At 64.3% G+C, this 450,531-nt stretch carries 413 protein-coding genes, 4 tRNA genes, 1 other RNA gene, 1 pseudogene and 1 riboswitch (2 of these 420 running past the window's edge); of the genes and pseudogenes, 222 read left to right on the top strand and 197 right to left on the bottom strand.

Features of this window, described 5'->3' with window-relative positions:
- Positions 1 to 286: the start of an MATE family efflux transporter gene (locus AC0L4C_RS08165; protein WP_473403126.1), read on the bottom strand. 1,115 nt of this gene lie to the left of the window's left edge; only the first 286 of its 1,401 coding nucleotides appear in the window; its start codon is at positions 284 to 286; its stop codon lies beyond the left edge, outside the window.
- A 314-nt stretch (positions 287 to 600) separates the two neighbouring features.
- Here AC0L4C_RS08165 and AC0L4C_RS08170 point away from each other — a divergent pair, with 314 nt between their 5' ends.
- From AC0L4C_RS08170 to AC0L4C_RS08180, 3 genes are all read left to right on the top strand, one after another.
- Complete coding sequence (locus AC0L4C_RS08170) at positions 601 to 2,577, top strand: O-linked N-acetylglucosamine transferase, SPINDLY family protein (protein ID WP_473403127.1); 1,977 nt, start codon at positions 601 to 603, stop codon at positions 2,575 to 2,577.
- Entirely contained in the window at positions 2,547 to 4,544 is a 1,998-nt protein-coding gene (locus AC0L4C_RS08175) for an O-linked N-acetylglucosamine transferase, SPINDLY family protein (protein WP_473403128.1), read from the top strand. The genes AC0L4C_RS08170 and AC0L4C_RS08175 overlap by 31 nt, the downstream gene beginning before the upstream one ends.
- A 165-nt stretch (positions 4,545 to 4,709) precedes the next feature.
- On the top strand, positions 4,710 to 5,729 hold the full coding sequence (locus tag AC0L4C_RS08180; RefSeq protein WP_473403129.1) for an alpha/beta hydrolase: 1,020 nt from the start codon (positions 4,710 to 4,712) through the stop codon (positions 5,727 to 5,729).
- Between the two features lie 13 nt (positions 5,730 to 5,742).
- Here the strand turns inward: AC0L4C_RS08180 and AC0L4C_RS08185 are convergent, their stop codons facing one another.
- The gene (locus AC0L4C_RS08185) at positions 5,743 to 6,600 is read right to left on the bottom strand and encodes a DUF2059 domain-containing protein (protein WP_473403130.1); all 858 of its coding nucleotides are present in this window, start codon (positions 6,598 to 6,600) and stop codon (positions 5,743 to 5,745) included.
- A gap of 137 nt (positions 6,601 to 6,737) precedes the next feature.
- Between AC0L4C_RS08185 and AC0L4C_RS08190 the strand changes: the two genes are divergently transcribed.
- Both AC0L4C_RS08190 and AC0L4C_RS08195 read left to right on the top strand, forming a co-directional pair.
- Positions 6,738 to 7,715 carry an aldo/keto reductase gene (locus AC0L4C_RS08190; protein ID WP_473403131.1) on the top strand — a complete coding sequence of 326 codons (978 nt, stop codon included), beginning with the start codon at positions 6,738 to 6,740 and terminating at the stop codon, positions 7,713 to 7,715.
- A gap of 15 nt (positions 7,716 to 7,730) precedes the next feature.
- Positions 7,731 to 9,203 (top strand): ArnT family glycosyltransferase, encoded by a 1,473-nt coding sequence (locus tag AC0L4C_RS08195; protein WP_473403132.1) that lies wholly within the window; start codon positions 7,731 to 7,733, stop codon positions 9,201 to 9,203.
- On the opposite strand, the gene AC0L4C_RS08200 is transcribed toward AC0L4C_RS08195, so the two are convergent.
- From AC0L4C_RS08200 to bfr, 3 genes are all read right to left on the bottom strand, one after another.
- Positions 9,200 to 9,481, bottom strand: coding sequence for an acylphosphatase (locus AC0L4C_RS08200; protein WP_473403133.1), 282 nt, complete (start codon positions 9,479 to 9,481; stop codon positions 9,200 to 9,202). The two genes, AC0L4C_RS08195 and AC0L4C_RS08200, sit on opposite strands and share 4 nt — an antisense overlap.
- Positions 9,478 to 9,888 carry a VOC family protein gene (locus AC0L4C_RS08205; protein WP_473403134.1) on the bottom strand — a complete coding sequence of 137 codons (411 nt, stop codon included), beginning with the start codon at positions 9,886 to 9,888 and terminating at the stop codon, positions 9,478 to 9,480. Before AC0L4C_RS08205 ends, AC0L4C_RS08200 begins: the two co-directional genes overlap by 4 nt.
- 116 nt (positions 9,889 to 10,004) lie before the next feature.
- Positions 10,005 to 10,490 (bottom strand): bacterioferritin, encoded by a 486-nt coding sequence (bfr, locus tag AC0L4C_RS08210; protein ID WP_473403135.1) that lies wholly within the window; start codon positions 10,488 to 10,490, stop codon positions 10,005 to 10,007.
- Positions 10,491 to 10,961: 471 nt separating this feature from the next.
- Here bfr and AC0L4C_RS08215 point away from each other — a divergent pair, with 471 nt between their 5' ends.
- Positions 10,962 to 12,416 carry an ArnT family glycosyltransferase gene (locus tag AC0L4C_RS08215; protein ID WP_473403136.1) on the top strand — a complete coding sequence of 485 codons (1,455 nt, stop codon included), beginning with the start codon at positions 10,962 to 10,964 and terminating at the stop codon, positions 12,414 to 12,416.
- Between the two features lie 59 nt (positions 12,417 to 12,475).
- Positions 12,476 to 13,789 carry a tetratricopeptide repeat protein gene (locus AC0L4C_RS08220; RefSeq protein ID WP_473403138.1) on the top strand — a complete coding sequence of 438 codons (1,314 nt, stop codon included), beginning with the start codon at positions 12,476 to 12,478 and terminating at the stop codon, positions 13,787 to 13,789.
- Here the strand turns inward: AC0L4C_RS08220 and AC0L4C_RS08225 are convergent.
- Together AC0L4C_RS08225 and AC0L4C_RS08230 are read right to left on the bottom strand one after the other, a co-directional pair.
- Complete coding sequence (locus AC0L4C_RS08225) at positions 13,786 to 14,469, bottom strand: DUF599 domain-containing protein (RefSeq protein ID WP_473403139.1); 684 nt, start codon at positions 14,467 to 14,469, stop codon at positions 13,786 to 13,788. The two genes, AC0L4C_RS08220 and AC0L4C_RS08225, sit on opposite strands and share 4 nt — an antisense overlap.
- Positions 14,470 to 14,586: 117 nt before the next feature.
- Positions 14,587 to 15,624 carry an aldo/keto reductase gene (locus AC0L4C_RS08230; RefSeq protein WP_473403140.1) on the bottom strand — a complete coding sequence of 346 codons (1,038 nt, stop codon included), beginning with the start codon at positions 15,622 to 15,624 and terminating at the stop codon, positions 14,587 to 14,589.
- A gap of 203 nt (positions 15,625 to 15,827) precedes the next feature.
- On the opposite strand from AC0L4C_RS08230, the gene AC0L4C_RS08235 reads away from it, so the two are divergent.
- A tRNA-Met gene (locus AC0L4C_RS08235) sits at positions 15,828 to 15,904 on the top strand.
- Between the two features lie 141 nt (positions 15,905 to 16,045).
- Here the strand turns inward: AC0L4C_RS08235 and AC0L4C_RS08240 are convergent.
- Positions 16,046 to 17,587: a sensor histidine kinase gene (locus AC0L4C_RS08240; RefSeq protein WP_473403141.1), complete on the bottom strand. Its 1,542-nt coding sequence runs from the start codon at positions 17,585 to 17,587 to the stop codon at positions 16,046 to 16,048.
- Positions 17,588 to 17,874: 287 nt separating this feature from the next.
- Between AC0L4C_RS08240 and AC0L4C_RS08245 the strand changes: the two genes are divergently transcribed.
- The gene (locus AC0L4C_RS08245) at positions 17,875 to 18,585 is read left to right on the top strand and encodes an SDR family NAD(P)-dependent oxidoreductase (protein WP_473403142.1); all 711 of its coding nucleotides are present in this window, start codon (positions 17,875 to 17,877) and stop codon (positions 18,583 to 18,585) included.
- A 79-nt stretch (positions 18,586 to 18,664) separates the two neighbouring features.
- On the opposite strand, the gene AC0L4C_RS08250 is transcribed toward AC0L4C_RS08245, so the two are convergent.
- The 5 genes from AC0L4C_RS08250 to AC0L4C_RS08270 all read right to left on the bottom strand — a co-directional run bounded on the left by AC0L4C_RS08250 (position 18,665) and on the right by AC0L4C_RS08270 (position 25,089).
- Entirely contained in the window at positions 18,665 to 19,141 is a 477-nt protein-coding gene (locus tag AC0L4C_RS08250; protein WP_473403143.1) for a TerB family tellurite resistance protein, read from the bottom strand.
- Positions 19,142 to 19,551: 410 nt separating this feature from the next.
- The gene (locus AC0L4C_RS08255; protein ID WP_473403144.1) at positions 19,552 to 20,379 is read right to left on the bottom strand and encodes a carbohydrate ABC transporter permease; all 828 of its coding nucleotides are present in this window, start codon (positions 20,377 to 20,379) and stop codon (positions 19,552 to 19,554) included.
- Positions 20,376 to 21,293 carry a carbohydrate ABC transporter permease gene (locus AC0L4C_RS08260; RefSeq protein ID WP_473403145.1) on the bottom strand — a complete coding sequence of 306 codons (918 nt, stop codon included), beginning with the start codon at positions 21,291 to 21,293 and terminating at the stop codon, positions 20,376 to 20,378. The genes AC0L4C_RS08255 and AC0L4C_RS08260 overlap by 4 nt, the downstream gene beginning before the upstream one ends.
- Positions 21,294 to 21,360: 67 nt before the next feature.
- A complete protein-coding gene (locus AC0L4C_RS08265) occupies positions 21,361 to 22,659 on the bottom strand; it encodes an ABC transporter substrate-binding protein (protein WP_473403146.1) in 1,299 nt (432 codons plus the stop codon).
- Between the two features lie 69 nt (positions 22,660 to 22,728).
- Positions 22,729 to 25,089 carry a family 78 glycoside hydrolase catalytic domain gene (locus AC0L4C_RS08270; protein ID WP_473403147.1) on the bottom strand — a complete coding sequence of 787 codons (2,361 nt, stop codon included), beginning with the start codon at positions 25,087 to 25,089 and terminating at the stop codon, positions 22,729 to 22,731.
- 150 nt (positions 25,090 to 25,239) lie between these two features.
- On the opposite strand from AC0L4C_RS08270, the gene AC0L4C_RS08275 reads away from it, so the two are divergent.
- A complete protein-coding gene (locus AC0L4C_RS08275) occupies positions 25,240 to 26,268 on the top strand; it encodes a LacI family DNA-binding transcriptional regulator (RefSeq protein ID WP_417729078.1) in 1,029 nt (342 codons plus the stop codon).
- A gap of 108 nt (positions 26,269 to 26,376) precedes the next feature.
- Here the strand turns inward: AC0L4C_RS08275 and AC0L4C_RS08280 are convergent, their stop codons facing one another.
- The 8 genes from AC0L4C_RS08280 to AC0L4C_RS08315 form a co-directional block, all read right to left on the bottom strand.
- A complete protein-coding gene (locus AC0L4C_RS08280) occupies positions 26,377 to 27,282 on the bottom strand; it encodes a substrate-binding domain-containing protein (RefSeq protein WP_473403480.1) in 906 nt (301 codons plus the stop codon).
- Between the two features lie 206 nt (positions 27,283 to 27,488).
- Complete coding sequence (locus AC0L4C_RS08285; protein ID WP_473403149.1) at positions 27,489 to 28,538, bottom strand: ABC transporter permease; 1,050 nt, start codon at positions 28,536 to 28,538, stop codon at positions 27,489 to 27,491.
- On the bottom strand, positions 28,535 to 30,073 hold the full coding sequence (locus AC0L4C_RS08290) for a sugar ABC transporter ATP-binding protein (protein WP_473403150.1): 1,539 nt from the start codon (positions 30,071 to 30,073) through the stop codon (positions 28,535 to 28,537). The genes AC0L4C_RS08285 and AC0L4C_RS08290 overlap by 4 nt, the downstream gene beginning before the upstream one ends.
- On the bottom strand, positions 30,070 to 30,705 hold the full coding sequence (locus AC0L4C_RS08295; protein WP_473403151.1) for a DUF2291 family protein: 636 nt from the start codon (positions 30,703 to 30,705) through the stop codon (positions 30,070 to 30,072). The genes AC0L4C_RS08290 and AC0L4C_RS08295 overlap by 4 nt, the downstream gene beginning before the upstream one ends.
- Positions 30,702 to 32,195 carry an FGGY family carbohydrate kinase gene (locus tag AC0L4C_RS08300; protein WP_473403152.1) on the bottom strand — a complete coding sequence of 498 codons (1,494 nt, stop codon included), beginning with the start codon at positions 32,193 to 32,195 and terminating at the stop codon, positions 30,702 to 30,704. Before AC0L4C_RS08300 ends, AC0L4C_RS08295 begins: the two co-directional genes overlap by 4 nt.
- Entirely contained in the window at positions 32,192 to 33,148 is a 957-nt protein-coding gene (locus AC0L4C_RS08305) for a transketolase family protein (protein WP_473403153.1), read from the bottom strand. The genes AC0L4C_RS08300 and AC0L4C_RS08305 overlap by 4 nt, the downstream gene beginning before the upstream one ends.
- Complete coding sequence (locus AC0L4C_RS08310; RefSeq protein WP_473403154.1) at positions 33,148 to 33,987, bottom strand: transketolase; 840 nt, start codon at positions 33,985 to 33,987, stop codon at positions 33,148 to 33,150. The genes AC0L4C_RS08305 and AC0L4C_RS08310 overlap by 1 nt, the downstream gene beginning before the upstream one ends.
- A 9-nt stretch (positions 33,988 to 33,996) precedes the next feature.
- The gene (locus AC0L4C_RS08315; protein ID WP_473403155.1) at positions 33,997 to 35,460 is read right to left on the bottom strand and encodes an L-fucose/L-arabinose isomerase family protein; all 1,464 of its coding nucleotides are present in this window, start codon (positions 35,458 to 35,460) and stop codon (positions 33,997 to 33,999) included.
- A gap of 211 nt (positions 35,461 to 35,671) precedes the next feature.
- Here AC0L4C_RS08315 and AC0L4C_RS08320 point away from each other — a divergent pair, with 211 nt between their 5' ends.
- From AC0L4C_RS08320 to AC0L4C_RS08360, 9 genes are all read left to right on the top strand, one after another.
- Positions 35,672 to 36,481 (top strand): DeoR/GlpR family DNA-binding transcription regulator, encoded by an 810-nt coding sequence (locus AC0L4C_RS08320; protein ID WP_473403156.1) that lies wholly within the window; start codon positions 35,672 to 35,674, stop codon positions 36,479 to 36,481.
- A 272-nt stretch (positions 36,482 to 36,753) separates the two neighbouring features.
- On the top strand, positions 36,754 to 38,655 hold the full coding sequence (locus AC0L4C_RS08325; protein ID WP_473403157.1) for an ABC transporter substrate-binding protein: 1,902 nt from the start codon (positions 36,754 to 36,756) through the stop codon (positions 38,653 to 38,655).
- Between the two features lie 76 nt (positions 38,656 to 38,731).
- Entirely contained in the window at positions 38,732 to 39,733 is a 1,002-nt protein-coding gene (locus tag AC0L4C_RS08330) for an ABC transporter permease (RefSeq protein WP_473403159.1), read from the top strand.
- Entirely contained in the window at positions 39,730 to 40,638 is a 909-nt protein-coding gene (locus AC0L4C_RS08335) for an ABC transporter permease (protein WP_473403160.1), read from the top strand. The genes AC0L4C_RS08330 and AC0L4C_RS08335 overlap by 4 nt, the downstream gene beginning before the upstream one ends.
- On the top strand, positions 40,635 to 41,615 hold the full coding sequence (locus AC0L4C_RS08340; RefSeq protein WP_473403161.1) for an ABC transporter ATP-binding protein: 981 nt from the start codon (positions 40,635 to 40,637) through the stop codon (positions 41,613 to 41,615). Before AC0L4C_RS08335 ends, AC0L4C_RS08340 begins: the two co-directional genes overlap by 4 nt.
- Positions 41,606 to 42,466, top strand: a complete 861-nt coding sequence (locus tag AC0L4C_RS08345) for an ABC transporter ATP-binding protein (protein ID WP_473403162.1) — start codon at positions 41,606 to 41,608, stop codon at positions 42,464 to 42,466. The genes AC0L4C_RS08340 and AC0L4C_RS08345 overlap by 10 nt, the downstream gene beginning before the upstream one ends.
- Before the next feature lie 56 nt (positions 42,467 to 42,522).
- Positions 42,523 to 44,106: a DUF5060 domain-containing protein gene (locus tag AC0L4C_RS08350; protein WP_473403163.1), complete on the top strand. Its 1,584-nt coding sequence runs from the start codon at positions 42,523 to 42,525 to the stop codon at positions 44,104 to 44,106.
- 13 nt (positions 44,107 to 44,119) lie between these two features.
- Complete coding sequence (locus tag AC0L4C_RS08355) at positions 44,120 to 45,040, top strand: nucleoside hydrolase (RefSeq protein ID WP_473403164.1); 921 nt, start codon at positions 44,120 to 44,122, stop codon at positions 45,038 to 45,040.
- A gap of 64 nt (positions 45,041 to 45,104) precedes the next feature.
- Positions 45,105 to 46,640, top strand: coding sequence for a DUF5060 domain-containing protein (locus tag AC0L4C_RS08360; protein WP_473403165.1), 1,536 nt, complete (start codon positions 45,105 to 45,107; stop codon positions 46,638 to 46,640).
- A 103-nt stretch (positions 46,641 to 46,743) separates the two neighbouring features.
- Here AC0L4C_RS08360 and AC0L4C_RS08365 read toward each other — a convergent pair whose 3' ends face one another.
- The 3 genes from AC0L4C_RS08365 to AC0L4C_RS08375 form a co-directional block, all read right to left on the bottom strand.
- Positions 46,744 to 47,085 (bottom strand): hypothetical protein, encoded by a 342-nt coding sequence (locus AC0L4C_RS08365; RefSeq protein WP_473403166.1) that lies wholly within the window; start codon positions 47,083 to 47,085, stop codon positions 46,744 to 46,746.
- A 14-nt stretch (positions 47,086 to 47,099) separates the two neighbouring features.
- Entirely contained in the window at positions 47,100 to 47,324 is a 225-nt protein-coding gene (locus AC0L4C_RS08370) for a hypothetical protein (RefSeq protein ID WP_473403168.1), read from the bottom strand.
- An 82-nt stretch (positions 47,325 to 47,406) separates the two neighbouring features.
- On the bottom strand, positions 47,407 to 49,071 hold the full coding sequence (locus tag AC0L4C_RS08375) for a Na/Pi cotransporter family protein (protein WP_473403169.1): 1,665 nt from the start codon (positions 49,069 to 49,071) through the stop codon (positions 47,407 to 47,409).
- A gap of 127 nt (positions 49,072 to 49,198) precedes the next feature.
- On the opposite strand from AC0L4C_RS08375, the gene AC0L4C_RS08380 reads away from it, so the two are divergent.
- A complete protein-coding gene (locus AC0L4C_RS08380; protein ID WP_473403171.1) occupies positions 49,199 to 49,510 on the top strand; it encodes an acylphosphatase in 312 nt (103 codons plus the stop codon).
- 18 nt (positions 49,511 to 49,528) lie between these two features.
- Here the strand turns inward: AC0L4C_RS08380 and AC0L4C_RS08385 are convergent, their stop codons facing one another.
- From AC0L4C_RS08385 to AC0L4C_RS08395, 3 genes are read right to left on the bottom strand one after another with little or no spacing between them, the layout of a single operon-like run.
- Positions 49,529 to 50,152, bottom strand: a complete 624-nt coding sequence (locus AC0L4C_RS08385; RefSeq protein WP_473403172.1) for a glutathione S-transferase family protein — start codon at positions 50,150 to 50,152, stop codon at positions 49,529 to 49,531.
- Positions 50,145 to 51,002, bottom strand: a complete 858-nt coding sequence (locus AC0L4C_RS08390) for an aromatic ring-hydroxylating dioxygenase subunit alpha (protein ID WP_473403173.1) — start codon at positions 51,000 to 51,002, stop codon at positions 50,145 to 50,147. Before AC0L4C_RS08390 ends, AC0L4C_RS08385 begins: the two co-directional genes overlap by 8 nt.
- Positions 50,999 to 51,583 (bottom strand): Rieske 2Fe-2S domain-containing protein, encoded by a 585-nt coding sequence (locus AC0L4C_RS08395; RefSeq protein ID WP_473403174.1) that lies wholly within the window; start codon positions 51,581 to 51,583, stop codon positions 50,999 to 51,001. Before AC0L4C_RS08395 ends, AC0L4C_RS08390 begins: the two co-directional genes overlap by 4 nt.
- Positions 51,584 to 51,850: 267 nt before the next feature.
- Here AC0L4C_RS08395 and AC0L4C_RS08400 point away from each other — a divergent pair.
- From AC0L4C_RS08400 to AC0L4C_RS08455, 12 genes and pseudogenes are all read left to right on the top strand, one after another.
- Positions 51,851 to 52,955 (top strand): annotated as a pseudogene (locus AC0L4C_RS08400) (BMP family ABC transporter substrate-binding protein).
- 213 nt (positions 52,956 to 53,168) lie between these two features.
- Entirely contained in the window at positions 53,169 to 54,284 is a 1,116-nt protein-coding gene (locus AC0L4C_RS08405) for an ABC transporter permease (protein WP_473403176.1), read from the top strand.
- Positions 54,284 to 55,201, top strand: a complete 918-nt coding sequence (locus tag AC0L4C_RS08410) for an ABC transporter permease (protein WP_473403178.1) — start codon at positions 54,284 to 54,286, stop codon at positions 55,199 to 55,201. The genes AC0L4C_RS08405 and AC0L4C_RS08410 overlap by 1 nt, the downstream gene beginning before the upstream one ends.
- 10 nt (positions 55,202 to 55,211) lie before the next feature.
- Positions 55,212 to 56,228, top strand: coding sequence for a formamidase (locus AC0L4C_RS08415; protein ID WP_473403180.1), 1,017 nt, complete (start codon positions 55,212 to 55,214; stop codon positions 56,226 to 56,228).
- Positions 56,229 to 56,245: 17 nt separating this feature from the next.
- Positions 56,246 to 56,947 (top strand): biuret amidohydrolase, encoded by a 702-nt coding sequence (biuH, locus tag AC0L4C_RS08420; protein WP_473403481.1) that lies wholly within the window; start codon positions 56,246 to 56,248, stop codon positions 56,945 to 56,947.
- Positions 56,948 to 57,014: 67 nt separating this feature from the next.
- Positions 57,015 to 58,562 carry an ABC transporter ATP-binding protein gene (locus AC0L4C_RS08425; protein ID WP_473403181.1) on the top strand — a complete coding sequence of 516 codons (1,548 nt, stop codon included), beginning with the start codon at positions 57,015 to 57,017 and terminating at the stop codon, positions 58,560 to 58,562.
- Entirely contained in the window at positions 58,562 to 59,224 is a 663-nt protein-coding gene (locus tag AC0L4C_RS08430) for a cysteine hydrolase family protein (protein ID WP_473403182.1), read from the top strand. The genes AC0L4C_RS08425 and AC0L4C_RS08430 overlap by 1 nt, the downstream gene beginning before the upstream one ends.
- Complete coding sequence (locus AC0L4C_RS08435) at positions 59,221 to 59,397, top strand: DUF4089 domain-containing protein (RefSeq protein ID WP_473403184.1); 177 nt, start codon at positions 59,221 to 59,223, stop codon at positions 59,395 to 59,397. The genes AC0L4C_RS08430 and AC0L4C_RS08435 overlap by 4 nt, the downstream gene beginning before the upstream one ends.
- Positions 59,394 to 60,776, top strand: a complete 1,383-nt coding sequence (locus AC0L4C_RS08440; protein ID WP_473403185.1) for an AtzE family amidohydrolase — start codon at positions 59,394 to 59,396, stop codon at positions 60,774 to 60,776. Before AC0L4C_RS08435 ends, AC0L4C_RS08440 begins: the two co-directional genes overlap by 4 nt.
- On the top strand, positions 60,751 to 61,539 hold the full coding sequence (locus AC0L4C_RS08445; protein WP_473403187.1) for a 5-formyltetrahydrofolate cyclo-ligase: 789 nt from the start codon (positions 60,751 to 60,753) through the stop codon (positions 61,537 to 61,539). Before AC0L4C_RS08440 ends, AC0L4C_RS08445 begins: the two co-directional genes overlap by 26 nt.
- Complete coding sequence (gene hpxZ, locus AC0L4C_RS08450) at positions 61,539 to 61,925, top strand: oxalurate catabolism protein HpxZ (RefSeq protein WP_473403188.1); 387 nt, start codon at positions 61,539 to 61,541, stop codon at positions 61,923 to 61,925. The genes AC0L4C_RS08445 and hpxZ overlap by 1 nt, the downstream gene beginning before the upstream one ends.
- A 17-nt stretch (positions 61,926 to 61,942) precedes the next feature.
- The gene (locus AC0L4C_RS08455) at positions 61,943 to 62,584 is read left to right on the top strand and encodes a GntR family transcriptional regulator (protein WP_473403189.1); all 642 of its coding nucleotides are present in this window, start codon (positions 61,943 to 61,945) and stop codon (positions 62,582 to 62,584) included.
- A gap of 13 nt (positions 62,585 to 62,597) precedes the next feature.
- Here AC0L4C_RS08455 and atzF read toward each other — a convergent pair whose 3' ends face one another.
- Positions 62,598 to 64,313, bottom strand: coding sequence for an allophanate hydrolase (gene atzF / locus AC0L4C_RS08460; RefSeq protein WP_473403190.1), 1,716 nt, complete (start codon positions 64,311 to 64,313; stop codon positions 62,598 to 62,600).
- Between the two features lie 288 nt (positions 64,314 to 64,601).
- Here atzF and AC0L4C_RS08465 point away from each other — a divergent pair, with 288 nt between their 5' ends.
- Both AC0L4C_RS08465 and AC0L4C_RS08470 read left to right on the top strand, forming a co-directional pair.
- Complete coding sequence (locus tag AC0L4C_RS08465) at positions 64,602 to 67,760, top strand: alpha-mannosidase (RefSeq protein WP_473403191.1); 3,159 nt, start codon at positions 64,602 to 64,604, stop codon at positions 67,758 to 67,760.
- A gap of 62 nt (positions 67,761 to 67,822) precedes the next feature.
- Positions 67,823 to 68,737 (top strand): SMP-30/gluconolactonase/LRE family protein, encoded by a 915-nt coding sequence (locus AC0L4C_RS08470; RefSeq protein WP_473403192.1) that lies wholly within the window; start codon positions 67,823 to 67,825, stop codon positions 68,735 to 68,737.
- 61 nt (positions 68,738 to 68,798) lie between these two features.
- On the opposite strand, the gene AC0L4C_RS08475 is transcribed toward AC0L4C_RS08470, so the two are convergent.
- On the bottom strand, positions 68,799 to 69,161 hold the full coding sequence (locus AC0L4C_RS08475; RefSeq protein WP_473403193.1) for an SH3 domain-containing protein: 363 nt from the start codon (positions 69,159 to 69,161) through the stop codon (positions 68,799 to 68,801).
- 199 nt (positions 69,162 to 69,360) lie between these two features.
- On the opposite strand from AC0L4C_RS08475, the gene AC0L4C_RS08480 reads away from it, so the two are divergent.
- The 7 genes from AC0L4C_RS08480 (at position 69,361) to AC0L4C_RS08510 (ending at position 76,607) form a co-directional block, all read left to right on the top strand.
- Positions 69,361 to 69,549 (top strand): DUF4089 domain-containing protein, encoded by a 189-nt coding sequence (locus tag AC0L4C_RS08480; protein WP_473403194.1) that lies wholly within the window; start codon positions 69,361 to 69,363, stop codon positions 69,547 to 69,549.
- Positions 69,549 to 70,943: an AtzE family amidohydrolase gene (locus AC0L4C_RS08485; protein WP_473403482.1), complete on the top strand. Its 1,395-nt coding sequence runs from the start codon at positions 69,549 to 69,551 to the stop codon at positions 70,941 to 70,943. Before AC0L4C_RS08480 ends, AC0L4C_RS08485 begins: the two co-directional genes overlap by 1 nt.
- An 85-nt stretch (positions 70,944 to 71,028) precedes the next feature.
- Positions 71,029 to 72,336, top strand: coding sequence for a nicotinate phosphoribosyltransferase (gene pncB / locus AC0L4C_RS08490; RefSeq protein WP_473403195.1), 1,308 nt, complete (start codon positions 71,029 to 71,031; stop codon positions 72,334 to 72,336).
- Complete coding sequence (locus AC0L4C_RS08495) at positions 72,336 to 73,088, top strand: hydroxypyruvate isomerase family protein (RefSeq protein ID WP_473403196.1); 753 nt, start codon at positions 72,336 to 72,338, stop codon at positions 73,086 to 73,088. The genes pncB and AC0L4C_RS08495 overlap by 1 nt, the downstream gene beginning before the upstream one ends.
- Positions 73,089 to 73,199: 111 nt before the next feature.
- Positions 73,200 to 74,132: a VOC family protein gene (locus tag AC0L4C_RS08500; protein ID WP_473403197.1), complete on the top strand. Its 933-nt coding sequence runs from the start codon at positions 73,200 to 73,202 to the stop codon at positions 74,130 to 74,132.
- 3 nt (positions 74,133 to 74,135) lie between these two features.
- Positions 74,136 to 74,735 (top strand): alpha/beta hydrolase, encoded by a 600-nt coding sequence (locus tag AC0L4C_RS08505; protein WP_473403198.1) that lies wholly within the window; start codon positions 74,136 to 74,138, stop codon positions 74,733 to 74,735.
- A 120-nt stretch (positions 74,736 to 74,855) separates the two neighbouring features.
- On the top strand, positions 74,856 to 76,607 hold the full coding sequence (locus tag AC0L4C_RS08510) for a diguanylate cyclase (protein ID WP_473403199.1): 1,752 nt from the start codon (positions 74,856 to 74,858) through the stop codon (positions 76,605 to 76,607).
- 9 nt (positions 76,608 to 76,616) lie between these two features.
- On the opposite strand, the gene AC0L4C_RS08515 is transcribed toward AC0L4C_RS08510, so the two are convergent.
- Positions 76,617 to 77,639, bottom strand: a complete 1,023-nt coding sequence (locus AC0L4C_RS08515; RefSeq protein ID WP_473403200.1) for a L,D-transpeptidase family protein — start codon at positions 77,637 to 77,639, stop codon at positions 76,617 to 76,619.
- A gap of 177 nt (positions 77,640 to 77,816) precedes the next feature.
- Here AC0L4C_RS08515 and AC0L4C_RS08520 point away from each other — a divergent pair, with 177 nt between their 5' ends.
- Positions 77,817 to 78,809, top strand: a complete 993-nt coding sequence (locus AC0L4C_RS08520; protein WP_473403201.1) for a DUF3298 domain-containing protein — start codon at positions 77,817 to 77,819, stop codon at positions 78,807 to 78,809.
- On the opposite strand, the gene AC0L4C_RS08525 is transcribed toward AC0L4C_RS08520, so the two are convergent.
- The 3 genes from AC0L4C_RS08525 to AC0L4C_RS08535 all read right to left on the bottom strand — a co-directional run bounded on the left by AC0L4C_RS08525 (position 78,806) and on the right by AC0L4C_RS08535 (position 80,518).
- Positions 78,806 to 79,099 carry a GNAT family N-acetyltransferase gene (locus tag AC0L4C_RS08525; RefSeq protein WP_473403202.1) on the bottom strand — a complete coding sequence of 98 codons (294 nt, stop codon included), beginning with the start codon at positions 79,097 to 79,099 and terminating at the stop codon, positions 78,806 to 78,808. The two genes, AC0L4C_RS08520 and AC0L4C_RS08525, sit on opposite strands and share 4 nt — an antisense overlap.
- Before the next feature lie 72 nt (positions 79,100 to 79,171).
- Entirely contained in the window at positions 79,172 to 79,747 is a 576-nt protein-coding gene (locus AC0L4C_RS08530) for a tetratricopeptide repeat protein (RefSeq protein ID WP_473403203.1), read from the bottom strand.
- A gap of 33 nt (positions 79,748 to 79,780) precedes the next feature.
- Entirely contained in the window at positions 79,781 to 80,518 is a 738-nt protein-coding gene (locus AC0L4C_RS08535; protein WP_473403204.1) for a DedA family protein, read from the bottom strand.
- A 165-nt stretch (positions 80,519 to 80,683) separates the two neighbouring features.
- On the opposite strand from AC0L4C_RS08535, the gene AC0L4C_RS08540 reads away from it, so the two are divergent.
- Positions 80,684 to 81,058, top strand: a complete 375-nt coding sequence (locus AC0L4C_RS08540; protein ID WP_473403484.1) for a RidA family protein — start codon at positions 80,684 to 80,686, stop codon at positions 81,056 to 81,058.
- Between the two features lie 41 nt (positions 81,059 to 81,099).
- Here the strand turns inward: AC0L4C_RS08540 and AC0L4C_RS08545 are convergent, their stop codons facing one another.
- The 8 genes from AC0L4C_RS08545 to AC0L4C_RS08580 form a co-directional block, all read right to left on the bottom strand.
- Entirely contained in the window at positions 81,100 to 82,065 is a 966-nt protein-coding gene (locus AC0L4C_RS08545) for an ABC transporter permease (protein WP_473403205.1), read from the bottom strand.
- A gap of 5 nt (positions 82,066 to 82,070) precedes the next feature.
- Entirely contained in the window at positions 82,071 to 83,144 is a 1,074-nt protein-coding gene (locus AC0L4C_RS08550) for an ABC transporter permease (protein WP_473403206.1), read from the bottom strand.
- The gene (locus AC0L4C_RS08555; protein WP_473403207.1) at positions 83,141 to 84,694 is read right to left on the bottom strand and encodes a sugar ABC transporter ATP-binding protein; all 1,554 of its coding nucleotides are present in this window, start codon (positions 84,692 to 84,694) and stop codon (positions 83,141 to 83,143) included. The genes AC0L4C_RS08550 and AC0L4C_RS08555 overlap by 4 nt, the downstream gene beginning before the upstream one ends.
- Before the next feature lie 99 nt (positions 84,695 to 84,793).
- Positions 84,794 to 85,939 (bottom strand): sugar ABC transporter substrate-binding protein, encoded by a 1,146-nt coding sequence (locus tag AC0L4C_RS08560; RefSeq protein WP_473403208.1) that lies wholly within the window; start codon positions 85,937 to 85,939, stop codon positions 84,794 to 84,796.
- 148 nt (positions 85,940 to 86,087) lie between these two features.
- A complete protein-coding gene (locus tag AC0L4C_RS08565) occupies positions 86,088 to 86,876 on the bottom strand; it encodes a FadR/GntR family transcriptional regulator (RefSeq protein WP_473403209.1) in 789 nt (262 codons plus the stop codon).
- 296 nt (positions 86,877 to 87,172) lie between these two features.
- The gene (locus AC0L4C_RS08570) at positions 87,173 to 88,024 is read right to left on the bottom strand and encodes a fumarylacetoacetate hydrolase family protein (protein WP_473403210.1); all 852 of its coding nucleotides are present in this window, start codon (positions 88,022 to 88,024) and stop codon (positions 87,173 to 87,175) included.
- A gap of 99 nt (positions 88,025 to 88,123) precedes the next feature.
- Positions 88,124 to 88,555, bottom strand: a complete 432-nt coding sequence (locus tag AC0L4C_RS08575) for an RbsD/FucU family protein (protein ID WP_473403211.1) — start codon at positions 88,553 to 88,555, stop codon at positions 88,124 to 88,126.
- Positions 88,556 to 88,581: 26 nt separating this feature from the next.
- Complete coding sequence (locus AC0L4C_RS08580; RefSeq protein WP_473403212.1) at positions 88,582 to 89,337, bottom strand: GntR family transcriptional regulator; 756 nt, start codon at positions 89,335 to 89,337, stop codon at positions 88,582 to 88,584.
- 146 nt (positions 89,338 to 89,483) lie between these two features.
- Here AC0L4C_RS08580 and AC0L4C_RS08585 point away from each other — a divergent pair, with 146 nt between their 5' ends.
- The 4 genes from AC0L4C_RS08585 to AC0L4C_RS08600 all read left to right on the top strand — a co-directional run bounded on the left by AC0L4C_RS08585 (position 89,484) and on the right by AC0L4C_RS08600 (position 93,632).
- Positions 89,484 to 91,034, top strand: coding sequence for a UxaA family hydrolase (locus AC0L4C_RS08585; protein WP_473403213.1), 1,551 nt, complete (start codon positions 89,484 to 89,486; stop codon positions 91,032 to 91,034).
- 264 nt (positions 91,035 to 91,298) lie between these two features.
- On the top strand, positions 91,299 to 91,703 hold the full coding sequence (gene rnk / locus AC0L4C_RS08590) for a nucleoside diphosphate kinase regulator (RefSeq protein ID WP_473403214.1): 405 nt from the start codon (positions 91,299 to 91,301) through the stop codon (positions 91,701 to 91,703).
- 169 nt (positions 91,704 to 91,872) lie between these two features.
- On the top strand, positions 91,873 to 92,094 hold the full coding sequence (locus AC0L4C_RS08595; protein WP_473403215.1) for a hypothetical protein: 222 nt from the start codon (positions 91,873 to 91,875) through the stop codon (positions 92,092 to 92,094).
- 65 nt (positions 92,095 to 92,159) lie between these two features.
- A complete protein-coding gene (locus AC0L4C_RS08600) occupies positions 92,160 to 93,632 on the top strand; it encodes an NAD-dependent succinate-semialdehyde dehydrogenase (protein WP_473403216.1) in 1,473 nt (490 codons plus the stop codon).
- Here the strand turns inward: AC0L4C_RS08600 and AC0L4C_RS08605 are convergent.
- Positions 93,629 to 94,021: a GNAT family N-acetyltransferase gene (locus AC0L4C_RS08605; RefSeq protein WP_473403217.1), complete on the bottom strand. Its 393-nt coding sequence runs from the start codon at positions 94,019 to 94,021 to the stop codon at positions 93,629 to 93,631. The two genes, AC0L4C_RS08600 and AC0L4C_RS08605, sit on opposite strands and share 4 nt — an antisense overlap.
- A gap of 72 nt (positions 94,022 to 94,093) precedes the next feature.
- Here AC0L4C_RS08605 and AC0L4C_RS08610 point away from each other — a divergent pair, with 72 nt between their 5' ends.
- Positions 94,094 to 96,577 (top strand): heavy metal translocating P-type ATPase, encoded by a 2,484-nt coding sequence (locus AC0L4C_RS08610; RefSeq protein ID WP_473403218.1) that lies wholly within the window; start codon positions 94,094 to 94,096, stop codon positions 96,575 to 96,577.
- Here AC0L4C_RS08610 and ligD read toward each other — a convergent pair.
- Positions 96,574 to 99,138 (bottom strand): DNA ligase D, encoded by a 2,565-nt coding sequence (ligD, locus tag AC0L4C_RS08615; RefSeq protein ID WP_473403219.1) that lies wholly within the window; start codon positions 99,136 to 99,138, stop codon positions 96,574 to 96,576. The genes AC0L4C_RS08610 and ligD overlap by 4 nt on opposite strands.
- Before the next feature lie 238 nt (positions 99,139 to 99,376).
- Positions 99,377 to 100,273, bottom strand: coding sequence for a non-homologous end joining protein Ku (gene ku, locus AC0L4C_RS08620; protein ID WP_473403220.1), 897 nt, complete (start codon positions 100,271 to 100,273; stop codon positions 99,377 to 99,379).
- 154 nt (positions 100,274 to 100,427) lie between these two features.
- Here ku and AC0L4C_RS08625 point away from each other — a divergent pair, with 154 nt between their 5' ends.
- Together AC0L4C_RS08625 and katE are read left to right on the top strand one after the other, a co-directional pair.
- On the top strand, positions 100,428 to 101,600 hold the full coding sequence (locus AC0L4C_RS08625) for an alpha-hydroxy acid oxidase (protein ID WP_473403221.1): 1,173 nt from the start codon (positions 100,428 to 100,430) through the stop codon (positions 101,598 to 101,600).
- 71 nt (positions 101,601 to 101,671) lie between these two features.
- The gene (gene katE, locus AC0L4C_RS08630; RefSeq protein ID WP_473403222.1) at positions 101,672 to 103,780 is read left to right on the top strand and encodes a catalase; all 2,109 of its coding nucleotides are present in this window, start codon (positions 101,672 to 101,674) and stop codon (positions 103,778 to 103,780) included.
- Positions 103,781 to 103,813: 33 nt separating this feature from the next.
- On the opposite strand, the gene AC0L4C_RS08635 is transcribed toward katE, so the two are convergent.
- From AC0L4C_RS08635 to AC0L4C_RS08645, 3 genes are read right to left on the bottom strand one after another with little or no spacing between them, the layout of a single operon-like run.
- Positions 103,814 to 104,641, bottom strand: coding sequence for an anti-sigma factor family protein (locus AC0L4C_RS08635; protein WP_473403223.1), 828 nt, complete (start codon positions 104,639 to 104,641; stop codon positions 103,814 to 103,816).
- Complete coding sequence (locus tag AC0L4C_RS08640; RefSeq protein WP_473403224.1) at positions 104,638 to 105,147, bottom strand: sigma-70 family RNA polymerase sigma factor; 510 nt, start codon at positions 105,145 to 105,147, stop codon at positions 104,638 to 104,640. The genes AC0L4C_RS08635 and AC0L4C_RS08640 overlap by 4 nt, the downstream gene beginning before the upstream one ends.
- A gap of 18 nt (positions 105,148 to 105,165) precedes the next feature.
- The gene (locus tag AC0L4C_RS08645) at positions 105,166 to 105,561 is read right to left on the bottom strand and encodes a COG4315 family predicted lipoprotein (RefSeq protein ID WP_473403225.1); all 396 of its coding nucleotides are present in this window, start codon (positions 105,559 to 105,561) and stop codon (positions 105,166 to 105,168) included.
- A gap of 244 nt (positions 105,562 to 105,805) precedes the next feature.
- Between AC0L4C_RS08645 and AC0L4C_RS08650 the strand changes: the two genes are divergently transcribed.
- On the top strand, positions 105,806 to 106,900 hold the full coding sequence (locus AC0L4C_RS08650; RefSeq protein ID WP_473403226.1) for a TRAP transporter substrate-binding protein: 1,095 nt from the start codon (positions 105,806 to 105,808) through the stop codon (positions 106,898 to 106,900).
- Between the two features lie 75 nt (positions 106,901 to 106,975).
- Here the strand turns inward: AC0L4C_RS08650 and AC0L4C_RS08655 are convergent, their stop codons facing one another.
- The 4 genes from AC0L4C_RS08655 to AC0L4C_RS08670 all read right to left on the bottom strand — a co-directional run bounded on the left by AC0L4C_RS08655 (position 106,976) and on the right by AC0L4C_RS08670 (position 111,546).
- Positions 106,976 to 108,364, bottom strand: a complete 1,389-nt coding sequence (locus AC0L4C_RS08655; protein ID WP_473403227.1) for a TRAP transporter large permease — start codon at positions 108,362 to 108,364, stop codon at positions 106,976 to 106,978.
- Entirely contained in the window at positions 108,361 to 108,930 is a 570-nt protein-coding gene (locus tag AC0L4C_RS08660) for a TRAP transporter small permease subunit (RefSeq protein WP_473403228.1), read from the bottom strand. The genes AC0L4C_RS08655 and AC0L4C_RS08660 overlap by 4 nt, the downstream gene beginning before the upstream one ends.
- A gap of 114 nt (positions 108,931 to 109,044) precedes the next feature.
- A complete protein-coding gene (locus AC0L4C_RS08665; RefSeq protein WP_473403229.1) occupies positions 109,045 to 109,443 on the bottom strand; it encodes a VOC family protein in 399 nt (132 codons plus the stop codon).
- 96 nt (positions 109,444 to 109,539) lie between these two features.
- Positions 109,540 to 111,546, bottom strand: coding sequence for an aldo/keto reductase (locus AC0L4C_RS08670; protein WP_473403230.1), 2,007 nt, complete (start codon positions 111,544 to 111,546; stop codon positions 109,540 to 109,542).
- Positions 111,547 to 111,705: 159 nt separating this feature from the next.
- Here AC0L4C_RS08670 and AC0L4C_RS08675 point away from each other — a divergent pair, with 159 nt between their 5' ends.
- Positions 111,706 to 112,698: a PfkB family carbohydrate kinase gene (locus AC0L4C_RS08675; protein WP_473403231.1), complete on the top strand. Its 993-nt coding sequence runs from the start codon at positions 111,706 to 111,708 to the stop codon at positions 112,696 to 112,698.
- Here AC0L4C_RS08675 and AC0L4C_RS08680 read toward each other — a convergent pair.
- From AC0L4C_RS08680 to AC0L4C_RS08690, 3 genes are read right to left on the bottom strand one after another with little or no spacing between them, the layout of a single operon-like run.
- The gene (locus AC0L4C_RS08680; RefSeq protein ID WP_473403232.1) at positions 112,695 to 113,495 is read right to left on the bottom strand and encodes an ABC transporter permease; all 801 of its coding nucleotides are present in this window, start codon (positions 113,493 to 113,495) and stop codon (positions 112,695 to 112,697) included. The two genes, AC0L4C_RS08675 and AC0L4C_RS08680, sit on opposite strands and share 4 nt — an antisense overlap.
- A 2-nt stretch (positions 113,496 to 113,497) precedes the next feature.
- Positions 113,498 to 114,292 (bottom strand): ABC transporter permease, encoded by a 795-nt coding sequence (locus AC0L4C_RS08685; protein WP_473403234.1) that lies wholly within the window; start codon positions 114,290 to 114,292, stop codon positions 113,498 to 113,500.
- Positions 114,292 to 115,290 (bottom strand): ABC transporter ATP-binding protein, encoded by a 999-nt coding sequence (locus AC0L4C_RS08690; protein WP_473403235.1) that lies wholly within the window; start codon positions 115,288 to 115,290, stop codon positions 114,292 to 114,294. Before AC0L4C_RS08690 ends, AC0L4C_RS08685 begins: the two co-directional genes overlap by 1 nt.
- Positions 115,291 to 115,407: 117 nt before the next feature.
- Here AC0L4C_RS08690 and AC0L4C_RS08695 point away from each other — a divergent pair, with 117 nt between their 5' ends.
- Positions 115,408 to 116,289 carry a c-type cytochrome gene (locus AC0L4C_RS08695; protein ID WP_473403236.1) on the top strand — a complete coding sequence of 294 codons (882 nt, stop codon included), beginning with the start codon at positions 115,408 to 115,410 and terminating at the stop codon, positions 116,287 to 116,289.
- A 4-nt stretch (positions 116,290 to 116,293) separates the two neighbouring features.
- On the opposite strand, the gene AC0L4C_RS08700 is transcribed toward AC0L4C_RS08695, so the two are convergent.
- From AC0L4C_RS08700 to AC0L4C_RS08710, 3 genes are read right to left on the bottom strand one after another with little or no spacing between them, the layout of a single operon-like run.
- Positions 116,294 to 116,593: a type II toxin-antitoxin system RelE/ParE family toxin gene (locus AC0L4C_RS08700; protein ID WP_473403237.1), complete on the bottom strand. Its 300-nt coding sequence runs from the start codon at positions 116,591 to 116,593 to the stop codon at positions 116,294 to 116,296.
- Complete coding sequence (locus AC0L4C_RS08705; protein WP_473403238.1) at positions 116,583 to 116,852, bottom strand: type II toxin-antitoxin system ParD family antitoxin; 270 nt, start codon at positions 116,850 to 116,852, stop codon at positions 116,583 to 116,585. The genes AC0L4C_RS08700 and AC0L4C_RS08705 overlap by 11 nt, the downstream gene beginning before the upstream one ends.
- A 38-nt stretch (positions 116,853 to 116,890) precedes the next feature.
- The gene (locus tag AC0L4C_RS08710; RefSeq protein WP_473403239.1) at positions 116,891 to 118,480 is read right to left on the bottom strand and encodes an L-aspartate oxidase; all 1,590 of its coding nucleotides are present in this window, start codon (positions 118,478 to 118,480) and stop codon (positions 116,891 to 116,893) included.
- Between the two features lie 77 nt (positions 118,481 to 118,557).
- Between AC0L4C_RS08710 and AC0L4C_RS08715 the strand changes: the two genes are divergently transcribed.
- Entirely contained in the window at positions 118,558 to 119,346 is a 789-nt protein-coding gene (locus AC0L4C_RS08715; RefSeq protein ID WP_473403240.1) for a hypothetical protein, read from the top strand.
- 3 nt (positions 119,347 to 119,349) lie between these two features.
- Here AC0L4C_RS08715 and AC0L4C_RS08720 read toward each other — a convergent pair whose 3' ends face one another.
- Together AC0L4C_RS08720 and nadA are read right to left on the bottom strand one after the other, a co-directional pair.
- Entirely contained in the window at positions 119,350 to 119,715 is a 366-nt protein-coding gene (locus AC0L4C_RS08720; protein WP_473403241.1) for a YegP family protein, read from the bottom strand.
- Positions 119,716 to 119,836: 121 nt separating this feature from the next.
- Entirely contained in the window at positions 119,837 to 120,904 is a 1,068-nt protein-coding gene (nadA, locus tag AC0L4C_RS08725; RefSeq protein WP_473403242.1) for a quinolinate synthase NadA, read from the bottom strand.
- Positions 120,905 to 121,031: 127 nt separating this feature from the next.
- Between nadA and eda the strand changes: the two genes are divergently transcribed.
- From eda to modB, 4 genes are read left to right on the top strand one after another with little or no spacing between them, the layout of a single operon-like run.
- Entirely contained in the window at positions 121,032 to 121,673 is a 642-nt protein-coding gene (gene eda / locus AC0L4C_RS08730; RefSeq protein ID WP_473403243.1) for a bifunctional 4-hydroxy-2-oxoglutarate aldolase/2-dehydro-3-deoxy-phosphogluconate aldolase, read from the top strand.
- Positions 121,674 to 121,676: 3 nt separating this feature from the next.
- The gene (locus tag AC0L4C_RS08735) at positions 121,677 to 122,036 is read left to right on the top strand and encodes a winged helix-turn-helix domain-containing protein (RefSeq protein WP_473403244.1); all 360 of its coding nucleotides are present in this window, start codon (positions 121,677 to 121,679) and stop codon (positions 122,034 to 122,036) included.
- Between the two features lie 38 nt (positions 122,037 to 122,074).
- The gene (gene modA / locus AC0L4C_RS08740) at positions 122,075 to 122,821 is read left to right on the top strand and encodes a molybdate ABC transporter substrate-binding protein (RefSeq protein ID WP_473403245.1); all 747 of its coding nucleotides are present in this window, start codon (positions 122,075 to 122,077) and stop codon (positions 122,819 to 122,821) included.
- Positions 122,822 to 122,827: 6 nt separating this feature from the next.
- Positions 122,828 to 123,511: a molybdate ABC transporter permease subunit gene (gene modB, locus AC0L4C_RS08745; RefSeq protein ID WP_473403246.1), complete on the top strand. Its 684-nt coding sequence runs from the start codon at positions 122,828 to 122,830 to the stop codon at positions 123,509 to 123,511.
- On the opposite strand, the gene AC0L4C_RS08750 is transcribed toward modB, so the two are convergent.
- Positions 123,508 to 123,933 (bottom strand): hypothetical protein, encoded by a 426-nt coding sequence (locus AC0L4C_RS08750; protein ID WP_473403247.1) that lies wholly within the window; start codon positions 123,931 to 123,933, stop codon positions 123,508 to 123,510. The two genes, modB and AC0L4C_RS08750, sit on opposite strands and share 4 nt — an antisense overlap.
- Positions 123,934 to 124,103: 170 nt before the next feature.
- On the opposite strand from AC0L4C_RS08750, the gene AC0L4C_RS08755 reads away from it, so the two are divergent.
- The 6 genes from AC0L4C_RS08755 (at position 124,104) to AC0L4C_RS08780 (ending at position 130,836) form a co-directional block, all read left to right on the top strand.
- Positions 124,104 to 125,003, top strand: coding sequence for a LysR family transcriptional regulator (locus AC0L4C_RS08755; protein ID WP_473403248.1), 900 nt, complete (start codon positions 124,104 to 124,106; stop codon positions 125,001 to 125,003).
- 19 nt (positions 125,004 to 125,022) lie between these two features.
- Positions 125,023 to 126,765 (top strand): HoxN/HupN/NixA family nickel/cobalt transporter, encoded by a 1,743-nt coding sequence (locus tag AC0L4C_RS08760; RefSeq protein ID WP_473403249.1) that lies wholly within the window; start codon positions 125,023 to 125,025, stop codon positions 126,763 to 126,765.
- An 84-nt stretch (positions 126,766 to 126,849) separates the two neighbouring features.
- On the top strand, positions 126,850 to 127,866 hold the full coding sequence (hemH, locus tag AC0L4C_RS08765; RefSeq protein WP_473403250.1) for a ferrochelatase: 1,017 nt from the start codon (positions 126,850 to 126,852) through the stop codon (positions 127,864 to 127,866).
- A 102-nt stretch (positions 127,867 to 127,968) separates the two neighbouring features.
- Positions 127,969 to 128,979, top strand: coding sequence for an SPFH domain-containing protein (locus tag AC0L4C_RS08770; protein WP_473403251.1), 1,011 nt, complete (start codon positions 127,969 to 127,971; stop codon positions 128,977 to 128,979).
- A 16-nt stretch (positions 128,980 to 128,995) separates the two neighbouring features.
- Positions 128,996 to 129,445 carry an NfeD family protein gene (locus AC0L4C_RS08775; protein ID WP_473403252.1) on the top strand — a complete coding sequence of 150 codons (450 nt, stop codon included), beginning with the start codon at positions 128,996 to 128,998 and terminating at the stop codon, positions 129,443 to 129,445.
- Positions 129,446 to 129,555: 110 nt separating this feature from the next.
- Entirely contained in the window at positions 129,556 to 130,836 is a 1,281-nt protein-coding gene (locus AC0L4C_RS08780) for an outer membrane beta-barrel protein (RefSeq protein WP_473403253.1), read from the top strand.
- On the opposite strand, the gene galU is transcribed toward AC0L4C_RS08780, so the two are convergent.
- Positions 130,833 to 131,711: a UTP--glucose-1-phosphate uridylyltransferase GalU gene (gene galU, locus AC0L4C_RS08785; RefSeq protein ID WP_473403254.1), complete on the bottom strand. Its 879-nt coding sequence runs from the start codon at positions 131,709 to 131,711 to the stop codon at positions 130,833 to 130,835. The two genes, AC0L4C_RS08780 and galU, sit on opposite strands and share 4 nt — an antisense overlap.
- A gap of 95 nt (positions 131,712 to 131,806) precedes the next feature.
- On the opposite strand from galU, the gene galE reads away from it, so the two are divergent.
- From galE to AC0L4C_RS08805, 4 genes are all read left to right on the top strand, one after another.
- On the top strand, positions 131,807 to 132,793 hold the full coding sequence (gene galE, locus AC0L4C_RS08790) for a UDP-glucose 4-epimerase GalE (protein WP_473403255.1): 987 nt from the start codon (positions 131,807 to 131,809) through the stop codon (positions 132,791 to 132,793).
- Between the two features lie 30 nt (positions 132,794 to 132,823).
- Entirely contained in the window at positions 132,824 to 134,032 is a 1,209-nt protein-coding gene (locus AC0L4C_RS08795) for a lytic murein transglycosylase (protein ID WP_473403256.1), read from the top strand.
- 52 nt (positions 134,033 to 134,084) lie between these two features.
- Positions 134,085 to 135,326 (top strand): SGNH/GDSL hydrolase family protein, encoded by a 1,242-nt coding sequence (locus AC0L4C_RS08800; RefSeq protein ID WP_473403257.1) that lies wholly within the window; start codon positions 134,085 to 134,087, stop codon positions 135,324 to 135,326.
- A 69-nt stretch (positions 135,327 to 135,395) separates the two neighbouring features.
- Complete coding sequence (locus AC0L4C_RS08805; RefSeq protein WP_473403258.1) at positions 135,396 to 136,370, top strand: zinc-binding dehydrogenase; 975 nt, start codon at positions 135,396 to 135,398, stop codon at positions 136,368 to 136,370.
- A gap of 351 nt (positions 136,371 to 136,721) precedes the next feature.
- On the opposite strand, the gene AC0L4C_RS08810 is transcribed toward AC0L4C_RS08805, so the two are convergent.
- From AC0L4C_RS08810 to AC0L4C_RS08830, 5 genes are all read right to left on the bottom strand, one after another.
- Positions 136,722 to 138,140, bottom strand: a complete 1,419-nt coding sequence (locus AC0L4C_RS08810) for a glutamate synthase subunit beta (protein WP_473403259.1) — start codon at positions 138,138 to 138,140, stop codon at positions 136,722 to 136,724.
- Between the two features lie 20 nt (positions 138,141 to 138,160).
- Positions 138,161 to 142,840: a glutamate synthase large subunit gene (gene gltB / locus AC0L4C_RS08815; RefSeq protein WP_473403260.1), complete on the bottom strand. Its 4,680-nt coding sequence runs from the start codon at positions 142,838 to 142,840 to the stop codon at positions 138,161 to 138,163.
- Positions 142,841 to 143,348: 508 nt separating this feature from the next.
- Positions 143,349 to 143,957: a DnaJ domain-containing protein gene (locus AC0L4C_RS08820; RefSeq protein ID WP_473403261.1), complete on the bottom strand. Its 609-nt coding sequence runs from the start codon at positions 143,955 to 143,957 to the stop codon at positions 143,349 to 143,351.
- A gap of 918 nt (positions 143,958 to 144,875) precedes the next feature.
- Positions 144,876 to 145,352: a DNA starvation/stationary phase protection protein Dps gene (gene dps / locus AC0L4C_RS08825; RefSeq protein ID WP_473403262.1), complete on the bottom strand. Its 477-nt coding sequence runs from the start codon at positions 145,350 to 145,352 to the stop codon at positions 144,876 to 144,878.
- 165 nt (positions 145,353 to 145,517) lie between these two features.
- Positions 145,518 to 145,973: an Hsp20 family protein gene (locus tag AC0L4C_RS08830; RefSeq protein WP_473403263.1), complete on the bottom strand. Its 456-nt coding sequence runs from the start codon at positions 145,971 to 145,973 to the stop codon at positions 145,518 to 145,520.
- Between the two features lie 385 nt (positions 145,974 to 146,358).
- Between AC0L4C_RS08830 and AC0L4C_RS08835 the strand changes: the two genes are divergently transcribed.
- Entirely contained in the window at positions 146,359 to 147,333 is a 975-nt protein-coding gene (locus AC0L4C_RS08835) for an alpha/beta fold hydrolase (protein WP_473403264.1), read from the top strand.
- Here the strand turns inward: AC0L4C_RS08835 and hisN are convergent.
- Positions 147,330 to 148,085 (bottom strand): histidinol-phosphatase, encoded by a 756-nt coding sequence (gene hisN / locus AC0L4C_RS08840; protein ID WP_473403485.1) that lies wholly within the window; start codon positions 148,083 to 148,085, stop codon positions 147,330 to 147,332. The two genes, AC0L4C_RS08835 and hisN, sit on opposite strands and share 4 nt — an antisense overlap.
- A gap of 340 nt (positions 148,086 to 148,425) precedes the next feature.
- Positions 148,426 to 149,346 carry an N-formylglutamate amidohydrolase gene (locus AC0L4C_RS08845; RefSeq protein ID WP_473403265.1) on the bottom strand — a complete coding sequence of 307 codons (921 nt, stop codon included), beginning with the start codon at positions 149,344 to 149,346 and terminating at the stop codon, positions 148,426 to 148,428.
- Positions 149,347 to 149,512: 166 nt separating this feature from the next.
- Between AC0L4C_RS08845 and cpdR the strand changes: the two genes are divergently transcribed.
- The 3 genes from cpdR to AC0L4C_RS08860 all read left to right on the top strand — a co-directional run bounded on the left by cpdR (position 149,513) and on the right by AC0L4C_RS08860 (position 150,154).
- On the top strand, positions 149,513 to 149,872 hold the full coding sequence (gene cpdR, locus AC0L4C_RS08850; protein WP_192657075.1) for a cell cycle two-component system response regulator CpdR: 360 nt from the start codon (positions 149,513 to 149,515) through the stop codon (positions 149,870 to 149,872).
- A gap of 92 nt (positions 149,873 to 149,964) precedes the next feature.
- Positions 149,965 to 150,039 (top strand) — tRNA-Val (locus AC0L4C_RS08855).
- Positions 150,040 to 150,079: 40 nt separating this feature from the next.
- Positions 150,080 to 150,154: transfer RNA gene (locus AC0L4C_RS08860), tRNA-Val, on the top strand.
- 30 nt (positions 150,155 to 150,184) lie between these two features.
- On the opposite strand, the gene AC0L4C_RS08865 is transcribed toward AC0L4C_RS08860, so the two are convergent.
- Together AC0L4C_RS08865 and AC0L4C_RS08870 are read right to left on the bottom strand one after the other, a co-directional pair.
- A complete protein-coding gene (locus AC0L4C_RS08865; RefSeq protein ID WP_473403266.1) occupies positions 150,185 to 150,463 on the bottom strand; it encodes a putative quinol monooxygenase in 279 nt (92 codons plus the stop codon).
- A 122-nt stretch (positions 150,464 to 150,585) separates the two neighbouring features.
- The gene (locus AC0L4C_RS08870) at positions 150,586 to 151,089 is read right to left on the bottom strand and encodes a chemotaxis protein CheW (protein WP_473403267.1); all 504 of its coding nucleotides are present in this window, start codon (positions 151,087 to 151,089) and stop codon (positions 150,586 to 150,588) included.
- A 243-nt stretch (positions 151,090 to 151,332) separates the two neighbouring features.
- Between AC0L4C_RS08870 and AC0L4C_RS08875 the strand changes: the two genes are divergently transcribed.
- The 4 genes from AC0L4C_RS08875 (at position 151,333) to AC0L4C_RS08890 (ending at position 157,575) form a co-directional block, all read left to right on the top strand.
- Positions 151,333 to 151,683, top strand: coding sequence for a hypothetical protein (locus AC0L4C_RS08875; RefSeq protein ID WP_473403268.1), 351 nt, complete (start codon positions 151,333 to 151,335; stop codon positions 151,681 to 151,683).
- Between the two features lie 257 nt (positions 151,684 to 151,940).
- Complete coding sequence (locus AC0L4C_RS08880) at positions 151,941 to 153,536, top strand: peptide chain release factor 3 (RefSeq protein ID WP_473403269.1); 1,596 nt, start codon at positions 151,941 to 151,943, stop codon at positions 153,534 to 153,536.
- A 57-nt stretch (positions 153,537 to 153,593) separates the two neighbouring features.
- Positions 153,594 to 154,571, top strand: a complete 978-nt coding sequence (locus tag AC0L4C_RS08885) for an aldo/keto reductase (protein ID WP_473403270.1) — start codon at positions 153,594 to 153,596, stop codon at positions 154,569 to 154,571.
- Between the two features lie 88 nt (positions 154,572 to 154,659).
- Complete coding sequence (locus AC0L4C_RS08890; RefSeq protein ID WP_473403271.1) at positions 154,660 to 157,575, top strand: insulinase family protein; 2,916 nt, start codon at positions 154,660 to 154,662, stop codon at positions 157,573 to 157,575.
- 35 nt (positions 157,576 to 157,610) lie between these two features.
- Here AC0L4C_RS08890 and AC0L4C_RS08895 read toward each other — a convergent pair whose 3' ends face one another.
- The gene (locus tag AC0L4C_RS08895) at positions 157,611 to 158,624 is read right to left on the bottom strand and encodes an alpha/beta hydrolase (protein ID WP_473403272.1); all 1,014 of its coding nucleotides are present in this window, start codon (positions 158,622 to 158,624) and stop codon (positions 157,611 to 157,613) included.
- A gap of 133 nt (positions 158,625 to 158,757) precedes the next feature.
- Between AC0L4C_RS08895 and AC0L4C_RS08900 the strand changes: the two genes are divergently transcribed.
- The 4 genes from AC0L4C_RS08900 (at position 158,758) to AC0L4C_RS08915 (ending at position 163,939) form a co-directional block, all read left to right on the top strand.
- Complete coding sequence (locus tag AC0L4C_RS08900) at positions 158,758 to 159,756, top strand: ligase-associated DNA damage response exonuclease (RefSeq protein WP_473403273.1); 999 nt, start codon at positions 158,758 to 158,760, stop codon at positions 159,754 to 159,756.
- Entirely contained in the window at positions 159,753 to 161,330 is a 1,578-nt protein-coding gene (locus AC0L4C_RS08905; RefSeq protein ID WP_473403274.1) for a cisplatin damage response ATP-dependent DNA ligase, read from the top strand. The genes AC0L4C_RS08900 and AC0L4C_RS08905 overlap by 4 nt, the downstream gene beginning before the upstream one ends.
- 8 nt (positions 161,331 to 161,338) lie before the next feature.
- The gene (locus AC0L4C_RS08910) at positions 161,339 to 161,602 is read left to right on the top strand and encodes a UvrB/UvrC motif-containing protein (RefSeq protein ID WP_473403275.1); all 264 of its coding nucleotides are present in this window, start codon (positions 161,339 to 161,341) and stop codon (positions 161,600 to 161,602) included.
- A 123-nt stretch (positions 161,603 to 161,725) separates the two neighbouring features.
- Positions 161,726 to 163,939: a sensor domain-containing protein gene (locus AC0L4C_RS08915; protein WP_473403276.1), complete on the top strand. Its 2,214-nt coding sequence runs from the start codon at positions 161,726 to 161,728 to the stop codon at positions 163,937 to 163,939.
- Here the strand turns inward: AC0L4C_RS08915 and AC0L4C_RS08920 are convergent.
- Both AC0L4C_RS08920 and AC0L4C_RS08925 read right to left on the bottom strand, forming a co-directional pair.
- Entirely contained in the window at positions 163,936 to 164,331 is a 396-nt protein-coding gene (locus AC0L4C_RS08920) for a MerR family DNA-binding protein (RefSeq protein ID WP_473403277.1), read from the bottom strand. The genes AC0L4C_RS08915 and AC0L4C_RS08920 overlap by 4 nt on opposite strands.
- Positions 164,312 to 166,318: a long-chain-fatty-acid--CoA ligase gene (locus AC0L4C_RS08925; protein ID WP_473403278.1), complete on the bottom strand. Its 2,007-nt coding sequence runs from the start codon at positions 166,316 to 166,318 to the stop codon at positions 164,312 to 164,314. The genes AC0L4C_RS08920 and AC0L4C_RS08925 overlap by 20 nt, the downstream gene beginning before the upstream one ends.
- Between AC0L4C_RS08925 and AC0L4C_RS08930 the strand changes: the two genes are divergently transcribed.
- The 9 genes from AC0L4C_RS08930 to AC0L4C_RS08970 all read left to right on the top strand — a co-directional run bounded on the left by AC0L4C_RS08930 (position 166,244) and on the right by AC0L4C_RS08970 (position 177,910).
- On the top strand, positions 166,244 to 168,727 hold the full coding sequence (locus AC0L4C_RS08930; protein ID WP_473403279.1) for an acyl-CoA dehydrogenase: 2,484 nt from the start codon (positions 166,244 to 166,246) through the stop codon (positions 168,725 to 168,727). The genes AC0L4C_RS08925 and AC0L4C_RS08930 overlap by 75 nt on opposite strands.
- A gap of 24 nt (positions 168,728 to 168,751) precedes the next feature.
- Positions 168,752 to 170,722 (top strand): 3-hydroxyacyl-CoA dehydrogenase NAD-binding domain-containing protein, encoded by a 1,971-nt coding sequence (locus AC0L4C_RS08935; RefSeq protein ID WP_473403280.1) that lies wholly within the window; start codon positions 168,752 to 168,754, stop codon positions 170,720 to 170,722.
- A gap of 3 nt (positions 170,723 to 170,725) precedes the next feature.
- Positions 170,726 to 172,009 carry an acetyl-CoA C-acetyltransferase gene (locus tag AC0L4C_RS08940; protein ID WP_473403281.1) on the top strand — a complete coding sequence of 428 codons (1,284 nt, stop codon included), beginning with the start codon at positions 170,726 to 170,728 and terminating at the stop codon, positions 172,007 to 172,009.
- 2 nt (positions 172,010 to 172,011) lie between these two features.
- Positions 172,012 to 172,182 carry a hypothetical protein gene (locus tag AC0L4C_RS08945; protein ID WP_473403282.1) on the top strand — a complete coding sequence of 57 codons (171 nt, stop codon included), beginning with the start codon at positions 172,012 to 172,014 and terminating at the stop codon, positions 172,180 to 172,182.
- A gap of 198 nt (positions 172,183 to 172,380) precedes the next feature.
- Positions 172,381 to 173,997: a peptide ABC transporter substrate-binding protein gene (locus AC0L4C_RS08950; RefSeq protein ID WP_473403283.1), complete on the top strand. Its 1,617-nt coding sequence runs from the start codon at positions 172,381 to 172,383 to the stop codon at positions 173,995 to 173,997.
- Between the two features lie 93 nt (positions 173,998 to 174,090).
- The gene (locus tag AC0L4C_RS08955) at positions 174,091 to 175,014 is read left to right on the top strand and encodes an ABC transporter permease subunit (protein WP_473403284.1); all 924 of its coding nucleotides are present in this window, start codon (positions 174,091 to 174,093) and stop codon (positions 175,012 to 175,014) included.
- Positions 175,014 to 175,925 (top strand): ABC transporter permease, encoded by a 912-nt coding sequence (locus AC0L4C_RS08960; RefSeq protein ID WP_473403285.1) that lies wholly within the window; start codon positions 175,014 to 175,016, stop codon positions 175,923 to 175,925. Before AC0L4C_RS08955 ends, AC0L4C_RS08960 begins: the two co-directional genes overlap by 1 nt.
- Positions 175,926 to 176,909: an ABC transporter ATP-binding protein gene (locus tag AC0L4C_RS08965; protein WP_473403286.1), complete on the top strand. Its 984-nt coding sequence runs from the start codon at positions 175,926 to 175,928 to the stop codon at positions 176,907 to 176,909. It abuts the gene before it with no gap.
- Positions 176,909 to 177,910, top strand: coding sequence for an ABC transporter ATP-binding protein (locus AC0L4C_RS08970; protein WP_473403287.1), 1,002 nt, complete (start codon positions 176,909 to 176,911; stop codon positions 177,908 to 177,910). Before AC0L4C_RS08965 ends, AC0L4C_RS08970 begins: the two co-directional genes overlap by 1 nt.
- Here the strand turns inward: AC0L4C_RS08970 and AC0L4C_RS08975 are convergent.
- Positions 177,907 to 178,413, bottom strand: coding sequence for a response regulator (locus AC0L4C_RS08975; RefSeq protein ID WP_473403288.1), 507 nt, complete (start codon positions 178,411 to 178,413; stop codon positions 177,907 to 177,909). The genes AC0L4C_RS08970 and AC0L4C_RS08975 overlap by 4 nt on opposite strands.
- Before the next feature lie 175 nt (positions 178,414 to 178,588).
- Here AC0L4C_RS08975 and ykgO point away from each other — a divergent pair, with 175 nt between their 5' ends.
- Both ykgO and AC0L4C_RS08985 read left to right on the top strand, forming a co-directional pair.
- Positions 178,589 to 178,714: a type B 50S ribosomal protein L36 gene (gene ykgO, locus AC0L4C_RS08980; protein WP_473403289.1), complete on the top strand. Its 126-nt coding sequence runs from the start codon at positions 178,589 to 178,591 to the stop codon at positions 178,712 to 178,714.
- A gap of 164 nt (positions 178,715 to 178,878) precedes the next feature.
- Positions 178,879 to 179,286 carry an SRPBCC family protein gene (locus AC0L4C_RS08985; protein ID WP_473403290.1) on the top strand — a complete coding sequence of 136 codons (408 nt, stop codon included), beginning with the start codon at positions 178,879 to 178,881 and terminating at the stop codon, positions 179,284 to 179,286.
- A 4-nt stretch (positions 179,287 to 179,290) separates the two neighbouring features.
- On the opposite strand, the gene AC0L4C_RS08990 is transcribed toward AC0L4C_RS08985, so the two are convergent.
- From AC0L4C_RS08990 to AC0L4C_RS09000, 3 genes are all read right to left on the bottom strand, one after another.
- Entirely contained in the window at positions 179,291 to 180,688 is a 1,398-nt protein-coding gene (locus AC0L4C_RS08990; protein ID WP_473403291.1) for a M20/M25/M40 family metallo-hydrolase, read from the bottom strand.
- An 843-nt stretch (positions 180,689 to 181,531) separates the two neighbouring features.
- The gene (gene pyk / locus AC0L4C_RS08995) at positions 181,532 to 182,968 is read right to left on the bottom strand and encodes a pyruvate kinase (protein WP_473403293.1); all 1,437 of its coding nucleotides are present in this window, start codon (positions 182,966 to 182,968) and stop codon (positions 181,532 to 181,534) included.
- Positions 182,969 to 182,997: 29 nt separating this feature from the next.
- The gene (locus AC0L4C_RS09000) at positions 182,998 to 183,642 is read right to left on the bottom strand and encodes a DUF1036 domain-containing protein (protein ID WP_473403294.1); all 645 of its coding nucleotides are present in this window, start codon (positions 183,640 to 183,642) and stop codon (positions 182,998 to 183,000) included.
- A gap of 297 nt (positions 183,643 to 183,939) precedes the next feature.
- Here AC0L4C_RS09000 and AC0L4C_RS09005 point away from each other — a divergent pair, with 297 nt between their 5' ends.
- On the top strand, positions 183,940 to 184,149 hold the full coding sequence (locus AC0L4C_RS09005; RefSeq protein WP_473403486.1) for a DUF2312 domain-containing protein: 210 nt from the start codon (positions 183,940 to 183,942) through the stop codon (positions 184,147 to 184,149).
- A 59-nt stretch (positions 184,150 to 184,208) separates the two neighbouring features.
- On the opposite strand, the gene dxs is transcribed toward AC0L4C_RS09005, so the two are convergent.
- From dxs to AC0L4C_RS09025, 4 genes are all read right to left on the bottom strand, one after another.
- The gene (gene dxs, locus AC0L4C_RS09010; protein ID WP_473403295.1) at positions 184,209 to 186,140 is read right to left on the bottom strand and encodes a 1-deoxy-D-xylulose-5-phosphate synthase; all 1,932 of its coding nucleotides are present in this window, start codon (positions 186,138 to 186,140) and stop codon (positions 184,209 to 184,211) included.
- 72 nt (positions 186,141 to 186,212) lie between these two features.
- Positions 186,213 to 187,736 (bottom strand): peptidoglycan L,D-endopeptidase MepK, encoded by a 1,524-nt coding sequence (locus tag AC0L4C_RS09015; protein ID WP_473403296.1) that lies wholly within the window; start codon positions 187,734 to 187,736, stop codon positions 186,213 to 186,215.
- Between the two features lie 290 nt (positions 187,737 to 188,026).
- Positions 188,027 to 189,646 carry a L,D-transpeptidase family protein gene (locus tag AC0L4C_RS09020; protein WP_473403297.1) on the bottom strand — a complete coding sequence of 540 codons (1,620 nt, stop codon included), beginning with the start codon at positions 189,644 to 189,646 and terminating at the stop codon, positions 188,027 to 188,029.
- Positions 189,647 to 189,864: 218 nt separating this feature from the next.
- A complete protein-coding gene (locus tag AC0L4C_RS09025) occupies positions 189,865 to 191,349 on the bottom strand; it encodes a sigma-54-dependent transcriptional regulator (RefSeq protein ID WP_473403298.1) in 1,485 nt (494 codons plus the stop codon).
- Between the two features lie 181 nt (positions 191,350 to 191,530).
- On the opposite strand from AC0L4C_RS09025, the gene AC0L4C_RS09030 reads away from it, so the two are divergent.
- From AC0L4C_RS09030 to AC0L4C_RS09055, 6 genes are all read left to right on the top strand, one after another.
- Complete coding sequence (locus tag AC0L4C_RS09030) at positions 191,531 to 193,345, top strand: M3 family oligoendopeptidase (protein WP_473403299.1); 1,815 nt, start codon at positions 191,531 to 191,533, stop codon at positions 193,343 to 193,345.
- A gap of 34 nt (positions 193,346 to 193,379) precedes the next feature.
- Positions 193,380 to 193,625: an aa3-type cytochrome c oxidase subunit IV gene (locus AC0L4C_RS09035; protein WP_473403300.1), complete on the top strand. Its 246-nt coding sequence runs from the start codon at positions 193,380 to 193,382 to the stop codon at positions 193,623 to 193,625.
- A 75-nt stretch (positions 193,626 to 193,700) separates the two neighbouring features.
- A complete protein-coding gene (locus AC0L4C_RS09040) occupies positions 193,701 to 195,197 on the top strand; it encodes a Re/Si-specific NAD(P)(+) transhydrogenase subunit alpha (protein ID WP_473403301.1) in 1,497 nt (498 codons plus the stop codon).
- Positions 195,198 to 195,560 (top strand): proton-translocating transhydrogenase family protein, encoded by a 363-nt coding sequence (locus AC0L4C_RS09045; RefSeq protein ID WP_473403303.1) that lies wholly within the window; start codon positions 195,198 to 195,200, stop codon positions 195,558 to 195,560. It abuts the gene before it with no gap.
- A 4-nt stretch (positions 195,561 to 195,564) separates the two neighbouring features.
- The gene (locus AC0L4C_RS09050) at positions 195,565 to 196,971 is read left to right on the top strand and encodes an NAD(P)(+) transhydrogenase (Re/Si-specific) subunit beta (RefSeq protein WP_473403304.1); all 1,407 of its coding nucleotides are present in this window, start codon (positions 195,565 to 195,567) and stop codon (positions 196,969 to 196,971) included.
- Positions 196,972 to 196,981: 10 nt separating this feature from the next.
- Positions 196,982 to 197,380: a hypothetical protein gene (locus tag AC0L4C_RS09055; protein ID WP_473403305.1), complete on the top strand. Its 399-nt coding sequence runs from the start codon at positions 196,982 to 196,984 to the stop codon at positions 197,378 to 197,380.
- A gap of 37 nt (positions 197,381 to 197,417) precedes the next feature.
- On the opposite strand, the gene AC0L4C_RS09060 is transcribed toward AC0L4C_RS09055, so the two are convergent.
- On the bottom strand, positions 197,418 to 198,098 hold the full coding sequence (locus tag AC0L4C_RS09060; protein ID WP_473403306.1) for a TetR/AcrR family transcriptional regulator: 681 nt from the start codon (positions 198,096 to 198,098) through the stop codon (positions 197,418 to 197,420).
- Between the two features lie 144 nt (positions 198,099 to 198,242).
- Here AC0L4C_RS09060 and AC0L4C_RS09065 point away from each other — a divergent pair, with 144 nt between their 5' ends.
- The 6 genes from AC0L4C_RS09065 (at position 198,243) to AC0L4C_RS09090 (ending at position 203,347) form a co-directional block, all read left to right on the top strand.
- Positions 198,243 to 198,707 carry an MAPEG family protein gene (locus tag AC0L4C_RS09065; RefSeq protein ID WP_473403307.1) on the top strand — a complete coding sequence of 155 codons (465 nt, stop codon included), beginning with the start codon at positions 198,243 to 198,245 and terminating at the stop codon, positions 198,705 to 198,707.
- Positions 198,708 to 198,845: 138 nt separating this feature from the next.
- Positions 198,846 to 199,388 (top strand): histidine phosphatase family protein, encoded by a 543-nt coding sequence (locus tag AC0L4C_RS09070; protein ID WP_473403308.1) that lies wholly within the window; start codon positions 198,846 to 198,848, stop codon positions 199,386 to 199,388.
- A 103-nt stretch (positions 199,389 to 199,491) separates the two neighbouring features.
- Positions 199,492 to 199,896, top strand: coding sequence for a hypothetical protein (locus tag AC0L4C_RS09075; protein ID WP_473403309.1), 405 nt, complete (start codon positions 199,492 to 199,494; stop codon positions 199,894 to 199,896).
- Positions 199,897 to 200,067: 171 nt separating this feature from the next.
- Positions 200,068 to 201,624, top strand: coding sequence for a hypothetical protein (locus tag AC0L4C_RS09080; RefSeq protein WP_473403310.1), 1,557 nt, complete (start codon positions 200,068 to 200,070; stop codon positions 201,622 to 201,624).
- A gap of 97 nt (positions 201,625 to 201,721) precedes the next feature.
- Positions 201,722 to 202,372, top strand: coding sequence for a DsbA family oxidoreductase (locus tag AC0L4C_RS09085; protein WP_473403312.1), 651 nt, complete (start codon positions 201,722 to 201,724; stop codon positions 202,370 to 202,372).
- Between the two features lie 153 nt (positions 202,373 to 202,525).
- Positions 202,526 to 203,347 carry an alpha/beta hydrolase gene (locus tag AC0L4C_RS09090; RefSeq protein ID WP_473403313.1) on the top strand — a complete coding sequence of 274 codons (822 nt, stop codon included), beginning with the start codon at positions 202,526 to 202,528 and terminating at the stop codon, positions 203,345 to 203,347.
- A gap of 49 nt (positions 203,348 to 203,396) precedes the next feature.
- On the opposite strand, the gene AC0L4C_RS09095 is transcribed toward AC0L4C_RS09090, so the two are convergent.
- From AC0L4C_RS09095 to AC0L4C_RS09120, 6 genes are all read right to left on the bottom strand, one after another.
- A complete protein-coding gene (locus AC0L4C_RS09095; RefSeq protein WP_473403314.1) occupies positions 203,397 to 203,858 on the bottom strand; it encodes a DUF992 domain-containing protein in 462 nt (153 codons plus the stop codon).
- 178 nt (positions 203,859 to 204,036) lie between these two features.
- Positions 204,037 to 204,279, bottom strand: a complete 243-nt coding sequence (rpsU, locus tag AC0L4C_RS09100; RefSeq protein ID WP_055046207.1) for a 30S ribosomal protein S21 — start codon at positions 204,277 to 204,279, stop codon at positions 204,037 to 204,039.
- Positions 204,280 to 204,431: 152 nt separating this feature from the next.
- Complete coding sequence (locus AC0L4C_RS09105) at positions 204,432 to 205,520, bottom strand: 5-(carboxyamino)imidazole ribonucleotide synthase (RefSeq protein ID WP_473403487.1); 1,089 nt, start codon at positions 205,518 to 205,520, stop codon at positions 204,432 to 204,434.
- Positions 205,510 to 206,007, bottom strand: coding sequence for a 5-(carboxyamino)imidazole ribonucleotide mutase (gene purE, locus AC0L4C_RS09110; protein WP_473403315.1), 498 nt, complete (start codon positions 206,005 to 206,007; stop codon positions 205,510 to 205,512). The genes AC0L4C_RS09105 and purE overlap by 11 nt, the downstream gene beginning before the upstream one ends.
- 78 nt (positions 206,008 to 206,085) lie before the next feature.
- Positions 206,086 to 206,793 (bottom strand): TetR/AcrR family transcriptional regulator, encoded by a 708-nt coding sequence (locus AC0L4C_RS09115; RefSeq protein WP_473403316.1) that lies wholly within the window; start codon positions 206,791 to 206,793, stop codon positions 206,086 to 206,088.
- Positions 206,794 to 206,877: 84 nt separating this feature from the next.
- Entirely contained in the window at positions 206,878 to 207,093 is a 216-nt protein-coding gene (locus AC0L4C_RS09120) for a YdcH family protein (RefSeq protein WP_473403317.1), read from the bottom strand.
- Positions 207,094 to 207,257: 164 nt separating this feature from the next.
- On the opposite strand from AC0L4C_RS09120, the gene AC0L4C_RS09125 reads away from it, so the two are divergent.
- Positions 207,258 to 207,434 (top strand): YdcH family protein, encoded by a 177-nt coding sequence (locus tag AC0L4C_RS09125; RefSeq protein ID WP_473403318.1) that lies wholly within the window; start codon positions 207,258 to 207,260, stop codon positions 207,432 to 207,434.
- A gap of 65 nt (positions 207,435 to 207,499) precedes the next feature.
- On the opposite strand, the gene AC0L4C_RS09130 is transcribed toward AC0L4C_RS09125, so the two are convergent.
- The 5 genes from AC0L4C_RS09130 to AC0L4C_RS09150 form a co-directional block, all read right to left on the bottom strand.
- Entirely contained in the window at positions 207,500 to 207,895 is a 396-nt protein-coding gene (locus tag AC0L4C_RS09130) for a VOC family protein (protein ID WP_473403319.1), read from the bottom strand.
- A 15-nt stretch (positions 207,896 to 207,910) separates the two neighbouring features.
- Positions 207,911 to 208,681 carry a sulfite exporter TauE/SafE family protein gene (locus tag AC0L4C_RS09135; protein ID WP_473403320.1) on the bottom strand — a complete coding sequence of 257 codons (771 nt, stop codon included), beginning with the start codon at positions 208,679 to 208,681 and terminating at the stop codon, positions 207,911 to 207,913.
- 38 nt (positions 208,682 to 208,719) lie between these two features.
- Positions 208,720 to 210,603, bottom strand: coding sequence for a monovalent cation:proton antiporter-2 (CPA2) family protein (locus AC0L4C_RS09140; RefSeq protein ID WP_473403321.1), 1,884 nt, complete (start codon positions 210,601 to 210,603; stop codon positions 208,720 to 208,722).
- 39 nt (positions 210,604 to 210,642) lie between these two features.
- Entirely contained in the window at positions 210,643 to 211,368 is a 726-nt protein-coding gene (locus tag AC0L4C_RS09145; RefSeq protein ID WP_473403323.1) for a DUF1013 domain-containing protein, read from the bottom strand.
- 96 nt (positions 211,369 to 211,464) lie between these two features.
- Positions 211,465 to 212,475 carry an NAD(P)H-quinone oxidoreductase gene (locus AC0L4C_RS09150; protein WP_473403324.1) on the bottom strand — a complete coding sequence of 337 codons (1,011 nt, stop codon included), beginning with the start codon at positions 212,473 to 212,475 and terminating at the stop codon, positions 211,465 to 211,467.
- A gap of 78 nt (positions 212,476 to 212,553) precedes the next feature.
- On the opposite strand from AC0L4C_RS09150, the gene AC0L4C_RS09155 reads away from it, so the two are divergent.
- Both AC0L4C_RS09155 and rcdA read left to right on the top strand, forming a co-directional pair.
- Entirely contained in the window at positions 212,554 to 212,739 is a 186-nt protein-coding gene (locus tag AC0L4C_RS09155; protein WP_473403325.1) for a DUF1192 domain-containing protein, read from the top strand.
- 313 nt (positions 212,740 to 213,052) lie between these two features.
- Positions 213,053 to 213,580 carry a protease adaptor protein RcdA gene (gene rcdA / locus AC0L4C_RS09160; RefSeq protein WP_473403326.1) on the top strand — a complete coding sequence of 176 codons (528 nt, stop codon included), beginning with the start codon at positions 213,053 to 213,055 and terminating at the stop codon, positions 213,578 to 213,580.
- 72 nt (positions 213,581 to 213,652) lie between these two features.
- Here rcdA and rpmE read toward each other — a convergent pair whose 3' ends face one another.
- Positions 213,653 to 213,874, bottom strand: a complete 222-nt coding sequence (gene rpmE / locus AC0L4C_RS09165) for a 50S ribosomal protein L31 (RefSeq protein WP_473403327.1) — start codon at positions 213,872 to 213,874, stop codon at positions 213,653 to 213,655.
- 209 nt (positions 213,875 to 214,083) lie between these two features.
- Here rpmE and AC0L4C_RS09170 point away from each other — a divergent pair, with 209 nt between their 5' ends.
- Together AC0L4C_RS09170 and AC0L4C_RS09175 are read left to right on the top strand one after the other, a co-directional pair.
- Positions 214,084 to 215,913 (top strand): ABC transporter transmembrane domain-containing protein, encoded by a 1,830-nt coding sequence (locus AC0L4C_RS09170; RefSeq protein WP_473403328.1) that lies wholly within the window; start codon positions 214,084 to 214,086, stop codon positions 215,911 to 215,913.
- 37 nt (positions 215,914 to 215,950) lie between these two features.
- Positions 215,951 to 216,094 (top strand): hypothetical protein, encoded by a 144-nt coding sequence (locus tag AC0L4C_RS09175; protein WP_473403329.1) that lies wholly within the window; start codon positions 215,951 to 215,953, stop codon positions 216,092 to 216,094.
- A 2-nt stretch (positions 216,095 to 216,096) separates the two neighbouring features.
- Here AC0L4C_RS09175 and AC0L4C_RS09180 read toward each other — a convergent pair whose 3' ends face one another.
- The 9 genes from AC0L4C_RS09180 to tkt all read right to left on the bottom strand — a co-directional run bounded on the left by AC0L4C_RS09180 (position 216,097) and on the right by tkt (position 226,400).
- On the bottom strand, positions 216,097 to 217,119 hold the full coding sequence (locus AC0L4C_RS09180; RefSeq protein WP_473403330.1) for a peptidoglycan -binding protein: 1,023 nt from the start codon (positions 217,117 to 217,119) through the stop codon (positions 216,097 to 216,099).
- A 15-nt stretch (positions 217,120 to 217,134) separates the two neighbouring features.
- On the bottom strand, positions 217,135 to 218,130 hold the full coding sequence (locus tag AC0L4C_RS09185; protein ID WP_473403331.1) for a flagellar motor protein MotA: 996 nt from the start codon (positions 218,128 to 218,130) through the stop codon (positions 217,135 to 217,137).
- 118 nt (positions 218,131 to 218,248) lie between these two features.
- Complete coding sequence (locus AC0L4C_RS09190; RefSeq protein WP_473403332.1) at positions 218,249 to 219,040, bottom strand: inositol monophosphatase family protein; 792 nt, start codon at positions 219,038 to 219,040, stop codon at positions 218,249 to 218,251.
- A gap of 69 nt (positions 219,041 to 219,109) precedes the next feature.
- The gene (locus AC0L4C_RS09195) at positions 219,110 to 220,219 is read right to left on the bottom strand and encodes a tetratricopeptide repeat protein (protein WP_473403333.1); all 1,110 of its coding nucleotides are present in this window, start codon (positions 220,217 to 220,219) and stop codon (positions 219,110 to 219,112) included.
- On the bottom strand, positions 220,216 to 220,770 hold the full coding sequence (locus AC0L4C_RS09200) for a thiamine phosphate synthase (RefSeq protein ID WP_473403334.1): 555 nt from the start codon (positions 220,768 to 220,770) through the stop codon (positions 220,216 to 220,218). Before AC0L4C_RS09200 ends, AC0L4C_RS09195 begins: the two co-directional genes overlap by 4 nt.
- A 150-nt stretch (positions 220,771 to 220,920) precedes the next feature.
- Positions 220,921 to 221,946, bottom strand: a complete 1,026-nt coding sequence (locus tag AC0L4C_RS09205; protein WP_473403335.1) for a class I fructose-bisphosphate aldolase — start codon at positions 221,944 to 221,946, stop codon at positions 220,921 to 220,923.
- Between the two features lie 106 nt (positions 221,947 to 222,052).
- A complete protein-coding gene (locus AC0L4C_RS09210; RefSeq protein ID WP_473403336.1) occupies positions 222,053 to 223,252 on the bottom strand; it encodes a phosphoglycerate kinase in 1,200 nt (399 codons plus the stop codon).
- Positions 223,253 to 223,373: 121 nt separating this feature from the next.
- Positions 223,374 to 224,381 (bottom strand): type I glyceraldehyde-3-phosphate dehydrogenase, encoded by a 1,008-nt coding sequence (gene gap, locus AC0L4C_RS09215; RefSeq protein ID WP_473403337.1) that lies wholly within the window; start codon positions 224,379 to 224,381, stop codon positions 223,374 to 223,376.
- 42 nt (positions 224,382 to 224,423) lie between these two features.
- Positions 224,424 to 226,400 carry a transketolase gene (gene tkt / locus AC0L4C_RS09220; protein ID WP_473403339.1) on the bottom strand — a complete coding sequence of 659 codons (1,977 nt, stop codon included), beginning with the start codon at positions 226,398 to 226,400 and terminating at the stop codon, positions 224,424 to 224,426.
- 192 nt (positions 226,401 to 226,592) lie between these two features.
- On the opposite strand from tkt, the gene AC0L4C_RS09225 reads away from it, so the two are divergent.
- The 5 genes from AC0L4C_RS09225 (at position 226,593) to AC0L4C_RS09245 (ending at position 229,080) form a co-directional block, all read left to right on the top strand.
- The gene (locus AC0L4C_RS09225) at positions 226,593 to 226,874 is read left to right on the top strand and encodes a DUF4164 family protein (RefSeq protein WP_473403340.1); all 282 of its coding nucleotides are present in this window, start codon (positions 226,593 to 226,595) and stop codon (positions 226,872 to 226,874) included.
- A gap of 15 nt (positions 226,875 to 226,889) precedes the next feature.
- Positions 226,890 to 227,264, top strand: a complete 375-nt coding sequence (locus AC0L4C_RS09230) for a cell division protein ZapA (RefSeq protein ID WP_473403341.1) — start codon at positions 226,890 to 226,892, stop codon at positions 227,262 to 227,264.
- Positions 227,265 to 227,348: 84 nt separating this feature from the next.
- Positions 227,349 to 227,506: non-coding RNA, 6S RNA (gene ssrS, locus AC0L4C_RS09235), on the top strand.
- 123 nt (positions 227,507 to 227,629) lie between these two features.
- Entirely contained in the window at positions 227,630 to 228,268 is a 639-nt protein-coding gene (locus tag AC0L4C_RS09240; protein WP_473403342.1) for a 5-formyltetrahydrofolate cyclo-ligase, read from the top strand.
- Positions 228,265 to 229,080, top strand: coding sequence for a TIGR00282 family metallophosphoesterase (locus tag AC0L4C_RS09245; protein ID WP_473403343.1), 816 nt, complete (start codon positions 228,265 to 228,267; stop codon positions 229,078 to 229,080). Before AC0L4C_RS09240 ends, AC0L4C_RS09245 begins: the two co-directional genes overlap by 4 nt.
- 101 nt (positions 229,081 to 229,181) lie before the next feature.
- Here AC0L4C_RS09245 and AC0L4C_RS09250 read toward each other — a convergent pair whose 3' ends face one another.
- Positions 229,182 to 229,919: a hypothetical protein gene (locus AC0L4C_RS09250; protein ID WP_473403344.1), complete on the bottom strand. Its 738-nt coding sequence runs from the start codon at positions 229,917 to 229,919 to the stop codon at positions 229,182 to 229,184.
- 358 nt (positions 229,920 to 230,277) lie between these two features.
- Here AC0L4C_RS09250 and AC0L4C_RS09255 point away from each other — a divergent pair, with 358 nt between their 5' ends.
- On the top strand, positions 230,278 to 231,027 hold the full coding sequence (locus tag AC0L4C_RS09255) for a YebC/PmpR family DNA-binding transcriptional regulator (RefSeq protein WP_473403345.1): 750 nt from the start codon (positions 230,278 to 230,280) through the stop codon (positions 231,025 to 231,027).
- Here AC0L4C_RS09255 and AC0L4C_RS09260 read toward each other — a convergent pair.
- Positions 231,024 to 231,809 carry a GGDEF domain-containing protein gene (locus AC0L4C_RS09260; RefSeq protein WP_473403346.1) on the bottom strand — a complete coding sequence of 262 codons (786 nt, stop codon included), beginning with the start codon at positions 231,807 to 231,809 and terminating at the stop codon, positions 231,024 to 231,026. The two genes, AC0L4C_RS09255 and AC0L4C_RS09260, sit on opposite strands and share 4 nt — an antisense overlap.
- An 85-nt stretch (positions 231,810 to 231,894) precedes the next feature.
- Positions 231,895 to 232,656 (bottom strand): GGDEF domain-containing protein, encoded by a 762-nt coding sequence (locus AC0L4C_RS09265; protein ID WP_473403347.1) that lies wholly within the window; start codon positions 232,654 to 232,656, stop codon positions 231,895 to 231,897.
- Positions 232,657 to 232,823: 167 nt separating this feature from the next.
- On the opposite strand from AC0L4C_RS09265, the gene ruvC reads away from it, so the two are divergent.
- The 5 genes from ruvC (at position 232,824) to ruvB (ending at position 235,688) form a co-directional block, all read left to right on the top strand.
- Positions 232,824 to 233,324: a crossover junction endodeoxyribonuclease RuvC gene (gene ruvC / locus AC0L4C_RS09270; RefSeq protein WP_473403348.1), complete on the top strand. Its 501-nt coding sequence runs from the start codon at positions 232,824 to 232,826 to the stop codon at positions 233,322 to 233,324.
- On the top strand, positions 233,321 to 233,938 hold the full coding sequence (ruvA, locus tag AC0L4C_RS09275) for a Holliday junction branch migration protein RuvA (RefSeq protein ID WP_473403349.1): 618 nt from the start codon (positions 233,321 to 233,323) through the stop codon (positions 233,936 to 233,938). Before ruvC ends, ruvA begins: the two co-directional genes overlap by 4 nt.
- Positions 233,939 to 233,999: 61 nt before the next feature.
- The gene (locus AC0L4C_RS09280) at positions 234,000 to 234,263 is read left to right on the top strand and encodes an AbrB/MazE/SpoVT family DNA-binding domain-containing protein (RefSeq protein ID WP_473403350.1); all 264 of its coding nucleotides are present in this window, start codon (positions 234,000 to 234,002) and stop codon (positions 234,261 to 234,263) included.
- Positions 234,226 to 234,651, top strand: coding sequence for a PIN domain-containing protein (locus AC0L4C_RS09285; protein WP_473403351.1), 426 nt, complete (start codon positions 234,226 to 234,228; stop codon positions 234,649 to 234,651). The genes AC0L4C_RS09280 and AC0L4C_RS09285 overlap by 38 nt, the downstream gene beginning before the upstream one ends.
- On the top strand, positions 234,648 to 235,688 hold the full coding sequence (gene ruvB, locus AC0L4C_RS09290; RefSeq protein ID WP_473403352.1) for a Holliday junction branch migration DNA helicase RuvB: 1,041 nt from the start codon (positions 234,648 to 234,650) through the stop codon (positions 235,686 to 235,688). The genes AC0L4C_RS09285 and ruvB overlap by 4 nt, the downstream gene beginning before the upstream one ends.
- Here the strand turns inward: ruvB and AC0L4C_RS09295 are convergent, their stop codons facing one another.
- A complete protein-coding gene (locus tag AC0L4C_RS09295; RefSeq protein WP_473403353.1) occupies positions 235,689 to 235,883 on the bottom strand; it encodes a hypothetical protein in 195 nt (64 codons plus the stop codon).
- A 188-nt stretch (positions 235,884 to 236,071) separates the two neighbouring features.
- Here AC0L4C_RS09295 and ybgC point away from each other — a divergent pair, with 188 nt between their 5' ends.
- From ybgC to AC0L4C_RS09360, 13 genes are all read left to right on the top strand, one after another.
- Positions 236,072 to 236,467: a tol-pal system-associated acyl-CoA thioesterase gene (ybgC, locus tag AC0L4C_RS09300; RefSeq protein ID WP_473403354.1), complete on the top strand. Its 396-nt coding sequence runs from the start codon at positions 236,072 to 236,074 to the stop codon at positions 236,465 to 236,467.
- Positions 236,468 to 236,668: 201 nt separating this feature from the next.
- A complete protein-coding gene (gene tolQ, locus AC0L4C_RS09305) occupies positions 236,669 to 237,382 on the top strand; it encodes a protein TolQ (protein WP_473403355.1) in 714 nt (237 codons plus the stop codon).
- On the top strand, positions 237,382 to 237,846 hold the full coding sequence (tolR, locus tag AC0L4C_RS09310) for a protein TolR (protein ID WP_473403356.1): 465 nt from the start codon (positions 237,382 to 237,384) through the stop codon (positions 237,844 to 237,846). The genes tolQ and tolR overlap by 1 nt, the downstream gene beginning before the upstream one ends.
- A 5-nt stretch (positions 237,847 to 237,851) precedes the next feature.
- A complete protein-coding gene (locus AC0L4C_RS09315; protein ID WP_473403357.1) occupies positions 237,852 to 238,940 on the top strand; it encodes a hypothetical protein in 1,089 nt (362 codons plus the stop codon).
- A gap of 43 nt (positions 238,941 to 238,983) precedes the next feature.
- The gene (gene tolB, locus AC0L4C_RS09320) at positions 238,984 to 240,288 is read left to right on the top strand and encodes a Tol-Pal system beta propeller repeat protein TolB (RefSeq protein ID WP_473403358.1); all 1,305 of its coding nucleotides are present in this window, start codon (positions 238,984 to 238,986) and stop codon (positions 240,286 to 240,288) included.
- A gap of 5 nt (positions 240,289 to 240,293) precedes the next feature.
- Entirely contained in the window at positions 240,294 to 240,806 is a 513-nt protein-coding gene (locus AC0L4C_RS09325; protein ID WP_473403359.1) for a GNAT family N-acetyltransferase, read from the top strand.
- Positions 240,807 to 240,989: 183 nt separating this feature from the next.
- Positions 240,990 to 241,475: a peptidoglycan-associated lipoprotein Pal gene (gene pal / locus AC0L4C_RS09330; RefSeq protein ID WP_473403360.1), complete on the top strand. Its 486-nt coding sequence runs from the start codon at positions 240,990 to 240,992 to the stop codon at positions 241,473 to 241,475.
- A gap of 235 nt (positions 241,476 to 241,710) precedes the next feature.
- Positions 241,711 to 242,640, top strand: coding sequence for a tol-pal system protein YbgF (gene ybgF, locus AC0L4C_RS09335; protein WP_473403361.1), 930 nt, complete (start codon positions 241,711 to 241,713; stop codon positions 242,638 to 242,640).
- Complete coding sequence (gene tilS / locus AC0L4C_RS09340; RefSeq protein WP_473403362.1) at positions 242,628 to 243,638, top strand: tRNA lysidine(34) synthetase TilS; 1,011 nt, start codon at positions 242,628 to 242,630, stop codon at positions 243,636 to 243,638. Before ybgF ends, tilS begins: the two co-directional genes overlap by 13 nt.
- Positions 243,639 to 243,797: 159 nt before the next feature.
- Positions 243,798 to 245,729, top strand: a complete 1,932-nt coding sequence (gene ftsH / locus AC0L4C_RS09345) for an ATP-dependent zinc metalloprotease FtsH (RefSeq protein ID WP_473403363.1) — start codon at positions 243,798 to 243,800, stop codon at positions 245,727 to 245,729.
- Positions 245,730 to 245,884: 155 nt separating this feature from the next.
- Positions 245,885 to 247,228, top strand: a complete 1,344-nt coding sequence (glmM, locus tag AC0L4C_RS09350) for a phosphoglucosamine mutase (protein WP_473403364.1) — start codon at positions 245,885 to 245,887, stop codon at positions 247,226 to 247,228.
- A gap of 197 nt (positions 247,229 to 247,425) precedes the next feature.
- On the top strand, positions 247,426 to 248,142 hold the full coding sequence (locus AC0L4C_RS09355; protein ID WP_473403365.1) for a hypothetical protein: 717 nt from the start codon (positions 247,426 to 247,428) through the stop codon (positions 248,140 to 248,142).
- Positions 248,143 to 248,200: 58 nt separating this feature from the next.
- Positions 248,201 to 248,923: a pentapeptide repeat-containing protein gene (locus AC0L4C_RS09360; RefSeq protein ID WP_473403366.1), complete on the top strand. Its 723-nt coding sequence runs from the start codon at positions 248,201 to 248,203 to the stop codon at positions 248,921 to 248,923.
- A gap of 133 nt (positions 248,924 to 249,056) precedes the next feature.
- On the opposite strand, the gene AC0L4C_RS09365 is transcribed toward AC0L4C_RS09360, so the two are convergent.
- Genes AC0L4C_RS09365 through AC0L4C_RS09380 form a run of 4 tightly spaced genes read right to left on the bottom strand, consistent with a single transcriptional unit; the run spans position 249,057 to position 255,606 of the window.
- On the bottom strand, positions 249,057 to 250,205 hold the full coding sequence (locus AC0L4C_RS09365) for a winged helix-turn-helix domain-containing protein (RefSeq protein WP_473403367.1): 1,149 nt from the start codon (positions 250,203 to 250,205) through the stop codon (positions 249,057 to 249,059).
- A complete protein-coding gene (locus AC0L4C_RS09370) occupies positions 250,193 to 252,289 on the bottom strand; it encodes an ATP-dependent helicase (RefSeq protein ID WP_473403368.1) in 2,097 nt (698 codons plus the stop codon). Before AC0L4C_RS09370 ends, AC0L4C_RS09365 begins: the two co-directional genes overlap by 13 nt.
- Before the next feature lie 27 nt (positions 252,290 to 252,316).
- A complete protein-coding gene (locus tag AC0L4C_RS09375; RefSeq protein ID WP_473403369.1) occupies positions 252,317 to 254,866 on the bottom strand; it encodes an ABC transporter permease in 2,550 nt (849 codons plus the stop codon).
- A complete protein-coding gene (locus AC0L4C_RS09380; RefSeq protein WP_473403370.1) occupies positions 254,866 to 255,606 on the bottom strand; it encodes an ABC transporter ATP-binding protein in 741 nt (246 codons plus the stop codon). Before AC0L4C_RS09380 ends, AC0L4C_RS09375 begins: the two co-directional genes overlap by 1 nt.
- Positions 255,607 to 255,817: 211 nt before the next feature.
- Between AC0L4C_RS09380 and AC0L4C_RS09385 the strand changes: the two genes are divergently transcribed.
- The 6 genes from AC0L4C_RS09385 to AC0L4C_RS09410 all read left to right on the top strand — a co-directional run bounded on the left by AC0L4C_RS09385 (position 255,818) and on the right by AC0L4C_RS09410 (position 262,081).
- Positions 255,818 to 256,342 carry a heme-binding beta-barrel domain-containing protein gene (locus AC0L4C_RS09385; protein WP_473403371.1) on the top strand — a complete coding sequence of 175 codons (525 nt, stop codon included), beginning with the start codon at positions 255,818 to 255,820 and terminating at the stop codon, positions 256,340 to 256,342.
- 68 nt (positions 256,343 to 256,410) lie between these two features.
- Complete coding sequence (locus AC0L4C_RS09390; protein WP_473403372.1) at positions 256,411 to 256,737, top strand: NIPSNAP family protein; 327 nt, start codon at positions 256,411 to 256,413, stop codon at positions 256,735 to 256,737.
- Positions 256,738 to 256,818: 81 nt separating this feature from the next.
- Complete coding sequence (locus AC0L4C_RS09395) at positions 256,819 to 257,946, top strand: S-(hydroxymethyl)glutathione dehydrogenase/class III alcohol dehydrogenase (RefSeq protein ID WP_473403373.1); 1,128 nt, start codon at positions 256,819 to 256,821, stop codon at positions 257,944 to 257,946.
- Between the two features lie 111 nt (positions 257,947 to 258,057).
- Positions 258,058 to 258,312, top strand: a complete 255-nt coding sequence (locus AC0L4C_RS09400) for a hypothetical protein (RefSeq protein ID WP_473403374.1) — start codon at positions 258,058 to 258,060, stop codon at positions 258,310 to 258,312.
- A gap of 357 nt (positions 258,313 to 258,669) precedes the next feature.
- On the top strand, positions 258,670 to 260,481 hold the full coding sequence (locus AC0L4C_RS09405; protein WP_473403375.1) for a methyl-accepting chemotaxis protein: 1,812 nt from the start codon (positions 258,670 to 258,672) through the stop codon (positions 260,479 to 260,481).
- Between the two features lie 202 nt (positions 260,482 to 260,683).
- Positions 260,684 to 262,081, top strand: coding sequence for a mechanosensitive ion channel family protein (locus tag AC0L4C_RS09410; protein WP_473403376.1), 1,398 nt, complete (start codon positions 260,684 to 260,686; stop codon positions 262,079 to 262,081).
- Between the two features lie 8 nt (positions 262,082 to 262,089).
- On the opposite strand, the gene AC0L4C_RS09415 is transcribed toward AC0L4C_RS09410, so the two are convergent.
- Both AC0L4C_RS09415 and AC0L4C_RS09420 read right to left on the bottom strand, forming a co-directional pair.
- Positions 262,090 to 262,608 carry a DUF421 domain-containing protein gene (locus AC0L4C_RS09415; RefSeq protein ID WP_473403377.1) on the bottom strand — a complete coding sequence of 173 codons (519 nt, stop codon included), beginning with the start codon at positions 262,606 to 262,608 and terminating at the stop codon, positions 262,090 to 262,092.
- 97 nt (positions 262,609 to 262,705) lie between these two features.
- Positions 262,706 to 263,587 carry a phytanoyl-CoA dioxygenase family protein gene (locus AC0L4C_RS09420; protein WP_473403378.1) on the bottom strand — a complete coding sequence of 294 codons (882 nt, stop codon included), beginning with the start codon at positions 263,585 to 263,587 and terminating at the stop codon, positions 262,706 to 262,708.
- Between the two features lie 300 nt (positions 263,588 to 263,887).
- Between AC0L4C_RS09420 and AC0L4C_RS09425 the strand changes: the two genes are divergently transcribed.
- Together AC0L4C_RS09425 and serA are read left to right on the top strand one after the other, a co-directional pair.
- A complete protein-coding gene (locus AC0L4C_RS09425; RefSeq protein ID WP_473403488.1) occupies positions 263,888 to 265,060 on the top strand; it encodes a phosphoserine transaminase in 1,173 nt (390 codons plus the stop codon).
- A gap of 103 nt (positions 265,061 to 265,163) precedes the next feature.
- Complete coding sequence (serA, locus tag AC0L4C_RS09430) at positions 265,164 to 266,747, top strand: phosphoglycerate dehydrogenase (RefSeq protein WP_473403379.1); 1,584 nt, start codon at positions 265,164 to 265,166, stop codon at positions 266,745 to 266,747.
- Between the two features lie 54 nt (positions 266,748 to 266,801).
- Here serA and AC0L4C_RS09435 read toward each other — a convergent pair whose 3' ends face one another.
- Positions 266,802 to 267,737 (bottom strand): DMT family transporter, encoded by a 936-nt coding sequence (locus tag AC0L4C_RS09435; RefSeq protein WP_473403380.1) that lies wholly within the window; start codon positions 267,735 to 267,737, stop codon positions 266,802 to 266,804.
- Between the two features lie 159 nt (positions 267,738 to 267,896).
- On the opposite strand from AC0L4C_RS09435, the gene AC0L4C_RS09440 reads away from it, so the two are divergent.
- Both AC0L4C_RS09440 and AC0L4C_RS09445 read left to right on the top strand, forming a co-directional pair.
- The gene (locus tag AC0L4C_RS09440; RefSeq protein ID WP_473403381.1) at positions 267,897 to 269,186 is read left to right on the top strand and encodes an adenylosuccinate synthase; all 1,290 of its coding nucleotides are present in this window, start codon (positions 267,897 to 267,899) and stop codon (positions 269,184 to 269,186) included.
- 47 nt (positions 269,187 to 269,233) lie between these two features.
- Complete coding sequence (locus AC0L4C_RS09445; RefSeq protein WP_473403382.1) at positions 269,234 to 271,489, top strand: hypothetical protein; 2,256 nt, start codon at positions 269,234 to 269,236, stop codon at positions 271,487 to 271,489.
- Here AC0L4C_RS09445 and AC0L4C_RS09450 read toward each other — a convergent pair.
- The 3 genes from AC0L4C_RS09450 to thiB are packed head-to-tail and all read right to left on the bottom strand — an operon-like array spanning position 271,478 to position 274,677.
- Positions 271,478 to 272,116, bottom strand: coding sequence for an ATP-binding cassette domain-containing protein (locus AC0L4C_RS09450; protein WP_473403383.1), 639 nt, complete (start codon positions 272,114 to 272,116; stop codon positions 271,478 to 271,480). The genes AC0L4C_RS09445 and AC0L4C_RS09450 overlap by 12 nt on opposite strands.
- Complete coding sequence (locus tag AC0L4C_RS09455; RefSeq protein WP_473403384.1) at positions 272,103 to 273,701, bottom strand: ABC transporter permease family protein; 1,599 nt, start codon at positions 273,699 to 273,701, stop codon at positions 272,103 to 272,105. Before AC0L4C_RS09455 ends, AC0L4C_RS09450 begins: the two co-directional genes overlap by 14 nt.
- Positions 273,676 to 274,677 carry a thiamine ABC transporter substrate binding subunit gene (thiB, locus tag AC0L4C_RS09460; RefSeq protein WP_473403385.1) on the bottom strand — a complete coding sequence of 334 codons (1,002 nt, stop codon included), beginning with the start codon at positions 274,675 to 274,677 and terminating at the stop codon, positions 273,676 to 273,678. Before thiB ends, AC0L4C_RS09455 begins: the two co-directional genes overlap by 26 nt.
- Before the next feature lie 68 nt (positions 274,678 to 274,745).
- A riboswitch (TPP riboswitch) is annotated at positions 274,746 to 274,843 on the bottom strand.
- Positions 274,844 to 274,869: 26 nt separating this feature from the next.
- Here thiB and AC0L4C_RS09465 point away from each other — a divergent pair.
- Positions 274,870 to 275,577, top strand: coding sequence for a thiamine diphosphokinase (locus AC0L4C_RS09465; RefSeq protein ID WP_473403386.1), 708 nt, complete (start codon positions 274,870 to 274,872; stop codon positions 275,575 to 275,577).
- A 54-nt stretch (positions 275,578 to 275,631) separates the two neighbouring features.
- Here AC0L4C_RS09465 and rpoH read toward each other — a convergent pair whose 3' ends face one another.
- Both rpoH and AC0L4C_RS09475 read right to left on the bottom strand, forming a co-directional pair.
- Positions 275,632 to 276,522 carry an RNA polymerase sigma factor RpoH gene (gene rpoH / locus AC0L4C_RS09470; RefSeq protein ID WP_473403387.1) on the bottom strand — a complete coding sequence of 297 codons (891 nt, stop codon included), beginning with the start codon at positions 276,520 to 276,522 and terminating at the stop codon, positions 275,632 to 275,634.
- A 159-nt stretch (positions 276,523 to 276,681) separates the two neighbouring features.
- Positions 276,682 to 277,701: an RluA family pseudouridine synthase gene (locus tag AC0L4C_RS09475; RefSeq protein WP_473403388.1), complete on the bottom strand. Its 1,020-nt coding sequence runs from the start codon at positions 277,699 to 277,701 to the stop codon at positions 276,682 to 276,684.
- Here AC0L4C_RS09475 and AC0L4C_RS09480 point away from each other — a divergent pair.
- Positions 277,700 to 278,056, top strand: a complete 357-nt coding sequence (locus AC0L4C_RS09480) for a hypothetical protein (RefSeq protein WP_473403389.1) — start codon at positions 277,700 to 277,702, stop codon at positions 278,054 to 278,056. The genes AC0L4C_RS09475 and AC0L4C_RS09480 overlap by 2 nt on opposite strands.
- 4 nt (positions 278,057 to 278,060) lie before the next feature.
- Here AC0L4C_RS09480 and AC0L4C_RS09485 read toward each other — a convergent pair whose 3' ends face one another.
- Both AC0L4C_RS09485 and AC0L4C_RS09490 read right to left on the bottom strand, forming a co-directional pair.
- The gene (locus AC0L4C_RS09485) at positions 278,061 to 279,257 is read right to left on the bottom strand and encodes a hypothetical protein (RefSeq protein ID WP_473403390.1); all 1,197 of its coding nucleotides are present in this window, start codon (positions 279,255 to 279,257) and stop codon (positions 278,061 to 278,063) included.
- A gap of 213 nt (positions 279,258 to 279,470) precedes the next feature.
- Positions 279,471 to 280,043, bottom strand: coding sequence for a DUF1134 domain-containing protein (locus AC0L4C_RS09490; RefSeq protein WP_473403391.1), 573 nt, complete (start codon positions 280,041 to 280,043; stop codon positions 279,471 to 279,473).
- Between the two features lie 156 nt (positions 280,044 to 280,199).
- On the opposite strand from AC0L4C_RS09490, the gene AC0L4C_RS09495 reads away from it, so the two are divergent.
- The 3 genes from AC0L4C_RS09495 (at position 280,200) to AC0L4C_RS09505 (ending at position 282,000) form a co-directional block, all read left to right on the top strand.
- Entirely contained in the window at positions 280,200 to 280,757 is a 558-nt protein-coding gene (locus tag AC0L4C_RS09495; RefSeq protein WP_473403392.1) for a YHS domain-containing (seleno)protein, read from the top strand.
- A gap of 66 nt (positions 280,758 to 280,823) precedes the next feature.
- Positions 280,824 to 281,498 carry a histidine phosphotransferase ChpT gene (gene chpT, locus AC0L4C_RS09500; protein WP_473403393.1) on the top strand — a complete coding sequence of 225 codons (675 nt, stop codon included), beginning with the start codon at positions 280,824 to 280,826 and terminating at the stop codon, positions 281,496 to 281,498.
- A 124-nt stretch (positions 281,499 to 281,622) separates the two neighbouring features.
- Positions 281,623 to 282,000, top strand: coding sequence for a response regulator (locus tag AC0L4C_RS09505; RefSeq protein ID WP_473403394.1), 378 nt, complete (start codon positions 281,623 to 281,625; stop codon positions 281,998 to 282,000).
- A 20-nt stretch (positions 282,001 to 282,020) separates the two neighbouring features.
- On the opposite strand, the gene AC0L4C_RS09510 is transcribed toward AC0L4C_RS09505, so the two are convergent.
- Positions 282,021 to 282,662, bottom strand: a complete 642-nt coding sequence (locus AC0L4C_RS09510; protein ID WP_473403395.1) for a DUF2306 domain-containing protein — start codon at positions 282,660 to 282,662, stop codon at positions 282,021 to 282,023.
- An 81-nt stretch (positions 282,663 to 282,743) separates the two neighbouring features.
- Here AC0L4C_RS09510 and AC0L4C_RS09515 point away from each other — a divergent pair, with 81 nt between their 5' ends.
- Positions 282,744 to 283,325, top strand: a complete 582-nt coding sequence (locus tag AC0L4C_RS09515; protein WP_473403396.1) for a TetR/AcrR family transcriptional regulator — start codon at positions 282,744 to 282,746, stop codon at positions 283,323 to 283,325.
- An 81-nt stretch (positions 283,326 to 283,406) separates the two neighbouring features.
- Here the strand turns inward: AC0L4C_RS09515 and ctrA are convergent, their stop codons facing one another.
- Positions 283,407 to 284,114, bottom strand: coding sequence for a response regulator transcription factor CtrA (gene ctrA, locus AC0L4C_RS09520; protein WP_473403397.1), 708 nt, complete (start codon positions 284,112 to 284,114; stop codon positions 283,407 to 283,409).
- Positions 284,115 to 284,502: 388 nt separating this feature from the next.
- Between ctrA and fliI the strand changes: the two genes are divergently transcribed.
- Positions 284,503 to 285,840: a flagellar protein export ATPase FliI gene (fliI, locus tag AC0L4C_RS09525; RefSeq protein ID WP_473403398.1), complete on the top strand. Its 1,338-nt coding sequence runs from the start codon at positions 284,503 to 284,505 to the stop codon at positions 285,838 to 285,840.
- A gap of 24 nt (positions 285,841 to 285,864) precedes the next feature.
- The gene (fliJ, locus tag AC0L4C_RS09530) at positions 285,865 to 286,278 is read left to right on the top strand and encodes a flagellar export protein FliJ (RefSeq protein WP_473403399.1); all 414 of its coding nucleotides are present in this window, start codon (positions 285,865 to 285,867) and stop codon (positions 286,276 to 286,278) included.
- 77 nt (positions 286,279 to 286,355) lie between these two features.
- Here fliJ and AC0L4C_RS09535 read toward each other — a convergent pair whose 3' ends face one another.
- The 8 genes from AC0L4C_RS09535 to fliF form a co-directional block, all read right to left on the bottom strand.
- Positions 286,356 to 287,336, bottom strand: a complete 981-nt coding sequence (locus AC0L4C_RS09535; protein ID WP_473403400.1) for a PRC-barrel domain-containing protein — start codon at positions 287,334 to 287,336, stop codon at positions 286,356 to 286,358.
- A gap of 316 nt (positions 287,337 to 287,652) precedes the next feature.
- Complete coding sequence (locus tag AC0L4C_RS09540) at positions 287,653 to 288,771, bottom strand: zinc-binding metallopeptidase family protein (RefSeq protein ID WP_473403401.1); 1,119 nt, start codon at positions 288,769 to 288,771, stop codon at positions 287,653 to 287,655.
- A gap of 85 nt (positions 288,772 to 288,856) precedes the next feature.
- Complete coding sequence (gene flhA, locus AC0L4C_RS09545; protein WP_473403402.1) at positions 288,857 to 290,986, bottom strand: flagellar biosynthesis protein FlhA; 2,130 nt, start codon at positions 290,984 to 290,986, stop codon at positions 288,857 to 288,859.
- Positions 290,986 to 292,356 carry a sigma-54-dependent transcriptional regulator FlbD gene (flbD, locus tag AC0L4C_RS09550; protein ID WP_473403403.1) on the bottom strand — a complete coding sequence of 457 codons (1,371 nt, stop codon included), beginning with the start codon at positions 292,354 to 292,356 and terminating at the stop codon, positions 290,986 to 290,988. Before flbD ends, flhA begins: the two co-directional genes overlap by 1 nt.
- A 9-nt stretch (positions 292,357 to 292,365) precedes the next feature.
- A complete protein-coding gene (gene fliN, locus AC0L4C_RS09555; protein ID WP_473403489.1) occupies positions 292,366 to 292,653 on the bottom strand; it encodes a flagellar motor switch protein FliN in 288 nt (95 codons plus the stop codon).
- 44 nt (positions 292,654 to 292,697) lie between these two features.
- A complete protein-coding gene (locus AC0L4C_RS09560) occupies positions 292,698 to 293,354 on the bottom strand; it encodes a FliH/SctL family protein (protein WP_473403404.1) in 657 nt (218 codons plus the stop codon).
- On the bottom strand, positions 293,355 to 294,419 hold the full coding sequence (gene fliG, locus AC0L4C_RS09565) for a flagellar motor switch protein FliG (protein ID WP_473403405.1): 1,065 nt from the start codon (positions 294,417 to 294,419) through the stop codon (positions 293,355 to 293,357).
- Positions 294,420 to 294,431: 12 nt separating this feature from the next.
- Positions 294,432 to 296,054, bottom strand: coding sequence for a flagellar basal-body MS-ring/collar protein FliF (fliF, locus tag AC0L4C_RS09570; RefSeq protein WP_473403406.1), 1,623 nt, complete (start codon positions 296,052 to 296,054; stop codon positions 294,432 to 294,434).
- A gap of 153 nt (positions 296,055 to 296,207) precedes the next feature.
- Between fliF and AC0L4C_RS09575 the strand changes: the two genes are divergently transcribed.
- Complete coding sequence (locus AC0L4C_RS09575) at positions 296,208 to 296,834, top strand: glutathione S-transferase family protein (protein WP_473403407.1); 627 nt, start codon at positions 296,208 to 296,210, stop codon at positions 296,832 to 296,834.
- Positions 296,835 to 296,896: 62 nt separating this feature from the next.
- Here the strand turns inward: AC0L4C_RS09575 and sciP are convergent, their stop codons facing one another.
- Positions 296,897 to 297,175, bottom strand: a complete 279-nt coding sequence (gene sciP / locus AC0L4C_RS09580) for a CtrA inhibitor SciP (protein ID WP_395819600.1) — start codon at positions 297,173 to 297,175, stop codon at positions 296,897 to 296,899.
- Positions 297,176 to 297,350: 175 nt separating this feature from the next.
- On the opposite strand from sciP, the gene AC0L4C_RS09585 reads away from it, so the two are divergent.
- Positions 297,351 to 297,920, top strand: a complete 570-nt coding sequence (locus AC0L4C_RS09585; RefSeq protein ID WP_473403408.1) for a pyridoxamine 5'-phosphate oxidase family protein — start codon at positions 297,351 to 297,353, stop codon at positions 297,918 to 297,920.
- Here the strand turns inward: AC0L4C_RS09585 and AC0L4C_RS09590 are convergent.
- Together AC0L4C_RS09590 and AC0L4C_RS09595 are read right to left on the bottom strand one after the other, a co-directional pair.
- Positions 297,917 to 298,594 (bottom strand): flagellar hook assembly protein FlgD, encoded by a 678-nt coding sequence (locus AC0L4C_RS09590; protein ID WP_473403409.1) that lies wholly within the window; start codon positions 298,592 to 298,594, stop codon positions 297,917 to 297,919. The two genes, AC0L4C_RS09585 and AC0L4C_RS09590, sit on opposite strands and share 4 nt — an antisense overlap.
- Before the next feature lie 9 nt (positions 298,595 to 298,603).
- Positions 298,604 to 300,433 carry a flagellar hook-length control protein FliK gene (locus tag AC0L4C_RS09595; RefSeq protein WP_473403410.1) on the bottom strand — a complete coding sequence of 610 codons (1,830 nt, stop codon included), beginning with the start codon at positions 300,431 to 300,433 and terminating at the stop codon, positions 298,604 to 298,606.
- Between the two features lie 237 nt (positions 300,434 to 300,670).
- Here AC0L4C_RS09595 and mnmA point away from each other — a divergent pair, with 237 nt between their 5' ends.
- Positions 300,671 to 301,822, top strand: coding sequence for a tRNA 2-thiouridine(34) synthase MnmA (mnmA, locus tag AC0L4C_RS09600; protein WP_473403411.1), 1,152 nt, complete (start codon positions 300,671 to 300,673; stop codon positions 301,820 to 301,822).
- Between the two features lie 5 nt (positions 301,823 to 301,827).
- On the opposite strand, the gene AC0L4C_RS09605 is transcribed toward mnmA, so the two are convergent.
- Entirely contained in the window at positions 301,828 to 302,031 is a 204-nt protein-coding gene (locus AC0L4C_RS09605) for a hypothetical protein (RefSeq protein ID WP_473403412.1), read from the bottom strand.
- An 80-nt stretch (positions 302,032 to 302,111) separates the two neighbouring features.
- Here AC0L4C_RS09605 and AC0L4C_RS09610 point away from each other — a divergent pair, with 80 nt between their 5' ends.
- Both AC0L4C_RS09610 and AC0L4C_RS09615 read left to right on the top strand, forming a co-directional pair.
- Positions 302,112 to 302,687 (top strand): RNA polymerase sigma factor, encoded by a 576-nt coding sequence (locus tag AC0L4C_RS09610; RefSeq protein ID WP_473403413.1) that lies wholly within the window; start codon positions 302,112 to 302,114, stop codon positions 302,685 to 302,687.
- Entirely contained in the window at positions 302,684 to 304,804 is a 2,121-nt protein-coding gene (locus AC0L4C_RS09615) for a vWA domain-containing protein (RefSeq protein WP_473403414.1), read from the top strand. Before AC0L4C_RS09610 ends, AC0L4C_RS09615 begins: the two co-directional genes overlap by 4 nt.
- Before the next feature lie 69 nt (positions 304,805 to 304,873).
- Here AC0L4C_RS09615 and AC0L4C_RS09620 read toward each other — a convergent pair whose 3' ends face one another.
- From AC0L4C_RS09620 to AC0L4C_RS09635, 4 genes are all read right to left on the bottom strand, one after another.
- Complete coding sequence (locus AC0L4C_RS09620; protein WP_473403415.1) at positions 304,874 to 305,560, bottom strand: hypothetical protein; 687 nt, start codon at positions 305,558 to 305,560, stop codon at positions 304,874 to 304,876.
- A complete protein-coding gene (locus AC0L4C_RS09625) occupies positions 305,557 to 306,714 on the bottom strand; it encodes a hypothetical protein (protein ID WP_473403416.1) in 1,158 nt (385 codons plus the stop codon). Before AC0L4C_RS09625 ends, AC0L4C_RS09620 begins: the two co-directional genes overlap by 4 nt.
- A 24-nt stretch (positions 306,715 to 306,738) precedes the next feature.
- Entirely contained in the window at positions 306,739 to 307,026 is a 288-nt protein-coding gene (locus AC0L4C_RS09630; RefSeq protein WP_473403417.1) for a hypothetical protein, read from the bottom strand.
- Positions 307,027 to 307,152: 126 nt separating this feature from the next.
- Positions 307,153 to 308,106: a ring-cleaving dioxygenase gene (locus AC0L4C_RS09635; RefSeq protein ID WP_473403418.1), complete on the bottom strand. Its 954-nt coding sequence runs from the start codon at positions 308,104 to 308,106 to the stop codon at positions 307,153 to 307,155.
- Positions 308,107 to 308,310: 204 nt separating this feature from the next.
- On the opposite strand from AC0L4C_RS09635, the gene AC0L4C_RS09640 reads away from it, so the two are divergent.
- A complete protein-coding gene (locus AC0L4C_RS09640) occupies positions 308,311 to 309,555 on the top strand; it encodes a putative DNA modification/repair radical SAM protein (RefSeq protein ID WP_473403419.1) in 1,245 nt (414 codons plus the stop codon).
- Complete coding sequence (locus AC0L4C_RS09645; RefSeq protein WP_473403420.1) at positions 309,555 to 311,003, top strand: UdgX family uracil-DNA binding protein; 1,449 nt, start codon at positions 309,555 to 309,557, stop codon at positions 311,001 to 311,003. Before AC0L4C_RS09640 ends, AC0L4C_RS09645 begins: the two co-directional genes overlap by 1 nt.
- 72 nt (positions 311,004 to 311,075) lie before the next feature.
- Here the strand turns inward: AC0L4C_RS09645 and AC0L4C_RS09650 are convergent, their stop codons facing one another.
- The 9 genes from AC0L4C_RS09650 to AC0L4C_RS09690 all read right to left on the bottom strand — a co-directional run bounded on the left by AC0L4C_RS09650 (position 311,076) and on the right by AC0L4C_RS09690 (position 320,541).
- Entirely contained in the window at positions 311,076 to 311,897 is an 822-nt protein-coding gene (locus tag AC0L4C_RS09650; RefSeq protein ID WP_473403421.1) for a sulfite exporter TauE/SafE family protein, read from the bottom strand.
- Positions 311,898 to 311,904: 7 nt separating this feature from the next.
- Positions 311,905 to 313,494, bottom strand: a complete 1,590-nt coding sequence (locus AC0L4C_RS09655; RefSeq protein ID WP_473403422.1) for a gamma-glutamyltransferase family protein — start codon at positions 313,492 to 313,494, stop codon at positions 311,905 to 311,907.
- A gap of 149 nt (positions 313,495 to 313,643) precedes the next feature.
- Complete coding sequence (locus tag AC0L4C_RS09660) at positions 313,644 to 314,465, bottom strand: SDR family NAD(P)-dependent oxidoreductase (protein ID WP_473403423.1); 822 nt, start codon at positions 314,463 to 314,465, stop codon at positions 313,644 to 313,646.
- A gap of 3 nt (positions 314,466 to 314,468) precedes the next feature.
- Positions 314,469 to 315,455 (bottom strand): sugar phosphate isomerase/epimerase family protein, encoded by a 987-nt coding sequence (locus tag AC0L4C_RS09665; protein ID WP_473403424.1) that lies wholly within the window; start codon positions 315,453 to 315,455, stop codon positions 314,469 to 314,471.
- Positions 315,456 to 315,488: 33 nt separating this feature from the next.
- Positions 315,489 to 316,241: an SDR family NAD(P)-dependent oxidoreductase gene (locus AC0L4C_RS09670; RefSeq protein WP_473403490.1), complete on the bottom strand. Its 753-nt coding sequence runs from the start codon at positions 316,239 to 316,241 to the stop codon at positions 315,489 to 315,491.
- A gap of 11 nt (positions 316,242 to 316,252) precedes the next feature.
- Positions 316,253 to 317,353: an ABC transporter ATP-binding protein gene (locus tag AC0L4C_RS09675; RefSeq protein WP_473403425.1), complete on the bottom strand. Its 1,101-nt coding sequence runs from the start codon at positions 317,351 to 317,353 to the stop codon at positions 316,253 to 316,255.
- Between the two features lie 14 nt (positions 317,354 to 317,367).
- Positions 317,368 to 318,276 carry a carbohydrate ABC transporter permease gene (locus AC0L4C_RS09680; protein WP_473403426.1) on the bottom strand — a complete coding sequence of 303 codons (909 nt, stop codon included), beginning with the start codon at positions 318,274 to 318,276 and terminating at the stop codon, positions 317,368 to 317,370.
- Entirely contained in the window at positions 318,269 to 319,153 is an 885-nt protein-coding gene (locus AC0L4C_RS09685; protein ID WP_473403491.1) for a carbohydrate ABC transporter permease, read from the bottom strand. Before AC0L4C_RS09685 ends, AC0L4C_RS09680 begins: the two co-directional genes overlap by 8 nt.
- Before the next feature lie 116 nt (positions 319,154 to 319,269).
- A complete protein-coding gene (locus tag AC0L4C_RS09690) occupies positions 319,270 to 320,541 on the bottom strand; it encodes an ABC transporter substrate-binding protein (protein ID WP_473403427.1) in 1,272 nt (423 codons plus the stop codon).
- A gap of 156 nt (positions 320,542 to 320,697) precedes the next feature.
- On the opposite strand from AC0L4C_RS09690, the gene AC0L4C_RS09695 reads away from it, so the two are divergent.
- Positions 320,698 to 321,888 (top strand): ROK family transcriptional regulator, encoded by a 1,191-nt coding sequence (locus AC0L4C_RS09695; protein WP_473403428.1) that lies wholly within the window; start codon positions 320,698 to 320,700, stop codon positions 321,886 to 321,888.
- Between the two features lie 3 nt (positions 321,889 to 321,891).
- Here the strand turns inward: AC0L4C_RS09695 and AC0L4C_RS09700 are convergent, their stop codons facing one another.
- Both AC0L4C_RS09700 and AC0L4C_RS09705 read right to left on the bottom strand, forming a co-directional pair.
- Positions 321,892 to 323,196, bottom strand: coding sequence for an NAD(P)/FAD-dependent oxidoreductase (locus AC0L4C_RS09700; protein ID WP_473403429.1), 1,305 nt, complete (start codon positions 323,194 to 323,196; stop codon positions 321,892 to 321,894).
- Positions 323,196 to 324,557, bottom strand: a complete 1,362-nt coding sequence (locus tag AC0L4C_RS09705) for a glutamine synthetase family protein (RefSeq protein ID WP_473399329.1) — start codon at positions 324,555 to 324,557, stop codon at positions 323,196 to 323,198. Before AC0L4C_RS09705 ends, AC0L4C_RS09700 begins: the two co-directional genes overlap by 1 nt.
- Before the next feature lie 97 nt (positions 324,558 to 324,654).
- Here AC0L4C_RS09705 and AC0L4C_RS09710 point away from each other — a divergent pair, with 97 nt between their 5' ends.
- The 3 genes from AC0L4C_RS09710 to AC0L4C_RS09720 all read left to right on the top strand — a co-directional run bounded on the left by AC0L4C_RS09710 (position 324,655) and on the right by AC0L4C_RS09720 (position 328,216).
- Positions 324,655 to 325,428 (top strand): gamma-glutamyl-gamma-aminobutyrate hydrolase family protein, encoded by a 774-nt coding sequence (locus AC0L4C_RS09710; RefSeq protein ID WP_473399330.1) that lies wholly within the window; start codon positions 324,655 to 324,657, stop codon positions 325,426 to 325,428.
- Positions 325,425 to 326,852 carry an aminobutyraldehyde dehydrogenase gene (locus AC0L4C_RS09715; protein ID WP_473399331.1) on the top strand — a complete coding sequence of 476 codons (1,428 nt, stop codon included), beginning with the start codon at positions 325,425 to 325,427 and terminating at the stop codon, positions 326,850 to 326,852. The genes AC0L4C_RS09710 and AC0L4C_RS09715 overlap by 4 nt, the downstream gene beginning before the upstream one ends.
- A 71-nt stretch (positions 326,853 to 326,923) precedes the next feature.
- On the top strand, positions 326,924 to 328,216 hold the full coding sequence (locus tag AC0L4C_RS09720) for an amidohydrolase family protein (protein WP_473399332.1): 1,293 nt from the start codon (positions 326,924 to 326,926) through the stop codon (positions 328,214 to 328,216).
- A 3-nt stretch (positions 328,217 to 328,219) separates the two neighbouring features.
- On the opposite strand, the gene AC0L4C_RS09725 is transcribed toward AC0L4C_RS09720, so the two are convergent.
- The 7 genes from AC0L4C_RS09725 to AC0L4C_RS09755 all read right to left on the bottom strand — a co-directional run bounded on the left by AC0L4C_RS09725 (position 328,220) and on the right by AC0L4C_RS09755 (position 338,246).
- The gene (locus tag AC0L4C_RS09725) at positions 328,220 to 328,966 is read right to left on the bottom strand and encodes a FadR/GntR family transcriptional regulator (protein WP_473399333.1); all 747 of its coding nucleotides are present in this window, start codon (positions 328,964 to 328,966) and stop codon (positions 328,220 to 328,222) included.
- A gap of 51 nt (positions 328,967 to 329,017) precedes the next feature.
- On the bottom strand, positions 329,018 to 330,226 hold the full coding sequence (locus AC0L4C_RS09730) for an aminotransferase class V-fold PLP-dependent enzyme (protein WP_473399334.1): 1,209 nt from the start codon (positions 330,224 to 330,226) through the stop codon (positions 329,018 to 329,020).
- 1 nt (position 330,227) lies between these two features.
- On the bottom strand, positions 330,228 to 331,130 hold the full coding sequence (locus AC0L4C_RS09735) for an ABC transporter permease (protein ID WP_473399336.1): 903 nt from the start codon (positions 331,128 to 331,130) through the stop codon (positions 330,228 to 330,230).
- Positions 331,127 to 332,059: an ABC transporter permease gene (locus tag AC0L4C_RS09740; RefSeq protein ID WP_473399337.1), complete on the bottom strand. Its 933-nt coding sequence runs from the start codon at positions 332,057 to 332,059 to the stop codon at positions 331,127 to 331,129. The genes AC0L4C_RS09735 and AC0L4C_RS09740 overlap by 4 nt, the downstream gene beginning before the upstream one ends.
- 9 nt (positions 332,060 to 332,068) lie before the next feature.
- Entirely contained in the window at positions 332,069 to 333,832 is a 1,764-nt protein-coding gene (locus tag AC0L4C_RS09745) for an ABC transporter ATP-binding protein (RefSeq protein ID WP_473399338.1), read from the bottom strand.
- A 64-nt stretch (positions 333,833 to 333,896) separates the two neighbouring features.
- A complete protein-coding gene (locus tag AC0L4C_RS09750) occupies positions 333,897 to 335,504 on the bottom strand; it encodes a peptide ABC transporter substrate-binding protein (RefSeq protein ID WP_473399339.1) in 1,608 nt (535 codons plus the stop codon).
- A gap of 351 nt (positions 335,505 to 335,855) precedes the next feature.
- A complete protein-coding gene (locus AC0L4C_RS09755; RefSeq protein ID WP_473399340.1) occupies positions 335,856 to 338,246 on the bottom strand; it encodes a transketolase in 2,391 nt (796 codons plus the stop codon).
- A 118-nt stretch (positions 338,247 to 338,364) separates the two neighbouring features.
- Here AC0L4C_RS09755 and AC0L4C_RS09760 point away from each other — a divergent pair, with 118 nt between their 5' ends.
- Positions 338,365 to 338,838, top strand: a complete 474-nt coding sequence (locus AC0L4C_RS09760) for an Lrp/AsnC family transcriptional regulator (protein ID WP_473399341.1) — start codon at positions 338,365 to 338,367, stop codon at positions 338,836 to 338,838.
- A 3-nt stretch (positions 338,839 to 338,841) separates the two neighbouring features.
- Here AC0L4C_RS09760 and AC0L4C_RS09765 read toward each other — a convergent pair whose 3' ends face one another.
- Positions 338,842 to 340,308, bottom strand: coding sequence for a M81 family metallopeptidase (locus tag AC0L4C_RS09765; RefSeq protein WP_473399342.1), 1,467 nt, complete (start codon positions 340,306 to 340,308; stop codon positions 338,842 to 338,844).
- A 97-nt stretch (positions 340,309 to 340,405) separates the two neighbouring features.
- Between AC0L4C_RS09765 and AC0L4C_RS09770 the strand changes: the two genes are divergently transcribed.
- Positions 340,406 to 341,743, top strand: a complete 1,338-nt coding sequence (locus AC0L4C_RS09770; protein ID WP_473399344.1) for an aspartate aminotransferase family protein — start codon at positions 340,406 to 340,408, stop codon at positions 341,741 to 341,743.
- Here the strand turns inward: AC0L4C_RS09770 and AC0L4C_RS09775 are convergent.
- The gene (locus AC0L4C_RS09775; RefSeq protein ID WP_473399345.1) at positions 341,740 to 343,026 is read right to left on the bottom strand and encodes an NAD(P)/FAD-dependent oxidoreductase; all 1,287 of its coding nucleotides are present in this window, start codon (positions 343,024 to 343,026) and stop codon (positions 341,740 to 341,742) included. The genes AC0L4C_RS09770 and AC0L4C_RS09775 overlap by 4 nt on opposite strands.
- A gap of 266 nt (positions 343,027 to 343,292) precedes the next feature.
- Here AC0L4C_RS09775 and AC0L4C_RS09780 point away from each other — a divergent pair, with 266 nt between their 5' ends.
- The 11 genes from AC0L4C_RS09780 (at position 343,293) to AC0L4C_RS09830 (ending at position 354,212) form a co-directional block, all read left to right on the top strand.
- Positions 343,293 to 344,405, top strand: coding sequence for a branched-chain amino acid ABC transporter substrate-binding protein (locus tag AC0L4C_RS09780; RefSeq protein ID WP_473399346.1), 1,113 nt, complete (start codon positions 343,293 to 343,295; stop codon positions 344,403 to 344,405).
- Between the two features lie 76 nt (positions 344,406 to 344,481).
- Positions 344,482 to 345,396 carry a branched-chain amino acid ABC transporter permease gene (locus AC0L4C_RS09785; protein WP_473399347.1) on the top strand — a complete coding sequence of 305 codons (915 nt, stop codon included), beginning with the start codon at positions 344,482 to 344,484 and terminating at the stop codon, positions 345,394 to 345,396.
- Positions 345,396 to 346,376 carry a branched-chain amino acid ABC transporter permease gene (locus AC0L4C_RS09790; protein ID WP_473399349.1) on the top strand — a complete coding sequence of 327 codons (981 nt, stop codon included), beginning with the start codon at positions 345,396 to 345,398 and terminating at the stop codon, positions 346,374 to 346,376. The genes AC0L4C_RS09785 and AC0L4C_RS09790 overlap by 1 nt, the downstream gene beginning before the upstream one ends.
- Entirely contained in the window at positions 346,373 to 347,161 is a 789-nt protein-coding gene (locus tag AC0L4C_RS09795) for an ABC transporter ATP-binding protein (RefSeq protein WP_473399350.1), read from the top strand. Before AC0L4C_RS09790 ends, AC0L4C_RS09795 begins: the two co-directional genes overlap by 4 nt.
- A 10-nt stretch (positions 347,162 to 347,171) precedes the next feature.
- A complete protein-coding gene (locus AC0L4C_RS09800) occupies positions 347,172 to 347,876 on the top strand; it encodes an ABC transporter ATP-binding protein (RefSeq protein ID WP_473403492.1) in 705 nt (234 codons plus the stop codon).
- Between the two features lie 23 nt (positions 347,877 to 347,899).
- Entirely contained in the window at positions 347,900 to 348,802 is a 903-nt protein-coding gene (locus AC0L4C_RS09805) for a dihydrodipicolinate synthase family protein (RefSeq protein ID WP_473399351.1), read from the top strand.
- A 10-nt stretch (positions 348,803 to 348,812) separates the two neighbouring features.
- Positions 348,813 to 350,054 (top strand): NAD(P)/FAD-dependent oxidoreductase, encoded by a 1,242-nt coding sequence (locus AC0L4C_RS09810; protein WP_473399352.1) that lies wholly within the window; start codon positions 348,813 to 348,815, stop codon positions 350,052 to 350,054.
- An 8-nt stretch (positions 350,055 to 350,062) separates the two neighbouring features.
- Positions 350,063 to 351,064 carry a 4-hydroxyproline epimerase gene (locus AC0L4C_RS09815; protein WP_473399353.1) on the top strand — a complete coding sequence of 334 codons (1,002 nt, stop codon included), beginning with the start codon at positions 350,063 to 350,065 and terminating at the stop codon, positions 351,062 to 351,064.
- Positions 351,065 to 351,073: 9 nt separating this feature from the next.
- Entirely contained in the window at positions 351,074 to 352,177 is a 1,104-nt protein-coding gene (locus AC0L4C_RS09820; protein WP_473399354.1) for a cis-3-hydroxy-L-proline dehydratase, read from the top strand.
- Entirely contained in the window at positions 352,174 to 353,208 is a 1,035-nt protein-coding gene (locus tag AC0L4C_RS09825) for a trans-3-hydroxy-L-proline dehydratase (protein WP_473399355.1), read from the top strand. Before AC0L4C_RS09820 ends, AC0L4C_RS09825 begins: the two co-directional genes overlap by 4 nt.
- Positions 353,205 to 354,212, top strand: coding sequence for an Ldh family oxidoreductase (locus AC0L4C_RS09830; protein ID WP_473399356.1), 1,008 nt, complete (start codon positions 353,205 to 353,207; stop codon positions 354,210 to 354,212). The genes AC0L4C_RS09825 and AC0L4C_RS09830 overlap by 4 nt, the downstream gene beginning before the upstream one ends.
- Positions 354,213 to 354,233: 21 nt before the next feature.
- Here AC0L4C_RS09830 and AC0L4C_RS09835 read toward each other — a convergent pair whose 3' ends face one another.
- The 4 genes from AC0L4C_RS09835 to AC0L4C_RS09850 form a co-directional block, all read right to left on the bottom strand.
- Complete coding sequence (locus AC0L4C_RS09835) at positions 354,234 to 355,208, bottom strand: aldo/keto reductase (RefSeq protein ID WP_473399357.1); 975 nt, start codon at positions 355,206 to 355,208, stop codon at positions 354,234 to 354,236.
- Positions 355,209 to 355,230: 22 nt separating this feature from the next.
- The gene (locus AC0L4C_RS09840; RefSeq protein ID WP_473399358.1) at positions 355,231 to 355,701 is read right to left on the bottom strand and encodes a VOC family protein; all 471 of its coding nucleotides are present in this window, start codon (positions 355,699 to 355,701) and stop codon (positions 355,231 to 355,233) included.
- Positions 355,702 to 355,727: 26 nt separating this feature from the next.
- Positions 355,728 to 356,732: a LacI family DNA-binding transcriptional regulator gene (locus tag AC0L4C_RS09845; RefSeq protein WP_473399359.1), complete on the bottom strand. Its 1,005-nt coding sequence runs from the start codon at positions 356,730 to 356,732 to the stop codon at positions 355,728 to 355,730.
- Between the two features lie 88 nt (positions 356,733 to 356,820).
- Positions 356,821 to 357,267 carry a VOC family protein gene (locus tag AC0L4C_RS09850; RefSeq protein ID WP_473399360.1) on the bottom strand — a complete coding sequence of 149 codons (447 nt, stop codon included), beginning with the start codon at positions 357,265 to 357,267 and terminating at the stop codon, positions 356,821 to 356,823.
- A gap of 215 nt (positions 357,268 to 357,482) precedes the next feature.
- Here AC0L4C_RS09850 and AC0L4C_RS09855 point away from each other — a divergent pair, with 215 nt between their 5' ends.
- From AC0L4C_RS09855 to AC0L4C_RS09895, 9 genes are all read left to right on the top strand, one after another.
- The gene (locus AC0L4C_RS09855; RefSeq protein WP_473399361.1) at positions 357,483 to 358,379 is read left to right on the top strand and encodes a carbohydrate ABC transporter permease; all 897 of its coding nucleotides are present in this window, start codon (positions 357,483 to 357,485) and stop codon (positions 358,377 to 358,379) included.
- Positions 358,376 to 359,308 (top strand): carbohydrate ABC transporter permease, encoded by a 933-nt coding sequence (locus tag AC0L4C_RS09860; protein WP_473399362.1) that lies wholly within the window; start codon positions 358,376 to 358,378, stop codon positions 359,306 to 359,308. The genes AC0L4C_RS09855 and AC0L4C_RS09860 overlap by 4 nt, the downstream gene beginning before the upstream one ends.
- Positions 359,309 to 359,310: 2 nt before the next feature.
- The gene (locus AC0L4C_RS09865) at positions 359,311 to 360,408 is read left to right on the top strand and encodes an ABC transporter ATP-binding protein (protein ID WP_473399364.1); all 1,098 of its coding nucleotides are present in this window, start codon (positions 359,311 to 359,313) and stop codon (positions 360,406 to 360,408) included.
- Positions 360,409 to 360,520: 112 nt separating this feature from the next.
- The gene (locus tag AC0L4C_RS09870; protein ID WP_473399365.1) at positions 360,521 to 361,765 is read left to right on the top strand and encodes an ABC transporter substrate-binding protein; all 1,245 of its coding nucleotides are present in this window, start codon (positions 360,521 to 360,523) and stop codon (positions 361,763 to 361,765) included.
- Between the two features lie 220 nt (positions 361,766 to 361,985).
- Positions 361,986 to 362,735 (top strand): GntR family transcriptional regulator, encoded by a 750-nt coding sequence (locus AC0L4C_RS09875; protein ID WP_473403493.1) that lies wholly within the window; start codon positions 361,986 to 361,988, stop codon positions 362,733 to 362,735.
- A 68-nt stretch (positions 362,736 to 362,803) separates the two neighbouring features.
- On the top strand, positions 362,804 to 364,330 hold the full coding sequence (locus AC0L4C_RS09880; RefSeq protein ID WP_473399366.1) for a putative N-acetylmannosamine-6-phosphate 2-epimerase: 1,527 nt from the start codon (positions 362,804 to 362,806) through the stop codon (positions 364,328 to 364,330).
- A 70-nt stretch (positions 364,331 to 364,400) separates the two neighbouring features.
- The gene (locus tag AC0L4C_RS09885; protein WP_473399367.1) at positions 364,401 to 365,732 is read left to right on the top strand and encodes an extracellular solute-binding protein; all 1,332 of its coding nucleotides are present in this window, start codon (positions 364,401 to 364,403) and stop codon (positions 365,730 to 365,732) included.
- Positions 365,733 to 365,797: 65 nt separating this feature from the next.
- A complete protein-coding gene (locus AC0L4C_RS09890) occupies positions 365,798 to 366,670 on the top strand; it encodes a carbohydrate ABC transporter permease (protein ID WP_473399368.1) in 873 nt (290 codons plus the stop codon).
- The gene (locus AC0L4C_RS09895) at positions 366,670 to 367,491 is read left to right on the top strand and encodes a carbohydrate ABC transporter permease (protein WP_473399369.1); all 822 of its coding nucleotides are present in this window, start codon (positions 366,670 to 366,672) and stop codon (positions 367,489 to 367,491) included. Before AC0L4C_RS09890 ends, AC0L4C_RS09895 begins: the two co-directional genes overlap by 1 nt.
- A gap of 30 nt (positions 367,492 to 367,521) precedes the next feature.
- Here AC0L4C_RS09895 and AC0L4C_RS09900 read toward each other — a convergent pair whose 3' ends face one another.
- Positions 367,522 to 368,172, bottom strand: coding sequence for a GntR family transcriptional regulator (locus AC0L4C_RS09900; protein WP_473399370.1), 651 nt, complete (start codon positions 368,170 to 368,172; stop codon positions 367,522 to 367,524).
- A 225-nt stretch (positions 368,173 to 368,397) separates the two neighbouring features.
- On the opposite strand from AC0L4C_RS09900, the gene AC0L4C_RS09905 reads away from it, so the two are divergent.
- The 6 genes from AC0L4C_RS09905 to AC0L4C_RS09930 all read left to right on the top strand — a co-directional run bounded on the left by AC0L4C_RS09905 (position 368,398) and on the right by AC0L4C_RS09930 (position 375,581).
- The gene (locus AC0L4C_RS09905; protein WP_473399371.1) at positions 368,398 to 369,507 is read left to right on the top strand and encodes an ABC transporter ATP-binding protein; all 1,110 of its coding nucleotides are present in this window, start codon (positions 368,398 to 368,400) and stop codon (positions 369,505 to 369,507) included.
- Between the two features lie 42 nt (positions 369,508 to 369,549).
- Positions 369,550 to 370,815: an ABC transporter substrate-binding protein gene (locus AC0L4C_RS09910; protein ID WP_473399373.1), complete on the top strand. Its 1,266-nt coding sequence runs from the start codon at positions 369,550 to 369,552 to the stop codon at positions 370,813 to 370,815.
- Between the two features lie 75 nt (positions 370,816 to 370,890).
- Entirely contained in the window at positions 370,891 to 371,808 is a 918-nt protein-coding gene (locus AC0L4C_RS09915; RefSeq protein ID WP_473399374.1) for a carbohydrate ABC transporter permease, read from the top strand.
- A 7-nt stretch (positions 371,809 to 371,815) separates the two neighbouring features.
- Complete coding sequence (locus tag AC0L4C_RS09920; protein WP_473399375.1) at positions 371,816 to 372,703, top strand: carbohydrate ABC transporter permease; 888 nt, start codon at positions 371,816 to 371,818, stop codon at positions 372,701 to 372,703.
- Between the two features lie 43 nt (positions 372,704 to 372,746).
- Positions 372,747 to 374,651 carry a DUF8034 domain-containing protein gene (locus tag AC0L4C_RS09925; RefSeq protein ID WP_473399376.1) on the top strand — a complete coding sequence of 635 codons (1,905 nt, stop codon included), beginning with the start codon at positions 372,747 to 372,749 and terminating at the stop codon, positions 374,649 to 374,651.
- Positions 374,652 to 374,957: 306 nt separating this feature from the next.
- Positions 374,958 to 375,581, top strand: coding sequence for a hypothetical protein (locus AC0L4C_RS09930; protein ID WP_473399377.1), 624 nt, complete (start codon positions 374,958 to 374,960; stop codon positions 375,579 to 375,581).
- A 93-nt stretch (positions 375,582 to 375,674) separates the two neighbouring features.
- On the opposite strand, the gene AC0L4C_RS09935 is transcribed toward AC0L4C_RS09930, so the two are convergent.
- The 3 genes from AC0L4C_RS09935 to AC0L4C_RS09945 form a co-directional block, all read right to left on the bottom strand.
- Entirely contained in the window at positions 375,675 to 376,568 is an 894-nt protein-coding gene (locus tag AC0L4C_RS09935) for a nucleotidyltransferase domain-containing protein (protein WP_473399378.1), read from the bottom strand.
- Positions 376,569 to 376,577: 9 nt separating this feature from the next.
- Positions 376,578 to 377,504, bottom strand: coding sequence for a patatin-like phospholipase family protein (locus AC0L4C_RS09940; RefSeq protein ID WP_473399379.1), 927 nt, complete (start codon positions 377,502 to 377,504; stop codon positions 376,578 to 376,580).
- A gap of 477 nt (positions 377,505 to 377,981) precedes the next feature.
- Positions 377,982 to 378,058: transfer RNA gene (locus AC0L4C_RS09945), tRNA-Met, on the bottom strand.
- Between the two features lie 254 nt (positions 378,059 to 378,312).
- Here AC0L4C_RS09945 and AC0L4C_RS09950 point away from each other — a divergent pair.
- Both AC0L4C_RS09950 and pbpC read left to right on the top strand, forming a co-directional pair.
- Complete coding sequence (locus tag AC0L4C_RS09950; RefSeq protein WP_473399380.1) at positions 378,313 to 383,799, top strand: alpha-2-macroglobulin family protein; 5,487 nt, start codon at positions 378,313 to 378,315, stop codon at positions 383,797 to 383,799.
- 5 nt (positions 383,800 to 383,804) lie between these two features.
- The gene (pbpC, locus tag AC0L4C_RS09955) at positions 383,805 to 385,925 is read left to right on the top strand and encodes a penicillin-binding protein 1C (RefSeq protein WP_473399381.1); all 2,121 of its coding nucleotides are present in this window, start codon (positions 383,805 to 383,807) and stop codon (positions 385,923 to 385,925) included.
- On the opposite strand, the gene AC0L4C_RS09960 is transcribed toward pbpC, so the two are convergent.
- The gene (locus AC0L4C_RS09960) at positions 385,906 to 387,507 is read right to left on the bottom strand and encodes a GMC family oxidoreductase (RefSeq protein WP_473403494.1); all 1,602 of its coding nucleotides are present in this window, start codon (positions 387,505 to 387,507) and stop codon (positions 385,906 to 385,908) included. The two genes, pbpC and AC0L4C_RS09960, sit on opposite strands and share 20 nt — an antisense overlap.
- A 73-nt stretch (positions 387,508 to 387,580) precedes the next feature.
- Positions 387,581 to 387,754, bottom strand: a complete 174-nt coding sequence (locus AC0L4C_RS09965; protein WP_473399382.1) for a hypothetical protein — start codon at positions 387,752 to 387,754, stop codon at positions 387,581 to 387,583.
- A gap of 125 nt (positions 387,755 to 387,879) precedes the next feature.
- Between AC0L4C_RS09965 and rbsK the strand changes: the two genes are divergently transcribed.
- A complete protein-coding gene (gene rbsK, locus AC0L4C_RS09970) occupies positions 387,880 to 388,800 on the top strand; it encodes a ribokinase (RefSeq protein WP_473399383.1) in 921 nt (306 codons plus the stop codon).
- 1 nt (position 388,801) lies between these two features.
- Here rbsK and AC0L4C_RS09975 read toward each other — a convergent pair whose 3' ends face one another.
- From AC0L4C_RS09975 to AC0L4C_RS09985, 3 genes are read right to left on the bottom strand one after another with little or no spacing between them, the layout of a single operon-like run.
- Positions 388,802 to 389,383, bottom strand: a complete 582-nt coding sequence (locus tag AC0L4C_RS09975; protein WP_473399384.1) for an AAA family ATPase — start codon at positions 389,381 to 389,383, stop codon at positions 388,802 to 388,804.
- A 3-nt stretch (positions 389,384 to 389,386) separates the two neighbouring features.
- Positions 389,387 to 390,136 (bottom strand): glutamine amidotransferase, encoded by a 750-nt coding sequence (locus AC0L4C_RS09980; protein WP_473399385.1) that lies wholly within the window; start codon positions 390,134 to 390,136, stop codon positions 389,387 to 389,389.
- Complete coding sequence (locus tag AC0L4C_RS09985; protein ID WP_473399386.1) at positions 390,136 to 391,146, bottom strand: LacI family DNA-binding transcriptional regulator; 1,011 nt, start codon at positions 391,144 to 391,146, stop codon at positions 390,136 to 390,138. The genes AC0L4C_RS09980 and AC0L4C_RS09985 overlap by 1 nt, the downstream gene beginning before the upstream one ends.
- A gap of 717 nt (positions 391,147 to 391,863) precedes the next feature.
- Here AC0L4C_RS09985 and bcsA point away from each other — a divergent pair.
- The 4 genes from bcsA to AC0L4C_RS10005 are packed head-to-tail and all read left to right on the top strand — an operon-like array spanning position 391,864 to position 399,177.
- A complete protein-coding gene (gene bcsA, locus AC0L4C_RS09990; RefSeq protein ID WP_473403495.1) occupies positions 391,864 to 394,092 on the top strand; it encodes a UDP-forming cellulose synthase catalytic subunit in 2,229 nt (742 codons plus the stop codon).
- Positions 394,092 to 396,356 (top strand): cellulose biosynthesis cyclic di-GMP-binding regulatory protein BcsB, encoded by a 2,265-nt coding sequence (locus AC0L4C_RS09995; protein ID WP_473399387.1) that lies wholly within the window; start codon positions 394,092 to 394,094, stop codon positions 396,354 to 396,356. Before bcsA ends, AC0L4C_RS09995 begins: the two co-directional genes overlap by 1 nt.
- Positions 396,353 to 397,426, top strand: a complete 1,074-nt coding sequence (locus AC0L4C_RS10000) for a family 8 glycosyl hydrolase (RefSeq protein ID WP_473399388.1) — start codon at positions 396,353 to 396,355, stop codon at positions 397,424 to 397,426. Before AC0L4C_RS09995 ends, AC0L4C_RS10000 begins: the two co-directional genes overlap by 4 nt.
- On the top strand, positions 397,408 to 399,177 hold the full coding sequence (locus AC0L4C_RS10005; protein WP_473399389.1) for a hypothetical protein: 1,770 nt from the start codon (positions 397,408 to 397,410) through the stop codon (positions 399,175 to 399,177). The genes AC0L4C_RS10000 and AC0L4C_RS10005 overlap by 19 nt, the downstream gene beginning before the upstream one ends.
- Positions 399,178 to 399,231: 54 nt before the next feature.
- Here the strand turns inward: AC0L4C_RS10005 and AC0L4C_RS10010 are convergent, their stop codons facing one another.
- The 3 genes from AC0L4C_RS10010 to cdd form a co-directional block, all read right to left on the bottom strand.
- Positions 399,232 to 401,097, bottom strand: a complete 1,866-nt coding sequence (locus AC0L4C_RS10010; RefSeq protein WP_473399390.1) for an adenine deaminase — start codon at positions 401,095 to 401,097, stop codon at positions 399,232 to 399,234.
- A gap of 139 nt (positions 401,098 to 401,236) precedes the next feature.
- Positions 401,237 to 401,971 (bottom strand): creatininase family protein, encoded by a 735-nt coding sequence (locus AC0L4C_RS10015; protein WP_473399391.1) that lies wholly within the window; start codon positions 401,969 to 401,971, stop codon positions 401,237 to 401,239.
- Entirely contained in the window at positions 401,959 to 402,891 is a 933-nt protein-coding gene (gene cdd, locus AC0L4C_RS10020; RefSeq protein ID WP_473399392.1) for a cytidine deaminase, read from the bottom strand. The genes AC0L4C_RS10015 and cdd overlap by 13 nt, the downstream gene beginning before the upstream one ends.
- Positions 402,892 to 403,026: 135 nt before the next feature.
- On the opposite strand from cdd, the gene AC0L4C_RS10025 reads away from it, so the two are divergent.
- The 6 genes from AC0L4C_RS10025 to AC0L4C_RS10050 all read left to right on the top strand — a co-directional run bounded on the left by AC0L4C_RS10025 (position 403,027) and on the right by AC0L4C_RS10050 (position 410,026).
- On the top strand, positions 403,027 to 404,340 hold the full coding sequence (locus tag AC0L4C_RS10025; protein WP_473399393.1) for an amidohydrolase family protein: 1,314 nt from the start codon (positions 403,027 to 403,029) through the stop codon (positions 404,338 to 404,340).
- Between the two features lies 1 nt (position 404,341).
- The gene (locus tag AC0L4C_RS10030) at positions 404,342 to 405,304 is read left to right on the top strand and encodes a nucleoside hydrolase (RefSeq protein WP_473399394.1); all 963 of its coding nucleotides are present in this window, start codon (positions 404,342 to 404,344) and stop codon (positions 405,302 to 405,304) included.
- A gap of 16 nt (positions 405,305 to 405,320) precedes the next feature.
- Positions 405,321 to 406,367: a BMP family lipoprotein gene (locus tag AC0L4C_RS10035; RefSeq protein WP_473399395.1), complete on the top strand. Its 1,047-nt coding sequence runs from the start codon at positions 405,321 to 405,323 to the stop codon at positions 406,365 to 406,367.
- Positions 406,368 to 406,431: 64 nt separating this feature from the next.
- On the top strand, positions 406,432 to 407,979 hold the full coding sequence (locus AC0L4C_RS10040; protein WP_473399396.1) for an ABC transporter ATP-binding protein: 1,548 nt from the start codon (positions 406,432 to 406,434) through the stop codon (positions 407,977 to 407,979).
- On the top strand, positions 407,976 to 409,085 hold the full coding sequence (locus AC0L4C_RS10045; protein ID WP_473399397.1) for an ABC transporter permease: 1,110 nt from the start codon (positions 407,976 to 407,978) through the stop codon (positions 409,083 to 409,085). The genes AC0L4C_RS10040 and AC0L4C_RS10045 overlap by 4 nt, the downstream gene beginning before the upstream one ends.
- A complete protein-coding gene (locus AC0L4C_RS10050) occupies positions 409,082 to 410,026 on the top strand; it encodes an ABC transporter permease (RefSeq protein ID WP_473399399.1) in 945 nt (314 codons plus the stop codon). Before AC0L4C_RS10045 ends, AC0L4C_RS10050 begins: the two co-directional genes overlap by 4 nt.
- Before the next feature lie 173 nt (positions 410,027 to 410,199).
- On the opposite strand, the gene AC0L4C_RS10055 is transcribed toward AC0L4C_RS10050, so the two are convergent.
- From AC0L4C_RS10055 to AC0L4C_RS10065, 3 genes are read right to left on the bottom strand one after another with little or no spacing between them, the layout of a single operon-like run.
- Positions 410,200 to 410,772, bottom strand: coding sequence for a nucleoside 2-deoxyribosyltransferase (locus tag AC0L4C_RS10055; RefSeq protein WP_473399400.1), 573 nt, complete (start codon positions 410,770 to 410,772; stop codon positions 410,200 to 410,202).
- Entirely contained in the window at positions 410,769 to 412,082 is a 1,314-nt protein-coding gene (gene guaD / locus AC0L4C_RS10060) for a guanine deaminase (RefSeq protein WP_473399401.1), read from the bottom strand. The genes AC0L4C_RS10055 and guaD overlap by 4 nt, the downstream gene beginning before the upstream one ends.
- On the bottom strand, positions 412,079 to 413,935 hold the full coding sequence (locus AC0L4C_RS10065; protein ID WP_473399402.1) for an adenine deaminase: 1,857 nt from the start codon (positions 413,933 to 413,935) through the stop codon (positions 412,079 to 412,081). Before AC0L4C_RS10065 ends, guaD begins: the two co-directional genes overlap by 4 nt.
- Before the next feature lie 180 nt (positions 413,936 to 414,115).
- Here AC0L4C_RS10065 and AC0L4C_RS10070 point away from each other — a divergent pair, with 180 nt between their 5' ends.
- The 6 genes from AC0L4C_RS10070 (at position 414,116) to AC0L4C_RS10095 (ending at position 419,305) form a co-directional block, all read left to right on the top strand.
- Positions 414,116 to 414,685, top strand: coding sequence for a response regulator transcription factor (locus AC0L4C_RS10070; protein WP_473399403.1), 570 nt, complete (start codon positions 414,116 to 414,118; stop codon positions 414,683 to 414,685).
- 69 nt (positions 414,686 to 414,754) lie between these two features.
- Positions 414,755 to 415,521 (top strand): IS5 family transposase gene (locus AC0L4C_RS10075; RefSeq protein ID WP_473399404.1). Its coding sequence is split into 2 segments (ribosomal slippage): positions 414,755 to 415,064 and positions 415,064 to 415,521, totalling 768 coding nucleotides; the frame shifts between segments, so codons are not numbered across the junction.
- A 70-nt stretch (positions 415,522 to 415,591) separates the two neighbouring features.
- On the top strand, positions 415,592 to 416,527 hold the full coding sequence (nudC, locus tag AC0L4C_RS10080) for an NAD(+) diphosphatase (protein WP_473399405.1): 936 nt from the start codon (positions 415,592 to 415,594) through the stop codon (positions 416,525 to 416,527).
- 115 nt (positions 416,528 to 416,642) lie between these two features.
- Entirely contained in the window at positions 416,643 to 417,047 is a 405-nt protein-coding gene (locus AC0L4C_RS10085) for a host attachment family protein (RefSeq protein ID WP_473399406.1), read from the top strand.
- 123 nt (positions 417,048 to 417,170) lie between these two features.
- On the top strand, positions 417,171 to 418,364 hold the full coding sequence (locus AC0L4C_RS10090) for a phytanoyl-CoA dioxygenase family protein (RefSeq protein ID WP_473399407.1): 1,194 nt from the start codon (positions 417,171 to 417,173) through the stop codon (positions 418,362 to 418,364).
- Positions 418,365 to 418,456: 92 nt separating this feature from the next.
- The gene (locus AC0L4C_RS10095) at positions 418,457 to 419,305 is read left to right on the top strand and encodes a glycerophosphodiester phosphodiesterase family protein (RefSeq protein ID WP_473399408.1); all 849 of its coding nucleotides are present in this window, start codon (positions 418,457 to 418,459) and stop codon (positions 419,303 to 419,305) included.
- Here the strand turns inward: AC0L4C_RS10095 and chrA are convergent, their stop codons facing one another.
- The 5 genes from chrA to AC0L4C_RS10120 form a co-directional block, all read right to left on the bottom strand.
- Positions 419,306 to 420,700: a chromate efflux transporter gene (gene chrA, locus AC0L4C_RS10100; RefSeq protein WP_473399409.1), complete on the bottom strand. Its 1,395-nt coding sequence runs from the start codon at positions 420,698 to 420,700 to the stop codon at positions 419,306 to 419,308.
- Between the two features lie 68 nt (positions 420,701 to 420,768).
- Complete coding sequence (locus tag AC0L4C_RS10105) at positions 420,769 to 421,446, bottom strand: class I SAM-dependent methyltransferase (RefSeq protein WP_473399410.1); 678 nt, start codon at positions 421,444 to 421,446, stop codon at positions 420,769 to 420,771.
- 107 nt (positions 421,447 to 421,553) lie between these two features.
- On the bottom strand, positions 421,554 to 422,021 hold the full coding sequence (locus AC0L4C_RS10110; protein ID WP_473399411.1) for an SRPBCC domain-containing protein: 468 nt from the start codon (positions 422,019 to 422,021) through the stop codon (positions 421,554 to 421,556).
- The gene (locus tag AC0L4C_RS10115; RefSeq protein ID WP_473399412.1) at positions 422,021 to 422,368 is read right to left on the bottom strand and encodes an ArsR/SmtB family transcription factor; all 348 of its coding nucleotides are present in this window, start codon (positions 422,366 to 422,368) and stop codon (positions 422,021 to 422,023) included. The genes AC0L4C_RS10110 and AC0L4C_RS10115 overlap by 1 nt, the downstream gene beginning before the upstream one ends.
- Complete coding sequence (locus tag AC0L4C_RS10120) at positions 422,365 to 423,048, bottom strand: glutathione S-transferase family protein (RefSeq protein WP_473399413.1); 684 nt, start codon at positions 423,046 to 423,048, stop codon at positions 422,365 to 422,367. The genes AC0L4C_RS10115 and AC0L4C_RS10120 overlap by 4 nt, the downstream gene beginning before the upstream one ends.
- 194 nt (positions 423,049 to 423,242) lie before the next feature.
- Here AC0L4C_RS10120 and AC0L4C_RS10125 point away from each other — a divergent pair, with 194 nt between their 5' ends.
- The 4 genes from AC0L4C_RS10125 (at position 423,243) to AC0L4C_RS10140 (ending at position 426,289) form a co-directional block, all read left to right on the top strand.
- Entirely contained in the window at positions 423,243 to 423,980 is a 738-nt protein-coding gene (locus AC0L4C_RS10125; RefSeq protein WP_473399414.1) for a hypothetical protein, read from the top strand.
- A gap of 38 nt (positions 423,981 to 424,018) precedes the next feature.
- Positions 424,019 to 425,029, top strand: a complete 1,011-nt coding sequence (locus AC0L4C_RS10130) for an aldo/keto reductase (protein WP_473399415.1) — start codon at positions 424,019 to 424,021, stop codon at positions 425,027 to 425,029.
- Positions 425,030 to 425,161: 132 nt separating this feature from the next.
- The gene (locus AC0L4C_RS10135; RefSeq protein ID WP_473399416.1) at positions 425,162 to 425,353 is read left to right on the top strand and encodes a hypothetical protein; all 192 of its coding nucleotides are present in this window, start codon (positions 425,162 to 425,164) and stop codon (positions 425,351 to 425,353) included.
- 78 nt (positions 425,354 to 425,431) lie between these two features.
- Complete coding sequence (locus tag AC0L4C_RS10140) at positions 425,432 to 426,289, top strand: SDR family oxidoreductase (protein WP_473399417.1); 858 nt, start codon at positions 425,432 to 425,434, stop codon at positions 426,287 to 426,289.
- Between the two features lie 4 nt (positions 426,290 to 426,293).
- Here the strand turns inward: AC0L4C_RS10140 and AC0L4C_RS10145 are convergent, their stop codons facing one another.
- On the bottom strand, positions 426,294 to 427,085 hold the full coding sequence (locus AC0L4C_RS10145) for a Crp/Fnr family transcriptional regulator (RefSeq protein WP_473399418.1): 792 nt from the start codon (positions 427,083 to 427,085) through the stop codon (positions 426,294 to 426,296).
- Between the two features lie 226 nt (positions 427,086 to 427,311).
- On the opposite strand from AC0L4C_RS10145, the gene AC0L4C_RS10150 reads away from it, so the two are divergent.
- The 3 genes from AC0L4C_RS10150 to AC0L4C_RS10160 all read left to right on the top strand — a co-directional run bounded on the left by AC0L4C_RS10150 (position 427,312) and on the right by AC0L4C_RS10160 (position 429,093).
- Positions 427,312 to 427,638: an ArsR/SmtB family transcription factor gene (locus AC0L4C_RS10150; RefSeq protein WP_473399419.1), complete on the top strand. Its 327-nt coding sequence runs from the start codon at positions 427,312 to 427,314 to the stop codon at positions 427,636 to 427,638.
- A gap of 4 nt (positions 427,639 to 427,642) precedes the next feature.
- Entirely contained in the window at positions 427,643 to 428,131 is a 489-nt protein-coding gene (locus AC0L4C_RS10155) for an SRPBCC family protein (protein ID WP_473399420.1), read from the top strand.
- Positions 428,132 to 428,232: 101 nt separating this feature from the next.
- The gene (locus tag AC0L4C_RS10160) at positions 428,233 to 429,093 is read left to right on the top strand and encodes a DUF6544 family protein (protein ID WP_473399421.1); all 861 of its coding nucleotides are present in this window, start codon (positions 428,233 to 428,235) and stop codon (positions 429,091 to 429,093) included.
- A gap of 36 nt (positions 429,094 to 429,129) precedes the next feature.
- Here AC0L4C_RS10160 and AC0L4C_RS10165 read toward each other — a convergent pair whose 3' ends face one another.
- The gene (locus AC0L4C_RS10165) at positions 429,130 to 429,459 is read right to left on the bottom strand and encodes a hypothetical protein (RefSeq protein WP_473399422.1); all 330 of its coding nucleotides are present in this window, start codon (positions 429,457 to 429,459) and stop codon (positions 429,130 to 429,132) included.
- Positions 429,460 to 429,710: 251 nt separating this feature from the next.
- Between AC0L4C_RS10165 and putA the strand changes: the two genes are divergently transcribed.
- Both putA and AC0L4C_RS10175 read left to right on the top strand, forming a co-directional pair.
- Positions 429,711 to 433,271 (top strand): bifunctional proline dehydrogenase/L-glutamate gamma-semialdehyde dehydrogenase PutA, encoded by a 3,561-nt coding sequence (gene putA / locus AC0L4C_RS10170; protein WP_473399423.1) that lies wholly within the window; start codon positions 429,711 to 429,713, stop codon positions 433,269 to 433,271.
- A gap of 25 nt (positions 433,272 to 433,296) precedes the next feature.
- Complete coding sequence (locus AC0L4C_RS10175; protein ID WP_473399424.1) at positions 433,297 to 434,073, top strand: transporter substrate-binding domain-containing protein; 777 nt, start codon at positions 433,297 to 433,299, stop codon at positions 434,071 to 434,073.
- A 6-nt stretch (positions 434,074 to 434,079) separates the two neighbouring features.
- Here AC0L4C_RS10175 and AC0L4C_RS10180 read toward each other — a convergent pair whose 3' ends face one another.
- The 8 genes from AC0L4C_RS10180 to AC0L4C_RS10215 form a co-directional block, all read right to left on the bottom strand.
- Positions 434,080 to 434,457 carry a DoxX family protein gene (locus AC0L4C_RS10180; protein WP_473399426.1) on the bottom strand — a complete coding sequence of 126 codons (378 nt, stop codon included), beginning with the start codon at positions 434,455 to 434,457 and terminating at the stop codon, positions 434,080 to 434,082.
- A gap of 67 nt (positions 434,458 to 434,524) precedes the next feature.
- Positions 434,525 to 435,586, bottom strand: coding sequence for an ABC transporter ATP-binding protein (locus tag AC0L4C_RS10185; protein WP_473399427.1), 1,062 nt, complete (start codon positions 435,584 to 435,586; stop codon positions 434,525 to 434,527).
- A complete protein-coding gene (locus AC0L4C_RS10190) occupies positions 435,586 to 436,674 on the bottom strand; it encodes a Gfo/Idh/MocA family protein (protein WP_473399428.1) in 1,089 nt (362 codons plus the stop codon). Before AC0L4C_RS10190 ends, AC0L4C_RS10185 begins: the two co-directional genes overlap by 1 nt.
- The gene (locus tag AC0L4C_RS10195; protein ID WP_473399429.1) at positions 436,671 to 437,687 is read right to left on the bottom strand and encodes a Gfo/Idh/MocA family protein; all 1,017 of its coding nucleotides are present in this window, start codon (positions 437,685 to 437,687) and stop codon (positions 436,671 to 436,673) included. Before AC0L4C_RS10195 ends, AC0L4C_RS10190 begins: the two co-directional genes overlap by 4 nt.
- Before the next feature lie 23 nt (positions 437,688 to 437,710).
- Entirely contained in the window at positions 437,711 to 438,490 is a 780-nt protein-coding gene (locus AC0L4C_RS10200) for a carbohydrate ABC transporter permease (RefSeq protein WP_473403496.1), read from the bottom strand.
- 106 nt (positions 438,491 to 438,596) lie between these two features.
- A complete protein-coding gene (locus tag AC0L4C_RS10205; RefSeq protein WP_473403497.1) occupies positions 438,597 to 439,445 on the bottom strand; it encodes a carbohydrate ABC transporter permease in 849 nt (282 codons plus the stop codon).
- A gap of 106 nt (positions 439,446 to 439,551) precedes the next feature.
- Positions 439,552 to 440,844 (bottom strand): ABC transporter substrate-binding protein, encoded by a 1,293-nt coding sequence (locus AC0L4C_RS10210; protein WP_473399430.1) that lies wholly within the window; start codon positions 440,842 to 440,844, stop codon positions 439,552 to 439,554.
- Between the two features lie 166 nt (positions 440,845 to 441,010).
- Positions 441,011 to 441,667, bottom strand: coding sequence for a TetR/AcrR family transcriptional regulator (locus AC0L4C_RS10215; RefSeq protein WP_473399431.1), 657 nt, complete (start codon positions 441,665 to 441,667; stop codon positions 441,011 to 441,013).
- Positions 441,668 to 441,861: 194 nt separating this feature from the next.
- Between AC0L4C_RS10215 and AC0L4C_RS10220 the strand changes: the two genes are divergently transcribed.
- The 4 genes from AC0L4C_RS10220 to denD all read left to right on the top strand — a co-directional run bounded on the left by AC0L4C_RS10220 (position 441,862) and on the right by denD (position 446,385).
- Entirely contained in the window at positions 441,862 to 443,013 is a 1,152-nt protein-coding gene (locus tag AC0L4C_RS10220) for a Gfo/Idh/MocA family protein (protein ID WP_473399432.1), read from the top strand.
- 162 nt (positions 443,014 to 443,175) lie between these two features.
- Complete coding sequence (locus AC0L4C_RS10225; protein ID WP_473399434.1) at positions 443,176 to 444,342, top strand: dihydrodipicolinate synthase family protein; 1,167 nt, start codon at positions 443,176 to 443,178, stop codon at positions 444,340 to 444,342.
- 148 nt (positions 444,343 to 444,490) lie between these two features.
- Positions 444,491 to 445,324 (top strand): sugar phosphate isomerase/epimerase family protein, encoded by an 834-nt coding sequence (locus AC0L4C_RS10230; protein WP_473399435.1) that lies wholly within the window; start codon positions 444,491 to 444,493, stop codon positions 445,322 to 445,324.
- 68 nt (positions 445,325 to 445,392) lie between these two features.
- Complete coding sequence (denD, locus tag AC0L4C_RS10235; protein ID WP_473399436.1) at positions 445,393 to 446,385, top strand: D-erythronate dehydrogenase; 993 nt, start codon at positions 445,393 to 445,395, stop codon at positions 446,383 to 446,385.
- A gap of 165 nt (positions 446,386 to 446,550) precedes the next feature.
- Here the strand turns inward: denD and AC0L4C_RS10240 are convergent, their stop codons facing one another.
- From AC0L4C_RS10240 to AC0L4C_RS10255, 4 genes are all read right to left on the bottom strand, one after another.
- Positions 446,551 to 447,315: a metallophosphoesterase family protein gene (locus AC0L4C_RS10240; protein ID WP_473399437.1), complete on the bottom strand. Its 765-nt coding sequence runs from the start codon at positions 447,313 to 447,315 to the stop codon at positions 446,551 to 446,553.
- Positions 447,312 to 448,337, bottom strand: coding sequence for a Gfo/Idh/MocA family protein (locus tag AC0L4C_RS10245; protein ID WP_473399438.1), 1,026 nt, complete (start codon positions 448,335 to 448,337; stop codon positions 447,312 to 447,314). The genes AC0L4C_RS10240 and AC0L4C_RS10245 overlap by 4 nt, the downstream gene beginning before the upstream one ends.
- Positions 448,337 to 450,169 (bottom strand): glycoside hydrolase family 2 protein, encoded by a 1,833-nt coding sequence (locus AC0L4C_RS10250; RefSeq protein ID WP_473399439.1) that lies wholly within the window; start codon positions 450,167 to 450,169, stop codon positions 448,337 to 448,339. The genes AC0L4C_RS10245 and AC0L4C_RS10250 overlap by 1 nt, the downstream gene beginning before the upstream one ends.
- Before the next feature lie 92 nt (positions 450,170 to 450,261).
- A protein-coding gene (locus AC0L4C_RS10255) for an acetamidase/formamidase family protein (RefSeq protein WP_473399440.1) crosses the window boundary here: on the bottom strand, positions 450,262 to 450,531 show its 3' end. It continues 642 nt past the right edge of the window; 270 of the gene's 912 nt are visible here — the last part of the coding sequence; its start codon lies off the right edge, out of view; the stop codon is at positions 450,262 to 450,264.

Raw genomic sequence — 450,531 nt, forward strand, 5'->3', positions numbered from 1 at the left:
GTCTGTCGGCGCCGAGCTGGCGACCCAGCACACTGGCCATGCCGATGCCCACCGTGGTCGATGCCGCCACCAGCAACATCGACAGCGGGAACATCAGGGTAACGGCGCTCAGGGCTTCCGGCCCGACAAAGCTGCCAAGCAGGATGGCATCAATGACCGTCAGCAGACCGTTGACGCTGGTCACCAGAACGATGGGCAGGGTGGTCTTGAAAAACATGGCGGGGATCGACCTCACCAGAAACGAATTGGCTGCCACTGGCGCAGCCGAAGTCGGCGACGAGCTCATCTCGGTCTCCTTGGTCGGCATAGCGGAGATGTGTGACGGGTGCTCGCGTTGCCATCGCTCCGTATGCCCCAAAGGGTGACGCGATCGGCTCTTGTACAAGGATTTCACCGTGGCTTTCGCCAGCGAGCAGCGGGTCCCTTGCGACCGGGACGGGCAAGTACGCCCGAAGCGGTGTGTCGTCAAGAGGCGTTCGATTGCTTCGTCGGAGTGCCGGCACCGCGTAGCGGCGCCTTGCCGAGTTGCAGATGCAAGGCTACGCCTATCTGCGCCCTGATCGGGTTGTGCTTTTTTCCATGTGGTGCCAATAACCGGCGATGATGACCGATAACGCAGACGATCTGGCGGCGCAGGCTCTCGGGCTGCACCAGCAAGGGCAATTTGCCGAAGCCGAGCCCCTCTACCTCCGGGCGCTCGAGGCCGATGGCCGCAATGCCGGAACGCTGTCGTTGCTGGGAACGCTTTATCTCCAGACCAAGCGCAACGAGGAAGCGGCGGACCTGCTCGGGCAGGCCATTGCCCTGCAGGACGATCAGCCCGGTTGGCATGCGAACCTTGGCCTGGTGCTGCGCAATCTCGAGCGCTACGACGAGGCGGAAACCGCGCTCAGGCACGCCCTCGCGCTCAGACCGGCAGCCGAAACCTACAGCAATCTTGGACTCGTCCAGCACCAGCTGGGGCAGTTCGAAGCCGCCATTGCCAGTTTCGAAGAGGCCATCAAGCTGCGGCCCGATCTCGCCGGACCGCATGTCAACGTGGGCACCACCTACCTCAAGCTCGAGATGTACGACGAGGCCGCCGCAAGTTTCCGCGCTGCCATAGCGCTCAGTCCTCGACATGTGGTGGCGATGAGCAATCTGGGGCTTGTCCTGTTCAGGGCGGGCAAGCTGGAGGCAGCCGAGACGGAGCTGCGCGCCGCGATCGAGATCAATCCGCGTTTTGCCGAAGCCCTGCGGGTGCTGGGTGAAGTCGTCCGCGATCAGGGGCGGATGGCCGAGGCAATCGAGCTCTTCCGTCGTGGTGTCGAGATCGATCCGAGCAATGTGCTTGGCTATCAGGGCCTGATCTTTGGCGAGAACTACATCAGTGCCGGCACCCCCGCCGAGGCTCTCGATGCTGCCCGCCACTTCGACGAGATCGTGTCCAGGCCGGCGCCGGCGCCTTTCCCCAACAGCCGCGCTCCGGAGCGCCGGCTCAAGATCGGCTTCGTCTCCGGGGACTTCCGCCGGCATCCGGTCGGCCAGTTCTTCGGCCATATGCTGCCGCATTTTGACCGGCAGCAGGTGGAGGTGACGCTCTACGCCAACCAGACCAAGAGCGACGGCACCACCCTCGAAATGCGGGAGACCACTGACCACTGGCGGCCCATCGCGCGCCTGTCCGACGAGGCGGCAGCCGAGCAGATCCGCGCCGACGGGACCGACATCCTGATCGATCTCTCCGGGCACACCGGCGGCAACCGGCTGCAGATGTTTGCCCTTCGTCCTGCGCCGGTGCAGGCGGCATGGCTCGGCTATTCCGGTACGACCGGGCTCTCCACCATCGACCACATCATTGCCGATGACGACATCATTCCGGTCGAGGATGAGGCGCACTATTCCGAAACGCCCGTGCGGCTGCCCGCCAGCTACCTTTGCTACTCGCCGCCGAAGTTCCATGGCGTTGTGCCCGAGGTGGCGCCCACGCCCGCCGATGCCAATGGCTTTGTGACCTTTGGCACCTATAACAACCTGTTCAAGGTCAGCGACGCGTCCGTGGCCTGCTGGGCGAAGGTGCTCGCCGCCGTGCCGGACAGCCGATTGCTGCTCAAGGGCGCAGCGCTCGCCAGCGAGGACGGCCGCAGTGCCGTCGAACGCCGCTTCTCGGAGCATGGAATCGCGCCTGACCGGTTGCTGCTCAAGGCGCCGGTCGGCAGCCATCTGGTGCATTTCCGCAGCTATTCGGAGATCGATATCGGGCTCGATCCCTTTCCCTATAACGGCACCACCACCAGCTGCGACTCGCTGTGGATGGGGGTGCCGTTTGTCGCACTGGCCGGCGACCGGTTCATCTCGCGCGTCGGCGTCAGCCTGCTGCGCAGCGTCGGCCTGGGCGATCTGGTGGCCGGGGACGTCGACCAGTACGTGCAGATTGCGCGTGACCTTGCTGGCGACCTGCCGCGCCTGCGGCGCATTCGGGCCGGGCTTCGCGACGACCTGATGGCCTCGCCGCTGGGCGATGTCGAGCAGTTCACCCGGCATTTCGAGGCGGGGCTGCGGGAGATGTGGCGGCGCTGGTGCGCAACGGCCGCATGAGCGTGCAGCAGCTGCAGCAGGCGTTTTCGCTCTACCAGGCCGGCCGCACGAACGAAGCGGCCGTCCTCTGCCGGTCCATCCTCTCCCGCGATCCCAAGAGCGGCGACGCCCATCATCTGCTGGGCATCATCGCCTTTCGCGCCGGGCAACTGGCTGAAGCTGCAGCGCATGTCCGGTCCGCCATCCGGGCCAATGCCCGGCAGGCCGAGTATCGCAACACCAAGGGCGCCATCGAGCGCGCGGCTGGCAACATTGATGCTGCCATCGAGAGCTTCAAGGCTGCTCTGGTGCTGCAGCCGCGGCATGCGCAGGCGCTCGCCAATCTCGGCAACGCGCTGGCGCAGGCGAAACGGTTTGCCGAGGCCGCGGCCGCCTATCGGCGCGCCCTGGCCGTGGCGCCCGACACCCCCGGCGTCCGCAACAACCTGGGCAATGTGCTGCGGGAACTCGGCGAGATTGATGCCGCCATCGACAGTTTCGAGGCCGCGCTCAGGCTCGACCCACGCTATGTCGAGGCCTTCAGCAACATGGGGGTGGCGCTGGTCGCCCGTGAACGTTTCGAGGACGCCATTGCCGCCTACCGCGCGGCGCTCGCCATTGACCCCGGCCATCTCGGCGCACTTGCCAATATTGGCGGGGCGCTGCTGGTCACCGGTCGCTGGCAGGAGGCAATGCAGGCCTATGCCGGCGCTGTCGCGCTCCGGGACGATGTTCCGCAGTTTCACTTCAACATGGTGACGCTGCAGAACTACCTCGAGGACGCGACGCCGGAACGGACACTGGCCCTGGCGTCACGCTTTGACCGCACCCTGTCGCGGCCCGCTACAGTGGAGCCGTTCGCCAACGAGCGGACAACGGCTCGCCCATTGCGCGTCGGGCTTGTCTCGGCCGACCTGCACACCCATTCGGTGACCCGGTTTCTGCTGCCCCTGGTCACGGCGCATGATCGCTCGGCGATCGAGTTCGTGGCCATTGCCGCCGGCCGGCACGAGGACGAGGTCACAGTGCAGTTGCGCGAGCGTTTCGCGGGATGGCACCCGATCAACGGGCTTGCGGCGGAAGCGGCGGCATCGGTTGTCCGGTCGGCGCAGATCGACATTCTGATCGATCTCTCCGGTTATACCACCGGCGCGCGCCTCGATCTTTTCGCGCACCGCGCGGCTCCCGTGCAGGCCGGCTGGCTTGGCTATTCCGGAACCACCGGCATTGCCGAGATGGACTATATCCTTGCCGATCCATTCGTCGCGCCGCCCGGGAGCGAAGCGGAGTTCTCGGAGACCATCTGCCGGCTGCCGGACAGCTATCTCTGCTTCGGGCAGCCCGACTGGCCGATCCCGGGAGATCTGCCGGCGCAGCGCAATGGCTATGTCACGTTCGGCAGCTTCAACAATATCGGCAAGGTCAGCGAGGCGACGCTGCACAGCTGGGTGGAAATCCTCAAGGCCATTCCGGAGAGCCGCCTTGTGCTGAAGTCCTCGCGCGGTGGAGTACAGCAACGGCTCGATGAATTGAGCGCCGATTTCGCTGCTGCCGGCATTGCCCCGGAACGGCTGCGCCTGATCGATCGTTTACCCGACCACCCGGCCCATTTGGCGCTTTACGACGAGATCGATATCGGCCTCGATCCGTTTCCCTACAACGGCACCACCACCACCTGTGAAGCGCTCTGGATGGGCGTTCCGGTGCTGACCAGACGCGGCAACAGTTTCGTATCGCGTGTCGGCGAGAGCCTGATGCAGTCCGTGGGTCTGCCGGACTGGATCGCTGATGATGCCGGTGACTACGTGGCCCGGGCCGTGCGGCTTGCCTCCGACACCTCGCGACTCGCTGAAATCCGCGCCGGGCTTCGTCCGCGCTTCGCCGTTTCGCCGCTCGGCGACGCGACGCGCTTTGCCCGCAATTTCGAGGCTGCGATGCAGCGCATGTGGGCGCACTGGTGCGAGGCGCCTGACGGAACCAGCAGCTAGGTTGCGGCATTGGATGGTCAGCACGCCAAGCGGTGGTGGGGGCGGAAGACAATTCCTCGTGTTCCACCGCCCATCATCCAGGCATGGCGACCATTGGACACAATATCTTCAGGTTCGTGCTCCAGTGACAGCGCCCTGACTCGAACTCCGGAACGGCTTATCTCAATGAAATTCGACGGCTTCTCCGCTTTGCCGCGGTTCGTTCTCGCGCTGGTCCTGCTCGTTGCAGTCACCGTGCCGGCGGCTGCCCAGGTGACCATCTTCTCGCCCTTCAACATCAAGGAGGCGATGGATGCCGATGTGCGCAAGCACGGCAATATCGCCTATGCCGACGGCGACCGGAAAAAGCTCGACATCTACCGCCCGGAGGACACCAGCGGCGGCGCCGCACCAGTGGTGATGTTCATCTATGGCGGTGCGTGGCGAGCCGGCGACAAGTTCGAATACGAGTTCGCCGGCCGGGCGCTGGCGGCCAACGGGTTTGTTGCGGTGGTCCCCGACTATCGGCTCTGGCCCGAGGCAAAGTACCCCGATTTCCTTGAAGACAATGCCCAGGCGATGAAGTGGATCGAGGACAACATTGCCGGCTACGGTGGTGACAAGAACCGCTTCTTCCTCGCCGGGCACTCGGCCGGCGCCTACAACGCTGTCATGCTGTCGCTGGATCATTCATTCCGTGCGGAGTACGGCGTCACCATGCCGATCCGTGCCGTGGCCGGATTGTCGGGGCCCTACAACTTTTATCCGTTCGAATATGGCGAAGTGCGCGAGACCTTTGGCAGCGCGCCCAATCCAGAGGGCACGCAGCCGGTCAACCTGGTGACCAGCGAGACGCCGCCAATGTTCCTCGCCTCAGGCAGCAACGACCCGATCGTGCGCCGGCAAAATACGGAAGCCCTGGCGGCGCGTCTGCGGGCCGGCGGCATCTGGGTGACCGAGAAATACTACGAGGGCTTTGGCCACCTCGAACCGGTGATCGCCATGGGCATGATGTGGCGCTGGCGCATGCCGGTCCTCAAGGACATGGTCGACTTCTTCCAGACCTTCGGGGCCTTCCCCAGTGGCACGCCGCGGCCGGTGTTCACTCCGGAGGCGCCGCAGGGGACCGAGGATCCGATGCAGGCCCTGATCGCCGACCTCGATGCGACGCTCGATCCGATCGCCAGCGACCGGCGCAGCGAGTAGCGGGGAGTGAGGACTAGACGTTGACCTGGTTGAGCCGGTGGGCGAGCTGTTCGCCGAACCGGCTCATGGTGTTCTTGAGCACCAGCCCCACCGAGATGCTGACCACGGCATAGAACTTGCGCGCCGGATCGGTCCGCAGGAACACCAGGTAGGCTTCCAGCTCCTTGTCACTGAGCGGCTCGTAGGCATAGGCCATGATGGCGCGCTGCGTGGTCAGCACTTCCAGCTCGAGATTGGGCAGGATGTCGGCAAGCTGCGCATCGATCTCGTCCCATGGTACCTCGATGTCGCCCTGGGCGCGAGACACCACCATGCTCACCATCATGGCACGCATTGCCTCGCCCAGCATGGCGCGGCCGATATCGGCGCTAACGAGGTGCATGATTTCGTCGAACTGTTCGTCGCGGGTCGATCCGGCGGGCGAGTCCTGAAGCAGCGCCAGGCCGTGATCGCGTGCGGCCATCTGGTCTGCCGCCGGCAATTGCTGCACCGCGTTTTCGATGCCGGTGATCCGCTGACCGAAATCGGACTGAAAGAAACGACCGAGCGCCTCGAGTTCGGCTGACGAGAACTTGCCGTCGATCGACCGGGCGAGTTCCCGCTGCATGGCAGCGGCTTCGAACACCTCGCCGGCCGTTTCCCTCCATATTCCCTGGAACTTGGCACTGGCGGGCAGGCCCTGCGCATCTGCAGACCCGGCAATTGTCTCCCCGAAGGCCGCAAAGATCTGGTCGAGCGCCGTCGCGCGCATCAGGTCTGCATTGGTGAAAGCGGCAGGGTTCTGGCTGGCGGCAATGGCCGGCCGCACTGGAAGCAATGGTGTGGCTGAGCCCCATAGCAGGGCGGCGGCAACAAGGGCGCGGATCAGCATGAGCGGTCCTCCTTCGCGTCAGGCTAGCAACCCGGGCGGCGATCGCCAATCAGGGATCGGGCGCATATTCCGGTTTCGCCGGTCGACGCGTGTTCCGTCCGGCTGCTAATGTGAGCGGCAAATCTGGGGAGAGCAAAATGAAGTATGTCCGGCTGGGTCAAACAGGCCTCGAAGTGTCATGTATCTGCCTCGGCTGCATGAGCTTTGGCGATCCGAACCGTGGGTCGCATTCGTGGTCGATGCCGGAGGCCGAGAGCCGCCCGATCCTGCGCGCCGCCTGGGACGCAGGGATCAATTTCTTCGATACCGCAAATGTCTATTCACTCGGTTCGAGCGAGGAGATCGTCGGCAAGATCCTCAAGGAGTTCGCGCCGCGCGACGAGATGGTCATCGCCACCAAGGTCAACGGCGCCATGCGGCCCGGACCGAACGGCGCCGGCCAGTCGCGCAAGGCGATCATGCAGGAGATCGATGCGTCGCTGAAGCGCCTTGGCACCGATTATGTCGACCTCTACCAGATCCACCGCTTCGATCCGAAAGTGCCGATCGAGGAGACGCTCGAAGCCTTGCATGACGTGGTGAAGGCAGGCAAGGCGCGCTATATCGGCGCCTCGTCGATGTATGCGTGGCAGTTCGCCAAGATGCTCCTCACTTCGGAGCTGCATGGCTGGACGCGGTTCGTCTCGATGCAGAACCACCTCAACCTGATGCATCGCGAGGAAGAACGCGAAATGCTGCCGCTCTGCATCGATCAGGGCATCGGGCTGATCCCGTGGTCGCCGCTGGCGCGAGGCCGTCTGGCGCGGCCATGGGGCGAGGTCACCAACCGCACCGAGACCGACGAGTTCGGCCGCAATCTCTACGACGCCGGCGGCGATGCCAACGCGGCAATCAATGCCGCGGTCGAGACCATCGCCAGGGCGCGCGGTGTCAAGATGGTGCAGGTGGCGCTGGCCTGGGTGCTGCAGAAGCAGCCGGTCGCCGCGCCGATCGTCGGCGCCACCAAGCTCTCTCACATTTCCGACGCGGTCAGCGCCCTCGACATCGAACTGACCCCCGACGAGATCAAATCGCTCGAAGCTCCCTACAAGGCCACCGGCTTCATGGGATTCTAGTCCCCAGTGGCAAGCGTGGGTGAGCGCGGGCTGCCGCTCGCAGCTCTCATTGCGATGGCCTCTGTGCTTCTGGCGTTGCGTCTGGCGGTTGGCCTTTTTGCCGAGCCAATGGGCGACGAGGCCTATTACTGGGTGTGGGGACAGCATCCCGGATGGTCCTACTATGATCATCCGCCGCTGCAGGCGTGGGTCCAGGGCGGAGCCACGGCGCTGTTGGGTCAAAGCCTGTTCGCCCTGCGTCTTCCTTCGCTGCTGGCCTTGGGCGGGACGCTGTATGTCCTCTACCTGTTCGCCCGCCGCGTGTTCGGGGCAGGGTGGCAGTCCTGGTTTCTGGCGACCATAGTCCTCCTCCTCGGTACGCCGCTGTTCCTGATCTACACCACCGTCGTCACGCCGGACTATCTGCTGGTCTTTCTCAGCCTTGTGGCGCTCTACTTGATGGCGCGTTTTCTCGAAACCGTGGACGGCGGCACAGCGCGCTGGCGGTACTTTCTTGGTGCCGCGGTGGCGGTCGGTTTGGCCTGCCTGACCAAATATATCGGCGCGCTGCTGCTCGTCGGCTTTGGTCTGACCGTGCTGCTTGCTCCTCGATACCGGCGGCTGCTGCTCGACTGGCGCAGCTATGCGGGACTGGCAATTGTGGTCGCCATGCAGGCGCCGGTTCTGATCTGGAATATCGAGACGGACTTCGCCTCCTTTCGGCTGCATCTGGTCGATCGGCAGCAACTGGGCTTCGGGCTTACCTGGACGCATCTGCTGTCGTTTGCGCTGCAACTGCTCGTGCTGGTGGGGCCATTCCTCATCTGGCCGACGATCCGCGTGTTCCTTGGCCGTCAGGGGGGCTTTGAGGGGCGCAGCGCGGAGCTGGGCAAGACGACGTTCGGGGCGTCGACGCTTGGCTTTTCCCTGGTGGCGCTCGGCAACTTCGTTTCCGGTCACTGGAACATCGTGGGGCAGGCGACGCTGCTGCCGGCACTGGTCCGTCAGGTCGGTCGCGGCTGGCAACTGGTCGCCCACTCCATCTATGGCGCGGCCATGGGCACGCTCTTGCTGATCAACTACACGGCCTATCCAGTGCTCGGCGTCGACACGCTCGAATCCTACCGTGGCTATGGCTGGAGCGAGATTGCTGCGGCCTATCAAGAAGAAACCGGGCGCCTGCAACCAGACTTTCTGGCCGCCAGTCACTACCAGCTCGCCAGCCAGCTCAATTTCGCGCTCCGCACCACGCAGGCCACGGCGCTGTCGCAACGGCTGGACCAGTACGATTACTGGTTCGACGATGCTGCCCATCTGGGGCAGACGGCCCTGATCCTCGACGATGGGCACAGTCCGCTCGAAGCCGCTGTCATCACTGGATTTGATGCCGTCGAAGAAATCCGCCGCGTCCAGATCGTTCGGCAGGGCGTCGTGATCAACACCTACAGGATCTATCTGGCGACCGGCTACCGGGGAGCCGGTGATCTCGCGCAGCGCTACCAGTTCTAGTCCGTCTCCCGAAACCTGAAGCCAGCAGCAACGGGGTCTGTCCAGTCGGTCACCTCAACCGCGTCGACGCGCGCTGCCGGCGGGCCCTGGTGGCAGGCGGCGAGCATGGCCTCGATCGCCGCATCGCTGCCGGCGATGATCGCCTCGACGCTGCGGTCGCGGCGATTGCGGACCCAGCCGTCCACCTGGCATTGACGGGCCATGCCGATGGTCCAGTCGCGGAAGCCGACGCCCTGTACCCGGCCGGTGATCCGCAGGTGCAGGGCGCGCCTGGTCAAGCCGCCTCGATCTCGACCGATGCGGCCGAGCGCCGGTTCGGTCCGTGAAATACCGCTTCGATATTGTTGCCGTCCGGATCGAGCACGAAGGCGCCGTAATAGCCCGGATGATAGAGCCGCTCGCCTGGTGCGCCGTTGTCGGTACCGCCGGCGGCAAGGGCGGCCTTATGGAAAGCCTGCACCATCTCCTGGTCTTCCGCCTGGAAAGCGAGATGGACATGGGTGGGCACCGTGGTGGCGTCGGCGCCGTCGATATAGAGCTCGTCGAGGGCCATCCAGGTCTCGCCCGCATGCTCGATGGCAATGCCGAGCACGGCACTTATGGCCTCATAGAAGGCCCGGGTCTTGCCGAAATCCCTGGCGCGCAGGTGGACGTGGTCAATCAGTCGGCCGCGATGAAACGTCATGCTGAAATCTCCTCTACAACCAGTCGCGATATGAACAAAGCAGGAACACTCTGTCAACCGGACAAAGAAAAGGCCGGCTGCTTTTCACAACCGGCCGTCAACTCTGAATGCCAAACCTACTCGGCCTTGTCGGCAGAATCCGAGTTGAGCTGGCCGTATTTTTCAACGCCGATAGTGTTGAGCAGCTGCAGCTGGGTCTCAAGGAAGTCGATATGGCCTTCCTCGTCGGCCAGCAGTTCCTCGAACAGGTTCTTGCTGACGTAGTCGCCCAGCGACTCGCAGAGCTCGCGGCTGGATTTATAGGCCTTGCGGGCGTCGTATTCACCGGCGAGATCGGCCTCAAGCACTTCCTTGATGGTCTGTCCGATGCGCAGCGGCGCGACGCGCTGCAGGTTGGGATGGCCTTCGAGGAAGATGATGCGCTCGATCAGCTTGTCGGCGTGGTGCATCTCCTCGATCGACTCGGCGCGCTCCTTGGCGGCAAGGCGGCCGTAGCCCCAGTCGTTGAGCAGTCGGAAGTGCACCCAGTACTGGTTCACAGCGCCCAGTTCGAGAAAGAGGGCCTCGTTAAGCCGCTCGATGACCTGTGCTTCGCCTTTCATGGTGACCTCCTGTGCGTTTGCGTCGCGGGGCGGGCGGTCGGGGCGGAAGCACGGCATCCGGCCCGGCGTCGGCCGCCAGCTGGTGGTGGTACTCATCGGTCACAGCGGTGATAATGTCCACCACATTCGGGACGCAGCCGCTGCACTTGCAGCGCTTTTCCAGCTCCCGGTACACTTTGGCCGGCACGATGATCGCCCAGGGGTCCTCGTTGAGCAGATCAAGGATGACCCGCTTGATTTCCCGGTCGGTGATGGCGTTGCATTGGCAAACGAGCATGAGCGTCGGCGGTGGTGTGGGTGCGCGGTCTGGCGGGGACGGCGGCCATACAAACCGCCGCAAACCTGATTGTCAATGTCAGATAATCCCTCCGGCGTGGCCTGGACAGCACTGTCGCTGGATATCGTCAACGAGCAGTTTGTCAGGCGCGCCCGCCATGGCATAAGGCCGCCCATGATCGGGCAGGGCGCGTAATGGACGAGACGGCATCGACACGGCCCCGGCCGCTGGCGCCGCTGGTCGTGCTGCAGGCACTGGCCGTCGTGTTTGCGCTTTACAAGCTGGTGCTGCTGTTTTCGGCCGGCGTGTTCCAGGACGAAGCCTATTACTGGCTCTGGGGGCAGCACCTTGCGCTCTCCTATTTCGATCATCCGCCGCTCAATGCCTGGCTGCAGGGGTTGGCCGGTGCACTGCTGGGATGGAACAAGCTGGCGCTGCGGATCGGCGTGGCGCTGGCGCTTGTCGCCGATATCGTGCTGCTCTGGCTGATCTCGAGGCGCATCGCCTGGGACTGGCCGGAGCATTTCTGGCGCACATTGCTGCTGTTCCTCGCGACGCCGATCTTTTTCGCCGTCACCGCCGTGGCGCTACCCGACCACCTGCTCGTCACCTTCGGCCTGGCGGCGCTTTACTTCCTGCTGTCATTCTTCCAGCGCTGGCCGGAACTGCCGCGCTGGCGCGATCTCTATCTGGGTGCCGCCTGCATCGGGCTGGCGGCGCTGTCGAAGTACAATGCTGCCTTTCTCGGCTTCGGGCTGGCGCTCTACATCCTCGCGGTGCCGCGCAACTGGCCGCTGCTGCGCAAACCGCAGCTCTACCTGGCCGCGGCCATCGCGCTGGCGCTGCAGGCGCCGGTGCTGGCCTGGAACCTGCAGCAGGGGATGGCGTCCTACGGCTTCATCCTCGGCAGCCGTCATGCCGGGCTCCCCACTTTCGAGGGTCTTGGTAGCTGGGTGGTCGGTTTCGTGCTGCTGGTCGGACCATTTCTCGTGGTGCCTCTGCTCGACTTTGCCTTCCGGCGACGGCAGCGCGGCGAAGGTCTGTCCCGTGTTGCGTTCTGGGTGTCCACGGTCGCCATCATCTGGGTCGCCTGTTTCACCACCACGCTGTTTCACTGGAATCTGGTCGCTTATCTGGCGGCCCTGCCCTTCCTTGCCTTCCACATGCGCTGGCGCTGGCTGAGCTGGCTGCATATCGCCTATGGCGCCGCCTTCCTCAGCTTCATGCTGGTGAACTATTCCTTCACGCCGCTTACCGACGTGCAGGCCTTGCGCGACGAAGCGACCGGCTGGGCCTATGGCTGGGATGAGACGGCCGACGCCGTGCGTGCAGCACGTGACACGCATCGGACGAGCTTTATTGCCACTGCCGACTACACCACTGCGGCCCTGCTCGGTTACGCCCTCGGCGACCCCGACGTCACCAGCCTCAACAGCCGCCGCGACCAGTTCGACTACTGGTTCGATCCGGCCGCGCATGAAGGGCAGGATGCCATACTCTTCGGCGACACCTGGCGGCCGCTGACGGCAGACGTCACGGCGCATTTTGTCGAGGTGGTGCCGTTGACCGAACTGCCGGTGATCCGTGGCGGGGTCGAGATCGATCGCCACCAGCTCTATCTGGGCAAAGGCTTCAGCGCCGCAAAGTGAGTTTGCGCCTGCTGCCCGATCCCCTATGCTTCGTCTCCAGGGCGTCAGGGAGGACGGGAATGGCAATGATCGCAGGCCGCAGGCTCTTGTTGCTGGTTGCTCTGTCGCTCCTCGGTTCGCCGGCACTGGCGCAGAGTGCCGTCGACGATTGCGCCGCGCAGGCCGCCAGCCAGTATGAGACCGGCTATGAATCCATCGGCCGCAACCTGACGGCGATGGACGCGACGGTGGCAGTCGCCGCCTGCGAGGCGGCGCTCCAGGCTGCCCCCGACAACGTTCAGGTCAAGGGCTGGCTGGCGCGGGCCTATACCTGGGCGGGTCAACCCGACAAGGCCCTGCCATTGTTCGAGGCTGCGGCCGCGGGCGACAATCCGGTGACGCTGGCGCTCTATGGCGATATGCTGATCGTCGGTGACGGCGTCGAACAGGACATTGCCCGTGGCACCGACATGCTGCAGCGCGGCGCGGCCGCCGGCTTCGCGCCGGCGCAGAACAGCCTCGGGCTCTCCTACGATATCGGCGAAGGCGTCGACGAGGATGACGCGCAGGCGGTGCGCTGGTACCGGGCGGCTGCGGTGCAGGGGCTGCCGCGGGCCGAGACCAATCTGGGACTGATGTATCTCGAAGGGCTGGGGGTCGATCAGGACACTGTCGCCGCTGCCGCCTGGCTGGCGCGGGCGTCCGACCACGGCGAAGCCAGGGCGCAATACAATCTGGGCCGCATCTACGAGACCGGCCAGATGGTCGATGTCGATTACGCCAAGGCCGCCAGCTACTATCGCCGGGCTGCGGACGCCGGTGACATGTTCGCCCAGAACAGCCTCGGCTACCTGACCGAGAAGGGCCTCGGCGTGACGGCCGACAGCGCCGCTGCCGCCACCTACTATCAGCTCTCGGCCGATCAGGGTCTCGCCGTGGCGCAGTACAATCTGGCTTTGCTTTACGAAACGGGGCAGGGCGTGGCGCAGGATTATGCGCAAGCGGTCGACCTTTACACCCAGGCCGCCAATGCGGGCGATGTCGATGCACCCGTCAACCTGGCGCTGCTCCATCTCGAGGGCAAAGGCACAGCCAGGGATGCCACGCAGGCGCTGTTCTGGACGCAGCAGGCTGCCGACAGAGGCCATCCGGTGGCCCTCAACAATCTTGGCCATTTTTATGAGAACGGGCTCGGGGTCGAGAAGGATCTGGCGCGGGCACGGATCTACTACGAGCAGTCTGCTGCCCTCGGCTATGAACTCGGAACCGACAATCTCATGCGCCTCGAAGCGCTGCTGGCCGAGCCGCAGCAGGATGCACCCGAGACGCCGCCCGAGAGCGGCACGTTCGCTCCCCTGACCAAGGGCTATCCGGCCAGCAAGCTCGACAGCTAGCTGCCGACCTCGCGCCGCGATGCCATGACTGCGGCCGATGCCGCAATACGATGCGCCGACGAGAAGAACTCGCGGTGGATCAGGAACGCCACTGTCACGAGGCTGGCGATGATGGCGAGCCAGGGCGAGGCAAACCAGGCAACGGTTGCCACCGAAAAATAGTAGGCGCGGATGCCGTTGTTGAAGTTCTTGGCCGCCAGTGTGTTGAGCTGGGCGATGGCGTCGATCTCGGGGTCGCTGACCTTGCCGCCGTGATCCATGGCGCCGATCAGGATGCAGAAGTGGTTGAACTGCCGCAGTGCCAGGGTGAAGGCGAAAAACGACAGCACGAAGATCGCCAGCATCACCACGAAATGGACCTGTAGGTCGGCGGGCGTGTAGGCGGTGGTCATGCCGACGCTGTTGAGCGCCTTCATCACGGCCTCGACCTGTCCGAAGGCCGCGAAGGTCGCCAGCACCAGCAGCACCGAGGTCGAGGCGAGAAAGCTCACCGAGCCCATCAGGTTGGCGGCAAGGATCGCGTCGAGCGGCGACTCCCGCAGGGTGATGTTCTTGACCCAGCGGCGGCGCTGCATGCTCATGATCACAGAGAGCGAGGGACGCTTTCGTTCGATCAGCGGCACGCCGTAATTATAGGCGAGCCAGGCAAGGAGCGGAAACAGCGTAGCGAACAGCGTCATGATCGGCCCCCGAAGCGTCGAATCTGCTGCTGTTATAGCCTGCCAATCGCTGCGAACAGAAATCGGTGACGGCTACCGGTCGCGCGCGGCGACCGGTCAAGTCGCTATCCCTTTGCCCTAGAGCGTGCGGGCGTAGCGCATGAAGATCTGATGGATGCCTTCGAGCACCTCGGCCGACAGCGTCACATCGGCAGCGGCGATGTCGGTCTTGAGCTGTTCCATGGTCGTGGCGCCGATGATGACCGAGGTCATGAACGGCTTGGTCAGGCAGAAGGCGAGCGCCATCTGGCAGACGTCGAGGCCGTGCTGTTCCGCCAGCGCCATATAGGCCCGGATCGCCGGCTCGGTGAGTTCATTGTTGCGATAGTTGCCACCGGCAATGTCGCCGCGCGTGCCCTTGGGCAGCACGCCGCCCAGATACTTGCCGCTGATGGCGCCGCCGGCCAGCGGCGAGTAGGCCAGCAGGCCGATATCCTCGTGATGCGCCAGTTCGGCGAGGTCGAGGTCGTAGTAGCGGCGGAGGAAGTTGTACTCGTTCTGGATCGACTGGACGCGCGGCAGGCCGAGTTCGTCCGAGAGACGCAGATACTGCATGGTACCCCAGGCAGTCTCGTTGGAGAGACCGAAATGGCGGATCTTGCCCTCGGTGACCAGCTTGCCCATTTCCTCGAGCACTTCGCGCATGTTGGGCAGCACGGCGTCGCGGTCCTGGGTCGAGGGATCATAGGTCCAGCTGCCCTCGAAGTGATAGTGGCCGCGGCGCGGCCAGTGGATCTGGTAGAGGTCGATATAGTCGGTCTGCAGCCGCCGCAGGCTGTTCTCGACCGCTTCGCGCACGCCCGGCCCGTCGACGCCCCGGCCGCCACGCACCCAGGGCCGGCCGCCGCCGGCAACCTTGCTGGCCAGGATGATGTCGCTGCGCTTGCCGGTCTTCTTGAACCAGGTGCCGATGATCTCCTCGGTCTTGCCATAGGTGTCGGCCGAGGGCGGCACGGCGTACATTTCCGCCGTGTCGAAGAAATTGATACCCTGGGTCAGCGCGTAGTCCATCTGCGCATGGCCGTCGGCCTCGGTATTCTGCAGACCCCAGGTCATGGTGCCCAGGCAAATCTCCGATACGTCGATACCGGTGCGGCCGAGCTTGTTCATCTTCATCTGGTGGTCCCCCATACCCGTAAAAAGCGGCGGCACCCTAGGGGGCAGACCATGCATCGGCAAGAGCCGATGGAGGCAAAAGCGTTCCGTTCAAAAAACTGTCACGCGGGCCGGATTGGGGGTTGAGCTATCGGGTGCGACCCCCTATATACCGCTCACCGGAGACGCCCTTGGGTGTCCCTGAAATGCGATCCCGGTCATATCGCGGGATGGAGCAGCCCGGTAGCTCGTCAGGCTCATAACCTGAAGGTCGCAGGTTCAAATCCTGCTCCCGCAACCAATCGCATTGCCTCAAAGGCGCCCTCCGGGGCGCCTTTGGTGTTTCCGGGGTCCCTCAGTTCAGCATTGCCACGTCGCTGCCGAACAACGGCAGACCTCCGCGCTATTCGGGCAGGAGAGCCGATGACCAAGAACCGGCCGGTCAGCGCGTTGGCTTGGTCATCCCCGCAGTGGCACCTGGTGCCGCTGATTTGTTCGGCAATGGCACATCGAGCCGGATGCTGAACTGCGGCCCATCAGCGGTGGAGACGGTGCCACTCCACTTCGTCTCGACGAGGGCCCGAATGAGCTTTGAGCCAAATCCGCTGCCCGCTCCCTTCGAGGTCTCCGCGCGTTGAGGATCGGTCCAGTTGATGCGGAACGCCAGAGATCCGTCGGTTCGGTGGAGAATTTCCCAGCTGATGGAGACCTGTCCAAGATCGCTCCCCAGCGTCCCGTACTTTGCTGAATTGGTCGTCAGTTCGTGGAGCACCAGGCCGAGGTCAAAGCACAGCTCCGGGGCGAGCAGGATGTCACGACCCTGCGCAACAATCTTTTCCCTGAACGGCTTGAGTGTCTCCTCGACCATCTCTGCAAAGCGGGTCGAGCTCCAGCCGGCGCGGGCGACGACGTAGTTGGATCGGCCGAGGGCACTCAGTCGCTCGCTGAAGGACTTTCTGGCCTGCCGAACGTCGGCGTCGGCGCGAAACGTCTGACTGGCGATGCTATCGACCAGTTGCAGCATGTTGCCTGCGCGATGCGCCATTTCGCGCACCAGCAACGCCTGGTGATCGGAGGCTGATTTCTGTCGCGCCGCGCCTGCCACGATGTTGGCGAGCGACTGCAGGAACTGCGCGTCGGTCTGGTCGAACTCCCTGAGGTCGCGCGTGTGGATGCCGAACACGCCAAACGGCCGCGCGTCCGAGCCAGGAATGACAACCGAAATGCCGCTCCGAACCTGATGCTCTCTCAACAGCTGGGGCCCGTCGAACCGCGTCTCGGTGTGCAGGTCTCTGACGATGACCGGATCGCCAGTCGACAGGGTAAAGCCTGCCTGAGAGGCGCGCTCAGTGCCGACCTGCGCCTTGCCCACGAGGCCATCGGCCCACCCGATTCCCGCCCGAAGGACGAGATGATCGGCAGTTTCCGAGAACTGCAATATCTTGGTGAGGGGCGCCTGCAGGATGTCTGCGGCAAGCTGTACGGCGCCATTCAGGACTTTTGAGAAGTTGGTCTCGCCGAGCGCGAAGGAACCGAACGCTGCGATGGCGCTTTGTTGTGCAAGACGGCGCCGCAGTTCCTGGTCGCCCCGTACTCGCTCGGTGACGTCGACACACGTGCCTGTAAGATATCGCTCTCCGTCCGAGGTTACTGCAACGCCGCCGCGTGTCTCGATCCACAAGTCGGCTTCGCCGTGGCGCGGAGCCGTTCGATAAATCGCCCGGTAAGCCGCTCTCGTTCTGACGCTGGCCGAGATTGCCTCCAGCACGCCGTCTGCGTCTTCAGGATGCAGATCGCGTTGAAAGCTCCCCAGGGTTCCGTCAAAGGAACCTGGGGCCAGTCGGTGAATTGCCTCGAGATTGCGGGTCCAGCTGAGTTGGTCGCTGTCGATTTTCCAGCGCCACACGCCGACGCCGCCAAGGTGCAACCCTTCCTGCAAATGATCCGGCTCGACGAGAAAACCTACGGCCTGTTGCTCACCCATTTACCCGCTCACCCTCGCTGAAGGCGAACCGTCGAGGACGGCCTGGCCGCTCCAATCTGGAGCGGTCCGACGAGCTCCTCCGTTTGCGCCAGTCGTCCACAACGCCGTCCGCCTGATAAGGTTCCGATATAGAAACTATTCAGCTCAAGGACGGCGCAGAGATGATCTATCGACGTGCGACCGGAGAGTGACTAACTGGACTAGGTCCGGCGTAACCCACCGGGCGGGCAGCTGTTCACACCACCTGCGGACTGCCCGGACTGACGATTTTCTCGAGGATGCGCGCAATGGCACGACTTCAATCATTTCCCGCGGGGGGCGTTGCCGTCGTTTTCGGCGGGGGCGGCGGAATTGGCGCCGCACTCCTGGGTGCGTTGCGCAATGACGGTGGTTTTGACGACGTCATAACCTTCGGACGGACATCGTCGCCGCCGGTGGACATTCTGGAGGACAGCAGTCTGCAGCGCGCTGCGCAGGAGGCAGCGCGTGCGGGCGAGATCAGGCTGGTAATCGATGCGACCGGTTTTCTTCACGACGATCAGCAGGAGCCTGAAAAGAGCTGGCGACAGCTGGAAGCGAAAAACCTCGCAAGAAGTTTTGCTCTCAATGCGATAGCGCCCGCCCTGATGATGAAACACATGCTGCCTCTCATCCCACGGTCGGGCAAGGCCGTGTTCGCAACGCTTTCGGCGCGGGTTGGCAGTATCGAGGATAATCGGCTGGGGGGCTGGTACGCTTACAGGTCATCCAAGGCCGCGCTCAATCAACTGGTACGAACGGCCTCGATCGAACTGAGGCGGCGATGCCCCGAGGCAATCTGCGTGGCCCTGCACCCGGGTACGGTGGCGACGGGGCTGTCAGCGCCATTCTCGTCGGCCGGACTTGAGGTCCATAGCCCTGCGGTGGCGGCCGGCCACCTGCTCTCGGTGATCGATGCGCTGGGGCCAGAGGGAAATGGCGGCTTCTTCGACTGGAGGGGGGAGACCGTCCCCTGGTAGGTTGAGTGTGGCGCCCCGGGCGCAGTGGCTCGGGGCACCTCAGTCTAGTGGGTGCGTTGTCTCATCGCACTCAACACTGCTAGCGATATCCCCATGGCCGCATGGTCGAGATGTTCGCCAGCGCATCCTCTTCTGCAGGATGCCGTACGCCGTCCGCTTCAAGCACCGAGACGCACACGCCGAGCAGCGCCCGGAACTGATCGTCGCTCAGGTCCGCCGTGAGGATCTGGGAGCGTGCACGACGATCGGCGGAAGCGTGGTCCAGTTGAAATGCCTGCGTATGCGCCACAACCTCTCGAGCGATATCGTCGGCCGAAAATCCCTGCAGCATCGGGTTGGTTCGGAACAATGAGATGACACGACGACGCTCGGTCAGATCCGCCTCACCATCCGCGTGAGCGATGATCATGGCGGCGGCGATCGTTGCCTCCATGAATGTCTCGTGACCGGCAATGTCGGCCTCTGCCAGAACGTCAAGCCGGTTGAGCCTGGCGCGCAGGTCGACGACAGGTCGGCGCGTGAAAATGTCAGAGTTGTTATTTCGGGGTTTGGTCATGGCGGAACTCCTCATTGCCGTTGGCGAACAAGGGACCGGATTTCACCACACCATGCGCTGAATACTGGCCCCTGAGGTGAACCGACATCGTGGGTAAGCTGAAACCTTACCGCACCAGAGGGGCCCGGATCACGATTGAAGAGTTAGTGCCCCAACGCGGCAGTTCAAGATCCGGGGCTTAATTTTGTCCGCATCGTCCAATGGTTCTAGCCTCTTGCTACTGCGGCGCAGGCAGTGCGGCGCTGAGCGCATCGGCCGTCACGCCAAGGGTCTGGTTGCTGCAGTGCATCGAGGGCGGATGACGGCGCGAGCACAGCGGCGCACCTGGTCTCGCGAGCTCCGCTCTTGGCGGGATTCCGGCACCCGCACTCAATGGGGGATCATTGCGTCGCAGTTCCCGCGGTCCCGCTTCACCCTTTCACGGCGCCGGCCGTCATCCCCGCCACGATCTGGCGGTTGAAGAACAGGAAGACGATCAGCGGCGGTATGGTGATCAGCAGGATGTTCATGAACAGCAGATTGTAGGACGTGCTGAACTGGCTCTGGAAATTATAGAGCGTCAGTTGCAGCGTCACGTTCTGGCTGCCCGGCAGGTAGTAGAGCGGATTGGTGAAGTCGTTGAAGATTGCGACGGACTGGACGACGATCACGGTCACCGCCACAGGCTTGAGCAGCGGCAGGATGACCTGGAAGAAGAGCCGGATCGGTCCCGCGCCATCAATGATGGCGGCCTCGTCCAATTCGCGCGGAATCGTGGCGACAAAAGCGCGAAACAGCAGGATGGTGAAGGACAGGCCATAGGCCACCTCGATCAGGATCAGGCCGTGCAGGGTCTTGAACAGACCCATGCTCTGCATCACCCAGATCGTCGGCACCACGGCAGGCGGGATGATCAGGCCGGCCAGCACCAGGAATCCGGCGATGGATGTCCATATGGACGGACGACGCTGCATGATGAAACCGCACATCGCTCCAAACACGACCAGCATGGCAACGCTGGCCACGGTCAGAATGGTTGAGTTGACGAAGGCGGTGATGATCATGAAATCGCGAGTCTGGATGACTTGCACCAGATTGTCCCACAGGTGCCACGAACTCGGCAGGGTGAACTCACGCAGCGACAATTCCTTGCGGTCCTTGGCAGCGGTGAGGAAGATGAAGGCAAAGGGCACAAGGAAGACGAAGACCGATACCACGATCGACAACCATCCAAGCCAATGACGGTACGCAGCTTTCATTGTTCGACCTCGCGGCGGTTGAGCCAGACGGAGAGGGGCACGACGATGATTGCCACCATGACAAAGAGCACCACGTTACCGGCGGTCGAGAGGCCATAAAAGCCGGCCTGGTATTGCTTGTAGATCACGGACGCGATGACGTCGGAGGTGAAGCCTGGTCCGCCGCGGGTCATGGCCCAGATCAGGTCAAACGACCGCAGTCCGCCGATCAGCGACAGGATGACGACGGTCACTGTTGCCGGCCGCGCCAGAGGCAGCGTGATGCCCCAGAAATTCTGCCAGGGTGTCGCGCCATCGATCTTGCTGGCCTCGAAATATTCCTGCGGGATCGAAACGATGCCGGCCATGTAGATGACGGTCGCCAGTCCGACGCCTTTCCAGACGTCGACAAAGGCAACCGAGAGCAATGCCAGGTTGGGATCGGTGAGCCAGCCCGGTCCCTTGATGCCGAACAGGGCAAGCGTTTCGTTGATGAGGCCCTGGGTGGGGTGCATCATCACTGTAAAGGTGATGCCTATGCCGATCGTCGACACCAGCACCGGAAAGAATACAACCGAACGCAGGTAGCCACGTCCGATGATCTGGCTGGTCAGAAGGACGCCAAGCAGCATGCCAAGCACGACCTTCAGGCCGGACGTGACGAACGCGTAGATCAGCGTGTTGATCAGACCCTTGATGAGAAACGGCTCACGGAAGAACTGCGCGAAGTTCTCGAGGCCGATGAACTGCGCCTCGAACAGCGTCCAGCGCGTCAGCGAGAAGAACAGCGACGCGAAAGTGGGGTACATGAACAGCGCGCCATAGATGATGGCGGCCGGCAGAAAGAACCAGCTTGGATAGGAACTGCCGCTGCGCCGACGGGCCCGGGCGCGGACCGAAACTCCCACCTCCGCCGTCGTTGCGTCTGCCGCCATTGATGCCTCCCCGCAATCAAGTGGCCCGGCCGGTTGAGACGGCCGGGCGCTAGGCTAGATGTGACGCTTACCAGCCGGCAAGACCAAGCTGCTGCGCCTGCTTCTTGACATCCTCGTCATAGAGGGCGGCGCCGTCGGCTGCAGAGCGGATACCTGAACCAACTTCGACGGTGATCTGCTCGAGTGCAGGGCCTTTCACCGGCGACAGATACTCGAGAGCCGGAGCCGTGGCGCCGTCCGTCTGGAAGTAGGGCAGTAGGTCGGACACTGCGGCCGGCACAGACGCCGGCAACTCGCAGCCCTTGATCAGATAAGGGCCGGTCGCGCCATTGGCGGCGCTGCGGGCGTCACACCCCTTGGTGCTGGCAATGAAGGCAACGAACTTCTTGGCTTCTTCCGGATGTGCGGTCGTCTTGGAGATATAGACCGCTGCAGGCATCCAGACCGTCAGGCCGTTCTTGGACGCATCGTCCCCGGGGATGGCAAAGAAGCCGACGTCCGGCAGGCTCTCGGGATAGTCCTGAGCAATGGTGCCAATGGCAAAGGTCAGCATCGGGTAGTGGGCGCCCTCCGCAGTGGCGAGCATGCGGATGCCGTCTTCAAGCTTGGCAGAGGCGAAGTCTTCATTGAGGTAGCCGGCCTTGTAGACCTCCTCACCGCGCTCGAACCCCTTCATTGCTGCGGGCGTGGTGGCATATTTGGCCTTGTTCGCCGTGTAGTCTGCCGCAAATGTCGGCACGGCCGCCTGGACGTTGAAGAAATCGCCGAGAATGAAGAGCTGGCTGGTCCAGGTGTCGCCAAAGGTCTGGATCACGGGTACCTTGCCGGCAGCCTTGATCTTTTCGTTATTGGCCATGAACTCGGCCCAGCTCTTGGGAACGGACAGCCCGAGATCGGCATAGATCTTCTTGCTGTAGAGGATGCCGCCGCCCATGGCGGCCTCTTCCGGCACGCCGTAGATACGGCCGTCGGTGGCCGTCACGGTGGGCTTGAACGAGTCTATGACATTGTCCTGGAATGCCTCGTCGGTCAGGTCGAGCATTGTCTGCGGTGCGTTCAGCGCCTGGAAGAGAGAGCCCGCATTGTAGCGGAAGACGTCCGTCATCTCGCCGGTCGCCAGCCGCGTCTTGACGATGTTGTCGCCCTCGCCGCCGCCTGGACGGATCTCGATCGAGATCTTGATCCCGGGGTTTTCGGCCTCGAATGCGGCCTTGAGTTGCTCGGCCGTGGCGACGCCAACAGAGCCGTCGTCGACGAGATAGGTCAGGGTCACATCCTGGGCGAAAGCCGGTGCAGCGAGCGCAGTCGTCAGCGCAAGCCCTGCAGCGGTTGCGATCAGCGCGCGCCTCATGGTCTTGAAAGTCATAACTATCCTCCCTTTGTGCCGGACAATCCGGCAGGCTTTATACGTCGGTGGCCGCGGTAGATCCTCGGCTCAGGGCCTGCTGATCCGGAATGTCACGGTGTGACTGCCGGGCGCGAGCGGGCTGCGCGCTTTGCCGCTGCCGGCGGATACCAGAGGCGATCCGTCGATCAGGATGTCGATGTAGTTGGGTGCCATCACCAGGGTGCCGGTGGCGCCGTGCGGAACCGTGAGCTGGTAAGTTACAAGGTCCCTCTGCACGCTCCAGCCCGCCTCAATGCGGCCGGCGCGCGAGTCGTGCGCGGCGCTCACCGGCGACAGGGCCGGCAGCACGGTGGGTTCGAAGATGATGTGCTCGAAGGCGGGCCGTTCGAGGTCGGGACGAAAGCCGGCAACGCTCTCGAACAGCCACTGGCATACGGCGCCATAGGCATAGTGATTGTACGAGTTCATCTGCGGGTCGAAGGCCTTGCCGTCCTCGCCGATGGCATCCCAGCGCTCCCAGATCGTGGTGGCGCCAGTCTTGACCTGATAGAGCCAGCCCGGAATGTTTTCCTGCAGGAAGACCTTGGCTGCCATGTCGGCTGCGCCAATCTTGATCAGCGCTGGCAGCAGGGCGGGTGTGCCGATGAAGCCGGTGCCGATCTTGTAGTCGGACCATTCAATCCGCGACTTGAAATACTCTGCCGCTGCCGGCACCAGGTCGGCCGGGATCAGATCGTGCAGGATTGCCAGCGCATAGGATGTCTGGTCGTCATAGACCAGACGCCCGGACGGCGTGACGAACTCGCGGCCGAACGCTGCCTTGACGGTCGCGGCGCGGTCTTCCATCCGCTCGGCGAGCGCTGTGTTGCCGCACAGCCGCGCCGACTGCGCCGTGAGCTCAGAGCTGATGTAGAGGTAAATCGTTGCCGAAGCATCGTCACCGATGGTGCGGGCCGGTTTTTGCATCGGCCATTTGCCATCCACAGGCTGCAGCCAGTCGCCAAAGGTGAAGCCGCGACCACCCCAAGGCTTTGCCGGATGCACGATCGGGCCATTGCTGATCGACCAGACGAAGTCGTTCCACTTCTCCATCGCCGGCAGTGCCTCGGCGACGATGCCGGTGTCGCCATAGTGGGCGTAGAGCGCCATGGGGATGACGCAGATCGCGTCGCCCCAACCGGTGGACCCATAAAAGCCCGGAATAATATCTTCGTGGTTGCGCGTTGGATCAGGCACGACGTGCGGAATGGCCCCATCGGGGCGCTGGTCGGCGATCATGTCGCGTACATATTTGCGCAGGATGCCCTGGCTCTCGTGCAGATAGCACGCGGTTGAGGCAAACACCTGGGCGTCGCCGGTCCAGCCGAGGCGCTCGTCACGCTGCGGACAGTCGGTGGGCACTTCAATGAAGTTCGAGCGCTGGCTCCAGATGGTGTTCTGCACCAGGCGATCCACCAGCGGGTTCGACGAACTGAACGTGCCGGTCGGCTGGATGGCCGAACTGATCGGGATCAGTTCGATACGTGTCAGTTTGGCCGTCCCGGTGATTTCGACTCGCGCGTAGCGGAAGCCGAAAAAACTGAAAATCGGCCGATAGGCTTCGTCCCCGCCGCCCTTGAGAACGTATTCCGCACGCGCCTCTGCCGAGCGCATGCTGGCGCGGTCGAACTGGCCCAGGTGATCGAGCACCTCGGCATGTTCCACAACCACCCTGGCGCCCGGCTCGCCCGATACGGTGAACGCGACATAGCCGCCGGCATTCTGGCCGAAATCGTAGACTGTGCGCCCCTCTGCATCGACAAAGGACGAGACGACGGCGATCGGGTCCAGTTCGCGGACGCCATTGACCTCGTGGTCTATCAAGGTCGATTTGTCGAAGCGGCCGAGCACCGTGGCGCTGCCGGTGACTGGCAAGCTCTCGCTGCGCGCGTCGTAGATTTCGCCAAAATAGATGCCGGATTTCAGTACCGGCGTCAGGCCGCTCTGCCAGGTTGCGTCTGTGGCCAGCAGAATATCACCGGCCTCCGTCCGCATCTCGGCAATGGCCGCGATCCTGTCGCCCCAGGTGTTGATCACCTCGTTGCGCGGCCACATCATGCGTGAACGATACCAGCCGTCTCCCAGCCAGATGTCGATGGTGTTTTCGCCATCAGCCAGCAGGTCGGTGACATCATAGGTCTGGTAGCTGAGGCGGTCCCAGTAGCTGGTCCAGCCAGGGGTCAGCAGGTCGTCGCCGATACGCCTGCCATTGAGGAAGGCGCGGTAGAGGCCGAGGGCGCTGATGCGCAGCGTGACCGCCCCGCGTCCCGCGGGCACGCTGAATGTCTTGCGCAGATATGAGGTCTGGGTGCCGACGCCACCATCGGTTGTCGGCGCCACCATATCGGCGACGAACGGAAGCGACTGCACCCCCTGCGACAGGGTGTGCGCCAAGGTTGGCTGGTTCATCAGTTCCTCCAAGGAGACCTTGCCGGTCTCTCTTTGTAGATCGTTCTATGTGTATCGTTATACATTCTCGGAAAGCCGTCAAGAGCATGGCTGGGCACGGCGTCGACTGCGTTGCAAAGGCCTGCTAAAGCCTGATCAGGGAGTAGAGAAATGGCGCCGCGTGACAAGCACAACCGGGTGACGATCCGAACCGTCGCGGAAGACTCCGGGGTTTCGGTCTCTGCGGTGTCGAAAGTCCTGCGGAATGCCTACGGCGTCAGCGATTCGCTGCGGGGCCGGGTCCAGGCTTCAATGGAAAAGCTCGGCTACCGTCCGCATACCGCCGCACGGGGAATGCGGGGGCAGACCTATACGCTCGGCATCGTCCTGCCAGATATCCATAATCCGTTCTTCACCGACATCATGTCAGGGGTGAACAGCGCGCTTGAGCGCACGCAGTACCAGACACTGTTCGGTATTGGCTATTCCAACCCGACAACCGAGCAGGCCGTGGTCGACGCCATGGTCGACCGCCAAATGGATGGCATCATCTTTATCGGCCCGCGCATTTCTCCGGACGCGGTGCGCGATCTGGCCCATCGCATTCCGATGTCGCTGATCGCCTACTACGATGCGGTTGATCACTACGACACCGTCAACAACGACGACGAACTAGGCGCGGCACTGGTGGTCCAGCATCTGGCCCAGTCCGGCTACAACAACATTGCCATGATCAGTCTTCCGGTCCCGTCAAATCTCGACTCGCACGTTACCCAGCGGCGCGAAACCGGATATCGGAAAGCCATGGACAAGGCGGGGTTGCGACGCTTCACAAAAGTCGTCATGGCCGAGCAAACCCCGCGCGAGGTGCAAGCTGCAGCCCGCCAACTATTGCGCAGTCGCGGCCGCCCTGATGCCATCTTCTGCTGGACCGACTTCATCGCGCTCGAAGTGCTCAGCGTGGCCAAGGAACTGGGCCTCGCCGTCCCCGGTGACCTGGCTGTCGTCGGCTATGACAACACGAGCTACTGCGATCTGGCACAGAACGACCTGACCAGCGTCGATCAATCGGGCCAGGTGCTGGGGCTGCAGGCGGCGCGTCTGCTGGTCGAGCGCATTGAGGGCCGAAAGACCGGGGAGCATTTCATGGTGACGCCCCGGCTCGTGGTTCGTGGCAGTTCCTCTCCACGAAACAAGTAGCGCCGGTATTGGCCACGCAAACAAACCGTGGAGCGCGTGCGGCGGTCTGACCGCGCATAAAAAAACCGCCCGGCATGCCGGGCGGTTCAGTCGTCGTCGGGAGGTAGATTAGGACTTCAGCTGGAAGGTCTCCAGCTGGGCAGCGTTGCTGGCGTCGATCAGGACGCAATCCATGGAGATCTTCTCGTCGATGCCGGTCGAGCCTTCCTTGAGGAGCTTGTCGGCCAGTTCGACCGCGTACTGGGCCTGGCGGTAGGCCGGCTGCAGCACCGTGGCGTGGATCTTGCCTTCGAGAATTTTGTCGCGGACGTCGTTCGAGCCATCGAAGCCGGCGATGATCACATCGGTCCGGCCTGCAGCCTCGAGCGCGGCCTGGGCACCCATGGCCATGGTGTCATTGCCGGCAATCACGCCCTGGATGTCAGGGTTGGCCTGCAGAATGGCTTCCATCTTGGTGAAGGCTTCGGTCTGGCTCCAGTTGGCGCTCTGCTGAGCGACCATCTTCAGGTCCGGATACTGGTCGATGACGTCGTGATAACCCTTCGAGCGGATGCCCGCATTGGTGTCGGATTCCTTGCCCACCAGCTCGACGTAGTTGCCCTTCTCGCCCATCGCCTCAACGAAGGATTCTGCCCCCAGCGTGGCACCCTGATAGTTGTTGGATACGATCTGCGCCGCAGCGACGCCCGTTGCGTTGATTTCGCGGTCGATCAGGAAGGTCGGGATGCCGGCATCCTTGGCTTTCTGGACGGCCGCTACGGAGGCGTCTGCGCCAGCATTGTCGAGGATGATTGCGACGGCCTTGGACGCGATCGCCGTGTCAAACAGTTGATCCTGCTTGTTGGCGTCGTCATCGTGCGAATAGACCTGCGTGGCGTAGCCAAGTTCCTTGGCGCGCGCCTCGGCACCCTGTGCTTCTGCAGCAAAGAACGGATTGTCGTGGCTTGGTGTTATGATCACGACCAGTTGCTCCTGCGCCATTGCAGGCGAGATCAGCGCCACACCCGTCATCATGCCGAGCGCAAGCCCGGCAGCAAGTTTCGAAAACTTCATAACGTCCTCCATTCGTCCCGATCGGGACCGCCATTCCAACGCATATCTTTTGTATGGTTGGTATTTTTTTCGTTTGTTGACGATAAAGTGTGAATTTGGCGCAAGTCAAGCATATACGACGTTAGTCGTAAGTGAATCGTCGGCTTTCGTGATTTCGTCGTGACAGGTCAGCCCTGTCGGGAGTTTGCGGCGAGCTTTCGCTGCAACTGATCCAGCACTACCGCAGCAATGATCACCAATCCCTTGATCACCATTTGCCAGAACTCGCTCACCCCCATCATCACCAGGCCGTCACTGAGGACACCGATCACGAATGCCCCGATGATCGTGCCGCCGATCATGCCGCGACCGCCGGAAAGCGAGGTGCCGCCCAGAACCGCGGCGGCAATGGCGTTGAGCTCGAATGTCTCGCCGCTGGCCGGGTGGGAGGCAACAAGTTGCGATGAAACGATCAGTCCGGCGACTGCGGCGCAAAGGCCGGAGATCATGTAGACGGCCAGCTTGATGCGATCGACACGCACCCCGGACAGCGACGCCGCCCGTTCATTGCCACCCACTGCGTAGACCCGCCGACCGAACGGCGTGCGCTGAGCGACATAGGCGGCGACGAGCGCCATCACGATGAGGATGATGATCGGGTAGGGGATGCCGAGGAGATTGCCTGAGCCGATGATCGGGAATCCCTGGTTCTCGAGTTCCGGCTTGCCGACCAGGTTGGGGAAAGTGGCGCCGCCCGACAGCAGCAGAGCGGCGCCGCGCGCGACATAGAGAGTGCCGAGGGTGGCGATAAATGGCGCAACCGATAGCCGGGTTATCAGCAGCCCGTTGATGGCGCCGATGAGCACTCCCACCCCGAGCGATATCAGTACCACCTCGAAAATATTGGGATAGATGACGATGCCCAGCATCGGCAGTTCCAGGCCGCGGGCGATCAACCCGCCTGCAACCATGCCCGTCAGACCGACGATCGACCCGACGGAGAGGTCGATACCCCCGGTGAGAATGACATAGGTCATGCCGATGGCCAGGATGGCATTGATCGCCACATGCTTGGAAATGATGACGGCGTTTCCGACCGAGACGAAATTCGGTGCCATGACGGCAAAAAAAACCACGACCACGATCAGGGCGATGAAGGTTCTCAGCTTGAGCAGCACGAGCAGGGCCGAGTTGTCAGCAGCGCCCTTGGACGCTGGTATGGCGATTGCTTTGGTCAACGGGCCTCTCCCTGATTGCTGTGCTCGATCTTGAGCGTCGAGGCCCGTACCAGGGCTTCGTCCGTTGCCTCTGCGGCCACCAGATCGGCTGTTACTTTGCCGTAGGCCATGACCAGGATGCGGTCGGCGACCGCATGGGTCTCCTTGAGGTCCGACGTCGTGTAGACGATCGCCAAACCGCGGTCGGCCAGTTCACGCATGGTGTTGAACACCTCTGCCTTGGCGCCGATGTCGATGCCGCGACTTGGCTCGTCGAGCAGCAGCACGCGCGGCTCCGTCAGCAAGGCTTTGCCGATGACCACCTTCTGCTGGTTGCCGCCCGACAGCGAGGTGATCGGCGCGTCGGCGCTGGCGGTCTTGATGTGGAGGCGATCAATCGCTTCCTGCAGCAGGGGCGCTTCGGCGGACCTGGAGAGCGAGAAGAAGCGCGTGAAGCGCCTGAGGCTCGCCAAACCCAGGTTGCCGCCCACCGACAGGTTCTGTATCAGCCCGTCGCGCTGACGATCCTCCGGTACCAGCAGCAGGCCTGCGGCCATGCGGTCGGCAACGGAGTGACCGACCAGGTTCCGGTCGCCGATCCGGACCGTTCCCTCAGCATTGGAGCGCAGCCCGTAGAGGCTCTCGAACAGTTCTGTCCGTCCGGCGCCGAGCAGACCGTAGATCGCGGTGATCTCGCCGGCGCGGAAGCTGACCGAGACATCATCAACGGCATAGCCGGCGCCGCGACGTGGCAGCTTGAGGTGCTCCGCCGTTAGTACGACCTCGCCGGCAGCGCGGGCCGGCGGGCGTCGGGCGACGACTTCGTCCGCGCCCAGCATATTGCGAATGATCCAGGGGATCGATGCTTCGGCGCGCGGAGCGCTGACCTCGAGATGGCCGTCGCGCAGCACGGTATAATAGTCGCCGATGCGCATGAGCTCTTCGAGGCGATGCGAAATGTAGATGATGGCCACGCCGGAGCGCTTGAGTTCACCGATCACCTTGAACAGCACCTCGACTTCAGACGCCGACAGCGCCGAGGTCGGCTCGTCCATGATGAGAACCTGGGCATCTTCGCAAAGGGCCTTGGCGATCTCGACGATCTGCTGCTCGCCGATCATCAGCTCGCCGACCAGTGAATCGGGATCAATGTCGTGCTCGAGCCGGGCCAGCAGTTCCGCTGCCCGGTCGCGCTGCGCCTTTCGGTCGATGTGGATGCCGGCGCGGGTGATGTCGCGGCCCAGAAAGATGTTCTCGGTGACGCTCATGTTGGCGCAGAGGTTGAGTTCCTGGAAGACGATGCCAATGCCCTTGGCAGCCGCATCGCGTACGGAGCTGAACGTGACCGTCTCGCCGTTGAGCTCAAGTGTGCCCAGCGTTGGCCGCTCGACACCGGCGAGGATCTTCATGAGCGTCGACTTGCCGGCACCATTCTCGCCGATCAGGACGTTCACCGCACCGGGCATGACGTCGAAGTCAACGTTCTGCAGCGCGAGAGTGCCCGGGAAGGCCTTGGTGATACCGCGCGCCGTCAGAATGGGTTCCGAGCTCATCATTGGCTCTCAAGCGAGACCGGGGTGATGACAATCTTGTCGGACTTCGAGTTCAGGCTCATCGTCCCGAGGAAGCTGACTGGTGTACCCTCGGCCATTGCATCGACATTTGGAGCAACGCCAGACATCGCGAGTGCAGTGATGGCAGTGCCCACATCGGCGAACTCAAGCTGGTTGGTGAAGTCCTTGAACGAGACAAAGGGCAACGCATCCCGGAGGGTGTTGCCGCGAACGACTGGCCCGATCTGGATAGTCACCTGATGCCCCGGTGCGGCATCGGTAGCCACGACCAGACTGCCTGCCCGCGACTTCGTGTTCTTGGTCACGACTGTTCCCGTGCCCCTCACGACGAAGGACCAGGGCGATCCCTCGTCGGCGGGGCGATAGCCATACCCGGTGCCGGCCGCGTCGAGGTCGGCAGCTATTGCATCAAGCACCTCGTTCACCGGGTGGGCGTTCTCGGTGAAGTAGGGCATGGCCCGGGAAGCCCAGAGATCCTGGGCATATGCGGGTGCGCTGAAGGCGTTGGCCGCGGCGTCACTGGCATCCTGTTCGATGGACACGATCTTGCAGCCGCCCAACGACAGCGCGGCGACGGCAATGCCCAATGCAGCCAGCACCTGACGGCGTTTCATGCAACCGACTCCTCGTTGTGGTTCGAGCCCGCCAATGCCTGTGCGACGCCATGCCGCCAGCGCTCCACCGCCAGCTTGCGGTCGCGTTCGGAAAACTGCGGGCGGAAAGACTTGATGTCCCCTCGCTGCGGAATGCCGCCCCAGCCAAGACCGGATGCTGCCAGCGATGCGGCGCCGATCGCACTGACTTCGGCCGCTTCGCCGCGGGCCAGGGTGCAGTTGGAGATGTCCGCCTGAAACTGCATCAGGAAGTCATTGCGCGATGCACCGCCATCGACCGAGAGGGCGCTGACCGGACTGCCGAGATCAGCAGCCATGGCGCTGAGCACATCGGAGACCTGAAACGCGATGGCCTCCAAAGCAGCGCGGGCGAGGTGCGCTCTCATGGTGCCGAGCGACATGCCGGCAATCAGTCCGCGGGCGTCGTCGCGCCAGTACGGGGCACCCAGTCCCACCAGAGCCGGAACAAAGACGCAGCCATTGGTGTCCTCGACGGTCAGGGCCAGGTCGGAGAGTTGCTGGGCACCTTCAAGGCCAAGCATGTCTGCCATGAAAGCAGCGGCCTGGCCCGACACCGAGATGTTGCCTTCGAGCGCATAGGCGACGCCGCCATCCGTCGTGCTCCAGGCGATCGTGCCCGAGAGGCCATGTTGCGAACTCACCCGTTTGCCGGTGAGTGTCATGAGCGACGAACCTGTGCCGTAGGTGGCCTTTGCCATGCCCGACTCGCGCACGCCGTGCCCATAAAGTGCGGCATGGGAGTCGCCCAGCATGGCGCCGATCGGCGTGCCTCCAGGCAGGGCTGTGGCACCGCTGGCAACGGTGCCAAAGCGGCTGTCCGAAGGCAGCACGGTCGGCAAGACGTTCAGTGGCACGTTGAACAACCGGCCAAGCTCCTCGCTCCATGCCAGCGCCTGCGTGTCAAAAAGCTGCGTGCGAGATGCGTTGGAGTGGTCGGTGGCATGCACCTTGCCGCCGGTCAGCTTCCAGAGCAGCCAGCTGTCCACTGTTCCGGCGCGGATCTCGCCGCGCTCGGCCCTGGCGCGCGCGCCGGGAATTTCGTCGAGCAGCCATGCCAGCTTGGCCGCCGGAAACAGCGGATCGAGGGTTAGTCCCGTCCGTTCAACGACCAGATCGGTGTGTCCGGCTTTCCGGAGCGCAGCGCAGCGATCCGCCGATCGGCGGCACTGCCAGATGACGGCGGGCCCGATGGGCTCGCCCGTGTGCGCGTCCCACGCAACGATGGTCTCACGCTGGTTGGAGATGGCGAGTGCCGCAACCGGCCCGGACAGCTTGGCCACGGTTGCGGCGATGACCTGCTGGACGCTGTTCCAGATTGCGGTCGCCGATTGTTCGGCCCAGCCCGGCCTGGGGTAGCTGACGTCCATCGGGACGGACGCCTGCGCCACGATACGCCCGGTCGCATCAAGCGCGACCGCCTTGGTATTGGTTGTCCCCTGGTCGATGGCCAGGATCAGCTGGCCGCTCATCTGCGTTTCTTGACCAGAACCTGACGCGCGGCCGTCGCAATGCCGTCTGCAGTCAGGCCGGAACGTTGCATCAGCGACTCGACGGTCCCGGTGGGCTGAAAGCCGTCAAAGCCCAGGATACGCATCGGGACCGGCGTGTGGGTCGAAACCAGCTCGGCAACCGCCCCGCCGAGGCCACCACGCACATTGTGCTCTTCGACCGTGACGATGGCCCCGGTCTCGGCCGCCGCCAGAATTGCGGCTTCGTCGAGCGGCGCAATGGTCGCCATGTTGACAACGCGGGCGGAAATGCCCTCGCGCGCCAGCGTGCCGGCCGCCGCAACAGCGCGGTGAACCATGGTGCCATTGGCGATGATGGCGAGGTCGTCGCCGTCGACCAGTGTCTCGGACCTGCCGATCTCGAAACTGACGACCTCGCGTTCCAGCGCCGGCACCGGCATGCGGCTGACGCGGACGAACACGGGACCATCGTGCGCCGCTGCGGCGCGGATCGCTGCCTCGGTCTGCCAGGGGTCGGCTGGCACGATGATGGTCAGGTTGGTCAGCAGTCGCAACCAGGCCATGTCCTCGATGGAATGGTGGGTCGGTCCGAGCTCGCCATAGGCGATGCCGCTCGACTGGCCGATCAGCTTCACGTTGACATTGGAATAGGCAATGTCGGCCTTGATCTGCTCAAGCGCACGGCCTGTGAGGAAGCAGGACGCCGCGGAGACGAAGGGGACCTTGCCACCATTGGCCAGTCCGGCGCCCACAGCGACCACTGTCTGTTCGGCGATGCCGACGTTGATCTGCCGCCGCGGGAATCGCTTGCCGAAATTGACCAGCTTTGAAGATCCGATGCTGTCGCTGACAACGGTGACGATGCGCTCGTCCGCCTCTGCCAGCGCCTCGAGCGTCCTGGAAAAACTGTCGCGGCAATCGAAGAAGCCGCTTTGAACTGCTCCGGCAGCCATTACACGAGCTCCCTCATGGCCTGCTCGAACTGCTCCTTGTTGGGGACACCGTGATGCCAGGCGACATTGTCGTGCATGAAGCTCACGCCCTTGCCCTTGAACGTGTTGGCAATCACGCAGAGCGGCTTGCCGCGCCCCTTGGGCGATGCGGACAGCACGCTGTGGATATGCTGGTGGTCATGACCGTCGATAACCTCGACATGCCAGCCGAACGCGCGCCACTTGTCGTCCAGTGGGTCGAGGCTCGCTGTATCCTCGGTGCGGGCGCCCTGCTGCAGGCGATTGCGGTCGATGATCAGCGTCAGGTTCTCAAGCTTGCGGTGACCGGCGGTGAGCGCTGCCTCCCAGTTGCTGCCTTCCTGCTGCTCGCCGTCGCCGGTGAGTACGAACGTGCGGAAGCCTGCCGCATCAATCTGTCCGGCAATCGCTATTCCCACCGCCACCGGCAAGCCATGACCGAGTGGACCGGTGTTGGTCTCGACGCCCGGCAGGTAGTTCCTGTTGGGGTGGCCGTTGAGGCGGCTCATTGGCTGCATGTAGGTATCGAGCAGGTCTTCGGAGAAGTAGCCCGCCGCCGCCAGCACCGAGTAGAAGGCCCCGGTGCAATGGCCCTTGCTCATGACGAAGCGGTCTCGTGCCGGATCGTTTGGGTTCTTCGGATCGAAGCGGAGAACCCCGAAATAGAGCGCTGCGAGCAGATCGGCAGAGCTGAAGTCGCCACCCGGATGCCCGAGCTGCGCCTCATAGACCATCTGGAAACTTCGTCGCCGAATCCAGAGGGCCTTTTCCCGGATCAGAGCGACAGGATCGTTGCGACGATCAAGTGCGGGAGCAGACATGGACTGACCTCAGCGCAGGAAGGGAACTGGAGGGGCGAAACCGGGGACCGTCTCATGATGGTAGTTCTGCCAGCCGAGATAACGGGTGACTGCCTCGTCGACGACCTTGGCGTGGTGACCGCGCACCATTGCCACGTGATGCTCGAAGCCGTTGCGGGCAATGAAGGTCAGCAGCTCGCGCAGGCGGGGAACCGCCGTGACGGCAATTCCGCCATCCATAGGGAATGTGTCGGCGGTGAATTCTCCCTCGCCGACATAGGTCTTGATCATGCCCTGCCGATCGTCGGTGGAGAGCCGGAAATAGGTGAGTGGCCCGGGCTGCACCTTGCCCTTGACCGCGCCGAAGCACTTTTCTGGTCCAACGACCGTGCCGATTACGCCCAGGTTCGAGATTTCCGGCGTCTCGCCGATGAAGCTCTTGGGGAAGTTGCCGCAGTGCGTGCAGACACACTTGTCGACTGCGTCGCCGTAATTGTTGTTCCAGTCGAGCAGGGCGGGAGGCGCCTCGGCCGCCAGTGCCAGTGCGTACATGGAAATGGCGCCGGCGACGTCGACCTCGCATGCCGATGGCTGCAGCTTCTCGCCCATCATCGACATGGCCAGGCAGGTGGCGCAGCCAAAATTCTCCTGCATCGACGTCCAGCACTGGATCGAGGACGCGTCGCATTCGTTGCGCTCCATCCACCGATCGACGACGATGCCGAGCCGGGCCTGCTTGACGATGTTGTCGCGCGCGATATGGGCCGGAATCGTGCCGTAGCCGAAGATTTCCTCCAGCCGGACTTTCACGTCCGGGTCGTCGCCGGAGAGCTTTTCCGCCTCGCCAATGATCTCGGAGAGGTCGACCGTCACCACCGAGATGCCGCTCTGCTGCAGTAACTTCTCGGAAAAGCGCATGGTCTGGAAGGCGCCGGTGCGCGCGCCGATTGCGCCGATGCGGGCGCGACGCAGGCCGCGTACCGTGCGGCAGGTGCGAATGAACCGATCGAGGTCGCCGGCAAACTCCTCGCCATCGAGGTCAGAGGTGTGCGACGTCGTGTCGGTGAACGGGATGCCGTACTGGTAGAGGTTCGAGGTGACCGAGATCTTGCCGCAGAACGCGTCGCGGCGGCCCATCAGGTCGGTCTTGTCGAGCGTGTCGTTGCAGGCCTGCAGCAAGACCGGAACCCTGAGGTCGGACATGGCGATTGTCTCGACCACGGCGATCTCGTCGCCGAAATTGGGAAGCGACACGACGATGCCGTCGATCTCGTCGCGGTGTTCGCGGAAGAATCTGGAGTACTTGTGTGCGTCTTCGCGCGTTTCGACGGCGCCGTTCGGCGTCGCATCCATGGGCAGGATACGGTAGGAAACCCCCAGCTTGTCGCAGGCCGCGGTCAACTGGGCGCGGGCAGTGGGGGCGTAGGCTGAGTTGAAGAACGCACGACTCGATACGATGAGCCCAAGCGTGACTTTTCTGTTGAACGGCTTCAAGGTTTGTCCCCTCCCAGGGTGTGCCGTATGGACGGCTGCTTTGAGCGCAAGCTAGCCGCAGACCGAGCTATATACAATAGCGTTAGGTTTCGATTTTTCGCGGTTTATGTCGAATTCTCCGCTATAGGTTGGCCTTGCGATCCTTTTCCAGTTGATGCCAAGGTGCGGGCGGAGTGGCGATGCCCGCCGCGCGCGAACAGGGACAATTCCGATGGCAGTAGCAGACAGGGCGCGGCGACCTGGCTCCTCCAAACAGGCGCTGCTTGCCGAACCGCGGCGTCGGAAGATCCTGGAATGGTTGCAGGAAGAGGGCAGCGCACGCGTCCGCGACCTGTCCAAGGCGTTCGGCGTTTCCGAGGCGACGGTGCGCCAGGATCTCGAGCGTCTCGAGGCCGAAGGCCAGATCGTGCGCGAGCACGGCGGGGCGTTTCTGAAATCGGTGTCGCAGCAGGTTCAGTCGATGTCCCTGCATCACGTCGAGAACATGGATCGCAAGATCCGTATCGGTCGTCTCGCTGCGGGGCTGGTGGAGAACCACGACACGATCATTATCGATTCCGGCACGACGACCACTGAATTTGCCCAGAATCTCACGGACAGGCAAGGGTTGAACGTCATTACCAATGCGCTCAACATCGCCTTGATGCTGGGGGCCAATCCCACGAACGCCGTGCATATGCCGGCTGGCCAGTTCAAGGCGCCGACCCTGTCGCTGAGCGGCGAGAAGTCCGGCGATTTCTTTGTCGGCATCTTCGCTGAGAAGCTGTTCCTCGCCACTGCCGGCATTTCCTTCGAAGCCGGGCTGACCTACCCGGCCATCGGCGACATCTACGTCAAGCGGGCGATGATCAAGGCTGCCAGCAAGATCTACCTGCTGGCCGATTCGACCAAGATCGGGCGGATGTCGTTCTCCTCTCTGGGGCCCGTCGACCTGGTGGGGACGCTGATCACCGATGACGGCATTCGCGATGAAGATCGCAAGCGCTTTGAGGCCGAGGGCATCGAAGTCCTGACCGCCTGACAGCGATCCTTGGCGATTCTGCCTGCATTTTCCGCGATTCCTGAAGGTTGATGGCGAAAGTTATCGCAGAGGCATTGACGCGTCTGGTGATCCTCGATTAATCCTATAATTCGCAAGCAAACAAAAAAACTCGAAAAGCGCTGCGGACGGCAAGGCCGATCACCCGATGAACGGCATTGCTGAAAGATTGGGAGGGCGAGCGCTGAGCGCTCTGCCCAGAGGAAAGATATCGCGACTGTTCGCTCAAGGCGTGTCGCGACAGGAGGAAAACAATGATCAAGCTGAGCCGCTACCTCATGGTCCCGCTCTTGGGCGTGATGATGGGGACAACGAGCTTTGCGCAGGAGATGACCGATGTAGGGACGCCGCGAAGCGAGACCCTTATCGTGCAGACCTTTGACGGCAAGGTCGCAAATCCCGACGCGCAGAACCCCTTCATCTCCTATGCAATCTGGCGCGGATTCCGCGAGCTGGGTTGGAGCTCACTGTGGGAAATGGACACCGCAACCGGTGAGTCCTATCCCGAGCTGGCATCGGCGATGCCGGAAGTCCTCAACGACGAGCATACCAAGTTTCGCGTCACGATCCGTCCCGGCGTGTTCTGGAGCGACGGCGTCGAGTTCACGACCGATGACCTCGACTACACCCTGTCGGCGACCTTCAAGTACCGCGACAAGTTCACCCGTGTCTCCCAGGTGGCCAGCCTGATCAAGAGCTGGAACGTCGTCGACAAGTACACAATCGAATTCGAGACCAACGAACCGTCCTACGACTTCCAGACCTCCATGGGTGTCTATTCGTGGGGCGCCCGGTTCGTTCCGGTTCCCAAGCACATCTTCGAGCCCCAGGGCGACAATGTCGTCTCGTTCAACAATGCGCCCGCCGTTACCCTCGGGCCATACAAGATCAAGGCCTACGACCCGAACGGCTTCTGGCAGTTGTGGGAGCGCCGCGACGACTGGGAGCGCTCCGGCTGGGGGAACCTGGGCGAACCGAAGGCCAAGTACGTGCTGTACAAGGATTTCGGTGCTGAAGAGACACGTACTCTCGCCTTCGTACAGAACCAGTACGACATCGACACCTTCATGAGCCCGGACAGCATTCAGGCTGCCAAGGGCCGCAACCCGGCCATCGAGACCTTCTCGAAGTCCATGCCGTACCACGACATGAACGATGCCTGTTCGTGGGCGCTGTACATGAACCAGCTGAAGGCCCCCTACGATCAGGAAGCCGTACGCTGGGCCATGGCCCTGGCTCTCGACCTCAAGCAGGTCGGCATCACTGCATTGAGCGGCCAGTTCAAGGTTGCGGCCCTGCCGATTGCAGACACGCCGGTCACCAACCCGCTGTTCTATGCGCCGTCGCAGTCCTTCCTGAACGATCTCACCCTGGCCGACGGGTACAAGCCCTTCGACCCGAATTTCGGTGCCGATCTTGTAGCGGCCCTCAAGGCGCAGGGCTTCCCGGAATCCGAACTTCCCTCGGCCGATAACATCGCAGCGAGCTTTGGCGGCGGCTGGTGGAAGCACGATCCGGCGCAGGTCGAAAAGCTGCTCGCTTCGGTCGGCATGAAAAAGGGAGCCGACGGCTTCTATGCGATGCCGGATGGCTCGCCTTGGGTGATCAACCTGACCACCCCGGGTGACTGGAACAAGAACATGCAGCGCCTCGGCTTCTCGATCGCCGACAGCTGGAAGAAGTCGGGGATCAACGTTTCCGTCCAGCAGGTCGACAATGGCGAGTTTGGTGCAGTGCAGACGACCAACGCCAAGAACGAAGTGCAGCTGAACTGGGCCAACACCTGCGTCTACAACTCCAACTGGCGCAACAGCTGGGGCGTGTTCAAGGCGGACAACGTCAAGGACGCGAACTCCGACGAACCGCTGAACGGCAACTGGATGCGTGTCACAGATCCGGAGATCTTCGACATCGTGGCGAAGAGCGCGTCGCTCGAAACGAACTCGCCGGAATACATCGCCAACGGTATCGAGATCGCCCAGAAGCTCACCTCAACCATGCAGGCGATCAACCTGATGGGCATCCCGACGACGGTGCCGACCAACAGCACCTATTGGACGAACTACACCAAGCAGGACAACTTCTACGCTGCTCCGTACACGTGGTGGTCCTCGTTCAAGAAGACGCTGGTCAACATCGAGCCGACGGGCAAATAAGCCCTCTGTCAGCAAACCGGTGAGGCCGCGTTCTCCTGGCGGCCTCGCCACCCCGGTTTCCTCCAAGGATACATCGATGGGCGTCCTGCAGTATGTTGCCAAACGACTGGGGCTGTATTTTGCCGTCCTTTTTGTCGGGCTGACGATCACTTTCTTCCTGCCGCGCGTCATGCCGGTGAACCCGATTGACGGCTATATCAGCCAGCTACAGTCAGTCTCGTCAGGCAGCCTGACATCAGAGGCGGTGGCCGAGCTCCGGAGCAATCTTGAAGAGCTCTATGGCCTCAAGGGCGACCTGCTGTCGCAGTATTTTTCCTATCTCGAGCGCGTCGTGCTGCGCTTCGATTTCGGACCCTCGTTCGCCTACTATCCTGCCTCGGTCAGCACCATCATTTTCAATGCGCTGCCCTGGACGCTGACCCTCCTGCTGACCACGACGGTAATCGGCTGGGTGCTCGGCAACATGGTCGGGTTGGTGGCCGGCTACTTCCACACGCGCAAGCTGGCCACGCTGCTCGAGATTGTCGGGATCATGATCTATCCGATCCCCTACTACATTCTCGCCGTCACGGTGATCCTGCTGTTCGCCTACGTGTTTCCGATCTTTCCCCTCTCTGCGACCTTCCCGGTGGGCGAGATGTCGCTGAACAAGATCGGGCTGATCATCTACAACGCCTTCCTCCCGGCGCTGGCGCTCGTCCTCGCCGGTTTTGGCTGGAACATCCTGAGCATGAAGGCTCTGGCGGTTGCGACAACCGAAGAGTCCTACGTGACCTACGCCCGTCTCAAGGGGGCGTCGAACTGGACGCGGATGACGAGGTATGTGTTCCGCAACGCCATGCTGCCGCAGGTCACCGCGCTGGCCCTGTCGATCGGCACGGTCTTTAACGGCGCGCTGCTGACGGAGATCATCTTCTCCTATCCGGGCGTCGGGCTGATCATGCGCACGGCCGCCAGCGGGGGTGACTACAACGTCCTCTACGGCGTCATCACCATCTCGATCATCGCCGTGGCGACCGCGGGCCTTGTGATCGACCTCGTATACCCCCTCCTCGACCCGCGGATTCGGCACAAATGACCCAGGATGCACAGGCGATTACCACCCCACAGTCAGGGGTGGGCGAACCATCCCGGAAGCCGGCCTGGCGGGAACTCTACTGGTTGCTCAACGTCCGGCTGATGATCGGGCTGACCATCGTGTTCGTGCTCGCGATCGGCAGCTTCATCCTGCCGTTCTTCAACTCTGTCGATCCATCCGAACAGGCAACATACTGGAAGAACCTGCCCATGTCGGGCGAGCACCTGCTGGGCACCAACTCGCTCGGCCAGGACATCTTCTGGTATCTTGTCTACTCGGTTCGCAACTCGCTGATCCTGGGGTTCGTGGTCGCCATCGGCGTCACCATCATCTCGGCCATCGTGGGGCTGAGCGCCGGCTATATCGGCGGCAGCTTCGAACGCGTCGTGATGCTGGTGGTGGATACGTTCATCACCATCCCGCTCCTGCCGATCCTGATCATTCTGGGCGCTGTCATCCGGGGCAGCTCGACCTTCCTCACGGTGGGGGTCGTCATCATCATCTTCGGCTGGGCCTGGGGTGCCCGCACTGTCAGGTCGATGGCGCTGACCCTCCGCGAGCGCGAGTTCATCAACATGGCGCGCTTCTCGGGCGCCAATACGCTCCAGATCCTGGTCAGCGAGATCTTCCCTTATGTCTCGGCATATCTCCTGGTCGGGTTCATCAACACGGTGCTGTTCGCCATCAACACCGAGGCGACCCTGGCGGTCATCGGCCTCTCCAAGGTGGAGGTCCCGACGCTGGGCTCGATCATCTTCTGGGCGCTCAGCTACAACGCCATGTTCGCTGGCAACTACGTGTGGATCGTGGCGCCGATCGTGACCACCGTGGTGCTCTTTCTCGGCCTCTTCCTCACTTCCACCGGCTTTAACGCCGCCTTTGCTACCAAGCGCGGTGTCGCATGATCCGTCTCAACAATGTCGTCGTCACCTACCGCACGGGCCGGGGCTCCATCAACGCAGTCGACGGTGTGTCTCTGGAAATCCCCGATGGCTGCATCGTCGGCATTGCCGGCGAGTCTGGGTGCGGGAAATCTACCCTGATGAAGCTGATCTATGGCGACGTGACATCGCCGATGTCGCTGTCGGCCGGCTCAATCGATTACGGCTTCGAGAACGAAAAGGGCGAGCGGATCACCAGCGACAACGTCCGGGAGCAGTGGTTCAAGCGGATTTCCTATGTTCCGCAGAGCTCGATGAACTCTCTCAATCCGGTGGTTCGCGTCGGGGCGCAGTTTGTCGACTTCCCCGGTTCGGATCCCGACAAGAAGCGCGTCCTGGAACTGGTGCGCGACTATATCGGAAAGCTTGGCCTGCCGGTCGAAACCCTCGACTCCTACCCGCACCAGCTGTCGGGCGGCATGCGGCAGCGCGTGATGATCGCGCTCGCCACGTTCTTCCAGCCCGAACTCATTCTGGCCGATGAGCCGACAACCGCGCTCGACGTGGTGGTGCAAAAGGAAATCCTGCTCCTGCTGATGGACCTTCAGGAGCAGATGCGGAACACCATTCTGATCGTCTCTCACGACATGGGCGTCCACTACCAGACGACGCACCGGATGCTCATCATGTACGCCGCCAAGGCGGCTGAGTACGGGGACTCGGAGAAGATCTTCCGCGACCCCCTGCATCCCTATACGCGGATGCTGATCAGTTCCCTGCCGACCATCGGTGATGACCGCGCGCGTCAGGGCATCCCGGGCACACCGCCCAGTCTCTGGGGAGACCTGCACGGCTGCCGCTTTGCGGCACGATGCCCGCTGGCGACCGACAAGTGCCGCGCAGAAGAGCCGCCCTTTGTTGAACACCGGCCTGGCCAGTTTGCTGCTTGCCACTATGCCGGCACCGAGATCGTGCAGACGGGGAACGGACAGTGGCAGTAATCCTCCGGACAGAAGGCCTGAACAAGGAATATCGCCTTGGCAGCTTCACCCGCAATCGCAAGATTCAGGCGCTCAAGGACGTCAATCTCAACATCGAGAGTGACGAGCCGGCAATCATCAGCGTGGTAGGCGAGTCAGGCAGCGGCAAGACGACGCTTGCCAAGACACTGTTGCGTCTCGTGGAGCCCACAACGGGGAGGGCCATCGTCTACGACGAGGTTGTGGCCGGCAAGGGCAGCAAGCTGCCCAAGCAGCAGTTCCTCGCTTCCATCCAGCCGATCTTCCAGAACCCGTTCGAGGCCTTCAGCCGCTACCGGCCGGTCGATAGCTATCTCTACGAAACCGCAACGCGCGTTGCGAGATTGCAGGGCAACGCCGCTATCGAGGCGGTCGAGCAGGCTCTGGCATCGGTGGGACTGGAATATGCGGACGTGCGCGGCAAGTATTCAAACCAGTTTTCCGGCGGCGAGCTGCAACGCGTGTCGATCGCGCGGGCGCTGATTCCGAACCCCAGCCTGATCATTGCCGATGAGCCGGTCAGCATGATCGATGCGTCGCGCCGGATGATCATCATCAACCTGTTCCTCAAGCTCAAGCTCGAGGCAAAGCGCAGCTTCCTCTACATCACCCATGATCTGGCGACTGCGTACTACATCAGCGATTTCGTTGCGGTGATGAACAAGGGCGTCATTGTCGAGTTTGGCACCGCCAGCGAGGTCATGGGTAACCCCAAGCACGACTACACCAAGTTGCTGTTGAGCTCGATTCCCACGACGCGGGAAAAGTGGGCGCGCCCCAACAGGATTGCAACAATCGCGGCACCTGCTCAGGTCGGTGCCCCGGTTTCCTAGATCGGTGCGCCCCGTTCCGGCGGTGCACTCAACGCATATGAACGAGGAGCCTGAATGTGACGGAGACTGCACGCGCCCCCGCACGTACCTCCCTTTGGGATACGTTCGACCTCGCTTTGTCGGGGCCGAGTGCGGGCAATCCTTATCGTGACGTTGAGCTGCGCGCACGGTTTTCACTGGGCGATCGGCAGATCGAGGTGACCGGCTTTTACGACGGAGACGGCACCTTCCGCATTCGCTTCATGCCGGATGCTCAAGGGGAGTGGTCCTATCGGACGACCAGCAACGTCGCCGCTCTGGATCAGGTGAGCGGGTCGCTCAGCGTCGGTCCGGCGCGTGAGGGTCGGCATGGCCCGGTGAAGGTCGCCGACACCTATCACTTCCGTTACGCCGACGGCACGCGCTACATCAACATCGGCACCACTGCCTATGTATGGAACCTGCAGGGTGATGCGCTTGAGGAGCAGACGCTCGCGAGCCTGGCGGCGTCGCCGTTCACCAAGGTTCGCATGTGCGTCTTTCCCAAGCACTACCGCTATAATCAGAACGAGCCGGAGCGCTATCCGTTCGCACTCGTCCAGCGTGGGCAGAGCAAGTGGCCCGCCCGCATCGAGGAAGCGGGCTGGGTGTTCGACTACGATCAGCCCGATCCGGGCTACTTTCAGCATCTTGAAAAACGTATCGGCCAACTCGCCGACATCGGCGTCGAGGCTGACCTGATCGTCCTCCATCCGTACGACCGCTGGGGCTTCTCGCGCATGACGCCGGAGCAGGACGACCGCTATCTCCGCTACCTCGTGGCGCGGCTTTCCGCCTTTCCCAATGTGTGGTGGTCGATGGCCAACGAATACGACTTCATGTCCAGCAAGTCGCTCGCCGACTGGGACCGGATGATCGGTGTGGTGGCCGAAGCCGATCCGCATGGCCACCTGCTCTCGGTCCACAACGGCTTTGCCACCTACGACTACAGCGACCCGCGCATTACCCATGTCAGCATCCAGCGCCCCCATCCGGAGCGCTCGGCGGTGTGGCGCGAGGCATTCAACAAACCCGTGTCGGTCGACGAGGTCTGCTACGAGGGCGACATAGCCGAGGCGTGGGGCAATATCACTGGCCAGGAACTTGTGCACCGGTTCTGGATGGGCACGGTCAACGGTGGCTACGTCACGCACGGGGAGACCTACTATAACGACAGCGAGACGCTCTGGTGGGCCAAGGGCGGCAAGCTGGTCGGCGAGAGCGTTTCGCGTATCGCCTTCCTCAAGTCCATCCTCGAAGAAGGACCGGACGGTCTCGATCCGATGACGTTCACGGGCTTTTACAAGGTACAGAAGAAAAGTCTCGACCACGTGACGCTGCCTGAACTGATCGGCCCGGAGCCGGGCCAGGAAGCCTGGCCGCGCGCGGGGATCCATTTCCCCACCGCGGGGCAGGATGGCGCCTATTACCTTAGCTATTTCGGGGTCAGCCAGCCGCGCGAGGTGCAAGTCACGGTGCCGCCCGGACAGGGCTACAGCGCTGTGCTGCTCGACACATGGGAGATGACCCGGACCCCCATCGCCGACCGCGTCCAGCGCGGAGAGATACTGCGCATTACCCCCAAACCATATCAGGCGCTGCTGTTGCGCCGTATCGACTAGACAGGATTTTCAGATGACCGATTTCACCGTCTTTGACGTCAAGTACGCACCCGAAAAGCGGCAACGGGTGATCGTCAATACGGACGCCAAGAACGAGTGCGACGATCAGTTCGCGATCGTTCAGGCGATTCTCACGCCCTCCTTCGAGTTGCATGGAGTGATCCCGGCGCATTTCGGCGAGAAGAAATCGCGGACCAGCCTGAAGGACAGCCATGACGAAACCGTGCTGCTGCTCAAGCTTATGAACCTTGAGGGGCAGGTGCGGGTCGAGGACGGTGCGGCGCATGCCATGCCGAACGAGACAACGCCCGTCGACTCGCCCGGCGCCCGGCTGATCATCGAAGAGGCGATGAAGGACGATGACCGGCCGCTCTTTATCGCTTTCTACGGACCGCTGACGGATATGGCCTCGGCGCTGCTGCTCGAGCCGGCCATCGAGAACAGGAATATCGTCGTCGTCTGGATCGGCGGCGGGGCCTGGCCGAATGGTGGCCGTGAGTACAACCTGTCCAACGACATCCCCTCTGCCAATGTGGTGATGAAATCGAAGCTGACCGTCTGGCAGGTGCCGCGGCATACCTACCGCACCATGGGCGTCACCTATGCCGAGATGATCGAGAAGGTCTATCCGCACGGCGAACTGGGCAAATACCTGGTGGAGCAGGTGATCGAGTACAACATGCGGACTGACCCGCACATGGAATACCGTTCGCTCGGCGACTCGCCGTGCATCGGCATCATCATGGACCCCGAGGTGGGTGCCTGGACCTGGCGGCCGGCGCCGACCTTCGACGACCAGATGCACTACATCCATTCGGGCCAATACCGCCCCATCCGCGTCTACGACAACGTCAACACCCGTTTTATCCACGAGGACCTCTGGGCCAAGCTCGCCCAGTTCCATCGTCGCGGGTCGCGCGACTATCGCGTCTAGAACCTTTTGACCCTTGCGTCGCATCGCATAGCACGCTGCGCGGACCAGTAACGGAGCACACCACATGTCATCGCAGTCTACCGTCGCCAAATGGGACGTCTTCGAGCACACGATCGAGGCCAAAGTCCCCGGCACCCCCTATCTCGACACCGAGTTCTGGGGCGTGTTCGCCCTGAACAACCGAAAGATCCGCGTTCCCGGTTTCTACGACGGCGACGGCATCTTCAAGGTTCGCTTCAGCCCGGACCAGCCTGGCGACTGGACTGTGACCACCGAGTCCGAAACGGCCGCGCTCAACGGCCAGACCGCGAGTTTCACGGCAACCGAGGCGCGTCCGGGTGTGCATGGCCCGGTCCATGTCCGCAACACCTTCCACTTCGGTCATGCCGACGGAACGCCGTTCTTTCCGTTCACCACCACCTGCTACGTGTGGACGCACCAGCCCATCGAGATGCAGGAGCAGACGTTCAAGTCGCTGGCCGAGCCACCGGCTTTCAACAAACTGCGCATGTGCGTGCTGCCCAAGCACTATCCCTATAACGAGAACCAGCCGCTGCACGATGTGTTCGAGGTCAGGGCCGATGGCAAGTATGATCCCGACAAGCCGAATTTCGAGGCTTTCCGGCACTTTGAGACGCAGATCGCGCGGCTGGCAGAGATGGGCATCGAGGCCGATGTCATCATTTTCCATCCCTATGATCGCTGGGACCACTGCATGTGGACCGAGGCGCAGGACAACCGCTACCTCAAGTACCTGGTCGCCCGCATCGCGGCCTATCGCAATGTCTGGTGGTCACTGGCCAACGAGTATGACTTCATGCTCGACGTCAAGCCGATGGAACGCTGGGACCGCTTCTTCTCGATCATCGAGGAGAACGATCCGCAATGCCATCCGAAGTCGATCCACCAGGGCAATCCCGAGCTGATGTACAACCATCGCCGACCGTGGGTGGACCATGTCAGCATCCAGCATTCGGAGACCTATCTGACCCCTACCTGGCGGGCCGACTACGGCAAGCCGGTGGTCAATGACGAGATGCACTACGAGGGCGATATCATCCAGACCTGGGGGAGCATCACCGGCGAACAGTTGACCCACCGCTTCTGGTTGACCGTCATGAAGGGCGGCTATGCTGGCCATGGCGAGACCTATTCAGATCCCGACGATCTGCTGTGGTGGGCCAAGGGCGGCAAGTTGCACGGCACCAGCCCGGCACGTATCGCCTTCCTGCGCCAGCTCATCGAAGACGATGTCACGACCGGCTTGACCCCCTTCGAAGAAATCGAAGGTCTGCGGCCCTCGCGCGGCGTTGGCGGCGCGCGCGATATCGAGGCCGACGTGACCTATGTCTATTTCGGCGAGCATCGGCCGGTCATCTGGTCGCTCGGGTTGCCCAAGGTTGCTGGTGACTATGAGGTCGACGTGATCGATACTTGGAACATGACCATCACCCCGGCCAAGCGCGTCCCGGCGCCGGTGCCCGTGATCACCCGTCACGGAGCGGTCACCCAGGGCGGCAAAGCCAATGCGGCCTTTGGCGTCGAACTACCCGGTAAGCCCTATCTCGCCCTTCGCGTACGGCCGGCCAGGCGGCAGTAGCAACGCCCGTTCCGATTGGCGCGGTTTGGCCGCCTAAAGCCTTCCGCTGCCGATCGCATCTGCACCAAAGGCGCCTTCCGGGGCGCCTCTGGTGTTTCCCGGGTCAGTGGCCGGACTTGGCGGGGGCTGCGGGCGCGGCGGCGGTGTGGTCGGTCGTTGCCACTTCGCTTGCTACGGCGAAGGCGGGGCAGCCGGGTGGGGGCAGCATGGCGCTGGCGACGATGGGGTTGGCGGCGCGGCGCAGCTCGTCCCGCGCATAGGCGTCGAGATCGCAGCCGCTGCCGGCGGCATGGGTTTGAGATGCGTGGTCTGCCGCGGGTGCGTGATCGTCGGCTGGCGCATGTGCCGCCGCCTGGCCGGCGGCAAGGACGGGTTGCGTCAGGGGCAGGTTCAGCCCGCAGGCGAGGGCGACGACAAGGCCAAGGGCCGGTCTGCGAAAGGTCATGAAATGTCCGGGGTCTAGGCGAGGATATCGATAGCGGATTTTTGCATTTGCCCGGCGATGCGCGCGATCGCGGTCGAGGCCTGGAACTGGGTGCGGGCGTCGATCGAGTCGACGATCTCGGACGCCAGGTCGATGCCGGCGGTCGGCGAGGCCATGGCGACATTGGCGGCACTGGTTTCGAGCCGGGCGCTGGCGACGCGCATACCAGACGTGGCAGACGAGATGGCGGACAGAGACATGGTCACCCCTTTGTCCGGACTCTTGCAGGCAAGTGATGAGATTGGGTAAACGCCGCGACCCGAACTTTAGCGAGCGCGGCGCTCAGTGACCGTCCTTGGCAAGGCGGCTGTCGAGCAGGTCGCCACTCTGCTGCAGGATCGGGTAGGCGACGCTGGCGAACAGCGAGTTGATGGTTTTCAGCGCCCGCACCGTCTCGAGGTGGATATTGCTGGTCGCCACGCTCTGGGCGGTGCCCGAGCGGAGGCGCGTCAGGTGCTGGCCGTAGCTGGCGCGCTCGGCCTGCGACACGGCGGATTTTTCCATCAGCAACTGACGGGCGGACTCGCGGTCCTTGGAGACCAGCACGTTGAGCGCCAGCTGCATGTTGGCCATGACGCGGTGGTGGAGTTCGTTGAGTTCGCGCCAGCCCTCGGGCGAGAAGGAGAGCTTCTCGTCGCGCCGCGTCTCGGCCAGCTTGAGCAGCGTCTTGGCGATGGCATCGCCGACATATTCGAGATTGATGGCGAAGCTGGAGAGTTCGTGGCCGCGCTGTGCCTCGGCCTCGCCGGTATAGTCGATCTTGGCGAGGTAGAGCTTGATCTCGGACTGCGCCTGGTCCACCGCCTGCTCCAGCCGCCGGGCCTGCTTGATCTTTTCCGGATCGCCGGTCTCGTAGAGCTCCATCAGCGGCTGCAGCATGCGCTCGATGATCTCGGCCATGCGCAGCAATTCGCGGGTGGCGCTGGCGAGGGCAAGCGCGGGCATGCCGATCACCGCCTGGTCGAGGCAGGTGGTGGCTTCGGCCAGCGGGTTGAACAGCTCCTCCGCGGTCGGCCGCGGCCGGACGACGCGCTCGATCAGTTTGGCCACAAGGCCGGTCAGCGGCAGGCAGAGCAGCAGCAGGGCGACGTTGAAGACGAGGTGGAAATTGACCACCTGGCGTGCGGCGCTGTCGCCGAGGAGGGTGGCAGGCGGCTGCAACAGGTGGAACACCAGCAGGGCGGCGACGGCCCCCAGTCCGCGGAACGTCAGATTGCCCCAGGCAATGCGGCGAGCCTCGACGGCGCCGGTGCGCGTCAGCCCCACGGCAATGAGGCCGCCACCCAGATTGGCGCCGCAGAGCAGCGACACGCCCAGTTCCAGCGGTACCAGGCTCTGCGCGGCAAACGTGGCGATCAGCAGCACCGAGGCCACCGAGGAATGCACCAGCCAGGTGAAGGCGGCGCCAAGCAGAAACGCCGTCAGGATGTCACCGCGCAGGTAGCCGACGACATCGGGCAGGAACTCGGCCTCGCGCAGCGGTTCGGTGGCATCGCCGATCATGCGCAGCGAGACGAGGATCAGGGCTATGCCGATGACAATGCGACCGGCCTGGCGGAATTCGCGCGTCTTGCCCTTGAAGAACAGCGCGGCGCCCGTCAGCAGCAGTACGGGGGTCAACCAGTGCAGGTCGATCGAGAGAATCTGCACCACCAGCGCCGAGCCCAGATCCGCGCCCAGCATCAGCGCCAGCCCGGTGGCCAGCGTCAGCGTACCCGACGCGGCAAAGCCGGCAGCGAGGATGGCGACCGCCGTCGAACTCTGCAGCACCACGGCCACCACCGCGCCGATTGCCGCGGCGCGCACGCGGCCGCCGCCCGACTGGCGCAGCACGCGGCGGAGTGCTGGCTCCTGGCTGCGCTCGACGCCGGTGCGCACCATGCGCACAGCCCAGAGCAGCAGGGCTATGGCGCCGGCCAGTTGCAGAAGAAGCAGATAAGGGGTCAAATCATATGTTCCAAAATTCTGTCTGATAGAACGCCTATTCTATTGCATTGTCCAGCGAACCGAGCGTTTCGAGCCGCACTGGCGAACACATTTCATTGCGCCTAGTGTCTCGGGCAGAGGGGACGCAATGGCGCAGCGACTAGAATATTCCAGCGATGTCGAAGGCGGTGCGCCGGTGCGCGTGCGCTATGCCATCTCGGGGCGTATGGATGTCGCGACCTATCTCGATTTTGTCGCTGATCGCGCCAACTGGCTCGGCCTGTCGGGCTGGGTTGCCGCTACCGGCGACAATAACGTGACGTTGATCGCCGCCGGCCCGGAGGCCTTGGTCGGGGCGCTGGAGATGGCCTGCACGCTGGGGCCGCTTGACGCGCTGATCGATGACGTGCGCGACATGGGGCAGCCCGACGCCGTGCCGGCGGGCTTTTCCATCCGCTGAACCGGTCGGCCGGTCGGTCTAGAAGTAGTCCGGGATGCCGGGCATGCTGATGAAATTGGGCAGTTTGCGCACGCAGCGCTGCCAGAGATTGATGGCCGGATAATCCTCATGGCCGATCCCGGCATCGTGGCTGAGGGCGACGTAGGGAAAGAGCGCGATATCGGCGATGGTCGGCGTGTCGCCGACGACCCATGCGCCGCCGGCAATGGCGCGGTCGGCCAGATGGTCATCGAGCACGCGCATGGCCGCGCGGCCCTTCTTCTGCAGCGCCTCGAGATCGCCGGGATAGCCCAGCATGCCGATCATGCGCGCCGCGGAAACCGCCATCAGTTCGCCGCCGGCAAAGCTCAGCCACATCATCACCGGGCCAAAGCGGTCGTCGCGCGGCAGCCAGGTGCCGTCGCGGTCATGCTTGTTGGCAAGGTGGGCGAGGATGGCCTGCGCGTCGCGCAGCACCAACCCGTCGTCCTCGAGGATCGGGATCTGCCCCAGCGGGTTGAGCGCCAGCAGGTCCGGACCCTTGTGCTCGCGTCCGGGATAGAAATCGACGGCGCGGGACTCATAGGAAACGCCCAGCAGCGCGAGGAGCAGCCGCACCTTGTAGCAACTGCCCGAAAGCACATAGTCGTAGAGCTTAGGCAAGGTCGGTCCTGGGTTCGGTGCCGAAGGTCAGGGCTTTTTCCTTGAGCCAGCGTCGGTACATCACCGACGACAGGTCGGCGCGGGTCGGCGTCTCCTTGCCCGGTTGCAGCGGCAGCAGCAGCGGCCGCTGGTTCTCGAGAACAATCTTGTCCTGCAGGAAGATCATCTGCTGGAATGCAATGATTTCGGCGTCCGAACTGGTGGGGTCGATGACCAGCATGAACGGATGGGCGATGCTTTCGGTTTCGCTCACCGGCTGCACGAACAGGGCGATGACATCCCAGCGGTTGGGGGCGGTCGGCGGCGTCTTGTAGAGCATGACGTTGAAGGGCGAGACGACCCGGTACATGTACTGGCTGATCTGGCCCTCATCGGACGCTGCGGCTGCCTTGGGCTGGAAGAACTCGCATTTGGTGGCCCATATCTCGTCGACATCGCGCCGCTGCTCGACATCGTACTTGGCGACCTCCGGCTTTTCCTCGCTGCCCAGAACATCGGTGTGCACATAGGGGAAATGCGCAAGGTCGAGAAAGTTCTCGATCAGCCGCAGGCCCGAGGCCTTGACGCGCACGCCGCCGCAATAGAGCCAGCGGCGGTCCGGCTCTGCCGCCTCGGGCAGGGCAAAGACTTCGCGCTGCGGCGTGCCCAGGCTGGTCCAGAGGTGATTGTGGTCGGTGCGCACCGGCAGTGCGCGGCCCTCGCTCCGAACCTCGATGCCATCGTCGCGACGGGTCACGGCGAGCGTTGCGCCCAGCAGGCCGGTGGTGATCTGCCTGCCGGGCGGGAAGTCCGCCAGCGCGCCCAGCACATACCACTGGTCCAGTGCTGCCTTGTCGGTGGTCAGAGTCATGCTGCCAATCCCTGTTCGAGGTCGTCGCGCCGGCGGCGCACGAAGGCTGCGGCCCGGCCGAGGTCGGCGCTCCCCTCCATCACCGCATGGATCATGATCCGGCCCGGCGCGACGCGATGCCAGTGCAGATGCAGGGTTGCGTCCTCGAAACCGAGCTGCAGGGCAGGTGCATCGAGGCCGTCCACAGCAACGGCGAGGCTGACGACCGGGGTGACGTCCTCGGCCATCTCCGGCAGATCGGCGTCGCCCGCGAGCCGGACCCACACCTTGCCGCCGGCTTCCGCCGACGCATAGGCATTGGCCTTGATGCTGGGCGGCACCGCCAGATCGGGATGTGCCGGAATGCGGACGCAACTGGCGGACGTGCCATATTGCCAGCCATGGTAGAGGCAGTTGAGCGCGTTGCCGCGCACGAAGCCAAGGCTCAACCGCATGCCACGATGCGGACAGCGATCTTCCCAGACATGCGCGGCCTCATCGCCGCGCCAGATCACCAGTTCGCGGCCGTCAAGCCGGACGGCCCGCGTCGTGCCTGTCGGGACGTCACGGCAAAGGGCGATCGGGGTCCAGCCAGCAATCATTAACGGCTATCCATTCATTGTATGCAACGAGACGCAAAATGCATAAAATTTATGCAACTTGCGCCGCTTCGTGGATTCTTTAAGCACCTGCACTTTGCGGCTGGCAAGTACGATTTTCGACATCGACCGATAAGTCATTGCAACAACGTCTGTATTTCGGACGCCTTGAGCGATTTCGGCTTGGCACATGGTTTGCATTGTCTGTCTCAAGGGTGCTGTCGCGTCAGGTGGGCAGGCTCTGAAGGGTGCAATTCAGGGAAGAACGTCATGACCTTTTCGATTTCTCGCCGTTCGCTGTTGAGGGCCGGTGCTGCCGGAACTCGCTGCTTCGGCTCTGCCGTATGGCCTCGCGCAGGCGCAAACCAATGTCATTCTGGGCATCGTCTATGTCGGCCCCAAGGATGATTTCGGCTGGAACCAGGCGCATGCCGTTTCTGTCGAAGCGCTCAAGTCTCTGCCGGGCATCACCGTCGTCGAAGAAGAGAATGTGCCCGAAACCGATGCCGTCTCCAAGTCCATGGAGTCGATGATCAACCTCGACGGCGCCAATCTCATTCTCGCGACATCGTTCGGCTACTACAATCCCTTCGTCGTCAACCTCGCCAAGAAATACCCGGACGTGCAGTTCCGCCATGCGGCGCCGCTCTGGAACAAGGATACCGACCCGGCCAATGCCGGCTCGTATTTCCCCTACCTCAATCAGGCGCATTATGTGGACGGCGTCGCTGCCGGCCTGTCGTCGCCGTCGGGCAAGATCGGCTTCGTCGCCGCCAAGCCGATCCCGTCGGTGCTCTCCAACATCAACTCGGTGCTGCTCGGCGCGCGTTCGGTCAATCCCAATGCCACCGTGCAGGTGATCTTTACTGGCGAGTGGAGCCTCCCGGTGCGCGAGGCCGAAGCCACCAACGCTCTGGTCGATGCCGGCGCCGAGGTCATCACCTGCCACGTCGACAGCCCCAAGGTGGTGATCGAGACGGCCGAAGGGCGTGGCGTCAAGACCTGCGGTCACAATGCCTCGCAGGCGCCGCTGGCACCGAACGGCTTCATCACCGGTGCCGAGTACAAGTGGGAAACCATCTACAAGTCCTATGCCGACGCGATTGCTGCCGGCGAGGCCCCGCCGAACTTCCTCGTCGGCGGCTACAACAATGACATGCTGCGCAATACGCCATACGGCGCCGGTGCGACGCCGGAAGCCATCGCGGCCGCCGATGCCGCCATTGCGGCGCTCAAGGACGGCATGCCCATCTACAAGGGCACGCTCAACGACAACGCGGGCAACGTCGTCGTCGACAAGCAATACGACAATTACGACCCCTACCTCGACGGCATGAACTGGCTGCTCGAAGGCGTGCAGGGCTCGATCACCTGATGCAGAGCTTGCGATCCGGGGCGGCGGGTGCACGCTGCCTCGGACCGCAACCCACTTGCGGGGTGTGGAGGTCGCCGATGGACCCCCACCCTCGATCCCTCCCCTCAAGGGGGAGGGAGGACCCGACTGAAAGCCCGGATGTCTCGCGCCCCTCCCCCCTGAGGGGAGGGGCCGGGGGTGGGGGTCGTGAAGCATGATCACGATGAGGCCAGAATGACCGCAGAGACCGCCGACACTCTTCCCCTCAAGACCGACTCCGGCTCGCGCCTGCGCCTGCTCAAGTTTGCCGAGGCCCTCTCCATCCCGCTGGCGGCGCTGGTCGTATCGGCCCTGATCTTTTCGATCTTCCTCCTCGTCATCGGCAAGGATCCGGTGACCTTCTTCGCCTTGATCTGGACCGGCGGGTTCGGATCGTCCTTCTCCTTCCAGAATTCGCTGCAGCGCGCCGCGCCGCTGATCCTCACCGGTCTTGCCTTTGCGGTGCCGGCGCGGATCGGCCTCACCATGATCGGTGGCGAGGGCGCGCTGGTGCTGGGCGGCTTTGCCGCGGCTGCCATTGCCATACCGCTGGTGAGCACGGGCGTGCCGCCGCTGATCACGCTGCCCATCATGGCCGTTGCCGGCATGATCACGGGTGGTCTCTGGGTCGGCCTGACCGGCTGGCTCAAACACTATCGCGGCGTCAACGAGACCATCGCCTCGCTGCTGCTGAGCTACATCGCCATCGCCATCATGAACTTCTTCGTCGAGGGCGCGCTGCGCGATCCGGCTTCGGCCAACAAGCCGTCGACCATGCCGATCGGCGACGCCTACCGCATCGGCAATATCCCGGGCACGGATGTTCACTGGGGCCTTGCCGCCGGGATCGTCCTCGCCATCGCGCTCTGGGTGCTGATGAGCCGCACGACTTTCGGGTTCGCGGCACGGATGACCGGCGGCAATGCCCGCGCGGCGCTGGCACAGGGTCTGCCGGTCGGCTGGCTCATGGTGGTCAGTTGCATGATCGCCGGCGCCTGCGCCGGGCTTGCCGGCTTCTTCGAGGTCGGCGCCATTCACGGCCAGGCCAATGCCTCGCTGGTCGCCGGCTACGGCTTTACCGGCATTCTCGTCTCCTTCCTCGCCCGGCATAATCCGCTGGCAGTGGTGCCGGTCGCCATCCTCTTCGGCGCCATTGCGGCGGCTGGTGGCGTCATCCAGCGCCGCATGGGCATGCCCGATGCCACGGTGCTGGTGCTGCAGGGCATCCTCTTTGTCGTGCTGCTGATCAGCGAGACCTTCTACGGCCGGATCAAATTCTTCCAGCCCGGCAACACGGGGGACCGCACCTGATGGACAACGCCGTCGTCACCGTTCTGATCGCCATGCTGGGCGGCGCCATCCGCGTCTCCACCCCCTTCATGTTCGTCGCGCTGGGCGAGTGCCTCACCGAGAAGTCGGGCCGCATCAATCTCGGGCTCGAGGGCAACCTGGTGCTTGGCGCCATGGTGGCCTACGCCGTCTCCTTCCTGACCGGCAGTCCATGGCTCGGCGTACTGGCAGCCGGCGGGGCCGGGCTCTTCCTCGGTGCGTTGCATGGCTATATCTGCAAGCTGCCCAAGGTGAACGACATCGCCGTCGGTATCGCCATGATGAGCTTTGGCACGGGCCTCGCCTTCTTTTTCGGCAAGCCGTTCATCCAGCCGACGGCGCCGCGGCTCGACGCCATTTCGCTGGGCGAGTGGACGGGCAACCCGGCGCTGGCGCAGGCGCTGCAGGTCAACCCGCTGTTCTTTGTCGGCATCGCGCTGTCGGTCGCCATGTGGTGGGCTTTCCGCAACACCAAATGGGGCCTCATCGTCCGCATGACCGGCGACAGCGCCGCGTCGGCCAAGGCAATGGGAGTCTCTGTCGATCTGGTGCGCTTCCTCGCCACAGCGGCGGGCGGCTTTCTGGCCGGAATCGGCGGGGCATTCCTCTCGCTCTACTATCCTGGCAGCTGGAACCAGGGGCTCTCGTCCGGCCAGGGCCTGATGGCAGTGGCGCTGGTGATCTTTGCGCGCTGGGATCCGATCAAGTGCATCTTTGCTGCGCTGCTCTTCGGCGCTGCCGGCGCCATCGGGCCGGCACTGCAGTCGGTCGGCATCTCGCAGGGCTACTACTTCTTCAACGCCGCCCCCTACATCCTGACGCTGTTCATCATGATCGCCTCGGCGCGGTCGAAGGGTGCGGCGCGGGAAGTGCCGGGCGAACTTTCGATTACCAAATAGGAGCGTTCCAATGAGCGGACTGGGCGGATTGAACAAGAGCGAGAACGGGGTCGTCATCGGGCTCGTTCAGCTTCAGCTTCCAGTCGTTCAGGATGGTGACGATTTGGTGGCACAAACGCGGCGGATCGTCGAAATGGTCGGCAAGGCGCGGCGCAATCTGGGCACGATGGATCTCGTCGTGTTCCCCGAATACGCCCTCCACGGCCTCTCGATGGACACCAATCCTGCCATCATGTGCTCGATGGATGGACCGGAAGTCGCGGCGTTCAAGAAGGCCTGCAAGGACAACGCCATCTGGGGCTGCTTCTCGATCATGGAGTACAATCCGGACGGCAATCCCTACAATGTCGGCCTCATCATCGACGAGCAGGGCGAACTGCAGCTCTACTACCGCAAGCTGCACCCCTGGGTGCCGGTCGAACCGTGGGAGCCTGGCGATCTCGGCATTCCCGTCATCACCGGCCCGAAAGGCTGCAAGCTCGGCCTCATCATCTGCCACGATGGCATGTTCCCCGAGATGGCCCGCGAGGCCGCCTACAAGGGCGCCGAGATCATGCTGCGCACGGCCGGCTACACCGCCCCGATCCGGCAATCCTGGCGCTTTACCAACCAGGCCAATTCCTTCCACAACCTGATGGTGACGGCCAACGTCTGCATGTGCGGCTCGGACGGCACGTTCGACTCCATGGGCGAAGGCATGATCGTCAATTTCGACGGCTCGATCATCGCCGAAGGCACGACCGGCCGGCCCGACGAGATCATCACCGCCGAGGTTCGCCCCGACCTCGTGCGCGAGGCCCGCGCCAACTGGGGCGTCGAGAACAATATCTACCAGCTCGGTCACCGCGGCTTCACTGCCGTCGATGGCGGCGCGCAGGACTGCCCGTACACCTTCATGCAGGACATGGTCGCGGGCCGCTACAGGTTGCCGTGGGAGGACAGCGTCAAGGTCACCGACGGTACGTCCTCGGGCTTCGACAAGCCGACGCGGCGCTATCGCGGCAGCTTCAAGGAGGCGGCCGAATGAGCCTTGCTGACGAGCGCATTGATGCGGCCCTGGTGCCCGGCGGCACGACCGTTGCTGCTGATCCCTATCCCTGGCCTTTCGATGGCGATCTCAGGCCGCAGAACACGGCGCTGGTCGTCATCGACATGCAGACCGACTTCTGCGCGCCGGGCGGCTATGTCGACTCGATGGGCTACGACATCTCGCTGACCCGCGCGCCGATCGGGCCTATCCAGAATGTTCTCAAGGCCATGCGCGGCAAGGGTTACACGATCATCCATACGCGTGAGGGGCACAAGCCGGACCTCTCCGACCTGCCAGCCAACAAGCGTTGGCGCAGCCAGCGCATCGGCGCCGGCATTGGTGACCAGGGACCGTGCGGCCGCATACTCGTTCGCGGCGAGCCGGGCTGGGAGATCATTCCCGAACTGCAGCCCGAGCCCGGCGAGTTCATCATCGACAAGCCCGGCAAAGGCTCGTTTCTGGCGACCGATTTTGATCTTGTCCTGCAGACGCGGCGCATCCGCAATATCGTCCTGGCGGGCGTCACCACCGACGTCTGCGTCCACACCACCATGCGCGACGCCAACGACCGCGGCTACGAATGTCTGGTGCTGTCGGACTGCACCGCTGCGACCAAGGTCGAGAACCACCTTGCGGCGCTGGACATGATCAAGATGCAGGGCGGTGTGTTCGGGGCAGTTGCGACCTCGAGTCAGTTCATCGAGGCACTGCCGTGATGCGACAGGTGAAAGCGCTGCAACACCCAGCTCCGGCGAGCACGGCACGAACCCAGGGAGCACGCACATGAATGCTGTGACACCTATTCCGGATACAGCCGTAAAGGGGCGGGCGCCGTCGCTCGAGGCCATCGGCATGACCAAGATCTTCGGACCCCTGGTGGCGCTCGACGATGTCTCCCTGAAGGTCGAGGCTGGTTCCTTCCACGCTCTGCTGGGCGAGAACGGCGCCGGCAAGTCGACCCTCGTCAAGTGCATCATGGGCTTCTACTCCCCCGACAAAGGCAAGGTGCTGCTGGACGGCAAGGAAGTCTCGATCCGGTCGCCGCGTCATGCGCGGGCCAACGGCATTGGCATGGTGTATCAGCAGTTCACCTTGGTCCCCTGCCTGACGGCGGCCGAGAACCTCGTGATTTCCCGCGCCGATGCACCCGGCGTCATCGACTGGGTCAAGGAGCGCAAGGCGCTCGACGCGTTCATGGAGGAGATGCCGTTCCGCGTGCCGCTCAACGCGCAGGTCTCATCGCTGTCGGCCGGTGAGAAGCAGAAGCTCGAAATCCTCAAGCTGCTCTATCTCGACCAGCGCTTCATGATCCTCGACGAGCCAACCTCCGTCCTGACGCCAGGCGAAGCCGACGAGATGCTGGGGCTGCTCGGCGGCATGGCCGAGCGCGAGGAAATCACGGTGCTGATGATCTCGCACAAGTTCCGCGAGGTGAAGTCGTTCTGCGACCACTTCACGGTCCTGCGCCGGGGACAGCATACCGGCGACGGGGACGCACGATCGGCATCAGTGTCGGATATGTCCGCGATGATGATCGGCGACACCGCGATCCGCGAGCGGGCCAGCCGAGAGGTGACAAGCAACGGCATCGACGTGCTCGAACTCGCGGGCCTCTTCGCCGATGATAATGACGGGCTACCGGCCATCAAGTCGGTCAATCTCAAGGTCAAGGGCGGCGAGATCGTCGGCATTGCCGGGGTGTCGGGCAATGGTCAGTCGGCGCTGGTGGAAACGCTGTCCGGGCAGCGGCCGTTGTCGGACGGCGCCATCTTCATCAAGGGCGATCGGTTCGAACCCAAGCGTGCGTCCTACGACAAGTACAAGGTCTTCGGATTGCCCGAAGAGCCGCTGAAGAACGCGGCCGTGCCCAAGATGAGCGTCGCGGAAAATCTGGCGTTTCGTGCGTTCGACAAGCCGCCTGTCGCCTCGCTCGGCTGGTGGATGTCGCCCGGTCCGATGCGGACCAAGGCCAACGAGCTGATCGCGAAATATCGGGTCAAGACGCAGGGGCCGGATGCCGCGATCGAAACGCTGTCGGGTGGCAATGTGCAGCGCGCGATCCTCGCTCGCGAGCTCTCGGGGGATGTCGACGTGCTGATCGTTGCTAATCCCTGCTTTGGACTGGATTTTGCTTCCGTGGCCGAGATTCGCTCGCAGATCATGGAGCAGCGCAACCGTGGCGCGGCAGTCCTGCTGGTCAGCGAGGACCTCGACGAAATCCTTGAACTGGCCGACCGCGTGGCCGTGATGTCGGGCGGCACCATCAACTACGTCGCGCGGATCGAGGACACCGACCGCAATACGATCGGCCAGCATATGGCGGGGCACTGATGACAGAGGTTCCCGCGCGTCCCTATCCATACCCGTTCGACCCTGCCCATACGGCCCTGGTCGTCATCGACATGCAGCGCGACTTCATCGAGAAGGGCGGCTTCGGCGACAGCCTCGGCAACGATGTGGCGCGGCTTGAAGCTATCGTGCCGACGACCGCGCGTCTCATCGGTCTCTTCCGCGACAAGGGATGGACCATCGTGCATACGCGCGAGGCACACCTGCCGGATCTTTCCGACTGTCCGCCGTCCAAGATCCGCCGGGGCAACCCGACGCTGCATATCGGCGAGCGTGGAGCGATGGGGCGGTTGCTGGTGCGTGGCGAGCCGGGCAACCAGATCGTCGATGCGCTGGCGCCTGCCGAGGGCGAGATCGTGGTCGACAAGCCGGGCAAGGGCATGTTCTGGGCCACGGGCCTGCACGAAATACTGCAGGCGCGCGGTATCACGCATCTGGTCTTTGCTGGTGTCACGACAGAGGTCTGCGTGCAGACGTCGATGCGCGAGGGCAATGACCGTGGCTATGAATGCCTGCTGATCGAAGACGCCACCGAAAGCTATTTCCCCGAGTTCAAGGCGGCGACGATCGAGATGATCGCTGCGCAAGGCGGTATTGTGGGCTGGGTGACGCCGTTTGAAAAACTCGAGGCGGCCGTGCGATGAGCAATATCGACAAGCTGATGGTCGCTGCGGCCGAAGTGCTGCGGCTCAAGGTGGAGCAGGACTACAAGAGCGGCGTGCGCGCCAATCTGGAAGTGGCGCTGAAAATGGCTGCTCTGGTGGAGGCGTTCGAACTCGACGACGAAACCGAAGCTGCACCGGTGTACCGCCCGTGAGCACGCCGCAGACCGCCGCCGACATTGTCGAGGCCGTAAAGAGCGGGCGCAGTTCGGCTCGTGCCCTTGTCGAGAACGCGCTGAGCCGGATCAACCAGTTCAACCCCAGGCTCGGGGCGTTCACCGACATTGTCGCGGAACGCGCGCTGGCGACGGCCGACAGGGTCGATGCGGGGAGCAAGGGTCCGCTGGCAGGTGTGCCGTTTGCGGTCAAGAACCTCTTCGATGTTGAGGGACTGGTGACGCGGGCCGGCAGCAAGATCAATCGCGACAATGCGCCGGCTGCCCATGATGCGACGCTGGTGACACGACTTGAGGCGGCCGGCGCCGTGCTCGTCGGCGCACTCAATATGGGCGAATATGCCTATGACTTCACGGGCGAAAATGCGCATGACGGTCCCTCGAGAAATCCGCATGACCTCGGGCGCATGTCGGGCGGTTCATCGGGGGGATCGGGGTCCGCAGTAGCGGCAGGATTGGTGCCGCTGGCTTTGGGCTCGGATACCAATGGCTCGATCCGGGTGCCGTCGTCGCTCTGCGGCCTATTCGGCCTCAAACCAACCTATGGACGACTGAGCCGCGCGCACACGTTCCCGTTCGTCGCCAGCCTCGATCACCTGGGACCGATGGCGCGGACGACGCGGGATCTGGCTCTGAGCTATGATGCCATGCAGGGTTTCGACGAAGCGGACCCGGCGCTGAGCAAGCGGCCGCTGGAGCCATCGGAGTCGCGGCTCAAGCACATGATCCCCAACGGCCGTATTGCGATTGCTGATGGCTATTTCCGGGGCGAGGGCGCGGCGAGAGATGCCGTGGCGCATGTCGCGTCAGCGCTCGGCGTCAGCCGGACTGTGACCATCCCGGACGCGCAGGCCGCCCGGGCTGCCGCCTTTCTCATTACCATGGTGGAAGGGGCAAGCCTTCACCTCCATCGTCTGCGAACGCGACCCGAGGATTTTGATCCCGATGTCCGCGATCGCCTGATTGCCGGCGCCATGCTGCCCGGCGCCTGGGTGCAGCGGGCACAGAAGCTGCGCAGGGTCTATCGCGACCGGGTCATGAAGCTCTTCGACGATGTCGACGCCATCCTCGCGCCGTCTACGCCGATGGTGGCGCCCGAGCTGGGCCAGAAGACAGCCATGATCAACGGTGTCCAACTGCCGGTACGGCCCAACATGGGCATCTTCACGCAGCCGATTTCGTTCATCGGTCTGCCGGTGGTCAGCGTGCCGGTCTGGCTGGAGGGACAGTCCCTGCCCATCGGCGTGCAGATCATTGCCGCGCCGTGGCGGGAAGACATCTGCTTGCGCGTTGCCCAGCAGCTGGAAGATCTGGGTGCCGTGCGGGCGCCGATTGCCAAGGGGTTTGCTATTGACTGAGCAGGGACGCTGGGCCGGACGCAGTCCGGACAAGGACATCATCCGCCACGAAATCTGGCATACGCTGGAAATGACAGGGACTGCCGTCGGTCCAGCCTGGAGCATGATTCCGAACTTCGTGGGTGCGGACACCGCGGCCTGGCACCTTGCCCAGACTGACGAGTGGAAACGGGCCAGAACCGTCAAGACCAATCCCGATGCGCCGCAGATCCCGATCCGCATCCGCGCACTCTACGAAGGCAAGACGGTGTTTGCGCCGGTGCCTTATCTCACCAGGGAGTTTCCTTACCTACGGCTCGATCCCGAGAAGCTCAAAGCCAAAGGGATCACCTTCGAGATGGCAGCGACTGCGCAGGGCTTCATGGAGCACGGCGATCGCATCGAGTTCGACGAGGTGGCCCCGCTCGACTTCTGCGTTTGCGGCTCGGTGGCAGTGACGCGGGCTGGAGGGCGGACCGGCAAGGGTGCGGGCTTTGCCGATCTGGAGACGGCCATCTTCCGCGAACTTGGCATCGTCACGGCGGAAACGCCGATTGCAACGACGGTACATTCCAGCCAGCTCGTCGGTGATGCTCGCGTCCCCATGCAAAGCCACGACTCACCACTGGACTTCGTTGCGACGGAGAAGGAACTCATCCGGACCGGCAACGCCGCGACGCGACCGATGGGCGTCGACTGGGATCGAGTTCGTCCGGACCAGTTCGAGACGATTCCCTTCCTCACGCGCCTGCGGGAGCAAATGCTGGCACGGCGGATGATGTGATGGTGATCAACCGTCCCGAAACGCTGGCCGAAATGGAAGCGGCATTTGCGCGCTACGAGGTGGCGCTGACTACCAACGATGTCGAAGTACTCGATGAGCTCTTTGCTGCAGCGCCAACGACCATTCGCTATGGCATTGGCGAGAATCTCTATGGCATCGACGAGATCCGGGCGTTCAGGTTGTCACGCCCCTCTGCGGGTCTGCAGCGTAGCCTCAGCGGGACGGTGATCACCACGTTCGGCAGAGATTTTGCCACGGCGTCGACGCTGTTCCATCGTGATACTGATCCAGCCAGGATCGGGCGGCAGATGCAGACCTGGGTGCGCATGCCGGAGGGTTGGCGTGTGGTCGCGGCCCATGTCAGTATGATTGACGAGCCGGCATAAGACCGGCGGAGGACCACTTGCTCAAACGTACGTCGGCCGAAGAGATCAGGCGAGGTCTCGCTGAGCGCATCATCTCCGGTGCCCTGCTACCTGGCACCCAACTCGACGAGTCGCAGATTGCGGCCGATTTTGCGGTCAGCCGAACACCCGTACGCGAGGCACTGCGTCTGCTGGCGTCGAGCGGACTGGTGGACCAGAAGCCGCATGCTAAGGCCCTGGTGGCCAAGCCCGATGAAGAGCAACTGGCGGGCATGTTCGAGGTCATGGGTTACCTTGAGGCGCTTTGCGCCGGGTTGTCGGCCATCGCCATGACGCGGGCCGAGCGGGACGGGCTCGACCGGTTGCACGTCGAGATGTCGGCGTTGGTACGCGACGGCGACGCCGCGCGCTATGCCGAGGCCAACGATGTGTTTCACACGCGCATCTACGATGGTGCGCACAATGGCTACCTGGCAGAAATCACCCGTTCGACGCGCCAGCGGCTGCAGCCGTTCAGGCGAGCGCAGTTTGGCGAGCTGGGGCGCTTGCTGAAGTCACATGCCGAGCATGAGCTGATTGTCGAAGCGATCCTGCGGGGCAATCGAGATGAAGCCGAGCACGCCATGCGGCGGCACATTTCCATCGTCGGCGACGCGGTGCAACGGCTGGGACGTCGCTAGGCGGGGCTGTCAGCTAGCGCGATAGGTATGCGCGCCAGCCACCATAGCTCGAGATGTCTTCGGCGCCCTTGATGGCTTCGGCCTCGACAAGGAATCCCTTGGCCGTAGTGCCGTCCGTGAAGCTCAACGTGCCGATGCCGAGCGGCGACGGGATCTTGCTGACAAACTCGCCGAAGCCCCGCGAATCCAGAGCCCAGACCTCAGCGGCAATCGAACTGCCGTCAGCGACCCGCAACAGACCCGGTTTGGGAGGGACCGTGCCGGGCAGGGCGTAAAAGGCGTAGTCGGGTGTGGTGGTCACGTCGCGCAGGTAGGTGCCGCCCAGCGCCACCAGCTCCTTGTTGAGCGGAAGGCCCGTGAGGTGGGCACCGACGACCGCGATCTCGATCTTGCCGGCCCCGGCCCGCACCGGCGTGGCAGGGGGCTTGCCCTCGACAGCGGCAGCAATGCTGGCGAGATAGCCATCGGTGCCGGCCCTGCCGATGAACGTCAGGCTCGATGGCAGGCCATCGTCACGTCTGCCTGATGGTACCGCAATGGCGGCGAGGTCGAGCAGGTTCACGAAGTTGGTGTAGCTGCCCAGATTGGAATTAAGGGTGATCGGGTCGGCTTCGAGCTCGGCCACGGTATAGGCACGCGGCACTGTCGGCACGGCGAGGATATCCACCTGGTCGAAGATTGGTGCCGCCTGGCGCTTCAGGTCGGCGAGCCTGTAGGTCGCCTCGAAAGCACTGACGGCGGTGAGGTCCTTGGCGCCGCAGATAATCTTGAGCGTCACCGGGTGGACCGCATCCGGGTTGGTGTCGATGATCTGCTTGGTTGCCGCATAGCGCTCGGCAACCCACGGCCCCTCATAGAGCAATCGGGCGACGGCATGGAGCGGCTCGAAGTCGATCTCGACGAGCGTGGCTCCCAGCGACTTCAACCGCTCGATATCTGCCGCGAAGGCCGTCTCCGCGCTGGTATCGCCGAAGAACATGCGTTGCTCTGGCCTGGGGACCCCGACCTTGAAGCTGGGTGGAAGTCCTCCGAGGGTAGGCGCGGGCAGGGCGCGCGAATAGGCATCCGTGTCGTCGTAGCCTGAGGCAACGGCGGTCGCCTCCAGGGCGGTCGCCACATCACGGGCGAAAACCGAGATGGTGTCCAGTGTCCGGCAGGCCGGAACCATGCCGGTGGCGCTAAGCAGTCCGAGGGATGGCTTCAGGCCGACAATGCCGTTCATGCCGGCGGGAATGCGTCCCGAACCGGCGGTATCGGTCCCCAGCGCGAAGTCGACAATGCCGGCGGCCACCGCCACAGCGGAGCCGGAACTGGAGCCGCCCGGGATCAGCTCGGCACGTATGGCATTGCGTGGCACGCCATAGGGCGAGCGGACACCGACGAGGCCGGTGGCGAACTGGTCGAGATTGGTCTTGCCGATGACGATGGCGCCGGCCGCTTCGAGCCGCGCCGCGACGAAAGCCGATGCCTGTGGGCGATAGGTGAAGGCAGGGCATGCGGCCGTGGTCTCGAGGCCCACCGCATCGATGTTGTCCTTGACTGCAAAGACCTTGCCGTAGAGCGCCTTGCCGGCGGGCCCCCCCGCCTCCAGAACGCTTGCTTCACGCAACGCGTCGGCCTCGGGCTTGATGCTGATGAATGTGGCGGGATCATTGTAATCGGCTATCGCCTGATAGGCGCGCCTTACTGCGGCGGTTGGCGACAGTGCCGCTTCAGAGTTTTCGTTCATGCACCTGAACCCGTTTTCATCACTAGAAACAGAATGCACAGTTTTGCGGCGATCACTACCCCGTTGTGTACTACGCTTGGAATTTTCGGGTGCTCTCACGGACTGGGTTTGCGCGGCACCTGAAATGAACTCATGGTGCCGCTGATTATTGCGTCGGGGCTCAGAACCAGAGTCTACCGGCAGCACTCTCTGTCGTCTGAGCGGCACGGCTGCCGCGGTCTGGTTCTTGCTCCAGCGGAGCCTCGATATGGGGTTTGCGAGCGTTGACATGAAGGGAAAGAAACCAAGATGAACCCCCTCAAAGGCAAGCTCGGGCTCCTCGACGAGGACGTCAAGCGCGAGGCCAAGCTGCAGCGGCTCGGTGCCGATCTGGAGAGCAAGATCCTCACGCCGCTCGGCGGCGATCTGGAATGGCGCTACACGGACTCCGATCTCGCCGCTGCGGACGCACTGCAGGCTGATTGGCGCCGGTGGGCGGAGTTCACGCCTCGCACGGTGTGGAGCAAGAAGCAGGGGAATACGTGGTTCGCAGCCGAAATTGTCGTGCCCGCCGAGGCCAAGGGGAGGACGATGGTCATCCGGGTGACCTCGCAGTGGCAGGACCGTCCTGGGTCAACCGACCCGCAGTGCCTCGCCTATCTCGACGGCGAGACCACGCAGGCCCTTGATGGCAATCACAACGAGTTGGTCATCGCGCGGAATGCCAAACCGGGCGAGACCCACACGCTGCTGGTCAATGCCTTCACCTTTTTCGACCGGCCGCTCGTCGGCTTCAAGGCCGAATGCATGGTGCGCAACGAGAAGGTCGAAAAGCTCTATTTCGATCTGCTGACGCCGCTCGAGGTGGCCGAGCGGTTACCGCAGAACGATCAGCGCCGTCACGCGATCATGAACCTTGTCGAAGCCGGGTTGCGCACTGTCGACCGCCGCGGCATTCCCGACGACAAATCGATCGCCGCCGCCGAGGTGTTCGCGGCGCAGATTTATGAGCTTGTCGATTTCGAGAAGCAGCCAACCGTCACAGCGGTCGGGCATACGCATCTGGATGTCGGCTGGCTGTGGCGTGTCCTGCATACGCGCGACAAGACCGGGCGGAGCTTTGCCACAATTCTCAAGCTGATGGAGGAGTATCCGGGCTTCGTCTTCATGTACAATCAGTCGGTCCTCTTCAACTTTCTCAGGACCGACTATCCGGACCTCTGGGCGCGACTGAAAAAGCGCGTCAAATCCGGGCAGTTCGAGATCGAGGGGGCCATGTGGGTGGAGCCCGATGTCAACATCGTCTCGGGCGAGTCACTGGTGCGGCAGATCATGCGCGGCCGCCGCTTCCATATCGAGGAATTCGGCGTCACGCCCAAGGTCGTCTGGCTGCCCGATACCTTCGGGTATTCCGCCAATCTGCCACAGGTGATGGAGAAGTCGGGCCTCGAGTATTTCGTCACGTCCAAGCTCTCGTGGAATGACACGGACCGGCACCCATGGGACACGTTTTTCTGGAAGGGCATCGACGGCACGACGACCAAGGCGCAACTGATCACGGCGCAGGAGTTCGACAGCGACGCGATCTTTACAACCTACAATTCGGACCTTTCAGTCTCCGAGGTCATGGGGGCCTGGAAGCGCTATGAGCCCAAGGCCGTCCATGACGAAGTACTGCTGTGCTACGGCTATGGCGATGGCGGTGGTGGTCCGACCCGGGCGATGATCGAGCGCGGCATGCGGCTCGAAAAGGGCATTCCGGGCGCGCCCAAGGTCAGGCTCGAGGGCATCGTTCCGTTCCTTGACCGGCTGGGCGCTGCCATGGAGGCCGACGCCGGCAAGTTCCCGGTGTGGAACGGCGAACTCTACCTGCAGTACCATCGCGGCACGCTGACGAGCGTGGCCAAGAACAAGGCCAACAACCGCATGGCGGAGCGCCGCCTGCGTGAGCTCGAGCTGCTCGCCTCGCTGGCGACGCTGACAGGTCACCCCTATCCCAAGGCTCAACTGGCGGAGTTCTGGGAAACGGTGCTCATCAATCAGTTCCACGACATCCTGCCCGGGACCTCGATCGAGGAAGTGTATGTCGATTCCGACGCCGAGTACGGGACGCTGTTCTCGACCCTGGATTCGGCCAACGGCCCGTTGCAGGCAGCTGCGAACGCGGCACTTAAGTTGGCGGGTGGCGGGTTGCGGCTGGTCAATACGCTGAGCCACAGGCGTGACGCGCTGGTGCACCTGCCCGGCGCGACGGCCGGGTCGCTGAGCGTTGGCGATACGACGGTCGTCCTGCAGGAACTGGTCTCGGCAGATGGCAGCAAGGTGCCGGCCGCGCCTGTCCCGGGTCTGCCGTCGCTGGGCTGGAGCAGTGCGGTGCTGGGCGATGCCGTCAAAGCGCCGAAAACTTCACTGTCGGTCAGCAAGAGCAAGCTCGAGAACGGCCTGGTGAAGGTGAGTCTTGATGCCAAGGGCGAGATCACTTCGGTGATCGACAAGGCCTCGGGGCGCGAACTGATCAAGGCCGGAGAGGTCGGCAATCGCCTCGCTGCTTACGAGGACAAGCCGCTCAACTGGGACGCCTGGGACATCGACGCCTACTTCCATGAGCAGGCCTGGCCGTTGGCAGACGGCAAGAGCAAGATCGAGGTGGCCGAAACCGGGCCCTGGCGCGCGGCAATCCGCGTCGAACGGCGCTACCGGGACTCGACAATCGTGCAGATCATCTCGCTGGAGGAAGGGGCACGGCAGGTTGAGTTCGACACCTGGGTCGACTGGCACGAGCGTCAGACCGTCATCAAAGCGCTGTTCCCATTTGATCTCAACGTCGCAGAGATCCGGTCAGAAATTCAGTTCGGCCACGTCAAACGTGCAACGCACCGCAATACCAGTTGGGATCGAGCCCGGTTTGAGGCCAGTATGCATCGCTGGGTCGATCTCTCCGAGTTCGACTTCGGCGCAGCGCTGATCAATGACTGCAAGTATGGCTATGACGCGGTGGAATCGATGGTGCGACTTACGCTTGTGCGCGGTTCCACCCATCCCTACGCCGAGGCCGACCTGGGCGAGCATCGCTTCAGATACGCCCTCTTTGTGCACGGCGGTGTCAGCGATCTCGAGCAGGTGCATCTGGCAGCCGAACGGTTCAACAATCCGCTCATGGTTGTGGGTGACCTCGCACGCAGGGGCGTCGGAGCGGACGAGCGGTTTTCATTCGCCAGCGTCGATAATGACTGCGTCACCATCGAGACGATCAAGCAGGCCGAAGACGGCAAGGGACTTGTGCTTCGCGTTTTCGAGCATGCCAATCGCCGGGTCGCCGCAAGGGTGAGCTTTGGGCCGAAGATCAAATCGGTGGCGCGGGTCAACCTGATGGAGGAAGGCGACGAGGCTGTGTCGCTCAAGGACAACGGCGTGAACCTCGAACTGAAGCCCTTCGAAATCATGACGCTACGCGTTGTCGTGGCATAAAGCGCTTGCCATTTGGCGTCTCACTTGGCTTGATCCGGCCAACAAAAAGAGGGAGGGGCCTGATGCCCAATGCGTGCTACGAAGTTCTCGATCCACGGTTCGGCCGGGTGTTCAACAGCAATGCCCATCTGGACAAGCTCTACACCGGCTGCCGCTGGGCAGAGGGACCAGCCTATTTCAGTGCCGGTCGCTATCTCGTGTGGTCGGACATCCCCAATAACCGCATGCTTCGCTACGATGAGACCAACGGGCAGGTCTCGGTGTTCCGTCAGCCTGCCGGTAACTCGAACGGCAACACGGTCGATCGCCAGGGTCGGCTCGTCACCTGCGAACATGGCGGACGTCGCGTCAGCCGCACCGAGTTCGACGGTCGCGTGATCACTATTGCGGACAAGTGGCAGGGCAAGCGGTTCAATTCGCCAAACGACGCGGTCGTCAAGTCCGACGGGTCGATCTGGTTCACCGATCCGGCCTATGGCATTGAGAGTGACTATGAAGGCGACAAGTCGCCGATGGAGATCGATCGCTGCAATGTCTATCGCGTCGACCCGGATACCGGCGAGGTCGATGCCGTCATCACTGACATGGTGCGCCCCAACGGCATCGCGTTCTCGCTCGATGAGAGCCAGCTCTACGTCGCCGATACCGGGCGCACGCATGGACAGGAAAATCCGAAGCACATCCGTGTCTTCGATGTCACCGGCAAGGGTGTGGGCAAGAGCCGGGAGTTCGCCGATTGTACGGCGGGCCTGTTCGACGGCTTCCGCCTCGACAGCGACGGGCGGATCTGGACCAGCGCTGCAGATGGCGTTCACTGCTACCATCCCGATGGCACGTTGCTCGGCAAGGTTCTGGTGCCGGAGGTTGTCGCCAACGTGGCCTGGGGCGGCGGACCAAAGCGCAATGTGCTCTATATCTGCGGGACGACGTCCCTCTATTCAGTCTGGCTGATGATCAACGGCGCCAAGACCGTCTGAACGCAAGTGGGCCTCGCTCCCTGGGAGGAGCGAGGCCCGGCGTCAGTCGAGCGGGGGGGCGTTAGTCGCTGACGCAGAGCGAGCCATGGGGTCCGCCGATGCAGAAGGATGCACTGGCGCTACCACCGTAGCCGTAATCATAATCGTCCTCGTCGTCCCAAGCGGGCGCGTAATCGAGCACGCCGGACTTGACCCAGCCGTCCTTGCCCGGAATCTGGATCTTCACCCAGTTGCCGTTGTGGGCGACGATCTTGACCTTCTGGCCTTCCTCAACCCAATTGACGTTCATGGCGGCGTTCTTGGGCTTCAGCTTGACGTTCGCGTCGTGGTCCACCCATGCGTACTGGGCGGCAAATGAGGCGCTCGCGGTCGCAGTCAGGACCACGGCGGCGATAGCGACGGTCTTCAGGGTGCGGGTGAACATGTCGGTCTTCCTCGGACGGGTTGCTGGCATCTCTGCCTTGACCAACACCCTGGAGACTTGCCGCTGAACCGACGCTGAGGTGTGCCGTCGCTTTCCGTTCATAATTGCCCGGCGTGCCGAGATATCTGTCGGAAAACCCGTTCTGTGCGGGACCTCGGCGATGTTTCTCCCTAATGTTCGGCCTTGGAAAGGGGGCCGAATGAGCTACAAGCCGTTTGACGTCGAGGCATTGATCGATGCCATGGCACCGCTGATGCAACTCGATATCGCCGCGGGGCATCGCCCCGGCGTGAAGATCAATCTCAAGACGGCGGCCAAGATGGCGGCCCTGGTCGAGCAGGTGAAGCTGCACGATGATGCGGAACCTGCGCCGGTGTATCGGCCGTGATGCCCTCAGCCGGCGCCATCGAAACAGCAGAGGCGGTCAGAGCGGGACAGGTCACGGCGCGCTCTGTCGTCGAAGCGGCCCTCGAGCGCGCGCGTCGGCACAACGCGCAACTGGGCGCTTTCACCGATATCCTCGACGAGCGGGCACTGGACCGCGCCGATGCTCTCGACGCGACAGTGAAGGCTGGGGGCAGCCCCGGACCACTGGCGGGGGTGCCATTCGCTGCCAAGAACCTGTTCGATATCAGGGGCCTGGTGACCCGCGCCGGCAGCAAGATCAACCGGTCAAATCAGCCGGCACCACAGGACGCGACGCTGATCGCCCGGCTGGAAGAGGCGGGGGCGGTCCTGATCGGCGCCTGCAACATGGACGAATACGCCTACGGGTTTGTGGGTGAGAACGCGCATGACGGGCCGAGCCACAATCCGCACGAGTTGACCCGGATGACGGGTGGGTCGTCTGCCGGACCCGCGGCGGCGGTGGCGGCCGGCATTGTGCCCCTGTCGCTCGGGTCCGACACCAATGGATCGATCCGCGTGCCGGCGTCGTTCTGCGGTCTTTTCGGGCTGAAGCCGACATATGGCCGACTGAGCCGGGCCCAGACGTTTCCGTTCGTTGCGAGCCTGGATCATGTGGGGCCGCTGGGGCGGTCAGCGCGCGACCTGGGGCTGGCCTATGATCTTATGCAGGGCTTCGACGAGGCCGATCCTGCCATGGCACGGCGACCCAGCGAGCCGGTCAGCTCCCGTCTCAAGCACGGCATTCCAGGCGTCCGGATCGGTCTAGCCGATGGCTATTTTGCCGGCGACGGGGTTGCCCGAGCGGCCGTGGTGCATGTAGCCGGGGCACTGGATGCCAATCGCGTGGTCTCCATTCCCGACGCGCATTCGGCCCGCGCGGCGGCCTTTCTGATCACCATGGCAGAGGGTTCGGCGCTGCATCTTGAACGGCTGCGGGACCGGCCCGACGATTTCGATCCGGATGTGCGCGACCGGCTGCTCGCCGGCGCCCTGATGCCGGCCGCCTGGATTCAGCAGGCGCAGAAGCTCCGGCGGCATTTCCGCGAGAATGTCCTCAAGCTGTTCGACAATCTCGATGCGATCCTCGTGCCGTCGACGCCGATGACGGCACCGCTGATCGGCCAGAAGACCGCCATGTTCGGCGGTATCGAAATGCCGCTGCGGCCGCATATCGGTATTTTCACGCAACCCTTCTCGTTCATCGGTCTGCCGGTCGTCAGCGTCCCTGTGTGGCTGCCCGGCGAGAACATGCCGATCGGCGTCCAGATCGTGGCGCCGCCCTGGCGCGAGGACATCGCGCTCCGCATCGCGCATCAGCTCGAGGGAGCGGGGGCGGTCAGGGCTCCGGTGGCAAAGGCCTTTGCCGAAGACTGAGGTCCGACAAGGTTGCGGCCCACCTGTGCTGGCTTTTTCAGCGGTGACCCCTTAGACACGAGGGGCGAGTTGGAAGGGCTGCCGAATGCCAAAGACGGATATTGCACGACGCGTCTACAACCATGCGTGGAAGCTCGACCCCATCGTCAGAAGTCTGCTGGACACCGACTTCTACAAGCTGCTGATGCTGCAGATGATCTGGGGACTTTACCCCAAGGTCGAAGCGACATTTTCGCTGATCAATCGCAAGAAGGTTGTCCGTCTCGCCGAGGAAATCGACGAGCAGGAATTGCGGGCCCAGCTCGACCATGCGCGCTCGCTGCGCATGTCCAAGAAGGAAATGATCTGGCTAGCGGGCAACAGCTTTTATGGCTCCAAGCAGATCTTTGCACCTGAGTTCCTGCGCTGGCTGGAGGACTTCCGGTTGCCGGAATACCGGCTGGAAAAGCGCGACGGACAGTTCGAACTGGAGTTTCCCGGTCTCTGGATGGAGACCACGATGTGGGAAATTCCGGCGCTGGCGATCATCAACGAGTTGCGCAGCCGCGCGGCGCTCAAGGACTACGGGCCGTTCACGCTCGATGTCACCTATGCGCGCGCCAAGGCCAAGATGTGGGAGAAGGTCGAGCGGCTCAAGGCACTGCCGGAGCTGCGCATTTCAGATTTCGGGACGCGCCGGCGGCATAGCTTCCTGTGGCAGCGCTGGTGCGTGGAGGCGCTCAAGGAAGGGCTGGGCTCGACCAAGTTCACCGGCACCTCGAATGTCCTGCTGGCCATGGATAATGACCTCGAGGCGCTGGGGACCAACGCGCATGAACTGCCGATGGTGCTGGCGGCGATTGCGCCCAATGACGAGGCGGTGCGGGCGGCGCCCTATGAGGTGCTGCAAGACTGGCAGAGCTATTATGGCGGCAACCTGCTGATTGTCTTGCCCGATGCCTTTGGAACGACAGCGTTTTTGCGCGACGCGCCGGACTGGGTGGCGGACTGGACCGGGTTCCGGCCCGACAGTGCGCCGGCCATCGAGGGCGGCGAGACCATCATCAAGTGGTGGCAGGAGCGTGGGCGCGATCCGAAGGAAAAGCTGCTGATCTTTTCCGATGGACTGGACGTCGACATGATCGAGGATGCGTACCACCACTTCCAGGGACGGGTGCGGATGGCATTTGGCTGGGGGACGAATTTGACCAATGATTTCAGCGGTTGTTCGCCATTCCCAAATGCGCAACTGGATCCGATCTCGTTGGTTTGCAAGGTGAGTGAGGCCAACGGGCGGCCGGCGGTGAAGTTGTCGGACAATCCGGAAAAGGCGACAGGAGACAAGATGGAAATCGACAGGTATCTGAGGATCTTCGGGGACACCGGCCGGGTTGCGCACAAGGTGACGGTCTAGTGCGGTATTCGGCCTGCATCGAATGGTTGTTTGCGGCGGAAGCGCCTGAATTTGTTGACCGAATCCACGCTGCAAAGGCGGCTGGACTGGATGCCGTGGAGTTCTGGCGGTTCTCCAACAAGGACGTCGAGGCGGTGGAAAAGGCGCTGCATGACACCGGCCTGCCGCTGTCGTCGATTTTGTGCGAGCCCATAGTTTCGCTCACAAATGGCCATGATCATGAACGCTTCCTGAACGCGGTTTCGGACGCGCTGGCGATGGCCAGGCGGCTGGGCGCGCCGGTGATCATCGCGCAGGCCGGTGACGAGGAGGCCGGACTGTCGCGAGCCGAGCAGCATGCCTCGATCGTCAAGGCGCTCAAGGAGGCTGCCAAGGTCATGGAAGGCAGCGGCGTGGTGCTGGCGCTGGAGCCGCTCAACGACCGCGTCGACCATCCCGGATACTATCTGACCTCGACGGTCGAGGGGCTCGACATCATCGACGAAGTCGGGCGGCCGGAAGTGAAGCTGCTCTACGACATCTACCATTCGGCGGTGATGGGCGAGGAAATCGAGACCGTGCTGGGCGGACGGCTGGACCGGGTGGTGCATGTGCACCTGGCGGACGCGCCGGGTCGTGGCGAACCGGGTAGCGGCACGATGGACTGGTCGGACCGCCTCGAATGGCTCGAGCAGCATGGCTATGACGGCTATGTCGGGCTTGAGTACAAGCCCAAGCTCGGGACCGTCGAGGGACTGCTGTTCCGCGGCTAGCGTTCGGTATTTGGAAACAATCTGTGGCGTGTTGTGCGGTTTCTGGCGCCGCACAAGTGCGCCATATGTTGTCTCGAACACGGGAGAGCTTCCCGAGACAGGAGACAACAGATGATCACCCAGATCAAAGGCCTGCACCACGTCACCTCAATGGCGCGCGATGCCGCTGCCAACAACCAGTTCTGGACCAAGTCGCTCGGCCTGCGCCGGGTGAAGCAGACGGTCAATTTCGACGAGCCGAGCGTCTATCACCTCTATTACGGTGACGAGAACGGTACGCCCGGCACGGTGATGACGCATTTTCCGTTCCCGCATATTGCACGCGGGCGTCCGGGAACCGGTGAGGTGGGGGTGACGGCATTTTCCGTCCCGGTGGGGTCGCTCGGGTTCTGGGAAGCACGGGTTGCAGCTGCCGGCGCGACCGATATCGTGCACGAGGAAACCTTCGGGCAGAAGCGGTTGCGCTTTACGGCTCCGGAAGGCGATCCGCTGGCACTGATCGAGACCGATGACGACATGCGTCTGGCGTGGACCGAGGGTGGCGTCGGCGCCGACCATGCGATCCGTGGCTTCCACTCGGCTTCGCTGCGGCTGCGGGATGGGGGCGCCACCGAAGAGTTGCTCAAATTCATGGGTTACGAGGACTTTGACAGCGCCGGCGGCGTCAAGCGGCTGATCCGGCCCGACGGCAACGGCGCGGACTTCGTCGACATCGAGACGCTGCCAGATGCCAATCATGCCCAACTGGGCTCGGGATCGGTGCACCATGTTGCCTTTGCCGTGGAGAACCGGGCGGCGCAGCTCGAGGTGCGCAAAGCGCTGATGGATACCGGCTACAACGTGACGCCGGTGATCGACCGGGACTATTTCTGGGCGATCTACTTCCGCACGCCGGGCGGCGTGCTGTTCGAGGTGGCCACGAACGAACCGGGGTTTGACCGGGACGAGGACACCGCGCATCTGGGTGAGGCGCTCAAGCTTCCGCATCAGCATGAGCATTTGCGCTCGCGCCTGGAAGCCACGCTGCAACCATTGGGAGCCTAGGCCATGACCGACAGCTATATCTTTGCAGAGCACAAGGGAGCGGGCGCCGAGGCGCCCACTCTCTTCCTGTTCCACGGCACCGGAGGCGATGAACATCAGTTTCTGGACCTGGGTAGCCAATTGCTGCCGGGGGCACGGTTGGTGGCGCCGCGCGGCGATGTGTCGGAAGGCGGTGCCCTGCGTTATTTCAAGCGCACCGGCGAGGGCCGTTACGACATGGCGGACCTGAAGCGGGCGACCGACAAGACTGCGGCCTTCGTCGAGGCGCAGAAGGGCGGTGGGCCGACGTTCGGAATGGGCTATTCGAACGGGGCCAACATCCTCGCCTCGGTCCTGTTTGCTGCACCGGAGACGTTCGATCGCGCCGTGCTGCTGCATCCGCTGATCCCCTTCACCCCGGCGCCTCAACGGGGGCTCAAGGGCAAGAAGTTGATGATCACAGCAGGACGGCGTGACGGCATGTGCCCGGCGCCCCAGACCGAAACCCTGGTCGCGTGGCTCAAGGCCCAAGGCGCCGATGTGACGGTCTTCTGGCACGAGGGCGGGCACGAGATCCGGCAGGAGGAGCTGCTGGCTACAAGAGACTATCTCTCGGAAAAGTAAGCATTTCCGGCCAACGCTCGGGCTGCGCCGGCCGGGCCGGATTAGCGCTCTGTTGACGAATGGAAGCTAGAGTCGGTCGCGGAAATAGGGACGGCCGGCTGATCCGCCGGGTTTGAGCGGATGGAATACACAAGCAAGCGCAAGCTGGCCTCGAGCCTGCGCACCAGAGTGCTGGTGCTGACGCTGCTTGCCTTTGCTGCCGTTTCCGTTCCCGCCTACTTTTCCTTCGTCTGGATCGTCAATTCCACGGTCATCTCGCTGGGCACGCTGTTCGCCGAAAAGCAGGTGCTGTTCGACCGCTACCGCGGGCTGGGCGCCTTGCTGCAGGAGGTCAAGCTGGCCGAGACGCTGGCGCGCTCCGAGACCATCGTGGACTGGGCGGGGAACGAGAGCGATCCGGAACTGCGGGCGCGGGGCATTGCCGAGCTCGAGCACTACCGGGATGCCTTCGCCGACCACAGCTACTTTTTCGCCGTAGCGGCGTCGGGCAACTACTATTTCAACGATGCTGCCGACGCCTATTCGGGCAAGCAACTGAGCCACACGCTCAGCCCCGACAATCCTCGCGACGGCTGGTTCTACAGCACGCTCGGACTGGGCGAGGGCTGTCACCTCAATGTCGACAATGATGACGCGCTGGCCGTGACCAAGGTCTGGTTCAACTGCGTCGTCACGGACGGCGAGAAGCCACTCGGCGTGCTTGGCTCCGGGCTCGACCTGACGGCGTTCATTCGCGAAGTGGTCGACGTGCCGCAGCCCGGCGTGCAGGCGATGTTCGTGGATGCCTTCGGGGCGCTGCAGGCGCATCGCGACCAGAAGCTGATCGACTTCCACTCGATCACCAAGACGGTGAACAAGAAAACCATCTTCTCTCTGATCGACAACCCGACAGACCGACAAGCGCTGCGGACGCTGATGAACGAGGTCAGTACCGGCGAGGTCAAGGTTCGCAGCCGGTTCATGCAGGTGGATGGGCGCCAGACGCTGGTCGGCGTCGGCTATCTGGATGAACTGGACTGGTACAACGTCACCTTCATGGATATCGACCGGATCATCGATCGCAGCCTGTTCCTGCCGATCGGGGCGCTGTTGGCGGCGGTGATGCTGGTCTGTGCGCTGCTGATCGTCGTGATCTTCAAGCGCAGCGTGCTCGATCGTCTGGCGCGCATGGAAAGCCGGATGCAAGCGGTGCAGGAAAGCGGTCTGCTGCCGATACCGGCGGATCGGGAAGGCGACGAGATCGGACGCCTGTCGCAGACATTTGCGTCCATGGCCTCCTCAATTCTCGACCACACACGGGTGCTCGAGCAGATGGTGGAAGAACGCACCAGCGACCTGCAGCGGCTCGCCTATCACGACCAGATGACCGACATTCTCAACCGGCGCGGCTTCATCGACGCCTATGCCGGGCTGCAGAAGCGTGCGTCGGCGGCGAACGACCGGGTGGCCCTGCTGCTCATCGACATCGACAGCTTCAAGGCCATCAACGATGGCTACGGGCACCTGGCGGGCGACACAGTGGTGACGGAAACGGCCCGGCGCCTGACGAAAATCATCCGACCGGTCGATGTCTGCGCGCGCTGGGGCGGCGACGAGTTCATCGTGCTGATCAATGGTCTCGGCATCCGGGGATTGCATCCCATTGCGGAGGTGATCCGCAGTGCCGTGGCGGGGCCGGCGATCACGCTGGCCGATGGGCGCGAGATTCACATTTCACTGAGCGTCGGGGCCTGCCTGGCAGAGCCGGGCGAGTCGATCGACAGCGTGGTCGATATGGCCGATGCGGCGCTCTACGCCGCCAAGACCAAGGGCAAGGACCGGGTCGTGGTCTACGACCCGTTGCGCAATGACGTGGACGAGAGAAGCGCCTGACCGCGGCCGTCAGCCAAGGAAGGTGACTTCGACACCTGGCTTGACCATGCCGGCCAGTTCTTCAGCATCCCAGTTGGTCAGGCGGACGCAGCCGTGCGATCCGGTCTTGTCGATCAGGGATGGCTCGGGTGTGCCGTGGATGCCGAAGGTCGGTTCGGAGAGATCGATCCAGATCGAGCCGACCGGCCCATTGGGACCCGGCGGGATGGTCAGCACGCTGTCGTTGTCGCCCTGCTGGAAGTTGATCTTGGGGTTGTAGGTATAGGTCGGATTGGTCGCCACACCTTCAACCGTGTGCACTCCGGAAGGTGACGGATTGTCCTCGCTGCCGATGGTGGCCGGGTAGGCCGCGATCAGTGCACCGTCGGCGCCGTAGGCCCGTACCTGTCGCAGTTCCTTGTCGGCTTCGATCCGGGTGACCTCGCCCTCGCGGTTGGGGCCATAGGCCGCGACCATCACCTGCTCCCCAGCGACGTAGCTGGCGCCGGGATTGAGGGCATCGAGAAGGTCGACGTCCATATGAAACCGTTCGCCAAGCTCTTCGCGGACGCTGGTATAGCCAAGAAAGTCACGGGTGGCCTTTTCGGCGTAGTCGTCAGGAATGTCGGCGACGATGACGGACGTGTCCTCGTCGGTGAGGGTGTAGGCGCCGATGATGGGATCGCCGGTTTCCAGCGCGGCCAGCAGATCGGGGTCGAGGGCGCCGTCGACCGGCAGACCCAGCATGGTTTCGGCGGCGCGGATCGCCTTGCGGACGTTCTCGCCATCAAAGCCATCGATGACGCCGGGTGACGCGCCGGCCCGGTCGAGCACCACCTGCAGGCGCACCATGGCCGGATCCGGCGTGGCGACGGTCTCGCCTGCCGCTTCCTCGACGGTTTGCAGGGGCTCGGTGGTGATGACGGACTCAAGACTGGCCGAATTGATGGCTTCCGCGGTGAGCGGCACGCTGGCGGTGCCCACGTCCTGGGCCGAGACGGCCAGTGTGGTGAAGGCGAAGGCAGAGACGGCGGCGATCAGTCGAAGGGGCATGTTGATTTATCCGGGTTTCAGACAATCAACCCGCGGCGCCCCGATGAGTTGCCTGTGGCAGGCCCTGGGGGCCGAATACGGTTACCATTTGACTAAAATACAATGCACGGGGCGGTTGTGGCGAAGCGTTCGGTGCCCGTGCTAGAGCTGCGATGCGATCGAGATTGGGAGGACGAGATGGTTCTGAGAACGCTTGGTGCGGTTCTTCTGCTGGCCTGGGGCGCATCGGCAGCTGAGGCTGCGAGCTTTGACTGCACCAAGGCCTCAACGCCATTCGAACTGGCGATTTGCAATGATCCGGAGCTGTCGGCCAAGGACGATGTGCTGGCCGTGGCCTACCAGACAGCGATTGGTGGCCTGCGTAAAGCGGCGCTGGCTGACGTGCAGGCGTCGCAGCGTGGCTGGCTGGAGTTTGCGCAAAAGAGCTGCACAGACGATGCGCAACTGCCCAAGGCTGCCTATAGCGAGGATCAGATCGGTTGCCTCAGGGGCATGTTCGACAACCGGATGCGGCGGCTCGAGCAGAGCCGGATGTGGAACGGCCTGCGCCTATATCCCGTCGACAGCTACGAGGTGGTGCCCGATCCGACGGCGGAGCCGGATGCCTGGAACAAGGTCGCGATGCAGGAGATCAGCGTGCCGCGCATCGATGGCGAGAGCGCCGAGGCGGCGGCGTTCAACAGCTTCATGGCGGAAGCCGGTCCGCAGCCCGAAGCCGAAATCGACAGCAGCTCGGACGTACAGCGCTTCGCTACCATATCTGACATCAGTTCAGCGCTGATCGGCGTGGAGATCAGTGACTACTGGTACGGCCATGGCGCCGCGCACGGCAACTACTCGATCGGCCGCGCCAATTTCCTGCGCGGCGAGGCGCGCGCCCTGAACGCAGGCGACGTGTTCGCGGCCGACGGTTGGGAGGCGGTGCTGGGGGAGCTGGCGGTGGCCGAACTGCAGCGGACCGTCGACGGCGGCATCTGGGAGGAATCTATCGCCGATGCCAAGGCGGCCGCAGCCGATCCGGGCCGCTGGACCCTCACCGCGAGGGGACTGCAGATCCAGTATCAGCCTTATGAAGTGACGGCCTATGCCTATGGAGCACCGGTCGTCACCATTGCCTGGGGCGCAATGAGCGAGTACCTGGCGCCGGGCGCCATGGAACTGACCTATTAGGCCAGCAGCGGCGCCCAGTCGGGGTGGCGGCGGAACTGCGCGGCGACGTAGGAGCAGAGCGGCACGATCCTGAAGCCTTCCTTGCGGGCATCCTCGATGCCGGCCAGCACCAGTTTCATGGCGATGCCGTCGCCGCGATAGGCGGGGGGGACACCGGTGTGGTCGATCGACATCGTGCCACGGGCCGACTTGTGATAGGTCATCTCGGCTTCCGAGCCATCGGGTAGATAGACCACGTAGCGCCCCGCGGCAGCGCCATCCTCGCGCTTGACGACAAACTCGTCGCTCATGCTCAAAAAACCTCAATGCAAAACCGGTGGTGCCTGTTTAGGACGCAGCGCCGGCAAGTGCAACATTTGCAGTCAGGTGCGGGTCATATCCCGCTGCAACTCAGGGAAAAGCAGGCGCTCACCGAGAAACGGATGCAGCGCCAGGGCGGCGCGCATGTCGCGCAGCGCCAGCGAACGCTTGCCCTGCTGCAGGTAGATCATGGCGCGTCCCGAGAGGGCGCCGTAGTGCCGCGGCTCGAGTTCGAGCACCCTGGCGCAATCGGCAATCGACGCTTCGAGATTGCCGGCCATGAAATGCATGGTGGCGCGCTGGTTCCAGCCCTCGGCGTAGGCGGGATAGTCGACGATCAGCTGGTCGAGCAGCTCGATGGTGGTCTCGACACTGCGCATGGCACGGGCCTCGAGCACGTCGCGCATGCGCAGATCGAGGTCGGGATCGGACGGAGTGGTCCAGATCGACCAGATCTTGTTGCTGATGGCATTGGCGGTGGCTTCGTCCGGGGCGTCGTGGAGGAGGCCGAAGAGGGTGTCGAGCGTCGCCTTGTCGGTTGCCTCGTCGGCGGCGGCCGGGACGAGCATCAGGCACGCGAGCGCCAGGGCGGCCAGGGCGCCGGACAGTCCGCGGAAGAAAGTTTGGGCCATCTGCATGATGGCCGATCATTGCCCCGCCGGTGGCGGAGTTCAAGACAGCTTTTCGTGAGGCGCCGGCGGCGGGGCGGGCGTGTGCGGATCGGGATGCCTGGCCCAACGCTGCTGCAAGCGCTTGCCGGCATCGCCCATCAGCGGGGAGAAGAGCAGGATGATGCGCTTCCAGTAGTGGACCAGCAGGAAGAGGATAGTGAGGACGACGGCGCCGACGATGATCACCAGTTCGAGGCTGAGGCCGATGGAGTCGAGGAAATCGGTCAACAGCATGCCGGGCAGGATGTGGGCAGCGGCCCAGACGAAGGCGGAGATGACGTTGATGAGGGTGAAGTGCCGGTAGGACATGCCCATCATGCCGGCGACGCCTGGGATGACGGCTTTCACGCCGGTGATGAAGCGGCCGATGAAGATGGCCTTGCCGCCGTGACGGGCAAAGAACAGCTCGCCTTTCTCGATCAGGCCGAGATGGTGCTTGAAGGGCCAGACGACCTTGATCTTGTCCTTGAGCCACCAGCCGACGAAATAGGAGATGGCATCGCCGATGATGGCGCCGAGGGTGGCGGCGAAATAGATCGGCCAGAAGGGCAGGTGGCCCTGGGCGATGATGCCGCCGGTGAGCAGGAGAATGGGCAGCGAGGGCACGAGCAGGCCGGCGATGAACACGGCTTCGCCGATGCAGACGAGAAAGATGAAGAGCATGGCGAGCCAGAAATTGGCCGAAATACCCAAGAGGACGGCCTCGAGGTAGGTCGAAATATCGTGCAAAAACTCCATGCGGCGCGACCTAGTCCCTTCAGTTCCCGACAAGCCCCAGACATGCATAGGACGATTTGACCAGACGGCAAGTCAGAAGTTTGCCCCTTTGGACGCATTGAAGGATATATCGGGTGACGTGAATGAAACCTGAGCGAACAGCCAATGTCCCTGCCGATCCATCACATGATTTCATCCGGGCCGCGGCCGGTGGCGCCGTTTTCGCACGCCGTCGAAGCAGATGGCTGGGTGTTTGTCACCGGCCAGATGCCGACCGACCCGGCGGCGCCGGACGCACCATTGCCGGATGGCATAGAGGCGCAGACGCAGCGAGTGATCGACAATCTCAAGATCGTACTTGGCGGCATCGGGCTGGACCTCACGCATGTGACGATGGCGCGGATCTACCTGACCGAGTTCCAGCGCGACTATGCGCAGCTCAACGCCGTGTGGGTGCGCAATTTCGAGGCGGGCAAGCTGCCGGCTCGCACCACGGTGGGGGTGAGCGGGCTGGCCGTCGGGGCGCTGGTGGAAATCGACCTCGTGGCGCGGCGGCCGTAGACCTGCCCCGAGGCAAGCCTACGGCCGCAATGCTGCACCGATCAGCTGGTGACCCGGGTGGTGCGGCCATAGACGAGCAGCATCACGATGATGACGAGACCATAGATGATCTGCCGGCCGGCTTCGGGCATCTGGGCAATCGAGAGTACCGAGTTGAGCAGCACGATGAGGATGACGCCGACCAGCGTGCCGATGAAGCGGCCGCGGCCGCCCAGGATGTTGGTGCCGCCGATGACCACAGCAGCGATAGCCGGCAGCAGGTAGGCGTTGCCCATGCCCTGATAGGCCTTGTTGGAATAGCCGGCGAGCAGAATGCCGGCCGAGGCGGCGCAGAGGCCGGAAATGACGAAGGCGCCGACAATGATCCAGCGGGTGCGAATGCCCGACAGATAGGCCGCCGCCTCGCGGTTGCCGGTGGCGTAGATGGCCTTGCCGAAGGCGGTGCGCGACAGGATGGAGGCGATGACGATGGAGATCGAGGCCCAGACAAAGACCGCGACAGGAATGCCGAGGATGCGGTCTGCTGCCAGATAGCGCATCAGGTCGGTGGCGGTATCCTGCGGCGCGAAGCCGCCGGTATGGGCAATCATCAGGCCGCGCATGACCGAGTCCACGCCCAGGGTGAAGATCATCGACGGGATGCGCAGATAGGCGACGCCGAAGCCGTTGAAGAGGCCGACCATCAGACCGATGGCAAGGCCGGTCGGGATGGCGCCGGGGCCGCCGACGGTGCTGGCCATCATGGCCGCAGCGGTCATGGTCCAGGGGATGGAGAGATCGATGTGACCGAGCAGGATGACCGTCATCATGCCGCAGGCGACGATGCCGAGGAAGGCGCCGGTCTGCAGCTGGGTGAGCAGATAGTTCGGGGTCAGCAGGGGCGCCGTGCCGAGGGTGGTCAGCGTATAGATGGTGCCGGCCGCAAGGATCACGAGGATGAAGCCGGCCGAAATGACGATCGGCAGGTCGTCGGACTTCAGGCGGGGGAGAGAGAGCGAATTGGCCATGGGTCCTACCTGAAGAGTTCGAGACGGTTCTTGACGCGCAGCGTCCGCACGGCGCCGAGGCTCACGGCAAGCAGCAAGACGATGCCCTCGACCAGCGACTGCATCAGCGGGTCGATGGAGAGGATGCGGAAATAGAACGAGATGACGCGCAGGATCAGCGCGCCGATCATTGCACCCACCGCGGTGCCGACACCGCCGAGCAGCGACACGCCGCCGAGCACCACGGCGGCGATTGAGTTGAGGGTATAGGCGCCGGCCTGCGGAATGTCGGCATTGCCCGAGCCGGTCTGGATGGCGAGGTAGAGCCCGGCGCAGCCGGCAAACAGCCCCGACAATGTGAAGGCCCAGAGCTTGGCGCGGTTGATGGGCAGGCCGGACATGTAGGCCGCGCCTTCGGCAGAGCCGATGGCATAGAGCGTGCGGCCGGTGACGGTGCGCTTGAACGGCACCCAGACGACAAGGGCGACGATGATCATGATCAGCAGTGGCACCGGCACCCAGGCGATGGGCTGGAACCAGGCATCCTCGCCGTCCGAGAACAGGCCGTAGGTCTCGGCGAGGTCGCGCAGCGAATTGGTAGCGGTCCAGTTGAGGTCGAGATCGACATTGCCGCCGGGCTTCGGGCGGATGAGGAGGGCAAGCCCGATGGCCACGGCGCCGGTCGCCAGCGTAGCGATGATCGGCTGCAGCCGCCCGTAGACAATGATCAGGCCGTTGACGAGACCAAAGGCGGTGCCGGCCGACACGGTGATGATGCAGCCAAGTATGATCTGCCAGGGTTCGCCGTTGACGAGTTCGCTGGCAATGCAACTGGTCAGGGTCATGACCGAGCCGACTGACAGGTCGAGGCCGCCCACGAGGACGGTCATGGCCTGGGCCATGGCGACAAAGACCAACACCACCGATTCATTGGCATTGGCAACGAAGACGTTGGTCGAGAAGCCCTTGGGGTGGAGGAAATTGTAGACGATGTAGATGACTGCCAGCATGAGCAATGCGCCGTAGAACCCACGGTTCTGGCGGATCGTCATCAGCAGTCCGGAGGGACGGGCCTGGGCGGTCATGGATGCGGTACTCATGCCGGCACCGCCGGCCTGGCGGGCTGGACAGCGCTGGTGATGTTGAGGGCGGCGGCGATGAGCGCCTCCTCGGTGATGGCCTCGCCGCTCAGCTCGGTGACAATGGCGCCGTCATACATGACGGCGACGCGGTCACAGCAGCCGATCAGTTCGGCGTAGTCGGTGGAGTAGAACAGGATGGCGCGGTCCTGGTCGGCCAGTTCCCGCATCAACCGGTAGAGCTCCTGCTTGGTGCCGACGTCGATGCCGCGGGTCGGGTCGTTGAGCAGGATGATCTCGGGATCGGTCATCAGCCATTTGGCGATGACCACCTTCTGCTGGTTGCCGCCCGAAAGCGTGGCGACGGCGTCGCCGGGACGACCGATCTTGATCTGGAGCTGCTTGATGGCATCGGCGACCGCCTGCTTTTCCTTGTTCGGGTCGATGAACGGCCCGGCGGAGACGCGATCGAAGGAGGCGGCCAGCAGGTTGTCGGCAATCGACATCGGCAACATGAGACCTTCGGTCTTGCGATCCTCCGGGACGAGGGCGATGCGATGGCTGGCCGACTTGGCCACGGCGGGAGAATGGGTCAGCCCGTCACCGTCACCGATACGGACCTTGCCCTCGACGCCGCGCAGGACGCCAAAGAGGGCGAGCAGCAGTTCCTTCTGGCCCTGGCCGTCGAGACCGCCGAGGCCGACGATCTCGCCCTTGCCGACCGATAGCGACACGCCCTTGAGACGGTTTTCCCAATGCAGGTTGTCGACCACGAGGTGCGGGGCATTGGCCGTCTCGCGCACCGGCTTGGGCGGGAAATGGTGGCTGACGTCGCGACCGATCATCAGCTTGATGATGTCGTTCTGGCTGCGTGCGCCTTTTTCAAAGGTCTCGATATGCTGGCCGTTGCGGAACACCGAGAGCGTATCGCAGAGCGCCTCGACCTCATGCATGCGGTGGGAGATGAACAGCATGCCCACGCCGTCGGCCTTGAGCTCGCCCAGCACGTTGTAGACGGTCTCGACATCGCGACTGGTGAGCGCCGAGGTGGCTTCGTCGAGGATCAGCAGCTTGGGGTTCTTGCCCAGCGCCTTGGCGATCTCGACCATCTGGCGACGGGAGAGCGACAGGTCGCGGACGAGGGCGCGCGGATCGACATCCTCGCAGTGGATACGGGCCAGCAAGGCTTCGGCGCGCTGGTTCTGGGCGCGGCGATCAATCAGTCCGAAGCGGCGGGGCGGATCGGCAATCGAGATGTTGTCGGCGACCGTGAGGTCGGGCATCAGCGACAGTTCCTGGAACACGCAGACGATGCCGGCGCGGGCGGCGTCGGACGGGCGGTGAAAGCTGTGCCGGGTGCCTTCGATGGTCATGGTGCCGGAATCGGGCTGCACGACGCCGGACATGATCTTGATCAGGGTCGACTTGCCTGCGCCATTCTCGCCGAGGATGGCGTGGACAGAGCCGCGACGGCAGGCAAAGTCGACGTCTTCCAGGGCGCGGGCGCCGGAGTAGGATTTCGAGATGCCGTGCAGTTGCGCGAACGGCTGATCTGGCTGGGTGAAGGCCATATGATAGTCCCCCGCCGCGTGGCTTCAACGAAGCCCGGGCCCTATGAACCTCTGGGTGGAAGAGCGGCGCCGGCAGATGCCGACGCCGCCGCGAGCCTGCTACTGAACGTTCTCTTCGGTCTGGGCCATGATGGCCGGGCCGGAGATGTTCACCCCACAGGGCGCGAACTCGTTGGTGGTGAAGAAGTTGTCGGGCAGATCCGACCAGAAGTTCACACCATCCTCGAGCTCGGTGTAGTCCGACATGGGCAGCGGTACCGCGATGAGCTGCGGCATGACGTTGCCTTCAAGCGCCGAGACCGCCGCTTTCATGGCGATGGCCACGAGGCCGGGGGACTGGCCGATCGAGAGGGCCTTCAGACCCTCGTCGGAGTGGGCCGCAATGAGCTTGCGGAAGCCGTTCTCGGATTCGCCGGCCATGGGCACGAAGGGATGGTTGGCGTCGATGAGCGCCTGCGTGGTGCCGGTCGACCCGCCCTGGACGATGACGGCGTCAAAGGTACCGTGCACGGCCAGCGCGTCGGCGGTGACCTTCTGGGCGGTACCGTCATCCCAGTTGCCGACGACCTGCACGACTTCCCAGGTGCCGCCGGACTGGTCGAGGATTTCGTGGATGCCAATGGAGCGGTCACGATCCACGGAGTTGCCGGCCAGACCGCGGACTTCGAGCAGTTTGCCCGAGGTCTTGCCTTGAGCGGCGAGCTCCTTGAGCACGAAGCGGGCGTAGGTGCGGCCCATTTCGAGCTGGTCTTCGTTGATCTGCATGACGGCGTCGGTATCGAGGACGTTGTCGAAGGGCACGATCACCACGTTCTCGCGGTCGGCGAGGCGGATGACGCGGTCAAAGCCTTCGGGCGAGACGGCGATGGTGACGATGGCGTCGTAGCCCTGGTTGATGAAATCCTCGATGGCGCCCAGCTGTGCGGGGGCGTCGGTGCCGGTCGAGACGACCTTGAATTCCTTGATCTTGTCCTTGATCGCGGGATCTTCGGCAAAGGCCTTGGCGGTCTTGATCATCTGGATGCGCCAGGTGTTGCCGACGAAGCCGTTGACGATGGCGATGCGATAGGGGCCATCCTTCTTGTCCCACTGGAAATACTTGGTATCGGCATTCCAGGGAGCAAAGCAGGCGGGGTCGGCCCCCGGGCCGGCGACCACCTTGGGGCCAGCCAGGGATGGCGTGGCAAAACTGGTGGTCATCATCAGCCCGGCAAGCATGGCCGTTGCGATGCGCAGTGTCTTCATTGTCTCCTCCCAGAGATCTTTTCAGAACCAATCTCAGGTGACCGCGGTCCCGGCCCGCGCTCCTCGGCGCGGGTTCGACCCGGTGACGATCACCCCTCCTCCTGGCCATTGCTGGCCATATCCGTCGTCCGTGAGAACGCCGAAACTGCTAGTCGCCACCACCCGCTGGCGTATCCCTGATCAGGGCGAGGCCTGCCTCCAGGTGGGTGGTCATGCGGTATTTGAAGGCCAGCCGGTTGCGCGCTTCGAGCGCGTCAACGATGCCGGCATGTTCGTTGTAGTTCTGCTCGCCATGGCCCTTGTCGTCGACGCCATTGGCGGCGGTCACACGGCGGGTGACGCCGTTCTCCATGATCTTGAGCATGACGGGCCGCATGATGCGGTACATCTCGTCGAGCTGGCGATTGCCGACGATGCCGACCAGACGCGTGTGAAAGCGGAGATCGCACAGGGCGGCCCGCTCGATGCTTTCGGCCGCATACATGGCATCATTGAGCGTGCGCAGGGCGGTGAGGTCTTCCGGGGTGACCTTGGCCAGCAGGGTATCGATCGATCCGACCTCGACGAGCTGGCGCAGGCCCTGGGTGTCGAGAAAGGTCTGGCGGCTGAGTTCGAGCGAGCTGAACGAGTAGAGATCGAACATCGCATCCATGCGGCGATCGATGATCACGGCGCCGACCTTGGGGCGGACGTCGACCACGCCATAGGTCTTGAGGATGCGCATGGCCTCGCGCACGGTGTTGCGGCTGGAGGCAAACATTTCGCAAAGTTCGCGCTCGGAGGGCAGCGGGTCGCCGACACCGAGATTGCCGGCATCGATCAGCGACTTGATGGCATTGACGACACTCTCGACAGCAGAGTCGGCAAGATGCACAGCGCCATCACGGCGGTGCAAAGTCTCGGCTTTGGCAAGTGGAACGACATTGTTCCGCGCCATCGATTAGCCTCGGCGTAACTGCAGGACAGGACTGACGAAAACCCCTCGCCCCACCATTTGTAGGACCAGATGGACGGTACTGGCTGGTCAAAATCGTGTCAAGCTGCCTGCGGTGGACGAAATGAGCAGAAACAGGGCAAGGCGACCGGTAACTGGTCCTACCACTTGACGTGTGGCGGGAAGAAATTCTGCTGATATGCTAACATGTTAGCTGAGGGGCGGAGCCGGTTGGCGGGCAAAGAAAACGGCGCGTCCGGGTGTGGACGCGCCGTTCAAATGTGAAAAAAATGCGTGGATCAGCCCGCGTAGGCCTTGGTCCGCTGCTGCTGCTCGCCGAGGCCTTCGATGCCCAGACGCATGGTCTGGTTCGGCTTGAGCCAGACGGGCTCGGGCTTGATGCCCATGCCGACGCCCGGCGGGGTGCCGGTGGTGATGATGTCGCCGGGCTGCAGGCTCATGAACTGGCTGAGATAGGCGACCACGTGGGCGACGCCGAAGATCATGGTCTTGGTGGAGCCGTCCTGGTAGCGGTGACCGTCGACTTCGAGCCACATCTTGAGGTTCTGCGGGTCGGCGATTTCGTCCTTGGTGACGAGCCAGGGGCCGATCGGGCCGAAGGTGTCGGCCGACTTGCCCTTGGTCCACTGACCGCCGCGCTCGGTCTGGAAGTGACGCTCGCTGAGATCGTTGACGACGCAGTAGCCGGCGACGTGGTCGAGGGCGTCCTTCTCGTCGATGTAGCGGGTCTCCTTGCCGATGACGACGCCGAGCTCGACTTCCCAGTCGGGCTTCTTGGTGTTCTTGGGCAGGATGACATCGTCGTTGGGGCCGATGATGGCGCTGGTGGCCTTCATGAAGAGGATCGGCTCTTCGGGGATGGCGGCGCCGGTTTCGGCGGCGTGGTCGGCATAGTTGAGACCGATGCACATGAACTTGCCGACCTGGCCGACGCAGGGGCCGATGCGGGAGTTCTTGTCGAGTTCGGGCAGGGTCGAGGCGTCGACGGCGGCGATGCGGGCCAGGCCCTCGGCGGTGATGGCGGCGCCGGCAATGTCGGGCACAACCGACGACAGGTCGCGATAGGTGCCGTCAGTATGCAGGATGGCGGGCTTTTCGGCGCCCTTGGCGCCGACGCGCAGAAGTTTCATGCAGGATCTCCTCAGAATTTGGTCGAAGGCATAGCCGTGCACCACGGGCCGAGTCGAGGCCAACTATGGTCCAATCCGTTCGGCACGGGACGGCGGCTGCTAGCTGGGGCGGATGATGCCCTTCTTGAGCAGGACATTGCCGTAGAGCCGGCGTTCGCCGGTCTGGATGATGGCGTAGGCGCCCTCGACGCGATCATAGAAGGCGAAGCGCTCGAGCAGTGACAGGCTCATGCCGGGCTCGTGCCGCTTGATGATCTGGTCGAATTCCTGGTGGGTGGCTTCGCGCTTGTCGGGATCGCCGACCACCGCCATGCCGAAGGCCTGCTCGTCGACATAGGTGTCGAGCGGCATCAGCGTCAGCACGGCCTGCAGCGCGTCGGTGGCGCTGACGCCGTCGAGGCGGATCAGCGTCGGCCCGGCACTGTCGCCGGGATAGTTGGCGTCGACGATGGCGATCTCGTCGCCATGACCCATGGCGCGCAAGGTGAACAGCAATTCGGGCCCCAGGATCGGGGGTATGTTCTTGAGCACAGTTTTCCTCCCTCAGGAAATGGATGTCAGCCGAACGGGAACGCGGTGTAAGTCGGGTCGTCGCGCAGCGACGCGCCGTCGGCAAACAGCTCGGTGTGACCGACGGCGAAGGCGATGAGTTCGGCCATGACCGAGTCGATATGGGCGCGCATGGCGGCGGCAGCGCGCGGCGCGTCGCCGGCGGCGATGCCCTCGTAGACGGCCTTGTGCTCGGCCAGGGTCACTTCGAGACGGCGCGGCGTGAGGATGAGGCGGCGGGCGCGATCAAGATTGGCGCGGGTGTTCTCGATGACGCCCTTGACCTTGGAAAAGCGCATGTCGCCGAAGATGATGTCGTGGAACTCGATGTCGCGCTCGTGAAAGCCCTGCTGGTCATCGATGTCGACGGCGGCGCGCTGGTAGCTGATGGAGCGCTGCAGGGTGTCGATCAGTTCGGGGCTGGGATTGTCGGTGACGACGCGCACGGCCTCGGCCTCGAGGGCCTTGCGGATGAGCATGTATTCGAGGACGTCGGCGATGCGGACCAGCGAGACGGTGGAGCCGCGCTGCGGCAGGATGTCGACGAGGCCCTCGGCCTGCAGGCGCGCCAAAGCTTCGGAAACCGGAAATCGGGAGACGCCGAGGCGCTCGCAGATGGCGTTCTTGTCGATCACTTCGCCCGGCTGCAGGTCGAGCGTGACGATGGCCTGACGCAGCACGTCGGTGACATAGACCGTCACATTTCCGCGCGTCGGAGTGGTGGGCGCTGTCAGAAAGTGGTAGGGACTTGCTTCCATCTTCATGCTAACATGTTAGTAGGACAGTCAGAGCATTTCAATCGCTTCTGCCTTGTGACCCGGATGGGATCGTGCTGCAAGGGCACGCACCCCGTTCGCCTGCAACCGATCATCGGCGCCTCGCCAGTTTCCACTGCCTGAAAGTCTCGCAAATGTCCGACGTCATGTCCCGCCCCGCCGCCCGTACTCTTCTGCTCAATGCCCAGGACAATGTTGCCGTGGCGCTCGGCAATCTCGACGTGGGCACCGATACGGCCGAGGGCGTGCGAACCATCAAGCGGGTGCCCAAGGGGCACAAGTTCGCGGTGAGGCCGATCGCGGCCGGCGAGGCCGTGCTCAAGTTCGGGCAGATCATCGGCTTTGCCAAGGAGGCGATCGCGGCCGGCGACTGGGTGCATGAGCACAATTGCGGAATCGGCGAAGAGCACGGCGCCTTCGAGCGCGACTATGCGTTCTGCGAGGGCGTGCTGCCGGTGGACTTCGTGCCCGAAGCGGAGCGGGCGACGTTCCAGGGGTTCCGTCGCGCCAACGGCACGGTGGGGACACGCAATTATATCGGCATCCTGACCTCGGTGAACTGCTCGACAACGGTGGCAGGCTTCATCGCCCGGGAGGTGGAGCGCTCCGGCATTCTCGACGACTATCCGAACATCGACGGCATCGTGGCGCTCAAGCAGGCCAATGGCTGCGTCATCGACTACCGCGGCGTGATCTTCGACACGCTCAAGAAGACCACCTGGGGCTATGCGACGAACCCGAACATGGGCGGCGTCATCATGGTCGGCCTCGGCTGCGAGGGGTTCCAGATTCCGCGGCTCAAGGAAGCCTACGGCGTCACCGAGAACGAGACCTTCCGGACCATGACCATCCAGGAAGTGGGCGGCACGAAAAAGACCGTGGCGGCCGGCGTCGAGGCGGTGAAAGCCATGCTGCCGATCGTCAACCGCGCCAAGCGCGAGACGGTACCGGCATCGGAACTGATGCTGGCGCTGCAGTGCGGCGGTTCGGACGGCTATTCGGGCATCACGGCCAACCCGGCGCTGGGCGTGGCGGCGGACATTCTGGTCCGGCACGGCGGCACGGCGATCCTGTCGGAGACGCCGGAGATCTATGGCGCCGAGCATTTGCTGACGCGGCGCGCCAAGAACCGCCAGGTGGGCGAGAAACTGGTCGAGATCGTCCACTGGTGGGAAGACTACGCGGCCCGCAACAACATGGAAATGAACAACAATCCCTCTCCTGGCAACAAGATGGGCGGGCTGACGACCATTCTGGAGAAGTCGCTGGGCGCGGCGGCCAAGGGCGGCACGACGCCGCTGAACGCCGTCTATCACTATGCCGATCCGGTGACCGAGAAGGGCTTCGTGTTCATGGACACACCGGGCTACGATCCGGTGTCGGCGACCGGGCAGGTGGCTGGCGGCGCCAATATTCTCTGCTTCACCACGGGTCGCGGCTCGGCCTATGGCTGCAAGCCGACACCGTCGATCAAGATCGCCACCAATTCCGACATCTACCACAAGATGATCGACGACATGGATATCGACGGCGGCGACGTGCTGGACGGCAAGTCGCTGGAGCAGAAGGGGCAGGAAATCTTCGAGCACATCCTGCGCGTCGCATCGGGCGAGAAGAGCAAGTCCGAGGAACTCGGCTATGGCGACAACGAGTTCGTGCCGTGGCAGATCGGCGCCACGTTCTGAGCGCTGCCCGACGGCAAAGTTGACATTCCCGCCATGAGGCCTACCTTCAGGGTATGACTTACGGCAAACATTCCATTTCTGATCGCTGCGTGCGGATTTCGTCCGCACCGGGCCAGCAGCCCTAAGTCCGAGCCTCTGCGCCGCTCTGACTTAGGGGCGGGACGGCTTTTCACGTTTTCCACGTGCAGCCGGCGAGGCGCATTTCCAGAGAATTCAATCACCATGCCGCAGCGCCATGTGTCGCGCGGCGCAAGGAGTCACAAGATGACCGCTGCTACTACCGTTTCTGCTCCACCCGCCATCACCCTCGGGGATGCGGATTATCGCCAACTGGTCGAACTGGCCACGGCCAGCCAGGGCACGCCCGCGGCCGAAGCGCTGCTCGACGAGCTCGAGCGCGCCAAGGTCATCGCGGACGACAAGCTGCCGCCGGACGTGGTGCGGATGGGTTCGGGCGTGACGTTCCGTGCTGACGGGGCGGCCGACAAGCATGTCGAACTGGTGTTCCCGGCCGACGCCGATATCGCTTCGGGCAAGATCTCCGTGCTGACCCCGGTCGGCGCGGCGCTGATCGGACTGAGCGGCGGCCAGTCGATCACCTGGCATACGCGTGACGGTCGCGAACAGACGCTGACCGTTCTCGATGTCACGCCGCCGACGGCGCACTGAGTCGGAGCGAAACCATCGCAGCGGGCGCGGGAAACCAGTGTTTTCCCGCGTTGCCGCAAGACCTTGATCCGTCACGCCGTCGTCGTCGCGCCGTCACAAAAGCAGAATCCATCCGCGTTAACACTTGCCGGGTTCACACTCGCCGGGTGCGAGCGATGAGGAGGCGACGATGCAGGACTTGCGAACGACGTCGGGGCAGCGGATCAGCATTGGCTATGACCCGACTGCCAATACCATGATCTTCATGGAAGCTGGCTGGCACGCCGAGATGTTCCGGAGCGGCGATGCCGTCGCGGTGACCAAACTGCAAAGGCCGATCGGCGGCGCCGTGGTGACGCGGCTCCGCGATGCCCGGCGCTTGCGCGGCAATGTCGGGAAGCGCCGTCTCTAGACTGGACTTGCCTTCGGAACGCCACAGGCGCAAACGAGTTTGCCGTGTTTCGAAGGAGTGCCGTCATGACCATTTCCGACGCCCTGCTGGGCAAGCTGAAGGACCGCGACCTGCTTGAGGCGGGTCTGTTTATCGACGGCCAGTGGGTTCATGCCGCCGCAAGCGGCGAGCAGTTCGACGTGACCAATCCTTCGACCGGCGATGTGCTGGCGACGCTCCCCAATGCCGGAACTGCAGAAGCCAGGCGCGCCATCGATGCGGCGCATGCCGCGCAGGCCAGCTGGGCCGCCAAGACCGGCAAGGAACGTGCCGGCATCCTCAGAAAATTCCATGAGCTGACCGTAGCTGCTGCCGATGATCTGGCAGCCATCATGACAGCCGAGCAGGGCAAGCCGCTGGCCGAGGCCAAGGGCGAGGTGCTCTATGGCGCGGCCTATATCGAATGGTTCGGCGAAGAGGCCAAGCGGGTCTATGGCGATACCATCCCCGGGCATCAGGCCGACAAGCGCATCATCATCATCAAGCAGCCGGTCGGGGTGGTCGCAACGATCACGCCGTGGAACTTTCCCAATGCCATGCTGGCCCGCAAGCTGGCGCCGGCGCTGGCGGCGGGCTGCGCCGTGGTCAGCAAGCCGGCGGCAGAAACGCCGCTCTCGGCCATCGCGCTGGCGCGGCTCTCCGAGCGGGCAGGACTGCCCAAAGGGCTGTTCAACCTGCTGCCGTCGACGCATTCGTCCGATCTGGGCAAGGAGTTCTGCGCCAACGACATCGTCAAGAAACTGAGCTTTACCGGCTCGACTGAAGTCGGCCGCATCCTGATGCGGCAGGGGGCGGACCAGGTCAAGCGCCTCAGCCTCGAACTGGGCGGCAATGCGCCGTTCATCGTCTTCGACGACGCCGATCTGGATGCGGCGGTGGACGGCGCGATGGTCAGCAAGTATCGCAATAACGGCCAGACCTGCGTGTGCGCCAACCGCATCTATGTGCAGTCGGGTGTCTATGAGGCGTTCGCCGAAAAGCTGCAGGTTGCGGTGACCAAGCTGAAAGTGGGCGACGGCTTCGAGCCGGGCGTGACCACCGGGCCGCTGATCGACAGCAAGGCCGTCGACAAGGTGCAGCGGCACCTCGCCGATGCGACCAGCAAGGGCGGGCGGGTACTGACCGGCGGCAAGCCGATGCAGGGCCTTTTCTTCGAACCGACGATCATCGCAGACGCTACGCCCGACATGCTGCTGGCGCGAGAGGAAACGTTCGGGCCGGTGGCGCCGCTCTTCCGGTTCGAGACGGTGGAAGAGGTGATCGAGCTCGCCAACGCCACCGAGTTCGGTCTGGCGAGCTATTTCTACGCCAGGGATCTCAGCCGGGTGTTCAAGGTGGCCGAGGCGCTCGACTATGGCATGGTCGGTATCAATACCGGGCTGATCTCGACCGAAGTGGCGCCGTTCGGCGGCGTCAAGCAATCGGGTCACGGCCGCGAAGGCTCGAAATACGGCATCGAGGACTATCTCGATATCAAGTATCTCTGCCTGAGTATTTAGAGCCTGAGCAGCCCCGCCGCCGTCGCGCGAAAGCCGCATGCCTTGTAGAACGTGTCGAGATGCGGCTCGTAGTCGACGTGGAGCCACGTCGCGCCGCGTTCGCGGGCGAGGTCGATGGCGTGACGCACCAGGGTTGAGCCGATGCCGCCGTGGCGGTGGCGTGGATCGACCATGGGGTCGAGCAGGAAGGCGTGACTGCCGCCATCCCAGGCGATGTTGACGTAGCCCACGAGGTTTTCGCCATCATAGGCGCCGAGGTGCCCGAGACTGCGCTTGAGTATCTTGCCCAGGTCGCCGGTCCACTCGGCGTCCCAGGCGTCTCGCCAGAGCGCTGCAAAATGCGCCTCGGTGGGGTGGGGATCGACACGGATTTCGACATTGTCGTTCATTGGATCCTCAGGGTCTTGACCTTCCCACGATGGGAAGCCCTATCTCGGCCTGCATCAGAAGGACCAACGCAGATGCATGATCATACCAACTCCCTGCCGATTGCCACCAAGGATCCCGTGTGCGGGATGGATGTAGACATGGCGACGGCCACGCACCGGACGACGCACCGGGAGCGCGAGTTCGGCTTTTGCAGCGCCGGCTGCAAGAGCAAGTTCGAGGCAGCGCCGGAGACATATGTCACGGCAACCGATCTGGTCTGCGGCATGCAGGTGGACCGGGCGACTGCCAAGCATATGCTCAAGCACGAGGGCACGCGCTATTATTTCTGCAGCGCCGGCTGCAAGGACAAGTTCGAAGCGGCGCCGGAGACCTATGCCGGCTCGGCACCACATGCGCCGCATCAGCACGGCAGCAGCACGCCAGCGCCCAAGGGCACCAAGTATACCTGCCCGATGCATCCCGAGATCGTCTCGGACAAGCCGGGCGACTGCCCGATCTGCGGCATGGCGCTGGAGCCGATGGTGGCAAGCCTCGACGACGGCCCGAACCCGGAACTGGTGGATTTCACGCGCCGGTTCTGGATCAGCGCCGCGCTGAGCCTGCCGCTGCTGGTGATCGGCATGGGCGACATGGTCGGCCTGCCGGTGCGGACGTGGATCGGCCAGCCGCTGGCCGGCTGGGTTGAACTGGCGCTGGCCACACCCGTGGTGCTGTGGGCGGCGTTCCCGTTCTTCCGGCGGTGCTGGAACTCGCTGCGCAATCGTTCGCCGAACATGTGGACGCTGATCGGGCTGGGGGTCGGCGCATCCTACATCTTCTCGGTGCTGGCCGTGCTCGTACCGGGGATTTTCCCGATGGCGCTGGGCGACATGAGCAGCATGGAGGAGGGGCCGCCGGTCTATTTCGAGGCCGCTGCCGTCATCGTGACGCTGGTGTTCCTGGGGCAGGTGCTGGAACTGCGGGCGCGGGAAGCGACGGGCAAGGCGGTCAAGGCGCTGCTCAACCTGGCGCCGAAGACGGCGTTCAGGGTCTGGCAGGGCAAGGATGTCGAAGTGCCGGTCGAGGACATCCAGCGCGGCGACTGGCTGCGGGTGCGCCCCGGCGACGCGGTGCCGGTGGACGGCATCGTGGTCGAGGGCGAGAGCTATGTCGACGAGAGCATGCTGACCGGCGAGCCGGTGCCGCTGCGCAAGGGCGTCGATGATCCGGTGACGGGCGGCACGCTCAATGGCGAGGGCGGCTTTATCATGAAGGCCGAGCGGGTGGGGTCGGAGACGCGGCTGAGCCAGATCGTCGAGCTGGTCGGCAAGGCGCAGCGCAGTCGCGCGCCGATCCAGGATCTTGCCGACAAGGTGGCCGCCTGGTTCGTGCCGGCGGTGGTGGCGATCGCCGCCGTGGCCTTTGTCGGCTGGTGGATCGTCGGGCCGGAGCCGCAGCTGCCTTACGCGCTGATCGCGGCGATCTCGGTGCTGATCATTGCCTGCCCCTGTGCGCTGGGACTGGCCACGCCGATGTCGGTGATGGTGGCGACCGGACGGGGCGCGCGCGACGGCGTGCTGGTCAAGGATGCCAAGGCGCTGGAGGGTTTTTCACGGGTCAACGTGATCGTCGTCGACAAGACCGGTACGCTGACCGAAGGCCGGCCGGTGCTGGGCGAGGTGATCCCGGTCAAGGGTGTCGACGAGGGCTTCGTGCTTGCCGTCGCGGCGGCACTGGAGAGGGGCTCGGCGCACCCGATCGCGCATGCGATCAAGACCGGTGCCGAGGCGCGCAACGCGCGGAGCTACGACGTCGCCGGCTTCAACTCGGTGACGGGGCAGGGGGTTACCGGAGACGTGGCGGACAAGGCCGCTGGCCTGGGCAATCTCAAGCTGATGCAGTCGATGGGCGTCGAGTTGAGCGACGGGCTTGCCGATCTTGCCACGCAGCAGGCTGCCAAGGGGCGCACGGCGATCTTTGTGGCGCATGACGGGCGAGCCATCGGGCTGGTGATGGTCAGCGATCCGATCAAGGCGAATGCCAAAGCCGCCATTGCGGCGCTCGAGGACGAAGGGGTCGACGTCATCATGGCGACCGGCGATGCGGCCGGGACGGCGGAGGCCGTGGGGCGCGAGCTCGGGCTCAGGACGGTCAAGGCGGCGATGTCGCCCGAAGACAAGCACGATCTCGTCATGTCGCTCAAGCAGCAGGGCAAGGTGGTGGCGTTCGCCGGTGACGGCGTCAACGACGCGCCGGGTCTGGCTGCGGCCGATGTCGGCATCGCCATGGGGACGGGCGCCGATGTCGCCATCGAAAGCGCCGGCATCACGCTGCTGAAGGGTGATCTGGCCGGTGTGCTGAAGGCGCGCAAGCTGGCGCATGGGGCGCTGCGCAACATCAAGCAGAACCTGGCGCTGGCGTTCGGCTACAATGCGCTCTGCATTCCCGTGGCCGCCGGTGTGCTCTATCCGCTGACCGGCTGGCTGCTGTCGCCGATGCTGGCCGCCGCCGCGATGTCGCTGAGTTCGGTCAGCGTCATCGGCAATGCGCTGCGGCTCAACAGCCTGAAGCTCTAGCCGGCGGCGAGCTGCTTGATCATCGCCTTGGTGATCGACTGGCTGAGGTCGAAATAGTCGGGCCAGGGGTCTTTGTCCCGGGCCCGTTCGGCCGCCGCGCCGAGCGTGAAGGCGTTGGCGCTCGCGAGCGTCTCGACTTCGTCCCAGCCGATGGGGACGGCACAGGGGGCGCCCTCGCGGCTACGGGTGGAGAAGGGCGCGATGGCGGTCGAGCCGCGCTCGTTGCGCAGATAGTCGATGAACATGCGGCCCTTGCGGCTGGCCTTGCGGATATTGGCGGTGAAGCGATCGGGCTCGTCGGCGGCGAGGCGCTCGGCAAAGCTCTTGCAGAAGTCCTTGACGTCGGGCCATTCGAGCGTGCGGCGGATCGGCGCGATGACATGAATGCCCTTGCCGCCGGTCACCATGGCGAAGGTCTGCAGACCGAGATCGGCCAGCCGGTCACGGATGTCGCGGGCGGCGGTGCGGACATCGGTGAAGGCGAGGCCTTCGTCGGGATCGATGTCGAAGATGATGCGGTCGGGCTTTTCGACGTTGTCGATATGGCTGCCCCAGATGTGAAACTCGAGGCTGTTCATCTGCACGCCGGCAACGAGACCATCGAGGCCGTCGATATACATGTAGTCCTCGGTGCCACCGTCCTTTTCGGTGATGGGGATGTCCTTGAACTGCGGCGGGAAACCGCCTGAGGCGTGCTTTTGAAAGAAGCAGGCCTTGGCGCGGCCCTGCGGACAGCGCACGAGGCTGAGGGGGCGCCTGACGATGTGCGGCAGCATGCGTTCGGCAACCGCCTCGTAATAGGCGACGATCTCGGCCTTGGTGACGCCCTGGCCGGGGAACACCACGCGCTCGGGATGGGTGAGCCGGACGCCGAGCTTTTCGGCAGCAGCAATTCCCATGTCGTCGGAAAAGCTCATGGTGCTCGGTCCAGATTTCGACGCAGCCGGTGCCTTGGCGGGCGCCTCAATATGCACCTTGCCGGACGGTTTGTCTTCGCGGAGCCCGATGAAGGAAGGGTGGCGGAGGATCCCGTCCGGCGTCATTTCGGTGTAGGCGATCTCGCCCACCAGCTCGGGCTCGATCCAGTTGGCATCGCGCCTGATGTCGCGGGGCACTGCGTCGAAGGCGGCGGTCCGTCGGGCCCGCGCATCGAGCGCCTGTTGCAGCGCCGCAGCGGACTCCTGGTTGAAGCCGGTGCCGACGCGGCCGCGATAGATCAGCTTGCCGCCCTCGTAGCTGCCCAGCAGCAACGAGGCGAAGGTCTTCTTGCGGCTGGAGGGCCGCCAACCGCCGATGACGAATTCCTGGCGGTGCAGGCACTTGATCTTGAGCCAGGTGCGGCTGCGATCGTGCTCATAGGGGCTGTCGGCGCGCTTGGCGATGACGCCCTCGTGGCCGCCTTCGCACATGGCGGCAAAGACTTTTTCGCCGCTGCCGCGCACGTGTTCGGAGTATTGCATCTCGGCGTCGCCCTCCACCTTGCCGAGAAGCTTCTTGAGCTTCTCCTTGCGCTCGGTGAGCGGCAGGCGTTCGAGGCTTTCGCCGTCCAGTTCAAGCAGGTCGAAAGCAAAGTAGACCAGCGGTCCGCCCGATGAGAGCGCTGCCTTGAGGGCCGAGAAATCTGTGCGGCCATCGGTGAACGAGCAGATCTCGCCATCGATCAGGGCCGAGCCGGGGGTGAGCTTGGACAGCGGTTCGACCAGCCGCCCGAACTGGGTGGTCCAGTCGTTGCCATTGCGGGTGTACAGGCGCACCTCCTTGCCAGCGATGGCGGCGAGGCAGCGGTAGCCGTCATATTTCATCTCGAACAGCCAGTCGCGACCGGCCGGCACTTCATCGACCAGAGTGGCGAGCTGGGGCTCCCGAAACTCGGGTAGAGCGACGGCCTTGCCACCGGTCCACACACTGGAGTTGGCGTTGGCGGTCGACCTGCGTCCGGATGCTGCCTTGCCGGCAGGTTTTCGCGGCTTGTTGCCCTTGGCGATGCCGTCGAGGTCGCGTCCGGTCTGGATGCTGGTGGTGAATTTATCCACCAGCGCGTCGGTTTCGGTGGCGTAACGGTCCTTGTGCTTGATCAGCAGCCAGTTCTCGCGCGGTCCATGCCTGGTCTTCTGGTCGCGGCCCTTCATGTGGACCAGCACCCAGGACCCCTTCATACGCTTGCCCTTGAGCACGAACTTGAGATCGCCGTTCTCCAGTCCCTCATGCGGGTCGCCGACTGGTTCCCACGTCCCTTCGTCCCAGAGCATCACGGTGCCACCGCCATACTCGCCCTCGGGGATGGTGCCTTCGAAGCTGCCATAGTCGAGCGGGTGGTCCTCGACGCGCACGGCGAGGCGCTTGTCGGCCGGGTTGGTTGACGGCCCCCTGGTGACGGCCCAGCTCTTGAGGACGCCATCGAGTTCAAGGCGGAAATCATAGTGCAGGCGCGTCGCGTCATGCTTCTGTACGACAAAGCGACCGCCGGTGGCGGCGGATGTGCCGATTTCGCCGGCAGGCTCGGAGGTCTTTGCGAAGTCGCGCCTGGACTTGTAGTCCTTGAGGAGGTCAGCGGGTTTCATGATGACTGGCGCGTGGCGTTGGCCGCCGCCTCCCCAGCCCTCCCCACGGAGGGGGAGGGTGTCTGCCGGTGTGTCGAGCAGGTCTGAGCGATGAACGCGATGAGCTCCCCTCCCCGTCGAGGGGAGGGGCTGGGGGTGGGGGCCCATCTGTGGAGGACTGCGCTACCCCCTCCCTCGATCCCTCCCCTCAAGGGGGAGGGAGGCCGGAGAGGCCGGATGGCTGAACAGAAGGAAAGCATCAGCTCGCCTTCTTTCGCGTGGCCGGTTTTTTTGCCGCGGGCTTCTTCGCTGCAGGTTTGGATTTGGCCGGCGCCTTGGCCGCTGTCTTCCCCGAGCTGCCGGTTTCGAGGCTCTTTTTCAGCGCCGCCATGAGGTCCACGACGTTGTCACCGCGCGATGTGCTGGAGCGCTCCTCGACGTCGGTGGCGACGCTCTTGCCCTTGGATTTGAGCTTGCGGGCGATGAGTTCGCGCAGGGCGGCCTGATAGTGATCCTTGAAGGCGGTGACGTCGAACTTGGCGGTCTTTTTCTCGATCAGCGCGGTGGCGACGTCGAGCAGGTCGGGGTCGCTGCTCTTGGCCGGGATGTCGGAGAAGAAGCTGTCGGACTTCTTGATCTCCTCGCCATAGTGCAGCGTCTCGAGCAGGATGCCCTTGCCGCAGGGGCGGATGGCAACGAGGTTTTCCTTGCCGCGCAGCGCGAGCTGGCCGAGGCCGATCTTTTTGGTCTGGCGCAGGGCATCGCGGATGACGCGGAACGCGTCCTCGGCGAGGTCGTCGGCGGGCGCGAGGAAATAGGGCGTGTCGAAATACATCGGCGGTATTTCCCCTTCCTCGACGAACTGCACCAGCTCAAGCGTCTTGCGGGTATCGAGCTTGACCGCATCGATCTCGTCGTCGGTCAGCAGGACATAGTCGCCCTTTTCGTACTCGAAGCCCTTGCGGATATCGTCCTTGTCGATGGCGCCGATACCATCGACGACCTTTTCGTAGTGGATCGGCTTGCCGCTGGGCTCGTGGATCTGGCGGAAGCTGGGTTTGGCGCCGGACCGCGTGGCGGTGAACATTTCCACGGCGATCGAAACCAGCGACAGGCGGAGCTGGCCTTTCCAGATGGGGCGGGTGCCGGCAGGCATGTCAAAAACCTCGCGCTTGGGTCGGGCGTACGGTGATTGAACGCGGGCGAAAGGGACTCGGTTGCCGGTGCAGCGGCGATGGCGCCTAACGTCGGATTGACCACTGACATGTCAGGTGACTAGAACAGCCGCAATTGCACGCCCGGGGGCCCGAATGCCTAACCTAGACAAGTACCTGACCATCGATGACCTGATGAAGGCGGCGCGCCGGCGCGTCCCCAAGATGTTCTTCGACTATGCGGATTCGGGCTCCTATACCGAGCAGACCTACCGCGAGAACACCTCGGACTTCGAAAAGATCAAGTTGCGCCAGCGCGTGGCGGTGAACCTCGAAAATCGCAACCTGGCAACGACCATGCTGGGCCATGAGGTGTCGATGCCGGTAGCGATCGCGCCGGTCGGCTCCACCGGGATGCAAAGCGCCAATGGCGAGATCAAGGCGGCGCGCGCGGCCGAGCGGGTCGGCATCCCGTTCACGCTGTCGACGATGAGCATCTGCTCGATCGAGCATGTGGCGGAAGGCACCACCAAGCCGTTCTGGTTCCAGCTCTACGTGATGAAGGACCGGGCGTTCATCGAGCGACTGATCGACCGGGCCAAGGCGGCCAAGTGTTCGGTACTGGTGCTGACGATGGATCTGCAGATCCTCGGGCAACGCCACAAGGATATCCGCAACGGGCTGCGGGCGCCGCCGCCGATCACGCCCAAATTCCTGTTCGAGCTGGCGATGAAGCCGGCCTGGGCGTTCGGCATGCTGAAGTCCAAGAGCTACACGTTCGGCAATATCCAGGGGCATGTGAGTGACGCGATCGACCTGGCATCGCTGAGCAAATGGACGGGCACGCAGTTCGACCTGACGCTCAACTGGAAGGATATCGGCTGGATCAAGGACCGCTTTGGCGGACCGGTGGTGGTCAAGGGCATTCTCGACCCCGAAGACGCGCAGCTGGCGGTCGAGCACGGTGCCGACGGCATCATCGTTTCCAATCACGGCGGGCGCCAGCTCGACGGTGCACCCTCGAGCATCCGCGTGCTGCCCGAGATAGTCGACGCCGTGGGACACAAGACCGAAGTGCTGATGGACTCGGGCATCCGCTCGGGCCAGGACGTGATCAAGGCGCTGGCGCTGGGCGCCAAGGGGACGTTTGTGGGCCGGGCGATGAACTACGGGCTGGGTGCGGGCGGTGAAGAGGGCGTGATGCGGGCGCTCGAGATCATCCGCAAGGAGCTCGATACCACCATGTCGCTGATGGGCGAGCGCGACATTCGCAATGTCGGTCTCAAGAACATCTATTCGAACGATCTGCTGAAGCGGCAGGGTTATTGATCGAAGGAACGATCGGCCATTAGCTGGCTTGTTGCCTGAGGCCCGCACGGTGCGGGCAGCAGGGAACAAGAATGGCCAAATCCAGCAAGACGAGCGCGACGACCGCGCAGTACGGTGAGCAGCAGATCCGGCAGGGCAATGGCGGGGAGACCCACCAGACCGCCGAGGACGGCTACGATATCCTGACCACGCAACACGGTATCCCGGTTGCCGACGACCAGAATTCTCTCAAGCAGGGTGCGCGTGGCCCGACCCTGCTCGAGGACGCGCATTTTCGCGAGAAGATCTTTCATTTCGACCACGAACGCATTCCGGAACGCGTGGTGCATGCGCGCGGCTATGGCGCACACGGTTTTTTCGAGACCTACGAGCCGATCCCGGAATTGACCCGCGCCGACCTGTTCCAGCGCAAGGGCGAGAAGACGCCGGTGTTTGTCCGGTTCTCGACCGTCGCCGGCAACAAGGGATCGTTCGACCTCGCCCGCGACGTGCGCGGCTTTGCGGTCAAGTTCTACACGCAGGAAGGCAACTGGGACCTCGTCGGCAACAATATCCCGGTGTTCTTCATCCAGGATGCAATCAAGTTTCCCGATGTGATCCACTCGGTGAAAGCAGAGCCGGATCGCGACTTTCCGCAGGCGCAGAGCGCGCACGACAATTTCTGGGACTTCATCTCGCTGACCCCGGAAGCCATGCACATGATCATGTGGGTGATGTCGGACCGCGCCATCCCCCGCTCCTTCCGGTTCATGGAAGGGTTCGGGGTTCACACGTTCCGGCTGGTCAATGCCAAGGGCAAGTCGACCTTCGTCAAGTTTCACTGGAAGCCCAAGCTGGGACTGCAGTCGGTGGTGTGGAACGAGGCGGTCAAGATCAATGGCGCCGATCCGGACTTTCACCGGCGCGACCTGTGGTCGGCCATCCAGGCCGGGGACTTTCCCGAGTGGGAACTCTGCCTGCAGACCTTCGACGAGAAGTTCACCGAGCAGTTCGACTTCGACGTGCTCGATCCCACCAAGCTGATCCCGGAGGAAATCCTGCCGGCCAAGCCGGTGGGGCGCATGGTGCTCGATCGGATGCCGGACAATTTCTTTGCCGAGACCGAGCAGGTGGCGTTCATGACGCACAACATCGTGCCCGGCATCGACTTCTCCAACGATCCGTTGCTGCAAGGACGGAATTTCTCCTATCTCGATACCCAGCTGAAGCGGCTGGGCGGGCCGAACTTCACCCATCTGCCGATCAACGCGCCGAAATGTCCGTTCCACCATTTCCAGCAGGATGGACACATGGCGATGCACAATCCGGTCGGGCGGGCCAATTACGAGCCGAACTCGTGGGGAACCGAGATCGGCGGACCGCGAGAGACGGCCAAGGGCTTCACCTCGGTCCTGGAAGACGCGGACGGACCCAAGCAGCGGGTGCGGCCGGAGAGCTTTGCCGACCACTACAGCCAGGCCCGGCAGTTCTATCGCAGCCAGACGCTGGTGGAGCAGCGCCATATCGGCGAGGCCATCACCTTCGAGCTGAGCAAGGTGGAAATGCCGGCCATCCGGATCCGCATCGTCGCGCATCTGCTCAATATCGATGAGGATCTGGCGCAGACGGTGGCCGACGGCATCGGGCTCAAGGAACTGCCCAAGCCGGCGACGGCGGCAGTGACGCCGCGCGACGACCTCGCCGTCTCGGATGCGCTGAGCATCCTCAAGAACCCGCCGGCTACCTTCAAGGGGCGCAAGCTCGGGGTGCTGGTGACGGATGGCGTTGATGCCGACCTGCTGGACGCGCTCAAGGCGGAGGTCGATGCGCAGGGCGCCATGATGGAACTGATTGCACCGACCGTCGGCGGCGTGACGGCCAGCGATGGCACACTGCTGGCCGCACATCATCAGGTCGATGGTGGTCCATCAGTGCTGTTCGACGCCGTGGCTGTCCTGCCGGGCGACGAGGGTATCCTCGGACTACTCAAGCTGCCGCCGGCGCGGGACTTCGTCTCGGATGCCTATGCGCATTACAAGTTCGTGGGGTTCAGCCAACCGGCGATGAAACTCTTTGCCAAGGTGGGCCTGCCGGAGGATCTCGACGATGGCTTCCTGACCCTCGACAGCGCAGAGGACGTTCCAGCCTTCCTCGCCGCCTGCGCCGAGCTGCGCTTCTGGGACCGGCCTGACGGAGCCTGACCCATCAGTCGCCGGCTTCGGCCGGCGGCCAGCTCACCCGCCGCGACGATAGTTGTCCGGGGTGCCGTCCGGGCGGCGGGTCAGTTGCTGGTAGACCTTCTTGGCCACCGTCTGCATCTCTGCCTCCGGCAGGTCGCCGACCACGGTGCAGGTGATCCTGTCGTTGGACCAGTAGAAGGCGTCCAGCGCAGAGCGGGTGGTGAACTCGGCGGCGGTGGCCCGGTCCGGCAGCGCCGAGGTGACATAGACGGTGACGCGGTCGAGCGCCGCATTCTCGTACATCAATTGCGCTGCCGGGCTGGTCGCCGCGTTTTCGGATGGCGGCAGCAGCCGGCCGCCGACCAGGACAAAGCCCTCGGCCGACAGATCGGGGGGCGTCACCGGCTGGGTGACACGGTTGGAGAGCCAGCTGACAAGGTGATCGCGGTCGGTCGCGGCGACCTCGACGGCGTGGCGGTTTTCCTTGACGTAGAGGCTGTGCGCAGTGACGGCGCTGCTGATCAGCGCGTCGCTGGCTGCCTCGGTGGGGGTGACGATGTCGCGCCCGGCCCAGCCGATGGCGCCGCCCAGGGCGACCAGAACCATTGCGGCCGCCACCTGCGACCAGCGGAAATTGGAGTTGGCGGCGCTGCCGCGCGCGATGGCGTCCGGGCGCAGGCGTGCCGGCACGGGTTCATTGCCAACAGGCGCGAACAGCGCTTCGAGCGCTTCGTTCTGGCGCTGCCAGGTGGCGACTTCGGCGGCCTTGTCGGGATGGACCGCGAGGTAGGCGTCGATGCGGGCACGATCCTCGGGCGTCAGCTGGCCGTCGACATAGGCGAGCAGATCGGTGTCGGTAACCTCTCTTTCCATCTCGCTCATTTGACGGTCCTCAATCTGGGTTCCTCAGCAGCGCCGGTCAGCTGGCGCAGGGCGGAACGGGCACGGTGCAGCCGAGACATCAGTGTTCCGGCCGGAATTTCAAGGATTTTCGCGGCCTGCTGGTAGCTCACGCCTTCGAGAACGATCAACAGCAGCGCCTCGCGCTGCTCGTCGGGCAATTGATCGATGGCGCGCGACATTTCGCTCAGGTCGATGCGGCCGGGTTGCGGCGCCGGGATCGAGGGCTCGATGAGCAGCGTATCGATCGGCACGTGATCACCGCGGCGGCGGGTTTGGCGCAGGCTGTTGCGGAAGAGGTTGAGCAGCATGCGGTAGAGCCAGGCCTGCAGCGGCCCTGTCGGCTGGAACAGGCCACGCTTGCGCAGGGCCCGTTCAATGCAGTCCTGGACGAGATCGTCGGCCCGGTCGACATCCCGGGTCAGGGCGCGCGCATAGCGCCGCAGAGCCGGGATGCAGGCTTCGATCTCGTCCAGGAAATTGGTCAAGTCAGTACGATCTGCCGGTTATTCGTGGGCAGTGTGCCAGACTTCGCCGACCATGTCGCCGGTGGTATCGCCCGGCTTGGTGTCCTTGACCCAGAGATAGAGCGGCATGCCCTTGTAGGCCCACATCTTGGTGCCGTCGGTGCGATCGATGATGGTGAAGTCGCCATCGGCGGTAGCGCCGGCATCGGCAAAGGCAGGAGGCCAGTTCTGGGCGCAGCTGTCATAGCAGTTGCTGACGCCCGGAGCGTCCTTGTCAAAGGTGTAGAGCGTCATGCCATTGGCGTCGGTGAGGACGCTCTTGCCGGCGATGTCCATGGTCATGACGGCGCCGCCGGCATAGGTTTCGGCCGAGGCAGCGCCCATGGCGGCGAACGAGAATGCCGCGGCAGCGGCGAGAATTGCGGTGAATTTCATCAGTATCTCCAAAGTGACTGTTCAGTCTGACCGACGGCCCCTCCGGCCGCCCGTATCCTGATCAACACCACCCGGAAGGGTTTATTCCCGGTCGCCCCAAATAAATTGTCGCACCGGCAATTGCGCAGAGTTGCAAGGGTTTACAGCGGGCAGCCGAACTGGTTCTCTGGCACCGGTTACAGGACCGTCGACCGCCTCAAGAGCGCTGCAACGGTCCACCATGACAGCTTCTCGGGAGGATCCATTGAAGAGACGCGAATTTTTCAAGTCCGCAACTGCCCTGACGGCAGGTACTGCGGTTGCGGGGCTGGCCGCCCCGGCCATTGCCCAGGGCAATATCACCTGGCGCATGGTCACGACCTGGCCCAAGAACTTTCCGGGACTTGGCGTGGGTGCCCAGAAGCTTGCGGACCGCATCACCATGGCCTCGGGTGGCCGGCTGACGGTGCAGGTCTTTTCGGCCGGTGAAATGGTGCCGCCGCTGGGTGCACTCGATGCGGTGATCGACGGTTCGGCCGAAATGAGCCACGGCGCTGCCTATTACTGGCAGAACAAGAGCCGCGGCCTGTCGTTCTTTACCGGCGTGCCGTTCGGCATGACCAGCCGCGAACTCACCGCCTGGGTGCGCTATCTCGGCGGCCAGGAAGTGTGGGACGAGATCTACGACCAGTTCGGCGTGCAGGGCTTCCTGTCGGGCGACACGGGCACCCAGGCCGGCGGCTGGTTCAAGAACGAACTGACCGGCGTGGCCGATGTGCAGGGCCTCCGCTTCCGGACGCCGGGCCTTGGCGGCCAGGTCTGGGGCAAGCTGGGCGCTGCGGTGACCAACATGGCAGCCGGCGAAATCTTCGCGGCGCTGCAGTCGGGTACCCTGGATGCCGCCGAATTCGTCGGTCCCTATAACGACCTGGCGCTCGGCTTCTACCAGATCTGCAAGAACTACTACTTCCCCAGCTTCGTGGAGCCGGGCCTGGCGACCGAACTGGTGGTCAACAAGTCCAAGTTCCAGGAACTGCCGGAAGACCTGCAGGAACTGGTGCGCGTCTGCGCCCAGGCCTCCTATGACGACGTCGCATCGGACATGTACGCCAATGACCCCCGCGCCCTGCGCGCGCTGGTCGACGAGCATGGCGTGACGGTTCGCCGCTTCCCGGACGAAATCCTCGAGGCCGGCGCCAAGGCGTCGATGGAGATCATTGCCGAGATCCGCGATACCGGCGACGAACTGACCAAGAAGGTGGCCGAGAGCTTCATCTCGAGCTTCAACCTGCTGCGCGAGCGCACCGAAGGTACGGACATGCCGTTCCTCGTGGCCCGCGAGAAGTACATCAAGTTCTGAGACGCACTCCATCAAGTGACGAAGAAGGCCCGGAGCGATCCGGGCCTTTGCTTTTGGCGGCTCTGGCCATTCAGCCTAGTAGAGCAGGCGGGGCAGCCAGGTGGCGATGGCGGGGAAGGCAAACATCAGCGCGATGGCGACGATCTGCAGGGCCACGAACGGTATGACGCCGTTGTAGATCTGGCCGGTGCTGACGCTGCGTGGCGCCACCCCGCGCAGGTAGAACAGCGAGAAGCCGAAGGGCGGCGTCAGGAAGCTGGTCTGCAGATTGACGCCAACAATGACGCCCAGCCAGATCGGGTCGACGCCGAGCTTGAGCAGGATGGGCGCGGTGATCGGGATCACGATGAAGATGATCTCGAAGGTGTCGAGGATAAAACCCAGCAGGAACATGATGAGCATGACGGTGATGACCGCGCCCATGGCGCCGCCCGGCATGTTCTTGAGGAATTCATGCACCAGATTGTCGCCGCCCATGATGCGGAAGACGATCGAGAACACGGCCGCACCGAAGAGGATGATGAAGATCATCGAGGTCATGGTGGCGGTGCCGATGGCGGCCTCGCGGACGATCCTGAGGCTCAGGCGACGGCGGGCAGCGGCGAGCACCATGGCGCCCACGGCGCCCACCGAAGCGGCCTCGGTGGGGGTGGCGATGCCGCCGAGAATGGAGCCGAGCACGGCGATGATCAGCCCCAGCGCCGGCAGCAGGGCGACCATGACTTCGCGCAGCAGATGCTGCTTTTCATCTTCGGGCACCGGCGTGGCGGGGGCCGATTTCGGATCGGTCACGGCCTTGAAGATCACCCAGCAGAGATACAGTCCGACCAGCAGCAGGCCGGGCAGGAAGGCACCGGCAAACAGGGCGCCGACCGAAACGGGCTCGGGCGCGAAGTTACCGGCTTCCATCTGGACCTGGGCGTTGATGCCCGAGAGCATGTCGCCCATGAAGATCAGCACGGTGGAGGGCGGGATGATCTGGCCGAGCGTGCCGGAGGCGCAGATGACGCCGGCGGCGAGCTTGGGATCGTAGCCGGCGCGCAGCATGGCGGGCAGCGAGATCAGGCCCATGGTAACGACGGTGGCGCCGACGACGCCGGTGGAGGCGGCCAGCAGGGCGCCGACAATGATCACCGAGATGCCGAGGCCGCCGCGCAGGTTGCCGAACAGCTTGCCCATGGTCAGCAGCAGTTGCTCGGCAATGCCGGATCGTTCGAGCATCACCCCCATGAAGATGAAGAGCGGTACGGCGACGAGCACCTCGTTGGTCATGGTGCCGACATAGCGGTTGACCAGCGAGCCGAAATTGGAGGGGTCGAAGACGCCGAGCCACCAGCCGACCAGACCGAAGATCAGGGCCGTGCCGGGCAGCGAGAAGGCGACGGGGAAGCCGATCAGCAGGACGCCGATGACGACAAAGAACATGGAGCCGGCGAGGATTTCGCCGAGGAGCACGCTGGTCACCGGGTCAACTCCATGCCTTCGGCCTCATGCTCGGGTGGATAGCGCAGCTTCTCGGGCAGCAGGTCCTGCCGGTCGGCGAGGACGAGAATGGCGCGGGCGGCCATGGCCAGGCCCTGCAGGCCGACCAGCACGCAGAAGACCAGGATGAAGGACTTCAGGATATAGAGGCCCGGCATGCCGCCGACATTGGCGGAGCCTTCGTAGAGCCGCCAGGAGCGGGCGATGAAGGTGTAGCCGTAGGTGCCCACCACAATCACGAAGGGCAGCAGGAAGACGATGACGCCGAAAAGGTCGGCAATAGCCTTTTTCCGCACCGGCCAGGGCCGGTAGAGGATATCGACCCGCACGTGATCATCGCGCAGCAGGGCAAAGCCGGCGACGCCGGTGAACATGGCGCCGGAAAGCCAGACATAGAGGTCCTGCATCCAGAGCTGAGTGGTGTGGAACAGGTAGCGCTGCACCACGACGGTGAAGCAGACCAGCACGACGGCGAGCGCCAGCCAGGAGAGCGTCAGCCCGATAAAGCGATTGAGCGCGCTGATCGCGCGGATAAAGGTGGCCAGCACCTGCACAGCAATCCCCCCGTTACCGCCGTTTTCCGGCTTTTCCGCAAGCGAACATGGCGTGGCGAATACGTCAAGCGGCCCGCAGATGTCCAGTGTTTCTCCGGATTTGCCGGATCAGCCGGAACTGCCAATGGCCCAGGTGATGCCGTAGGGGTCCTTGAGCTGACCGTAGGTGTCGCCCCAGAACTGCTTTTCGAGTGGCATGAGCACGGTGCAGCCGGCGCCGGTGGCACGGTCCCACCAGGCGTTGGCATCGTCGACCTGAAGGTGGAGATTGAAGCCGGCGGGCTGCACCCAGGCGTTGCCAAGTTCGGGGAAGCTGTCGGACATGTAGACGAGGCAGCCATTGACGATGAACGAGCAGTGCATGAAGCGCTTGCCGTCATCAGCCATCATCGGGGGCATCGCCTCGGTGGCGGCGAAGGCCGTCTTGTAGAAGGCGAGCGCGGCGGGTGCATCGCTGGGATTGATATAGGCCACGAGGCCCTGATTTTCGACTGACGTGTCTGCCATGGCGTCCTCCCTTTAGGTGGGCAGGATGCCATGGCGGCGTGCGCAGGGGCAAGGACGGGCGTTCGAGCCCGTCCCAGGCGGCTCAGGCGATCGGGATCAGCCGTTTTCGAGCCACTTGACCTGATCGGGCGTCAGCTTGATGTCGAAGGCCTGGATCGAGTCATCGAGCTCGTGCAGCGTGCGCGGTCCGATCAGCGGCACCGAGGGGAAGGGCTGGGCCAGAACATAGGCCAGAGCGATGTGAATGGGGCTCTTGCCCAGTTTGGCGGCGAGTTCGAGGGCGCGGTCGCGGCGCTCGAAGTTCTTTTCCGAGTACCAGGTGTTGACCAGTTCGGCATTGTCGCGCTTGTCGCGGCCGGCCCGGTCGGTGAAGAAGCCACGGGCCTGGCTCGACCACGAGAAGTTGGGGATCTGGTGCTCGACCAGCCAGGCCTTGTAGGCCTCGTCGGACGCGGCGATGCAGCCGGCCCAGATCGGGTTGATCATTTCGGCGAGGGCGAAATTGTTCGAGAGCGCGCCGGGCGCTTGCTTGCCGGTCTTTTTGGCATAGTCGATGGCCTGCTGCATGCGCTCGCGGGTCCAGTTGGAACCGCCGAACGGGCCACGGATGCGGCCCTTCTTGACCTCGGCGTCCATGGCATCGACAAACTCGCCGACCGGGACGTCGGTATTGTCGCGGTGCATGAAGTAGATATCGACATAGTCGGTCTGCAGCCGGTTGAGCGAGGCGTCGAGCTGCTTGGCGATGACGTCGGGATAGGTGAGCGGGGAATGCGCACCCTTGCCGATCAGCACGGTCTGCTCGCGCACGCCGCGGCTGGTGTGCCAGTCGCCGAAGAGTTTTTCGGTGGCGCCGCCGCCATAGATGAAGGCGGTGTCGAAGAGATTGCCGCCGCGCTCGAAGAAGGCATCCAGCAGGATGGCGCCAGAGGCGAAGGTCCGGAAGTCCTCAAAGCCGAGTGCGACGATTGAGGCCGGCCTGGAGACGCCGGGTATGGTGCGCTTGGGAATGGTGGTGCCCGTCGGGGAGAGCGGCCGGTTGTCCAGCGTGCGGGTGCGGCCGGCCGGCTTTTCGATGGTGTACTCGAGGCCCACGTCGGCGCGCCACTTGTCGAGCACGCGGGCATTGCCGAGGCTGTCGGCCCAGGTCATGCCGGGGGCGTCGAACTGCTGCTTGCCGGCCTGGATGGCAATGGCGGCGGCGTCGGCCTCGAAGGAATAGAGATGCGCCGTCTCATTGACCGACACGGTCTCGCGGGTGCCGTCATGCAGGATGATGTCGATCTTGCCGAGGCCCTGGTCGCGATTGCCATTGGCGAACCAGAAGTCCGGCACTTCGATGCGGCCCTTGTGGCCATGGATGCGCAGCACATTGTCGAGCGCGACATAGATCGCACACGCGACCTGCGCGACGATGCCGTTCTCGAAGGTGAGCACGGCGGCCGACCATTCGTCGGTGCCGCCCTGGCCGAGATGGGCGGCGCCGGCGACCTTGACGGGATCGAGGAAGGGCTTGCCTGCCGCGGCGCCGGCAATGAAGCGGGCCATGGAGACGGGGTAGCCGCCGACGTCGAGGATGCCGCCACCGGCCAGCTCATCGGCAAACAGCCGATGCTCGGGCATGAATTTCGGCATCTGGAAGCCGAAGCTCGACTGGATCATGCGGACATCGCCGATGACGCCGGACTGGATCAGTTCGGCCAGTTTCTTGGCCTGCGGGTGCAGGCGATACATGAAGGCTTCGCCGGCGAAGGTGCCGGACTTCCTGTGGGCGTGGAAGATGGCGTCGATCTCGAAGGCCGAGAGCGCCATGGGCTTTTCGACCAGCACGTGCTTGCCGTACTCGGCAGCCTTGATCGCCCATTCGGCATGGCTGGGGTGCGGGGTGGCGATATAGACCGCGTCGACCTCGGAATCGCGCAGCAGGTTTTCGTAGCCCTCGACGATGCGGGCGCCGGGGAAGGTCTCGGCCAGGCCAGGCTTGCTGGCATTGCGGGTGCCGAGCGCCACAACCTTGCCGTGCTTGCCACCGGCAACACCGCCCCAGAAGGCCTTGGCAATACTGCCTGGCCCGATAATACCCCAGCGTACAACTGAACTCATCGAATACCCCTCCATCGCGCGGCCGATCCGGCCCTGCTTGCTGGGCGACTTCTATCGTGTCGCGACCGGGCATTCCATTCGGATTGGGAAGCCAACCTGCTTGAATTGTAAGATCGCGCCATTGTAACGATGCGGCGCAAGCGCAACGGGGACCGATGCATGTTCGTGGTGGGTGGCGAGAGCCTGATCGACCTGATTTCCGAGCCGACTGGCCCAGATGGCAAGATCCGTCTCGTCGCGCATCAGGGCGGTTCGCCCTATAATTGTGCCATCGCCCTCTCCAGGCTGGGCAACGACACCGGCTTTCTCTGCCCGATCAGTACTGACGGGCTGGGCACTTATCTGCTGGGGCCGCTGACCGATGCCGGCGTGACGCCGTTGCTCGCCGAGCGGGTCGCGGCCTATACGACGCTGGCTGTGGTCACCTTCGACGCCAAAAAGAGCGCGCAATACGGGTTCTATCGCGATGCCGACCGGGCGTTCACGAAAGAGGGGCTGATCGCGGCGCTGCCGCAGCAGCCCGAGGTATTCCAGTTTGGTGCCTTCTGTCCCATCGAGCCGGTGGATGCGGAGGCATGGCTGGCGGTCGCAGCGGAAGCCGTTGCACGCGGCGCGACGGTGACGATGGATCTCAATGTCCGGCCGTCGCTGGTGTCGGACTTTGCCGGCTACAAGCAGCGGCTCGATCGCTGTATCGACATCGCCAATGTTGTGAAGATGTCCATCGAGGACATCGCTACGCTTGAGCAGAACCGCGCCGTGCGCGCCTCCGAACTTGATGCGGCAAAGGTCGAGACGCTGGTCGAGACCTATGTGGCCGATTTCCTCGGCCGGGAAAACTGCGAGCTGGTGATCGTGACCTTTGGTGAGGAGGGCAGTCGCGCCTTCACGAAAACGGGCTCGGCCAGGGCGCCGATTTTCACGCCGCCGGTGTTCGGCGACACGGTGGGGGCGGGCGATACGCTGATGGCAGCGGTGCTGACACTGCTGGCCGAAGAGGGGAATCTGAAGCCGGGCAAGCTGGCGGCGCTCGACGATGCGGCGCTGGGCAAGATGCTCAGCTTCGGGGCCGTGGCAGCGGGGCTCAATTGCGGGCAGGTGGGTTGCCATCCGCCAGTGCGGGCCGAAGTGGATGCGGCGCTGGCCGGCTAGCCCCCGGCGCCCTGGTAGCGGCGCATGGCATAGCGCCAGTAGACGATGGCGATCAGCACCAACAGCGGGCCGGCGAGCAGCGCCATGGGGCCGGCGAAGTCGCCGAGCAGGGGCACGGGCTTGCCCAGGATCACCGCAACCGGCACGGCGCTCATATAGGCCAGCGGCACGATGGTGAGCATCACCACCTGCAGGCCGCCGGGGAAGATGTTGAGCGGATAGCGGGTCAGTTCCCAGAAGCCGAAGAAGATGGCGAAGAGGTGGTTCGATCGCACCCAGATCAATGCCGTGGCGCCGATCATGGTGATGATGGCGCCGGTCGCCAGGGCGGCGCTGAGCAGTGTCCCCAGCACGTAGAGCACCAGGCCGGGCGACCAGTCGAGGCCGGCGGACAACAACGCCCAGACGAGCACCGGGATGGCCAGCAGGATATGACCGGCATAGCCGATGTTGAGCCCTGAAAAGACGAGGTAGGCCCAGGTGTTGACCGGCTTGGTCAGGAGGGCATCGAGGGTGCCGAGGCGCACCAGATCCTCAAGCTCGCGCAACTGCGTGAAGCTGGCCGAAGCGCCAATTGCGTAGGCCAGCAGCTGGAATGAGAACAGCAAGGCAAGTTCGGGCCAGTTCCAGCCGCCGAGCAGCTGGAACTTGTCGAGCAGGATCCAGATGGAGGTGAGCACGGCGCCGTAGGAGAGGATCTGCGCCAGCCGATCAAGCCAGAAGGCGCCGCGATATTCCATCTGCGATTTGACGTACATCCTGACCAGCAGCGGCAGGATGGAGAGCTGGTGGCGCATGCTCAGCCCCCCTGCACGGTGATGCGGCTGGAGGCCCGATGCCAGAGCGCGGCGAGGGCAATGGCGAGAATGGCGGCCCAGCCAAGGCCTATGCCGAAATGGAGCAGGGTATCGGCTGCATCGAGGCGACCGAGCCAGACCGCCGAAGGATAGTAGACCATCCAGGCCAGCGGTTGCAGGCGGGCGATGTCGCCGAAGGGCTCGGGAAAGAACCAGAACGGCACCAGGAGGCCCGAGAGCAGAGTGATGAGGCTTTGCAGCAGCCATTCGAGCGAGAAGGCGGTCATCAGCCAGAAGGTGAGCAGCCCGAAGAGGGCGGCAAAGAGAAAGTGGATCACGAAACCCAGGAGCACATAGGCAACGAACATGGTGCCGTGCAGCAGGCTGGCCGGTGGCTGCATGCCATAGATCAGGGCGACGATGACGATGGTCGGCACCACCGCGACGAGGAATGTGTAGAGCGTCTGGCCGGCTTCCACCGCCAGAAGATAAAGCGGGTAGTGAACGGGCTTGAGCAGCCAGACGGAGACGTCGCCGGTGCGCAATGCGGTGCCGATGGCGCGGATCAGGCGGTCGTAGCGGGTGCAGCCGAGGACGACGCCACCGAGCAGCGCATAGGTGATCATGTCGGCGATGGTGACGCCATCGACGGAGGTGAGGCCGGCATAGACGGCGAACCAGATCGAGACGCGGGCAAAGACCTGGACGAGCTTGCCAAAGATGTTGGCCCAGACCTCGTTACGGTAGGCGAAGCTGGTCAGAAAGCCACTGCGGGCAAAGGCCGCGTATTTGTCCATCAGGCGAGCACGGCGGCGTTGCGGCGCTGATAGAAGGTGCGGATCACCTCTTCGATATTGGGTTCCTCGAGCTGGATATCCTTGAGGTCGCGGTCGCGGCCGATCTCGGCCAGCACGTCGACGAGCGAAATCTCGTCGCGCTCGATCCGGTAGTGCTTGCGCGGCCCTTCATCGGCGGACAGGCGCGCCGATGTCAGCTCGAGCGGGCCGGGATCGGTAGCAAACTCGAGAGTGAGGCGACGGCCGGAGCCGAGCGCGGCGCGCAGCTTGCGCAGTTCTCCATCAAAGATCAGACGCGCCTGATCGACCATGATCAGACGCGGGCAGATGGTCTGGATGTCCTGCAGGTCGTGGGTGGTGAGAATAATGGTGACGCCGCGCTCGCGATTGATCTCGGCAAGGAAACGCCGCACCGCATCCTTGGCCACCACGTCGAGGCCGATGGTGGGTTCGTCGAGGAAAAGGATCTTTGGATCGTGCAGCAGCGCCATGACGATCTCGCAGCGCATGCGCTGGCCAAGCGAGAGCTGGCGCACGGCGCGGTCGAGGAACGGCGTGAGCTCGAGCAGTTCGGAAAAGCGGGCGAGGTTGTCGGCATAGCGGGCCGCAGCAATGTCGTAGATGCGGCGATGCAGCTCGAAGCTGTCGCGTACCGGCAGATCCCACCAGAGCTGGCTGCGTTGCCCGAAGACGACGCCGATATCGCGGGCATTGTCCATGCGCCGCAGGTGCGGGATGCGGCCAAGGACGCTGAGCTCGCCGGCGCTGGGCACGAGGATGCCGGCCATCATCTTGATCATGGTCGACTTGCCGGCACCGTTCGGACCGAGGTAACCGACCGCCTCGCCGGCACCGATGTCGAAACTGACATCGGCGACCGCTTCAACCTCAGTATATTCGGATGTCACCAGCGTTTTCAGTGCGCCGATGATGCCGGGAAAGCGCTTGTGTTGCCGGTACCGCTTGGAAACGGTCCGCGCTGCAATCAATACTGTCATTTGCAATTCGCCAACTGTGGAAAACAAGTCTAGCCGATTCTCCCGGTCACGGCGTCGTCAGTTGCATGGCTGGCGGTGCTCTGGCTGACTGTGCGCGTCTGGAACGGGGGATTCTTAATGCGGCGCTGGATCTGGGGACTTGCCGTGCTGGCAGTGGTGGGGCTCGGCGTGGCGATCTACCTGCTGCGACCGGTCGAGGGGCTGGCTCGCGACCTGACGCTCGTCGGGGATGCGACGCGGGGCGCCTACCTGATGCGGCTGGGAGGCTGCGTTGCCTGCCATACCGACAGCGCCAATGGCGTGGCGATGCTGGCGGGCGGGCCGGCGCTGGCGACGCCCTTCGGAACGTTCCATGCGCCCAATATCACCCCCGACCCGACCGCCGGTATCGGCAACTGGACGCTGGCGCAGTTTTCAAAGGCGATGAGTGACGGCGAGGGGCCGCAGGGCCACCTCTATCCCGCATTTCCGTACGAAAACTATACGCTGATGAGCGACCAGGAGATCGCCGATCTCTACGCGGCGCTGAAGCAGGTGCCGGCCGATGCGACACCATCCCGCCCGCATGAGCTGGCGTTCCCGTTCAATGTGCGGCTGGCATTGGCGGCCTGGAAGAACCTCTTCTTCAAGCCGGGCCGCTATGAGGCCGACGCGTCGCATTCCGAGCAATGGAACCGCGGGCGCTATCTGGCCTATGGGCCGGGCCATTGCGTGGCCTGTCACAGCCCGCGCAATGTGCTGGGTGCCATCGAGGGCGGAAAAGAACTGGCCGGCAATCCGGCTGGCGGTACCGGCGGCAGGGCACCTTCGCTGCTGGCGGCCGATCTCGTCGCCGAGGGTTATGACCTGGAAACGCTGGCGCAGACGCTCAGCGACGGTTTCACGCCGGGCTTTGATGTGCTGGGTGGCGCCATGGGCGAGGTGATCAGCGAAGGGACGTCGCAATGGACGCAAGCCGACCGCGAGGCGGTGGCGGCGTATCTGCTGGGGGTGGAGTAGGACGCTAGTCTTCGAAGAACTCGGGCAGGATGTTGCGCGCCCCATGCAGCACGCGACGGACCTCGATTGCCGCCTCAGAGACTGAATAGAAGATCAGATAGCTTTCGAGCGGGCAGTAGCGCAGACCCTGATGTAGATCGTCCCGCCGGCGGCCCGCTTCGGGCAGACGTCCGAGCATGTCCAGCCGTGCTGCGATCCGATCGAGGACGGCGTCGGCAGATTTGAGACTGTCCTCGGCAATCGACAGCCAGATTGCATCAAGGTCGCGCCTGGCCGCGGGCCAGAGGCGCAAACTACGCGGCATCGCTTTCGCGCTTGTTCTGCAGGTTGCGCCGGCCGTCACGCTTGATTGCCTGGAGGTCGAATTCTTCGGCCTCACCCACGTATCCCTCAGCGACCTCGCTTCGCAGCCACGCCAGTTTGGCCTGCCGCTGCTGCTCCTGCACCTCGATCAGCCGCAGCCCTTCGCGCAGCACCTCGCTGACGCTGGCGTAGCGGCCGGAGGCGACGAGGTCCTTGGCCATCTTCTCGAAATGTTCGCCGATGCTGTAGCTCGACGGCATGAGCGTTCTCCGCGCAATTATCACTTTATGATAATGGGTCAGGCATTGGCTCGCAAGATGTGAGCCTGCTCCAGCGTCATCTCGGTGTGATGGACCCAATCGGGGGAAGCTTCGGGGAAGTCGGTGCGGAAATGGCCGCCTCGGCTTTCCTCACGCTGCAGCGCACCTGCCGCCACCAGCGTCGCCGAACTGGTCATGTTGAGGAAGGCGCGGGTGACGCCCTGGCCGGTGGTCTCGAGTTCGGCAATGCGCCGCAAGGCGGTCCGGAGATCGGCGGCGTTGCGCTCGACCCCGACGAGATCGGTCATCACCTTGCGCAGGTCCTGCACGGCCTTGAGGTTGCGTAGCTGCTCCTCGGCCGCATCGCCCTGGGCTTCGTTCCACTCAATGCCCGGAAAGGGCGCCATGTTGGTTCTCACCGGTTCCAGCCCGGAAATGTCGGCAGCGATGCGGGCGCCATAGACGACGGCCTCGAGCAGCGAGTTCGAGGCCAGGCGGTTGGCACCGTGCAGCCCGGTGCAGGACGCCTCGCCGCAGACCCAGAGGCCGGGCAGTGACGTGCGGCCGCTCTCGTCCACCTTGACGCCGCCCATGTGGTAGTGGGCGGCCGGGGTGACCGGGATCGGGTCCTGCACCGGGTCGATGCCGGCGTCGGCGCAGTATTTGGAGACGGTGGGGAAGGCCGTCAGGATGCGTGCGCCAAGTGCCTGGCGGGTGTCGAGAAAGACTTTTCGGCCGGCCTGGATCTGGCGAAAATTGGCGCGGGCAACGATATCGCGGGGTGCCAGTTCGGCATCCTCGTGGATGGCCGGCATGAAGCGCTCGCCCAGATCATTGAGGAGGATCGCGCCTTCGCCCCGCAACGCCTCGGTCGCCAGCGGCGCGGGATCGGCACCGGTGGCGATGGCGGTGGGATGGAACTGCACGAATTCGGGGTCGGCGATGACGGCACCGGCGCGGGCGGCCATGCCCATGGCGTGACCGCGCACGCCTGGCGGATTGGTGGTGACGGCGTAAAGGCCGCCCAGTCCGCCAGCAGCGAGGACCGTGGCGCGCGCGCGGATGAAGACCGGCTCGCCATAGCGATCGCCGAGCTTGCGGGCGAAGACGCCAATGATGCGACCGTCGGCGCGGGCAAGGTCGACCACCGTCAGGCCCTCGACGACCCGGATGGAAGGTGTGTCGCGGACGCGCGCGATCATGGCCTGCATGATGGCATAGCCGGCGCGGTCGCCTTCGACGCGCACGATGCGGTTCATCGAATGCGCGGCTTCCCGTCCAAGCTGAAAGTGTCCGTCGGCATCGCGGTCGAAGGGCGTGCCCCAGCGGGCCAGGTCCTCGATGCGGGCCCGGGCTTCTGCGGTTACCGACTCGGCGACGTCCTCGTCGACAATGCCGGCGCCGGCGACTTCGGTGTCGATGGCATGGGCATGCGAGGTGTCGCCCGCACCGATGGCAGCTGCGACACCACCCTGCGCCCAGGCCGAGGAGGCACCGAATCCCAGCGGCTTGGGCGAAATCACCGTCACTGGCCGCGGCGCCATCTTGAGGGCGCAGAACAGGCCGGCAAGACCGGCGCCGACGATCAGTGCGCCATCGGCGTTCAGAGTGTTGTCGTAAGTGGGCATTCGCGGCCTTCGCTTGCTACTAGTTACTATTCTACCGATGGGGTGATTACGTATAGGATGTTCCCGGACATCCGCAGGTGGACAAGAACATGGCCAAGCTGGCGCTGGCCCTTGATAGCGATGCCGCCGATACCGAACGCAGCATTCCCATCGATCGCCGCACCATGCGGGCGGTTATCGGGGCGCTCGGCGAGACGGTGCTGCTTTACCGTTTCTTCCGTGGCAGCTTTGTCATGTTTTACGCCATCGGCAAGGTTGGCGGGGTGGAAATCGGTTCGGATGACAGCTCGCTGTTCTGCCGGCTGCGAGACCTGCAACGCCTGGGCGCGCCGCCGGTGCGCAAGGAAGAGGCGATCGTGCCGGGGGCGCAGCGGATGCTGAGCCTGTCGCCGGAGGTTTTTGACAACATCATTGCCGAGGGGCAGGCGTCACCCGATCCCGGCGAGGCGATGGACGAAGCGCTGGCGTCCGAGTTCCAGCCTCTGCGCTCGACCACGCCACTGCTCGTCTATCGCCAGGTTCTGGAAGGCTGGGGCTATCGCTGCGCCATTACCGGACGGCAGTTCTTTGCCGGAAAGATGCCGCATCCCGACCTGCGGCTCGCCTATCTCCGTCCGAGGGCGCATGGCGGGCCGCTGCATGTGCGTAACCTGATGCCGATGATCGAGGCGGCCGAGGCGGCATGGGCCGCCGGCACGATCTCGGCCACGGCCGACCACCGGATCATCGGGGTCATTCCCGATATCGGGCTGGTGCTTTTCGACCAGATCGAGCGGGTGGCGCGCCTCCATTTGCCTGAAGACGCGCGCTACGGACCCGATCCGGCGCACCTGGCTTTTCACCGGACGCAGATATTCGGGCGGTAGAGGTCAGGCGTTGGTTTCGACCGGTGCTCCCGGGCCGTTCTTTTTGACCGACTCGACGCAATTGATGGCGCTGGCCTTGGAGGTGTACGTCTCGGAGCGCAGCATGGTCTGGCCATTGGCGGCCACGAAACGCACGAAGGTCTGGCCGTCCTTGGACTTCACGAGTTCGAAGCGATAGCCCTTGCCCTTTTCGCCTTTTTCCAGATCGACCGTGGCAGCGCCGGGCGCGTTCTTCTTGGTCGAGGCGATGCAGTTGTTGGCGCTGGCCCGGCTCTTGTAGGTCTCCGACCAGACGAGCGTTTCCGAGTTGTAGACGAACTTGGCGGTGAACTGGCCGGACTTGCCGGTGGTGACCTGGAACTTGTGCATGGACGCTCTTTCTCCTCTCGAGGCCGACGGATTCGACCGGATCGAGCAAGCTTAGCGCAGCATCCGCAAGTTCATAGCCTTGATGGCAGAAAAAGTGTTCAGAGCACCCAGATCTCTGCTGTCAGTCGCCCTTCTTCGAGTAGTCGATCATGCGCTGAACGGCCATCCGTGCCGGCTCGATGATTGCCGGGTCGACGATGACTTCTTCGCTCATGGCGTGCAGCGACCAAAGAATGTTCTCGAGGTTGATGCGCTTCATGTGTGGGCAGATGTTGCAGCCGCGCAGGAAGTCGACGCCCGTGGTTTCCGAGGCGACATTGTCCGACATCGAGCATTCGGTGACCATGACGACGCGGGGTGGTTTCTCGGTCTTGACGTAGTTGATCATGGCGGCGGTCGAGCCGGAGAAGTCGACGACGTCGATGACTTCGGGCGGACATTCGGGATGGGCGATGATCTTGGCCGTCGGATAGGCGGCGCGCAGTTCGGCGATGTCGCCAGCGGTGAAGGTCTCGTGCACTTCGCAGGAGCCGGCCCAGGTGATGATCTTCTTGCTGGTCTTTTTCGCGGTGTTCTGCGCCAGGAACTGGTCGGGGATCATGATGACCGTATCGCCCTCGACGGCGTTGACGATGTCGACGGCGTTCGAGGAGGTACAGCAGACGTCGGTCAGCGCCTTCACGTCGGCGGAGGTGTTCACATAGGTGACCACCGGCACGCCGGGATACTGGGCCCGCATGGCCATCACATCGGCAGCCGTGATCGAGGATGACAGCGAGCAGCCGGCGCGGCTGTCGGGGATCAGCACGGTCTTTTGCGGATTGAGGATCTTGCTGGTCTCGGCCATGAAGTGCACGCCGCACTGGACGATGACCTGCTGCCGGACCTTGGTGGCCTCGACCGCCAGTTGCAGGCTGTCGCCGACGATGTCGGCGACGCCGTGGTAGATCTGCGGCGTCTGGTAATTGTGGGCGAGGATGACGGCATCCTTCTCCTTCTTGAGCCGGTTGATCTGGACGATCAGCGGCGCATAGAAGGGCCATTCGATCTCGGGGATCTTGTCCTTGACGCGCTCGAAGATGCGCTGTGTGACCTTCTGCACCGCCTTGGTGAACTTGAGATCATAGTGCTCCGAGAGGATGGCACGGGCCTCCTCAAGGGGAGTAATTGCATTGATCAACTGCGCCATCGAAAGCCCTCCAAGCGTGCGCACATTTAGGTGCGCTGGCGCGGGATTTCAATGAAACAGTGCTTTGTGCTTGATCGGCGGGGGGCAAAATCCTAACTCTGCCGCATCGCCAATTTCGAGGTCCGCCATGCCCCAAGACGCCGCCGCACTCCGTACGACGCTTTCGCTGGCCCCGGTGATCCCGGTGATCGTCCTCGATGATGTCTCGGCGGCCCGGCCGTTGGCCGAGGCGCTGGTTGCCGGCGGGCTGTCGGTGCTGGAAGTGACCTTGCGGACGCCGCATGCGCTGCAGGTCATCGAGGAGATGGCCAAGGTGCCGGGCGCCGTCGTCGGCTCGGGCACGGTGCGGTCGCCGCTGCAGATGGGCCATTCGGTGGATTCGGGATGCCAGTTCATGGTGTCGCCGGGGGCATCGCCGCGCCTGCTCGAAGCGGCCGAAGAGCACGACATTCCGCTGCTGCCGGGCATCGGCACGCCGACCGAGGCGATGACGGCCAGCGAGCACGGTTATACGTTCCTCAAGTTCTTCCCGGCCGAAGCGCTGGGCGGGGTCAAGGTGCTGAAGGCCTATGCCAGCCCGCTCCCCGACATCACCTTCTGCCCCACCGGCGGCATCGACATGAACAAGGCGCGCGACTATCTGGCGCTGCCCAATGTCATCTGTGTCGGCGGCTCCTGGGTGATGCCGCAGGACGCGATCGACGCCAGGGACTGGAAGCGCATCGAAGGCCTGGCGCGCGAGGCAGCGGCCCTCAAGTCGGCTGCCTGATTGATGTCGGAGACAGGCCCGACCGGCCTGACGCATCTCCGCATCACCTTTTCCAGGGATTTCTACATCGGGCCCGGGCGCGCCGACCTGCTTGAGCAGATCGGCAAGACCGGGTCGATCTCGGCCGCCGGCAAGGCCATGGGCATGAGCTACAAGCGGGCCTGGAGCCTGGTGCAGGCGCTCAATGACGGCTTCGGCGCGCCGCTGGTGGAGACGGCGCGCGGTGGCGCCGCCCAGGGCGCCACACTGACCGACGCGGGCCTGCGGGTGCTGCAGCACTACCGTCAGATGCAGCAGAAGACCCGCGCCGCGATTGCCGACGATTTCGAGGCGATCCGCAGCGATATGGTCGTCCGGAAATAGCGCTTGCCGCAGCCAGGGCGGTCTGGCACGGTCTGGATATGTTCAGGCATACATATCGATTGATGGTCTTGCTGCTGACGGTGATGGCCGCCAGCCCGGCACTGGCGGCCGATGTGACCGTCGCCGTCGCTGCCAATTTCACCAAGGCAGCAGAGGATCTGGGCGCCGCGTTCAGGGCGCAGACATCCTACAGCGTGGATTTCAGCTTCGGGGCCACGGGCGCGCTTTACACGCAGATTTCGCAGGGCGCGCCGTTTGCGGTGTTTCTCGCAGCCGATGACAGTCGTCCGGCGCGTGCAGTGGCCGAGGGACTGGCCATCGAGGGCACAACGTTCACCTACGCCATCGGCCAACTGGTGCTCTACGGCCCCGGGATCGACGTCAGCGACGGCGCGGGTGTGCTGGCGGGCGGGGCGTTCGCCCATCTTGCCGTCGCTGACGCGCAGACGGCACCCTATGGCGCCGCAGCGCAGCAAGTGCTTGAGCGGCTCGGCCTGCGCGACGCGCTGGCGGACCGGCTGGTGACCGGCAACAGCATCAGCCAGACGCTGCAGTTTGTGCAGAGCGGCAATGCCGAGCTGGGGTTTGTGGCCTTGAGTCAGGTGATCGGCGAGCCGCCCGGGCGTGTCTGGCTTGTGCCGCCCGCGCTCCATGCGCCGATCCGGCAGGATGCGGTGCTGCTCGCCGAGGGAGCGGGTAAGCCGGCGGCGGAGGCCTTCGTCATGTTCCTCAAGAGCGATGCGGCGCGGCAGATCATGGCGCGCCACGGCTACGGCGCGGAGTAGCGGCTGATGCTGAACATGGGCGAGATCTGGCAATCGGTGAGCCTGACGCTGTTTCTGGCAGGCATCGTCACGCTGCTGCTGATCGGCATCGGGACGCCGATCGCCTGGTGGCTGGCGCGGTCGCCGGCAAAGTGGAAAGAGGCGGTAGCGGCCGTGGTGGCGTTGCCGCTGGTGCTGCCGCCTACCGTTCTCGGCTTCTATCTGCTGATTGTGCTCGGACCCAGCGGGCCGGGCGGGGCGCTGGCAGGGCTCTGGGGCGCACGGACGCTGGCCTTTTCATTCGAGGGGCTGGTCATCGGCTCGGTGATCTACTCGCTGCCCTTCATGGTGCAGCCGCTGCGCAATGCCTTCGAAGCTATCCCGGCCGAACCGCTGGACGCTGCCGCGACGCTCGGGGCGGGGCGATGGCAGACCTTTATGGCGCTGGAGGCGCCGCTGGCCCGGGCCGGCTATCTCACCGGCGCCGTGCTGACTTTTGCCCATACGGTGGGGGAGTTCGGTGTGGTGCTGATGATCGGCGGCAATATCCCCGGCAAGACCAAGGTGCTCTCTATCGCCATCTACGATTATGTCGAACGGCTCGAATGGGGCAGCGCCCATGTCCTGGCGCTGGGCATGGTTGTCTTCGCCTTCGTCACCATCACCGCGACGATGCTGATCGACAGGCGGATCGGACGGGTGGCGGGCTAGAGACGCAGCAGTTCGACGAAGCGGCCCAGCTGCTTGCGCAGTTTCTTGGCCTGCTTGTGCGGCAGTTCGCCGACGAGGGCTTCTTCCAGCTCGGTCCAGGTGTGGGCGAGGATTTCGCGGATGCGTTCGCCGCGTTCGGTCAGGGCGAGGCCCGGGACCAGGGCAGGCCCGGTAGCCTGGCGGGTGATCAGGTCGCGCTCGATCAGTCGCTCCAGCCGCGGCGACAGCGCCTCGAACGGGATGCCGATCTCGTTGGCCAGTTCCTCTTCGGAGGCGCCCAGCTTGTCGTGCAGCATGAACAGCACGGCATCGTCGCCCGGTTCCAGCCCGCGCTCTTTCAGCGGCACCAGCAGGGCCTTGTGGATCAGCTGGCCAGCTTCGATCAGGCGATAGAGCGTGGAACGGGACTTGGTCTTGGACATGTAGTCGAAAATAGCCTTGTCTCCGGTGCTTTGCGATAGAGCAAATATCCTATCGTTAATCCGGGCGAGACCAAGGGGCGACATTGTTCGTCTTTTGCAGATGAGTTATGCGTCTGGCAATGGTGCGGATGTCCGCGACACCTCGCACCGGACCGATAGAGGAGAGACGCTTGAGTCAGGATCTCGCCCGTATCCGTGCGTTTGTGCAGGTCTTCGATGCGGGGGGCTTTTCGGCCGCGGCGCGGCAGCACGGGCGATCCAAGGCGCTGCTCTCCAAGAACGTCACCGATCTCGAGGACTATCTGGGCGTGCGGCTGATGAACCGGACGACGCGCAAGCTGTCGCTGACCGAAGCGGGCGAGGCCTATTATCGCGAGGCCAGCCAGTTGCTGCAGCAGCTCGACGAGCTCGATGCCACGATTTCCGACCAGACTGCCGAGCCGCGCGGCCTGGTGCGCATTTCGGCGCCGCGCAATCTCGGCGAAACGACGCTGGCGCCGGCGATTTTCCAGTTCATGGCCCGCAACCCGATGATCAGCATCGATCTGCGGCTCGAGGACCGCTATGTCGATCTCGTCGACGAGGGCATCGACGTGGCGCTGCGGATCTCGACGATGATGGATTCCTCGCTGATTGCCCGCAAGATCGCGGACATCCGGCACATCATCTGCGCGGCCCCGTCGCTGATCAAGGAACATGGGCTGCCCAAAACACCGGAGGGGCTGCGCGGCCTGCCCTGCGTCATCGATTCCAACATGGCCGGGCAGGCCAACTGGCGCTTTGCCGAGGGCGGCAAGATGGTGTCGGTGCATGTGGCCGGGCCGGTGCGGGTCAATTCGCCGGTGGCCGCGATGCAGGCGGCGGCGGCCGGCCTTGGCTTTGCCGTATTGCCTACCTACCTCGCCGATCCATTGATCGGCGCTGGCCGGCTGGTCACGGTCCTGGGCGAGCACATGCCCGAAGGACCCAGCCTGACGGCCGTCTATCCGCACCGCCGGCATCTCGCCGGCAAGGTGCGGGCGCTGATCGATCATCTGGTGGACTGGTTCGCGCAGAACCCGGTCCGGTAACTCGGGGCATATGTCGGCTTTGCGTTTTCTCCTCCCTATCGCCCTTGTCGGCGGCCTGCTGGCAACGCCGGCACTGGCGCATCCGCACATCTTCATCGATGCCAGGGCGACGGTGGTGTTCGACGATAGCGGCGCCGTCACCGAGGTGCGCAACGAATGGAGCTTCGACGAGGCATTCTCGGCGTGGTCGATCGAGGGGCTGGACGTCAACAATGACGGGGTGGTGAGCCGCGAGGAGCAGCAGGAGCTTGCCAATCAGGACATGGACGGACTAGCCGAGTACCAGTTCTATACCTATGCCGGTGCGCCGGGCGACGAGACCAATGTCGCGCTCGAGCGTGGCGTCGATCCGACACGCGACTATGTCGACGGCCACACGATCCTGCGCTTCGGGGTGAAACTCGCGCAGCCCTACCAGATGGGCCAGGGTCTCGAACTGGCGATCAACGATCCCGAATATTACGTTGCCATCACCTTTGCCGACGCCGACGCGGTGACGCTTGAAAACGCGCCGGCCGATTGCGTCGTGACGATGCAAGCGGGCAAGGAACTGTCGCCCGAATTGCAGGAGATGATCGGCGCCTTGCCGGCAGACGTCACTGAACTGCCGCCGGAGCTGGCGGTGGCGATGCGTGGCGTGCAGGGCGCCATTCTGATCACCTGTCCGCAAACCGGCAACGACGCTGTCGCTCCGCAGCCCGCCGCTCCGGAGGCAGCAACAGCGCTCGATGCGGCCACGCAGGTTGCAGAGTTGCGACCGGCCAAGCCGTTCGGCGGGCCGCCGCCGGAGCCGGGCCTGATGATGCCGCGCGACGGCATTCTGGGCTGGGTGAACCAGCAGCAGCGTGACTTCTACGAGGCGATGAACGCGGCACTCGGGGCGCTGCGCAGCGACTGGACGGCGTTCTGGGTGCTCGGCGGACTGAGCTTTCTTTATGGCGTGTTCCACGCCGCAGGGCCCGGCCACGGCAAGGTGGTGATCTCGTCCTATGTGCTGGCCAACGAGCGGCAGGTGAAGCGCGGCATTGTGCTCAGCTTAGCGGCAGCGATGCTGCAGTCACTGGTGGCCATCAGCTTCGTGGTGGTGGCCGCGATGCTGCTCAACATGACGTCGATGGCGATGGACAATGCCGCCACCTGGATCGGCATCGTGTCCTATGGTCTCGTGGCGCTGCTGGGGCTGTGGCTGATCGCACGCAAGCTTTTCGGCTGGGGGCATCATCACCATCATGAGCCGGTGCCGGCAGGCAAGGCGCACACCGTCGCGCATACCGGCGCGGCCGGCCATGCGCTCAACCGCGGCCAGTTCAGCGTCGCCGACAAGTTCCAGAAGGGGCCGGATGCGTTCGGACGGATGCCGGGAGACGCGCATTACGGGCACAGCCACGGCGATGACGAGGGGCACGATCACGGCCATCACCATGTGGTTACTGCCGACCAGGTGCGGGGCGACTGGCGCGAACAACTGGGCGTGGTGCTCGGCGTCGGCCTGCGGCCGTGTTCGGGCGCGCTGGTGGTGCTGGTGTTTGCGCTGAGCCAGGGGCTGCTCGCTGCCGGGATCGTGGCCGTGCTGCTGATGGGGCTGGGGACGTTCATCACCGTGGCGGTGCTGGCGAGCCTGGCGGTGGGGGCCAAGGGTCTGGCACGCCGCCTGCTCGGCACCGAGGGCAGCTTTGCCAGAGGTCTGGTCTGGTGGGCCGAACTGCTGGGCGCCATGCTGGTGTTTTCGTTCGGGGCGATCCTGCTGCTGGCCAGCCTCTAGCCGCGACATGGCTGCACTTGCACTGCCGGGCGGCGCGGGTATGGTGCGCCACGCTGCCGAAACGCGACCGAATTGCAGGCTTTCATGACCGCACAGCTGCCGCCCGATCACCCGCCCGTCCTGCCGCCGAAGATCGGCGTGCTGCTGCTCAACCTGGGCACGCCCGATGCCACCGATTACTGGTCGGTGCGGCGCTACCTGTCGGAGTTCCTGTCCGACCGGCGGGTCATCGAGACCAATCCGGCCATCTGGCAGCCGATCCTGCAGGGCATCATCCTGTCGGTGCGGCCGCAAAAGAGCGGCGAGAACTACGAGCGCATCTGGGACAAGCAGGCCGGCGACAGCCCGCTGCGGGTCATTACCAAGCAGCAGACCGCGGACCTGCAGAGCCGACTGGGGTCGGGGGTGATCGTCGATTACGCCATGCGCTACGGCAATCCGTCGACCAGGTCGCGGCTGGAGGCCCTGCAGAAAGCCGGCTGCCAGAAAATCCTGCTGGCGCCGCTTTATCCGCAATATTCTGCAACGACGACGGCGACGGCCAACGACAAGGCGTTCGACGCGCTGAAGAAGCTGCGCTGGCAGCCGGCGGTGCGGACCCTGCCGGCCTATTTCGAAACCCCGGCCTATATCGCGGCGCTGGCGCGCAGCATCGACGAGGGCGTCAAGGCCCTGCCGTTCGAGCCCGACGTGGTGATCACCTCCTACCACGGCATGCCGCAGCTCTACCTGGAGCGCGGCGACCCCTATCACTGCCAGTGCCTGAAGACGACGCGGCTGGTGCGCGAGCATCTGGGCTGGCCGAAGGACCGGCTGATGGTGACGTTCCAGAGCCGGTTCGGGCCGACCAAGTGGCTGCAGCCCTATACCGATGCGACGCTGATGGAGTTGGGCAAGCAGGGCAAGAAGGTCGCCATCCTGGCCCCGGCCTTCTCGGTGGATTGCATCGAGACGCTCGAGGAGATCGCCATCACCGGGCGCGAGCAGTTCGAGCACGCGGGGGGCAAGGACTACGCCTATATCCCGTGCCTCAACGATTCGCCGGGTGGCATGGATATGGTCGAGGCGGTGGTGCGGAACGAGCTCGCGGGCTGGCTGTAGCGAAAAAATCCGGGCTCTCCCCCAAGCTTTTCCCGCCGGGCGGCGTCCCATGTTGCGCGGGGGGAGACCCGCGCATACATCTAGCGGGCAGGTGCCGGCCGCATGGTCCACGGCATCACAGGGGAGAAGATCATGGATTTCGGGCTCGACGGTGGCAGCATTACTCTCGTCGCACTTGGCGTACTGGCTCTGCTGGTGCTTTTCGCCGGCGCCAAGACGGTGCCGCAGGGGTATAATTTCACAATCGAGCGCTTCGGCCGCTACACGCGGACACTGAAGCCGGGGCTCAATCTGATCGTGCCGTTCATTGACGGCGTCGGCAAGCGCATCAACATGATGGAGCAGGTGCTCGACGTCCCGCACCAGGAGGTCATCACCCGCGACAACGCCTCGGTGACCGCCAATGGCGTGACCTTCTACCAGATCCTCGATGCGGCCGCGGCGGCCTACGAGGTGACTCATCTCGAGAACGCCATCCTCAACCTGACGATGACCAACATCCGTTCGGTGATGGGTTCGATGGACCTCGACGAGCTGCTGAGCAATCGCGACGAGATCAATACACGGGTGCTCAAGGTGGTGGATGCCGCCGTGTCGCCATGGGGTCTCAAGATCACCCGCATCGAAATCAAGGACATCGATCCGCCCAAGGACCTGGTGGAATCGATGGGCCGGCAGATGAAGGCCGAGCGCGAAAAGCGCGCGCTGATCCTCGAGGCCGAGGGCAAGCGGCAGGCCGCCATCCTGCAGGCGGAAGGCGCCAAGCAGAGCCAGGTGCTGGAGGCCGAGGGCCGGCGCGAAGCGGCATTCCGCGATGCCGAAGCGCGCGAGCGCGCCGCCGATGCCGAAGCCAAGGCAACCGAAGTGGTGAGCAACGCGATTGCCACGGGCAGCGTGCAGGCGATCAACTACTTCGTCGCCAACAACTACATCAAGGCGCTGGAAAGCCTCGCCAAGTCGCCCAACCAGAAGATCCTCATGCTGCCGGTCGAAGCATCGAGTGTTATCGGCGCCATTGGCGGCATTGCCGAAATCGCAAAAGAGACGTTTGGCGGCGGCACTCCGGCGCAGCAGCGCAGTTCGTCGCGCCCGCCCTCGACCAACAACCAGTAACCGAGGGAGGTGATCGATGGATCTCATCAACCTTATCGGCCAGTATGGCGGCTGGTCGTGGCTGGTGGCAGGCTTCGTGCTGCTGGCGCTCGAACTGGTGGTGCCGGGCGGCATCCTCGTGTGGATGGGTGGCGCGGCCGTTGTCACCGGCATCCTGGCGCTCCTGGTGCCGGCGATCGGCTGGCCGGTGCAGTTCGTCATCTTCGGCGTCTTGGCAGTGGTCTCGATCTTCGTCTGGCTGCGGATCAAGCCGCATGGCGAGGTCACGGACCGACCGTTCCTCAACCGCCGGGCTGAGCGCTTCGTGGGGCAGGAAGTGGTGCTCAACGAACCGATCCGTGACGGCTTCGGCCGGGTGTCGCTGGGTGATACCATCTGGCGGGTGCAGGGGCCGGACCTGGCTGCCGGGCAAAGAGTGCGGATTATCGATGCCGAGGGCGCCGTGCTGAAGGTCGAAGCCGCCTGAGAGGCGCGACGAGGAAGGCGGCAATGCTGCCTTCCTGCCCCTGGGCAATTGTTCCTTAACCATAAACTGCAAGGATTCATTAGCGCCGTCGTGGCGCTGGAGTTCTTGCCGTGACCGATTGCCAACCCCGCCAGATGCTTGCCGTTGCTGCAGCGCTCGCCGTGGTGCTGGCGAGCGGTGCGGCGCTGGGCGGCGAGTTCAACCCGCTGGGCGATGGCTCGTCCACCAACAATGCCGACCTGCTGCGCGACCCGTCGACGGGCTGCGAGAACTGCCAGACCTTTGCCCCGCATGAGTGGGATGTGCCGCCCTTCAAGCTCGACTGGAGCCTGTCGCTGCGCGGCGCCTATGTGCGCAACAGCACCGGCGAGAGTTTTGAAGCGCTGGCAGTGCCGTCGGTCAGCCTGCAGCACGACTTCCTGCGCGGATCCTTCACGTTCAACGGCGCGGCCGAACTGTCCCGCTCGACCGTCGAGGAAACGCGGATCAATGCGCTGCGGCTAGGGGCTGCCGGAAACTATCAGGTCAACGACGCCCTAGGGCTCAGCGGCGCGGTCAATCTCGCGCTGGTGACGCCGAGCGCGACGACCACGGGCTATCCGGCGACGACGGTTTCGGCCTCGCAGCAGATCAGTGGCGACGCCGAGGGCGCCGTGACCTACGATTTCGGTCTGGTGACGACGACGCTGAGCGGCACTGCATCGCGTTCGGTCTACGGGCCGACGACGCTGTCGGGCGGAGCGGAGGTCGACAACAGCGCCAACAACAACTGGCAGGCCGGGGGCGGGCTGCGCATCGGCTACAAGGTGACGCCGATCCTGACGGCCTTTGTCGATGGCAGCGTTGGCTACCAGTTCTACGACGTGGTGGCGCCCAGCTATGGCGTCAAACTCGACGCGACCGACTACGCACTGCGGGGCGGTATTTCCGCCAAATGGAGCGACGTACTGGAGGCGGAGGCTTCTGCGGGCCTCGGTCTGCGGACGTTCACCTATGGCGCGGCGCCCGACTTCGTCAGTCAGCTCTATGATGCCTCACTGACATTCAGGCCGGACGAGACGGTCACGGTGCGGGGCGGGCTGTCGACCTCGGTCGGGGCTCCTGGCCCCAATGCCAGCGGCGCAGCGCGCATCGCCTACGTGGCGACCGGCGACGTGGACTACATGGTCAATCCCTGGCTCAAGCTGCGGGCCGGGGCGAGCTACAGCTACGCCATCTTCTCGGACAGCGCGACGGTCGAAACCGGCTATGGCGCAGGCGTCGGTGCCGACTATCTGCTGAACGAGAACATGTCGGTCAGCGGCGACTATGATTTCAGCTCGACGACCGGTGCATCAGGCACGGCGGCCGAAGAGCACCGGGTGACGATGGGCGTGACACTCAAGCGCTAGCTGCTCGCCATCGCGGCTTCGACTTCCTTGCGGAAGTCATCGGCGAGATCGGGCCGGTCGAGCGCGAACACGACATTGGCGGTCAGGAAGCCGATCTTTGAGCCGCAGTCGAAGACGCGGCCATTGTACTTGACGCCGGTAAACGTCTGCTGGCGGATCAGCACCTGCATGGCATCGGTGAGCTGGATCTCGTTGCCGGCGCCGCGCGTCTGCTCGGAGAGGATCGAGAAAATCTCGGGCTGCAGGATGTAGCGACCGGAGATGAAGAGGTTGGACGGCGCATCGGCCGGCTTGGGCTTTTCCACCATACCGGTGATCTTGAAGCCGGAATCGGGGCCTTCGCCGCGGGCGACGATGCCGTAGCTGGCGGTTTCGGCCGGATCGACCTCCTCGACGCCGATGATATTGCCGCCGGTTTCCTCGTAGGCGTCGATCATCTGCTTCATGACGCCCGGCTTGGCGCGGAACACCATATCGGGAAGCAGCAGGGCGAACGGCTGGTCGCCGACCAGTTCGCGGGCACACCAGACGGCGTGGCCGAGGCCGAGCGGCTCCTGCTGGCGGGTGAAGCTGGTCTGGCCGGCGGAGGGCAGATCCTTCTGCAGTTCCCTGAGCGCATCGACCTTGCCGCGCGACTCCAGCGTCTGCTCGAGTTCATACTGGCGGTCAAAGTGATCCTCGATGACACCCTTGTTGCGGCCGGTGACGAAGACAAGGTGCTCGATGCCGGCCTCGCGGGCCTCATCGACGGCATACTGGATGAGCGGCCGGTCGACGACCGTCAGCATCTCCTTGGGCATTGCCTTGGTAGCGGGCAGGAAACGTGTACCGAGTCCGGCGACGGGGAATACAGCAGTTCTGACGCGCTTGGGCAAAGTTGTCTCCGTAGGGGTCAATTTTGACGCTAAGGCTATCTAAACACCTCAACTTTAGCATTCGCGCAATACTCAACTCCAGACGAGGTTACCGCATGGCCGTCATGGTGACAGGTGGCGCAGGTTATATCGGCAGCCATATGGTGCTGCGGCTCGCCGATGCGGGCGAAACAGTGGTCGTTCTCGACAACCTGACGACCGGCTTCGACTGGGCGATCGACCATCGCGCGACGCTGGTCCAGGGGCATGCCGGGGATCTCGAGTTTGTCCGCAAGGTCCTGCGGGATCACGATATTTCTGAGATCATCCATTTTGCCGGATCGATCGTGGTGCCGGAATTGGTGACGGACCCGCTGAAGTATTACGGCAACAACACCGCCACCTCGCGCAGCCTCATCGAGGCCGCGGTGGCCGAGGGGGTCAAGCACTTCATCTTTTCGTCAACGGCCGCCGTCTACGGCATGACCGGACTGGCGCCGGTGGTCGAGGAGACGCCGCTGCAGCCGATGTCGCCCTACGGGCGGTCCAAGCTGATGACCGAGTGGATGCTGCAGGACGTCGCGGCGGCGCACCCGCTGACCTACGGGGTGCTGCGCTATTTCAACGTCGCCGGCGGCGATCCGCAGAAGCGGTCGGGGCAGTCGACGCCGCTGGCCACGCACCTGATCAAGGTGGCGGCACAGACAGCGCTGGGACAACGGCCGAAGATGGACATTTTCGGCACCGACTTCGACACGCCCGACGGCACCGGCGTGCGCGACTATATCCACGTCACCGACCTGATCGAGGCGCACTGGCTGCTGCTGGGCTATCTGCGGCAGGGCGGCGCCAGCACGACGCTGAACTGCGCCTATGGCCAGGGCTATTCGGTGCGCGAGGTGATCAATACCGTCAAGACGGTGTCGGGCGTCGACTTCCGCGTCGACGAGGCGCCGCGGCGGGCGGGCGATCCGGCCTCGATCACGGCGACTGGCGAGAAGGTGCGGGCAACGCTCGGCTGGGTGCCCCAACATGACGATCTCACCGAAATCGTCACCCATGCCTATGAGTGGGAACGCTATTTGGCCACACGGAACCGCTAGGCGCTTCCCGACGTGAAGAGGGAGGTTTCGATGATCCGGCTTGTGGTTCTGGGTTTGCTGCTGGCTTTGGCATCGCCGACGATGGCGCAGCCGGTGGAGTCGTTTGCGGCCTTTCTCACGCATTTCGAGAGCAAGGCCGTGGCCGCCGGGGTCGATGCCGATGTCTACCGCCGCGCGACGGCGGGGCTGACGCCCGATCCGAACGTCCCCAATCTGGTGACCACGCAGCCCGAGTTCACCACGCCGATCTGGGACTATATCAACGGCCGGGTGAATTCGGGCCGGGTCAGTCGCGGCCAGGCGGCGATGGGCAAGCAGCAGGCGCTGTTCGATGCGACCGGCACGACCTATGGCGTCGATCCCTATATCCTTGGCGCCATCTGGGGCATGGAAACCGACTATGGCGCGGTGTTGGGCAACAGGAAGCTGATCCGGCCGATCATCCGCTCGCTGGCCACGCTGGTGCACCAGCGGCGCGGGCGGCTCAAGGAAGACGAAGCCGATTTCATCGCGGCGCTGCTGCTGGTGCAGCGCGGACCGCTCGATCGCGACACGCTGGTCGGGTCATGGGCCGGGGCGATCGGGCACCTGCAGGTCAACCCCTCCAACGTCATTGCGCATGGGCGCGATGGTGACAGCGACGGCCGCGTCGATCTGCACAATTCGCTGCCCGATGCGCTGGCAACCAGCGCCACGTTCCTGCGCGACCTCGGCTATCAGCCGGGGATCGACTGGGGGTTTGAAGTCGAGCTGCCCAAGGGGTTCGACTACCTGCTGGCGACGCGCGAGGAGTTGCGGCCGGTGCGGTTTTTTGCCGAGCGTGGCGTGACGCGGGTCAGGGGCCGCAATTTTGCCAGCCTCGACGAGCCGGTGTTTCTCTATGTACCTGCCGGGCACAATGGTCCGAAGTTCCTGATGACCCGCAATTATCTGGTGCTCAAGGGCTATAATTTCTCCGACAGCTATGCGCTGTCGGTGGCCCATATGACGGACCGGCTGAAGGGTTCGGGCGGGTTCGAGCAGTCGTGGCCGACCAGGACGAAATTCCCCAATCTGCAGCAGCGCAAGGCGATCCAGCAGGCGCTGATCGATCTGGGGCTCTACAAGGGCGCCGTGGATGGTCGCATCGGGCCGATCAGCCAGGCGGCCTATGCGCAGTTCCAGGCCAGTCGCGGCGAGATTGCCGACGGCTTCATCACGCTGGCCAGCTACGAGGAACTGGCTGCAGCAACGCGGTAGAGAACCCGTGAGGCACCTTATTTTCGGCCGCGTGTTGGGTTAAGTGTCGCATATGAAGAAGCGCAATCCGTTCCTCATCTGGATCATTGGCCTGGTGGTCGCGGCACTGGTTCTCACCGACATGCTGCCGATCATGGTATCGGCGCAGGAAGCGGCCATTACGTCCGTGCCGGTGCTGAACGCGCCGGCGGCGCCCGACCGGGTCCGCGTGGCGCAGGAACAGGCACCGCGCAAGCGCAAGACACTGATGGACCTGCTGTTCGGTGGCAATGACGATCAGCAGCCGGAAGTGCCGCCGGTGGTCGAAAAGCCCGTCGTGGTGCGGCCGAAAGCGGAACTGCCGCCGGCCAAGCCGAAGATCCCCAAGAACGATACGGCGGTGCGGCTCGCGGTATTCGGCGACTCGCTGGGCGTGGACCTGGCCCGGGCGCTGGATCGCTACTACGAGGAAGACCCCAATATCGCGATCATATCGCAGGCGGTGGGGGATACCGGGTTCGTGCGCAAGGATGTGCTCGACTGGAATGTGAAGGTGGCCGAGCAGATCGAGGCCAACAGCTTCGACATTGCGGTGTTCATCATCGGCATCAACGATCGCCAGAAGATGCGGCTCAACGATGTCAGCTATGGCTCGCTGTCGCCGGAATGGACCGTCGAGTACCAGCAGCGCGTCTCCGATGTGGTGGGCAAGCTGCGGGCCGCCAACAAGCCGACGATCTGGGTCGGGCTGCCGCCGATGTCGGGCGGCGCCTATGCCAAGACGATGGCCGGCATCAGCGAGATCCAGCGGCTGGCGGCGTTTTCGGGCGGGGCCGAGTTCCTCGACATCTATGAGCGGTTCGCCGACGAGGATGGGCAGTACACATCTTACGGTCCCGATCTCAACGGCAAGAATGTCCGCATGCGCAAGGATGACGGTATCCACTTCTCCTCGGCCGGCGCGGACAAGCTGGCCTTCTATCTGGCGCAGTCTCTGAGGCTCTATTATCGCGGCGCCGGTTCGGTCGGGCTCGAGGTGGCCGATCCGTTGCTCGGCACCGAGGCGCAGATGATGCTGCGGCCGCCATTCCAGGGGCTGGGGCAGATGCAATTGCTGGAAGTGGCCGGGGCGGTGATCTCGCTCACCCACTCGCAGCGGCGGGCGCTCGACCTGATCGTTGCCGATCCGGCGGTGGTGGAACCGGCAAGCTTTGACCGGCAGATGATGCTGGAGGCGCCCGTGGGGCGCGCCGATGCCTTCGGGGTCGGCAAGCTGCCCGATGCCGCTGTCGAGGAGACTGCCGCGGCGCAATAGCGCGTCGCCCTTTCAGAGCAAGGGCGTGCAGCCCATATGAGAGGACCATCGCAAACGAAGGTCTTCCCTATGCAAAGTGTCTACCAAGAGTCGTTCGGTTCTCCCTCCGAGGTGCTGAAGACGGGTAATCGTCCCGAGCCGCAGCCGGGCGCCGGGCAGGCGCGCGTGCGGCTGGTGATGTCGCCGATCCACAACCACGACCTGATGACCATTGCCGGCCGCTACGGCTACAAGCCGGCCATGCCCTATGTGCCGGGCACCGAGGCGCTCGGCGTGGTCGAAGCGCTGGGCGAGGGGGTGACCAACCTCAAGGTCGGACATCGGGTGGCGGGCGGCGCCTCGTCGGCCTGGGCCGAGACCTATCTGGTCGATGCGGCCCGCGCCGTGCCGGTGCCGGACAGTATCGGCGACGAGACCGCCTGCCAGATGGTGTCCATGCCGCTGAGCGCCAAGATGGTGCTGCACGTCATGGGGGCCAAGGCCGGCGACTGGGTGATCCAGAACGCGGCCAACGGCGCGGTCGGCAAGATGGTGTCGGCGTTCGCCGCCGAACAGGGGATCAATGTCGTCAGTCTGGTGCGCCGTGCCGCCGGCGTCGAGGAACTGGCGCGCCTCGGCATTGCCAATGTGGTGGCCACCGATGCGCCGGACTGGCAGCAGGCGGTGCGCGACCTCAGCAAGGGAGCGTCCATCGGCTTTGGCATCGACTCGATCGGCGGATCGGCCTCGGACGACATTTTTACCCTGATGGGCGAGGGCTCGACGCTCTATTCGTTCGGTGCGCTGACCGGCCAGCCGCTGCAGATTTCGGCCGCCAACCTCTTGTTCAAGCAGGCCCGGGTCGAGGGGTTCTGGCTGGGCAAGCTGCTGCAGACCACGCCGCCCGAACTGGTTGGCAGGATGGTCGGCGAGATCGTCGCCAAGGCCGCGTCCGGCGCACTCAAGCTCGATATCGGTGACCGGTTCCGGCTGGCCGACGCAGCCCAGGCAGCGGCGGCGTCGGGCGTGCCGGGACGTGCCGGAAAGATCGTGCTGGTGCCGTAGGGGGCGCCTCTCAGGCCCTGCCGACGCAGTACCTATGAGACCTCATGGTGAGCCTGTCGAACCACGAGGTCGGGAACAACCATCGGTGCCACGACCTCGTCCTTCGACAGGCTCAGGATGAGGTCTACTGGGACTCCGGCCGCTCGCCGACGCGCTTCACGGATTCTAGGTCAGTCTTCCCTCCCCCTTGAGGGGAGGGATCGAGGGTGGGGGGGTGGTTCAGTTAGCTGCCGATGGCCCCCCACCGCTATCCCCTCCCCTCAAGGGGCATGGGACCTGACTGCGGCATCCCGGCGTACAAACAAAAAAGGGGCGCCGTGGCGCCCCTTGCGTAAATCAGAGTGCCGTGGCTCAGCGCGGCAGGTCGGTGGTGCCCATCAGGTGCTGGTCGATGGAGCGGGCGCACTGGCGGCCTTCGCGGATGGCCCAGACCACCAGCGACTGGCCGCGACGCATGTCGCCGCACGAGAAGATCTTTTCCTTCGACGACTTGTACTGGATGGTATCGGCCAGCACGTTGCCGCGCTTGTCGAGATCGAGGCCGGCCTCCTTGATCATGCCGTCCTGGACCGGGCCGAGGAAGCCCATGGCGAGCAGCACGAGGTCCGCCTTGAGGACGAACTCGGTGCCGGGGATCGGCTGAAACTTCTCGTCGGCGCGGGCGCAGTGCAATTCCTTGACCTGGCCGCCTTCACCCTCGAAGCGCACCGTGGCAACGGCGAAGTCGCGGGTGACGCCTTCTTCCTGGCTGGAGGAGGTGCGCATCTTCATCGGCCAGTTCGGCCAGGTGAGGAGCTTGTTTTCCTTCTCGGGCGGGGCGGGCATGATTTCGATCTGGGTGACCGAAAGCGCGCCCTGGCGGTTCGAGGTGCCGATGCAGTCCGAACCGGTGTCGCCGCCGCCGATCACCACCACGTGCTTGCCGCCGGCAAGGATGGGGGTGACGTTGTCGAGCGGCTCGTCGGTGACGCGCTTGTTCTGCTGGCTGAGGAAATCCATGGCAAAATGGATGCCCTGCAGTTCGCGACCGGGGATCGGCAGGTCGCGCGGCTTTTCGGCGCCGCCCGCGAGTGCCACCGCGTCATACTTGGTGGTCAGTTCGTCGAGGGTGATGTCGTGGCCGACATGCACGCCGGTATGCAGCACAACGCCTTCGGCCTCCATCTGCTCGACGCGGCGGTCGATGACGGTCTTGTCGAGCTTGAAGTTGGGAATGCCGTAGCGCATCAGGCCGCCGATCTGGTTGGCCTTCTCATAGAGATGCACATCGTGGCCGGCGCGTGCCAGCTGCTGGGCGCAGGCCATGCCGGCCGGGCCCGAGCCGACGACGGCGACGGACTTGCCGGTGCGGTTCGGGTTGACCAGCGGCGTGATCCAGCCCTCGGCCCAGCCCTTGTCGACAATGGCGCATTCGATGGTCTTGATGGTGACCGGGGTGTCCGGCAGGTTCAGGGTGCAGCTGGCCTCGCAGGGCGCGGGGCAGATGCGGCCGGTGAACTCGGGGAAGTTGTTGGTCGAGTGCAGGTTCTTGAGCGCCTTGAGCCAGTCGCCGCGATAGACCAGATCGTTCCAGTCGGGGATCTGGTTGTTCACGGGACAGCCGGTGTGACAATACGGAATGCCGCAATCCATGCAGCGCGCCGCCTGTTCGCGCGTGCCTTCGTCGCCCAGCGGAATGACGAATTCCTGGTACGACTTCAGACGCTCGGGAACCGGCTTGTACTTGCGGTCGCGGCGGTCGATTTCGAGAAAGCCTGTGATCTTGCCCATTGTTCTTGTTCCCCCGCGCCTTATTCGGCCGCAACCTGGGCCGCAGCCCGTTCCTTGTCCATTGCCGCCAGGGCCTTGCGGTACTCGACCGGCATGACCTTGCGGAACTTGGGCAGGTAGGTGTCCCAGTTCGTCAGGATGTGATTGGCGCGCGAGGAGTCGGTGAAACTCTTGTGGCGTGCAATCAGCTGATAGAGACGGTCGGCATCGCCGCGGCCGAGATCCTGCACGATCTCGACGACGCCCATGGTCTGCAGGTCGCCCGACTGGTGGAAGTCGCGCGAGCTGATGCGCTCCTCTTCCTCCACCGGTTCGAGTTCGACCATCGACATGTTGCAACGGCTCTCGAAGGTCTCGTCCTCGTCGAGGACATAGGCAACGCCGCCGGACATGCCTGCCGCGAAGTTGCGGCCGGTCTTGCCCAGCACCACCACCACGCCGCCAGTCATGTACTCGCAGCCGTGATCGCCGGTGCCCTCGACCACGGCGATGGCGCCGGAGTTGCGGACCGCGAAGCGCTCGCCGGCGACGCCACGGAAGTAGCACTCACCGGTGATGGCGCCGTAGAGCGCGGTATTGCCGATGATGATCGAGTCCTCGGCGACATAGCCGCGGGCTTCGGGCGGACGCACCACGAGGCGCGCACCCGACAGGCCCTTGCCGACATAGTCGTTGGCTTCGCCCACCAGATCGAAGGAAATGCCGTGCGCGGCCCAGGCGCCAAACGCCTGGCCGGCGGTGCCGGTCAGCGAGATGGCGATGGTGTCGTCGGGCAGGCCGGCATGGCCATAGCGCTTGGCGACTTCGCCGCCCAGCATGGCACCGACCGAGCGATCGACGCTGGTGATCTTTTCCTCGATCCTGACCGGCGTGCCGTTCTCCAGGGCCGGCATGGCCTTGGCGATCAGCGTACGGTCGAGAACCTTGTCGATCGGATGGTTCTGGCTCTCGGTGTGGGTGATGCCCACGCCCTCACCAGCGACCGGCTTCCAGAACAGCTTGGAGAAATCGAGCCCCTTGGCCTTCCAGTGGGTGATGGCCGCGGTCTTGTCGAGCATCTGCATCTGGCCGACCATTTCGTCGAAGTTCCGGAAGCCCAGTTCGGCCATCAGCTCACGCACTTCCTCGGCGACGAAGAAGAGGTAGTTGATGACGTGCTCGGGCTTGCCGGTGAAGCGGGCGCGCAGCACCGGGTCCTGGGTGGCGATGCCAACCGGGCAGGTGTTGAGATGGCACTTGCGCATCATGACGCAACCGGCAGCGATCAGCGGCGCGGTGGCGAGGCCGAATTCGTCGGCGCCGAGCAGGGCGCCGATGACCACGTCGCGACCGGTGCGGATACCGCCATCGACCTGCACGGCGATACGGCTGCGCAGCTTGTTGCCGACCAGCGTCTGGTGGGTTTCCGCGAGGCCGATTTCCCACGGCGAGCCGGCATGCTTGAGCGAGGTCAGCGGGCTGGCGCCGGTGCCGCCTTCGTAGCCGGAGATGGTGACGTGATCGGCACGCGCCTTGGCAACGCCGGCAGCAACGGTGCCGACGCCGACTTCGGAGACGAGCTTGACCGAGACCAGGCCGGTCGGGTTGACGTTCTTGAGGTCGAAGATCAGCTGCGCCAGATCCTCGATCGAATAGATGTCGTGGTGCGGCGGCGGCGAGATCAGGCCGACGCCCTTGGTCGAGTGACGCACCTTGGCGATGACGTCGTTGACCTTGTCGCCGGGCAACTGGCCGCCTTCGCCGGGCTTGGCACCCTGCGCCATCTTGATCTGCATCATGTCGGAGTTGACCAGGTATTCCGTGGTCACGCCGAAGCGGCCCGAGGCGATCTGCTTGATCGCCGAGCGCATGGAATCGCCGTTGGGCATGGGCGTGAAGCGGTCCACTTCCTCGCCGCCCTCACCGGTGTTCGACTTGCCGCCAATCCGGTTCATGGCAATGGCCAGCGTGGTGTGGGCCTCGCGGCTGATCGAGCCATAGGACATGGCGCCGGTGGAGAAGCGCTTGACGATATCGACCGCGGGCTCGACTTCCTCGAACGGCACGGGCGAACGGCCGTCTTCGGCAGCCCCCTTGAGGCGGAACAGCGAGCGGATGGTGACGTACTTGTCCTCGACCTCGTTCACGTTCCTGGCGAATTCGCGATACTTGTCCTGGGCATTGCCGCGCGCGGCGTGCTGCAGGGCCGCCACCGTCTCGGAGCGCCAGACATGGGCCTCGCCGCGCTGACGGAAGGCATAGTCGCCACCGATATCGAGCGTATCCTCGAGCACCGGCGAATTGCCGAAGGCTTCGATGTGGCGCTTGACGGTTTCTTCGGCGATCTCGGCGAGACCGGCGCCTTCGATGGTGGTGGCGGTGCCGGTGAAGTAGCTGCGAACGAAGTCGGAGGTGAGGCCGACGGCGTCGAAAATCTGCGCGCCGCAATAGGACTGATAGGTCGAGATGCCCATCTTGGCCGTGACCTTGAGGATGCCCTTACCGATGGCCTTGATGTAGCGGTAGACGATCTCGTGCTCGTCCACCTCGGAGGGGAAGTCCTTCTTCATGGCGAGCAGGGTTTCAAACGCCAGGTACGGGTTGATCGCCTCGGCGCCATAGCCGGCCAGAGCACAGAAGTGATGGATCTCGCGGGCCTCCCCGGTCTCGACCACAAGGCCCACCGAGGTGCGGAGGCCCTTGCGGATGAGGTGATGGTGCACGCCTGCGGTCGCCAGCAGCGCTGGTATTGCCACGCGGTCGCGGTTCATGCCGCGATCGGACAGGATGATGATGTTGTCGCCCGAGTGGACCGCCATCTCGGCTTCCGAGAACAGCTGGTCGAGCGCCGCCTTCATGCCGTCGGCGCCCTGTTCGACCGGATAGGTGATGTCGAGCGTCTTTGAGCGGAACGGGTTGTTGTCCATGCCGCCGATGGCGCGGATCTTTTCCAGGTCGTCATTGGTCAGGATCGGCTGGCGCACTTCGAGGCGCTGCCGCTTGCTGCCGCCGGAGAGGTCGAGCACGTTCGGGCGCGGGCCGATGAACGAGACGAGGCTCATCACCAGCTCTTCGCGGATCGAGTCGATCGGCGGGTTGGTGACCTGCGCAAAGTTCTGCTTGAAATAGGTGTAGAGCAGCTTGGACTTGTTCGAGAGCGCCGAGATCGGCGTGTCGGTGCCCATGGAGCCGACGCCTTCCTGCCCGGTGGTTGCCATCGGTGTAAGGAGCAGCTTGAGGTCTTCCTGCGTGTAGCCGAAGGCCTGCTGCCGGTCGAGCAGCGGCGTGTCGGACACCCACGGCTCGTGCGGCACGGCCGGCAGGTCCTCGAGCACGATCTGGGTGCGGCCGAGCCACTGCTTGTAGGGATGCGCGGTCGAGAGATCGCGCTTGATCTCCTCGTCCGAGACGATGCGGCCCTGCTGCAGGTCGATGAGCAGCATCTTGCCCGGCTGAAGGCGCCACTTCTGCTTGATGCGGTCGGCCGGAATGGGCAGCACGCCGGCTTCCGAGGACATGACGACCTCATCGTCCTCGGTCACCAGATAGCGCGCCGGCCGCAGGCCGTTGCGGTCGAGCGTGGCACCGATGCTCAGGCCATCCGAGAAGCACATGGCGGCGGGGCCGTCCCACGGCTCCATCATGGCGGCGTGATACTCGTAGAAGGCGCGACGATCCTCATCCATGAGCGGGTTGCCGGCCCAGGCTTCGGGGATCAGCATCATGGCCGCATGCGGCAGCGAGTAGCCGCCGCGCAGCAGGAATTCGAGGGCGTTGTCGAAGCAGGCGGTGTCCGACTGGCCGGGATAGGAAATCGGCCAGAGCTTCTGGATGTCACCGCCGAACAGCGGCGAGGCCACCGAGGCCTGGCGGGCGGCCATCCAGTTGACGTTGCCGCGCACGGTGTTGATCTCACCGTTGTGGCAGACGAAGCGATAGGGATGCGCGAGGCGCCAGCTGGGGAAAGTATTGGTCGAAAAGCGCTGGTGCACGAGCGCGAGCGCCGACTCGAAGTCGGGCTCGTGCAGGTCGCGATAATAGGCGCCCAGCTGGGCGGCAAGGAACATGCCCTTGTAGACCAGGGTGCGGCAGCTCATCGAGACGACATAGAAGTCGTTCTGCTTGCCTTCGAAGGCCGAGAAGATCTTGGCCGAGGTCACCTTGCGGATGATGTAGAGCTTGCGCTCGAAGGCATTCTCGTCGGCGAGGTCAGCGGACCGGCCGATGATGATCTGGCGGTGATAGGGCTCGGTGGCGACGATTTCGGGGGCCTTGGAGAGCGAGGAATTGTCGCTCGGCACGTCGCGCCAGCCGATCACGGTCTGGCCTTCGTCCTCGATGACGCGGGCAACGACGCGCTCCATCTTGGCGCGCAGTTCGGGATCCTGCGGCATGAAGATTGCGCCGACGGCATACTGGCCGGGCTCGGGCAGGCTGATGCCCTGCTCGGCCATCTGCCGCGCGAAGAACTTGTGCGGAATCTGCACCATGATACCGGCGCCGTCGCCCATCAGCGGATCGGCGCCGACAGCGCCGCGATGCTCGAGATTCTCGAGGATCGCCAGACCGTTCTGGACGATCTTCTGGCTCGGCTGGTTCTTGAGGTTGACGATGAAGCCGACACCGCAGGCATCGTGCTCGCGCAGCGGATCGAACAGGCCGCCGGCCTTGGGCGCGACCTCGTCATAGGTGGGGCGCAGGGCGATATCGGTTTTGCGCATGGCGGTTTCCGATACGGGCAAAGAGTGCGAACCGTTCCGTGAGTGTGCCATTTGCAAAGTCCTCGCTGTTGCAGCCGTCGATCCGGGAAACCCCGGGGGTTGTATCCTTTCGACGCGCCTTCGTCCCGTCCCGTACTTCAGTGTACGGCGCGAAACCGACGGCGCAATCATTTAGTGGAGAGCGGCTCTGCATCCAAATGGCCGCTCGTCTGGGCTTGATAAGGCCCCACCTCTCCGTTTCCGCATTCGAGCGCGGTCCAGCCGGAGCTGCGTGTGAAACGCGCCGGGGAGACCGGTGGTCCACTAATTGGACAGTTGTGCTGTCCTATCGAGCCTACATTTGCACAGTTCCAAACTAGCGGCAAGCGGTTGATGCCACTTTTTTGCCCCGTTGTGACCGGGCGCCTGTAGGAGATCGCAGGCGGAATAGGAAAGTTGTAGGAGTCCGGGGCGCGGCGCGCCACGGGTGCGCCGCCGCGGCGGCCGGGACCGATAGGAAATGTGGCGGTCAGCGGGTGCTGTCGAGCGCCGCGATCAGCTCGACCTCGGAGGCGTAGTTGCCGAGTTCGGTGCGAGCCATCTCGAGCATCAGGATGCGGCGGCGCGTCACCTGCTTGGCTTCCTGCTTGGCGCTGATCTGGGCATCGAGCCGGTCCACGAAGAGGTTGCGGCCCTCCTCGTTGCGACGGACGCGCTTGCGCAGCACATCGAGGGCGGCCATGTCGCGATCGGCGCGGTGCTCCGACAGCCGGGCCTCGCTAAGGCCGGTGTCGACGGCGCCGCGCATCTGGGCGACGAAATCGACACGGTCGACGCCCAGACCGGTGGCGATGGCGGTGGCGACGGCGGCGTCGAACATATCGGCCAGAATCAGCGCCACGTCCTTGCGCAGCGTCTCGATGCCCTGTTCATCAACGATGCCGGTTTCGTCATAGAGCCGCCGGGCCTCCGGATCGGAGAGCAGCGAGAAGGCGCGGGCCACGGCGATAAACACCTCCGGGTCGCCACCGCGATCCGGATGGGCCGTCTGCACGCGCTGCCGATAGGCCGTCTTGATCGCCGGGCCACTGGCCGAGCGCGGCACGCCGAGCAGATCGTATGGATCGAAGGTTGTCATGGCCGAGGGATAACATGAGAAGACCGGGATGCGGCAAGGGGGGCGGTCTGGATTGCGGTCGCCCACAGCCAACTACAGCTCTCCTTCCCCACCCGGCTGCGCTATGGGCCTAGCTCAAGCGGCGCTGCCGCAAGGGCAGGGGGGACGAGCCTTTCGGGTGTCGCACCACTACCCTCACCCCTCACACATCTCTCACCCCTCATAGTGAGCCTGTCGAACCACGAACCACGAGGGGCTGCACCGGGGTGCGCTACCTTGCGGCGTGCCCGACCTCGTCCTTCGACAGGCTCAGGATGAGGTCTCTCTGCTGTTGGAGGCACATGGCCTGCCACCCCGCCGGATGTCATCCCGGCGGCGGCCGGGACCCAGTATCCGCCAGCGTTTGCGATATCCCCGCCAGCCCCTCCGCCACCCTCCCCCTCGCGGGGAGGGTCGGGGTGGGGGCGAGAGCCCCGATGCGTCATTCATCCCGCCGATGTCATTTCCCGCACGGAAGACACCTGCAAGCCTCTGACGCCGCAGGATGATCCAGCCCCGTCGCAAAACTTGTCCCCGCCCTCACCGCCGGGCGTACTCTTCCCCCATCTCCCCGCGACGGACGGGAAGCGCGACGAACGCTTGCGGAGGGGACTGCCGGGAGGGGGAAGGGAGTCGTCTCACGCCCCTGGGCCAGGCGCACGGAGTTGAAAAGGGGCGGCAAGTCGGGCTCCAGTCTCCCGAAGCGCGGGACAATGCCACAAAACCCGGTTCCCCGAGGCGGCTACCGTCTCGTTATTATCATACCCAGAGACGGCAAGCGCCTCGGGGCCCGATCCAACACACAGCAACCGGAGGCGGTCACGCCGGCCGGGCGGAGAGGCATGCAAAAAAGGGACCCGCAGCCGACGCCGCGGATCCCTTCTGCGCAAGGAGGTCAAGTCAGTCGAGATGGCTCTTGAGGAACCACAGGAACTTGTCGAGGTCGCGGGAATAGGCGGTGAGAATGTCGGCGGCGTCGGCATCGCCGGCCTCGTCGGCGGCATCGATGCCCTCGCGGACCGAGGTAGCGAGTGCGGCGTAGCGTTCAACGAGCGCCTGCAGATGGTCGGTCACCTTCCGAATGTCCGTGGGATAGGCGGTCAGCCGGCTCTGCTTGGCGACGACCTGGCTGGTGCCCAGCGCGATACCGTCCAGCTGGGCGACACGCTCGGCAATGGTATCGACATGGGTGTCGAGGGCCGTGCGGAAGGTGTCGAGCATTTCGTGAACGGCAATGAAATTGGGGCCGCGCACGTTCCAGTGGGCCTGCTTGGTAATCAAGGCCAGATCAATGGCATCGGCCAGATGCGCATTCATCTGCGCGGCGATGGTGGTCTTGGTGTTCGACTTCAGTCCGATTTCGGGGGTCTTCATCATGCAACCTCGTTGACGCTGATACTGGGAAGACAATGGCAGAGCGGCGCTCAAGTTCCTTGTACGGGCCGATCAGATGCAAAAAGCGCAGCCCCGATACCGGGACTGCGCCTTGTTTCCGTTCACCTGGCCACAGCAACTGGCGGACCAGGCTGTCGTGACCGGAACTTAGTTGACCGTCTGGTCTTCGATGGTCTTGCTGGCGGTCGAAATGGCGATCGTCCGGGGCTTCTTGGACTCGGGCAATTCGCGCTTGAGTTCGACGTGCAGCAGGCCGTTCTCGAGCCGGGCGCCGGTGACCTCGACATGCTCGGCAAGCTGGAAGCGAAGCTCGAAGGCCCGCTCGGCAATGCCGCGATGGAGGAACTCGCGCTGGTTCTCTTCACCTTCGGGTGCCTTGGCACCCTTGATCGTCAGGCCGTTTTCCTTGCTCTCGATGGCAATGTCGGACTCGGCGAAACCGGCGACAGCGATCGAGATGCGGTAGGCGTTCTCGCCGACCTTTTCGATGTTGTAGGGCGGGTAGGATTTGGCTTCCTGGCCAACCAGCCCGTCGAGGCGGTTGAACAGACGGTCAAAGCCGACGGTCGAGCGGTAGAAGGGGGTGAAATCGATGGTCTGCATTCTCACATTCTCCTGTTTGAGCAACGTGTTACGGGTGTCCCACGAGTCTTCCCTCTCTGAGGCGAAGTCTCATTCCCGGGTGTCCCGATCCCCGGAACAGCCGGCGGATGCAGAAGATGTAGGGGGTGATTTTTACGGTTCAAGGGCTCGCGAAAAAGCCAGATGAACTGAAAATGAACGGGCGTCTCAAACGCCGTTCAGGTGGCCATTGCTAAACCCGCAACTGTGCTGACTGTCTGCTGCAGGGGCACACAACGAATGCGCCGCCGTCACCCGCCCCCCGCACGGTGGCACATCCAAGGAAAGCCAGTGTTCCATCCGGGACGCTGGCTTTTCCGTTTCGGAAGATGTTCCCGCTGCGCGGGGAATCCGGTACGAGAGGGCCATGAACGCAGTCGTCGATCCCAACGGGCCCTCGCTGGCCAACGTGCCGTCCAATCCCGTGCCGGAAGGCGCGCGCGTGGGCCTGTTCGAGACCAGCGACAAGGTGCAGTTGCGCTATGCACTTTTCCCCAAGACCCAGGGCGCACCGAAGGGCACGGTCTGCCTGGTGCAGGGGCGCACCGAATTCATCGAGAAGTATTTCGAGACCATCGCCGATTTCCAGTCGCGCGGCTTTGCCGTCGCGACCTTCGACTGGCGCGGGCAGGGCGGCAGCCAGCGGCTGATCCGCAACAAGAAGCTCGGGCACGTCAACAAGTTCGACGACTACTGGACCGATCTGCAGAGCTTTCACACCTCGATCCTGCTGCCCGACAGTCCCGGCCCCTACTATCTGGTCGGCCACTCGATGGGCGGCCTGGTGAGCCTTTACGCGGGGGCGCGCGATCGCATGATGTTTGATCGCATCTTCCTGTCGGCGCCGATGGTGGGGCTGGACCGACAGCCGTTCTCCATGGCGGGGATGGCGGCCGTCACCAAAGCCATGTGCTGGATCGGGCTGGGGCGCATGGCCATCGGCCGGAAAGCCGACAAGCCGGCGTCCGAGATGCCGTTCGCCGGCAATCCGGTGACGTCCGATGTCACGCGCTTCATGCGCTCGGTCGATGTGCTCAAGGCGCGGCCCGATCTTGAAGTCGGCAATCCGACGGTGCGCTGGGCGGCGTCGGCGTTCTCGGCCATGGCCGGCGCCGGCACCGATGCCTTTCCCGGCGACATCCGGATTCCCGTGCTGATGCTGGCCGCGGCCCGCGATGAAATCGTCTCGACCAGTGCCATCGAAACGCTGGGGCTGCGGATGCGCACCGGCCGCCACGCCATTGTCGCGGCGGCCAAGCACGAGATGTTCATGGAAAACGACGATATCCGCGGCCAGGTGTTTGCCGCGTTCGACGCCTTCATTACCAACCAGAGCGGCTAGGCGTTGAGACTTTCGAGCGCCGCCGCGTGCAGTTCCGGCGTCGCCGCCGCCACGCAGTTGCCGCCCTGTTCGGGCGCGCCGCCGTCCCAGGTGGTAACCACGCCGCCAGCATTGCGGATGATCGGGATCAGCGGGCAGATGTCGACGTTCTTCAGGCCGGCCTCGACCACCAGATCGATGTGGCCGGCGGCCATCAGGGCGTAGCCGTAGCAGTCGAGGCCGTAGCGGGTGGTGAGCGCCTTGCCGCGAATGGCGTTCCAGGCGTCCACCGTGCCTGTGAGCTCGAAAATTTCCGGTGAGGTCGCCGTCATCTTGGCCTTCGCTAGCTCCGTCACTGTCGAGGTCTTGAGCGGCAGGTGCTGGGAGCCGCGATAATATCCGGCCTCGCCCGGGAGGCTCAGATAGACCTCGCCGGTGAAGGGCTGCGCCATCAGTCCGGCGACAGCGGCGCCGTCGACGGTCAGGCCGATCAGCGTGCCCCATACCGGCACCCCGGTGATGAAGGCACGGGTGCCATCGATCGGGTCGATGATCCAGGCGAAGGGCGCCGAGCCGGATTTGTCCTCCCACTCCTCGCCAATGATGGAATGCTCGGGAAAGCGGCCGCCGATGAGGTCGCGGATGGCCCGTTCCGCATCCCTGTCGGCTTCCGTCACCGGGTCGAACCCTTCGGCCAGCTTGTTGTCGACAGCGATGGCACTGCGGAAGCGGGGCAGGGTGCGGCTGGCGGCGATATCTGCAGCGTCCAGCATGGTCTTGCGAACGAGGCCAGCATCGAGGCCGCCGAGGGCGTCATGGGTCATTTATTACTCAAATCTTTGTTCTGCCGAATGTTTCCGGCGCGGATGCAGGTCTTCGGTGGTGAGTTGCTGCAATAATGACCGAGTGCACTGATTCATTTTTGCAACAAATGCGGGTGTTCAACTGTTAACAGGCGCTGCTCAGCTTGCCCAAAGGGGCAAATCAGTTCACCCGATAAGGTGCATGATGGATCGGCATCCTGCATTGTTCTGCGGCATACTGGCAGAAGTTGTGGTTTGCCAATCGTTTCCTCCCTTGACTGGGCCGCTTCGGCGGCCCTTTTTCTGCGGCCTACTCGGCGGCGAGCTTGGCGTCGGCGGGCGGCATCGATTGCAGAACCGATGCATCAAGGCCAATCAGGGCGACGATCAGGCGATCGACGATCTGGCGCATGGCGCCGAAATTGGCCGATGGCTGCAGTGTGACCTCATTCATATAGAGATGCCGGCTGATTTCCACCTGCAGTGCATGCACGCCGTGCTGCGGCCGCCCGTAGGTGCGCGTACAGAACCCGCCCGCATAAGGCCGGTTCCGGGCGACCCGCAGGCCGGCGCCGGAAAACACGGTCTCGGCGAGGTCAACCAGCGCGGCCGAGCAGGTGGTGCCGTAGCGGTCGCCGAGGACGATGTCCGGAGCCGCGCGGTCGCCGGCACGGGCGAGGCGCGGCATGGAATGGCAGTCGATCAGGATGGCCACGCCATAGGCCGCGTGAGCCTCGGTCAGCAGCTTCTGCATGGTGGCGTGGTAGGGCTGGTAGATGCCTTCGATGCGCATGCGGGCGTCGGCCAGCGTCAGCCGCTCGCGATAGATCGGCTTGTTTTCGGCGACGACCCGCGCCAGTGTGCCAAGTCCGGCAGCGACGCGCGGGCTGGTGGTGTTGAACCGGTCCGACAGCGGCTCGGCAAACATCTGCGGGTCGAGTTCCCAGGGCTCGCGGTTGACGTCGAGATAGGCGCGCGGAAAGTGCGCCCGCAGCAGCGGGGCGCCCAGATGCGGGGCGCGACTGAACAGGTCGTCGACATAGGCATCCTCGGACTGCCGGATCGACAGATGATCGAGCCTGGTCATGCCGAGGAAGCGCTCGGGGTAGTCGCGGCCGGAGTGGGCGGAGTTGAACAAAAGCGGTGCGGTCAGCCGCCTGGGGCGGATGGTCTCAAAGGCAGGTTTGTCCCAATAGTCGGACTGCACCGAAAATCCCTGCTGGCCAGGCACACAAATCGTCCAGTCACTGTGCCTGTCCCTCGCAAGAATGTCCACAAGTGGCAGAATCTTGGGGGGTGCACGCCGATCGTGAGTTGCGAAGCGCGAAACTTGCTCTAAACATCGGGTGGAATGCTGCGCCTGATTTGGGCGTGGTCGCCATGCCGATGAGGGATCCATGAAGCGGATACTGCTCGCCGAAGACGATAACGACATGCGCCAGTTCCTGACGCGGGCGCTCAAGACCGCCGGCTACGAGGTGGTGTCGTTCGATAATGGGAAGTCGGCCTACGAGCGGCTGCGCGAGGAGCCGTTCTCGCTGCTGCTCAGCGATATCGTGATGCCGGAAATGGACGGAATCGAACTGGCGCGACGAGCCACCGAACTCGATCCGGACCTCAAGGTGATGTTCATCACCGGTTTTGCCGCTGTGGCGCTCAACCCGGATTCGGATGCGCCCAAGGATGCATCGGTGCTGAGCAAGCCCTTCCACCTCAAGGACCTGGTCAACGAGGTTGAGAGGCTGCTGGCCGCCTGACGGGCGCGCTTGAAATCGAGACTTGACCCCGCGATGGAATTTTGGTCTATCGCGCGGCGGATCGGCACCCGGCCGGTCCACATCTGAGAGATGGGTGTATAGCTCAGCGGGAGAGCACTACCTTGACATGGTAGGGGTCACAGGTTCAATCCCTGTTACACCCACCATCTCTCTGAATACCCTCGCCTTTTCGGCGCGGTCTGGGATGGGTGTGTAGCTCAGCGGGAGAGCATCGCCTTCACACGGCGGGGGTCACAGGTTCAATCCCTGTCACACCCACCATTCCCTTCTCCTGCTTGATGACAGCAGGGTTCAGCCGGGCAGGTCCACCTCGAGCTGATCGATTTCGTAGCGCGCGATCAGGGCCGAAAGGTCGCCGCCGGGACCATTGCCACGGAATGCCTGGAGCGCTGCGGCATCGTCCCAGCTTTCGAAGATGTTGACCCGATCGGGATCGAGCAGGTCGGCGCTGACGGCGTAGTCGCGGCAGCCTCTGGCCTGCCGCGCTGCCCGGACGGCGTCCTTGGACTGTTCGAGCAGGCTGTCGCGCTTGCCGGCGTGGGCGACGAGATGTCCGCAAACGATGATCATTTATCCACCTGGCTGAACCAGTCCTACTCTAGGCCGGCCGGCGCGGGCCGCAAGGAGCGGCAAAGCAAAGCGCGCGCCAGTGGTCTGGCGCGCGCCGGGGTACTGCTGAACTTGGGCCGAAGCTACATGTAGGTTTCGGCGCCGGTTTCTGCCGGGAACAGGGCGGAAAGGTCGAGAATGGCGATCAGCCGGTCCTCGTTCTTGACGAGTCCGGAGACCTGGCCGGGATTGCGGCCGGACTTGGAGGCAGGTACCGGGCGCAGATCTTCGGGCTGCGCGAAAATGATGTCCGAGACGGTATCGACCATCAGGCCGACATCCTGATTCTGCAGGGAGACGACCAGCACGACCTGGCCGCTCTTGCCGCCACTGCCGCCCATGCCGCCCAGCATCGCCTCAAGGTCGTAGACCTGAACGATCGAGCCGCGAATATCGAGCACACCCTTGGCGCCGAACGGCTGCGAGGGCAGTTCGGTGGTCGGCGACCAGCTGCGGATCTCACGGACCGACATGATGTCGATGCCGAAGGCGCGGTCGCCGCAGGTGAAGGTCACGAACTGGTTGGGGACCCGGATTGCCGATTGCTGCTGGCTGGCGTCAGCCTCGATCTCGTGCATGGCTTGCATCAGAATTCTCTCCGGTCGTCTTTTCGGAACGTAATGGGGTGTATCCAGATCGATACGCAGGCACGAGCCTTGCACAGCATCTGTTAACAAAGGCAGAAGGCCGGCCGGATGGGCCTCTCGGGCGACGCAGGCCGGAGATGAACCGAAAATGAACAGAATGGTCCGCGGATGTTCAGGGTGGCGACCACATCCTGACCACTCGCAGCGTCACTATCCTTTCCACCCTCTCATCAGGAGGCGACCATGCCCATTTCCCTCAAATCCATCACCCGTGCGGCCATTGTGAGTGTCACGCTCGCCGGTGCCTCGCTGGCGGCGATGCCGGCGCAGGCGGCACCGAGCTTCAGCTTCGGCTTTCATGTCGGCGGCGGCAGTGGCGGCTATTATGGTCCGCGGGTTGACCGGCGCCATTGCCTGAGCGATCGGCAGGTGCGACGCATGCTGCAGCGCAACGGTTACGATCATATCCGCTTCACCGATCGCCGGGGCCGGATTGTCCAGGTGCGGGCCGAGCGCGGTCACCGCAACTATCGAGTCACGATCGATTCCTGCCGCGGCCGGATCATCGACGTCGACCGCCTGCGCCGCCGCTAAAACGCGAGGCTTGCCAGATGGGCCGAATTGGGTAACCATCGGTCATCGTCAACATGCAAGGAGGTGATCCAATGTCATATCAGAAATCGTCGGTTTCGAAGGGTCTTGGATCGATGCGCTTCCTGACGGAGCAGCCTCTGTCGTAGTTGCTACGGTCCCGCCTTCGGGCAGGAGACCGGACCAAATCGCGAAATCGGGAAGGGTCGTCCTCGTGGCGGCCCTTCTTTTTTTGTCCGGGAGGCGTTAGGAGCCTTGCCATGAACGACATGACCCTGGCTGGATCGTCCAGCAAACTGCAACCTTACCAGACGCGCCGGACGTTCGCGATCATCTCGCACCCGGACGCGGGCAAGACCACGCTGACCGAAAAGCTGCTCGCCAATTCCGGCGCTATCCAGCAGGCCGGCGCCGTGCGCGGCCGCTCCAACCAGCGCTCGACGCGGTCGGACTGGATGGAGATCGAGCAGCAGCGCGGCATTTCGATCACCTCGTCAGTGATGACGTTCGAGCATCTTGGCCTGACCTTCAACCTGCTCGATACGCCGGGCCACTCAGACTTTTCCGAGGATACCTACCGGACGCTGACGGCGGTCGATGCGGCGATCATGGTGATCGACGTCGCCAAGGGCATCGAGGCGCAGACCCTCAAGCTCTTCGAAGTGTGCCGGCTGCGCGACATTCCGATCATCACCTTTGCCAACAAGGTGGATCGCGAAGGCAAGGATCCGCTCGACATTCTCGACGAGATCGCTTCGACGCTGGCGCTCGACGTATCGCCGGTGGTCTGGCCGCTGGGTGGCGGTGTCGATTTCAAAGGCATTGTCGATGTTACGGCAGGCGTGGTGAAGCGTCCCAATGGCGAGGTCTGGAAGACCTTTACCGATGTCGACGCCCTCAGCCGCGACAACGAGTTCGCGATGGACCCGGTGATCCTTACCTCACTGGAAAATTTCGAGCTGGCGCGGGCCGGCTATCCAGAATTCGACCACGAGACCTATCTGGCAGGTCACCTGACGCCGGTCATCTTCGGATCGGCGCTGAAATCGGTCTCAGTGCCCGAACTGCTGACGGCGCTCGGCACGTGGGCGCCGGAGCCGCGACCGCAACCGGCAGAACCCAAACCGATCCAGCCCGATGACAGCAAGGTCAGCGGCTTCGTGTTCAAGGTGCAGGCCAATATGGACGCCAACCACCGCGATCGCATCGCCTTCGTGCGGCTGAGCTCAGGCACCTTCAAGCGCGGCATGCGGCTGAAGAATGTGCGCAGCGGCAAGGATATGGCGGTTTCCAACCCGATGTTCTTCTTCGGCCATGATCGCGAACTGGCCGAGGAGGCCGTGGCCGGCGACATTGTCGGCATTCCCAACCACGGGACGCTCAGCGTCGGCGATACGCTGACCGAGGGCGCGGCCATCAAGGTCACGGGCATTCCCAATTTTGCGCCGGAGATCATCCGGCGGGTGCGGCTGGCCGACCCGATGAAGTCCAAGCAGCTGGCCAAGGCGCTGAGCGACCTCGCCGAAGAGGGCGTGGCGCAGATTTTCCGGCGGATGATCGGCGCCGACTTCATCGTCGGCGTCGTCGGGCAGTTGCAGCTCGAAGTGCTGCAGGCCAGAATTCTGAAAGAATATAACGTCCCCATCACCTTCGAGAGCCTCAACTTCGAAATGGCCCGCTGGGTCGGCTGCGACGACAGGAAGGAGCTGGATCGCTTCATCTCGGCGCTCAAGATGGAGATGGCCGAGGACAAGTACGGCGACCCGGTTTACCTCGCGCAGAGCGAATGGTGGCTGCAACGCACACAGCGCGACTGGCCCAAGATCGAATTCTACAGCACCAAAGAGCGCCACTGAGGCGACCGCACTGCGTGACCGCACGAGTTGCGCAGCACTCACTTTCGGGAGAAGACCATGAACATGCGCACGCTTGGAAAAACCGGCTACGAGGTTTCTGAAATCGGGCTGGGGACCTGGCAGCTAGGGGAGAGTTTTGGCGCCCTGAACGACCAGACGGCGCAGGACATCCTGAAGACGGCACGCAAGCTGGACGTCAATTTCTGGGATACCGCCGACGTCTATGGCGGCGGCCAGTCGGAGAGCCGGATCGGCGCCTTCAAGGACAAGAAGGGCGTGTTCGTCGCGACCAAGCTGGGCCGCGGCGGGCAGTTCCCCGGGATGACCGGCTACAACCGCAAGAACGTCAAGGAGAGCCTCACCGGTTCGCTGAAGCGCATCGGTGGCGAGACGCTGGACCTGGCGCAGCTGCATTGCATCCCTACCGATGTGCTGCGCGATGGCGAGATCTTCACAATTCTCGATGACCTGCGCGACGAGGGACTGATGCGGCACTACGGCGCCAGCGTCGAGAACGTCGAGGAGGCGCTGATCTGCCTGACCGCGCCGAACCTGGCGACGCTGCAGATCATCTTCAACCTGTTCCGGCAGGACTATGCGACGGAAGTGCTCCCCAAGGCGCAGGAGCGCAATGTCGGCATCATTGTCAGGCTGCCGCTGGCCTCGGGCCTGCTGTCGGGCAAGTGGGGCAAGGACACCAAGTTCGACGAGAAGGACCATCGCAATTTCAACCGCGACGGCAAATTCTTCAATGTCGGCGAGACCTTCTCGGGTCTGCCGTTCGACAAGGGCATCGAGCTGGTCGAGGACCTCAAGCATCTGGCGCCGAAGGGACTGCCGCTGAGCCAGTTCGCCCTGCGCTGGCTGCTCGATCACCCGGCGGTCTCGACGATCATCGCCGGCGTCACCAAGCCAAGCCAGCTGGAAGCCAACGTGGCGGCGACCAAGGTCGACCCGATCGAGCCGGCGGTGATGGAAGAACTGACCGACTGGTACGAGCGCAAGGTCCGCTCGCAAATCCGCGGACGAATCTAGTCGCCTCACATAAGTCTGATCGCACTGGCAGAGCGGCGTGCGGGTCCCTAGATTAACCGCACACCCGTTCAGAACAGTGAGACAGACAATGTCCGGCCATCCCGCCTTCGAGCTTATCCGCGCAGAGACCATTCCAGAAGTCAGCAGCGAGGCAAAGCTCTACCGGCATATCAAGACCGGGGCGGAGGTGCTCAGTCTCGCCAATGACGACGAGAACAAGGTGTTCGGCATCACTTTCAAGACGCCGCCGGAGGATTCCACCGGCGTGGCGCATATTCTCGAGCATTCGGTGCTGTGCGGCAGCCGGAAATACCCTGTCAAGAAGCCGTTCGTGGAAATGCTGAAAGGGTCGCTGCACACCTTTCTCAACGCCATGACCTTCGCCGACAAGACCGCCTACCCGGTGGCCAGCCAGAACCTGCAGGACTTCTACAACCTCGTAGATGTCTATCTCGACGCCGTGTTCTTCCCGCTGATCACCGAAGACACGTTCCGCCAGGAAGGCTGGCACTACGAGCTCGAATCCAGCCAGGCGCCGATCGTCTACAAGGGCGTGGTGTTCAATGAGATGAAGGGCGCCTACTCATCGGCGTCGGCCGTGCTGGGCAAGAAGAGCCAGCTCTCGCTGTTTCCGGACACGTCCTATGGCGTGAATTCGGGCGGCGATCCCGCGGCGATCCCGGACCTGACCTACGAGTATTTCAAGAACTTCCACGCCAAGTTCTACCACCCATCCAACTCGCGCATCGTGTTCTACGGCGACGATGATCCCGACCAGCGCCTGTCGATCCTCGACGCCTATCTGGGGCAGTTCGACCGGATCGAGGTTCCCAGCCAGATCGGGACGCAGCAGCGCTGGAGCGAGCCCAGGCATCTGGTCGAGACCTATGCGGCGAGCGAGGCCGAACTGGGCAAGAAGACCTCTATGATGACGGTCAACTGGATGCTCGACGCGCAGACCGAGCCCGGTGCCGTGCTGGCCCTCAACGTGCTCGAATACATCCTCGTGGGCACGTCGGCGTCGCCGCTGCGCAAGGCGCTGATCGACAGCGGCCTGGGCGAAGGCATGACCGGCAGCGGTATCGTCGAGGATATGAAGCAGCCCTATTTCACCGTCGGCCTCAAGGGCATCGACGAAGCCGATGCCGACAAGGTCGAGGCGCTCATTCTCGGCACGCTCGAGAAGCTGGCCAAGGACGGGATCGATGCCGAAACGGTCGAGGCGGCGATCAACTCGATCGAGTTTGCCATGCGCGAGAACAATACCGGCTCGTTCCCGCGCGGCATTTCGTTGATGTTCCGCTCGATGCGGCCATGGCTGCATGGCGGCGACCCGCTGGAACCGCTGAGCTTCGAGGAGCCGCTGGCCGCGCTCAAGGCGCACCTGTCATCGGGCGCCCGGGTGTTCGAGGCGCTGATCCAGAAGCACATCGTTGAGAACATGCACCGCACCACGGTGCTGCTGAAGGCTGACCCGGAACAGGGCGCCCGCGAGCAGGCGGAAGAACGCGCCAAACTTGATGCGGTGCAGCAGGCGATGACGCCGGAGCAGCTCGAAGAGGTCAAGCAGACCACGGAAAAGCTCAAGGCCTTGCAGGATACGCCCGATGATCCAGCCGAGCTGGCCCGGATTCCGACGCTGACGCTTGCCGATCTGCCGCGCGAGAACAAGCTCATCCCGATCGATCGCGGCGATATCGAAGGGGTCCGGACCTTCGTGCATCCGCTGCCGACCAATGGCGTGCTCTATGTCGATCTCGGGTTCGACATGAAGGCCATCCCAGGCCATCTGCTGCCGCTGGTGCCGCTGTTCTCGCGCGCCCTGCTGCAGACCGGTACGAGCAAGCAGGATTTTGTCTCGCTCACGCAGCGGATCGGTCGATCGACGGGCGGGATCGGCTTTCAGCGCGTGAATTCGACGCGGACGGACGGTGCCAGCACGGCAGCGTGGCTGGTGCTGCGCGGCAAGGCGGTGCCCGACAAGATCGAGGAACTGCTGGCGATCAGCCACGATGTGCTGACCGATGCGCAGCTGGGCAACCGGGACCGCATCCGGCAGATGGTGCTGGAATCCAAGGCCGGCTTCGAGAGCTCGCTCGCCGGCATGGGCAACGGCATCGTGGCGTTGCGGTTGCGGGCGCAGTTCAACGAAAGCGACTGGGCCAGCGAACAGATGGGCGGGGTGAGCCACTATTTCTTCCTGCGCGACCTGGCCAAACGCATCGACAGCGACTGGCCGGGTGTGCAGGCGCAACTCGAAACCCTGCGCGACCTGCTGCTCAATCGTGCCAACATGGTGATCAACATCACGGCCGACGACGAGATGATCGCGGCGGCGCGGCCGCAGATCGCCCGCTTCCTGCGCGACCTGCCGGCGACCGGCCAGGCGGGCAGCGGCTGGGGCTTTGCGGCCCGTGATCTGTCGGAAGGCCTGACCTTCCCGGGACAGGTCAACTACGTGGCCAAGGGCGCCAATCTCGATGCATTCGGGTTCAAGCCGACGGGCGGCACGGCGGTGGCGATCAAGCATCTCAACACCACCTACATGTGGGACAAGGTGCGCGTGCAGGGTGGCGCCTATGGCGGCTCGTCGAGCTTTGACATCTTTTCGCGCGGCTTTGCCTTCACCTCCTACCGGGATCCCAACCTTCTGGGCACGATCGACAATTACGACAAGGCGGCGGCATTCCTCCGCAAGCCGGTGAGCCATCAGGACCTGACCCGCTCGGTGATCGGTGTCATCGGTGGTGTCGACAGCTACCGGTTGCCCGATGCCAAGGGCTACGTCTCGATGGTGTGGGAGCTGCTCGGCGACACCGACGAAGCCCGGCAGCAGCGGCGCGAGCAGATCCTCGGTGCCACGCAGGCGGATTTTGCCGCGCTGGCCGATGCCCTGGATCAGGTGGCGAGGTACGGCCGCGTGGTGGTGCTGGGGTCGGAAGCAGCCATCCGCGCAGCCAATGACGAGCGCGGCAAGTTCCTCGAAGTCACCAAGGTGCTCTGATCCTTGACGGCGGCCTGCGGGCCGCCGTTCTTGCGCTATTGGCTCAGCGCCTTGGCCAGAAACGGCAGGCTGACATCCATGCGGTAGTCGACGCTGGAGTGGTTGTCCGGGAACTCTTCGTAGCGGTGGGCGATGCCTGCCTGTTGCAGCGCGCGGTGGATGCGGCGGGTGCCGTAAAGGATGTTGTACTGATCCTCGGTGCCGCAATCGAGGAAGAAGCCCTTGAGGCGGCCGATGGCATCGGCATGCATCTCGACCATGCGGACCGGGTCCCAGGCCAGCCAGTTGGCCCAGCGGTCCTCGATCAGCTCGCAGGTGTCGTAGGTGACCGGCAGGCGGAGTCCGAGAAAGGTCTCCGGGTCCGGATCGGGGTCGTAGCTGGCGGCCTGGGCCAGGATCATCAGCAGCAGCGTGTCCTTGCCGTCGAGCTTGAGCTTGGCTTCGAAGGCTTCGAACCATTTCTGGATCGAGTTCTCGGACTTGGCGAGAGCGCGAAGCGTATTGGGGAATTCCGGCAGGTAGAGGTTTTCGAAGCCGGCATCGCCCGAATGGCTGGCCGCCGCGGCCCAGACGTCCGGGTGGCGCATGGCGTGGACCAGCGCACCGAAGCCGCCCGAGCTCTTGCCAAAGACGCCACGCCGTCCGGCGCCGCCGCAGGAGAAGCGGTCCTCGACCGAGGGGAGCATTTCGCCAATGAGGAAATCTTCCCAGTTCCCCATGACGGAGCTGTTCACATACTGGTTGCCGCCCATGCGGGTGAAGCAATCAGGGAAGGCCACAACAACCGGCGACATGGCGTCATCGCCGATCAGACGGTCGAGGCGCTCGGGGACATTCTCGCCGAAATTCTTCCAGGCCGTGTGGGCCGGCCCTCCAGCCGTATAGCCGACCAGGTCGACGAGCAGCGGCAGGCCGGTGCCATCGTGACCGTGCGGCACGTAGACGTCGACCAGCCGGCTGGTGGGGTCGCCAAGGCGATTGCTGGCGAGCGCCGTACTCTCGACGACAAGACGATGGATGGTGCCGGGGGCGTGGGTGGTGCGGCGCATAAGGGCCTCCTAGTCTTCGACTGCGTCAGTCTTGGCCCAGCCCCACCCGTCGCACAAGCCGCACGAGGCTGGCCGCCGCTGAAAACGCGGGCTAGATTCAACCTTCTATGTCCTGTTGCGTTGCTGGATGGCCATGGCGCCTTTTCTCGATCGTGACCTGCGGGTCAAGCCCATCAACGCCTTCATCGATCCGCCGCAGCCGCGGGCGCGGGCGATCATCACGCATGGCCACGCCGATCATGCGCGCGCCGGACATGGCGCCGTGCTGGCGACGCCCGATACCATCGCGATCATGAAGACGCGCTACGGCGAGGATTGTGCCGAGACCTTCCAGGCGCTGGAGTTCGGTGTGCCGCTCGACGTCGACGACGTTCGGGTCACGTTCTTTCCGGCGGGCCATATTCTGGGATCGGCGCAGGTGCTGCTGGAGCATCAGGGGCAGCGGATCGTGGTGACGGGCGACTACAAGACCGCGCCGGACCGCACGGCGCAGCCATTCGAACTGGTCCGCTGCGACCTGCTGGTCACCGAGGCGACGTTCGGGCTGCCGGTCTTCCAGCATCCCGATCCGGTGGCAGAGATCGGGCGGCTGTTGCGGGCGGCGGGGGCCCATCCGGAGCGGGCCTATGTCATCGGTTGCTATGCGCTGGGAAAGGCACAGCGGGTGATCTCGCTGCTGCGGCAGGCGGGGTATGAGAGGCCGATCTACCTGCATGGGGCGATGATCCGTCTCTGTGCGCTCTACGAAGAGCGTGGCATCGCTCTGGGTGACTTGCGACATTCGCTGGATGTTCCCAAAGCCGAACTGGCGGGGCAGATCGTCATCGCGCCGCCCTCCGCCATAAAAGACCGATGGATCCGGCGATTGCCCGATCCGGTGCTGGCGGTGGCGTCGGGCTGGATGTCCGTCAAGCAGCGGGCGCGGCAGTCGGGCGTCGAGCTGCCGCTGGTGATTTCGGATCATGCCGACTGGAACGAGTTGCGGGCGACTATCGCCGGGACCGGGGCCGAGACAATCTGGGTGACGCATGGACGCGAGGATGCACTGGTCTACTGGGGCCAGCAGCAGGGGCTGACTGCCGAACCGCTCAACATCGATGCTTACGAGGCTGGCGAGGAGGAGGGCGAATGAAGGCATTTGCCCAACTGCTCGAACTGCTGGCGCTGACGCCGTCGCGCAATCGCAAGATCGAGGCCCTGAGCGACTACTTCGCGGCCACCCCCGATCCGGACAGGGGCTTTGCGCTGGCCATCCTGACCGGGGCCATAACGTTCAAGAACGTCAAGCCGGCAGTGCTGCGCGAGGTGGTGACGCGCGAGGTCGATCCGACGCTGTTTGCCATGAGTTACGACTATGTCGGGGATCTGGGTGAAACCATTGCGCTGATCTGGCCGCACAGCGGGGCGGGCGAGGAACTGCCGTCGCTCACCGAACTGATCGACCTGTTCCAGACAACCAGCAAGGCCGAGTTGCCCGCGCTGATCGCGGCGTTGCTGACACGGGCCGAGATCAACGAGCGTTGGGCGCTGGTCAAGCTGGCGACCGGGGCATTGCGCATCGGGGTGTCGGCGCGACTGGCCAAGACTGCGCTGGTGGAGATGTCGGGCAAGGCGCTGCAGGACATCGAAGAGGTGTGGCATGGCATCAAGCTGCCCTATGTCGAGCTTTTCGCCTGGCTCGACGGCACGGCGGAGCGCCCCGATATCGACCACGCGGCGCGATTTCACCCGATGATGCTGTCCAATCCGATCGACGAGGAGAAGGACCTCGGCAAGCTCGACCCCCGGGACTTTTCGGCGGAATGGAAGTGGGACGGCATCCGGGTGCAGATGATCGCCAGCCGCGGTCAGGTCTCGCTGTTTTCGCGCACTGGCGACGATATTGCTGCGGCGTTTCCGGACGTGGTCGAGGCGGTGTTTGGCGACGCCGTCCTGGATGGGGAATTGCTGGTCGGTGCCGACTTCGAGCCGGCATCGTTCAACGACCTGCAGCAGCGGCTCAACCGCAAGATGGCGAATGCCAGGCAGCTGGGAGAACTGCCGGCCTTCATCCGGGTCTACGACATGCTGTTCGATGGCAGCGAGGATATTCGCGCACTTGGCTGGACAGAGCGGCGGGCGCGGCTCGAGGCTTGGTTTCGGCAGAACCCGCAGACACGGATGGATCTCTCGGAGGTGCTGCCCTTTGCCGACTGGGAAGACCTCGCCGAATTGCGCCGCAAGGGGGCTGACGAGCATGGGCATGAGGGGGTGATGGTCAAGCTGCGCACCTCGCCCTATGTGCCGGGCCGGCCCAAGGGGCTCTGGTACAAGTGGAAGCGCGATCCCAATGTGGTGGATGCCATCCTCATGTATGCCCAGCGCGGTCATGGCAAGCGCTCGAGCTTTTACTCGGACTACACCTTCGGGGTGTGGAAGGGCAACGAGATCGTGCCCATCGGAAAGGCTTATTTCGGCTTTACCGATGAGGAGCTGAAGCAGCTCGACAAATGGGTACGCACCAATACGGTTGCCAGCTTCGGACCCGTACGCGAGGTGAAGAAGGAGCTGGTCTTCGAGGTGGCATTTGACAGCGCGCAGCAATCGCCGCGCCACAAGTCGGGTGTCGCGCTGCGCTTCCCCCGGATCAACCGGATCCGCTGGGACAAGCCGGCAGGCGAGGCCGCAACCCTGGAAGACATGCAGGTCTTCCTGTCCGCAAGCTAGGAGCTCTCATGTCGCTGGCCGCCATTGAAAGAAAGATCAAGGACCTGACCACCCAGATGGCGCAGGCGGCAGCTGCCGACGATTTCGAGCGGGCTGCCGAGCTGCGCAACCAGATCGAGGCGCTCAAGGGCGGCGGCATGATCCGCAAGCCGCCACCGGGCGAGATGGGTCTGGGGACGCATGTTCCAGTAACGGCGCCACCAAAGAACTGGAAGAAGCCGCGCAAGCCGGATCCGATGACGTCAAACGTCAAGCCGCGCCGCGGGCGCTAGGACTTTCTCAACCATCCCGGAAGTTGATCAGGCAGTTACAGCATTATTTACGCTCTACTCCGTTAGCTTTGCAGTGATGAGATCATGTTGGACGGCATGTCTCGATAGTTGCGAGAATTGCAAATGGACTTCAAGCAGGTGCCGTCTGCGGTCCGTTCGTGGGACTATCACGAACTGACTGCCATAGCTGCCAACGAAACACCCTACGCCGTCTACGTCACCGACGCGCAGGCCCGTATCGTCTATGTGAACCGCGTGTTCACCGAGATGCTGGGCTATGAGTTCGGTGACGTCAAAGACCGGCGTCCCAGCGAGATAATGGGTGCCCGGCACTACATGGCCAAGGACTACGAACGGATTCTCAATGAACTGCATCGGGGCCGCGAGGTGCGCGACGAAGTCCGCACACTGGGCAAAAGCGGCACCGAGCTCTGGCTTTCCGTCACCCTGCGGCCGGTATTGCGGCCGGACGGAACGCTTGGGCACATCGTCGGCATCCTCGAGAATACAACCGAGTTCCGGCAGATCCAGGCCTTGCAGCGCGACGTCCTCGAAGCGGTAGCCACCGATCTGCCGCTGCGCGAGGTCATGAAGTTCATCTGTGAGCGGGTCGAGGTAATCTTCCCGGAGGTCGTCAGTTCGATACTCGGAGTGGACGAGGCGGGCTGCCTGCGGACGCTGGCCGCGCCGTCGTTGCCGGGATACTTTTCAGAGGCCATCGACGGGTCATTGATTGGCCCGGCGACGGGATCTTGCGGAACGGCAGCCTATCGGCAGGAGCCGGTGCAGGTCGACGATATCGAGAACGACCCGCTATGGGCCGATTACAAATCCCTGCCGTTGCCGCTGGGACTGCTGGCCTGCTGGTCGAGCCCGATCAAGCTGCAGAACGGCCGCGTCGCGGGGACATTTGCCTTCTACTTCCGTGAGAAACGAGGTCCAAGCGTCTGGCATGAGGCGGTGGTGACCGCCTGCGTCCAGCTTTGTGCGATGGCCTTCGAGCGGCATGAGGCGCAGGAGCGCATTGCCAAGCTGGCCTATTGCGACACGCTGACGGGGCTGCCCAACCGCACCCAGCTGCGCCAGCAACTCGATGTCGCGTTTGCGGCCGATCCCAAGCAGACGCGGGCGTTCCTGTTTCTCGACATCGATCGCTTCAAGGATGTGAACGACACCATGGGCCATCCGGCAGGCGACAGCCTCCTGGTCGAGGTGGCCGGTCGGCTGCAGAAGCAGGTCAGGTCAGGTGATATCGTGTGCCGGCACGGTGGCGACGAATTCGTTATCGTGCTTGGCGATAGCAGCCCCGAGGCCGCCGTGCGGATGGTCGAGCGTATCGAGGCGGCGCTGGCTGAACCGACCCATATCGGCGGCTTCAGCTTGCCGGTTACCGCCAGTATCGGTGTCAGCCTCTACCCGCGGGATGGTGCCGACGCCGATGCCGTGCTCAAGAATTCCGATACGGCGATGTATCGCGCCAAGGCCGAGGGCCGGGCCTGCCACCGCTTCTACTCTGCTGAAATGAACGAACTGGCGCAGGAGCGCGTGCTGCTCGGCGCCGCACTGCGTGAGGCCATCGCAAGGCGCAGCCTGACGCTCAACTACCAGCCGCAGGTGTCGTCCGTCGACGGAGCACTGACGGGCGTGGAGGCGCTGGCGCGCTGGTCGCATCCGAAGCTGGGACAGATTGCTCCGGATCGTTTCATCAAGCTCGCCGAAGAGAGCGGCCTGATCGACGATCTCGGCGAATGGGCGCTCGACGAGGCCTGCAGGCAGCTCAGGGCTTGGGATGATACCGGCGTGTCGGTCCCCGCCGTGGCCGTCAATATCTCGCCATTGCACTTCCGGACGCGGCCCCTGGAGCCGATCGTGGCGGCAACGCTCTCCCGCCATGGCCTGGCGCCCGGGCGGCTGAGCATTGAAATCACCGAAGGCGCGGCCATGGATGACTGCTCGATTGCAATGGCGAACGCACAAGCCTTGCACGATCTGGGCGTGCGTCTCTCCATGGACGATTTTGGTACCGGCTTCTCGTCGCTCAGTCACCTGGCGCGCCTGCCGGTGAACGAGCTCAAGATCGACAAGTGCTTCGTTCAGGATCTGGAAGGCAGTGACAGTTCCCGGACGCTGGTCACAGCGGTGATCCGGATCGGGCAGAGCCTGGGATTGACGGTGGTTGCCGAAGGGGTGGAGACCGAGGTGCAAAGGCGCATTCTCAGGGCACTCGGTTGTGATGTGCTGCAGGGGTTCCTCTACTCCAAGGCACTTGCGCCAACTGCCTTCTCGAGCTGGCTGACGCAGTACGGGTACCGGCCGAAGCTGAGCGGCGCCGCCTAGGCACTGCGTGCAATGCGCTCGGTCGCCAGCCGGCGGATTTCGCGCAGCTCGGCGATGGTTGTCTGCAGGTCGAGCATCTGGCGTTCGAGCATCTCGAGACGCTCGTCGACGCGTTCGGTCAGCATGGTCACCTGGGCGGTCTGGGACTGGGCGTCGTAAAGGCTCAGGTACTCGGAGATGTCGCGCAGCGAAAAGCCGAGGCGTTTGCCGCGCAGGATCAGTATCAGCCGGGCCCGATCGCGGCGACGAAACACTCGCGTCGCGCCGACACGCTCCGGCGTGAGCAGGCCCTTGGCCTCGTAGAAACGAATGGCGCGCGTCGAGATTCCAAATTCCCGGGCAAGATCGGCGATGGCGAAGAGATCGCGGTTGTCAGGTTCTGACCGGTTCACGCTTTGACTCTTTCATTTCTTGATACTCTTCCCGCAGCTCCTTTTTGGAGAGCTTGCCGATCAGAGTCTTGGGGAGTGAGTCCTTGAAAATAATCTCGCGCGGCATTTCAATCCGATTGACCTTTTCGGCAAGAAATTTCTTTAACTCTGCTTCGGTGGCGCTCTGGCCATCCCGGAGTTTGACGAAGGCGACCGGCGCCTCGCCGCGGTATTCGTCCGGTACGCCGATAACGTTGTTTTCCTCGACGGCCGGGTGTTGGGCCAGTGCTTCCTCAATAGTGCGCGGATAAACATTGAATCCTGAGCAGATGATCAGGTCCTTGATGCGATCGACGAGGAAGACGTATCCGTCGGTATCCATGTAGCCGACGTCGCCGGTGCGCAGCCAACCGTCCGAAAAGGCCTCGTCACTGGCCTTCTCGTTGCCGAAGTAACCGAGCATGACCTGCGGGCCCTTGACCTGGAGTTCGCCGCGTTCGCCCAGCGATACGACCTGTTTGCTGTCGACGTCGACAAAGCGGACATCGGTGTCGGGCAACGGCTGGCCAATCGACATGTGCTTGCTGGGCACCCGCAGCGCGGAGCAGCAGACAACCGGCGATGCCTCGGTCAGGCCATAGCCTTCGGCCAGCAGGGCCTTGCTGATCTTGCCGAAATTGTTGCGTGTTTCCTGCGGCAACGCGGCGCCGCCGGAAATCACCACCTCGATGCTTTGCAGCGGCTGCCTGGCTTTTTCCCCCGCCTTGGCGAGGGCAGCGATCAGCGTCGGTACGGCGGGTAGGATATTGGCGCCGGTGCGGGTGACCAGATCGAGCAGTGCCTTGAGTTCGAAGCGCGGCAGCATGACGACCTGTGCGCCATTGCAGAGCGGCACGTTCATGCACACGGTCATCGCGAAGATGTGGAAGAAGGGCAGCACGGCGATGATGCGGGAGGGCGGATAGAAGATGCCGCAGCCCCAGCCGTCGATCTGGCTCATGTTGGCGGCAATGTTGGCGTGGCTCAGCATGGCGCCTTTGGGAATGCCGGTAGTGCCGCCGGTATATTGCTGCACCGCGACGTCGGTCTTGCCGTCTATGGCAACGGGTGTCGGGGTAAGGTTTTTCCGCAGCATCGCGGCGTAATGCGTCACGCTGGCGGCGATGGGGGAGTTGCTGACCTTGGTCAGGTCCCGGGACTTGAAGAGGCTGAACAGGAGTTTCTTGACCGTCGGCAGGGCGTCAGGAAAGTGGCAGACGATCAACGATTTGGCGTGCCCATCCTGGACGAGTTTTTCGGCCTTCTCGAAGAGCTGGGTGAGGTCGAGGGTGACGATCACATCGGCGCCGGAGTCGGCGATGATGTGGCTCAACTCATGGACGGTGTAGAGCGGGTTGCAATTGACGACCGTGGCACCGGTGCGGAGCACGGCATAGTAGGCCACGACATAGAACGGCGTGTTGGGCAGGAGCAGGGCGACGCGGGTGCCCTTTTTCAGGCCGAACTGCGCCTGGAGCGCGCCGGCAAAAGCATTGATCTGCCGGGCGAGACTTTTGAAGGTTGTCTTGGCGCCGAGAAAGTCCAGTGCGTCGGCGTTGGGAGTCTTTGCGCACACCGCCAGCACCTGCTCGTGCACGGGCGTATCATTGATCGGGTAGTCCCAGGTGATGCCCTCGGGATAGTGGTCGATCCAAGGTCGTAGGTTGTTTTCGTGTGCTCCCGGCGTGCCGCTGACTGCCATCTTCATACCTCCCGGACTTTGCGTCCCTTTTATGCACGAACTATTCCACGACCTTACGTATGCGTCAAATGGCGGACGCACCTCATCCGACGCAGACAGCTCGCGGTTGACGCATACGTCAACCAAGGGTAATCTCTTTGAAAGTCGGAAGGCACCGCCTAGATTGCCACCGACGCAAGCGGGAGGCTCATCGTGACACTGGTGCTCATTATTCTCGGCATCATCGGCTTTGCAGTCCTCGCCATGCGGCGTGCGCCGCTGTGGCAATGGGCCATGGGCGTTGCGATGCTGGGCGCCCTGACCAGAATTATCATCGATGACACCGGCATGTGGCTGGCTACCGACATGGTCGCCTGGTTCTTCGCCCTGCTGCCGGGGCTGGTGCTCGGGCTGCTGGCAATACCGGCGATTCGCCGGGCAACCCTCAGCGGTCCGGCCTACGGCATGGTCAGGAATATCCTGCCGCGGGTGTCGCGCACCGAGCAGGAAGCGCTGGATGCCGGCACGATCGGCTGGGACGCGGAACTCTTCTCCGGGCGTCCCGACTGGAGCAAGCTGCGCTCGATCCGCAAGCCAACGCTGACCGAAGAGGAGCAGGCCTTTCTCGACGGACCCGTCAACAAGGTCTGCGCCATGATCGACGACTGGGACATCCGCCACAATCGCGCGGACCTGCCCAAGGACGTCTGGGACTACCTCAAGGCCGAGGGCTTCCTCGGCATGCTGATTTCGAAAGAGCATGGCGGCCTCGGCTTTTCGGCGCAGGCGCAGAGCCAGGTCGTATCCAAGATCGCCAGCCGTTCGGTGGCTGCAGGCATCACCGTCATGGTGCCCAATTCACTGGGGCCGGGCGAACTGCTGGAGAAATACGGCACGCCCGAACAGAAGGAAAAGTATCTAGGCCGTCTGGCGCGCGGGCAGGAAGTGCCCTGCTTTGCGCTGACCGGTCCGCATGCCGGATCGGATGCCGCGGGCATGCGCGACGTGGGTGTCGTCACCTACGAAATGTACGAAGGCAAGAAGACGCTGGGCGTGAAGCTGAGCTGGGACAAGCGCTACATCACGCTGGCGCCGGTGGCGACGCTGCTGGGACTGGCCTTCCATCTGCACGATCCCGAAAATCTGATCGGCGAGACCGAGCATATCGGCATCACGCTGGCGCTGGTGCCCGCCAATTTCAAGGGTGTGGAGATCGGCCGCCGGCACTATCCGGCACGCTCGGCGTTCATGAATGGACCAACCAAGGGCCGCAATGTCTTTATCCCGATGGAGTTCCTGATCGGCGGCGTACAGTATGCCGGGCAGGGCTGGCGCATGCTGATGGAGTGCCTCTCGACCGGCCGTGCCATCTCGCTGCCGGCCATCGGCACGGTGTCGATCAAGCATGCGCTGCGCGTGACCTCTGCCTATGCGCGGATCCGGCGGCAGTTCGGCATTCCGGTCGGCATCATGGAAGGCGTGGCCGAGCCACTGAGCCGGATGATCAAGTCTGCCTACACCTACGAGGCGGCCCGGGCGCTGACGGCGTCGATGGTGGATGAGGGACAGAAGCCGGCGGTGATTTCGGCACTGCTCAAGTATCGAACCACCGAAGCGATGCGCGATCGCGTCAATGACGCCATGGACATCCACGGCGGTCGCGCCGTGCAGGACGGACCGACAAACTATCTGTTCTCGGGCTATGCGACGGTGCCGGTGGCGATCACCGTCGAGGGCGCCAATATTCTGACGCGCACCCTGATCACCTTCGCGCAGGGGGCGCTGCGGGCGCACCCCTACCTCTATTCGGAGATTGCGGCGGCGCAAAATCCGGATCGCGGGGCAGGGATCAAGGCGTTCGACAAGGCTTTCGGCGGGCATATCGGGTTTACGCTGCGCAACACGGTCGGCAGCCTCCTCCATGCCATCAGCGGCGGGGCACTGGCCTCGACGCCGGTGAGCGGGGAGATGTCGCGCTGGTACCGGCAGCTGGCGCGCTACTCGCAGAGTTTTGCGCTGGTCGGCGACTGGACGGTGGCGTTCCTGGGTGGCGATCTCAAGCGCAAGCAGCGGCTGTCGGGCCGGATGGCCGACATTCTTTCCGATCTCTACCTGCTCTCGGCGGTTCTCAAGCGCTACGAGGATGATGGTGCGATCGCGGAGGACAAGCCGGTGGTCGATGCGGCGGCGCGCGACCTGATCTATTCCATCGAGCAGAGCTTTGCGGCGGTGTTCGCCAACTTCCCCAACGTGGTGCTGCGGAACCTCATGCGGGTTCTGGTGTTCCCCCTGGGACGCCACGCCAAGCCATCGTCGGATCGCGAAACCTATCGACTGACTCGGGCCGTGCTGCGGCCGGGTGCGTTCCGCGACCGGCTGACCAAGGGCGTCTATACGACGATGGACCCCAAGGATGTGACCGGCGTGCTTGAAGATGCTCTGGTCAAGGTCACCAAGGCCGAGGAGATCGAAGCCAAGTTCGTGCGGGCGATCAAGAAGGGCGTCATCGAGCGCCGCCTCGATCGCGATGCGATCACCGACGCGGTGGACAAGGGCGTGCTGACCGAGGCGGAGGCGGCGACGTTGCGCCTTGCCGACCAGGCGACGGACCGGGTGATCCGCGTCGATGATTTCGACCCTGAGGAGCTGTCGCCGAAGCAACGGGCGCCGATCGCGTCCAAGGACGCTGCCGAATAAGCCATTCAACGAGGAGCCTGTCACTTGGCCCAACCGCAACTGCCGCCGACGAAGAACTGGCGTTTCGAAATCGATTTCGAAGGCATTGGCTGGCTGACGATCGACACGCCGAAAGCGCCGGTCAACACGCTCAGCCGGGAGGCGATTGCGGAACTGGAATCGCTCGTGATCCGCTTCGAGGACCTCGCAGCGGAAGGGGTTCTGCTCGGCGTCGTGCTGATGTCGGGCAAGGACAGCGGCTTCATCGCCGGCGCCGATGTGTCCGAGTTCGACGAGATGTCGGACCTGTCGGTCCTACCGCCGGCGCTCAAGCGGACACACGCGCTGTTCGACCGCATCGAAGGTGCGAAATTTCCGATCGTGGCCTGCATTCATGGCTTCTGTCTGGGTGGCGGTCTTGAGCTGGCGCTGGCCTGCCACTACCGCGTGGCGGTGAATGCCGACACGACGCGCATCGGCTTCCCCGAGGTCAATCTCGGGATTTTCCCGGGCTTTGGCGGCACCGGTCGCTCGATCCGGCAGGCAGGACCGGTGGATGCCATGCAGGCCATGCTGACGGGGCGCATGCTCAAACCCGGCGCGGCGCGTGGCATGGGACTGGTGGACAAGCTGGTCCGCCATCGTGACAACCTGCGCTGGGAAGGCCGCAAGGCCGTACTGCAGAAGCGCAAGTCGAAACACGCCTCGGTGTTCAAGCGGGTCATGGCCATGGGGCCGCTGCGCGACTACGTGGCCAACAAGATGCGCAAGGAAGTCGCCAAGAAGGCGCGGCGTGACCACTATCCGGCGCCTTACGCGCTGATCGAGCTGTTCGAGAAGCACGGCGACAATCCCAAGGCGATGAGCGCGGGCGAGATCGACGCATTCGTGCCGCTGCTGTCGTCGGAGACGGCGACCAACCTGCGACGGGTGTTCTTCCTCTCCGAAGGACTCAAGAAGCAGGGGCTGCGCGGCAACGAGAAACCGGTGTTCCGGCGCGTGCACGTTATCGGCGCCGGTGTCATGGGGGGCGATATCGCCGCCTGGTGCGCGCTCCGCGGCATGGGTGTGACGCTGCAGGATCTCGACATGCAGCGGATCAAGCCGGCGCTCGACCGGGCCAAGTCGCTGTTCAAGAAGCGGCTGAAGAAGCCGGTCGACGTGCAATCGGCAGTGGCGCGGCTGGAAGCCGATCCGGAGGGCAAGGGCCTGGCGCGCGCCGATGTGGTGATCGAGGCGGTGGTCGAGAACCTCGAGATCAAGCGCAAGATCTTCCTCGATGCCGAGAAGAAGGCGCCACGGAACGCGATCATTGCCAGCAATACGTCCTCGATCGAACTCGAGCGCATTGCCGAGGGGCTGGTCAATCCAAGCCGGCTGATCGGGCTGCACTTCTTCAATCCGGTGGCGCAGTTGCCGCTGGTGGAAGTGATCCGCTCGAAGTTCAACACCGATCTCGACATTGCCCGGGGCGCCAGCTTTGCCTTGGCGATCGGCAAATCCCCGGTGGTGGTGAAGTCGGCGCCCGGTTTCCTCGTCAACCGGGTGCTGATGCCGTACATGCTGGGCGCCGTGCAACTGGTCGAGGCGGGCCAGAGCAAAGAGCAGATCGACGCTGCGGCGGTGGCCTTCGGCATGCCGATGGGGCCGATCGAGCTGATGGATACGGTTGGTCTCGACGTCGGGCGGAGCGTGGCGCTGGAGCTGGGGCATGAGGTGCCCGAGAACTCGCGGTTTGCCCGGCTGGTGAACGAGAAGAAACTCGGCCGCAAGACCGGTGAAGGCTTCTACAAGTGGGAGAACGGCAAGGCCATCAAGGGCGAGGTGCCCGAGCACAAGGACCTTGCCGGCTTTGGCCGCGAACTGGTCAAGCCGCTGGTCGACGCCACGGTGATTGCCGTCAACGAAGGCGTTGTGGCCAACGAGGACCTTGCCGATATCGGGGTCATCTACGGGACCGGATTCGCACCCTTCCTTGGTGGCCCGATGCATGCACGCAAGAACGGAAGGGCCTGAGCCATGGCCGAGATGAGAAAAGTCGCCATTGTCGGCAGCGCCCGCATTCCGTTCACCCGCGGACACACCGGCTATGCCAATGAAACGAACCTTTCGATGATGGGTGCGGCGCTGGCCGGGCTCGCCGACAGGTACAATCTCAAGGGCGAAAAGATCGACGAGGTCATGGGCGGCTCGGTGATCGCGCACAGCCGGGACTTCAACCTGGCGCGCGAGGCGGCGCTGGACGCCGGCTACTCGCCGCGTACGCCGGGGACAAATGTGCAGATCGCTTGCGGCACCAGCCTGCAGGCGGCGCTCCTGCTGGGCGCCAAGATTGCCACCGGCGAGATCGACAGCGGCATTGCAGCCGGCTCGGACACGGTGAGCGACAGTCCGGTGGTCTTTGGCAACAAGTTCCAGCACCGGATGATCGACCTCAGCCGGGCGCGGACCGCCGGCGAGAAGCTCAAGGTGTTCAAGGGTTTCAATTTCGGCGAACTGACGCCGGTGGCGCCATCGACGCAGGAGCCGCGCACCGGTCTGTCGATGGGGCAGCATTGCGAATTGATGGCCCGGGAATGGGGCATCAGCCGCGAGGAGCAGGATGCGCTGGCGCTCAGGAGCCACAAGAACGCGGCACAGGCCTACGACGACGGCTATCACGACGACCTCGTCGTGCCGTTCGCCGGCGTGCTCAAGGACAACAACGTCCGTGCTGACACCAGCCTCGAAAAAATGGCGACGATGAAGCCGGCTTTCGACAGGTCGTCGGGGCATGGCACGTTGACGGCAGCCAATTCGACCCCGCTGACGGATGGCGCCTCGTCAGTGCTGCTGGCCAGCGAAGAGTGGGCCAAGGCGCGCGGCCTGCCGGTGCTCGCCTACCTGACGCTGGGGCAGGTGGCGGCCAACGATTTCGCGGCCGGCGAAGGCTTGCTGATGGCGCCGACCATTGCCGTCTCAGAGATGTTGCGCCGCTCGAACCTGACGTTTGACGATATCGATCTCTTCGAGATCCACGAGGCCTTTGCGGCGCAGGTGCTGGCGACACTCAAGGCCTGGCGTGACCCGGACTACAACCGGAAGGTGCTCGACCGCGAAACGCCACTGGGCGAGATCGATGCCGCGAGGATCAACATCAAGGGCTCCAGCCTTGCCTACGGCCACCCGTTCGCTGCCACCGGCGCGCGCATCCTAGGCATGACGGCCAAGCTGCTCAATACCGAGCAGAAGCAGCGCGCTCTGATTTCAGTGTGTACCGCTGGCGGCATGGGCGTTGCAGCGCTGGTCGAGAGGGCCGCCTAGCCATGGCCGACAACGTCATCAAGTTTCGGAAGATCGAGAAAAAGCCGGAAAAGAAGCCCGACCCCAAGCCCAAGACAGGGCCGCGCTGGCCGGCCTGGCTGCCGTGGACCGTCATCGTGGCGGCAGCGATCGCCTTCACGCTGCTGCAGCAATCGGGCCTCGTTGGCGGCTAGGCACGCACCGTACCAGACTGTGGAAATGCGTCAGATTCGTTGACGCAAGCGTCAAGCTTTTCCTTGTCAATCGAGACGTCCGCGTTCTAGATTTCAGTACGGGGCCTGCAGACCATTGTTCTGCAGGCCCTTAAATAATGAGATCCGGATCAAGGAGTCCGGACATGTCAGGTACGTCAATCTAGGAGATAGGACACAATGAAAATTACAAACGTCCTTCGAGCTGTCGCGCTCGCAGGCACCATGAGCCTTGCCGGTTTCAGTGGTGCACAAGCCGTCACGCTCAATCTCGGGAACGGCAGTGAGCCGGGCTCGCTCGATCCGCACAAGGCATCGGGCGATTGGGAGAATCGCATTGTCGGAGAGCTGTTTGAAGGCCTGATGGCCGAGGACGAGCATGCCGACGCCATTCCGGGCCAGGCCGAGTCCTGGACGATCTCGGACGACGGCACTGTCTATACCTTCAAGCTGCGTGCCGACGCCAAGTGGTCGGACGGCGAGCCGGTTACGGCGCAGAACTTCGTTGACGCCTTCCAGCGTCTGTTCGACCCCAAGACGGCTTCCGAATACGCCTATCTTCAGTATCCGATCAAGAATTCGTCCAAGATCGGCGCCGGCGAGATCACCGATTTCAGCGAGCTCGGTGTCAAGGCGATCGACGACAAGACCCTCGAGATCACTCTCGAGGCTTCGACCCCGTTCTTCCTGCAGGCGCTGACGCATTACACCGCCTTTCCGATCCGCAAGGACCTGATCGAGAAGTACGGCGACCAGTGGACGCAGCCGGAGAATTTCGTCGGCAACGGCCCCTACAAGCTGGTCGAGTGGATCCCGGGTTCGTACCTGCGCGGCGTCAAGTCGGAGACGTTCTACGGCGCCGACATGCTCAAGATCGATGAGGTCAAGTGGGACAACACCGAGGATCTGACGGCCGCTCTCAGCCGCTATCGCGCCGGCGAGCTCGATATCCTCACCGACTTCCCGGCAGACCAGTATCAGTTCCTGCAGGACAACTACCCGGGCGAAGCCCATGTGGCACCGTTCCTGGGCATCTACTACTACGTGCTCAACCAGTCCAAGCCGCCGCTCGACGACATGAACATCCGCAAGGCCCTGTCGATCTCGGTCTATCGCGACGTGATCGGTCCGGACGTGCTCGGCACCGGCGAACTGCCGGCCTATGGCTGGGTGCCGCCCGGTACCGCCAACTTCGAAGGCGGCGAGACCTATGCCCCCGCATGGTCGATGGAAGACTACGGCGCGCGCGTCGAGGAAGCCAAGAAGCTGATGGAAGACGCCGGCTACTCGCCGGAAAACCCGCTCAAGCTGCAGCTCCGCTACAACACCAACGACAACCACCAGCGTATCGCCGTGGCGATCTCGGACATGTGGAAGCAGATCGGCGTCGAGGTTGAGCTCTTCAACTCCGAAACCGCTGTGCACTACGACGCCCTGCGTGCCGGCGATTTTCAGGTAGGTCGCGCCGGCTGGCTGCTCGACTATTCCGATCCGAGCAACAGCCTCGACCTGCTGCGGTCGGGCGTGATGCAGGACGGGACGATGAACTGGGGCAACAACTACGGTCGCTACTCCAATCCGGCGTTTGACGACCTGATGAACCAGGCGTCGACCGAACTCGACCTGACCAAGCGTGGCGAACTGCTGCACCAGGCCGAGGCGCTGGCGATGGACGAGTTCGCCGCCATCCCGATCTACTGGTATGTGTCCAAGAACGTCGTGTCGCCCAAGATCTCGGGCTTTGTCGACAATGCCAAGGACATCAACCGCGTCCGCTGGATGAGCAAGTCGGAATAACCGACCCCATGCGGGGCAGTGGACCAGTCCGCTGCCCCGTTGCCAGCGCTCCGCCAGGCGGGGCTGCCGCAACCTGCGGAAAGGTTTCTACAGATGTTCGGATATGCGCTCAGGCGCGTCCTGACGGCTATCCCGATCGTATTGATCACGATCACGGTGTGCTTCTTCATTCTGCGGCTGGCGCCGGGCGGGCCGTTTGACGGCGAGCGCGCTTTGCCGCCCAATGTGCTCAAGAATCTGCGGGCGCACTACAATCTCGACCAGCCGATCTACACGCAGTTCTTCATGTATCTGGGCGGCGTGTTCCGCGGCGATTTCGGTCCGTCGATGGTCATGGAAGATTTTTCCGTCAGCCGGCTGATCAGCATCGGGCTGCCGTTCACGCTGATGCTGGGCTTTACCGCCTTTTTCTTCGGCACGCTGGGCGGCATGATCGCCGGCGCCGTGGCGGCGGTGAACCAGAACCGCTGGCCGGACTATCTGCTGGTTGCCATCGTGCTGATCGGCATCATCATTCCAAATTTCCTGATGGCCAATATCGTGCAACTGGTGTTCGGCGTCTATCTGCGCTGGCTGCCGGTGGGCGGCTACACGCCGGGATCGATGATCCATCTGGTGCTGCCGGTGCTGATCCTGGCGCTGCCGCATGGCGGACGCGTGGCGCGGCTGGTGCGCGGTTCAATGATCGAGGTGCTGGGGACGAACTACATCCGCACGGCACGATCCAAGGGGCTTGGCACTCGCCTGATCCTGGCGCGGCATGCGCTGAAGCCGGCCCTGATCCCGGTTGTGTCCTATCTCGGGCCAGGGCTCTCCTACCTGCTGACCGGTTCGCTGGTGGTCGAGCAGGTGTTCGCGCTGCCCGGCATCGGCAAGTATTTCATCACCGCGGCGCTCAACCGCGACTACGGTCTCGTCCTGGGGACGACCATACTCTACGTCTTCATCATTCTGGCGCTCAACCTGATCGTGGACGTCCTCTACGCCTGGCTCGATCCCAAGGTGAGGTTCCGCTGATGGCCGGCATTACGGGCAAGGACGCGGTCCTCAGCAATTATGCCGAAGCGCTGCAGGCCCCCAAGGGGAGGTCGCTGACGCAGGATGCGCTGCGCCGCCTCACGGCCAACAAGGCTGCGCTGGCGTCGATCTTCATTCTCGTGGCGCTGATCCTCGTGGCCTATATCGGCCCGTATTTCCTGCCGTGGGAATACGACAAGATCGACTGGAGCAGCATCAGGAAGCCCCCCGATTTCGAGAAGGGCCACTATCTGGGCACCGACCAGAACGGGCGCGACATGCTGGCGCGGACGCTGCAGGGCACGCAGATGTCGCTGCTGGTGGCGTTTGTTGCCACGCTGGTGTCGGTGATCATCGGGGTGGTCTATGGCGCGGTGGCCGGCTTTTTCGGCGGCCGGCTGGATGCCATCATGATGCGCTTTGTCGATATCATGTACGCGCTGCCCTACATCCTCTTCGTCATCATCCTCGTGGTGATCTTCGGACGTTCGCCGGTGCTGCTGTTCGTGGGCATCGGTGCCCTCGAATGGCTGACCATGGCGCGGATCGTGCGGGGCCAGACGCTGAGCATCAAGACACGCGAGTTCATCGAGGCAGCACGGGCCGGCGGGGCAGGACCGTTCACCATCATCTTCCGGCACATCGTGCCCAATCTCACGGGCCCGGTGGTGATCTACGCCACGCTGACGATCCCGGAGATCATCATCACCGAAAGCTTCCTGAGCTATCTGGGGCTGGGCGTGCAGGAGCCGCAGACCTCGCTGGGGACACTGATCTCGTTCGGGGCACCGGTGGCCGAGGCGCTGCCTTGGATGCTGATTTCTCCGGCAGTTGTGCTGGTCACCATGCTGCTCTGCTTCTCATATCTGGGCGACGGTCTGCGCGACGCCCTCGATCCCAAGGATCGCTGAATGGACAAGGTACTTTCTGTCGAAGATCTGAGAGTCACGTTCGATCTGCACCAGTCCGAAGTGCAGGCCGTATCGGAGCTCAACTTCACACTCGACCGCGGGGAGACGCTTGCCGTGGTCGGCGAGAGCGGCTCCGGTAAGAGCCAGGCGTTTCTGGGTCTGATGGGTCTGCTGGCGCGAAACGGCCGGGCCACCGGCCGGGCTATGCTGGGGGACGTCAATCTGATCGGCATGACGCCGGATGCGCTCGATGAGTATCGCGGCCGCGATATCGCGATGATCTTTCAGGATCCGATGACTTCGCTCAACCCGAGCCTGAAGGTGAAATCACAGCTGGCCGAAGTGCTGGTCCGGCACCAGAAGATGGACAAGGGCGCCGCCCAGAAGGCCGTCATCGACATGCTCGAACGGGTCGGCATGCCTGAGCCGGTCAAGCGTGCCAATGCCTATCCGCACGAGCTGTCCGGCGGCATGCGGCAGCGGGTGATGATCGCCATGGCGTTGCTGTGCCGTCCAAAGATCCTGATTGCAGACGAGCCGACGACGGCGCTGGACGTGACGGTGCAGGCGCAGATGCTGGACCTCTTCAAGTCGCTGACCCATGATTTCGGCACGGCACTGGTGATGATCACGCACGATCTGGGCGTGGTTGCCGGCCTCGCCGACCGCATGATGGTCATGTATGGCGGCCGCGCGGTCGAGAGGGGAACGACCGACCAGCTGTTCTATGACCCGCGTCATCCCTACACGCTGGGACTGCTGCATTCGACGCCGCATGTGGCCAAGCGGGCGCAGCGGCTCGATCCGATCCAGGGGCTGCCGCCGAGCCTCGAGCACCTGCCCATTGGGTGTTCGTTTCATCCACGCTGCGCCTTCCGGTTCGACAAGTGCTTCGAGCATCGGCCGCCACTTGAAAGCATCGAAGGGGATCGCGCCAAGGCATGCTGGCTCGAAGGCCCGTTGCAGCGAAAAGAGGTGGCGTGATGGATGCTCGACCAGACATCCTGCGTGTCGAAAACCTGGGCAAGACCTTCTCGGTATCGGGCGGGCTGTTCACGAGGCCGCTGACGCTGACCGCGCTGGAGGATATCTCGTTCTCGATCCGGCAGGGCGAGACGCTGGGCATCGTGGGCGAGAGCGGCTGCGGGAAGTCGACGCTGGGGCGGTGCATCCTGCAGTTGCTGCCACCGAACTCCGGTCAGGTCCTGTGGATGGGCGAGAACATTGCCAGCCTGCCAGCCGACGAGATGCGCAAGCGCCGACGTGACCTGCAGATCATCTTCCAGGACCCGCTGGCGTCGCTGAACCCGCGCATGACGGTAGGCGAGATCATTGCCGATCCGCTGCGCACGCTGATGCCCGAACTCGACGCCAAGGCGCGCCGGGCCAAGGTGATCAAGACGATGGAGGCGGTCGGCCTGCTGCCGGAGATGATCAACCGTTACCCGCATGAGTTTTCGGGCGGGCAGGCGCAGCGCATCGGCATCGCGCGGGCGCTGATCACCGATCCCAAGCTGATCGTCTGCGACGAGCCGGTTTCGGCGCTGGACGTGTCGATCCAGGCGCAGATCCTCAATCTGCTGGCCGACCTGAAGGAGCAGTTCGGGCTGACGCTGATCTTCATTTCGCACAACCTCTCGGTGGTGCGGCATGTGTCGGACCGGATCCTGGTGCTCTATCTGGGGCGGATGGTGGAACTGGCGGAAGGGGATGATCTCTACGATGATCCCAAGCATCCCTATACGCGGGCGCTGCTCACGGCGGTGCCGATCCCCGATCCGATCCGGGCGCGGCAGCGCACCATTGACTGGCTGGAGGGCGAAATTCCGTCGCCGATCAATCCGCCGTCGGGCTGCACCTTCAGGACGCGGTGCCGATTTGCAATCGAGATCTGTGCCCAAAAGCGGCCGCCACTGGAGAGCACCGGCAAGGGGCTGGTGGCCTGTCACCGCTGGAAGGAACTGGACCTCGAGGCGGGCGCCTAGGGCTTCTGGCGGCGATCGCCTTCGACCTTGAGGGCGCGGCGGCGGCGGTCGGGGCCGGTATAGACCTGGGCTTCGACGAAAGGCCGCGGGTTCGCGAGCGCCTGGGTCAGCCGCAGATTGATGACATTGGCGCTCAGCGGCTTCTTGAGGAACTCGGTAACGCCGGCGTCGCGCGCCGCCAGAATGCGCTCATTGGAGGCCTCGGAGAACGTCATCAGAATCGGAATTGTGCGGTTGGCTGCCTCGTTGTCGGCACGCAGTTGCCGGACCATCTCGAGCGTGTTGTCGGGGCCAAGCTTGTCGTCGAGCAGCAGCAGCCCGATGCGCTCGCTGCCCAGGAGCTTGCGCAGGGCGACGGTGTCGTTGACTTCGGCGACCAGCTTGAAGCCGAGGCTGCGCAGCATGCCGGCCGAGAGCGGCGCCATGAAATGGTCGTCGGCGACGGCAACTTTCATTTTCGACAGGATGGTCATGGACATGGGGCGATTATCGCTGTGGAGCATGAATTGTTCATGAATCCGGCGACGGATTCCGCTGCCTGAGGGGAATGACGACATTGGCAGCAGTTAACGCGCAGTAGGGACGCTGCAAGCGTTGACAGGCCGGGTGTTTCCCCCTATTTACGGCGCAATTCCAAGGGCGCGCAGCGCCCCTTTTGTTTCGTGCCGAGGTTTGACGATGAAGATCCGCAATTCTCTGAAGGCTTTGATGGGCCGCCATCGCGCCAACAAGCTGGTCCGCCGTCGCGGCCGCGTGTATATCATCAACAAGGTCGACAAGCGCTTCAAAGCCCGCCAGGGCTGATTGCGCGCCGGTTTCGGCCGGCCGCCTTTTGAAAAGCCCGCTCCGAGCGGGCTTTTTGTTGTCCGCGATTCCGCATGGCGGTCCCGCTATGTCGAAAGTTGCTCTTGCTCTGGCCGGTTTGGGGGCATTGAGTGCCGGCATGCTATTCAGAGGATATTCAAGACGTGCTGCGCAGCGAAACCCTGATTGTGCAAATCGACTGTCCATTTGCCGATACTTATGAATTCCTGGCCGATCCGTTGAACCTGCCGACCTGGCTGGTAGGGCTTGGCGGCCGTATCCAGCACCTGGACGGCAATCGCTGGGTGGCCGACGCCGCTCCCGGGCGCAAGATTTTCGAGTTCGCGCCGCGCAATGCCTTCGGCGTCATCGACTTTTCGGTGAGTGTCGAAGACAGGTCGGCACGTGCGACACCGGTCCGGCTGATCCGCAACGGCGACGGCGTCGAACTTATGCTGACCATGTTCCAGGTGGACGGCGTGACGGACGACGCGTTCCAATCCGAACTGGAATGGATCCGCGCCGATCTCGCCACGCTCAAGGCCCTGCTCGAGTCGCGCCAGCGGCGCTAGCCGGTCAGGCTTTTGTCGCCGCGAAGGCCGCCAGAATACGGGCCCAGGAGCGGATACCCTTGTGGAACGAGGAGAGGTTGTACTTCTCGTTGGGCGAGTGGATGCGGTCGTCGACCGCGGCAAAGCCGATCAGCAGGGTGTCGAGGCCGAGGATGCGCTTGAAGTCGCCGGCCACCGGAATGGAACCGCCCGAGCCGGTGATGGCCGTTTCCGTCCCCCACTCCTCGGCGAGGGCCGTTGCGGCCTGGCGCAGAAAGAGGCCATCGGTCGGCACCGAGACGGCCGGGCTGCCGCCATGCGCCCTGAAGGTGACCTTGGCGTCCGGCGGCAGGCGATCGGTGACGTGCTTGCGGAAGGCGGCGCGGACCTTGTCGGGATCCATCTGGCCGACGAGGCGGAAGGAGATCTTGGCGCTGGCCTTGGCCGGAATGACGGTCTTGAAGCCTTCGCCCGTGTAGCCGCCGGTGATGCCATTGATCTCGCAGGTGGGGCGGCTGCGGGTCTGCTCGAGGACGCTGCGGCCCTGCTCGCCGGCGGCCGTGGTGAGGCCAGCGCCGGCGAGGAAGGCGGCTTCGTCATAAGGCAGGCGCTGCCACTGCGCGGCGATGTCGGCCGGGAGCTCCTCGACGCCCTCGTAGAAGCCGTCGATGGCGACCGAGCCATCGGCGTTGCGCAGCGTGGCGATGATATCGGCCAGCACCTGGATGGGGTTGCGCGCGGCATTGCCGAACATGCCCGAGTGCAGGTCATGGCTGGCGCAGGTGATCTCGATCTCTTCGGCCACCATGCCGCGCAGCATCGAGGTGATGTTGGGGGTGTTCGCGTCCCACAGATCGGTGTCGCAGACCAGTGCCACGTCGGCGGCCAGTTCCTCGGCGTTCTCGCGCATGAAGGGCGGCAGGCTCTTGCCACCCGACTCTTCCTCGCCTTCGAGGAAGACCGAGACCTGCACGGGCAGGCTGCCCGTCACGGCGCGCCAGGCGCGGCAGGCTTCGATGAAGGTCAGCAACTGGCCCTTGTCGTCCGAGGTGCCACGACCCACGATGTGGGTCTCGCCGTCCGGCTGCTTCCTGAGATCGATCTCGAACGGGTCGCTGTCCCAGAGTTCGAGCGGATCGACGGGCTGTACGTCGTAGTGGCCGTAAAACAGCACATGCGGACCCGAGCCGGTGCGATCATGACCGACCACCATGGGGTGGCCGGGGGTGGGACGCGTCGCGGCCTCGAAGCCCTCATTGCGCAGGTCGGCGGCCAGCCATTCGGCAGCGCGCCTGCATTCCTCGGCATAGGCGGGGTCGGTGGAGATCGACTTGATCCGCACAAGTTCCTTGAGCCGCTCGAGGCTACCTCCCAGGTTGGCGTCGATATTGGCGAGGACGGCATCGAGGGAGGGGTGGGACATGCGTGGGCTCCAGAGTTTCGTGACTAGGGGCGTACGCCGGGATGTATCGCAAGGCAAGTGACGTGGCTTTGCCCCGGCCGGCGTGCCCGCCTCCGGTTGGTGTGTGGTGGATCGGGCCCCGAGGCGCTTGCCGTCTCTGGGTATGATAATAACGAGACGGTAGCCGCCTCGGGGAACCGGGTTTTGTGGCATTGTCCCGCGCTTCGGGAGACTGGAGCCCGACTTGCCGCCCCTTTTCAACTCCGTGCACTTGGCCCAGGGGCGTGAGACGACTCCCTTCCCCCTCCCGGCAGTCCCCTCCGCAAGCGTTCGTCGCGCTTCCCGTCCGTCGCGGGGAGATGGGGGAAGATTACGCCGAGCGGAGAGGGCGGGGACAAGTTTTACGATGCGGCTGGATCATCCCGCGGCGTCAGTGGCTTGCAGCTGTCGTCCGCGCGAGTGACATCGGCGGGATGAATGACCCATCGTGGCTCTCGCCCCCCCACCCCGACCCTCCCCGCGAGGGAGAGGCTGACGGAGAGGCTGGTGGGTAATGGAGGCGCTGGCGGTTACTGGATCCCGGCCTGCGCCGGGATGAACGACGGGGGGGTGGCAAGCGAGGGGCCACCAACAGCAGAGAGACCTCATCCTGAGCCTGTCGAAGGACGAGGTCGGGCGGCACCGCAAGGTCGGGCGCCGGTGCAGCCCCTCGTGGTTCGACAGGCTCACCATGAGGGGTGCGAGAGCAGTGGGGCAGAGATCCGTGGCGCGTAGCTGGTCGAGAAAACGGGCCGGTCGAGAATGCAGCCCTTCCAAAGAAAAGGGCCCGTGAGGGCCCTTTGAGAAAAGCGATGAAGGGCAGGCTCAGGAGGAGCCGGCGCCGTCCTGGCGGACGAAGGCGATGCGGAGCATGTTGGTGGCCCCGGGGGTGCCCAGCGGAATGCCGGCGGTGATAGCGATGCGGTCGCCGGGGCGGGCAAGGCCCTCCTGGTAGGCGATGACGCAGGCGCGATCGACCATGTCCTCGAGATTGACGGCGTCCTCGGTCTCCACACAATGCACGCCCCAGACGATGGAGAGGCGACGGACGGTGCGGTGGTTGGGGGAGAGGGCGAGGATCGGCTTGCTCGGCCGTTCGCGGGCGGCGCGCACGGCGGTCGATCCGGACGAGGTGTAGGTGACGATAGCCGAGAGGTCGAGGGTCTCGGCGACCTGGCGGGTGGCGGCCGAGATGGCGTCAGCGGCGGTGGCCTCGGGCTCGGTGGCCTGGGCCCGGATGATGCCGCGATAGTTGATGTCGCTTTCGACCGAGACGGCGACCTTGTTCATCATCGAGACGGCCTCGATCGGGTACTGGCCCGAGGCGCTTTCGGCCGAGAGCATGACGGCATCGGCGCCTTCGAACACGGCGATCGAAACGTCCGAGACCTCGGCGCGCGTCGGCACCGGCGAGGTGATCATCGACTCGAGCATCTGGGTGGCGACGACCACCGGCTTGCCGAAGCGGCGGGCGATACGGATCATGCGCTTTTGCAGGCCCGGGACCTGCTCGAGCGGCATTTCGACACCCAGGTCGCCACGCGCGATCATGAAGGCGTCGCAGAGCTTGATGATCTCTTCGAGCCGCTCGACAGCCTGCGGCTTTTCGATCTTGGCCATGACGCCGGCGCGACCCTGGACGATCTTGCGCACGTCGATGATGTCTTCGGGGCGCTGCACGAAGCTGAGCGCGATCCAGTCGGCGTCGTTTTCCAGCGCCTTGAGCAGGTCGGCGTGATCCTTCTCGGTCAACGCGCCCATCGGCAACAGGGTGTCGGGGAGCGAGACGCCCTTCTTGTCCGAGAGCTTGCCGCCATAGATGACGGTGGTTTCGATAGCGCCGCCGCCAACCTTGGTGGCGCGCAGCTGCAGCTTGCCATCGTCGAGCAGCAGCCGGTCACCGACCGAGACGGATTCGATGATTTCGGGATGCGGCAGGCAGACCCGGTCGACGGTGCCGGGCGCGGCATTGCCGTCGAGGGTGAAGGTGCCGCCCTGCTTGAGCTGGATCGAGCCGCCGTCAAAAGTGCCGACGCGCAGCTTGGGGCCCTGCAGATCGACGAGAATGCCGATGGGGTGGCTGAGGCGTTTTTCCACGGAGCGGATGCGAGTGACGGTCTGCTTGAGCAGATCGTGGCTGGCATGGCTCATGTTGATCCGGAAGACATCGGCGCCGGCGCGCGTCAGTTCCTCAATCGTTTTCTCGTCGCTGGACGCGGGGCCCAGGGTGGCAACGATCTTCACGCGTCGCAAACGTCTCATGGGGTGACTTTACCTTTGCACCAAAGTTGTCATTCAAGGCTTGTACTGTCATCAAGACTTGTACCGTCATCAAGACTTGGCTGATCATCGCCCGTGCCGCCATCCCCTTCCAACGGGATGTCATCGGTGCCGCCGGCCGGCTCGGCACCAAGTACCTCGCCGTCGGTGAGCTGAAGCATCCAGTTGCTACGGTTCTGGGTATCGATCTCAAAAAAGCCCGTTCGTTCGTATCCGCGTGCAAGGCAATCCTCAACACCAAAAATGGTGAAGGTCTCGTCGCGGGTGCACATGTAGTTGGCACCGTCCCACGAACCGCCGCCGATGTCGTCGGCAGCGTAGATGTAGTAGTAGCGCGCGTCGAGCTTGCCCGAGTAGACGGTCTTGCACTCGGCAGGCTGGGCGACCCACCAGCCCTCGGACTGCCAGCCCCGGTCGGCACGGTAGCCCAGGGCGATGGAGACCGGATTGGGCGTCTGGTTGCAGACGCGCAGGCTGCCGTCGCCGGTCTCGGCTTCGGTGTCCGAACTGACGGTGACTGCGGCAGGCTCGGCCGGCGCCACGGCGACGGCGGGCTGTTCGGCAGAAGGGGCAGGGGACTTGGGGATCAGGACCCAGGCGGCGATGCCGAGCATCAAAGCGAGTACGACGCCGCCGATAATCAAGAAAATGCGCAATGGACCAACCCGGAAGAGGCGGAAGGCACGCTCAGCGGCGCGGCCCCTACATGCGGACCACCCCCGGCGCTGTCAACCGCTAAACACCGGATTTGACGGAAATGCGGACAGGCGGAGAGCGGGTGGCGCGGCATTTCGGCAGGGGTGTGGATTGCGTCGGTTTGGGGTTGAACCGGCGCGCGCGACACGGTTGAAGGAGGGCTCAATCGAACAAGGGGTCTTGAAGTGGCCGATACCGTTTCCAGCGACAGCGTCGCGCAGGACCAGCTGCGTGCCTTCATCGAGCGCATCGAGCGCATGGAAGAAGAAAAGAAGGCGATCGCCGACGACATCAAGGAGATCTATGCCGAGGCCAAGGGCAACGGCTTTGACACCAAGGTGCTGCGGAAGATCATCTCCATCCGCAAGCAGGACCATGCCGAGCGCATGGAGCAGGAGGCTCTGCTCGAGCTCTACATGGCCGCCCTCGGCATGGCCGCGGCGCCGCCCGACGAAGACGACGAATAGCTTCCTGTCAGCCGGCCCCTGGGCCGGCTGACCTGTTTCTGGCGGGCTGAGCTGCGGCTCTAGAGCTTGGGGCTGGCCGGGATGCGCCGGGCGTCGACATCGATGCCGAGGGTCCTGAGCGCTGCGGCGACGATGCCGCTGCGGTCGAGGCCGGCGGCGGCATACATGTCGTTGACGCCGGCCTGTTCGGTGAACACATCGGGGATCATCAGCGGCCGGAAGCGGAGCTTGCCATCGAGCAGGCCGTTGCTGGCCAGGAAGGTGGCCACATGGCTGCCGAAGCCGCCAATGCCGCTTTCCTCGACCGTCAGCATGACATCATGGGTCTGGGCCAGTGTGGCAATCAGCTCCTCGTCGAGCGGCTTCATGAAGCGGGCATCGGCGATGGTGGGGGTGAGGCCATAGGCGGCGAGCTTTTCGGCGGCTGCCAGCACTTCGCCCAGCCGGGTGCCATAGGACAGGATGGCAATGGTGGCGCCCTGTCTGAGGATACGACCCTTGCCGATGGGCAGGATGTCGCCGCGGGCCGGCATGTCGACGCCGAGGCCCTCGCCGCGCGGATAGCGGAAGGCGATGGGGCCGGAGTCGTGGGCTGCCGCAGTGGCCACCATGTGCCGCAGTTCGGCTTCGTCAGCCGCGGCCATCAGCACCATGTTGGGGATGGCGCCGAGATAGGCCGAGTCGTAGTTGCCGGCGTGGGTCGGGCCGTCGGCGCCGACATAGCCGGCGCGGTCGATGGCGAAGCGGACCGGCAGGTTCTGCACGGCAACGTCGTGGATCACCTGATCGTAGGCGCGCTGCAGGAAGGTGGAATAGATGGCGCAGAAGGGCTTCATGCCCTCGGTGGCCATGCCGGCGGCGAAGGTGACGGCGTGCTGTTCGGCAATACCGACATCGAAGACGCGGGTGGGAAACAGTTCGGCGAACTTGTCGAGGCCGGTGCCCGAGGGCATGGCAGCGGTGATGGCGACCACGCGGCTGTCGGCCTCGGCTTCCTGGATCAGGCTTTCGGCAAAGACATTGGTGTAGCTGGGCGCATTGGACGGGGCCTTGGCCTGGGCGCCGGTGATGACGTTGAACTTGGACACGCCATGGTACTTGTCGGCCGAGGACTCGGCGGGGGCATAGCCCTTGCCCTTCTTGGTGACGACGTGGATCAGCACCGGACCGGATTCGAAGTCGCGCACGTTCTGCAGCACGTCGACCAGATCGTTGAGATTGTGGCCGTCGATGGGGCCGACATAGAAGAAGCCGAGTTCCTCGAACAGCGTACCGCCGGTGAAGAAGGAGCGGGCGAACTCCTCGGTCTTGCGCGCCGTTTCATGGATGATGCGCGGCATCTTGCCGGTGATGGACTTGGCGGTGTCGCGCAGGCCGCGATAGGCGGGGCCGGAGACCAGCTTGGCCAGATAGGAGCGCAGGGCACCGGTGGGCGGCGCAATCGACATGTCGTTGTCGTTGAGAATGACGATCAGGCGCGCATCGCGGGCGCCGGCATTGTTCATGGCCTCGTAGGCCATGCCGGCCGACATGGCGCCGTCGCCGATGACGGCGATGACGTTGCGGTCCTCGCCCTTGAGTTCGGAGGCGACCGCCATGCCGAGGCCGGCGGAAATCGAGGTCGAGGAGTGGCCGGCACCGAAGGGATCGAAATCGCTCTCGGCGCGCCGGGTGAAGCCGGACAGGCCGTCGGCCTGGCGCAGGGTACGGATGCGGTCACGGCGGCCGGTGAGCACCTTGTGCGGGTAAGCCTGGTGGCCGACGTCCCAGATCAGGCGATCATCGGGGGTATCGAAGACGGCGTGCAGCGCGACGGTCAGTTCAATGACGCCCAGGCCGGCACCGAGATGGCCGCCGGTGACCGAGACGGCGTCGATGACCTCGGCGCGCAATTCGTCGGCAAGCACATGCAGCTCGTCGCGGCTGAGGGCCTTGAGGTCGGCGGGTGACGCGACCTGATCGAGATGCGGGGTCTGTGGCTTGTCGGACAATGCGCTACGCCTTGCGGCTTTTATAGTTCTCCCTGACTTAGAGAGTACGGTCCGGCAATGCAATGAAAAGACTTAGCGGGAGGCGACCAGCAGCGGGGCGTTGGTCACAAATTGATCGTAATCAAGTTCCTGCCCGACGTCGGGGAGGAAGGCCATGCGACCGGCCAGCGGACCCAGTTCGGCGGCTTTGTCGAGATAGCCTTCGGCCTCGTAGAATTCGGCAAAGTGTCCGCCCGACATGAGGACCGGCGTGGTCAGCGTCTCGTTGACGTGGTCCATCTCGGGGGCAACGAACTCGGTATGGCGCGTCTGGATCGAGCCGATCGGCTGGCGGCTGAGCGCGGCCTGGCGCACAGCGGCCGCGGCACTGACCGGCACGGCGCCGCTGACAGCGTTGAACGTGGAGTCGAACATGCCCTTAAAGGCGTTGCCGCCCAGCGAACCGGTGCGCAGACCGGCGTCGATGCCGGAGGCGAGAGCGTCAGTGATGGGCGTATCGGAGCTTTCGATCAGCATCTGCAGCGCCGTATTGCCGGGAGCATAGGCGGTGACCAAGGTCGGCCCGTCCTTGGGCGACATCAGGACGCGCGGTTGGGGCACGGAATTGTCGATGGCCGCCAGGGCGCCACTGCTGCTGCCGCCGGAGGGGAGCAGGCGGGACGGGCGCGGTGCCGGGACCGGCGCGACGGCATCCGGAGCGAGGCTCGCAACCTGCATCGACGGACGATGCAGCGGCTGCGGGGCAATGGCGAAGGTCGATACCGAGCGCTGGGTCGGTTCTTCGAGCGCCGCAAGCATGATGCCGGCGCTGTCGCCGCCGTAGAGGCGGCCGGGACGGGAGAGCGGAACCGGGGCGGAGCTGTCGTCCTGTGCCACCATGATATCGGGTGTGGCGGAGAAACCGGGTGTGATGACGCCGCCGCGGCAGGGGACGGTATGGCACTTGCTCCACTCGGCCTGCGCATAGGCGCGGCCCGACGAGGACAGCGGCGTGCCGTCGGTGGGCAGGTGCAACGTCTTGCCGTCTGGGAAGACCTTCTTGAGCTGGGCACGGGTCATGCGCGGCCAGGCGCGGACCGAGCCGGTATCGGCGTGAACGAAGGGGCTGCCGGAGGTGGGGTAGTAGCCGATGCCGCCGACCTGGTGGCGCATGACGGCTTCCCGCAGGGTGGCGAGCTTGATGCCGGGGATGAAAAAGTCGATCGCCTTGCCTTTGACGTGCTGCGAGTTCTCGGCAACGCCGGAGGACTTGGCGCGCAGCATGGAGTTGGTCTTGGGCGAGCGATAGGAGGAAACGATGTTGATCGGCTGGCTGGCGCCGACTTCCTGGTAGACGGTCCAGAGCAGATCAAAGAGCGCCGGATCCATCTTGGTGGGCTCTTTGGTCCGCCAGTCGGCGAGGAAGACGTTGAGCTGCTGGAGGGCCTTGGCGTCGTACTTGCCGTTGCGGCGGAAGGTGAACTTGCCGGTTTCGCCGGTATGGGTGTGGCGCATGTAGATCGTGCGGTCGCCGCCCGAAGCGGCGGCCACCGGGAGGACCGTCGTGGGCAGGACTGCAGTCAGCGCGACGACCACGGCCAGGAGCAGCCGCAACACACGCTGAAGATGCGATAGTGAATTCCCCGGCACGCCCCGACCCTTGCAACACTTCAAAGAAGGACATTGTAGCGAGCAGACCATTACAGTCGATTAACGCCAGCCCGTCCTGCGGTGTCCGTTGCCAGTCACCCCTCAGAGTCTGCTTTTAGGCAATAATCGCGGCTGAACCAAGGCCATTTTCTTAAGCAGCCGTAAACGCTTGCCGTTGTGCACCAGTCAGATGCGACAAAGCCCGGCGCAAGCAGCACGCCGGGCTTTGCCAGATATTGCGGGAATCTGGTTCGAATCTACTGGTTGAGCAGTTCGATCAGCTTCTTGTTGGCGCCATAGACGTCGCCGTAGGAGCGGATGGTGCCATCCTCGTCAACGCGCAGGGTGAAGTAGGTCAGGTGCACGGGAATGTGGTGCTCGACATTCACCCACGCTTCGCGACTGCCGATCATGCCCTCGAGCGAGGCCTGGCTGATCTTGGTCTCGTTCTTGGTCAGCGCGCCGGCAAATTCCATCGGGTTCTCGACCCGGACGCAGCCATGGCTGTAGGCGCGGAAAGACCGGGAGAACAGGGACTTGGACGGCGTGTCGTGCAGATAGACGTCATGCTGGTTGGGGAAGAGGAACTTGACCTGACCCAGCGCATTGCCGCCGCCGGGACGCTGGCGGATGTGGAAGTTGTTGATGTTGGTCGAGGTCCAGTCGATGGCGGAGGCATTGATGACCTTGCCGCCCGACAGCATTTCCATGTTCTGGCCCGAGAGATAGCCCGGGTTGGCGAGGAGGTGCGGCTTGATCTCGTTGGCCGCAATCGAGGCCGGAACGTTCCAGTAGGGATTGACGACGATGTGCTCGATCTCGTCGGAAAAGACCGGCGTCTGGTGGGCGGCGGTGCCGATCACGACGCGCGTCGAGTAGGTTTCCTCGCCGTGCTCGATGATCCGGGCGCGGAACTCGGGAAGGTTGACGAAGACGTGGAAGTCGCCGAAATCGTCGGGTTCCCAGCGCCAGCGCTCCATATTGGCGATGATGTCGTCCTTGGTGGTGGCCGTGCCACCGTTGAGGGCTGCGACGGTCGCCGGCCCGACGACGCCGTCGGCGTTGAGGCCAAGGCTCGTCTGGAAGGTCTTGAGCGCTTCGACGAGGGCATCGTCGAAGGAAAGGTCGGGCGCAGCCTCGGCGCCGGCGGTTTCCGGCACGTCGGGCTCGGCAACCCCGAGACGCTGGCGCAGCAGCGGCACGCGTTCGTCGGTCATGCCGGGCTTGAGCAGCTTGCCATCCGGGATGGAGACCTGATCGATCTCTTCCGAGCCGAACTTGGCCAGAGCCAGCTTGAGACGCTGGAATTCAGGGTGCCTGGGCGCGAGGTCGAGCAGCACCTGGTCGGGCGTATCGCTTTCTGCCAGCTGCATGAGCAGCTCGGCCTCGTTGATGCGCTTGGGTGTGACGGTCCAGGTCCTGTTGACCGCCGTCGGTGCGATGCGGCCGCCATAGGCGTCCTGCGCATAGCGCACCGTGGCAGCCGAGAACGCGGTCTCGAGCGCGGCCAGCTTGCCCGGATCGGTGCCGGCGGCAGCCAGATCGAGTTCGGGCGTCAGATAGTCGCTCGGGCGGAAGCCTTCGACTTCGGCATTGCGGAACACCGCCATGATCTTCTCGGCGGCGGGCGCAAAGCTCACCTTGCCGGAGCCGTCCTGGTGCAGCCACAGCGGCTCGAAATGGCGGGCGCCATAGAAGAAATAGAGTTTTTGCGCCTGGGCGTAAGCGCGGGTGTCCCGGGCAGCGTCCTGATAGGCGGCCGACAGGCCGGTCTTGATGATGCGGGCAAGCTCGGTTTGCGGCGGAGCAATGATGATGCGCGTGGCGTCGATGCCGGCGACCCGGACGACTTCCTGGGCCAGAACACTTCCGGACATACCGAACAGCACTATTCCGGCAAGCAATGACGCCTTTAACCTACGCATTCTGACTCCGTGCCCCTGCGGGCTCATTGTAGCAGGAAGAGCGCAACCGGGGGGAGGACTCGTCGCGCAGCAAGACCCAATATGAGTTTGACTTATCCCACATCTGTTAACACTGACAATTCCACACGATTTTGTGAGGCTGGTCTGTGACCCTGCTGCAACGGAAGTGTCTAGGCCGCCTCGCTCTCCATACCTTCGTCCAGTCCGTACTCGCGGAGCTTGCGATAGAGCGTCGAGCGCCCGATCCCCAGGGCACGGGCGACGCGCGACATGCGGCCACCATAGTGCTTGAGGGCAAAGGCGATGAGTTCACGCTCCAGATCAGAGAGCGGGGTCACTTCGCCCTTGGCATCGAGAAACCGATCCGGAACCGTCTCGGTTTTTTCCAGTTCACGAAGCCGGGTGGTAACCTGGTCTACATGAACGGGTCCTGAAGGGGCGGGCAGGCTCTGCGTCAGCTTGACAGCGTCGGCGCGTCCGGCGAGCTGGGCGACGATCTGCGGGAAGTCAACGGATTCGAGGTAGGCCCCGTCGCAGAGGACGACGGCGCGGTAGACGGCATTCTCGAGCTGCCGGATGTTGCCGGGCCAGCTGTAGGTCTTGAGCATGTCGAGCGCCGCGGGAGAGATGCCGACGACGCGACGGCCGGCTTCCGCCGACAGCCGGGCGATGAAATGGCTGACCAGCAGCGGAATGTCCTCGGCACGGTCGCGCAGGGGCGGCACGTAGATCGGAAAGACGTTGAGCCGGTAATAGAGATCCTCGCGGAAGGCACCGGACTTGGCGAGGTTGAGCAGCCGCTGGTTGGTGGCCGAAATGACCCGCACATTGACCTTGTCGATCTTGCCCGAGCCGACCGGCTCGATCTCGCCTTCCTGGATGACGCGCAGCAGCTTGACCTGGGTGTCGAGCGGCAGCTCGCCGACCTCGTCGAGGAAGATGGTGCCGCCATGGGCCTCGGCAAACTTGCCGGCGTGGTCGGAGACGGCGCCGGTGAAGGCGCCCTTCTTGTGGCCGAAGAGGATCGACTCGACCAGATTGGCCGGGATGGCACCGCAGTTGACGGTGATGAACGGCTTGCCGGCCCGGTCGCCGGTGCCCTGGATGACCCGGGCAATCAGCTCCTTGCCGACGCCGGTCTCGCCCTCGATGAGCACCGGGATGGGCGAGCGCGCGGCCTTGCCGCAAAGGGTGATGACCCGATCCATCAGCGGCGAAGTGGTGACGATGTCGGACACGGCCAGGGTGCCGGAGCGGCGGTTGCGGTCGGTGCGGACGAGGGTCTCGAGCTCGTCGAGCTTGAGGGCGTTGCGCAGCGAGATGATGAGGCGTTCCGGCGCGACGGGCTTGACGAAGAAGTCGGCGGCGCCGTGGCGCATCGCCGTGACCACGGTTTCCATCGAGGAATGCGCGGTCTGGACGATGACGGGCGTGGTGATGTTCTCGCGGGCCATGGTTTCGAGCACGGCCATGCCGTCGATCTCGGGCATGACCAGGTCGAGGACCATGACACCGATGCCGGGGTCGGCACGAAGCAGGTCGAGGGCCTGCCGGCCGCCGGTGGCGGTGAGCGGCTCGAAGCCGGCGCGGTTGGCCACTTCGGCGGTCAGCCGGAGCTGCACGGGATCATCGTCAACAATCAGGACGCGGGTCATTGTTCCCCAGAACATTGTCTTTGCGCGACCGGGCTGCGTTCCCGAATCGTGCTGTGCCGTTTTGACCCAGCATCGTCCGAGGGAGTTAAGAGGCGATTAAGGCTGAGGAATTTGGCGTGCGCTTGATGGGGGAGAGGGGGCTGGGTATGGTCGCGCCGCCAAAACCGAGAGAGAGCTGCCCATGACCACGTCCGAAGCTGCCGCCCAGAAGGGGCATAACCTGTTGGGAACGCTGCCGGTCTGGGACCTGAGCGACCTCTATCCGGGAAATGACTCGGCCGAGCTGAAGGCCGATATCGCGGCGGCGCGGACCGAGGCCAAGGCCTTCGAGGCGGACTACAAGGGCAAGCTCGAAGGGCTGGCGAAGTCCGGCGGATTGGTTAAGGCGATCAAGCGCATAGAGGCGCTCAACGAGATCACCGGCAAGATCGGATCGTATGCCTTCCTGCAGTATGTGCGGAACACGCAGGAGCCCGACAAGGTGAAGTTCCTGGGCGATACCAGCCAGGCGCTGACCGACCTCTCGACCGGGCTGATCTTCTTTTCGCTCGAACTCAACCGCATCGATGAAGGCGTTCTGAACGACGCTATGGCCGCCGATGCGGCGCTGATGCACTACAAGCCGTGGTTCGACGAGCTGCGGAAGGCCAAGCCCTACCAGCTCGAGGAGAAGATCGAGGAACTGTTCCACGAAAAATCGGTGACCGGTGCCTCGGCCTGGAACCGGCTGTTCGACGAGACGATGGCGAGCCTCAAGTTCACCGTGGACGGTGAGGAGCTCGGCCTCGAGAGCACGCTCAACCTGCTGTCCGATCGCGACGAGAAGAAGCGCGAGGCGGCGTTCGGTGGACTGACCAGGACGCTGGCCAGCAATGGCCGGCTCTTTACCCACATCACCAATGTGCTGGCCAAGGATAAGGAAATCTCCGACCGCTGGCACGGCTTCCAGGACATTGCCGACAGCCGGCATCTGGAGAATTCGGTCGAGCGTGAAGTGGTCGATGCGCTGGAGACGGCCGTGCGCGAGGCCTATCCGCGGCTCAGCCACCGCTACTACAAGATGAAGGCCAGGTGGTTCGGCAAGGAGCAGCTCAACGCCTGGGACCGCAATGCGCCGCTGCCGTCGAGCGACGAGCGGCTGTTCGATTGGGAAACCGCCAGGTCGACGGTGATGGAGGCCTATGCGGGCTTTTCGCCCGAGCTCGCCGAAGTGGCCAAGCCGTTCTTCGAGAAGGGCTGGATCGACGCGCCGGTCAAGGACGGCAAGTCACCCGGCGCCTTTGCGCATCCGACGGTGCCGAGCGCGCACCCCTATTTGATGCTCAACTATCTGGGCAAAGCCCGGGACGTGATGACGCTGGCGCATGAACTGGGGCATGGCGTGCATCAGGTGCTGGCCGGTCCGCAGGGGGCGCTGATGGCGCCGACGCCGCTGACCCTGGCCGAGACGGCATCGGTATTCGGCGAGATGCTGACGTTCCGCTCGATGCTGGCCAAGACCACCGACAAGAAGCTGCGCTTTGCCATGCTGTCGAGCAAGGTCGAGGACATGCTCAATACGGTGGTGCGGCAGATTGCGTTCTATACGTTCGAGCGCAAGGTGCACACGGCGCGCAAGGAGGGTGAACTCACCACCGAACAGATCAACGAGATCTGGATGGAAATCAGCCGGGAATCGCTGGGTCCGTCGATCAAGCTCAATGACGGCTACGAGGCCTTCTGGTCCTACATTCCGCACTTCATCCACTCGCCATTCTACGTCTACGCCTATGCGTTCGGGGATTGTCTTGTGAACTCGCTTTACGCACAGTATGAGAAGGCCAGCGAGGGGTTCGCTGAACGCTATTTCGAACTCCTCAAGGCTGGGGGCAGCAAGCATCATTCCGAATTGCTCAAGCCGTTCGGACTGGATGCGCGTGATCCCGACTTCTGGTCGCTGGGCCTCGGCATGATCGAGAGGCTGATCGGCGAGCTGGAAGCCACCCAGCCCAGTTGAGAGCTAGTCTACGTCTAATCTGCCAGAGGACTTTATGGCCAAGAAACCTGCCGCAAAAGCCGAGCAACTCCCGCCGGCCATGGACTATCCGCAGCACGAAGCGACCTACGAGGGCTTCATGCAGATGCTCAAGTGGGGCATCGCCTCGATAGCGGTGATCGTGCTGGCGCTCTATGCCTTCATCGAAGGCGGGCAGCCGCTCATCGGCTGGCTGCTGCTGTTGCTGATCCCGGTCGGCGCAGTTGCACTGGTGGTCACGGGCTCAACCCGCCGTAGCTAACGGCGGGTTTTTCTTTTCCGGGCCCGATACCCGGTGGCGCGGCGTGCGCAGCAAAGGTTGGATCAGGAGAGCGTCATGAAGATTGCAGTGGTGCGTGAGCGCACAGCCGGCGAAACGCGGGTTGCCGCCACTCCGGAGACTGTCGGCAAGCTGATTGCCCTGGGAGCCGAGGTTGCAATCGAAGCGGGGGCCGGTGAACTGGCCCGTTTTCCCGATATCGACTACACGGCGGCGGGCGCCACGGTGGGCGCCGCTGCGGCGGTGCTCAAGGGCGCCGATATCGTCCTGACAGTGCGCCGCCCCAAGGCCATCCAGCTGGCCGGCGTCGCCAAGGGCGCGATGGTCGTGGGCGGCATGGACCCCTACGGCAACGAGAGCGAGATCGACGCTCTGGCCAAGGCCGGGGTCACCACCGTTGCCATGGAATTCATGCCGCGTATCACCCGCGCCCAGGTGATGGATATCCTCTCCAGCCAGGCGAATCTTGCCGGCTATCAGGCGGTGATCGATGCGGCAGGGGCGTTCGAGCGCGCCTTCCCGATGATGATGACCGCAGCCGGCACCGTGCGGCCGGCCAAGGCCTTCGTGATGGGGGCGGGTGTCGCCGGACTGCAGGCGATTGCCACGGCCAAGCGCCTTGGCGCCGTCGTCACCGCCACCGACGTGCGCGCCGCGGCTGCCGAGCAGGTGGAATCGCTGGGCGGCAAGTTCATCATGACGGACGCGCTCAAGGACGCCTCGGGCAGTGGCGGCTATGCCCGCGAACTGACCAAGGACGAACAGGCGGCGCAGGCGACACTGGTTGCCGGCCATATTTCCAAGCAGGACATCGTCATCACCACGGCCCTCATTCCGGGCCGCCCGGCGCCCAAGCTGGTGAGCAAGGCGATGATCGAGAGCATGCTGCCCGGATCGGTGATCGTGGATCTGGCGGCCGAGCGGGGCGGCAATGTCGAGCTGACCGAGCCGGACAAGGTCGTGGTGACGCCCAACGGGGTGACCATCATCGGCTACACCAACGTGCCGGGCCGGCTGGCCACTTCCGCGAGCCAGCTCTACGCGCGCAACCTGGTGGCGTTCCTCGACATCTTCTTTGACAAAAAGACCAAGGCCTTTGAGGTCAACTGGGACGACGAACTGGTCAAGGCGACGGTGCTGACCCGGGACGGCGTCATCGTGCATCCGAATATCAAGATCGACAGCAAGTCGCCTGCGGCGGCGATGCCCAAGCCGGAGGTGCAGGATGCGCCGGTGAAGTCGGGCGCTGCCAGCAAGACGGCACCGGCCAGAAAGCCTGCGGCGACCAAAGCGGCGACAGGGGCGGTGCCCGCCGATGCGCCGATCAAGACCGGGCCGGCCAGCAAGACCGCTGCCAAGCCGAAGGCTGCAGCAGCCAAGGCGCCTGCTGCCAAGACACCTGCTGCCAAGACACCTGCTGCCAGCAAACCCGCGGTGAAAAAGCCGGCTGCGCCCAAGGCGGCTGCTGCCAAGGCCCCCGCCGCCAAAGCCCCCAAGACGACTGCCGCCAAGACGCCTGCCGCCAAGACGCCTGCCGACAAGGGAAGCAAGTAGATGGATGCCACAGCAGAACACACCGCCGATGCCGTGACCGCCGCCGTGGGGCTGGTGACCGGCGGAACGATCGACCCGTTCACCTTCCGCCTCGCCATTTTCGTGCTGGCGATCTTTGTGGGCTATTTCGTGGTGTGGTCGGTGACGCCGGCGCTGCACACACCGCTGATGAGCGTGACCAACGCCATCTCCTCGGTGATCGTGGTCGGCGCCCTGCTGGCCGTCGGCGTATCGCTGGCCTCGGACACCGACTGGATCAGCAAGGTCTTCGGCTTCCTGGCGCTGGTGCTGGCAAGCGTCAACATCTTCGGCGGGTTCCTCGTCACGCAGCGCATGCTGGCAATGTACAAGAAGAAGGGCTGAGTCGATGATTTCTGCTGATATCGCGGCACTTGCCTATCTGGTTGCCGGCGTCCTCTTCATCCTGGCGCTGCGCGGCCTTTCCAGCCCCGCCTCGGCCCGACAGGGCAACATGTTCGGCATGGTGGGCATGGCCATCGCCATCGTCACCACGCTGCTGGTGGCGGGTGTGTCCGACTGGGTCAGCTGGCTCTTGATCATCGGCGGCCTGGGGATCGGCGGCGGCATCGGCGCCTATATGGCGCGGACGGTCAAGATGACCGACATGCCGCAGCTGGTGGCGGCGTTCCACTCGCTGGTGGGCCTTGCCGCCGTGTTCGTGGCGGCGGCGGCGCTCTATGCGCCGGAGGCCTTCGGCATCGGCACGCCGGGTCATATCCACACGCAGGCCATCATCGAGATGAGCCTTGGCGTTGCCATCGGCGCCTTCACCTTCACCGGATCGGTGATCGCCTTTGCCAAGCTCAATGGTAACATGAGCGGCAAACCGATCATCCTGCCGTTCCGGCACGCGATCCATATCGTGCTCGGTCTCGTGCTGGTGTTCTTCGTCTATCAGTTTGCGGTGACGGCCGACCCGATCTGGTTCTGGCTGGTGACGATCCTGGCGCTGGTACTGGGCGGGCTGATGATCATTCCCATCGGCGGCGCCGACATGCCGGTGGTGGTCTCGATGCTCAACTCCTACTCGGGCTGGGCAGCGGCGGGCATCGGCTTCACGCTGGGCAATACCGCGCTGATCATCACCGGCGCGCTGGTGGGCTCGTCGGGCGCGATCCTCAGCTACATCATGTGCAAGGCGATGAACCGCAGCTTCATCTCGGTGATCCTGGGCGGGTTCGGCGGCGACAGCGCCGCCGCCGGTTCGGGCGAGGAAGAGACGCGTCCGGTCAAGCAGGGTGCGGCCGACGACGCCGCCTATCTGATGATGAACTCTAGCAAGGTCATCATTGTGCCGGGCTATGGCATGGCCGTGGCCCAGGCGCAGCATGCGCTGCGCGAAATGGCCGACGTGCTCAAGGCGGCCGGCGTCGAGGTCAAGTATGCCATCCATCCGGTGGCGGGGCGTATGCCGGGGCACATGAACGTGCTGCTGGCGGAAGCCAATGTGCCCTATGACGAGGTGTTCGAACTCGAGGATATCAATTCCGAGTTCAAGGGCGCCGACGTGGCCTTCGTGATCGGCGCCAATGACGTGACCAACCCGGCGGCCAAGACCGACAAGACCTCGCCGATCTACGGCATGCCGGTGCTCAACGTCGAGGATGCCGGCACGGTGCTGTTCATCAAGCGCGGCATGGCGGCCGGTTATGCGGGCGTGCAGAACGAGCTGTTCTTCCGCGACAACACCATGATGCTGTTCGGCGACGCCAAGAAGATGACCGAGGACATCGTCAAGGCGATGGCGCACTAGGCGCTCCGAAATGAGCGTCGATAAAGTGCTCAGATGGCTCTATTTGTTGCCTTTGTACTTTGTCGGCGTTCCACTTCTGAAACCGATTCTTCCCCCGACCCTTCTTGGGCAGCCAATCGACCAATTGATTGGCCTACTTGGAGGGGCGTTGGTGGCATTCATTCTCCGCCAGATCCTGCACTCCTTGTCCGAACACTACCCCACGGATCTCAGCCGTCGCCCAGCATACAACGAACAAATCAAGCTATTCGCGGCCACATCGAACGCGATTGCACTTGGTTTTTTGGTCGCCGCAGTTGTTCTTCCGTTTACCTCCGGCGGAGGATATTCTGTAACGCATGGCGTATACTTCTTTATATTCGTGTATTGTCATCTCGTTGCGCAAAGAATAATTGGATTGATTAAGTAGTTTTCGTGGAGGTCGGTGGGGGCTTCGACGCGTCCGGTCAGCGGTCGGTAGCAAGTTCGAAGATTTTAGCGAAGCCGTCGGCAATTTGCTCATCGGAATAGAGCAGAGGGTCGCCCTGCGCCTCGACCAGACCCTTCATGGTCAGTTGTCCAATGGCCGCGAGATAGGCGAGGAAGGCCAGCAGTCTGGGTTCGATTGCGACAGCGGGCTTGCGGCCTTTCCGCTCTGCCGTGATCAGCGCGCTGGCGCCACCGAGCAAGAGATTGTTCAGCGGCCTTATACGCGCGATCTGATCGGCAGAGAGCGTGACGCTGCCCGCGGTCGCCACTTGTCCCAGCATGAAGGCGAGACGAAAATCGTCCATGCGGGGGGCGAAACTGTTCACGGTTTCTTTGATGATCGCGCCGAGCGCTTCGCCCCCGTTTTCGCTGCCGGAGACGGCGCCGCTGACGGCCGAGGCGTGGCTTTCGAGTGCGGCAAAGACCAGTTCGAACACCAACGCGTCCTTCGAGGGGAAATAGTAGTAGAGCCCGGTTTTCGACATGCCGGCTTCCCGCGCGACAGCGTCAAGCGTCATTGCGGCGAGGCCCTTCTTCAAGAGAACGCTGCGTGCCGCTTCCAGGATTTCCTCGCGCGAGCGATCACGTCGGCGTTGCTGCCGGGCGCGTCGGGTGGCGGTTTCCGCAACCACTGGCGAGGGGTCGTCTTTGGAGGGCATAGCGTGGTCCATAGTTGAGATTCCCGCCAGAATCTTAGTCGGCGGTCGACTAAGTGTCCACCGCTTGACTTTTTCGACCGTCGGTCTAAAAATTGCACTTGCAGTCAGTTTTGCCCGGCAGGGTGGCGCAGTGAGGAAATCCGCGTGGACCAGTTGAACCTGAGCAATCCCGTTTTTGTCGCATATGCCATTGCGGCGAGCATCATGATCATCAAGGGCGTCGCCATGTCGTGGCTGACCGTGGTCAGGATGTTGACCGAGAACGGCGGCTTTCGCAGCCCCGAAGACGCGAAGAAGACGCCCTTCAATCCAAAACCACATCCCGAGCAGCTGGCCCCCAACGATCGCGTCGAGCGCATTCGCCGGATCCAGCAGAACGATCTCGAAAACCTTCCCTATTTCCTCGTGGCCGGAATGCTCTACGTCGTCTCGTCGCCGCCGCTCCTGCTGGCGCAGATTCTCTTCTTCGGCTATGTGATCACCCGGCTCCTGCACTTCGCCGCTTATCTGACCGGCCAGATTCACGACGTTCGCGCGATGCTATGGACGCCCGGATCACTGGCGATCCTGTTCATGGCCGGCAGCGTTCTGGTCGACGCGATTTTCTGATCAGCCTTCGGCGCAATCAGGCGTCGCCGACCGGGTCCGGCGCGGCCGAGACGGTCGGTAGGGGTGCGGATCGGGCAGTGCTCAACCGACAGGTAGCACAGCCGCCGGCGGGTAGCCTTTGCTTCTGGAGGATCGGGCATGCGCCTACTCGAGGTCAGACGCCATACGATGCGGCGCAAGCCGGGCGCGCATCTGTCGCGCGAGGGCATTGCGCTGGCGCGACGGGTGGCGGCGGGCAGCGCACCGTTCGACCTGGTGGTGACCAGCACCATCCCGCGGGCGGTGGAGACGGCGATTGCCATGGGTTTTGAGGTCAACCGGACGCTGGAGGTGCTGGGCGAGGTGCCCGATGCGGTGATGGCCGAGGTCGGCTGGCCGAGCCCCTTTGCGCGCGTGGCGCAGGCGGTGACCGCGGGGGGAGCGGCGGGGCCGTTCGCCGCTGCGCTGGCGCGGCTCTGGCGCGAGATCGCTGCAGAACTGCCCGATGGTGGCAGGGCATTGATCGTCACGCACGGATCGTTCGTGGAACTTGGCGCCGTGGCCAGCCTGCCGGAGGCGGATCACGCCAGCTGGGGCGAAGCCATCGGCTATTGCGAGGGCATTGCCCTCAGCTACGAGGGCGCGGGTTGCACCAGCGAGATCCTGCGGGTGCCGGCAGAGTATCGGCTGATCGAGAACTGAGCGCGCCGTAGCTGCGGGACGTCGAGATCCGAAAAGCAGCTTGACCTCAAGTTGACTTGAGGTTGTAGCGGTAGGGTCTCGTTTTCACAGGGGCAGGTTTCACATGGATATGGTCTTTCAGGGTCTGCTGATCACGCATTTCATTGCGCTGGTGGTGGGCACCGCCACAACGGTCGCCATGCCGGTGGTGATGAGCTTTGCGCCCAAGGCGGGCGCTGACAGCCGCCCGGCCTTTGCCGGTATCGGCAAGCGGCTGAGCCTCAACGCACGGGTGGCGTTCGGCGTACTGGTGCTGTCGGGCGTCGCCATGATGCTGGTGCGCTATGGCGGGGTGGACGGCATGAACGCCTGGTTCTGGGCCAAGATGGGCCTTGTCGGGGTTGTCCTCGCCGCCATGGTCGCGGCCGTGGCGCTGAAGCCCGGTGCGCTCAACCCCAAGGTCATGGGGTGGGTCACGCGGCTCTCGATCCTCGGCATCATTGTGAGCGCGGTGCTGGCCTTCAACTGACGAACGCAGACTGCAGACAAGGGCAACAAGATCGCCAATTTCTCACCCGGGATGCAGGACTATACGTATAGTATTGGAGTCGCCTTATTGAGAACTACTGTATAGACTCCGAGTCGGCTCGCCGATGTTGCTGCCGTTTTCAGGCAGGTGTGGCCGGAGCGGGGGCAGACAATGCGACAGACCCGAAAGACACGTGAGGCAGATATCGCGCGGCAGGCCATTGTCATCGTGCATGGCCAGGGGCAGCAGCGTCCGATGGAGACCATGCGGGCCTTTGTCGAAGTGCTGTGGACCCGCAACCCCGAGCTGGGCGACGTGCCGCCGGAGGGCCGCAAGTCGTTCATCGTGCCGGATGGCCGCACCGGGCTGTTCGACCTCAAGCGGATCACAACGCCCGACGGCGAAGGCCGGAAGACCGATTTCTTCGAGCTCTACTATGCCGACCTGCTGGACAATACGCCGCTGCGGCGGCTGTGGACCTGGCTCGACGGCCTGCTGTTTGTCAGCCCAGGTACTGTGAGTCCGGGCCTGCGCTGGCCGTGGATATTGCTGTGGCTCATGACGCTGGTCGCCGCGGGATTGCTGACCTGGGTGATCTTTGCCATTCCCTACCTGATCGGCGGGACCTGGCTCGGTGTCCTTGAGCGACCCGATGCGCTGGTGCTGGCGGCGGTCGTGGTCGCCATGGCTTTGTTCATGGCCGTGCTGCGCTTTCCGCGCTTTGGGCGTTTCAAATGGCTGTCGTGGCCGATCATGATCACACTCGTGGTGGCCTACGTTTGGCTGTTCTGGGGGGCGTGGCCGGTGATCGCGCTGGCGGCGCTGTTCGGCATCCTGCGGCTGGTGCTGATGACGGTGCTGCCGCTGTTCGGTGATGCAGCCAGCTATCTGGGGGCACGGACCGATACGGTGAGCAGCCGGCAGGCGCTGCGCAAGCGCGGGCTCGACCTGCTGACCTCGCTGCACGAGGACGACAAGTACGATCGCATCGTGGTGGTGGCGCATTCACTGGGCACGGTGCTGGCCTATGATCTGCTGCAGCTGCTGTGGGAGCAGTGCGGCCCGACCAAGGACAACCCGCCGACCACTGCGGAACTGGCGGGTTTGCGCAGGGTGCGCGATTTCATTGCCAAGCATCCGGGGCCGTCCTGGAATGATGCGGTGCGCCGGGACTACCAGGCGGCGCAATGGTCGGCGTTCGGGACGTTCCGGCAGCGCCCGAAGAGGGATGCGAAAGCCGATGCCAGGGCTGACGCGCCGACGGAGCCGGTGCCGGCTCAGGCCTGGAAAGTGTCCGATTTCGTGACGCTCGGCTCGCCGCTCGGGCACTCGCGGTTTCTGATCACCGACAGTGCCTCGGCCTTCGATCAGCTCAAGCAGGAGCGGCTGCTGTCGCTGGCGCCGCCCGCCGATTTCTTCGATGACAGGCCCGGCGGTTTTATCGACGAGGACGGCAAGGTGGTGCATCACGCGGCCATGTTCAGCCTGGTGCGGTGGACAAATCTCTACGACCAGTTCAACCCGGTGGTGTTTCCGCTGGGCGATGTGATTTCCAGCGAGGTTGGATCGGCCAAGCTGTTCGGCTGCGGCGCGCGCGATGTCGATGCGGAGATGCTCAGGCTCGGCCTGAGGTTCACCCATAACCACTACTGGATCGACTTCGACAAGGCAGACGCCGTCAATCTCGAGCGGCTGCGTGCGGCCATCGGCATCGATAGACCTCTGTGAGCCGGGCGGGACGGCCGCCGGCGGTTACGCCGATGTGCCTGCTTGCAGATCGGGGCAGGGGATAGCACTTCTGCGGTTTGCAAGCAGGAGCTGTCCGATGAGCCGCAAGATCAAGGTCGATCTCTTTACCGATACCGTCTGCCCGTGGTGCCTCGTGGGTGCGGCGCGGCTCGATCAGGCGATTGCGGCGCTGCCGGACGATGTCGAGGTGGAGGTGGAGAACCATCCGTTCTATCTCGATCCGACCACGCCGGATGAAGGCGTGGTGGTGGCCGACATGCTGCGCCAGAAGTATGGCCGCGATCCCAAGGAAATGTGGGAGCGGCTGGAGAACGAGGCGCGGCTTTCCGGGATCGATCTCGATCTCAGCCGGCAGCCGCGCAGCTATCCGACGCGCAAGGGGCATACGCTGGTGCGTATGGCCAAGGTGAAGGGCACGCAGCACGCCCTGGCCAATGCTATCACCTGGGCCTATTTCATGGATCACAAGCTGATCAATGACGACGATGTGCTGGCCGACATTGCCATCGAGCATGGCTATTCGCGCGAGGAAGCGCTGCAGGTGATGCGCGATCCCGATGCACTGGGCGAAACCCACGATGCCGCCGTGGCAGCGGCGCAGCAGGGCATTCAGGGCGTGCCGTTCTTCGTCTTCAACAACCAGTTCGCCGTCTCCGGCTGCCAGCCGCAGGACGTGTTCGGCATGGCCTTCGAGGCCGCCCTCGATCCGAGCAAGCTGCAGCGCTAGGTTCGCTCAGGCACGGTCCGGTCAAGTCCTTCGACAGGGCTCAGGTCGCATGGAGGCGACGCCTGAGCCATGCCCTCATGGGCTCCGGCGCAGGTTTCGGGATTTACCGCCCGTGCGCCAGGCGATAACCAGAGGGCAACAGGAGGCGTGCGGATGAAGTGGGTGAAACGGATTGCCATCGGCTTTCTGGGGCTGGGTGTACTGGCCTATCTCGGCATTCTGGGCGGGCTCTATTTCCTGCAGCGCGACTTCCAGTACGACCGGTCGGGCCGGATGTTTGCGCTCGACGAGACGATGCTGGTCAGCGCCGGACTGGTCAACATTGCCACCGATGACGGCTCGCCGCTGGGGGCGTGGTATGAGGCGCCCCGACCGGGCATGCCGGTGATCCTCTATTTCCGTGGCAATGCGCAGAGCTTTTCGCGCGAGCACGAGCGCTACGAGGCGTTCGTCGCCGATGGCTATGGCTTCCTGGCCTTCGACTATCGCGGCTTTCCCGGATCGCCGGGCGAGGTGACCGAGGAGCACGTGCTGGCCGATGCGCTGGCGGCTTATGACTGGCTGGCGGCCAAGGGCGATCCGATCGTCCTCTGGGGTCGCTCGCTGGGGGCAGGACCGGCGAGCTATATTGCCAGCCTCAAGGAGACCGACGCGTTGCTGCTGGAGACGCCATTCCTTTCGGCTGTGGCGGTGGCGGCGGATCGCTACGGATACCTGCCGGTGGGACTGCTGATGCACGACCAGTACCGGGTCGACGAGTGGATCAAGGACGTCGACGAGCCGGTGCTGGTGGCGCACGGTACGGCGGACGAGACGATCGGCGTCAGCCATGGCGAACGGGTGCACGGGCTGGCGCGGAACAAGGACGAACTATGGATCGTCGAAGGGGCCGACCATGGCGGTCTGTGGGACGCGGGGCTCTGGGACAAGGCCAGGGCGTTCTTTGCACGGGTCGAGGCGGCAAAGGCCAAATAAAACGCCGGCCCAAAGGACCGGCGTTTCGAATTTTTCAGAGAGCCGAAGCCTACTCGAGGGTGAGGCCGGCGAAGGCCCAGGTCAGGTTGACGCCGGTCGAGGCCTGGATGGACCAGGGCTGCAGCGCAAAGCCGCGCTTGGAGCCACCGATCAGCCAGTTGGCGCCGAGGCCGGCGCCGAGCGAGGCTTCACCCGAACCACCGACATAGGTGCCCTTGAGCGAGCCGCGGCCAACCTTGGTCGAGGAGGCGGAGAACACCAGCCACTCGATGCGGGTCTGACCGGTCACGCCGATGTCGAGGCCCAGCTTCTTGATGTTGCCGTAGTAGACTTCGGTCTTGTGACCCTTGCGGATGAAATGGCAGGTCATGTCCTTGGACGAGCCAATGATGTAACCGATGCCGCCATCGACGTCGCAGGACAGACGACCAACCTGAACGCGGGCGTCGGCAACTGCAGCCGTGGTGGAAAGGACGACCGCGGCGAGCGCAGCAGCGAGAAGTTTCTTCATGATGATAAGTCCCTCAGTGGTGGTTTGACGCTTGTACTGTCCGACCCTGCCTTGAAGTCTAGTCATTGCCGAAAAATCGGCAAGGCCTTCATGCTGCCCCCGCAACAATTCGGATATCCGAACAGCTACAAAAACGCCGCCTTTTGGGCGGCGTTCGTGTTCGAATCTGTAGCGGCCCCTACGGGCGAGCCGGCCGGGCAGCGGCGGCAGGAGCGGGCAGGCCGCCCTCGCGCTGAGCCCGCTTGCGCGCCAGCTTGCGGGCGCGGCGAACGGCTTCGGCCTTCTGACGGGCCTTCTTTTCAGACGGCTTCTCGTAGTAGTTCCGCAGCTTCATCTCGCGGAACACACCCTCGCGCTGAAGCTTCTTTTTCAGTGCGCGCAGCGCCTGATCCACATTGTTATCGCGAACAACTACTTGCAAGCGCAACCGCCCTTCGTAAATCGTCATCAGTGTTTGAATGAAGCGCCGAAGCCCAAAAGGCCTCTGCGCCGACCAGCAAAGCCGGTCACCGTGGTGCGCGTATATAGAGGAACCTCAGGGGCTTGTCCACACTGTCGCACGGCAAAAAACGCCTATTTCGCGCGGGATTTTGCCTCAACGCGGTTCAGGTGGCCCATCTTGCGGCCGGAACGCGACTCGGCCTTGCCATAGGCGTGTGGGCGGACCGCGGGGCCGAGATCGTCCGGAATGGCGAGGATCTCGTCGCCGATGAGATTTTCCATGACGACGTTGGCCATGCGCGCCGGATCGCCCAGCGGCCAGCCGAGAATGGCGCGGACATGCTGCTCGAACTGGTCGGTGATACACACGGCCTCGGTCCAGTGGCCCGAATTGTGCACCCGGGGGGCAATCTCGTTGACCAGCAGGCGGTCATTGGGCAGCACGAAGAACTCGACGCCGAGCACACCGACATAGTTGAGCGCCTCGACGATACGGCCGGCGATCGCCTTGGCCTCGCGCGCCGTCTTCTTGCGGATATCGGCGGGCACGGTGCTGGTCTTGAGGATGTGGTCGCGGTGCACGTTCTCGGCCGGGTCGAAGGCGGCGACCTCGCCACGTGTGTTGCGCGCCACGACGACCGAGATTTCCTTGTCGAACTCGATAAAGCCTTCGAGCACCAGCGGCTTGGGCGACAGCATCTCGAAGGCGATGCCGGCATCGCCGTCATTGCGGACGATGCGCTGACCCTTGCCGTCATAGCCCATGCGGGTGGTCTTGAGCACGGCGGGCGTGCCGATCTCGGCCATGGCCTGGTCGAGGTTGTCGAGGTTGGTGACGGCGGCAAACGGCGCCACGTCGATGCGGTTGACGGTCAGGAAGGCCTTTTCGGCCAGCCGGTCCTGGGCAATGGCGAGCGCATCGGCACCCGGTCGCAGCGGCTTGAGGCCGGCGAGGAAACGGGCAGTCTGGGCCGGGACGTTCTCGAATTCATAGGTGACGACATCGACCTGCGCCGCAAATGCCGCCAGTGCGGCCTCATCCTCGTATGCAGCAACGGTCCGGTAGGGCGTGACGTCGAAGGCCGGGCTCTGCGGATCGGGGCAATAGATGTGGCTGCGGACGCCGAGGCGCGCCGCAGCGAGGGCCAGCATGCGGCCAAGCTGGCCGCCGCCGAGAATACCGATTGTGCTGCCGGGGGGCAGCGGCGTGTCATTGGCCATCATCGCTCGGGAACAGGGGAACCGCATCGGCCCGGTCACGTCGCATGTGGACGAGGCGGGCGTCGAGTTCGGGGTCGGAGATCGCCAGGACGGCGGCGGCGAGCAGGGCCGCGTTGGTGGCCCCGGCATTGCCGATTGCCAGCGTGCCCACCGGGACGCCTGCAGGCATCTGCACGATGGAGAGGAGGCTGTCCTGACCCGAGAGGGCCTTGGACTGCACGGGGACGCCGAAGACGGGCAGGGTGGTCATGGCAGCAATCATGCCGGGCAGGTGTGCGGCACCGCCGGCTCCCGCAATGATGACCTTGAAGCCCTCGGACTTGGCCGAGCGGGCAAAATCATACATGCGCTCGGGGGTACGGTGCGCCGACACGATGCGCGCCTCGTAGTCGACCTTGAGCGCATCGAGCGTTTCGGCGGCATTGCGCATGGTGGGCCAGTCGGACTGGCTACCCATGACGATGGCGACGGGCGGTGCTGTGACCATTGGCCAGGATCCTCGGGGGCTCAGCGAGAGTTGCGTGTAGCGGAAAGGCGGTAGGCCTTCAAGCCGCCATGGCCCGGTTCAGGCGGCGCAGAAGCCCTTGCGCCGGTTTTCGGTCAGGTCCTGTACCACGGTTTCATCGACAAACTCGATGCTGCCCTCGGGAATGCCGAGTATGCGATCGACCACGGTGGCGAGAAACGCCATGCGCTTGAGCAGGCGCGCGACAGTGTCATCGAGGTGGTCAGACGAACCGGTCTGGCAGAGTTCACCGACGAGGCCGCGGACAGAGCCCATGAGATGAATGATGATCTCGGCAGCCTCGTCGGGATCGGAGGTGTCGAAGGTGCGGTCGGCGACGCCCTCGGCAATGATGCGCGCCAGGATGGGCCGCACGACGGCAGCGGTGGCCGCCTGGCTGCGTTCATAGAGGGCGGAATTGCCGGGCTGGAAGATGACCGCAAAGGCAGCGTTCAGCTCTGGCGCAGCCTCGATCTTGCTGGCGCGCATCAGGCTGAGAAAGACACTGAGCCGCTCGAAGGCATCCAGAGAAGGGTCCTCGAGCACGTCGCGGGCCCGGTCGGCGGCCATGCGGGCGGCGCGCTCGGCCAGCGCCTCGATCAGATCCTCCTTGGAGGAGTAGTGATGGTAGAAGGCGCCCTTGGAAATACCGAGGGCCGAAATGATCTGGTTGATCGAGGTCTCTTCATAGCCCCGCGTGGCAAACAGCCCGATGGCGCAATCGAGCAGTTCCTGCTTGCGCACTTCGGCGGACTTGACGATACGCATGACGCTGCTCCCGCTTCGAACCGGCGGCAAATTGACCGACCGTCGGTTGGTCGTCAAGTGCGGAGCGATGCGTAGGCCCGGCGGTCAGGCGATGATGTCGGGAAGCAGCAGGTTCTCGAGCTGGGCGATGCGGTCCTTGAGTGCCAGCTTGCGCTTTTTCATGCGCTGGATCAGCATCTGGTCGGCAAGGCCGGAGGCCTGCAGGGTCTGGATGGCGGCGTCGAGGTCGGCGTGCTCCTGCCGTTTGCTGGCCAGTTCGGCGCCCAGAGCGATTTCCTGATCCTTGTTGAGCGGCATCATGATTGTGCGCGTTCCAGCAGGTTCACCCCTGAACCCAGTCATCAAGAGTTAACCGATCGACCACGGATTCGCACCCGGGTTCTCAACTCTTCGTTTGTCCCCATCGACATCGCGTGAATTTTTTGTGACGATCGAGTCGTTCGAAACGCTTGAAAGGAGTTGTCATGACGACTGAAGGCCACCTCGCTGCACTCGAGCGGCGTCATATGCAGCTGGATCGTGAGATCGAAGCTGAAATGGGTCACCTGAGCCACGACGACCTGCTAATCGCGGCGCTAAAGCGCAAGAAGCTAGAGATAAAGGACGAAATTTCTCGAATGCAATCTCGCGCCGCGGCGTAAGGCGCGCGTATTCCGAGTGTTAGGGAGGCCACGGCAACTGCCGCGGCCTTTTTTGTTGCCCGGCGTCAGGGGGGATGACTGAAATCGTTGATCTCGAACCAGTAGCCGTTGGGATCGCGCAGGAAGACCGCCCGCATGCCATCGGGCCGGGTGTTGATGGCGCCGGGAGTGCCCTGCATGTCCGAGAAGTCGATTGCCGCGGCGCGGAAGCGCGCCAGCGTCGCGTCGAACTCGGGGGTGCTGAGGGCGAAATGCGTCCGCTTTTCGACGTGGACCTTCGAGATATCGCCGGCCTGCACGTGGAAGCGGCGGCCATCGCCGATCTCGATCCAGCGGATCGATGTGCCGCCCATCGGGTTGGGGATTTCCAGCAGACCCAGCACATTGACGAGGAAGGCGACACTCTCGTCGAGATCGCGGACGAGCAGGGCGATGTGATCGAGCCGGTAGGGCGTTGGCATGGCAGGCTCCGTCGGTCAGGCCACCGGGGCAGAAAAGAACACGCCCTGCACCCCGTCGGCAATCAGCTTGATGGCCAGCAGGAACACCAGCCAGTAGGTGAGCTGGTAGAAGCGCTTGACCGAGATGCGGCGGACCAGCCAGACGCCGGCCATGACGCCGACAATGGCCAGCGGCGCCAGGATGGCGGCGTGCGTGAGATTGGCGGGATTGAGCTGACCGAGGAAGAAATAGGGGATCAGCTTGGAGGTGTTGACGATGGCAAAGAAGAAGGCGGTGGTGCCGGCATAGTTCACCGGTGTCAGCTTCTGCGGCAGCACGTAGATCTGGAACGGCGGTCCGCCGGTATGGCTGATGAAGCTGGTGAAGCCGGCAAAGCCGCCCCAGAACGCGCCCCAGGGCTTTGACGGCGGCAGCCCCTCGAGTTTGTTGCGTAGCGGCAGCAGGGCATCGAGGATGAAGAGCATGGTGACGACGCCGACAAAGAGCAGCACCATGTCGTCGCTGACAATGCTCCACAGGGCCCAGCCGATCAGCGTGCCGACCATGGCGCCGGGGAGCATCAGGCGGAGAATGCGCCAGTCGCAATCCTTGCGGTAGGTCCAGACGGCGATGGCGTCCATCACCAGCAGCAGCGGCAGCATGAGGCCGGCCGCTTCGCGGGCGGGCATCACCAGCGTCAGCATGGGGACGGCAACCATGCCCAGGCTGCCGACGAGGCCGGATTTGCTGAGCGCAACAATGAAAACCGCGAGGACCGCGATAATCCAGAAATAGAGATCGGGCATGTGACGGGGGGCCGTGTTCGGGCGGGGAGTCGGGGCGGCTAGTCGGACCCTGCCTTGCCCGGCTTGTCAATATCAGCATCCTCGATTTCGGCGGCGCGCGGCGTGATGCGGTCGGCCTGCATGACGGCGTCGAGCAGTTCGGAGGAGCGCCGGACCAAACCGACATAGGCGTCCTGGTCGTTGCGCAGGGCGTAGGATTCCTCGAGCAGGCGGCTGTCATGCGCCTCGAAGGCCGCGGCGAGGCGCTGGGCCGACTCGGGGCTGTAGCCCAGGGCCTCGAGCGCCTTCTGGCCGAGGCTGAGGGCGGAGCGGAAGGTTTCGCGCTCGAACACGGTGACGCCCAGTGCCATGAGGTCGTGCGCATGGCTGCGGTCGATGGCGCGGGCGGCGACGACGATATGCGGGAAGTTGCGGCGGATCAGCTCGGCGATCTGCAGGATACGGTCGCCGCCGGCCACCGCGATGACGATCATGCGGGCTTCGGCAGCCCCGGCGGCGTGCAGGATATCGAGGCGGGCACCGTCGCCGTAGAAGACCTTGACGCCGAAGCGGCGGACCAGCTCGATCTGCGCCGGATCGTCGTCGATCAGGGTCATCTGGAAGCCCTGGGCGCGCAGCATGCGGGTGACGATCTGGCCGAAGCGGCCATAGCCGAGAACGATGACCTTGTGTTTTTCATCGATGGTTTCAGGCTCTGACCGCGCCTTCTCGCTGCCGCGATGGCGCGGTGCCCACAGCTTGTCGAAAGCCAGCAGCAGCAGCGGCGTGGAGGCCATCGAGAGCGCCACCACGACGGTCAGTAGATCGTTCTCATATTGCGACAGGGCCCTGGCGTTCTGCGCGAACTGCAGGATGACAAAGGCGAACTCGCCCGACTGGCTGAGCAGGATGGCCAGCAGCAGCCGGTCGCCGATATGCATCCTGAAAAAGGTCGAGAGGACGAAAAGCACCAGCATCTTGACGCCGATGAGCGCGGCGACCAGCGCCAAAACCACCAGCGGGTGATCCATGAGCACGGAGAAGTCGATCGACATGCCGACGGAAATGAAGAACAGCCCGAGAAGCAGGTCCTTGAAGGGGGCGAGGTTGCCCTCGAGCTCGTGGCGGTACTCGCTGTCGGAGAGCAGCACGCCGCCGATGAAGGCGCCGAGCGCCGGCGACATGCCCAGATAGGTGGTGCCAAGCGCGGCGCCGACGACCAGCAGCAAGGCCAGGGCGGTGAAGGCTTCGCGGGCGTGGGAAAGGGCGACGAAGCGCATCAGTGGCCGGATGACGAAGCGGCCGCCCAGCACTGCGGCGACGAAAGTGCCGACCACCGATGCGGCCAGCAGCCAGCCGCCCGGGTTGCCGACCTGCTCGACGGCCTCGACGGCGCCATCGGCAATGGCCTCAACGGGCGAGCCGGTCATCAGCACCAGCAGCGGGATGATGGCGAGGATGGGGATCACCGCTACATCCTGCACCAGCAGTACTGCCAGCGAGGCGCGGCCGGTATCGGTCTTGCTGATCGAGCGCTGCGCCACGGTCTGCATGGCGATGGCGGTGGAACTGAGCGACAGCGCCAGGCCGATGATCAGGGCCGCCTGCCAGGAGAAGCCCAGCGTGATGATGATCAGGGTGAGGACGACAGTGGTGCCGGCCAGCTGGGTCAGTCCCAGCCCCAGCACCTGGGCGCGCATGCGCCAGAGGTCGGCCGGATGCAGTTCGAGGCCGATCAGGAACAGCATCATGACGATGCCGAAATCGGCGATCCGGTGGATGAGGTCGGTGTCGGTCACCAGACCCAGAGCATAGGGGCCGACAAGCGTGCCGGCCGCCAGATAGCCAAGGACCGAGCTCAGCCCGGCCCATCGCGCCAGCGGCACCAGTGCAACTGTTGCCGCCAGCAACGCGAAGAGCGCGACCAGGAAATTGTCTTCCATGACTGTTCCCCCGAAGCGCTTGCGGACGCTCTATGCCGCCTAGAGGTGGTCTTCGTCGTCGTCGTGTCTGGTCGACTTGAGGCTGGCAAAGACCGAGTCGGCGTCGATCTGCTCTTCCTTCTGCACCTCCTCCTTGAGCGCCGGATCGTTGCTGCCACCCGGGGAGCGGCTGCCGGCGCTCTGCAGCGCTTCCTCGGCGCTCAGCAGCATGGTGCCCTGATCGGCCTCGTCGGGGGTGGTGGTGCCCTTGCTGGCGCGCTTGACCTCGAGATCGAGGTCGATCTGGCTGCAGAGGCCGAGTGTCACCGGGTCCATGGCGGCGAGATTGGCGGTGTTCCAGTGCGTTCCCTCGCGCACCGAGTCGATGGTCGACTTGGTGGTGCCGACCAGACGCATGATCTGGGCGTCCTTGAGCTCAGGGTGGTTGCGCAGCAGCCACTTGATGGCGTTGGGGCGCTCGTTGCGGCGCGAGATCGGGGTATAGCGCGGACCCTTGCGCTTGACCGCCGCGACGCGAACCTTGGGTTCGCTCATCTTCATGCGGTAGCTCGGATCGGCCTCGGCCTTCTCGATCTCTTCGCGCGTCAGCTGTCCGTTCTGGATCGGATTGGCGCCCATGATGCCGCCGGCAACGTCGCCATCGGCGACGCCCTGCACTTCAAGCGGGTGCAACGAACAGAACGCAGCGATCTGGTCAAAGCTCAGCGCCGTATTGTCGACCAGCCAGACGGCGGTCGCCTTCGGCATAAGCAGCGGAGTGGCCATGATAAATATCTCTCTTTCAGTGCGGCCGGTTTCACCCGGTCCGCCCGCCCATCGGCTCAGTTTGAGGGGGGATTAAGCGGTAATATATTGGGCGGATCAGAGTTTTTCAATTGAATTGTCGGCAAACCCCGCACCAAAGCGGGTGAGCATGATGATCTTGCCGTAGTTGTCGCGGCGTTCCATCGCCGTGTGGCCGCGCGCGGCCTCCTCGAGCGGCAGCGCACGGATACGCGGCGGCCTGATGCGACCATCGGCGAGGGCCGGCCAGATATCGCGGCGCAGGCGCTGCGCGATGGCGGCCTTGGCCACACTGTTCTGCGGCCGCAGGGTGGATCCCGACAGGGTGAGCCATTTCATGACCAGCGTGCCGGCATTGATTTCCGACTTCCGGCCTTCCATCGAGGCGATCTGGACGATATGGCCGCCGCGGGCCGAGGCCTCGATATTGCGCGGCAGATAATCGCCGCCGACCATGTCAAGGACGCGGTCGACGCCATGACCATCGGTCAGTTCGCGGGCGCGGACGACGAAATCCTCGCGCGAATGATCGATGACCTCGGCGGCGCCGAGTGCCCGGGCATAGGCGGCCTTTTCGGGGGAGGAGACCACGGCGATCGGATTGGCGCCGTAGAGCCGGCAGATCTGGATGGCGGCGCCGCCGATGCCGCCGGCCGCGCCATGGATGAGGACCTGCATGCCGGCCGACAGTCCCGCCCGCATGACGAGCGTCTGCTGCACCGTGAAAAAGGTCTCGGGCAGGGCTGCGCCGGCGACGAGGCCCCAGCCATCGGGCAGTGGCAGGACCTGGCCGTTGGGCACGGCAACATATTCGGCGTAGCCGCCGCCATTGCAGAGGGCGACGACCTTCTGGCCCGTGTCGACCAGTTCGCCCGCCACCTCGAGGCCGGGGAGCGGCGAGGCATCGGGCGGCGGGTTGTAGGTGCCGCGTCGCTGCGCGAGATCGGGGGCATTGATGCCGGCGGCGGCAACGCGGATGAGCACTTCACCCGGGGCGGGCACGGGCAAAGGCACTTCGGCGCTCTGCAGGGCTTCGGGACCGCCAGGGGCGGCAATGGTGACGGCCAGCATGGTCGATGGGAGGGTCATGCGTGCAGTTAGGGGGAGGCAAGCTTGCCTCGCAAGTGCGAAAGCGTAGAATTCTGCTGCGAGACAAGGGAGCACGAGATGTTTGACGAGGACACGCCGCGAAAGGCGAAGTCGCACGAGGTGGGCATGCCGATCGACACCATGTCGATCGAGGAACTCAACGAGCGCATATCGCTGCTGCATCAGGAGATTTCCCGCCTGCAGGAGGCGGTCGGCGCCCGCATGAATACCAAGGCGGCAGCAGATTCACTGTTCAAGCTCTGAGACTTAGCCTCGATCGGAGCGGTTACGATTGCTCAAGGTTAAGAAATCGAGTCCTGTTAACGTTCAATTAAACTGTTGGCGGTAACCTTCAATTCATCCGGTTCGCTGGATTTTACAGAGTGGTTTCTCCCTCTGTTTGACGCCTCCCTGTTAACTTCGAGAGCCGTTTCGACGGCTCTTTTTTCTTTTTCGGGGGCGGGTGGCGAACGGCCTGCGATTAAGGCTCTTTCAAGCACAGCTGAGTGGAACGGGTGACGACCATGCCCCATTGGGGGTAAGGTCAGGCAATCATCCCAAACCGTCGGGCAGGACATTGGACGATATTCGAGACAAGGCTCAGGCGATTGCCATCGGCCCACGGATCGTGGCGTCCGGTGGCTTCGACATGCTCTATCGCGAAGGCATGGTGCTGATCGAGGAGGTTGCGGCCTATCTCGACGGGGAAGGCCGGGGGGAAAGCCGGGCGCTGGCCCGTGAAACCTCGTTCGTCTATGCCACAGAATCGATGCGACTGACGACGCGACTGATGCAGCTGGCCTCATGGCTGCTGCTGCAGCGGGCCGTCAATGAAGGCGAGTTGAGCGCTGAAAACGCCCGTTCGGAAAAAGAAAAGGTGAAGTTCTCGGCGACGCCGTCGGAACGCGGCGGGCCCGGCTATGCCGACCTGCCCGAGCGCCTGCGGGACTATATCGGCAAGGGCGACCGGCTGTTCGAGCGCGTGATCCAGTTCGACAGGCTGGAGCGTGGCGGCGTGCCGGACCTGCCGGCCGAAGACGCTGCCGGCAGCATTTCCGACCAGTTGAGCCGGCTCAAGGCCGCTTTCGGGCAACTGCGCCGCTAGGCCAGGCGCCGGATACAGACAACAAAAAACCCGGCGTGACGCCGGGTTTTGTATTCAGGCAGACCGTCAGGCCTAGAGGCCGAGGCCCTTGAACTTGTCCTTGAAGCGCGTGACGCGGCCGCCGCGATCGAGCAGGTTGCCGGTGACGCCGGTCCAGGCCGGGTGGGTGGTCGGATCGATGTCGAGCTGAAGGTTGTCACCTTCCTTGCCGTAGGTCGAACGGGTCTGGAAAGTCGTCCCGTTGGTCATCGTCACGGTGATCATGTGGTAGTCGGGATGCGTGTCGTTCTTCATGGCAGTGCCTCAAAACAAACGGGCGCAGTCTTGGCGCCCGGCGAGCCGTTGATCGGGATTGGCGCGGTTCATAGAGAAAAACCACGGCCTCTGCAAGTCCGCAGGTGCGATCGCCGGTGTTTGGGGCGCGGATCGCCGCACGCGGGGGGAATGAAGTTGCGAGGCAGCGGCAACCTCCCTATATCGGGGGCGATTTCAGGATGGGTCGCATGACGGATACGAACATGGCCGGCGCCGCTTCGACAGAAGCCCAGGCAGAGGCCAAGAAAAAAGCCGACCGCAAGCTGATCCAACCCCTGCGCCGGCTGGTGCCGTTCGTCATCCGCTATCCGTGGCGGCTGACGCTGACGATCGGTTTCCTGCTGATCGCGGCGATTACCTCGCTGGCCATTCCGGCACTGGCCGGACGGATCATCGACCAGGGATTTGTCGAGCAGAACCTGAGCATGGTGGCGCAGTATGGCTGGCTGGTCATCCTGATCGCCGCCGTGATGGCGATCTCGTCAGGCGCGCGCTTCTATTTCATCTCCATCATTGGCGAACGCGTGCTGGCGGACCTGCGCGAAGCGGTGTTCGAGCACCTGCTGACGCTGGACGCGACGTTCTTCGACACGCACCGGGTGGGTGAACTGACCTCGCGGCTCAACGGTGATGTGGCAACCATCCGCCATGCCATCGGCTCGAGCCTGTCGATGACGTTGCGCGGGCTGGTGACCATCATCGGTGCCATTGCGCTGATGTTCATTACCAGCCCCTACCTGACGCTCGCCGTGGTCATCGTGGTGCCGGCCATCATCATCCCGGTGATCTACCTCGGCCGCCGGCTGCGCGGCATGAGCCGCCGCACCCAGGACGCGCTGGCCGACATGTCGGCGATGGCGACGGAGTCGCTGAGCTCCACCAAGACCATCAAGAGCTTCGTGCAGGAAGTGCCGCAGGGCGTCGAGTACGCCCGGCGTTCGGAAGCCAGCTTCCAGGCCGAAGTCGAGCGCCTGCTGGCGCGCGGCGTGCTGATCGGCGCGATCATCTTCCTGGTGGCGGTGGCGCTGGTGGGCATGGTTTGGTTCGGCGCCAAGTCGGTGTTCGATGGCGCGGTCACGGCCGGTGAGCTCGCGCAGTTCATGATCTATGCGCTGATGGCGACCAATGCCTTCGCCTCGATCTCGGAAGTGATGGGGACGCTCAATACGGTGGCCGGTGCGACCGAGCGGCTGTTGGAAATCCTCGACACACCGGCCGACGTCATGGCGCCGGGCAAGCCCGTGCCGATGCCCGAGCCGCCACTGGGGACGGTGCAGTTCGAGGATGTGCATTTCGCCTATCTGACACGTGATGGCGATCCGATCATCGACGGGCTGAGCTTTACCGTGGGCAATGGCGAGACGGTGGCGCTGGTGGGCGCCTCGGGCGCCGGCAAGACCACGGTCTTCGCGCTGGTGCAGCGCTTTTACGACGTCAGCAGCGGCCGCATCCTGGTCGATGGCATCGACATCCGCCAGGTCGATCCGCACGAGTTGCGGCATCGCTTCGCCTATGTCGAGCAGGACCCGGTGATGTTCTCGGGCACGGTGGCGGAGAACATCCGCTTCGGCAAACCCGATTCGAGCGAAGCCGAAGTCGAGGCAGCCGCGAGGGCGGCGCTGGTGCACGAGTTCGTTTCCGAGCTGCCGCAGGGCTACGACACCGTGGTGGGCGAACGCGGCGTCATGCTGTCGGGCGGACAGAAGCAGCGGATCGCGATTGCGCGGGCGCTGCTCAAGGACGCGCCGATCCTGCTGCTCGACGAGGCGACGTCGGCCCTTGATGCGGAAAGCGAGCGGCTGGTGCAGATGGCGCTGGAACGCCTGATGGAAGGCCGGACGACGCTGGTCATCGCGCACCGGCTGGCGACCATCCGTGATGCCGATCGCATCCTGGTGCTCGAAAAGGGCGCCCTGATCGACCAGGGGACGCATGACGAGCTGGTCAAGAAGGGCGGCCGCTATGCCGACCTTGCCAATCTGCAGTTCCGGCTCAGCGACCCGCTGGCGGCCGAATAAGCTTCAATCCATTGATTTCAGAGTACCGGGTAGGATCATGGCCAAACGAGACCTGCGACGCTTCAAGCGCTATTTCGTCAAGCTTTCCGACTGCCGCCGCACCGGCGCGGGGGACAAGGCCTGCGCCGAACTGCTGCGGGCAGAGACGCCGGCGGCCGGCCGCGAGCACGGCCGCGACTAGGACTACTCCGTGAGCTTGAACTCGATGCGGCGGTTGCGGGCATAGGCGTCTTCGCTGTCGCCGGCATCGATCGGGCGGCTGTCGCCGAAGCCGGCAGGCACCAGGTGCTGGGCCGAGACGCCCTCGGCGACGAGGTACTTGGTCACGGCGATGGAGCGGGCGGCGGACAGCTCCCAGTTGGACGGGAATTGCGGGGTGTTGATCGGCCGCTTGTCGGTGTGGCCATCGATCCGCAGCACCCAGTTCACATCGTCGGGGATTTCCAGTTCGAGCTCGCGAATGGCACCGGCCAGCTTGGCCAGCTCGGCCTTGCCCGCCTCGGAGATATCGGCGAGACCGGCGGCAAACAGCACCTCGGACTGGAACACGAAGCGGTCGCCGACGACGCGGACGTCGGCGCGGCCTTCGAGGATCTGGCGCAGGCGGCCGAAGAAGTCGGAGCGGTAGCGCGATAGGTCCTGGACACGCTGGGCCAGGGCGAGATTGAGGCGCTTGCCCAGGTCGGCGATCTGGGTGCGGCTTTCTGTATCGCGGCTTTCGGACGCCTCGAGGGCTTCCTCCAGTGCACCGATCTGGGTGCGCAGCGCGGCCAGCTGCTGGTTGAGCAGGGCCACCTGGGCCATGGCGTCGGCGGAGAGGTCCTGCTGGTCTTCCAGGTCGGATCGCAGCCCGGCAATGGTGGCGTCCTTGCCGGAATCGCCGGTGCCGAGGCCGGCGAGCTGGGCCTCGAGGCTGGCCTTGTCGTTCTGGGCGCCGGCGAGGGTCGCCTGCAGGCTGGAGATGGTGGACTCGAGGTCGTCGGAATTGCCGCGTTCCAGCTGCAGCAGGTCGGTCAGCTCGGCGATCTGCGAGTTCAGCCGCGACATGGCGGTGTCCTTGCCGAGGATTTCCTGGCCGAGGAAAAACTGGCTCAGCATGAACAGCGAGAGCAGGAAGATGATGACGAGCAGGAGGCTCGACAGGGCGTCGACAAAGCCGGGCCAGTAGTTGGTCACCTGGGAGCGGCGCGAGCGGGACGAGGCCATCTGGCGGCTCCTGGCCTAGTTCGGGCGACGGTCGCCGTCGCCCTCCCGCAGCATGGCTTCGATCAGTTCGCGCAGCTTCCTGTTGGTCTCGCCCTGTTCATCGATATGGACGCGCAGATCGGCCTGTTCGGCGCGGATGTGCTTGACCAGGCCATCGATGCCGCGGGCCAGCTCGGCCATGGCGCGGATGGCGTTCTGGCTCGAATTGGAGTTCTGCATGGTGGTGCCGAGCTGCTCGATCATGGACTGCATCTCGTCGCCGGAGACGCCTAGGCCGGACATCTGCATCTGCGTCATGGGATGGTCGAGTTCGGTCATCGAGGTCATCCAGTCCTCGAGGTCGGTGTAGAAGGCGTTCTGCGCCTGGCTGGACTGCAGGTCGAGAAAGCCAAGGATCAGCGAGCCCGACAGGCCGAGCAGCGAGGCCGAGAAGGCGGTGCCCATGCCGCCCAGCGGCGCGGCAAGGCCGCTCTTGAGATTGGAAAAGAGGGTTGCGGTGTCGCCGGACGTGGCGTCGAGGGCCTGGATGGTGCCGGCGACGCTGGTGACGGTTTCGAGCAGGCCGTAGAAGGTACCGAGCAGGCCGAGGAAGACCAGCAGGCCGGTCAGGTAGCGCGAGGTGTCCTTGGCCTCGTCGAGGCGATTGCCCACCGAATCGAGGATCGAGCGCATCGAGGAGGGCGTGATCACTGCCTCGCCGAGTCGGTCGCGCAACAGGTTGGCCACCGGGGCCAGCAGATGCGGCTGCGATGCGGGCATCTGCCCGTCCTGCAGCGAGTTCACCCAGCGGATCTCGGGGAACAGCCGGATGATCTGGCGGAAGCTGAGAATGATGCCGATCGCCATGACCAGGAAGATCAGGCTGTTGATGAACGGATTGGCCCAGAAGAACAGGATCAGCTGACTCGACAGGATCGCCGCAACCAGCACCACGAGGATCAAGAAGACCAGAATCTTGATCAGGTAAACGGTGGGGCTGGCGAGGTGATAGGGGTCGTAATTCTGCGACACGGTCCAAGCCTCGTTGCGGTGCAAATCGTTCTAAAGCTTACGCATAGCGCCATGGCGTGACAATGGCATTGGCCCCCAGTCCCCCGGCATCTGCCGGTTTGCCGGGGACCGGCAGGGGTCAGCGCGCAGCGCGCAGGGCCTTGAGCAACTGGCCCTGGATATTCTCGTTGCCGGCGACCACTTCGCCGTTCCAGACGCTGCCGGGCTTGCCGTTGAAGTCGGTAATGGTGCCGCCCGCCTCGCGGACCATCAGCAGGCCGGGTGCCACGTCCCAGGGCTTGAGACCGGCTTCCCAGTAGCCGTCGAAGCGCCCGGCCGCGAGCCAGGCGAGGTCGGTGGAGGCGGAACCGGTGCGGCGGATGCCGGCGACGGCCGGCGTCACATGCGCAATCTGCTTGATCGCCTGCACGTCGATGTCGCGGCCCTGCGAATTGATGCCGGTGACCATGACGGCGTCGGCGAGGTGCCGGCGGCCGGCAACGCGCAGGCGCTTGCGGTCACTGAGCCAGGCGCCACCGCCCTTTTCGGCGGTATAGAGCTCGTCCATCACCGGGTTGTAGATCACCGAGGCAACGATTTCCTGATTGCGCTCGAGGGCGATGGCGACGGCAAAGAGCGGAATGCCGTGCAGGAAGTTGGTGGTGCCGTCGAGCGGATCGACGATCCAGCGGTGCTGGCCGTCGCTGCCGGTCACCTCGGTGCCTTCCTCGCCGAGGAAGCTGTAGGTGGGACGCGCCTTCTGCAGTTCGGTGAAGACGATCTCTTCAGCGCGCCGGTCGGCATTGGAGACGAAATCGGCCGGTCCCTTGACGGAGACCTGCAGGTTTTCGACCTCGTTGAAGTCCTTGGTGAGCGAGCGGCCGGCCTTGGTAGCGGCGCCGACCATGATGTTGAGAAGTGCGGAGCGCATGTCGCTGCCGGATCCTGTGCAATAGCGGGGGTTGCGGCCTTCTGCCCGAGATTGCCGGGCAGCGCAAGCTCATGGCGTTGCGGTGTCGGGTGGCAGCAGGGCCGGAAGGGTGGCGTTGGCGGCCACTGTGGCGGGCGGGTCGGAGGGCCAGAAGCGCGCGCGCTCCTCGGCCTTGGCCAGTTCTTCGGGCAGGATGGAGACCAGCAGCCGGTCCAGTGCCGGGTCGGTGAGGCCCTGCCGGCGGGCCAGCGCGCGCCACATGGCGGCCGATTCCAGGTCGAGATCGACGCCTTCGCCGACGGCGAGCAGCTTGGCGTAGCGGTTCTGCGCCACGGCGTTGCCGGCCGTGGCGGCACGGGCATACCATTTGACGGCTTCGGCCAGATCCCTGTCGATGCCGCTGCCCAGATAGAGCAGGGTGGCATAGTCCACCTGGGCCGCGACCATGCCCAGTCTGGCGGCCTCGCCGATGCGCTCGGCACCCAGCCGGGCGTTGGGGGGCACGCCGGCCCCCTCGATCAGCATGCCGCCGTAATCGTACATGGCCTCGACCAGCCCGGCATCGGCGGCCTGGCGGATCAGCTCGGCGGCCTTGACCATGTCGGGCGCGGCGAACTTGCCCTCGATATGGAGCAGGCCGAGATTGTACATGGCGGCGATATTGCCCTTGTCGGCGGCCTCCTGGAACAGCTGGGCGGCCTTCTCGCGGCTCTTGGGGACGCCGCGGCCTTCCTGATACATCAGGCCGAGCTCGAAGGTGGCGATGGGGTCGCCGTTCTTTGCCGCGAGTGCATACCAGCTTGCGGCGCTGGTCTGGTTCATGGGCACGCCGAGACCCTTGGCGTAGATTTCGGCAATCAGCGTCTGGGCCGCAGGGTCGGCATTCTCGGCCCGGGGCAGGGCGAGGGCGAGGGCGGTCAGATAGAAGCCGCGCTGGAAGGCGCCATAGGCGGGATCGACCGTGGCGCGCGGCCCGAGCACGGCGTCGCTGATATCGAGAGCCTGCTCGACGGCGCTGGGGACAGGTTGCGGGGCGATCGGGATCGGCAGCTCTTCCATGCCCAGATTGTCGGGAAACTGCATGTCCTCGGGTCGCAGGTCCTCGACGTTGGGGGCCTGGGCGAGCGCCGGCGCCGTCAGCGCCAGCAACAGGGCGACGAGGGTAGCGCGGCGACTCACCGGGCAGGCTCCAGCACCGGCACGGGCAGGCCGATGAACTCGCAGCCGGCGGCGTCGAAACTGTCGAGGCTGGCAGCGGGATCGACCAGCACGCCGGGGATTTCCATGGTTTCGGCCCACCACGCGGCCATGTCCCGCTGCGCCGGCTGCAGCGGTTCGTCCGGCGCGCCGAAGAGAACGTAGTCGACTTCGAGCTCGCCCAGGGTCATGGCATCGTCGCGGCTGCGGACATTGCCGACGCCGACGATGAGTTTCGGGCGCAGCGCCTCGACGGCCTCACGCGTGTCGTCGGCGCCCGTGCTGACATGCAGGCCGTCGGCGCCGAGCATCTTGACCAGCCCCGGCGCACCTTCGAGCAGCACGGCGCAGCCTCCGGCCTGAGCGACCGGAATGACGGCGCGGGCAAAATCCTTATAGGCGTTCTCGGCGCGGTTGCCCCGCGCCAGCAGCAAGGCCGACACGTCGTGCTGCCCGAGCAGCGCTTCGAGCCGGGGAACAAACGATGCCGCGTCGGCATCGGGGGGCGCAATCAGGTAGATCTGGGTCTGCATGGCTCAGCTTATATCCCTGGCTGCCGTCAAGTGGAGCCAGATTCTAGCGCCATGAAGGAAGCTGGTTAAGCGGCAAAAAAAGGGCGCACCCGCCGGATGCGCCCATCAAGACCAGTCGGGAGGACCGGAAGCGTGGAAAAACAGGTGGCGTCAGGCCGCCATGTCGAGATCGGGACGCCACTCGCCGCGTGAGGCCAGGGCATTCATGCGGGCCCGGTGGGTGAAGGCGCGCTGCGCCGCCGGAACATTGGCTTCTTCGCCGTTCCAGGTCATCAGTGCCGCCGTCTGCAGCGCGCGACCGTAGGAGAACGTCACCTTCCAGGGCAGCGGGCCGAGCTGGTTCATGGCCGAGAGATGGGCGGTGGCCTGCTCGTCGGACTGGCCGCCCGAGAGGAAGGCGATGCCGGGGACGGCGGCGGGCACCGTGGCGCGCAGCGTCTTGATGGTGCGCTCGGCGACTTCCTCGACGCTCGGCCGTTCCTTGGCGCGCACGCCGGCCAGAACCATGTTGGGTTTGAGCAGCATGCCGGAGAGATCGACGCCGGCGAGGCGGAGTTCGCTGAACACGGTATCGAGGGTTTCGCGGGTGACTTCCTCGCAGCGCTCGATCGAATGATCGCCCGGCTCACCGTCGGCGAGCACCTCGGGTTCGACCACCGGGACGATGCCGGCGGCCTGGCAGGCAGCAGCGTAGCGCGCCAGCACATGGGCATTGGCGCGGATGCCGTTGCGGGTCGGTGCCTGGTTGGTGATGGCGATGACGCCGCGCCATTTGGCGAAGCCGGCGCCGTTCTTGGCATAGCCTTCGAGCCGGTGGTGCAGGCCGTCGAGGCCTTCGGTGATCTTTTCGTCGCGGGTGCCAGGAAGCGGAAAGGCGCCGCGGTCGACCTTGATGCCGGGAATGACATCGGCGGCGGCCAGCAGTTCATAGAACGGCGTGCCGTCCTTGGCCTTCTGGTTGAGCGTCTCCTCGATGAGGATGACGCCCGAAATGTACTTGGTCATCGCTTCGGTCGAGCGGAACAGCATTTCACGATAGTCGCGGCGGCTTTCGAGCGTCACCGGCAGGCCGATCAGCGCAAAACGCTTGGCAATGGTACCCTCGGACTCGTCAGCTGCAAGGATGCCCCGGCCGGGCTCCACCAGCTTTTGCGCGATGGCGTTGAGCGAGGTCATCGAAGTCTCCGCAGTTTCCCATGTTCCTGTTGAGGATAGAAAAGCGCGCGAAAGACTTCGATTGGACGTTCGGATATCAGACGAAAGACGATAGACTTCCGGGCGGTCAGCTCTTGAGCGCCTCGACGCCGGGCAGGGGCTTGCCTTCCATCCATTCGAGGAAAGCGCCGCCGGCGGTCGAGACATAGGTCAGGTCATCCTTGACGCCGGCCTTGGCGAGCGCGGCCACCGTATCGCCGCCACCGGCCACCGAGACGAGCTTGCCGGCCTTGGTGCGGGCCGCGACATAGCGGGCGATCTCGCTGGTGCCGTGATCGAAGGGGTGCATCTCGAAAGCGCCGAGCGGGCCGTTCCAGACCAGCGTACCGGCCTCGTCGATGGCGCCCTTGATGCGCTCGATCGAGCCCGGACCGACATCGAGGATCATACCCTCCGGATCGACCGCATCCATGCCGTAATGGCGAAAAGGAGCGTCCGCCTTGAAGTGCCAGGCCACGGCGCCGTCGATCGGCAGGATGATGGCGCAGCGGGCCGCGTCGGCCTTTTCCATGATGGTGTTGGCCAGCGGGGCAAGGTCCTTTTCGCACAGCGACTTGCCGACGCCCATGCCGAGCGCATGGATAAAGGTGTTGGCCATGGCGCCGCCGATGACCAGGGCCTCGACCTTGGTGATCAGGTTTTCCAGCAGCTCGATCTTGCTCGACACCTTGGCGCCGCCGACAATGGCGATCACCGGCCGTCGCGGCTGTCCGAGGCCTTTTTCGAGGGCCTCGAGTTCCGCCTGCATGGCACGGCCGGCGGCGGCGGGGAGCAGCCGGGCGATGGCTTCGGTGGAGGCATGGGCCCGATGCGCGGCCGAGAAGGCGTCGTTGACATAGAGGTCGCCGAGCGAGGCCATGCGCCGGGCCAGTTCGGGGTCGTTGGCCTCCTCGCCGGGGTGGAAGCGGGTGTTCTCGAGAACCAGGATGGAGCCGGCGGGAGCACTGTCGATGGCCGCCCGGGCCTGCTCGACATCGGTCCAGTCGGTGTCGATGAAGCCGACCGGATGACCGACCACATCGGCGACGGCGGGGACCACGGTTTCGAGCGAGAAGGCCTTGTCGACCTTGCCCTTGGGGCGACCGAAATGGGAGAGCAGGATGGCTTTGCCATCGACCTTGATGATGCTGCGGATGGTGGGCAGCAGCCGCTCGATGCGGGTGGCATCGGTCACCTTGCCGTCCTCGACCGGCACGTTGAGGTCGGCGCGCACCAGCACGCTCTTGCCGGCGAAATCGAGGTCGTCGAGGGTCTTGAAGGTGGCCATGGCTCAAATCCGGCGCTGATGGAACGGTGGGGCGGCTATAGCAAAATTGCATCCGCCACCAAAGCAAAAAGCCCCGGCACTGCCGGGGCTTCTGATGATCAGTGCCGGGCTGACGCAGCTGCTAGAGCAGGGCGGCGAGGGCCGTCGTGGTGTCGGCCATGCGGTTGGAGAAGCCCCACTCGTTGTCGTACCAGCCCATGACGTTGACGAAGTTGCCGTCGATGACCTTTGTCTGGTCGAGCAGGATGGTGGCCGAATGCGGATCGTGATTGAGATCACTCGACACCAGCGGGTGGCGGGTAAACGTCATCACGCCCTTGAGGGCACCCTCGGAGGCAGCGATCAGCGCGTCGTTGACTTCCTGCGGCGTGGTCGAGCGCCTGGCGAGGAACTTGAGGTCGACCAGCGAGACGTTCGGGGTCGGGACGCGGATCGAGATGCCGTCGAGCTTGCCCTTGAGTTCGGGGAGCACCAGGCCGATGGCCTTGGCGGCGCCGGTGGAGGTCGGGATCTGGCTCAGCGCCGCAGCGCGGGCGCGGTAGAGATCCTTGTGCATGGTGTCGAGCGTCGGCTGGTCGCCGGTATAGGAGTGGATGGTGGTCATCATCCCCTTCTCGATACCGACAAGGTCGTTGACCACCTTGGCCATCGGCGCGAGGCAGTTGGTGGTGCACGAGCCGTTCGAGATGACGACGTGGTCCCGCGTCAGCAGGTGGTGATTGATGCCGTAGACAACGGTGAGGTCGGCGCCTTCGGCGGGAGCCGAGACAATGACCTTCTTGGCACCGGCCGCGAGGTGGGCCGAGGCCTTCTCCTTGCTGGTGAAGATGCCGGTGCATTCGAGCACGATATCGACGCCGAGGTCCTTGTGCGGCAGTTCGGCCGGGTCGCGAACGGCGGTGACCTTGAAGGTCTGGTTGCCGGCCTTGATGACGTCGCCGTCGACGACGACGTCATGGGGGAATCTGCCGTGCACGCTGTCGTAGCGCAGCAGGTGCGCATTGGTCTCGACCGGGCCGAGATCGTTGACGGCAACCACCTCGATATCGGTGCGCCCGCTCTCGACGATGGCGCGCAGGATGTTGCGACCGATGCGGCCAAAGCCATTGATTGCGACGCGTACAGCCATGGAAGGCTCCTTAGGACGTAGGGAGAAACAGAAGGCGGTCTCTTACAACTGCGCTGTGACGGCTTCAACAATCCCTTTCGGGGTAATGCCGAAGTGTTCATAGAGCGCTTCTGCCGGGCCGCTGGCGCCGAAGCTGTGCATGCCGACAAAGCGGCCCTTGTCGCCGAGCAGCTTGTTCCAGCTCATTTCGAGGCCGGCTTCGACTGCGACGCGGGCCCTGGCCGCACCGAAGATCTCGGCCTTGTAGGCATCGGACTGCCTGGCGAACAGCTCCATCGAGGGCACGGACACGACCTTGGCCGAAATGCCCTGCTCCTTGAGCAGGCCGAGGGCGGTCACCGCAATGGAGACTTCCGAGCCGGTGGCAAAGATCACGGCATCGGCCTTGGCGTCACCGGCGATGACATAGGCGCCCCTGGCGCACAGGTTCTCGTCGCTGTCGGTGACCCGCAGGGCCGGCAGGTTCTGGCGGCTGAGCGCCAGGATCGAGGGCTGCTGCGCCTCGATGGCGATCTGCCAGCATTCGAGCGTCTCGACGGCATCGGCCGGGCGCATGACCAGCAGGTCGGGGATGACGCGCAGTGCCGACAGGTGCTCGACCGGCTGGTGGGTCGGGCCGTCCTCGCCCAGGCCGATGGAGTCGTGGGTCATCACATAGACGACGCGCTGGCCCATGATGGCCGAGAGGCGGATCGAGGGGCGGGCGTAGTCGGTAAAGACCATGAAGGTGCCGCCGTAGGGGATCAGGCCCTTGTGCAGCGCGATGCCGTTCATGGCAGCCGCCATCTCGTGCTCGCGGATGCCATAGCGCATGTAGCGGCCGGTGCGGTCGGCGGCGGTGAAGGGCAGCGTCTCGGGCGTATTGGTAAGATTGGAGCCGGTGAGATCGGCGGAGCCGCCAATGGTCTCGGGCAGCACCTTGTTGATCACCTCGAGTGCCATCTGGCCCGACTTGCGGGTTGCCACCTTGGGCTTGTCGACAACCAGCTTCTTCTTGAAGTCGCTGATGGCGGTCTTCCAGCCGGCCGGGAGTTCGCCCTTGATGCGGCGTTCGAACTCGGCCTTCAGGTCGGCGGGAGCGGCCGCCAGCCGACCTTCCCAGTCGCCACGGGCATTGGCCGAGCGGGTGCCGGCGGCGCGCCAGGCGTTCAGCGTCTCGGCCGGGATTTCGAAGGCCGGGTAGGTGATGCCGAGCTTTTCCTTGGCGGCGGCAAGTTCGTCCTTGCCCAGCGGCGAACCATGCACGGCGTGGCTGCCGGCCTTGTTGGGCGCGCCAAAGCCGATGGTGGTCTTGGCGGCGATCAGCGTCGGCTTGTCCGATTTCTTGGCGTCGGTGAGGGCGCGCTCGATCTGCGTCTGGTCGTGACCGTCGATCTCGATGGTGTTCCAGCCCACGGCGTGGAAGCGGGCGATCTGGTCGGTCGAATCCGCGTTGGAGACGGCGCCGTCGATGGTGATGTTGTTATTGTCCCAGATGACCACGAGCTTGTTGAGCTTGAGATGACCGGCAAGCGAGATGGCTTCCTGCGAGATGCCTTCCATCAGGCAGCCATCGCCGGCCAGCACCCAGGTCATGTGGTCGACGAGGTCGGAGCCGAACTCGGCGGCCAGCTTGGCCTCGGCAATGGCAAAGCCCACCGAGTTGCCGAGCCCCTGGCCGAGCGGGCCGGTGGTGGTCTCGATGCCGTCGGCATAGTGATATTCGGGATGACCGGCGGTCTTGGCATGAAGCTGCCGGAAGTTCTTGATCTCGTCGATCGTCATATCCCCGTAGCCGAGGAGATAGAGCGAGGAGTAGAGCAGCATCGAGCCGTGGCCGGCCGACAGGATGAAGCGATCGCGGTCGGGCCACCAGGGATCGGCGGGGTCGAACTTCATGACCTTGGTAAAGAGCACCGTGGCGATGTCCGCGCAGCCCATCGGCAATCCGGGATGGCCGGAATTGGCCTTCTCCACGGCGTCCATGGCAAGTGACCGGATGGCATTGGCCATTTCGTTGGCAGTCGCAGAATTGGTCATCAAGGTCCGCTCTTGGTTGGATGTCCGACGCGCCGGAAAGCCTTCCCGGCTGGGCGGTTGTGAGGCTTATCAGGTTCAGATGACCTGTCAATGTTGGGTGCAACGACCGGATTGTCGGGCAATCTATTGCGGCGCCTCGAACGATCGGGCTTATAGTGGCGGGCGGAATCGACGAGACTGGGGCGAGCAGGCGTGGCCGAAGGCAGTTCGGAAGAGAGTTTTGAGGTTGCCGAGCAGCGCCTCGAGCGCGCCTTCTCGCGGCTCGAGGCCAGCGTGCGGTCGCTGAACGGCCGGATGCGCGCACATAGCCGCATCGAGGCCGATACGGCCCGGCTGGTCAGCGAGCGCAGCAGGTTCGCCGCCGAGCTGGACAAGGCCTCGGCGCGCGCCAAGCGGCTGGACGACAGCGCCGGCGAAGTGGCGCGGCGGCTGGTGATCGCCATGGAAACCGTGCGCGAAGTCCTCGCCAAGTAAGACAAGGAAGCGCCGATGCCCGAGGTCAATGTCGAGATCAATGGCCGCAAGTACCGCATGGCCTGCGAAGAGGGTCAGGAAGCGCATCTGCTCGGGCTGGCGGACCGTTTCAACAAGCATATCGATGCGTTCAAGGGCGACTTCGGCGAGATCGGCGACAACCGGCTGACGGTGATGGCGGGGATCGCCGTGCTCGACGAACTGGCCGATGCCGAGCGGCGCATTGCGCTGCTCAAGCAGGACGTCGCCAATCTGACCTCGGCCGGCGAAGCGCTGTCGCAGGAAGCCGAGGAGCTGGAGCGCAAGTTCGCCAAGCGGATGAACGAGGCGGCCCGCAAGGTCGAATCCATCGCCACCGCCATCGACGAGACCGGCTCCGCCACCGGTTGATCGCACGCGTTTGCCTGCCGCCAGGAATAATCGTGTCTGGAGCTCAGGTGGCATTTGCGCGACGCAGTTGCGCACCCTATATACGCAGTGCTGCCCGGTGCGTGTTGGATCAGTTATTCCCGGGGCCTTATCGATCCTTAAGGGAGCTGTCCCTGACCTGGCTCGTGGGCCAGGACATACGGCGCCCACCTACTCAAGTAGGTTCCCGGGATCGAAAATCCCACGGCCAGGGCGGCACCTGATTTCTCGACGACCGGCAATGGCTGCGGCCATTGCCCCGCATGCCAGCGGAAACAGGCTTGGTTGCTCCCCGCGCCCCTGCCAATATATGAAGACAGGCCGAACGAGCCAGCAGGGACTGCAACTTGACCGACGCCAAGACCGACAAGGCCGAGACCGACAAGACCAAGACCGAGAAGGCCATGACTGAGCAGGCCAAGGCGGCGCTGCGGATCAAGGCGCACGAACGGCGGGCCGCGCTGTTTCCCAGCCAGCGCGCCGATGCGTCGGCCGCTGCGGTCGACCATTTCTTTCGCGAAATCACGCTCGATCCATCGCAGATGGTGGCGGCCTTCTGGCCGATCCGGGACGAGATCGACGTCAAGGCAGTGCTGACGCGCTTGATGGACAGCGGCCAGCCCGTTTGCCTGCCGGTGGTGCTGGGCGAGGGACAGCCGCTCGAATTGCGCCGCTGGGTGGAGGGCACGCCGCTCTACCCCTCCGGCTTCGGCACGCTGGCGCCCGATGAACTGGCGCCGCTCGCCGAGCCCGATGTCATCCTGATGCCGCTGCTCGGCTTCGACAAGCACGGCACGCGGCTCGGATATGGCGGCGGCTATTACGACCGCACGCTGGAGCGGCTGGCGAAGCGGCCGCGGCTGATCGGCTTTGCCTTCGGCGTGCAGGAATTCACGCACATTCCGCGCGAGGCCCATGATGTGCCGGTCGATGCGGTGGTCACCGAAAAGGGCGTGACGCTGTTCGGCGAAGCCGTGTCGGCATGAAGCTGCTGTTTCTGGGCGACGTCGTGGGCCGGTCCGGCCGGGATGCGGTGAACGACCGGCTGCCGGACATCATTGCCCGCTACGGCTTTGATTTCGTGGTGATCAACGGCGAAAATGCCAGCCATGGCCGCGGCCTGACGGAAGGGCATTTCAACGATCTGAAGGCGGCCGGGGCGGACGTGGTGACGCTGGGCGATCACGCCTTCGATCAGCGCGACACGCTCTCCTATATTGCGCGCGAACCGACGCTGATCCGGCCGCTCAACATGGCGGAAGGCACACCGGGGCGTGGCGCCAACCTGATCGAAAGCCGCAACGGCTTCCGGGTGCTGGTCATCAATGCGCTCGGCCGGGTGTTCATGGACCCGATCGACGACCCGTTCCGGGCGGTGGAAGCCGCGATTGCAACCTGTCCGCTGGGCGAGCAGGCCGATGCGGTGATCGTCGATTTCCACACCGAAGCGACATCGGAAATCCAGGCCATGGGGTTCTTCCTCGATGGCCGGGCCAGTCTCGTGGTTGGGACGCATACCCATATTCCCACGGCCGACCACCGCATCCTCAAGGGCGGCACGGCGCTGATGGCCGATGCCGGCATGTGCGGCGACTTCGACTCGATTATCGGCGTGGATGCCGAAGAGCCGCTCAACCGCTTTCTGACCGGCATCCCGAGCGGGAGGTTCACCCCGGCCGAAGGCGAGGCGACGATCTGCGGCGTGGCCATCGAAACCGATCCCCGCACCGGGCTGACGACGCGGATGCTTCCGGTGCGCATCGGCGGCACGCTGGCCCAGGCGCTGCCCGAGTTCTAGGCAAGGCTCGCCCCGACCTCGCCGGCAGGCCTTCAGAAGCAGCGCGTGGGCAGGCCGTTAGGGGGGCTTCAGACAATCCGCCCCCCACGCCTGCCCACCGTTCAGTTCAGGATATCGGCGACACAGGTCTTGCCCTCGAACAATGCCGGATCTGCCGAGCCATAGCTCAATTGGACGGTTTGGCCTGGCTTGAAGTTCTGCGGAAGGTGGTAGCTGACTCCATAGCCGACGCCCTCTGGCACGGCGTGGAGGGCGTGGGGCGGAACAACCGACGTGTTGCCGACGTTCTCGAACGTGACGATGAGTTCACCGTTCACGATCGCGAATTCGCAGGAGATTTTGGCGGGAGAGATCGAGAGTCCGTTCGGTGCGCTGGACGGCAGCGTCGTGGAAGGCAGGGTGACGGGGGGCTTCGCCTTGGCCTTGGCCGAACACGGGAAGGTTTCCGGCGTCGCATCCGGCAGCCCCATGATGCTCACCGCAGCGCCCGGCTTTATGGCGAAAGGTGCCTTGAACTTCTGGATCGTTCCATCCGGGGATGTCACTTCGACAGTAGCACCGGCCGGGATTACCTCCGTGCCGGTATTGGTCAGCTTGATGATCGATGCGCCGTTAGCGAACTTGCCTTCGTCGATCACGCAGCTCATGGCGTAGGTTATTTCCTCCCCACCTTTGCGTCCCGGCAGGAAGGGTTCGCCAGGGCCTGTGATCTCGCCTGATGTGACCTCTCGCTGTGCGTCGGCGTCGGCGCGGGTCTGGGCGGCGTCCGCGGGGAGGGTTGCCGCGGTGAGCGTCATGCTCAGCAGGGCGAGCAGTGCCGGAAGGGTACGGGGCTTCATCGTGGTTTCCTTGTCTGGTCAATCGGGGCGTCCGCGTCCTGCGAACGGCTTGGGGGCGCTTTTCGCGCTTCCCAGATGAACCCATGCTGAATTGGCCGTACAAATGACGGAATAACATGCACAACTGCGCAATTAATGCGGATCGCATGCTTGATTCACGTTCGTCATCCGGCTGGAGGGTCGGCCGAGCCCGCGCTTTCGAAAGCAGGGCACGATGCGCCCAAGGTTTTGGGCCAGGACGATGCGAGCCTTGCTCGGCGGCCGGCACCGCAGCCCCGCGTCGCGCGCCAGTCTTTATTTTCGTCACGGTGCCCACTATAAGGCCCACCGAACCGACAATTACTGAAGGGGTGACCGCATGGCCGGCCATTCGCATGCCAAAAACATCATGCACCGCAAGGGCAAGAGCGACGCGGCCCGCTCGAAGGTGTTTTCCAAGCTCGCCCGCGAAATCACCGTGGCGGCGAAGCTCGGTGTGCCCGATCCGGCGTTCAACTCGCGCTTGCGCCTGGCCGTCAGCAATGCCCGCGCCCTGTCGATGCCGCGCGACAATATCGAGCGCGCCATCAAGAAGGCGTCGGGCGCCGATACCGAGAATTACGAAGAAATCCGCTACGAGGGTTACGGCCCGGGCGGCGTTGCCGTCATCGTCGAGGCGCTGACCGACAACCGCAATCGCACGGCGTCGAATGTGCGCTCCACCTTCTCCAAGAACGGCGGGGCGCTGGGCGAGACCAATTCGGTTGCCTTCATGTTCGATCGTATCGGCGAGATCACCTATCCGGCCAGCGTCGGCGATGCCGACGCGGTCATGGAAGCGGCGATCGAGGCGGGTGCCATGGATGTCGAGAGCGACGAAGAGGACGGCCACTGGATCTACACCTCGTTCGAGACCATGAACGACGTGTCGGCGGCGCTGGAAAAGTCGCTGGGCGAAGCGGAGTCCACCAAGATCATCTGGAAGCCGCAGAACAACGTACCGGTGGACGCCGAAAAGGGCGAGACGCTGCTCAAGCTGATCAACATCCTCGAAGATGACGACGACGTGCAGAACGTCTATGCCAATTTCGAGATGGACGACGAGACGGCCGCCAAGCTCGCAGGCTAGGCCGCGAGCGTCTTGCCTGGATGATCAGCGGGCGCGACCGAAACACGGTTGCGCCCGTTCTGTTTCGCCTTGTAGAGCTGCTGGTCGGCGATCCGGAACAGTTCGGCAAAGGTCATGCCGTGCTCGAAAATGGCGCCGCCGACGCTGATCGAGAGCGGGCACGGCGTCCCGCCGGGTGCGAATTTGGCCTCGCACACCGAACTGCGAACGCGTTCGGCGACCATCTTGGCCTCGCGGGGGGCTGCGCCGGTGAGCAGGATGGCAAATTCCTCGCCGCCGATGCGGCCGATGACGTCATTGCTGCGCAGCGTGTCCTTGAGGGTATCGGCGATCAGGCGAAGGGCCTCGTCGCCGAGATCGTGACCGAAGCCGTCGTTGATCGCCTTGAAGTTATCGGCGTCGACGACCAGCAGGGCGCACTGGCTGCGGTGACCGGTTTCAGTGATGGCCATGAGATAGTTGTCGACCAGTTCGGTGAAGGCGCGGCGGTTGAGAACGCCGGTCAGGCCGTCGGTGGCTGCCAGGATGGACAGGTCGTGGTGGGCAATGGCCAGTTCGCGCATCTTGCTGGTGAAGAACAGCAATAGCGGTCCGGCCAGCAGCAGCGGCACCAGCGTATCGATCAGCAGGGCGCGCCGCAGGCGGGACTCGTCCAGTTGGGAGAAGCCGAAACTGTCGACATAAAGGGCGATGGCCATGCAAAACAGCGTGCCCAGCACGGTCCACAGCCATACCCGGCCCCAGCCGCGGCGCGAAAAATCCAGCAGTGGATGACTCTTCATCAGACTACTCCAACCCAGGCGCCCGAAGGCACACTAGGTGGGAGCCCTGAAGATGGTTCTAGCCCAGCCGCTAAAGTTTTACCGATCAGGCCGCGACAGCGCTTGGTCGTGCGGTGGTTGCGGCAATGGCAGTGCGGTTCCGGCCCGACTGCTTGGCAGCGTAGAGCTCCCGATCGGCAATCAGGAACAGATTGGAGAATGACAGCGGCGCCTCGAAATGGGCGCCGCCGAGGCTGACCGACAGCGGATGGCTCACGTCGTCGGGGCGGAAGTGGAGCGTTTCCACGCTGCGGCGGATACGTTCAGCCAGGCGTTCGGCGGTCGGCCGGTCGCTCTCGGGCAGGAAGACGCCGAACTCCTCGCCGCCCATGCGGCCGAGCAGGTCGCCGGCGCGCAGGTTGCTGCGGATGGCCTGGCTCATCAGCACCAGGGCCTCGTCGCCGCGATCATGACCGTAATGGTCGTTGATCACCTTGAAGTGGTCGGCGTCGATGACGAGCAGGGCGCCGCAACTGACATCGTCAAGCAGGCGGGACACCTGATGGGTGAAGGCACGGCGGTTCAGGCACTCGGTCAGCCAGTCGGTCGAGGCGAGGACCTGGAGCTGCTCATTGGCGAAGTTGAGTTGCTGGTCGCGCAACAGGAAGATGAACAGCATCGGTCCGCCCAGCACCAGCGGCATGATGATCGATACCGCGAAGCCTTCTGCGTTCATACCTTCGCTGAACACCTGCATGATGAGTTCGGACAATCCAACCGACATCGCGACAGCGGCAGTCATGATGATGCCGGTCCTGCGGGCAATGGTCAGCCAGGCCGCACGCGGCAGCCCCTTGAGTTCATTCATCGTCGCATCCCCAGATGTTGCGGGGAGGCTAATTCCAAACAGTGAACAGGTGGTTCTCAAAATGGGCGAAGATTTTGCCCTTCGGGCGTGCGTGGGGTGGAGTTGTTGCTGCTTTGTTCACTTTGTCACTGGTAGGCTGGGGCAGGTTACCCTAAAGCTTGGACAGCATGGACAAGGTACGAATCATCGGCATCGATCCCGGGCTCCGCCGCTGCGGCTGGGGGGTTATCGACACGCTGGGCAACCGGCTCAGCTTTGTCGCCAGCGGCACCATCACGCCGAGGGTCGATGACGACCTGGCGCGGCGGCTGGCCGAACTGCATCGCAGGCTGGTCGATCTGCTCGAGCGGTTCCGGCCCGATGAGGCGGCGGTGGAGGAAACCTTCGTTTCCGCCGGCGCCCGCTCCGCCCTGCAACTGGGGCAGGCGCGCGGCGTGGCGCTGATGACGCCGGCTTCGCTGGGCCTGCCGGTGGGCGAGTACGCGGCAAACCTCGTCAAGAAATCCATCGTCGGGGCAGGGCATGCCGACAAGACGCAGATCCAGACGATGGTGAAAATCCTGCTGCCGAGCGCCGACTTCAAGGGCGCCGACGCGGCCGATGCGCTGGCCATCGCCATCTGCCACGCGCATCACAGGGTGCACCGGAAACTGGCGGTGGGACTATGATCGGCAAGCTCAAGGGTCTCGTCGACGCGCTGGGCGACGACTACGTCCATCTCGACGTCAACGGCGTGGTCTATGAGGCGTTCTGTTCCACCAAGACGCTGCAGGCGCTGCCGCAGGTCGGACATGCAACGGTGCTGCATGTGGAAATGATCGTCCGCGAGGACATGATCCGGCTCTACGGTTTTGCCACCGAGGCCGAAAAGCTCTGGTTCCGCATCCTGATGACGGTGCAGGGGGTGGGCGCGCGCGTGGCGCTGGCCATTCTCTCGGTGCTGTCGATCTCCGAACTCTCCAGTGCCATTGCCCTGCAGGACAAGACGATGATCGGTCGCGCCAATGGCGTAGGTCCGAAGCTGGCGGTGCGCGTGGTCACCGAGCTCAAGGGCAAGGTGCCGGCAACCGGCACACTCGATGCCGGGGTGATCGGGCTGCAGGCGGCGCTGGGCGACGGGGTGGCCGGCGGCAATGTCACCGATGCCGTCTCGGCCCTGACCAACCTGGGCTATTCCAGCGCCCAGGCCTCGGCGGCTCTGGCGCGCGTGGTCAGCAAGGAAGGCGATGGCCTCGCCACCGACAAGCTGATCCGGCTGGGGTTGAAGGAACTGAGCAGTTAGCCTTGTTATTTGGATATCTCCTTACTATTTTTGAGTGGTAAGGATTAGGAGAGGTCAAGCCATGTCGATTACGACGTTGACGAGCAAAGGACAGATGACCCTTCCCAAGGACATCAGGGAAGACCTTAATCTCGCGCCCGGAGACCAGGTCGAGTTCATCAAGGAAAACGGACGGTACGTGCTCGTGCCACGAACGGTCTCGCTAGCCTCCCTAGCCGGTATTCTGGGCAAGTCACCGGCCGGGCCAATGACGACGGCCCAGGAAGAAGAGGCGCTGGTGAAAGCCCTTGCAGAAGAAGACGAGCGCATTCGTGCTGGGTCTTGATACAAACATTCTGGTCAGGTTCCTCGCGGAGGATGACGACGCCCAGTCCGAGCAGGCCAAGAAGTTGGTTCAGAATCCGGCGAACCACCCGGTCTATCTCAGCATGCTGGTGTTGGCGGAAACCTTTACAGTCATGACGAAGGTAAAGAAGTTTCCAGCGCGTGTTGTCCTGGATAGCTACCGCCTCCTGCTGCGTAGCCCACAGGTGCAGGTCGAGCGTCCCGACATGGTCGCGCATGCCGTGATCGATGCCGAAGCAACCGGCGCAGGGTTTCCGGATGCGCTGATCGCGCTTCAAAACGCTGCGGCAAATTGTTCGACGACGGCGACGTTCGACCGTCGCGCAACGCGTCTGGACTTCATGAGTGCCGCCAAGGAGCATCTGTGACCGATCTTACTTCCGCTGCCGCCGGCCGCGATGATCCGCTGGATGTGTCGCTCCGCCCGTCGGGCTTTTCCGAGTTTGTCGGGCAGGCGGCGGCGCGGGCCAACCTGCAGGTGTTTATCGAGGCCGCCAAGCAGCGCGGATCGGCGCTCGACCATGTGCTGTTCGTCGGCCCGCCGGGGCTAGGCAAGACGACGCTGGCGCAGATCGTGGCGCGTGAACTCGGGGTCGGCTTCCGCGCCACCTCCGGCCCGGTGATCGCCAAGGCGGGCGATCTGGCGGCGCTGCTGACCAATCTGGAAGATCGTGATGTCCTCTTCATTGACGAGATTCATCGGCTCAATCCGGCGATCGAGGAAATCCTCTATCCGGCGATGGAAGACTACCAGCTCGACCTGATCATCGGCGAGGGGCCGGCGGCGCGGTCGGTGCGCATCGATCTCGCCAAGTTCACGCTGGTCGGCGCCACCACGCGCGCCGGGCTGCTGACGACGCCGCTGCGCGATCGTTTCGGCATTCCGGTGCGGCTCAATTTCTATACGCCCGAGGAACTCGTGCAGATCGTCGAGCGCAGTGCCCGGCTGCTGGGCGTCGGCATGGCCAAGGATGGCGCAATGGAAGTGGCGCGCCGCTCGCGCGGTACGCCGCGCATTGCCGGCCGGCTGCTGCGGCGGGTTGCCGACTTCGCGCAGGTCGACGGCGCCAGGCAGATCACCCGCGAGATCGCCGACAAGGCGCTGCTGCGGCTGGACGTGGATGCGCGCGGCCTCGACCAGCTCGACCGGCGTTATCTCAGGACCATCGCCGAGAATTACGGCGGCGGCCCGGTCGGCATCGAGACGGTGGCGGCGGCGCTCAGCGAGCCGCGCGACGCCATCGAGGAAATCGTCGAACCCTATCTGCTGCAGCAGGGTTTTATCCAGCGCACGCCGCGCGGGCGCATGCTGACGGCGGCTGCCTTCCAGCACATGGGCTATGCGGTACCGCAGGGGTTCGTGGGTTCGCAGGCAAGTCTGTTCGAGGAGCCAGAGGGCGAGTAACTAGCGGCGCCTGAGATCATCGGCGCTGAAGCTGACGCTGCGGGCTGCCAGCCAGGCGGTGAAACGTGCCGTCTTTTCCTCGAGACTGCAGCTCAGGGGGTTGGCGTCGATCTCGGCCTGGTAGGCAATGCGCAGCCTGGTCTGCTCGTCCTTGTCCAGTGCGCGCCAGGGGCGCAGGTCGTGGGGGCTCTCCATTGCGCGTTCTCCCGGGCAACCGATGAGTCAATCATAGCCTCAGGCCGGACCTGGCCGCATTGACATTGCGCAAGCGGACGGCACATTGCCCGAAACCCTGCCGGCCGAGACCAAGGTGCAAGACCGACCGTGAACGCGACCACGCCTAGCTTCGACAATCGTCTGTCACTCACCCCGGTGACGTCCCGATGAGCGTCATCCACCGCCATCCCGTGCGCGTCTACTACGAAGACACCGATTTTTCCGGCAACGTCTATCATGCCGCCTACCTGCATTTCTTCGAGCGCGGGCGGACGGAGTTCCTGCGCGACATCGGCGTGCATCACTCCGAGCTCGCCAAGGACGGCATCGCCTTCGCCGTACGCTCGATGAACATCGAGTTCGATGCGGCGGCGCATATTGACGATGCACTCGAGGTGGTGACCGAGGTCGAGAGCATCAGTGGCGTGCGCCTGCTGCTGGCGCAGACCATCCTGCGCGACGGAAACGTTCTGACGCGTGCCCGGGTCACCGTCGTTGCCATTCGCACCCGTGGCGGCGTGGCGCGGCTGCCGCCGCACCTGCTTGCTGCCCTCCGGACCTAAGAAGGCCCCGACTGACCTCACCATTTGGTGCTGGCGTGGACTCGCTTTCTTAACGCTTCATTGACCATAAATGAGGCAGTGCAGGCAGAACTCCGCACCAGGTCCGGGAAACCGGGCTTTTCTCTTAAATTTGACAAATTTGGACCGCATCGACCGACCATCTTATTCGGTCGTCGGGGCCGGACTGAAGGGACCCACTACATGGAAGCCATAGATGCCGTCGGCACGGTCGCTCCGCATGCCGACCTCTCGATATGGGCACTGTTCTGGCAAGCGGACCTGATTGTCAAAAGCGTGATGATCGGCCTGCTCGCCGCCTCGATCTGGTGCTGGGCGATCATCGTCGACAAGTCGATGCTGTTCGCCCGCGTCAAGATTGAGATGAACCGGTTCGAGCGCGTGTTCTGGTCGGGACAGTCGCTGGAGGAGCTCTACCAGCAGATGTCGGAAAAGCCGGCCGTCGGGCTGGGCGCGGTGTTCGTCGCCGCCATGAAGGAGTGGAAGCGCAGCCACGAGCAGAACGCGGCCTCCTTCATCGGCATGCAGGGGCGGCTGGACAAGGTGCTGGACGTCGCCATTGCGCGCGAGAGCGAGCAGCTGGAAAAGCGGCTGGGCTTTCTGGCGACCGTCGGCTCGGCAGCGCCATTCATCGGCCTCTTTGGCACGGTATGGGGCATCATGAATGCCTTTACCGCCATCGCCCAGGCCTCGAGCACCAACCTCTCGGTGGTCGCCGGTCCCATTGCCGAGGCGCTGTTCGCCACCGCGATCGGCCTCGTTGCGGCCATTCCCGCGGTGATCGCCTACAACAAGCTCTCGGGTGACGCCAACAAGATGATCGGCCGGCTCGAGGGTTTTGCCGACGAGTTCTCGACCATCCTGTCGCGTCAGCTCGAAGCGCGGAGCAGCCACTAATGGCCATGTCCGTTTCAGGCGGCAGCAAGGGCGGCCGCCGGCGTGGCCGTCGCGGCGGCGGCACCAAGCCGATGAGCGAAATCAACGTGACGCCGATGGTCGACGTCATGCTGGTGCTGCTGATCATTTTCATGGTGGCCGCACCGCTGATGACGGTCGGCGTGCCGATCGACCTGCCGCAGACGCAGGCCAGGCAGATGAACACCGAGCAGAAGCCGATCACCGTGTCGGTCACCAATGAAGGTGCGATCTTCCTCGGCGACCAGCCGATCCTGCTGGCCGATCTCGTGACCGGCGTGAGTGCAGAAGCCAGCAACGGCACCGAGGACCGCATCTACGTGCGGGGCGATCTCGCCGCCAATTATGGCGCCGTCATGCAGGTGATGGGCGCGCTGTCGGGCGCCGGGTTCTCCAAGATTGGCCTGATCACCGAGCAGCCGCAGTCGCAGACGCAGGGCAACTAGGGCCCATGCGTACCGGGCTCGCGGTTTCCACTGTTGCCCATGTCGGCGTGATCGTTCTGATCGTTGCCGGCATCGGCTTTGGCCGGCCGATCGAGCCGCCACCGGTGGAGTCGATTGCCGTCGACCTGGTGCCGATCGAGGAATTCTCCAATATCCGCGTCGGCTCGCTGCAGAGCGAGATCGTCGAGACCGATACGCCCTCTGCCGTAAATGCCGAAACGCCGGCCGAACTGGCGCAGCCCACCGGCAATACGCAGGAAGACCAGCCGACGCCCGAGGACTCGCAGGTGGTGTCGCCGGCGCCGACGCAGCAGACTGCTCCGGCGCCCGAACCGCAGGCCGAACCCGAACCGGCGCCGGTACCAGAACCGGTTCCCGAGCCCGCCGCACAGCCGGCGCCGCAGCCCGAGCCCCAGCCGACACCCGAACCCGAGCCTGCGCCGCAGCCGGAGCCTGCGCCTGTCGCCACGCCGGAAGCGCCGGTCGAACCGCAGGATGTGGCGCCGCAGCCGCGGACGCGCACGGCCGCCATTGACCAGAAGCGCGCCGAGTTCAAAAAGCAGCAGGAAGCGGAAAAGCAGAAGGCCGAGGACGACAAGAAGAAGGCTGCCGAAGACAAGAAGAAGAAGGAAGAGGAAGCCAAGAGGAAGGCAGCCGAGGAGCAGAAGCGCATCGAGCAGGCCAAGGCCAAGCAGGACGAAGCGGCCAAGATCGCCGACGAAGTCGCCAATATCATCAATACCGAGGAGACCCGCGGGGCGACCACCGGTGAAGGTGGTCAGGCGACGCTGGGCAAGGAAACCGGCAAGGCGGCGCGGCTCAGCCAGTCCGAAATCGATGGCCTGGTGTCGCAGATCCGCGCCTGCCTCAATGTGCCGCCCGGCGCTGCCGAGATGGGCATGACGGCGCAGTTGCAGTTCAATATCGACGGCGGCGGCAACGTGACCTCGTTGCCACAGATCGTGAATTCTCCGGCAAATGCGCTCGAGCAGGCGCTGGCGTCGGCAGCCCAACGTGCGGTGATGCGTTGCGGCCCCTATACAGTGGCGGCGGGACAAGAGGTCCGTGCCACATTCGACCCCTCACAATTTTAGCTACATCGCGCGGTAAGCATCCCGCACCCGAATGGAGACGAAGATGACCCTGATCACCCGGCGCAATGCGCTCAAGCTCGGCCTGGCCGGTTCGGCCTTCGCTCTGACGAGCCCGGCTTCGGCCCTCGTGGAAATCGTCGTGACTGGCGGCAACTTTACGCCGCTGCCCATCGCCATCCCCGATTTTGCGTCCTCCGATCCGGCGTTCGGCAAGGAGATCGCCGATATCGTGCGCAACAATCTCAAGCGTTCGGGCCTGTTCGCGCCGCTCGATCCGGCCAGCCTGCCGATCCAGGTCGGCGATGTCACCAACGAACCCGACTTCGCCTCCTGGCGGGCGCTGAGCGTGGATGCGCTGGTCATGGGCTCGGTGGAGCGTGGCGGTACGGTCAATGCCCAGGTGCGGGTGTGGGACACCCAGGCGGCGCAGCAGGTGGTCGGCAAGGCACACAGCACCGATCCGCAAAGCTACCGTCGCATCGGCCATATCGTGTCGGACTCGATCTACGCGGCGCTGGCCGGCGAGAGCGGCTATTTCGACACGCAGGTCGTCTATGTCGCCGAGAGCGGCCCCAAGGCCAATCGCACCAAGCGGCTGGCGATGATGGATCAGGACGGCGCCAATGTGCAGTACCTGACCGACGGCAACGCGCTGGCGCTGGGGCCGCGTCTGGCGCCGAACTACAGCAATATCGCCTTCACCAGCTATCAGGACGGCAATCCGCAGGTCTTCATTTCCGGCCTCGGCGGCGGCGCGCGCAAGCTGATCGACGGCGCGCCGATGTCGTTCTCGCCGCGGTTTTCGCCGGACAGCAGCACGGTGGCCTTCTCGGTCTCCAATGGTCAGGCCACCAATCTCTATGCCGTGGCCGCCGGCGGCGGCAAGCCGGTGCAACTGACCGACTCGGCAGCCATCGATACCTCGCCCTCGTTCTCGCCGGATGGGTCGCGGATCTGCTTTGAGAGCGATCGGGGCGGCGCCCCGCAGATCTATGTCATGGGCTCGGGCGGCGGCGGCGCACAGCGCATCTCGTATGGCGAGGGCACCTATTCGACGCCGGTCTGGGCGCCCAAGGGCGACCTGATCGCCTTCACCCGGCAGTCGGGCGGCCAGTTCCACATCGGCACCATGAAACCCGACGGCTCGGGCGAGCGACTGCTGGTCTCGACCTTCCATGCCGAGGGCCCGACCTGGGCGCCGAACGGCCGCGTCATCATGTATTTCTCCGACCCAGGCGGCGACGATGGCCCGCGGCTCTATTCGGTCGATATCTGGGGCCGCAACCAGCAGCAGATCCCGACCGAAGGCTACGCCTCCGATCCGTCGTGGTCGCCCCTGCGCAGCTGATCGGCTTGCAAACCCGCCTCGTCGTTTTTTCGGTCGCCGCCCTCGATGCTGAGGCGGCCGGAGCCGATGTCTTGGCGGAAACGCTGGGAGTTGGCTGCCCAGTCGACTGGCCGCCGCTGTTCAATGACGCCAGCGTCAGGGACTGGTTTCGGGACCAGTTGCGGAGCGACCCGGAGCTTGCTCCGTGGTTGGGATACTACATCCTGGCGCAGATCGACGGTACCGAGGTGCTGGTGGGGACGGCGGGTTACAAGGGGCCACCCAACGAAATGGGCATGGTCGAGATCGGCTATTCCATTGTGGCACCGTACCAGCGGCTGGGTATAGGGACCTCGGCTGTGCTCACACTCGTTGCACAGGCGTTTGCGGATGCGCGAGTTAATCGGATCACGGCGGAGACGTCGGTCAGCTCTATCAGCTCGCGTGGTCTGCTGGAAAAGTGCGGCTTCGCACTGGCCGGGCAACGGATGGATGCGGAGGAGGGCGAGCTTGTGCTCTATGAAACTCGGCGGCCATGAACTCTTTACCATGCTCCCTGTGGGGACGGTGGCCGTGATGTTGTTGCAACACCACGAAAAAGCCCGGAATCCTGCCACATTGCGGCCCGAATGCGGAACAATTAACCTTGTCCGAGAACGCCGCCTTAAGATAACGCGCGGTAAAACCGGTCACTCAAATATTTCCGACTAGGAGAATAACGGATGCGTTCCGTAACGCCCATCATCGGCCTGCTGCGCGCTGCAGCTCTGGTCGTACTCGTCGTCGCCGTAGCGGCATGTTCGCGCAACCCGGCGACCGGCGTCGGCAATCTCGGCCCCGGCCAGGGTGCCCCGGGCAGCCAGCAGGAATTCCTGGTGACGGTCGGTGACCGCGTGTTCTTCGAGACCGATTCATCGTCCCTTACCCCCACGGCACAGGCGACGCTCGAAAAGCAGGCCGTCTGGCTGAATTGCTACGGCAACTACCGCATCATGATCGAAGGCCATGCCGACGAGCGCGGGACGCGCGAGTACAATATCGCGCTGGGCGCACGTCGTGCCTCGGTGGTGGTCAACTACCTGATCTCGAAGGGCGTCAACGGTGGCCGCATCACCTCGAAGTCGTTCGGCAAGGAGCGCCCGGTGGCCATCTGCAACGATATCTCGTGCTGGTCACAAAACCGCCGTGCTGTGACGGTCGTACAATAGCGGTCGGCGGGGAACGGATGAGAGGCAGTCCACTCTGTCTCTTGCGTACCTGACCCCTTCGATTGGAGGCATAGGCGCCGGATGTCGAAAGACGTCCGGCGTCTTCTCTTTTGGGGGATGCTGGCGGGGTGACCGATGCGTCGGTTGGACGCTATGATTTGACCAAGATTCCGGTTTATCTGCTCGGCACAGACCCCAACCTTCCGACACCCGGTACCAAGACGGAGATCCAGACGTGATCCTTGCCTCTCCAGCCGGACGCCTTGCCAGGCAGCTTTGCCTTGCAGCCGCGTTCGCCCTCAGCCTTGTCGCCCCGGCGGCGGCGCAAAACCAGAATACGGCGCAGCTGGCCGTGCAGGTCCAGGAAATGCAGGATCAGATCCGTCTGCTGACGGGGCAGATCGAAGGCCTGCAGTTCCAGCTGACCCAGATGCAGACCCTGATCGAGCGCATGACCGAGGACAACGAGTTCCGGTTCCAGCAGCTGGAAGGCGGTGCCGGAAAAAAACCGCAAGCGGCAACTGACCTCGGCGCCGCACCGGCGCCGCAGTTGCCGCAGACCGAAACCGAGACGGGCTCCATCCAGCAGCTGCCGGTCGATCCGCAGGGATTGCCGGCCCTCAACGATCAGCCGATGGATTTCGAACTGGGCGAGTCCCAGGATCCGCTGATCAATGGCGGCAATGGCACGCTGGGGGCGCTCGATGAGTCCGTGGATCTGGGTGGCAGCCGGCCGCTGGATCTGACCTTCGACAGCGGCTCGCAGGTCAGCAGCGGCGACGCGCGGGCCCAGTATGATGCGGGCTATGACGCGATCGTGAAGGGCGACTATGTGTTCGCCCAGGAGCAGTTCGAGCAGTTCGTGGCGCTCTATCCCGACGACCCGCAGGCGCCCGATGCCACCAACTGGCTCGGCGAGGCGCTGATCCAGCAGGGGCAGTACGAGGATGCGGCGCTGGTGCTGGCCGAGGGCTACAAGAAGTTCGAGAGCACCAGACGTGCACCCGATCTCATGCTCAAACTGGGCGTGGCGCTCAACGGCACCGAGCAGCAGGAGCTCGCCTGCCGCACGTTCGTGACGCTGGAAAAGCGCTTCCTCGATCTGTCTGCTGCCTTCAAGCAGCGGCTGGCGCAGGAAAAGTCCAAGGCACAATGCCCGGCCTGATCGATCCGGTGGCGCTGTTTGCGCCACTGGACGACTATCCCCGGCTGGGGCTGGCCGTCTCCGGCGGGGCAGACAGTCTGGCGCTGATGCTGCTGGCGGCCCGATACGCCACAGAGCCTGAAGCACGCCGCCGCTTCTTCGTCTATTCGGTGGATCACGGCCTGCGCCCCGAGGCGCGGGACGAGGTGGCCTTCGTGGTTGCCGAGGCGACCCGGCTCGGGTTTGTGGCGCGCGGCCTGCGCTGGGACGGCGACAAGCCGCACAGCGGCGTGCAGCAGGCGGCGCGCGAGGCGCGCTACGGACTTTTTGCACAGGCCATGCGCGAGGACGGCGTGCCGGTGCTGCTGACGGCGCACCATCTGGGCGACCAGGCCGAGACGGTGCTGATGCGGCTTGCCCATGGCAGCGGCATCGAAGGGCTGCGCGGCATGGACTATTTCAGCGATGTGGGCGACCTCACCATCGTGCGGCCCCTCCTGGCCATCGATCCCGCGCAGCTGAAGCAGGTGGTGGCCGAGGCCGGGCTGACGGCTGTTGCCGATCCATCCAACACCGATCTCGACTACGAGCGGGTGCGCTGGCGCCAGGTCATGCCGATGCTGGCCGAACTCGGGCTCGATGCGACGCGGCTGGGACGCTTCGCTGACCGTATGCGCGATGCCGACCGGGCTCTCGAAAACCTTGCCAGCCGGGCCTTTGCGGAGGTGCCGATCAGCGATGGCCAGCACGCGGTGTCGATCGACCGGCACTGGCTGCGGGCGTTGCCGCATGCGGTGGCGGTGCGGGTGATCGGCCGGGCCCTCGACCGCGTCGGCGGGGCCCGCAAGCCGCATGCGCTGGGAGCGGTCGAAAGCCTCACCGACAGGCTGATCCTGCAGCCCTGCAAGGTCACGCTGCATGGCTGCATCATCGATTCAGACGGCGAGACGATCACCATGAGCCGCGAGGCCGGCCGTGCTGCGGCGGCAGAGCGCCGGCGGCAGGCCAGTTCAGTGTGACGGGCTATTAGCTGCGTAGGCGCAAGCTATCTCGACTTTTTGTCCAAACGGCCGCACCTCTTGGGCCGGACTCGCCCTTGTAAGGCCATACTGGCAGGCCTACATTCGCCCTAATTACTGGCGCTTCCCGTGTCGCCGGCACCTCCCAGGACAGGTTTGATGAACGTCAACTTCCGAAATTTCGCCATCTGGCTGGTCATCCTCTTCATGTTGATGGGCCTGTTCCAGGTCTTCCAGTCGTCGACCCGATCAATCTCGGTCGCCGACAAGAGCTACAGCCAGTTCGTGACCGACGTTGACTCCGGTCGCGTGACGACCGTGACGATCACCGACAATGTGGTGTCCGGCACGCTGACCGACGGCTCGCGGTTCGAGACCGTGCTGCCGGACGGCGCCGACATCATTTCGCGGCTCGAAGACCGCGGCGTGCAGATCACGGCACGGGCGCCGGAATCGAGCCCGTTCTGGTCGATCCTGCTGTCGAGCTGGCTGCCGTTCATCGTCATCATCGGCGTGTGGTTCTTCTTCATCCGGCAGATGCAGGGTGGCGGCCGCGGTGGCGCGATGGGCTTTGGCAAGTCGCGCGCCAAGCTGCTGACCGAAGCGCAGGGCAAGATCACCTTCGAGGATGTCGCCGGCGTCGACGAGGCCAAGCAGGACCTCGAGGAAATCGTCGAGTTCCTCCGCGATCCGGGCAAGTTCCAGCGCCTGGGCGGCAAGATTCCGCGTGGCGTGCTGCTGGTTGGCCCGCCGGGTACCGGTAAGACGCTGATCGCCCGTGCGGTGGCCGGCGAAGCCAATGTGCCGTTCTTCACCATTTCGGGTTCCGACTTCGTCGAAATGTTCGTCGGTGTCGGCGCTAGCCGCGTGCGCGACATGTTCGAGCAGGCCAAGAAGAACGCCCCGTGCATCATCTTCATCGACGAAATCGATGCGGTCGGCCGGCATCGTGGTGCGGGACTGGGTGGCGGCAACGACGAACGTGAGCAGACGCTCAACCAGCTGCTGGTCGAGATGGATGGCTTCGAGGCGAACGAGGGCATCATCCTCATCGCCGCGACCAACCGCCCCGACGTGCTCGACCCCGCATTGCTGCGTCCCGGCCGCTTCGACCGTCAGGTCGTGGTGCCGAACCCCGACGTGCAGGGCCGCGAGAAGATCCTCAAGGTTCACGTCCGCAAGGTGCCGCTGGCGCCCGACGTCGATCTCAAGGTGCTGGCACGCGGTACGCCCGGCTTTTCGGGTGCTGACCTCATGAACCTCGTCAACGAGGGGGCGCTGCTGGCGGCCCGCCGCAACAAGCGCTTCGTCACCATGTCCGAGTTCGAGGACGCCAAGGACAAGCTGATGATGGGCGCCGAGCGCCGCACCCTCAGCCTGACCGAGGAAGACAAGAAGCTCACCGCCTATCACGAGGCCGGGCACGCCCTGCTGGCGATCAAGATGGACGCGTCCGATCCGATCCATAAGGCCACCATCATCCCGCGCGGTCGCGCGCTGGGCATGGTGATGCGTCTGCCGGAGCGCGATCAGGTGTCGCTGACCCGCCGCAAGGCCTATGCCGATCTCGCGGTTGCCATGGGTGGCCGTGTCGCCGAGGAAGAGATCTTCGGCTACGACAAGGTCACCTCGGGCGCCTCCGCCGACATCAAGATGGCAACGGGCCTAGCCCGCGCCATGGCCACCGAATGGGGCATGTCCGACAAGCTTGGTCCGCTGCTCTATGGCGACAACCAGGACGAGGTGTTCCTCGGTCGCTCGATGATGCAGCGTCAGACGCACATGTCGGACGAGACCCAGCAGGTGGTCGATGCCGAGATCAAGCGCTTCGTCGAGGAAGGCTACCAGACGGCACAGACGGTGATCCGCGACAATATCGATGATCTCCATACCATCGCCAAGGCGCTGATCGAGTACGAGACGCTCACCGGCGACGAGATCCGCGGCCTGATGGACGGGCAGGCACCCATCCGCAATACCGACGACGACTCGACGCCCAAGGCCTCGGGGGTCCCCTCCGCCGGCAAGCCCGGCAAGAAGCGGTCCGATCCGACGCCTGACGCGCCGCCGGAACCGCAGCCCGGCACCTGATCCAGCAAGGGCCGCTCTTCGGAGCGGCCCTTTTTTGTCTGTGCGCCTGTTTTGCCCCGCTGCAGCCCTCTTCGACTATTAACTGCGGTCGGCTATAGGGTTTGGCGTTCACGCCGCCGGCGATATACTGCGCCGAAAATTCGAGGGTCTGATTCATGGCACGGAAATACTTCGGCACCGACGGTGTGCGCGGGCTCGCCAATGGCGCCAAGCTGACGCCGGACCTGGCGATGCGCGTGGGCATGGCGGCCGGGCTGACCTTCGTGCGCGGTGACCACCGCAACCGGGTGGTGATCGGCAAGGATACCCGCCGCTCGGGCTACATGATCGAAAGCGCACTGACCGCCGGCTTTACCGCCGTGGGCATGGACGTCTACCTGCTGGGGCCGATGCCGACGCCGGCCGTCGCCATGCTGACGCGCTCGTTGCGCGCCGATCTCGGGGTGATGATCTCGGCCTCGCACAATCCGTTCGAGGACAATGGCATCAAGCTCTTCCGCCCGGACGGCTACAAGCTCTCCGATGCCGTCGAGTCCGACATCGAGAAGATGATGGACAGCGACATGTCCAAGTACCTGTCGCAGGGCCGCGAGATTGCCCGCGCCCACCGCGACGAGGAAGCCCGCACGCGCTATATCGAATATGCCAAGCGGACCCTGCCCAAGAATGTCGACCTGACCGGCCTGCGGGTGGTGCTCGATTGCGCCAATGGCGCTGCCTACAAGGTGGCGCCGATCGCACTGTGGGAACTGGGGGCGGAAGTCTTCACCATCGGCGCCGAGCCGGACGGCTTCAACATAAATGACAAGGTCGGTTCGACCGCCACCGAGGCGATCCGCGCCAAGGTCAAGGAAGTGCGTGCCGATGTCGGCATTGCGCTCGATGGCGACGCCGATCGCGTCATCATCATCGACGAGAAGGGCGAAGAGGTCGACGGCGACCAGTTCATGGCAGTGATTGCCCAGTCCTGGCACGAACGCGGGCAGTTGCTGGGCGGCGGGCTCGTCGCCACGGTGATGAGCAATCTCGGGCTCGAGCGCTATCTGGACGGCATCGGGCTCAGCCTCGAACGCACCCAGGTGGGCGACCGCTATGTGCTCGAGGCGATGCGCGCCAAGGGCTTCAATGTCGGCGGCGAACAGTCCGGACATATCATCCTCTCCGATTTCACCACGACGGGCGACGGCCTGGTAGCGGCGCTGCAGCTGCTGGCCGTGCTCAAGCAGGTCGACAAGCCGGTGTCGGAAATCTGCCATCGCTTCGAGAGGGTGCCGCAGCTGCTCGAAAGCGTGCGCTTCAAGTCGGGCAAGCCGCTCGACCACAAACTGGTGGTGCAGGTGATTGCCGAGAGCAAGGCGCGGCTGGGCACGACCGGTCGGCTGGTGATCCGCGAGTCCGGGACCGAGCCGGTGGTCCGGGTCATGGCCGAGAGCGATGACAGCGGTCTCGTGCAGGCCGTGGTGGCCGAAATCGTCAGCACCATCAAGCAGGTCGCCTGAGCCGGGCACCGTCCGGGCACGACTGCCGGGCGCAGTTGACGTCAACCAATCGTCAAGACTTCCTAACGGGTATTAAGTATTCGAGCCCCGATTCACCCCCGGTTAGGGTTAAATCTTAGGGTTAAGTGAGATTTAAGGAAATGCGCTGATAGTGGTTGTCACTCGACTGGTGTCGTCGTGGCAAAAGGAACTTGTTCATGCGTAAATTCTTGGCTCTGATCTTGGTGGGTCTCTCGACCCTCTTCGTCGCGCCCGCTGCAATGGCGGCCGACATGCCCTACTATCCGGACATCGAAGTGCCGGATGTCGACTATGGCCTGCAGGGCGGCTTCTACCTGCGCGGCAGCGTCGCCGGTAACATGGCGTGGGCCCGTGACTTCAACGTGGTCTGCGTTTGTACGCCGGCTGGTCCGTATAATTTCGAAAGAGCCGGCTGGGGCTACTCCTTCGGTGCCGGTATCGGCTACGAATTCGGCGACGGTCTCCGGACCGACGTGACTCTCGACTATCTGCAGAACGAAGGCCTCTACGGCACGATCGTCGCGCCGGGGACCTCGACCTTCCGCCTGCGTTCCACCGTGGCTCTCGCCAACGTCTATTATGACTTCGGTCTGGGCGGCGGCATGGGCTCGGCAGCTGGCGGCTTTGGTGCCTATGTCGGTGGCGGCCTCGGCTTCGCCCACTACGAAATCGCCGATGTCGGTCCGTCCCCCGATCCGACCGGAACTGGTATCACCGGCGCTGGTGCCGTCATGACCGGTCTGACCTATGACATGGGTGCAGCAGTGGCCGATATCGGCTACCGCGGGATCTACATGCCGCAGATCAACAATGGCGATCTCAGCGATCCGATCAATATCCGTGACGCCTTCATTCACGAGCTGCGCGGTACAGTCCGCTACCGCTTCAACTAAGCGGCAGCCCTACAGGCGACACAAGTGACAGCAGACGGCGCTCCGCGAGGGGCGCCGTTTGCGTTTTCGGGGCAGGGCGATAGAAGCGGGGCATGGCCACGCTCGCACCGAGTTCTCTGATCAGACCCTCAGCCGCTCCGACCTGGAAGCGCGCACCGGCGAGGATCTGCACCTCGTCAACTGCACGCTGGACGAGGCCGATCTCAAGGGTCTCGATCTCTCGTCATTTGTCTTCGAGCGCTGCTCGCTGGCCGAAACCGATTTTACCGGGGCCACGCTGGAGTTCGCCCGCTTCGACCATTGCCGCGGCCCCAAGGCGGACTTTTCGGGCAGCAATTGCACCGAAGTGCAGTTTGCCGATTGCGACTTCAACAATGGCAGCTTTCACGGTGCCACCCTGACCTCGACCCGGTTCAAGGCCTGCAAGCTGACGGGCGTCGATTTCGCCAAGGTGCACACTTTCGATATCGGCTTTGTCGATTGCCTGCTGGTGGCGGCGCGGCTGCCGGAGATGACGTTTCGCAAGGAAAAGCTCGCCGGCATCGATTTCTCCATGGCCGATCTCTCGGGCTGCGACTTCCGGGATGCGAGCTTTGATCGCTCCAGCCTGCGCGAGGCCAATATCGAGGGCGCGAAGTTCCACAATGCCGATCTGCGCGGCGCCGACCTGGGCGGGCTCAACCTGCTGCGCGACCGCACGCGGTTCCGCGGCGCGGTGATTTCGGCGGCACAGGCCGAGCTGGTGCTCGACGAATACGGGTTTCGCGTCCGCGCAAAGTAAAGACCTGGCCCACACACCGCGCCACACCTCCCCCCTTGAGGGGGAGGCCGGGAGGGGGGTGGTGCGGCCCTCGATAATAGACCGCCACCCCCAAGCCCCTCCGCTCAAGGGGAGCCGGACAGGCACCAGCTCCTCAATCCCCCAGTTGAAAGCGCTCGAAGCGGCCCAGCTCGTCATCGATGGCTGCTTTGTGTGTCGCGTTGCCCTTGCCCACCCAGTGCCAGGCCTGGATCAGCAGCTTGCCGGCAGCACGGTCGGTCTTGAGATCGAGTGCAGCGACGATCTCGTCGCCCACCAGCACCGGCAGGGTGAAGTAGCCAAACTTGCGCTTGTCCCTGGGCACATAGGCCTCGAACACATGGTCATAGCCGAAAAGGCGCGCGGTGCGCTGGCGCTGGATGATCAGTGGATCAAAGGGCGAGAGGATGTGCGTCAGCTCCGCCGCCGGCAATGCGGCTTCGAGCGCTTCGGGCGTGGCGTAGTAGGTCATGCCGTCACCATCCTCGATGGTCACCGGCACCAGCTTCTTCCGGCGGACGCGGCGCTCGACCTCCGCGGCAATCTCCGGGGTGAAGCGCGAGCGGGGGTACATGACCGATGCGCCGTTGATCAGGCCATGGGCGCGCAGAGCGCGATCGAGGAGATAGGTCTGCACCTGTTTTTGGCTGGCGGCGCGGGGCCGCGGCGGCCAGCCGAAATGGCGGCCGGTCAGCTCATAGGTCTTGAGCATGCCGGTGCGGGCGGAAATGGCCAGTTCGCCGCTGTAGAAGCCATATTGCAGCACCCGCTTGGAGGGTTTGCGGCTACCCCAGAGATGATCCTTTTCCACCAGTTCATCGGTGTCGATGTCGCGGATCGACAGTGCCCCGTCCTTGCGGATCTGACGCAGCAGCTTTTTCAGATCGTCGGGACTGGCGTCGGCATACCAGCGCATCGGCTCGGCCCGATGCTGTTTCATGGTGTCGAGATAGAAGGGCAGGTCGCGCACCGGCACATAGGCCAGCGCATGGGTCCAGTATTCGAACACCGACTTGTCGACGCTCTGGGCCTGCGCCAGGTCGGCGCGTCGATAAGCGGGGATGCGTGAAAACAGGATGTGGTGGTGGCAGCGCTCGATGACGTTGATGGTGTCGATCTGCACATAGCCCAGATGCTCGATGGCCAGCCGCGTCGCGTCGGGCCCCTCGCCGAACGGGGCGCGGCTGTCGAGCCGCTGGGCGTGCAGCCAGATGCGGCGGGCCGCCGCCTGGGTGATGACGACCGGTTTTTTCACTTCTGCCACATGCCGCGCAGCTGGGCGCCGATATCGATGCGCGGGCCATTCGGGGCGATGGCGCTGCCATCGAGCGGCTTCAGCGCCGGCCAGATGCAGTCGTCGAACAGCGGCAGCATGGCCTTGGTGATGAAGCGGCTGCGCTGCGCATAGACGTGGCGGTCGCCGTGATGGCTCTGCTGCGGCACGAAAAAGCGCTGCGGCACCAGCAGGTGCAGTTCGTCGCGGGCCCGGGTCATGGCGACGTAGAGCAGTCGGCGCTCTTCTTCGAGTTCATGCGTCGAGCCGGTGCCGAGGTCCGAGGGAATGCCGCCATCGGTGACGTTGAGCACATGCACCGATTTCCATTCCTGCCCCTTGGCCGAATGGATGGTCGAGAGGATCAGATAGTCCTCGTCGAGCAGTGGCACGCCGGCCTGATCGCTGGTGGCATCGGGCGGGTCGAGCGTCAGCTCGGTAAGGAAGCGTTCGCGGCTCGGATAGCCGGCGGCAATCTGCAGCAGCTGCGCCAGATCGGCCTTCCGCGCCTCGGCGTCCTCATAGACATTGTCCATCAGCGGTTCGTACCAGGCGCGGGCGTGCTCGAGTTCAGCCGGCCAGCCGGCGCTGCGGGTGACGAGCTGATCCATCACCGCGACAAGGCCCGGCCAGTTTTCGGTGGCGCGTGGCGGTGCCGGCGTCTGGGTGAGCTGGCTCATCGGCTCGGGCGCCGCTGCCATGGCGTCGAGCACCTTGCCGGCCGAGCCCGGACCGATCCCCGGCAGCAGGTTGAGGATGCGGAAGCCGGCCACCCGGTCGCGCGGGTTTTCCACCCAGCGCAGCAGCGCCATCAGGTCCTTCACATGCGCCGCATCGAGGAATTTCAGCCCGCCGAATTTGACGAAGGGGATATTGCGGCGGGTGAGTTCGATCTCGACGGCGCCCGAATGGCTGGACGAGCGGAACAGCACCGCCTGCTGCTTGAGCGTCAGCCCACCCTCGCGGCCTTCGAGCACCTTTTCCACGACATACTTTGCCTGGTCGGTCTCGTCGCGCACGGTGACCAGACGCGGCCTGTCCTCGGACAAGCGCTCGGTCCAGAGGTTTTTGGTGAAGCGCTCGCTGGCTTCGCCGATCACGGCGTTGGCAGCGCTGAGGATCGGCTGGGTCGAGCGATAGTTGCGATCGAGCGTGACGATGTCGGCGGCCGGATTGAAGCTCTGCGGGAAGTCGAGAATGTTGCGCACCGTGGCGGCACGGAACGAGTAGATCGACTGTGCGTCGTCGCCGACCACCGTCAGGCCTTGACCCCCGGGCTTGAGTGCCAGCAGCACCGAGGACTGCAGCCGGTTGGTGTCCTGGTATTCGTCAACCAGCACATGGTCGAAGCGGGCGCCGAGTTCGGCGGCGATCGGCTCCGCCTTCATCATCGCCGCCCAGTAGAGCAGCAGGTCATCGTAATCGAGGACGTTCTGGCGCTGCTTGGCCTCGACATAGGCGCCGAACAGATCGCGCAACGCACTTGTCCAGGTCGCCACCCAGGGGAAGCTGGTTTTCAGTACGTCGTCGAGATCGGCTTCGGCGTTGACGACGCGCGAATAGACGGCGAGGCAGGTGTTCTTGGCGGGAAAGCGCGTCTTGGCTTCGGAAAAGCCAAGCTCATGGCGCAGCAGGTTGATGAGGTCGGCCGAGTCCTCGCGGTCATGGATGGTGAAGGCCGGATCGAGCCCGATCTGCTGGGAGAACTCGCGCAGCAGCCGGGCGCCGATGCCGTGAAAGGTGCCCGACCAGGTCAGCGCCTCGGCGACCGCGCCCGTGCTGGTGCCCATCACCTGTCCGGCAATGCGTTCGACGCGGCGTGTCATTTCGGCGGCAGCGCGGCGCGAAAAGGTCATCAGCAGGATGCGGCGCGGGTCGGCGCCGTTGACCACCAGATGCGCCACCCTATGCGCAAGCGTGTTGGTCTTGCCCGATCCGGCGCCAGCGATCACCAGCAGCGGACCGCCCAGATGCTCGACGGCGCGCCGCTGCTCGGGGTTCAGTTTTTCGAGGTAGGTCGGCGTATCGAGCACAAGCGAATTGTTTCCGGCGAATGGGGTGCCATTACGCCCCATTCGCGTTTTGTTCGCAATCGCGACCGCTCAGAGATCGCGCAGCAGGTAGGCCGGGCGGATCGACAGCGCCTTGTAGATCGTGGTGGCGCCGAGCAGTCCGGTGATGGCGATGGCGCCGAGATCGACGGCCGATATGGTGAGGAAGTCGACGGTGAAATCGACATCGAGCATCACCATCGTCAGCACCCAGGCCAGCCCGATCCCCAGCGGCGTCGCAAGGATCGCGGCAAAGGCAGCGAGGACGACGAAGTGCAGGACGTTGACGGCGATCACTTCGAACCGCCGGGCGCCGAGCACCTTGTTGATCACCGCATCGGCCTGGCGCTGGCGCCGGCCGGTGGCGAGGCTGCCGATCAGCACCAGCAGGCCATTGCTGACCGCCAGTCCGCCGACCAGCGAGGCGGCCAGCGACAGCTGGCTGAGCGCCGTGGTGATCAGTTCGAGCGTCTGGCCGATGGCGACAAAGCGGACATCGGGCAGGGCGATGGCGAGGCTGCGCTCCACCGTCTCCTCGGCGCCGCGCGCCGCGGTCACGGCGCCGAGCAGGGTCGAGGGATAGTTCTCGAGCACGCCGGGCGAGAAGGTGGCGAGGAAATCGATGCCGCCCTGCCAGGAATAGTCGCGGAAATTGGCAACCTGCGCCGTCACCGCGTCGCCGAAGAAGTCGAAGGTCAGTTCGTCGCCAAGCTTGACGCCCAGTCCGCTGCGCAGGCTCTGGTGCAGCGAGACCAGCGGCGGACCGGCATAGGCATCGGCCCACCATTCGCCTTCCACCACCTTGGAGGTGTCGGGCAGTTCCTGCCGGAAGGTCATCGGGACTTCGCCGCCGAGCAGGAACAGCGCTTCAGGGCCGCGGCTGCGGACGGCACTGACCGGCGTGCCGTTGATCGAGAGCAGCGAGCCGCGCAGCATCGGGGTGGCGGTGAAAGCGGTGATGTCATTGCCCTCGGCCTTCATGGTCTGCAGGGTTTCGACTTCGTCCTCGAAGAGGTCCGAGGCCACCAGAGTCGGGGCATCAAAGACCGAAGCGCCGAGATATTCCTTGCGCAGGTTCACCTCCAGCGCCAGCACCACCACCAGCATGGCGAGCGCCATGGCGACCGAAACGACGACCGACGGCGCGTTCGAGCCGGGGCTCGCGGCATCACGCAGGGCATGGCGGATGGTGCGGTTTTTCGGCTCGGGCAGGCGCGACAGCACCCAGGTGGCGCCGACGATGGCGATGCGGAAGACGAAAACCGCGATGACGCTGACCGCGGCGAAGGCGGTCACCAGCAGGGCGTCCCCGGTCATCAGCACGGCCAGCCAGAAGAAGGCGGCGGCAGCGAACACCAGCGGCAGCACGCGTCCCGACAGCAGCAGCCTGCGCCAGTCCACCGGCGGCGCGGCGAGGCCCTTGGAGCGGAACAGCAGCACCGGACTGAAGCTCTGGGCCTGCACCAGCGGCACATAGGAAAAGGCAAAGGCGGTGAGCAGTCCGACGCCGACGGCCACGGCCAGCGGCTGGATGTGCAGCGCCGGAGCCAGGCTGATGCCGACGGCCTTGGCGACGGCCGGCAGCGCGAGCAGCGCTATGCTGGCGCCGACCAGCAGGCCGATACCGACGCCGATGGCGGCAAGGGTGGCGACCTGGGCGGCAAAGTGGATGAAGATGCGCGAACGGCCGGCGCCCATCGAGCGCAGCACGGCAATCACGGCGCTCCGCTCGGCAATATAGGCGGAAATGCTGGTCCACACACTGACGCCGCCGATCAGCAGCGAAGCGAGACCGACGATCACCAGGAAGCGCATGAACAGGTCATAGTAGCGGACCATCGGGCCAAGGCCGTCGCGAGCCGAGCGGACGGTCCAGCCGGCGTCGCCGAGCGCCTCCTCGAGGCCAAGCTTGCCCGCTTCGACATCGGTGCCGTCGTTGAGCAGCACCTTGTAGCGGAACCAGGTGCCGAGGCCGGGCAGCGGCGAGGTCCGGTCGGAGAGCAGCGCCAGGCCATCGATGGTGATGAGCGCCGGCAGGCCGAGGCGGAAACCGCGTACGGCCGAGTCGGGCAGGCTGGTGAGGATGCCGCGCGCCTCGAACTGCGTGCCGCCGAGCTGGAAGTTGTCGCCGACCTGAATGTTGAGCTGGTCGAGCATCAGGGCACCCACCAGTGCGCCCGGCACGCCGTCACGGATGGCGAGGAAGTCGTAGACGCTCTGGTCGAGCGGCAGTTTCGGGCTGCCGACGGTGCCGAGCAGCGGATAGCTCTCGTTGATCGAGATCAGATCGACAAAGGCGCTGTTGTCGCCCATTTCGGCGCGCACATTGGTGTCGATGACGGTCGACAGTCGGCCAAAGCTGCCCATCACGTCGAGTTCGGCCGGCGTGGCGGGGCGATCGGTGCGCGACAGCTCGACATCGCCGCCCATGATCAGCGCGGCATCCTGTTCGACGGCCTGGCGGATGCTGGCCCCCACCGAGCTGACGCCGGCGATCAGCGCCGTACCGACCGCCAGGCAGGCCACGAGCAGGCCGAAGCGGCGGAGATCGCCGCGCATATCCTTGAGGCCGATGCGGACGGCCGCGAGCACGGCGCCCATCAGGCGGGTTCCGTGACGGTTTCAGTCAGTTCGCCCAACGTCATGGTGTAGACGTGGTCGGCACGGGCCGCGAGTTCGGGGTCGTGGGTGATGAGCACCACCGCGGTGCCCTGCTTGCGCGCCAGGTCGAACATCAGTTCGACGACGCGGGCGCCGGTGACCTGGTCGAGATTGCCGGTGGGTTCGTCAGCCAGCAGGAGGCGCGGTCTGGCGATCATGGCGCGGGCGAGACCGACGCGCTGCTGCTCGCCACCCGAGAGGGCCGAGGGACGGTGATCGAGCCGGTCGCCGAGCCCGACCGCGGTCAGGGCCTCGGTCGCCTGCTTGCGGACCTCGTGCAGCGACAGCTCGGGGCTGGCGATCTCAAGCGCCAGCCCGACATTGTCGAGCGCGGTCAGCGACGGAATCAGGTGAAAGCTCTGGAAGACAATGCCCAGGGTGTGGCGCCGGAACATCGCCAGATCATCCTCGGAAAGCCCCTTGAGATTGTGCCCGGCGACCATGATCTCTCCGGAAGTCGGGCGTTCCAGCCCGGCCAGGAGCATGAGCAGCGATGTCTTGCCGCTACCCGACGGGCCGACGATGGCCACCACATCGGCCGGATCGACGCGCAAATCTACGTGTTTGAGGATGTGCAGAGGCTTGCCTGCAATCTCCAGAGTGTAGTTCACTGCCGAAACGGAAATGATCGGTTCTGTTATAGTGGCAGTGCTGGCAGAGATTTTGGGCTTACGGGCCATAATGCAACTTGTTGTTGAATGAAATCGAAGACGGCAATTGGGCCGCCGGACGCTCGTTCGGTACAACGCAACCTGACGCGACCCCTTCGGTCACAGACTGATGTCTGGTATGACGGGCCGGGGCGAGTCAAATGGTCACTAAACTCATCAACCAATTGTTGCAGAATGCACGGATGATGGAAACGCGGCAACGCCAGTGGAGGACGTTCGAATGTTGAAAAAGGGTATTCAGGTCGCGGGCATGGCCGCAGCCTTGCTGATGTCGGGGCTGGCAGCGGCTCCTGTCCATGCTGGCCAGTCGGAACTCGACCTGCTGACATCCTATATTGGCAGCTGGAAGGGCTCGGGAGCGTTGGTCGGGGGCCAGCAGCCCGAATCATTCCGGTGTCGCCTGACGGTGTCCAAGGGCAACCAGGCCAAGATCAACTACGCCGGTCGTTGCACGCTGGTGGATATGACGCTGTCGATCAGCGGCACCATTGCCTTTGACGACAAGTCGCAGCGCTACCAGGCGGCCATGAGCTCGAATGCCGGCTTTACCGGTCTCGCCGTAGGCCAGAAGAAGGGTGAGACCATCAGTTTCAACCTCTCGGAAAAGCAGGTCGACCGCGGCGGCAACAATGTGCGCATCGGTTCCAAGATCATGCTGGTGGCCGACACCATCACCGTCGACTTCGAGGTCGAGTTCAACGAATCCGGCGACGTGCTGACCGCTTCGGTCCCCTTCGCGCGCTGAGTCTCGCCCATCGGGCCTGTGAGCGGTGGCCTCCGGCCGCCGTTCTTTTTCGAACACATGGATACATCGTGATCTACGAACTTCGCATCTATACCTGCCTGCCCGGGCGCCTGCCGGCGCTGCTCAAGCGTTTCGAAACCGACACGCTCAGGATCTGGGAGCGGCACGGCATCGTGCAGGCCGGCTTCTGGACGACGGCTGTGGGCGGATCGAGCAACGATCTCACCTACATGATCCGCTGGGAGTCGATGGCCGACCGCGAGCAACGCTGGGCGGCCTTTCTCGCCGATCCGGAATGGATTGCGGCGCGGGCCAAGTCCGAGGCCGACGGGCTGATCGTCGGCAATGTGTCGAGCCAGTTCCTCGCCCCGACCAAGTTTTCCAAGCCGGCCTGAGCCGGCCGGCAAGAGCGGGTGGCGTCGGGCAGGGCGGGTGACCGTCCAATCCGCACTCATCCCCACTGAAGGTAAGAACCCATGAAAAGTCGCGCCGCCGTCGCCTTTGAAGCCGGAAAGCCCCTCGAGATCGTCGAGGTCGACCTGGAGGGTCCCAAGGCCGGCGAGGTGCTGATCGAGATCAAGGCGACCGGCATCTGCCACACCGACGAGTTCACGCTGTCGGGTGCCGATCCGGAGGGCCTGTTTCCGTCCATCCTCGGCCATGAAGGCGCGGGCGTGGTGGTCGAGGTCGGGGCCGGCGTCACCTCGGTGGCGGTGGGTGACCATGTCATTCCGCTCTATACGCCCGAATGCCGGCAATGCGCGTCGTGCCTCTCGGGCAAGACCAATCTTTGCACCGCCATCCGCGCCACGCAGGGCAAGGGCCTGATGCCCGATGGCACCTCGCGCTTTTCCTACAAGGGCCAGCCGATCTTCCACTACATGGGCTGCTCGACCTTTTCGAACTACACCGTGCTGCCCGAGATCGCGGTGGCCCGGATCGATCCGAAAGCGCCGTTCGACAAGGTGTTCTATGTCGGGTGCGGCGTCACCACCGGCGTCGGCGCCGTGCTCAACACCGCCAAGGTGGAAGTGGGCGCCACCGCCGTGGTCTTCGGCCTCGGTGGCATCGGCCTCAACGTCATCCAGGGCCTGCGCCTTGCCGGCGCCGACATGATCATCGGGGTCGATCTCAACAGCGACAAGAAGAGCTGGGGCGAGCGCTTCGGGATGACGCATTTCGTCAATCCGACCGAGATTGAGGGCGATATCGTGGCGCATCTGGTCAACATGACCAAGCGCGGCATCGACCAGATCGGCGGTGCCGACTACACCTTCGACTGCACCGGCAACACCACGGTGATGCGACAGGCGCTCGAAGCCAGCCATCGCGGCTGGGGCAAGTCGGTGGTCATCGGCGTCGCCGGGGCCGGGCAGGAGATCTCGACGCGGCCGTTCCAGTTGGTCACCGGCCGGACCTGGATGGGCACGGCCTTCGGCGGCGCCAAGGGCCGGACCGACGTGCCGAAAATGGTCGACTGGTATATGGGCGGCAAGCTCGAAATCGATCCCATGGTCACGCACACGCTGCGGCTCGAGGATATCAACAAGGGCTTCGAGCTCATGCATGCCGGGCAGAGTATCCGCTCGGTGGTGCTGTACTGAGGCCAGCATTCAGCCACGAAAGCTGTGGCTAACCCGGCATGCCCCGTTCTTTGATTGGGCAGGCCGGAGAGAATCACCAAGATGAACGTCTGCGAGGGGGCAGGCGTTCAAATGCATACATGCTGGTACATCGTCATTGAGTTGCGGGGCGACTGGTTCGTCGACTTCGAGGGCAAGGCGTTCGGTCCGTTCCGGACCAAGGAAGAGGCGATCCTCGACGGCACCCGGCGGGCCCGCGAGCACTCCGACCGCACGCGTCAGGCCGAAGTCTGGGTGCGCGACACCGCCAAAGACAAGCCGCGCCAGCTCTGGGTCGGCCCCAAACCGGCAACCAATCAGGACGCATCCCGCAAGCAGGTCGCCTGATCCCTGCTGCGCTCCGTCGGCAACGTCCATATCCAGCAAAACATGAGATCGGCGGGCCTGCGCCCGCGGCGATCCAGATTAATATCGCAGGTTTCTGAATTTAAACTGCGCGTGAACAATCTCCATATAATGATCTATATTACAATGCCGCGCGACCGGCGCACGTCGCCTTGTCTTATACTATAAGTTGCAGGCGTAAGGTTATTACTCTCGCAATGATGATTGCATATTATAATATATCTACTTGTTCAGCGCGTCTCTTCACGGAACCCGCCGTCCGGGGTGCGTTGGGGTGACGTTAATATTTCCTGATTGGGGTTTCTACTATGTGGTGCGCTGTTGCACCTGTCAGGAGACATGAACGTGTTGATTGATTTTTCCTCCAGCCGTGGCGATCAGCGGCTGGGTCGCGACGCGACGTCGGTCCTCGCAGCTATTTCCCGCTCGCAGGCGGTCATCGAGTTCAAGATGGATGGCACCATCCTCACGGCGAACGCGAATTTCCTGTCCGTGGTGGGCTACACCCTCGAGGAGATTGTCGGCCAGCATCACCGGATGTTCGTGCAGCCGAGCGACGTCGCGAGCCCCGATTACCGGAAATTCTGGGAACAGCTGCAGAGCGGCGAGTTCCAGGCGGCCGAGTACAAGCGGATCGGTAAGGGCGGCAAGGAGGTCTGGATCCAGGCGTCCTACAACCCGGTGCTGGGCGCCGATGGCAAACCCTACAAGGTGGTCAAGTTCGCGACCGATGTGACGGCCAGCAAGCTTGCGACCGCCGATTCCGCCGGCCAACTCGCCGCGATCTCCAAGTCGCAGGCGGTGATCGAGTTCACGCCCACCGGCGAGATCCTCACGGCCAACGAGAATTTCTGCGCCACGCTGGGCTATCATCTCGACGAAATCAAAGGCCGGCATCACCGGATGTTCGTGCAGGGCGATCACGCCGCCTCGCCGGACTATCGCGAGTTCTGGGACCGTCTGGCGCGCGGCGAGTATCAGGCCGCGGAATATCTCCGCATCGGCAAAGGCGGCAAGGAGGTCTGGATCCAGGCGTCCTACAACCCGATCCTCGACCTCAACGGCAAGGTGTTCAAGGTGGTCAAATATGCCACCAACATCACCGGCCGAAAGCTGGCGGTAAACCTGCTCGGCAAGGGCCTCGCCAAACTGGCCGAGGGCGACCTGCGGGCGCATATCGACACCGCGTTCGAAGGCGAACTCGAAACCGTGCGGGCGGCCTTCAATCATACCATCGAGCGTTTCTCGGGGATTGTGACGCAGCTGCGCACCACGTCCGGGACGCTCAAGACCGCCACCGGCGAAATCCTCTCCGGCGCCAATGACCTGGCCGAGCGCACCACCAAACAGGCGGCGGCAATCGAAGAGACGTCGGCAGCCATGGAGCAGCTGGCCAATACCGTGGCGGAAAACTCGCGACGCGCCGAAACGGCCAGCAGCAAGGCCCGCGGCGTGTTCACTACGGCCGAGGAGAGCGGCGCGGTGATGAACCAGGCGAACGGCGCCATGGATCGGATTTCGACGTCGTCGGCCAAGATCTCCAACATCATCGGCATGATCGATGACATCGCCTTCCAGACCAACCTCCTGGCGCTCAACGCCTCGGTGGAAGCGGCACGTGCCGGTGACGCCGGCAAGGGCTTTGCCGTGGTCGCGGTCGAAGTGCGGCGTCTGGCGCAGTCGGCCGCCGGCGCCTCCTCGGAAGTGAAGGCGCTGATCGAACAGTCCGCCAATGAAGTGAAGGATGGCTCCAAGCTGGTCTCGGAGGCATCGGGCAAGCTGGCGGCCATGCTCGATGGCGTGCGCGAAAATACCGAACTGATGGAGGGTATCGCGGCCGCCAGCCGCGAGCAGGCCAGCGCCATCTCCGAAGTCACCACCGCGGTGCGCGAAATGGACGAGATGACCCAGCACAACGCTGCGCTCGTCGAAGAAACCAACGCGGCCATTGAGCAGACCGAAGGCCAGGCCAACGAGCTCGACCGGATCGTCGAGATCTTCCAGGTCGACGGCGAGCCGCAGCGTCTGCACGCCGAGCCGGCGCCGCGAATGCAAACCGTCCGGGCGAAGCAGGACAAGGTGAAGTCGGCCGCCAGGTCCTATCTCAGTCACGGCAACGCGGCCGTCGCCGAGGACTGGAACGAGTTCTGAACGCCGTGGCGGCGGCCCGCCGCCGCGCGCTCTCCCCGCTTGCGATCGATGCCGGAGCCGCCTCCGGCATCGACGCGTTGCGGAAACGGCCCGACATCGACTGGTGACACCTGCGGGCCAACGTGCAAAACCCTGAGCTCTGCAGTGAGGGATGCATGCACGGCACGCCGTCCCTCCGTTCAGAACGCGAACGGGAGACGACATGAACCGGTCATCAGCATTCCTGCGGCGCCTTGTCGCCGCATTCCGGCTGTTCCGCTGCGCCGTGTGCCTGACCGCGGGTCTCTTGCTTCCCACTAGTGCGGCGCTGGCGCAGGACGCGACGCCGTCGACGTCCGGCGTCGTGGCCACCAACAAGGCGGTCTCGGTGGTGCCGGAGGCGGACGATGACGATATCTCGGCGCGCCTGCAGCGCATCCTCGCCACCACCGGCTGGTTCGAGGCGCCGATCGTTGCGGTGCAGGAGGGCGTCGCCTTCATCGACGGCAAGGCCGATACGCAGGAGCATCGGCGCTGGGCCGGCGAGCTGGCGACCAGCACCGAGGGCGTCGTCGCGGTGGTCAACCGGCTGGACGTGCAGGCCGACGTGGCCTCGACCTTCGATCGGGCGGCGCTGGAAATCAGCATCGTGCTCAAGCAGGTGCTGCAGTCCTGGCCGCTGGTGCTGCTGGCGGTGCTGATCATCGCCGTGTCGTGGCTGATCGCCCGTCTCGTCGCCATGGTGGCGCAAAGGCTGCTCACCTCGCAGATCCGCTCGCCGCTGCTGCTCGGGGTGGTGGTGCGGGTGATCTCGATCCCGGTCTTCCTGCTGGGGCTCTATTTCGTGCTGCAGGTGGCCGGGCTGACGCAGCTGGCGCTGACCCTGATCGGCGGCACGGGCCTGATCGGCATCATCATCGGCTTCGCCTTCCGCGACATTGCCGAGAATTTCCTCGCCAGCCTGCTGCTGAGCATGCGCAATCCCTTCAACGGCGGCGACCTGATCGAGGTCGCCGGCCATACCGGCATCGTGCAGAACCTCAACACCAGAAGCACCGTGCTGCTGACCATGGACGGCAACCATGTGCAGATCCCCAATTCGATGGTGTTCAAGAGCACCATCAAGAACTATTCGAGCATCCCGAGCCGGCGCGCCGAGTTCCAGATCTCGATCGGCTACGATTCCTCGATCGCCCGGGCGCAGAAGCTGATCGACGACGTGCTGATGTCGCATCCGGCGGTGCTCAACGATCCCGAGCCGCTGGTGCTGGTCGACGAACTGGCCAACACCACGATCAACCTGCGGGTCTTCTACTGGTTCGACAGCGCCGCCTATTCACCGGCCAAGATCAATTCGGCGCTGCTGCGGCAGTGCAAGAATGCGCTGCTGGATGGCAATGTGCATCTCAACAGTCCGGCCCAGGCCGTCGTCTTCCCTGAAGGCGTCGAGCTCATCCGGCCGGGACAGGAGCCGCCCGCGCCGCCGCCGCCCAAAGAGCAGCACGGCGACAGCAGCAATGCCACCGAGGCGGAGGGCGACCTGAGCGCGGAGACCAGCGACATCGACACCCGCTCGGTCGGCCGGGTGCCGGAGGCCGAAACCAACCTGCTGCGCGACTGAAGAGCGCCTTACGCGGCGGCAGGTCGGCGACCGCCAGCGGTACTTGCGGCGTCGATGACGACGCTGAGCGATCCGTCGCTTTCCAGAAAGAGATAGTCGACCTCGTCAAGGCTCACGGCGCCGCTGGCGCGCGCGGCGCTGAGGGCTTCGTCCGGGGTGATGCGCTGCGCCTTCATCGCGCCGTCGAGCAGTTGGCCGTGGCGCAGCAACAGGGTGGGCTCGGAGCGCACCAGTTCTGCCATCCGCTTCGACCTGACCGAGGTGTAGGTGACGGCAAACTGCATGGCGATCAGCAGCGCCAGCGCTGCCGTGCCTTCGGCCAGCGATACGCTTTCCTGCAGCAGCAATGCCGAGAGCGTCGAGCCGAGGGCAACGGTCACCACCAGGTCGAAGGCATTGAGCTTGGCCAGCGTGCGTTTGCCGGAAATGCGCAGGAACACGATCAGCGTCACATAGGCCAGCACCCCGACCAGCCCGACGCGGACCAGGTCTTCCCAGCCCTGAAACAGCATTTTTGAGATATCCACGGGGTCCTCGCTTTGGTTGCGAGGACCCAACGCAGGAGCCGGGCGAGGGTTCGATCGGTGCCGCCGCCGGCCTGAAGCGCCTCGAGGCCCGTGCAGTCTAGCCGATGATCTGCCACTGCTCGTCGCGCGGGCCGGTCGGCCGGAAATCGTAGCGCTCGAGACCGAGACCGTGCAGCGTGGCGCGCTCGATCAGCGAGAAATCGTCGGGATTGTCGCGGTTGAAGTTCATCGGCTCGCGCAGCACCACCGGCGGATTGGTCATGAAGCGCACATTGGGCGAGTGATTGTTGGACGAGGCGTGCAGCATATAGGGGTGCAGGATGATGAAATCGCCGACCTCGCCGGTGACCTCGACGAACTCCTCGCATTTGTCGATCAGCGAACCGAAATCGAAGCCCGGATCCACGCCCTCGGGATGGTCGGCAAGGTAGCGCGCCACGTGCCTGATCGAGTCCGGCGCAATGAAGGTGCCGCCGCCCTTGTGGCCGACGTCCGACCAGTAGACGATGGTCAGCAGGCCCTGTTCGCGGCTGTCGAGGAAGTGGCGGAAGAAGCTGCCGTCCTTGTGCCAGCCGCCGGCCTCGGGCGACGGCTTCATCCACGGCTTGTCGGCGCCGCGGCGGAAATTGACGATGAAGGCGTCCGACCATTCGGTGGAGTCGATGGTGGTGAAATGCTCGGACTCGATTTCCATCACCCGGTCGTCGATGCGCTCGGCACCGCCGGCGACGTCGCAGAGCGCGCCCCAGGCCTTGGGCGAGATCTCGCTGATGGGCGCCACATTGTTGCGGTCCATCCAGACGATTTCCTTGGTCCAGGTGGAGCGGTCCTCGGGATCGTAGCCGAGCCGGCCATAGGCCTCGGCCTTCCACCGGCTCGCCAGTTCAGGATCGACGCAGCCTTTAACGAGCACATAGCCCTTTTCGACAAAGTGCTGGGCCTGCTCGGGTGTGAGCACCTGGAATTGCTGGCGAGTCATGATTGGTCCTGGTCTGAAAATGCCTAACGGGGAAACTATCCTCCCGCCCGGCACCCGGCCCGGCGGGCAGACCCGAGCCTAGCGTCTGGGCCATTTCCTGTCATGGGTAGAAATGGGGGGCAGCAAAGAGGTGACGACCTGTCAGTCGCGGCGGCATCCGCCCGAGACCCATCCCTTCCTGCAGGCATTCTCTCCCGTAATTCCCCATTGACGCCGCTCCCTGCACAGGAGTATCTCCCGCCTCAGGACACTCCACCCTAACGTGGAGCTTTCGACCTGGGAGGGTCGCTCATGGCTGATATGCCCCTGACCGCGCCGGCGGTGAAACCGGCAAATCCGAATTTTTCGTCGGGCCCCTGTGCCAAACGTCCTGGCTGGACGGTGAACGCGCTTGCCGGCGCTCTGGTCGGCCGCTCGCACCGGGCCAAGCCGGCCAAGGCACGCATCGAGAAGGCCATCGCGCTGACCCGCGAACTGCTCGAAGTGCCCGATGACTACCTGATCGGCATCGTCCCGGCCTCCGATACGGGCGCGGTGGAAATGGCGCTCTGGGGCATGCTCGGCGCGCGCGGCGTCGACATGCTGGCCTGGGAGTCGTTCGGCGAGGGCTGGGTCACCGACGTGCAGAAGCAGCTCAAGCTCGACAATGTCCGCATCCTCAAGGCGCCGTATGGCGAACTGCCGGATCTCGCGACCGTCGACTTCAACAATGATGTGGTCTTTACCTGGAACGGCACGACCTCGGGCGTGCGCGTGCCGAACGCCGACTGGATCCCGGCCGACCGGCAGGGCCTCACCATCTGCGACGCCACCTCGGCGGCGTTTGCGCAGAACCTCGATTTTGCCAAGCTCGATGTCGTCACCTTCTCCTGGCAGAAGGCGCTGGGCGGCGAAGCAGCGCACGGCATCCTGATCCTCAGCCCGCGCGCCGTGGAACGGCTCGAAAGCTTCAAGCCCGACCGGCCGCTGCCGAAAATCTTCCGCCTGACCAAGGGCGGCAAGCTGATGGCCGATGTGTTCCAGGGCGCCACCATCAATACTGTCTCGATGCTCTGCATCGAGGACGCGGTGGATGCCATGGAGTGGGGCAAGACGGTGGGCGGTCTCAAAGGCATGCGGGCCCGCGCCGACGCCAATTTCAAGGTGTTGAGCGACTGGGTGGCGCAATCGGACTGGGCCGCCTTCCTCGCCAGGAACGAAGCCGAGCGCTCCAACACCTCGGTCTGTCTGGTGATCAAGGACCCCGACGTCACCGCGCTCAGCGATGATGCGCAGGCGGCCTTTGCCAAGGCCATCGTCTCGCGTCTCGACAAGGCCGGCGTGGCCTATGACATCGGCGGCTATCGCGATGCCCCGACGGGCCTGCGCATCTGGGCCGGCTCGACGGTCGAGACCGCCGATCTCGCGGCATTGGTGCCGTGGCTCGACTGGGCCTTCGCGGCCGAGAAGGCCGCGCTCAAGGCCGCCGCCTGACGACAGTCATCGACGCTTCCGGCCGGCGCGCAGACAGGCTGCGCGCGGCCTCTCCCGCATCACGTTCATCCGCCGTTCATCGGTGTGACCAAAGGAGGGCGAAATGCCCAAGGTTCTGATTTCCGACAAGCTGAGCAAGGCTGCCATCCAGATTTTCGCCGACAATGGCGTCGAGGTCGACTACCTGCCCGATCTGGGCAAGGACAAGGACAAGCTGCTCGAGGTGATCGGCCAGTATGACGGTCTGGCAATCCGTTCGGCGACCAAGGTCACCGAGAAAATCCTCAGCGCTGCCAAGAACCTGAAGGTGATCGGCCGGGCCGGTATCGGCGTCGACAATGTCGATATCCCCGCTGCCACCAAGCAGGGTATCATCGTGATGAATACGCCTTTCGGCAATTCGATCACCACGGCCGAGCACGCGATTTCGCTGATGCTGTCGCTGGCGCGGCAGATCCCGGAAGCCGATGCCTCGACCCGCGCCTCCAAGTGGGAAAAGAACCGCTTCATGGGCGTCGAGGTGACCAACAAGACGCTGGGCCTGATCGGTGCGGGCAATATCGGCTCGATCGTCGCCGACCGGGCACAGGGACTGAAGATGAAGGTCGTGGCCTACGATCCGTTCCTGACGGAAGAGCGGGCCCAGACCATGGGAGTGGAAAAGGTCGAGCTCGACGAGCTGTTCAAGCGCGCCGATTTCATCACCCTGCACACGCCGCTGATCGATGCGACGCGCAACATCATCTCGGCCGAAGCCCTTGCCAAGATGAAGGACGGCGTCCGCATCATCAATTGCGCCCGTGGCGGCCTGATCGACGAGGCGGCGCTGGCCGAGGCGCTGAAGGCCGGCAAGGTTGCCGGGGCGGCGCTGGACGTCTTCCTCGAAGAGCCGGCGCAGGATAACCCGTTGTTCTTGCTGCCTAATGTGATCTGCACCCCGCATCTGGGCGCCTCCACCAGCGAAGCGCAGGAGAACGTGGCGCTGCAGGTGGCCGAGCAGATTTCGGCCTATCTGATGGCGGGCGAGATCTCCAACGCACTCAACTTCCCCTCGATCACCGCCGAGGAAGCGCCGCGGCTGACGCCGTGGATCAAGCTGGCGGAAACCCTGGGGTCGTTCGCTGGCCAGTTGACCGAAAACCCGATCACCGGCATCCGCATCGAGTATGAAGGCTCGGTGGCGGCGCTCAACGTCAAGCCGATGACGGCGGCGGCGCTGTTCGGCGTGCTCAAGCCGCAGATGCAGGAGGTCAACATGGTCTCCGCCCCGCAGATCGCCAAGGATCGCGGCATCAATGTCGAGATCGTCAGCCGCGACCAGCAGGGCGCCTATGAGGGCTATATCCGGCTGACCATCACCACCAGCAAGCAGGAACGCAGCCTCGCCGGCACGGTGTTCGGCAGCGGCCGGCCGCGCATCATCCAGGTCAAGGGCATCAACATGGAAGCCGAACTCACCAGCTCCATGCTCTATGTCACCAACGAGGACCGGCCGGGCCATATCGGCCGTCTCGGCACGCTGCTGGGCACGCTGGGCATCAATATCGCCAACTTCAATCTCGGCCGTGCCGATGTCGGCGGCGACGCCATTGCGCTGCTGTCGATCGACGGCGAACTGGCCGACGAGAAGCTGGCCGAGATTGCCAAGCTCGAAGGCGTCAAGCAGGCCAAGGCCCTGCGGTTCTGAGGCGTTTGACCTAAGGTTCTGACGGGCGGTCCTGCGGGGCCGCCCGTTTTCGTTTCAGCGCCTGCGAACGGAGAATTCGGCCAGCACGATGCCGATGATCACGAGGCTGGCGGCGGCGATGTGGAACAGCTCGAGCCGTTCCCCGAGCACCAGCACCGAGCCGACAGTGCCGAAGATCGGGATCAGGTTGACGAAAAGGCTGGCGCGGTTGGACCCGATCAGCTCGACGCCGCGCACGTAGAGAATCTGCGAGATCACCGAGGGAAAGAGGATGGTGTAGGCAACGATGCCCCAGCCAAACGGCGTGATCTCGGGCAGCTGCGCGAAAAAGGCGCCGATGCCGCCGCCGATCACCGCCTGGAAGAAGAACGAGGCAAGGCTCGCGGCGATCACCGAGGCGACGAAAAAGCTCATCCAGTGGACCTGCGGCTTCCAGCGCAACGCGATCGAGTAGATGGCATAGGCAAGGCTCGCCGTGATCACCATCAGGTCGCCGACATTGACCTCGAGCGCCAAGATACGGCCCAGGTCGCCATGCGTGGCCGTGATCGCGACCCCCAGGATGGTCAGCACGACGCCCAGAATCTGCAGGCCGCGCACGCGGGTGCGGAACAGGGCGAAGTTGAGCAGCATGACGAAGATGTTGACCGCCACCTGCTCGATGGCAATGTTGACGCCCGAGGTGTGGTGGGCGGCCATATAGACCAGCACATTGAAGGTGGCGAAGCCGACGGCGCCGTAGACGAAGAACAGCGGCCATTTGCCGCGAATGGCCGGCCAGTCGCGCCGGAGCGGGCGCAGGGCAAACGGCAGCACGGCCAGCAATGCGCCGCCCCAACGCAGGATCATCAAGGCGTTAGGTTCGATCTGGCCCACGGCGAGCTTGCCCGCAACGACATTGCCGCCCCAGAAGAGCGTGGTCAGCGTCAGGATGATGTAGGCAGTTGAAAGGCCGGCAATGGGCGGCTCGGCGGAAGGCGGATTTGTCATAAATGCACGAGTAGTTTAAAGGGTCATCGCCATACCAGCGAAATGCAGCAGGTCCAGAACGGACACGCGGGTTGGCGCAAGACTTATCAAGGTTTTTGCGGCAGCAGGCCAGCGCTTTGACGTCTGGCAGCCTGCCCGGGTTCGGGGACAGACTTTTTCATGGCAAATGTAGTAGTCGTCGGTAGCCAGTGGGGCGACGAGGGCAAGGGCAAGATCGTCGACTGGCTGAGCGAGCGGGCCGACGTCGTGGTGCGCTATCAGGGCGGTCACAATGCCGGCCATACGCTGGTGATCGACGGGGTCAGCTACAAGCTGTCGCTGCTGCCATCGGGGCTGGTGCGGGGCAAGCTCTCGGTTATCGGCAATGGCGTGGTGGTCGATCCGCATCACTTCGTCAAGGAGCTGGAAAGCCTTGGCGAGCAGGGCGTGCACGTCACGCCGGAGATCCTGCGCATTGCCGACAATGCGCCGCTGATCCTCAGCCTGCACCGCGAACTCGATGCCATCCGCGAGAACGCCAATTCGGGTCTCAAGATCGGCACCACCAAGCGCGGTATCGGTCCGGCCTATGAAGACAAGGTCGGTCGCCGCGCCATCCGGCTGTGCGACCTGGCCGAGCCGGACACGCTCGACGACAAGATCGAGCGCCTGCTGAGCCATCACAATGCACTGCGCCGCGGCATGAACCTGGTCGAACTCGATCCGGCTGCGCTGAAGGCCGAACTGATGTCGGTCAAGGACGCCATCCTGCCCTATATGGATCAGGTCTGGCGCATTCTGGAGGAAAAACGCCGGGCCGGCGCGCGCATCCTGTTCGAGGGTGCGCAGGGCGCGCTGCTCGACAATGATCACGGCACTTATCCCTTCGTGACCTCGTCCAATACCGTCTCCGGGCAGGCTGCGGCCGGGTCGGGACTGGGCCCCACGGCCATCGGCTATGTGCTCGGAATCACCAAGGCCTACACCACCCGGGTGGGCGAAGGACCGTTCCCCACAGAAGATTTCGGTGAAGTGGGCAACTTCCTTGGACAACGCGGCCATGAATTCGGCACAGTTACAGGGCGTAAGCGTCGTTGTGGCTGGTTTGATGCGGTGCTGGTTCGCCAGACCGTCCGGACCTCTGGGATCACTGGTATCGCTTTGACAAAGCTCGATGTTCTCGACGGCTTGAAAGAGATCAAGGTTTGCGTGGGCTATGAGCTCGACGGCAAGCGAATCGATTTTCTGCCTGCCTCAATGGGGGCACAAGCCGCTGTTAAGCCGATCTACGAGACGCTGGAAGGCTGGTCGGATACGACGGCGGGGGCGCGGAGCTGGTCCGAGTTGCCGGCTCAGGCGGTCAAGTATGTCCGGTATATCGAGGAATTGATCGGTGCACCTGTCGCGATGCTGTCCACCAGCCCGGAACGGCTGGATACCATACTGGTGCATGACCCGTTCCAAGACTGAAAATTTTTGCTAAAACGTTCCGGCCAATGACGAGTGTTATGTAACGAATGGCAGATTACAAAGAGCTGCTACGCAGGGCGGTAGAGGCCCTGCCCGAGAATAACGGGGCCGCACGGCGCGCTGTCTATGAAAAGGCGCGCGCGGCACTGGTCGGGCAGTTGCGTGCCATCAACCCGCCGCTGGCAGCCCGCGATATCACCACGCACCGTCTGCAGCTCGAGGATTGCATCCGTCAGGTCGAGCAGGAATCGAGCGAGGCAGTGATTGCCGGCATGACCAATGGTCATGACCATGCACCGCCGCCGCCGGTCTATTTCGAGCCGCCTCCGGCGCAGAGCAAGCAGTTGGCAGCGCCGGGCCGTGGGCCGGCCAAGCCGCAGCTCAATGCCGAGGCCGAGAAGGCGCCCAAGGAGGCACCGCGTTCGCAGCAGCCGGGTGCCTCGATCGAGGACATCATTGCCGCCGCCGATCGCGATGCCCGCGAGCACGGCCGCAACGGCGCCAGCAAGCCCGAGCCCAAGACGCAGTCCAAGCCGATCCAGTTGCGCAGCGTCCCGCCGCAGCCGGTGCACGAGGCAGAACCCGAAGACGACGATCAGGACGACCAGATCGAGCCGGTCGCGCCGCCGCCCAAGGCAACTGCCACGCCCCGGCCCGGTGGACGGCCGTTGCCGGCCATTGTGGCACGCGCCGAGGCCGCCCGGGGCCGTACGGCGTCGACGGCCTTCGGCGTCCCGCACGACAAGCCGCAGGATGGCGGTCGGCGCGGGCCGACGCTTGAAGCCCGCCGCGACGCGCCCGGCCCGCGTTTCGAGCCGGCCCGTGGGCCGCAACTGGCCATCCGCCAGCAGCAGAGCGCCGAGCCCGTGGCTTTCCTCGATCCGCCACCGCAGGTCGCAGCGGCCATGTCGTCGGTGCGCGAAGTCGAGCTCGAGCCCGAGGCAACGGCCGCAGATCCGCAGGGCCTGATCGACCGCGCCATGGCGACGCTCGACCGCGAGGCCCGCGGCGATACGCTGCCGGACGCCTATGACGACGATGCCGACGACGCCAGCGAAGAGACCGACGATGAAGACGAGGCGGTAGCGCCCTCCCGCGGGCTGATCGGCGGCATGTTCCCCGATGCCCGCCGTGGGGAGCCTGCCAAGGCCAAGGGCGCCCGCGCGCTGCAGATCCCGCGGCCGGAAAAGGCCAAGCGCGACGACAAGCCGAAGCGTGACGCCAAGGCCGAGCGCCAGACACGTGACGACAGCGAAGAGCGCGTGCCCCGCGGGCGGCGCGGACGCGAATCGGCGCTTGGCGAGAACGGTTTCCCGCGTGCCCGGGCCGAGGAAGACCGCGGCGGCATTTCCGCCGTTACCATCTTCCTGATCGTCTTCTCGGTCTTGCTGCTGGGCGCCGGTGGCGCCGGTGTGTGGGCCTGGAACGAGGGCTATCTCAATCTCGACTCGGTGTTTGCCAACAAGCCGGTGGTGGCCAGCACGGCGGCGACGCCAAGTGCCGCGGCAACGCCGGAGGCCGTCGCCGAAGCCGCGGTGCCGCAGAGCGGGCCGGGCAATACCACGCTGAACGACACGGCGCCTGCCGTCGTGCCCGAACTCAAGCAGGACTCGCGCCTGCCATCCGAGCCGGTTGCCGTTGCCGATACCCCGGCACTGGCCATCGCGCCGCTGCCGGCCGAAAGCGCCCAGCGCCTCGGTTCCGACACGGCTGCCGGCGCCATTGGCGACGCCACCAGCCAGATTGCCGCGCTCAATCCGGAGGGCAGCCAGTCGCTGCTGCTGGAAGCCTCGGACGACGGCAAGACCGGTGCGGTGCCCTTTTCGGGCTCTGTGGAGTGGAGCAAGGGCAAGGACGAGACCGGGCTGCCGACGCTGGTCGGCAAGGCTTCGATCCCGGCGCGCAACCTCGGCGTCGATATCCTCATCCGCAAGAACGTCGATACGACACTCCCCGCCAGCCATCTGATGGAAGTCGGCTTCAAGGTGTCCGACAGCTTCATCGGCGGTTCGGTGGCCGGGCTGCCCGGCGTGCTGCTCAAGAATGAGGAACTGGTGCAGGGCCAGCCGCTGGTCGGCGCCTCGGCCCGCGTGGTCGGCAACTCGTTCCTCTTCGCGCTCAGTTCGTCGCCGGAAGACATCACGGCCAACAACCAGTTGCTGACTTCGCGCAAGTGGATGGACCTGGCGGTGATCTATGCCACCGGCAAGCGGGCCATCATCACGCTGGAGAAGGATTCTGCGGCGCAGGCCCTGTTCGACGAGGTCTTTGCGACCTGGTCGACAACGGCCTCAGCCCAGTAGCAGCCGACCCTCGGCGATCCGGTACGTCCGGGTCGCCAGCGCCGCAATATCATCGACATGATGGCTGACGAGCAGGGTGATCCAGCCATGGGTCACCGTCAGCGATTTCACCAGGTCCCGCACCGCGCCCCGCGTCTCGTCGTCGAGCGCCGAGAACGGTTCGTCGAGCAGCAGCACCGGGCGATTGCGCAGCAGCGTGCGGGCCAGCCCGACGCGCTGCTTCTGGCCGCCCGAGAGCGTGTCGGCGCGCTGTCGGCCGATGTCGGGCATGCCCACTTCGCGCAAGGCATCGGCGACCTTGCGCTCCCGTTCCGGTCTGCTGATCTTCTGAGGCAGGCCCAGTGCCACATTATGGGCGGCGGTGAGGTGCTCGAAGAGGGTTTCGGACTGGAAGAGGATCGAGACTGGACGATCTTCGGGCCGGAGCGGCAACAGGCTCTGGCCGTCCAGCGTCAGTGTCCCGCCGGTCGGCGTCAGAAAGCCGGCCACCAGGTCGAGCAGGGTCGACTTGCCCGAACCGCTGGCGCCGCTGACGGCGGTGATCTCGCCGGGCGCTGCGGTCATGGAGAAATCATAACCCTCGGTCTGGCCGGGATGGCGATAGGCAAGATGGTCAAGGACGAGCATCGCCGAACCTTCCGAAGAGTTTGGGAATGAGGATGAACGCGGCCAGCGTGATGACCAGCATCACCGCAGCGATCCCGCCGGCATCGTTGGAGCGATAGGCGACGAGGGCGCGCGACATCAGCAGCGGCAGGGTGACGAAATCCTGTGTGCCGAACAGCGAGATGACGCCCAAATCGCCGAGCGAGAAGCAGAAGGCGAGGGCGGTGACCACACCGGCATCTCCGGCTATCAGCGGCCACTCGACGGTCCTGAACTGCCGCCAGCCCGAGAGCCCGAGCGACCGGATCAGCTTGCCGCGGCGGCTGGCAATGGCCTCCAGCGGCGGACCGAGGGTCGAGATCGCATAGGGCAGCGCCAGCAGGGTATTGGCGACGATCACGACCACCGGGGCGGCAAGCGCCGGGTCGATGCCGGCATTGCGGGCGAGGAGGAAAAAGCCCAGTGCCAGCACCACGGCGGGCACCGCCAGATAGGCATAGGCCGGCGCCCCCAGTCCGGATTTCAGCAGTCGCGTGCTGCTGGCGGCGCGGCCCGCCGCCAGTATGAGCCCGAGTATCAGCGTCAGGACGGCCGACACGGTGGCGATGGTCAGGCTGGCGACGGTGCTGCGCCAGAAGGACGCTTGATAGATCAGCGAGCCAAGGGCCGGCGCGACGCCTTCGAGCAGGATGGCAATGAGCGGCAGGCCGAAGCCAAGAACCGCGATGGCGAGGATCAGCCATTGCGCGACCTGTACCGGCGGCCGGTCCTGCCAGCTCTGTACCGCCGACTTGCCCAGATTGGCGGGAATCGGCGCGGCCGCGGCGGCCAGCAGGATGATGCTGGCGCAGACGGCGATCTGTACCAGCGCCAGCGTGACGGCGCCCTGCAGGTCGAAATCAAAACGCACCGCCGAATAGATCGCCACTTCCAGCGTCTGGTTGGCAGGGCCGCCGCCCAGCAGCAGCACCACCGGAAAGCTGGTGAAGGCGAGAAGGAAAATGATGGCGCCCAGTCCGGGCAGGGTGGGGCGAATGGCCGGCCAGTCGATCAGCATGAAGCGCTGCACGGCCGAAAGCCCGAGGCTTTGGCCGGTCTTCAGCCGGTAGGCCGGCACCGAGCCGAGGCGGGCCAGCAGGATGCGCGCCGCAAACGAGGCGTCGAGCAGCACATGGGCAAACAGGATGCCGCCCAGCCCGAAGATCGGGAACTGGAAGCCGGTCAGTTCGGCCACCCAGCCGGCGCGGCCCCAGATGGCCAGCAGCCCGAAGGCAATGATGATCCCCGGCGTGACGATGGCGGAGGCAAAGAGCCCGACAATCAGGTCGCGCCCCGGAAAGCGGAGGCGATTGAGAGCCCAGGCGACGGCAGTGCCGACGAGCAGCGACAGCACGGTGGTGAGGCCGGCCTGGGTGATGGTGGTCACCAGCAGCCAGGGGACATCGATCTGGCTTGATGGCGCGCTGCCCTCGGTGGTGGCGGTCGCCACGATCGACCAGAACACCAGCGCGATCAGCGCGGCGATGCCGACGCCGATTGCCGCCCCGGCCAGAAGCCGGAGCGGACGGTGGGGCAGGGTGCTACTGGATGGCTGCAAGAGCAGCATCGACCCAGGCCCGGCTGTTGGCCGCGATGTCGGCTTCGTCGATCTGCAGCAGCTTGGGCGTCGGCGCCTCGCTGAAGGCGGCCGGCAGATCGGCGCCGATATCGACCACGGGGTACATCCAGTTGGTCGTCGGAATGACCTTCTGGCCCTCGACCGACGTCAGATAGGTCAGGAAGGTCTTGGCCAGGTCCTGCTGGTCGGACGACTTGAGGATGCCGGCGATCTCGGTCTGGGCCACGTGGCCTTCCTCGAACACGGCCGCCGCGTACTTGTCGACGCCCTCGGCGACCTGGTGGTAGGTCGGCGAGGTCGTGTAGGAGAGGACCATGTCGGCCTCGCCGTCGAGGAAGAGGCCATAGGCCTCGGACCAGCCGCGGGTCATGGTCAGGATATGCGGCTTGAGGCCGGCCCAGATTTCCGGCGCGCGGTCACCATAGGCGGCCTGGACCCAGAACACATTGCCCAGCCCGGGACTGGACGAACGCGGGTCCTCGATGACGACCTTGACGTCATCGGGCAGCGCGATCAGTTCCTCGAAGTTCCTGGGCGGGTTGGGCATCTTCTCCTTGTCATAGACATAGGCGAAATAGCCGTAGTCGAAGGGGACGAAATCGGCGTCGGTCCAGGTCTCGGGCAGCACCAGATTGTCCAGCGACAAGCCGTGCGGCACGAACAGGCCGGTGGCGCGGGCTTCGGGCGCGGTGGCGGTATCCAGTCCGACAATCACGTCGGCCTTGGTGGTCTGGCCTTCGAGTTGCACCTTGCGCAGCACGGCAATGGCATCATCGGCGGTATTGAACTCGATGATGCAGCCGCAGGTGGCTTCGAAGCCGGTCTTCAGCGCCGGGCCGGGGCCCCATTCGGCGGCGAAGCTGTCATAGGTATAGACGTGCAGAGTGGGCAGTTCCTGGGCGCTTGCCGGCAGAGCGGCAAGTCCTAGAACAGCCGCAAGCGCGACGGGTAGCAGTCTGACCATAGGTCATTCCCTTCGGGTTCGCGGCCATATTGAAGAAGGGAATACGTGAATGGTCAGAACGCATTGCGCCCTTGCCATCTCGAACTTCCTCCGCCAGCATGACCTGGTTCAGGTTCAATGGGTAACTCTCAGTTCCGGAAAGCCCGGAACACCCCAGCGAGACGCCTGACACTTAGAGCGAGACAAACTGCCGTGCAAGAGCGGTCCGTTCATACTTCCGTTGAGACAATCACGTTCGAAGGCGTTCTCGTCATCGTTGGCGGCGGTGCTGTCGACCTCGACGTCCTGCGCGAGCTCTATGTCAACGGCGGACGCCTGGTGGGTGCCGACAGCGGCGCCGACTCCATCGTGGCCGCCGGCCTCAAGCCCGAAGCCATTATCGGCGACTTCGATTCCATCGCCGAGCCGCATGCCTGGCTGGGCAAGACGCGGCTGATGCAGCTCGCCGAGCAGGAAACCACCGATTTCGAGAAAGCGCTATATTCCACCCGCGCCCCGGTAACCGTGGCGCTGGGGATGACCGGCAAGCGCTTCGACCACACGCTGGCGGCACTCGACGCCGTCACGCGCTATGCCAGCCGCCGCAAGATCATCCTCGTCGACGAGGAAGATCTTGCCGTGGCACTCGACGACAAGTTCTCCTTTACCGTGGCACCTGGCGAACGGGTCTCGATCCATCCGCTGGCACCGGTGACGTTCTGGCATTCGGACGGGCTGAAATATCCGCTCGATGCGGTCAAGCTAGCGCCCGGCGTGCGCACCGGCACGTCGAACTCGGCCGACCTTGGTCCGTTCACCATCGTGCCCGAGGAGGGTATCCACGCGCCCTGGCTGCTGATCCTCGACCGTCGGCATCTGGTGGCGCTGATCGACAAGCTGATGGCGGCGCCGCGGCGCTGATTCCGCGCAAAGAAAAACCCCGGTTCGCACCGGGGTTCTGGATTGTTCTGGAGATCAGGCCTCTGCCTGCTCGAGCGCCTGCTGCTTGGCCGCCTTCTGGACCGCTTCCTGCACCTTTTCGAAGGCGCGGACCTCGATCTGGCGGATGCGCTCGCGGCTGACGCCATATTCCTGCGCCAGTTCCTCGAGCGTGGCCGGATCCTCCTTCAGGCGGCGGGCCTGGAAGATGGCCTTTTCGCGATCGTTGAGGTCGTCCATGGCGTTGCTGAGCAACCCCATGCGCTCGGTATATTCCTCGCTCTCGCCCAGCGTCGTTTCCTGGCTGGGCGTGTCGTCGACCAGCCAGTCCTGCCACTCCGAGGTGCCTTCGTCGGCGCGCATCGGCGCGTTGAGCGAGGCATCGCCGGTCAGGCGCTGGTTCATCGAGACGACATCGTTCTCGGTGACGTGCAGCGTCGTCGCAATCTGCTTGATCTGGTCGGGATGCAGGTTGCCGTCATCGAGGGCGGCAATCTGGCCCTTGATCTTGCGCAGGTTGAAGAACAGGCGCTTCTGCGCCGCCGTGGTGCCGATCTTGACCAGGCTCCACGAGCGCAGCACGTATTCCTGGATAGCGGCGCGGATCCACCACATGGCGTAGGTGGCGAGACGGAAACCCTTCTCCGGCTCAAATCGCTTCACCGCATGCATCAGGCCGACATTGCCTTCGGAGATGACCTCGGAGATCGGCAGGCCGTAGCCGCGATACCCCATGGCGATCTTGGCCACCAGACGCAGATGCGAGGTGATCAGGCGCTGGGCAGCGCCGGGATCCTCATGCTCCTTGTAGCGCTTGGCGAGCATGTATTCTTCATCAGGCTCCAGCATCGGAAACTTCCGAATTTCCTGGAGGTAGCGGCTGAGGCCGCCTTCGGTCGAAAGGACCGGCAGATTTGACTGGGCCATTGACGCACCCCTTCTCTTTCCCCCGCGTGCGGGCAGATTTGGTCAGCCGCATCCATCCGGCATGCTGGCTCACGCGTCTTGCTAATATAGGTCGAAATCAGGCGGTGATAAGGCCCCGCTGGCGCAGCGCCGCATCACCGCCTCGTGGTTTTCACGCCGTCAACGCGCGAACGCATGATCATAAGGCTCGAGAGCCGCCTGAAGTTCCATCAGATCGGCAGGAAGTTCGGCCTCGAAGGTCATTTCCTCGCCGCTGACGGGGTGTTCAAACCCCAGTTCGGCGGCATGCAGGGCCTGCCTGCCCAGGGTTTGCACGATCTGGCGGGCAGCGTCGGGCAGGCGCACGGCCTTGGTGGCAAAGCCGGTGGCATAGACCGGATCGGCAACCAGCGGATGGCCAATATAGGCCATATGCACGCGGATCTGGTGGGTGCGGCCGGTTTCCAGCTCGCAGCGGATACGGGTGATGTCCCAGCCGTCGTCGCCGAAGCGCTGTTCCACCGCATAGTGGGTGATCGCCTCGCGGCCATCCTTGCGGACCGCCTGCTTGAGACGGGCGTTCTGGTCGCGGCCGAGCGGCGCGTCGACGGTGCCGCGGCCCTGTTCGGTGCGGCCCCAGGCCCAGGCCAGATAGGCGCGGTGCAGCGGTCCGGTGCGGCCGTGATCGGCGAACTGGGCTGCCAGGTGGCGCTGCGCCAGCTCGGTCTTGGCGGCGACCATGACGCCGGAGGTGTCCTTGTCGAGGCGGTGCACGATGCCCGGCCGCTTGACCCCGCCAATGCCGACCAGGCTCTGGCCGCAGTGGTAGAGCAGGGCATTGACCAGCGTGCCGGTCAGGTTACCGACGGCGGGGTGCACCACCATGCCCACCGGCTTGTTGATGACGATCAGCTGGTCGTCCTCGAACAGGATGTCGAGGGGGATGTTCTCGGGCGTCGGATCGGCTTCCACCGGCTCGGGCGCGGCCAGCACGATGCTCTGTCCGGCGCTGACCTTGTATTTGGGCTCGGTCACGGTTTCACCGTTGATCGAAACCGCCCCGGCCAGTATCAGGTCTTTCACGCGGCTGCGGGAAAATGCCTCAAGGCCACGGGCGAGCACGCCGTCGAGGCGATCACCGGCCTCCTTGGCGTCGACCTCGACAACCCATTCCATCTCCTCACTGGAGTCGTCCTGCATGAGCGATCCTCAAAAACCTGAGCCGGCGGCAGAACTGACGCCAGAGGCCCGCGCCATCATGGGGCGCGCGCGCAAATCGTTCCTGTTCTCCATCGGCCTGCTGATTATCGGCTTTATCGCCATCGGCGGGGCGCTTGTCTACCGGGCTTCGCAGTCCGGCGACAGCGGCACGGGTTCAGCGGGCGACTATGTCATCGCGTCACTGCAGATTCCGGCAGGGGCGGTGATCATCTCGGCGGTCGCCGCCGATGGCCGGCTGACGGTCACCTACAAGGCCGGGGCGATGACCAGCGTGCGCATCTTCGACGGCAAGAGCGGCGAGATGATCCGCGAAATTCCGGTGTTGAGCGAATAGCAGCCTAGTTGCGGCCCTGGATGTCGCGCAGTGCCGCCATGCGATCGGAGACCGAGCCTTCGGGCTGCGGTGCCGCAGCGGCATGCTTGGACTTGAGGGCGGACTGCACCGGGAATTCCTCGACCTTCAGGCCGTCGTCGGCAAAGCGCTGGACGCGGTCGAAGAGGCTCTCCTCGTTGTCGACCGGCCCGTTGCCCTCGATGGCATAAACCAGCCGGCTGACGTCGGAGGCAATGTCGTTGAGCCGCTCGCGCAGGTGCGACTGCTCGATGCGGTCGCTGTCCCAATCGGCCATGACGGTGGACTCGACGGTCAGTACCTTGGTCTTGAGCCGCTCCATCTCTTCCTCGAGCGACAGTTTTTCGGCCAGCAGCTGCTCGCGCTTCTGTTCGCCGGACTCGACGGTGCGGGTGGTTTCCTCGAGCAGCAGGCTGACGCGGCTTTCCGCATCGGCGATGCGGGCCTCCGCCTCGACCAGCTCGGCCTTGGCCGCGTCTTCGGCGTCCTCGCGCCGGGCGAGGGAGCTGCGCAGTTCGGCGGCGGCGGCGGTGGCGCCGGCGGTGCGCTTGTCGGACGATTCGAGCTGGCTGAGCAGCGAGCGGTTCTGGGTCTCGAGGAAATCGGCGCGCTTGCGCTCGGTGTCGAGCTTGCCGAGCACGGCATCCATGTCCTTGTTGTACTCGCCGGTCAGCGGCTTGCCATCGACGGTGACCTGCTTGGGTACATTGGTGCGGATGGCCTGGCGGGCGGCCTCGAGCTGGTTCACCTTGTCGGAATATTCGCGGTCGCGCATGCGCAGTTTCTGGCTGAGGTCGGCGCTTTCCTTTTCGAGTTCGAGCACGCGCCGGCGCAGTTCGCCCTCGCGTTCCTCGAGTTCGCGGACGATCGTCAGGTGGCCGTCGCGCTCGCCCTTCATGCCGCCCAGTTCGTTGCGCTTGCGATTGATGTCGCGCACCTGATCGGAAAGCCGGCGGCGCAGCGCCTCGACATTCATCTCGAGGCGGCGGGTGGCGAGGGCGAACTCGGCGCGCAACTGATCCTTGTCGGCGCGGAATTCGGCCATGGTCATGGGCGTTGCCGCCTCGATGCGCTTTTTCGTCAGGCGGACGGCGCGGCGCCAGACGGCCGGCATGATCATCAGGGCCAGGAGCCCGGCCAGCAGCAGGCCGAGCACAAAGTACATGATGTTCTCAACGACCATTCGATCACTCCGCCCAAACACTCAGGGCACATAGCTATGTCAGGAAACGCGCTTGCCCAGCATGACAGCAACGGGCCCCCTGGACCATCTTTGCCATTGATTAACCTTACCCGAGAAGCGTCGTGTGGTCACCTTCGGAAAGCTGGCTATGCGACGGCAAAAGGCCCGCCGGAAAGACGGGCCCTGAACTGCCGGAGCTGCGGGACTGCTGCTTCAGAACGGGTTCCAGGTCGGCTGATCGGTGAATTTGAGGTAGCCGACATTGACGCCGGCGCGCAGGCCGACGCCGGAGCGGATGGGGACCATGACCACATCGCCGTACTTGATCACCGTCATGCCGAGGCCACCCACCACATAGGCGGAGCCGTCGACGCCGGGATAGCGGCCATAGGCCTGCTGCACCGAGCTCAGGTTGTAGACCAGCATCATCACCTTGGAGCCGTCGCCGCCGAAGTCGATGCCGACCGTCGGACCCTGCCAGAAGATCTGATGCTCGCCCTGGTTGCGGGTATACATGGTGCCCTGGCCGTAGCGGGCGCCGGCAAAGAAGGCGCCGCCGGCTTCCTCGCCGAGGATATAGGCGTTGGGCAGGCCGAACTGGCTGGTGGCTCGCTCGACCAGCGACGCCAGCCCCTGGGCGACCGATCCGAAGAACTCGCCGCCGGTCTGCACCAGTTCTTCACCCGAATAGGTGTCGGACAGCGAACCTGACTGCGCCTGGGCTGCGACCGGTGCGAGCGCAAGCCCGAGCACGAGTGCGATACTGATGGCGATACGCTTGAGCATCAAAAGTCTCCGGTGAATGGCTTGGGGCATTCATTTACGAAGCGCACACCTTGATGGGTTTACTCTTCGGCCCTGTTTCGCCCCTTACAAACCTAGGCGGCCATGGCGGCGATGATGCGGCAAACGTGTAAACAAATCTTAACCATGCTCGGGGCGATGCTGCTCCTCGCGATGGGGTCGGTGCCGCTGCAGGCGCAGTCGATCATCTCGACGATCGTGACCGATCCGCTGACCGGCGTTGCCATCGATGGCTACGATCCGGTCAGCTATTTCACCGGCGGCACGCCGCAACCAGGCGATCCGGCGTTCGAGTACTACTGGGCCGGCGTGCCATGGTACTTTGCCTCTGCCGCCAATCGCGACGTATTCATGCGCGCGCCCGACGTCTATGCGCCGCAATATGGCGGGCACTGCCAGATGAGCCTTGCCCGGGGCTATCTCTCGGACGGCAAGGCGACGATCTACGCCATCGTCAACATGCGGCTCTACCTCTTCTATTCGGCCGCCAACCGCGAGGCGTTCCTGCTCAGCCCCGACAAGGCCATGGCCGATGCGCGCGGCAGCTGGACGACGCTGTCGGCAAGGTTGAACGGTCCGAAGTCCGAGTTGCCGATCGGCGAGCCGGTGGTCGCAACCGCCTCCGCGGCGAGCGATCACGAGTCTACCGTGCCGCATGCTCCCGCCCTAGGCAGCAGTGCGGCGCAACATCCGTAGATCGGGCAAGGCCCGGCACGGTAAGCTTCCCGCAATTGATTCGATATTTATCTGGAGACCCGACCTATGGCGGAATTCATCGAGCTCAAAGCAACCGATCTGGCTGCCATGCTCTGTTCTCGTGTCTGTCACGACCTCATCAATCCGGTCGGGGCCATCGGCAACGGACTTGAAGTGCTCGGCGATCCCAGCCAGGTGGCGATGCAGGAGGGGGCGCAGGAGCTGATTGCCAACTCCGCCAAGCATGCCCGTGCCAAGCTGGAATTCGCCCGCCTGGCCTATGGCGCGTCGTCCACCGCCGGCACCGATTTCGATACGCGCGAGTGCGAGCGCGTTGCCAAGCTGTTGTTTGAAATCGAGAAAGCCGAGCTTGACTGGCAGGTGCCGCTGATCCTGCTGCCCAAGCACAAGGCCAAGCTGCTCATGAACATGCTGCTGATCGCCGCCATGGCGGTGCCGCGCGGTGGCGTGGTCAAGGTAACGGTCGACGGCCCCGCCGGCGAAGAGAAATTCGTCTTCCAGTCGACCAGCGACGCCGAAAAGCGGCAGAAGACGCTGATGCCATCGGGCGCCGAAGATCTGCTCTCGGGCTCGCCCGAGGGCGGTGTCGACGCGCGCGGTATCCAGCCGTTCTACACCGGTATTCTCGCCCGCATGACCGACATGGACCTCAAGATCTGGATCGAGGACAGCGTCTTCAACTTCACCGCGACGCCGAAGTCCGTCGCCGTGGCGGCCTGACCGACGGCATCGGCGCGGCGCTGAGGCGAAAAATCTTCAGCCCGTGCTAACCATTCGTAGGGACAATTGAGGGATAATAACCTCAAGCGTTTATCGTCGCAGCCAGTACACTGGAAGACGCATTATGAAGTCCTGCCTGATCGTTGATGACTCGAGTGTGGTGCGCAAAGTGGCGCGTCGTATTCTTGAGGACATGGACTTCATCGTCGACGAAGCCGAAGACGGCCAGGAAGCCTTCGACAAGTGCCGGCAGGAAATGCCCGACGCCATCCTGCTCGACTGGCAGATGCCGATCATGAGCGGGCTCGAGTTCCTCAAGCTGCTGCGCGCCTTCGTCGGCGGCACCACGTGCCGCGTCATCTACTGCGTCACCGAATATGACGTCGGCCAGATCGCCCTCGCCAAGAAAGCGGGCGCCAACGACTATCTCATGAAGCCGTTCGACCGCGAAATGCTCGAAGCGGCCTTCCTCAGCGAGATGGAAGAACGCCGCGCCAGCTGAGCTGGCACAGCCAGAACGCTTCAGGCCAGGACCTCTGGCGCTCTCGTCTGTCTCGCCTTGCCGGCGCGGCGCCGGCGCCATTCGACATATGCGAGCGGGATCAGCCAGCTGATCCAGGCCGTGATGTCGTAGGTTCCGGTGGGTGTCATTCCCGCCATCACCAATGGGAGCATGATGAGACGCAGGACGACGGCGGCAAAGGTCATGGCGGCCGATCGCATCATCCAGACACGGTGCGCCGCCGTTCTTCCGGCCCGCGCATGGCCGATCGCGGTGAGTGTTGTTCCCATCCAGAGGATCGCGAGCAGGGCAAAACCTGTGGCTGCCCAGGTCGATCCGAGAAAACGAGGGAGTAGCAGGAGAGATCCGATCCCCGAAACGAGAATCGATACCGAATAGGTGTAGCCCAGCACGCGATGCACCATCCGATGGCGACTGCGCAGTCCGCCCCAGAACTGGAACGGCATCACCAGAAGCGCGAGGGGGGCAAAGACGATATGGGCGTAGAGCGGCAGGTTGTGGCTCCCGACATAGTGCGCCAGGTGCGGCGCCACGTTCTGAAAGCCGGCAATCGACGCCAGCACCACGACGGTCAATGAGACGACTGGAACTCCAATCGAGAAAAACCACCACAGTCCGCGAGAAACGGTCCCCGGTTTCATAGCTACCCCTCCATCTTGTCAGTGTAAAGATGGCTTGACTAGTTTGCCATCATGACAATGTCAAGATAGAGTCTGTGCGGCATGAGCTCTTCCGACTACCACCATGGTGATCTGCGCAACTCGTTGATCCGGGCGGGGCTGGAGATCCTCGACCGCGACGGCCTGGACGGACTCAGTCTACGCAAGGTCGCGGCATTGGCAGGCGTGTCGCATGCCGCGCCGGCCCATCATTTCGCCAATCGCGAAGCGCTGTTCGTGGCCATTGCCGCACACGGCTTTGATCGGTTCCGCGATTACATGATGGAGGATCGTTTCGCGGAGGGTTCGTCTCCACGCGACCAGCTGATCGGGATATCGCGGGGTTATCTTCGCTTTGCGCGGGAGCAGCCAGCGCTCTTCCGTCTCAATTTCAGCTTTGAATACAAGAGCCGGCCCGACGGTGAGCTGGAGGCTGCGTCGGAGCGCGCCTATCTGGTGCTAGTCGATGTCTGCAGGCTCTTTGAGCCCGACCCGGCGGGACCGGGCGTGAACGAACTCAAGGTCTGGTCGGTCGTCCATGGCTATGCCACGCTGTCGATGTTTCGGCGCGGTCAGGGCGCGGACGAGGGACCGGTTCCGATCGAGTTGCTCTTGCCAAATCTCAAGCCGCTGGCTGCGGAGTGACCAAAAAGCAAAACCCCGCGCCTTTCGGCACGGGGTCTCAGGTTCGCCGCAACTGCGAACGGTGAGGGGAGAAGTCGATGCTTAGGCGACGCTCTCGGCAAATGCTTCGCTCTCGTCGGGTTCGCGCAGCACGTAGCCACGGCCCCAGACGGTCTCGATATAGTTCTTGCCACCGGTGGCCACGCTGAGCTTCTTGCGCAGCTTGCAGATGAACACGTCGATGATCTTGAGTTCGGGCTCGTCCATGCCGCCGTAGAGATGGTTGAGGAACATCTCCTTGGTGAGCGTCGTGCCCTTGCGGAGCGAGAGCAGCTCCAGCATCTGGTATTCCTTGCCCGTCAGGTGGACGCGGGCGCCGGTCACTTCGACGGTCTTGGTGTCGAGGTTGACGGTCAGGTCGCCGGTCGAGATGACCGACTGGGCATGACCCTTGGAGCGACGCACGATGGCGTGGATACGGGCGACCAGTTCGTCCTTGTGGAACGGCTTGGTCATGTAGTCGTCGGCGCCGAAGCCGAGGCCCCGGACCTTGTCCTCGATACCGGCGAGGCCGGAGAGGATCAGAATTGGTGTCTGCACCTTGGCGACGCGGAGCGTGCGGAGCACCTCGTAGCCGCTCATGTCAGGCAAATTCAAGTCAAGCAGGATGATATCGTAATCGTACAGCTTCCCGAGATCGACGCCCTCTTCACCGAGGTCCGTCGTGTACACATTGAAACTCTCGGATTTGAGCATCAACTCGATGCTCTGCGCCGTCGCGCTATCGTCCTCAATCAAGAGTACACGCATGCCATTCCCCTTAAACCGTTCCTAGCTGGAACCGGTTGAAGCGCTTTTCAGCCTCAACCCTAACCGAACCCTACTGGATATGACTCAAACCTAAGCCCAACTAGTTAACAAAGTTTAATTCTGATCCGCAAGATGCAACATGTTGCTGCGAGGAAATATCTTAAACTGCTGAAAACATTGAAGAAACGGGATGAATTTTTGTTAAGAAAAAGGATTAAGAAACCTCTCCAATCGACTCTCAGGACTCAGGGATTGCCGGGATAGCTCGGTGGACAAAGGCTCGGACGCCGGAGGTGATGGCGGAGCGAAGCTAACGCCCTTGGTTAACGCATTTTGCTTAACGTTGCGTTACCTTCGGGGCAATCGATTCGAACCATGAGTATTGCGCTTGAAAGCCTTGACCGCCGCGATTGACGCTATCGACGATGTCGAAGTGTTCGGCCGGGTGAAGACCGTGCAGGGCCTGCTCATCGAGGTGGTGGGCCCGGTGCGCGAGCTGCGCGTGGGCGGCCGGGTGATCATCGAGACCACGGCGGGCGGCGAGCTTGCCTCCGAAATTATCGGCTTTCGCGACGGCCATGCGCTCTGCCTGCCCTTCGGTCCGCTGACCGGGGTGCGGCTGGGCTGCAAGGCGGTGTTCCAGAGCAATGACGGGGCCGCCTTTCCAAGCGATGCGTGGCTGGGGCGGGTGATCAACGCCAATGGCGATGCCATTGACGGGCTCGGGCCGGTGCCGCGCGGCGCTGCGGCCTATCCGCTGCGCCAGACGCCGCTGCCGGCGCATGAACGGGCCCGCGTCGGGGCCCCGATCGACATGGGGGTGCGGACGCTCAATACCTTCACCACCATGTGCGACGGCCAGCGCATGGGCATCTTTGCCGGTTCGGGCGTCGGCAAGTCGGTGCTTATGTCGATGCTGGCGCGCAATGCCTCGGTCGATGTCGCGGTGATCGGCCTGATCGGCGAGCGCGGCCGCGAGGTGCAGGAGTTCGTCACCGAATATCTGGGCGAGGAGGGGTTGAAGCGCGCTGTCGTGGTGGTTGCCACCTCCGACGAGGCGGCGCTGATGCGGCGCCAGGCGGCCTACCTCACGGTGACGCTCTGCGAATATTTCCGCGACCAGGGCAAGCGCGTGCTCTGCATGATGGACAGCCTGACGCGCTTTGCCATGGCGCAGCGCGAGATCGGCCTCGCTACCGGCGAACCGCCCACGGCCAAGGGCTATCCGCCCACTGTTTTCACCGAACTTCCCAGATTGTTGGAAAGAGCCGGTCCGGGGCTGGTGAATTCGGGCTCTGTTACCGGTCTATTTACCGTTTTGGTTGAAGGTGATGATCACAACGAGCCCATCGCCGATGCCGTCCGCGGCATTCTCGACGGGCACATTGTAATGGAGCGCTCAATTGCCGAGCGGGGACGTTATCCCGCCGTCAACGTGCTCCGGTCCATCTCGCGGACCATGCCTGGGTGCGTACCGGTCGATTTCAGACCAACCCTGGCCAAGGCCCGCGAGCTCATGTCGATCTATGCCGACATGGAGGAGCTGATCCGGCTGGGGGCTTACCGGAAGGGATCGGATCCGAAAGTGGACCGCGCGATTGCCATCAACCCGGCGCTGGAGGCTTTCCTCACGCAGCAACGGGAAGAGCGGACCTCGATTGCCGACGGCTATCAATTGCTGGAGGCGATCGTGGAAAAGGCCGTCGCCGACCAGAAGAGTGCCTGACTTGATGTGTAAGGAGTGCAAGTCATGAAATCGCGCAGCGAAAGCCTGATCCGGCTGAAAAAATTCCAGGTGGACGAAAAGCGCCGCCAGGTGACGCAGATCGAGATGATGGTCGCCGATTTCGAAAGAATGGCGAGCGAGCTCGATCAGCAGATCGAAATCGAACAACAAAAGACCGGCATCTCGGATGTGGCGCATTTCGCCTATTCGACCTTTGCCAAGGCGGCCATCACGCGCCGCGATAACCTCTTGGCATCGGCCAATGACATGAAAGACAAGCTCGAGGCAGCACAGGATATGCTGGCCGAGGCGGTCGAGGATCTCAAGAAGGTCGAATTGCTCGACCAGCGCGAGCATGGCCGCGAGCAGGCGGCAGCCTCCAAGGCGGAGCAGGAAGAGTACGACGAGGTCGCCCGCTTCCGGCACATGCGCAGCTAAACCAACACATTAGGCTGTGGACGCACAAACGAAAAAGGCCCGCCGAAGCGGGCCTTTCGCATTTCAGTCAGGCAACCTTACGACTGCGCATTGGCGTCGAGCACGACGCGCTGGCTGTCGCGGTTGGCGGCATAGCCGTCCTTGTCGAAGGCCGGGGCCGCTTCCATCTGGTCGCGCGTGATCGGCATGATCAGCGAGCGGTTGCCGGTGTTGGAGTCGGCAAGGAACTCGAGGTTGTCGATGGCCACGGCAACCGGCTTGGTGCCGATCCCGAGGAAGCCGCCGAAGTCGATGATCACGGCGTCGATCGAACCGTCTTCGTTCAGAGCAAGGTCACCGATGGCGCCGATATGCTCGTCATTCTCGCCGTAGACATTGGTGCCGATGAGTTCTTCGGCGGTCAGCTGGCTGGCATCGAAGGGCGCCATGTTGGTGCGGTCAAGCGGGTCCATACGAGTGCCGTCGGCCGGTGCCATGGCGGAGTCGGTGTTGACCGTGCCCGTGGCCGTCTGGTCGGCAGCCATGGAATTGTCGGCCGGCAGCGTGGTGTTGGCGGCCGTATCGGTCGACATCGCGGCATCGTTGTTCATGGCCGGATCGACGGCCATGGTGTCGGTGGCAGCGGTGTCCATGGGCTGGTCATCGTTCCACTCGAAAGTCGGCGCGTTGTTCAGCGCTTCCTTGGTGGTTTCGAGAACGTAGCGCTCGGAATTGTCTTCAGCCACGACCCACTGCAGGGCGTCCATCGACACGGCAACGTTCTTTTCGCCGATCCCGAGGAAACCGCCGACACCGATGATCACGGCATCGATGGAGCCGTCATCGCCGACGACGAGGTTGTTGACGTCGCCGATATGTTCGGCGTCGGCTGCAGCCGAGGAGTAGACCTGCTTGCCGATGATTTCGGTTGCGAGGTTGTCGCTGTCAGTGGCGACGTAGCCGCTGGCCAGGATGTTGGAGGACGGCATCGCCGTCGTCTTTACGGCGGCATCCTGGGCCATCGTACCACCCGTCAGCATGAGCGTGAGGGCGGTAGTGGTCATCAGTGTCCGGATCATTGTAGTCTCCATGTGTTCGTCTGCGTGATGAACAGCCGTGCGACGCAAAGCTTTGCGGTGCTGCGTCGCACGGCCCTATGGCACCCCAACGCGATAGTGCGGCGACTGTTCCCGGAAATCTGCGACGAACGCGAAGACAAATAAAAAGGCCGGCCCGTGTTCGGGTCCGGCCTTTTCCGCCTCCCAGCGGTTTGTTCCGACGGCGCTCCAGATGCGCAGGGGCCGCCTGATGAAAGGACAATAGCGGAGATAGTCGGGCCTGGCGCGTTTGCCCGGGTTAACGGGTAAACGATCCATTAAGGCACGGCCATGGCGCCTACTGCGCCGGCGTATTGATCGGGATGGCCTGGTTGCCGCGGGGTACGGTCCATTGCGCGGCGCCTGCGTCGCGGATCAGCTGGTGGATGAAGCCGAGCTTCTCGATCACGCTGCGCGACAGCACGAATGGATAGGCATCGTGCTGGCCAACGGCGCGGTTGAGATTGTTGATCAGCGCCGCCAGCGGTACCCAGCCTTCGATCAGTTCGGCAATGCTGCCCTGCCAGTAGGGGTCGCGGTCGCCGGCGGCCGCCAGCGCGCCGCGCGGGTCGACCTTGGGCTGCAGGCGCACGCCGAAGGCCGAGGCCATCTCGGTGGTGTCCACCAGATGCAGATAGTGGGCGAAGGTCTCGGCGAAATCTTCCCACGGGTGCGAGGTGGCGTAGGCCGAAATAAAGTGCTGCTGCCAGTCGGCCGGTGCGCCCCGCGCATAGTGGCGCTGCAGCGCCGCGTCATAGTCCGCAGACTCGTCGCCGAAGAGCGCCCGGAACTGGCTCAGCTTGCTGCCATTGGCGCCAATCAGAATGTCCCAGTAGTGGTGGCCGATCTCGTGCCGGAAGTGCCCGAGCAGCGTGCGGTAGGGCTCGTTGAACTGCGTCCGTCGATATTCGCGCGCGGCGTCGTCCGCCTCCTTGAGGGCGATGGTGATGATGCCATTGTCATGACCGGTCATCACCGGTTCGGGGCCCATGTCCTCGTTCAGAAAGCGGAAACGCAGGCCATGCAGCGGATCTTCCTGGCGGGTGGCAAGGGGCAGGTGGAAGCGCAGCAGCGAATAGATCAGCCGCTTCTTGGCACGCTCGATCACCTGCCAGCGGCCACGGTCGACGGGATCGTCGATATTGGGCACCACTTCGTTGTGCCGGCAGGCGCGGCAGAAGGGGTCGGCGCCGGGCGCGTGCTCAACCAGCCAGTTGCAGGCGCCGTGGCGGGCATTGGCGCAGAACACGAATGTGCGGTTATTCAGCGACGGCGCGGTCCAGGTGTCGGGACCGCCGGTCAGCGAGACCAGCTCGTTGGTCGTCGGCTCGTAGCCGAGAGTGCGCCCGCAGCGCTCGCAGCGGGTGTTCTCGAAGTACAAAAGGTTGCCGCAGTTGTCGCAGCTGTAGAGTTTCATCGGGGGAGCCTATCAGTTCGGGAGCGCTGACCATAATGCGCCAGCAGTCACCGCGTTCCGGCACCTTCTGGCAGGCAGCCTCCGCCTAGATGGCTCCGATCGTTTTCAGCCGAATGCGCGGGTGGACCTCGTTCTGGCTCATCACCACCGTCTGCGGACGGAAGCGTTCAATGATGGCGCGCACATGCGGACGGATGCCCGGGGAGGTGATCAGCACCGGCAGTTCACCCATCTGCGCGGCGTTCTCGAAACCCTTCTGGATGGCGACGATGAACTGCTGCAGGCGGGACGGCGCCATGGCGAGGTGGCGTTCCGGGCCGTCGCCGACCATGGCTTCGGCGAAGTCGCGCTCCCAGGTCGGCGACAGCGTGAGCAGTGGCAGGTTGCCATCGGGTCCCAGATTGGCCGCACACAGCTGCCGGGAGAGGCGCGAGCGCACATGCTCGGCAATCATCTGCGGCGTCCGGCCGATCGAGGCCACTTCGGCGATGCCCTCGAGAATGGTGGGCAGGTCGCGGATCGAGATACGTTCCGACAGCAGGGTCTGCAGCACGCGCTGGATACCCGACACCGAGATCTGCGAGGGGACGATATCCTCGACCAGCTTCTGCTGGTCCTTGCTGAGGCCGCCGAGCAGCGACTGCACATTGGCGTAGGACAGGAGGTCGGCGACGTTGGTCCTGAGCACTTCGGTCAGGTGCGTGGAAATCACCGTCGACGGGTCGATGATCGAATAGCCGCGCAGTTCGGCTTCGTCGCGCAGCGCCGGGTCGATCCAGGTGGCCGGCAGGCCGAAGGTCGGCTCGATGGTGTGCACGCCGGGCAGGTTGATGTCCTTGCCCATGGGATCCATGATCATGAGCTGGCTGGCAAAGATCTGGCCGTGACCGGCGTCGACTTCCTTGATCTTGACCTTGTAGTCGTTGGGCTCGAGCTGCATGTTGTCGAGGATGCGGACCGGCGGCATGATGAAGCCGAGCTCGGTTGCCAGCTGGCGCCGCAGCGCCTTGATCTGCTCGGTCAGGCGATCGGTGCCGGTTTCGTCCTCCTTGACCAGCGTCAGCAGGCCATAGCCCAGCTCGAGCTTGAGTTCGTCGATGCGCAGGCTGTCGGTGATCGGCGCCTCATCGGAGATCGGTGCGGGCGGCGGGTTGGCCACGAGATCGGCCGCTGCTGCGACGTCGGCGGTGCGCTGGTTCTTCTTGGACGACTTGTAGGCCAGCCAGCCCACGCCGCCGGCAAGAGCGAGGAACGGCAGTACGGGCATGCCAGGCAGGAAGGCCAGTGCGCCGACGACGGCGGCAGACATGCCCAGTGCCTTGGGGTAGCCGGTGAACTGCTTGACCAGCGCCTTGTCGGCCGAGCCGCTCACGCCGGCCTTGGAGACCAGCATGCCGGCCGCGGTGGACACGATCAGCGACGGGATCTGGCTGACGAGGCCATCACCGATGGTGAGCAGCGTATAGTTGGCGCCCGCTTCCTCGAAGCTCAGCCCCTGCTGCATCATGCCGATGATCATGCCGGCGATGACGTTGATGAAGGTGATCAGAAGGCCGGCAATAGCGTCGCCGCGCACGAACTTGGAGGCACCGTCCATGTTGCCGAAGAAGGCGCTTTCGGCCTCGAGATTCTCGCGCCTCTGCTTGGCGACGGTCTCGTCGATCAGGCCGGCCGAGAGATCGGCGTCGATCGCCATCTGCTTGCCGGGCATGGCGTCGAGGTTGAAGCGCGCCGCAACTTCGGCGATGCGGCCCGAGCCCTTGGTGATGACGATGAAATTGACGATCAGCAGGATGGCGAAGACCACGATCCCGATGACGAAATTTCCACGGGTAACGAAGTGCCCAAAGGCCTCGATGACATGTCCCGCGGCGTCGGTGCCGTTATGCCCCTCCGACAGGATCAGCCTGGTGGTGGCGAGGTTGAGGGCGAGGCGCAACATGGCGGCGATCAGCAGCACCGTCGGGAAGGACGAGAACTCGAGCGGCGCCTGGATGAACAGTGCCGTCATCAGGATCAGCACCGAAAACACGATCGAGATGGCCAGCAGCAGGTCGAGCAGCAGCGGCGGCAGCGGCACGATGAGGATGACGATGATCCCCATGACACCGGTCGCCAGACCGATGTCGGTCGAGCGCATGGTCTTGACCATGCCGCCGAAGCTCGGGCCCTTGGTGCCGGGAGTAGCTGGCCCGGGGGCCGAGAGGTCTACCATTATGCTGCGCTATGCCGCTGTTCGCCGGGGCCGGGCACTGAGGTGCCCTCGTCGGCATATTGGTTGAGCTTGTTGCGCAGGGTGCGGATCGAGATGCCGAGGATATTGGCGGCATGCGTCCGGTTGCCGAGCACGTGGTCGAGCGTATCGAGGATCAGGTCGCGCTCGACGTCGGCGACGGTGCGGCCGACCAGCACGCGGTTGACGGTTTCGGCGGTCTGCGCCAGCTGACTGGCGAGGCTGCCGGCATTGGCGGCGTCGGACAGGCCGGTGCCGTCGGGCATCAGGATGGCCTCTGGGCCGATGACCTCGCCGCCCGACAGCAGCACGGCGCGATGCAGGGTATTCTCGAGTTCGCGGACGTTGCCGGGCCAGCGCGCCCGCAGCAACGCGTCCCGTGCCTCGGGCGACAGGATGCGGCGCGTCAGGCCGTTGGCCTTGGCATATTTCTCGACGAAGTGCTCGGCCAGTGCGGCGGTATCACCCGGGCGGTCGCGCAGCGGCGGCAGCTTGAGGTTGACGACATTGAGACGGAACATCAGGTCTTCGCGGAACAGGCCGTCCTTGACCGCTTCGGCGAGGTTGCGGTTGGAGGTGGCGACCACGCGGATATCCACCGGTACGGGCTTGGTACCGCCGACGCGATCGATGAGGCGTTCCTGCAGGGCGCGCAGCAGCTTGGATTGCAGCCGGAAATCCATTTCGGTGATTTCGTCGAGCAGCAGGGTGCCGCCATTGGCTTCCTCGAACTTGCCGATGCGACGGGCCACCGCGCCGGTGAAGGCGCCCTTCTCGTGGCCGAACAGTTCGCTTTCCAGCAGCGCCTCGGGAATGGCGGCGCAGTTGATCGAGATGAAGGGACGGTTGGCCCGCTTGGAGCGGGCGTGGAGATACTTGGCCATCACCTCCTTGCCGGTGCCGCTTTCGCCGGTGATCAGCACGCTGGCATCGGATGGCGCAACCTGCTCGGCGAGCTGCACGACGCGCGCCATGACCGGGTCGCGATAGAGGAAGTCCGACGACTCCCGGGCGACCGCGGCGATGACGGCGGCGATCAGCTCGGCGTCGGGCGGCAGCGGGATGTATTCCTTGGCGCCGGCGCGGATGGCATTGACCGCGGCGGCGGCATTGGTCTCGGTGCCACAGGCAACGACAGGAACGTGGAAGCGTTCGGCCTCCAGCGCGGCGATCAGGCCGGGGATGTCGATCATGACATCGACCAGCAGCAGGTCGGCACCCTTGCCCGAGCGCAGGCTGGCCAGCGCGATCTCGATCGAGGGGGCGTGGGCAACCTTGGCGCCGCCGTCCATGGCAAGCTTGGTGGCTTCGCTGAGCTGGCCTTCAAGGGCTCCGACAATGAGCAACCGCATGACGCTCTCCTAAGCTGCCTTGATGATTTCAGTCATGGTGACGCCGAGCCGGCTCTCCACGAGAACGATCTCGCCGCGCGCGACGAGCCGGTCATTGACATAGATTTCGACGGCCTCGCCGACCTGGCGGTCGAGTTCGACCACCGTGCCGACATCCATCTTGAGCAATTGCGACACCGGCACCTTGGTGCGGCCGAGGACCACCGAAATGCGGACCGGGACATCAAAAACCGCCTCGAGATCAGCGGCGTTCTTTTCGCCGCCCTGTCCGCCGCCATCGTTGCCGGAGGGCATCATCTCTTCAAAGCTGATGCCGGTGCCGGCGTCTGTGTCTCCGGTGCTCATTGTTCAGTCTCCTCGGGACGCTCGGCGTCCTGATTGATGCCCCGGGCGGCGAGAAACGCCGCGATACGGGAGTCGATCTGTTCGGTGATGGCGGCGGTGTCGCGCACGAGGCCGCCGTCGACCCATTCGATGCGGCCATCGCTGAGGGCGATCTCGGGGTCGCCAAGGACCACCAGGCGGCCAGCAAAGCCCGACGTCGCCATGCGCGCCTGGGCGATTTCCCGCACGCTGTCGGCCAGCTCGCTGTTGCAGCGGATAACCAGATGCGGCACGCCGTCGAGCGAGCCCATGCATTCGTCGATCAGCGCCTCGATCTCGGCGGTCGGCTGGTGCGCCATCAGGGCTCCGGCGAGCTTGCGGGCAATGGTCGAGGCCAGCTCGACCGACTCGGCCAGATGCTGGTTGCGGGCGTCGTCGAGGTTGGCAGCCATGGCCGCAACATGGTCGGACAGCGCGGCGACGGCGCTGCTCAGCTGGCGGGCCGCCGCGGCGGAGACACTCTGCTCGCCGGCCGCGAAGCCTTCGGCATAGCCGGCGGTGCGGGCGTCGCTGACCTTTTCCGACACGGCGCTCTCGGCGACCATGGCATGATCCTCGGCGCTGCGGCCGAGGTCGAGGTCAAAGGTAAATCTGGCGGGCGATGCGGCGGCCATTTACGCGATCATCTCTTCGTTGGCCTTGGATTTCTGGATGACGATCTCGCCACGGGCGGCCAGGTCCTTGGCGGTCGCGACCATGCGGCCCTGCGCCTCGTCCACGTCCTTGAGCCGCACCGGCCCCATGGCCTCCATGTCGTCCTTCATCATCTTGCCGGCACGGGCCGACATGTTGCCGAAGAAGGTCTCCTTGACCTGATCGTTGGCGCCCTTGAGCGCCAGGGCGATGTCCTTCTTGTCCATGCGCTGCAGCAGCGTCTGGATGGCGCCGGCCTCGAGCTTGGAGAGGTCCTCGAAGGTGAACATCAGCGCCTTGATGCGCTCGGCACCGTCGCGGTCGTTCTCCTCGAGCGAGGTGATGAAGCGGGCCTCGGTCTGCCGGTCGAAGGAGTTGAAGATCTCGGCCATCTGCTCGTGGCTGTCGCGGCGCTTGGTGGTCGAGAGCGTCGACATGAACTCGGTGCGCAGCGTCGTCTCGATCTTTTCGAGAATGTCCTTCTGCACCGGGTCGAGCGACAGCATGCGGGTAACGACGTCGACGGCGAGTTCCTCGGGCAGGGCGGCGAGAACCTTGCTGGCGTGCTCGGTATCGATTTTGGAGAGCACCACGGCGATGGTCTGCGGGTACTCGTTCTTGAGATAGCTGGCGAGCACGTCTTCCTGGACGTTGGAGAGCTTCTCCCACATGTTGCGACCGGCAGGGCCACGGATTTCCTCCATGATCGCATCGACGCGATCGGGCGGCAGGAAGGACAGCAGCAGGCGCTGGGTGGTGTCGGAATTGCCGGCGATGGTGCCGTTCGAGGCGATCGAAATGACGAACTCGCCGAGCAGGTCGTCGAGCATGTCCTGGGTGATCGGCCCGAGCTTGACCATGGCGCGCGACAGCTGGCGCACTTCCTCGTCGTCCAGTTCGGAGAGGATCGGCTTGCCGAAATCGGGACCGAGCGCCAGCAGCAGCACGGCCGCCTTCTCGTCGCCGTTGAGCACGCGTGCCTGGGCATCCTGTCCGACGACAAGCTGCTTGGCCTGTTGATCCTGGGGGGCGGGCATCGGGGGCATGGCCGGGTCCTCCTACGCTGCGCTCGAGAGCCAGTCGCGCACGATCAGCGCGGCCTGCTTGGGGTTGTCCTCGACCAGGACGCCGACATTGCGGACCGTCTCGGCCTGGGCGGCGCCCATCGACTTGGCGTTGTCCATCCAGTCGGGGGGCTTGGGGCCTTCGTCCTCTTCCTCGATCTGGTGTGCCGCGGCGAGGCCGGGGCCGCCGATCTCGGCGCTCTGCGCCAGGGCCAGCGGCTTGGGCTCGGGCGCCAGCACCTTCTTGAGCAGCGGGCGCATGACGAAGAACACCAGCGCCATGGCGATCAGCAGGGTCACCAGCATCTCGGCGCCATTGATCAGGTCGTCGCGGGTGAAGTCGAAGAGCCCGGGCTCGGCGGTACCGGCGGCGGTAAGGTCGGGCCGGCTGGCGAACTGCAGGTTGGCGATTTCCACCTGGTCGCCGCGCGCCTCGTCAAAGCCGACGGCCGATTTCACGAGGGCCGTGATCTGGTCGAGTTCGGCCTGGGCGCGCGGGGCATAGACCGAATTGCCCTGCGGATCCTGGGTGTAGACGCCGTCGACCACCACGGCGATCGACAGCCGCTTGATGCCGCCGGCTTCGGCGACTTCGGTCTGGGTGATCTTGGAGATCTCGTAATTGGTCGTCTCTTCGGTCGTGCTGCCCTGCTCGGAGGTGCCGCCGTCGCCATTGTTGGCGGTGGCGCCGGGCAGTTCGTTGCCGACCGTCACCTGGCCGGAATTGCCGGGGCCGGTAGCCTGGTTGGCCAGTTCGCGGCTCTGCGTCGACCGCACCACCTGCCCGTCGGGATCGAAGGTCTCGGAGGTCTTGGTCATGCGGTTGAGTTCGAGCTCGGCGCTCACCTGCACGCGGGCTCGGCCGGCGCCGACGATGTTGGTGAGCAGGTCCTCGACGCTCTGGCGCAGCTTGTTCTCGATGGTGAGGGCGCGTTCCTCGTTCTCGCCGGCGGCGATGCTGCCCGGGTCGTCACCGGCGCCGGAGGCCAGCAGGCGTCCGGAATCGTCGATGATCGAGACATGCGAGGGGGTCAATCCCTCGATGGCCGAGGCCACCAGATGCTGCACGGCGCGGATTTCGCCACCCGACAGCTCGCCACGCACCGCCAGCACGATCGAGGCGGTGGGGTCCTTCTTCTCACGGCTGAACAGGGCGCGCTCGGGCAGCACCAGATGCACGCGGGCGCTCTTGATGCGGGCCAGCGAGGTGATGGTGCGGGCCAGTTCGCCTTCGAGGGCGCGGACATTGTTGATGTTCTGCACGAAACTGGTGGCGCCCAGGGTGTTCTGGGTGTCGAAGATTTCGTAGCCGACCTGGCCGCGCGTGGGCAGGCCGTTCTCGGCCAGCGACATGCGGATCTGGGTGATCTGGTCGCGCGGCACGAGAATGCTCTCGCCGTCGCCGCGCAGTTCGAACGGCACGTTCTGGCTCTGCAACTCGTTGACGATGGCCGAGGAGTCTTCCAGCGTCAGGCCGGTATAGAGCGGCGCCATCGACGGGGTGGAGGCCCGCATGATCAGGAAGGCGAAAAAGCCCAGCATCAACACCGCGACGGTTGCCATGGCGGCAACGCGCACCAGCCCCAAGCGGTTGAAGAATTGCAGCAGACTATCCACTCGGCACCCGGTCGTACTATCCAGATGGCCGCTACGCGCCGACCACCCCCATAGGCAAAAATTACCTACCTGATGGTAAAGAAGGTATTAACGCCGGCTGCAGAATGCGAGAAAGCGGCACTTCTTGCCGGGCAGGCTTAAGGAAATGCAAAGATGAGCGTCATGAAAGTTCTCGGCCGGGTTACCTCGAGCAATGTGCGCAAGGTGCTGTGGGCCGCCGACGAACTGGGTCTTGCCTATGAGCGGGAGGATTGGGGCCTGCCAATCCGCGACCCTGCGGTGCCCGAATTCCTGGCGCTCAATCCCAACGCGCAGGTGCCGGTGCTCATTGATGGCGACTACGTGCTCTGGGAAAGCAACGCCATTCTCACCTATCTGGGCCGCCGCAACGAGACGACGCTGCTGCCGCGCGATACGCAGGCGCTGGGGCTGGTGGAGCAATGGCTCTACTGGCAGGTGGGTGAACTCAATCCGCAATGGACCTACGCGGTGCAGGCGCTGATCCGGAACAATCCCGCCTATGCCGATCGCTCGCGCATCGACGACTCGATCGCCCGATGGGCGGACAAGATGCGGATTCTCGAGGGACACCTGGCAGGCGCCGGCGACTATGTCTGCGGCGACACCTTCACCATGGCCGATATCGCCATCGGCATTTCGGTGCATCGCTGGTTCCGGATGCCGGCGGTGCTGCCAGAGTTTCCGGTGGTGCGGGACTATTACGAGCGGCTGCTGGCGCGGCCGGCCGCGGCGCCGTGGATGAGCGAAAAGACCCCGTGAAATAGCGGAGCCCGCCGCGGCGAACCGGGCGGGCTCCGAAACTCTTGCGAAGACGACTTCTGTCAGCCTTCTCGGTAGTGTTGAATCCAGGTTGTCCGCAGCCCGGCAAGACCATGCTTGTCGATGGCGGCCTGCCAATTGAGAAACTCATCGACACTCAACGTATATCGATCGCAGGCCTCTTCGAGACTCAACAATCCACCACGCACGGCGGCAACAACTTCAGCTTTTCTACGAATGACCCAGCGCCGGGTATTCTTCGGCGGCAGATCTGCAATCGTGAGCGGACTTCCATCCGGGCCGATTACATATTTAACACGAGGACGCATCTGAACGGTCATCTACTCATTACTCAAACTGACCACAAACCAGAGCCTAGCCCAACGCGCTTAAAATAGGGTGAAGCGAATACTTACAAGGCGTTAAGACCGGCAGCCGTGCGGTGCCGTCAGTCGAATGGCGACTGGTCGCCATCGGCGACAGCGGCTAACTGTGCTCAAAGCCAAGGAGGGCAGCATGGCCAAGGACTATCCGGCGCTCACGGCGCACGATCGGGACTTCATTGCCCGCCAGCACATGTTTTTCACCGCCTCGGCCGCGGCCGGGTCGCATATCAACATCTCGCCGCGCTCGACCGATTGCTTCCGCATCATGGGTGACAACGCGGCCTGCTATCTCGATCGCACCGGCAGCGGCAACGAGACCTCGGCGCACCTGCTGGCCGATGGCCGCCTCACCATCATGTTCTGCGCCGTGGAGGGGCCGCCACTGATCCTGCGACTCTACGGGCAGGGGCGGGTGATCGCCCGCGGCACGGATGCCTATGCGGAGCTGCTGGCGGCCGAGTTCGCCGGGGTCGAACCGCTCGGCGCCCGCCAGTTCATCTGGCTCGACTTCGATCTGGTCAAGACGTCATGCGGTTACGGCGTGCCGCTCTTTGCCTACGAGGCAGAGCGCGACACCATGGACAAATGGGCCGAAGCGAAGGGTCCCGATGGCATCGAAGCCTACTGGCGCGACAACAACGCGACCAGCATGGACGGGCTGCCGACCGGGATGTTCCCCGCCGGCACCCCGCGAGCTTAGGCCCCGGTCGAGGTGCTGGTATCCTTCGAGCGGACGGACAGCACGGCCGACATGTTGACGCGGGCGCCACCGACGATCAGCACCGGCTCGGTGCCGGTAAAGTCGACGCCGGTGACCTCGCCGGTCATCTCGGTCGCGGCCGTCACCAGCTTGCCGTCGGCATTGCGGGCCTCGATCTGGATCGAGTAGGTTCCGCTGGGCTTGTCCTTGCCGTCATTGCCGACGCCGTTCCAGGTGAAGACGCTCTCGCCTTCGCCGACATTGCCCTGTTTGGTGTAGACCACGTTGCCGTTGGCGTCCTTGACCGTGACGTTGATCGAGGCGGCTTCATCGACGGCGAAATGCCAGCGTGCGGCACCATTGACCAGCTCGCTCTTGACGCCCGACGCGGTGATTTCCTTGCCGATATAATTGACGGCCTGTGACTGGTCGGCATTCTGGCTCGAGAGCATCATGGCCTCGAGGAACTGGTTGGTCTTGAGCTGTTGCTCGACACCGGTGAACTGCACCAGCTGCTGGGTAAACTGGTTGGTGTCCAGCGGATCGAGCGGGTTCTGGTTCTTGAGCTGGGTGGTCAGAATGCTCAAGAACGTATCGAAATTATCTGCAATTCCCTGGCGCGAACCATTGAGTGCGCTGGTCGAACTGCTGGAACCGACACCGCCGACAGCCATGAAAACCTCCTAGACGAACAAGTTCACGCCGCTGGCCGAAGCCGTGCCGCGATACAGGGTGGCATTGGGAATGATCTCGGGGGCCTCGTCGGCTCCGGATCGGGTCTGCGCGAAGGGCGAGCCATTGCCGCCCTGCTGCTGCGGGTTCTGCCCGTCACGACCGGACGGGTTCTGCCGCAGGGAAAATTCGAGTGTGGTCTTGCTGGAATCGAGCCCGGCCTGCGCCAGCGCCTTTTCCAGTGAGCGCTGGTCGCGCTGCATGAGGTCGAGCGTTTCCGCCCGCTCCACCGTCATGCGGGCCAGCATGTTGCCGTCGCCATCCATGTGCATCCTGACATCGATGCGACCCAGTTCGGCGGGGTCGAGGCGGATCTGAAAGCGCGAGCTGCCCTGATTGAACTGGCGGGCGAACTCGAAGGCCAGGTGGGGCAGGTTGACCTGCTGCTGGGGAGGGGGCTGATAGGCGATCGGGGCCGCCTTGGCGACCAGAGGTGCGGCTTCGGACTTGGCCTGCGCCGTAGCGGCAACGTGACTGATCTGGTTCTGCGCGGCGTCGGCGGCGCGTTCTGCCCGCACCTCGTTGGCGTGGGCAACGCCGCTGCGGTCAATGGCCTTCGGCTCCACGTCGGGTCTGCTGTCGGAGACGGCAACAGGCTTGGTCTCGACGGCTTTGGTCTCGGTTGCATCATCGGTGCCCGACGCTGGCGTCGCCCGGGTCTCGGTTGCTTTCGCTTCGGCGGTCTGCGCGGGCTGCGTGACGGTCTCGGGGGTGGCAAGGCTCGGCGTCGCAAAGACCTGCGTGCCGGTTGATGCCGGCTTGCTCTCGGGTTTCGGCGTCAGCAGCGCCGCGAGATCGGGACTGTCAAGATCGGCATTGAGCTGGGCGAGCGTCTTGGCGTCGATCGGCTGTGCCGACAGTTTCTCGGCGACAGCTGCGAGCTTGGCGCCCAGTTCTGGCGCTGCAGTCTGCAGGTTTTCGGCAATACCCTGGATCTTGCTGATCAACTGCCCCAGCGGCGAAGCCGGCTCGATGGGGACGGCCTCGGTGGCCGGAGCGGTCGTTGCGGTGGTGGCCGTTGCGGCAGCAGCCGGCGTCTTGTTGGCCTCGGCTGGCTGCCGGGGGTCGACAGGTGCCGGTGCGCTGGCCTTGTCGGCGGCCTTCAGGAATTCGTCGGCAAGGCCGTCGAGCAGTTCGGACTCGGGCGTGGAGTCCTGCGGCACGACGGCAGCAGGTATCGCCGCCTTGGCGATCTCGACCAGCGGGTCAGGTGCGGGCGTGGTCGGCGCGACGCCACCTGTGGTGGCTGCCGCAGTGATCGCGGGGTCCACGGCCGGAGCCGTCGGCAACACGATGCCGAGCATTCCGGCAAGCTCGTCGAGCGTGTCGTCGAGCTTCTTGCGGAGTGCCGGGTCGATCGGCTTGCCGCTCCTGGCGGCGTCATCGATGGCCGTGAGGCTGGAAATGAGACTGGAGAACAGCTGTTCGGCGTCCTTGGGCAGGTCCGTCGCAGGGGGCTCAGAGCCCGTCGCCGCCGGTGCCGCCAGCGTCACGCCAGGCTCGGCGTCGGCGGCGGTTGCAACTGCCGCAGCGAGGTCGGCGAGGGTCGACGCGGCGGTGTCGCCACCGGGGGTGTTTGCAGACGTTGTGTCGGACTTGACCGCGGTTCCGGCGGGCGGCGTCACGCCGAGGCCCTGTGCCAGCGTGTCGAGCAGCGCTGCGAAAAAGCCCAGCGGGTTGTCGCCCTCGCCCGAGGCGGCAGCAGCCGAGGCGGCAACGCCGCCCGAGATCACGCTGTTGCCCGGGGTGACTGGGCTGAACCCGACTGAGACTGTGGACACGCTACTCGTCCTTGGGAAGATACATTAATCCATTGCACTCCTCGCAAGCATCGTGCCAGACAACTTTATCGTTCTAGATCAAAGTGTTGAATGATTCATGAGCAGCCTTATTGCGTCGTTGGGACGGCAAAATCCGCCGTCCGTCGGCAAAAGCTGCCCAGTGGAGTTGCCGATCTGGCCCCCACGGTATAGATCAGCGCCCATCCGTCGGACCTTGACCCCTTCTGGATGAGAGATATGGACCTGAACTCGCTTGACCTCCCCAAGCGCCCGCAGGATACGCGCGTTGTTGTCGCGATGTCCGGAGGCGTCGACAGCTCGGTGGTGGCCGGACTGCTTGCCCGCCAAGGCTACGACGTCGTGGGCGTCACCCTGCAGCTTTACGATCATGGCGAAGCGACGCACCGCAAGGGCGCCTGCTGCGCCGGCCAGGATATTCACGACGCGCGCCGTGTGGCGGCCGCGCTCGGTATCCCGCATTACGTTCTCGACTATGAAGAGCGCTTCAAGAAGGCGGTAATGCAGCCCTTCGCCAACGCCTACCGGCAGGGCGAGACGCCGGTGCCCTGTATCGCCTGCAACCAGTCGGTCAAGTTCGTCGACCTGATGGAGGTGGCGCAGGATCTCGGCGCCGATGTCCTCGCCACCGGTCACTACGTGCAGAGCAAGCTGGTCGATGGCCGCCGCCGGCTTTACCGGCCGGTCGATGACAGCCGCGACCAGTCCTATTTCCTGTTTGCGACCACGCAGGCCCAGCTCGATTTCCTGCGCTTCCCGCTCGGCGGCATGACCAAGCCGGCGGTGCGCGAACTGGCGCGCGAGTTCGGTCTCGAGATTGCCGAAAAGCACGACAGCCAGGACATCTGCTTTGTGCCGCAGGGCAAGTATGCCGACGTCATCCGCAAGATGCATCCCGAGGCGCTTGAAGGCGGCGATATCGTCCATCTGGACGGCCGCGTGCTCGGCCGGCACGAGGGCATCGTCAACTACACCGTCGGCCAGCGGAAGGGCCTGGGCATCGCCGCCGGCGAGCCGCTCTATGTCGTCAAGCTCGAGCATCAGACCAGCCGCGTCATCGTCGGCCCGCGCGAGGCGCTGATGACGAAGACGGTCCGGCTGCGTGACGTGAACTGGCTCGGTGACCGGGCACTGGTTTCGCTCGCGGCGGGCAATGGCTACCCGGTCGAAGTGAAGGTCCGTTCGACCCGTCCGCCCTGTTCAGGTACCGTTCATCTTGATGGCGATGATGTGTTCGTGACGCTCACTGGCGGTGAGTATGGCATCTCGCCGGGTCAGGCCTGCGTCTTCTACGCCGACGAAACCGACACCACCGAAGTGCTGGGCGGCGGCTTCATCGCCGAGGCAGTTCCGGCCGCGCTGGTGGCCTGAAGGCGCTATTGCGCCTTCTCCTCCTGGGCGGTCGTCGCAGCCTCCTTGAGCGTCTGGTAGTTCGCCATGCCGCCCATCAGCGCCGAGGCCGTGTAGGCAATCAGCAGCGCTCCCATCAGCAGCAGCAGGATGCGGCCGGCGTTGAGTTTCCAGGGGCTGGTCGGCTTGTCGGGCGGCGGCGTGTCGGTCATGACCTTCAGATAGCACACAAATAAATCCTGAATCGATCCCCCAAGGATTTCCCTCGGCGCAGCGTCTCATCCATAAGATGCTGCAAGATTCTTTCGAGGTGACAGAGTTTTCCGCCCTGATGCCGTCACTGGTTGACACATCGGCGCTTCCGCCCGAGGCGCCCGATCTGAGCCTCGCGCTGCTGGCAGCGCGCGGCGATCGTGCGGCTTTTTCCGAACTCGTCGAACGCCACTACGACTACATCTTCCGCATCGCCTGCAAATGGAGCGGCAAGCGCAGCGACGCCGAGGACATCGCCCAGGACGTCTGCATCAAGCTGGCGACTGCGATCAAGAGTTTCGATGGCCGCTCGGCCTTTACCAGTTGGCTCTACAAGGTGACCCTCAATGCGGTGCGCGACATGCATCGGGCCCGCAGTCGCCGCGGCCGGCATATCGACCGTTACGCCGAAGTGGCGCCTGACGAGGAACTGCCGGACCAGGAAGACGCTACGGCCATGAACGAGATCTGGGCCGCCGTGCGCAACCTGCCCAACCAGCAACGCGATGCGGTGCTGCTGGTCTATGCCGAGGACATGAGCCACGCGCAGGCCGGCGAGATCATGGGATGCAAGGAAGCCACCGTTTCCTGGCACATACACGAAGCGAAAAAGACCCTGCGAGGTCTGCTATGACCGATAAAGACGACGATACGCTGCGCGGCCTGCGTCAGGCCAGAATGCCCGCCCCTTCCGAGGGCGCGCGCCGCCGTGCGCTCGATGCGGCCCTGTTGGCGTTCGACGCCGCGCAGGAAGCCGAACCGAAAAAAACTGACACCGCCACCCAAGGTTCGGGCTGGGCGCACCGTCTCAGGTCCATCATCCCACAGAGGAACTGGATCATGGACACGCGTTTTACCCTGGGGCTCGGCACTGCCGCTGTCGCCTTGCTGCTGCTGCCGCTCGGCTACCAGCTCTACACGTCCACTGCCATTACCCCGGTCGGTGTCGCTCCCGCCGATGTCGTCGCGCCGCTGGAGGCGAAAAAGGACGCGGCGTCGGGTGGCGATGGCGCTGCGACCGTGATGCAGGAGACGGCAGACGCCGCTGCCGCCCGGACCCCAGCGACAGTTGTGGCAGACGAAGCCATGCCCGAGGCGCCTGCCGTTGAAACCGAGATTGCGCCGGCCCCTGTCATGGCACAGAAGTCGGCTGCGCCGACGGCGCTGGGTCGCGCTGCCAATACCCAGGCGCTGGAGTCGGCGCCCAACGGCTACGCCTCCGGTGCTCTGGATGCAGCAGTCGGTATGCCTGCCCCTGCCCAGGAACCGCTGTCCGTCACACCCACGCAACCCTCCGGCGACGAGTTCTCCGGGTTCAAGGAATCGCCGGTGAAGATCGTCACGGACGAGCCGGTCTCGACCTTCTCGATCGATGTCGACACGGCCTCCTATTCCTACGTCCGGCGGGCGCTGAGTGCCGGCTGGATGCCCGAGCCCGATGCGGTGCGGATCGAGGAGATGATCAACTATTTCTCCTATGACTATCCGGTGCCCGAGACAGCCGGGACGCCGTTCAAGGCGACCATGCAGATCTACCCGACGCCGTGGAATGCCAGGACGCAACTGCTGCAGATCGGCATCAAGGGCTACGAGCCGCCTGTGGCAGAGGACAAGCCAAGCAATCTGGTCTTCCTGCTCGATACGTCCGGCTCGATGAATGATGCCGACAAGCTGCCGCTGCTCAAGCGCGCCTTCGGTCTGCTGGTCGACCAGCTGTCGGGCAACGACACGGTATCGATCGTCGCCTATGCCGGCTCGGCCGGCGTGGTGCTGCCGCCCACCAGTGCCGGTGACAAGGCCAAAATCCTGTCGGCACTGGAAAACCTCTCGGCGAGTGGGTCCACGGCTGGTGCGGAGGGCATCGAGCTGGCCTACCGGCTGGCCGAACAGAACAAGGTCGATGGCGGCATCAATCGGGTGATCCTCGCCACAGATGGTGACTTCAATGTCGGCATCGACGATCCGGAGGATCTCAAGACCTACATCAAGTCCAAGCGCGACAGCGGCATTTATCTGTCGGTGCTGGGGTTCGGCCAGGGCAATCTGGGCGACGACACGATGCAGGCACTGGCTCAGAACGGCAATGGCAATGCCAGCTATATCGACAGCTTCAAGGAAGCGCAGAAGGTGCTGGTCCGGGAGATGGGCGGGACGCTGGAAACCATCGCCAAGGACGTCAAGATTCAGGTCGAGTTCAATCCGGCCGTCATCTCCGAGTACCGGCTGATCGGCTACGAGACCCGCGCGCTGAACCGCGAGGATTTCAACAATGACAGGGTCGATGCCGGCGAGATCGGTGCCGGGCATACCGTCACGGCGATCTACGAGATCACGCCGGTCGGGTCAGACGCCGAGCTCAATGATCCGCTGCGTTATGGCACGGACACGCCGGCCGCCGCGGTGCTGCCGGCCGACGAGATCGGCTTTCTCAAGATGCGCTACAAGGCCCCCGATGGCGATGTTTCGCAACTGATCGAAACGCCGATCACCAAGTCGCTCGCGGTCGACAGTCTGGAGCAGGCCTCGGTCGATGCGCGCTGGGCTGCGGCGGTTGCCGCCTTTGCCCAGAAGCTCAAGGGCTCGAACTATGGCGACATGAGCTACGCCGAGATCCGGACTTTGGCGCAGGGCGCCCGCGGCAGCGACGAGAACGGCTACCGCGCCGAGTTCATGCAGCTGATCGACTCGGCACGGATTGTCTCGGGCGAGCCCCTCTGCAGCGCCCCGGAAGGCAGCCGCAACTGCAACTGACGATCTCCCTGATTGAGGACTGACACTGTCGTTCAGTGCCACTCCTCCACAGCAAAGGAGGTCGTCACCTTAACCCGCCCCCCGCTGGCGTCCTCCTTGGGCGCGGACCCATCGCCATGGGTCCGCGCTCGCCTGGTTTTCCAGATGCAGTGCAAGTGAGAGCAGCCGGATGCCCAGCTTGCGGCGGTCCGGCGACAGACCGAGGTCGCGAAGCGACACGACGTCCGACATCATGAAGGCCAGCTCCAGGCGACCGTCGCTCCCGATAGCGGTTTCCGGGATGGCGAGGGTCAGAGTAGCGGGAGAGGCCTCCGTCAGCTCGAGATCGGCGGCTTCGACATCGTTGGCCAGAATCCTGACCCGCTGAAGCGGGTGGTCCGGTGCGGTAAAGGGCAACAGCTCGAGCTTGAGCTCCACGTCCCCGCTCGCTTCTGCCGGCAATTGCAGCAGCAGGCGCGATTCCGGGCCTTCGGACCAGGTGCCGTTCTCGTCAGCAGGCAACCAGCCACAGACCAGCAGATTGCTGGCCGCGCTCTCCACTTCTGCGTCCGTCTCCTCGACGTCGGTCATGAGGAACGAAACTGGCTCTCCCGGCGTGATTTCGCCGCTTACGGTCTCCGGCCAGCAATCGGTGGTCCGATCAATGAAGAACGCGCGATAGCGATCGGAGACATCGGGGTTGAAGATGAGCACCAGGACGCCGACCTCGAAGGCAGCGATGAGGCCGATCAGGATGAGACGCCAGACCTGCATCACATCACGAACATGGACTTGTTGAACCAGCCGATGGAAATGATGGCGTCGAGAGCGATTGCAGCTGCGAGCGCTGTCCAGGCCAGCCACCGCCACCTTGTCAGCAGCTCGGAGGCGATCATCCCCAGCGGCACCAGGCCGGCCGTGAACCGGACCATCGAGCCGATGCCGCTGCTCAGGGAGACCAGCAGGCAGAGCGCGCAGAACACCGCCTCGGCATAACGCCCGCGCACGGCGAGGATGGCGCTCAATGCCAGGCCAATGATGCCAGCAATGGCCCAGCTCTGCTGCAGCAAGGAATTGTACTCAAGCCGCCAGCCGCCCGCGAAGGCGTTTCCGATGGCCGCCAAAGGCAGGTCGAAACCGCGCCCCCAACTGCGCTGGATATGTGAGAAGGCCAAGGCATCGCCGGTGTGGACGTACAGAAAGGCCATGTAGGCGAAGAGGCCAAGCGGGGCGATCAGGAAGGCAAGGACAAGTCTGCTGTCACCAAGAATTCGGCGGGGCAGGGCAGACCAGCTGCCGCCTGATCCCCGATGCTCGCTGATCACCTGCGCCAGCATGCCGAAAACCATCAGTACGCCAGTCACCCGCGTGGCCGATAACAGGGCCACCCATATTCCCGCTTGCAGATAGCTCGACCGGCGCAAGGCCCGCAGGGCGAGCACGGTCAGCAGGATGAAGAGACTTTCGGTGTAGAGGGACGAAAACAAGACCGAGAACGGCCCGATCAAAAGGGTAACTACGAAAAAGCCGTAGGCCGTCTTTGAGTGAAAAAAGCCGCGCGCCAGAAACGCTGCCGCACCGATGAGCGCGTTTGACACCAGAAAGCCGGCCGCTGCGGGAGACAGGCCGAACAGCCTGACGGGAACCGAGGCCAGGAGAGGGTAGAGCGGAAAGAAAGCCCAGTTAGAGCGCGCCGGCTGACCATAGAGGCCTATCTCCGGGTCGTAACCGCGCTCGATGATGCTGGAATAGGATGCGCAGTCCCAGACACAGTGAGCATAGATGAAGGCGGAGAGTGTGCTGCCTGGGTGGCTGACGAGATAGGCTGCCAAACGCAAAGTGATGCCGCAAAGCAGCACACAACAAATGAAGACAACCCGCCGTGTGAGTTCGGCGGGTTGCGCATATGTCGGTATCCGGGCTGATTGCATCCGGTAGCCGGGTATCGTCTTGCTCTAGCTGGGAGGCGTATAGCTTGACGGCGTCACGACCGCCGCCGGACCCGTCACCGGGGTCGAGAGCGACTTGAACTCCACGCTGACGCGATTGGGCTGGCAGTTGCGCTTGTGACTGGCCTGATCGTTGATCATGAAGTCGAAGCAGGTCACGAAGTGATCGACGCCACTGACGATGTCATTGGCATTGGTTGTTGCGACGGTTGCTGCAGCAACAGCACCAGCGGTCAACAGACCTGCCAGGGCGATCACGAGCCGGCGCGAGCCAGGGGATCTGGATTTGGACATTTTGCTATCCTCAAACTGTTTCACCTTAGGTCCCGCCCCCGGGCTCGGGGAATCTACGCAGATTGCCCAAGTGGAGCAAGAGGCGGACAGTAGATCCCCACCATGCAGTTGCCGCGCATTTGAAGCTTACTTGAGTGGCTTCAGCCCTGCTTCGATCTGTGCCCGCTTGCCTTCAAGGAAGGGCGGCAGGGCCAGGCGTTCGCCCAGGGTTTCGAGAGGTTCGTCGACGGCAAAGCCAGGGCCATCGGTGGCGATTTCAAAGAGGATGCCGTTGGGCTCGCGGAAATAGAGCGAGGTGAAATAGTAGCGCTCGACCTCGCCGCTCGAGGGCACGCCGAACGTGCCGACGCGCTTGACCCACTCGTCGAATTCCTGCTTGTCCGGTGTGCGGAAGGCGACGTGGTGGACGCCGCCGGCGCCCTGCCGGGCCGCCGGCAAGTCGGGGTTTACTTCCACATGCAGTTCGGCTGCGGCGCCGCCAGCCCCCATTTCGAAGACGTGGATGGCGCCATGCTTTTCACGGGCGGGATAGGTGCGCACCTCGCGCATGTTCATCACCTTCTCGAGCACCGCGGCCGTCCGGGCAAGGTCCGGCACCGACAGGGTGATCGGACCCAGACCAACGATCTGCCGGTCGGCGGGGACGGGGCTTTGTTCCCATGGATGCCTGGCGCCGACTGCAGGGTCGGCGACCAGACGAAAGCGCTGGCCCTCGAAATCCTCGAAGTCGAGCGACGCATGTCCGGCGCGCTCCTTGATATTGCTCGACGTGACGCCCGACTTGGCCAGATGCTGCTTCCACCAGTCGAGATCGTCTTCCGATCCGACCCGCAGCCCGGTGCGGCTGATTGCATGCGTGCCGCGGCGTTCCGGCGTCGTCGGCCAGTCGAAGAACGTCAGGTCGGCGCCGGGAGAAGCGATGCCATCGCCGTAGAACAGATGGTAGGCCGAGGTGTCGTCCTGGTTGACCGTCTTCTTGATCAGCCGCATGCCGAGCGTCTGCGTGTAGAAGGCGAGGTTCTCCTTCGCCTTGGCGGTGATCGCCGTCAGGTGGTGAATGCCCTTGAGTTCGAGTGCCATGTCGGCCTCCATGAATTGCGTGCCCCAACATAGGGCATCGACAGGACATAGGGCAGAGTGCAGTGCCCGACAGATTGTTCGCCAATCACGAACCACGCGCGCGGCTCGCGCTGGATCTCTGACCAGTCACGATTATCGGGAGGCCAACATTTGTTAGCTGACATTGGCGGAGCCGACGCTATTGTGAGAACAGAAAGCGAACAAATGGTCCAGCTCAGCCTCAAACGTAAACTCGCGATCCTGTCGGACGCCGCCAAATACGATGCCTCCTGCGCCTCCTCGGGGACGGAGAAACGCAACAGTCTCGAATCAGGCGGCATCGGCTCTACCGAGGGCTCCGGTATCTGCCATTCCTACGCGCCCGACGGACGCTGCATCTCGCTGCTCAAGATACTGCTGACCAATTTCTGCGTCTATGACTGCGCCTATTGCGTAAACCGCTCGTCTTCCAACGTGCCGCGGGCCCGCTTTGCAGTGGAAGAGGTGGTGGGGCTGACGCTCGACTTCTACAAGCGCAACTATATCGAGGGACTGTTTCTCTCCTCAGGCATCATCCGGTCGCCTGACTACACCATGGAAGAAATGGTGCGGGTGGCGCGGACGCTCAGGGAGGTGCACGGCTTTCGCGCCTATATCCACCTCAAGGTCATTCCCAACGCCTCGCCGGATCTGCTAGCCGAAGCGGGCCGGTATGCGGACCGGCTGTCCACTAATATCGAACTGCCGACCGACATGTCGCTCGGCGCATTGGCGCCGGAGAAAAAGCCTAGCGAAATTCGTACTGCCATGGCCCATATCACGTCACGCCGTGAAGAGAGCCGCCCCGACGGGAAGCTGGCGAATGGCAAGCGCCGGCCCAGCCGGATCGCGCCGGCCGGCCAGTCGACCCAGATGATTGTCGGTGCGGATGCGGCGACAGATGCCATTGTTCTCAATCGCAGCGCCGCGCTCTATGCCGGCTACGGTCTCAAGCGGGTCTACTACTCGGCCTTCTCGCCGATCCCGGATGCCAGTTCGAAGCTGCCCCTGGCGCCGCCGCCACTGCTGCGTGAACACCGGCTCTATCAGGCCGACTGGCTGATCCGCTTCTACCAGTTTGACGTCGCCGAAATCGTCTCGGGAGGCACCGACGGACAGCTCGATCTGGCACTCGACCCCAAGCTTGCCTGGGCCATCCGGCACCGCGAGCAGTTCCCGGTCGACGTCAACCGCGCCAGTCGGCACTTGCTGTTGCGCATTCCGGGGCTGGGGGTGCGTGGCGTGGACCGCATCATCGCAACGCGGCGGCACCACCGGTTGCGGCTTGATGATGTGGCGCGGCTCGCCGCCTCGATCGACAAGGTGCGGCCGTTCATCTGTGCAGCGGACTGGACCCCGGGCAAGACGCTCGACGACCAGCACCTTCGCGCCAGGCTGACGCCTCCACCGACGCAGCTCAGCCTCTTCTGATGCCTGCGATTCACCTCAGGTCGCGCAATGATTTCGACGAGTGGCGCACTGCGGCGCGCAGCTTGCTGCTTTCTGGCACCCCGCCCGAGGCGGTCACCTGGGCAGACCCCGGCGCGGCATATGACCTGTTTGCAGCCGACGACGAGACACCCGAGCCGACGGGGCGGGCGGTGGGTACGGTGCCGCGGGCGTTTGTCGAACTGGCCGAGGCCGTCATCTGCCACAGCGACCCGGACCGCTTCGCGCTGCTCTACCGCGTGCTGTGGCGGCTGCAGAAGGACCGGCACCTCATGGAACAGCGGTCTGATCCCGACATCGGCCGGCTGGAACGCCGGGCGTCGGCGGTGCGGCGCGATACGCACAAGATGAAGGCCTTTATCCGCTTCCGGAGCCTCGCGCCCGAGGGTGGACGGGAGCGGTTCGCCGCCTGGTTCGAACCCGAGCATTATGTGCTGGAGCGCGCTGCGCCGTTCTTTGCCCGACGGTTTACCGGCATGAACTGGGCCATCGTCACGCCCTATAGCAGCGCCTTTTGGGACGGTCAGACGCTCGCCTTCGGTCCGGGCGGCAGCCGGGCTGACGTGCCGGCCGACGATGCGCTGGAGGACGTCTGGCGTACCTATTTCGCGTCCATCTTCAATCCGGCGCGGCTCAAGGTCTCGATGATGAAGTCGGAAATGCCGGTCAAGTACTGGCGCAACCTGCCTGAGGCCGAACTCATTCCCGAACTGATCCGCACCGCACGCGACCGGGAGGGTGAGATGATCGAGCGCATGGCCAGTCAGCCGCCGGCCCGTCACCTGCGGCAGACCGAGCGGCAGGGTGCCGATGTCGATGCCGCCTCCCAAATCAACTCGCTCGAGGATGCCCGCGCCGCAGCGCAGGCCTGCACCCGTTGTCCACTGCACGAGCACGCCACCCAGACCGTCTTCGGCGAGGGTCCGGCCCATGCCGCAGTCATGATTGTCGGCGAACAGCCGGGCGATCAGGAAGATCTTTCGGGAAGGCCGTTCGTCGGTCCTGCCGGACAGGTGTTCGACCGGGCCATGAAGAAGATCGGCTTTGCCCGCCGCGAGGTCTACGTCACCAATGCAGTCAAACATTTCAAGTTCACCCCGCGCGGCAAGCGGCGCATCCACAACAAGCCAGACGCCGGCGAGATCGAGGCCTGTCGGTTCTGGCTCGATCTGGAGCGCAGCCACGTCCGTCCCAAAGTGATCGTGGCGATGGGTGCCACCGCAGTTCGGGGCGTGCTGGGCAGGGCCGCCACCATCTCCTCGCTGCGCGGCGCGCCGATCGAACTCGAGGACGGCGCCATGCTGGTGGTGACGGTGCACCCGTCCTATCTGCTGCGGCTGCCGGATCGCGACATGGCTGCCGTCGAACTGGAGCGTTTCGAGGCCGATCTGAAGCTGGCCGCAAGGCTGGTGGATGGGGTGGGGCGGTAAGGGTGGGGCGCTGAACTATCAGTCGACCTTCCCTCCCCTCAAGGGGGAGGGGACCCGACTGCCACTTCTCCGCTAGCCCAACAAACTCCAGAACATCTTGATGGACGTAGCGATGAGGAAGAAGCCGAAGCCGTAGGCGAGGTACTTGCGGTCGATGCTGTGCGCGGTCCTCGCACCCCAAGGCGCCGCCAGCATGGAGAGCGGCACGATGCAGATGAAGGCGAGCAGGTTCACATAGCCCAGCGACCCGGGTGGCAGGCCGTCGGCGTTCCAGCCGGCGATGACATAGCCAATGGTGGCGGGGATGGCGATGACGAAGCCGATGGCCGCGCCGGTCGCGACGGCCCTGCGGATATCGGTGCCGAAGGCCGTCAGGATGGGGACGCTGAGGGTACCGCCGCCGATGCCCATCATGGCCGAGATGATGCCGACGAGAAGCCCCAGGCCGCCCTTCACCGCCAGATTGGGAAAGCGATCCATCAAGGCATGGGCATTGGCGCGGAAGATCATGTTGGCGGCAACCAGCAGCGCGACGATTGCAAAGACCAGCGAGAGCACGCGTCCATCGACCGATCCGGCGATCAGCGTGCCGATGATGACGCCGGCAAAGATCAGCGGTCCCCAGGTCTTGAGGATGTCGAAGTCGATGGCGCCCTTCTTGTAGTGCGAGCGCGCCGAACTGATCGACGTCAGGATGATGGTGGCCAGCGATGTGGCCACGGCGATCTTCATGCGGATCGACGGATCGACTCCAAACGAGCCGAGTACCAGGTCGAGCACCGGCACGATGATGATGCCGCCGCCGACGCCAAGCAGGCCGGCGACGAAACCCGCCAGCACGCCGGTGACCGCCATGCCCAGAACCCACGGGGCGTATTGCGTGATGATATCCACGTTGTCCTCAGTAGCCGAGCGCCAGACCATCCTTGCGATGGTCCGAGCCACCGATAAGGACGCCGCGCGCATGATCGATATAGATGGCCTGGCAACCGCCGATCGGATCGGCGCTCCAGGTTGTGCGATGGCCGCGCCCTTCGAGGTCGGCACGCACTGCCTCGCCAAAGCCCGGCTCCAGCGTCAGCTTGCCGCCAAAGGCAAAGCTGCGCGGCGCTTCATTGGCGCGCTGCGGGTCGTAGCCACGGTCGAGCACATGGGTCAGGAAGTGGGCATGGCCGACGGCCTGGAACTGCCCGCCCATGACGCCAAACGGCATGACCGGCACACCGTCCTGCATCAGCAGTCCGGGGATGATGGTGTGCAACGGGCGCTTGCGCGGCGCCAGTTCGTTGGGGTGCCTGGCAGTCAGCGAAAATCCGCTGCCGCGGTTCTGCAGCAGCACACCTGATCTGGGAGCGTAGATACCGCTGCCGAAGCTGGCAAAGATCGAGTTGATCAGCGAGACGCAGTTGCGGTCCCGATCGACGACGGTGAGATAGACGGTGTCGCGATGGATCGGGCCGTCCCAAGTCGTTTCGGGCAGTGCGCGCTCGAGGCTGATCGGGGCGCGGAGCGAAGCGATGAAATCATCGCCGAGAATGTCGTCGACGCTTCGCGTCATGTGCGTCGGATCGGCAATCAGCAGGTCACGCACCTTGTAGGCAGCCTTGCTCGCCTCGGCGAGCAGGTGCACGCGATCGGCCTCGCTGATGGCGCCATCGGTGAGGTCGAAGCCGTCGAGGATGCGGGCAATGATCAGGGCAGCGAGGCCCTGGCCGTTGGGTGGGCATTCCAGCACGTCGTGACCATGGAAGCGGGCTGCAATTGGATCGGTATGAGAACCCTTGTAGACGGCGAAGTCGTCGGCCACATGGGTGCCGCCGAGCTCGCGCAGCGTTGCCACTATTTCGTCGGCCACCGCCCCCTCGTAGAAGGCCTTGCGGCCGCTGCGAGCGATGGCGCCAAGAGTTTCGGCCAGCGCCGGATTGCGAAACAGATCACCGGTTCTGGGTGGCGCGTCACCGGGGAGGAACTGTGCGGCGGCGGGAGCATGCTTGCGTACCCGCGCCTGGAACTGAGCCCAGTCGCGAGCAACGCGGCCGGTGACCCGGAAGCCGTTCGCCGCGATGGCAATGGCCGGCTGCAGCAGCTTGCCGAGGTCCTGGGTGCCGTAGGCCTCAGCCAGCTGGCACCAGGCGTCGACGGCTCCCGGCACGGTGACGGCATGCGGCGAGTCCTCCGGAATGGTCGTCAGACCGGAGGCGCGGAGCGCATCGGTCGAGCCGCCTGCGGGCGCCCAGCCGGAGCCGTTGAAAGCGCGCGGCGACTTGCCATTGGGAGCAACAATCGCAAAGCAGTCGCCACCGATACCGGTCATGGCCGGCTCGACGACGCACTGCACCGCGACCGCGGCCAGCGCCGCATCCATGGCGTTGCCGCCGGCACGGAGTATATTGATCGCTGCCAGTGTCGCCAGCGGGTGGGACGTCGCCGCCATGCCGTTCTCGCCGATGGCGGCGGATCGGCCGGGGCTCAGATAGTCGCGTTCGAACATATTGCCTCGGGAAACAAGCCGGTCGGGACAGTGCGGGACGCAGGCGTCCTGCACAAGCCTGAACGCGCCGGTTCTGCACTTTCTCTCCCGGAAAGCAAAACGTCCGGGGGAGCCCCGGACGTTTTGGCGTTCAGACCGTCTGGTCCGGCTCAGCCGGCGTAGAGCTGCAGGCCGCCGTCGACGCGGAGGAGCTGACCATGGATGAACCGTGCTTCCGGCGAACAGAGGAAGACCACGCCATCGGCGATTTCCTCGGGCTCGGCGTAGCGGTTGAACGAGGCCTTGTTGGAGTTCATCTTGTCCGGATCAACTGTTCGCGTCGCCTGGAAGCGGGCGGTCTTGGCGGGGCCGGGGCTGACGGCATTCACGCGCACACCGAACTCGCGCACTTCATCGGCGAGGCAACGGGTGTAGTGGGTGACCGCGGCCTTGAGGGTCGCGTAGATGCCGCCATGGCTGACGCCGATATGGGCCGCGACCGAGGCAATGTTGACGACGATGCCGCTCTGGCGTTCGACCATCTGCGGCACGAAGGCCTGCGTCATCAGCATGGTGCCGATCAGGTTGTTGTTGGTCAGCGTCATCAGGTCTTCGTAGGTGATGCCGAGGATATTGTTGGGCTCGGGCTTGTTGCCCGAGGCACCGATATCGCCGCCGGCGCAGTTCACCAGGATGTCGACCTGGCCGAACTTGCCCTCGATTTCTTCGCGCATCTTGGCCACGGCATCACGGTCGCCGATATTGCCGGTGACGCCCATGGAACGCACACCCAGACCTTCGATCTGTTTGATGACGTCGCCGAGATTGGAGGCCTCGCCATATTTGCCTGTCGCGTCCCAGGCGAGGTCATGAACGATGACGTCGGCGCCCTTGGCCGCAAGCTTGCGTGCCATGACGTTCCCAAGGCCACGGCCGGAGCCGGAGACGAATGCGATTTTTCCGGAAAGATCTTTAGCCAAAACGGCCTCCACTAATTACATCAAACCAAGCGACTTGAGGTTCGCGGCGGAACGCCGGTACTGCCCAAGTTCGTATTCCACGAGTTCTTCATCGGCGTTGCGCTCCCAAGGCGTGCGCCAGTCTTCGCCCTCGGCGAACCTGTTGCGCTGGGCGGCCAGCAGACAGGCGGCGAGCTCCTCGGCGGGCTTGGGCGCATAGCCGTGCCACCATTCGGGAGTTAGCAATTTGACGTGCCGGGCTTCCAGCGCGCCGATCTCGATACATGCCGTCATCTCTTCGTTGTGCTCGCCCAGGATCTCGAACATTTCCTTGAACGGCACGGCGCCATCGCCCGACGGGCAGCGGCAGAGACGGAAGCCATCATCGGTGAACTGCACGCGATAGTCCTTGGCGTGGCAATGCCGGACATAGGGCGCCACCACCCGGGTGAAATCGAGCGGCGACTCCGCCACCGGAAAGGTGTTGGCCATGTCGAAGACAATCCGCACTGAAGGACCGAATTCGTCGCAGAAACCGACCAGTTCGTGACTGGTGAAATCCTGATGGTTCTCGATCAGCAGGACGACGCCGGCCGCCTCGGCCATCGGTGCATATTGCCCGAGCTTGTCCCGCACGCTGGCCTGCAGCTCGTACCATTTCTGGCCGGCAGCGGCGCGGTCGCCGCAAAGGATCGGCGTCATCGCCAGGCGGACATAGGTCGCATCCAGCGCCTTGGCGCAACGGAGCAGCAGGTCCATGTCGCAATGCTGCAGGCCCGAACTCAGCACCCGCTTCCAGCCCAGCCCGTCGAGCCGGGCCTTGAGGGCGGCCAGTTCGTCGTCGGACATCTCCTTGAACCAGCCCTCCCAGAGCTCGATGGCCTTGCCGCCGAGTTCCTGCGTCAGCGCGATGAAGCCCTCGAGCCCTGCGCCGCCCGATGGATTGGCACGTGGCGTGCCCATGGCCTGCAGGCCGAGATAGTAGGTGAGGCCATAGGGGTTGAGCCCGGTCGTGAGTTTCATATGGTCGCCGCCCTTTCGGTTGGTGTCGTCATGTCAAATGAGGCCGCCGTCGACCCGGATAGCCTGCTTGGTGATCATCCGGCTGTCGTCGGAAGCGAGGAAGAGTGCGGTCCGGGCGATCTCGTCGCCCAGCAGGCGCCGTTTCAGCGACTGGCGTGCAGTCACCGATTCAACGGCTTCCTCACTCTTGTACCACAGACGGATCTGCCGCGGGGTGACCACCGCGCCGGGTTCGATTGCATTGACGCGGATGAAGTCGGCGCCGAAGTCGCGACCGAGGGCACGGGTCAGGCCGAGCACTGCCGCCTTGGCCGTGGCGTAGGATGGAAACGAGTCACCGCCGCCACGCCAGGCGATGGACGAGAAGTTGATGATCGAGCCGCCGCCCAGCTCGCGCATCTGCGGCCGCACCGCCTGTGCGGCGAAGAACTGATGCTTGAGATTGATGTCCTGGTTACGGTCCCAGTATTCTTCGGTGACCTCGTCGGCGCGGTGGCGATCGTCATTGGCGGCATTGTTGACCAGCACCCCGATCGGGCCGAGCTGCTGGCTCGCCGTCTGGATCGAGGCCTTGAGAGCCGGGATATCGGTCACGTCGCAATGGATGAAGAGCGCGCCGGTCTCTTCGGCTAGAGCCGCGCCGTCGGCGTCCTGGATGTCGATGAAGGCCACTTTCGCCGCGTTGGCAGCGAAGGCCCGGACCATGTCTGAACCGATTCCCGTGGCGCCGCCGGAGACGAAAACAACACGGCCGGCAAGGCTGGGATAAGTCGCAAAAGTAGAAATTTCAGAAAATCCTAGATCAGACGTTCGGTCTGCGGGTCAAAGAGACAGGCGCGGGACATATCCACCGAGAGCGGCATGTTCTCGCCGGTCTTGGGGGCGGTATCGGGAGAAAAGCGGCCGACGACCTCATTGTCTCCGAACTTGAGGACAGCCATGGTCTCGGCGCCGGTCGGCTCGACGACTTCCACCGGGGCATCGAGGAAAGCCGTGCCCGGACGGTCGGCAACGCCCTTGCGGTTGAGATGCTCGGGGCGAATGCCGAGGATGACCTTGCCCGGCTTGGCGCGCGCGATATGAGCGCCATGCAGCGGCAGTGAGGCGTTGACGCCACCCTGCAGCGGGAAGACGACCGTCGGTTTGCCCTCGACAGAAGTGATGTCGGCCGGGATGAAGTTCATCGACGGCGAGCCCATGAACCCGGCGACGAAGAGATTTGCCGGCTGGTTGTAGATCACGTCCGGCTCGTCGAACTGCTGCACGCTGCCCTGATGCATGACCGCAATACGCGAGGCCAGCGTCATGGCTTCGATCTGGTCATGCGTGACATAGACTGTGGTCTTGCCGACGCGCTGGTGCAGCTTCTTGATTTCGGTGCGCATGTCGACGCGCAGCTTGGCATCAAGGTTGGAGAGCGGCTCGTCGAACAGGAACAGCTTGGGGTCGCGCACGAGGGCACGCCCCATGGCGACACGCTGGCGCTGGCCGCCCGAGAGCTGGCCGGGCTTCCTGTGCAGCAGCGGCTCGATCTGCAGAAGCGCGGCCACGCGTGCAATAGCAGCCTTCTGCTCGTCCTTGGGGACGCCACGGCTCTCCATGCCGAAGGCCATGTTCTCGCGCACCGTCATGGTGGGGTAGAGCGCATAGGACTGGAACACCATGGCGATGTCACGGTCCTTTGGCGCCACCGAGTTGACGATGCGGTCGCCGATCCAGATCTCGCCGCCGGTGACGCTCTCGAGCCCGGCAATCATGGCCAGCAGGGTGGACTTGCCGCAACCTGACGGTCCGACCAGCGCGATGAACTCGCCCGAACCGGCCTCGAGATCGACGCCCTTGAGGACCTCGACGGCGCCGTAGTTCTTCCGGGCGCTGCGGATGGTGAGGGATGCCATTGATATGCTCCGGATTACTTGATGGCGCCCTGGGTGAGACCCCGGACGAAATATTTGCCGCCGAAAAAGTAGACGAGCAGCGGCGGGAGGGCGGCGATCAGCACGGCAGCGCTCATCACGTCATAGGTGCGCACCGTGGTACCGCTCATCGACAGAGCGACCAGAGCGGCCGTGATCGGCTGGTTGGAGCCCGAGTTGAGCACGACGCCGAACAGGTACTCGTTCCAGATGCCGGTGAACTGCCAGATGACCGTCACGATGATGATCGGGGGCGACAGCGGCACGATGATGCGGAAGAAGATGCGCCAGAAGCCGGCTCCGTCGATGCGGGCCGCCTTGATCAGGTCGTCGGGGATGCCGACGTAGTAATTGCGGAAGAACAGGGTGGTGAACGACAGGCCCTGGATGCAATGCACGAGGATAAGGCCGTAGACCGAGTTGGAGAGTCCCAGCTGGCCGAGCAGGAAGGCCCACGGCAGCAGGGCGATCTGGCCGGGCATGAACACGCCCAGCAGCATACAGCCGAAGACGATCTCGGAGCCGGGGAATTTCCACTTGGACAGCACGTAGCCGTTGATGGCTCCCAGCATGGTCGAGATGATGGTGGCGGGAACGACCATGCCCACCGAGTTCCAGAAATAGCGGGCCACGCCGTCGCACTGGCCGCCGATGCAGAAGTCGCTCCAGGCCTGCGGCCAGGCACTGAAGCTGAAGCTCTGCGGCAGCGAGATCAGGCCCATGGCGCTGATTTCGGCGTTCGAGCGGAAGGCGTTGGTGATCACCACCAGCAGCGGCACGACATAGACGATCGAGAACAGGCCGAGCAGGCCGTAGATGACGATCCGCGAGGTCAGCCGCCGACGCTGGGCATTGGCCGCTTCGCGATCCTCGGTGGCGCTTGCGTTATATGCGATATCAGCCATGACCAGCCTCCCGGCGGCGACGCCAGACCAGATAGAGCGAGTAGGGGACGAGCACCACGGCGAGGGCGGCCAGGATCATCATGGCCGCCGCAGCGCCCTGTCCGATTTCGCCGCGCTGGAACATGAAGTCGTAGACATAGGTGGCCGGGAAGGTGGTCGAGATACCCGGGCCCGAATTGGTCAGGGCCACGGCCAGGTCGAAGGTCTTGATGGCGAACTGCAGCAGCACCACGGCCACGGCGAGAAAGATCGGTGTGATCGATGGCAGCACGACCTTGCGGTAGGTGCGGAACCAGGAGGCGCCGTCGATCTGCGCGGCCTTGATGATGTCCTGGTCGACCGAGCGCAGGCCGGCGAGGAACAGCGCCATGGAAAAGCCCGCGGACGCCCAGATGCCGGTAATGATGATCGCCCAGATGGCGTAGTTCCGGTCGGTGGTCAGGGCGAACTTGAAGTCGGTCCAGCCGAGCGAATTGACCATGAACTGAATGCCGCTGGCGGGATTGTAGAGCCATTGCCAGACTGTACCGGTGACGATGAAGCTGACCGCCAGCGGATAGAGGAAAATCGTGCGCCAGACCGACTCGGCCCGGATCTTCTGGTCGATCAGGATCGCCAGCATCAGGCCGAAGGCCATGGCGCAGGTGACGTAGAAAGCCGAGAAGTAGAAGAGGTTGGAATAGGCCACGCCCCAGCGGCGGTTGGCCCAGAGCGAAGCGTAGTTGTCCAGGCCCTTGAAGCCGTAGGTGGGCAGCAGCGTAGAGTCGCTGAGCGAGATATAGAACGTCCAGCCTGCAAAGACGAAGACGTAGACGAATGACGCAACAATCGAAGGGGCGATCACGATGATGGGCAGCCACTTTTTCAAGCGCTCCATCAGCGTCGTTCCACCCGCGATGTCGGAATGACCGGCGACAGCCAACTGCTTCCCCTCCGCTCGGAGCAAAATCCGGTCGTGGCGTGTGCCACGACCGGACCCTGCGGACTTCTGGATTACATCTGAGCTTCGACGGCGTCGGCCATGGTATTGGCCGCGTCGGTGGACGACATCTCAGGTGCGTTCACGAACTCGGTGATCAGGTCCATCATGGCGCCGCGATACTTCTGCAGCACAGTCATGTTGTGGGCCATCGAGCGCACCAGGGTGTCAGCTTCGATCGAAGCCTTCAGGTCGGCCTGCGACTTCACCTGGCAGCCGTTGAAGCCGTTCGACAGATCGACGTCGAGACGGGCCGGGATCGAGCCCTTCGAGATGTTGAACACGGTCTGGAATTCCGGGCTCAGGATGGTGGAGGCGAGCAGCTTCTGGCCTTCGACGAAGTCGGGATCCTTCTGCTGGAAGAACACCACCGAGTCGGAGTTGAGGATGAAGCCATTGCCCCAGTCATTGGGCGACTGGGCGCACAGGATGTCTTCACCGGGGACCTTGCCGAGCGAGACGAGGCGACCGAGTTCCCAGTCACCCATGATGAAGAACAGCGCATCGCCGTTGGCCATCATGTTGGCGCCGGTGTCGTAGTCACGGCCGGCAATCGCCGGATCCATGTACTTGGAGACCATGAGCTTCATCTGGTCGAAGGCCTTGATCATGCCTTCCGAGCGCAGGGCGTCCACGTCACCTTCGACGAAGGCCTTGCGGTAGAGGTCGAGATCCTGACCGTAGACGACGGTTTCGAACGTGGTGGCGTCGGACCAGTCGGCGCTGAAGTGGGCGAGGCAGACCTTGCCGCCGGCAATGGCTTTTTCGCATGCCGCGTTGAAGTCGGCCCAGGTCTTGGGCAGCTCGGTCACACCAACAGATTCCATGGCGGCCTTGTTGCCCCAGATCCAGTTGATGCGGTGGATGTTCATCGGGGCAGCGCGCCACTTGCCATCGGGCTTCATCACCGGCAGCAGTTCGGGAGCAACGACGGCATCCCAGCCTTCGGCGGCAGCAAGCTCGTCCATGTCAGCGGTCATGCCGGTAGCATTCCACTCGCCGATTTCCGGACCCTTGAGCTGCACGGCGGCCGGGGCATTGCCTGCCACCACGTCGGCGCGGAGCTTGGCGAGCGTGTTTGCCGTATGGCCGGCAATGGCGGTCTGTTCCCAGGTGCCGCCCTTGGCTTCGAACATTTCGCCGAGCTTGGCGATCGAGGCAGCGTCGTTGCCGCTGGCCCACTGGTGCAGCATCAGCACCTTGGGTTCGGCCATCGCCGTGCCGGAAAGCAGGGCAGCCGTCATCATCGTGGCCGCAGCAACTGCAGCCTTCAGTTTGAAGGTCATTGTTCTCTCCCTTGGCGCTGCTGCTGACCCCGAACTCTGCGATCGATCGTCGGCACTTGCGCTTTTTGTGTTGCAGTGCTCATCCTCCTGAGCATTGCTGCTATTAGTTCTACGGCGAACATTTTCGGGTTGTCAACGCGCTTTGGAGCGATCGATGTGAACAAAACGGAGTTGCAGTCGCTACTTGCCGATCGCTCGCTCGACACACCTGTCGGGCGGATCGTGCGCGCCCTCACCGAACGGGGGGCCCTCAGCGCTGCGCAGATCTCGCGACTGACCGGTCTGGCGAAGTCGACGGTGTCGACAGCGCTGGCGGAACTGCGCAAGTCCGACATCGTCGTGGAGGCCGGTACCGACCCGGCTGGCGGGGTTGGCCGGCCGGCGACGTCGCTGACGCTCAACCCCAAGGCCGGTACCTGCATCGGCATCCTGATCGGGGTGAGCGAGATCCAGGTCATCGTCGCTGACGTGGCGCACAATGTGCTGTCGGACAGTTCCGCGGTGCTGGAGATCGATTACAGTCCCGAAGCGGGCGTCGAAAAAGTCCGGCAGATGATCAACGCCGAAAGCGAGCGGTGGCGGCGGCGCGGGCTGCTGGGTGTGGGCATCGCGGTGGGCGGGCCCGTCAACCCGCTGAGCGGTCGCATGCTGCGCGCCGGCGGCATGCCCAACTGGGCCGGCGTCGACATGCGCGAGCGGTTTGGCGAACTGTTCCCCGACGCCCCCATCTTCTGCGACAACGAAAGCAACTGCTCGGCCATTGCCGAGATGACCTGGGGCGCGGCCCGCGGGCACGAGGACTTCGTCGTCTATACGCTCGACCTGGGTGTGGGCGGGGCCATCGTTTCAGGCGGTCGGGTGATGCGCGGCATGTCGGGCGGCGCCGGCGAATTCGGTCACGTCATGATCGATCCCGATGGCCCGCTCTGCCGCTGCGGCAACCGGGGCTGCATCGAGGTCTATGCCAGCTTTCGCAAGCCGCTGGACAAAGCGAGGCGGCATTTCGGACGGCCGCTGCTCATCACCGAGGTGGCCGAGATGGCCATTGCCGGCGACGCGTTCTGCCGCGAACTGGTCCGGCACGCCGGCACCACAGGTGGCCATGGCCTGGGCATCATCGGCTCGATGCTCAATCCGCCGCTGGTGGTGGTCAGCGGACGCCTCGCCATGACCGGCGACATTCTGCTCGATCCCCTGATCGAGAGTTTCGAGCGGCACACGCTGATCAAGCGCGCCGACGTTCCGGATGGTACCCGCACGATCATCCGGGCCAGCCAGTTCACCGACAATGGTGCGTGCCTGGGCGCCGTCGGGCTGGTGCTGCGGCACCACGGCCAGTTGAACTGAACGTCAGATACCCAGCCGGTCCTTGAGGGCATACCACCAGGAACCGAGGGTCGAGTACTGGGCGCGGAACATGCGGCCGCCGGGGAAGGGGATCCACGGCAGACTGGCAAAGGTGTCGAAACGGGTCAGATCGCCGCGAACAGCCTCGGACACGATGCGGCCGAAGAGATGCGAGCCGGTGACGCCATGGCCGCTATAGCCGTGCGCGAAGTACACATTGCTGCCGAGTCTGCCCATCTGCGGCACGCGCGAGAATGACAGCGCAAAGTTGCCGCTCCAGGCGTAGTCGATCTTGATGCCCGCCAGCTGCGGAAAGACCTTGTCCATGTTCGGTCGCAGCTTGGCAATCACGTCGGCCGGGTCGGTCCCGCCATAGACGACGCCGCCGCCGAAGATCAGGCGGTGGTCGGCACTCAGCCGGAAGTAGTCGAGGATGTAGCGGACGTCCTCGACGCAGACATCGGTGGGAATGAGGGCGCGGGCGCGTTCTTCACCGAGCGGTTCGGTGGCCATCATCTGTGTGGAAACCGGCATCACCCGGGACGTCAGTTCGGGCACGACGTTGCCCAGATAGGCATTGCCGCAAACGATGGCGGCCTTGGCCGTGACGCGGCCCTTTGCCGTGGTGACGACGGCATTGCCGCTGCCTTGCGTCACGGCAGTGACGGGCGAATGCTCGTAGATGACGCCGCCGAGGCCTTCGAACGCCCTGGCTTCGCCCAGCACCAGGTTGAGCGGGTGCATATGTCCGCCCGAATGGTCGATCATGCCGCCGACATAGACGTCGCTGTTGATGTGCTGCCGGATGGCCGCCTTGTCGAGGATCTCGTGGTCATCCATGCCGAAGCGACGCCACAACGCCTGCTTGGCCTTCAGTTCGTCCATGTGCTTGGCGGTGTAGGCCGCGTAGATATTGCCGGGCTTGAGGTCGCAATCGATGTCGTAGCGCGCCACCCAGTCGCGGATGATGCCGGCGCCTTCCTGTACCAGTCCGCCGACGAAGCGGGCGGTCTGTTCGCCGTAGCGACGTTCGATGGTGCCCAGGCTGGCATTGAGGCCGTTGACCACCTGCCCGCCATTGCGGCCGGAGGCGCCCCAGCCGACTGCCGCGCCCTCGACGACGACGACCTTGAAGCCGTTCTCGGCTAGGTGCAAAGCCGAGGACAGGCCGGAATAGCCGGCGCCCACAACGACGATATCGGCCTCGACATCGCCATCAAGGCTGACCGGTACACGGGTGATGTTGCGCGACGCGGCGTAGTAGCTGGGGGGATAGGAGCCGTCGCCGGCATAGCTGGTTGTGGCCATCAGACGATTTCCAGATAGGCGCTGAACTCGAGGTCGGTCACCTGCGAGGCAAAGCCGGCAATCTCCTGTCGCTTGCAGGCGACAAACATCGAATGCAGCTTGGAGTCGAAGATGCGCGGGATCATGTCGCCATCCTCGAACGCGTTCACGGCCGAGGCCCAGTCGGCGGGCAGCTTGGGCAGACGCTCCGAATAGGCGCGTCCCGAAAACGGCTTGGGTGGCTTCTTCTCGTCCTCGATGCCAACGAGGGCGGCGCCGAGGATGCCGGCCATCACCAGGTAGGGGTTGGCATCGGCGCCGGACACCCGATGCTCGATGCGGCGGGCCTTGGGACTCCCGCCGGGAATGCGCACCGCAGTGGTGCGGTTTTCGTAGCCCCAGGACACGGCACTCGGAGCGTGGGTATCGGGACGCAGCCGGCGGTAGGAATTGAAGTGCGGGGCAAACAGCAGCGTCAATTCAGCCATGCCGGCCAGCAGGCCGCCGACGGCGTGATGCATCACCTCGGAGCCGGAATCGGTGCCGTCATCGAAGATGTTGTTGCCGGCGGCATCGTTGATGGAAAAATGCACGTGGAAGCCGTTGCCGGAACGCGCGCCGTAGGGCTTGGCCATGAACGTGGCGACGAGCTTGTGCTTGCGGGCCACGCCCTTGACGATGCGCTTGAACAAGACGGCATCGTCGGCGGCCTTGAGGGCATCGGTGTGCAGCAGGTTGATCTCGAACTGACCGACGCCGTTCTCGGCAACGGCCGTGTCGGCCGGCACGTTCTGCTGCTCGCATTGCAGGTAGACGTCACGGAAGAACTCGCCGAAATCCTCAAGCTCGTCGAGCGACAGGATGGCGTCGGAGTCGAGGCGCTTGCCGGTATAGGGCGAGATCGGCGGGACAGCGGAATCGCCTTCGGGATCGACGAGGTAGAATTCGAGCTCTGTCGCCGCGACAGGCTTCAGGCCGATTTCGGCGTACCGTCTGACGATGCTGGCCAGCGCCTGGCGCGGATCGCCGAGGAACGGCGTGCGGGCTTCCTCAAACAGCCAGAGCGGCACCATGGCACTCGGGCGTGCCGTCCAGTTGATGGGCAGCGCGCCGCGGCCGGTCGGGGCGCAGATGCCATCCGTGTCGCCGCCCGAGAACACCATCGGATTGCCGACGATATCTTCCCCCCAGACGTCGACGCCGACGATCGACAGCGGCATGCGGATGCCGTTATCGGCGATGCGTCGTGCCTGATCGATGGGGATGCGCTTGCCGCGCATGATGCCGTTCAGGTCGCAGACGGCAACGTGCAGCACTTCGACCTGCTCGTGATCGGCAAGCCAGGATACGATATCGGTGGTATCAGACGATTCTTCGCTCATGCCTATCAATGGCCTTTGTTATTGACGTGGGCAAGCCTAGCATTGGTGCCGTGCCACCGCAGTCAAAGGCATGGCCGAGTTGGAGCGCAGGAGCAATATGAATCAGAAAGCGCCAGTCATCGGCGTCATTGCCTGTTGCCGGCAGGTGGAGGGCGAACCGGCCCAGTCGGTCAAGCATCGCTACCTCGAGGCGGTTGAGCGCTACGCCCGTGCCGTGCCGATGATCGTCCCCAGCAACCAGGACGTCTCCAACGCCCGTGCAGTGGTGCATCGCCTCGACGCGATCCTGCTTACCGGCAGCAATTCCAACATCGCGCCGGAGCTCTACGGATCGGATGTAGCCGTCCGGCAGCCCTACGACGCCGGTCGCGACGGGTTCGCCGCGGCGCTGGTGCACGCGGCGATTGCCGCCGGCAAGCCGGTGATCGGCATCTGCCGCGGGCTGCAGGAGATCAATGTGGCGCTTGGCGGTTCGTTGCGCGACCTGCGCGATAGCGGGACTGCTGCGCCGACCCATCATGCGCCGGGCGACGCGAGCCTGCAGACGACGTTTGGCCATGCTCATGACGCCACGGTCGTTGCAGGCAGCGTGCTGCAGCGCATCAACGGCAGCGGGCTTCTGCAGGTCAACAGCGTGCATTTTCAGGCGATCGATCGCCTCGCGCCCGGACTGGTCGTCAATGCCACGAGTGCGGACGGCGTCATCGAGGCTGTCGCGGCCTCGGGCACCGCAGCTCCGGTCTTTGCCGTGCAGTGGCACCCCGAATGGCGTCCCGATCTGCGGCCGCATGATCTTGAATTCTGGAACTATGTTGGCGAGGTGGCACGTGCCACCCGTACGCCAGCGCCAACCCTGGAGCCTGCCGTATGACTGACTTCGATACCCGGCTGCTGATCGGCGGCGACTTCGTTGTGGGCGAAGGCGCGCCGGAGAAGGCCTACGAGCCGGCACGGGGCACCGTGCTGTCGGAAGTTGCCTCGGCCAGCCTGGGGCAGGTCGATGCGGCGGTGCGCGCTGCGCATGCCGCCTACAAGGGCTGGTCGCGTCAGACGCCCAAGGAACGCAGCAATGCCCTGCTGCGCATCGCCACGCTGATCGAAGAGCAGGCCGATATGCTCGGCGCCATCGAATCCCGCAATGTCGGCAAGCCCTTGCGCTACGCCAGGGGCGGCGAGATCGCCAATGTGGTCGATGTCTTCCGTTTCTACGGCACCGCCGTGCGCAACATGCCGGCCACGTCGGCAGGGAACTATCGGTCGGACAAGGTCACGAGCATGATGCGCCGCGACCCGATCGGCGTCGTGGCGCAGATCGCCCCGTGGAACTATCCGCTGTTGATGGCGGCCTGGAAGATCGCCCCGGCAATCGCCGCAGGTAATGCCGTGGTCATCAAGCCCTCCGAATACACGCCGCTCAGCCTCATCGCTCTCAGCGCCATCTTCGCCGAAGTGCTGCCGCCGGGCGTGGTCAACGTGGTCTGCGGCAACGGACCCGATGTCGGGCAGGCGCTGATCTCGCACGATCTGGTGCGGATGATTTCGCTCACCGGCGACGTGCGCACCGGCCGGGTGGTGCTGCAGGCGGCTGCCGGTCCGACCATCAAGCGCACGCATCTCGAACTGGGCGGCAAGGCGCCGGTGATCGTGGCGGCCGATGCCGACCTCGACAAGCTCGTCGGCACCTTGCGCGAAGCGAGCTTTTACAATGCGGGACAGGATTGCACCGCCGCCTGCCGCATCTTTGCCGATCGCAGTATCGCCCAAGACCTGACCGACCGGCTGTCGGCGATGGTTTCGAGCCTTGTCTACGGCCGACCTGAACGCGACGATGTCGAGTTCGGCCCGGTGGTGAGTTCGCGCCAGCAGGAGCGTGTCGCCGGCTTTGTCGACCGCGCCCGTCAGAGCGGCGCCGATGTCATCCAGGGCGCGCCCGCCGAAGCGGAGGGCTTCTTCTTCCCGCCGACGCTGGTCGCGGCGCCGATCGACGCCGAGATCGTGCAGAAGGAAGTGTTCGGGCCGGTGCTCAGCATCACCCCGTTCGACGGGCTCGACACCGCCGTCGAGTGGGCGAACAGCTCCGAGTACGGCCTTGGCTCATCGATCTGGACGCGGAACTCCGAGCGTGCACTCGAGGTCGCCAATGCGCTCGAATATGGCGTCACCTGGATCAACACGCATGGCGTGATGGCCAGCGAGATGCCGCATGGCGGCATGAAGAATTCCGGCTACGGCTCGGATCTCTCGATGCAGTCATTGCTCGACTACACCCAGATCCGGCACCTGATGTTTGGCTGATCGCGCGCGAGCCGCTTGATCTTCGAGCGGCTCGCCCATCAACATGGACCCTCGTTGCATAGGAGGCGTCCATGTTCGATCTCATCATCCGCAATGCCAATCTTCCGGACGGTCGGACCGGCGTTGATATCGGCATAGCTGGCGGCAAGATCGCCGCTGTCGCCGTCGGCATCGCAGGCAGTGCAGGCGCCACCATAGATGCCACCGGCCGGCTGGTATCGCCTCCCTTCGTCGATCCGCATTTCCATCTCGACGCGACGCTCTCGCTCGGGCTGCCGCGCATGAACCGGTCGGGGACGCTGCTCGAAGGCATTGCGCTCTGGGGCGAATTGCGACCGACTCTTACTCGCGAGGCACTGGTCGAGCGCGCGCTGCGCTATTGCGATCTCGCCGTGTCGCAGGGGCTGCTCGCCATTCGCAGTCATGTCGATACCAGCGATCCGCGGCTGGTCACCGTCGAGGCGATGCTCGAAGTGCAGGAGAGGGTCGCACCCTATCTCGACCTGCAACTCGTCGCCTTCCCGCAGGATGGCTACTACCGCGTCGCTGAGGGCGTCTCCGCGCTCGACCGGGCGCTCGATATGGGTGTCAACGTCGTGGGCGGCATCCCGCATTTCGAGCGGACAATGGCCGATGGCACGGCCTCGGTGGAGGCGCTCTGTCGCATCGCCGCCGATCGCGGCCTGCCGGTCGACATGCATTGCGACGAGACCGACGATCCGATGTCCCGCCATATCGAGACGCTGGCGGCGCAGACCATCCGCTTCGGGCTGCAGGGCAGGGTGGCCGGATCACACCTGACGTCGATGCACTCCATGGACAACTACTATGTGTCCAAGCTCATTCCGCTGATCGCTGAAGCGCAACTGCAGGCCATCGCCAATCCGCTGATCAACATCATGCTGCAAGGGCGGCACGACAGCTACCCGAAGCGGCGCGGCATGACGCGGGTGCCCGAACTGCTGGCCGCCGGGGTCAATGTCGCCTTCGGCCATGATTGCGTCATGGACCCTTGGTACTCGATGGGCTCCGGCGACATGCTGGAAGTGGCGCATATGGCTGCGCACGTGGCGCAGATGGCTTCGATTTCCGACAAGCAGAAGATTTTCGAGATCGTGACCTATGGCAATGCACGGGCCATGGGGCTCGATGGCTATGGGCTCGACAAGGGCTGCAATGCCGACCTGGTCATCCTGCAGGCGCGCGACCCCGTCGAGGCCCTGCGCCTCAAGCCCAATCGCCTCACCGTCATACGCCGCGGCAAGGTCATCGCCGAGACGGCGGCGCGCGTCAGCGCACTGTCGCTCGCGGGGCGGCCGTCGCAGGTCGACGCCGCTGCCTATGCACCGGTCGACGCGAGTTGAGCGCTACGATGGCAGCCTCGGGTCGGCAGGCGCGCCGGCAAAGATGATGTCGCGGACATCGCGGTCGACGAGATCGAGGATCTTGTTGATGGCGGCATCGGCCGCCGCCGGGTCGGCGGCAACGATGGCATCGGCCAGCTCGCGGTGCGGCGGGAACGAGTCGAGGCCGAACTCGTCGCGCCCGAACGGCGACTCGTTGGAGCGCTCGAGGGCCCGGTCGAGGTTCTGCAGGATCTGGCCGAACATCGGATTGCCCGAAGCGTCGTAGATGGCGCTGTGAAAGGCATGGTCGTGCCTGCGCCATGGCCGTCCGGCATTGACTTCGATCAGCAGCAGGTCACACAGCCGCGAGATCTCGGCGCGCTGTTGTGGATTAGCGTTCATGGTGGCCTTGCGCACCACTTCGCCCTCCAGTGCCCGCCGTACTTCGATCAGGCGCAGCAGCGCCTCGCCTTCGAGCCTGACCATGGTTGGCACCAGGCCACGCGATGTCTGGACCCGGGCCGATAGGTAAGTGCCGTCGCCGCGGCGGCGCTTGATGATACCAAGTCCCTCCCAGCGATTGAGGGCCTCGCGGATGGTGGAGCGGCCAACGCCCAGCGTCGCGGCCAGCGAAATTTCGGGAGGCAGCCGGTCGCCGATCTTGAGTCCGGCACGCTCGATCATGTCGGCCAGCGCGTCGAGCACGGCGACGCCACGCGTGCGCGTTTCCAGCTTTTCGAGATAGTTCAGCGCGCCGTCGTCCGCCACAGTTCCCTCCGAACGCTTCCGGGGCACACACACCACAGTTCGCCGGCCTTGTCAGCCGTGTTGAGCAACCTGTTGCACAGGGGCCCCGAGTTCGAGCATCTCGGTCAGGGCCTGGATCAGCGTATCCATCTGCGCCCGCGTATTGTAGCCCTGCACCGAAACGCGGACGATCGAGCGATCCTGCCAGTTAAAGACCGGGATTTCGATGCGGTAGCGTTCCATCAGCCGGCGCGCGAAATCCACCGGGTCCTCGATATGGGGCACCGGCATGGCGATCATCTGGGGGGCGCAGAATTCCGGCGTCGACAGGGCCGGCAGTCCGGTGAGATCGCGCAGCCGGGCCGCCGTTTCCTGCGCCAGCGCGCGACAGTCGGCAGCGACGCCGTCCCAGCCATGCTCGCGACGAAAGGCGATGGCGGCCGGCACCGTCAGCCAGGCCGCCGGGTCACGCGTACCCTGCATTTCCAGTTCGTCGACGAACGGCGTGTTGCCGAACGGTGCCTTGGCGCCCGGTTCCTTGTTGTCGATGGTCCAGCCATGGCTGATCACCAGCGGATTGATCATGCCCTGCAGCTCGGGCCGCACGTAAAGGAAGGCCGAGCCCTTGGGGGTCATCAGCCACTTGTGGCAATTGCCGGCGTAGAAATCGACATCGAGGCCGTCGAGGTCGAGCGGGATATGACCGGGCGTGTGGGCGCCGTCGATCACCGACCAGATGCCGCGTGCTTTCGCCTCGGCAATTGCCGGAGCGATCGGCAGGAGCAGCGCGGTCGGCGACGTGATGTGGCTGAGGAACAGCACCTTCGTCCGTTCGGTCATGCCGGCGACGATGGCTGCCGTGAAGTCCGCTTCCGACACCAGCGGCAACGGCACCTTGACGGTGACGATCCGGGCACCGGTGCGACGGGCGACATAGGCCCAGGTCTTTTCCAGTGCCGAATACTCGTGGTCGGTCGTCAGGATCTCGTCGCCGGGCTGCAGATCGAGCGACTGCGCCACGATGTTCAGGCCTTCGGTGGCATTGACCAGGCCGACGATGTTGTCGGGGGCGCTGCCGAGGAATTCTGCCAGCGCCAGGCGCGGCACGCGCATGCGCTCGGCGAGTTCGCGGCCGAGGAAGGCGACCGGCTGGCTTTCCAGCTGCAACTGCCAGGCCTGATAGGTCTCGAAGACCGGGCGGGGGCAGGCGCCGAAGGATCCGTGATTGAGGAAGACGACATCGTCCCGGAGGAGGAAATGCCGCGCGAGATTGGAGGACAAGTCAGTGCCCCTTCAGGGTTGGGTCGAGTGCGTCGCGCAAGCCGTCGCCGAACAGCGTCGTTGCCATGACGGTGATGGCGAGGGCTGCTGTGGGGAAGACGGCCATGTGCCAGTAAAAGAACATGAAGCTCATGCCGACATTGATCATCTGGCCCCAGCTCGCCGTCGGGGGTGCCACGCCGATGCCGAGGAAGCTCAGGCTTGCCTCGAGCATCATGGCCAGCGGGATGGCGAGCACGAAGCCGACGATGATCGGCGAGATCGAATTGGGGATCAGGTGGCGGCGGATGATGTACCAGGGCGAGGCGCCGAGGGCCTGGGCGGCGCGGACGAATTCCTTCTCGCGGAATGATTTCACCTGGGCCCGCACCAGCAGGCAGACGTTCACCCAGCCGAACAAGGCCGCGATGACGATGATGGTGGTGAAGCCGCCGCCAGTGAGCGCGCCAAGCAGCATTGCCGCGAGCAGGGACGGCACGACCGAGAACAGCTCGATGATCCGCATGATGAACCAGTCTGTGCGGCCACCGAAGTAGCCGGCCAGAGCGCCGAGCGGGATGCCGATGATGACACTGAAGGCGGCCGCGGCGAAGCCGATCGTCAGCGAAACGCGGGCGCCGTAGACAATGCGGGTGAAGAAGTCGCGTCCCAGGTCATCGACACCGAACCAGAACTCGGCCGACGGGAAGGCGAGGGATTGCTGCAGATAGGCCTGCGCATCCGGGCTGGTCTTGGAAAATAGCGGCGCCAGGATCGCGGCCAGCATCAGCACCAGCAGCACGATGCCACCGGCGACGGCCGCCTTGTTGGCGATGAAGCGGTGCCAGGCAAAATAGAGCGGGCTGCGCTGCCGGGCTGCGGGCGGCAGCGCCAGTTCGGTCAGGGTTTCGAGTTCGCTGCTCATCGGCTTGCCCCTCCAAAGCGGATGCGCGGGTTCAGCCATGCATAGGCGATATCGCTGAGCAGGTAGGCAAAGCAGAAGGCGACGGTCACCATCAGGATCAGCGCCATCTCGAGCGGGTAATCGCGGTTCTCGATCGAGGACACGAAATAGGAGCCAAGCCCCGGCACGCGGAACATCGCCTCGACAAAGATCGAGCCGGTGGCGGTGCCGATGAACATGGGCAGGAAGACCGTGACCATGGGAATCGCCGAATTGCGCAGCACGTGCTGGAAAATGATGCGGCCTTCGCTCAACCCCTTGGCGCGCAGCGCCGTTACGAACGGGCGGTTGAGCGTGTCGAGCATGGCCGAACGGGTGTAGCGCGCATAGGTGGCGAGCGGGATGGCGGCATAGGCGATGATCGGCAGGATCCAGCGCTCAGGCTTGCCCCAGCCACTGGCCGGCAGCCAGTTCAGCCACACGGCAAAGACGAGGATCAGCAGCATGGAAATGACGAAGACCGGCACCGTCAGCCCGAGCGTCGCCACGCCGGAGGCGAGGTAGTCGATCCAGGTATTGCGACGCAGCGCGGCGGCCATGCCAAGGAGGATGCCGAGCGGTGCGCCGATCACGACGCCTAGCCCGCCCAGCAGCAGGCTCGGGGGCCAGGCGTTGGCCAGCAGGCTGAGCACGGTTTCGCCCGGCGCCTGATAGGGGACGCCGAAATCGAGCCGCATCACGCCCCACATGTAGTTGACGTACTGCACCCATAGCGGCTGATCGAGCCCGAGCCGGGCCATCAGCTTCTCGCGCACCGCGGCGGACACCGGCATATCGTTGCCGTCGAAAGGCCCGCCGGGAACCGCATGCATCATCAGGAAGACGACGAGCGAGACGATAAAGAAGGTGACGGCGATCGAGAGCAGCCGGCGAATGATGTAGAGGACCATGTCGCGCTCCTACGGGGTGACGATCGCTTCGACCAGGTGGCCGGGGGCGATGCTCACGAGTTGCGGGATATCTGCGGGTGACGCAGCGGCGGCGAGGGACGATGCCGGCAGATGGGGCGTCGAGGCCTCCATCTCGGCCGTCTTCATGAAGCTGCGCTGGCGGCGGTCGCGCGGATTGGTCACCGGGATCGCATCGAGCAGGGCGCGCGTATAGGGGTGCCGGGCGCCGGCAAACAGCGCGGCGGTCGGCGCCTGTTCGACAATGCGACCCTGATACATCACGACGACGGTATCGGTCAGCGAGCGCACGACGCTGAGATCGTGGCTGATGAACAGCATCGAGAGCCCCATGTCCTGCTGCAGCTGCTTGAGCAGGCCGATGATCTGGGCCTTGACCGAGACGTCGAGCGCCGAGGTCGGCTCATCGGCGACAAGCACGCTGGGGCCGAGGATGAGGGCGCGGGCGATGGCGACGCGCTGGCGCTGGCCGCCGGACAGTTCATGCGGATAACGCAGGCCGAAGCTGCGGTCGAGACCGACCTTCTCGAGCCAGTCGAGCGCCAGGTCGGTCTGTTGCCTGGTCGTCATCATGCCGTGGATGTGCAGTGGCTCGGCAATGATCTGGGCCAGCGTCATCATCGGGTCGAGGGCAGAATAGCTGTCCTGGAACACCACCTGCATCTGCTTGCGGAACGCCTTCATGGCGGTGCCGTCATGCAGGCTGATGTCGGTGCCGTCGACAAGGATCTTGCCCGTCGTCGGTTCGATCAGCCGCATGGCCATCATGCCCGTGGTGCTCTTGCCCGAGCCGGACTCGCCGACCAGCCCGACAATCTTGTTGCGGGGCAGGGTGAGGCTGACGTCGCGCACGGCGTGGTGCTGCGAGTAGGTCGAGAAGATGCGGCCCTGGCGCCGCACATGATAAACCTTTGAGAGATCGCGCAGCTCGAGCGCCGGAGCATCCGGGGTCTCGGCGTCGCCGCTGTCGGCAACACGGGCGGTCAGGCTGCTCAGCAGTTGCTGGGTATAGCTGTGCCTGGGTGCATCGAATATCTGCTGCACCGGGCCTTCCTCCACCACCCGCCCGCCATACATGACGACGACCCGATCGACGGTCTCGGCGATGACGCCCAGGTCGTGGGTGATCATGATCAGGGCCATGCCGAATTCGGCCTGCAGTTCCTTGATCAGTTGCAGGATCTGGGCCTGGATGGTGACGTCGAGGGCCGTGGTCGGCTCGTCGGCGATCAGCAGCTTGGGCCGGCAGGAGAGCGCCATGGCGATCATCGCGCGCTGCAGCATGCCGCCGGAAAGCTGGTGCGGATAGTAGTTGAGAACGTCCGCCGCATTGGGGATCTCGACGCGCCGGAGCAATTGCTCGGCTTCGGCCAGAGCCGCGGCCTTGGTTGTCTTGCGATGGGTCTGGATGGTTTCGATGATCTGGTGACCGATGGTGAACACCGGATCGAAGGCTGTCATCGGGTCCTGGAAGATCATCGCCGCAGAACGGCCGCGCAGTTCCGACAGCGAACGTCGGCTGGCCTTCTGGACGTCGATCTCGTCGAGCATCATGGTCTCGGCGGTAATCGTTGCCGTTGCCGGGAGCAGGCGCAGCAGGGCCATGCAGGTCACCGACTTGCCCGAGCCGGATTCACCGACAATGCCCAGGCTCTCGCCTTCCGCCACGTGCAGGCTCACGCCGCGAATGGCATCGATCGTGCCGCCCTGCTGGGCAAAGCTGACCTTGAGCCCTTTGATTTCGACGAGTGTCATGCGCTGCCCTGAATTCGGGGAGGCGCTTCCCGGCGCGTGGCCGGGAAGCTTCCGGTGGAACGACCTACTTCTCGGAGATATGCGAGTAGAGGAAGTTGCCGATGCGATCGAGCGGCGTGAAGCCCTGCGAGTTCGGCGTCACGCCGGCCCCGGTCAGGTTCTCGCTGACGGCCGCCATGATGATGGGGTGCACGAGCGGGACGATAAGGCCCTGGTCGATCATCACCTGCTCGGCCTGCTCGTAAAGCGCGACGCGTTCGTCCCAGTTCGGGTTCGAGTCGGCGGCGGCAACGAGCGCGTCATATTCCGGCACGTGGTAGCTGTGACGGCCACCATTGTAGAAGATGCCGTAGAAGTTCGACGGGTCGAGATAGTCGTACTCATAGGGAGCGATGTAGAGGTTGTTCTTGTGCTGGAGCATCCCCTCCATCCAGTCCTTGCCCGGCATGACCTTGATGTTCATGGTGATCCCGAGGATGTCCTTGAACTGGGCCTGCAGGTACTGAGCCATCGGCGGCAGAATGGCGCCGTTATAGCCGCCTTCCTCGCGGAACCAGACTTCCACGGTCGGGAAGCCTTCGCCGTTCGGGTAACCGGCCTTGGCCATGAATTCCTTGGCCTTCTCGGGGTCGAACACGGCCTGCGAGACGATCTTCTCGCTGTAGCCGGGATAGCCCGGTGCGAGGATGGAGCCGGCCGGGATGGCGATGTCCTTGAGGACGGTCTTGGTCAGTTCGTCGCGGTTGACGGCGTAGTACATGGCACGGCGCACATCGACATTGTCGAACGGCGCGGACTCAAGATCGAACGAGATGTAGCTGGTGGCGAACACGGCATTGGTGCGGATGCTGTCGGGCATGCGCTGCTGGATCACCGGGATCTGTCCGGCGTTGAGGTAGGTGAAGGCCGTGTCACCGGCGAGGAAGGCCGGCATGCCGACTTCCGGCGAGCCGATCGACGGATCCATCGTCAGTTCGTCCACTTCGGCCTGCCACGGGCCGGTGTAGGCCTCATTCTTGGTCAGAACCACCGAGTTGTTCGATTTCTCCCAGGACTTCAGCAGGAAGGGGCCCGAGGATACGACGTTCTCGACATTGGTCAACCAGTCGTCACCGAACTTGTCGTACTGATGCTTGGGCACCGGATACCAGAGGCTGACGACGCTCGGCATGTAGGGCTTGGGCGCAGTGGAGGTGATCTCCAGCGTCTTGTCGTCGACGGCCTTGAGCCCGAGGGTCGAGGCCTCTGCCTTGCCTTCGGTGACCTCTTTCCAGTTCTTGATGCCGCCGGCAAAGTCCCAGTACCAGGCGAAGTCATAGCCCGAGGTGGCAGCGTGCTGGAGCGCGAAGACATAGTCTTCTGCGGTGAGCGGCTCGCCGTCGCTCCAGGTGAGACCGTCACGCAGTTTGAAGGTCCAGGTGAGGCCGTCGTCGGACTGGGTCCAGCTTTCGGCAGCAAGTGCGGTCAGCTGATACTCGTTGTCGAAGCTGGTGAGCGGCACCTGCAGCAGTTCGGAGCCGCTGGCGCGCGCATAGACCGTCTTCATGTAGTCCATATAGGTGCCGGTGGTCGAACCGCCGGGCACGGTGAGTTTTGTTTGGGCCATCGCTGGCGCCGCGGTCAGGCCCGCGGCCAGCGCGACGGCGCCGACAAATTTCAGCAACGCGTTCATGTATTCCCTCCTTGTTGCAGGTCGCTATCTTGACGTTTCATACCCGCCCGAACCGATGCATGATGGGGTCGCGGGCGGGGCAGTTTCGTGCCGACGCGACGATCGCGAGTGCTGATCGCGGGCCGGCAACAGGACAGGTTTCCCCTCGAAAATCTGCCATATGACATATGTCTGACAACTCTGGTTTGGCTTGGCAAGACGCATTGTGGCCAGAGCTGGATAAAATGCGGGCTGAGCCGGAATATGCACAAGCAATCGGCAGCAGGACAGGGCGGCTGTGCGATTTCTGTCGGCGTCGGTAGGCCGTCCAATCCGCCGCCCGGGCTGCGGCGCAAAACGGGAGCGTCTGCGTCAGCGGCCATGTGCCCTCACAAACCCTTGGGCCGCCTTGGCGATGGCGGCAGCATCAATGCCAAAATGGGCGTAGAGGTCGTTGACGGTACCGGTTTGTCCAAAGTGCTCGACGCCGAGTGTCTGGGCGCGGTGTCCGAAGACGCTGCCGAGCCAGCCGAGCGTGGCCGGATGCCCGTCGATAGCGGTCACCAGGCCGCAATGCCGGGGCAGGTCGCGCAGCAGTTCCTCGATGTGACAGGTGGCGGATGCGTCGCCGCGCTGGCGGGCGCGCTGGGCGGCATGCCAGCCGGCATTGAGCCGGTCAGCCGACGTCACCGCCAGCACCGCAATGTTGCGCCTGTCGGCGCCGGTCAGGCCCGCTGCGGCAATCGCCTCGCTGGCCAGGACGCCCTGATAGGCGATCACCGCTTCGCAGGACGGTGTCGGCGGCTGCAGCCAGTAGCCGCCGCGGATGATGCTGTGAGAGAGTTCCGCATCCATGCTTCGCGGCACCTGTTCCAGCGACCGCGTGCTGAGCCGCAGGTAGACCGAGCCGCCAGAGGCTTCACGCGGCCAGGCTGCGTTGTCCGAGAGCGCGTCGCCGTCGCGCTGCATGTAGTCGAAGGCCCAGTCCATGATGACGGCGAGCTCATCGGCGAAGGCCGGTTCGAAGGCGGCCAGCCCATCCTGGCTCATGCCGATCAGCGGCGAGGCAATCGACTGATGCGCCCCGCCCTCGCCGGCCAGCGACACGCCGGAAGGCGTGGCGACCAGCAGGAAACGCGCGTCCTGGTAGCAGGCATAGTTCAGCGCATCGAGGCCGCGCGAAATGAACGGGTCATAGAGCGTGCCGATGGGCAGCAGCCGTTCGCCGAACAGCGAGTGAGACAGCCCTGCGGCGCCGAGCAGCAGGAATAGGTTCATCTCCGCGATGCCGAGTTCGATATGCTGGCCTTCCGGGGTGAAGCGCCATTTCTGTGCACTGGGGATGCGTTCGGTATGGAAGACATCGGCCACCGCTTCGCTGGCAAAGAGGTGCCGGCGATTGACCCAGGTGCCCAGGTTGGTCGAGACAGTGACATCGGGCGAGGTCGTCACGATGCGTTGCGCCAGATCGCTGTCAGTCTTGGCGATGGCGTCGAGGATCTTGCCGAAGGCGCTCTGGGTCGAGATGGGTGCGGTGCCGACGAACTGTGGACCGATCGACGCGATCCTGGGCGAGGTCAGCCGGCGACTGGCCGAGTCATTGAAGGGAGCGGCCTGTAGGAACGCCTGCAGGTCGGCGGCGGTCACGGGAAGGCCTTCGCCGGGCTCCCATTCGTGGCCCTCTCGGACATTCATGGACTGGCGCAGCGCGTCAATCTGCGGAGCCGTCATCTGTCCGGCGTGGTTGTCCTTGTGGCCGGCAAGCGGGGTGGCCCAACCCTTGACGGTGTAGGCGATGAAAACGGTCGGACGTCCGGCCGGCGCGGCATTGAACTGCTCGAGCAGGCTTTCGACGCAGTGCCCGCCGAGATTGCCCATCAGCTCGGCCAGCTGCTCGTCGGTGCGCGCGTCGAGCAGGGCGCTGACCGGCCCCTGATCACCGATTTCGTCATTGAGCCGCTCGCGCCAGGCGGCACCGCCTCGGAACATCAGCGCCGAATAGCGCGCGTTGTCGCATGCATCGATCCACGCCTTCAGCTTGTCGCCACCCGGCTCGGCAAAGGCCCGCCGCTGCTGCGCCCCGTACTTCAGCGTGACCACGTGCCAGTCGAAGGCCTTGAAGATGGCTTCGATGCGGTCGTAGAGCCCTTCGCGCACCACCCCGTCGAGGCTCTGGCGATTGTAGTCGATCACCCACCAGGTATTGCGCAGTCCGTGCTTCCAGCCTTCGAGCAGGCACTCGTAGACATTCCCTTCATCGAGTTCGGCGTCACCTACCAGCGCCACCATGCGCCCGTCCTTGCGGGCGGGATTGGCCCAGGACTTGGCCCGGACGTAATCCTGGATCATCGCGGCGAAGGCCGTGAAGGCCACGCCGAGCCCCACCGATCCCGTCGAGATATCGACATCGTCGGCGTCCTTGGTCCGCGAGGGGTAGGATTGCGCGCCGCCGAAGCCGCGGAAGTTCTTCAGCTTCTCGAGGCTCTGCCGGCCAAAGAGATACTGGATGGCGTGGAACACCGGTGAGGCGTGGGGCTTGATCGCAACGCGATCCTCCGGTCGCAGAACGCCAAAATAGAGGGTGGCCATGATGGCCGTCATCGAGGCGGATGAGGCCTGATGGCCCCCCACCTTCACGCCGTCGACATTGGGGCGAATATGGTTGGCGTGATGGATCATCCAGCTGGAGAGCCAGAGCGCCTTGCGGGTCAGTGCCTCGATCATGACGATCTGATCGTCCGTCTGCCGCTGCGCATGCGTCATTGCCGTCCCCGTCCGTCTGTCATCTGATAATGCGCTACCTTCCGGGGCAGATTCGCGCTATTTTGGCCTCCTGGAGCTGCCATTCGGCATGTTTCCTGAACATTCTTGGGCAAGATTGATGGAATCCACCAATTTTCAAATCACCGCCATGGATCAAAAAATCCTCCGCGCGTTGCAGGAAGACGGGCGAATGACGATCCAGGCGGTTGCCGACCGGGTCGGGCTGTCCGCGTCGCCCTGCCTGCGACGAATCCGGCAGATGGAGAGAGCCGGCGTCATTGCTGCCTATGCCGCCATCATCGACCAGAAGGCCGTCGGCCTGCCGGTGTCAGTCTTCATTTCCATCAAGCTCGAACGGCAGCGCTCCCTGGAGCTCGACCGCTTTGCCAGCGCGATTGCGGACTGGCCCGAGATCATGGAGTGCTACCTGATGACCGGGCAGTTCGACTATCTGCTGCGCGTCGTCTGCGCGGATCTGGCGGCTTATGAGGCCTTCCTGCGGGAAAAGCTCACCCAGGTGGAAGGCGTCAGTTCCATCGAGTCCAGCTTCTCGCTGGGCCAGATCAAGCATTCGCGCGTGCTGCCGATATAGGCGTCAGTCGAGGCCAAGCGGGTCGGCGTCGAGCGGCCAGATCGGTCGTGGAATCCTGGTGAAGGGCAGCTCGGTCCAGTTCGGCGGACAGGCGCCGGGTGCCGACACATAGAGCTGCGCGCGAACCAGCGGCGCAAACACGTCGGTGTGCCGGTAGAGGTTCTTGACAGCAATGACCTGCTTGTCGGCCAGTGTGATGCCGTGATGGGTGAACATGGTCGGCGAGAAGACACCCGAACGCTTGGTGTTGAGCAGGATCTCGATCCCCTCGACGCCGATGACGGCGACGTCGCCGATACCGACGCGCTGATCGGCCAGCTGGTCCTGATAGGCGTCGCGCTTGAGAAACAGCACTTCGGCGTCAACGTCGAGCGGGGGGCCGGAATGCGGCTCGAACTTGCCGCCGATCCGCAGCCTGATCTTGGCCCCTACGCCAACCTGAAAGCAGATACCGACCGCCAGCGGATCCCAGAGCGGTCCGTAGACAGCGTTGCGGATACCCGCCTCGATGAATGCCCGCAGCATGTGCGTGGTGTCGCCCGGTGCGCCACCGCCGGTCTGGTCCGATACGTCAGCGAGCAGCAGCGGCTTGTCACCGGTCTGACGCGCCTCGGCCACAGCTGCCGGCAGATCGACAAAGGGCAGCATGGCATCCTGACGGATGGCATAGAAGCGGCGGCCAAAGTCTTCGGCGGCCCGCTCTGCCAATTTCACGTCGCCGTCGGCGACAGCCAGCATCTTGGCACCGGCATGACGGACGTCGGCCCACGGGAAGCCGTGGTTGAGCGACAGCGACAGCACATCCCCCCGCCGCTCGGCCGCGAACATCTCCTCGACAAAGCCGATCATCGGACCTTGCCGGGTGGTGGGGAACAGGCCCATGACCTTGCAGTCGAACAACGCCATCTTCGGGTCGATCTCGCCGGCCAGAGTGCGTCGCATCAGTTCGAACAGATCATCGGCGCGCTCGCCGTAGTCGATGTGCGGATAGGCCTTGTAGAAGACGATCAGATCGGTGGCATCGATCAGCACCTGATCGATATGGGCGTGCAGGTCGAGCTCGAGGCCGATCCGCACGTCGGGCCCGACAAGCGCCCGCATCCGGGTGACGAAATCGGCCTCGCAATCGTCGCAGCCGGTGGCGATCATTGCGCCATGCAGGAACATCAGGACGGCGTCGACCGGCCCGGCGGCCTCGAGGTCGGACAGAATGCGGTCGCGCATCTCTTCATAGGCCGACTGTACCGTTGGTCCGGCCGGTTCGGCAAAGGCATGGAGGCTGTCGATGACCTCCCAGCCAAGCTCCCCGGCGTGCTGCAGCCAACGCCTGGCCGGTGTCGACCACGGGTTGGACGGCGCGTTGGCGATGCCGTCCTCAACCCAGAAACCGCGCTTGAAGTCGTCCAGACCGGTCGGGTTGGATGCAAAGGTGTTGGTTTCGGTACCCAGTGTCGCAATGAACAGGCGCATGAACTCCCCCCGGTTTCCGCGCAGGCAAAAAGCCTTTCCTTTACAAGCAGTAGGCCCTTTGCTTTGTTCGGTCCAGACATGTGAGGGGAGAGTTTGAATGAGCGAGCCGGATGCGGTGCCGCCGCAGGTTGACTTGCGCTTCGAGAAATCGGCGGCGCGTATTGCCGAAACCAGTCAATGGATTGCCGGAGGCGCCAACAGCAACTTCCGGCTGGGCATGTCGCCCGGACCACTGGTGTTCGAACGCGGCGAGGGGCCGTATCTGTTCGACATCGATGGCAACCGCCTGATCGACTATTATTGCGGCATGGGCGCCATGGTCCTGGGCCAGAACCCGAGCGGCGTCCGCGATGCCGTGAAGGCGCAGGTCGACAAGGGCATCCATTTTGCGGCGCAGTCGCCGGTCGAGGTCGAAGCGGCAAGAATTCTCTGCGAGCGTATCCCGAGTGCCGAGCGGGTGCGCTTCGGCTCGTCAGGCTCCGAGGTCGCCCAGGCGGCGATGCGGTTGATGCGGGCCGCTACCGGCCGGCGCACCATCATCAAGTTCGAGGGCCACTACCACGGCTGGTTCGACAACATCCTGTGGTCGACGGCGCCGGCGCTCAATGCCGCCGGTCCGGAAGAGGCGCCGATTCCGGTGGCCGGAAGCGTCGGTCAGTTTGCCGCCGAAAGCGACGGTCTCGAGATCCTGAGCTGGAACGACCTTGGCCGCCTCGAGGCACGGCTGGCACGCGGCGACATCGCCGGAGTGATCATGGAACCGGCGATGTGCAATCAGGGCGCCATCCACCCGGCCGAAGGATTCCTCGAAGGCGCTCTGGCCAGTTGCCGGCTGAATGGCAGCCTGCTCTGCTTTGACGAGGTGATCACCGGCTTTCGGCTGGGGCGCGGCGGGGCGCAGGAGCTGTTCGGCGTCACGCCGGACCTGTCGATCTTTGCCAAGGGCATCGCCAACGGGTTTCCGGTGGCTGCGCTGGTCGGACGCGCCGAACTGCTCGATCTCTTCGCTTCAGGCGGTGTGCTGCACGGCGGTACGTTCAACGCCCAGCCGGTCACCATGGCGGCTATGGTCGCGACCCAGAGCGCGCTGACGCCGGAGCATTTCGCCACGACCTCACCGCGTGGCCTGCGTTTGCAGAATGGCATTCGTCAGGCTCTGGCCGACGCCGGCATCAAGGCGCAAGTGAGCGGCTTTCCGCTGGTGTTTCACGTCGCCTTCGGCCTCGACGCTCCGGCCCGCAACTATCGCGACGTGGCCCGCGCCGACAAGCGTGGCTATGTCCAGTTCTGCACCGCGCTGCTGCGGCGCGGTGTACGGGCTCTCGAGCGCGGCGCCTGGTTCGTCTCGGCAGCGCATGACGACGCCGTCATCGACGCGACGCTCGATGCCGTTCGCGGCGCAGCCAGGGAGGTTGCGCCGCAGCTGGCGAGCTAAGCCTCGTCCTTGACTTCCTTGAGCTTGTCGATGCCCAGGACCTGCAGTGCGAGCTTTTCGTAGAAGGGCTCGGACTGACCCGAACGCATCTTGTGCATGAAGTACTTCTCGAAGCCGATCTTGGCGGCATGCACCCACTTGCCCGACGAGGCCCAGTTGACGTTGCGCGGCGGGATCTGCGGCTGCGCCACGAAGGCGACGCCCCCGTCGCCGAAATCGGCGAGGCAGATGGCGTTCCAGGTCGGAACCGCGGTGGGCTGGCGGCCGGCGATCAGGCTGGCGATGTTCTGCGCCGTGGCGGTGACCATGGACTCGATCATGAAGCCGGTCTTGGGCACACCGACGGGCACTGGCGTCTTGCCGACCGGCGGAATGGCGACGCAGACGCCGACCGAGAAGATGTCGGGGAATGCCGGGTTGCGCTGATGCTTGTCGGCGAGGATGAAGCCGCGCGGATTGGTCAGCCCCTCGATGTCGCGCACGGCCTCGACGCCGCGGAAGGCCGGCAGCATCATGGTGTAGGTGTACGGCAGTTCATGCGTCTGCTTGGGCGAGCCATCCTCGTTGACTTCGATGACGCTGGCCTTGCCGGCCTCGAACTTCTCCACCTTGGCGTTGCAGATCCACTTGATGTGGTGCTGGCGCATCTCGCTTTCGAGCAGGCCCTTGGTGTCGCCGACACCGTCGAGGCCCAGATGCCCGATATAGGGCTCTGAGGTGACAAACGTCATCGGCACCCGGTCGCGCACCTTGGCGTCGCGCAGGGCCTTGTCGAGGATGAAGGCAAACTCGTAGGCGGGGCCAAAGCACGATGCGCCCTGTACGGCACCGACAATCACCGGGCCGGGATTGGCGACCAGGTGCTTGAAGGCTTTTTCGGCATTGAGCGCGTGGTCGATGAAACAGACCGAGTGGGTTTCGGCAGAAGGGCCGAAGCCAGGGATCTCGTCGAAGGCAAGTTCGGGTCCGGTGGCGATGACCAGATAATCGTAGTCGACCATCTTGCTGTCGCTCAGCTCGATCCGCTTTTCAGCTGCGTGCAGGCGTTTTGCGCCCTGCGGGAAAAAGCCGATGTCGCGGCGCTTGAACACCGGCTCAAGGTCGATCTCCACGGCATTCCTGTCACGCCAGCCGACGGCGACCCAGGGATTGGACGGGACAAACGAGTAGTGCGTGCCCTTGTTGACGACCGACACCCGGTGTTCGGCGCCGAGCGCATCGCGCAGTTCATACGCCATGATCGTGCCACCAAGGCCAGCACCCAGGACGACGACATGTGACATTGGCTGTTCCTCCGGTTGGGCGTCGCGACGACCTTCAGGCGCCGCGACGACAAGGCAGCCTAGCCAGCCTTCGGTCCGCGCGTATTGATCTGCCTCAAGGCTTGGCGTGCAGCGACGACAATGCCGCGGGCGTTCGCAAGGTTGACGAATGCACGTGCTGTCGACAGTATGCATGCAGAATGGCCTTGCGCCTTTATGAATTGACTGCGACGATCCTCACCACGGGCTGTCGGCCCGAAAAAGTTCGAACCAGGGAGAATGACCACATGCGTACTTCACTGAAGCTTGCGACGGCCGGGCTGTTGCTTGCACTGGGGCTCAACGCACCGGCGCAGGCGCAGGACGCGCTGACGATCGGGATTCTGGTGCCGACGACCGGCTCGGAAGCCACCTACGGCCAGGACATGGCCAATGCCATCGACCTCGCCATTTCCGAGATCAATGCGGAGGGCGGCGTGCTCGGCAAGCAACTGACCTCCACCGTCGGTGACGATGGCTGCGATGCCCAGCAGGCTGTCAACGCGGCGAGCAAGCTGGCGTCGTCCGGCGTGGTCGGCATTGTCGGCGGCTACTGCTCGGGCGCGACCATCCCGACGCTGCAGATCTTCGGCGACGCCAAGCTGCCGATGATCATTCCAGCTGCCAATTCGACCAAGCTGATCCCGGCCAATCCGGGCAACGTCTTCATGATCAACTCGACCGGCAACGATCAGGTGGCCAAGGCCATCGAATACTTCACGGCGCATGATGTGAAGTCGATCGCCATCGTCAACCAGGGCGACGCCTATTCGCAGGATCTTGCCGAGCTCACCCGCACGAACTGGGAAGCCGCCGGCAACACCGTTACGGCCTTCGAAGTCTCCAACAAGGGCGAGCAGGACTATTCCTCGGTCATCACCTCGATCATGTCGGGCAACCCCGACGCCGTGTTCTGGACGGCCTACTATGCTGATGGCGGGCTGCTGATCCGGCAGCTGCGCGAGCGCGGCTACCAGGGTCTGATCGCCGTTGGTGACGGTTCGAACTCGCCGGAACTGTTCAAGATCGCCGGCCCGGCCGCCGAGGGTGTCATCGCCTTCTCCAACCCGACTGCCGAGTTCCTGCCCGAGGCAAAGGCCTTTGCCGACGCCTATCAGGCCAAGTACGGCAATGCGCCGGGGCCGTATTCGACCCTCAGCTATGACGCCATGAACCTGCTCGCCTGGGCCATCACCACGGCCGGCTCGACCGACTACGATGCGGTTGTCGCCGCGCTGCAGTCGGCCGACTACACCGATACCATCTCCGGCCCGATCTCGTTCACGGCGGAAAAGACCCTCGCCCGCTCGAACTTCGTGGTTCTTGAAGGCAAGGGCGGCGCCTGGACTCTGGCGCAGTAACGTCACCGATGCACGCAAGGACCGGCGCGCTCGGCGCCGGTCCGCCACGCAGCCAGACTGACGAGGGGGGCCGTCGATGACCTTGACCGACATCCTGCTGCAGCAACTCCTGAACGGCATCGTGCTGGGCTCGTTCTATGCGCTGGTGGCGCTGGGCTACACGATGGTGTTCGGCGTCGTGAAGCTGCTCAACTTCGCTCATGGCGACCTCTATATGGTCGGCGGCTTTGCTGGCTTTATCGTCCTCTCGTTCATTGCACCCTTTGTCGGTGCCGGTTGGCTCGGGGTGGGTATATCGCTGCTGTTTGCCATGATCGCCGTCGGCTGCCTCGGCGTGATCATCGAACGCGTCGCCTATTCGCCCATGCTGTCGGCGCCGCGGCTGTCCATCCTGATCACCGCGCTCGCCGTGTCGCTGGTGCTGCAGAACGGCATGCTGACGCTGACCAAGGGCCAGTACACGCCATTCGGTGCGGCGCTCGGGTTCGGCGGCATCAACCTGGGCAATCTCTACATCTCCTATAACCAGATGATCCTTGTCGGCATGTCCGGGCTGCTGATGCTCGGGCTCGAGCTCTTCGTGTCGCGCACGCAATATGGCCGCGCCATGCGCGCCGTCAGCGTCGACAAGGACATGTGCCGGCTGATGGGCATCAATGTCGGCGCGGTGATCGCCGTCACGTTCTTTCTCGGCTCGGGGCTTGCCGCCGCTGCCGGAACCATGGCCGGCGCCTATTACGGCTCGCTCTGGTATTTCATGGGCTTCCTCATCGGTCTGAAGGCGTTCACGGCCGCGGTCATCGGCGGCATTGGTTCGATCCCGGGCGCCATGCTCGGCGGGTTGATCCTGGGCCTGCTGGAAAGCTTCGGCACGCAGATTCCCGGCATCGGCAGCGAGTGGAAGGACGTCTTCTCGTTCTCCGTTCTCATCCTCGTGCTGGTGCTCAAGCCCACCGGGCTGCTGGGCAAACCGGAACAGGAGCGTATGTGATGGCAGACGCACCGCTCCCTCCCGTCCGCGTCGGCCCCTGGGGCGGGCTGGCCATCCTGCTGGATACTCCGCTGAAGCGCGGCGTCGCCATTGCTCTCGTCTTTGCGCTGATGGCGGCCGGTCCGGCGCTTACCGGCCCCTATGGCACGGTGATCCTCACCAACGCACTGCTCTATGTCGTGCTTGCGCTCGGCCTCAACATCGTCGTCGGCTATGCCGGACTGCTCGATCTAGGGTTTGCGGCCTTCTTTGCGGTCGGCGCCTATACCATTGGCATCGGCACGTTGCAGCTCGGGCTCAACTTCTGGGTGGCGCTGCCGCTGGCCGTCGGTCTGGCGATCGTGGCCGGTGTCATCATCGGCACCCCGACGCTGCGGCTGCGTTCGGACTATCTGGCCATCGTGACGCTGGGTTTCGGAGAAATCGTGCGTCTCGCCGCGCGCAATCTCGATGTCACCGGCGGCGCCAGCGGCCTCATCGGCATCCAGAAGCCGTCACTGTTCGGCTGGACGATCTCGACGCCGACCGATTTCTACTATGTCTTCTGCATTCTCGCGGTGCTGGCCGTCATCGTCTCGGTCCGGCTGGTCAACTCGCGGCTTGGTCGCGCCTGGCTCTATGTCCGGCACGACGAGGATGCCGCCGAGGCGATGGGGATCGACCGGGTCAAGGTGAAGCTGGCGGCCTATATCGTCGGCGCGATCTACGGCGCCGTGGGCGGTGCTTTCTTCGCCGCCAATCTGGGTGCCATTTCGCCGGAGAGCTTCTCTTTCAAGCAGTCGGTGCTGATCCTGATGGCGGTGATCCTGGGCGGCATGGGCAAGATCCCCGGCGTCATCCTCGGCGCCTTCATCGTCATCCTGGCGCCGGAACTGCTGCGTGATTTCGGCGACCTGCGGTTGCTGATCTTCGCTGTCGGCCTGCTGCTCATCATGCTGTTCCGTCCCAGCGGCATCTGGCCGGCGAGGACGAAGCGATGAGCGGGCTTCTCGAACTCAAAGGCGTCGGCCTGCACTTTGCCGGATCGGTCGTGCTGACCGATGTCGATTTCGACGTGCCGGCCGGTGCCATCGTCAGCCTGATCGGCCCGAACGGGGCAGGGAAGACCTCACTCTTCAACTGCATTACCGGGTTCTACAAGCCGCAGCAGGGGTCGATCCTCTTTGGGGGTCGCGAGACGCTGCGGCTGAAGCCGCACCATGTCACCCGCATGGGCATCGCCCGGACCTTCCAGAACGTCCGGCTGTTCCGCGAGATGACGGTGCTCGAAAACGTCATGTCGGGCATGCATAGCCGCACCCATGCCGGCGTCATCAGTTCGGTGCTCGGATTGCCGTCGCAGCGTGCCGAGGAAGCCGAGATCAAGCGCTTCTCGGAAGAGTGCCTGACCTTTACCGGCATCACCGAGAACTGGGATCGTGACGCCACCACGCTGCCCTATGGCTGGCAGCGACGCGTCGAGATCGCCCGTGCCCTCGCCACCAAGCCGAAGCTGCTGCTGCTCGATGAGCCGGCCGCCGGGCTGACCGCCAGCGAGAAGGAAGACCTCATCGGTCTGATCCGGCGCGTACGTGATGAGCTGGGCATTTCGGTGCTGCTGATCGAGCACGATACGGGTCTGGTGATGCGTGTCTCCGAGCGCGTCAACGTGCTCGATCATGGCGTGATGATTGCCGAAGGCACGGCCAAGGAAATCCAGACCAACCCGAAGGTGATCGAGGCCTATCTCGGCGTCGAAGATGGGGAGGACGCTCTTGGCCAGTGAATCCGACGTCATGCTGCGGCTCGAAGGGGTTGCCAGCGCCTATGGCAAGATCGACGCGGTCAAGGGCATCGATCTCGAAGTGCACCGCGGCCAGATTGTGACGCTGCTGGGTGCCAACGGCGCCGGCAAGACGACGACGCTCAAGACCATTTCGGGACTGGTGCGGGCCCGCGCCGGCAAGGTGCTGTTCGAGGGGCAGGATATCACCGGCGCCCAGGCGCATGATATCGCCCGCATGGGCATCGTGCATGTGCCGGAAGGCCGGCATGTGTTGCGCGGGCTCAGCGTACGCGAAAATCTGGAGCTGGGCGGCTTCACCGTTTCCGATCCGCGCGTCCGGCAACAGCGCCTCGAAGACGTCTTCACGAAGTTCCCGATCCTCAAGAAGCGCGCGCATTCGGACGGCTCGCTGCTGTCAGGTGGGGAGCAGCAGATGCTCGCCATCGGTCGCGCACTGATGCATGGCCCCCGAATCCTGCTGCTCGACGAACCCTCGATGGGACTGGCGCCCAAGCTCGTGCTCGAGACCATGCTGATCGTCAAACGGCTCAACGAGGCCGGCACGACAATCCTCCTCGTCGAACAGAATGCCCGTCTTGCGCTCAAGCTCGCCCATTATGGCTACGTGCTTGAAAGCGGGACGCTCAAGCTCGAGGGAGAGGCCGCAAAGCTGCGCGCCGATGCCTCCATCATCCAGGCCTATCTTGGCGCCTGACACTCAAAACTAGGACACTGAAGATGACTATTAGCTGGCACGGCGTCATTCCCGCACTGATGACCGAAATGCACAAGGACGGTGCGCTGGATCACGCGGGTACGGCGCGCCATATCGAAAGCAGCATTGCCGCCGGTTGCGAAGGCTTCGTCATGCTGGGCACGCTGGGCGAGAACTCGTCGCTGTCGCCCGACGAAAAGGAAGCCGTGGTGCGCGCCGCGGTTGAGGCCGCGAACGGCCGGGTTCCGGTGTTTGCCGGTGTGGCCGAATACACAACGCCGCTGGCAATCGAAGCGGGCAAGCGCATGCAGAAGGCCGGCGCCTCAGGTCTGATGGCCCTGCCGACAATGGTCTACCAGCAGGATGCGCGCGAGGCCGTGCACCACTTCAAGACGCTGGCAGCCAATGTCGATCTGCCGATCATGATCTACAACAATCACATGGCCTACAAGGTCGACCTCAAGCCCGAGGATTTCCTCAGCCTGGCCGACTCCAAGAACATCGTGGCGGTCAAGGAATCCAGTCACGACAGCCGGCGCGTCACGGACATGATCAATGTGCTGGGCGACCGCTACAAGCTGCTCTGCGGCGTCGACGATCTGATGCTCGAAAACGTGCTGTTCGGTGCCGTCGGCTGGGTCTCCGGGCTCGCCAATTCCTTCCCCAAGGAAGCGGTGGCGATGTTCAAGCTGGCCGATGCCGGCCGCACCGCTGAGGCGCTGGCAATCTATCGCTGGTTCATGCCGCTGCTGCATCTCGATGTGGCGGTCAAGCTGGTGCAGTACATCAAGCTGGTCAACCAGATGACCGGCGAAGGCGCCGAGTGGGTGCGCGGGCCGCGGCTGACGCTGATCGGCGACGAGCGCAAGAAGGTCGAGGCGCTGGTCGAGAAGGCGCTCGCCACCCGCCCCAACATCACGGTCTGAATTGACCCACATGCCTGACCTTGATGTGGTCATCGTTGGGGCCGGTATCATCGGCCTCGCCGCCGCCTGGCAACTCCAGGCGGCGGGCAGATCGGTCACGCTGATCGATCGCAAGGGTGTTGCCGAGGAAACCAGTCGCGGCAATGCCGGGGCCTTTGCATTCTCGGACGTCCTGCCGATGGCAAGTTCGGGCGTGTTGCGCAAGCTGCCCCGCTGGCTCAGCGATCCGCTCGGGCCGCTGACCGTTCCACCCGCCTACCTGCCGCAGATCCTTCCGTGGCTGATGCGCTTCTGGCGCGCCGGCTGGCCCGACAGGGTGAAAGCCAGCATTGCCGCGCAAAGCGCCATGATGCGACTGGCGCGCAGCGAGATGGATGTGCTGCTCAAGGCGGCCGCGCTGGACGGCATGGTCCGGTTGGACGGCGTGCTGGAGCTCTATGAGAGCGAGGCCGAGCTGGCTGCCTCGATGCCGGGCTGGCGGGCGCGCGCCGAGGAGGGCATCGGCTTCGAGCATGTGCGCGGCGCCGAGCTGGCCGCGCTGCAACCGGGGCTGGCATCGCGCTTTGTGGCCGGCACCTTTATCCCGCAATGGCAGACCGTATCCGATCCCCACGATTTTGCCGTGGCGGTCGGTGATGCGGCGCGACAGCGGGGCGCACGTATCGAGATCGATGAGGTGCTGGCGTTCTCGCCAACTGTCGATGGCGTCATTCTCCGTCTCAAGTCGGGCAGGACCCTTGAAGCGAAGCGCGTCGTCGTCGCAGGCGGCGCCTGGTCCAAGTCGCTGACCGAGCCACTTGGCGACCGGATTCCGCTCGAAACCGAACGCGGCTACAACACCACCCTGCCACCCGGCAGTTTCGACCTGAAGCGTCAGCTGACGTTTGGCGGTCATGGCTTCGTCATCACGCCGCTGAGCAGCGGCATCCGCATTGGCGGCGCCGTCGAGCTTGGCGGCCTCGACCTGCCACCCAACTTCGCGCGCGCCGAGGCGATGCTGCAAAAGGCCAAGGCCTTTCTTCCGGACCTGCAGACCGGTGACGGCAAGCAGTGGATGGGGTTCCGTCCCTCACTGCCCGACAGCCTGCCGGTCATCGGCACGTCGCGCGACTCATCCCATATCGTCTATGCCTTCGGCCACGGCCATCTTGGCCTGACCCAGTCGGCGGCTACCGGCAAGCTGGTTACCGAACTGGTGGCCGGCGCCACGCCCTCGCTCGATCTGACACCCTTCTCCCCGCAACGCTTCTGAGACCACCCATGTCGCGCCATACCTTCCTCTGCATTGACGGCCATACCTGCGGCAATCCGGTCCGCCTCGTGGCCGGCGGCGGTCCTGATCTGAAGGGCGCCAACATGATCGAGAAGCGCGCCGATTTCCTCGCCAACCATGACTGGATCCGCAAGGGGCTGATGTTTGAGCCACGCGGACACGATGTAATGTCGGGATCGATCCTCTATCCGCCGACACGCGACGACTGCGATGTCGCCATCCTCTTCATCGAGACTTCAGGCTGCCTGCCCATGTGTGGTCACGGCACCATCGGCACCGTCACCATGGCCATCGAGAACGGCCTGATGCATCCGAGGACGCCGGGCGTCGTCAACCTCGATGTCCCGGCCGGACGCGTCGTCGCCGAGTACACCATGGACGGCGAGTATGTGGACGAGGTGCGCATCACCAATGTTGCGAGTTTCCTCCATTCGCGCGACCTCGAGATCGATTGCCCCGGGCTGGGCACGCTGACCGTCGATGTCGCCTATGGCGGCAATTTCTACTGCATCGTCGACCCGCAGAAGAACTTCACCGATCTGGCCGATGTCAGTGTCGGCGATCTGTTGCGCTGGAGTCCGGCCCTGCGCGCGGCCATGAATGAGCGCTACAGTTTCGTCCATCCCGCAAAGCCCGAGATCAAGGGGTGCAGCCACATCATGTGGACGGGCAAGCCGCAGCAAGCCGGATCGACCGCGCGCAATGCGGTGTTCTATGGCGACAAGGCGATCGACCGGTCGCCCTGCGGCACCGGAACATCCGCCCGCATGGCGCAATGGGCGGCCCGCGGCAGGCTCGCCACAGGGCAAGCGTTCATCCACGAGTCCATTATCGGGTCGATCTTCAAGGGTCGGGTCGAGCAGGCCGTCAAGGTCGGGGACTATGACGGCATCATTCCCTCGATTGCCGGCTGGGCCCGACAGACCGGACTGAACACCATTTTCATCGACGAGCGCGACCCGTTCGCGCACGGCTTCTCGCTGGTTTAGGAGACACCTATGAAGATCACCGCGATCAAGGCCTGGCAGGTCGACCTGCCGCTGCGCGAGGGCCGATACAACTGGTCCGGCGGCAACTTCATGGAGGTCTTCGACTCCACCGTCGTGGCCGTCGAAACCGATGAAGGCATTACCGGCTACGCCGAATGCTGCCCGCTCGGCTCGGCCTATCTTCCATCCTACGCCAAGGGCGTGCGCGCCGGGATTGCCGAGATCGGTCCGAAGCTGATCGGCCTCGATCCGACCGATCTCGGACCGCTCAATCGCACCATGGACGCCGTGCTGCGGGGTCATCTTTACGTCAAGGCACCCATCGACATTGCCTGCTGGGATATCCTCGGCAAGGTCGCCGGACTGCCGGTCTACAAGCTGCTCGGTGGCGCCGAGCAGGAGAGCGTCAAGCTCTATCGCGCCATCAGCCAGGAAGACGCGTCGGTGATGGCCGAGAAGATCGCGGGCTATCGCGCCGAGGGCTATACCAAATTCCAGCTCAAGGTCGGCGGTGACGCCACGGACGACATTGCCCGCATCAAGGCCTGCCGTGCCATCCTGCAGCCCACCGATATCCTCGTGGCCGACGCCAATACCGGCTGGAGCAAGGCGGACGCCGCCCGCGTCGTCAATGCCGTGCGCGACCTCGATGTCTATATCGAGCAGCCCTGCATGACGTATGAGGAGAGCGTCTCGATCCGCCGCCGCACCAGCCTGCCATTCGTGCTCGACGAGAACATCGGCAGCGTCGGTGACCTCGTCACCGGTCTTGCCGAGGATGCCTTCGACGTCATCAACCTCAAGATCTCGAAAGTGGGTGGCCTGACCAAGGCGAGGTTGATGCGCGATCTCTGCGTTGCGCACGGCATCCCGATGACCATCGAGGACACCTGGGGCGGCGATATCGTCACTGCCACCATCGCCCATCTGGCACGGTCGACGCCGGAGCGGTTCTGCTTCACGGCGACGGACTTCAATTCCTATGGCACGGTCGACATTGCCGACGGCGCACCCAAGCGCGTCAACGGCACGATGACCGCCAGCGATGCACCCGGACTTGGCATCATCCCGAAGATGGATGTGCTCGGCGAGCCGGTACTGGTGGTGACGTGAGAAGTTCGCGCTCGATCAACATCATCGGCTGCCACGCCGAGGGCGAGGTCGGCGACGTCATCGTCGGCGGTGTCGCGCCGCCGCCGGGCGAAACGCTCTGGGAGCAGTCGCGCTTTATTGCGCGCGACCAGAGCCTTCGCAATTTCGTGCTCAATGAGCCGCGCGGCGGCGTGTTTCGCCACGTCAATCTGCTGGTGCCGCCCAAGGACCCGCGGGCCCGGATGGGTTTCATCATCATGGAGCCCGAGGACACGCCGCCCATGTCGGGCTCGAACTCGATCTGCGTGGCGACCGTGCTGCTCGATGCCGGCATCGTGCCGATGACCGAACCCGAGACACGGCTGCTGCTCGAGGCGCCAGGCGGGCTGGTCGAGGTCGTCGCGCAATGCCGCGACGGCAAGGCCGAGCGCATCACGGTCACCAATGTTCCATCCTTTGCCGACAAGCTCGACGCCACCCTGGAAGTCGAAGGGATCGGCACGGTGACCGTCGACACCGCCTATGGTGGCGACAGCTTCGTGATCGTCGATGCGCGTGCCCTCGGCTTTTCGATCGCGCCGGACGAAGCGCGGGAGCTGGCCGAGACCGGTATCCGTATCACCCGGGCCGCCAACGAGCAGCTGGGCTTTACCCATCCCACCAATCCGGACTGGACGCATTTCTCGTTCTGCCAGATCGCTGCCCCGGTGGAGCTGCGCGACGGCATCCTGACTGCTGCCAATGCCGTCGCCATCCAGCCTGGCAAGATCGATCGCTCGCCGACTGGTACGGGCGCTTCGGCGCGCATGGCGGTGATGCGGGCCAAGGGGCAGATGCAGGTCGGCGACCGCTACCTGGCGCGGTCGATCATCGGCTCGGAATTCCTCGGTGCCATTCAGGCGGACACAGAGATCGCCGGACGCCCGGCGATCATTCCGACCATCACCGGCCGGGCGTGGATTACCGGCACGCGGACCGAGATGCTCGATCCTGCCGATCCCTGGCCCGACGGCTATCGCCTCTCCGACACCTGGCCACGGATCAACCCATGACGCAGCGGATCAGCTATGGCGAGCTCGTTGCGCTGCTGACGGCGATCTTTGTCCGGCATCGCTGTTCCGATCACGTCGCGCAATTGCTCGCCGAGAACATGGCCGGCGCCGAACGCGATGGGGCGCATAGTCACGGCATCTTTCGCATCAAGGGCAATCTTGGCTCGCTCGACTCCGGCTGGGTCGATGGCACGGCCGTGCCGGTCATCGAGGATGTGGCGCCGGGCATGCTGCGGGCCGACGGCCGCAACGGCTTCTCGTTGCCGGCCCTGGCTGCGGCGCATGAGCCGCTCGTAGCCAAGGCGCGCGCCAATGGCATCGCCATGTTGAGCGTGCGCAAGGCGCATCACTTCAGCGCCGTGTGGCCCGACATCGAACCGTTTGCGCGCGAGGGGTTCATCGTGCTCGCCACAGTGAACTCGATGGCCAGCGTGGTGCCGCATGGCGGTCATCGCAAGGTCTATGGCACCAACCCGATGGGCTTTGCGGCGCCGCGCGACGGCGCTGATCCACTGGTCTTCGACCAGGCATCGAGCGCCATGGCCAATGGCGATGTGCAGATCGCGGCGCGCGAGGGCAGGGCGCTGCCGCCAGGCACCGGCGTTGACCGCGACGGCAGGCCGACGACCGATCCCAAAGCCGTGCTCGACGGCGGCGCGCTGCTGCCCTTCGGCGGTCACAAGGGTTCGTCCATCGCCATGATGATGGAGATCATGGGGGCGGCACTGGCGGGCAGCGACTATTCGTTCGAGATCGACTGGAGCGCCTATCCCGGTGCGGCAACGCCGCATGGGGGTCAGACCTATATTCTCATCGATCCGGCGCGCGGCGCGGTGAACTCATTCTCCGCGCGGCTGGAAGTGCTGATCGATGAAATCCACGACGCCGGGCAGTCGCGGCTCCCCGGCGACCGCCGCTACGCCAACCGCCGCGAGGCCGAGGTGCATGGTATTGCGCTCTCTGACGAGGATCTGGCCGAACTGCGGCAACTGGCACACGGCTAGGCTGGCCGCGTGCCGTCTGCCTTAGCCGACGCGACCGAAGAGGTTGTGGAGATGCGGGATGTGCTTGACGATCTCGTCGCTCACTGCCGTCATCTGCGCGAAGACCGGGTCCGGAATGCTGCCTGACATGGCGGAGGTCACCTCGGCCACCTGCGCCGTATTGCGACCGCCGATCAGCACCAGATCGACCCCCGGTTGCTGCATGGTCCAGCGGATGGCCAGATGGGAGAGCGGCCGTTCGGCTTTTTCGGCGATGGCTTTGAGCTTTTCGACGCCCTCGTAGACGTGCGGCCAGATATCGCTGCGGAAGGGCAGGATGTTATGGCGCTGGTCGCCTTCGCGCAGGCCGGGATCCCTGCCGAATTTTCCGGTGAGGATGCCGTGCGCCATGGTCGAGTAGGTGATGACCTTGATGCCGTTCTCGACGCAATAGGGGATGACGTCGGCCTCGGCGAAGCGCCAGAGCAGGTTATAGCCCATCTGGTGCGCGTCGATGGTGCCGACCTCGGCCACCTGTGCCATCTCCTCGACGGAGAAATTGCTGACCCCGACAGCCCCGAGCTTGCCCTCGGACCGCGCCCGCTCAAGGCCCTCCATGACCGGCCGCATGTCGCGCCCGGTCCGCGGCCAGTGGATGTAGTAGAGGTCGATCTTGTCCACGCCGAGCCGGCGCAGGCTGCCCTCGACTTCGGCATACATGGCTGCGGCAGTGCTCTCGGCCGGGTCGGACTTGGAGGCAATGAAGACCTCGTTGCGCCGCTGTCCAATGAACTGGCCGTAGAGCTCCTCGGAATGTCCCTTGCCGTAGCCGGCCCCCGTATCGAAATGACGGATGCCGCCATCAAAGGCCGCCTGCATGGCGGCGAGCAGGTTGGCGTCCTCCTCTCCCGGCGAGGCGTAGGGAACGAACCATGAGCCGCCGAAGCCGAGCGGTGCCTGGATGAGCGGGCTTTTGCCGATGGTGAGCGTACGTACCGAGGAGTCGATTTGTGTCACGTGATCGTCCTGAGGTCAGTTGTCAGATGGGGCGGACACGTACATGCGGCGGCTCGCCGGCCTGCAAGGCGCGAATGGCTTCGAACTGGGCACAGTCGGGAGCCATTTCCATGATCTCGATGCGGTTGCCATCGGGGTCGGTGACCCACATGCCGCGGTTGCCATCGACGCCCCGCTTGTCCGCGACCAGTGGAGCCGACGCTTCGAGGCCCACGGATTTCAGATGCGCCGCAGTTGCCTCGATGTCATCGGTGGTGAGGCAGAGATGGTGGACGCCGGTGTGCTCCGGACCAACGGCCTTGCCGCCGTCGCCGCCCGGAAACAGCTCGATATAGAGTTCATCTGTCACCTTCACATAGGCGATCCACGGGCGGCCGTCTTCCTGCGTCAGCCGGAGGAACTCCGGAAAGCCGAGCTTGCGGTAGAATTCGAGCGATGACTCGAGGTTGTTCACGCGCAGTGCGACGTGTCCCAGGCTTTTGAATGCCGGCATGTTGTCCTCCCTGGACGGTTTGGTGACTAGGTGCTTTCCCGCACCACGAGTTCGGGGTCGATCAGCGTCACGCGCGGTTCGGGCGCATCATCGCCAGCCGCAATCAGACGCACGAGACGGTCGACCGCCATCCGGGACACCACGTCGACGGCGTAGTTCATGGTCGATAGCGGCGGTTCGGCGAATTCGGTCAGTTCGATATTGTCAAAGCCCATGATCGCGACGTCCTGGGGAATGCGCCGGCCGTTCTTGCGGCACCAGCGCAGCGCGCCAAAGGCCAGTGAATCGTTATGGGTGAAGACGGCAGTGGGCGCATTGCCCACGCTCATCAGGCTGTCGAGGGCGTAAAAGCCGCCGGTAGCGTAGTGACCGTCCGTTGACACCACGAGATCGGGGTCGAATGGCAGTCCGGCCTCGGCCAGCGCCTGTTGATAGCCTTCAAATTTCTCGTTGTTGCCGTTCGCATTGAATGGATCGAGAAAGCCGATGCGTTTGTGACCGAGCCCGATCAGATGGCGGATGGCGCGCTGGGTGCCGCTGCGGTCATCGACGCTGACCACATCGAGCCCCGCCCCGGCGCCAGCGATCAGCAGGACCACCGGAAAGTGCCGCCGGACGTCTGCCAGATGCTTCAGGTCGTGGTGGACTGCCGGATAGACCAGCATGCCATCGACCCGCCGCGACCGGAACATCTCGATCAGTCGCTTTTCTTCGCTGACCTTGTGGTTTGACGTGGCGAATAGCGTGCCGTAACCGCGCTCGGCGAGTGCCAGTTCCACCTGCTGGGCCGTGCGCGTCAGCGTCGGGTTCATGATGTCGGTCAGGATGAGGCCGATGGTCTTGGTCTCGCGGCTGACCAGCGAGCGGGCGACGTGGTTGGGCTGGTAGTTGAGCTCATCGGCGACCCGGCGAATGGTGTCGCGGGTTTCCACCGGAATGCGAGGACTGTCGCGCAGCGCCAGGGACACCGTGTTGGCCGAGAAACCGGTCTTGGCCGCGATGTCCTTGAGGCGGGTGGTGACTGAGCGCATTATCGGGATCCGTTCATGTGCTGGCTGCGACCCAAGGGGGACGCCTAGCTATGACAGGGGCCGCAAGGGCGCAAGCGGGTGCCCGGCATCATGCCGGTTGCCGGTCTTGGCGCAGTCGCGCAATCGCCTTGAGCTGCAGAGAGTCGGGGTCCATCTGCATCAGTTCGATGCGGTTGCCATCGGGATCCTCGATCCAGGCCTGCAGGTTTCCGTCCAGCGCGCGCTTGAGCGGCAGCAACAGCGGGATGCCCACCGCCTCGAGCTCGCCCACCAGTCGTTCGACGTCGTCGACTGCGAGGCACATGTGGTTCATGCCATTGGCATTCCAGCCAGGGGCGCGGTCATTCTCGGCGCCGGTAAACACTTCCAGATACTGGTCGTCGGTGATGCGCAGGTAGACGAGCCAGACGCTGCCGTCATCATGGTTCAGTCGCATCATTTCGGCAAAGCCCAGCTTGCCAGTGTAGAACTCAAGCGTCCGGTCGAGATCCGTCACCTTGATAGCGACATGCGCAATACCCGAGATGCCCTGCATGATTCCTTCTCCCCCTGTTCACCGTGTTTGACACACATTTGTGTGAACGTTAATACGCGCCCGATCTTAGGCGCTCGTCCAAAACTGTCAACTTTCATGTGCTTTTCGGCGGATGATATTTCGGATTGACCATCGCAGGCACACCTGTCAGATTAACGCTAATACATGACCGACCCCTAGATAAAGGCGGCGGTCCTGAGGAAGAGGAGGGGGAAATGCGCGTCCGCTGGAGCCGCTGGTCGCCTCAACTGGCTTTGACGCCCGCAGTGCTCATCACGCTTGTCGCCTTCATCGGGGCGATCGGCTGGACCATCTATATGAGCCTGACGCGCTCGCGGCGCTTTGCCGAGTACGAGATCGACTGGACCGAGTGGGCCCGGCAGTACGAGCGGCTCGCCAAGGACAAGGGCTGGCTGATCTCGCTGCAGAATCTGGTCATCCTCGGGATCGGCTCGACGCTGGCGATCGTCTTCGGTTTCATCCTGGCCGCATTGATCGAGCGCGAACGGCGTGGCGAAGGCTTTTTCCGCACCGTCTTCCTCTACCCGCTGGCCGTGTCGTTGATCGTCACCGGCGTTGCCTGGCGCTGGATGTTCAATCCCACGCTGGGCATGCAGACCTTCTTCGATTCCGTCGGGCTGGGCTTCATCAAGTTCGACTGGCTGTCCAAGCCCGAGACCGCCATGTACGGCATCATCCTCGCCTATATCTGGCAGGGGGCGGGCTTCTACATGGCGCTGATGCTGTCCGGGCTCAAGTCCATCAACACCGAGATCTGGAGCGCCGCGCGGCTCGATGGCGTCAGCGTCTGGCGGCTTTATATCGAGATCATCATCCCGATGATGAAGTTCACCTTCCTCACCTGTGCGATCCTGCTGTCTCTGGGCGTCGTCAAGGCCTATGACGTGGTCGTGGCCATGACCAATGGCGGGCCCGGACAGTCGACCTGGGTGCCGGCCTATTTCACCATCAACGCCTATTGGGCCAAGTCCAACCTCGGCTACGCTTCGGCCGCCGCTGTGGTGATGCTGCTGATCACCGCCGCGATCTTCCTGCCGCTGGTGCTGCTGACCGCGCTCCGCGAGCGCAGCCGGAAGGGGGTCGCATCATGACCACTGTCGTCGAACGCGCCGCCACCACTGTCGGTGAAGTCGCCGTCGAGCGCGCGCCGCGGTTTCCACGTCGCAAGAAGGGGATTTCCGGGCGCTCGATCGCCATCCTCGTCTTCCTGTCGATCTGCGCGCTGTTCTTTTTCGTGCCGCTCTACGTCATCATCACGACGTCGTTCAAAACCATGGAGCAGATCCGGCAGGGCGAGATCTTCAGCCTGCCGAGCCCGTTCACCCTGGATGCCTGGTGGAGCGCATGGGACCATGCCTGCTCGGGCATCAACTGCGATGGTCTCAAGGTCGGCTTCTGGAACTCGGTCTATATCCTGTTCCCCAGCCTGATCTTCTCGCTGGTGCTCTCCTCGATCACCGGCTACGCGCTGGCGCTGTGGAACGTCAAATGGGCGGGGACCTTTCTCTTCGTCCTCTTCATCTGCGCCTTCGTGCCGTTCCAGATCATCATGATCCCGTTGATCATCCTGAGTTCGGGGCTCAAGGTCTACGGCAGCGTGTGGGGCATCGCCATCGTCCACGCGGTGCTCTCGATGCCGATCCTGACGCTGATCTTCCGGAACTACTACAAGGGCATTCCGCAGGAGATCATGTCTGCGGCGATGATGGACTCGGGCTCGTTCTGGAAGATCTTCATCGAGATCATCCTGCCGATGTCGGCCAACATCCTGATTGTCGTGCTGATCCTGCAGATCACCTCGGTGTGGAATGACTTCCTCATCGGCCTCACCTTCGGTGGCCTTGGCACGCAGCCGATGAGCGTGGTGCTGGCCAATGTGGTGATCACCACCACCGGCGAGGTCCGTTACAACGAAAACATGGCGGCAGCCCTGCTCACCGCCATTCCCCCGCTCTTCATCTATTTCGTCCTGGGCAAATTCTTCGTCCAGGGCATCACAGCCGGTGCGATCAAGGGATAGCCATGCCTCGCGTTCAATTCGAAGACATCATCAAGACCTACGGCCGGCTGCCGGTTCTCAAGAACCTCGACCTGACCATCGAGGACGGCGAGTTCGTTGTTCTCCTCGGCCCGTCAGGGTGCGGCAAGACCACGCTGCTCAATCTGCTGGCCGGTCTGCTCGACATCACCGCCGGGCGCATCACGATTGGGGATAGGGACGTCACTGATCTCGATCCCAAGGACCGCGGCCTCGCCATGGTCTTCCAGTCCTATGCGCTCTATCCGACCAAGACCGTGGCCGGGAACCTGAAGTTCGGCCTCTCGGCGCAAAAGCTCGACAAGGCCGAGATCGACAAGCGCGTCAACTGGGCAGCAAAGCTGCTGCAGATCGAGTCGATGCTCGACCGCAAGCCCGCCCAGCTCTCCGGCGGCCAGCGCCAGCGCGTCGCCATCGGCCGCGCGCTGGTCAAGAATGTCGACGTGTTCCTGTTCGACGAACCGCTCTCCAACCTCGACGCCAAGCTGCGGACCGAGATGCGGCTCGAGATCAAGAAGCTGCACGACGAGCTCAAGTCCACCATTGTCTACGTCACCCACGACCAGATCGAAGCCATGACCATGGCGACGCGGATCGCGGTGATGAATGGCGGCGTCATCCAGCAGTTCGACACGCCCGACGAGATCTACACCCGGCCGCAGAACCTGTTCGTTGCCGGCTTCATCGGCTCGCCCGCCATGAACCTCAGAGCAGGCCGCATTTCGGCCGGCGCCGGTGGGGTCAGTGCCGAACTCGACGGGGTCAAGGTGGCCCTCGACCGCTATCCGTTCACGACGCCGCCCAAGGATGGGCAGTCCGTGGTTGTCGGCATGCGACCCGAGCATTTCAGTGCGCCGGACGAAGCGGTGGCCGACTCTGCCGCCACCTTCCGGCTGCCGCTGCAATATTCCGAACGCACCGGAGCCGAGGCGACCGGTTACCTCAAGTTCGGCGACAGCCTCGTGTCGATCCGCATGGATCCCGAGCGCATCACGAAATTCCGGCAGGGTGAAGAACTCGCCGTGGCCTTTCCGCAATCCAAGCTGCACGTCTTCGACGAGGCGAGCGGGACGCGTCTCTAGCGGCGCGGGCAGCATATCTCAGCCGGCACAACCGGCTGGAGCCTTGCACCAGACAAGGCGAAGTGAATGGGCAAAAACAACCGCGCCAGCCCGGCGCAAGAGGGAGAAGACCATGAAGCGCACACTACTGGCGGGCCTCACCGCCGCATTCCTGATGGGCTCTGTGCCCGTTGCCAATGCCGTTGAACTCATCGTCTATCACGGCTGGTCCACGCCGTCCGAAGTGGGAGCGCTCAACGTCTTGCGCGATTCCCTCGAATCTAAGGGTCACACCTGGAAGGATCTGGCGATCCCGCACAATTCGGGCGTCAACGTCTCGATCGTCAACATGGTGACCGGCGGCGAGCCGCCCAATGCCTTCGTCAACTCCGACCCGGGCATCTTCCGCGACCTCGCCGGCCTCGGCCTCGAGCGCGACCTGACCGACTACTACAACGAGATCGGCGCTACCGAGAACTTCTTCCCGATCATTCGCGATCTGTCGACGGTCGATGGCAAGATGGTCAAGATCCCGCTCTTCATGCACATCGACGGCATGGTCTACTGGAACAAGGAAGTCGCCGAGAAGGCCGGTGTCGATCCGTCGTCCTGGCAGAATGTCGACGAGATGATCGCCGACTTCGACAAGGTCAAGGAAGCCGGCTTTGTCGCTGCTGCCGTGGGCAGCCAGGCGTTCCAGGTCGGCTACCTGTTCCACGCCATGCTGGCTGCCATCGGCGGACCGGAAATCTACAACCGCATGTATTCGGAAACGCCCGATCCCACGGTCTTTGAAACGCCCGAGTTCAAGAAGACCATCGAAGTGCTCCGTATCTTCTCCGAGCAGGCAACGCCCGAGAGCGAGAACCGTCCCTGGAACGAGACCACCAATACCGTGGTCACCGGCAAGGCGCTGTTCCACATCATGGGCGACTGGATGAAGGGTGAGTGGCTGGCGGCCGGCAAGGTCCCCGGCGTCGACTTCGGCTGCGAAGTGATCCCCGGCGCCAAGGCGGTCCCCGTGACCTCCGACGCCATGGGCATCCTCGGCGGCCAGAGCGAAGAAATCGACAAGGCCGAACTCGACCTCGTCGCTGCCTTCGTCGACCCGGTGGTTTCGGCCAAGGCCAACCAGCAGAAGGGCTCGACCTCGCCGCGTGCCGACGCGCCGACCGAGTACCGCGACGCCTGCAATCAGGTGGCCATGGACGCCCTCAACAAGCCTGGTGCCCAGGTGCTGAACCCGTTCAACGTCATCGACGCGGACTGGAACAACGGTATCTGGAACACGATGTTCAACTTCTGGTCGGACAAGTCGCAGACCGTCGATGATGTCATCTCGGCGCTCCAGGACGAGCACGACGCCATCTTCGGCTGACGCGTCAAATGTCCGGGCACATAAGCCCGGCTCGAACGACAAAATGATGGGGTGCCGCAGCCGCGGTGCCCCATCTTTTCTTGTGCCGACCGACGTCCAAATCCCTATCCAGACACCCTGCAGCGCGACGGAAGTCGATTTCTGGAATGATACCAGTTTGAATCCAGTGAAAAAAAGTGCGAAGAAAACCGCATCTGGACTCAATGCCACGGGAGGCGAGATGGAAGAGGAGGTGTTGCTGAGGCATCTGGCCGCGGAACTGGCTGCCATCGACACGGCGACCCCGCTGCATCGACGGCTGCGTTCGGCCATTGAAAATGCGGTAAAGTCAGGCTTTTTGAAGCCTGGTGCCAGCTTGCCCGGCGAGCGCGTCATTGCCGAGGGGCTGTCCCTGTCACGGGTAACGGTGCGCAAGGCCATCGAATTTCTGGTTGGCGAGGGGCTTCTGCATCGGCGTCACGGCGCCCGCACCGAGGTCGGTTCGCGCGTCGAGAAGTCACTGTCGACGCTGACGAGCTTTTCCGAGGACATGTCGGCGCGCGGCCTCTCTCCGGGAACCATATGGCTTTCCAAGCAGATCAGCCGGCCGTCTCCGGCCGAGATGATGGCGCTCGGGATTTCGGCTGAAACGCAGGTGGTGCGCATGCGGCGTATCCGTACCGCGGACGGCATGCCGCTGGCCCTGGAAACTTCAACAGTGCCAACGCGCTACCTCCCGTCCACGGACCTAGTGAAGGATTCGCTGTACGAAGCCCTCGCGTTGCGCGGGGCCATGCCGCAGCGGGCGGTGCAGCGGATGCGTTCCCGCCTGGCATCGCCGACCGATGCCGAACATCTCCACTGCGAGATCGGCTCGCCGCTTCTAGTGATGGAACGCCGCTGCTTTCTCGCAGACGGGCAGATCGTCGAACTCACGGAGTCACGCTATCAGGGTGACGTCTACGACTTCGTTCTGGAATTGCGACGATAATACCAGTCATAAACTGGTTGTAATCTGGTATGCACTTGCTACCGTGACCCCACTCAAGCAGGGGGTTGATGTTGCTGCGTGCAGTTCTCGAGAAAAGCCTGATCGTGTCCTGTCAGCCGGTACCCGGCGGGCCGATGGACAATGCCGAGATGGTTGTCGGCTTTGCCCTGGCGGCGCTCGAGTCGGGCGCCACGGCACTTCGCGTCGAGAGCATCGACTATGTGCGGGCCGTCCGGGCCGCCACCACGGCGCCCATCGTCGGCATCATCAAGCGTGACCTCACCGACACCGCTGTTCGCATCACGCCCTGGATTGCCGACGCCGAAGCGCTCGCCGATGCCGGCGCCGATATCGTCGCCTTTGACGCGACGTCACGGCCGCGCCCCGCCAGTGTCGCCGACCTGATCGAGGCCGTGAAGGCCAAAGGCAAGCTGACCATGGCCGACTGCTCGTCTGTGGACGATGCGCGCGCCGCGCTCGCCGCCGGTGTCGATTTCGTCGGCACGACGCTGTCAGGCTATGTCGGCGGTCCCGAGCCGACAGAGCCGGATCTGGCGTTGATCGCGGCCATGCGCAAACTCACGCCATACGTCATTGCGGAGGGACGTATCCGCACCGTCGACCAGGCAGCCGACGCCGTCAGGTCGGGAGCCTATGCCGTTGTGGTCGGCTCGGCCATCACGCGCACCGAACACATCACGTCGTGGTTCAAGGCAGCCGTCGATGATGCCAATCGCGACCTGCATGCGCGTGCCGATCGGGTGCTGGCGATCGATATCGGCGGCACCAAGATCCTTGCCACCATCGTGAGCGCGGGCACGGTGCAGCGCGAAGCCGTGATGTCCACGGCCCGATCGGAAGGTCCCGACCGCTGGATCGCCGGGCTGGTCGAGGAAACCCGGTCGTGGCGCGGCCAGTTCGACCGGCTGGCCATCGCCGTCACCGGCTTCGTCGATGACGGCAGCTGGTCCGCCCTCAACCCGGCGACGCTGGGCATTCCCGAAAACTATCCGCTGGTCGACAAGCTGAGTGCTGCCTTCGATGTGCCCGTCTTCGCCGCCAATGACGCGCAGTCGGCTGCATGGGGCGAGTACCGCTACGGCGCGGGGCAGGGCGAGGACGTTGTCTTTCTCACCATCTCCACCGGCATTGGCGGCGGCGTTGTCGTCAACGGGCGCCCGATGCTGGGTCTTGCGGGGCACTTCGGTCTGATCCGCGGTCCTTCTGGCGGCGTGGCGCCGATCGAGGATCACGTCTCCGGCCGCTGGATCGCGGCCGAGGCCCGGCGCGCTGGCCACGACGTCGCGGCGCCGGCGGTGTTTGCCGCTGCCCATGCCGGCGAGAGCTGGGCCGACGACATCCTGCAGCGCTCGGCAAGCCAGGTGGCGGTGCTCTGCCACGACATTCAATTCATGTTCGATCCCCGGCGCATCGTCATCGGTGGCGGGATCGGACTGGCGCCCGGTTATCTCGAACGCGTCAGCGCAGCACTTCCGCAGTCCAGATCCCGGCTTCGGCCGAACCTGGTTGCGGCACAACTGGGAAGCCATGCCGGGGTGATCGGTGTGGCCGACCTGGGATCGACGAAGCGCTAAGTCCTCGTCTTTTGCGTAACACCGCAACGGCAAGGCTGGCGAACCAACTCTGCAACAAGGAAGGGAACCCATGCTCAACTCAATCAAGACCAAGGCGTCCATTGCGGCACTGTTTGCCGCCGGGCTCGCATTCTCGACATCGGCTGAAGCCGCGGTAACAGTTCTGGGGTGGCCCGGCGGGTCGGAAGAGACAGCGCTGCGCGCGGTTGTCGAAACCTACAACGCCAAGGACTCGGTGAGCGCCGACGACAAGGTCGAACTGCTGTTCTTCAATCGCGAAGGCTTCTACGACAAGCTGCAGGCCGACATGGCGGCAGGGTCGGACGCGTTCGACATCAACCTCCTCGCCACCTACGCGATCGGCCGCTACGCCCCGTACATGGAGCCGGTCGATCTGGGGGCGGAGGCCGTCACCACCTATGGCGAATCCGTGCTCAAGACCATGCGGTACGAGGGCAAGCAGTATGGCGTGCCGACCGATCTCTCGCTGCACTTCATGTACTACCGCAAGGACCTGATCGACGCGCTGCTGGCAGACGATGCGGCCAAGGCCAAGTTCGCCGAGATCAGCCAGAAGTATCTCGGCAAGGCCCTCGAGCCCAAGGATCCGGACAGCTGGACCTGGGAGGACTGGGCCGCCACCGCGCTCTACTTCAGCAAGGACGTCAATCCGGACAGCCCGGTCCGCTACGGCACTGTGCTGCAGCTCAAGAACCTGCTGTTCAACATGATGATCTTCCAGTCCCTGCCGCGCGCCTATGGCGCCGACTGGATGGATGCATCGGGCAACATCACCGTCGATTCCGAGGCCTACCGGACCGGTCTCGAACTCTACAAGACGCTCTATGATGCCGGGGCCTCGCCCAAGGATTCGCTGAGCTATGAGTATGCCGAGACCAACGCGGCATTCGGCGCGGGTCAGGCGGCAACGGCTCTGCAGTGGAACGCCGCTGCCGGTGAACTGACCGACGCCGAGAAGTCGCCGGCGATCGCCGACAGTGTCGGCATCGTCGCGCCGCCAGCCGGCCCGGACGGGCGGGCCGACCACATCCACGGTCTCGGCCTCGGGCTCAACAAGATGGCCAAGAACAAGGAAGGCGCCGTCAAGTTCCTGCAGTGGCTCGCGACCGAGGAAGCCGCCCTGCAATATGCGACATCGGGTGGTTCGCCTGCCCTGGCTCCAGAGCTCGTCGCCAAGATTGCCGACCAGCGTCCTGACCTGGTCAAGCTCGGCGAATTTGCCGGCGCCTATGGCTACGTCATGAATGGCGGCACATCGGCAAATGCGCTGTCGATCTACGAACTCCAGGCCAAGGAGTTCACCGGCTACTGGGCTGGCCAGCAGACCCTCGACGAGGCTCTGGCCAACACCACGGCCGGCATGGAAGAGCTGCTGAAATAAGCCATCCTCTGCGGCGTGGGCGGCTCGGGCCGTTCACGCCGCAACCCAGCTCCCAAAGGAAAATCATGGAACTCGAACGCCGTCCGGAATGGAAACTCCTCACCACGCCACTGGTCGGCTTCCTGCTGCTGTTCCTCGCCTTTCCTGCGCTGGTCAATCTCGTCTACTCGGTGTCGACCGTCACCTTCCAGACGCTGCGCAGTCCCTCTCTGTCCGGCCTGGGCAATTATGTCGACGTTCTCGGTGACGGCGACTTCTGGCGCGCCAACTGGTTTTCGCTGCGGTTCGGCGTCCTGACGGCTGTGCTCGAGTGCCTGCTCGGACTGGGCCTCGCAATCTTTCTCTCGCCGCTCATCGAAAAGCGCTCGGCGCTGATGGCCCCGCTCATGCTGCCGCTGATGGTGGCGCCGGCCATGGTGGGGCTGATGTATCGGCTGGTCCTGCATGAATTCGTCGGCCCGGTGCCGCACTATCTCTACGCCTGGTTTGGCGACAGCCCGGCCTTCCTCAATGTCGAGAACGCTTTCTGGACGCTGACCGTGGTCGAGACCCTGCAGTGGACGCCTTTTGCCTTCCTGCTGTTCTACATGGCCTATCAGGCCATCCCCGGTGACGTGCGCGAGGCCGCCTCCATCGATGGCGCGTCCTCGCTGCAGATCCTGACCACCATCGACCTGCCGCTGATGCGTCCCACCATTGTGGTGGCCTTCTTCGTGCGGTTCATCGACGGGTTCCGGGTCTTCGACAATGTCTACACGCTGACCGGCAGCGGAGCAGGCGGCTCGACCACATCGCTCTCCATCTACATCTACCAGGCCTTCTTCAAGCAGGGTGCCATCGGCAAGGCGGTGGCGGCGTCGGTGATCCTGTTTGTTGCTTCGTTCGCCGTGCTCTACGCCATCAATTGGCTGGCCAGCCGGAAGAAGGGTTCGCTCTGATGCTCAACGCCCTGCGCTGGATCGTTTTCGGTATCGCCGCCCTGGCGATGAATTTCCCGGTCATCGTCACGGTCATCACCTCGTTCAAGTCGGCCAAGGAACTGTCGGTCAATCCCGGCTTCTGGATCAACCAGCCGACCTTCGACAATTATCTGAACGTGCTCCAGGTGAGCGACCGGCTCAACATCTTCGGCTATTTCTGGAACAGTCTGACCGCCTCGCTGATCGGATCGGGGCTGGCCATCGTCCTGGCCTTCCCGGCAGCCTACGCCATGGCGCGCGGCGGCTTCGGCCGCAAGCTGCTGCTGCCGGCTATCGTCAACCTGCGCGCCGTGCCGCTGATCATCTTTGCCATTCCGCTTTACATGATGTTCCAGTGGCTGGGTCTGCTCGATACGCAACTCGGCCTCGGTCTGATCTTCACCGTGGTCAACCTGCCGCTGGCGCTGATCATTCTCGTCAATGCCATATCGGACGTCCCCATCGAGATCGACGAGGCGGCCAAGATGGATGGCGCCGGTGTCATGCACGTCATGTTCGGCATCATCCGCCCGATCGTGCGGCCGGCACTGATCACGGCATTCATCTTCGGTTTCATCACGGCCTGGAACGAGTTCCTGTTCGGCCTCATGCTGACCACCAGCAAGGCCGTGCCGATGACCGTCGGCGCCTCGTTCTTTTTCGCCGCCAGCGGCGGTGGCGTGCAGTGGGGCGTCGCCTCCGCCGTCATGATCCTCGGCGCCTTGCCGCCGATGCTGCTTGGCCTCGTGATGTACCGGCAGATTTCCGGCTCGATGACGGCTGGCGCCATCAAGGGATAGGCACGGGCGACGGCGCCGGGGTTGCTGGTATCAGCCTGCAAATGTCCGATGCGTCGCGCCGCGGAAATGTGCTTCCAGCGCCGCCACAGCAGCATCCACATCCCGAGCTTCCAGCGCGTCGATGATCGCCAGGTGTTCGTCGATCGTCTGCAGCAGTGCACCACGGAAGCCCGGCCGACGGTGCACCAGTTGCGCCATCTGGATGTTCGCCTGCAGCCGCTGGTGGGTGGCCAGCACCGCCTTGTTGTCGAGAGCTTCGACGATCTCGCGGTGCAGTCTGCCGTCGAGGCGGACAAACCTTTCCTGCGCGCGCTCAAGAATGTCGTTCGTCAATTGCGTCCGGCAGTCTTCATGGCTCGCTCGCATGTTGGCCAGCCAGTCCTCGGTGACGTTGCCGCCAAAGCTGCGCAGGGCATAGACCTCGATCATGATGCGGAACTGGTAGTTCTCCCGGATGAAGGCGACTTCCGGGTAGACGATCCGGATACCCATGCGCGGCCGGATTTCCACCAGACCGAACTCTTCCAGCAGCACCAGCGTCTCGCGCAGCGGCGAGAGTGACAGGCCGAGCAGTGCGCACAGCTCATGCTGGGTGACGATCATGCCCGGCTGCAGGCGGCCATCCTGCATGGCCTCCCGGAACCGTGTGTAGCCGTCGGTGGTCTGGGCGCTGTCACTCATTGTTCGCCTTCTGCTTCCTCGCCTCAACTGACCGGCAGTCCCGTTTGGTTGATCAGTTGTCCTGCCTGACCCTCATGTCGATCACGGTGTGCCGCGCCTTTGACCTTCGTCTGATAGCGGAAAACTTCGATCTGTGGATATCTAATCATTGACGTGAGATATCAACAATGCATGTTTGTGATATCTTTGGGGTGCCGGCATGGCAAGGGGCGAAGCGGATTACGCATGACGGCTTCGGTAGAATTGCGGAACGTTGCCAAGTCGTTTGGCGCCGTTGACGTTATCCAGGGTGTGGATCTGACGATCGAGCCAGGGGAGTTCGTCGTCTTCGTAGGGGCATCCGGATCAGGAAAGTCCACGCTATTGCGCATGGTGGCCGGGCTGGAGACAGTCTCGGCCGGCGACATTCTCATCGACGGCAAGGACGTCACCTTCGACGAGCCCTCCGAGCGCGGCATCGCCATGGTGTTCCAGTCCTACGCGCTCTACCCGCACATGAATGTCTACGACAACATCGCCTTCAACCTGCGGCTGGCGCATGTGTCCAGGGCCGAGATCGACAAGCGGGTCAAGGAAGCCGTGCGGATCCTGCGGCTCGAGCCGCTGCTTGACCGCTCGCCGGCACAGCTGTCTGGCGGACAGCGGCAGCGCGTCGCCATCGGTCGCGCCATTGTCCGCAATCCCAAGGTGTTTCTCTTCGACGAGCCCCTGTCCAACCTGGATGCGGCGCTGCGCGTGCAGATGCGCCTCGAGATCGAGCGGCTGCACCGCGAGCTCGGCACCACCATGATCTATGTGACCCACGATCAGGTCGAGGCGATGACGCTCGCGGACCGCATCGTGGCGCTCGACAATGGCGTTATCCAGCAGGTCGGCCCGCCGCTCGAACTCTACGCAAGACCCAGCAATCTCTTCGTTGCCGGGTTCATCGGCTCGCCGAAAATGAACCTCATCCCGGGCAAGGTGACGGCGGGCACGACCACCGTTTCGACCGTCCGCCTCGACGTCGGCAACAGCGTCGAGTTGACCGTCGCGGTGCCTCAGGTCGAGGTCGGGGCAGGGGTCACGGTCGGCGTCCGTCCCGAGTCGCTGGAGCTCGTGTCCCCGGGCGCTGTTGCCAACGGCGCCGCCGTGCTGCCCGCCAGGGTGGAGGCCGTCGAGCGACTGGGCAACATCACCTACGCCTATCTCGATGGCGGCACGCCGGACGTCCTTACCGTCCAGGTCATGGGCGACGTCGCCATCAATGCCGGCGAGGATGTCGCCATCGCGCTGCACCCACGCTCAGTCCACATCTTCGACGCCTCGGGGGCCGTTCTGACACCCGTGGCCTAACAGTACTCCGGCCAGGCCGGTTGAATTCAGGGAGGAATTCTCATGCAAACTATGACCAGGGCCATCGTGGCCTCGGGACTCGTTCTGGCGACCCTCGTCGCGCCGGCCGCCGCGCAGGATGCGGTGACCCTGAACGTCTGGTCCGACACGCCCCGCCTGTCGATGTTCGAGCTCTACGACCAGACCCATGATGGCGTCTCGCTCAATGTCACCACAGTGGCGCCTGCGGATCTGATTGCCAAGCTGCAACTCGCCATGCAGGCCAAGAGCGAGATTCCTGACGTCATCTTCATGTCGAGCATCGACTACGCCGCGCAGCTGTCGACCCGCCGGTCCAACTACCTTCTCGACCTGACCGACAAGGTCCCGCAGGCGCTGCAGGACGAGTTCTACCCGAACGGCAATTCGCCCTGCCACGTCAACGGCAAGCTCCTCTGCATGCGCAACGATCTCGCCCACATGATCGTCTGGTACGACAAGCCCATGATGGAAGAGCTCGGCAAGGCCGTCCCGACCACCTGGGAAGAGTTCGAGGCGCTGGGCGCCGAGCTGGGTCCGCGGGGCTATGCGCTGGGCACCGGCGTCGAAACCTTCCCGCTGCTGAGCTATCTGGTGTCGGACGGCTGCCAGATCGCCATGCCGGTCGAAGGCAAGCTCGATACCATCAAGATCGACCTGACGACGGAAAGCTGCCTCAAGCCCGCGCGCATGGTCGACGCCATGCTGGCAAATGGCAGCCTGACCAAGGTCGGGCCGTTCGAGCCCGATTTCGTCGCGCTGGCCAAGGCCGGCAAGGTCCCCCTGATGATCGGGCCGACCTGGTTCGGCGAATATGTCATCAAGCCGACCTACGAATGGCCCGCCGGCAAGCTCGCTGCGGCGCTGCCGCTGAGGTGGGCCGATCAGGAGCAGCCGCTGACCTGGAGCTGGGGTGGCGGCACCTTTGGTGGATGGAAAGACACCGCCCACCCCGATCAGGTCGTGGATGTGATCGAGTGGATGTCGTCAGACGTCGCCAACCAGACCAACGCCGTGACGCTGCCGGCGCACCGTCCGTCGGCCGAAGCCTGGGGCGCCCGCCTCAAGGATGACGCCTACTACGCCGATCCCAACGTCTTTGCTGTCGAAGCCGAGTCGGCCGCCTACAGCCACCCCGGCTATACCAGCCTGCGTCTCGACGTCGCCGCTGCGATTGCCAAGGTTGTCGTGCAGCCGCTGGCGAGCGGCGGGACGGTCGAAGGTGCCCTGCCGGCCCTGCAGGAAGAACTGACCAACCTCGCCAAGCTCAACGGCTACCAGGTCGAGTAGCGACCATCGGGCGCGGCGGCCGGTGTCGCCGCGTCTGACCTTTCCGGGGCAATTTCGATGACCGCAGCACAACCCATGAGCAGTTCAGCGACCATGTCGGCCGACCGCGCGCGCCGCGCCGGTCGCAAGGCGCGTCGCGACACGCGCATGTCCTATCTGCTGCTGCTGCCCTATCTGCTGCTGCTCGCCATGTTCGGCATCTTCCCCATCGCCTATGCCTTCGGCCTCAGCTTTTTCGACACCATCGAGATGACCTTCTGGGGGCTGACCAACTACGAGTTCGTCTTCAACGACTTCCGTGTTCCGGCCAGCGTCGTCAATGTCATCTCGTTCGTCGCCATCTGGGTGTCGCTGACCGTTGTCGGCGTCGCGACCATATCGCTGATGCTCGACAGCATCGGCCGGCGCGCCGCCAATGTCCTGCGCACCGTCTACTTCCTGCCCGGCGCCGTCACCTCGTCGGCCATTGTCGTGCTCTGGCTGTTTGTCCTCGACCCCTCGGTCAGTCCGTTCCAGTCCGTCCTTCACACGGTTGGCTGGGGCACGCGTGCCGACGTCATCGCCGGCGTGGGCCTCGCTGCTGTCTTTGCCATCATGGCCTTCTTCTCGCAGTCCGGCGGCTGGATCGTCGTCTTCGGCGGCGCCCTGTCCTCGCTCCCGGGCGAGGTGATGGAGGCCGCACGGATCGATGGCGCCAACCGCTTGCAGCTCGCCCTGCGCATCAAGCTGCCGATGATCTGGCGCTCGCTGGTGCTGATGGGAATCCTCAGCCTTGCGGCCGGACTGCAGCTCTTCGTCGAACCGCAGCTGATGGCGCTGGCGGGGCCGCAGTTTGCGCAGAACGACTGGTCGCTCAACCAGATGGCCTTCCAGTACGCATTCCGCATGGGCGATTTCGGCGCCTCGGCCGCGCTCAGCACCTTGCTGGTGGGTACGTCGGTGATCATCGCCCTGGTGATTGTCTTTGCCACCAAATTCTACAAGCTCGACTGAGGACACCATGACGACCAGGTCTGCCCCGTTTCGTTTCAGCCTCGGCCGCTTTGTGGTCTTTGCCAGTCTGGCATTTGCCGTGTGCTTCTACGGCATTCCGCTGCTCTGGCTGTTCATGGCCGGCACCCGGTCGGAGGCCTCGCTGCTGGCCGACCCGCCGTTCGCGCTCGGCACCTGGGAAGCGTTCAGCCGGACCTGGACCAACCTGACCACCTACAACAATTTCCAGATCACCAGCTGGGCGCTGAACTCGCTGATCTATGTGGTCGGTGGCGTGCTGCTCTCGCTGATCGCCTGCATCCCCGGTGGCTACGCCCTGGCCGCCTCCGAGTTTCCCGGTCGCAAGCTGGTCCTCATCCTGACCCTGATCGCCATGATCACGCCGAGCACCGCGGTGGTGTTGCCGATCTTTCTCGAGCTCAACCTGCTGGGGCTGAACAACACCTATGCCGGACTGATCCTCGCCTCGGGCTTCTTCCCGTTCGGCGTCTATCTGACCTATGTCTATTTCTCCACATCGCTGCCCAAGGGGGTGATGGATTCCGCCAGGGTCGACGGGGCCAACCGGTTCGAGCTGTTCAGTCGCATCGCCCTGCCGCTGGCCCGGCCCATCGTGGCGCTCGTTGCCTTCTTCAGCTTCCTCGCGATCTGGTCGAACTACTTCCTCGCCTTCGTGCTGCTGAGCGATGACAAGCTCTATAACCTGCCGGTCGGTCTGACGGCTCTGGTCTCGGGCTCGGGCGCCCTGAGCAACCTGCCGTCCAACGACGTGCCCATCAAGAAGCCCGAGGTGATCCTCGCCGCCATCCTCGTGGTGCTGCCGGTGCTTCTCGTCTTCCTCGCCGCCCAGCGGTTCGTGCGATCCGGCATGCTGTCGGGTGCCGAAAAGGGCTGACCTCGCCGGCCTCCTGCTTCCTCCATCGAAAAGACCATCCCGAATGACGGCTCAAGAACCACACGTCCCACTCGTCGAGGCGCACACCCTCGCTCCCATCCCGGAATGGGCGCTGCTGCAGCGGCAGATCTTTGCCGTGCTCGACGAGGCCGCCATCGAGTTCGCCGATCGCTACACGCGTCCCGATGGCACGCTGATCTGGCGCGATCGCTGGCCGGGGATGGATGGTTCGGACGACCCCTATGAGGGGTTCATGAACATGCCGCTGTTCTATGCCCTGGGCGGCAGCGAGGAGATCTACAGGCGCTCGCGGACCATCTGGGATGGCATCACCTGGCAGTGGACCGAATACGGCCAGATCCACCGCGAGTACGACGCCTATTACGACTGGATGCACCACGGCGAGAGCAACCTGTTCTTCTATTTCTTCGGCCTCGCCGACCCGTCCGTTCCCAAGGACCGGCAGCGGGCGCGGCGCTTCGCCGGCTTTTACAACGGCGAAGACGGGGAGGCGCAGAACTACGATGTCGAGAGGCGCCTCATCCGCTCGCCGATCACCGGCAGTCGCGGGCCACGGCACGAGCAGACGGCGGAAGACTGGTCGACGCATCGGGAGATCCTCGACAACTATCTGCCGCCCTTCGAGGACCTGCCCGGCATCGACAAATACGGCATGCAGACGCCGTGGTCGGACGATGCCACCTATGCGGAAATTCTCAAGCGCATCAACGAACGGCAGTCGCGCGGCGACGTGCCGCTCAACCTTGGCGCCTCGTCGCTGATGACGCATGCCTACGCCTATACCGGCGAGGAAAAATACCGGCGCTGGGTGCTGGACTATGTGGCCGCCTGGGAAGAGCGCACGGCACGCAATGGCGGCATCACCCCCGACAATATCGGCCTCTCGGGCGAGATCGGCGAATATAATGACGGCAAGTGGTGGGGTGGCTATTACGGCTGGCGCTGGCCGCACGGGTCGTTCTCGCTGCTCGAGCCGCTGTGTATCGCCGGGGTGAACGCCGCATTGCTCACCGGCGACATGCAGCACCTCGACCTGCCGCGATCGCAGCTCGACATGCTCTGGGGGCTGCGCCAGACCGTCGACGGCAAGGAGGTCGTTCCCAACCGGCACTATGACGAAGGCTGGCGCGACTACCGGCGCTTCCATCCGATGTATGCGGTCTACCTGTGGAACGTCTCCATGGCCGAAGAAGATGCCGAGCGGGCCGAGCGCGGCTGGGCCGGAGAATTCTTCGACGCGGTGAACCCGGCCTATAATGGCTACGGCGTCAGCAATGGCGGCCACATGGGCTTTAACGGCAACACGGCGCAGTGGTTCAGGTTCATGCGCGGGCGCGATGCCGCCTATCCGGAAACGCTGCTGCGCGCCAATCTCAAGACCATCAGCGAGCAGATCGCCAGCTATCGGGAGGACCGGAACGATCCCGAGACGATGGATCACTTCCGCGAGTCGATGACCATCCACATGTGGCAGCAACTGACCCCGATGATCATCGAGGGGCTGACGCAGCTGACGCTTGGCGGGCCGATGCACGTCTATCACGGCGGCCTGCAGGTGGCCCGCGTCCGCTATTATGATGCCGCGGCACAGCGCCCCGGCCTGCCGCCAGGCGTTGCTGCCCTCGTGCACAAGCTGGGCGCCAGCTCCACCTCGCTCACTCTGGTCAACACCGATGCACTGGCAACGCGCGACGTGATCATCCAGGCGGGCGTTTTCGGCGAGCACGATTTCACCAGCGTCACCCACAACGGCACCACCACCCCCACGTCCGGCCGATGGCTCCGCGTGCAGCTGGCGCCGGGGGCGACGGCCGAGCTCGACCTGGAGACCCGCCGCTACGTCCGCCCGCCGAGCTACGACACGCCATGGCAACGCACCGCCGACGGCCCGGCCCCGCTGGTGGGACGGTCAGGGTTGCTGGAGTGAGCGAAGCCGTGGAGGTTCCACACGGCAGCCCGCTCCTACTATGAGAGCCTTGGCCTGCGCCCCGCCGAGTCGGCGTGAGCGCAGAACGTTGCTCAACACGTTCGCATACGGGCGGCAGAGATACCCGACCAGGCGGGCCGCAACGACAGCCGTTCTAGTAGTGTCACCAAGGTTGAGATCAGTAAGCACTGATCGTTCAGTTGACCCAATTGCAGGCGGCGGCGATCTCATCCACGATGGGAGCAACGCCTGCTGGAGAACAAGCTTGTAACGCTCTAGAAAGAGCTCCCAACTGGGGGCGTTTTTATGGCTGCTTTCTGGACTTTCCTGGCGTCCATCCAGACGCCCGCTGTGACCTTCATATTTGGCCTCTTGGCTCTCATCATTGGTGCCCTCTTCAACTCGCACCTCAATCGCAAGCGAGACGACCGCCAGCGATTGCAGGAGATGAAGTCCGTAGCTGCAGCCTTGTATGGCGAGATCATCATGCTCCGGCCTCAGGTGGCTAACCTGGCGACGATCGTGGCCAAGGCCTACTTTCAGAGAGGTGACATCAGGAATCCGTTTTTGAGGTTCGATGAGACCATGCTCGAACGGAACACGCTAAGGGACCCGGCCCTTTATCCCGCATTGCCTTCCAAGCTGGGACTGTTGCAGCCGGAATTGGTGCTAGGCGTCACCAAATTCCATGCAGATTACCAAGCCGTACGTGACTGGTTCCCAAAGCTCATTGAAAGCGAAAAACGGGCGTTCAGCTATAGCGTTGGTTCGATGCTTGAACCTGCACGCGACTGTGTGCTGGGGGCAAATCCGATGCTTCGGCAGCTTGAGAGCCTCCTAGACATTAGGGTGCCTGCCACTGATCCCGACATGAAGAACGTGGCTACTGCGATCGACATGGAGGAGAGGGAGTTCCGCCAGAACCCATAGAAGAAGGCCCCATCACTCGGTGAAGCCTTTTCTTGCGAGCGCACCCTTTTTGGGCAAAGGGGCCAACCAGCGGGTCGAGATAGTGATCACGTCTCAGTAGTCGTTCCAGAAGTCCGTGATCTTATCAAGAAACTCGTCACACTTCTCAGTCCGCCACGTGACTGGCGAGCTAGGATGCAGCAGCATGTACTGCCCGTTGGCGCACTCGAATTTGCTTCGGTCGGCGGCGAGTATCCAGTTAATGATGCTCTTTAAAGCGCTAGAATAGCTGTTCGCGAAGAGGTGGTCTGGCACATTGTAAAGTAGGCCTTCTAGGAAGTAGGACGGAGCCAAATCGCCCTCGATCATGCCGTCGTCGACCATCCTGTTCCGCATATTATTTACGATGCGGATCATGTTCTTGAACCAGGTATTGGTCGCCTGGTGCTTGGTCGTGCAGTTGCTCATGTGGAGCTTGGGATAATTGATGATGCGAGTGCCGTTTGCGTCCCAGAAACAGATGCCTTCTGCGAAGTTTTCGTTATTCATCCCGTCAAATCGGAAGTATCGGCGGAAGGTCATGCAGGGGAGCACGTCAGTGTCGCGGCGGCTCCCCGACGCCTCGATGCGGATGGCTTTCGTCCCCACCTCCACCTTGCCGGGATAGTTTGCTTGAAGCCAGGCGATCACCTGTGTCTTAAACTCGGTGTAGCTGTAAGACGCGTTTGCATACTCATTCTGGAAGCGTTCCTTGCGATCTTCAGGCAGCGCTTCCAGGTCGTACTGAAAGGCGTTGTCGAAGCGCAGCACTATGTCCACGTCGCTGTCCCGACCGACGACGTTCGTATCGTTGCCGTAGGAACCCTGCAGGAAACTCTCAAACGACCGCGCATAGTAAGGGGAGTTCTTGTGGTCGAGCACGGCCTTGACGGTAGCGTAGGTATCTCTCGATTGCTGGCTGGCACCCACTGCGGACCATGTATCGAGTTGTTCTTCTGAAATGGCCATAAGTATCCCCTACAGCAAGAATTCTTTGAGTTCGTTTTCGTACTTCCGGTACGACTGCGTCCCCCGTTGATGCAGGAGACCGAGCTTCCGTTTGTCGTGTTCGAAAAGGTCCGTGGCGAGCTCGGGCGACGTGTATGGCTCGTTTACTCGGATCGTCTTGACCTTACCGAATAGCACCTCGCGAAGCTGCTCCATCGACTGAGTGTTGATCTCCATGGCCTTCTGGAGGAGACGCAGAGAGGGCCACCAGTTGGTGAGCCACCAAACCAGACTCTTCCACCGCCTGGCCGCGGGATACTCGCCCACCCCTATGCTTACGATGCGGAGTCGAGCAGGATCGATCGCAAGTGAGCCAGTTGCGTCTGCTATTGCGTAGAGCGTTGGATTGTTGGCGCAGAATCCACCGTCGGCTAGCAGGAAGGCCCCGTTTGTTGTCGTCGTGACGTACTTCCGACAGAAGAACGGGTAGGCCGAGCACGACGCCTGGACGGCGTCACTGATGGTCGCTCCAAATCCAGGAACGAAGCTCGCTTGACTTGAATATGCCAGCTTCACATCCGTCTTGAAGATCATGGGCCGTTCTTCGGTCCACTTCGTCGTCACGATCCCCACATCGGTCTTGAAGGCGTCAAATCGGCGGTCCCCGAAGACCTCGTCGGCCAGTTCTGCCAATGCGGCGGACTTGCTCGCCGGAAGCACCTTTCTCATGATCTTCACCACGTGCCGTTCGTAGAGCTCGTGGATTTCTTCAGCGCTATACCCGAGCGCAAGCAGGGCCGCGATGATAGATCCGGTGCTGGTCCCAAAGATCAGGTCAAAGGTCTCGTACAAGGGCTTCCCGGTAAGAGCCTCAATCTGACGCAGGACTCCTATCGTGTAGAAGCCCTTCGCTCCCCCACCGTCAAGGCTCAAAACTCGAAAGTAGTCCTCGGGCACGTGACGCTCGCATGCTGAGTCTTTTGAGGATTGTCACAGACCCGCGGCAATACTGCCAGTGAAGAAGAAGTTAGGCATCAGCTTCCAAGCGCGATATCGCGGGGTGAAAGCCTTGTTGCCGAAATGGGCGCAGGTAAGAGCGCCTCTCTGCTGCAGACGGTGAAGGAGTTCGGCGGCTACAGCTTGTCGGCACGTACGACATGTACAGGGGCGACGTGATTTTCATCACGGAATGCGAGTACATTCCGTTGGCGGTGCTAAGGGCAAGCGCAGTTTGTCACGCGCGGCATCAGGTGGAGGGCCTTTGACGCACACAACCTTGTCAGCGAACGCAAGATTCGTGGTTTCTGTTCCGGGTCGCATGTCGCTATTGGCCAGCCCCAGAACATAGTCGTAGAGAAGCTCTCTCATCTCACGCGCGCGGCCCTTCGCCGCCAAAGTGTGCAACAGCTAATTTATTGATGTAATTGAAAATACTGGTAGCGGAGGAGGGATTTGAACCCCCGACACGCGGATTATGATTCCGCTGCTCTAACCAACTGAGCTACTCCGCCCCGGGACGCAAATGGTCCGAGAGAGCTGCGGTGGCAGGGCCGACCGAAGCGCCGCGACTTATTAGGTTTGGTGTCGCGGGCTGTCAAGCGAAAGCGGGGCAGGGCGGCAATCCCCGGCCCGGGCGCCCGGCCCGTGCGAATCCGGGCGTTGCCGGGCAAATGCGGCCGCCGCGGGGTCGAAAACTCCGGCCTTTACCCAGAAAAGCCACAAACTTAGGGTGCCCGTAGAGGCAAGGGGCATCGAGGGTAGGAAAATGCAGAGGCTGTATCGGTCCGTCTGGGCGCTCGCTGGCGTCCTGTTTCTTGTGCTTGGGCTCTCGGTGGCAATGGCCGCCGACAGCAAGGTGACGCTGCTCAAGGGCGTCGACCTCCCCGGTTTCGATTACGCGGTGGTCAAGGGCGTCGATCTCAAGGGCTGCCAGGCGGCCTGCACCGGTGACAGCATCTGCCGCGCCTTCACCTTCAACGAAAAGGCCGGATGGTGCTTCCTCAAGGGCAGTGCGGCCGAGGAACAGCCGTTCAAGGGCGCCACCTCGGGCAAGCTGACGCTGGTTCCGGCGGCCGACGTCACCGCCGCCGTGCGGCAGGCGGAAATCCCTTTCCCGGCGCAGGACCTCGTCGACGGGGCCCGCTATTTCGCTGCCAGCCTTGCCACCACCGATGTGCCGCCGCCCGGCGTCTCCTATGCCGATCTGGTGGCCTCCGGCGACGATGCGGTGGCGCAGGCCAACCCCTCGGCCGCGCTGGTGTCCTATCGCCAGGCGCTGGCGATCAACGGCAACGATCCGGCGCTCTGGCTGAAGCTGGGGCAGGTCGTGCTGGACCGGGCCGTGGCCACCAACGGCCAGTCCGAGAGCTATGATTTTGCCGTCACCGCCACCTATGCGTCGCTCAACGGCCTGCTGCGCGCCAGTGAACTGGGCGCGCGCGCGCGCGCCCTCAGCCTCCTCGCGCAGGCGCTGGAGCGCCGCGAGATGTGGCGCGAGTCGATTGCCACCTATCGGAGCAGCGTGGCGCTGATCGACGATGCCGGGCTGCAGGCGCGGCTCGACAAGGTGGTGGCCGAGCATGGCTTCCGCGTCGTTTCCAACCAGGTGGATTCGGAGGCGGCGACGCCACGCATCTGCGCGGTGTTTTCCGATCCGCTGCCGGCCGGCGACACCGACCTGTCGCAATATGTGGTGGTCGAGCAGGCGCCGCAGGTGGCGGTGGAAAACGATGGCAGCCAGATCTGCCTGACCGGCGTCGATTTCGGCAAGCGCTACACCATCAAGCTGCGCGCCGGGCTGCCTTCGGCCGGCAACGAGACGCTGCGCGACGACGTGCTGCTCAACGTCTATGTCCCCGATCGCTCGCCCTTCGTGGGCTTTGCCAACAATGCCTATGTCATGCCCGCCGGGCTGGGCGGCGGCCTGCCGATCACCTCGGTCAATGCCGAGACGGCCGAAGTGGTGATCTACCGCATCGGCGATCGCTCCATCGCCACGGCGGTGCGCAATGGCACCTTCCAGAGAATGCTCGACGGCTATTCGGCCGAGGACGTGGCCAACCAGAATGGCGAAAAGGTCTGGGAGGGCGAGGTCGACCTGGCCCGGGCCCAGCCCAACGAAATGACCACCACGGCCATTCCGGTGACCGATGCCCTCAAGGACACGCAGCCAGGGGCCTATGTCATCACCGCCAAGGTGAAGGGCGTCGAGCAGGAATATTGGCGCGAAATGGCCACGCAGTGGTTCATCATCACCGATCTCGGCCTGACCACGGTCGATGGCGAGGATGGCGTGCATGCCTTTGTGCGTTCGCTCACCGATGCCAGTCCGGTGGCCGGCGCCACGGTGCGGCTGGTGGCCGTCAATAACGAGATCCTCGGCGAAACCACCAGCGATGCCGACGGGCGTGCCGATTTCGCGCCGGGTCTGGCTCGCGGCGAAGGCGGCCGGGCGCCGCAACTGCTCAGCGTGGAAACCGCCGACGGCGACTATGCCTTTCTCGATGTCAGCAAGACGGCCTTCGATCTCACCGATCGCGGCGTCGAAGGCCGGGCATCGCCCGGTCCGCTCGATGTGTTCGCCACGACCGAACGCGGCGTCTACCGCCCGGGCGAGTTCGTCTACTTCACGGCGCTGGTGCGGGATGCCAAGGCCCAGGCCGTCACCAGTCTGCCGCTGACCATGCAGGTCGAGCGGCCCGATGGGGTGATCTCGGACACCGAACTGCTCAATGACGGCGGCGCCGGTGGCTATTTCGCCGAGATCGCGCTGGTCGGCGGCGCCATGCGCGGCTCCTGGCAGATCCGTCTCTATGCCGATCCCAAGGGCGAGGCGCTGAGCAGCACCAGCTTCCTCGTCGAGGATTTCGAACCCGAGCGGCTGGCCTTCGAGGTCAAGGCCGCGGATGCGCCGATGGTGCCCGGCGAGGTGACGGCCGTCGATGTCTCGGCCAGCTATCTCTACGGCGCCACGGCACCGGGGCTGGCGATCGAGGCCGATGCCATCATCAAGCCGACGACGTCGCTGGCCGGCTTTGCCGGCTACACCTTCGGCCGCCAGGATGACCCGACGGAGTCGCAATACGAGCCGCTCGGCGTTGTCGGCACCACTGACGAGGCCGGCAACGCCGTGGCCGAACTGGTGCTGTCCGAGCCGCAGGTGAGCACAAGGCCGATGGAAGCGCGGATCAACCTCCGCCTCGTCGACAGCAATGGCCGCTCGATCCAGCGCAGTCTCTTCCGGCCGGTCCTCGCCGATACCGATCGTCTCGGCGTCAAGCCACGCTTTGAAGGGGGCGAAGGGCTGGGCGAGGGCATGGCCGCCGGTTTCGACATCATTGCGGTGTCGCCGGACGGCAAGGCCATCGACAAGCCGGACCTGAGCTGGACGCTGTCGCGCATCGACACCAACTACCAGTGGTACCGCGACAGCGGCATCTGGAAATGGGAGGCAATCTCCACCACGCGCCTCGTCGCGAACGGTATCGTGGACGCCACGGCGGCGGGCCCGGTTGCCGTTTCCGCGCCGGTCGAGTGGGGTCGCTACCTCTTCGAGATCGAGAGCAGCGGCGACGGGGCAACCTCGACCAGCTACTCCTTCTATGCCGGCTACTATTATCCGGAAGCCGGATCGGACACACCCGACACGCTGCAGGTGGCGCTCGACAAGCCGGCCTATCGCGCCGGCGAAACCGCCGTGCTCAAGCTCGACCCGCAGTTTGCCGGCACGGCTCTGGTGATGGTGGTGGATGATCGCATCATCGACATCAAGTCGGTATCGGTTCCCGCCGAAGGTGCCTCGGTCGAGCTGCCGGTCACATCCGAATGGGGGCCGGGCGCCTATGTCACGGCCATCCTCTATCGCCCCTCCGATGCGGCCGAGAAGCGGATGCCGGCGCGGGCCCTCGGGCTCGCCTATGCCGATGTCGATCCGGGCGACATGAAGCTCGATGTGAGTTTCGACGTGGTCAAGGAGTCCCGGCCGCGTGCGCCGCTCGAGGTCACGGTCAAGCTCGGCAATGCCAAGGCCGGTGACACCGCCTATGTCGCCGTCGCGGCGGTAGACCTGGGTATTCTCAACATCACCAACTTCCAGACGCCCGATCCCGATGGCTGGTACTTTGGCCAGCGTCAGCTCGGCGTGGAATTCCGCGACCTCTATGGTCAGCTGATCGATCCGACGCAGGGACTGGCCGGGGCACTGCGCTCCGGCGGTGACGGCGAGGGCGGCCGCTTCGGCACTCCGCCGGCCACCACGGTGCTGGTGGCCCAGCATTCGGGCATTGTCGAGGTCGGTGCCGATGGTACGGCGACGGTGAGCTTCGACATGCCGGACTTCAACGGCACCGTGCGCCTGATGGCCATGGCGTGGACGGCAGCTGCCGTCGGCCATGCGCAGCAGGATGTCATCGTGCGCGATCCCGTGGTGGTCAATCTCAGCCCGCCGCGCTTCCTCCGTCTCGATGACACGTCGCGTCTCCTCGTCGAGGTCAACAATGTCGCCGGCGCTGCCGGTGCCTATACGGTCGAACTGGTGACGGGCGACGGTCTCTCCACCCGGTCGGCCAAGACCACGAGCGACTTGGCGGCCAGCGGCCGCGTCTCGCTCAATCTCGATCTGACCGCCACCGCCATCGGCGACCAGGCGCTCAAGGTCCTGGTCACCGGGCCGGGCACGTCGCTGATCAAGGAACTGACGCTGGGTGTCCGGCCTGCCAGCGGGCCGCGCACCACCAGCACGCTGGTGCCGATTGCGCCGGGTGAAACCGTCGTCATCGACAAGAGCTATGTCGAGGGGCTGATCCCGACCTCGGGTGTGCTGACGGCAGCCATCGGTCCGGTCGCCCGGCTCGACGTGCCGCGGCTGCTGTACTCGCTCGATCGCTATCCCTATGGCTGTGCCGAGCAGGTCTCCAGCCGGGCCTTCCCGCTGCTCTATCTCAACGAGGTGGCGCAGATGATCGGGCTGGGCTCCGACGATGCGCTCGACCAGCGGGTCAAGGATGCAATCGGCAACCTGCTCTCCAAGCAGTCGTCCAATGGCAGCTTCGGGCTCTGGGGACCGTTCAGCAGCTCGGACATGTGGCTCGATGCCTACGTGACCGACTTCCTGCTGCACGCGCAGGCCGAAGGCTATGCGGTTCCGGACCTCGCCCTGTCGCGGGCGCTGGACAATCTGGGCAACCAGGTGAGCTACGCTGCCGACTTCAGCAATGGCGGCGAAGACGTCGCCTATGCGCTCTATGACCTGGCACGTGCGGGCCGGGCCACCATCGGCGACCTGCGCTACTATCTCGAGGCCCGCCTCGATGCCTTCGCCACCCCGCTGGCCAAGGCCCAGCTGGGTGCGGCTCTGGCGCTCTACGGCGACCGTGCCCGGGCGGCGACAGCCTTTACGGCTGCCGTCGACAGCCTGGCGGAGGTCAAGGAGAACCGCACCAGCTATCGCTCGGACTATGGCAGCAAGCTGCGCGACACTGCCGCCGTGCTGGCGCTGGCAGCCGAGTTCACGCCCTCGGGTGTGGACCTCTCGGCTCTGGCCGACGACCTTGCCACGCAGACCGATCTCGTCCGCTACACCTCCACCCAGGAGGAAGCCTGGACGCTGATTGCTGCCGCCGCAGTGGCCCGTGAAACGGCCGACAGCTCGGTCACGGTGAATGGCGAGGCCCTCTCGGGCTCCGTCTACCGGCACTACGATCAGTCCGAACTCGAGGCAGCCGACGTGACGGTGGTCAACAATGACAACCGGCCGACGGAAGCCAAGATCTCGGTCACCGGCATTCCGGTGGTACCGCCGGCTGCCAGCAACGAAGGGTTCGCCATCTCGCGCAGCTACTACACGCCGGAAGGCGAGCTGGTGACACTCGACGACGTGCAGCAGAACGACCGCTACGTGGTGGTCATCACGGTGACGCCGTCCACCCTCGGCTCGGGCCAGTACATGGTGGCCGATCCACTGCCGGCCGGGTTCGAGATCGAGAACCCGAACCTGCTCGAGGGCTCGGGCGTCGCCGATCTCTCCTGGCTCACCGTCGATCAGCCGGTGCATTTCGAGGCGCGGACCGATCAGTACGTGGCGGCCTTCCGCTTCAGCGCGACGACGGCCAGCGTCACCACGGCCTATATGGTGCGCGCCGTGACGCCGGGCAGCTTCGTCCTGCCCGGTGCGACGGTCGAGGACATGTATCGTCCTGAACTGCGCGGCAACACCGATGCCGGCAACATCGAGGTGGCGGCCACCGGGCCGTGACACCGATGCGCACAAAAACTCAGTCCCGGCGCGCGCCACGCGTGCCGGGGCTGCTGACCGCAGCGCTGATCGTCCTCGGCTTCGTTGGGCTGATGACCACGTCCTACGGCCTCGCGGTGCTGCGCGATCTGCGCGCCTCGCTGCCGGCGACGCCGGATGTCGCGACCATCCCCGTCTCCACCGAAGTGTTGGACCGGAACGGCCATTTGTTGCGTCCGTTCACCACTGCCGGCGGCCGCTGGCGGCTACCGGTGGACCTCACTCAGGTCGACCGGCGCTTCATCGACATGCTGATCGGCTATGAGGACCAGCATTTCGATACCCACCATGGCATCGACTGGTCCGGCATCCTGCGCGCCGCCGGGCAGTATGCAACCGCCGGCCACATTGTTTCGGGCGGCTCGACGCTCACCATGCAGGTGGCGCGCCTGCTCGAAAGCGAGTCGACGCGCAACCTGACTGCCAAGTTGCGGCAGATGGTGCATGCCGACGCGCTGGAGCAGCGGCTGGGCAAGGATGACATCCTGACGCTCTATCTGACGCTGGCACCTTATGGCGGCAATATCGAGGGCGTGCGGGCCGCCAGTCTGGCGTATTTCGGCAAGGAGCCGAGCCGCCTCACCACCGCCGAAGCGGCGCTGCTGGTCGCCTTGCCGCAGTCGCCCGAAGCGCGGCGGCCCGATCGCGATCCGCAGGCGGCGCTGGTCAGCCGCAACATGGTGCTCGACCGCCTGTCGGGGGCCGGCGTCATCGGTCACGACGAAGCCGAGGCGGCAAAGAGCGAGCCCATCCCCACGGCGCGCCGCGAGTTCCCCATGCTGGCGGCACATCTCGCGCAGGTCGCGACCAACACCCGCCCCGGCGTGCGTCGCATTCCGCTGACCATCGACCGGCAGTTGCAGCAGTCGCTTGAAAAGCTGGGCGCCGTGCGCGCTGCCGAACTCGGGCCCAAGGTCTCGGTCGCCATCGTCGTCGCCGATCAGGCGACCGGCAATATTCTTGGCTCGGTCGGCTCCGCCGGTCTGTTCCAGACAGAGAGCGATGGCTTCATCGACATGACCACCGCCGTGCGCTCGCCCGGCTCGACGCTGAAGCCGCTGATCTACGGGCTCGGCTTCGAGCTCGGCCTGGCGCATCCCGAAAGTCTGATCGAGGATCGTCCGACGGCGTTCCGCAACTACGTGCCGGTCAATTTCGACGGCTTTTCGCGTGGCACCGTCACCATCCGGCAGGCGCTGACGCAGTCGCTCAACATTCCCGCCGTTGTCGTGCTCGATGCGGTCGGCACGGCGCGGCTGGTGTCGCGGATCAAGCGCGCCCATGCGACGCCACTGCTGCCCTATGACACGGCGCCGAGCCTTGCCATCGGGCTTGGTGGCGTCGGCGTGACGCTGCGCGATCTGGTGTCGATCTATGCCGCCATCGCCCGCGGCGGCTCGCCTGTGGTCCTCAAGGATGGCGCCTCCATCGTGCCACCCGACGAGGCCATCGCCGCGCCGGTGCTCGATCCGCTCGCCGCCTGGTATGTCAGCGACATCCTGCGCGATGTGCCGCCGCCGCTCAACGGATCGCCGGGCCGCATCGCCTACAAGACCGGCACCTCCTATGGCTATCGCGACGCCTGGGCCATCGGCTTTGACGGCAAGACGGTGATTGGTGTGTGGGTGGGCCGTCCGGACAATGTGCCGGTTCCCGGCATCGCCGGTTTCACCGCCGCGGCGCCCATCCTGTTCGAGGCCTTTGACCGGCTCGGCTCGAAGACCGCGCCGTTCCCCAAGGCGCCGAAGGGCGCCATCATTGCGGCCAATACTGACCTGCCGGCGCCGCTCAGGCGCTTCCGCCACCCCGATACGCAGATGACCAGGCGGGATGCGGCGCCCGAAATCGCCTTTCCCAGCGACGGCACCGATCTCGACCTCGGAATGGCCACCGGGGACGCGGCGCCGCTGGTGATGAAGATCCGCAATGGCGTGCCGCCCTTCACCTTCTTTGCCAATGGCGCGCCGATCGGCCAGTCGGCCTTCGCCCGGCAGAACGTCTGGCAGCCGGACGGCGCGGGCTATGTGACGCTGTCGGTGGTCGATGCCGAAGGCCAGTCGGACAACGTCAAGGTGTTCCTCGAGTAATCATCTCGGCGGCCTTCTCGGCGATCATGATCACCGGAGAATTGGTGTTGCCCGAGGTGATGGCCGGCATGATCGAGGCATCGACCACGCGCAGGCCACCGAGGCCGTGCACCCGCAATTGTGCGTCCACCACCGCCATCGGGTCACTGCCCATCTTGCAGGTGCCGACGGGGTGAAAGATCGTCGTGGCGATGTCGCCGGCTTTCTGCGCCAGTTCGGCGTCGCTGGCAAACTGCGGCCCGGGCAGGAATTCTTCCGGCGCGAACTGCCGGACGGCAGCGGTCTGCATCAGCGCACGCGCGTGGCGGATGGAATTGGCCGCCACCAGCCGGTCGGCTTCGGTCGAGAGATAGTTCGGCCGGATCTTCGGGGCCTCGGCCGGGTTCGCACTTTCCATGTGAATGGAGCCGCGGCTCTCGGGCCGCAGGTTGCAGACCGAGACCGTCACCGCGCCGAACCGGTGCAGCGGTTCGCCCAGCCGATCGGTGGAGAGCGGCTGCACATGATATTCGAGGTCGGGCGTCGCCAGCCGTGCATCGGACTTGGCAAAGATGCCGAACTGGCTCGGTGCCATCGACAGCGGCCCGCTGCGCCGCAGCGCATATTCGAGGCCCATTCCCGCCCGGGTCCAGAGGTTGTGGTAGCGGGTGTTGAGGGTCTGCGCGTCGCGTACCTTGAACACGGTGCGGATCTGCAAATGGTCCTGCAGGTTTTCACCCACTCCGTCGAGGCGATGCCGGGTTTGAATACCCAGTTGCCCCAGCACCTCCGGCCTGCCGATGCCCGAAAGCTCGAGTATCTTGGGCGAGTTCACCGCTCCGGCCGCGAGGATGACTTCGCGGCCCGCCATCGCCTCCGTGATCTGCCCGCGATGGCTGACGCGGATGCCGGTGACCCGCGTGCCCTCGAGGATCAGGCTCTGCGTCTCGGCGTGGGTCAGCACCCGCAGGTTCTTGCGATGCAGCACCGGGCGCAGGAAGGCCTTGGAGGTATTCCAGCGCACGCCGGCGCGCTGGTTCACCTCGAAATAGCCGGCGCCGAAATTGTCGCCGCCATTGAAGTCGGTGACCGGCGGAATGCCGAGCTCGCCGGCGGCCTTCTCGAAGGCGTCGAGGATCGGCCAGTTGAGGCGCTGGCGTTCGACGCGCCATTCGCCGCTCTCGCCATGCAGCGCCGTCTCACCGGCATGGTGCCGTTCCGACTTGCGGAAATAGGGCAGCACATCGTCCCAGCCCCAGCCGGCATTGCCCATCTGCCGCCAGCCGTCATAATCGGCGGCCTGGCCGCGCATGTAGATCATGCCATTGATCGACGAGCAGCCACCCAGCACCTTGCCACGCGGATAGGGCAGGGCGCGGCCATTCAGGCCGGCCTCCGGCTCGGTCCGCATCATCCAGTCGGTGCGCGGATTGCCCATGGCGAACAGGTAACCGATGGGTATATCGACCCAGTGATACCGGTCGCTGCCACCGGCCTCGAGCAGCAGCACGCTGTTGCGCGGATCGGCGCTGAGCCGGTTGGCCAGTACACAGCCGGCCGAGCCGGCCCCGACGACGATATAGTCGTAGGTCCCCAGACTCATGAATGCAGGCAACGCGGCTTGTCCATGGCACGATCATAGCCGTTTCGGCCCGGCGCGCCATCCATCCGGAGGCTCAGCCGGCAGGTTTTGGACCGTTGCCGACAGACTGCCGGTTGCGCGAGCCGTCGTAGTCTTCCTCGGTCGCCGGATGCGGGTCCGCCACATCATTGTTGGCGGACGTTCCGGGGCCGGTCGGCAGGCCGTCGCGCTTGCCACTCTTGTCGGCGGGCTTGTTGTCCTTGTCCATCTGCTTCTCCTTTACGGGCGTGCAACCAGCGGTCGATACCGTTGGTTCCAAAGCCGCTTGCGCGGCGCGAGCGCGCCGTGCAGCATCGGCGTAACAACAAGACCAGCGGCGGGGGAGGCCGGTTCATGGGGCAGGGCGTTGCCATCCTCGGGATTTTCGTTGCCGATCTGGCGTTTCGCGCCGGGCGCATGCCCGCCGTCGGCGAGACGATCAGCGGCAGTGGCTTCAAGATGGGGCCGGGTGGCAAGGGGTCGAACCAGGCGGTGGCCGCAGCGCGTGCCGGTGCCGGGGTGGTCTTCATCTCCCGCATCGGTCGCGACGATTTCGGCCGTGTGGCGCTGGCGACCTGGGAGCGCGAGGGGATCGTCGCCCGGGTCGAGCATGATGCCGAACGGCCCACCGGTGCCGCCTTCATCTATGTCAACGACAGCAGCGGCGAGAACGCCATCATCGTGGTGCCCGGAGCGGCAGCGGCCATCACCCCGGCCGACATCGACACCGCGGCCGATGCCATCCGCAATGCGTCGGTGTTCGTCACCCAGCTCGAGCAACCCGTCGACGCGGCGCTGCGTGGTCTCGAGATCGCCCGTGCGGCGGGGGTCACCACGATCTTCAATCCGGCACCGGCCGAACCGGTCCCCGATGCCATCTATCGGTTCTGCGACTATGTCACGCCCAACGAGTCCGAGGCGTCGCTGCTCACCGGCGTCGGCGTCGCGACGCTGGACGATGCCCGGCGGGCCGGGGACGTCTTTCTCGGCAAGGGGGTGGGCACGGCGCTGATCACGCTGGGCGAGGCCGGTGCGCTGCTGCACACACGCCAGCAGTCGCTCCATATCCCGGCCGTTGATGCCGGCGCGGTGGTGGAGACCGCCGGTGCGGGGGATGCCTTCAACGGCGGTTTTGCGGCGGCCCTGGCGCGCGGCGATAGCCCCGAGGACGCCGCACGCTTTGCCGCGGCGCTTGCCGGCATTTCGGTGACCCGGCCGGGTACCGCCCCGTCCATGCCGATGCGCGAAGAGGTCGAGGCGCTGCTCAGGCGATAGCCTAGGTCAGCTTGCCTGCATCGAGCGCCGCGATGATCCAGTCGCGGTATTTCTGCTCCTTGTCGGGGATCTCCGGGATAACCCTTGAGGCCTCCTCCATGAAAAAGCGGTAGTCGCGCCCCATCGCCTCGCCGCGTCCGGTATGCATGTCGATGGCAAATTCCGGGATCTCCGGCAGTTGCTCGCCCAGCGTCACCGACTGCTTGGCCCAGTTGGCCATGTCGTCGCTGGTCCGGTCCTTGAGGCCGGCAGCCATCACCCGCACGGCGTGCACGGCAAACAGGAACCGGTCATGCGTTGGCCGCGGATAGCGCTTGTGCATCTGGAACAGGGTTTCGATCAGGACCGGGGCCGAAAGGTTGCCGGCGCCCACGTCCTCCACCGAGATCACGCAAAGCCGCGACCACAGCATCTCCTCCATCTCGGGGCTGGTGATGTACATCTCCCAGGCGAGCAGCAGCGCATTGTCCAGCATGCCGCGCCGGATGCATTTCTGCAGCGCCGAGATCACCTCGTCGGCGGGAAAGCCGTTCTCGGTGGTCGTCCGCTGCCAGGGGTCGGGTGCCTGCTTGACCTTGACCATCGCTCAGGCTCCCGCGGCCCAGCTGGCGAGCTGGTGCCAGAGTGTGGGGTAGCCGTCCCAGTCGCAGAATGTCGGCGGCGCCCAGTGCGGACCGCAGTCGGAGGTGAAGGCCACCGAGCGGCCCTTGCCGAAACTGCCGGCGGCTATCAGCACCTGTTCGCCTGCAGTGGCCACCAGGGTCGCATCGGGCTTGATGGCAACTTCGTTGAGGCCGAGCAGTGCCGGCCAGCTGGCGGCCAGCCCGGCGACGATCGGATGCGTCGCGTCGGCGACCTTCGGCACCAGCCCCTGCGGCGCCTCGATTCGATCGTCGGCGCGCTGCATGGTCACCGGCAGCACGTCCTCCACCGGACTGCCGGCATACTTGGCCTTGCCGTCAATGCCCTGAAACGTCATGTAGCCGCCGATCATCACCAGGCCGCCGCCGGCCAGCACATAGTCGCGCAGCGACTCCAGCCGGTTGGGCATCGACACCGAGCGCACGAAGGTATCGGGGTGCAGCAGCAGCGTATTGGCGCCGATGTCCGAGAGCATGACGCAGTCATATTTCGCCAGCTCTTCGGGCGTCTGCGGAAAGTCGCGCGAGGCGATGTGCGAGGGCTGGAAATCCACCGTCCAGCCATTGGCCTCGAGGGCATCGCGCAGCCAGCGTACGCCCTCGTTGTATTCGGTGGTGGTGAAGCTGTCGAAACCCTTCTGGTGGATCGAATGGGTCGTCCAGGACTCGCCGGCGATCAGTACGCGTTTGGTCATCACAAGTCTCCTTTGCGCGGCGGCGCCACGGATTCACGTTCAATCAGTTGCACGGGCAGAATGGTCAGCATCGGCGCCGGCTCGCCGGTGAGCAGCGAGAACAGGGCCTGGAATCCGGCCCGCCCCAGAGCGTCGATGGGCTGGCGGATGGCGGTGAGGGGCGGGTTGAACAGTTCGGTCAGCGGCATGTCGTCGAAGGCGACGACCGACATCTGGCGGGGCACCGATATGCCCGCCTGCTTGAGCCCCTGCATCACGCCGATGGTGATGTAGTCGCTCGATCCGATAATGGCGGTCGGCGGGGTTCGCGCCTTGAGAAAATCCAGTGTCGCCTGGCGCGCGAAATCGGATGAGAAGCTGCCGCCGGCCAGCAGCGGCTTGCGCACCGTCAGCCCGGCCTCGCGCATGGCGCGCTGGAAACCGGCCCGCCGCTGCTCCACGGTATGGAGCCCGGCAGGTCCCCCGATATAGGCGATGTATTCGTGCCCGGCCTCGATCAGGTGGCGGGTTGCCGTGTAGGCGCCGATCTCGTTCTCGATGAAGACCCGTGGCACGACGACGTCGGGAATGTCCTCGTCGAGCAGCACCACGTTCTTCCGCTTGCCGATCAGCGCGGCCAGCGTGCCGTCATCGGGGGTGTTGGTCATCATGATCAGCCCGTCGACATGCCGGTCGTGCAGGCGGTTGAGCGCGGCGATCTCGCGCTGCCGGTCGGACCGGGTCGAGGACATGAAGATGGCGTAGCCGTGCCGGTCGGCCTCGTCTTCCACGACCGAGGCGAGCTCGGCAAAGAACGGCTCCCGGATTTCGGGGGCGACCAGGCCGATGGCCTCGGTCTTGCCGGTGGACAGCCGGCGCGCCAGCAGGTTGGGGCGGTACTCCAGTTTGGCGATGGCGGCGTCGATCCGGGCCGCGGTGGCGGCCGGCAGTTCAATGCGGCGGTTGATGTAGCGGGACACCGTCGTCGGTGACACTTTGGCGTCGAGCGCCACATCATGTATTGTCGCCATCCTGCCTCTCCCCTGACGAATACAGTCTAGCGTCAGGGCTGCAATTCAGTAAAGCGGTTTCGTAAAGCGGTTGCGTAATCCGTAGCCCGTGCCGCGGGCGCGGTCCGTCGCTGGCAGGTGTCCATTTTGGCTGTGCAAAATGCATCTCCGGCTATTGCGCTCGACCTGCCTGGGCGGTCGCGCGCATAGCTTCAGGAGCAGACCGGCGGCCGACAACACCCGGATTCGTTAATTTTCTTTCAATTCCGCTATGCGCGAGCCATGTTTGAGATATGCGTCTGGCGCATGTCTCTGCGACCTTCACCATGGCGGTCCGTCCGCCCCAAGCGCGTCTGCTAGGCAGTCCGCACAGGAACTGCTCCAATTCGCTGTCCTGCTCAGAAACTGCGCCTCGGTCCCGCAGCTCGGTTCCGCCACGCCATCAAGCAGTTGAGAATCAAAAACGAATCACCCCGCACGAGGGTCATCGGCAGATCTCTTGCCGACCCCCGGGACGGGGCATCTGCTCATGTTTTAGGCGTTGTCGCTAAATATTCATCTGCGACAGTGGTGTGAAATCCGGGTGTGATCTCGTTTGTCACATAAAGTACAAATACATTGATCTTAACCAGTTATGAATTTCCAGTAAGCGCCGGGGCTTGCGTCTGACAACTGTTTGCGCCTCAATCGATGATACGGCCGGATATTGCAGGTCGTGCAAGTTGTTGAGGTGTGATGATGCCGGCGATTCTATTGTCTTTGTGGCTATTGGTAGCCGTTCTTGAAATTGTGCTTGTCGGTCAGCCCGGCGGCCTAGCAAGTCAGGTAGCACTGTCCGGCTCAATTATTGCGGTATTGTTGTTCATGCGCATTGTGCGCATCGACGGCAAGTTCCGGCACATCTTCCTGGCACTGGGGTCTGTTGTGGTGTTGCGCTACGCCTACTGGCGAACGACCAGCACACTGCCGCCCGTCAGCGACCTCTGGTCATTCGTGCCCGGCATCCTGCTGTACGCCGCCGAGATGTACAGTATCGCCATGCTGGGGGTCAGTCTGTTCGTCAATGCTGACCCGAAAAAGCGCGGCGCCGCTCCGAAGTTCACCTCCGAAGAGGCTCCGCATGTCGACGTGCTGGTGCCCAGCTACAACAAGTCCAGCGACATCCTGGCGCTGACCCTGTCGGCGGCCAAGGCAATGGATTATCCGGCCGGCAAGCTGACCGTCACCTTGCTTGACGATGGCGCGACCGCCGAGAAGCTGCACTCTGCCGATCGCGCCGTGGCCGCTGCGGCGCAGCGCCGTGCTGCCGAACTCAAGGCGCTCTGCAAGAAGCTGGGCGTCGACTATCATGCCCGCGAGCGCAACGTGCATGCCAAGGCCGGCAACCTCAATGGCGGCCTCTCGGTGACGCGGGGCGATCTGGTTGTGGTGTTCGACGCCGACCACGCCCCGGAGCGGCACTTCCTCACCGAGACGGTGGGCTATTTCGCCCAGGATCCGCGGCTGTTCCTCGTGCAGACACCGCATTTCTTCGTCAATCCCGACCCGGTCGAGCGCAACCTCGGGACCTTCGGGAACATGCCGTCCGAAAACGAGATGTTCTACGGCCGCATCCAGAATGGTCTGGATCGCTGGAACGCTGCGTTCTTCTGCGGCTCGGCGGCCGTGCTGCGCCGCAAGGCGCTCGAGGAGGCCGGCGGCTTTGCCGGCATCACCGTCACCGAGGACTGCGAGACGGCGCTGGAACTGCACGCCAAGGGCTGGAACAGCATCTATGTCGACACGCCCATGGTGGTCGGGCTGCAGCCGGAAACCTTCGCCTCGCTGATCGGCCAGCGCGCCCGCTGGTGCCGCGGCATGGTGCAGTTGCTCATGCTCAAGAACCCGCTGCTCAAGCGCGGTCTCGGGTTTGCCCAGCGCATCGGCTATCTGTCGAGCAGCCTGTTCTGGCTCTTCCCCTTCGCCCGGCTCAGCTTCTTTGTGGCGCCGCTGCTGTTCATCCTCTTCAATCTCAAGATCTACGTCTCGTCGATGGAAGAGTTCTTCGCCTATGCGCTGACCTACCTGATCGCCAGCGAGATCATTCGCGGGTCGCTGTTCGGCAAGCTGCGCTGGCCCTGGATTTCCGAGCTCTATGAATATGCGCAGTCGGTGTTCCTGCTGCCGGCCATCGCCTCGGTGATCGTCTCGCCGCGTGGCTCGAAGTTCAATGTCACGGCCAAGGGCGACGATGTGTCCAGCGACCGCGTCTCGGAACTCTCGCTGCCCTATTTCATCATCTTCCTGGTCAGCCTGATCGGCATGGCGGTGTGCGTCTATCGCTATCAGGCCGAGCCTGAAATCAGCGGCCTGCTGGCGGTCGCCGGGGTCTGGCAGTTCGTCAACCTGCTGATCGCCGGCGCCGGTCTCGGCATCGTCACCGAACGGGCCGAAAAGCGGACGGCCAACCGCCTGCCCAGCCGGACCGCCATCGACGTGCTCGTCGGCAAGGACCGCTATCCCGCCCAACTCGAGAACATCTCGACGGCCGGTGCCTCGATCCGCTTCCTCGACGGCGTCGTGCCCCGGGTGCATCGGCAGCAAGCGGCGGTGCTGGAGCTTGTCGATGCCGCCGATCGCCTTGCCGGCAAATCCCTGCCGGTCACCTTCCAGGACGTCTCCGAAACCGGTGACCGGGTCGGCGTGGACTTCACGCTGCAGCCTGAGGACTACGCCATCCTGGCCGACCTGATGCTGGCCGACATGAGCCCGGTGCGGGCAGAGCGCGAGCTGCGCCGCAAGAACCGCGGCATGCTGCTGGCAACCTGGGACCTGCTTGTCTGGGCCCTGACCTCGCCGTTCCAGTTCTTCGTCCTGCTGATGGCCAGCAGTGACAAGGACGAAGAAGTCGTGGCCGAAATCGCGACGGCAAAACCGCGCAAGCGGCGTGCCGCCACCCCCCTCAAGACCAGAGCGGATGTAGCGTAATGCGTACCATTTCCAGTCTTCGTGCGGCCCTTCTGGGTGGCCTGTGTGTCCTCGCCCTGACGGCGCCGATGCGGGCCCAGGAGTCACCACTCGCCCTGATCGGCATCACCACCGTCGAGAATGCGACCGCCAACCAGATGGCGCCGCTGCCGGCAGATAGCCAGAGCCTGCTGTTTTCGGGCGAGACGGCCAGGCGGACCGTGCTGTTCGTGGCCGAGCCCGAGCAACTGGTCGGCGCCGCCGATCTCTACCTGACGGTGCAGTCGGCCGTATCGGTCGCGCCGGAATGGTCCAGGCTGACCGTCGCCGTCAACGACCAGATCGTGGGCACGTCCGAGCTCAAGGCCGGCGAGGCCTATCCGCTCAAATGGTCGGTGCCATCGGGTCTGCTGCAACCGGGCTACAACGCCGTTTCGCTGATCGTCAACCAGGCGCATCGCGTCGACTGCTCGGTCGATGCCACCTACGAGCTCTGGACGCGCATCGATCCGTTGCAGAGCGGTTTCGTCTTCCAGGCCGGCAGCCCGGCAGCGCCGGACTTCACGTCGCTGCTTGCCGCGGCCCGGACCCTCAACGGCACCACGCCGCTGCACGGCATTGTCGATGCGGCGGATACCGCCGGCACCAGCCGGCTGCTCTCGGCTTTCCAGACCCTCGCCATCGGCGCTGCAATCGACCGGCCGGCAGTCGACTTCTCCAGCACTCCCGGCAGCGGCCCGGGCATCGACCTGCTCATCGGCGGCCAGTCCGATCTCAGCCGGCGCCTGGCGGCGCAGGAGCTGCAGATGCCGAGCCTGCCCGGCGTCAATGTCGGGCGTCGCGCCGACGGGCGACTGGTGGTGGCGCTCGTTGCCAGCACGGACAGCGAGTTCTCGACTGCCCTCTCGCAACTGGCCGACGGCCTGCAGCAGGCGGCCATCGGCTCGCCCTCGGGTCTTGCCGCACTGGCGCAACTGAAGGGCCTCGCCCTGCCGGCCAATGGCAAGCTCAGCTTCGCCCAGCTCGGTGTGGACGGCCGCGATTTCGGCGGCCGCAACTTCACCCAGTCGGTGCGCTTCAAGCTGCCGACCGATTTCTATCCCGCCGACTATGCCCAGGCCGTGATCAATCTCGATGCGCTCTATTCGTCGGGCCTGGCTCCCGGGGCGGCGCTGCAGTTCAAGGTCAACAACCGCATCGTCTCGACCCTCAACCTGAGCGGCTCGCGCAGCGGCGAAGCCCGCGACCGGCGCCTGCCGATCGCCCTCTCGGCTTTCCGTCCCGGGGTCAACGAGATCGCCATCGATGCGACTCTCCCGGCCCGCATGGACGCCGAATGCGCGCCCGGGACCACGGCCAATAATGGCCGCCGCCTGCAGCTGTCGAGCAGTTCGGTTCTCGAACTGCCGACGCTGGCGCGCGTCGGCCGCTTCCCCGATCTCGGGGCCCTCGACAGCTCGATCACCGGTCGCGATGCCGCGGCCGAGCTGGCCGTCGTCACGCCCGGCGCGGGCGCCGTCGAAATGGGCGCCGCCGCCACCTTCCTGACGCGGCTGGCCTTCGGCTCGGGTCGCGTGGTGCCGGCACGGTTCGCCGCGTCTCTGAGCGCCGATGCGACGACGCCGCAACTGGTGGTCGGTTCGTCCGGCAAGCTGACGCCGGACGTCCGGCAGCGCCTGCCGGTCGATCTCGGGGCCAGTGCGGTCGCACCGGCCTACGAGTTCATGCCCAGGCAGCCGAATACCGTCGCCGCGCAGCCGGTCGAGCAGCCGGCAGCCCTGCCATCGGTCGAGACACTGACGGCCAGCGCCTCGACGGTCTTTGAGGATGTGAAATCTTCGCTCTACGGCCTCGGCAAGTCGGCTGGCCTCTCCATCGACGTGCTGCGGAGCGATGGTCTCGTGGCCGCCGCGCCGGTCATCGGCACCGATATCATGGTGGCGCAGACGCTCAACGACAGCGGCGCCGCGCCCATCACGGTGATCACCTCCGCCAGCGACGCACAGCTGGCCGAAGCCATGCCCAACCTCGTCGGCAACACCTGGTCGCGCATGGAGGGATCGGCGGTGGCGCTGGCGTCCACGGGCGAGCTGCTGCAGGCGGTCAAGGCGCGCGAGGTCCAGTATTATCCGGGCAGCGACTCGTCGCTGACCAACCTGCGGCTGGTCGCCGCCGGATGGCTCTCCAACACGCCCTCGATCTACGTGCTGCTGGTGCTGTTCTCGGCGCTGCTGCTCGGGGTTCTGACCCACGTGCTGCTGATCCGGACCCGGAGGCGCTCGTGAAACGCCTTCTCGCAGCCACGGCCCTGACGCTGGCGATGACGCTGCCATCGGCGCAGCCGGCCCTCGCCGCCAGTCAGGATGGCCGGGCCGCCGACCTCTTTGCCGGGGCATGGGTCTACTACCGGGCGCAGTTCGTTGCTGCCGACGGCCGGGTGATCGACAACGGCAACGGTGACGTCAGTCACTCCGAGGGGCAGGGCTACGGCATGCTGCTCGCGGTGGCGGCCGATGATCGCCAGAGCTTTGATCGGATGTGGGGCTGGACGCAGGCCGAACTCATGGTTCGCGACGATGCGCTGTCGTCCTGGCGCTGGGACCCCTACGGCGATCCCAAGGTCGGCGATGCCAACAATGCCAGCGATGGCGACCTGCTGATCGCCTGGGCGCTGCTGCGCGCCTACCGCCAGTGGACCGATCCGGCCTATTTCGCTGCCGCCAAGCGGATTGCGATCGACCTCGCGCACGAGGCCGTGGTGACCTATCGCGGCCAGGCCTACATGCTGCCGGGCGTCGAAGGCTTCTGGTATGACGAGGCCGAGGACGGCCCGGTGGTCAACCTCTCCTACTGGATCTACCCGGCGCTCGAGGAGCTGCGGGTGTTTGCGCCGGAGTTTCCGGCCGACAAGCTGATCAAGTCGGGTCTGAAGCTGGCGGCCGAGGCCCGTTTCGGCGCCGCCCGGCTGCCGGCCGACTGGACGGTGCTCACCGCCAAGGGGCCACGCCAGGCCGAAAACTACCCGGGCACCTACGGCTATAACGCCATACGCGTGCCGCTCTATCTCGCCTGGTACGGCAAGGTCGGCGACGCCGCCTACGAGCCGTTCACGGATCTCTGGAGGACCGCGCCGGAACCGGCGGTCATCGATCTCGTCAGCGGGCAGTCGGTCTCGGACATGCACGACGCCGGCTACCGCGCCATCGAGGCTCTGGTCAGTTGCGCGCAGGGCCGCACACCGTCGCAGGACCCGGCCGGGATGCTGGAAATGGTCCGCTACTATCCCTCTACCCTGAGCATGCTGAGCCTGCTCGCCATGGTTGAAAGGTACCCACAATGTCTGGACGCAAAATGAAGAACCGCGTGTTGCTCATCAGTGCTGTCGCCCTTGTGGCCTCAAGTTTCCCACTGATGATCGCCGATGCCGGAGACGGCAGCGCACTGATGCCTGACGGCATGATCACTGGCGGCATCGTGCCCAGCCTGCCGGCGGCCGCGCCGGTACAGCCGGCCCTGCCGCTGCCGGTCCCGGCAGTCGCCACAGTGGCGCAGCCGGCGGCGCCATCGGCGGCCGGCAACCCGTTCGCGCTGGCGGCGGCACCCGTGTCCTCGCCGTCGGTCATCGACAATCCGTTTGCCCGCAGGGCTGCACCAGCAGCGGTTGCGGCCGATGTCGAGACCACGCCCTTCGCCCTCAAGTCGGTGATCGGCAGCAATGGCGCGGTGCAGGTGGCCAGCCTGACCGAGGACGTCGATGTCACGGCACTGCGCTACTATGCGGGACAGCGTGACATGGCGCGGGTCGGGGCGGAAACGCGCCGCCTCAAATCGCTCTATCCCAGCTGGGAGCCGCCGGCGGACCTGTTTGTCGTGCCGACCACGGTCGACGAGCAGCCGCTCTGGGATCTCTTCGCCCAGGGTCTTTACGCCGAGGAACGTCAGCGCATCGAGGAGCTCAAGGCGCAGAACCCGGGCTGGCTGCCGAGCACCGATCTCACCACCAAGCTCTACGACGCCGAAGCGCGCGTCGCCATGAAGCTGGCCTACACCATGGGCAACTGGGACCAGGTGATTGCCGTCGCCCGCGAGCGCAGCTCCGTGCTCGTCTGCCAGCAGGTCGATGCCCTCTGGGAACTGGGCGAAGCGCTCGGCCGGAAGGCCGATTTTGCCACCGCCTTCGACACCTACAAATATGTGCTGGTCAACTGCAACGACGAGAATGCCCGCATCTCCACGGTGCAGAAGGCTTCGCTCATCCTGCCGACGGTGGGCATGAATGCTCTCGTCATGCTGGGTCGCCCGCTGCCCGATGGCACTTCGGAGTTCATGAGCATCGGCTTTGACGATCTGCGTCGTCGGTTGGCTGCCAATGTCAACGATCGGTTCGCCGCCGATCCGGTCACGCCCGACGAGATGGAGCGCTTCGTCACCTATGTGCGCAGCCACCCCGAGGCCAGCGATGTCGGTCTGATCGCCTGGTACTATTATGCGCAGAAGGAATGGAATGCCGCCGAGGCCTGGTTCGCGGTCGGCACCAAGAGCACGCGCGACGACAAGTTCATCGAGGGCCAGATCCTTGCCATGCGCGCTGCCGGCAAGAGCGGCCTGGCGCTGGAACTGGCCGACGAGGTCAAGGAGCGCACGCCGGAACTGACCCAGCAGTATATCGAGCTGGTCGCCGAAATCCTGTCGGACCCGGAGACCTCGCTGGAATTCCCGCGCCGCGAGCTGAAGTCGTTCGAAAAGCTGGTGCAGGAAGAGGAATCGGCCCTCGGGGCACAGGCCGTCGGCTGGCGCTATATCGAAGATGAAAACGTCAAGCGCGCCGGCATCTGGTTCGACCGCTCGATGGAGTGGGACGTCACCGAAGGCGGCGCCATCGGCCAGGCCGTGGTGGCCAGCCGGCTCAAGAACTACAAGACCCTCAAGTCGATCAAGGCCAAGTATGGCGACGAGTATGCCGAGCTCGACGACTTCAAGGTCTATACGCCCAAGGTCCGCAAGAGCCGTTCGATCAGCGTGCGCTCCAAGTCCTCGGTCGCCGCCTCGTGCGCCAGCCGCAATGGCAACGGGCTGTTCGCGATGTTCGTCTGCAACCGCTCGTAGCAGCCTTGCTGAATGGAGCTACAGGCGTCGCCCTCCGGGGCGGCGCCTTTTTGCCTACCAGACGATCGGATGGGTGGCGCCGGTCTGGACGTTGACGAAGCCCTCGGGTGCCAGCGGCGAGGGGGCCACCAGCACCCAGCGCCAGGGCGCGCAGGTCAGGGTGGCAAAGGCCAGCCGTTCGGGAAATCCGGGCCACCAGCGCGGCGAGAAGGTGGGCTCGTACATCCACTCGATCTTTGCGCCCTCGGCATAGAGTGCCTGCATCTCGGCATCGAGTTCGGCGGCCGGCCGGCAGCTCATCAGCCCGCCCACTTCGTAACGCACCGTCGCCACCACCTTGCCCTCGCGCACCAGCGCCCAGCCGCCCTGCAGGTCGGTGAGCACGTTGACCGCCTGCGCCATGGCGGCGTCCGAGGATCCGACCACCCAGATATTGTGCTTGTCGTGACCGAGCGAGGCGGCGAGCGCCGTGTCGGGCGTTGCCGGTCCGGTGCCGAGCCAGAACATCTTTGCCACTTTGCCTTCGCCCGAGAAGCGATCGACAATGGCGAACTTGGTGATGTTGCGGCTGCTGTCGCGCTGCACCTCGCCATCGGCCACCGGCAATTCCGCGGTGATGAAATTGTCGTCCCAGTGGAAAGGCCGCAGCAGCGCCGCCTGCATGGTGGCGCGACCGGGCGCCGCGGCAATGGCGAAATCGGCGGCGTCGAGCCGGCGCCCGATGTTGACGGTTTTGGTCGCCCAGTCCGGCCAGTCAATTTTCGGAATGGCAGCGATGTAGCTGGCACCCTCTGACACCTGCTTGCCGTCGGCCCAGACCTGCGCGATCGAGAGCGTCTCGACATCATCGAGCAGGACCAGGTCGGCATAGCGGCCCGGGGCGATCGATCCCACCCAGGGCGACACGCGCATGTGCCGCGCCGGGTTGATGGTGACCAGCTGGATGGCGATCTCCGGCGCCAGGCCACTCTCGATGGCGAGCCGCACATTGTCGTCGGTGGCGCCAAGCCTGAGCGTGTCGCTGGCCGAGCGGTCATCGGTGCAGAGCGCAAGGTTCGACCAGTCCGCGAGGCCGTCCTCGAGCAGTGCCTTGACGATGTCGGGCAGCGAGTGCGGCCGCAATTCCATAAAGAGGCCGCGCCGCAGCTTGTCCCGCACCTCGTCGGGCGTCCACGCCTCGTGATCCGAGGCCATGCCGGCTGCAGCAAAGGCGTTGATTTCGGCAACCCCCCGCAGGCCGGCTGCATGCCCCTCGACAACGCCGCGCTGCTCGAAGGTGGCACGGATCATGCCCCAGAGCCGTTCGTAGGACGGGTTCTCCGGGTTCCAGACCGCCGGCCAGTCCATCACCTCGTCGAGTCCCGCCACCTGCAGCGACTCGGTGAGGAACTGCCGCTGCTCGTCATAGCCGAAATGGCCGCCGCCCCATTCATAGGCCGTCGGCGGCACGGCCGAGCCGGGCAGGGGAAAGATCTTGGCCGGCGACCCGGCGAGCCGCGCCGTCAGCCAGAACTGCAGGTTGTGCGGCCCATCGACATTGGAGAATTCGTGGCTGGCCTCGCAGGTCCAGGTGCAGCCATGCGGCAGCACCAAAGCCGCCTCGTATTCGGGCGTCAGGTGCGAACTTTCGATGTGCTTGTGCACCTCGCCGAAACCCGGCACGGCGCTGAGCGCCGGCTCATGCCGCCGTTCCCTTACCTCGCCGGCAAAGGCACCTGCCGGTCCGACCCAGGCGACGCGCCGGCCGCGAAAGACGATCTCCTGATCCTCGTGCCAGCGTCGTCCATGCACATCGAGCAGCCGTCCGACGCGCAGGGCAAAGTCGGCCGGCCGCTTGCCCAGTGCCACCAGCGTCAGATCCTGCCGGATGACGACTTCGTCGCTGGCATCGAGTAGCAGGTCGGCGGGGAGGTCGCTCATGGCGAGACTCCCCTCCCAGCCTCGCCCACAAGGGGGAAGGTGACTATCGAGTTCGAATTGGGATCCCGCCAGTCGCACCGGCAGACACCCTCCCCGTCGGTGGGGAGGGTTGGGGAGGGGGCCAAGAGCCAAAGGTCCATCAAAGCTTCTCCTGCCACACACCCACCAGCCGCACGCATTCGGCGACAATGCCGGAAATCAGTTGCTCGCCCTTTTCGGCCGTCGCCGGGCGCGGGTCACCAAAGACTCCGGTGCGGTTGAAGGCGCTGAGCCGCATCGGCTCCAGCCCGAAGGTTGCGGGGAAGGCCGGGTATTCCGGCGCCGCCTTTTCCATGCGCACGTTCTCGGGCGCCAGAGCCAGCATCATTGCCGTCTCGACCTCGTCCGCATGATAGAATCCCGGCCCGGCCGGTTCGCTGTCGCAGAGCTCGGCAGCAAGGCTCTCGAGCTTGGGATAGTCGAGATGCAGCACCGGAAAGCCAAGCTCGCTCAGCGTCCGGGCCGCGAGGGCAATCGGTTCGCGATTGCCGAAATGGCCGTTGACGGTGATCAGCCCTTTGACGCCCATGCGCTGCAAACCACGACCGATATCGGTCACCGTGGCGCGCAGGGTTTCGGGTGACAAAGACAGCGTGCCGGCCCAGCCTTCGGCGGTCCAGGCATCGCCATAGGCAATGGCCGGCAGCAGCAGTCCGCCAATCCCCTCGGCGACGCCGCGCGCCACGCCGGTGGCGAGGATCGTGTCGGTCGTCAGCGGCAGGTGTGCCCCATGCTGCTCCATGGCGCCGGCCGGCAATACGGCAAGCAGGCCCCGCTGGAGCGCTGCGTCGATGTCGGGCCAGGCGGCCCGACTGGCGTCGATCAGACCTGCCAATGGATCACCTCCAGTTGTACCTGCGGGGCAACGGCCTGCAGCAGCTCGCGCGTGCTCCGTTCATAGTCCACCGGGCCGCCTTGTACCGTGCCCAGCCGCGCCGCGACGATCTCGTCATAGTCGCGCCCATGCGCCAGCAGGTCGATCAGCGCTGCCTGCAGCGGTCCCATCGTCGGGTTGAAGGCGACACTCTCGATGGCGCTGCCGCTCAAACGGCGGCCGTCGGCCAGCGTCAGGACGACAGCGCCCGGGCACTTGCTGTAGGGCGTGTGGGCCCGCTCGCCGGCGGCCCGCAGCAGCGGATCGTCGCAGGTCAGCGACCACAATGTGTTGCCGGGCACGGCGCCGGTCTCTCCGAGATAGTCCGGGTCGAACGGCCAGGGGTAGAGCTCTGCCATCGTCAGTCGATGTCCGAGCGGATCGATCAGCGTCAGCTCACGCGTTGCGGCGAACTCGCTCAGATATTGCCGGCAGTGGGCGCAGGGATGCGCCTCTCTCGTGGCGAGGGTGCGGATCGTCGTGCCGCGCGAAAAGGCCCGGGTAAAGACGAAGCCCTCGCCGTGCACCGTGGTGCCCAGATGCGTGCCGGGAAATTCGACATTGCCACCGAGCACAAGATTGCCGGTTTCCGCTTCCAGCCCGACGGAGCCGACGTGAAAGTCACTGATCGGCGGACGGGCGAGCTGCTGTGCCGCCGGCAGCGCCAGCAGCATCAGCTCCTCGACCCCGGTCAGGGCGAAGCGTGCAATCAGCTGGTCCACGTCAGGCTTCGGCAGCACGCCACCGCTGTTGGGCAGAACCTCCTGACCACTGCCCAGACTGTCGCGCAGACTGGCGGTCAGCTCGGCTCCGATCTGTGGCGCGAGACGCGTCATCCTGGCGGCAACGGCCGGGTCGGCGGTGAAGGGATTGTGGCTCAAGTTCGACCCTCTGGATTGGCCCGCTTTAGGATTTGACAAGCCAGTCCCGCCTGTCGTTAGATCAACAGGTAAACCGGTTTACCAGACGGGGGTCAAATGGGATCGGCGCTTTTCCACGGCGGGACCATTCTCACTGTGGATACTGAGAACCGCGCGTTCGCGGAAGGCTGGATTGCCGTCCACGACGGCCGGATCACTGGTGTCGGCCCCCAGGCCACGACTCCCGACCCGTCTGGCTATGACGAGGTGTTCGACCTGACACGGCACCTCGTCATCCCGGGTCTGGTCAACGCCCATACCCATGCCGCCATGGTGCTGTTTCGCGGTCGCTCCGAGGGGCAGAGCCTGCTCACCATGGAGGGCTGGTACAACTCCATCCGCGAACCGGAGCTGTCGCTGATCGCCTCCGATATCGGCCCGGCGGTGGCCTTGTCGGCGGCCGAGATGCTGCTCTCTGGCACCACCACTTTCTGCGACCAGTATTTCTTTGCCGAGGAAATCGCGACCGCCGTCAAGCAGGCCGGCATCCGGGCGGTCATTGCCTATGGCATCGTGCAGCTTGGCGATGCCGAGCGCGGCGCCGAGGAACTGGCCAGGGCCACGGCCTTCCTCGAACAGCAGCGCTCTGCCGATGGCCGCGTCATCCCGTGGTTCGGCCCGCATGCGCCCTATGTCGACAATACCGAAGAGCTGCTGAAGGCCGAAGTCGAGGTGGCCAACCGCTTCGGCGTCGGGCTGCATCTGCACATGGCCGCCGGTCCCGAGGACAATGAAGAGACCATGGCGCGCTATGGCAAGACCGCGACCGTGGCGCTCGAGGAGATCGGCTTTTTCAACGGCCGCATCCATGCTGCCCATTGCCTTGACCTGAGTCCCGAGGACATCGCCGTTTTCGCCCGCGCCCCGGCGGCGTCGGTTGCCTATTGCGCAACCGCCGGGTTGCGTTCTGGCCGGGAGGGCATCTGCCCGGTCGTGGATCTGCGCGCCGCCGGCGTCACCGTCGCCATCGGCACCGACAATGTGGCGGCCAACAATGCCTATGACCTGATTGCGGAGATGCGCGTCGCCGGCCTCGTGGCCAGCCATCGCGAGGGCAGGGCGCAGCCGATCGGCAGCCAGGATCTGCTGCGCATGGCGACCATCGAGGGCGCCCGGGCGCTGGGTCTGGAGCGTGAAATCGGCAGCATCGAAGTCGGCAAGGCCGCCGACATCACCGCCATCGATCTTTCCGGCCCGGGCTATTCCGAGACGCCGGATCCCGAAACCCTGTTGATCTACTCAGGAAGCGGACGTGATGTGCGTCATGTGTGGGTTGCGGGCGAGCAATTGGTGCGCAATCGTGAGCTGACGCGGCGCGACTTTGCGTCGATCCGTGCCGACTATTCAAAGACCTACACAAGCTTCTGGGACCGTGTCGCGGAAGCCAGGAAAAACAGGGAAGTCGCCTAGCTTGACCAAGCGTAAGTTCATTTTCGACAGCGACGGTGGCGTCGATGACGCGCAGGCGCTCATCCTCCTCGTGGCCAACGGCCTCGTGCCCGACATCATCACCACCGTGTTCGGCAATGTCGGCCTCGAGCAGGCGACCACCAACCTGCTGGCCGTGCAGGCCATGCTGGGCACCGAGACGCCCGTGCACAAGGGCGCCGAGCGGCCGCTGGTGCAGCCGATCATCGATGCCAAGTATGTGCATGGCGACGACGGCCTGGGCGGCGCCCGCCGTCCCGACAAGCAGGCGCTGCCGGCGTCATCGGAGGGTGTGCAGGTGCTGCGCCAGGTCTTCGCCGATGCAGCCGCCAAGGGCGAGAAGGTCGATATCCTGATGATCGGCCCGCTGACCAATCTGGCGCTGGCGCTGACGCTTGATCCGCAGATCGTCGATGGCATCGGCACGCTCACCATCATGGGCGGCAATGTCTATGGCCGCGGCAACACCACGCCGGCCGCCGAATTCAACATCTATGCGGACCCCGAGGCCGCCCATGTGGTGCTCACCGCCGGCGTCGAGACCGTGGTGGTCCCGTGGGAGCCCTGCACGACCCACTACATGGAAGGCGAGCGCGTCGACGCGCTGTTCGACGGCATTGCCGACAGCCCGCTCAAGCACTTCTCCAGGGCGCTGGCCGTGCATGCGCGCGAGAACGGCATCAAGCGCGGCAATCCGGACCGCATGCTCTATGTCGATCCGCTGGCCGCTGCCGTGATCCTCGATCCCTCGATGATCACCAAGTCCATCCTTGCGTCTTCCAGCGTTGCGCTGGCGCCGGGTCTCACCCGGGGCATGACGCTGGTCGATCCTTCGGGGCGCCTCAACACCCCCAAGATTACGTTCGTCGAGGAGGTCGATATCGGGAAGGTCGACAAGCTCTACGCCGTATCCGCCGCCTATTCTCCCAACAAGTCCAAGAAGTAACGCAACAGGAGTGCGCATGTCTTTCCTTCAGTCTTTCGGCAAAGCCGCCGCAGGGGTCGCCCTTGCCACCGGCATGATGACCGCCACCGTTCCCGCCTTTGCAGCGGACTACACCAAGGACAACCCGCTCAAGGTCGCGCTGGTGCTGCACGGCACGCTGGGCGACAAGAGCTTCTTCGACGACGCCGCCGAAGGCATGAAGACCGCCGAGGCCGAGCTGCCGGTCTCGGTCAAGATCATCGAGCTGGGCTATGACCGCTCCAAGTGGCAGGCAGGCCTCGCCGACGCCGCGGACTCCGACTACGACGTGATCATCGCCGGTACCTTCGACATGACCGGCTACATGGTCGAACTGGCGCCGCAATATCCCGAAGTGAAGTTCATCGACTTCGACGATGCGCCGGACTTCTCGTCCTGCGACTGCTCCAACATCCTGGGCGTGCAGTACACCACCGCCGCCGCCGGCTACCTCGCCGGCTACGCCGCTGCCAAGATCTCGACCTCGGGCGTGCTCGGCACCATCATCGGCATGGAATTCCCGACCGTCACCGACTTCAAGACCGGTTTCGACCAGGGCGCCATGGCTGCCAATCCGGGCGTCCAGATCCTCAATGCCGTGGCCGGCTCGTTCAATGACCCTGCCAAGGGCAAGGAAATCGCACTGGCCCAGATCGGCCAGGGCGCTGACGTGATCTTCCCGATCGCCGGCGGCACCGGCATCGGCTCGCTGCAGGCGGTCAAGGATTCCGGCAAGCTGGCGGTTGGCGTCGACAGCGACCAGGCCATCATCTTTGCCGCGTCCGACCAGGCGCAGGCCGATGTGATCTTCACCTCGGTGCTCAAGAAGGTCGGTCACTCGATGGTGCTCGCCCTCGAAGGCACGCTCGACGGCACCGCGCCCTATGGCTCGCGCCAGCTGCTCGGCATCAAGGACGGTGCCGTCGGCATCGCCAAGAACGCCTATTACGAAAAGCTCGTCCCGGCCGATGTGCGCGCCGAGATCGATGCGCTCGAGGCCAAGATCGTGGCCGGCGAGATCGAAGTCAAAACCGACATGGAATAATCCTTCGGGCGCCGTGGCAACGCGGCGCCCGAATTCTGTCTGAACACAAGCGGGTCGGGGGCAAATGACAGCGCTGCTGGAAGCAATCGGGATCGGCAAGGTCTATCCCGGTGGGGTGGTGGCCAATGACGGGGTGAACCTTGTCGTTCAGCCCGGAGAAGTGCATGCCGTCGTCGGCGAGAACGGCGCCGGCAAATCGACCCTGATGAAAATCCTGTTCGGGATCGAGCAACCCAATGCCGGCGAGCTCAGGCTCGACGGCAAGCCGGTGAGCTTTGCCAATCCGCGGCAGGCGATTGAGGCCGGCATCGGCATGGTGTTCCAGCATTTCTCGCTGGTGCCGAGCTTCACCGTCTACGAAAACGTGGTGATGGGCTCCGAGCCCCGCGCCGGCATCCGCTTCGACCGGCAGAAGGCCATTGCCGAAGTGCAGGCCCTCTCGGACAAGTTCAAGCTGGGCGTCGACCCGACCCAGCCGGTGCGCAACCTGCCCGTGGGGCAGCAGCAGCGCGTCGAAATCCTGAAGTCGCTCTACCGCAATGCGCGGGTGCTGATCCTCGATGAGCCCACCGCCGTGCTGGCGCCGCAGGAAGTGCAGGAGCTCTTCGTCGCCATTCGCTCGCTGGTCGAGCAGGGGCGCACCGTCATCTTCATCGCCCACAAGCTGCCCGAAGTGCTGGAGATCTCGGATGCCATCACCGTCATGCGGCAGGGCAAGACGGTCGGTCGGGTCAAGACCAGCGACGTCACCGAGCAGAGCCTTGCGGCCATGATGGTGGGCCGCGAAGTGGTGCTGCGCGTCGACCGCGCCGCCACCGACCAGAGCGAACTGGTCGCCTCGTGCAAGGGTTTGCGCGTCGTCAACGCGCGCGGCGCAGATATCCTCTCCGATCTCGACGTCAACGTACATGCCGGCGAGATCGTCGGCCTCGTCGGCGTCGAGGGCAATGGTCAGTCCGAGCTGCTCGAAGCCATTTCTGGGCTGCGGCAGGCGACCGAGGGCAGCATCACCATCGCCAATGAGAACATTACCGGCCTGACGGTGCTGGAGCGGCGGGCGCGCGGCCTTGCCAGCATTCCGGCCGACCGGCTGTCGGATGGTCTGGCCACCGGCGCCAGCGTCGCGGAAAACATCGTGGCGACACGCCTCAACGACGACCGCTATGTGCGCCGCGGTCTGCTCGATCTCAAGGCGATCAAGGCCGAGGCCGTCAAGCTGATCGAGCGGTTCTCGATCCGTGTCGGCGGACCCAACTCTGCGGTCGGCACTCTGTCGGGCGGCAACATGCAGAAAGTCGTGGTGGCGCGCGAGCTCGCCGAACAGCCGCGGCTGCTGCTGGTCAACCAGCCGACGCGCGGTGTCGATCTGGGGGCCACGCAGTTCATCTGGCGCACCATCACCGAGGCGCGCGATGCCGGCACGGCCGTGCTGCTGTCGTCGGCAGACCTCTCCGAACTGATGGCGCTGTCGGACCGGCTGCTGGTCTTTTATCGCGGTCGCATCGTCGCGGCCTTCATCAACCACGCCGATCTCAGCCCCGAGACGCTGGGCACCTACATGCTCGGCCTCAAGGCGCAGACTGCCGAAGAAATGAAAGCCGGCCTCAAATGAGCGACGCCATGGCCCTTGCCAGACATTCGCGCTGGAGCACAGCGCGGCGCGAAGCCTTTCGTGCCCTGTTCGCCGCCGGCATCGCACTTGTCGTCGCCTTCGTGGTGGTGCTGTTCACCTCCAAGGCGCCGCTCGAAGCTTTCGAAGTGCTGCTGACCGCGCCCATCGCCAAGATCCGCACCATCGGTCTCTGGGTCGATGACGCGGTCAAGCTCACCATCACCGGCCTCGCCTTCAGCCTCGTCTTCCAGGCGCGGCAGTTCTCCATGGGCGTGCAGGGGCAGGTCTATGTCGGCGCGCTGGCCGCATCCTATGTGGCCCTGTCGCCGCTGGGCGCGACGCCGTTCGGTCTCTTCTTCGGCGTCCTGGCGGCGATGACCGCCGGCGGCTTCTGGGGCTTCATCCCCGGCTTTGCCAAGGCCCGCTTCGGCGCTAACGAGATCGTCTCCTCGCTCATGCTGAACTATGTCGCCATCGAGCTCGCCAACTTCCTGATCCGCACCCAGTTGCGCTCCAAGGCGGGCGTGCTGACCAGCGGCGATTTCCCCGACAGCGCCATGTTCCCGACGCTGGTCGACAGGACCCGCATCGACGCGGCGCTGATCGTGGCGATCCTCGCGGTCTTCGTGGTGTGGTTCCTGCTCTACCGCACCAGTTGGGGCCTGAAGCTCCGGCTCGTCGGGCACAATGCGCGCTTTGCCGAATATTCCGGCATCAAGTCGACCACCATCATGGTGTCGGCAATGACCGTCGCCGGCATGCTAGGCGGCCTGCTCGGCTCGATCTTCGTGCAGGGCCAGACCTATGGCTTCATCACCGTGCAGTTCGAGGGCGGCCTCGCCTTCGAGGGTATTCTCGTCGCCATCGTGGCGCGCGCCCGACCGCTGGCGGTGCCGTTCGTCGCGATTGCCTATGGCTATCTCCGGCAAGGCGCCCAGCTGATGAATATCCGCACCGATGTGCCTGCCGAAGTCATCGGCGTGGTCACCGCCATCATCATCCTGCTGGTGTCGTCGTCGTTCTCGATCAACTTTATCAAGCGGATGCTCCGGCGCAGTCCGGCGCCCGCTGCTGCAACCGCTACCGCCGGAGGCGCCGCGAAATGATGGAGCTTTTTGTCACCGTCTTTTCGGCAGCCTTCTTCGTCACCATCATCCGCACCACCACGCCGCTGCTGCTGGCGACGATGGGCGGTCTGATCGCCGACCTTTCGGGTGCGCTCAACGTCGCGCTCGAAGGGCAGATGCTGATCGGCGCACTGACCGCCGTGGTCGTCTCGGTCTACGCCCCCTGGTATGTCGGGGTCGCGGCCGGCCTGGGCGTCGGCGCGCTGCTCGGGCTCTTGATGGCGTTCTTCTCGCTGCGCATGAAGGCCGACATCATTCTTGTCGGCTTTGCCATCAACATCCTCGCTGCCGGCGGCACCGTGTTCGCGCTGGCGCTGGCCACCGGCGGCGACAAGGGCACCTCGATCAATCTGCAGTCCAAGTCGATCCCGATGCTGGACCTGTCGTTCCTCTCGGGCATTCCGGTGGTCGGGCCGACGCTCTCGGCGCTGCTGTCGGGCCACTCCATGCTGTCCTGGATCGCCGCGCTCATCGTCTTTGCCATCTGGTACTTCCTGTTCCGGACGCCGTGGGGCCTGTGGCTGCGCGGTGTCGGCGAATATCCGGCCGCGCCCGAGGCCGCCGGCATCCCGGTCAACAAGGTCCGCACCTGGTCGCTGATCGTTTCGGGCGCGCTGGCCGGTCTGGGCGGCGCGCAGCTGGCGATGTTCAACTATGTCGGCTTTACCCGCGACATGACGGCCGGCCGCGGCTTCATCGCCCTCGGCGCGGTGCTGCTGGGCGCCCGCCATCCGGTCGGCGCCCTGCTCGCCGCCCTGCTGTTCGGTGCCTTCGAAGGTCTGGCGGTGGTGATGCCGGGGCTCTTCAACGAGATCCCCGCCGAACTCATCCGCATGATCCCGTTCGTCGTCACCATCCTCGCGCTGGTGCTGTTCAGCTACCGCGCCCAGCAATTGCTGCGCCTGCGCTCGGGACAGTAAGGCCCCTCTCTGCTGCGACTACGCTTTGCGTTCGCAAAGCTAGTCTCGCGTCTCCCCCTCAAAGGGGGGAGATTGGCACGAACCGAAAGCTATCAGTCGTCACTCTCTCCCCTTGAGGGAGAGAGGCGAGACTTACGAGCGTCAGCGAGTTAGTCGCAGCAGAGAGGGGGGCCTTACGCCAGCAACCGCTCCGCCGCCACCTTCAGTATTGCCTCGAACGCCGTGGTATCGGCGTATCGCGTTGCCTCGGGGGCGTCGTGCGTCACCCAGCTGCCGCCGCGCGCGGCAATGCCGCCGTCCAGCATCAGGTTCTCGTTCATCTCGAAGTCCTCGACCGAGATGCCGTCCGGGCCGCGCAGGCGACCGTCGGCTGCCGTCTCCACCTTGCCGCCATAAAAGGCCAGCACGCGCTGGTAGTGGTTGCTGGTGACGTTGGAATAGGCGAAGGCTGCCTTGCCCTGTCCGCACATGTAGCCGAGTTCGAATACCGTGCCGGTATCGGCGTGCAGGCCGCGGAACGGCGTCAGGTTGGCGATGATCGCCTGTGCCGAATTCATCATCTGCTCGTCGACGGCCGAGATGTTCTGGCCGAACTGCCGCTTGGTCGGCGCCTTGGGGATTTCGAGATCGCCGGGCGTCACCGGGATGAGGCCTGCGGCGCGCGTCAGCACGATCTTGCGGTCGAGCACTGCCCGCGCGTCGGGCAGGAAGACTTCCGGCCCGGCCAGATAAACCCTCACGCTCATGTGCCGCCTCCGATGCGCTGGCCATCTACCCACACCGCCGCGATGTTGGGTCTCGAGGCGGTGTACAGCACCTTTTCAAAGATCGCGACAGGGTCGGTCTCGTCGAAGAGCCGCACCGTGCCGCCTGGCGCTGCGGGATCGATCAGCATGGCGTCGAACTTCTGCCCGATGGCAAAGCTGCCGATGGGCAGGTCGAGGGCCTCGCCGCCACCGGCCGTTGCCAGATGGAAGGCGGTGGCGATGTCGATGCGCGATCCCGGTCGGCCGCGCGCCGCAGCGGGCAAGGAGGGGTCGACGCCGTCCTCGAGCATGCGCGAGGCCTGCACGGCGCCGCGCGCCGCCTCCCAGATGCTGGCGATCGGTCCGCCGGAAATGTCGGTGCCGAGCCCCACGTGCACGCCCTTTTCCAGTGCGTGGCGCAGCGGAAAGGCGGAGTTGGCAAAGTACATGTTGGACACCGGGCAGTGGGCCACCGCTGCGCCCTTGCCGGCGATCCGCTGCATGTCGGGATCGGTCAGGAAATTGGCATGCGCCAGCACCGTCCGGCGTGTCAGCAGGCCGAACCGGTCCAGCGCCTCGGTATCGGTCTTGCCGTAGCGTTCCAGCGCATGGCCATGCGCCCAGTCGCTTTCGGACGCATGCGTCTGCACGTGGCAACCGCATTCGGCGACCAGCCTGCCGAGCCCTTCCAGCGCCGCATCGCTGCAGGAGGGTATGAAGCGCGGCGTGACCACCGGCAGCACGCGTCCTTCACTCTCGATGCTGCGTACATGGTCGATCAACGCCCTTGTGTCGGCCAGTGCCTCGTCAACCGAGGCGTCGCGATAATAGTCGGGGCAGGCGGCCGGATCATCCATCACCACCTTGCCGACCAGCGCGCGCTGGCCCTGCCGGGCGCAGATGTCGGCCAGCAGTTTGGTCGCCTCCAGATGCTGGGTGGCAAAATAGAGCGCCGTGGTCGTGCCGCTGGCAAGCAGGTCGGCGACCAGCGTCTCGTAGCGCGGCCGGGCAAAGTCGAGATCGGCATAGCGGGATTCGAGCGGGAAGGTGTATTTGCCCAGCCAGACTTCCAGCGGCGCATCCAGCGCCTGTCCCAGCTGCGGATATTGCGGTGCGTGGATATGGAGATCGACAAAGCCAGGCAGCACCAGCGTGCCCTCGGGCAGCGTGATATCGGCGTCGCCCGTACCGATGCCGGTGATGGCGCCGCTCTCGTCGAGGCTGATCACCGCGTCCTCGAGCACGTCGAGGCCACCGCGTTGCGGCGCGTGGACGAAGCGGCCTTTGACGCGCCGGCCGCGCAGGCTCACCAGACCACCTTGTGGGTCTCGCCGGTCTGCACGTTGACGAAGCCCTCGGGCGCCATTTTCGTTGGCGCCACCAGCACCCAGCGCCAGGGGCTGCAGGTCAGCGTGGCGAACTTCAGGAACTCGGGGAAGCCCGGCTTCCAGAGATTGAGCGCGGTGGGCTTGAACATCCACTCGACCTTGGCCGCCTCGGCATAAAACGCCTGCATGTCGCGGTCGAATTCCTCCGCGGTGCGGGCCGTCATCAGGCCACCCACTTCGAGGCGCATCTCGGCCACCACTTCGCCCTTGTGCACCAGCACCCAGCCGCCATCGATCTCCTGCAGGCGGTTGACCGCCTTGGCCATTGCCGCGTCGCTGGAGCCGACGCACCACACATTGTGGCTGTCATGGGCCACCGAGCAGGTGAGCGCCGTGTCCTCGTCCACCGGGCCGCAGCCGGTCCAGAACATCTTGGCCAGCACGCCGGTGCCGCTGTAGCGGTCGATGACGCTCCACTTGGTGGTATCGGGCTTGCGCTGCACCTCGCCGTTGGCAACCGGCATTTCCTCGGTGAGGAAGTCTTCGTTCCAGTGGAACGGGCGCAGCACGGCGGCTTGCATGGTGTCGCGGCCCGGCTCGGCGGGGATGGCGAAATCCGCTGCCGTCAGTTGCCGGCCGATGTTCATCGATCCGGTGGCCCAGTCCGGCCAGTCGATCCTCGGTTGCGGCGCCGTGAAGGTCTTGCCCTCCGACACCAGTTGCCCGTCGGCATAGACATGCCTGATCGAGAGGCTCTGCACATCATCGAGCAGCACCAGATCGGCATAGCGGCCGGGGGTGATCGAGCCCACCCACTGGTCGATGCGCATGTGCCGTGCCGGATTGATGGTGGCGCACTGGATGGCAATCTCGGGCGCCAGGCCGTAGTCGATGGCGTGCCGCACATTGTGGTCGGCGGCACCGCTCTCCAGCGTCTCGCTGGCGCTGCGATCGTCGGTGGTGAAGGCGATATTGCTCCAGTCCTCCAGACCGCGTTCGAGCAGTCCCGGCATGATGACGTCGTAGCTGAAGGGGCGCAGTTCGACGAACAGTCCCAGCGTCAGCCGGTCCCAGGCTTCGTCCAGCGCCCACACCTCATGGTCCGACGACAGGCCGGCGGCGACGAAGGCGGAAATGTCGTGCAGGTCGGTCAGGCCCGAGCCGTGGCCCTCGACCACGCCGCGCATTTCCATGGTGGCGCGGATCATGCCCCACATCCGGCTGTAGCCGGGGTTCTCCGGGTCCCAGACCGAGGGCCAGTCCATCACCTCGTCGAGGCTGGTCACCGACAGGTCGTCGCTGAGGAACTGCTTCTGTTCGTCATAGCCGTAATAGCCGCCGCTGACTTCCCAGGCGCTGGGCGGCACGGCGGAGCCGGGCTGGATGAACACCTTGAGCTGCGAGCCGGCGCGGCGCGCCTTCTGCCAGAACTCGGTATTTTTCGGGCCGTTGACGTTGGCGAATTCGTGGCTGGCCTCGCAGGTCCAGGTGTTGCCGCGCGGCAGGACCAGTGCCGCCTCGAATTCGGGTGTCAGGTGGGTGCTCTCGATATGCTTGTGCACTTCGCCAAAGCCCGGCACGGCGCTGAGTTCGGGGTGCTTGACGCGGCGGGCCACGTCACCGCGATAGCTGCCGATCGGCCCGACATAGGCGATGCGCCGCCCGGAAACGATTACTTCCTGGTTCTCGAGCCATTGGCGCGAATGCACTGCCAGCAGCCGGCCGACCTCGATCGCCAGGTCCGCCGGACGCTTGCCCATGCTCACCAGCAGCAGGTGCTGCCGGATCGTCACCTCGTCCTGGGGGTTGAGGATCAGGTCGTCGGGCAGCGTCATGGCGGGCTCGCAAGATTTGGTAAACCGGTTTACAAGTCAGCTAACCGCAGGGCCGGGAAAATGGCAAGCAGGACCTGCCCATGCGGGCAGGTTTCCGTCATAGTGCCCTCGGGCCACCCTTGGGTCTTGGCTTCAGGGTGCTTCGACACCAAATAGGTACGACACACGAACACAGGGGTTATGACCATGGTCGCCATGCCGCTCTATACGACGACCCCACGCCCGCAACTGGGCCGCTGGCCGTTGACATCGCTGTCGCACCGCCTGGCCATCTCGGTGGGCGATACCGAGCTGGGCAGTGCGTTGCGCACGGCGCTGCTGCTGCGCCCCGAATTCATTGCCGCCAACGACAACAGCGCCGATGTGGTGGTGACGGATTCGCACGAGTTCACCAACTGGAACGGCGCGCAGGTGCTGGTCGTCGGTTCCAACCAGAAGCCGCGCAATGGCGAAACCGTCATCGACAGCCTCGATCCGTCGCTGATCCTGTCGGCCGCCGCGGTGCTGGCGTCGGGGTTCAAGCTGACGCCGGAACGTCCGAACGGCGATGCCATCCGTCTGAGCTCCCGCGAGAAGGAAGTGGCGACGCTGCTGGTCGATGGCGCCTCCAACAAGGTGATCGCCCGCGAGCTCGACATTTCGGTGCATACGGCGAAATTTCACGTCACGGCCGTGCTCGACAAGCTCGGGGCCCGCAACCGCGCCGATGCGGTGGCCATTGCCCTGCGCGAGGGCGTCGTCACGCTCTAGGTTCTGTACCCATAAAGGGGATTCCCTTTGAGTACGAAGGCTGATTCAACCTCCTGAATGGAGGTGGCGATGGCTCGATTTGATCTCAGCGATGCGGAGTGGCGGATCATTCTGCCCCTCCTGCCCAACAAGCCGCGCGGAGTGCCGCGCACCGATGACCGACGGGTGATCAACGCCATCTTCTATGTGCTGCGCACCGGCTCGCCCTGGCGCGACCTGCCGGAGCGCTACGGCCCCTATACGACCGCCTATAACCGGTACAACCGGTGGGCCAAGGCCGGGGTGTGGCTCGGGATATTCGAAGCCCTCGCCGAGCGCTCGCCGCAGTCGATGGCGCTGATCGACAGTTCGATCATCCGGGCACACCAGCACGCCGCGGGCGGAAAAAAGGGGGCCCGGATCACGCCATCGGTCGGTCTCGTGGAGGACTGAGCACCAAAATCAATGCCGTGGTCGATGGGACCGGCCTGCCGATCCGCATCATGCTCACTCCCGGCCAAGCCTCCGACAAGCAGGCCGCCGCCGTCCTCATCGAGAGCCTTACACGCACCCGCGACCTTGTTGCCGACCGCGGCTATGACGCTCGCGTCCTCATCGACCTGGCTGCGGCACGGGGAGCCCGTGCCCACATCCCCACACAGAAAGACCGCAGGGTCCAGCGCAGCATTGACCGGGGCCTCTATCGCGAACGCAATCTGGTCGAGCGCTTCTTCTGCAAACTCAAACACTTCCGTCGCGTCGCCACACGATTCGACAAGCTCGCCCGCAACTTCCTCGCCAGCGTTCTGCTCGCCTCAATCCCACTCTGGACCAGAAGTTATGAGTCCAAGACCTAGTGCCTGCCATCGCTTGCAGTCCGGGCGCTGGTATGCCTAAACCAGTGCCCGCAAACTGGCAGGTGGCGACTTGGAACTTTCCCATGCATTTCAGCCCGGTGGGCTCGACCGGGCAGCGCATCTGCGCGGCGGCGACACGGCACGGGCCGATGCCCGCGCGCTGACCTTCGTCTTCTGGCGCGGCAAGCTGCTGGCCGATGCGGGCGGTACGCCGGTGCTGGCAAAGCTCGATCATCCGGCGCTCGCCGACTGCCGCGAGGCGCCGATCTTTCTCGGCCTTGCCCCCGAAGGTCCGCGCTTTGCCTCCGATCTCAATCTCTGGCAGCCGCATGAAGATGCCGCCATGATCGGCCAGTTCACTGACCAGACCCAGCAGGTGCACCCGCAGTTCCCCGACGCCCAGCTGGTCGAGATCCGCGGCCTGATGCCGGCGCTGACGCCGATCGATGGCGAGTGCATCGCCACCGCCCGGGCGTTGCTGGGCTGGCACGGCACGCATCGCTTCTGCGCCAATTGCGGCACGCCGAGCGTCGTCGAGATGTCAGGCTGGCAGCGCAAGTGTCCGCAATGCGCGACGCAGCATTTCCCACGCACCGACCCGGTGGTGATCATGGCGGTCACCCGGGGCGACCGTCTGCTGCTGGGTCGCGGCCCGAGCTGGCCCGAGCGCATGTATTCGCTGCTCGCCGGCTTTGTCGAACCGGGCGAGACCATCGAAAACGCCGTGCGTCGCGAGACCCTCGAGGAAACGCGTATCGCCGTCGGTCCGGTGCGCTATGTCGCCTGCCAGCCCTGGCCGTTTCCGATGTCGCTGATGTTTGGCTGCGTGGGCGAGGCGCTCGACGAAGAGATCACCATCGATCCGGTCGAGCTCGCCGATGCGCGCTGGATCAGCCGCTCGGATGTGCAGTCGATCCTTGCCGGCAACCATCCGGAGATCTCGGCACCGCGCGTTGGCGCCATTGCCGGCGCCATCATCGCCGCCTGGGCCGAGGGCCGGCTCTAGGCGCACAAGAGCCGGTTTTGCGGCCATTGCGGTTGGCAAGCGGCGGTTCGATACCCACATGCAGGGGAAGGCGCCGCACATTTGGCGGCGCAATTCCACCAAGGGAGAATTCCGCTTGCCAGTTGTTCCGCAGCATTCGCTCGTCGTCGTCGCCGATGGTCACGGCGCCATCCTCTTTCGCACCCACGGTGCGGGCGACAGCCTGTCGCTCAGCGAGGAAACCCGCCTGACGCCGGCCAATCTCGCCAGTGAAGGCCCGTCCGGCATGCGTCCGGAAGAGCAGACGCCGCGGCAGACCGACGAGGCGACCTTTGCCAAGCAGCTGGCCGGCAAGCTGTTCAGCATGAAGGACGCCAATGCGTTCGAACAGTTGATCCTCATCGCCGATCCGCAGACGCTGGGCCAGATGCGCAGTGCGCTGCATGCCAGCGTCACCTCGAGCATCGTGCTGACGCTCGACAAGGAACTGACCAAGCATCCGGCCGCCAAGATCGCCGAGATCATCCGCAACGCCTCGTAAGCCGTGAGGCCGACGCGTTCTCGCCTGAGGGTGCCCTGCGCATCGTCAGGCGTTTTCGCGATGTCAGGCAGCCCGGGGCCGGTATAGGTTCGGGCAGCAGAGACGCAATTTGTGGAGGATGCGTTGGATAGCGCCAATCTGACCAGGCAGCGCAGCGAGCGCGTCTGGCTCACCCGCGAGCAATGCGACATCGCTGCGTTTCGCGCCCTCGTCGAGCGGCAGACCGATGCCGCCGACTATCCGTTTGCCAGCACCATCGAAAAGAACGTGCCCATCTATGAGGGCACCGCCGTGCGACGCGCGGCAACCGACGCCACTTCGCGCCGGGCGCTGCAGGCCGAGTGGGTCGAGGCGATGACCAATGGTCCGGGTGTCGTTGCCTTCCGCGGCGCCTTTGCCAATCTCAGGCCGCTCGACGCCGCGACCGACATCTTCAACGCCATGATCGCCGAGCAGCATGCGACCGGCACCGGTGGCGGCGACCACTTTGCCAAGCCCGGCGCCAATGACCGGATCTGGAACGCCCTCGAAAAGCTGGCGCTGCACGATCCGGAAGTGTTCGCCATGTATTACGGCAACGATATCGTGGCGCTGATTTCCGAGGCCTGGCTGGGGCCGGGCTATCAGGTCACCTCGCAGATCAACTGTGTCAATCCGGGGGGCGCCGCACAATCGGCGCATCGCGACTACCATCTCGGCTTCCAGACGCCCGAGACCATCGAGCAGTACCCGGTACATGTGCACGCCATCTCGCCGGTGCTGACGCTGCAGGGCGCCATCGCTCACTGCGACATGCCGCTGGAAAGCGGTCCGACGCTCTACCTGCCGTTCTCGCAGGCCTATCTGCCCGGCTACCTCGCCACCGGGCTGCCCGAGTTCAAGGCCTATTTCGACCAACACCATGTGCAATTGCCGCTGCAGAAGGGCGACGCCGTGTTCTTCAACCCGGCGCTGTTCCATGCGGCCGGCACCAACCGCTCGGCCGATATTCGGCGCATGGCCAACCTGCTGCAGGTGTCGTCGGCTTATGGCCGGGCCATGGAGAGCGTTGATCGCGCCCGCATCAGCATTGCGATCTACCCCACGCTCAAGGCCATGCTCGGCTCGGGACAGCTGACCCCGCTCGATGTGATCAATGCCATTGCCGCATCGGCGGAGGGCTACGCCTTCCCGACCAATCTCGACCGCGACCCGCCAATCGGCGGCCTCGCCCCGGAGTCGCAGCAGGCGCTGTTCCGCCGGGCGCTCAATTCGGGCTGGGACGTGGCCGAGTTCGAAAGCGCCATAGCGCTGCAGGCGAGCAAGAAGCTCACCTGAGCCGGGCCGCCGGCCTGTCATCAAACCGCAGCGGACTCTGCTGTAACGGTCGCGCGAACTTTCGCCAGCGTCCCGTTCAAGAGAAGCTTTTCATGTCGCCGTCATTGCAGTCCTACGTCCCCTTCATTGCCGATCCGCATCGTCCGTGCGCCATCGTTGCCCACCGCGGCGCCTGGCACGCCGCACCCGAGAACAGTCTCGCCGGCATCGCGGCGGCCATCGAGGCCGGCTATGACGTGGTGGAGATCGACATCCGGCGCAGTGCCGATGGCGAGTTCTTCCTGCTGCACGATGATACGCTGGTGCGCATGGCCGGCCTCGACCGCGTGCCCGAGGACCTGACGCTGGACGAGCTCACCGCGCTGACGCTGCGGCATCGCGACGGCGGCGCCGCCAACCCCATGACCATCGAGAGGCTGCCCAGCCTGGCCGAGGTCTTCGAGCTCACCCGCGGGCGCATCTTCATCGATCTCGACATCAAGCATGTCGACATGCTGCCCGAGGTCGTCACTGCGGCGCGCCACATGGGCGTTGCCGACCAGGTCGACGTCAAGGCCGACCTGCGGACCCAGGCGGACTTTGACTGGATCACCGGCGAGGTGGCCGCGCACGGCGTCCCCTTCATGGCCAAGACGCATCTCGAGGATGCCTCGGCCGGGGCCCAGGTCGAGCTGTTGTTCCGGCTGGCGCCCTTCATGTGCGAGGTCAGCTTCTCGCGGCTGGAACAGGTCGCGGCCATCCGGGAGCGCGCCGAGGCAGCGGGAGTCGCCCTCTGGGTCAATACGCTCGATCCGGTGGCCAACCCCGCCTTCACCGACAGCGCCGCCCTGCGGGACCCCGAAGCGATCTGGGGCCGGCTGATCGACGCCGGGGTGTCGGCCATCCAGACCGACGAGCCCGCCGCCCTCAAGGCCTTCCTGGCCCGCCGCGCCACCGCCTGATCAGGCCACGACGCTCCAGAGGAGGCCGAGCCCGGCGCTGCCCAGCAGCACCGGGATCATCGGCGCCTTGAAGCGGAAGAGCGCCAGCGCCGCGAGGCCAGCCAGCACAAGTGCGGGCAGGTGCAGCGAGGTCAGGTCCGGCAGGTTGACCGCCAGACCCCAGCCGCGCCAGGTCTCCACCCGGCCGAACAGTGTGTGCAGGCCGAACCACACGGCAAGGTTGGCGATCACCCCGACCACTGCCGCGGTGATGGCCGACAGCGCGCCAGTGAGGGCCTGATTGCCGCGGAGCGTCTCGATGAAGGGCGCGCCGAGGAAGATCCAGAGGAAGCAGGGGACGAAGGTCACCCAGGTGGTCAGCACCGCCGCCAGCGTTGCCGCCAGCAGCGGCGGCAGGGCGCCGGGATCGCGAAAGGCGCCCATGAAGCCGACGAACTGCACCACCTGGATCAGCGGGCCGGGCGTCGTCTCGGCCATGCCGAGGCCATCGAGCATCTCCTCGGGTCGCAGCCAGCCGTAGTTCTGCACCGCCTCCTGCGCCACATAGGCCAGCACGGCATAGGCGCCGCCGAAGGTAACGACGGCCATCTGGCTGAAGAACACTGCGATCTTGGAAAACACATTGTCCGGCCCCAGCGCCAGCAGCAGCGCTGCCACCGGCAGCAGCCACATCAGCAGCAGCACGCTCGAGACGGCCAGCGACCAGGCGATGCCGGGGCGTGCATGCGCGGGCGTGGTTTCACCCAGCAGCGAGTCCGCATCTGCCAGCACATGTGCCGCGGCTGCCCCGTGACCGCCGCCAATGCGAAAATGGCGCGACCCGGCGCGGGCCCCGGCAAAGCCGATGAGCCCGGCGCCGATCACCACGACGGGAAACGGAACCCGGAAGAGGAACAGTGCGAGGAAGGCGGCGATGGCGATGGCCACCATCACCGGGTTCTTCAGCGCCCGCTGGCCGATGCGGATCAGGGCCTGGAACACCACCGCCAGCACGGCGCATTTGAGGCCGAAGAACAGTCCGGCCACCCAGCCGACATTGCCGAAGGTGGCATAGATGAAGCTGAGGGCGAGGATCGAGACAAAGCCGGGCAGGATGAACAGCGTTCCGGCGACCACGCCACCCTTGGTGCGGTGCAGTAGCCAGCCGATGTAGACGGCAAGCTGCTGCGCCTCCGGGCCGGGCAGCAGCATGCAGTAGTTGAGGGCATGCAGGAAGCGGTGCTCGCCGATCCAGCGCTTCTCGTCGACGAGGATGCGGTGCATCACCGCAATCTGCCCGGCGGGGCCGCCAAAGCTCAGCGCGGCGACCCGCAGCCACACCTTGACGGCGTCGCGAAACGGGATGGTCTCGTCGGGCCGGTAGGGAGGCCGTGGGGCGGTGGTCGGATCAGGCATCGGCTTCCCCGGTCTGGCGTCATGGGCGTCTCTAGCCTGCAGACATGACAGTTCGAATGCGCATGCCGCTAGCGTGCGTAGCCCACCCGGCCGCGAAAGCTCATGCCGGCGTAAAACAGGCTGATATCATCGAAACCGGCCTCGCGCAGCAAGGCCTCCTCTTCCTCGGGCGCGAGGATCGAGAGCCGCGTGCCGATGGCCTGGCGCGCGCTTTCAAGCTGCGCCGGATCGGTGTCATCCGGCGAGCCGTAGGCGACGTGGCGGGCGATCCACAGGCTGCGCTCCGGCTCGGTCTGCGCAAAGCTGATATGGGCGATGACCAGCGGCGCACCCGGTCTCAGCCGGCGATGCAATTGCCGCAGCGTCTCGAGACGCTGCGCGCGCGGGATGAAGTGAAAGGTCAGCAGCGAGGTCGCCGCATCGAAGGGCCCTTCCGGCGCGTCCTCGATGTAGCCCTCATGCAGCCCGACCCGCGCTGCGTGGGCGCCGAGCGTCTCGCCGGCCAGGCGCAGCATGTCGGCAGACGGGTCGACGCCATCGAACGACCAGCCCGGATGCGCCTCGGCAAACGCCTTGAGCTCCATTCCGCCGCCGGCTCCCAGCACCAGCACCCGGCCGTCTTCGGGCATGCGTTCGGCCAGCAGCATGGCGGTCATCCGATGCAACCCGGAAAGCCCCGGTACCCGCCGCTCCGTTCCTTCGGCGTAAGTGGCGACGGAGGATCCGGAGAATGGCGTGGAGGGCATGGTGGACCTTCATGATCTTGCGGGGTTCGGGCGCGCGCAGAACGTGCGTGTAGACGACTATTCCTGCCGAGCGTGAAAGCGACTGTTATTGACAGTGAACGGAGCTTTCAATCGGCATCTGGTGACGCTGCGATGACATCGCGGAGACGGTCGAAGCCGATGCCGGTGCCGCTTTCGCGAATGTCACCATCCTTCGCGCTGCTGAAGACGGCCTGTTCCGTGTAGGTCATTGTCGTCTGCCCCGCCTTTGCAGCGAACTCGACTGTCACCAGAGACGATGAGTTGCTCACGCCAGCAGCACGCATCGTGTAGGCGTAGACGATACGCTGGCGGGGCAGGATCTCAAGGTAATGGGCGAGCATCGTCTGTTCGGTGCCATCTGGCATGCGCCAGATCAGTCGCTCGCTTCCATCGACCCGGAAGTCGAAGTGATCCTCGATGACATGCCAGTCAGCGTGGCAGGCGTTCCAGCGTCGCTTCAACTCGTGGTCGGCCCAGAAACGGAAGGCATGCCCCGGGCTTCCGGGCAACTCGCGCACGATGACGAAAGTGCGATGATCAACATCTACGCCCATCAGTTGTCCTTTTGCTCCGGTATTTCCGCCATCAGCGCGGCCAGTCGATCAAAGGCAGTGTTCATCTCCGCCTGGCGCTGTTCGATCCAGTTGCGCATGTCCTGAAATGCCTGTGGCTGCATGCGGAACGTCCTCACACGGCCGACCTTCTCGGAAGCGACGATGCCGCTTTCCTCGAGAACGCGGAGGTGCTTGAGGACGGCGGGCAAGCCCACATCGACGGGTCCGGCAAGTTCTGACACCGAGGCCGGCCCTTTCGCCAGCCGTTCGACAAAGCCCCGGCGATAGGGGTCGGCGAGGGCCTGAAAGATCTGGTCAAAGTCGGAAGCTGGAGCGGTGCTCATCATGATGCTTCGAGATAGTGCCTGGGCATCGCATGGCTATAGGGGAACATTGGGAAATAGGGTTTTGCCTCCGCGATTACCCGTTGCACGGACGGGCGCTGCAGCAGCCGCTCCAGATATGCAGCGAGATGGACCTGTTCGCTCGCGAAGGGATGCACGATGGATGCGAAAAAGAGCGCCGGCAGTGCCGCACAGTCGGCCATGGTGAAGCTCTCGCCCGTCGCCCATTGGCGTGCAGTCATTTGCCCTTCGAGCATCTGGTAGGCCTGATCGAGCATGGCCTTGGCCTCGCTCACGCCATACGGGTCATTGGCTTCGGGCGGTCGGATCTTGTCAGTGACGATCTTCTGCATGGGGACGCTGATATAGAGATCAAAGAACCTGTCCCACAGGCGCACCTGCAACAGGGCATCGGCATCGCTGGGCAGGAGACGAACCGGACCCGGATGATGCTGCCCGAGATACTCAATGATAATGCTGGTCTCGGGGATGGTTCGCCCGGCCTTGGCATCATGCAGCACGGGAATCTTTCCTACCGGCCATCGGTTGAGGTGCGCGGCGGCCGAACCCGGATCCGCGAAGTCGACCATCCGCGTCTCGAATGCCGTGGCATTCTCATAGAGGGCAATCAGCACCTTATGGCAAAACGATGCGAGCGGATGGATGTAAAGCGTGAGGGTCATCGTGGCAGCTCAATAGTTTCCGACTATGGAAACTTATAGGACAGGTTTTCATCGTCCACAATATGCTTTCTGCATCTGGAAACTAATGTCCCGGAGTGGGCGACGTCGAACTTCGGCAACAGCTACCGCTACTTGCAGCAGCGGGATCGATCATGCATCGTCCCGGCCAAACTGTCCGGGGGGAACGGATGCGGATGTCGAGGGAGATTAGGGCAGGGCTTGGGCTCATGGCGCTGCTGGCGCTGGCGGGCTGCTATCCGAGCGCGACGCCGCTGATCGAGGCCGCCGACGCCATCGCCATTCCGGGCATGTCGGAGGGCATCTACTGCCATGCCGAGAACCGGCTGATCCCGCCGCAGGTCAGCGTCGCGCCGCAGATCAGCGAGGCGCTGGGCGACAACAAATGCCGCGACCTGCACTGGGACGCGGCGCGCAACGGCTATGTCGACCGGCTGTCGCCGAACATGGAGCTGCTGGTCAGCGAGCTCTATCTGCCCGAACTGCTGGTGCTGCAGGCGCGCACCGGTCCAGGTTCGGACATCTATCGCCTGCTGCCGATCGCGGCGGTGGATGGCATGTTCATCCTCTATGACGGGGCCAGCGCATGGCCGGAGGGGCTGGTCGAGGCCAGCGGTCTCGCGCTCACGGACGATGGCACGCTGGCCGAGACCGATCCCGGCTATGTCGCTGCCGTGGTCGGCAAGACCTGGGACCGCGTGCTGCAAAAGTTCCGCGAGGATGTGGCCTTCGTCGAGGATGCGGCCGGGCCGCGGCTGGAATTCCGGCGGGTCGATACCGCCTATAGCTACCTCGTCTATTTCAAGCAGGACCAGGCCGGCGACATCGAAAAGATGCGCGCCAGCATGCTGGCCCTCGCCGACAGCCTCGGGCTGGTCAAGTCCGACACCATCTGGACCGAGCACGCCGACTAGTTTTTCGACTTTTGACTTTGAGACCAAGGAGATTTTTCATGAGCGAGTATCGATATCTGGGCCGCAGCGCGCTGAAGGTTTCGCCGCTTTGCCTCGGGACCATGATGTTTGGCGCCCAGACGCCGGACGACGTGGCCGCCCGCATTGTCGACAGCGCCCGGGCGCATGGCGTCAACTTCATCGACACGGCCGACGTCTACAATGGCGGCGCTTCCGAGGAGGTGGTCGGCCGCCTTATCAAGGCGGATCGCGACGACTGGGTGCTGGCCACCAAGTTCGCCAATGCGCCGCGCGAGGGCGCCAATATCGGCGGCTATTCGCGCAAGTGGATCTTCCAGACGGTGGATGACTCGCTGAGGCGCCTCGGCACCGACTACATCGACCTGCTCTACATCCACAAGCCGGTGCTCGGGGCGCCCATCGAGGAACCATTGCGGGCGCTGGGCGATCTCATCGCGCAGGGCAAGATCCGCTATTACGGCGTCTCCAATTTCCGCGGCTGGCGCATTGCCGAGATCGCGCAGACCGCCGACCGGCTGGGCATGGATCGTCCGGTCGCCAGCCAGCCGCTCTACAACATCGTCAACCGCACGGCCGAGGTGGAACAGATGCCGGCCGCGTCGGCCTACGGCCTGGGCAACGTGCCCTACAGCCCGCTGGCACGCGGCATCCTCACCGGCAAATACAGCGCCGGCAGCGCACCAGCGGAAGACTCCCGCGCCGGCCGCGGCGACAAGCGCATGCACGAGGTGGAGTTCCGCGATGAATCCATGGTCGCCGCCAAGGCCATCGCCGATCGCGCCCAGGCCAAAGGCATGTCGGCGGCCGATTTCGCCATCGCCTGGGCACTGGCCAATCCGCTGGTGTCCTCGCTGATCGGCGGGCCGCGCACCGAGGAGCAGTGGGAGGGCTACCTCCGCGCCCTTGCCGTCACGCTCGACGCCGACGACGAGGCCTTTGTCGACGGCCTGGTGGCGCCCGGCCATCCGTCGACCCCGGGCTTTACCGACCCGGCCTATCCGGTCGAGGGCCGCCCGGCGCGCGGCTGATCTCTGCGGTGGCCCCAGCGTATTGCCGGGGTCACAGCTGCGGCCAACGCCCGTAAACCATAAATCCACGTCGCCGCTGACTCGGCGGCCGGCCCGCGTTAAGGTTTCATCAACCATACGTGGGAGGTTGTCATGCGCGTTCCATCCATCGGCCTGACACTTGATGAACGCCGCATCGTGCGTGAAGGCACCCAGCTGGCCGAGCGCCTGATGCGCGACTATAGCGACACCTCATGGCCCGGTCTGCTGCCGCTTGCCGCCGCATGGCTGGCGACGGCCCGCCAGTCGATGCAGGGCGTCTACCGGGTCATCGTTCGCGGCTGAGTGGTCATCCCCACCTGAAAGTGAAACCTCGTTTCACGTCGGAAGTTATGTTGGCTTCCAGATGTGTGAGGTTTTGCGATGCACGACTTTCCCAAAACGCCGTTTCCCGAACAGCAGCAGCCCTATCCGGGGCTGGCCAGCCGCATGGACCCGGTGCCCGATCATGGCGAGACGAGCTATCGCGGGTCTGATCGGCTCGTGGGCAAGAAATCCCTCATTACCGGCGGCGACTCCGGCATCGGCCGTGCCGTGGCCATTGCCTTTGCGCGCGAGGGGGCGGACGTCGCCATCTCCTATCTCAACGAGGACGAGGACGCCGCCGAGGTCAAGGCCGTCATCGAGGCTTGCGGCCGCAAGTGCCTGCTGCTGCCCGGCGACATTGCCAGTCCCGAGCACTGCCGCAACCTGATCGCGCAGACCGTCGAGGCCTTCGGTGGGATCGACGTGCTGGTCAACAACGCAGCGCATCAGTCCTATTACGAAACGATCGAGGAAATCCCCGACGAGGAGTGGGAGACGACCTTGGCCGTCAACATTTCGGCGATGTTCTATCTGTGCAAGGCTGCCGTGCCGCATATGAAGCAGGGCGCCTCGATCATCAATACGGCCTCCAAGCAGGCCGATGAGCCGAGCCCGGAACTTCTGGCTTATGCAGTGACCAAGGGCGCCATCCAGAATTTCAGCGCCGGGCTGGCGCAGCAACTCGCCAGGCGTTGCATCCGGGTCAATACCGTGGCCCCGGGTCCGGTCTGGACGCCGCTCGGTCCGGCCAGCCTGCCGGTTTCCAACATCGTCGATTTCGGCAAGCAGGTGCCGATGGGTCGGCCTGCCCAGCCGCGCGAACTCGCGCCGGCCTACGTGCTGCTGGCCAGCGACGAGGCCAGCTACATGTCGGCGGCCACCATTGCGGTCACCGGCGGCAAGCCGGTGATGTAGCAGTTCAGGCGCGATCGGATCCGGGCCGGGATGCCTCGTTGCGGAGCGGGTGGCCGAGCAACCGTTGGTACTCGGCTTCCGCCACGCCGTAGCAGCCGCCGGCGATCTCCTCGAGCTTGCTGCGGTCGATGACGCGGACATTGCCCCGCGTGGCGCGGATGGCGCCGAGGCCCTCGAGGATGTGGATCTCGTTGGTGACGCCGGAGCGCCGCACTCCGAGCATCAGCGCCAGGAATTCGTGCGTCAGCGACAGGTCATTGCCGTCGAGGCGGTCGTGGCACATCAGCAGCCAGCGGGCCAGCCGCTCGTTCATGTTGTAGCGGGCATTGGCCAATACCGATTGCGCCAGCTGGATTTCGCACGCATGCACGTAGCGCAGGAAGTATTCGCGCACGGGCGTTGCCTGCGCGGTGAGCTGCAGCAGCAGGTCGGCACGCAGCCGCACGCCTGAACCGGCAACCTGCAGGAAAGTCTGGTTGGGCGTGCTGGTCGTGCCGAGAAACACATGGGCGCCGGACATGCCTTCCGGGCCGATGTGCCCGACCTCGACGCTTTCATTGTCGGGACTGCTGGCAACGACCGAGGCGAGGCCGCTCTCGATGAAATAGACCCATTCGGTCGGCTCGCCCGTCGCCACAAGGCTCGTGCGCAGCGGCAGTTCGACGAATTCGAGGTGGGGTTGGATGCGCGCGAGGAAATCGGCGGGCAGGGCAGCGAGCAGCCGGTTCCGATACAAGGCCCGGTCGTTTGAAGACACGGTTGTGCACCCTCCGCTCGGGGAGGAGCCCGGCCTCATGCCAGTCCACGTCACAGCTCAGGCAATAGTGAGCTTATGCAGTATTCAGAAATAGAGGGCGACGCATTGTACGGTTTCGACGCAGACCACGTCGGCGGTGAGGCCAGACTATAGCACCAGAAACCCTGATCGTGCTCGCAGTCACTCGCGACCCGGCGCGCCAGGAACACAAAGGCATATGCCTCATTATTCTTGACCGGGCCGGCTCCTCGATATAGGAAGGCATATGCCTCACCATTCCAGCCCGCTCGACCTTGCCTTTTACGCCCTCAGCGATCCGACGCGTCGCGCCGTGCTGTCGCGGCTGGCCGAGGGGGAATTGCCGGTGAGCGCGCTAGCCGAGCCGTTCGACATGGCGCTGCCCTCCTTCGCCCAGCACCTCAGGGTGCTGGAAGAGTGCGGGCTGATCGCCAGCGAGAAGCGCGGGCGCAGCCGCTGGTGCCGGCTGGAGCAGGCGCGCTTTGACGAGGCGGCAAGCTGGATGCAGGCCGAGCGCCGGCGCTGGGCCGAGCGGCTGGATCGGCTCGAAGGCTATCTGGACAGGACGGAATAGGACGATGACAGACACCACACGACTGTTCGAGACCTGGTCGATCGATCGCGAGATCGTGCTGGTGAAGCTGCTCAAGCATCCGCGCAGCAAGGTGTTTGCGGCCTGGCTCGATCCTGCGGCGCTGGCCGAATGGTACGGCCCGGCCGGGCTTCGCATCGAAACCCACGAGGCCGATATCCGCGAGGGCGGGGTCTGGCGCTTCGATATGGTGGGCGAGTTCGAAGGCAAGCCGCAGCGCTTCCCCAACCTCATGCGGTTCGTGCAGATCGTGCCGGACGAGCGGATCGTCATCGATTACGGCACCCCCGAGCCCGACGATCCCGACCGCTTCTACATGACCGTTACGTTCGACGCACAGGCCGATGGCAAGACGGTGCTGACCATGCGCCAGCTCCATCCCAGCCGCGAACGGCGGCAGGCGGTCATCGACTTCGGCGCGGTCGAGTACGGCCTGCAAACCCTCGACGGCCTCGCCGCCTGGCTCGACCGCTGAGCGGGTGGCGGGTCGTTCTGCATCGCCTCGCTTTGACTCATGTCAACGCACCGCTCCGGCGATGACCTACAAGAGACCCCTCTCCTGGGCTTGGGGTTGCGATGAGCAAGTGGCTATTGATCCCGCTGATCATTCTGGCATTGGGCGTCATTGCCGTTGCAGTCATCTGGGCGGTCGCCAACGCCAGCTATGGTGCCCGGATGGCGGAGGCGGAGGCGGCGTGGGCCGATATTGCCGGCAGGGCGCAGGCGGCCACCGCGGTCTACAGCCCTGAGCTCGTCGCTGATCTCCCCGAAATCGCGCGGCGCTATTTCAGCCATGCCATCGCGCCCGGCACGCCGCTGGCGTCCACGGTGGAACTGCAGATGGGCGGGCAGTTCCTGCTCGGCGCGAAAGACAATCCACAGAGCTTCGAGATGACGGCGCGGCAGATCCTGGGGCCACCCGGGGAGTTCATCTGGATCGCCGAGATGCGTTCCGGACCGACGATGGTCAGCGGCACCGATGCGCTCTACCAGTCGCATGCCTGGATGCGCTTTTTCCTGTTCTGGTCGATCCCGCTGGTGCAGGTGGCCGCCACGGAAGGGCTCGACCGTTCCGCCCTGGTGCGTCCGGCGCTGGAGGCGATCTGGCTGCCTGCGGCGCTGCTGCCGGGCAATGGCGTCACCTGGGAGCAGACCGGACCCCATCAGGCCAGGATCACCATCGGCCCGGACGGGGCGGTCGAAATGACCATGACCCTCGCCGAAGATGGCCGCGTCATCGATATCGTGGCGCCGCGCTGGAGCGACGCCAACCCGGAGCGTGAATACCGCCTGCAGCCCTTCGGCGGCACGGTGGAAGCCGAACGGAGCTTCGGCGGTTTCACCATTCCAAGCGTCGTGCACGTCGGCAATTTCTACGGCACCGACGCGTTCTTTCCGTTCTTCAACGCCACCATCACGGCGGCGCGGTACTATTGAGGGCCGGGCCGCCACGTTGCGGCGGCCCTGATGCGTCTATTCCGGCTTGCGGGGGACGCCCCAGTCGTCACGACCTTCCTTGGCGTCGGTGCCGAGCCCCAGGCCCTTGCCGGCCGAGGTCTCCTCATCGGTGCCGCCCAGATCGAAGCCGGGGCGATCCACCTTCTCGTCGTCGTCCGTCGATTTGGCGGCGGCGTCCTGTCCGTCGGCATCGTCCGGCGCGGGACGCTGGTTGGTGGGGATGTCCTTATATTCGTCGACCTGCACGCCCGTGCTGTCGAGGCTCTGGCCGGGCGGGCGCTGGGCCTTGTCGCGATTGCTCAGGATGTCGTTCTTGCGAACCTTCTCGTCATCCAGATTGGTCATTGCGCCACTGCCGCTTTGTTGACCTGCTGCCATGATTTGATCTCCCTTGTTGGTCGCATCGCGCGACGTTCGATGGAAGCCAACGGTTCGGTCCTGCCATGGTTGCATGTCCGGGCCGGCTGGCAGCCGCCCGCTTGCCCGTCTCCGCCACAATCTCCCCCCTTTCCCCTGCCACCCCTGCCGGCGGGTGCCGGGGTGGGCAGGCGGCGTGTGCTGCCTTATGCTTGCTCCAGTGATTTGCGGGAGATTTCATGACTAAGGAGCGGCTTGCCGAGTTGAGGCAATCCATTCGCGTCGCCACGCTCGCCGACGAGGCCGCGGCGCTGACCCGGCTGACCGAGGATGCACGGCTGAGCGAGCAGGATCGCGCCGCCATCGGCGCCCGCGCTTCGGCGCTGGTGGAAAAGGTCCGGGCTGGCAGCTCGGGCAGCATGCTCGAAAGCTTCCTTGCCGAATATGCACTCTCCACCCACGAAGGCATTGCGCTGATGTGTCTCGCCGAGGCGCTGCTGCGGGTGCCCGATACGCGCACCATCGACGACCTGATCGAGGACAAGATCGCCAGCAGCACCTGGCTCGACCATTTCGATCGCGAGAACTCGCCGCTGGTCAATGTCTCCACCCTGGCGCTGACCCTGACCGGGGAAGTGCTGCGCGATTCCGGCGCCGGCATTGCCGGCACCATCAAGGGCTTCGTGCAACGCATCGGCGAGCCGGTGATCCGCTCGGCGGTGCTGCAGGCCATGAAGATCCTGGGCGGCCAGTTCGTGCTCGGCCGCAATATCGAGGAAGCAACGCGGCTGGCGAAAAGGCGCGAGCGCGACGGCTATTCGTTCTCCTACGACATGCTGGGCGAGGCGGCCCGCACCGAGGCCGACGCCAAGCGCTACCGCGCCGCCTATGCCGATGCCATTGCGGTCCTCGCGATGCGGTCCTCGGCCGGCAGCGTGCGCGACAATCCGGGTGTCTCGGTCAAGCTCTCGGCGCTGCATCCGCGCTATGAGTTCGCCAAGCGCGAGCGCGTCATGACCGAGCTGGTCGATCGCACGCTGGCGCTGGCGCTGATGGCGCGCGGCGCCAATATGGGCTTCAACATCGATGCCGAGGAAGCCGACCGGCTCGACCTGTCGCTCGATGTCATTGCCGCCGTGCTGGCCGATGAGCGGCTGGCCGGCTGGGACGGGTTCGGCGTCGTCGTGCAGGCCTACGGGCCGCGCGCCAGCGGCGTCATCGACTGGCTGGAAACGCTGGCCGAACAGCATGACCGGCGGCTGATGGTGCGGCTGGTCAAGGGCGCCTACTGGGACGCCGAGATCAAGCGCGCCCAGGTGCTCGGGCTCGATGGCTTCCCGGTGTTCTCGCGCAAGGCCGCCACCGATATCAGTTACATCGCCAATGCCCGCCGGCTGCTCGAAAAACGGGCGCGGCTCTACCCGCAGTTCGCCACCCACAATGCCCACAGCGTCGCCGCCGTGCTGCATCTGGCGGGCGAGCTGCAGGCCTCGCCGCAGGAGTACGAGTTCCAGCGGCTGCATGGCATGGGCGAGCGGCTGCACGACATTCTCAAGGACGACGAGGGCACCCGCACGCGCATCTATGCGCCGGTGGGCCGGCACTCCGATCTCCTCGCCTATCTGGTGCGCCGTCTGCTCGAAAACGGCGCCAATGGCAGCTTCGTCAACATGATCGCCAATCGTGATGTGCCCACCGCCGACGTGGTGCGCGATCCGTTCAGCGCCGTCGACAGCGAGGTGGCGCGGGTCAAGCCGCCGACCGGTCTCTTCTCCCCCCTGCGGCAGAATTCGCGCGGCCTCGATCTCAGCGACCCGCTGATCGTCGAACGTCTCGACCGGCGGCGCGGCGGCTTTGCCGAGCGCAGCTGGAGCGCCGCTCCGATCGTTGACGGCGACGTGGCCGGCACCGAGGTGCATGCCGTCACCAATCCGGCCAATGGCAGCAAGGTCGGCGACGTCACCTTTGCCGCGCTGGACGATGTGAACACCGCCATCGATGCGGCCGAGCGTCATTCGCTCGACTGGTCGTCGCGGCCCGTCTCCGAGCGGGCGCAACTGCTGCGCCGCGTTGCCGATCTCTACGAGAACCACGCCTCCGAACTCTTCGCGCTGGCCGCCCGCGAGGCCGGCAAGACGCTGCCCGACTGCGTCGGCGAAGTGCGCGAGGCAGTCGACTTCCTGCGCTACTACGCCTCGGAAGCTGAAAGCGGCATCAGCTGGAGCCCGCGCGGCGTCTTTGCCTGCATCTCGCCGTGGAACTTCCCGCTCGCCATCTTCACCGGCCAGATCGCCGCGGCGCTGGCCACCGGCAATTGTGTTGTCGCCAAGCCGGCAGAGGCCACGCCGCTGATTGCGGCGCGGGCGGTCGAACTGATGCTCGAGGCCGGCATCCCCAAGGGCGTCATCCAGCTGCTGCCCGGTGCCGGCACGGTCATCGGCAATGCGCTGGTCTCGGACCCGCGCATCGGTGGCGTCTGCTTCACCGGCTCCTTGCCGACGGCCAAGTCCATCGACCTTGCCATGGCCGAGTATCTGCCGTCCGACGCCGTGCTGATCGCTGAAACCGGCGGGCTCAACGCCATGATCGTGGATTCCACCGCGCTGCCCGAACAGGCGGTGCGCGATATCCTGGCCTCGGCCTTCCAGTCGGCGGGGCAACGCTGCTCGGCGCTGCGCATCCTCTACGTCCAGGAGGAGGCCGCCGAGCGCACGCTCGAGATGCTCTATGGCGCCATGGACGAACTGACACTGGGCGATCCCTGGCACCTGAGCACCGATGTCGGTCCGGTCATCGATGAGCGGGCGCTCACCGAGATCCGCACCTATTGCGCCAGCTTCGAGGAGCGCGGCGCGCTGCTCAAGCAATTGAAAGTGCCCGCAGAGGGGACATTCGCCGCCCCGACGGTGCTCAAGGTCGACGGCATCGAGGACATGCCCAAGGAAATCTTCGGCCCGGTGCTGCATGTCGCCACCTTCAAGGCCGAGAATCTCGACAAGGTCATCGCCTCCATCAATGCGGCCGGCTACGGGCTCACCTTCGGCCTGCATTCACGCATCGATGCGCGGGTGGAGCATGTGTCGGAGCAGGTCAGGGCCGGCAATATCTACGTCAACCGCAACCAGATCGGTGCCGTTGTCGGTTCGCAGCCCTTCGGCGGCGAGGGACTGTCGGGCACGGGCCCGAAGGCGGGTGGCCCGAGCTATCTGCCGCGGTTCTCGCGGGCGGCGGCCGCCGCACCGGTCTCGGACAGCATCAATGGTCTCTCCGGTCTCTCCATCGGCTTTGCGATTTCCGCCGTCGACCAGGTGCGCGGGGCGCTCGACAAGGTGCCGTTCGCGCCGATCATCACCGATCTGCCGGGCCCGACCGGCGAGGCCAACAGCCTGCTGCATCTGCCGCGTGGCGTCGTCCTCTGCATCGGGCCGGACGAGGCGTCCGCCCGCATCCAGGCGCAACTGGCGCTGGCGCACAACAATGGCGTGCTGGTGATCGCGCCGGGCGGGCAGCGCATCGCCAAGGAACTGGGTGCCGACGGCGCGGTCATCGGCGGGGTCGACAAGCGGCTCTCGCCGGCCGCCATCGAGGCTGGCCTCAGCGTCGATGCGATCATGCATTTCGGCGACGATGCGGCTCTGCGGCCATGGCGGCAGGCCCTGGCGCGGCGCGAAGGGCCAATCGTGCCGTTGATCGGCAACGAGGTCTGTGCCAGCCGGCTGTTCATCGAGCGTCACATCTGCGTCGATACCACGGCCTCGGGTGGTAATGCCGAGTTGCTCGCGGGGCCGGGCGCGGCATAAACTGATCACCATGCGCAACCGGGTCGTGAGCATCGCTGTCGGTCTGCTTGTGTGGCTGGCAGCCATGAGCCTCGCCACGGCCGCCAGTCTCGATGGCATCCTTGCAGCCGGCAAGGTCCGGGTCGGGGTCTGCCTCGCCTCCGAACCGGCCGGCTTTCGCGACGGCGAGGGCAAGCCGCGCGGCTACGATGTCGATGTGGTCACGCTGCTGGCGGCGCAGCTCGGCGTGCGGCTCGAGCTCATCGAGGTGACCGTTCCCACCCGCATGCACTATCTCGAAAGCGAGGTGATCGACATCCTCGCCTGCAACCTGACGGCCACCACATCGCGGGCGCTGCAGTTCGATTTTTCGATGCCTTACCTGCGCACCGGCATCAAGATGCTGGTGCAGCGCGACAGCGGCATTTCCGGTTTTTCCGCGCTGGGTCCGCGCCGCAAGGTGGTGGTGGGGCGCGGCACCACCGCCGACGCCCTGCTCAGGGCACGGGCGCCCGAGGCGCAGGCGGTCTATGTCAGCAGCACCGCCGAGGCCTCGCTGCTGATGCAGCAGGGGCTCGCCGATGCCTATCTGCAGGACAGCCTGATGATCGACTACCTGGCGCTGGCCTATCCCGGCCAGGTCGAGGCGCTGCCCGAGACCTATTCGTTCGATGCCATCTGCTTCGGCATCCGCAAGGGCAATCCCGAGCTGCTGCGCTGGCTCGATCTCTTCGCCTCGATCTATGTCTCGTCCGGCACCTACCGGCAGACCTATGCCCGCTGGTGGGGCGGCGAACCGCCGCCACTGACGCCGATCTGGTAGGCCGGACTAAAGTGTCGCGGCCGCCAACAGCAGGAAGCCGCCGACCAGGCCGGTATTGATCAGCGTGGCGCCGACATGCGGGCTCTGCTCGTCCTTGGGAAAGGTCCAGTACGGGTGCACGATCAGCGTTGCGGCGATGATGAACACGGCCTCGCCCAGCGCCGCCCACGGCGTCAGGATGCCCAACATCATGCCGGCGCCGCAGAGCGTCTGCACCACCAGCCCGGCAATGGTCACCGGCCGGGCATTGGGCACCTTGCGGCTCGCCATCAGCGTCACCAGACGCTCGAGGTTGACGAAGTTGCGGATGCCCGCGATCAGAAATGCGCCTCCGATGAGGACGCGCCCGAGCAGAAACACCCAGGACGGCAGGTCAGTCGGCATCGAGAGTTCCCCCAACTCGCGGCGGCCGGGTGGCCGCAAACTCAATATGGATCAGTGATTCAGTCGCTCAGAAGGCCTTGCCGTCCGGGCCGAAGACATGCGTCCGCGCCGGATCGACATAGGCGGCGACGGTTGTCCCTAGCGCAATCTGCTGCTGGCCGTCCATGGCAATGGTCAGCGGCTGCTTGTCGGTGGTGGTGGTGTAGAGCATGGTCGAGCCACCCAGATGTTCCACCAGATCGACGCGCACGTCGGTCAGCTTGACGCCGCTGTCGGGCTGGATGGTGATGTGTTCGGGCCGGACGCCGAACGTCACCTTGTTGCCATCGGCGCCGGCAGCGCGCTGCAGTTCGATGGCCGAGCTGCCCAGCTGCACCTTGCCGCCGTCGACCTTGCCTTCGAGGAAGTTCATCTTGGGCGAGCCGATGAAGCCGGCGACGAAGCGATTGGCCGGGTTGTTGTAGAGGTCGAGCGGCGCCCCGACCTGCTCGATCACACCGGCCTGCAGCACGACGATCTTGTCGGCCATGGTCATGGCCTCCACCTGGTCGTGCGTCACGTAGATCATGGTGTTTCCCAGATCGTTGTGCAGCTTGGCGATCTCGACGCGCATCTGCACGCGCAGTTCGGCGTCGAGGTTGCTGAGCGGTTCGTCGAACAGGAAGATGCGGGGCTCGCGCACGATGGCACGGCCGATGGCGACGCGCTGGCGCTGGCCGCCCGAGAGCTGCTTGGGACGGCGCTTGAGCAGCGGCCCGATCTGCAGAATCTCGGCGGCGCGCTGCACGCGCACCTCGATCTCCTGCTTGGGGACGCGCGCTGTCTCCAGCCCGAAGGCGAGGTTCTGATACACCGTCATGTGCGGGTAGAGCGCGTAGCTCTGGAACACCATGGCGATGCCGCGCTTGGCCGCCGGCATGGCATTCATGCGCTGGCCATCGATCAGCAGGTCGCCGCCGGTGATCGGCTCGAGGCCGGCAATCATGCGCAGCAGGGTGGATTTGCCGCAGCCCGAAGGGCCGACGAAGACCACGAACTCACCCGGATCGATCTGCAGGTCGATGCCGTGGATGACCTCGACATCACCGTAGCGCTTGAAGACCTTGTTGAGGACGACGCTGGTCGACATCAGGCAGTTCCCCCGTGCGAAGCTGGCAGCCAGCTGCGGTATTTTGGATGCTCGGGGCCGATGGGCATGGTGACCTCGGTCCGGGTTTCCGATGAATGATAGAAGGCGGTGACGATCTCGAGCGCGCGGCGCGAGTCCGTGCTGGTGACCGGCAGTGGCCCCTTGCCCATCAGGTGGTCGTGGAAGCGGGCCATCTGCGTCTGGAAGCGCGGCGGCACATCGGTCCAGTCCTTGAGCAGCGCATCGATGGCCTGCTTGGTCTCGTCGTTGCGCGGCAGGATCTTCCACAGCGCGGCGCCGGGGTTGTAGGGCGCATGATCGCTCTCGAAGGTGACGTTCTCGAAGGCGAGGCGGATACGGGTGATCTCGTCGGCGGAGCCGAGCGAGGCGGTGAACGAGCCCAGCGCGCCCGATTCCAGTTCCACCGAGGCCGAGATGCAGTCCTCGACCTCGATCGGATTGACGCGCGTCGCCACGCGCCCGTAGAGCGATTTCACCGGCCCCATCAGGTAGACGAACATGTCGTGGGGATGGATGGCGTGGCCCATCAGGACGCCGCCCAGTTCGGTCTTCCACTTGCCGCGCCAGGGCACGGCGTAATATTTGGCGTCGCGCCGCCACAGGGTTTCCACCGTGCCGACATAGGGCTTGCCGGCGAGACCGGCGTCGATGATCGCCTTGGCCTGCTGCACGCCATTGCCGAAGCGGTACTGGAACACCGGCATCAGGATGCCCTTGCTCTGCTGTTCGGCGGCGATGACCTCGTCGACCTCCTTGAGCGAGCCGACCAGCGGCTTCTCGCAGATCACGTGCTTGTCGGCTTTCAGGCCGGCCATGATCATCTCGTAATGCACGCCGGGCGGGGTGCAGATGTCGAGGATGTCGAGGTCGTCCATGGCCAGCAGGTCGTCGAAACTGGCGGTCCGCCGCTCGACGCCGAACTCGTCGGCCAGCGTGTTCATCCGCTCCTGGTCGAGGTCGCAGATGGCGATAACCTTGAACTTGTCGGGATTGGTGGCATAGCCCTCGACGATATGGCTGCGGCCGATGCCGCCACCGACGACGGCGACTGTCTTGATCTGGCTCATTGCTGCCACGCGGTTCCCTGTTCGGCCAGACGCTGCGCGTCGAGGGCCAGTTCCATGGCCTTGAAGCAGTGTGCCTGCGTCATGGCGGTCTCGGTACGGTTCTGCACATCGGCGATCAGTGCCGGGCCGTAGGGCAGGGCGACATTGGAGCAGTCGATATACTGCGTGCCCTTCTGGTTGACGAGGAACAGATGGTCCTTGCCCGGCCGGCCGGCGATGTCGATGTACTTGCGCAGCTCGATATAGCCTTCGGTGCCCAGGATGGTCAGCCGGCCGTCGCCCCAGGTGCCCAGCCCTTCGGGCGTGAACCAGTCGAGGCGCACATAGCCGGTGGTGTTGGGCGTGCGCAGGTGCATGTCGCCAACGTCCTGCAGGCCCGGCCGGTCGGGATGGGCGCGGTTGTTGACGGTGGCCGAGATCACCTCGGCATCGAGCGTATTGGAAAAGAACAGGAACTGCTCGCACTGGTGGCTGCCGATATCGCAGAGGATGCCGCCATAGCGCTTGCGGTCGTAGAACCAGTCGGGCCGCTGGTTGTTGCGGATGGCATGCGGGCCAAGACCGACAGTGTGGATGACCTCGCCGATGGCGCCGGCCTGCACCAGTTCGCCGGCCTTGACCGTCGAGCGGGTCTCGAAATGCTCGGAATAGCAGACCGAGAAGATGCGGCCGGTCTCGGCCTGCACCTGTTTGATGGCGTCGAGCTGGGCGTGGCTGGTCATGCCCGGCTTGTCGCTCATCACGTCCTTGCCGTGGCGCATGGCCTCGATCGAGATGTCGGCGCGCTCGTTCAGGATGGCGGAGGTGAGCACCATTTCGATGGACTTGTCCTCGAGAATGGCCCGCCGGTCGGCGACCCGCTTGGCCTGCGGATACTTGTCGCCGAAGGGCTTGGCCAGATCGTCCTCGAGGGCGTGGAAGGCGACGAACTCGGCGCCGGCCGCCAAGAGGCAGTCGACCTGCCCGTAGATATGGCTGTGATTGATGCCGATGGCGGCGAAGCGGATGGTCATGGCTTTACTCGTCGTATTTGGAACTAGCGCTTCATGCCCGTGGTGGCGATGCCCTCGATGAGCAGCCGCTGGAAGAACAGGAAGAACAGGAAGATGGGGACAAGGCTGAGCACGCTCATGGCGAACAGCCCGCCATAGTCGGACTGGCCGGTGGAGTCGGTGAAGGTGCGCAGGCCCAGCATGACGGTATATTGGCGCAGGTCGCTGAGGTAGATCAGCGGGCCGAAGAAGTCGTCCCAGGTCCAGATGAAGGTGAAGATGGCGGCCGTGGCCAGCACCGGGGTGGAGAGCGGCAGGATGACTTTCCAGTAGATGCGCCACGGGCCGGCGCCATCCATGCGCGCTGCCTCATCGAGCTCACGCGGCAGGCCGCGGAAGAACTGCACCATCAGGAAGATGAAGAAGGCGTCCGAGGCGAGGAACTTGGGCACGATCAGCGGCAGGAAGGTGTTCACCCAGCCCAGGTTGAGGAACAGCACATATTGCGGGATGAGCGTCACCTGGTAGGGCAGCATGAGCGTCATCAGCATCATGGCGAACCAGAACTTGCGTCCGGCGAACTCTAGCCGCGCAAAGGCATAGGCGGCCAGCGAACAGGCGAACACATTGCCGATCACGCTGAGCAGCGAGATGGTCAGCGAGTTGAGGAAGAAGACGCCGAAGCCGACCTTCACGCCGTTCCAGCCGCGGAAATAGGAGTCGATGCTCCAGTTCGCCGACGGCAGGATGGAGGCGCCCGAGCCGAAAATCTCGTTCTCGGGCCGGAACGAGGCCGCCAGCAGCCAGAGCAGCGGATAGAGCATCAGGATCGAGACACCGATCAGCAGCACATGCGCCACGATCGAAAGCAGGCGGCGCCGTGTGCGGCGGCCCGGGTCGTCTTCGGTCACAACGGTCAGCCGGGTCACATCAGTCGTCATAGTGCACCCAGTATTTCGACGTCAGGAAGGAGAAGGCGGTGAACAGCGCCACGATGGCCAGCAGGACCCAGGCGAGCGCCGAGGCGTAGCCCATGCGGAAGAAGCCGAAGGCCTCCTGGAACAAATAGAGCGTGTAGAACAGCGTCGAGTTGATCGGTGCGCCGGTGCCGCCGGAAATGATGAAGGCCGGGGTGAAGCTCTTGAAGGCCTCGATGGTCTGGATGATGGCATTGAAGAACACCACCGGCGTCAGCATGGGCAGGGTGATCTTCCAGAACTGGCGCCACTTGCTGGCGCCGTCGATGCTGGCGGCCTCGTACATGTCCTGCGGGATCTGCCGCATGCCGGCGAGGAAGATGATCATCGGCGAGCCGAACTGCCAGATGCTCAGGATGATCAGTGTCCATAGCGAATAGCGCGGATTGGAAATCCAGCTCGGGCCGATGATGCCGAAATTGGCGAGCACCTGATTGACCAGTCCGTCGCCGGCAAAGATCTGGCGCCAGAGAATGGCGATGGCCACCGAGGCGCCGAGCAGGCTGGGCAGGTAGAAGAGAGCGCGATAGAGCGGCAGGCCGCGCATGCCGCGGTTGAGCAGCAGCGCCACGCCCAGCGCGAAGGCGAGCTTGAGCGGCACCGAAAAGACGACGAAGAACATCGTCACATGCATGGAAGCGGCGAATTTGGGGTCCGCGGTGAACATACGGACATAGTTGTTGAAGCCGGCCCAGCGGGGCGGGGTCAGCAGATCGAAATCGGTAAAGCTCAGATAGAGCGACGTCACGATCGGGCCGATGGTCAGGCCGAAAAAGCCGATGAACCAGGGCAGCAGGAACATATAGCCGGGGGCGTGGTTCTCCCACACCCCCGACCAGATTGATGGTTTGACCGCGCCGCGTGCGGCTTGAGTGGTCGTGGCTTGCGCGGTCATTCGACGGTCCTAATCAGGCGGCCCGGTTCAGGATGGCAGCAGCTTCGGTGACGAAGTACTTGCCGGCGTCTTCGGAGCTGCGGGCACCGAAAGCGACTTCCTGGCTCAACACGCGCAGCAGCGACGAGTTGATTTCACCGGCAGCGGCCGGCGGCGGCGGCGGCAACGGGCCGAGCAGGTCGCCAAGGTTGGCCACGAACTCGAGAGCGATCTTGCTCTGCGGGTCGAGGGTCGGGCTGATCGCCTCGCGGATGGCTGCCGAGCAGGGGATGCCGCGTTCGACACCCAAAATATTGCCGGCTGCCGGATCATTGACGAAGAAGCTGAGATAGGCCGCAGCCAGTTCCTTGTTGGCCGACGAACCGCCCACCGAAAAGAACATCGAGGGCTTGCGGTAGTGGCCGCCACCGACGCCGGGCGCGATGCGCGGATAGCTGGTGATGGTCAGCTTGTCGGTCGTCAGCGACTGGTAGGCCACCAGCTGGTTGGAGTTCGACGGCATCATCGCGGCCTTGCCGAGAATGACCATCGTGGTTTCCATCGGGCCGTTGGTGTCGAGGGCCTGGGTTTCCGCATCGACGCAGACGCCGGCGGCGCGCATTTCTTCCCACAGCTTGAACCAGGCAATGGCCTGTTCCTCGCCGAAGCCCAGCTTGCCATCGGCAGTGTAGAGCGCGAGGCCCTGCTGACGCAGCCAGTTGTCGAGCATCGGCTCGGTGCCCGAACCGTCGCTGATGACCTTCATGCCACCGCGGATGTTCTTGGACTTGAAGGCCTCGCCCATGGCGCGGATGTCGTCATAGGTGGTGTCGCGGTTCGGCGGCTCGACGCCGGCTTCCTCGAAGGCCGCCAGGTTGACCAGCTGGGCCACCGAGTTGGCACCCAGGCTGATGCCGTAGAGCTTGCCGTCGACCTTGCCGCCTTCGAGCTGGTCGGAGTCGAAATCGTCGAGCTTGAGGGTGCCGCCGACGAATTCATCGAGCGGCGCGATGGCGTTACGCTTGGCGTATTCGACGATGTAGCGGTAGTCCATCTGGACGATGTCGGGCGAATTGCCGCCGGCCGTCTCGGTCGCCAGCTTGGGCCAGTAGTCGCCCCAGCCGAGGAAGCTGCTGTCGACTTCGGCGCCGCCGGGAGCGGTCTTGAACAGGTCGTTGACGCCGTAAGTGCGGTCGGCGCGGTTCTGACCGCCCCAGAACAGCTGGCGCAGGCGTGCATCCTGCGCAAAAGCCGGGCCGACGGCACCGGCGGCGAGCAGCGCGGTGCTGCCCAACAGGAATTGGCGTCTATCAACGCGAAGAGTCATGTGTAGTCCTCCCACAGGATGTTGCCGGAAGTTCCGGCAGCTAGGTCATCAAGCGGCCTCCGCCGCTAAATAACTAACTGGTTACAACCTTCCGCTGTAATACTTTCGGTGTCAAGCGGTTCGGCTAAGCCGTTCATATGTCGTTCATATCTGGGGCGATTTTGCGTCAGGAGCGCTTCGTGCGCAGGTAATCGAGCACCATCTGGACTGCTTGCGCCTCGCGCTCCTGAATCATGGCGAACTGGCTCAGGTCGCGGTCGAAGATGACGCTCAGGGTGCGCATGTTCGAGACGTAGAAATATCCCAGGCCGGCGATCGAGATGTAGAGCTGCATGGGGTCGATATCGGTGCGGAAGACACCCGACTGGCTGCCGCGCCTGAGGATGTCGCGCAGTTCGCTGACGAGCGGCGAGTGCAGTGCCGGGATGTCCTTGATGTCTTCGAGGAAGCGGGCGTTCTGCAGGTTCTCGATGGCGAGAAGCCTTGGAAACCAAGGGTTTGCGAGGAAATGCCGGAATGTGAAGCGGACCAGCCGGTCCATCGCCTCGACCGGGTCGAACTGGCCGAGCGAGAGCTCGCGCTCGCCGCGCCGGATCTCCTGGTAGGCGTCGAGCAGCACCGCCGAATAGAGCGCTTCCTTGTTGCCGTAGTAGTGGTAGAGCAGCCGCTTGTTGGCCTTGGCGCGGGCCGCGATGGCGTCGACACGGGCGCCGTTGAGGCCCTGCTCGCAGAACTCGTCGCGCGCCGCCTTCAGAATCTCGGCCTTGGTGCGTTCCGCGTCGCGCGTCCGGGGCTTGCTGCCTGCCAGTTCTTCGATTGCCATTGCTTGTCCCCGCGCCCCGGATTCATATCAGACTGCCTGCCCAAGCCATCACCTTTGGCGGGCGAAGGGGACCGAAACGATCAAAATAAAATTTTCGCCGCGCCGCGACCGGAATGGCGCTTCGCTTGACGGAGGACTGTAGCTGCGTGTATCTAAGTAACCAAGCAGTTACAAAATTGAGGGAGAGGATGGTCATGGCTGAGCGTCGGCTTGGGTTGATCATGCACGGTGTCACCGGGCGCATGGGCTACAACCAGCATCTGGTGCGGTCGGTGCTGGCGATACGCGATCAGGGCGGCCTCGTGCTCGCCAATGGCGACCGGCTGATGCCCGATCCGATCATTGTGGGCCGCGATCGCGAGAAAATCCAGCGGCTGGCCGAAAAGCACCACATCGCCCGCTGGTCGACAGATCTCGACGAAGCTCTCGCCAATCCCGACGACACGGTCTTCTTTGACGCCGGCACCACGCAGATGCGCGCCGACCTGCTGTCGCGCGCCATCGACGCGGGCAAGCATGTCTATTGCGAAAAGCCGGTCTCGGACGATCTCGACACCGCCGTGACGCTGGCCAAAAAGGCGAAGGCCTCCGGGATCAAGCATGGCGTCGTGCAGGACAAGCTGTTCCTGCCCGGCCTGCTCAAGCTCAAGATGCTGCGCGACAGCGGCTTTTTCGGTCGCATCCTGTCGGTGCGCGGCGAGTTCGGCTACTGGGTGTTCGAGGGCGACTGGCAGCCGGCGCAGCGGCCCTCGTGGAACTACCGCACCGCCGATGGCGGCGGCATCATCCTCGATATGCTCTGCCACTGGCGCTACGTGCTCGATAACCTCTTCGGCGAAGTGCAGGCCCTGTCCTGCCTCGGCGCCACGCATATTCCCGAGCGCGTCGACGAGAAGGGCAACAGCTACACCGCCGACGCCGATGACGCGGCCTATGCCACCTTCCAGCTGGAGGGCGGCGTGGTCGCCCATATCAATTCGAGCTGGGATGTGCGCGTCCGCCGCGACGATCTCGTGACGTTCCAGGTCGACGGCACGCATGGCTCGGCCGTGGCGGGCCTCCACAAGTGCTTCACCCAGCACCGGGTCAACACGCCCAAGCCGGTGTGGAATCCGGATCAGCCGCAGACCATCAACTTCTTCGAGAACTGGGAAGAAGTGCCGGACAACATTCCGGCCGACAACGGCTTCAAGGTGCAGTGGGAAATGTTCCTCAGGCATGTCGTCGACGATGCTCCCTGGCCCTACGGGCTGGAGCAGGGCGCCAAGGGCGTGCAGTTGGCCATGCTCGGCCTGCAGAGCTGGAAAGAACGCCGCTGGCTCGACGTGCCGGCATTGGGGATTTGAGGATGAATGCGCTCGGCCTCTCAACCGGCCTCCCCTCCCCCTTGAGGGGAGGGGCCGGGGGTGGGGGTCGAGCGGTCCCTGCTTTGCCGACTGAGCCACCCCCTCCCTCGTTCCCTCCCCTCAAGGGGGAGGGAGGCCCGACTGACACGCCAGAGGTCACACATGCCTGAAATCCATCTGCCCAATCCGGACCGGACCATCACCAGCTACCGCCTCAGCGGCGAGCCGATTCCGTTCGCAAAGCACAAGGCCAGCGATTTTCCGCGCATTGCCTATGCCGCGGCGCACGTTGTCGCTGATCCGCTGGCCAGCAATGATCCGTGGCTGTCGCCGGCCATCGACTGGGACACCACCCTCAAGTTCCGCCACCGCCTCTGGGATCTCGGGCTCGGCGTGGCCGAGGCCATGGATACGGCGCAGCGCGGCATGGGGCTGGGCTGGAGCGAGGCGCAGGAACTGATTCGCCGCGCCCAGGCCGAGGCCCGCAGCCGCGACGATTCGCTGATCGCCTACGGCGCCGGGACCGACCACCTCGTGCCCGGGCCCGATGTCACCATCGACGACATCATCGCCGCCTATGAAGAGCAGGTCGGCTTTGTCGAGGGCGAGGGCGGCCGCATCATCCTGATGGCGTCGCGGGCGCTGGCCGCCGCCGCCAAGACGCCTGACGACTATGCCAGGGTCTATGGCCGCATCCTCAGCCAGGTGAAGCAGCCGGTGGTGATGCACTGGCTGGGCGAGATGTTCGATCCGGCGCTCGAGGGCTACTGGGGTCAGCCGACCCATGATGCGGCGATGGATGTCTGCCTCGATGTCATCGCGGCCCATGCCGACAAGGTCGACGGCATCAAGATCTCGCTGCTCAGCAAGGAAAAAGAAATCGCCATGCGCCGCCGCCTGCCGGCCGGCGTGCGCATGTATACCGGCGACGATTTCAACTATGCCGAACTGATCGCCGGCGACGCCGAGGGACATTCGGATGCGCTGCTCGGCATTTTCGATGCCATCGCGCCGGTCGCCTCGGCTTCGCTTGCGGCGCTCGGGCGCGGCAGCCAGAACGAGTTCTTCGAACTGCTCGAGCCCACCGTGCCGCTCAGCCGCCACATCTTTGCGGCGCCCACCCGCTTCTACAAGACCGGCGTCGTCTTCCTCGCCTATCTCAACGGGTTGCAGGAGCATTTCACGATGATCGGCGGCCAGCAGTCGACCCGTTCGCTGCAGCACCTCAGCGAACTGTTCCGCCTGGCCGACAAGGCCCGTGTTCTCGCCGACCCGGAGTTGGCGGTCGAGCGGATGCAGCGCGTGCTGGCCGTGCACGGGGTGGCGTGATGGCAGGTCGCTCGAATTTCTCAGTCGTCCTTCCCTCCCCCTTGAGGGGAGGGATCGAGGGAGGGGGTCGATGTGCTGGTCCACTGACGGACCCCCACCCCCAGCCCCTCCCCTCAAGGGGGAGGGGAGCGAGAGTCGGGTGGGCATCATGAGCGGTCAGCTCTCCATCAATCTCGCCACCACCCGCGGTTCCTGGGGCTTTGCCGAGGCCGTCGATGGCTGCCTGCGGCAGGGCATCACCGCCATCTCGCCATGGCGCGACCAGGTCGAGGCCATCGGCCTCAAGGAAGCGGCTCGCATCGTCGAGACCAACAAGCTGCGCGTCACCGGGCTCTGTCGCGGCGGCATGTTCCCCGCCGACAGTGCCGAAGGCCGGCAGAAGAACCTTGATGACAATTTCCGCGCCATCGACGAGGCCGCGGCGCTCGGCGCCGACTGTCTGGTGCTGGTGGTGGGCGGGTTGCCCGGCTCGTCAAGGGACATCGTCGGCGCCCGGCAAATGGTCAGCGATGGCATCGCCGCCATGCTGCCGCGGGCCCGCGCCGCCAACATCCCCCTCGCCATCGAGCCGTTGCATCCGATGTATGCGGCCGACCGGGCCTGCGTGAACACCATCGACCAGGCGCTCGACCTCTGCGTCGAGCTCGGTGACGGTGTCGGCGTCGCCATCGACGTCTATCACGTCTGGTGGGACCCCGACCTCGCCGGTGCCATCGCTCGGGCAGGGGACATGGGCAGGATTCTGGCCCACCACATCTGCGACTGGCTGGTGCCGACCACCGACATGCTGCTCGACCGCGGCATGATGGGCGACGGAGTCATCGACCTCAAAGCCATTCGGGCGATGATCGAGGCGGCCGGCTATCACGGCCCGCAGGAAGTCGAAATCTTCTCGCGCGACAACTGGTGGAAGCGACCCGGCGACGAGGTGGTGCAAACCTGCCTCCAACGCTTCAATTCCGTCTGCCAGGTGGACGGATAGGACCTTCGGAGCGCTTGCGCTTCCCGCCGCCGCCGCTAAGTTAGCCGCCAAAATCGAGGGGTTTCTCCATGCATATTCTGATCATTGGCGCTGCCGGCATGGTCGGCCGCAAGCTGGCTGACGCGCTGGTCAAGTCCGGTCGCGTCGGCGACAAGGCGATTTCGCAGTTCACCCTGGCCGACGTGGTGCAGCCCGTCGCACCGGCTGGATTCTCCGGCAAGGTCGAGGCGCTGGCCACCGACCTGTCGGCACCGACTGCCGCCGCACCCCTGATTGCCAAGCGTCCGGATGTGATTTTCCACCTGGCGGCGATCGTCTCGGGCGAAGCCGAAGCGGATTTCGACAAGGGCTACCGCATCAACATGGATGGCATGCGCTATCTGCTTGAAGCCATCCGCCAGGAGGGCATCAAGAACGGGCCCTATCTGCCGCGCCTCGTCTTCACCTCGTCGATCGCCGTGTTCGGCGCGCCGTTCCCCGAGGCGATCGGCGACGAATTCTTCTCGACGCCGCTGACCAGCTACGGCACCCAGAAGGCGATCTGCGAGCTGCTGCTCAACGACTATTCGCGCAAGGGCTTTGTCGACGGCGTCGGCATCCGCCTGCCCACCATCACGGTGCGCCCGGGCAAGCCGAATGCTGCGGCCTCGGGCTTTTTCTCCAACATCCTGCGCGAGCCGCTGGCCGGCCAGGAAGCGGTGCTGCCGGTTTCCAAGGATGTGCGGCACTGGTTCGCCAGCCCGCGCGCGGCGGTCGGCTTCCTGATCCGCGCCGCCGAAATGGATTCCAGCCAGCTGGGCTGGCGCCGCACCCTTTCCGCTCCAGGCCTGTCGGCGACCGTCGGCGAAGAGATCGAGGCGCTGCGCCGTGTCGCCGGCGACAAGATCGTCGCCCTGATCAAGGACGTCCCCGATCCGACCATCATCCGCATCGTCGACGGCTGGCCGCGCAATTTCGACACCAGGCGCGCCCTCGCCCTTGGCTTCAAGGCCGAGAGCAGCATGGACGAGATCATCAAGATCCACATCGAAGACGAACTGGGCGGCAAGATCGGCGGCTGACGGGCCAGCGGCCTCGGTTGGTTTGGGCCGGTGGAGGGAACTCCGCCGGCCCTTCTTGTTTTCTGCCGGTCTCACCCACCCGCCGGGGTGACACAGCGGATCCTCCCCCGCTCGCGGGGGAGGGGGCTGCCGGAAGGCGGTGGAGGGGGCAAACGGTCCCCGGTCTCAGCCAGCCCCCCGTGTCAAACCCCGATACCGGGCTGTCCGCAGTTCGCCAGCGTATTCGGCAAGTTCGGGCATGCCCGACGTCTCGGCCTCACGAATGGCGCCCTCGATATCATAGGGCACGCGGATCAGGTTGATGCCCCACGGCGCCGGCAGGTCGCTCTGGTAGGCGCCTTCGAGGACAGCGTAACAGGCCTGCGGGATATCGAGCGGATTACCGACGCTGCCGGCGTTGAACAGACAACCTGCAGGCAAGGTCTTCACGTAGCCGATGTGGATGTCGCCATAGCCGACGATGTCCGGTGTCTGTCCGTTCCCGGTGAAGTCGGTATTGCCGAACATGCCCAGATGGGTTTCGAGCGGGTCATATTGCCGGATACGATGGAAGGCGCTGATCTGCGAAGCGTGGAACAGCCGGACACGCTTGCCGCTGAGCACGAACTCGGCGGTCGCCGGCAGGTTGGCGAGAAAGCTCAGCTGGCCGTGGTCGAGTTGCTCGCGGTTCCAGACGTTGATGGGGTGGTCGGACCAGGCGTGATCGGGACTACCGATCAGCACGTCCCAGTTGCCCTGCACCGTGGCCGTGCAGAGTTCGCGACAGAGGTCGATCACTGCAGCGCCGCTCGGACCTTTGCCGATCAGGTCGCCGAGGCAATAGATCGTCTCGATGCCCCGTGCCCGAATATCGGCCAGTACCGCCTCGAGGGCGGTCATGTTGCCGTGTATGTCGGAGATGACTGCGATGCGGTCCGCCGCCGCCCTCATGCCCTTGGCTTGACCTTGCCCGCCTTCTCGTAGGCGGCCTCGACCAGCGCAAAGGTCTTGAGATTGTCTTCGGCCGAAGTGTCGGCGGGCTTGCCGGCCTTCAGGCGCTCCAGCAGATGCCGGCAGGTGCGCAGCACGCTGTCCTGGGCGACGTGCCAGGGGCGTTCCGCCCAAGGCAGCACGGCAGGGTCCTCTTCGAGGATGTGCATGCGGCCATTGCTGGTGACCTCGATGCGCGAGCCGATGCGCGAGACGATGGCACCCTTGTCGCCCTCGATCTCGACCAGGGTTTCGGGGAACGGATCGGGGATGCGCCGCGCGCCATAGCTGCATTCGACCACCGAGACGGCGCCGGAGGTGTGGCGCAGCAGCATGGTGGCGGTATCCTCGCCCGCGACATCGGGATTGCGGTGCTGCAGTTCGGCGGTGAGGTGGTCCACCTCGCCCAGCAGCACCCGGGCGATGTCCAGCACATGCACGCCGAGGTCGATGAGGACGAAGCGCTCTTCCTTGGCCAGATAGGGTTGCCCGGAATAGATGTCGTAGCCGGTGCGAAAGCCGATGCGGCCCCAGCTGGGGGTGCCGATGGCGCCCGAGCGGATGGTTTCCGCCACCGTCAGCAGCGGCTGCTGGAAGCGGAAGTTCTCGTGCACGGCGAGCCAGAGGCCGCGCACCTCGGCCGCGGCAACCATGCGGCGGACCTCGGCAATGTTCTGGCCGAACGGCTTTTGCACAATGGTGGGGACGCGGTGGCGCATGGCCATCTCGACCAGCGGCAGGTGCGTGCGCATCTGCGTGGCGATGTCGACAAGTCCAAGCGCGCTCTCGCGGAACATGGTCTCGGCATCGGTGTACCACTTGGGCACGCCGAACTTTTCCGCCGCTGCCCTGGCCCTGGCTTCATCGACGTCGCAGACGGCGACCAGATCGACGCCTTCTGCCTCCAGATCCTTCCAGGCGTGCAGATGGTTCTGCGCGAAAAATCCGCAGCCGATCAGGCCGAGGCGGATGCGGGCTGCCACTAGTCCTCTCCCTTGCTCAACTGGATCGCCTTGCGCCGCGCAATGTCGAGATACTCGGTCGGCACGGCCGAACTAGGCTGCCAGATGATGTCGCGCAAGGCCGCCACCGGCAGCTTGGGCTTGCGGTCCTCGTCGTAGAGACCGTTCTTTTCCTGCTGCGTGTCGGTGATCTGCGTGTAGCAGAAGCCGGCGAGCTCGGGGCTGGCATAGATGGCGGCGAAGAGGTCGCGCAGGATGCCGAGATATTCTTCGTCGCTGCCGACGGTGGCGTAGCCCATCCAGTTGTCGCCGGCCGCCGGGTGGTAGGAAATGCCGCCGAACTCGGTCAGCATCACCGGCTGGTCGCGATCGTCGTCGACGAGGCGCTGGCGCTTGCGGTTGGGCTTCATGCTGTCGAGCGTTCCGGCAATGGCCGCGGCGCTGCCGAAGCGCTCGGTCAACTGGCTGCCGTGCTGGGTGTAGTCGTGGATGCCCAGGATATCGGAGACAGTGTGCTCCCAGCCCTCGTTGGAGATCACCGGACGGGTCGGGTCGAGGGCCTTGGTCAGGTGGTACATGGCGCTGGCATAGGCCTGCTGCGCCGGGTTGCGGGCAATGTCCTCGACGCCCCAGCTCTCGTTGATCGGCACCCAGGTGACGATGCAGGGGTTGGAGCGGTCGCGCTCGACCACGCTCATCCACTCGCGGGTGAAACGCTCGACCGCGGCCGGGCTGAACTCGTAGGCATTGGGCATCTCGCCCCAGACCAGCAGGCCGAGATGATCGGCCCAGTAGAGAAAGCGCGGATCCTCCACCTTCTGGTGGATGCGGCAGGCGTTGAAGCCGAGTGCCTTGATCAGTTCGACTTCCTCGCGCAGCGCATCGGGGCTGGGGGCGGCGAGGTGCGACTTCGGCCAGAAGCCCTGCTCGAGCACGGAGCGGACGAAGTAGGGCCGGTCGTTGAGCAGGAAGCGGCCGCTGCCGATGCCGGCACTGCGCAGACCGAAATAGCTCTCCACCGTGTCGATCGGCACGCCGTCCTCGGACAGCAGCGCCGCCGCCACGGTGATGATATTGGGGTTCTCGGGTGACCAGTAGAGGTCGTTGCGCTGCTGGCCGTTCCTGGCGCGTGGAATGCTGACCGACGTCTCGATGGTGTCCTTGGACACGTGCACCTGCTGCACGGCGAGAAGTTCGTCGCCCTTGCGCAAGGTCACCGACAGCCAGCCTTCGTGGCCGTGGTTGAGCCGCGCGTCGACAGTCACGCAATTGCGCGTCAGGTCGGGGCTCAGGTGAAAACTGGTGAGATAGGTCGCCGGCACCGGCTCGAGCCAGACCGGCTGCCAGATGCCGGTGGTGCGGTCGTACCAGATGGCGTGCGGGGTCGGCTCCCAGTCCTGCTTGCCACGCGGCATGGTGCCGTCGAGCGGCTGGTCCTCGGCACGGACGACCACGGTCTGGTCGGTTTCGTCCGAGAGGCAACTGGTGATGTCCACCGAAAACGGGCTGTGCCCGCCCTCGTGAGTGGCCACCAGGTTGCCGTTGACCCAGACATGGGCGCGATAGTCGACGGCGCCGAAATGCAGGAGCAGCCTTTCGCCTTCCCCCGGCATGGTGGAAAAATTGCGCCGGTACCAGACGACCGGGTGATATCCCTTGTCGTTGATGCCCGACAGCTCGCTCTCGGGCGGAAACGGCACCTCGATCTGCCGCAGGAAGCGCTCGGGGTATTCGAACCAGCGGCCTTCGAGGCCGGCATTGTCGTCGTCGTAGGTGAATTCCCACGTGCCGCAAAGGTCATACCAGCGCTGGCGGGTCAGCCGCGGACGCGGGTGCAGTTCAGTATCGGTCATTGTTCCCTCGGTTCGTCAAAACCGTCCCTGCGGTAGTGGTAACCGATTATTCTTGGAAAATGAACGCGCTAGAGATCACGACTTAAGTCTTGTCAGGTCTGTGGGAGCCATTTCTTGGCGATGCGGCAGACCATGGTGTAGGCGGGGTCATAGACGTTGCCCACATCGTAGCGCACGACCTGCCCCATGAGGTGGCTGGCGGCGGCGGGCGACAGGCCATAGTCGCCGGTGAGCCAGTTGAACATGTCAGTGGTCGCATGCTGCAGCGCCTGGTCGAGCGGCCGGGCATTGCCGACCGAGAAGATATGCTCGGCATTCTCGCCGCGGGGCCACACCAGTTTCCGGCGCTTTTCCACCGTCAG

The organism is Devosia sp. J20-27, from assembly GCF_055808595.1.

Excerpts from the sequence above, each read along its gene's own strand:
- AC0L4C_RS08475 (WP_473403193.1), bottom strand. The coding sequence starts at position 69,161 with ATGTTCACCCGCACCCTGAAGACCGTCGCTATCGCCGCCGTGGTCCTG.
- AC0L4C_RS08595 (WP_473403215.1), top strand. The coding sequence starts at position 91,873 with ATGCAGGACTTGCGAACGACGTCGGGGCAGCGGATCAGCATTGGCTAT.
- AC0L4C_RS09450 (WP_473403383.1), bottom strand. The coding sequence starts at position 272,116 with ATGCTCGTCCTTGACCATCTTGCCTATCGCCATCCCGGCCAGACCGAG.
- AC0L4C_RS08530 (WP_473403203.1), bottom strand. The coding sequence starts at position 79,747 with ATGCAGATGGCCCAAACTTTCTTCCGCGGACTGTCCGGCGCCCTGGCC.
- rpmE (WP_473403327.1), bottom strand. The coding sequence starts at position 213,874 with ATGAAGAACGACACGCATCCCGACTACCACATGATCACCGTGACGATG.
- modA (WP_473403245.1), top strand. The coding sequence starts at position 122,075 with ATGTTCAGGCATACATATCGATTGATGGTCTTGCTGCTGACGGTGATG.
- AC0L4C_RS08525 (WP_473403202.1), bottom strand. The coding sequence starts at position 79,099 with ATGAGCGACGAGTTTGTCGTCAAGCGCGAGGATGGCGCTGCCGCGGGG.
- AC0L4C_RS09295 (WP_473403353.1), bottom strand. The coding sequence starts at position 235,883 with ATGGAGAGCCCCCACGACCTGCGCCCCTGGCGCGCACTGGACAAGGAC.
- AC0L4C_RS10125 (WP_473399414.1), top strand. The coding sequence starts at position 423,243 with ATGTCGAGGGAGATTAGGGCAGGGCTTGGGCTCATGGCGCTGCTGGCG.
- AC0L4C_RS09370 (WP_473403368.1), bottom strand. The coding sequence starts at position 252,289 with ATGGGGCGTAATGGCACCCCATTCGCCGGAAACAATTCGCTTGTGCTC.
- ligD (WP_473403219.1), bottom strand. The coding sequence starts at position 99,138 with ATGAAACCCGCTGACCTCCTCAAGGACTACAAGTCCAGGCGCGACTTC.
- flbD (WP_473403403.1), bottom strand. The coding sequence starts at position 292,356 with ATGCGGTTGCTCATTGTCGGAGCCCTTGAAGGCCAGCTCAGCGAAGCC.
- AC0L4C_RS09250 (WP_473403344.1), bottom strand. The coding sequence starts at position 229,919 with ATGAAGCCCCGTACCCTTCCGGCACTGCTCGCCCTGCTGAGCATGACG.
- AC0L4C_RS08435 (WP_473403184.1), top strand. The coding sequence starts at position 59,221 with ATGAGCAATATCGACAAGCTGATGGTCGCTGCGGCCGAAGTGCTGCGG.
- bcsA (WP_473403495.1), top strand. The coding sequence starts at position 391,864 with ATGCCGGCGATTCTATTGTCTTTGTGGCTATTGGTAGCCGTTCTTGAA.
- AC0L4C_RS08485 (WP_473403482.1), top strand. The coding sequence starts at position 69,549 with ATGCCCTCAGCCGGCGCCATCGAAACAGCAGAGGCGGTCAGAGCGGGA.
- AC0L4C_RS08470 (WP_473403192.1), top strand. The coding sequence starts at position 67,823 with ATGCCCAATGCGTGCTACGAAGTTCTCGATCCACGGTTCGGCCGGGTG.
- AC0L4C_RS08220 (WP_473403138.1), top strand. The coding sequence starts at position 12,476 with ATGGCAATGATCGCAGGCCGCAGGCTCTTGTTGCTGGTTGCTCTGTCG.
- AC0L4C_RS09905 (WP_473399371.1), top strand. The coding sequence starts at position 368,398 with ATGACGGCTTCGGTAGAATTGCGGAACGTTGCCAAGTCGTTTGGCGCC.
- AC0L4C_RS09260 (WP_473403346.1), bottom strand. The coding sequence starts at position 231,809 with ATGAAGAGTCATCCACTGCTGGATTTTTCGCGCCGCGGCTGGGGCCGG.
- AC0L4C_RS09925 (WP_473399376.1), top strand. The coding sequence starts at position 372,747 with ATGACGGCTCAAGAACCACACGTCCCACTCGTCGAGGCGCACACCCTC.
- tolB (WP_473403358.1), top strand. The coding sequence starts at position 238,984 with ATGACCCTGATCACCCGGCGCAATGCGCTCAAGCTCGGCCTGGCCGGT.
- AC0L4C_RS08600 (WP_473403216.1), top strand. The coding sequence starts at position 92,160 with ATGACCATTTCCGACGCCCTGCTGGGCAAGCTGAAGGACCGCGACCTG.
- AC0L4C_RS09780 (WP_473399346.1), top strand. The coding sequence starts at position 343,293 with ATGCGTACTTCACTGAAGCTTGCGACGGCCGGGCTGTTGCTTGCACTG.
- AC0L4C_RS08270 (WP_473403147.1), bottom strand. The coding sequence starts at position 25,089 with ATGAACCAGCCAACCTTGGCGCACACCCTGTCGCAGGGGGTGCAGTCG.
- AC0L4C_RS09715 (WP_473399331.1), top strand. The coding sequence starts at position 325,425 with ATGACTGACTTCGATACCCGGCTGCTGATCGGCGGCGACTTCGTTGTG.
- AC0L4C_RS09245 (WP_473403343.1), top strand. The coding sequence starts at position 228,265 with ATGAAGCTGCTGTTTCTGGGCGACGTCGTGGGCCGGTCCGGCCGGGAT.
- AC0L4C_RS08645 (WP_473403225.1), bottom strand. The coding sequence starts at position 105,561 with ATGAAATTCACCGCAATTCTCGCCGCTGCCGCGGCATTCTCGTTCGCC.
- AC0L4C_RS08370 (WP_473403168.1), bottom strand. The coding sequence starts at position 47,324 with ATGTCTCTGTCCGCCATCTCGTCTGCCACGTCTGGTATGCGCGTCGCC.
- AC0L4C_RS09510 (WP_473403395.1), bottom strand. The coding sequence starts at position 282,662 with ATGAAACCGGGGACCGTTTCTCGCGGACTGTGGTGGTTTTTCTCGATT.
- AC0L4C_RS09675 (WP_473403425.1), bottom strand. The coding sequence starts at position 317,353 with ATGGCATCCCTCACCATCCGCAGCGCCCGGAAGAACTACGGCGCCGTC.
- ku (WP_473403220.1), bottom strand. The coding sequence starts at position 100,273 with ATGCCTGCCGGCACCCGCCCCATCTGGAAAGGCCAGCTCCGCCTGTCG.
- AC0L4C_RS08180 (WP_473403129.1), top strand. The coding sequence starts at position 4,710 with ATGAAATTCGACGGCTTCTCCGCTTTGCCGCGGTTCGTTCTCGCGCTG.
- atzF (WP_473403190.1), bottom strand. The coding sequence starts at position 64,313 with ATGAACGAAAACTCTGAAGCGGCACTGTCGCCAACCGCCGCAGTAAGG.
- AC0L4C_RS10250 (WP_473399439.1), bottom strand. The coding sequence starts at position 450,169 with ATGACCGATACTGAACTGCACCCGCGTCCGCGGCTGACCCGCCAGCGC.
- AC0L4C_RS08565 (WP_473403209.1), bottom strand. The coding sequence starts at position 86,876 with ATGGCGCGGAACAATGTCGTTCCACTTGCCAAAGCCGAGACTTTGCAC.
- AC0L4C_RS09815 (WP_473399353.1), top strand. The coding sequence starts at position 350,063 with ATGTCGCGCCATACCTTCCTCTGCATTGACGGCCATACCTGCGGCAAT.
- AC0L4C_RS09635 (WP_473403418.1), bottom strand. The coding sequence starts at position 308,106 with ATGGCACTCGAACTCAAGGGCATTCACCACCTGACGGCGATCACCGCC.
- AC0L4C_RS08830 (WP_473403263.1), bottom strand. The coding sequence starts at position 145,973 with ATGCAGACCATCGATTTCACCCCCTTCTACCGCTCGACCGTCGGCTTT.
- AC0L4C_RS09705 (WP_473399329.1), bottom strand. The coding sequence starts at position 324,557 with ATGAGCGAAGAATCGTCTGATACCACCGATATCGTATCCTGGCTTGCC.
- AC0L4C_RS09125 (WP_473403318.1), top strand. The coding sequence starts at position 207,258 with ATGACGACTGAAGGCCACCTCGCTGCACTCGAGCGGCGTCATATGCAG.
- AC0L4C_RS09810 (WP_473399352.1), top strand. The coding sequence starts at position 348,813 with ATGCCTGACCTTGATGTGGTCATCGTTGGGGCCGGTATCATCGGCCTC.
- AC0L4C_RS09575 (WP_473403407.1), top strand. The coding sequence starts at position 296,208 with ATGAGCGTCATGAAAGTTCTCGGCCGGGTTACCTCGAGCAATGTGCGC.
- fliJ (WP_473403399.1), top strand. The coding sequence starts at position 285,865 with ATGAAATCGCGCAGCGAAAGCCTGATCCGGCTGAAAAAATTCCAGGTG.
- AC0L4C_RS09420 (WP_473403378.1), bottom strand. The coding sequence starts at position 263,587 with ATGACTCGCCAGCAATTCCAGGTGCTCACACCCGAGCAGGCCCAGCAC.
- AC0L4C_RS08230 (WP_473403140.1), bottom strand. The coding sequence starts at position 15,624 with ATGAAGATGAACAAGCTCGGCCGCACCGGTATCGACGTATCGGAGATT.
- AC0L4C_RS09425 (WP_473403488.1), top strand. The coding sequence starts at position 263,888 with ATGCCCCTGACCGCGCCGGCGGTGAAACCGGCAAATCCGAATTTTTCG.
- mnmA (WP_473403411.1), top strand. The coding sequence starts at position 300,671 with ATGGACCTGAACTCGCTTGACCTCCCCAAGCGCCCGCAGGATACGCGC.
- AC0L4C_RS10140 (WP_473399417.1), top strand. The coding sequence starts at position 425,432 with ATGCACGACTTTCCCAAAACGCCGTTTCCCGAACAGCAGCAGCCCTAT.
- AC0L4C_RS08190 (WP_473403131.1), top strand. The coding sequence starts at position 6,738 with ATGAAGTATGTCCGGCTGGGTCAAACAGGCCTCGAAGTGTCATGTATC.
- purE (WP_473403315.1), bottom strand. The coding sequence starts at position 206,007 with ATGGTCACAGCACCGCCCGTCGCCATCGTCATGGGTAGCCAGTCCGAC.
- chrA (WP_473399409.1), bottom strand. The coding sequence starts at position 420,700 with ATGCCTGATCCGACCACCGCCCCACGGCCTCCCTACCGGCCCGACGAG.
- AC0L4C_RS08910 (WP_473403275.1), top strand. The coding sequence starts at position 161,339 with ATGTCGCTGGCCGCCATTGAAAGAAAGATCAAGGACCTGACCACCCAG.
- AC0L4C_RS08950 (WP_473403283.1), top strand. The coding sequence starts at position 172,381 with ATGAAAATTACAAACGTCCTTCGAGCTGTCGCGCTCGCAGGCACCATG.
- AC0L4C_RS08275 (WP_417729078.1), top strand. The coding sequence starts at position 25,240 with ATGGCGCCGCGTGACAAGCACAACCGGGTGACGATCCGAACCGTCGCG.
- tilS (WP_473403362.1), top strand. The coding sequence starts at position 242,628 with ATGCCCGGCCTGATCGATCCGGTGGCGCTGTTTGCGCCACTGGACGAC.
- AC0L4C_RS09645 (WP_473403420.1), top strand. The coding sequence starts at position 309,555 with ATGCCTGCGATTCACCTCAGGTCGCGCAATGATTTCGACGAGTGGCGC.
- AC0L4C_RS09870 (WP_473399365.1), top strand. The coding sequence starts at position 360,521 with ATGAAGCGCACACTACTGGCGGGCCTCACCGCCGCATTCCTGATGGGC.
- AC0L4C_RS08775 (WP_473403252.1), top strand. The coding sequence starts at position 128,996 with ATGGATCTCATCAACCTTATCGGCCAGTATGGCGGCTGGTCGTGGCTG.
- AC0L4C_RS08560 (WP_473403208.1), bottom strand. The coding sequence starts at position 85,939 with ATGAAGACACTGCGCATCGCAACGGCCATGCTTGCCGGGCTGATGATG.
- AC0L4C_RS09055 (WP_473403305.1), top strand. The coding sequence starts at position 196,982 with ATGAGCGTCGATAAAGTGCTCAGATGGCTCTATTTGTTGCCTTTGTAC.
- AC0L4C_RS08870 (WP_473403267.1), bottom strand. The coding sequence starts at position 151,089 with ATGCAAGCCATGCACGAGATCGAGGCTGACGCCAGCCAGCAGCAATCG.
- tolQ (WP_473403355.1), top strand. The coding sequence starts at position 236,669 with ATGGAAGCCATAGATGCCGTCGGCACGGTCGCTCCGCATGCCGACCTC.
- AC0L4C_RS09895 (WP_473399369.1), top strand. The coding sequence starts at position 366,670 with ATGCTCAACGCCCTGCGCTGGATCGTTTTCGGTATCGCCGCCCTGGCG.
- AC0L4C_RS09790 (WP_473399349.1), top strand. The coding sequence starts at position 345,396 with ATGGCAGACGCACCGCTCCCTCCCGTCCGCGTCGGCCCCTGGGGCGGG.
- AC0L4C_RS09150 (WP_473403324.1), bottom strand. The coding sequence starts at position 212,475 with ATGACCCTCCCATCGACCATGCTGGCCGTCACCATTGCCGCCCCTGGC.
- AC0L4C_RS10095 (WP_473399408.1), top strand. The coding sequence starts at position 418,457 with ATGTCGCCGTCATTGCAGTCCTACGTCCCCTTCATTGCCGATCCGCAT.
- AC0L4C_RS09845 (WP_473399359.1), bottom strand. The coding sequence starts at position 356,732 with ATGCGCTCAGTCACCACCCGCCTCAAGGACATCGCGGCCAAGACCGGT.
- AC0L4C_RS10105 (WP_473399410.1), bottom strand. The coding sequence starts at position 421,446 with ATGCCCTCCACGCCATTCTCCGGATCCTCCGTCGCCACTTACGCCGAA.
- AC0L4C_RS09750 (WP_473399339.1), bottom strand. The coding sequence starts at position 335,504 with ATGAACGCGTTGCTGAAATTTGTCGGCGCCGTCGCGCTGGCCGCGGGC.
- AC0L4C_RS09410 (WP_473403376.1), top strand. The coding sequence starts at position 260,684 with ATGAACCGGTCATCAGCATTCCTGCGGCGCCTTGTCGCCGCATTCCGG.
- AC0L4C_RS08810 (WP_473403259.1), bottom strand. The coding sequence starts at position 138,140 with ATGGGCAAGATCACAGGCTTTCTCGAAATCGACCGCCGCGACCGCAAG.
- AC0L4C_RS08330 (WP_473403159.1), top strand. The coding sequence starts at position 38,732 with ATGGGCGTCCTGCAGTATGTTGCCAAACGACTGGGGCTGTATTTTGCC.
- AC0L4C_RS09400 (WP_473403374.1), top strand. The coding sequence starts at position 258,058 with ATGCATACATGCTGGTACATCGTCATTGAGTTGCGGGGCGACTGGTTC.
- AC0L4C_RS10045 (WP_473399397.1), top strand. The coding sequence starts at position 407,976 with ATGAGCGACGCCATGGCCCTTGCCAGACATTCGCGCTGGAGCACAGCG.
- pncB (WP_473403195.1), top strand. The coding sequence starts at position 71,029 with ATGCCAAAGACGGATATTGCACGACGCGTCTACAACCATGCGTGGAAG.
- AC0L4C_RS08905 (WP_473403274.1), top strand. The coding sequence starts at position 159,753 with ATGAAGGCATTTGCCCAACTGCTCGAACTGCTGGCGCTGACGCCGTCG.
- AC0L4C_RS09280 (WP_473403350.1), top strand. The coding sequence starts at position 234,000 with ATGTCGATTACGACGTTGACGAGCAAAGGACAGATGACCCTTCCCAAG.
- ruvA (WP_473403349.1), top strand. The coding sequence starts at position 233,321 with ATGATCGGCAAGCTCAAGGGTCTCGTCGACGCGCTGGGCGACGACTAC.
- AC0L4C_RS08245 (WP_473403142.1), top strand. The coding sequence starts at position 17,875 with ATGGCACGACTTCAATCATTTCCCGCGGGGGGCGTTGCCGTCGTTTTC.
- AC0L4C_RS08325 (WP_473403157.1), top strand. The coding sequence starts at position 36,754 with ATGATCAAGCTGAGCCGCTACCTCATGGTCCCGCTCTTGGGCGTGATG.
- AC0L4C_RS08280 (WP_473403480.1), bottom strand. The coding sequence starts at position 27,282 with ATGATGACGGGTGTGGCGCTGATCTCGCCTGCAATGGCGCAGGAGCAA.
- AC0L4C_RS08610 (WP_473403218.1), top strand. The coding sequence starts at position 94,094 with ATGCATGATCATACCAACTCCCTGCCGATTGCCACCAAGGATCCCGTG.
- AC0L4C_RS09960 (WP_473403494.1), bottom strand. The coding sequence starts at position 387,507 with ATGAGTCTGGGGACCTACGACTATATCGTCGTCGGGGCCGGCTCGGCC.
- fliG (WP_473403405.1), bottom strand. The coding sequence starts at position 294,419 with ATGCCCCCGATGCCCGCCCCCCAGGATCAACAGGCCAAGCAGCTTGTC.
- AC0L4C_RS08880 (WP_473403269.1), top strand. The coding sequence starts at position 151,941 with ATGAACGACATGACCCTGGCTGGATCGTCCAGCAAACTGCAACCTTAC.
- AC0L4C_RS10035 (WP_473399395.1), top strand. The coding sequence starts at position 405,321 with ATGTCTTTCCTTCAGTCTTTCGGCAAAGCCGCCGCAGGGGTCGCCCTT.
- AC0L4C_RS09105 (WP_473403487.1), bottom strand. The coding sequence starts at position 205,520 with ATGGCCAATGACACGCCGCTGCCCCCCGGCAGCACAATCGGTATTCTC.
- AC0L4C_RS08380 (WP_473403171.1), top strand. The coding sequence starts at position 49,199 with ATGGCGCAGCGACTAGAATATTCCAGCGATGTCGAAGGCGGTGCGCCG.
- AC0L4C_RS09880 (WP_473399366.1), top strand. The coding sequence starts at position 362,804 with ATGTTGCTGCGTGCAGTTCTCGAGAAAAGCCTGATCGTGTCCTGTCAG.
- AC0L4C_RS08795 (WP_473403256.1), top strand. The coding sequence starts at position 132,824 with ATGATCCGGCTTGTGGTTCTGGGTTTGCTGCTGGCTTTGGCATCGCCG.
- bfr (WP_473403135.1), bottom strand. The coding sequence starts at position 10,490 with ATGAAAGGCGAAGCACAGGTCATCGAGCGGCTTAACGAGGCCCTCTTT.
- AC0L4C_RS08250 (WP_473403143.1), bottom strand. The coding sequence starts at position 19,141 with ATGACCAAACCCCGAAATAACAACTCTGACATTTTCACGCGCCGACCT.
- AC0L4C_RS09445 (WP_473403382.1), top strand. The coding sequence starts at position 269,234 with ATGGCAGATTACAAAGAGCTGCTACGCAGGGCGGTAGAGGCCCTGCCC.
- AC0L4C_RS08550 (WP_473403206.1), bottom strand. The coding sequence starts at position 83,144 with ATGAGTACCGCATCCATGACCGCCCAGGCCCGTCCCTCCGGACTGCTG.
- AC0L4C_RS09090 (WP_473403313.1), top strand. The coding sequence starts at position 202,526 with ATGAAGTGGGTGAAACGGATTGCCATCGGCTTTCTGGGGCTGGGTGTA.
- AC0L4C_RS08510 (WP_473403199.1), top strand. The coding sequence starts at position 74,856 with ATGGAATACACAAGCAAGCGCAAGCTGGCCTCGAGCCTGCGCACCAGA.
- AC0L4C_RS10145 (WP_473399418.1), bottom strand. The coding sequence starts at position 427,085 with ATGAGGCCGGGCTCCTCCCCGAGCGGAGGGTGCACAACCGTGTCTTCA.
- AC0L4C_RS09135 (WP_473403320.1), bottom strand. The coding sequence starts at position 208,681 with ATGCCCGATCTCTATTTCTGGATTATCGCGGTCCTCGCGGTTTTCATT.
- AC0L4C_RS09540 (WP_473403401.1), bottom strand. The coding sequence starts at position 288,771 with ATGAAACTCTACAGCTGCGACAACTGCGGCAACCTTTTGTACTTCGAG.
- pal (WP_473403360.1), top strand. The coding sequence starts at position 240,990 with ATGCGTTCCGTAACGCCCATCATCGGCCTGCTGCGCGCTGCAGCTCTG.
- AC0L4C_RS08970 (WP_473403287.1), top strand. The coding sequence starts at position 176,909 with ATGGATGCTCGACCAGACATCCTGCGTGTCGAAAACCTGGGCAAGACC.
- AC0L4C_RS09680 (WP_473403426.1), bottom strand. The coding sequence starts at position 318,276 with ATGGCTGATATCGCATATAACGCAAGCGCCACCGAGGATCGCGAAGCG.
- AC0L4C_RS09775 (WP_473399345.1), bottom strand. The coding sequence starts at position 343,026 with ATGTCACATGTCGTCGTCCTGGGTGCTGGCCTTGGTGGCACGATCATG.
- AC0L4C_RS10050 (WP_473399399.1), top strand. The coding sequence starts at position 409,082 with ATGATGGAGCTTTTTGTCACCGTCTTTTCGGCAGCCTTCTTCGTCACC.
- AC0L4C_RS09735 (WP_473399336.1), bottom strand. The coding sequence starts at position 331,130 with ATGAGCAGCGAACTCGAAACCCTGACCGAACTGGCGCTGCCGCCCGCA.
- AC0L4C_RS08915 (WP_473403276.1), top strand. The coding sequence starts at position 161,726 with ATGGACTTCAAGCAGGTGCCGTCTGCGGTCCGTTCGTGGGACTATCAC.
- AC0L4C_RS08360 (WP_473403165.1), top strand. The coding sequence starts at position 45,105 with ATGTCATCGCAGTCTACCGTCGCCAAATGGGACGTCTTCGAGCACACG.
- AC0L4C_RS08255 (WP_473403144.1), bottom strand. The coding sequence starts at position 20,379 with ATGAAAGCTGCGTACCGTCATTGGCTTGGATGGTTGTCGATCGTGGTA.
- AC0L4C_RS09200 (WP_473403334.1), bottom strand. The coding sequence starts at position 220,770 with ATGCAGACCCAGATCTACCTGATTGCGCCCCCCGATGCCGACGCGGCA.
- AC0L4C_RS08430 (WP_473403182.1), top strand. The coding sequence starts at position 58,562 with ATGACAGAGGTTCCCGCGCGTCCCTATCCATACCCGTTCGACCCTGCC.
- AC0L4C_RS08390 (WP_473403173.1), bottom strand. The coding sequence starts at position 51,002 with ATGACTCTGACCACCGACAAGGCAGCACTGGACCAGTGGTATGTGCTG.
- AC0L4C_RS09740 (WP_473399337.1), bottom strand. The coding sequence starts at position 332,059 with ATGGTCCTCTACATCATTCGCCGGCTGCTCTCGATCGCCGTCACCTTC.
- AC0L4C_RS09155 (WP_473403325.1), top strand. The coding sequence starts at position 212,554 with ATGTTTGACGAGGACACGCCGCGAAAGGCGAAGTCGCACGAGGTGGGC.
- AC0L4C_RS08320 (WP_473403156.1), top strand. The coding sequence starts at position 35,672 with ATGGCAGTAGCAGACAGGGCGCGGCGACCTGGCTCCTCCAAACAGGCG.
- AC0L4C_RS10220 (WP_473399432.1), top strand. The coding sequence starts at position 441,862 with ATGGCTGAGCGTCGGCTTGGGTTGATCATGCACGGTGTCACCGGGCGC.
- ykgO (WP_473403289.1), top strand. The coding sequence starts at position 178,589 with ATGAAGATCCGCAATTCTCTGAAGGCTTTGATGGGCCGCCATCGCGCC.
- AC0L4C_RS10225 (WP_473399434.1), top strand. The coding sequence starts at position 443,176 with ATGCCTGAAATCCATCTGCCCAATCCGGACCGGACCATCACCAGCTAC.
- AC0L4C_RS08900 (WP_473403273.1), top strand. The coding sequence starts at position 158,758 with ATGGCGCCTTTTCTCGATCGTGACCTGCGGGTCAAGCCCATCAACGCC.
- AC0L4C_RS08835 (WP_473403264.1), top strand. The coding sequence starts at position 146,359 with ATGAACGCAGTCGTCGATCCCAACGGGCCCTCGCTGGCCAACGTGCCG.
- AC0L4C_RS08225 (WP_473403139.1), bottom strand. The coding sequence starts at position 14,469 with ATGACGCTGTTCGCTACGCTGTTTCCGCTCCTTGCCTGGCTCGCCTAT.
- AC0L4C_RS09395 (WP_473403373.1), top strand. The coding sequence starts at position 256,819 with ATGAAAAGTCGCGCCGCCGTCGCCTTTGAAGCCGGAAAGCCCCTCGAG.
- AC0L4C_RS08500 (WP_473403197.1), top strand. The coding sequence starts at position 73,200 with ATGATCACCCAGATCAAAGGCCTGCACCACGTCACCTCAATGGCGCGC.
- AC0L4C_RS09995 (WP_473399387.1), top strand. The coding sequence starts at position 394,092 with ATGCGTACCATTTCCAGTCTTCGTGCGGCCCTTCTGGGTGGCCTGTGT.
- AC0L4C_RS08820 (WP_473403261.1), bottom strand. The coding sequence starts at position 143,957 with ATGACAACCTTCGATCCATACGATCTGCTCGGCGTGCCGCGCTCGGCC.
- pbpC (WP_473399381.1), top strand. The coding sequence starts at position 383,805 with ATGCGCACAAAAACTCAGTCCCGGCGCGCGCCACGCGTGCCGGGGCTG.
- AC0L4C_RS08415 (WP_473403180.1), top strand. The coding sequence starts at position 55,212 with ATGAGCGGACTGGGCGGATTGAACAAGAGCGAGAACGGGGTCGTCATC.
- AC0L4C_RS08205 (WP_473403134.1), bottom strand. The coding sequence starts at position 9,888 with ATGACGTTTCATCGCGGCCGACTGATTGACCACGTCCACCTGCGCGCC.
- AC0L4C_RS09190 (WP_473403332.1), bottom strand. The coding sequence starts at position 219,040 with ATGCGCTCCGCACTTCTCAACATCATGGTCGGCGCCGCTACCAAGGCC.
- AC0L4C_RS09485 (WP_473403390.1), bottom strand. The coding sequence starts at position 279,257 with ATGGTCGTTGAGAACATCATGTACTTTGTGCTCGGCCTGCTGCTGGCC.
- AC0L4C_RS09665 (WP_473403424.1), bottom strand. The coding sequence starts at position 315,455 with ATGAAACTCACGACCGGGCTCAACCCCTATGGCCTCACCTACTATCTC.
- AC0L4C_RS08555 (WP_473403207.1), bottom strand. The coding sequence starts at position 84,694 with ATGGCCTTCACCCAGCCAGATCAGCCGTTCGCGCAACTGCACGGCATC.
- AC0L4C_RS09785 (WP_473399347.1), top strand. The coding sequence starts at position 344,482 with ATGACCTTGACCGACATCCTGCTGCAGCAACTCCTGAACGGCATCGTG.
- AC0L4C_RS10165 (WP_473399422.1), bottom strand. The coding sequence starts at position 429,459 with ATGACCAATCTGGATGACGAGAAGGTTCGCAAGAACGACATCCTGAGC.
- AC0L4C_RS09850 (WP_473399360.1), bottom strand. The coding sequence starts at position 357,267 with ATGCAGGGCATCTCGGGTATTGCGCATGTCGCTATCAAGGTGACGGAT.
- AC0L4C_RS08185 (WP_473403130.1), bottom strand. The coding sequence starts at position 6,600 with ATGCTGATCCGCGCCCTTGTTGCCGCCGCCCTGCTATGGGGCTCAGCC.
- AC0L4C_RS09765 (WP_473399342.1), bottom strand. The coding sequence starts at position 340,308 with ATGCGCCTGTTCATTGCGACACTGGGTACCGAAACCAACACCTTTGCA.
- AC0L4C_RS10180 (WP_473399426.1), bottom strand. The coding sequence starts at position 434,457 with ATGCCGACTGACCTGCCGTCCTGGGTGTTTCTGCTCGGGCGCGTCCTC.
- AC0L4C_RS09490 (WP_473403391.1), bottom strand. The coding sequence starts at position 280,043 with ATGCTCAAGCGTATCGCCATCAGTATCGCACTCGTGCTCGGGCTTGCG.
- AC0L4C_RS09095 (WP_473403314.1), bottom strand. The coding sequence starts at position 203,858 with ATGAAGAAACTTCTCGCTGCTGCGCTCGCCGCGGTCGTCCTTTCCACC.
- AC0L4C_RS09935 (WP_473399378.1), bottom strand. The coding sequence starts at position 376,568 with ATGGCCATTTCAGAAGAACAACTCGATACATGGTCCGCAGTGGGTGCC.
- AC0L4C_RS08670 (WP_473403230.1), bottom strand. The coding sequence starts at position 111,546 with ATGAGTTCAGTTGTACGCTGGGGTATTATCGGGCCAGGCAGTATTGCC.
- AC0L4C_RS08945 (WP_473403282.1), top strand. The coding sequence starts at position 172,012 with ATGGCCGACAACGTCATCAAGTTTCGGAAGATCGAGAAAAAGCCGGAA.
- hpxZ (WP_473403188.1), top strand. The coding sequence starts at position 61,539 with ATGGTGATCAACCGTCCCGAAACGCTGGCCGAAATGGAAGCGGCATTT.
- AC0L4C_RS09145 (WP_473403323.1), bottom strand. The coding sequence starts at position 211,368 with ATGGCCACTCCGCTGCTTATGCCGAAGGCGACCGCCGTCTGGCTGGTC.
- AC0L4C_RS08865 (WP_473403266.1), bottom strand. The coding sequence starts at position 150,463 with ATGATCATCGTTTGCGGACATCTCGTCGCCCACGCCGGCAAGCGCGAC.
- hisN (WP_473403485.1), bottom strand. The coding sequence starts at position 148,085 with ATGCTGGACGCTGCAGATATCGCCGCCAGCCGCACCCTGCCCCGCTTC.
- AC0L4C_RS08990 (WP_473403291.1), bottom strand. The coding sequence starts at position 180,688 with ATGTCCCACCCCTCCCTCGATGCCGTCCTCGCCAATATCGACGCCAAC.
- AC0L4C_RS08955 (WP_473403284.1), top strand. The coding sequence starts at position 174,091 with ATGTTCGGATATGCGCTCAGGCGCGTCCTGACGGCTATCCCGATCGTA.
- AC0L4C_RS08570 (WP_473403210.1), bottom strand. The coding sequence starts at position 88,024 with ATGAAACTTCTGCGCGTCGGCGCCAAGGGCGCCGAAAAGCCCGCCATC.
- AC0L4C_RS09355 (WP_473403365.1), top strand. The coding sequence starts at position 247,426 with ATGCGTAAATTCTTGGCTCTGATCTTGGTGGGTCTCTCGACCCTCTTC.
- AC0L4C_RS10005 (WP_473399389.1), top strand. The coding sequence starts at position 397,408 with ATGTCTGGACGCAAAATGAAGAACCGCGTGTTGCTCATCAGTGCTGTC.
- AC0L4C_RS09170 (WP_473403328.1), top strand. The coding sequence starts at position 214,084 with ATGACGGATACGAACATGGCCGGCGCCGCTTCGACAGAAGCCCAGGCA.
- AC0L4C_RS08465 (WP_473403191.1), top strand. The coding sequence starts at position 64,602 with ATGAACCCCCTCAAAGGCAAGCTCGGGCTCCTCGACGAGGACGTCAAG.
- AC0L4C_RS10240 (WP_473399437.1), bottom strand. The coding sequence starts at position 447,315 with ATGAGGGCGGCGGCGGACCGCATCGCAGTCATCTCCGACATACACGGC.
- AC0L4C_RS10215 (WP_473399431.1), bottom strand. The coding sequence starts at position 441,667 with ATGGCAATCGAAGAACTGGCAGGCAGCAAGCCCCGGACGCGCGACGCG.
- AC0L4C_RS10195 (WP_473399429.1), bottom strand. The coding sequence starts at position 437,687 with ATGACCATCCGCTTCGCCGCCATCGGCATCAATCACAGCCATATCTAC.
- AC0L4C_RS10115 (WP_473399412.1), bottom strand. The coding sequence starts at position 422,368 with ATGATGAGCACCGCTCCAGCTTCCGACTTTGACCAGATCTTTCAGGCC.
- AC0L4C_RS10230 (WP_473399435.1), top strand. The coding sequence starts at position 444,491 with ATGAGCGGTCAGCTCTCCATCAATCTCGCCACCACCCGCGGTTCCTGG.
- AC0L4C_RS09820 (WP_473399354.1), top strand. The coding sequence starts at position 351,074 with ATGAAGATCACCGCGATCAAGGCCTGGCAGGTCGACCTGCCGCTGCGC.
- AC0L4C_RS10010 (WP_473399390.1), bottom strand. The coding sequence starts at position 401,097 with ATGAGCGACCTCCCCGCCGACCTGCTACTCGATGCCAGCGACGAAGTC.
- AC0L4C_RS09230 (WP_473403341.1), top strand. The coding sequence starts at position 226,890 with ATGCCCGAGGTCAATGTCGAGATCAATGGCCGCAAGTACCGCATGGCC.
- AC0L4C_RS09025 (WP_473403298.1), bottom strand. The coding sequence starts at position 191,349 with ATGACCCGCGTCCTGATTGTTGACGATGATCCCGTGCAGCTCCGGCTG.
- AC0L4C_RS09535 (WP_473403400.1), bottom strand. The coding sequence starts at position 287,336 with ATGATCCGGACACTGATGACCACTACCGCCCTCACGCTCATGCTGACG.
- AC0L4C_RS09440 (WP_473403381.1), top strand. The coding sequence starts at position 267,897 with ATGGCAAATGTAGTAGTCGTCGGTAGCCAGTGGGGCGACGAGGGCAAG.
- gap (WP_473403337.1), bottom strand. The coding sequence starts at position 224,381 with ATGGCTGTACGCGTCGCAATCAATGGCTTTGGCCGCATCGGTCGCAAC.
- AC0L4C_RS09265 (WP_473403347.1), bottom strand. The coding sequence starts at position 232,656 with ATGAATGAACTCAAGGGGCTGCCGCGTGCGGCCTGGCTGACCATTGCC.
- AC0L4C_RS09900 (WP_473399370.1), bottom strand. The coding sequence starts at position 368,172 with ATGAGTGACAGCGCCCAGACCACCGACGGCTACACACGGTTCCGGGAG.
- AC0L4C_RS09975 (WP_473399384.1), bottom strand. The coding sequence starts at position 389,383 with ATGGTCAAGGTCAAGCAGGCACCCGACCCCTGGCAGCGGACGACCACC.
- AC0L4C_RS09930 (WP_473399377.1), top strand. The coding sequence starts at position 374,958 with ATGGCTGCTTTCTGGACTTTCCTGGCGTCCATCCAGACGCCCGCTGTG.
- AC0L4C_RS10150 (WP_473399419.1), top strand. The coding sequence starts at position 427,312 with ATGCCTCACCATTCCAGCCCGCTCGACCTTGCCTTTTACGCCCTCAGC.
- AC0L4C_RS09615 (WP_473403414.1), top strand. The coding sequence starts at position 302,684 with ATGACCGATAAAGACGACGATACGCTGCGCGGCCTGCGTCAGGCCAGA.
- AC0L4C_RS09760 (WP_473399341.1), top strand. The coding sequence starts at position 338,365 with ATGGAATCCACCAATTTTCAAATCACCGCCATGGATCAAAAAATCCTC.
- AC0L4C_RS08515 (WP_473403200.1), bottom strand. The coding sequence starts at position 77,639 with ATGCCCCTTCGACTGATCGCCGCCGTCTCTGCCTTCGCCTTCACCACA.
- AC0L4C_RS10040 (WP_473399396.1), top strand. The coding sequence starts at position 406,432 with ATGACAGCGCTGCTGGAAGCAATCGGGATCGGCAAGGTCTATCCCGGT.
- AC0L4C_RS08690 (WP_473403235.1), bottom strand. The coding sequence starts at position 115,290 with ATGACAGTATTGATTGCAGCGCGGACCGTTTCCAAGCGGTACCGGCAA.
- AC0L4C_RS08405 (WP_473403176.1), top strand. The coding sequence starts at position 53,169 with ATGACCGCAGAGACCGCCGACACTCTTCCCCTCAAGACCGACTCCGGC.
- putA (WP_473399423.1), top strand. The coding sequence starts at position 429,711 with ATGACTAAGGAGCGGCTTGCCGAGTTGAGGCAATCCATTCGCGTCGCC.
- AC0L4C_RS09050 (WP_473403304.1), top strand. The coding sequence starts at position 195,565 with ATGATTTCTGCTGATATCGCGGCACTTGCCTATCTGGTTGCCGGCGTC.
- denD (WP_473399436.1), top strand. The coding sequence starts at position 445,393 with ATGCATATTCTGATCATTGGCGCTGCCGGCATGGTCGGCCGCAAGCTG.
- AC0L4C_RS08975 (WP_473403288.1), bottom strand. The coding sequence starts at position 178,413 with ATGCTCCACAGCGATAATCGCCCCATGTCCATGACCATCCTGTCGAAA.
- AC0L4C_RS09180 (WP_473403330.1), bottom strand. The coding sequence starts at position 217,119 with ATGGCCTCGTCCCGCTCGCGCCGCTCCCAGGTGACCAACTACTGGCCC.
- AC0L4C_RS09685 (WP_473403491.1), bottom strand. The coding sequence starts at position 319,153 with ATGGAGCGCTTGAAAAAGTGGCTGCCCATCATCGTGATCGCCCCTTCG.
- tolR (WP_473403356.1), top strand. The coding sequence starts at position 237,382 with ATGGCCATGTCCGTTTCAGGCGGCAGCAAGGGCGGCCGCCGGCGTGGC.
- AC0L4C_RS08710 (WP_473403239.1), bottom strand. The coding sequence starts at position 118,480 with ATGCCCACTTACGACAACACTCTGAACGCCGATGGCGCACTGATCGTC.
- katE (WP_473403222.1), top strand. The coding sequence starts at position 101,672 with ATGGCCAAATCCAGCAAGACGAGCGCGACGACCGCGCAGTACGGTGAG.
- AC0L4C_RS09985 (WP_473399386.1), bottom strand. The coding sequence starts at position 391,146 with ATGGCGACAATACATGATGTGGCGCTCGACGCCAAAGTGTCACCGACG.
- AC0L4C_RS08805 (WP_473403258.1), top strand. The coding sequence starts at position 135,396 with ATGCAAAGTGTCTACCAAGAGTCGTTCGGTTCTCCCTCCGAGGTGCTG.
- AC0L4C_RS10120 (WP_473399413.1), bottom strand. The coding sequence starts at position 423,048 with ATGACCCTCACGCTTTACATCCATCCGCTCGCATCGTTTTGCCATAAG.
- AC0L4C_RS09060 (WP_473403306.1), bottom strand. The coding sequence starts at position 198,098 with ATGCCCTCCAAAGACGACCCCTCGCCAGTGGTTGCGGAAACCGCCACC.
- AC0L4C_RS09885 (WP_473399367.1), top strand. The coding sequence starts at position 364,401 with ATGCTCAACTCAATCAAGACCAAGGCGTCCATTGCGGCACTGTTTGCC.
- AC0L4C_RS08520 (WP_473403201.1), top strand. The coding sequence starts at position 77,817 with ATGGTTCTGAGAACGCTTGGTGCGGTTCTTCTGCTGGCCTGGGGCGCA.
- AC0L4C_RS09840 (WP_473399358.1), bottom strand. The coding sequence starts at position 355,701 with ATGCCGGCATTCAAAAGCCTGGGACACGTCGCACTGCGCGTGAACAAC.
- AC0L4C_RS08335 (WP_473403160.1), top strand. The coding sequence starts at position 39,730 with ATGACCCAGGATGCACAGGCGATTACCACCCCACAGTCAGGGGTGGGC.
- AC0L4C_RS08260 (WP_473403145.1), bottom strand. The coding sequence starts at position 21,293 with ATGGCGGCAGACGCAACGACGGCGGAGGTGGGAGTTTCGGTCCGCGCC.
- AC0L4C_RS09205 (WP_473403335.1), bottom strand. The coding sequence starts at position 221,946 with ATGACCTCGCTCAACGCCATCGCGCAAAAGCTGGTGGAGCCCGGCCGG.
- AC0L4C_RS08580 (WP_473403212.1), bottom strand. The coding sequence starts at position 89,337 with ATGAAGATGGAAGCAAGTCCCTACCACTTTCTGACAGCGCCCACCACT.
- cpdR (WP_192657075.1), top strand. The coding sequence starts at position 149,513 with ATGAAGCGGATACTGCTCGCCGAAGACGATAACGACATGCGCCAGTTC.
- AC0L4C_RS08585 (WP_473403213.1), top strand. The coding sequence starts at position 89,484 with ATGTCCGACGTCATGTCCCGCCCCGCCGCCCGTACTCTTCTGCTCAAT.
- AC0L4C_RS08665 (WP_473403229.1), bottom strand. The coding sequence starts at position 109,443 with ATGGCAGACACGTCAGTCGAAAATCAGGGCCTCGTGGCCTATATCAAT.
- AC0L4C_RS09255 (WP_473403345.1), top strand. The coding sequence starts at position 230,278 with ATGGCCGGCCATTCGCATGCCAAAAACATCATGCACCGCAAGGGCAAG.
- AC0L4C_RS09630 (WP_473403417.1), bottom strand. The coding sequence starts at position 307,026 with ATGTCCAAATCCAGATCCCCTGGCTCGCGCCGGCTCGTGATCGCCCTG.
- galE (WP_473403255.1), top strand. The coding sequence starts at position 131,807 with ATGGCCGTCATGGTGACAGGTGGCGCAGGTTATATCGGCAGCCATATG.
- AC0L4C_RS08770 (WP_473403251.1), top strand. The coding sequence starts at position 127,969 with ATGGTCCACGGCATCACAGGGGAGAAGATCATGGATTTCGGGCTCGAC.
- AC0L4C_RS08685 (WP_473403234.1), bottom strand. The coding sequence starts at position 114,292 with ATGGACAAATACGCGGCCTTTGCCCGCAGTGGCTTTCTGACCAGCTTC.
- AC0L4C_RS08300 (WP_473403152.1), bottom strand. The coding sequence starts at position 32,195 with ATGAGCGGCCAGCTGATCCTGGCCATCGACCAGGGGACAACCAATACC.
- sciP (WP_395819600.1), bottom strand. The coding sequence starts at position 297,175 with ATGACCGTTCAGATGCGTCCTCGTGTTAAATATGTAATCGGCCCGGAT.
- AC0L4C_RS08365 (WP_473403166.1), bottom strand. The coding sequence starts at position 47,085 with ATGACCTTTCGCAGACCGGCCCTTGGCCTTGTCGTCGCCCTCGCCTGC.
- AC0L4C_RS10070 (WP_473399403.1), top strand. The coding sequence starts at position 414,116 with ATGACCATGGTCGCCATGCCGCTCTATACGACGACCCCACGCCCGCAA.
- AC0L4C_RS08540 (WP_473403484.1), top strand. The coding sequence starts at position 80,684 with ATGATTTCATCCGGGCCGCGGCCGGTGGCGCCGTTTTCGCACGCCGTC.
- AC0L4C_RS08425 (WP_473403181.1), top strand. The coding sequence starts at position 57,015 with ATGAATGCTGTGACACCTATTCCGGATACAGCCGTAAAGGGGCGGGCG.
- dps (WP_473403262.1), bottom strand. The coding sequence starts at position 145,352 with ATGATGAAGACCCCCGAAATCGGACTGAAGTCGAACACCAAGACCACC.
- AC0L4C_RS10190 (WP_473399428.1), bottom strand. The coding sequence starts at position 436,674 with ATGAGCCAGATCAAGACAGTCGCCGTCGTCGGTGGCGGCATCGGCCGC.
- AC0L4C_RS09020 (WP_473403297.1), bottom strand. The coding sequence starts at position 189,646 with ATGTCCGGAAGTGTTCTGGCCCAGGAAGTCGTCCGGGTCGCCGGCATC.
- AC0L4C_RS09800 (WP_473403492.1), top strand. The coding sequence starts at position 347,172 with ATGCTGCGGCTCGAAGGGGTTGCCAGCGCCTATGGCAAGATCGACGCG.
- AC0L4C_RS09315 (WP_473403357.1), top strand. The coding sequence starts at position 237,852 with ATGCGTACCGGGCTCGCGGTTTCCACTGTTGCCCATGTCGGCGTGATC.
- AC0L4C_RS08800 (WP_473403257.1), top strand. The coding sequence starts at position 134,085 with ATGAAGAAGCGCAATCCGTTCCTCATCTGGATCATTGGCCTGGTGGTC.
- AC0L4C_RS08310 (WP_473403154.1), bottom strand. The coding sequence starts at position 33,987 with ATGTCTGCTCCCGCACTTGATCGTCGCAACGATCCTGTCGCTCTGATC.
- AC0L4C_RS10155 (WP_473399420.1), top strand. The coding sequence starts at position 427,643 with ATGACAGACACCACACGACTGTTCGAGACCTGGTCGATCGATCGCGAG.
- AC0L4C_RS09385 (WP_473403371.1), top strand. The coding sequence starts at position 255,818 with ATGTTGAAAAAGGGTATTCAGGTCGCGGGCATGGCCGCAGCCTTGCTG.
- AC0L4C_RS09910 (WP_473399373.1), top strand. The coding sequence starts at position 369,550 with ATGCAAACTATGACCAGGGCCATCGTGGCCTCGGGACTCGTTCTGGCG.
- AC0L4C_RS10210 (WP_473399430.1), bottom strand. The coding sequence starts at position 440,844 with ATGACTCTTCGCGTTGATAGACGCCAATTCCTGTTGGGCAGCACCGCG.
- AC0L4C_RS09115 (WP_473403316.1), bottom strand. The coding sequence starts at position 206,793 with ATGCGTATCGTCAAGTCCGCCGAAGTGCGCAAGCAGGAACTGCTCGAT.
- AC0L4C_RS08305 (WP_473403153.1), bottom strand. The coding sequence starts at position 33,148 with ATGGCTGCCGGAGCAGTTCAAAGCGGCTTCTTCGATTGCCGCGACAGT.
- AC0L4C_RS08890 (WP_473403271.1), top strand. The coding sequence starts at position 154,660 with ATGTCCGGCCATCCCGCCTTCGAGCTTATCCGCGCAGAGACCATTCCA.
- AC0L4C_RS09130 (WP_473403319.1), bottom strand. The coding sequence starts at position 207,895 with ATGCCAACGCCCTACCGGCTCGATCACATCGCCCTGCTCGTCCGCGAT.
- AC0L4C_RS09745 (WP_473399338.1), bottom strand. The coding sequence starts at position 333,832 with ATGACACTCGTCGAAATCAAAGGGCTCAAGGTCAGCTTTGCCCAGCAG.
- AC0L4C_RS09380 (WP_473403370.1), bottom strand. The coding sequence starts at position 255,606 with ATGGCCCGTAAGCCCAAAATCTCTGCCAGCACTGCCACTATAACAGAA.
- AC0L4C_RS08355 (WP_473403164.1), top strand. The coding sequence starts at position 44,120 with ATGACCGATTTCACCGTCTTTGACGTCAAGTACGCACCCGAAAAGCGG.
- AC0L4C_RS09495 (WP_473403392.1), top strand. The coding sequence starts at position 280,200 with ATGCTGCTCCTCGCGATGGGGTCGGTGCCGCTGCAGGCGCAGTCGATC.
- AC0L4C_RS08240 (WP_473403141.1), bottom strand. The coding sequence starts at position 17,587 with ATGGGTGAGCAACAGGCCGTAGGTTTTCTCGTCGAGCCGGATCATTTG.
- fliN (WP_473403489.1), bottom strand. The coding sequence starts at position 292,653 with ATGATGCCCTCCGGCAACGATGGCGGCGGACAGGGCGGCGAAAAGAAC.
- AC0L4C_RS09890 (WP_473399368.1), top strand. The coding sequence starts at position 365,798 with ATGGAACTCGAACGCCGTCCGGAATGGAAACTCCTCACCACGCCACTG.
- AC0L4C_RS09080 (WP_473403310.1), top strand. The coding sequence starts at position 200,068 with ATGCGACAGACCCGAAAGACACGTGAGGCAGATATCGCGCGGCAGGCC.
- AC0L4C_RS09770 (WP_473399344.1), top strand. The coding sequence starts at position 340,406 with ATGAGCGAGCCGGATGCGGTGCCGCCGCAGGTTGACTTGCGCTTCGAG.
- AC0L4C_RS08885 (WP_473403270.1), top strand. The coding sequence starts at position 153,594 with ATGAACATGCGCACGCTTGGAAAAACCGGCTACGAGGTTTCTGAAATC.
- AC0L4C_RS08700 (WP_473403237.1), bottom strand. The coding sequence starts at position 116,593 with ATGCCGCGTAGTTTGCGCCTCTGGCCCGCGGCCAGGCGCGACCTTGAT.
- AC0L4C_RS09690 (WP_473403427.1), bottom strand. The coding sequence starts at position 320,541 with ATGACCTTCAAACTGAAGGCTGCAGTTGCTGCGGCCACGATGATGACG.
- AC0L4C_RS09140 (WP_473403321.1), bottom strand. The coding sequence starts at position 210,603 with ATGGAAGACAATTTCCTGGTCGCGCTCTTCGCGTTGCTGGCGGCAACA.
- AC0L4C_RS09480 (WP_473403389.1), top strand. The coding sequence starts at position 277,700 with ATGAGCGATCCTCAAAAACCTGAGCCGGCGGCAGAACTGACGCCAGAG.
- AC0L4C_RS08875 (WP_473403268.1), top strand. The coding sequence starts at position 151,333 with ATGCCCATTTCCCTCAAATCCATCACCCGTGCGGCCATTGTGAGTGTC.
- AC0L4C_RS09375 (WP_473403369.1), bottom strand. The coding sequence starts at position 254,866 with ATGGGCGCCGTGCTCGCGGCCGTCCGCATCGGCCTCAAGGATATGCGC.
- AC0L4C_RS09875 (WP_473403493.1), top strand. The coding sequence starts at position 361,986 with ATGGAAGAGGAGGTGTTGCTGAGGCATCTGGCCGCGGAACTGGCTGCC.
- AC0L4C_RS09210 (WP_473403336.1), bottom strand. The coding sequence starts at position 223,252 with ATGGCCACCTTCAAGACCCTCGACGACCTCGATTTCGCCGGCAAGAGC.
- AC0L4C_RS08535 (WP_473403204.1), bottom strand. The coding sequence starts at position 80,518 with ATGGAGTTTTTGCACGATATTTCGACCTACCTCGAGGCCGTCCTCTTG.
- AC0L4C_RS09700 (WP_473403429.1), bottom strand. The coding sequence starts at position 323,196 with ATGGCCACAACCAGCTATGCCGGCGACGGCTCCTATCCCCCCAGCTAC.
- AC0L4C_RS09505 (WP_473403394.1), top strand. The coding sequence starts at position 281,623 with ATGAAGTCCTGCCTGATCGTTGATGACTCGAGTGTGGTGCGCAAAGTG.
- AC0L4C_RS10205 (WP_473403497.1), bottom strand. The coding sequence starts at position 439,445 with ATGTTCCTGCTGCCCTGGTTCATCGGCTTTTTCGGCCTGACCATCGGC.
- pyk (WP_473403293.1), bottom strand. The coding sequence starts at position 182,968 with ATGAGACGTTTGCGACGCGTGAAGATCGTTGCCACCCTGGGCCCCGCG.
- AC0L4C_RS09865 (WP_473399364.1), top strand. The coding sequence starts at position 359,311 with ATGCCTCGCGTTCAATTCGAAGACATCATCAAGACCTACGGCCGGCTG.
- AC0L4C_RS09475 (WP_473403388.1), bottom strand. The coding sequence starts at position 277,701 with ATGCAGGACGACTCCAGTGAGGAGATGGAATGGGTTGTCGAGGTCGAC.
- nadA (WP_473403242.1), bottom strand. The coding sequence starts at position 120,904 with ATGGCGCAGTTGATCAATGCAATTACTCCCCTTGAGGAGGCCCGTGCC.
- AC0L4C_RS08625 (WP_473403221.1), top strand. The coding sequence starts at position 100,428 with ATGCCTAACCTAGACAAGTACCTGACCATCGATGACCTGATGAAGGCG.
- AC0L4C_RS08505 (WP_473403198.1), top strand. The coding sequence starts at position 74,136 with ATGACCGACAGCTATATCTTTGCAGAGCACAAGGGAGCGGGCGCCGAG.
- AC0L4C_RS10055 (WP_473399400.1), bottom strand. The coding sequence starts at position 410,772 with ATGAGCGTGAGGGTTTATCTGGCCGGGCCGGAAGTCTTCCTGCCCGAC.
- AC0L4C_RS09795 (WP_473399350.1), top strand. The coding sequence starts at position 346,373 with ATGAGCGGGCTTCTCGAACTCAAAGGCGTCGGCCTGCACTTTGCCGGA.
- AC0L4C_RS10160 (WP_473399421.1), top strand. The coding sequence starts at position 428,233 with ATGAGCAAGTGGCTATTGATCCCGCTGATCATTCTGGCATTGGGCGTC.
- flhA (WP_473403402.1), bottom strand. The coding sequence starts at position 290,986 with ATGGTAGACCTCTCGGCCCCCGGGCCAGCTACTCCCGGCACCAAGGGC.
- rnk (WP_473403214.1), top strand. The coding sequence starts at position 91,299 with ATGACCGCTGCTACTACCGTTTCTGCTCCACCCGCCATCACCCTCGGG.
- AC0L4C_RS09120 (WP_473403317.1), bottom strand. The coding sequence starts at position 207,093 with ATGATGCCGCTCAACAAGGATCAGGAAATCGCTCTGGGCGCCGAACTG.
- AC0L4C_RS09805 (WP_473399351.1), top strand. The coding sequence starts at position 347,900 with ATGACTATTAGCTGGCACGGCGTCATTCCCGCACTGATGACCGAAATG.
- AC0L4C_RS09045 (WP_473403303.1), top strand. The coding sequence starts at position 195,198 with ATGGATGCCACAGCAGAACACACCGCCGATGCCGTGACCGCCGCCGTG.
- AC0L4C_RS09655 (WP_473403422.1), bottom strand. The coding sequence starts at position 313,494 with ATGTTCGAACGCGACTATCTGAGCCCCGGCCGATCCGCCGCCATCGGC.
- AC0L4C_RS08265 (WP_473403146.1), bottom strand. The coding sequence starts at position 22,659 with ATGACTTTCAAGACCATGAGGCGCGCGCTGATCGCAACCGCTGCAGGG.
- AC0L4C_RS09590 (WP_473403409.1), bottom strand. The coding sequence starts at position 298,594 with ATGGCTGTCGGCGGTGTCGGTTCCAGCAGTTCGACCAGCGCACTCAAT.
- hemH (WP_473403250.1), top strand. The coding sequence starts at position 126,850 with ATGACCGCACAGCTGCCGCCCGATCACCCGCCCGTCCTGCCGCCGAAG.
- AC0L4C_RS08960 (WP_473403285.1), top strand. The coding sequence starts at position 175,014 with ATGGCCGGCATTACGGGCAAGGACGCGGTCCTCAGCAATTATGCCGAA.
- ybgC (WP_473403354.1), top strand. The coding sequence starts at position 236,072 with ATGAGCGTCATCCACCGCCATCCCGTGCGCGTCTACTACGAAGACACC.
- AC0L4C_RS09035 (WP_473403300.1), top strand. The coding sequence starts at position 193,380 with ATGGCCAAGAAACCTGCCGCAAAAGCCGAGCAACTCCCGCCGGCCATG.
- AC0L4C_RS08605 (WP_473403217.1), bottom strand. The coding sequence starts at position 94,021 with ATGAACGACAATGTCGAAATCCGTGTCGATCCCCACCCCACCGAGGCG.
- AC0L4C_RS09005 (WP_473403486.1), top strand. The coding sequence starts at position 183,940 with ATGGAAGAAGAAAAGAAGGCGATCGCCGACGACATCAAGGAGATCTAT.
- AC0L4C_RS08720 (WP_473403241.1), bottom strand. The coding sequence starts at position 119,715 with ATGCACAAGTTCCAGGTCACCACCGGCAAGTCCGGCCAGTTCACCGCC.
- ruvC (WP_473403348.1), top strand. The coding sequence starts at position 232,824 with ATGGACAAGGTACGAATCATCGGCATCGATCCCGGGCTCCGCCGCTGC.
- AC0L4C_RS09855 (WP_473399361.1), top strand. The coding sequence starts at position 357,483 with ATGCGCGTCCGCTGGAGCCGCTGGTCGCCTCAACTGGCTTTGACGCCC.
- AC0L4C_RS09915 (WP_473399374.1), top strand. The coding sequence starts at position 370,891 with ATGAGCAGTTCAGCGACCATGTCGGCCGACCGCGCGCGCCGCGCCGGT.
- AC0L4C_RS08635 (WP_473403223.1), bottom strand. The coding sequence starts at position 104,641 with ATGAGCGAGATGGAAAGAGAGGTTACCGACACCGATCTGCTCGCCTAT.
- AC0L4C_RS08295 (WP_473403151.1), bottom strand. The coding sequence starts at position 30,705 with ATGAAACGCCGTCAGGTGCTGGCTGCATTGGGCATTGCCGTCGCCGCG.
- AC0L4C_RS09625 (WP_473403416.1), bottom strand. The coding sequence starts at position 306,714 with ATGCAATCAGCCCGGATACCGACATATGCGCAACCCGCCGAACTCACA.
- chpT (WP_473403393.1), top strand. The coding sequence starts at position 280,824 with ATGGCGGAATTCATCGAGCTCAAAGCAACCGATCTGGCTGCCATGCTC.
- AC0L4C_RS08395 (WP_473403174.1), bottom strand. The coding sequence starts at position 51,583 with ATGATTGCTGGCTGGACCCCGATCGCCCTTTGCCGTGACGTCCCGACA.
- AC0L4C_RS10130 (WP_473399415.1), top strand. The coding sequence starts at position 424,019 with ATGAGCGAGTATCGATATCTGGGCCGCAGCGCGCTGAAGGTTTCGCCG.
- ctrA (WP_473403397.1), bottom strand. The coding sequence starts at position 284,114 with ATGCGTGTACTCTTGATTGAGGACGATAGCGCGACGGCGCAGAGCATC.
- AC0L4C_RS10185 (WP_473399427.1), bottom strand. The coding sequence starts at position 435,586 with ATGTCGACCAGCGTCGTCCTCAACAAGGTCTTCAAGCGCTACGGTGAT.
- AC0L4C_RS08750 (WP_473403247.1), bottom strand. The coding sequence starts at position 123,933 with ATGTCCAAGACCAAGTCCCGTTCCACGCTCTATCGCCTGATCGAAGCT.
- AC0L4C_RS09585 (WP_473403408.1), top strand. The coding sequence starts at position 297,351 with ATGGCCAAGGACTATCCGGCGCTCACGGCGCACGATCGGGACTTCATT.
- AC0L4C_RS08705 (WP_473403238.1), bottom strand. The coding sequence starts at position 116,852 with ATGCCGTCGAGCTACAGCATCGGCGAACATTTCGAGAAGATGGCCAAG.
- AC0L4C_RS08695 (WP_473403236.1), top strand. The coding sequence starts at position 115,408 with ATGCGGCGCTGGATCTGGGGACTTGCCGTGCTGGCAGTGGTGGGGCTC.
- AC0L4C_RS08940 (WP_473403281.1), top strand. The coding sequence starts at position 170,726 with ATGGCCGAGATGAGAAAAGTCGCCATTGTCGGCAGCGCCCGCATTCCG.
- AC0L4C_RS08290 (WP_473403150.1), bottom strand. The coding sequence starts at position 30,073 with ATGATGAGCTCGGAACCCATTCTGACGGCGCGCGGTATCACCAAGGCC.
- AC0L4C_RS09175 (WP_473403329.1), top strand. The coding sequence starts at position 215,951 with ATGGCCAAACGAGACCTGCGACGCTTCAAGCGCTATTTCGTCAAGCTT.
- AC0L4C_RS08895 (WP_473403272.1), bottom strand. The coding sequence starts at position 158,624 with ATGCGCCGCACCACCCACGCCCCCGGCACCATCCATCGTCTTGTCGTC.
- AC0L4C_RS10110 (WP_473399411.1), bottom strand. The coding sequence starts at position 422,021 with ATGGGCGTAGATGTTGATCATCGCACTTTCGTCATCGTGCGCGAGTTG.
- AC0L4C_RS08680 (WP_473403232.1), bottom strand. The coding sequence starts at position 113,495 with ATGCGCCACCAGCTCTCCATCCTGCCGCTGCTGGTCAGGATGTACGTC.
- AC0L4C_RS09860 (WP_473399362.1), top strand. The coding sequence starts at position 358,376 with ATGACCACTGTCGTCGAACGCGCCGCCACCACTGTCGGTGAAGTCGCC.
- AC0L4C_RS09640 (WP_473403419.1), top strand. The coding sequence starts at position 308,311 with ATGGTCCAGCTCAGCCTCAAACGTAAACTCGCGATCCTGTCGGACGCC.
- AC0L4C_RS09980 (WP_473399385.1), bottom strand. The coding sequence starts at position 390,136 with ATGACCAAACGCGTACTGATCGCCGGCGAGTCCTGGACGACCCATTCG.
- AC0L4C_RS10135 (WP_473399416.1), top strand. The coding sequence starts at position 425,162 with ATGCGCGTTCCATCCATCGGCCTGACACTTGATGAACGCCGCATCGTG.
- AC0L4C_RS09405 (WP_473403375.1), top strand. The coding sequence starts at position 258,670 with ATGAACGTGTTGATTGATTTTTCCTCCAGCCGTGGCGATCAGCGGCTG.
- AC0L4C_RS09560 (WP_473403404.1), bottom strand. The coding sequence starts at position 293,354 with ATGGCCGCCGCATCGCCCGCCAGATTTACCTTTGACCTCGACCTCGGC.
- AC0L4C_RS08965 (WP_473403286.1), top strand. The coding sequence starts at position 175,926 with ATGGACAAGGTACTTTCTGTCGAAGATCTGAGAGTCACGTTCGATCTG.
- AC0L4C_RS10065 (WP_473399402.1), bottom strand. The coding sequence starts at position 413,935 with ATGACGCTGCCCGACGACCTGATCCTCAACCCCCAGGACGAGGTGACG.
- AC0L4C_RS09720 (WP_473399332.1), top strand. The coding sequence starts at position 326,924 with ATGTTCGATCTCATCATCCGCAATGCCAATCTTCCGGACGGTCGGACC.
- ftsH (WP_473403363.1), top strand. The coding sequence starts at position 243,798 with ATGAACGTCAACTTCCGAAATTTCGCCATCTGGCTGGTCATCCTCTTC.
- eda (WP_473403243.1), top strand. The coding sequence starts at position 121,032 with ATGCCCCAAGACGCCGCCGCACTCCGTACGACGCTTTCGCTGGCCCCG.
- AC0L4C_RS09070 (WP_473403308.1), top strand. The coding sequence starts at position 198,846 with ATGCGCCTACTCGAGGTCAGACGCCATACGATGCGGCGCAAGCCGGGC.
- tkt (WP_473403339.1), bottom strand. The coding sequence starts at position 226,400 with ATGACCAATTCTGCGACTGCCAACGAAATGGCCAATGCCATCCGGTCA.
- AC0L4C_RS08215 (WP_473403136.1), top strand. The coding sequence starts at position 10,962 with ATGGACGAGACGGCATCGACACGGCCCCGGCCGCTGGCGCCGCTGGTC.
- AC0L4C_RS08340 (WP_473403161.1), top strand. The coding sequence starts at position 40,635 with ATGATCCGTCTCAACAATGTCGTCGTCACCTACCGCACGGGCCGGGGC.
- AC0L4C_RS09085 (WP_473403312.1), top strand. The coding sequence starts at position 201,722 with ATGAGCCGCAAGATCAAGGTCGATCTCTTTACCGATACCGTCTGCCCG.
- AC0L4C_RS09030 (WP_473403299.1), top strand. The coding sequence starts at position 191,531 with ATGACCACGTCCGAAGCTGCCGCCCAGAAGGGGCATAACCTGTTGGGA.
- AC0L4C_RS10200 (WP_473403496.1), bottom strand. The coding sequence starts at position 438,490 with ATGCTCTATCCGCTGCTCTGGCTGCTGGCGGCCTCGTTCCGGCCCGAG.
- serA (WP_473403379.1), top strand. The coding sequence starts at position 265,164 with ATGCCCAAGGTTCTGATTTCCGACAAGCTGAGCAAGGCTGCCATCCAG.
- AC0L4C_RS08545 (WP_473403205.1), bottom strand. The coding sequence starts at position 82,065 with ATGGCCAATTCGCTCTCTCTCCCCCGCCTGAAGTCCGACGACCTGCCG.
- AC0L4C_RS09455 (WP_473403384.1), bottom strand. The coding sequence starts at position 273,701 with ATGCTGCTCTTGCAGCCATCCAGTAGCACCCTGCCCCACCGTCCGCTC.
- AC0L4C_RS09075 (WP_473403309.1), top strand. The coding sequence starts at position 199,492 with ATGGATATGGTCTTTCAGGGTCTGCTGATCACGCATTTCATTGCGCTG.
- AC0L4C_RS09920 (WP_473399375.1), top strand. The coding sequence starts at position 371,816 with ATGACGACCAGGTCTGCCCCGTTTCGTTTCAGCCTCGGCCGCTTTGTG.
- AC0L4C_RS08675 (WP_473403231.1), top strand. The coding sequence starts at position 111,706 with ATGTTCGTGGTGGGTGGCGAGAGCCTGATCGACCTGATTTCCGAGCCG.
- AC0L4C_RS08480 (WP_473403194.1), top strand. The coding sequence starts at position 69,361 with ATGAGCTACAAGCCGTTTGACGTCGAGGCATTGATCGATGCCATGGCA.
- rbsK (WP_473399383.1), top strand. The coding sequence starts at position 387,880 with ATGGGGCAGGGCGTTGCCATCCTCGGGATTTTCGTTGCCGATCTGGCG.
- AC0L4C_RS09710 (WP_473399330.1), top strand. The coding sequence starts at position 324,655 with ATGAATCAGAAAGCGCCAGTCATCGGCGTCATTGCCTGTTGCCGGCAG.
- glmM (WP_473403364.1), top strand. The coding sequence starts at position 245,885 with ATGGCACGGAAATACTTCGGCACCGACGGTGTGCGCGGGCTCGCCAAT.
- AC0L4C_RS09435 (WP_473403380.1), bottom strand. The coding sequence starts at position 267,737 with ATGACAAATCCGCCTTCCGCCGAGCCGCCCATTGCCGGCCTTTCAACT.
- thiB (WP_473403385.1), bottom strand. The coding sequence starts at position 274,677 with ATGGTCAGACTGCTACCCGTCGCGCTTGCGGCTGTTCTAGGACTTGCC.
- AC0L4C_RS09965 (WP_473399382.1), bottom strand. The coding sequence starts at position 387,754 with ATGGACAAGGACAACAAGCCCGCCGACAAGAGTGGCAAGCGCGACGGC.
- rpoH (WP_473403387.1), bottom strand. The coding sequence starts at position 276,522 with ATGGCCCAGTCAAATCTGCCGGTCCTTTCGACCGAAGGCGGCCTCAGC.
- AC0L4C_RS08735 (WP_473403244.1), top strand. The coding sequence starts at position 121,677 with ATGTCGGAGACAGGCCCGACCGGCCTGACGCATCTCCGCATCACCTTT.
- AC0L4C_RS09755 (WP_473399340.1), bottom strand. The coding sequence starts at position 338,246 with ATGACGCATGCGCAGCGGCAGACGGACGATCAGATCGTCATGATCGAG.
- AC0L4C_RS09950 (WP_473399380.1), top strand. The coding sequence starts at position 378,313 with ATGCAGAGGCTGTATCGGTCCGTCTGGGCGCTCGCTGGCGTCCTGTTT.
- AC0L4C_RS09515 (WP_473403396.1), top strand. The coding sequence starts at position 282,744 with ATGAGCTCTTCCGACTACCACCATGGTGATCTGCGCAACTCGTTGATC.
- AC0L4C_RS09040 (WP_473403301.1), top strand. The coding sequence starts at position 193,701 with ATGAAGATTGCAGTGGTGCGTGAGCGCACAGCCGGCGAAACGCGGGTT.
- modB (WP_473403246.1), top strand. The coding sequence starts at position 122,828 with ATGCTGAACATGGGCGAGATCTGGCAATCGGTGAGCCTGACGCTGTTT.
- AC0L4C_RS08410 (WP_473403178.1), top strand. The coding sequence starts at position 54,284 with ATGGACAACGCCGTCGTCACCGTTCTGATCGCCATGCTGGGCGGCGCC.
- AC0L4C_RS08170 (WP_473403127.1), top strand. The coding sequence starts at position 601 with ATGATGACCGATAACGCAGACGATCTGGCGGCGCAGGCTCTCGGGCTG.
- AC0L4C_RS09830 (WP_473399356.1), top strand. The coding sequence starts at position 353,205 with ATGACGCAGCGGATCAGCTATGGCGAGCTCGTTGCGCTGCTGACGGCG.
- gltB (WP_473403260.1), bottom strand. The coding sequence starts at position 142,840 with ATGCGCAAAACCGATATCGCCCTGCGCCCCACCTATGACGAGGTCGCG.